Genomic DNA, 344,814 nt, shown 5'->3' with positions numbered 1-344,814 from the left:
TTCCGGCTATCGAAGGTGGGTTTCCCCATTCGGAAATCCGTGGATCAAAGCTTCTTCGCAGCTCCCCACGGCTTATCGCAGCGTAGCACGTCCTTCATCGCCTCTCAGCGCCAAGGCATCCACCGAACACCCTTAAGGCACTTGATTGCTCTCATTATCAATGTCCACACACTCGGCAGAATGTTGTCTGCACAACTGCCACTTAAGGCGCGCATCCTCGATGAATGCGATTGTGCAGCCGGACATTGACTAGAAAGACCAGCTTGCTTCGTAAGATCGGCCCGATAGCGAGGCGGTCAAGCTTCGCTAAAAAGATCGTTTTACAACTCGCTCATCTCACTCATCTTGCGATGAGCTGCGATGCGCGAGCGCCGAAAACGATCTGGAGATTATGAATGGTACCCGCGAATTGCTTCGCAGATCCAAACTCGGATCGATCTCCTCTTTACGATGTCAGAAAACACGCACGTCACCGTCCATCCGGACCAATGAGTGCGAAGTGATGTTTCGCGGACGATTTGAACAGAGCTTCTTGCACAAGGTGCATTGTCGAGCTTCAATTCCATCTGGTGGAGCCAGACGGGATCGAACCGACGACCTCATGCTTGCAAAGCACGCGCTCTCCCAGCTGAGCTATGGCCCCGTACCAGAAGACGAATGCTCCGCACTCGATCAAAATGGTGGGCCTGGGAAGACTTGAACTTCCGACCTCACGCTTATCAAGCGCGCGCTCTAACCAACTGAGCTACAAGCCCCTAACACGAGGGACATGCCGGCGCGCACCCGACTTATCGTCGGTGCGTCGCACAGCGCTCAGCCCTGGCGCGTGTTCGTCCGCGAAGAAAGAGAAACGAAGACGGCGAAATCCCGCCAATGGAGCTCAACAATCCTGAAACTGTTGGCCCCTGAATGTTTCTAAAACGGTTCGATAGTGAGCGTGAGCTCGCTGAAGAACCATCCTTAGAAAGGAGGTGATCCAGCCGCAGGTTCCCCTACGGCTACCTTGTTACGACTTCACCCCAGTCGCTGACCCTACCGTGGCCGGCTGCCTCCCTTGCGGGTTAGCGCACCGTCTTCAGGTAAAACCAACTCCCATGGTGTGACGGGCGGTGTGTACAAGGCCCGGGAACGTATTCACCGTGGCGTGCTGATCCACGATTACTAGCGATTCCAACTTCATGGGCTCGAGTTGCAGAGCCCAATCCGAACTGAGACGGCTTTTTGAGATTTGCGAAGGGTCGCCCCTTAGCATCCCATTGTCACCGCCATTGTAGCACGTGTGTAGCCCAGCCCGTAAGGGCCATGAGGACTTGACGTCATCCCCACCTTCCTCGCGGCTTATCACCGGCAGTCTCCTTAGAGTGCTCAACTAAATGGTAGCAACTAAGGACGGGGGTTGCGCTCGTTGCGGGACTTAACCCAACATCTCACGACACGAGCTGACGACAGCCATGCAGCACCTGTCTCCGGTCCAGCCGAACTGAAGAACTCCGTCTCTGGAGTCCGCGACCGGGATGTCAAGGGCTGGTAAGGTTCTGCGCGTTGCGTCGAATTAAACCACATGCTCCACCGCTTGTGCGGGCCCCCGTCAATTCCTTTGAGTTTTAATCTTGCGACCGTACTCCCCAGGCGGAATGCTTAAAGCGTTAGCTGCGCCACTAGTGAGTAAACCCACTAACGGCTGGCATTCATCGTTTACGGCGTGGACTACCAGGGTATCTAATCCTGTTTGCTCCCCACGCTTTCGTGCCTCAGCGTCAGTATCGGGCCAGTGAGCCGCCTTCGCCACTGGTGTTCTTGCGAATATCTACGAATTTCACCTCTACACTCGCAGTTCCACTCACCTCTCCCGAACTCAAGATCTTCAGTATCAAAGGCAGTTCTGGAGTTGAGCTCCAGGATTTCACCCCTGACTTAAAGACCCGCCTACGCACCCTTTACGCCCAGTGATTCCGAGCAACGCTAGCCCCCTTCGTATTACCGCGGCTGCTGGCACGAAGTTAGCCGGGGCTTATTCTTGCGGTACCGTCATTATCTTCCCGCACAAAAGAGCTTTACAACCCTAGGGCCTTCATCACTCACGCGGCATGGCTGGATCAGGCTTGCGCCCATTGTCCAATATTCCCCACTGCTGCCTCCCGTAGGAGTTTGGGCCGTGTCTCAGTCCCAATGTGGCTGATCATCCTCTCAGACCAGCTACTGATCGTCGCCTTGGTGAGCCATTACCTCACCAACTAGCTAATCAGACGCGGGCCGATCTTTCGGCGATAAATCTTTCCCCGTAAGGGCTTATCCGGTATTAGCACAAGTTTCCCTGTGTTGTTCCGAACCAAAAGGTACGTTCCCACGCGTTACTCACCCGTCTGCCGCTGACATATTGCTATGCCCGCTCGACTTGCATGTGTTAAGCCTGCCGCCAGCGTTCGCTCTGAGCCAGGATCAAACTCTCAAGTTGGACTTGAACTTTGAACCGGCTGATCACAACGTTTGACGAGGTCCCACCATTCCTCGCCGACCGAAGTCTGCGAGCTGCCTACGATTCACATCGTAGGCAACGATGGTGTAACCTTTAAACGTGTACCGCCGAAGTCTTTCGTCCACCCTCAGAAAGTCAAAAGCCGAAGCTTTCAAGTATTCCGAGAGACGCAAGGACTCCGCCGTCCACGTTTCTCTTTCTTCATCTTCACTTGTCAAACAGCCCGGGATCCGATGACCCCACACCCTTAGAGGGTGGTTCTACCCTTCAGCGACGAACAGTGAACCTCAACCGATTTATGTCGGCTGCTGTGTCACTCATCGAAGTGAGGAGCATCAGTGGCGCGTTCGCTCGCCTTGGTCAGTGACCCGGCGGCGCCGCGCTCAGTGGTTGGTTTATAGTCCCCACCCCTCGGGATTGTCAACGACCATTGTCAACAAATCGTCGCACGCCCAAATCGCGTGTGCAGTGCGAAAAAGCTCTCGTATTTTCTATGACTTAGGTCGGAGGTAAAAATTCGCAAGCCAACGCGCGCCGCAAAAAACTTCAAAAAAAGTTTGTCGCCGAAGGGCTCGTGAGGCCCTCCGGAACGGGTTCCCCGGCGCTCCAGAGCGGGCGGCGGCATCGACCTGCTTCAGGAAGATTTTCCATCTCAAATGCCGCACTTGAGCCACAATCCTGCGACGTTCTGGCTATAAGACATGCATTGAACCGCTCGTAACCTGTGGGGGCACGGGTGGTTTTTCTGAGGGACCAGGCGATTTTCTCCAAGAACCCGTCGCCTCTTCCCTACGCGGCCGAGCAACATCGAGAGATCTGCACACCATTGACGTTCGAGAGTGCGGCTAGCTAATGGCCATCGTCTTCTCGATTTCGATGCGTGTGGCTCGCCACACTGCCGAGATTCCCCTTCAGGGGATCGAGGTGGGGACAAGGACGAGCAGAGGTCGATCGCAGTTGCTGGAATTTGGGGGGATATCGGGTTGAGCCAACGGGCGGCACGCGGAAGCGGCATTGGGCGCGAGACCGGGATGATCGATCTCGGTCACGAACCGCCGCTTTCAGTCGACGGCACCGAGGCTGCGGTGATCGATCGCCGCCGTGTCTCCGTACAATGGTTCAGCGGCACCATTCTGACTGGATTATGTGGCGCGGCCCTGATCGGCGGCGCCGTTTTTGCGTCGCTCGATGGCGAGATGACCTTCGCCAAGGTGCCGGAGCGCGTCGAAGGCGCGCTGCGCGGCGCCTTCACCGGCAATGATCGCGTCGTCAGCCTGCACAAGGGCGACCGCCTGCCGCCGCCGAGCGAATCCTCCGCCTCCCGCAGCCTGGTGCGCGTGTCGACCGTGACCCGCGTCGGCAATCGCGACGTGATGCGGGTGCGGCCCTTCATCCGGATTTCCGGCAATCTCTCGATGACCACGAGCGATCTGTCGTCCAAGATTCCGGCGTTCAACGCGCAGCGTCTGTTGACCGATGTCGGCTCCGACACGCCGGCGGCGGCCGAGGATCCGAATGCGGCCGACGCCGCCGAGCCCGACGCCGAGGTCTCTTTCGTCACCAAGGATCTCGGATCCGTGCTGCCGAAAGCCAAGCTCGCCGCCGTTGTCGCACTCGACGACGTGCTGATGCGAGTCCGCGACGCCGCCAATTGGCGCGGCTCCGGCGGTTCGGTGCGCTACGCGTCACTCGCCAATGCCGCGGCCGATGCCACCGGCGCCGGCCCCGATATCAGGATGGCTTACGCTACCGAGGGCAACACCTCCGACCCCTATGCAGGCTTCGAGACCCGCGTGGTGCCGGAGAACGTCACCCTGCTGCCGAAGACCAAGGAGCAGGTCACCGGCGGCAATCCGGTCGGTGAACGGGTTCACCTCGTCAAGAAGGGCGACAGCATCACCTCGATCCTGCGCGATCAGGGCGCAACGCCCGACGAGGCGAAGGCGATTGCCGCAACGCTCGGCCCGCGCGGCCGCGACGGCGGGCTGAAAGAGGGCCAGAAGGTGCGGATCCTGATGGCGCCGTCAGCACCGGGCGCCCGGCTGCAACCCTATCGGGTGGTCGTCGCCAACGACTCCGTCGTCGAAGCCATCGCCGCACTGTCCGATATCGGCAAATACGTTGCGGTCGACGTGCAGAGCATGAACACCACGACCGATACCGCCGACAATTCCAGCGACGATGACGAGGATGATGGCAGCGGCGTGCGGCTCTATCAGAGCATTTACGAGACCGCGCTGCGCAACAAGGTGCCGCCGACCGTCATCGACGATATGGTCAAGATTTACTCCTATGACGTCGATTTCCAGCGCAAGGTCCAGCCCGGCGACTCGTTCGACGTGTTCTATGCCGGCGAGGACGAGGGCGTCACCAGCACCGAAAAGACCGAAGTGCTCTACGCCGCGCTGACGGTCGGCGGCGAAACCAAGAAATATTACCGCTTCCAGAGTTCCGACGACGGCGTCGTCGACTACTACGACGAGACCGGCAAGAGCGCGAAGAAGTTCCTGGTCCGCAAGCCGGTCAACAACGCAATCATGCGTTCGGGCTTTGGCGGCCGCCGCCATCCGATCCTCGGCTATGTGAAGATGCACACCGGCGTCGACTGGGCCACCGCCTACGGCACGCCGATCTTCGCCTCCGGCAACGGCATGCTCGAGAAGGTCGGGTACGAGGGCGGTTACGGCAAATATATCCGCATCAAGCACTCCAATGGCTACGAGACGGCCTACGGCCACATGTCGGCCTTCGCCAAGGGCATGGAGATCGGCAAGAAGGTACGGCAGGGCCAGGTGATCGGCTTTGTCGGCTCGACCGGCCAGTCGACCGGCCCGCACGTCCACTACGAAATCCTGGTCAACGGCCGATTCGTCGACCCGATGCGCGTGAAGCTGCCACGCGGCCGCTCACTCGAAGGCCCGATGCTGGCGGGCTTCGAGAAGGAGCGCGACCGGATCGAAGCCCAGATGTCCAGCCGCGGCAGTTCGCGTATCGTCTCGGATGCCACGAGTTCCACGTCGCAGACGCGCTCCATTACCAACCGCTGATGATGCAAGAGGCCGGCCTGTCCGGCCGCGCAGATCCCGGGAAACGCTGCAGGCGCAGATCAGAGGCTATGCCGTTTCCAGGCCGTCACGCCGCCAATTTCAATAAATTTCGCGCCCCAGGATGGGAACCCGAACGGCGAGCATCCAGTTGATTCGACAGTAAAACCTCCAATGGAGGGTGTCATGGAGAACTGGACGAACGCAAAGCTGTGCGACGTCGCAAACCTGATCCTCGGCGCGATTCTCTTCCTGTCGCCGTGGCTGTTCAAGTTCGACGCCGGCACGGTTTCCACCAACGCCCACATCGTCGGCCTCGTGATGGCGGTCCTTGCGATCGCCGCGCTCGCGGCATTCGCGGTCTGGGAGGAGTGGCTGAACCTCATCGTCGGGCTTTGGGCAATGGTTTCGCCCTGGGTCCTCGGGTTCCAGGCAATGACCACCGCGACGACCGTGCACGTGGTGATCGGCATCGCCGTCGCCGTCCTTGCGGCGATCGAGCTCTGGGCGATGTCTCAGCATCCGCCTCGGCTCACAACACACAGCTGAGGCTCTGAAGCGATACGTCCCTACCCGCTGGCGCGGATCGCCGGCGGGCGGGGGGTGGTCGTGCTCAACGAAGGTATGCACAAGGATTTGCGCCATGACCCGGCTCACCCGCGACGATGTGCTGAAGGCCGTCGGCCACGCCGACGATGTCACCATCGCCAGGATCATCGCATCCGGCGCCACGATCACCGAACTTGCCGAAGCCCAGGCCTGGCTTGCCAATGACGAGCCGCTGATGAACGCCGGCAGGCCGCTGGCCACAGGCCGCACCCGCGAGCTGGTCGATATCCTGTCCGAACTCGAACCCGCCGATGACGACGAGCCCGGTCAGCTCAGTCCACCGATCGTTCCGCAGGACTAGCCTTGGTTACGAAGCCCTCCCCGCGACCGCGGGGAGGGCTTCGTTGTTGCACTCAGTTCAGCTTGCGCTTCGAGACCGGGGCATCGAACTGCACGATCTCGGCGGTTTTGGGCACCTGACCGTTGAAGGTCAGCACGTTGCCCTTCTCCGAGATCACCACGCGATCGCCGTCCTTGACGTCGCCGGCGAGGATCATCTCGGCCAGCGGATCCTGCACGCAGCGCTGGATCACCCGCTTCAGCGGGCGGGCGCCGTATGCCGGATCCCAGCCCTTTTCCGCGAGCCAATCCCGCGCCTTCGCCTCGAGCGTGAGCTCGATCTTGCGATCCTCGAGCAGCTTGCGCAGCCGCGCGAACTGGATCTCGACGATGCGGCCCATCTCGCTCTTCTGCAGGCGGTGGAACAGGATGATCTCGTCGATGCGGTTCAGGAATTCCGGCCTGAAATGCGCCCGCACCACGCCCATCACCTGATCGCGAACCGCCGCGGTGTCCTCGCCTTCCGGCTGATTCACCAGGAATTCCGAACCGAGGTTCGAAGTCATGATGATCAGCGTGTTGCGGAAGTCGACGGTGCGGCCCTGACCATCGGTCAGGCGGCCGTCATCGAGCACCTGCAACAGCACGTTGAAGACGTCGGGATGCGCCTTCTCGATCTCGTCGAACAACACGACCTGGTAGGGCCGGCGCCGCACGGCTTCGGTCAGTGCACCGCCCTCGTCGTAGCCGACATAGCCGGGAGGCGCGCCGATCAGCCGCGAGACCGAGTGCTTCTCCATGAACTCGGACATGTCGAGGCGGACCATCGCGGTCTCGTCGTTGAACAGGTCAGCGGCGAGCGCCTTGGTCAGCTCGGTCTTGCCGACGCCGGTGGGCCCCAGGAACATGAACGAGCCGGTCGGCCGGTTCGGATCCTGCAGGCCTGCGCGGGCACGGCGCACCGCGGTTGCCACCGCGCGCACCGCTTCGGCCTGGCCGACGACGCGCTTGGCGAGCGCGTCCTCCATTTTCAGGAGCTTGTCCTTTTCGCCCTCGAGCATCTTGTCGACCGGCACGCCGGTCCAGCGCGAGACGACCTGCGCGATGTGGTTGGCGGTGACCGCCTCCTCCATCATCTCGCCGCCGTTCTGCTTGCCGCTTTCAGCTGCCTCGATGTCGGCAAGCTTCCTTTCCAGCTCGGGGATCCGGCCGTAGGCCAGTTCGCCCGCCTTCTGGAATTCGCCGCGACGCTGCGCATTTGCAAGCTCGACGCGGAGCGCATCGAGTTCGCTCTTCAGCTTCTGGGCATTGGAGAGCTTGTTCTTCTCCGCGCTCCAGCGCGCCGTCAGCGCCGCCGACCTCTCCTCGAGCCCGGCGAGCTCCTTCTCCAGGGTCTGCAAGCGGCTCTTCGAGCCGGCGTCGTTCTCCTTCTTCAGCGCCTCCTGCTCGATCTTCAGCCGGATGATGTCGCGATCCAGCGAATCGAGCTCTTCCGGCTTGGAATCGACCTGCATCTTCAGCCGCGCCGCCGCCTCGTCCATCAGGTCGATGGCCTTGTCGGGCAGGAAGCGGTCGGTGATGTAGCGGTTCGACAGCGTGGTCGCGGCCACCAACGCGGAGTCGGTGATACGCACGCCGTGATGCTGCTCGTATTTGTCCTTCAGGCCGCGCAGGATCGAGATGGTATCCTCGACCGTCGGCTCACTGACATAGATCGGCTGGAACCGGCGGGCCAGCGCCGCATCCTTTTCGACATGCTTGCGGTACTCGTCGAGCGTGGTCGCACCGATACAGTGCAGTTCACCGCGCGCGAGCGCAGGCTTCAGGAGGTTGGACGCGTCCATCGCGCCGTCGGTCTTGCCGGCGCCGATCAGGGTGTGCATCTCGTCGATGAACAGGATGATGCCGCCCTCGGCGGACGAGACCTCCTGCAGGACAGACTTCAGCCGCTCCTCGAACTCGCCGCGATATTTCGCGCCGGCGATCAAGGCGCCCATGTCGAGCGACAAGAGCTTCTTGTCCTTCAGGCTCTCCGGCACGTCGCCGTTGAGGATGCGCAACGCCAGGCCCTCGACGATCGCGGTCTTGCCGACGCCGGGCTCACCGATCAGGACGGGATTGTTCTTGGTCCGCCGCGATAGCACCTGGATGGTGCGGCGGATCTCCTCGTCACGGCCGATCACCGGGTCGAGCTTGCCGTCGCGCGCTGCCTGGGTCAGGTCGCGGGCATATTTCTTCAGCGCATCGTAGGCGTTTTCAGCCGTCGCGGAATCAGCGGTGCGGCCCTTGCGCAGCGCTTCGATCGCCGCATTCAGGTTCTGCGCCGTGACGCCGCCCTTGCTCAGGATGGAGGCCGCCTCGCTGCCCTTCTCGAGCGTGAGCCCGAGCAGCAGCCGCTCCACCGTGACATAGCTGTCGCCGGTCTTGTCGGCGGCCTTTTCGGCCGCATCGAAGGCGCGCGCCAGCTCCGGCGACAGGTAGACCTGTCCCGCACCATTGCCCGAAACCTTCGGCAGCTTGTTCAGCGCCTCTTCGGTCGCTTTCAGGATCGCCCTGGAATTGCCGCCTGCACGGTCGATCAGACCGCCGGCGAGTCCCTCATTGTCGTCCAGCAGCACCTTCAACAGATGCAAGGGCGAGAATTGCTGGTGACCGTCGCGCATTGCGAGCGACTGGGCAGACTGGATGAATCCGCGCGAGCGCTCAGTATACTTCTCGATGTTCATTCGTTTTCCCTCGGCCTGCCATCGTCACCCATTCAGGCATGACAACGGCATCTTCATTGGGTTTTCCGCGGGCCGCGTTGACCTTCCTCAACCAGCCTCTGGTCGTCGCCATCATTTTTCAGGCTTGCCGCAGATGTGGGCACTTGGTTCCGAAACGGAAGAGCCACGGTCTGCGATTTCACCCGATGGAGCTCAGCGCCGCACGATGGCGACAAGGTAGCGGCAGGGCTGAGCAGTTTCGTTACGGAAGACGATATCCGACGGCGGCCCGAGCTCGACGCGGTCTCCCGCAGCGAGCTCATGGCGCTCTGCCCCTTCCATCAAGGTAAGGCGGCCGCTGATGACCCAGACCACCTGACGGATCAGGTGATAGGCGCTGGCCGGGAAGCCGGCTTCCTGCCTGGCAGGCAGCTCGACTTCCACCAGCTCCAGCGGATTGGCCGGATGCAGGAACACCTGCCGCCGCAGATAGGCCGCCTTCGGATCGCGCCACACCGGCTGATCCTTGGCCCGCTGCAGGCGGGAAGTGTGTGAGGCAACCTCGAACAGCGCGGCCATGGTCAGGCCATAGGCCGTGGCAATCCGCGACAGCGTCGCCGCCGTCGGGCTGGCCTCCGCCCGCTCGATCTTGCTCAGCATGGCCTTGGACACGCCAGCCCGCCCGGCGAGTTCCGCCAGCGACCAGCCGCGGCCCTCCCGTTCAGCGCGAACTCGCCGCCCGAGAGCTTCATCGGCATTGTCTTCTATAATTGACATGCTGTCTTATATAGTGGACGATGGGAGTTGTTCAAGAGGCCCGTCGAGGAACGACCATGATGATCCGCCCCGCCACCGAGCAGGACATTCCTGCGATCACCGCGATCTTCAACGAGGCGGTCGCCAACTCGAACGCGATCTGGACCGAGAAGCAGGATTCCGAGGCCGAACGGCTGGCCTGGATGAAGGCCCGGCTGGCACTGGGCTACCCGGTGCTGGTCGCGGCCGAAGGGCCTGTGGTGCTTGGGTACGGCACGTTCGGCGATTTCCGCGCCTTCCCGGGTTACCGCTACAGCGTCGAGCACAGCGTCTATATCCATGCCGACCATCGCGGCCGCGGCCTTGGCCGCGTCATCGTCGACGAGCTCGTGGCCGCCGCGACGGCGCTCGGCAAGCACGTCATGATCGCCGGCATCGACGGCGGCAATCCCGCCTCGCTGCGGCTGCACGCGCAGGCCGGCTTTGTGGAGGTCGCGCGGATGCCGGAGGTCGGACGCAAGTTCGGCCGCTGGCTCGATCTCGTCTTCATGCAGCGCGTGCTGGATGCCGCAGGCGCGGCGCGGCCCGATTAGCTGCCTTCGCATCGGCGACGGTTTTCCTCGCGCGCCAAACACGCTAGAGCGGGAGCATGGACAGCACGCACACCTCCTCCGCCCGGATCACCGGCATCTACCGCTATCCCGTCAAGGGTCTGACGCCCGAGCCGCTGCCCCGCGTCGAGCTCAAGGTCGGCGAGACGCTCCGCTCGGATCGCCGCTACGCGATCGAGAACGGCCCGAGCGGTTTCGATCCGTCGGCGCCGAAGTGGCTGGCGAAGCCGCATTTCCTGATGCTGCAGCGGGACGAGTGGCTGGCGCCACTGCGCGCCCATTTCGACGACGACAGCCACGTGCTGACCTTGCGCCGGGACGGCGCGATGGTGGCGCAGGGCGATCTCGAGACGGAAGCAGGGCGCGCGGCGATCGAGCGCTATTTCGCCGACCGTCATGCCGGCCAGATCAAGGGACCGCCCAAGGTGCTGGTGAGCCCCGGGCACAGTTTTTCCGACGTGCCGCGCAAGGTGGTCTCGATCATCAATCTAGCAAGCCTGCGGGCGATCGAGGACATGGTGCAGGCGCCGGTGCATCCGTTGCGCTTCCGCGCCAATCTCTATGTCGAGGGCTGGCCGGCCTGGCATGAGGCCAGCCTGCTCGACCAGACCATTGCGATCGGCAGCGCGCGGGCCAACGTGGTGAAGCGCATCACCCGCTGCGCCGCGGTCAATGTCGATCCCGATACCGGCGCGCGCGACCTCTCGGTCCCGAACACGCTGATGCAGCGCTTCGGCAACAATGAATGCGGCATCTACGCCGAGATCATCAGCGACGGCAGCGCGACCGTCGGCGACACGATTGCCGCGGAACCGCACTAGGTCACGCCCCAGGTTCCGTATTCCTTGAAGACGGCATAAACGTGCATCGCATTGCAATGTTCGGTTGCGTGCAATAGACTTCACTCGACATTTTGAATTGCAGCAAATTTGTCGAAATTGATTGCACGGGGTTGCCATGAGCATGATCATGGTTTCGTACCGGCGGGTCGATCAGGACACAGCGGGCCGCATCGCCGACCATCTGATCGAGAAGTACGGTGAGAAATCCGTCTTCTTCGACGTCAACAGCATTCGCACCGGCGCCAACTTCGTCGACCGGATCGCCAAGGCCATCGTCGCCTGCGACGTCGTCATCGCGGTGATCGGTCCGCATTGGATCGGCAAGACTGACGATGGGAAACCTGCGCGTCTGGAGGATCCCGCAGATTCCGTGCGCTTCGAGATCGAAACGGCGCTGAAGCACAACAAGACGCTGCTGCCGCTGCTGGTGAACGGCGCAACCATGCCGGAGGCCGCCGAGCTGCCGGAATCGCTTCGCTTCCTGCACTTCTGCAACGCCGCCCGGGTCGACTCGGGTCAGGATTTTCGCGTGCACATGACCCGCCTGATCGATACGATCAACGAGGTCCTGAGTGAGGCCGGGCGATCGCCGCTGCGTGAAGTTTCGCCGATCAAGCGCTACTGGAAGTACGGCGCAGGCCTCGCCGCCGCGGCATTGGCGCTGGCCGTCTGGACCGTCGGGCCCGCGTTCGAACATACCGTGGCGAAGTCAGGCGGACAGGACGATCAGACCACCGTCGGACGCGCGACGCCGCCCGCCGTTCCGGCCTCCGTCACGCAGCGCGCCAAGGCGCATGACGGCTTTCTCTTTCCTGATTCCGATCGACGATTTCTGAGTGAGGCCGATCTCAAGGACATGTCGGCGATCGAGCTGCGCATCGCACGAAACGAGATTTTCGCGCGGCATGGCCGGTTCTTCAAGGATCAGGTGCTCGCGAACTACTTCTCGCAATTCGCCTGGTATCAACCCGCTGCGGTCGAAGTCCCCCTGAGCAACCTCGAGACGACCAACGTCGACACGATCGAGGCGAAGGAGCACGAGAAGTGAGGCCAGCCGGCAGTATCGTTGATCTCGCACCGCGTATGGCCACCTCCCCCATTCTCAGGCTATCAGATTCACACATTCTGAAGCCTTAGATTGGCGCCGTATTTGATGGCGTGGAACTTGGCAAGGCCGATGCGGATGACTTTGGGACCCGGCTTGCCGTAGTAGCCGGTCCAGCCGCCGAGGCGTGCGATGACCCAAGCGACAAAGGCCAGGGATCCCTTCGGGTGCGGATTGCGTTGCCGCTCGGTCTTGCCTTCGAGCCGGGCGGAGACGGCTTCGAGGATGGGTTGGTCGTCCGGCTCGAAGGCATCGCTCAGGAGCTGATCCGTGTTGCCGTCGCGGGCCTGGACGAGTTGCTTGATGGTGATGGCCGCAACGGCTGCAGCAGCGACGAAGTTGATCATGGCCTGCGGGTCGCCGATATCGGCTTCCTCTATATCGAAGCCTGCCGTCTTGAGCGTACGGAAGAACTCCTCGATCACCCAACGCGTCCGGTAGAAGCCGACCACTTGACGCGCGTCGTTCAATGTAGCGACAGCGTGGGTAGTCAAAAGCCGCCAATGCACAGGTGCGCTACCGTCTTTCGGCTCCGATACCTCGCGGACATCGACCAGCGTCAGGTGAACCGTCTCGGGCAACGTCGGATCGGCTCCATGGAGCGGCCGGCATACGGCCACCGGCGCGAAGCGCACTGCGAACTCGGTATCGCGCGCGCGCCGTCCTGGTGCGGCGGGGACCGTCATGGCAACGCGCCCTTGTTCGGCCTGGGCGTCGATGAAGGTGAACAGCAAATCCGGGTCTTCTTCGGACCCCTCGATCCGCCGATTCTGGCAGGCCCTCACAACCAATTCGACGTTTTGCGGACGCTTCACGAACAGTTCGTAAAAGTCGCTTTCGCGGTCCGATACCATCGTGACGCTGGCCGCCGCAGCCAGTACCTCACCCGCCCGTTCGCTGCTCTCGATCCATCGTTGCGATTCCTTAGCCGCCGTCGCCCGCTTGCGCCGTGGTGCCAACTCCTCTCGGTTACGGTTCCAGACCTGCATCGAGACCAGACCGAGCAACCCTTGCGTCTCGGCCTCTACCGCCAGTGCCACATGCAGCAACAAACCCGCGGCATTGCCTTTGGCGACCGGTCCGTAGCATTGTCGCGACCGCCGGCCGCCCAAGATCAATTCCGACGTGTCCTGTGCGACAACAACATGCCGACCAGCCGCTCGCTGCCCGGTGAGGTCTCCGGCATGCCGTGACATCTCTGCGGCCGTCACCGACGGATTGTGAAGAAGCCGGCGAAACTGCATCTCGCCCGCACGGTCCTCACCGAGGCGGCGGATGCACGAGCCAGGCCGGGCCACCAGCGCCGCATGCAGCCGCGCCCCCCTTTTTCCAGGCGACGATCGCCAAATCGTCCCAGTCCATATGCCACCCCGGCCATCAAAACCTCCACCGGCTTGCCTACCGATAGAGAATCCCGCTTTACCGCTAATCGCAACCCAGATGTGTGAATGCGATAGCATTCTCAGGGGAGAGGTGGCCAGTCCCTGATCAATTCGTCGGCATCACATAGGCGTAGATCCGGCCGCGCGAGACCGGCGCCTCGCGGACGCGGTGGCTGCTGTTGCCCGAGATCATGATCGGATTGCCCTTGGCATCGACGCCGGTGATGATCCCGACATGACCGCCGCCACGGCGGCCCATCACGGCGATGGCGCCGACCTGCGGCCCCGAAACGCGCGTGCCGTATTTGGCGAACGAGCTCGCCATGTCGGAGCCGGTGCCGCGATGGCCGGTCTGCTGCAGCACCATGTTCATGAAGCGCGCACACCACAGGTTGGAGCGGCCGGTCGGATTGCCGCCGAGATAGCGGCGCGCCGTGTCGACGATGCCGGTCGAGCCGAAGCCACCTGTCGCATTCATGGACGCGGCCTCAGCGCCGGGCATCACGGCCGCATTGGCCTCGCCGAAGCCGCTTGCCTGCCTCTGGGCGCGGCGCTCGGCGCGCGACAGCCGCGCTGTGTGACGGTGGGGATGACGGGAATAGTGCCGCGCGTGATGGCCGGCATGGGCCGAATGCGCGTGACGCGAATGATGCGGACGGGCGGACGCCGGAGCGGCGGAGATCACGGCGAGCGTGAGCGAACACAGAGCCAGCGCCAAAACTCGAAGCGACCGGCGATACGCAAGCAACTGAACCATACTTCACGAGATCCTCTGAAACGCCCCCCGAGTCCCCGTCGCGTTCCCAAGGGAATGCGGCGGTGGTTTTGAAAATCGGGATGTGGCGCGAGGAAGACTTCATGCGGCGCAGGGAGAACGATTTCTGGGTCATTCCGCGCAAATTCCATGACGAAAATAGCCAGAACTGCCGCATTGCAGCCCCGGAAATTAATTGCAAATCTGGGGGCGGCCAACGAGAGGAGATTTCAATGCCCCATGCCGTCACGAAAGATAACGTCCGCCTCCATTTCGAAGAGGCAGGCAGTGGCACCCCGATCATCTTCCTGCACGAGTTCGCAGCGGATCACACCAATTGGGAACCGCAGATGCGCTACTTCTCGCGCGGTCACCGCTGCATCGCCTATTCCGCGCGCGGCTACACGCCGTCGGACGTGCCGCCGAGCGCCGACGTCTACACCTACACGCACTTCTACACCGACGCGCTCGCAGTGCTCGACCATCTCGGCATCGCCAAGGCGCATTTTATCGGCCTCTCGATGGGCTCCTATTCGTCGCTGCAGGTCGCGCTCAACGCACCGGAGCGCGCGCTCTCGATGACGCTGGCGGCCGTCGGCTCCGGCTCCAGCCTCGAGAATCTCGATGCCTTCCGCGCGCAGTGCCGCGCCAATGCCGAGCAGTACGAGACCATCGGCTCGGTCGAGGTCGCCAAGGTGACGCGCGAGGCGCCGAGCCGGATCCCGTTCCTGGTGAAGGATCCGCGCGGCCACGCCGATTTCTACGCCGCGCTCGCCCGCCACGACGCCAAGGGCTCGGCCAACACGATGCGGAGCTTCCAGGGCGGCCGGCCCTCGATCTACACCATGACCGACGCCATCAGACGCGTGCCGACGCCGGCGCTGATCCTGTGCGGCGACGAGGACGACAATTGCATCGCGCCCAGCACGTTCCTGAAGCAGCATCTGCCGGCCGCCGGCCTCTCCTTCTTTCCGAAGTCGGGCCATGTGCTCAACCTCGAGGAGCCGGCGCTGTTCAACGAGATGGTCGAGCGCTTCATCGTACTGGTCGAGGCCGGCCGCTGGCCGGTGCGCGATCCGAGGTCGCTGGTGGCCGCGCCGGTGTAAATCGTCATTGCGAGCGAAGCGAAGCAATCCATCTTCCCGCATGCGCGAAAGCATGGATTGCTCCGTCGCTATTGCTCCTCGCAATGACGGCAGCTATTTCGCCTTCCCACCCCGGCTGAGCAGGAATACGCCCTGTTCGCCGAACATGTTCCACACCCACCAGGGCAGGTTGAGCGGCACCGGGCGGCCGTAGAGATCGAGCGCCACCGCGCGCTCCATCTTGACGTTGATCTCCTCGCAGAGCTGCACGAAATCCTTGATGGTGCAGAAATGGATGTTGGCGGTGTCGTACCAGCTCGCCGGCAGATTCTCGGTCCGCGGCATGTGGCCGCCGATCAGGAGCTGCAGCCGCATCTTCCAGAACCCGAAATTCGGGAACGAGACGATCGCGCGATGGCCGATCCGCAGCAAGTTCTCCAGCACCACCTTCGGCTGCCGCGTCGCCTGCAAGGTCTGCGACAGGATCACGTAGTCGAAGGCGTCATCGGGATAGTTGACGAGGTCGGTGTCGGCGTCACCCTGCACCACCGCGAGACCCTTGGCGACGCAGCCATTGACGCCCTCGCGCGACAGCTCGATGCCGCGGCCGTCGATGCCGCGGCTCTCCAGCAATTGCAGCAGCTCGCCGTCGCCGCAGCCGACGTCGAGCACGCGCGAGCCCGGCCGCACCATGTCGGCGACCAGCAGATGATCGGTGCGATAGCCGCCGGTCCGCTCCGGCGCGACGCCCGGCAAGGGCAAGGTTTGCTGCATGCTCATGACTGGCCCTCGTCCTTCAGTCCGCGCGCCTTGCCGGCGGCCTGCAGGAAGGCGCGGGAGATCTCCAGGAATTCGGGCACGTCGAGCAGGAACGCGTCATGGCCGCGATCGGTCTCGATCTCGGCGAACGACACCCGTGCGCTCGACGCGTTCAGCGCATGCACCAGCGCGCGCGATTCCGAGGTCGGAAACAGCCAGTCGCTGGTGAACGACACCACGCAGAACCGCGTCTTGATGCCGGTGAACGCTTTCGCAAGCACGCCATTGTGGTCGGCGGCAATGTCGAAATAGTCCATCGCGCGCGTGAGATACAGATAGCTGTTGGCGTCGAAGCGCTCGACAAAGGACGAGCCCTGGTAGCGCAGATAGCTCTCGACCTGGAAATCCGCATCGAACGAGAAGGTCGGCAGCTCGCGGTCCTGCATCCGTCGCCCGAACTTGCGGTGCAGCGCGGCGTCCGAGAGATAGGTGATGTGCGCCGCCATCCGCGCCACCGCCAGTCCACGATGCGGATGCGTGTCCTCGTCGACATAGCGGCCGCCGCGCCAGTCCGGATCGGCCATCACGGCCTGGCGGCCGAGCTCGTGGAACGCGATGTTCTGCGCCGAGTGCCGCGTCGAGCAGGCGATCGCGAGCGTCGAGAACACGCGCTCGGGATAGGCCGCGGTCCATTGCAGCACCTGCATGCCGCCCATCGAGCCGCCGACCACGCAGAACAGCGTCGCAATGCCGAGGCGATCGATCAGCATCGCCTGCGCGCGCACCATGTCGGGGATCGTGATGATCGGGAAATCGAGCCCCCACACCTTGCCGGTCGCAGGGTTCAGCGACGCAGGGCCAGTCGAGCCCATGCAGCCGCCGATCACGTTGGAGCAGATGATGAAGTATTGTTCGGGATCGATCGGCTTGCCGGCGCCGACCATGGTGTCCCACCAGCCGGGCTTGCCGGTGACGGGATGGGTGTTGTTGACGTGCTGATCGCCGGTCAGCGCGTGGCAGATCAGGATCGTGTTGGACCTGTCAGCATTGAGCTGGCCATAGGTCTGATAGGCGATCTGGAACGGCGCAAGATCGACGCCGCAATCGAGCTTCAGCGGCTGATCCATGCCGAACTTCGCCACCAATGACGACGGGTGATCGGCCTCATGGGCGCGATCATCGCTCGGGGTTTGCGGGCTCGGTATCGGACGCACGTTGCTCATCTAGGCGACCCTGCCCTCGCGTGGGAGGGCTCGAACAGAAAATCAGGCCATAAAAAACCCGGCCTGAACAAGGTTCGGCCGGGAGCTGATCTGTCCCCGGCCTGTTTAGCGAGTTGTTTAACGTGGCTGCAAGCCGGCCGGCTCAAATGACCACGGAGTGCAGCGAACCTAGTCCCCAGGCCCCCCGTCGTCAAGGCGGCCCGCGAACCTCCCCTTGCCGGGCGCCAATGGTTAACCGAATGCGCAAGGCACGCCTGCGACGTTTCTCTTTGCTTTCGCTGGCCGTCTTTCCTAATCAGGGACCCTGTCTGGCACGGCATCGGGCCGCCCGGACGACAAGGTTTGAGAGCATGTCCAACCCACCCCCGTCGCCGCCCTCGCTGCAGGAGCTGCGCAAGGAGATCGACGCGATCGACGAGCAGGTTCACCGCCTGCTGATGGCGCGCGGCGACATCATCGACCGCCTGATCCAGGTCAAGAAGACCCAGGAGGTCGGCTCGGCGTTCCGCCCGGCGCGCGAGGCCAGCATGATGCGCGAACTGGTGCAGCGCCATCGCGGCATCCTGCCGCTCGACACCATCGAGAGCATCTGGCGCGTCATCATCTCGACCTTCACCTATGTGCAGGCGCCGTTCGCCGTGCATGCCGATGTTTCCGTGGGTGAGTCCGCCATGCGCGACTCGGCGCGGTTTCACTTCGGCTTCGTGGTGCCTTACGTGTCGCATTTCAGCGCCCAGGCCGCGGTCGAGGCGGCGGCGAAGTCGAAGGGCGACCTCGCGCTGGTCTCCGCGATCGCGAGCCGCACGCCGTGGTGGAATGCGCTCGAAGCCGATGGCGCGCCGAAGATCATCGCACGGCTGCCGTTCCTCGAACGCGCCGACCATCCCGCCGCGTTGCCGGTGTTCGTGATCTCGCGGGTCGCCGACGACGCCATGGTCACGGAAGTGCAGACCTGGAGCGTGCGCGTCTCCGGCTGGAACGCCGATGTCGCCCGCGCCCTGGCGCCGCTCGCCGAGATCGTCGCGGTCCCCGACACCGCGTTCGACGGCGCGGCCCTGCTGGTGTCGGTCACCGGGCAAGACCTGACTAACAAGGGTTTCGAGAAGATCAAGCTCGCCTTGATCGAGGCCGGCGCCTCGGTGCGCTCTTCGGCCCTCGTCGGCAGCCACGCAACGCGCTATACGGTGCCCTCTAACGGATCGGCCAGGACCTGAAGTAAGAGCCGGCCGCCCTAGTATATCCGGAGTTGATGATGTCCCGCCCCGTGCCGAATCCCGGCATCCTCGATATTGCGCCCTACACGCCCGGCAAGAGCCCGGTGCCGGAACCGGGCCGCAAGGTGTTCAAGCTGTCCGCCAACGAGACGCCGTTCGGTCCGTCGCCGAAGGCGATCGCGGCCTACAAGGGCGCGGCTGACCATCTCGAGGACTATCCGGAGGGCACCTCGCGCGTGCTGCGCGAGGCGATCGGCCGCGCCTATGGGCTCGATCCGGACCGCATCATCTGCGGCGCCGGCTCCGACGAGATCCTCAATTTGCTCGCGCACACCTATCTCGCGCCCGGCGATGAGGCGATCTCGACCACCCACGGCTTCCTGGTCTACCCGATCGCCACCATGGCGAACGGCGCCAAGAACGTGATTGCGGCCGAGACCAATTTCACGGCCGACGTCGATGCCATCCTCAAGGTGGTGACGCCGCGCACGAAACTGGTCTGGCTCGCCAACCCGAACAATCCGACCGGCACCTACATCCCGTTCGACGAGGTCAAGCGGCTGCGCGCCGAACTCCCGTCGCATGTGCTGCTGGTGCTCGACGCCGCCTATGCCGACTACGTCTCGCGCAACGACTACGAGCTTGGCATCGAGCTGGTCGCGACCACGGACAACACGGTGGTGACGCACACCTTCTCGAAGATCCATGGCCTGGCCGCGCTGCGGGTCGGCTGGATGTTCGGCCCGGCGCATATCGTCGATGCCTGCAACCGCATCCGCGGTCCGTTCAACGTCACGACGCCGGCGATGCTGGCGGCGGTGGCGGCGATCGAGGACACTGCGCATGTGCAGATGTCGCGGACGCACACCGAACAGTGGCGCAACTGGCTGACCGAGGAGATCGGCAAGCTCGGGCTCAAGGTGACGCCGAGCGTCGCCAATTTCGTGCTGATCCACTTCCCGGCCGACAAGGGCAAGACCGCCGCGGAAGCCGACGCCTATCTCACCCGGCGCGGCCTCGTGCTGCGCGCGCTCAACAATTACAAGCTGCCGCATGCGCTGCGCATGACCATTGGCACCGAGGAAGCCAACCGCCTCGTGGTCGGGAGCCTGCGCGACTTCCTGGCTGGAAAGTGAACACCGACGTGACCACGGCTCCGCTCTTCAACCGCATCGCGCTGATCGGCTTCGGCCTGATCGGCGGCTCGATCGCCCGCGGCGCACGCGCGCAAGGCCTGGTCGGCGAGATCGTGACCACCGCGCGCTCAGAGAAGACGCGCGCGCGCGTCGCCGAGCTCGGCATCGTCGATCGCGTCGTCGAGACCAATATTGAGGCGGTGAAGGATGCCGATCTCGTCATCCTCTGCATTCCGGTCGGCGCCTGCGGTCCGGTCGCGGCCGAGATTGCCGGCCATCTCAAGCCCGGCGCAATCATCTCCGACGTCGGCTCGGTGAAGGGCGCCGTCGTCAAGGACATGGCGCCGCATTTGCCTGACGGCGTGCACTTCGTCCCGGCGCATCCGGTGGCCGGCACCGAGCATTCGGGACCGGATTCCGGCTTCGCCGAGCTCTTCATCAACCGCTGGTGCATCCTGACGCCGCCCGAAGGCACCGACCCCGCCGCGACCGACCGGCTGCGCGCGTTCTGGGCCGCGCTCGGCGCCAAGGTCGAGATCATGACGCCGGATCATCATGACCTCGTGCTCGCGATCACCAGCCATCTGCCGCATCTGATCGCCTACACCATCGTCGGCACCGCCGACGAGTTGGCGCAAGTGACGGAATCCGAGGTCATCAAGTTCTCCGCCGGCGGCTTCCGCGACTTCACCCGCATCGCGGCGTCGGACCCGACGATGTGGCGCGACGTGTTCCTCGCCAACAAGGACGCCGTGCTCGAGATGCTCGGCACCTTCACCGAGGATCTGTCGAAGCTGACGCGCGCGATCCGGCGCGGCGACGGCGAAGCGCTGTTTGACCACTTCACCCGCACCCGCGCCATCCGCCGCGGCATCGTCGAGATCGGCCAGGATTCCGCCGCGCCCGACTTCGGCCGGCCGCATGCGAATTTGAAGAAGTAGGCATAGTAGCCGGGATCTGCCCATTCGTCGTCCCGGCGAAAAGCCGACCCATACGCCGCGGCGAATGTTGTGATCGGGACTCGTCATTCTCGCATCGCACGACAATCAGCATTTGTGGTTGATGGTGTGGACGGCCCCCTACGGCATCAGTGTGCCAGAATGAGGTTGTTGTAAATCTCAGACAAGGAGACCGTCCGTGAGAGAGATTATCCGTATTGGGATGGATACGTCGAAGCATATTTTTGTGCTGCATGGAGTTGACGCGGCGGAACAGCCGGTGTTGCGCAAGAAGCTGTCGCGCAAGCAGGTGCTTGAGTTTTTTGCCAAGCTTCCGCCGACCGTGATCGGGATGGAGGCCTGCGGGGCGGCTCATTACTGGGGGCGCGAGCTTGGCAAGCTTGGCCATGAGGTGAAGCTGATAGCGCCGCAGTTGGTGAAGCCTTATGTGCTGCGGAACAAGAACGACGGGCGAGATGCGGATGGGGTGTGCGAAGCGATGGGCCGACCGCGGATGCGGTTTGTGCCGGTGAAGAGCGCCGAACAGCAGGCCGCGCTGATGCTTGCAGGTGTCCGCGATGGGCTGATCGGCCGCCGTACCCAGCTCAGCAATGCGATCCGCGGCTACGCGGCGGAGTTTGGCCTGATCGCGCCGAAGGGGTTGGACAAGATCGAGCCGCTGTTGGCCCGGATCACGCAGGACGAGAGCGTTCCCGCTATGGCGCGCGAGCTGTTCGCCATGCAGGGCCGTGACTATGCGCAGTTGCAGGGTGAGCTGAAGGCGGTCGAGGCCAGGCTGCTGGCCTGGCACCAGGCCAACGCCACAAGCCGTCGTCTGGCCCAGATCCCCTCGGTCGGTCCGATCATCGCGACCTCGCTTGTGATGAAGACGCCGGACCCGCACGCCTTCCGCTCCGGCCGCTTGTTCGCGGCCTGGCTCGGCCTGACGCCCAAGGACCATTCCACCGCCGGCAAAACCAGGCTCGGCAAGATCACCCGCGCTGGCGACGAGACCCTGCGTCGCCTGCTCGTGGCCGGGGCGACCGCGGTGATCCGGCAGGCAAGGCTCGGGCGCGGCCACCCCTCGCGCTGGCTCGTGGCGTTGCTCAGGCGCAAGCCGCCGAAGCTTGCGGCCGTGGCGCTCGCCAACAAGGTGGCCCGCATCGCCTGGAAGCTGATGGCGACCGGCGAGAGCTATGATGCCGCACGCATGAACGCTGTCACCTAACAGGTCGGCCGGCCGGACGTAGCGCTCGCCGGACGAACCGGAGCTGCAAGAGCAGATGGAATGATCGATCGATCCAGAACGCGAGACAAGCCGCGGGACCCATTGGCCTTCACAAGGTCGCCAGGTTGTTTGGCACTCGCGTCGCGGAAACCATCTTGGCCCAGCGATCAACACGATCGCATCAAACAGGCCGGACATATGGATGACAGCGATCCGACCAATCCCAGAAAGCTCTTGTGCCACGGGGGCCGTCCACATATGGGTCCCGGTCTTCGCCGGGACGACCGGGAGTGTGCGGTGCCGCTTGTGAGTCAAACTACCGCATTCTCGCGACATGATTTGTCCGAGTCTTGCCTCTCGCACAGACAATCTGCAGCGCAGATCCTCATCGCCGCAGTCGCTGATCCCGGATCGGCCCCGCCGCCGATATCGGCGCAACCTTCTGGGTCAGCCGCTGGCGGCCGACGAGGCCGGCGGTTGCCAGCATGACATCGCCGCCGAACCACCAGGAGCCGATCACGAACTCCCAGGCGCGCGGCGGAATCTCGTCGAACACGATGCCATAGACCGACACCAGCGCAGCCAGCGCGGCGAGGAAGATGCCGCCCGCGCTCATGAGCTCGACGGCATCGATGCGCCCCGTGGCGCGCAAGGCGGGCCTTGGAATATCGATGCCGAGATAGAAGCCGACGGCACCGATCACGATCGTCGTCACGATGAAGGCAAGCGTGCCGAAGAAAGCGATGTGTCCCTTCGCGAGCTGGGCGGCGACGAAGGTGCCGGCCATGGCACCGGCCATCGCCAGGCCGGTTCGCTGCAACACATGCGCGGCGCGGCTGACCATCATCAGTTCGCGGGCGATCACGGCCCTCTCCTTTCTGCTCACGATCCTCATCTGCATGTTCCTTTCCAACTCTACGCTCCCACTCCCCGTTCTTACGGGGAGAGGGTTGGGGTGAGGGGCCGTCTCCGCAACAATGCTGGATAACGAACTCGCGGAAACTCCCCCTCACCCAGATCGCATCTTCGATGCGATCTGACCTCTCCCGCACGCGGGGCGAGGTAACCGGAGTCCTAGAACGGGTAGTAGCGGATCTGGGTCATGACGATGTGGTCGTCGGTCTTCGGCGCGCCGCCGACACCTGCGAAAGCGAAGCGCTGGTTGTAGGAGTACTGGATGCCGGCCTTGATCGCCCCGTAGTCGCCCTTGAAGATCGTGTCGTAGAAGCCGGCGGTGTATTGCCTGACCTCCGAGGTGTTGCCGTTGCAAGTCGCCGCCGGCGAGTTCTCGATGTTGCAGCCGAGGTTGTTGTAGAGCGGGTTGCCGTAGCCGAACGGCACCGTGCCGACATTGGAGAACGTCGCCTTGGTCTTCTCGAGGCCGGCATAGGCATAGAGATCGAGCGACGGCGTGGTGTGCCAGACCGTGCCGAGCAGGAACGCCGTGATCGGCAGCGGCTGGATCGAGCCGTCCTGGCGCACCGTCGCATCCGGGAACGGCGCGGCGGTGAAGCGGCCGAGCGCACCGTGCGACGCCGAGCCTTGCAGCTCCAAGAGCTTCGGCACGATCTCCGCCGAGAAGTGCCCGCCGAAGCTCACCGTGTTGACGTCGTGATTGGCGAAGTTGAAGCGATCGTAGAAGTCGCGATACATCGCCCAGCCTTCGACATGCAGCTTGTAGGGCCCAAGCCGCGGATCCCACGCGCCCTTCACGGTGAAGTCAGGCACGTGATTGAGGCTGACATTGTTGGCGTTGTTGAAGAAGCTGCCGCCCGGCCCGGTGAGGTTGACCAGGAGGTTCGGATTGAGCACGCCCTGTGGCCCAACCGCTGGCGTGCCGACCAGCGGCGTGTTGCCGCCGAAGAACGACGTCTGCGGATTTTCCGCCGACACCGCGAGCTTGAATTCGGGCCCGATGTCCTGCCAGACACGAATGCCGGGCTGCCGCGCGGCGAGGAAGCCGGGCACCGATTCGAAATCGATCACGCCGGGCGCATCGACCGAGCGCGGATCGATGCCGGCCTTGCTCGGCGCATTCAACGACCAGCTCTGACCGGCAAGCACGTGCAGGCCGAGATCGGTGCGACTGACCTCGACGCTGGCCTGACGCAGCCTCGGGTTGAACGAGTTGGTGGCGACCGAGTTCGCGGTCTGCGCCGCGCCTTCGAAATCCATTTCGCCGTAGCCGGCGACGCGGGTGTTGGCAAAGACTTCGGCCTCCGCGAGCACCGAGAAGCGGGTCTGCCGCGCCGAGAAGCGCGACTCGCCGGTGTTGAAGTTCTTGCTCTGCGGGAACGGAATGAAGGCGTAGACCGAGCCGGTGTCGGAGGCGAGATTGCGGGTCCGATAGATGCCGGTGAGATCGACCCAGCCGCCGAAGGTGAAGGTGACGCCCTTGTAGCAGAGCTTGCCCGATGCGCAGGGATCGAACGGCACCGGCGCCTTGGCCGCCATGTGCGTGTTCTGCATTGCGCTCTGTCTTGCCGCCAGCGCCTCCTCCTTGCGCGCCTGCACTTCCATTTTCTGTTCGAGCTGCCTGAGGCGTGCCTTCAACGCCTTCAGCTCCGACGCATCGTCGTCCGCCAACGCTGGACCTGCCGACAACAGCACGCTGCCGAGCAGAATCCCCCCGAGAATTCGCATCGCTTCCCTCCACACGAGGTTGTTTCCTCAGGCGAGAGAGAGCGGTATTCGGGGACTGATATTCGCGGCGGCCCGCAATATTCCGGTCACGTTTTTCTCATCGTCGCCGCGGGAATGTTTTGCCGCGACGGACGATATCGCGCGCGAGGGAATAAGGTGTCCGCGCAGTGCGGAGGGTGGATCTTGCGCAGCACAATTCGCCTCTCAGCCCGCGGTGAACGATGGCGGACGTGTAACAACACCGGTCGCAAGACCGAATTGTCGTTCGGCACCCGTTTCAGGCTGCCACGGACATGCGATGGACGAAGGACAGCAAGATGATCGGTGAAGTCATTGTGGTCGGTGACCTGAAGTTACGGGATGACGCCTCGCTCGAGGAATACAACCGGCTGGGCGAACGCATGTACGAAATCGTCAGCCGCCTTCCGGGATTCCTGTCGGTGAAATCGTTCAAGGCGGCGGATGGCGAGGAGCTCACCCTGTTTCGCTTTGCCTCGGAAGAAGCGCTCGAAGCCTGGCGCCATCATCCGGACCATGTTGAAACCATGCAGCGCGGACATGCCGAATTCTACGCCAGCGGCTTCCTGCAGATCTGTAAGGTGATCCGCGAAGTCGGCCCGTTTGAGCATGCGTAACGGGCGTGGGGTGGATTAGCGTAGCGTTATCCGTCGTACAGCTGGCGGTGAACAACGGCGGGTTACGGCTTCGCCTAACCCGCCCCGCGAGTTCACTCCGTCATTGCGAGCGAAGCGAAGCAATCCATCGCGACGCATATGCGGAAGCATGGATTGCTTCGTCGCTATCGCTCCTCGCAATGACGGATGTCTTCGCAGCGTCACCCTTAGAACAGCGGTGGAATCTGCGCGACTTTCAGCGGACCCAAAAACACCGCGCCGTCGGCGAAGCGCAGCGGGAAGCTGCGCGCCTTCTTGCCTTCGAGCGTCGCCTCGGTGCCGAGCGAATTGATGCCGGCGGAGATGCCGGCATTGGCGTTCTGCTTGATCACCTTGCCGAGGCCGGGGATGGCGCGATCCAGCGCGCCGAACAGATTGCTGAGGTCCTGGCTCTTCACGCCCGGTGCGACGCGGTCGAGCGTGGACTGCGGCACGCCCTCCTCCAGCATCTTGTCGATGCCGAGCGCAGGGATGACGCGCTCGAGGCCGGCGACCGTCATCTGCAGCTCGCCCTCGATGCGGCCTTGCGCGTTGAGGCGGAGCGTCCCGGCCGCGACCGAAAGCACGTCGCCCTGCTCGATCCGCGACTGCTGGATCTCGACGCTGCCGCCGGCCGCCTGGATCTCGCGGAAGCGATCCGGCCACGGCTTCGGCGAGAAATCCTTCAGGCCGTTCAGCCGCGCATGGATGTCGGCGTTGAACGGCTGGGTGAGCAGCGGATGCACGTCCTGCAAGGTGCCGCCGGCGATCTGGAGCACGGTCTCGATCGCGGAGCTGTCCGGCGCCGAGCCGTCGACCTGCCTGCCGTGCAGCTCGATGTGATTGACGCGCATCAGCGGTGTCGGCGCGGGACCGCCGGTGCGGTCGATGGCGAGATTGTCGAACACCAGCGAGGCGCGCTGCGGCACCGCCGGCAGGCCGACCACGCTGCTGCGGCCCAGGCTCCAGTTGACCTGTAGCGTCGGCTGTGCGTTGCGCTCGGCGATCGTGGCGGGGCCCTTGAACTCCGCGATCACGAGCTTGGGATCATAGATCTGCGCCACGACCAGGATCTCGACCAGCCGCGCCACGAACGACATTTCCGGCGAGGCAGTCTGCGACACCAGCATCACGCTGGGCTGCTCGCAGCGGATTTCGAGCCGGAACGGGTAGCCCGCCACCGAGCGCTTGTCGCAATCATAGACCCGGCCGGCCTTGGCTTCCTGCGCGCGCCAGGCATCGGCCTGCACGCCGACCTGCGAGGCGGCAAAGAACCAGAAGCCGCTCCAGAGCACCGCGGCGATCAGGACCACGACAGGGACGGCATAGAGGCCGAAGCGCGAGCGACGGCGGGGGGCGGAGTTCAAATCGGACATGCGGCGTCCTTTGGCTGGCGAATTTGTCAAAATCGAAGCGGCAGCAACCTGGGGGCAACCCTTACGCACCTCTTGCGCACCTCTTGCGCAATCCTCGCGCAACCTTTGCGTAACCCTTACGTAACCCTTGGAAGCGTCACGGAATCTGCTTCGCTTCGACGGCGTGTTCTGCTAGCCCATCTGCGCGATGTCAGCAAATCCTCCCCATTCCGAAACCGACGGCGACCTCTGGGTGTTCGGCTACGGCTCGCTGATGTGGAAACCGGGCTTCGAGTTCCTCGAGCAGGTGCCGGCGCGGCTGATCGGCGAGCATCGCGCGCTCTGCGTCTATTCGTTCGACCACCGCGGCACGCCGGAGAAGCCGGGCCTGGTGCTCGGCCTCGACCGCGGCGGCGCCTGCCGCGGCATCGCGTTCCGCGTCGCCGCCCGCCAGCGCCACGACACCATCGCCTATTTGCGGGCGCGCGAGCAGACCACCAACGTCTACCGCGAGGTGATGCGCTCGGTGTGGCTGGAGAATGCGGCGCGCGATCGCGTCTCCGCGCTGGCCTATGTGGTCGATCGCGGCCATGTGCAATATGCCGGACGACTGTCGCTCTCCGAGCAACTGCGCCTGGTGCAGCAGGGCCACGGCCGCTCCGGCAACAACCGCGACTACGTGCTCTCGACCGTCGCGGCGATCGAGAAGCAGGGCTTTCGCGACGCGCAACTGCACCAGCTCGCGACGATGCTGCATGATTCCGGCCCGCTGCATCGCGATGCACGTGCGGCGGACGGGCTCGATTCGGTCTGAGTGCGGCCGCGCCATTGGCGTCGATCTCGCGCATTGAGGAACCGGTTCGCGGAATTTTGCCACGGCGCGAACAATATTGTGGTTTCAATTTCTGGTCGCTGGAATGGAATGACTGGAATGCGCCCCTCATTGCTGAAGCTCGCCGCGCTCGGCCTGCTGTTGCTGCTGAACTCACCATCTCATGCCGGTCTGAGAGAGGATGGCGCGGCGTGCGACGCCAAAGAGCCGCACCCGGAGATCGCGATCCCCGCCTGCACCCGCCTGATCGCGGCCAATCCCAGGGGACGCGACCTCGCGATCACCTATTACAACCGGGCGCTGGCCTGGCATAACAAGGGCGATCTGGAGAAAGCCAAATCGGATTACGATCAATCGATCGCAATCAATCCGTCGTTTGCGCCCTCCTACGGCCAGCGGGCCAAGGTCTATCTGCAAAACCAGGACTATGACCGCGCGCTGAGCGACTTCGATCAGGCGATCCGGCTCAAGCCTGCCGGTCCGTTCAGCGCCGGCTGGTTCAACAATCGCGCTGAGCTGTTCGTTGCCACCGGGGACTATGATCGCGCGCTGGCCGATTACGGCAAGTCCATCGAGCTCGATCCCAACTCCTGGTACGCCTATGTCAATCGCGCGCTGGTCTATGATTTCAGCGGCAAGGACCGGCTCGCGGCGCTGCATTGCCAGGATGCGATCAAGCTCGCGCCCCGCGCAGCCGGCCCCTATTATTGCCGGGCCGTGGTCGAGATCAGCGCCGGCGATCTCGACAATGCCGCGCGCGATATCGAACGCGCGATCGGCATCCAGGATGGGCAAGCCGAGTTCTACTCGCTGCGCGGCCTGACGCTGGCCAGCAGAGGCGAGCTCGACCAGGCCATGCGCGACTACGACCACGCCACGCAACTCAACGCACAGGGCGCGCTGAATTACGCGCGGCGGGGCCTCGCCGACGAGAAGAAGGGCGATGTCGAGGGTGCGCGCGCCGACTTCCGGCATGCGCTCGACGTCATCGGCCTCGATCAGCTCGACCGCACGCAGGGCCAGCGCGTCGCCAGGGAAGGCCTGCAACGGCTGGATCAGGTCGCCATCACGGAGAAGAGCGTCGTTGCGGATCACAGCGCGGCCAAACCTGGCCCGGCCAATCCTGCCCCCGCGCTCGCCGCGGCCGTTCCGATCCCGCCGATCGGCGCGGGCCAGGAGGCAACAACGACCGAACGGCGCATCGCCCTCGTCGTGGGCAACTCGAAATACCGATCCGTCCCGGTGCTGCCGAACCCGGGCCAGGACGCCGCGGCGATCGCCGACACGCTGCGCGCGGTGGGCTTTCAGGATGTCCGCCTCGTCACCGACGCCTCGCGAGACAGCCTGGTCGAAGCCCTCAAATCATTCGCCAACGCGGCTGACGGCGCCGACTGGGCCGTGATCTACTATGCCGGGCACGGCATGGAGATGGCGGGCGAGAACTATCTGGTGCCGGTCGACGCGAAACTCGCGACCGACCGCGACGTGCCGTTCGAGGCCGTCGCGCTGACCCAGGTGATGGGCGCCACCGAAGGGGCGCGCAAGCTGCATCTCGTCATTCTCGATGCCTGTCGCGACAATCCGTTCGCCAACCAGATCAAGCGCACCGTCGCGTCACGTTCCATCGGCAGGGGACTGGCCCAGGTCGAACCCGACAGCGGCACGCTGGTGGTCTACGCCGCCAAGCACGGCCAGGTCGCGCTCGACGGCGACGGCGGCCACAGCCCGTTCGTGACCGCCCTGATCAAGCGCATGCAGACCCCTCGGATCGAGATCCGCAAGCTGTTCGACCTCGTGCGCGACGACGTCATGGCGGCGACGGATCGGCGGCAGCAGCCCTTCAGCTACGGTTCGGTGCCGGGAAGCGAGGATTTCTACTTTGTCAGCGCGAGCCAGAATGCAGCCAAGTAGTCCGCCTCCGCGCGGTCGAGAACGAGCAATCGGGAATACGGCCATCGTCAGGCGTCTGTTGCGATCCGATAAATCGCGGCGGGCGTATGGCGGCGGCCTGTGACATTTAAGCTTTTGCATCGCGGCGCGGACGGATAGAAGCTCATCCGCGAACATCGACACTGATGCAATGAACCTCTCCGCCCCCTTTATCCGCCGGCCGGTCGGCACCACGCTACTGTCTCTTGGATTGGTGGTGGCGGGCATCATTGCGTTTTTCAAGCTGCCGGTATCGCCGCTGCCCGACGTCGACATCCCGACCATCATGGTGCAGGCGACCCTGCCCGGCGCCAGCCCGGCCGACGTCGCTTCCACCGTGGCGAGCCCGCTCGAGCGCCACCTCGGCCAGATCGCCAGCGTCACCGAGATGACCTCGACGTCTTCGCTCGGCTCTGCCCGCGTCACGCTGCAATTCGACATCGACCGTGACATCAACGGCGCCGCGCGCGACGTGCAGGCGGCGATCAACGCCGCGCGCGCCGACCTGCCGACCAACCTCCGCGCCAACCCCACCTACCGCAAATTCAACCCGGCCTCGGCGCCGATCCTGATCTACACCCTGACCTCGGACACGCTGACCCCGGCCGAGCTCTATGACGCCGCCTCGACCGTGCTGGCCCAGAAGCTGTCGCAGGTCGAGGGCGTCGGCGAAGTCTCGGTCGGCGGCGGCTCGCTGCCCGCGGTGCGCGTCGAGCTGATCCCGCCGGCGCTCTACAAATACGGCATCGGGCTCGAGGACGTCCGCGCCGCGCTCTCGAGCGCCAACGCGCACAGCCCGAAGGGCGGCATCGACGTCGGCGACCAGCGCTACCAGATCTACGCCAACGACCAGGCGCGGAAGGCCGCCGACTACAGGCCGCTGGTCGTCGCCTACCGCAACGGCGCGGCGGTGCGCCTGACCGATGTCGGCGACGTCATCGATTCCGTGGAGAATGTGCGCACGCTCGGCCTTTCCAACGGCAAGCCGGCCGTCGTGATGATCGTGTACCGGCAGTCGGGCGCCAACATCATCAAGATGGTCGACAGCGTAAAAGGGCTGATGCCGCAGCTGAAGGCCTCGGTTTCGCCCGCGATCGACATCACGCTGGCGATGGACCGCTCGAAGACGATCCGGGCCTCGCTGCACGATGTCGAGATCACGCTGCTGATCGCCGTCGCCCTGGTGATCCTGGTCGTGTTCGCGTTCCTGCGCAACGCCCGCGCCACGCTGGTGCCTGTGGTGGCGGTCGGCGTGTCGCTGATCGCGACCTTTGCCGTGATGTATTTGCTGGGCTACACGCTCGACATCTTCTCGCTGATGGCGCTGACGGTGGCGACCGGTTTCGTGGTCGATGACGCCATCGTGGTGCTGGAGAACATCGCCCGTCAGCTGGATGCCGGGATGTCGCGGCTGGAGGCGACGCTGGTCGGCACCCGCGAGGTCGGCTTCACCGTGCTGTCGATGAGCGTGTCGCTGATCGCGGTGTTCGTACCGATCCTGCTGATGGGCGGCCTGGTCGGCCGCCTGTTCCGCGAATTCGCCATGACCATCACCATCGCGATCGTGATCTCGCTGGTGGTCTCGCTGACGACGACGCCGATGATGTGCGCGGTACTGCTGCGCAAGGAGGAAGGCCAGCCGCATGGCTGGATCTACCGGATCAACGAGCGCGCCTTCGAGCTGATGCTGAGCGGCTACCGCGCGACACTCGGCCTCGCGCTGCGGCATCCGCTGCTGGTGATGCTGATCCTGGGCTGCACGCTCTATCTGAACGTCCATCTCTACACGGTGGTGCCCAAGGGCTTCGTTCCGCAACAGGATACCGGGCTGCTGATCGGCTCGATCCAGGCCGACCAGAGCACCTCGTTCCAGCTGATGCAGCAGAAGCTGACCCAGTTCATCGACATCGTGAAGTCAGATCCGGCGGTCGATACCGCCGTCGGCTTCACCGGCGGCGGCGGCGTGGGTCCGGGCGGCACCAACACCGGCACCGTGTTCGCGTCGCTAAAGGCGATGGACGAACGCAAGCTGCGCGCCGACAAGGTGATCGAGCGGCTGCGCGACCCCCTGGCAAAGGTGGCGGGCGCCACCCTGTTCCTGCAATCGATCGGCGATCTCGGCGCCGGCGGACGCTCGGGCAATGCGGCCTATCAATACACGCTGAAGGGCTCGACCTTCGAGGAGCTGAACGAGTGGACGCCTAAGCTCGTTGCCGCGCTACAGAAGGAGCCGACGCTCGCCGACGTCAACACCGACCAGCAGAACAAGGCGCTGCAAGCTAACCTGGTGATCGATCGCGACGCCGCCTCGCGGCTCGGGATCACGGTCAGCCAGCTCGACAACACGCTCTATGACGCGTTCGGACAGCGCCAGGTCTCGACCATCTTCGTCGCGCGCAACCAGTATCACGTGATCATGGAGGTCGCGCCGCGCTTCTCGCAGGACCCGCAGACGCTGAAGGAGGTCTACATCTCGACTTCGGGCGGATCGGCGACCGGCACGCAGAGCACCAATGCGGTGGCCGGCACGGTGGCCTCGTCGTCGCAGAAGAGCTCGATCAGCTCGGTCGCCGCCAATGTGGTGCGCAATCAGGCGACCAACTCGATCGGCGCCACCGGCAAGGGCGTCGCCTCGACCGGAACCGCGGTCTCGACCAGCGCGGAGACGATGATCCCGCTGTCGAGCGTCGCCCGCTTCGAGCATGGCGAGACGCCGCTTGCGGTCAACCACCAGGATTTGCTGGTCGCCAGCACCATCTCGTTCAATTTGCCGCCGGGCGTCTCGCTCAGTACCGCGACCACCACGATCGAGAACGCGATGCATGCGCTCGGCATGCCGGCGGGCATTTCCGGCGGGTTCGCGGGCTCCGCGAAGATCTTCCAGCAGGCGCTGGCGAACGAGCTGTTCCTGATACTCGCAGCACTCGCGACGATCTACATCTCGCTCGGCATGCTCTACGAGAGCTACGTCCACCCGCTCACCATCCTCTCCACGCTGCCCTCGGCCGGCGTCGGCGCCGTGGCGGCGCTGATGCTGTCGCACACCGATTTCGACATTATCGGCATGATCGGGGTGATCCTGCTGGTCGGCATCGTGAAGAAGAACGCGATCATGATGATCGATTTCGCGCTCGACGCCGAGCGCCAGCGCGGGCTGTCGTCGCGCGATGCGATCTACGAGGCCTGCCTCATGCGCTTCCGCCCGATCATGATGACGACGCTCGCCGCGCTGTTCGGCGCGGTGCCGCTGATGATCGGCCTCGGCGAAGGCAGCGAGCTGCGCCAGCCGCTCGGCATCGCGATCTTCGGCGGACTGATCCTGAGCCAGATCCTGACGCTCTACACCACGCCGGTGGTCTATCTCTATCTCGACCGCGCGAGACTCTGGACCCAGCGCCGCCGTGCGGCGCGGCGCGCACGGCGGGCCGCCGCCAGCGCGGCCGGCCGTTGACAGGCCGCCGGTCTTGCCAACCTGCCGCAAGGTGGCAGGCAAGAGGAACCGAGCTGTGACTCCAGCACCTGATATCGCTGCGTCGCGCTGGTTCAACACCGGCGAGCCGCCGACCCTGGCCGGGCGACGCGGCCGCCCGGTGCTGCTGCACGCCTTCCAGATGCTGTGTCCCGGTTGCGTCTCTCCACGGTACGCCGCAGGCTTGGCGCGCATTCGAGCTGTTCAAGCATTCCGACCTCCAGGTGATCGGGCTGCACACCATGTTCGAGCACCACGCGGCGATGCGAATGGGACAAGCTGAGCCGCCCCAGCAATTCGCGAGAGCTTCTGCGAACGCGGCGTGCGGCTTCCTGCTGTAATTCCCGGTGCATGTTTCGCGCCTGACGGTCCCTGACCGGGGGCCGTTCACGGTAACTTGGTACGACAGCGTCCAATCGCTGCATGTTCTTCACGATGCGTTGCTTGCCGGACGGAGCTCAAGTAACAAGTGTTCGTGGTGAAGGTGCGATTGCGGACCTTCAGAAGACGTGGTTGACAACATGGCGCGAATGCCGATGACGGGCCGATCAACGTCCCGCAATTCTCATACCCGTAGGACCGGTCTCGTGCATTCGTGGCGCGCTGCGCTGCTGGCAACCGCCGCCTGGCTGGCCGTCGATACCCGCGCGGGCTATGCGCAGACCTACATCACCAATTATCAGGTGATCTCCAGCCCCAACCAGTTTGCCTCACCGATCTATCTGCAGGGCGGCCAACTCAGTGCGGCGGCCTCGCTCGCGAGCATTGCGGGAGCCATCAACGTCGACGACAACCAGTCGGGCACACTCTCGGCCCAGAATGGCGGCTCTGTCGGCATCAACATCGATAGGCTCGGCCGGAACGCGGTGCTGCACCTCGGCTCCGCCAGCGAGCAAGGCACCATCGTCATTAACGGGTTCGTCAGCAATGCGGTGAGCAGTCCACCCTCGCTGTACATCGACGGCGGCTATGTGCGGGCGGGATCCTCGCAGTTCGGCGCAGCGCCCTCCACCTTCGCCGGCACGACGGTGGCCGCGAATGCTGTCCTTGACTTCAATGTCTATGCCGGGAGTGTCCGCAACCTTCAGGGAGCGGGTACGATCGGAAGCCTCTCTGCCCCGATCACCGTGGACGGTGGCAACTATGCCGGCAGCATCCTCGGCGCGAGCCTGCTCGAATTCTATGGAACCACAATCTGGAGCGGGACCGCGAGCGGCATCCGAGCCTATCATGTGAACAGCGACGCGACGCTGACGACCTCGGGCGGCGCAACCATGTTGGCCACTGCTCGGCTCACGGTCGACGGAACATACAACCTCAACACCAGCGAAACCGTCGGCTCGCTGGCCGGAACCGGCAACGTGGCGGTCGCCGCGGGGCAGACACTGACCTCCGGCAACGACAATACCACCACCACCTTCTCCGGCGTCATTTCCGGTCCCGGCGGCCTGACCAAGAATGGCACCGGCACCCTCACCCTGAGCGGTTCCAATACCTACAGCGGCGACACCACGATCAACGCCGGTACGCTGCTGATGGGCACCGCCAATGCCATAGCCAACAGCCGCACACTCGTCGTGTGGGGCGGCACCTACGACCTGAACAACTTCGATCAGAGCGTCGGCGGCATCAATGGCAATTCCGCGACGACGATCGCCCTGCGCTCGGCGACGCTGACGGTCGGGGGCGCCAACCAGAACTCGGGTTTTTTCGGCAACATCACCGGCTTCGGCGGCCTCATCAAGACCGGCACGGGCTACCAGGATCTGTACGGCATCAACAGCTACTCCGGATCGACTGTCATCAACAACGGCGTGCTGCGTCTGACCACCGGCGGCACTCTGCTGAATACGCCGACCATCGACGTCTACAACGGCGGCACTTTCATCCTCGGGACGGCCAATGGGCTGTCAACGTCCGTGGGGATCACGCTGCATGATGCCGGTTCGGGTCTGCTGCAGGGGGTCAATCAGACGATTGGATCCCTGGCCGGCAGCGACGGCTCTTTCGTCCAGCTGAGTTCAGCAAGCCTGCTGACCACAGGAACCAGCAATGGCAACGCCGTGTTCGCCGGCCGTATCGACGGCGACGGCGCGCTGACCAAGGTCGGCACCGGCGCGCTGACGCTGTCGGGCCACAACACCTACAGCGGCGCCACCACGGTGAGCGGCGGCTCGCTCTATGTGAACGGTTCGATCGCCGCCTCCTCCGGTGTCACCGTCGCAGCCGGCGCACTGCTTGGCGGCTCCGGCACGGTGTCCTCCACCGTGGTGAACGGGACGCTCTCGGCTGGCAATTCGCCGGGCACGCTGACGGTTGCCGGCAACCTCGCTCTCAATGCGGGAGCTACCTCGATCTTCGAGCTGAACACGCCGGGCGTGGTCGGCGGCAGCAATCAGGGGACCGGGAATGATCTCGTCAACGTGAGCAGCAACCTCACGCTCGGCGGTACCCTCGACGCGCGGATCGCCGCGGCGGGCTTCTATCGCCTGTTCACCTATGGCGGCGCGCTGTCCGGCGATTTCGCTGCCAAGGCCCTCAGTTCCACCAGCTCTGGCTTCACCATCGCCAGCGCGCAGCTGGAGACCACGATTCCTGGCCAGGTCAACCTCTCGGTGCTTGGCACCGGACAGAACCTGCAGTTCTGGGACGGCGCCGACAGCACCGGCAACGGCACCGTCGACGGCGGTGCGGGAACCTGGAGCGCCGGCGGCACCAACTGGACCGGCAAACCCGGACAGGCGGCGATCAACGGCACATGGGGCGGATCGGTCGGCGTGTTCGCCGGCGCGGCCGGCGGCACGGTGGCGGTGGCGGGCACACGGAGCTTCGATACGCTGCAGTTCTCGACCAATGGCTACACGCTGAGCGGCGGCACCCTGGCGATCGCGCCGGCCAGCGGCAATACCGGCGTGTTCAATGTCGATAGCAACATCTCGGCCACGATCGCGTCGACGATCGCCGATGGCAGCGGCACCGCGCTGGCTAAGGCCGGAGGCGGCACCCTGGTGCTGACCGGCAGCAACAGCTACAGCGGCGGCACGATTCTCGCCGGCGGCACCCTTTCGGTCTCGTCGGATGCCAATCTGGGACTTGCCTCCGGCGCGCTGACATTCACGGGCGGCATGCTGCAGGTTACCGGCACGTCGTTTACGACGACGTCCCGCGCGGTCACGCTTGCGGCAGGCGGCGGCGGATTCGATATCGCCGACGCGGCGAACACGTTCACGCTGAACCAGGCCGTCACCGGGGCCGGCGGCCTGACGAAATCCGGCGCGGGCACGCTGGTGCTGGCAGGCGCCAATACCTATCAGGGCGGCACGACGATCAGCGGCGGCGTGCTGCAGGTCGCTGCTGACAACAACCTCGGGGCGGCTGGCAGCGGCGTCACGTTCAATGGCGGCACGCTGAGCACGCAAGGCAGCTTCACCGCTGCTCGCGGGCTGGCTTTCACCGGCGCGGGCTCGATCACAACCGGCGGCGGCACGGTCGTCGACTTCGGCGGCGCCATCAGCGGCAGCGGTCCGTTCACCAAGAGCGGCGACGGACGGCTGACGCTCAGCGGCGACGGCAGCGCGTTCAGCGGCGCGACCACGGTTTCGGCTGGCACGCTGGCGGTCAACGGCGTTCTCGGCGGCACGCTCGCGGTGGACGCCGACGCGCGGCTGCAAGGCAACGGCACGGTCGGACCGGTGGCGCTCGCCGCGGGCGCGACCATCGCGCCGGGAAACGCGATCGGCACGCTCAATGTCGCCGGCAATCTCGCGTTCGCGCCAGGCGCGATCTACGAGGCGGACGTCAACGCCGGCGGGCAAAGCGACCGCATCGTGGCGAGCGGACTCGCGACGTTGTCCGGCGCCAGGGTCAGCGTCCTCGCCGGGAGCGGCAACTACGGACTGCGGACCAGCTACACAATCCTCACCGCGGCCGGCGGGCTCTCCGGCACCTTCGCGGACGTCAGCTCCAACTTCGCCTTCCTGACGCCAAGCCTGGCCTACGATCCGCACAGCGTGACTCTGACGCTGACCCGCAACAGCACGGATTTCGCCGCCGTCGGCGCGACGCCCAACCAGCGCGCCACCGGCGCGGCGATCGACCGTCTCGACACCGGCAGCCCGGTGTGGAGCGCCGTGCTCCAGATGGACGAAGCCACCGCGCGCCGCGCATTCGACCAGTTCTCCGGCGAGATCCATGCCTCGAGCCGCGCCGTGCTGCTGCAGGACAGCCACGTCGTACGCGACGCGGTGATGGACCGCCTGCGCAACGCCTTCGCCACCGCCGGCGCACCGTCGCTGCCGATGATGGCCTATGCAGCGGCGGATAGCGGGCAGTCAGCAAGCACGCCCAACCATGACATCGTGGTGTGGGGCCAGGCGCTCGGCGCGTGGGGCCACCTGGCCGGTGACGGCAATGCCTCGCGCATCAACCGCACTACCAGTGGTGTGCTGGCGGGCGCCGACGCCCGCGTCGGCGACGGCGACTGGCGGGTCGGCTTCGTCGGCGGCTACAGCCAGACAGGGCTCGACGTAGCACGGCGGTGCCTCGGGCACCAGCGACAACGCCCATGTCGGTCTCTATGCCGGCACCGAATGGAATGCGCTTGCGCTGCGCGCCGGCGTCGCCGGCAGCTGGCAGGAACTTGCTGCGAGTCGTACCATCGTGCTTCCCAATTTCGCCGATCGGCTGACCTCCTCGTACGGCGCCTGGACCACGCAGGTGTTCGGCGAGTTCGGCTATCGCCTGCGTGTCGGCCGGTTCGATCTCGAGCCTTTCGCGGGCGCCGCATACGTCAATGTGGCCAGCGACGCCTTCCGCGAGACGGGGGGCGCTGCAGCGCTCACCGGCTATAATCCAACGATGGAGGCGACGTTCACCACGCTCGGCGCGCATGCCGCGACCGGCTTCGACCTCGCCGGCGTCTCCGCCACCGCCCGCGCGACCGTCGGATGGCGGCATGCGTTCGGCGCCCTCACGCCGATCACCATGGTCAGTTTCGCCAACAGCGGCCCCTTCACCATCGCCGGCGCGCCGCTCGCCCGCGACGCCGCCGTGGTCGAGGCCGGGCTCGACGCGCGGGTGTCGGTGGACGCGACGATCAATCTCTCCTACAGCAGCCAGATCTCGGGGGCCCTGATCGACCAGTCGTTCCGCACCGGGCTCAATCTGAAGTTCTAGCCTTGCGTCGACCAAAACCATCGCCTTGCTGGAGGATGTCATGAAGACCTATCAGCTCTACATCAACGGCCAGTATGTCGACCCCGCCAATGGCGAGTGGTTCGACACCATCGATCCCTATCGCGGCGAGGCCTGGGCCAGAATTCCGCGCGGCTCGGCCGCCGACGCCGACAAGGCGGTGAAATCAGCCAATGAGGCGATGTGGCGCGGCCCGTGGGCGAAGATGACGGCGTCGGCGCGCGGCAAGGTGATGCGCAAGCTCGGCGACCTCGTCGCGGCCAATGCGGAGCGTCTCGCCGAGATCGAGGTGCGCGACAACGGCAAGCTGATGGCCGAGATGCTGGGCCAGCTACGCTACCATCCGGAATGGTGGTGGTATTTCGGCGGCCTCGTCGACAAGCTCGAGGGCGGCTTGGTGCCGATCGACAAGGCGGACACCTTTGCCTACACGACGCATGAGCCGGTCGGCGTCGTCGCGGCGCTGACCGCCTGGAATTCGCCGCTGCTGTTCGTCGCCTGGAAATGCGCCGCCGCGCTTGCCGCCGGTTGCGCCGTGGTCGTGAAGCCCTCGGAATTCACCTCGGCCAGCACGCTGGAATTCGCGGCGCTGACGAAGGAAGCCGGAATTCCCGACGGTATCTTCAACGTGGTGACCGGCTTCGGCCCCGAAGCAGGCTCGGCGCTGATCTCGCATCCCGGCGTCGCCAAGATCACCTTCACGGGGTCGGATACGACAGGCGCAAAGGTCTACGAGACCGCGGCGAAGAGCCTGAAGCGCGTTTCGCTCGAGCTCGGCGGCAAGTCGCCGAACATCGTATTCGAGGATGCCGACCTCACGGCCGCCGCGGCCGGCGCAATCTCCGGCATCTTCGCCGCCACGGGGCAGACCTGCATCGCCGGATCGCGCCTCCTGGTGCAGAGCTCGATCAAGGAGAAGTTCGTCGCGCGCGTATTGGAGCTCGCGAAGTCCGCCAAGATCGGCGATCCCATGCAATCAGACACCAATGTCGGGCCGATCACCACGCCCGCGCAATACAAGAAGGTGCTCGACTACATCGACATTGCAAAAGCCGAAGGCGCACGCTGCCTGCTCGGCGGCAAGCCTGCGTCCGGCGACGGCATCAAGGGCGGCCAGTTCGTCGAGCCGACCATCTTCACCGACGTCGACAACACCATGCGGATCGCGCGCGAGGAGGTGTTCGGCCCGGTGCTGTCGATCATCTCTTTCGACAGCGAGGAAGACGCCATCCGCATCGCCAACGACACCATCTACGGCCTTGCCGCCGGCATCTGGACCAAGGACCTCGCGCGCGCCATCCGCGTGCCGAAGCAGCTCCGCGCCGGCACGGTGTGGGTGAACACCTACCGCGCCATCAGCTACATGATGCCGTTCGGCGGCATGAAGTTCTCCGGCGTCGGCCGCGAGAGCGGCATCGACGCGGTCCGCGAATATCAGGAGACCAAGAGCGTCTGGATCTCGACCGCGACGGACGTGCCGGCGAATCCGTTCGTGATGCGGTGACTCTCCGCCTACCCCTTCGCCGCACCCGGCACGCCGCCGAACAATTTCGCCTGCTCGGCGCGGCCGGCGTCGACGATGCGGGTGGTGGCGGTTTCGATCTGGTCGCGCAGGCGGGTCATGAACTCGTCGCGCGGCAGGCCCGGCGGCAATGGATCGAGGAATTCGACCACCAGCGTGCCGGGATAGCGCATGAAGGTGCGGCGCGGCCAGAACAGCCCCGAATTGAGCGCGACCGGCAGGCACGGCACGCCGCTCTCGGCATAGATCTGCGCGACGCCCGCCTTGTAGTTCGGCGCAGCACCGGGCGCGGTGCGGGTGCCTTCCGGAAAGATCACGAGCTGCCGGCCGAGCTTCACTTCGGCCGCCGCACGCTTCAGCGTCTTGACCAACGAGCGCGGGCCGCCGCCGCGCTCGACCGAGATCATGCCGACCTTCTTCAGGTACCAGCCGAACACCGGGATCATCATCAGCTCGCGCTTGAGGATGAACAGCGGATACTCGAAGAAGCGCACCAGCGCGAACGTCTCCCAGAACGACTGGTGCTTGGAGGCGACGACCAGCGGCCCGCTCGGAATCTTCTCGACGCCGCGGAACTCGATCCTGATGTTGCAGATCACGCGCATCAGGAACAGGCTGGTGTTGGCCCACGCGGCCTCGATTGCCATCATCGCGCCGCGCGGCAGCAGCAGCGCCGGCAGCGCGACGATGCAGAGCAGCACCAGCACCAGGTAGAACAGCACGTTGAAGATCAGCGAGCGCAGGAAAATCATTTCAGTCCTTGTTTGAGCATGATCTCCACGCAAACCCATTCCGCGCTTGTCGCGAAGGAAAACCGCTCCGCACCTTTCCGGATCATGCCTAGTCCCTATTCGCCTGCGCCGTCGCCGGGCGGCGTGGCACGGCTGCCGGCTCGGCGAGGTCGGAGGTCAGGTCGAGGCCGATATCGGCCAGTCGCACCCGCATCTCCGCGGCGACATATTTGGCGTATTCCGATAGCAAGAGACGGAACGTTCCGCCACTCGTCCACCACGGCTCGTCGCGCCATTTGTCGCCGACCACCGCGAACGGGATCAGCGTGATATCCGGCATCGCATGTGACAGTTCCACGATCGCGCGCGGCATGTGGTAGTTCGAGGTCACCACGATCAGTGACTTGAAGCCGCGCTCGTGCGCCCAGCGCCGCGTCTCCGCCGCATTGCTGCGGGTGTTCACCGCCGAGCGGTCGAGATCGACGCAGCATCGCATCAGCCCCTGGCTGTCCGGAACCGAGCGCGAAATGTCATTGGCGTCGTTGGTCGGATGCACGCCGGAGATCAGCAGGCGCTTGCCGTAGCCCGCCGCCAACAGCTCCATCGCGTCGGACACCCGCGACGAGCCGCCGGTCAGCACCACGATGCCGTCGGCATTGTGCGGCGGGTCGGTCTCGACACCGCGCAATTGCGACAGGAAGCCGATGAAGCCGACCGCGGCGGCGACGAAGGCAAGCGCCAGCGGCACGACGATGACGGCGCGCAGCCAGCCGCGCGCCTGCGCGGCATGGCCTTTCGGCGACGTATCGTCGGGCTGCAAACTCATGTGATGCTGATATCCTTCCCCCCAGGGATTTTAGAGCATGATCCGGAAAAGTGGAAACCGGTTTTGCCCGGCCAGGGCCGTGCGGATGCGCGCGAAATCACACTCCGGCGACGACCCGCGACCACGAAACCGGCCCCATGATTGCGATGCCGCGGGCCGTCAGTCGATGTCGTCGAGCGTGGCAAACAGGGTGCGCCGCGACGCCCAAGCGGTGATCGCCGCGATCAGCACCGCCTGCAACGCCAGGACGAGGTAGCCCGACGGACGCAGCGAGAACGTGCCGAGCAGCGCCGCGAACTGGTCGCCCACCGGCGTGCCGGAGAACCAGTTGGCGATCGACTCGGAGAAGCCGAACGCCAGCATCGCCGCGCCGCCGCCGATCAGCCCGCCCTCGAGACCGAGCCGGAGGAAATGCCGCAGGAAGCGGTTGGCGATGAAGCTGTCGCCGGCGCCGACGAAATGCAGCACCTCAACGATCGGGCGGTTGGACGCCATCGCGCCGCGGGTCGCGAACGACACCGAGATGATGGTGGCGATGATCACGAGAATCAGGATGCCGACGCCGGCAAACACCGTGGCGCCCGTCATCGAGCGCATGCGCTCGATCCAGGCGCGGTGGTCATCGACGCTTGCGGTCGGCGCCACCTGCGTCACCCGCGCGCGTAAGCCGGCAAGATCGAGCGTGGTGCCGGGCTGCACCCGCGCCACGATCACGCGCGGCACCGGCAGCTCGTCGATCGAAAGCCCGCTGCCGAGCCAGGGCTCCAGCAGCTTGGCGGATTCCTCCTTGCTGAACGGACGCACCTCGAGAATGCCGGACTGCGCCCGCATCGCCTCCACGGCGGCCTGCGCGTCGCGGTCGAGGTCGCGGCCCGGCGCGGGGCGCACCTGGATGGTGATCTCGCTCGATACTTCCGATTGCCATTCGGCCGCCGACGCGCTGACCAGCAGTACGGTGCCCGTCGTCAGCGAGGCGAGGAAGGTCATGATCGCGACCACCGCGACCAGCGCGCGGCCCGAGATCGAGGCGCGCGGCACAATCGGCGACATGTTGCGCGCGGTGGCCGGGACCTGCGGACGCTCGCGCCCGAGATCGACCAACGACACTTTCTCGTCGCCGCTCCTACTCATAGATGTGCAGCCGTCCCTGATGCAGCACCAGCCGCCGCGCCTCGTATTGATCCATCAATGTGATGTCGTGGGTCGCGATGATGACAGCGGTGCCCGATTTGTTGAGCTCGATGAACAGCCGCAACAGGCGGCGCCCGAGCGTCGGATCGACGCTGCCGGTCGGCTCGTCCGCCAGCAGCAATTGCGGCCGCGAGATCACCGCGCGCGCGATCGCCGCGCGCTGCTTCTCGCCGCCCGACAGGATCGGCGGCAGCGCGTCCATGCGCTCGCCGAGGCCGACCCATTTCAAGAGGTCGATCACCTCACGGCGGTAGGTCGATTCCTCGCGGCCCATCACGCGGAACGGCAGCGCGACGTTCTCATAGGTTGTCATGTGGTCGAGCAGGCGGAAATCCTGCAGCACGATGCCGATACGCTTGCGCAGGTCGGCGACCTGGTCCTTGCTCAGCAGGGAGACGTCCTTGCCGAACAAATTGACCAGCCCACGGGTCGGCCGCAACGACAGGAACAACAGCCGCAGCAGCGAGGTCTTGCCCGCGCCCGACGGCCCGGTGAGGAACTGGAACGAATGGGCCGGGATCATGAAGGAGAGGTCGCGCAAAATCTCCGGGCCGAGCCCGTAGCGCAGACCGACATTTTCGAACCGAACCAATGCGCTAGCTCCGTTCGAGAGGGCCCGTGGCCCAATACCCAACAAAGACGGCCCGAACCCCCGCCGAGCGGCCGCGAACCGCACAGAAAGCTTGTGCGTCGGTTATGGTTTCCGATTCGTTAACGGTCGCTCGGTAGCATCCGGGCATACCACACGGTGGAGATTCGGCTCCATGCATATCGTTTGCCCACATTGTACAACATCTTACGCCATCAATCCGGGCACCCTGGGCGAGGCCGGACGCACGGTCCGTTGTTCCCGCTGCCGCGAGGTCTGGCTGGCCCGGCCGGAGGACGCGATCGGGGCGACCGCACCCAGTTTGGCCTACGAGGCCGCGGGCTCCAATCTCGCCGCCGAATGGGACGCGATGGGGCGCGAGGAGGCTGACGCGACCCCGATGGTCGAGAGCCCCTCGATTTCGGCCGATTTACCCGCCGACGAGGACGCCGCCACGGAGTGGCCGGCGGTGGCCGAGGCGGATGCCGCCGCCCACGCCGGCACCCAGGGCGCCGGAAAGCGCCGCTTCCGCCTGCCGCGGCTGCCCCGCCTGTTCCGCCTGCCCTCCCTGCCCCGCATTCCCTTCATGCCCGTGATCGGCGCCCTGCCGACCACCTGCGCCGCGATGGGCGCACTGATCATTGCGCTGTTCGTCTGGCGCAACGACGTGGTGCGGCTGCTGCCGCAGACCGCGCTGTTCTACAAGATGGTCGGGCTCGACGTGAATTTGCGCGGCCTCGCCTTCAAGGACCTCAAGATCACCAACGAGACCGTGGACGGCAAGCCGGTGCTGGTGATCGAGGGCATGATCGTCGGCCAGACCCGGAAGCCGGTCGAATTGCCGCGGCTGCGCTTCTCGGTGCGCGACGCCCAGGGCGCCGAAATCTATGCCTGGAATGCGGTGCTGGAGCAGCCGGTGCTCAATCCCGGCGAGCGCGCCTTCTTCAAGTCGCGCCTCGCCTCGCCGCCGCCCGAAGGCCGCAATATCGACGTACGCTTCTTCAACAAGCATGATCTCACCGGCGGCCGCGCCTGAGGCTGGCGGCCACCACTTTCGGAAACCGACCCATCACCATGACGCGTGTTCTGATCGCCGACGACGAAGACTCGATGCGCTCCCTGGTCGCGCGCGCCATCGCCATGGACGGCCACGAGACCGTGACCGCGCAGGACGGCGCCGAGGCGCTGGAGATGCTGACGCGCGATGAGGGCGCGTTCGACCTCCTGCTGACCGACATCCAGATGCCCATCATGGATGGCATCGCGCTGGCGCTGACCGCGGCCCGCGATTTCCCCGAGCTGAAGATCCTGCTGATGACCGGCTTCGCCCACCAGCGCGAACGCGCCTCCGGCCTCGAGGCGATCGTGCACGACGTGGTGACCAAGCCGTTCTCGGTCGCCGATATCCGCACCGCAGTGGCGGACGCGCTGGCGGCAAGGAAGGCGAGCTAGCCGTCATTCCGGGCAACACGACCACCGCACACACGTCTCGTCATGCCCCGCCACCGGATCGCGCGAACGCGCGCCCGATGACAGGCTCCGGCAGGGCATCCAGTACGCCGCGGCTTCTCGATTTCAATCGCTGGCGTCTCTGGAATACTGGATCGCCCGGTTCCGTATTCGCCAAGGCTCCGACGAGGCCAGCGGTCCGAGGCACGGCGAAGGCGGCGAGCCGGGCGATGACAGTGGAATGTGTGGCGACTCAATAATCCTTCAGCAGTCGCTCGATGTAGTCGAGCTCGATCTGCGGCCGTGACGGATCGGCGAGGCGGCGGCGCAGCTCTTCGAGGATGCGGCGGACGCGTTGGACGTCGATCTCGCCGGGGATCTTCACGGTGTAGTCATCGCCGAATTCGCGACCGTGCAGCGGGCGGCCGAGCGGATCGGTCTGGTTGCCGCCGCTCTGCTGGCGGCCGGCGCGGTTGCCGGGGCCGTCGCCGGGCTGGTCGCCATCGCCCTGCTGCATCGCGTCGGCGAGGCTCTGGGCGCCCTTGCGCAACGCATCCAGCGCGCGGCCTTGCGAATCCACCGCACCGTCGGCATTGCCCTCGCCAAGCCGCCCGGAGGCATCGCCCATCGCGGAGTCGGCCTGGTCGAGCCCGTCGCCGTCGTCATCACCCTGATCGCCGCCCTGGTCGCCCTGCTGGGCCTGATCGCCCTTCTGGCCTTGCCCCTTCTGCCCCTTCTGGCCGCGCTGCTCCGGACCCATGCCGCGCTTGGCGAGCTCTTCCTGCAGCTTCTTCAGGCGATCGCGCAGCGCCTGCTGATCCTGCTGCAGGTCGCCCATCGACTGGTCGCCCTGCTTGCCGCGCATGCGGTCGCGGCGGGAATCCTGGCCCTGCTTGAAGGTCTTGTCGCGCAACTGCTGCTGCTTGCGGATCATGTCGCCGAGCTCGTTGAGCGACTGCTGCATGTCGTCGTCGCCCTGATTGGGCTGCGCCATCTGCAGGTTTTCCAGCATCTGCTGCATCTGTTCCAGCAACTGCCGCGCCGCATCCTTGTCGCCGGAGCGCGACAGCCGCTCCATGCGATCGAGCATGTTCTTGAGATCCTGCTGGCTCAGCACCTTGGCATTGGGATCGAGCGGGCGCGCAAGCTGCTGCGGATTGTTGCGGAATTGCTCGACCATCTGGCGCAGGAAATTGTCCAGCGCCGCGCGCAGATTGTCGGTGAGCTTCTTGATCTCCTCGTCGCTCGCGCCGCGCTCCAGCGCCTGCTTGAGCGCGTCCTGCGCCGCGCGCAGCGCCTTGTCGACGTCACTGATGTTGCCGTCCTCGATGGTGACGGCGAGCGCCCACAGGCTGGCGACGACCTCGCGCAGCTGGTCGTCGGTGCGCGCCGCCTCGAGCTGGCGGCTCACGGTGTGGAGGCCGAGGTAATAGCCGGTTTCCGGCATGAACATTTCCGGCGCGATCATCAGCGCGTCGAGCGCGGCATAGACCTGGCCGTTCTGGTTGGCATCGAGCGCGAGGATGCGGCGCTGCTCGATCAGCGCGCGCGCCAGGGGCTTGGTGAACAGCCGCTCGGGCAGCCGCATGTTGAACGGCTCGCTCTTGCCCTCATTGCCGGCCTCGTCCTTGGCGGTCAGCGTCAGCGTCACGTCGGCGCCGGCGTAAGGGTCCTCGCTGAGATCCTTGACGGTCTGGCCGACGCCGTTGCGGGTGCGCGCATTCGGCAGCACCAGCGGAAATTGCGGCGGCTCGAACAGCGGACGCGGCTGCGCCGCCTTGCCGTCGACATCCTTCTTGCCGTCAGCATCCTTGGGCGCATCGGCCGGCCGCGCGGCAAACTGCGCGCGCGCTTCGGTGACGCCGTAATCGTCCTCGAGCCTGTAGGACATCTGCAAGGCGCCGCGCGCCTGCCGCTCCGGATCCTTGGCGAGCGCAATCGACGGCGGGCGGTCCGGCGTCGCGGTGAATTTCCACTGCGGCTGGCCGGCCGGCGCGCGGACATGCGCGGTGCCGTCGCCGGTGATCTTGAAATGCCGCTCATTGGTGCCCTTGGGCGCCTGCCCCTCCGGCGCGACCTCGGCGACGCCGCCACCGACCACGACGTCGATGGTGCCGCCGCTGGAGCGCACCAGCAGCGTGCTGCCGGCCGGAACCGCGAGCGGGGTGGAGTCGGCCGCGTTGGCGTCCTTGTTGGCGTTGGACAGGATGATCGGCGGCTTGCCGGTGTAGTTCGGCGGCGTCACCCAGGCGTCGACCCGGACATTGGCCGGCGCCATGATGCCGTTCCAGTCGAACGCGGAGGCGACCCGCAGGCCGCGCTCGTCGCCGGCGGCGACATAGGTCGCGACCAGCATCACGATGACCAGCGCACGCAGCGCCCAGGGGTCGTGCAGCGAGACGCGCGGCCGCGGCAGGCCGGCGCGGATGCGCTTGATCGAGGCCAGTGTGCGCTCGCGCTGCGCCTGCCACAGCGCCAGCGCGAACGGATCCTTGTTGGTGAGCGTGTCGGAGAGCGTGGTCGCCGGGCGATGACGGACGCCGGCGCCGCGGTCGAGCCGGCTCAAGCCCTCCTCGCGGCTCGGCCAGCGGAAGCGCAGCAGCGGCAAGAGCGCCACGAGCGCTGCAATTCCGAACAGGGCGGCGCCGGCCACGCGTGCGGCAAACGGCAACACCAGCCACAGCCCGGCCCAGGACGCGACCAGGAACAGACCGGCGACCGTCAGGAACCGCGCCAGATGTGGCCACGCCCGCTCCCACGCAATCGCGAACTTCGCCCGCTGCAGAGCCTCGGTCAGCTTCAATTGCGTCAGCTTCAGCCGCGCGTCCGCATCGCTGTCGCGGGCAGCGCGTGACGGGTTCTCAGACGGGTCGATGTTGGCTCCGCTCAATAAGATCTCCGGGGTAGCCGGCAGGTCACCCTAGCACAGCGGCGGCTTTGAGGCACCCGTTCCGGGACGTAACCCACACCGGGAAATACGCATAACACGAAGGCGTGACTGCGGCGGTTCGACCCCGTAACGTCCCGGCCGAACCAACGCCTTACGCATGAGGAAACGACATGGACCAAAAAACACACGACAAGGGGCTCGAAATCCGCAAGGCGGTGCTCGGCGAGGCCTATGTCAACAATGCGCTGAAGAATTCGGACAGCTTCAACAAGCCGTTCCAGGAACTCGTCACGGAATATTGCTGGGGCGCGGTCTGGGGCCGCGAGGAGCTGCCGCGCAAGACGCGCAGCATGCTCAACCTCGCCATGATCTCGATCCTGAACCGCCCGCACGAGCTGAAGGCGCACATCAAGGGCGCGCTGACCAACGGCGTATCACGCGACGAGATCCGGGAGATCTTCATGCAGGTCTCGATCTATGCCGGCATCCCGGCTGGCGTCGACAGCTTCCGCATCGCGCGCGAGGTGTTCGCCGAACTCGACAACAAGGCGTGAGGCGTCTCTAACCGTCGTCCCTGCAGGAGCAGGGACCTATAACCACAGGCCTTCGTGGTTAGACATGCTGGAGCCCCAGCTTCGCACAATAATCAAGCGCGGTGGTTATGGGTCCTGGCTTTCGCCAGGACGACACTGAATGTGGGCATGCAGCATCGCTCGCACTGCGACCAGGGAGAAAAACAACACCATGGAAATCGGATTCATCGGCCTCGGGAAGATGGGCTTCCCGATGGCGCGCCGCCTGATCGAGGCCGGCCACACGCTCACCGTGTTCGACATGCGCAAGGACGCCGTCGATCAGCTGATTGCACTCGGCGCCGCGGCTGCGACATCGCCCAAAGACATCGCCGACCGCGTCGAGACCGTGATGGCGAGCCTGCCCTCGCTGCAGGCCTCGCTCGAGGTCGCGACCGGCGCAGGCGGTGTGATCGAGGGCAAGCGCGTCAAGCGCTTCATTGACCTCTCCACCGTCGGCTCGCAGATGGCGGTGAAGATCCACGACCTGCTGGCCAAGAAGAACATCGTGCAGATCGACAGCCCAGTCTCCGGCGGCGTCTCCGGCGCCGAGAAGGGCACGCTGGCGGTGATGGTGTCGGGCCCGCGGGCCGATTTCGAGCTGGTGAAAAGCGCGCTCGACGTCATCGGCAAGGTGTTCTTCATCGGCACCAAGCCGGGCTCCGGCCAGACCATGAAGCTCGCCAACAACTTCCTGTCGGCGACCGCGATGGTCGCGACCTCGGAGGCTGTCGTGATGGGCGTGAAGTCCGGACTCGATCCAGCCGTGATGATCGACGTCATCAACGCGGGCTCGGGGCTGAACACCGCGAGCCGCGACAAGTTTCCGCGTTCGGTGCTGCCGCGCAGCTTCGACTTCGGCTTCGCCACCGGCCTGATGGTGAAGGACGTGCGGCTCGCGGTCGAGGAGATGCGCTCGCTCGGGCTGTCGATGGAAGTCGCCGAAGCGGTCGGCCGGCTCTGGGAAGTCATCATCCGCGAGGAGGGAGCGGAGTCGGATTTCACCGCCGCAATCAAGCCGATCGAGAAGGCCGCGGGCGTGATCGTCGGCGGGGCTAAGGGCGGCAGCCACGCCGCGAAGTAAACGCTGTCGACAAAATAACGCTGTCGTCCCGGGCAAGCGAAGCGCGACCCGGGACCCAAAACCACAGGGTTTCGTGGCTTGGCTGAGCTGGAGCCCCGGCTCAGCACGACAATCAAGAGCGGTGGTTATGGGTCCTCAAACGTGACTCCATCTCCCTGCTTTCGCAGGGACGACACCGAGCATGAGGGGCTATCGGTGCCTCACAACCACGGCGCGGGCTTGTCCATCGCGATCAGCGCGTCGACGTCGATGCGCGGGCGGACCACGGCGTACTGGTCGTCCTTGACCAGCACTTCCGGCACCAAGGGCCGCGTGTTGTAGGTGCCGGCCTGCACCGCGCCATAGGCGCCGGCGGTCATGACGGCCAGCAGATCGCCGGCCTTCGGCTGCGGCAGCGAACGGTCGAGCGCGAGATAGTCGCCGGTCTCGCAGACCGGGCCGACCACGTCGGCGACCATGGTCGGCGTGCCCTGCGCAGGTTGGCGCACCGGCAGGATGTCGTGATGCGCCTCATACAGCGTCGGCCGGATCAGGTCGTTCATCGCGGCGTCGATGATCACGAAGTTCTTGGCATCGCCCGGCTTCACATGGATCACGCGGGTGACGAGGATGCCGGCATTGCCGACGATCAGGCGGCCCGGCTCGAACATGAGCGTGCAGCCGAGATTATGCGTGACGCGCTTGACCATCGCGGCATAGGCGGCCGGCGCCGGCGGCGCGGCGCGATCCATGTAATAGGGAATGCCGAGGCCGCCGCCGAAATCGACATGCGAGATGTTGTGGCCGTCGGCGCGCAGCGTCTGCACGAATTCGGCGAGCAGCCGGAACGCGGCCTCCAGCGGGCCGAGATCGGTGATCTGGCTGCCGATATGCACGTCGGTGCCGGTGACCTGGATACCCGGCAGCTTCGCCGCGCGGGAATAGACCTCGCGGGCGCGCGCGATCGGAATGCCGAACTTGTTCTCCGACTTGCCAGTCGAGATCTTGGCGTGGGTGCCGGCATCGACGTCGGGATTGACCCGCACCGAGATGCGCGCGGTCGTCTTCATCTCGACCGCAAGGCGCGACAGCATTTCGAGCTCGGGCTCGGACTCGATGTTGATGCAGAGGATGTCGGCGGCGAGCGCGGCGCGCAGCTCCCCCTCGGTCTTGCCGACACCGGAGAACAGGATCTTCGACGGCGGGATGCCGGCCGCGAGCGCCCGCTTCAACTCACCGCCGGACACCACGTCGGCGCCGGCGCCGAGCTTGGCCAGCGTGCGCAGCACCGACTGGTTGGAGTTGGCCTTCATCGCGTAGCAGACGACCGCCTTCTCGCCGGCAAAGGCCTCGGTGAAGACGCGGTAGTGGCGCTCCAGCGTCGCGGTCGAATAGCAATAGAACGGCGTGCCGACGGCCTCCGCCAGCTCAATGAGATTGACCGCCTCGGCATGCAGCACGCCGTTGCGATAGTCGAAATGGTTCATGACACGCTTTTAGATATTAGTTGCCGAGCAGCGGATCGAGGACGAAAGACCGTTTATTGCCTTTCGACGCGGCCGGCGCGGCATCCGAGCCATAGGTCGGATTGAACACGCTGGGCTGTGCCGCCCGCTCGCTCTCGGTGTCGCCCGGTGCTGCAGTCGGCGCGGCGTTCGCGGTCGGCGGCAGGTCGAGTGGTCCCTTGCGGCCGCAGCCGCCGAGCGCAAGCGTTGCAGCGCTCAGCACAATGATGGCCCATCCCGAGGGGGTCAGGCGGTTCTTGCTAATCACGACGAATTCCCCAATTCGGGCGGCACCATACAAACATTGGCGTGCTCTGGCGAGAGGCGGAGCGCCATGAAATCACGGCCAAATTTTCGGGATCAGCCCAATTTTCGCTCTTTTTCCAGCCGCTTGGCCCAGGCTTTGGCCTGCGCCATCACATTCTTCGGCGCCGTGCCGCCAAACGAGGTCCGGCTCTTGACCGAGGATTCGACGCTGAGCACCTTCAGCGCCTCTGCCGTAATCTTCGGCTCGACCTCCTGCATGGCCCTGAGCGGCAGCTCGTGCAGCGCCACGCCCTGTGTCGAGGCCAGGCCGACGATGCGCCCTGTCACGTGGTGGGCGTCGCGGAACGGCATTTTCAGGGTGCGCACCAGCCAGTCGGCCAGGTCGGTCGCGGTGGCATAGCCCTCGCCGGCTGCGGCCTTCATCTTCGCCTCGTCCGGCACCAGGTCCTCAACCATGCCGGTCATGGCGCGGATCGCGAGCGACAGCGCCTCGAAGGCCTCCATGGCGCCCTGCTTGTCCTCCTGCATGTCCTTTTGATAGGCGAGCGGCAGGCCCTTCATCACGATCAGGAGCGCGGTCAAGGCACCGATCACGCGGCCGGTCTTGGCGCGCACCAGCTCGGCCGCGTCCGGGTTGCGCTTCTGCGGCATGATCGACGAGCCCGTGGTGAACTTGTCGCTGAGCTTGACGAGACCGACCAAGGGCGAGGTCCAGATCACGATCTCCTCGGCAAAGCGTGACATGTGCACCGCGCAGATCGAGGCCGCCGACAGCGTTTCCAGCACGAAATCGCGATCGGACACCGCGTCGAGCGAATTGGCCATCGGCCGGTCGAAGCCAAGCGCCTTGGCGGTCGCCGCGCGGTCGATCGGAAACGAGGTGCCGGCGAGCGCGGCGGCGCCGAGCGGCGATTCGTTCAGCCGCTTGCGCGCGTCGGCGAAGCGGCCACGGTCGCGGCCGGCCATCTCGACATAGGCCAAGAGATGATGACCGAAGGTCACCGGCTGCGCGGTCTGCAGATGGGTGAAGCCCGGCATCACGGTTCCGGCATGCTCCAGCGCGCGATCGACCAGCGCCTGCTGGAACGCGGTCAGCGCGGCCTCGGTCTCGTCGATCGTGTCGCGGACATAGAGCCGGAAATCGGTCGCGACCTGGTCGTTGCGCGAGCGCGCGGTGTGCAGCCGGCCGGCAGCGGGCCCGATCAATTCGGACAGCCGCGACTCGACATTCATATGGATGTCCTCGAGCGCGCGCTTGAAGTCGAAATCGCCCTTGCCGATTTCTGACAAAATCGTGTCTAGACCTTTGCCGATATTTTTCGCATCAGCTGAGGTGATGATGCCCTGCGCGGCGAGCATCGCGGCGTGGGCCTTGGACGCGGCAATGTCCTGGGCATAAAGGTGACGGTCGACGTCGATGGAGACGTTGATTTCCTCCATGATGGCGTCGGGACGTTCCGAAAACCGGCCGCCCCACATCTTGTTGCTCATGACATCTCGCTCACGAATTCGTATTTCAGGCCTTGCGGTTTCATCGCCGGAGCGGCGAAACAGCGTGGCGGTTCCGATCGTATTCCTAGCCACTGCTTAGCCATATCTGACCCAGGATGACAAACGATATGCCCGAGACGACCCCATCCGAACCGACCGCCAAGCCGACTGCCAAATGGCGCATCCCGCTGGTGATCGGCGCCGTGCTGGCCGGGGCCGTGATCGGCTATGTCGGGGTCTCCGGCCTCAGGCATCCCGCCGGCGGCGACGTCGGCTGCAACAGCGCGGTGGATCTGGCGAAGAAGATCGCCCCGCTCGCCCATGGCGAGGTCGCGGCGCTGACCATGGCGACCACTCCGCTAAGGCTTCCCGACCTGACCTTCGAGGACGCCAACGGCCAGCCGAAGAAACTCTCGGACTGGCGCGGCAAGACGGTGCTGGTCAATTTGTGGGCGACCTGGTGCGTGCCCTGCCGCAAGGAAATGCCGGCGCTCGACAGCCTGCAGACCAAGCTCGGCGGCAAGGATTTCGAGGTGGTCGCGATCAACATCGACACCCGCGACCCGGACAAGCCGAAGAACTTCCTGAAGGAAGCCAGCCTGACCAATCTCGGCTATTTCAGCGACCAGAAAGCCAAGGTCTTTCAGGATCTTAAGAACATAGGCAAGGCGCTCGGCATGCCGACTTCGGTGCTGGTCGACGGCAAGGGCTGCGAAATTGCCAATATCGCCGGTCCCGCCGAATGGGCGAGCGACGATGCGATCAAGCTGGTGAAGGCGGCGTTAGCCCCAGCCGCGGCGGGGTTCTGATCAGGCGACGGCGTTGAGGTTGCCGCCGACGCCGGGACCGAGATTGGCGGTCGACGGCGTGCCGAGCAGGGTCTGAACCGCGAACTTTTCCGCATCGAGGTTCTGCTTGGTCACGCGGGTCGCGATCTGACCCTGCAAATTGCCCTGTTGCATCGACAGGATGCTCGACACCATGCTCATCATGTCCATACACGGCACTCCCAAACTTGCTCTTGCGTAGCGCGCGAAAGTTAATGCTTGGGTAACGGATGGCCGCGTCAGGCTGACGCATCGTCGTCCTCATGGCGCAGCAAGTCGCCGGGCTGGCACTTCAGATAGGTGCAGATCCGCTCAAGCGTATCGAACCTGACGCCCTTCACCTTGCCCTGCTTGAGCAGGGACAGATTGGCCTCGGTGATCCCGACATATTCGGCGAGCTCCTTCGATTTCACGTTGCGCTCGGCGAGCATTACGTTGAGCCGGACCCGGATCGGCATCGCAACGGCCTCAAACGAATTGCGCGTGCTCGTCGGCGATCGCATTGGCTTCGGCCATCACCCAGGCCGTCACCGCAACCAGACCCGCGAACAGCAGCGCCAGCAGCGTGTCGGAACCGAGCGCAATGACGACGGACTTGCCCTGCGCGTAGGTTTGCCAGCTCAGCAGGATCGAGAGCAACGCGCAGATCACCGGCTTCAGCAAGGTCGAGAGCAGCATCGCGATCGCGAGGTCACGCAACCCGGCGACGTTTGCGGCCGTGAAGAAGCGGCCTGCCGCGAACGAGGTGAAAGCGCGGCGGACGCGCGACAAGCCCCAGATCAGACAGCCGAGCGGCAACGCCGAGACCACGAGACCCATCAGGCGGACAAGCCAGCCGACCGGATGGAACGCGATGCCGGTCAGCCCTGCATCGCGCAGAATCGCCTCATCCGGGCTCGCCAGCCAATAGGCCAGCAATCCGACCGCGAGCACGAACGAGATGGCGGTGCAGGCATAGGCGAGCACGCGGCTGACGGCGCGGATGCGTTCGAGGCGGGCCGGCCGCGCGGATGGGGAAAGCTCTGACGAGAGGGACGCGGACATGACTCAACCTCGGGATTGTTGATCTGATATTATTGTTTTACAATAATTAATATCTGCGAGTCAACATGCCTCAGGAGATGAAGTCATGCTCGTTCGTCCGGCTCACGCCATCTGCGCCGTCCTTCTATTGACGACAGCGGCTCACGCGCAGCCCTCGACATCGCGCGGGCAGATCTCGGTCGCGCAGGTCAGGGCCATGCTGGACCAGGCCGCGACCAATCCGACCGCGCGGCAGACGTTGACGGCGTATCTGGCCGGTACCGGCGAAACCGCCGGCTGGCTGCTCGACGCCGCGCGCGGCCTGCCGCCCTGCGCGCGGCGGCTGACACTCGACGCGCAGCAGGCCCGTGACGCGATCGCAAGTGCGGCTTCCACTGCCGCAACCGAGACACCGGCAACGCCGCTGATCATCCGCGACATGCTCAAGCGCGCAGGATGCCGCCTGACAGAATGAGGAGCGGACAATGCTTGCGAGGTCAGGCCGCGTTCGCGGCAAAGGCCGCACCGAGGGTGCGCAGCGCCTGCCGTGTCCGCGCGTCCGACAGCTTTGAGTGAAGCATGACGTCGCGCGACGGCAATGGCGGCAGGCCAAGCCGCGGCCCGAGGTCTATGGTATCCGCCGGCGCCACCCGGCGCGCCAGCGCGGCGACGGCGAGCCCTGCGGAGATCGCTGCGCCAATGGTCGAAAGCCCGCCACCGACGAACGCTTCGGTCCAGGCGATGCCGGCGGCGTCGAGAGTCTCGACCGCCATGGCGCGCACGCTGCAGGGCTCGGCTTGCGTCGCCAGGCGCAGCGGCTCGCCCGGCCGATGGTGAAAATCGGGCGCGGCCATCCAGCCGAAGGGTTCTTCGAACAGCACACCGCCATCGCGGCGCTTGGCGTCGTGGCGCAGCACGATCGCAGCATCGAGCCTGCCGTCGTCGAATGCGCTGAGCACCGAACGCGACGTATCGACATGCAACTGGATCACCAGGCCGGGATCGGTGGTGTTCATCCGCTTCAACAGCGAGGCCAATTCCGATCCGACGATGTGGTGGCTGATGCCGACGACGAGCCGACGATGCTCGACCGCAAACGCCCCGATCGCCGATTGATGCGCGGCCACCAGATTGCGCGCAGCGCCGAGGAAGGCGGTGCCCTCCGCGGAGAGCCGGACCAGCCGCGGCGTTCGCTCCAGCAGCCGGCGGCCGAGCCCATCTTCCAGCCGCCTGATCTTCAAGCTGACCGCGGACTGCGTGGTCTCCATGGCCTGCGCCGCCCGCGTGAAGCTGCTGAGGTCCGCGACCAGGACAAAGGCCTGCACCGCCTCGACGTCGAGCGCCTTCATGGCCAGACATTCAAATTTGCAATCATTGATATGCGATATCATACCGTTTTTCAATGATCAAGAAGCCCCTAGGATTGGCCGAACGCAACGATCGCCTCCAGGAGAGCCATCATCATGCCGCTGACCCGCGTCTCGCTGCGGCGGGGCAAGCCCGCCGCCTACCGCAAGTCCATTCTCGAGAGCCTCTATCGCGCCATGCGCGAGACCTTCGACGTGCCGGAAAGCGATCGCTTCATGACGATCTCCGAGCACGACGACGACGATTTCGCCTGTGGCGCGGATTATCTCGGCATCAGGCGCAGCGATGATCTGGTCATCATCCAGATCACCGTCAGCAACACCCGCCCGACGGCGCAGAAGCAGAGGCTCTACCGACGCATCGCCGACCTGCTGACGGAGAGTCCCGGCCTGCGCGCCGAGGATATCTTCATCAGCCTCGTCGAGGTGCTTCCGGAAAACTGGTCGTTCGGCAACGGTGAGGCGCAGTACGTCCGATGACCGCGACACCGATCCTCTCGCCGCGCATGAGCGGCATCAAGGCATCGCCGGCGTCCGTGCTGCGCCGCCGCGCCCGCGAACTGCGTGCCGCCGGGCGCGACATCATCGAGCTGTCGTCAGGCAATCTGGACTTCTCAACGCCGGATCATGTAATCGCAGTGGCGCATCAAGCGGCCTTGCGCGGCGAAACCTGCTACACCGATGTCGACGGCACGCCGGAGCTGAAGCGGGCGGTGCAGGCCGCGCTGCTGCGCGACCATCATCTCCACTATCGGCCGGATGAGATCGTCATCACCAACGGCTCGACGCAGGCGCTGTTCAACGCGCTGCTCGCGACGCTGGCGCCTGAAGACGAGGTGATCGTCCCCGCGCCTTATTGGGCGCCGTATCTCGATCAGGTGCGGCTGGCGGGCGCGACGCCGGTGATCGTGCCGTGCGCGCAGAACAACGGCTTCAAGCTGCGCGCGGAGGATTTGCGGGCGACGATATCGGCCCGAACGCGGTGGATCGTGATGAACAATCCGGTCAATCCATCCGGTGCGATCTATTCCGCGGAGGATTTGGCTGACATCGCCGCGGTTCTCTTGCAGCACCCTGACATCTGGGTGCTTGCCGACGGGCTCTACGAGCACATCGTGTTCAATGGCCGACCGGCGCCGACGCTTGCGCAGATCGAGCCGCGGCTGAAGCCGCGGACGCTGACCGTCAGCGGCCTCGCCAAGAGCTACGCCATGATGGGATGGCGGATCGGCTATGCCGCCGGCCCATCGGCGCTGATCCGCGAGATGATCACGATCCAGTCGCAGACCACGTCTGGAGTATCGTCGATCAGCCAGGCCGCCGCGGTCGCCGCGCTCGATGGTGCGCAGGATGTGCTGGCGGAGCGCGCCGCCATCCTTCGCGCGAGGCGTGACCGCTTTGCCGACCTCGTGAACGGATGCAGGGGGCTCTCCTGCACGCCGCCCGAAGGCACGTTCTATCTGCTGGTCAGTTGCGCCGGCGTGATCGGCACGCGCGCTCCCGACGGCAAGGTGATTTCGACCGACCGCAATTTTGCGGCCTATCTGCTCGAACAAGCCGATCTGGTGGTGTTTCCCGGCGAAGATCTCGGGCTGTCGCCCTATATCCGCCTCAGCTTCGCCAACCCGTCATCGACCATCGAGGAAGCCGGCAGACGGTTGAAGCGCGCTTGCGAGGCGTTGCAATGATGCCTCGCCCGCAGAGCCAGCGTCTCGCGCTAACCGCGCATCTGCTCGGACTTGGAATGGGTGTGACTGTCATTGTCGGCCTGGTGCCCGCGACGCTTGCACTGCTGCGGACACTGATCTGACGAGAGCGCGTGGATTACCGCGTCGGGACCGGCTTGTCGCCGCGGTAGTCATAGAAGCCGCGCTGGCTCTTGCGTCCGAGCCAGCCGGCCTCGACGTATTTCACCAGCAGCGGGCACGGCCGGTACTTGGAGTCGGCCAGCCCCTCGTGCAGCACCTGCATGATCGACAGGCAGGTGTCGAGGCCGATGAAATCGGCGAGCTCGAGCGGGCCCATCGGATGGTGCGCGCCGAGCTTCATCGCGGCATCGATCGCCTCGACGTTACCGACGCCTTCATACAGCGTGTAGATCGCCTCGTTGATCATCGGCAGCAGAATGCGGTTGACGATGAAGGCGGGGAAATCTTCAGACACCGCGACCTGCTTGCCGAGCTTGGCGACGAACGCCTTGGCGGTGTCGAAGGTCGTGTCGTCAGTGGCGATGCCGCGGATCAGCTCGACCAGCTCCATCGCAGGCACCGGATTCATGAAATGAATGCCGATGAATTTCTCCGGGCGGTCGGTCGAGGCGGCGAGCCGTGTGATCGAGATCGACGACGAGTTGGTCGCGACGATCGCTTCCGGCTTCAGGACCGCACAGACGTCGTGGAAGATCTTGCGCTTGGTCTCTTCCTTCTCGACCGCGGTCTCGATCACGAGATCGCAATCGGCCAGCGCATCGATCGTCTCGGCGGAGGTGATGCGGTCGAGCGCCTGCTTGCGCTCGCCCTCGCTGATCGCCTTCTTGGCGACCTGGCGGGTCAGATTGCCGTTGATGGTCGCCAGCGCCGACTTCAGCCGGTCCGCGGAGATGTCATTGAGCACCACGTCGAAACCGGCCAGCGCCGCCACATGGGCAATACCATTGCCCATCTGGCCCGAACCGATCACGCCGACCTTTTTGATTGCCACCGTCATCTTGTCATCCACCGGAACGGCGCGCATGTCGCGCCTGCCCAATTCCAACGATACCCGAAGTGAAGCCTTCCGGGTTGCCCAATCCGCCGGAAAACGTTTCCCGGGACCATGATGTGATTACGACGTAATCGCACCCGATCCATCTTCCCTGCCGGACACGATCCTTTCGGAAAACCGTTTCCGGATCGTTGCGCCCCAAGAATAGTAACACCGGCCGGAGCTTACCCACCCGGCCGGTGTCTTGTCGCTTACTTTCCGAGCTTGCCGAGCGCTTCGGTCAGCTCCGGAACCGCCTGGTAGAGGTCGGCGACCAGGCCGTAATCGGCGACCTGGAAGATCGGTGCGTCCTCATCCTTGTTGATGGCGACGATCACCTTGGAGTCCTTCATGCCGGCCAGATGCTGGATCGCGCCGGAGATGCCGACCGCGACATAGAGTTCCGGGGCCACCACCTTGCCGGTCTGGCCGACCTGCCAGTCGTTCGGCGCATAGCCGGCATCGACCGCGGCGCGCGAGGCGCCGACGCCGGCGCCGAGCTTGTCGGCGAGCGGCTCGATGTATTTCGCAAAGTTCTCGCGGCTCTGCATGGCCCGGCCACCCGAGACGATGATCTTGGCCGAGGTCAGTTCCGGACGGTCGCTCTTGGCAACTTCCTCGCCGACGAACGTCGACAGGCCCGGATCGGCGGCGGATGCGGCGTTCTCGATCGCGGCGCTGCCGCCTTCGCCGGCTGCGGCGAAGGTCGAGGTGCGGACCGTGATCACCTTCTTGGCGTCCTTCGACTTCACGGTCTGGATCGCGTTGCCGGCATAGATCGGCCGTTCATAGGTGTCGGGCGCGACGACCTTGATGATCTCGGAGACCTGCATGACGTCGAGCAGCGCTGCGACGCGCGGCATCACGTTCTTGAAGCGCGAGGTCGCGGGCGCGACGAAGGCGTCATAGTTCGGCGCCAGCGCGACGATCAGCGCGGCCAGCGGCTCGGCAAGGTCGTGCTCATAGGCGGGGCCTTCGGCCACCAGCACCTTGGTGACACCGGCAAGCTTGGCGGCTGCTTCCGCCGCCGCCTTGGTGCCTTGGCCGCCACCGGCAACCAGCACATGGACATCGCCGCCGAGCTGGCTCGCCGCGGTCAGCGCCTTGTTGGTCGAGTCCTTCAGGGTCTCGTGGTCGTGTTCAGCAATCAACAGCGTCGTCATCAGAGAACCCCGGCTTCGGTCTTGAGCTTGTTCACGAGTTCGGCGACGTCCTTGACCTTGACGCCCGCCTTGCGGCCTGCCGGTTCCGCGGTCTTCAGCACTTCCAGACGCGGCGTGAGATCGACGCCGTAGTCCGACGCGCTCTTGTCGTCGATCGGCTTCTTCTTCGCCTTCATGATGTTGGGCAGCGACGCATAGCGCGGCTCGTTGAGACGCAGGTCAGTGGTGACGATCGCCGGGCCCTTGAGCTTGATGGTCTGCAGGCCGCCATCGACTTCGCGCGTGACCTTGAAGTCAGATCCTTCGACCTCGAGCTTGGAGGCGAAGGTCGCCTGCGACCAGCCGAGCAGCGCGGCCAGCATCTGGCCGGTCTGGTTCGAGTCGTCGTCGATCGCCTGCTTGCCGAGAATGACGAGGCCGGGTTGCTCCGCCTCGACCACCGCCTTGAGGATCTTGGCAACCGCGAGCGGTTCGACGTTGCCTTCGGCCTTGACCAGGATGCCGCGGTCGGCGCCCATCGCAAGCCCGGTACGAATGGTCTCGGAAGCCTGTGCCGGTCCGATCGACACCACCACCACTTCGGTCGCCTTGCCGGCTTCCTTGAGCCGCAGTGCTTCCTCGACGGCGATTTCGTCGAACGGGTTCATCGACATCTTGACGTTGGCGAGCTCCACGCCCGATCCATCGCTCTTGACGCGGACCTTGACGTTGTAGTCGACGACCCGCTTTACCGGCACAAGAACCTTCATCGATCCTCTTTCGCTTTGATTTTATGGGTTTCGGTTGGCTGGCGCGGAACCTAAAGGTCCCGTACCCCCCGGTCAACGCGGCAAAGCCAAAAAACCGTCCCCCGGTTTTTGAACCAGTTTAGCGGTTCTGGCCCGGCACCCACAACACGTCCCCCGCCCCTTTATTGTTCAGGAAGCGGCTGGCAACGAACAGGAAATCCGACAGTCGGTTCATATACTGGATGCCAGCAGCGTTGACCGTCTCGTCCGGTCGGGCTGCGAGTTCCACCATGATCCGTTCCGCGCGGCGACATATCGTCCGGGCGAGATGCAGATATGCAGAAGCCGGCGTCCCGCCGGGCAGCACGAACGAGGTCAGCGGCGCGAGCTGGTCGTTGAGGCTGTCGATGTCGCGCTCGAGCCGCTCGACCTGGCTCGCCAGCATCCGCAGACGTTCAGCCTTGCCCTCGCGCTCGGGCACCGCAAGATCGGCGCCGAGATCGAACAGATCGTTCTGGATCCGGCCGAGCATCGCATCGACCTCGGGACTGTCGGCCAGATGCAGCCGCACCACGCCGATCGCTGCATTGGTCTCGTCGACCGTGCCATAGGCAGCGACCCGCAGATCGTATTTCGGCCGCCGCTCGCCGGAGCCGAGCGCGGTGGTGCCGTCATCGCCGGTGCGCGTGTAGATCCGATTGAGTACGACCATGGCCGTGATCCTCTAAGGTTTGCGCATCGCGTCTACCGCCCCATCGCCCAGACCGCGAACATCGCGATGACGATGGCGACGAACTGCAGCAGCACGCGCAGCCGCATCAGCTTCTGCGATGTGTTCGGCGAGCCGCCCTTCATCATGTTGACGAGGCCGAGCAGGAGCACCAGCGCGACGGCGCCGACGGCGAAGGGAAGAATGATCGTGCTGAGGACAGATGTCATCTGCGGTACATAACACCGCAGGACGCGGACTTCCACACAGGCGGCGCATGCAACCAACTGGCTTTTCAATGCGTAATATCAGATGCTGGGTCCGTGCTCGGACCGAGCGGTTTTCGACAATACCGGGTGGAATGTGAAGCAGCTTCGTTACGTCTACCACGTCGTGATGGATGCCTTTTACACGTTCCTCGCCGACGACGGCTGGGCGATCGCGAGCCACATCGCGCTGTCGACCCTGATGGCGCTGTTTCCGTTCCTGATCGTGCTGACGTCGGTGGCCGGCTTCTTCGGCTCCAAGGAGCTTGCCGACCAGGCCGTCGGACTGTTGCTGCAGGTCTGGCCGGAGCAGGTCGCCGAGGCGCTGTCCGGCCAGATCCACGACGTGCTAACCAACACCCGCGGCGGCATCCTGACCATCGGCGCGGTGTTCGCGGTGTACTTCGCCTCCAACGGCGTCGAGGCGCTGCGAGTGGCGCTGAACCGCGCCTATGCCGTGATCGAGCCGCGGCGCTGGTACTGGCTGCGGCTGGAATCGATCGGCTACACGCTGGTCGCGGCGTTCACCTCGCTCGCGATGGCATTCCTGATCGTGCTCGGGCCGCTGATCATCGAGGCGGCGCGGCGGTATATTCCGTTCTTCGTCGAATCGAACGAGAGCCTGCTCAACACCGCCCGTTACGGCATCACGGTGCTGGCGCTGGTCATCGCGCTCTTCATCCTGCATGCCTGGCTGCCGGCGGGCCGCCGCGGCTTCACGCAGATCCTGCCCGGCATCATCTTCACCATAGTGGCGTCGCTGATCTCGGGCATCGGCTTCGGCATGTATCTGGCGCGCTTCGCCAACAACTACGTCACGATGTATGCGGGGCTCGCCTCGGTGGTGATCGCGCTGGTGTTCCTGTATTTCATCGCCGCGATCTTCGTGTTCGGCGGCGAGCTGAACGCGGCGATCATCAAGTCTCGGCTGCCGCGCGGCGTGCCGCTTCAAGCAGCGCAGTCGCCAGTGCCCGCGGAGAAACAGGTTTGACGAGGAAGGCGTCGGCGCCGGCGGCGCGCGCCGCGGCCTCGTCCTCGGCACGCCCGGAGATCCCGACGATCACGATGCGGCCGTGCGGGGGCGGCAGCGCGCGGATGCGCTTGATGGCCTCGACACCGCCGATGCCGGGCAGCACCATGTCCATCAGCACGGCGTCGAAGGCCCCCTGTCCGAGCCGATCGGACGCCCCCTCACCCTGACCGATGAATTCGGCATGGTGACCGAGTTCGGTGAGGATCGTGTTGAGCACGACGCGGCCGAACGGATTATCCTCGACGCTGAGCAGCCGCAGTCCCTGCGATAATGGCACCGCCGCGCCTTCGCTCGACGCAGCGCCGGCCGGTCCTTCGGCTGAAACCAGCACCACGTTGAGGGTAAAGACGGTGCCGCCGCCCTTGCGCTGGGCCACGACGATGTCGCCGCCCATGGCGCGCGCGAGCTGCTTGACCGAGGACAGGCCGAGCCCGGCGCCGCCGAACCGCGCGGCGATCGAGACATTGGCCTGCGAGAACGGCCGGAACAGGCGCTTGACCTCCGATAGCGTCAGGCCGATGCCGCTGTCGGAGATCGCAAAGGCAACCCCGATCCTGCCGTCGGCCCTTCTCTTGGCCGCCCCCTTGGCCGCGCGCACCGGCGCGACATGCAGCTCGATGCTGCCCTGCTCGGTAAACTTGACGGCGTTGTCGATCAGGTTCTCCAGCGCCGCGCGCAGCCGGACGGGATCGCCGACCGCAAACGCCGGCAGCTTCGCGGAGATCTCGACCGAGGCCCGCAATCCCTTGGCTGCGGCGCGGCCGGCCAGTGAATCCCCCGCGTGGCGCGCCAGCGTGCGCAGGTCGAAGAAATCCTGCCGGATCTCGAGCCCCGGCCCCTCGCTCCGGGCAGCGTCGACGAACAGGGTCGCAAGGCTCGCCAGATGCTCGGCACCGGCCTTGATGGTATCGACCCAGCGCCGCTCGCGCTCGTCGAGATCCGATGTCGCGAGCAGGTTGCTGATCGCCAGGATTCCGGTCAACGGGGTCCGGACCTCATGGGCAAAGGCGGCAAGCGCGGTCTCGATCAGGCCGGGACCGGCCTTCGGGGCCTTCGGCGCAGCCCGCCTGCGGCCCGGCTTGGCCGCCGCCTTGACGGCGCGCGTCTTAGTAGCACGCGTCTTGGCAGCGCGCCGCTTCGGCGGCATCCGTTGGGATTGCCGCTTGCTGCGCCGTACGCGCGATTCTGACGCCATGGTCTCCGTGATCCCCGCCCCTGATAACAACATGGCATGCCCGGCGTGCCGGTGTCACGGCGCCGTTTGCGGCTTGCCCGCAGCGGTGCCCCGTGATGGTAACCACCGTGCTTCGCGATCGAAATGCGGCCGGGATCTATGGCAAGCCGACCAGGCGGCGGATATCGGCCGGGCTGGCGCCCTCCGCCCGCAGCTCGCGCAGCCCGGTCGCCTGGGTCGATTTCGACAGCTTTTGGCCGGCGGCGTCCCGGATCAGCGCATGGTGCCGGTAGGCCGGCACGGGCAGGCCAAGCAGCTCCTGCAACAGCCGATGCACGCTGGTCGACCAGAACAGGTCAACGCCCCTGACCACATCGGTGACGCCCTGCAGGGCGTCGTCGATCACGACCGAGAGATGGTAACTGGTTGGGGTCTCCTTGCGTGCCAAGATCACGTCGCCCCAGGCCTCCGGCCGGGCCGCCACGTCCCCGGTCTCGCCGGCCGGACCCTCGCCAGCCTCCTGCCAGCGCAGGCTGCCGCTGCGCGCGCATGCTGCAGCCATGTCGAGCCGCAACGCGAACGGCGCGCCCTGCCCGATCAGCCGGTCGCGCTGCTCGGCCGACAGCGATTTCGCCGCTCCCGGATAGAGCTGCGCGCCGTCCGGATCGCGCGGCCACGCGCCAGCGGCCTGGCTTTCCGCGACCAGCCGCGCGATGTCGGCGCGGCTCTCGAAGCTCGGATAGACCAGCCGCTCGGCCGACAGGCGGTCGATCGCCGCGCGATAGGCCGCAAAATGCTCCGACTGCCGCCGCACCGGGGTCTCCCAGGCGATGCCGAGCCAGGCCAGATCCTCGTAGATCGCCTGCTCGAATTCGACCCGGCAGCGCGTCGCGTCGATGTCCTCGATCCGCAGCAGGAAGCGTCCGCCCGACCGCTTCGCGAGGTCATGGTTGAGCAGCGCCGAATAGGCATGGCCGAGATGCAGGTAGCCATTCGGACTAGGGGCAAAACGGAAAACGGGTGGCATGGCGTTCGATCGCGGGTCATTGCCGGGCTCGACCCCGGCGATCCTTGTTTGGGCATGATCTTCGCGCAAACGCCTTGCGTTTGTCGCAAGCGAAAACCGGTTTCCACTTTTCCGGACCATGCGGCTGGACAAGACTCTGTTACGATAGGAGATGGATGCGCGGGTCAAGCTCGCGCATGACAAGCCGATGCAGATCCCGCAATGCTGATCCATCTCGAAACCCAGGCCGACCTTGACGAGGCCATCCAGAAGCTGGTCGACCAGGATCGCCGGCTGCGCCCGATCCTCGAACTCACCGGCATGCCGGCCATCCGGCAGCGCGAGCCGGGGTTTGCGGGGCTTGCCGCGATCATCTGCGGCCAGCAGCTGTCGACCGCGAGTGCTGCCGCGATCTGGGGCCGCGTCAGCAAGGCGTTCGACCCGTTCCATCATGATACGATCCGCAAGGCGCGGGCGGACCGGCTCGGCCGGCTCGGGCTCTCCGCGGCCAAGATCAAGACGCTGAAGCACATCGCGCGCGAGCTCGCCGAGGAGCGGCTGAACCTCGACGTGCTCGCCAACGAAGAGGCCGATGCCGCGCACAACACGCTGACCGCGCTGCCCGGGATCGGCCCGTGGACCGCCGACGTCTATCTCCTGTTCTGCCTCGGCCATGGCGATGCGTGGCCGGCAGGCGACCTCGCCGTGCAGGAAGCGGTCAAGGTCGGGCTCGGGCTGAAGGAGCGGCCGACGCCGAAGCAGATGGCACCGCTTGCCGAGCCGTGGCGTCCGCTGCGCGGCGCCGCCGCGCATCTGTGGTGGGCGTATTATCGCGTACTCAGGAATCGCGAAGGCGTGATCGCCGGCGCGAAGTAGGTCGTCGAGAAAACATTCCAACTACGCGATCGCGTGATATAGCAAGAGCAGACGAATACTTATTCAATTTACCGGCCTGGCGCATTGATGACGCCCAGCACATCCTTCCTGCAAGGAGGACGGACCTGGTTTTGCTTCGCACCCCGCTGACGCTTCTCCTGATATCCTTGGGGGCTATCGCCGCGGCGTGGTGGTGGCTGGGCATCCCGGTCAGCCTGCCGCGCGCACCGATCGATCCGAACGATAAGGTGCAGTGCATCTCCTACGCCCCGTTCCGCAACAATCAGACATCACTTGCTCCCGCGACGCAGGTCACGCCGGAACAGATCGCGGAAGATCTCGCGCAACTCGCCAAGATATCGCACTGCATCCGCACCTACGCGACCGATCTCGGTCTCGACCAGATTCCCGGGCTCGCAGCCAAGGCGGGGCTGAAAGTCATTCAGGGCATTTTCCTCGACAGGGACCGAAAGAAGAATGCGACGCAGGTCGCAACGGCGATACGCCTCGCCAAAGAATATCCAGACACGGTCATTGCACTCGTGGTCGGCAACGAGGTTCTGCTGCGCAAGGAAATGTCGGCATCCGACCTCGCCGCCATGATCCGTGCGATCAAGGCACAGGTCAGCGTTCCCGTCACCTACGCCGACGTCTGGGAGTTCTGGCTGAGCAATCGCGAACTTTCCGACGTCGTCGACTTCATCACGATTCACATCCTGCCATACTGGGAGAATATCCCGATCCCCGCGGAACGTGCCGCCGCGCACGCGGACGAGATGCGCCGGCAGATCGCGGCAGTCTTCCCAGGCAAGGAAATCTTTATCGGAGAAGTAGGTTGGCCGAGCGAGGGGCGCATGCGCGAATCCGCGCTGCCCTCGCGCGTCAATCAGGCGCGGGTGGTCTCGGAGGTGCTCGACCTTGCCCGGCGCGAGCATTTCCGCGTCAACCTGTTTGAGGCCTATGACGAGGGGTGGAAGCGGGAGATCGAGGGCACGGTCGGCGGATCCTGGGGCCTGTTCGATTCGGAAGCGCGCACGCTGAAATATCCGCCTGGCCTGCCGATCAGCAATTTTCCGTTCTGGAAACTGCAGATGTGCAGCGGAATGGCGCTGGCGATCCTGGTGTTCGGCGCAGCCTGGCTGACCTCGCGCCGCAAGCCGAAGGAGCCCGAATTCGTGTCGTGGCTTGCCGTCGGACTATCGGCAACCACAGCCGGAATCCTGTTTGGGGTGGCCGCGCAAAGACTGATCTATGAAAGCTATGGGACGGGAGGCTGGCTTGTGTGGGGCTCGCTTCTGGTGGCGGCAACGGCCTCGCCGGTGTTCGGCGCCAATGCCCTGATGTCGGGTCGCGCACCGCCCAGTTTCCAGGAATTGTTGGGTCCGAAGGGCTACCACACTGAAACGGTGCTGGTGACCGTGCACGGATTGGCTTTGATCGTCACCACGGTGATCGGCACGGCGGCCGCACTGGGTCTCATATTTGACCCGCGCTTCATCGATTTTCCTTTCGCGCCTCTGACCATGGCGGCGGTGCCGTTTGCGGCCATGACACTGCTCAATCCTGCCACGAAAGGAGTCCGCCCTCTGGCGGAAGCGATCTTTGCCGGCATTTTTGTCGCAGCCGCCATCTACGTGGGCTTCAACGAAGGACCGGAGAACTGGCAGGCGCTGTGGACGTGCGCCGTCTTTATCTCGCTCGCGGTGACGTTATGGCGGGCACGGGCGTGAGAACCGGCTCTAGCCGCGCAGCCTGACGCGGTCCTCGCGCGCGCAATCGGTGACGAAACCGATGACGGCGCGCACCGAGGGAAGCTCGACCAGGTCGGGATGGGCGAGCAGCCAGAGATCGGAGAGGCTCGAGAGCTTTTGCGGAGCGACCCGAACCAGATCGGGATAGTCGGCCCCGACCAGGCAGGACAGCGCGCAAATCCCGAGCCCGGCGCGCGCCGCCGCCAGCATGTCGCCCTGCGAGGAACAGCGCATCACCAGCGTGCCCTGCCGCGTGATGACATCGCTCCACCGCGCCAGCCGCACATTCGAGGCCTGGTCGGCAAACCCGATCACGCTGTGCCCCCGCCATTCGTCCGGCCGCTCCGGCAGCTTGCGTCCGGCGGCATAACCGCGCGACGCGTAGAAGCCGGCGCCGAGCCGTCCGATCTTGCGTCCGATCAGGTTCTCGTCTCCCGCATCGACCGGCCGCAGCACCACGTCGGCCTCGCGGCGCCGCACACTCGCCGGAAACGGATGGGTGATGATCTCGAGCTGGATGTTGGCGTGATCGCGCAGGAACGGTCCGAGACGCGGCATCAGCCAATGCGCCGCCAGCGTCGCGCCGATCGACAGCTTCACGACGCCGCGCGCCTGCGCACCGGTGGCGGACGCAGCCGCCTCCGCGCGCAGGGCCGCCGCCGCCATCACCTCGGTGTGCTCGCGGAACTTGCGGCCATGCGATGTCAACGACAGGCCGTCATTCGAACGGGCGAACAGGCGGGTCCCGAGCTGCTTCTCCAGCGCCGCGACGTTGCGGCCGACGGTGGGGTGGCTGATGCGCAGCCGCCGCGCAGCGCCGGCGAAGCTGCGCGTCTCCGCCACCGCGACGAACGTCTTGCAAAGCTCCCAGTCCATGCCGCCGCCCGCGCCTCTGTTCATTTCTGGTTGATCAGCTGTTCAATATTGAACGTCATGACGCAGCCGTCCAGCCCTATATTGCCGCGCCAAGGGAGCCGTCGCTCCAGCCATCACAACAAATCGCGATCCGCCCCGGCCACCGGCCGGGCGGCGCGCATGGAGGATCCGAACAATGTCGCTGCCCGCCTCGCTCGCCAACCGGCTTGAACTGCCGGTCGTCGGTTCCCCGCTGTTCATCGTCTCGGGGCCCGAGCTCGTGATCGCGCAGTGCAAGGCCGGCATCGTCGGCTCATTCCCGGCGCTCAACGCCCGCCCGGTCGAGAAGCTCGACGAATGGCTGACGCAGATCGAGAACGAGCTCGGCGAGTACCAGGCGAAGCATCCGGAGAAAAAGGTCGCCCCTTACGCGGTCAACCAGATCTGCCACGCCTCCAACGACCGGCTGATGCACGACATGGAGACCTGCGTGAAGCACAAGGTGCCCATCATCATCACCTCGCTGCGTCCGCCGTCCGAAATCGTCGAGGCCGCGCATTCCTACGGCGGCGTTGTGTTCCACGATGTCATCAACGTGAAGCATGCCCGCAAGGCCGCCGAGCAGGGCGTCGACGGATTGATCCTGGTCTGCGCCGGCGCGGGCGGCCATGCCGGCACGCTGTCGCCGTTCGCGCTGGTGCGCGAGGTCAAGCAGTGGTTCAACGGCACCATCCTGCTGTCGGGCGCGATCTCGGACGGCTGGAGCATCGCATCGGCGCTCGCGCTCGGCGCCGACCTCGCCTATGTGGGCACCCGCTTCATCGCGACCGAGGAAGCCAATGCCGACATTAGGTACAAGCAGGCGCTGACCGAATACGCCGCGCACGACATCGTCTATTCGAACCTGTTCACCGGCGTGCACGGCAACTACCTCGGACCGTCGATTGCGGCCGCGGGCCTCGATCCGGGCAACCTGCCGGTCGCCGACAAGTCCAAGATGAATTTCGGCTCCGGCGGCAACACGAAGGCCAAGGCCTGGCGCGACATCTGGGGTTCGGGCCAGGGCATCGGCCAGATCACCGACGCCCCACCGGTCGCCGAACTGGTGGCGCGGATGAAGGCGGAGTACACCGAGGCACGCAGCGATTTCCTTCGAGCCAGCGCCTGACGCTGGACGATCGCCTGGAGAGACCCGGTATGATCATCAGCGGCGACAGACAGATCAACTACGGCGACATTCAGGCCCGCATTGCGCGGGCGGCGACCGGCTTCCGCGCGCTCGGCGTTCAGGGCGGCAAGCCGGTCGGCATGATGCTGCGCAACGATTTCGCGCTGTTCGAGGTGGTCGCCGCCGCAGCCGCGCTCGGCAGCCCGGTGGTGCCGATCAACTGGCATCTGAAGGCCGACGAGGTCGCCTACATCCTGTCCGACAGCGGCGCCGACACGCTGGTCTGCCACGCCGATCTGCTGCCGCAGATCCGCGACGGGCTTCCGCCGGGGATCGAGCTTCTGGTGGTGACGACGCCGCCGGAGATCGCCGCGGCCTATGGCGTGGCGGCGGCGTCCACGCAGGTGCCCGACGGCATGACCGATTGGGATATCTGGCGTGAGACGCATCAACCGCTGACCGACGCGCCGATCGGCGCAGCGCCGATGTTCTACACGTCCGGAACCACGGGCCTACCGAAGGGTGTCAAGCGCAAGCCGATGCCATCAGAGCAGCAGGCGGCGGCCACGCGCGTCGGCGCCATCACCTATGGCGTCAAGCCGAACGAAGACCAGGTGATCCTGATGAACGGCCCGATGTACCATTCGGCGCCGCACTCCTATGGCATGCTCGCATTCCGCAACGGCTGCGTGATCGTGCTCGAACCGCGCTTCGACCCCGAGGATCTGCTGCAGCTGATCGCGCGCCACCATGTCACCCACATGCACATGGTGCCGACCATGTTCGTGCGGCTGCTGCGCCTGCCGGAGGAGACGCGACGCCGCTACGACCTGTCGTCGCTGCGCTTCATCGTCCATGGCGCGGCGCCCTGCCCGGTCGACGTCAAGCGCGCGATGATCGAGTGGTGGGGGCCGGTGATCAACGAATATCTCGGCTCCACCGAGACCGGCATCCCGGTGTGGCATTCGTCGGCGGAGGCGCTGGCCAAGCCCGGCACCGTCGGCCGCGCCATCGAGGGCGGCATCGTCAAGATCTTCCGGCCCGACGGCACGCAATGCGACGTCGGCGAGCCCGGCGAGATCTTCATGCGCCAGATGTTGATCTCGGACTTCGACTATCACGGTAATGCCAAGGCACGCGCCGAGGCCGATCACGACGGCCTGATCAGCGTCGGCGATGTCGGCTATCTCGACGCGGACGGCTATCTGTTCCTGTGCGACCGCAAGCGCGACATGGTGATCTCGGGCGGCGTCAACATCTATCCCGCCGAGATCGAGAATACCCTGATCGGCATGCCAGGCGTCCGTGACTGCGCCGTGTTCGGCGTGCCCGACGACGAATATGGCGAGCGGCTGTTCGCCTGCGTCGAGCCAGAAGCGGGCAGCACGCTGTCGGTCGCGGCGATCCAGGAATTTCTCCGCGGCAAGCTCGCCAATTTCAAGGTGCCGCGGGACATCCGCTTCATGGACGCGCTGCCGCGCGAGGCGACGGGCAAGATCTTCAAGCGCAAGCTGCGCGATCTCTACCGCGAAGGACAGCTTCGCTGACCAAGGTGACGGTGGAGCGAACGGCGTTTGAAACTTAGTTGCTGTTGCAAAAGGCCGGCGATCGACGCAACGATGCCGGCGCATCTGACGCCGGGATCATCGCCATGAACTCCACTGACTTCATCGTCATCCGCAACGATCTGCAGCAATGCAAGGTGATCGAGACACGGCTGCCCGATGCCGCGGCGCTGCCGGCCGACGCGTTGCTGGTCAAAGTGACCCGCTTCGCCTTCACCGCCAACAACATCACCTACGCCGTGATCGGCGAGCAGCTGAAATACTGGCACCTGTTCCCGGCGCCCGACGGCTACGGCATCATCCCGGTGTGGGGCTTTGGCGAGGTGCTGGCCTCGAAGCATCCCGCCGTCGCAGCCGGCGAAACGCTGTTCGGCTATTTCCCGATGGCGACCCATCTGGTGATCGAGGCCGCCGATGTCAGCAAGCGCGGCCTGCGCGACGGTGCCGCGCACCGGCAGGAGGTCTCGCCGGTCTACAATGCCTATGCCCGCGTCTCCGGCGATCCGACCTATGCCGGCCAGCAGGGCGATTTCCGCGCGCTGCTGCTGCCCTTGTTCATGCTGTCGTTCCTGGTCGACGACTTCCTGGCCGAGAATGAGTTCTACGGTGCACGCCGCGTCATCCTGTCGTCGGCCTCGAGCAAGACGGCGTTCGGGCTCGCCCATCTCCTGCACAAACGCGGTATCCGGGTGATCGGGCTGACCTCGAAGGGCAATGTCGATTTCGTCACCTCGCTCGGCTGCTATGACGACGTCGTCACCTATGACCAGGTCACCGCGATCCCGGCGGCCGAGCCCGTCGCCTATGTCGACATGGCCGGCAACAGCGCGCTGCGCGAGACCCTGCACCGGCACTTCGGCGCGCAGATGGTCTATTCCGGCCGGGTCGGGCTCACGCATCGCGCGAGCGAACCGGACGAGCCGACGCTGCCCGGCGCCAAGCCAGTATGGTTCTTCGCCCCGGACCAGATCCGCAAGCGCGCCAAGGAATGGGGGCCCGGCGGCATCGACCAGCGTTTTGGCGCCGCATGGACGGAGCTCGTGCCGCACCTGCCGAACTGGCTCGATGTGGTCGAGCGGCGCGGACCGGCCGCGGTGCGCGAGGCCTATCTCGATACCCTGCAGGGCCGCGTTCCGCCGGATCAAGGCCTGATCCTGTCGCTGGCCGAATAGGCGATATCCCGTCGCGCCCTTTCTGCGGCCTCGCCAATGGGTATAGGCTTGCGGCCAAGGGAACGCCGCCAAGAAAACGTCACCAAGGGCGGCCGATGACGAGAAACGCTCAATGCTCGACAAGACGGACGATATTTCGGTCGCCGCCGACAATTGGCTTGTGCAGTTCGAGGATGCGCTGGCGGGCCCCGACGATGTGCTGCTGAAGCCGCTGTTCCATCCCGAAAGCTATTGGCGCGACGTGCTGGCGCTGAGCTGGAACATCCAGACCGTCAACCGCGCCTTTGCAATCGTCGAGGAACTGCCCGCGCATGCGCGTCGCAGCGCGCCGCATGATTTTCGCATCGATGCCGAGCGCGCGCCGCCCCGCCGGGTGATGCGCGCCGGCACGAGCGCGATCGAGGCGATCTTCAAGTTCGAAACCGCTGTCGGCCGCGGCCACGGCATCGTGCGGCTGATTCCTGACGCCGCCGACGGCGATCGGTTGAAGGCCTGGACGCTGCTGACCGCGCTCGAGGAACTGAAGGGTTTTGAAGAGCAGCAAGGAAACACAAGGCCGCGCGGACAAGCCTATTCCCGCGATTTCCGCGGTCCCAACTGGCTCGACCTGCGCAAGGTATCCGCCGAATATGCCGGCCGCGATCCCGATGTGCTGGTGGTCGGCGGCGGACAGGCCGGGCTTGCGATCGCCGCCCGTCTGCAACAGCTCAAGATCGATGCGCTGATCGTCGACCACGAGGCGCGCGTCGGCGACAACTGGCGCAAGCGCTACCACGCGCTCACCCTGCACAACCAGGTGCAGGTCAATCATTTGCCCTACATGCCGTTCCCGCCGAACTGGCCGACCTACATCCCGAAGGACAAGCTCGCCAACTGGTTCGAATCCTATGTCGATGCCATGGAGCTGAACTTCTGGACGGGAACGGAATTCGTGGGCGGCAGCTACGACGATGCACAGGGACGCTGGACCATCGAGCTGCGCCGCGCCGACGGCACAACGCGGAAACTGCAGCCACGCCATGTCGTGATGGCGACCGGCGTCAGCGGCATTCCGAGCGTGCCTGATATCCCCGGCTTGAAGAATTTCTCCGGCAAGGTGCTGCATTCGAGCGGCTATGAAGACGGCGAGCATTGGGCAGGCAAGCGCGCGCTGGTGATCGGCACGGGCAACAGCGGCCACGACATTGCGCAGGATCTGCACTCCTCCGGCGCCGAGGTCACGCTGGTGCAGCGCTCCTCGACGCTCGTCACCAATATCGAGCCGTCGGCGCAGCTGGCCTATGCCGCCTACAATGAAGGCTCGCTCGAAGACAACGATTTGATCGCGACCTCGATGCCGCTCGCGCTCGCCAAGCGCAGCCATGTGCTGATGACCGAGCAGTCGAAGCAGCTCGACAGACCGCTGCTCGACGGTCTCGCGCGCAAGGGTTTCAAGCTCGATTTCGGCGACGGCGGCACCGGCTGGCAGTACCTGACCCGCGGCGGCGGCTATTACTTCAACGTCGGCTGCTCCGATCTCGTCGCGAGCGGCGCGATCGACCTGAAGCAATTTGCCGACATCGAGACCTTCGTGGGCGAAGGCGCGCGGCTGAAGACCGGCGAGACGGTTGGCGCCGACCTGATCGTGCTCGCGACCGGCTACCGGCCGCAGGAAGAGCTGGTGAAGAAACTGTTCGGCGAGGCGATGGCTGCGCGGGTTGGCCCGATCTGGGGTTTTGGCGACGGCCAGGAGCTGCGCAACATGTACACCCGCACGCCGCAGCCCGGCCTGTGGTTCATCGCCGGCAGCCTCGCGCAATGCCGCATCAACTCGCGTTATCTTGCGCTGCAGATCAAGGCGATCGAGGAAGGCCTGTTGCCGCGCGATGTCGGGCCGGTGGCGAAGCTAACTTGATCAGCCGTCATTCCGGGGCGCGCATAGCGCGAGCCCGGAATCCATTGGGCGACAATCTCCGCGGATAAATGGATTCCGGGCCTCCCGGAATGACGAGAAGAGAGAGGACGAACAATGCCAACCATCCTCGGCACCGGCGAGCACCGCTATCGCGTGGTGGAGAACTTCGCAAAACTCCCCGACGGCTGGAGCCTGACGGATGTCGCCTCCGTCGCGGTCGACAGCAAGGACCGTGTCTATGTCTTCAACCGCGGCGAACATCCGATGGTGGTGCTCGACCGCGAGGGAAACTTCATCCGGAGCTGGGGCGAAGGCGTGTTCGCACGCGCCCACGGCCTGCATATCGATGCCGACGACAATCTCTATTGCACCGACGACGGCGACCACACCGTGCGCAAATGTTCTGTTGACGGCAAGGTGCTGCTGACGATCGGCATCCCGAACAAGCCCGCGCCGTTCATGAGCGGCGAGCCGTTCCATCGCTGCACCCACACCGCGCTGTCGCCGAACGGCGAAATCTATGTCTCGGACGGCTACGGCAATGCCTGCGTCCACAAATACACGCCGGATGGAAAGTTGATCAAAACCTGGGGCGAGCCGGGCACCGATCCCGGCCAGTTCAACATCGTGCACAACATCGCGACCGACGCCGACGGCTGGGTCTATGTCGCCGACCGCGAGAACCACCGCGTCCAGGTGTTCGACGGCAACGGCAAATACGAGACGCAGTGGAACAATTTGCACCGGCCCTGCGCGCTATGCTGCGGCGGCGGCAAGCAGCCGAACTTCGTGATCGGCGAGCTCGGCCCCGGCATGGCGGTCAACCGCAAGGTCCCCAATCTCGGCCCGCGGCTGTCGATCGTCGATGGCACTGGCAAGCGCATCGCCCGGCTCGGCGGCGAGCACGGCCCCGGCGTCGAGACCGGCAAATTCCTGGCGCCGCACGGCATCGCGCTGGACTCGCGCGGCGACATCTATGTCGGCGAAGTCGGCGTCACCGACTGGAAGACCAGCTTTCCGGATACCGAGATGCCGGCCGCGGTGCGCCTGACGCGGTGCTTACAGAAGCTGGAGCGGGTGACGGTGTAGCGCCCGCCCCCCGGTTTTTCCCCGTCATGCTGAGGAGCGCGGAACGCGCGTCTCGAAGCATCGACGGCCCGCTGCCGCAGCGCGGCCGTGCATCCTTCGAGGCTCGCAAGAGCTCGCACCTCAGGATGACGGCTCGAAGAACGCTCCCGCGAAGATCAAATCTCGCCGATCACCTCACGGCGGCGCTGCTCGGATTCTTCCGCATAGCGCCGCATCGCGTGCGCTTCGGTGAGCAGGCCGATCGGCCGACGGTCGCCGTCGTCCTCGACCACCGCGAGCGATTCCGCTTCGGCGGCGTCGAACACCGCGATCGCCTCCTGCACGTTCATGCCGGGATGCAGCACCACGTCGGCGTAGCGCAGGATGGCGGCAAGTCCCTTGTCGGCCTCGAGATCGGGCGCGTGCGCTTCCGCGACCAGCGCGAGCCCGGCATAGCGTCCCTCGCCGTCGACCGCGACGACCTGGGTCTTCGAGCCGGGCGGGAATTCCTCGCGAAACGCCTCGATCGGCATCGCGGCGTTCACCGTCGTCATGTCCTGCCGCATCATCTTGCCGACCGTGAGATCGCGGATCCAGCCGATATCGGCGGCGCTGCGGATGGTCTCGCCGCGCAGATGCAGCCGCCAGGTCGCGAACGAATAGCCGAACAACTCGCGCGTGATCGTGGTCGAGATGATGACCGCGACCAGCACCGCGGTTGCGAGCCAGAGATTGCCGGTGGATTCCAGCGCGATGAACGACATCGTCAATGGACCGCCGATCACCGAGGCCGACAGCGCGCTCATGCCGATCACGGCATAGGCGTTGGGATCGAGATTGAGCCCTGGCCACACGATGTCGACGCCGGCCGCGAACAGCCGGCCGCCGAGCGCGCCCATGAACAGTGTGGCGAAAAACAATCCGCCGCGGAAGCCCGAACCGAGCGAGACGATGGAGGCCACCGCCTTCAGCGCGAACACGCCGGCGATGAAGGTGAGCGGCATCGCCACGATGCCGGCGAAGCGCAGCGCGCCATGGCCCGACGACATCACCTGCGGCGTCAGCAGCGCCATTGCGCCGACCGCGAGCCCGCCCAGCGCCGGCCGCAGCGGCGGCCAGAGCCGGGTCTTGGCGAGCAGCGTCTCGCACAGCGCCACCCCGCGCATGATCGCAATCCCGGTCAGGGCCGCAACAACGCCGAGCAGCGCCGCGATCGCAAGATCCCGTCCGAGCATGTCGCCGACGGTTCCGACCCCGACGCCGAGCGGCAGCGGCTCGAAGGCATGGGCGACGAAATAGCCGGCCACCGCCGCCACACCGACCGGGGTCAGGCTGGCCGGCGTATAGCCGCCGATCACAAGTTCGAAAGCGTAGAACGCGCCCGCCAGCGGCGCGCTGAAGGCCCCCGCGATCGCCGCAGCCGCGCCGCAGCCGACCATGATTCGCTGGTCGTTGCGGCGCAGATGAAAGCCGCGGCCCAGCGAGGCGGCCAGGCCGCTCGAAAGCTGGGTGTAGCCGGCCTCAAGCCCGACCGAGCCGCCGACGCCGCTCGACCAGATCGTCTGCAGCGCCACGATCACGCTGCCGCGGAACGACATCCGGCCGCCATAGAGCGCGTTGGCCTCGATCGGGTCGATTTCCCGGGCCGGCCGGACCCTGAGCAGCAGCAGGAACGCGATTCCGAGCATCAGGCCGCCAACCGTGGGAACCACGAGGGCGCGCACGGGATCGATGCTGGGCTGGCTCGACAGCCGATCGCCCAGCGGCAGATTGAACAGCACCGAATGCAGCACCGTGACGAGGCCGCTCATGACCGCCACCACGAGACCGCCGATAGCGCCGATCAGCAGTGCCAGCACCACGAGGCTCGTCTCGTGCGCACGCACGAATGCGCGCAACCGGCGCGGCGCCTCGATATAGCTTGTGGTCGTGGTCATCGGCAGGGTCCGTCACTGGCCGACAGGGCCTTGCGGCTCCCTTTACGGGCCTCGCGGGCGGGAGGCAATCGGGGCAGGAACATGGCAGGGCATGGCGGATAAGCCGCTCATTGCTCTTCACAATCCCGTCACGCTGCCTGTAGTATGTGAGTGCATGCTGCTTCGCAGCTAATGGGAGATCAGGAGCGTTATTTGAACGCACATGTCTCGCAAGGCGGTTGGCCGGTGCTGGTCTTGAATGCGGACTTCCGGCCGCTGAGTTATTACCCGCTGTCGCTCTGGTCCTGGCAGGACGCGATCAAGGCGGTGTTCCTCGATCGTGTCAACATCGTCGAATATTACGACCGGGCGGTACGAAGTCCTTCCTTCGAAATCCAGTTGCCGAGCGTCGTCTCCCTCAAATCCTTCGTCAAGCCGACCACCCACCCCGCCTTCACCCGGTTCAACGTTTTCCTTCGCGACCGATTCAGCTGCCAATATTGCCTGTCGGGCGACGACCTCACCTTCGATCACATCATTCCGCGCAGCAAGGGTGGCCAGACCACCTGGGAGAACGTCGTCGCCGCCTGCTCGCCGTGCAATCTGCGCAAGGGCAATCTGACGCCGCAGCAGGCCAAGATGTTTCCGAAGCAGACGCCCTATGCACCGACCGTGCATCAGCTCCACCGCAACGGCCGGCTGTTCCCGCCGAACTATCTGCACGAGAGCTGGCTCGATTATCTCTACTGGGATACTGAGCTCGATCCGTAAGACGCGCGGCGGTGCGTGATACCGGCGGCTTCGATTGGGATCAGTACCGGCGCCGCTTTTGGCCCCGGAGTAAACCATGCGCGCACCTGCGACAGATACTTCTGAGTCAGAGGTATTACGACAATCAGGGCTGACTGACTTGGATTGAACTGCCGGCGGGCATCCGCCGGAGCGATGTTCTTGAACACGACCTTGCGGGTCAGGTCGTATTCCTTGGTCGGCACATCGACGACTTTGGAGTTGGCCTCTCCGCCGACCACGCCGACCACGCCGACCGTATGCCCTTTCAGCTTCTCCACGCTGTCGATCGAGGATCCCGGCGGCACGACGATCATGACGATGGCATGGGTAACGACGATGACGGCTTGCGCATGCGATAGGTCGCCGAAGTCGCTCCGCACCACCGCGAGATCCACCTGGCCCTTCGAAAAGGCCTCGGCGGCCCCCAGCGCGGCCCCGCTGTCGATGACCTTGAGCCGCACCGGTGCGTTTGTCATGACAAGTCGGCTTGCTAGAGCCGACATAGCCTTGTTCGCCTCACCGTCGATGGAGCCGACCGCCACGGTAAGGGTTACCGGGCGAGTATAGTACCGATACCCAAGGAGCCCGCGCCGATCGCGACCGCTGCGACGCCAAACAGCAGAAAAAAGCGAACCCAGAGCAGCTACCTCATCGATACCATGATCCCTCCTCCTTTGGTTTGCCGATCTCTTTGGCCTACCGATCAATTCGGACGACTATGAGATGTCACAGGGCTGGCGCCGTCATCATCAGTTTGGTCGCTAAAGCAGGCAAGGCGCAAGACGGTTTCACACCGGGGACATCTCCACAGTCTAAGTCGGACGCGGCCAACCAGCGGCTCCACTCCGACCAAATATCGCTCGACCATGCATGACACGCAGCGCTCTGGGGCCACACCGAAGCTCCTGGTTCGGAAATCGTTAGTCATCGGGCTTGGCCACGGTGAGCACCTGGTCTTACCCGAACACCAATTCCTCGTGCCGTTGTGGTAAGGGAGGAATTGATCGACCTCGAATCCCGCGAGATAACGCCCAATCTACGATGATCATTGTCGCTCAGGGCTATTCTTGTCTCACGCGCAAGATCGATCAGCGAAAAACAAAATGAGCCCAACGCACCCGTGAACAATAGCCCCGCTCCTTGGGGAACCCTCAAAACTGCGCTGATGAAGGCGACGATGATGATCAGCCCCGTGAGTATTGCCGAGAGGATGGAGTAGAACAGCGATCTGTTCAAAAGGGAGGCTTGTTGCTTGAGGCGGGGTATGTCGGCCTTAAGATAAGCTCTCGAGCTATCACCATCGACAATCCCGTGCAGAACTTGCGATCGGTCGATCACTCGGTTCATTCGCGTGGTCAGCACGGAAATGAACGACGCGACGGCGCCCAGCAGGAACGCCGGCGCCGCGACATTGCCGATGATGCGGGCTAGTTGGTCGATTGACGGAGCCACGGGAAGCAGATCGTTCATCCTCGACGTCTCTTAGCTCGCGCGAGTGGACGCACGCCCTCCTCACGACGAACTGTCAGCTTGCCCATCTGAAAAAATGCGGCTTCGCACCGCAGTTCGAGTTCTATTCCTTACTTGGTCACCAGATGCCTGGTTGGTGTTACGGTGCTGTCGGGTGCTGTCGGTGAAATCGAGAACGTCAGCCAGGTATTCCATCCCGACGGCCGATTGGCCGCGTCGAATTCTCCGTAACCCTTCAGGTTGAGATATCCCTGCATATTTCCAACCGGGAAGAGATATCCGATCTGGGGACCAACGCCGAGGACCCTCGACCTGAAGCCATTCTGGATCGGGTGCGGACCAGTATCGTCCGATATCTGCTGATAGGCATATCCGACTAGACCCACGAAGAGCTGCTTCGACAGAAATTGCGATGCACCCCAATCGAAATGAAAATCGACGCCGCTTTGAACCTGGGTATCGGGATTCTTGAAGTTGTAGGTGAAGCCGGCGACGCCGGAAAACTCATGTCCAGTGGCTGGGTTAAGGTAAGTGTAGCCGCCGCCGCCATCGATGGCGCCATGACCGATGCCGATGTTGGAGAGGCGATTTGGATCGTAAGCCCCGACCGGGATATCTCCCGTCGCATACGTCATCCAATTGTGGACACCATTATTCCACTTCAGAGTCACCACGGGGTAGAGGTCGCCGACCGATGTGAGCGAGTCCGAGATACTCCCCATTCGTGTTGCCGCGAACCCGCCAACTGAGGCGGTCAATGTGCCATCAATGGTGGTGCTGGTTCGGCCGAATATTCCCGTTACGCCCATTGCCAATTGCCCACCCAGAACCGGCGTAGCGAACGTATATGTCGGAGCCAGAATAATCAGATCGGCTTGGGCATTCAGATTAGCGTTCAAGCTGACATTGACCGTCGGAGGGATTCTGCCGACCTGAATCTCTCTTGCTGCTGCGACATTACCTGAGGCGCTTACGGTCGTATGGTAGTAGACCGCGCCGAGAGCCCAGCCGGGTGCTGCCTGGGGGACCGCCGCGAGACTGCCGAACTGTCCCGGAAGCCAGAACGAGATCCCGCTCTCGTCGGCGAGCGCACTTTGCGAACACAAGACAAATGAGGCGACAATTATGCCAATGCTCGGTCGCCAAGGTGCAAAACCTATTCCTGATCGTGAAATCTCATGCCCCATCTGTTGGCCCCCTTCCGTCCGTTTTGTTTCATTTGCGCAGCGTCAACTCCACCCCGTTCCGCGCCCTCAATCTCGACCACCAAAATCTGTGAAGTTGATCGCAGACGGGTTTGGGTACTTCTTGATCGAAGCCTCGCCCGCAATCATTGCGGTATCGGAATAATTAAGCAATACGAGAAAAGCGAGCCGTACGCTCATCGTTGACCCGAACTCAGCAAGACTGCATGCGCGTCACTTGCCTGGAGCACCCAAGCACGCCTCGGCAACGCAGACTCACCTCGCAAGAAGCGGCCCCCCTGCGCCACCCGGGATCAGCAGAAGAATGGTTTTGCAGGATCAGTCGGTTATCAAGAGTGCAAATGCGGCAGTGGTGGTCACCGGACGCAACTGTATCCGATATATCGGAGGCCCTCCGAAATATCGTAGATTACCGTGCCTGCACGATGCCGAGCTGCTCCATGCCGGACTCAAGGGTCGTCGGCTTGACGCCAAGCTGTCCGGCTACGCCGTTGACGCCACGGACGCGCCAACCGCTCCGCTCCAGCGCACGAACGATATGGACCCGTTCGGCCTGGTCCAGCGTGCCGTCCATCGCCTTGCCTGCGTCCAGTTGAATTGACTTGTGGCCAAGTTTGACATGCAGCACGGGCCCGCCGTGCGAGGATCATGGCACGCTCTATGACGTTGCGAAGCTCGCGGATATTGCCAGGCCAAGAATAGCCCATAAGCGTGTTCATTGAGTACGCTAGATCTTCTGGATCTGCTTGCCCATCGAGTTGCTTCGGTTGCAGTTCGAGCGGCAACTTTCCGATCTGATCTAGTCAAGGAATATGGTCGAGCCGTCGGCGATCTCGAAGCGGCCGGCCTGCCGAGCGAGCGCGCGCCGGTCAAGGCTCTCTTCTCGCGGCCGAACAGCTCCGGTTCGATCAGCGCCGACGGAAGAGCCGCGCCGTTGACCTTGACCATGGGCCGGTCCTTCCGAGCGCTCGCATCGTGAATAGCCTGCGCCAGCACTCCCTTGCCGTTACCAGTCTCGCCGGCCAAAAACACGGTCGCCAAGCAGGATCACGTGGTCCATGATCGCCGCGATGCCGGCGATTATCATCGGGGCCGGGGCGTCGGTAGGCGAGATCATTGCGCAGGCGGTCAAGCGAAAAGCTCTCGGCCGCTTTGGCCGAGCTCAAGCGCCTTGAGGACCGTATCGAGCAAGAAAATGCCTATCTTTTCGTGCAGGAAAAGCTGCCGCATGGACCGACCAGCCACTGCATATTCGCTCGTGCAACCTGTCCCACTTCCTCGATGACTGCCCGAAGATGCAACCCGGTTGACAAGTATCGGCATTGGCCATGGTGAATCCCGCATCAAGCGTAGAATTCTCCGGCGTCGGCGGGTTTCACTTACAATTTCAAGAACACGACGACCCAGTACCAAAGCTTGCCATTCCTTGATCTCCCGACGGGCCTCAAGTTCTTAAATCGAACTCCTTGAGCTTCTTCGCTGCGGTGCCGAACTGGCCTAGCTGGAAAACGGCTGCGCCCACAGGAGAGAAAGTGAACGGCTCAAACGGTTCGGCAAGCAGCTTGTCGAGGTAGCTTCGCGGTCCGACACCAATGCTGACATGCGGACTGAAGCGATCGCCTGAATTATCTGGAACAAACCTCGACACATATTCCATCAGGGCCGGGTCAATGACCCGATCATCGGGCGTGGTGACGAATGCGGCTGATGCTCCCGTCTGGACCGTGAACGGGGCCACAGCGGCGATCAGGTCCTCCTGCAGTTTGAGAAGGTCAGGTGTCGGCCTTGCAACGATGCCTGGAACACCCAAGTCGTTGCTTGGCGCATAGTAGTATTTGAAGGCGTCGAGCTTCATTTTCGTGACGTTGGCGTCGGCCAACACTTTTCCGGCCGCAACATAGACCTTGTCGAGGTCTGCCGTACGGACGAAACGCTGGATCATCGTCACGTGAGGTCGGTGCGCCGCATCCAGGGCAAAGCCTTTCGGGAAGATTCTCAGGAGGTTTGCGTTGGCAGCTTCGACATGCCGGAGCATGGTGGCGTCCGGCTCGAGCAGGATATCGATGGCGGTAACGGGCGACGGCTCGAATGGAAAGACCTGGCTCCAATCGTTCTTCATACTCACGATGGTCCAGCCGTCCTTTTTCGCCTGGTCGTAAAGAGCCTGCGGAAAGGCCCCGAGTTTGGGCTCCGGTAAGCCCAGCGCCGGACCGTAGGCATATTCACGCGCCGTATCATCGTGAAGCACCAAGAGCTCGAACCGTGCGCCGCTGCCGCCCTGGGTGTACTCCAGCATCTCCTGGTCCCCGCGTGAATTGCCGAACGCAGCGATCGGCCGGCGGCCGATGTGTTGGTTGATTCCAACGGGCTTGTCGCTCTTGTCATCGTTGAAATTCACCTCGGGCAGGCGCACGAGAACGGGCTTGCCATCCCGCATTTCAAACCTTGTCTTGATGCTGCTGCCGACAATTTGTTCGGGCGGTATGCCGTAAACCCACATCGCCCATGGACGCATGAACTCGATGCCGCCGCCAGAGACGATGAAAGTCTTGAAGCCGTTTGAGCGCAAGTAAGAGAGTACTTCGAGCATCGGCTGATAGACCATATCGGTAAAGAGCTGACCGGTCTTCGGATGCTTCGCCGTGGCGATCCAGTCTTTCACGATCTGCTCAAATTCCGCGACGGTGTTGCCAGCGTGGGTGGCCATCATGACTTCGACGAGGGCACGGTCGCCGCCAGCCATCGCAGTCCGCATATCGCCTTTGAGTAGTGATGCGAACGGCTCCATGGTGTTCCACTCTGGGTGCTGCGGCGCGAGCGACTTCACCCGATCAAGCGCGAAGTACAATTGGACGGGCACCGGCTGCTCGCACCAAAGGGTACCATCGTTGTCGAAGGTCGCGATGCGTTCGGGGATGGGCACGTAGTCCGGCGAGCCCGGCTCTGTGACCTTCTCAACGAAGGCGATGATGGATCGCTTTGCCGGCCCGTCATTCCACGATGGCAAGGGGTCGGCTGCCTGAGAAGCGCCTGCGCATAGTACCAGCGCGCCCATGAGGGCGATGGCCACCAGAATTGGCCTCGAGGTGGCTCTCCGCAGATGGGACATGTGATCAACCTCTCTTCTTCACCAAGCGGCCTTCGCCCAATCGTCCCGGTTGCTCGCTCTGGAAGCCGACAAAGCGGGGGCCGGCCGCTCGATACGCTCGGCCCCCCAGTATTGTGATGTCGACGACTGCTTAGTCCTTCGATCCCGATTCTTTCAGCTTTTGCATGACCTCGTCCATGTTGAAGCTGGCTGCCTTCTGCCGCTGCGGATAGTCCTTGAACGAGGTCAGGAACTCGCCGACATAGGCCTGCGCCGGAACCAGCGCGAAGACGTGATCGAAAATCCAGTCGTAGTAAGTATTCGAGGTGATGTCCGCGCGCTCGTACGGATCGGTCCGCAGATTGAAGATCTTTGGAACCCGTAGGTTAACGAACGGCTCCGACCAGACACGCATTGTTCCTGGCGCTCGCTGCTCCATGAACACGAACTTCCAGTTGTCGTAGCGCAGACCGGTCAGTTGCTGATCGTCATTGATGTAGAAGAAGGATTCCCGCGGGCTTTTTGGAGATTGCCCTGTCAGGTATGGCACAAGATTGTCACCGTCGAGATGAACCTTGTAGGTCATATCGCCGACCTTGTAGCCCTTGGCGAGCTTGTCCTTCACTTCCGTGTCGCCAGCGATCGCCAGCAGCGTCGGCAGCATATCGAGGTGAGCTACGATATCGTTGGACACCGTCCCCGGCTTGATCTTGCCCGGCCAGCGGAACATGGCAGGCACGCGGTAGGCGCCTTCCCAGTTCGAGTTCTTTTCATTGCGGAATGGCGTCATCGCTCCATCCGGCCACGAGTTCATGTGCGGACCGTTGTCGGTCCCGTACATGACGAATGTATTGTCCGCGATCTTGAGGTCGTCCAGCACCTTGAGCACTTCGCCGACATTCCTGTCGTGGTCGATCATGGTGTCGTGGTACGGGCTCTGCCAGCGACCAGCCTGGCCGACGCTTTCCGGCTTGGTATGGGTACGGAGATGCATATGCGTGAAATTCACCCAGACGAAGGCCGGCTTGCCCGCCGCGTTCTGCCGCTTGATGAAGTCCACGGCACGGGTTGCGGTGTCATCATCGATGGTTTCCATCCGCTTCTTGGTCAGAGGACCGGTGTCCTTGCAGACCTGTTTGCCGACCTTGCCGAAGCGCGGATCGACCGTGGGGTCATCTTTGTCGGATGCCTTGCAATCCATCACGCCGCGAGGGCCGAAATTGCTGCGGAAGTTCGGGAAGTCCTTCTCTTTCGGATAGTCGGGCAGTTCGGGCTCTTCCTCGGCGTTCAGGTGATAGAGATTGCCGTAGAACTCGTCGAAGCCATGCACGGTAGGCAAGAATTCGTTGCGGTCGCCGAGATGGTTCTTGCCGAACTGCCCGGTCGCGTAGCCGAGTGGCTTGAGCAGTTCCGCGATCGTGGGATCCTCCTTCTGCAAGCCGAGCGTCGCGCCGGGCAGACCGACCTTGGTCATGCCGGTGCGCAGGCCTGACTGGCCGGTGATGAACGAGGCCCGGCCAGCGGTGCAGCTCTGCTCCGCATAAAAATCCGTGAACATCACGCCCTCGCTGGCGATCCTGTCGATATTAGGGGTCTGATAACCCATCATCCCGCGCGAATAGGCGCTCACATTGGACTGACCAATGTCGTCACCCCAGATGATGACGATGTTGGGCTTCTTCGGCGCCTGCGCCTGAGCCGGTGCCGCTTGCAGCGAACCGGCCACAAGGCCGAGTGCCGCAAGCGATATCCATTTGAGCTTCGTCATGCTTCCTGCCTTTCGTAGGCCTGATCACCCGCGAGCGATGACACATCTAGTGTCTCGACGCTTGCCGCATCCGCCACGTCGAATTGTCTTCGACGTCAGCAACATCATCTCGCAAGAAGCGGGCCAGCAAGCGCAGCCGACATCCTCGAAAGAAAGCTATCGCGAGATCAGCGAGTTATCCGACCGACCCTGGTCTCACGGCTGTCGCCACTGTCAGAACCACGCCCGACATATCGGAGGCCCTCCGAAATATCGGAGATTACCGTGTTTGAACGATCCCAAGCTTCTTCATGCGGGACTCGAGGGTCGTCGGCTTGATGCCAAGCTGTCCGGCCGCGCCGTTGGCGCCGCGGATGCGCCAGCCGCTCCGCTCCAGCGCACGAACGATGTGGGTACGTTCGGCCTGGTTGAGCGTGCCGTCCATCGGCTTGCCGGAGTCCCGTTGAATCGGCTTGTGGCCAAGCTTGACCTGAAGCACCGGGCCCCGCGCAAGAATCATCGCGCGCTCGATGACGTTCCGAAGTTCGCGGATATTGCCGGGCCAGGAATGGACCATCAACGTGCTCATCGAGTCCGCCGAGATCTTCTCGATCTGCTTGCCCATCGAGTTGCTGAATTCCTTGACGAAGATCCACGACAACAGCGGAATGTCCTCGGGGCGTTCGCGCAGCGGCGGCAGTTCGATCGGGAATACGTCGAGCCGATAAAACAGATCCTCCCGAAACCTGCCATCGCGAGTAGCCTGCGCAAGGTCCCGGTTGGTCGCGGCGATGACGCGCACATCGACCTTGATTGTCCGCGCGCTGCCCAATCGTTCGAACTCCCCCTCCTGCAGAACGCGCAGCAGCTTCGGCTGTAGTTCGAGCGGAAGCTCACCGATCTCGTCGAGGAAGATCGTCGAGCCATCCGCGATCTCGAAGCGACCGGCCTGCCGTGCGAGCGCGCCAGTAAAGGCTCCCTTCTCTCGGCCGAACAGCTCCGATTCGATCAGCGCCGACGGAAGTGCCGCGCAGTTGACCTTGACCATCGGCCGGTCCTTCCGGCCGCTTGCTTCGTGAATGGCTTGCGCCAGGACTTCCTTGCCGCTACCCGTCTCGCCGAGCAAAAGCACGGTCGTATTCGCTCGTGCAACCTGTCCCACTTCCTCGATGACTGCCTGAAAGCGCGGCGAGTGGCTGGTCAGTCCATGCGGCAGCTTTTCCTGCACGACATGCCGGAGGTAGGCATTTTCCTGCTCGAGACGGTCCTTCAGGCGCTTGACTTCGGCCCAAGCGGCCGAGAGCTTCTCGTCTGACCGCTTGCGCGCAACCGCCTGCGCGATGATCTCGCCGACAAGCTTGGTCCGAGAGATCAGATCTAGCGGCCAACGGCGGGTTTCGCGGAATGATCCAAACCCGAGAAATCCAGAGAAGTGTCGGCCAACACTAATCGGAATGTTCACGTGTGCGCGAAAACCAGTGCTTCGGCAATATTCGGCTTCGGCTGTCGCTTCGGACGGCAAATCATTCGGCAGGGATTGAAGAACGATCATCTCGCCCGCGCGTAGCTTGCGATGGTACCAAGCAAAGTCTAGCGGGAGAGTTCCGACCTGCAAGGGATCGATACCGGCGATCGCGCTTGAAGAGAGAACCTCGATCGATCCATTCTCGCGGATTTCCCCGAAGGCGCTTCGATCGAACCCCAGAAAGTCTCGAACACGAGAGAGTGCTGTCCGAGTTGCAGTCTCGAACTGGTCACCGGCCAGGTTCGCGAATTGCGAGGAAAGGTCGACAAGCAAGCGCTCGAATGCCAGGCGCTCTTCGGTCGACGCGTCTGACCCCGTCCTCGTCCTAGAGGGCCCGATAACAGGAATCGCGTCCGCGATTGGCACCCTCTACTCTCCAGATCAGGAACGAACCGAGCATCCACAAGCTGCCATTCCAGACGAGACGACGGCGCCATGAACTCCTGCCGACATCAGCTATGTACCAAGCCCAGGCTATGTACCAAGCCCAGTTGCATTCTTGGCTTCACCCGCAGGTCAAACGCCATCAGCCACAATAGCAGTTCCCGCTAGGGTCGGTTGATTCATATCAACGAACGTACCGCGCAAGTCGGCCCTCCGGCTGAAAAGTGCGGCGATGTGACAGCGGCAGATTAGGATCGAAACACTCGGCGCAATACCGTGTTTTTACGGGCTACAGCAATGCGACCGATTGCTGAGCGTCGATATAGCTGGACATGCCTTGAGGATTGCCATCGCGTCATCGCCGCTATCGGCGTGCGCGAGCGATTGCGCCATCGTTGCCAGCCCAATTGCAATGGCAACGCCTGTCAGACAGGTTTTGGATCTGCGCCGCGCTTCTAGCCCATGGCTTTGTCCTTGCTGTTCTTCAGCGCTTTGCTGCTTTCAGTTTCACGTTTCGCGCTGCCCTCGCGGCATTTTCTCTCCGACGATGGACAGGGCCAATAGATCGACACCCTCCTCCCGCTCGATGGTGTCGATGCGGACCACTGGTGGCTCTCCCGACAGTTCGATCGCTCCGACGATCGTATTGAGCTTTGTCGCATCGAGATTTCGCTCGAACTCCACGCGCGTTTTCCATTCCTCGACGAGAACGAGCGTCCGGCGTTTATCAAGATCGGTGAAGAGACGTACAGACCGACAACCTGGCGCTACCCGCGTCGGCTCGATGACCGATCCAAGCGTGCGCAGCAATGCGGTCCGCACCCGATCCGACGCCATGATCTCCAGCGAAAACACAATCAAGGGTGCTTCTTCCTGTCCCACCAGACGTTGTGCGATCGTCTGCTTGCTGTGTCGCAAGAAATGGGCCAGCGGCGAGACGGCGTCGGCGATGTCGAAAACATTCGCAAGATCAGATCAGTATCACCTTGCAGTCCTGTCGTTGGACGACCCGCATTGGCGCGCAAGCTCCGAAATATCGGAGGTCATCCGAAATGCCGTAGTTCGGCTGCCATGGTTTGAATCGGCGGATCGAAATCCGCCCGTAGAAAACCCGACTTGACGCGGATCAATTGCGCGTAGCTGATCACGGTCGATCATCCTCGCGGTAGCGCGGGGGATCTGTAATCGCCGCCGCGTCCACAGATGTCCCGGAGGCAGTGCCATTTCCAGTACACTCACACTTCAGCAAATCACGACGTTCTCCGGGTCGATGATCAAACGGTCGATCAGGCGACGCATCGTTGCCATTGCTGTCGGACTGATTGTCCTCATGGTCACGACATCGATTCTATCGATTGTAATGGTCGGGCGCGTCGGCCATTTGCTGGACGAACTGACCGACCGGTACATCCCCGCCAACACGCACCTGACGCGGATCAATATCCTGTCGCTCGAGCGGGCCCTTGCGCTGCGCCGTATGGTAATCGCGAAGATGCAGGATCCTCCCGATGAGCTCGGATACAAGACGCGAAAACAGCTGTATGAGGCGAAGGACGCGGAGGTCGATACAGAAGCTGACGCCGCACACAAGCTCATCAGCGCCGTGATCGACGACACCAGTACGCCCTCTGACAATACCGCGCTGGCGCGCATCGATAGCCGGATCGACAGCCTCGTGGGCGAATTCCGTCATCATTTGAGGCAGGAGTCGGGAGAGCTGCTCGCTGCGCTCGATGCAAGGGACTTCGCAGCAGCTCGGCGCAGCCTTGGCCGGACCGACACATTGCGCGATGAATACACCGAAAAAGTCGAGGCCATTCGCGCCGAGATGCTGAAGGTGAGCTATGGCGCCGTTGCGACAATCCGGTCGGAGCAGACTCGGGCCGTGCAGACCTCGGCGACCGTGACCGCGCTCGCCGCAATCGTCGGATTGATTTTTGCCAACCTTGTCAGTGGTGGCATCATTCGGTCCGTCAGAAAACTGCTGGACGGTACGCGGGCGGTCGAGGCAGGTCACCTCGAACAATCCATCGATGTGCGGACGACCGACGAAATCGGGCAGCTGGCGGCGGCGTTCAACCGGATGGTCGAGCAACTGCGCACCAACCAGCGTGTCAGGGAAACCTTTGGCAAATACGTTGACCCCCGCGTCGTGGAGGGGCTGATAGAGCGGCCGAACCTGACGGCGGCAGAAGGCCAGCGCAGGGTGATGACGGTCCTGTTTTGCGATCTGAGGGGCTTTACCAGCCTAGGTGAGGGCATGACCCCGCAAGGCCTGGTCAAGGTCATGAACCGTTACCTTTCGATCATGTCCGAACCGATCCGGACCAACCGTGGGATTATCGATAAATATATCGGCGATGGCATCATGGCCTACTGGGGCCCTCCCTTTGTTGATGATGCGGACCACGCGCTCTTCGCGTGTCTTGCCGCCGTTGAAATGATCGATCGCATCGCAACACTGCGTCGGGAAATTCCTGAATTGTTGGGCGTTCTCGGCACCCCAATGGAGACGTGCGATCTAAGGATCGGTATCGCGACTGGCGAAGCGCTGGTCGGCAGCATCGGGTCCGACGTCATGATGAGCTATACGGTCATGGGAGATGTCGTAAATTTCGCATCGCGGCTCGAGGGCGCGAATAAGGTGTACGGCACCCGCAATCTGGCTTCTGAGAGAACGATTGCCGCGGCGGCCGCCGCGCTTGAGGTCCGGGAGATCGATCGTGTCGTGGTTGCGGGCCACACCCGATTCGAAGTCGTTTTTGAAATCCTTGGATCGAAGGGCAAGCTCCTCCCGCAACAACTTGCGTTGCGGGACAGCTATCTTGAGGGGCTTGCGGCCTACCGCGAGCAGCGATGGGATGACGCGCTCGCAAAATTTGGTGCAGCGCTCGAGGCTATGCCGGCGACGGACCATCGATCACTATGCTCAAACGTACCAAAGACCTGAAGGCAAGCCCGCCAGCTCCCGGCTGGGATGGCTCATGGCACATTGAGAAATAGCGCGCTTTTCAACCCATTGTCGCGGTCGGCGGATATGTCTAATGCACAAGGACGATTAGATATGAGATCGATGACAAGGTCCGGATGCATTTGGGTCCTCCTGATTCTGTTCGGCTGGCTTGTCACCGCGTTTTCGGCCGTTGCACAGCCGAGCGATCCGCAGCCCAACATCATCTACATCCTGGCTGATGACCTGGGTTGGGCCGATGTCGGCTTTCACGGGTCCGACATCAAGACGCCAAATATCGACAAGCTGGCTCAGACCGGAGCGAGGCTTGAGCAATTCTACGTACAGCCAATATGTACCCCAACGCGCGCGGCGCTGATGACGGGCCGCTATCCATTGCGCTATGGGCTGCAAACCTTGGTCATCCCCGCTTCAATGTCCTACGGTTTACCGACGAACGAGTGGCTGCTCCCTCAGGCGCTCAAGGAGGCCGGCTATGCGACCGCGATCCTCGGCAAATGGCACCTCGGGCACGCGAAACGCGAGTTCTGGCCCAAACAACGCGGATTCGACTACCAATACGGCGCGCAACTCGGTGAAATTGACTATTTCACCCACTCCGTAGGTGGGAAACTGGATTGGTATCGAGACAACAAGCCTATCAATGAAAAAGGCTACGTAACGATCTTACTGGGTGACGACGCTGTTCGTTACATCAGTGCACAGAGTTCCAAAAAGCCGTTCTTCATGTATCTGGCTTTCACCGCGCCGCACACGCCGTACCAGGTACCACAGGAATACACCGACAAGTACAAGCAGATCACCGATCCGAACCGCCGCACGTATGCCGCAATGATCACGGCGATGGACGAACAGATCGGCAGAGTCGTGCAAACACTGGAGAAACGTGGGCTGCGACAGAATACGCTGATCATCTTTCACAGTGACAATGGTGGCAATCAGTCAGCCCATTTGGCCGGTGAAACCGAGGTGAAGGGACCGCTGCCGGCCAACAACGGGCCCTATCGTGGAGGCAAGGGAGACCTGTACGAGGGAGGCACCCGTGTTGCATCTCTCATGAACTGGCCAGCTCGGATCAAACCCGGGACTGTCGTAGACCAAATGATCCACGTCGTGGATTACTATCCGACGTTGGCAAAGCTGGCGGGCGCAAGCCTCAGCAAGACAAAGCCGCTTGATGGACACGACATGTGGCCGACCATCAGCGAGGGCAAAGCGTCGCCCCGAAACGAGGTCATCTACAATATCGAGATGTACCGTGGTGCAGTTCGCAAGGGAGATTGGAAGCTTGTGTGGCGAACGACATTGCCCTCCAAGATCGAGCTGTTTAATTTGGCCCAAGACCCGTATGAGAAGGTCAATCTCGCCAGCACAAATCCGGAAAGGGTTCTCGAACTCCAGAAGCGAATTGATGGCCTGGCGGGCGAAATGTCGAAATCGCTTTTGCTTAACGAGGTATTCAAAGGCGTAACCAAGGGGCTGACCGGCAAACCTCCGGTGCTGCCCGATGAAGATGCCTATTTCGAACAGGCTGATTGATCGCTGCTGCTCTTCCCAGTCGGGTGATCATCCAGGCTCGCCAACTGGCAAATCTCGGCTCGTCGGACTACCTATTCCCAGGGAGTCCGACTTGCACTTCCCAACGCATCGGCCGATGATCGATTGCCCAATCCTGATCGTGGCATCGCGATCTCAACGCTGAGGGTGTGATTGGCACGCAAGCGGCGCAAGCCCGACACCAACAAGGGATCGCGAAACGCTCCGACCGGAGGGGGATCTCGGGCCACCGCGTCGCCGGACCCTGCTGACGCACGATCGAAAGCGGCCCGTTCCTCGAAGCGCACAATCTGGATGGCGACCGCGTTCGCGGCGACGATCCTCCTCGTTTTCGGTCTCGCGCTTCATTTCCTGAATGCCGGCGGACAAGCCTCGATCGCGCAGGACTATTCCGCCGCAACCTTCGTCGGCAGCGAAACCTGCGCGGGCTGCCATCAGACCGAAGCCAAGCTCTGGAACGTCTCGCAGCACAAGATTGCGATGCAGCATGCCACCGAGAAGACTGTGCTCGGCAACTTCAACGACGCCAGCTTCGACCACTATGACGTGCACTCCCGCTTCTTCCGCAAGGACGGAAAATTCCTGGTCGAGACCGACGGACCGGACGGTCAACTCACCCTCTATGAGGTGAAATACACCTTCGGCGTCGATCCATTGCAGCAATATCTGGTGGAATTCCCCGATGGCCGCATCCAGGCGCTTTCGATCGCCTGGGACAGCCGTCCGCAAGACCGAGGCGGCCAGCGCTGGTTTCACATCTATCCCAATGAGGAAATCAAGCATGACGATGTCCTGCACTGGACCAAGCTGAACCAGAACTGGAACTTCATGTGCGCGGAGTGCCACTCCACGGGCGTGCGCAAGAATTACGACGCCAAGGCAGATCACTTCGCCACAAGCTGGGCGGAGATCAGCGTCGGCTGCGAGGCCTGCCACGGCCAGGGATCGCGTCACGCCGCCTGGGCACGTGAACAACAAAGCTGGTGGCCGTTCGGCAAGCGCGTGGATCCGGGCAAGGGGTTACTCGCACTGCTGGACGAGCGTCGCGGCGTTACCTGGCCGATCGATCCGCAAGCCGGGATCGGCAGGCGGAGCGTCGCGCCGGCCACGCTACGCAAGGAGGTCGAGACCTGCGGACTGTGTCATGCACGGCGCGCCTCCTTTCACGAGGACTGGATGCCTGGCCAGTGGCTTTCGCAGACCCATGTGGTCGAGCCACTCGCGCGCAATACTTACCATTCGGATGGCCAGATCCGCGACGTCGAAGAACCGTATAATTATACGCCGTTCAAACAGGGCAAGATGTTTGCCGCAGGCGTCACCTGCAGCGATTGCCACGAGCCGCACAGCGCAAAGCTGCGAGCCCCGGGCGAAGGCGTCTGCCTGCAATGTCACGCCCCGGACAAGTACGCCGATGTGAAGCATCGCCATCATGGCAACTCCGGGACGGAGCCGACCTGCATCTCGTGCCATATGCAGACCCGCACCTACATGGTCGTCGATCCCCGCCATGACCACACCTTCCGCGTCCCTCGCCCCGATCTTTCCCTGACGCTTGGTACGCCCAACGCATGCAATGATTGTCATCGCGACAAGCCGGCCCAGTGGGCCGCCTCGGCGGTCGAGCAGTGGTTCGGCCCCAACCGAAGAGGATATCAGACCTTTGGAGCGGCATTCCAAGCGGCACGCACCGATCAGGCCGATGCAGCAGCCCTTCTCGGCATCATTGCCGCGGACAGAAATGCACCGGTGGTCGCGCGCGCCAGCGCGCTGAGCGAACTGGGCCCATGGGTCTCGCCTGCAAATGTCAATTTCGCCCGGAGCGGGCTCTCCGATCCCGACCCCATGGTGCGGATCGGAGCCCTCGACATGCTGACAAACGTGCCAGCGCCCCAGATCTGGCCATTGGTGTCTCCCCTTCTGGCTGATCCCGTGCGCGGCGTCCGGATCAGGGCAGTCGCGCTGCTTGCCAACGTCCCTGTCGCGAGACAGCCGCAAGGCGATCGTACGCACTTCGATCAGGCGGCAGCCGACTTCGTCGCCGCGCAACTCGCCAACGCCGAGAGGCCGGAGGCGCGGACCACGCTGGCGAACTTCCTGGCGCAGCGCGGACAGTCGGCCGAGGCTGAGGCCGAATACAAGGCAGCGTTACGGCTTAGCCCGCTGTACACGACCGCCGCTATCAACCTTGTCGACCTCTATCGGCAACTTGGCAGGGACAAGGACGGTGAAGCCGTGCTGCGCTCAGCGATCGTAGTGGCTCCGCGCGACGCCGCAGTTCACTACGCGCTTGGGTTGACCCTGACACGGCTGAAGCGCACCGACGAAGCCCTCGCCGCATTTCAGATGGCTACCGAGCTGGAGCCGGCCAGCTCGCAATATGCCTATGTCCATGCCGTCGCACTCCATTCGAGCGGTCGAGCCGGAGAAGCCGTGGCAGTTCTGACCGAGGCCTTGAAAAGCCATCCCAACGATCGCAGTATCCTTTCCGCGCTCGTTGCATTCAACCGTACGGACGGCAATGCCGCAGCCGCGCTGACCTATGCGCAGCGCCTTGCCGCCATCACACCGGGCGATCCCAATTTGACAAAGCTTATTGACGAGCTTCGGGAAGCGGCCAAGCCCCCGGCCCGATGACCATCGCGGGTTGATTGCAATCCCGGATCATCATGAGGGGCTGGGCCGGGACATCGCGGCCGGGACTGGATCTAGTTGTTGCGGTTCTTGCTGGCACCTTTGAGCTTGGGCCCGGAAGAAGGGGATTTCACCCAATCTGCCATCTGCATGCAGATCAGCAAGTCGACGTAACTGTCGTTTCCGCCCGCCGTAGCCTCGCCTTCGCATCTGTTTCTCAGCTCAGTGGAATTCGCAAGCCAGACGGTGGTGAGTTGCTGCTGCGCGGCATTCTCGTCGCGCATGCAATCGTCAAAGCTCTGGGCCAAGACAAACGATTGATATGGATCAATCGCGAGCCGCCGCGACAGGTAATCATTGCAGCTTATGGCGCGGAATGAGTTAGCGCCTCGTGTTGCCCGCCATCAAGCAGCTTCAGTTTGGGACTTTGGGACCAGGGAGTGTCGCCATGAGAGCGTACTTGTCAGCTTTGGTTGTCTCAAGCGCGACCTTGCTGGCTTCGGCTTCGGCGCCGGCTCAGCAGGTCAACGGCACCCTGGGCTCGCCCGGTGCGACGACGACCATCACGGGCCAGCAGCTCCCGCCACCCGATCCGAAATTCGGAGGCGTAATCAAGGACGGCGCGCTGCAATCCAAGCCCTGGTGGCCGCCACGCGTGGCGCCACCCCGAGGCGCGCCGAACGTGTTGCTGATCATCACCGACGATGCGGGCTTTGGCGTACCGTCCACCTTTGGCGGCGTCATTCCCACGCCAACCATGGATCGCATCGCCAACAGCGGCCTGCGCTACAACCGCGTTTTCTCCACCGCGCTATGCTCGCCGACACGCGCAGCGCTGATCACCGGGCGCAACCACCATTCGGCCGGCTTTGGCGTCATCTCGGAACAGGCGACCGGCTTTCCCGGGTACAATAGCATTATAGCCAAGGACAAGGCCACGATCGGGCGTATCCTGCTCGACAATGGCTACTCGACCTCGTGGTTCGGCAAGGACCACAACACGCCGGCCTTCGCGGCCAGCCAGGTCGGACCGTTTGATCAGTGGCCGACCGGCATGGGCTTCGAATATTTCTACGGGTTCGTCGGCGGTGACGCCAATCAGTGGGAGCCGAACCTGTTCCGCAACACAACGCAGATCTACCCGTTCCTGGGCAAGGAGCCGGGGACCTGGAATCTCGTCACGGCGATGGCCGACGACGCGATTGACTGGATGACGCGGGTGCACCAGACCGACCCGAGCAAGCCAGTCCTCATCAAATACGCGCCAGGCGCCACGCATGCACCGCATCACCCTACGAAGGAGTGGGTGGACAAGATCAGCAAGCTGCACTTGTTCGACGAAGGCTGGAACAAGGTGCGCGATCGGATCTTCGAGAACCAGAAGCGGCTCGGCGTGATCCCGATGGACACCAAGCTGTCGCCCTGGCCAAAGGATATCCTGAAGGAGTGGGATCAACTGACAGCAGACGAAAAGAAGCTCTATATCCGCCAGGCCGAGGTCTTTGCCGCCTTCGCCGCCTATAGCGACCATGAGATCGGGCGCGTAATCCAGGCCTTCGAGGACTTGGGCAAGCTTGACAACACGCTGATCATCTACATCAACGGCGACAACGGCACGAGTGCCGAAGGCGGCCCGCTTGGCACGCCGAACGAGGTGGCTTTCTTCAACGGTGTGTCGGTGCCCGTCGATGTCCAATTGGCCAAGTATTACGACGTATGGGGAACCGAGCAGACCTACAATCACATGTCGGCCGGCTGGTCGTGGGCTTTCGATGCGCCGTTCTCCTGGTTCAAGCAGAATGCGTCGCAGCTTGGCGGCACCAACCAGAACATGGTCGTGTCATGGCCGGCACGCATCAAAGACAAGGGCGGCCTGCGCGAGCAGTTCATTCACGTGATCGACGTGGTGCCCACGATCCTCGAAGCCGCAGGCATCCGCGCACCGGAGATGGTGGACGGTATCAAGCAGGCACCGATCGAGGGCACAAGTTTCGCCTACACGTTCGACAAGACAAACGGCAAAGTGTCGACGCGGCACAAGACGCAATACTTCGAGATGATGGGCCAGTGGGCGTTGTATAACGAGGGCTGGTTCCTCAGCACCAAGGTCAATCGCGCGCCTTGGGAGGCTTTCGGACCGGCCAACCCCGATCCGCTGAACAACCAAGTGCTTCAGCTCTATAACCTGACCCAGGATTTTAGCCAAACCGAGGATCTTGCGGCGAAGAATCCGCAGAAGGTTAAAGAGCTGAAGGAGATGTTCGTCGCCGAGGCCAGGAAGTACCACGTCTTCCCGATGGACGCGTCGGTTGCTGCACGGGTGATCGCGCCGCGCCCGAACATCACCGCCGGCCGCTCAGAGTTCGTCTATACGCGACCAATGACCGGCCTCCCGCAGGGCGACTCTCCCCTGCTGCTGGATACCTCGTACACAATCACCGCCGACATCGAGGTACCGGTCGACGGTGCGGAGGGCATGATCCTGACGTCGGGAGGACGCTTTGCCGGCTACGGATTCTATCTGCTGAAGAACAAGCCCGTGTTCCTGTGGAACCTGCTCGACCTCCAGCGGATCAAGTGGGAAGGGACCGAAGCGCTTTCGCCTGGCCGGCATACGATCGCGTTCGACTTCAAGTACGAAGGCACCGGAGTCGGCACGCTTGCTTACAACAGCTTCAGCGGCCTTGCCCAGCCCGGCACGGGCACATTGTTGGTCGACGGCAAGCAGGTTGATACGAAGCGGATGCCGAAGACACTGCCGATGATTCTGCAGTGGGACGAGAGCTTCGACATCGGTTCGGATACGCTGACCGGCGTCAATGACTCCGACTACAAACCGCCATTCCCGCTGACCGCCAAACTTAACAAGCTGACGGTCAAAGTTGATCGTCCGCAGTTGTCGCCCGACGATATCAAGAAACTGCAAGCAGCGATGCAGGCAGCGAGCGACGGACCGGTTGGAGAGGATCTCGATTTGGTCCAAAAAATCGAGATGCGGATCGACCAGAGAGAAGGTTGCCGGAAGCAGGCAGACGCAAAGGGGCTTGGTCCCATCGAACGCATCGGATTCGTGCACAACTGTATGAAGCAATGACCATGCGGTGAGCGGAGGGGCCCCTCTCAAGGGGTCCCTGCCAAATGGCCCACGCTACATAGTTCTGCACCGGCAAGATTTCGACAATAGCGATTGAACCGCAGGACGACGCAGAGAAGGCCGTGCAAGGATGGAAGGCGGCGCTGTGTTGAAGAAGGGACCGGGACTATCGGACTGAGCAGAGCGTCCGAACGTCGGGCCCCGGACTATGGGGCGGTTTCGCCAGCGCCGCCGGCTCCCCCGCCGGCCGCTGCGTCGCCGCGATCTCCCGGCAGATGGTGAGCCGATTTCGCGATGCACACACTCTTCTATTGGACACCGACATTGACGCATGCGAACCTCCTGTCGGACTCCGGCATTTCGGAGAAGCTACGGCATTTCGTAGTCGCTTGCTGGCGCCGGCGATCCGCATCTGTACTTAACATGATGATATTGCGAACATCTTATCGATACCGCGGAGCCGCCTCAGCATTGGCCTGCTTCTTGCGAACAATACCCAACACGACGATTGGAGCGCCCTAATGCTCAACCAGGACACAGCTTCTCTCTCGCACCGCGTGGAGCGCGATCTGCGGCTCGATCTGTTCCGCGGAATTGGGCTGTGGATGATCTTCCTCGATCACATTCCGGATGACGTCGTCGCCTGGTTGACCCTGAAGAATTATGGCTTCAGCGATGCCGCCGAATTCTTCGTGTTTATTTCCGGCTATCTGGCCGGCTTCATCTACGGCCCGATCATACGCGGCGGCCAATTTATCGCCGCCACCAAGCGGCTGCTGACGCGCGTTTGGCAAATGTACGTTGCGCACATCATGCTGTTCCTGCTCTTCACGGCGCAGATTTCCCGCACGGTCCGAAAATTCGACAACCCGATGTACACGGATGAATTCAATGTTCACACTTTTCTCGAGCATCCCGACATCCTGATCGGACAGGCACTCACGCTGCGCTACAAGCCGGTCGATCTTGACGTGCTGCCGCTCTATATATCGCTGGTCGCGATTTCTCCGCTGGTCCTGTGGTGCATGGTGCGTCGCCCAAACTGGACCCTGCTTGGCTCGATCCTCGTGTACATTGGGGCGCGGGTATTCGACTGGAATCTCTCTTCCTACCCACCCGGGACACACTGGTACTTCAATCCATTCGCCTGGCAACTGATGTTCTTTTTCGCAGCATGGTGCGGCGTAGGAGGCGTCGCCAAACTGGAGGGATTGATCTACTCCCGCGCAGCGCAGGCAGTTGCGATTGCCTGGATGGCCTTTGCGCTTCTGATCGTCATGACCTGGCACAGCCCGTTCCTGGAATCGCTGATTCCCAGATGGATGATCAAGGCGATCTATCCGATCGACAAGACCGATCTCGATATGTTGCGCTTCACGCATTTTCTCGCTTTGGCCCTGTTGGTCGTCCGATATTTTCCGCGCAAATCGGAGATACTTGCCTCCAAATGGCTGCGTCCGATAATCCTGTGCGGTCAGCATTCGCTCCCGACTTTCTGCTTCGGCGTATTCCTGTCCTTTGCCGCGCATTGGATTCTGGTTCAGCACGCCCAAGGTGGCTTGCGTGCGCTGTGGATGCAACTGCTTGTCAGCGTCGGTGGCATCCTGATCATGATCGGGCTCGCATGGCTTCTGGATCGGGCGCAGAAGGTCCCCGACCTGTTCGTCGACGTCACCGAGATCGAGGAAGGCAGACCGGCGGTCGAAGCCGGGAAAGCGTGATTTCGTGCTGATATCCAGCGACTATGCCACTGTCACAAGGCGATGGACGAGATAATCGAAACGAAAGTCACCGCTGCCCCTCTTCTCGATCGCAAGGACAAGACATTGTCCTGGAAAACGGCAACGCGGTGGATCAGCCGTTCCGACATCCACGATGTCGCGACCATTGTCCTCATTGCCGGGCTCGTCGCCCTCGCGCTTGGCACCTTCCGGGATTATGCGATCTCCAACGACGAGGCCATTCAACATCACTACGGCGAATTGATCGTTGCCTATTATGCCAGCGGCTTCAAAGACCAGGGCCTCTTCAGCTTCGACAACCTGTATCTCTACGGCGGCCTTTTCGACGTCGTCGCTGTTGTCCTGAGCCACCTGGTTCCGATCGATCCCTACGATCTGCGCCATGTTCTGTGTGTGCTGATCGGCGTCGGCGGGATCGGAGCAGCTGCGGCAACGGCGCGCCTGATCGCCGGACCGCGGGCGGCCTTGATCACCGCGATCACGCTGAGCACCTGCGGTGCGTGGTACGGCCCGATGTTCAATCACACCAAGGACATTCCCTTCGCCGCCGCAATGATGGGAGCGTCATTCTTCGTGATCCGCATCGCCCGGTCACTTCCATCGCCGCGCGCCCTCGACATAGCGGCGCTGGGCCTGCTGACGGGAGCCGCGCTCGGCATACGCGTTCTCGGCCTGCTGCTGATCATCTACGCCGGCATGGCCATTATGCTTTACCTGCCCGGCGCGCAGCCCGGCCGCAGCCGGACTGGATGGAGGTTCGTCACCTGGTCATCGTTCCGATTGCTGCCGGCGCTGCTGCTTGCCTATGTCGTGATGATCCTGGCCTGGCCCTGGGCAGGGCTGGCTCCCTTCAATCCGATACGCGGCCTCGTTGAGTTCTCCGAGTTTCAGTACCCCATCCGCACCGTTCTCGCCGGCCAAGTCTATGATATGGCGAACGTGCCGCGACTTTACGTACCGATCTACATGCTGGTCCGCACGCCCCTGCTCACGCTCTTCGGCGCCGCTTTTGCGATCCTGTTCGCCATACTGCCTGTGACTGCTCCCGGCGCGAGGCGACGGCACCGCAAGGATATCGCTTTGCTATTCCTGATGGTGACCTTTCCGCTGGCGTGTCAGGCGGCCTTGCACGGGCCGGCGTTTACCGGATTGCGTCATTTCCTGTTCGTCATTCCGCCGCTGGCAATCCTTGCGGGAATCGGACTCGATTCAGCGCTGATCGCGTTGGCGAAACGGGGTCGCCTAGTTTCCAACAGCGGGTTCGCGGTCGTGAGCGCATGTCTCATCTGGAACGCCGTGACACTGGTCCGGCTACATCCGTATGAATACCTGTTCTACAATTCCATAGTCGGAGGTCTCGAGGGCGCTTCTCGGCGCTATGATCTGGACTATTGGTTTGGCAGCATGCCCGAGGCGCTCGGCCAGCTCGAAAACTTTCTCCGTGCCACACCCGAAGGTGCGAGCCGGCCATGGCGGATCTATTCAGTTGCGGTTTGCGGCGAACGTCATTCGTTCGAAAAGACCGTGACGCTTCCACAACTCCACTGGGATTTCAGGTCCACGTGGGAGCAATCGGACTTCTTCCTCGCCCCGACCCACATGAATTGCGACGCGGATCTCGACGGCAAGGTCATCGGCACCGTCGAGCGTCTTGGCGTGACCATCGCCTATATCAAGGATCGTCGGGCGCTGATCCGACCGTCCGAAACGGCTACCCGGTGAGCGCCGTGGCGTACCAGCCTCACGAGACGGCCGTCCCTAAGCCAGCCGTTTCGCTGACCTCGAGCGGCGCGCGCGAACTGCGCCTCGATCTGTTTCGCGGCTTGGCGCTCTGGCTGATCTTCATCGATCACGTATCGCCCGATCTCCTGGCTTGGTTCACGATCCGAAGTTACGGATTCAGCGATGCTGCCGAGATTTTCATTTTTATCTCCGGCTATACGGCGGCCCTGGTTCACGGCCGAGCGATGCTGGAAGCAGGGTTTGTGATTGCGACTGCGCGCATTCTGCGAAGGGTCTGGCAGATCTATGCCGCGCACGTGCTTCTGTTCGCTTTCCTGGTGGCAGAGGTCTCCTACATTGCCATCAGCCTCAATAGGCCGTTCTACGCCGAGGAAATGACGATCACGGATTTTCTGAATCAGCCCGGTATCGCCATGGTCCAGGCGCTGCTGCTGAGATACCGGCCACTGAATATGGACGTGTTGCCACTCTATATCGTGCTCATGGCCGGACTGCCGTTGGTCCTGCCAATGATAAGGTTGGCCGCCAATGTCACGTTGGCGATATCAGTCGCTCTTTACGCCGTTACTCTGCGATACGACCTGCATCTGACGACCTATCCGAATGGCTTCTGGTCGTTTAACCCCTTTGCCTGGCAATTGTTGTTCGTCCTCGGAGCTTGGTGTGCGCTGGGCGGCGCCAGACGACTGGCACGATTTCTGTCCTCGCCAATCACGCTGTCGGTTTCGTTCCTCTACCTCCTCGCGGCATTTTTTGTCACGCTGACATGGTACTTCCCCCAGCTGAAGTACCTGATTCCGCACCAACTTGAGCTGTGGATCTATCCCATCGATAAGACTGATCTGGACGTCCTCAGGCTCGGTCACTTCCTGGCCCTGGCGATCATCGCTATCCGCTTTGTCCCGGCGGGATGGCCCGGCCTGCAATCGCGTTGGCTGTGGCCGATGATTCTGTGCGGGCAGAATTCACTGGAGATTTTCTGCCTCGGCGTGGCGCTATCGTTCACCGGCTACTTCATTCTGACGGAGATTTCCGCCGGCCTCGTTCTTCACGTCCTGGCCGGCCTGTGCGGAATCTCGATAATGTCCGCCGCAGCTTGGGTGCTGTCGTGGTACAAAGTCTTCGTCGACAAGCGAAGCACGAAAGGGAGATGTACGCGACCGTAATCGAAGCCTTGCGGGACGAACGAAAGCATTGCTGGACTGGGCTTGGCCGCTATCCAGGGGAGGGCTTGTCGACAGTCTGAGGAAGTTGCGCCGGCGGCCGCGCGATCGTACCGCCGGGCGGCCAGAGCCTTGCCCTTCGGCTGCGAGGCGCCGTCCGGAAGACGACGGATTTCGCTCAGGTGCCCCTTCGCGGGTCACTCGTCCGCGCAATATCTCGCGCAATGCGGTCCTGAATTGTTGAACAAGCGGCAGGTCGCTTATGATCTCAAAGTAGCTGCAACAACGGTCCGAACCAAAAAGAACTATTTATGCCGGTATCGAGAACCAGCAGTGCGTTTTACCAATTCAAAACGGACGTGACCGGCATCTCGTCCTTACGTCGCTCGCATTTCCATAGCCATCGCGGTGCTATCCGGCATCATCACCTTCCTCAACCCCCAATAAGCGGGAAGCCGCCTACCTCGCAGCAGCCCATGCCTTCGACCACCTCAACAACGAGACCCTTGTGTTTTGGTCTGTGGATTGTTGGCTGGAGAAGTCCGAAGTCGTCCTCACCGCAAGCCTTCGTGACCTCATCGAGCGCAAAGCGGACCTCAACACCAAGAGCCCACAGATACCATCGCGGGCTCACAAGAGAGCAAAGGTTGGCATCGCCGCCTGTGAGGCAGAGTTTAAGTTCGATAAGCTCAATCAAACATCAGCGCCGCAGGCCATTCCTTCTTCGGTGCAACCAGAGCCATTGCCTGCGCCCGCACCTACCGCTTTGCCGGCCACGGATTCCGCTTTCGCCGGTAAGGCGGCAGGTTGAAGAGCATCTTTTCCTGTTTTGAAGAACGAGCACGGCCCGTGCGATCGACTGTAGCACCCTGCGATAGCGGGAACGCAGAACGAACTCCCCGCAGAGCGGTTGCAAGGTCGTGCCGCCTCCTAGGAAGTGTCCCTTTCGACTCATCCGCTTCCCCGCCTGTTTCCGCTGACGACAGATCCGACAACTTCTCCTATGGCGATGAATCCTTTACCTTGTTTGGGCGGCTTTGCTATTTCCCGCCGCCGCTGGCGCCTCGCTCCACCATTTGAAGCGCCTTTTCGATGCTCAACGATCCGCTCACCTGGCTCGGCGGATATTCTCTGAACGTCTGGAGGAATCCTCCAACCAGAGTAACGGCGGGGACCATCGTCCAGAGCTTGTCGCCCCACCAGCGGGCATACATCATCGACTGGTCTTGATAACGTTCCCACGGATCCTGCCGCAGGTTGGTTACGAGAGGAACGTTGGTCGATTCCTCCGTGCCGGTGAAAAGATTGCCCTTGATGGTCTTGAAGCTGAGCTTCCAATCGGCATACCGCAGCGCCGTGAGGTCGCCATTATCCGTGAAGTAGAAGAATTCCTTGCGCGGCCCCTCGGCGACGTCGCCTTTCAAGAACGGCAGGAAATTGTAACCGTCGAGATGGGTCTTGAAGGTCTTGTCGCCCACCTTCATGCCCGTCAAAAGCTTTTCTTTCATGTCGGGTTCACCGACCGCGGCCAGGAAGGTCGGCAGGAGGTCCTCGCCCGCAATGATGTCGTTGACGATACGACCCGCCTTGATCGTGCCGGGCCACTTTGCGAGCATTGGGACGCGAAAGCCGCCTTCAAAGGTCGTTCCCTTCTCGCCCCGGAACGGAGAGTTGCCGCCGTCCGGCCAGGAGAAGGTCTCGGCGCCATTGTCGCTGGTAAAGACGACGATGGTGTTATCCGCGATACCGAGATCGTCCAGCTTCTTGAGGATGGAACCTACTTCCGCATCCAACTCCATCATGGCGTCAGCATACATGCCGTAGCCGCTCTTGTTCTGCCATTTCGGTGCGAGATGGGTCCATACGTGGGTGCGCGTAGAGTTGTGCCAGAGGAAGAACGGTTTGTTCGCCTTCGCCGAACGGTCGATGAAATCGACCGACCGGCGAACCAGTTCGTCATCGACGTCCTCCATGTTGAACTTGGCCTTGGGGTCCATGTTCGGGTGCGGCGGAAGCGGGCCGGCGTCCACAATCACCTGCTTGCCGACTCTCCCCCAGCGTGGATCGACGGTCGGATCATCCACCGTGGTCGCCTTGGCGTCTATGATGTTGCGGGGGCCAAAACTAGCGTGGAATTTTGCAGTCTTCGGATAATCGGGGTCGTACGGTTCTTCCATCGCGTTGAGGTGGTAGAGGATGCCATAGAATTCATCGAAGCCATGGACCGTGGGCAAGTATTCGTTACGGTCACCAAGATGGTTCTTGCCGATCTGCGCCGTTGCATATCCGTACGGCTTGAGCAGCTCGGCGATTGTTGGGTCCTTGTCCTGCAGACCCTGCTTGGCAGCCGGCATCCCCACTTTCAGCAAACCGGTGCGGAACGGCGTCTGTCCGAGGATGAACGCGGCCCGTCCAGCTGTGCAGGACTGCTGAGCGTAGTAGTCGGTGAAAAGCGCGCCCTCCCTGGCGATGCGATCGATGTTGGGCGTGCTTCCGCCCATCATCCCGCGATGATAGGCGCTGACGTTCCAGATACCGACGTCGTCGCCCATGATGACGACGATGTTCGGCCGCTGTTGCGGGGGCTGTGCTTGCGCGGTTGCCGGCCCGCACAAAGCGAGCGACATCAGCGCCGTCGCCGCCATAAGCGCAGCGCGCGAACTCGCGTGCCAGCTGGCGCACGTTTGTCGCAGACCGTTTCGGTTCGTATACGGCATTTCGCTGGGTATGCTACAGGCCATGGACTTACTCTCCCTTGATCGAACTCTTCACGCTTCCCGCTTGACGCACCGAAACAACACGAGACAGTCGTTCGCAGTTCGGCGGTGTCGATAGACCCATTGCTCGTTGTTCCTTTCCCTACTGCGAGACAACAGGACTAACGCTCGCTATAGGCGCGAGGGCGTTTCGTAGCGGTGCACTTGAGATCTGCATTATTCCGGCAAACGGCTGGCCTAACTCAAGGATCAGGTAGATTGCTCCTGCGGCCGAAACCCCAAATATGAATAAGGACCCGACCACGATGGCGTTGGGTCGCGCGAACAGGCTGAAGCTCGCAAAGATGATGGTGAGCCAGAAAATCAACACCACCAGGAATGGCATCGGAATCGAATTGTCCGTCTGCGTGAACAGCAGCAAGCGCGTTTGCGCGATATCTGTGCTGGTCTGTATTGCCCGTGCTTGCAGGGAGCGCTGTGATTCGTTCTGCGGCGAAAGCTCCTGAAGCTTCGTGTAGACTGCGTCATTTGCAGCGCTCGCTTCGAACGGGGCTGTCTTGGCGACTTCAGAACCGTTCTCACGCCACATTCGGTCGGCCAGGACCACGACGCCCCGCCGCATCAGATTGCGCACCACACCTGTTTCCGGCCCATACTGCGCCAGAAAATGGTCGAGCAGAACGATATTGGCTGTCATCTGTTTGATTTCAGTGCTCTGCAGATCGTAAGAACTCTTCGCCGAGCCGATCAGCAGGCCGAGGACAAGTGCGGCTATCGTTCCGATGAGACCGGTGCCCAGTCTCACCACATCCTTGGCATCCGAGCTCAGATGACGCTCGGGCAAGATGTTGCGGAGGATTATGCCAAGAAGGACACCGCCTGCGATGCATACAAGCGCGATGCAGGACAGCGCGATTGCACTCATGATTTCACCACGGTCGGATTACAAGAAGCCTTCAGGCTGTCAGGCATCGGTTGACTCCGCGGATTGCCCAGACGACCACGGATCGTCCGTCGCGTCGCATGGGCCCAGGATGCTGCGCTTATCGGGTGGCATCCTTTTGCGCTGGATTGTCAATACGCGCTGCGGCGGACGGCGGCTCCGCGCGGGGCCACAACAACAGCGCGAGCAGGCCGAACTGCGGGTGCTGCGACGACGGCTGCCCCACCGGCGGCGACGCAGCCGGCGCGAACAACGCCGCGAGCACATACCGCGGCGCTCGCGTCCATGGTGCTCAAGACGACAAAGCTTCCCGCCAGCAGCGTAGGAATAATCAGGCGTTTCATGACTGCTCTCCTTCGGTTGTGAGTGGACGGTTGGTCGAACGCTTCCGCATATTCAGCGGCTTCACGTGGGTCGCTTAGGCCACCGAAGCAATTATCGGTCTCTTCGCCAGCACAGTCCGTCGATCGTGGATCAGGCCCTCCAGCCGATGGGCCACCACATTCAACGTAGCGGCATCGACCGCGTTCTCGTCCCCTGCAGCGGATCTGGCGCGTTCCTTCCCGAGAATGTCGTCGATTTCTTCCTCGATTCCCGATAGTTCCGCTTCTGTAAGAACCTTCCTGATCCTGCGCCCCAGCGCGTAGAGAGAATCCAGTGGGCCTTCGCTCTTCTGGCTGCCGAGCCCAAGAAATTTCCAGGCCGCTGCAAGCAACGTGGCCGCACCGCCCAGCACCATCGGCGTCAGGTAGATCCAGTTGCCGTACTCATCCATGAAGCTTTGCTGGGTGCTGTTGTAGACGGCCGCAGCCCCGCGGTGCAGCGGAAGGTAGGCGTCCTGATCGGTGCTGGGCGCGGTGATCTGCGCGAAAATGGGTTCTTCGTGCATGAGGTCCCTGCGGACGCTCATGATCGTCTGCGTCAGCGTTGCGATCAGATCCGAACCAAGCGCCTTGCCGGCGACCAGGTACAGATTGGTCCTCAACGTGGTCACGTCGTCGTCGGGGACCGGCGGAGCTCCACGCAGCGTGCCCTTTGGAATGTCGAAGCTTTCATACGCGCGGTCGGACTCGGCGATGGCGCCCGCGGACTCGATCGGGATCAGTGTCGGCAATGCCTTGGGACCCTGCTGAAAGATGTCCCGCACTAGCGACAGATATTTTCCGGCCAGAGGGATCACGATCAGCAGCGCGCTTACCTCCTTGGATTGAATGGCACGGCGGGCATCAGGTAGCGCGATGTCCTTGAACACCTTCGCCCGTTCGAGCCCGTATTCCTTGCTCAGCACGTCCACGATCTTGGCGTTCGCTTCCCCTCCGAGCACGCCAACGCGGTGGCCTTTCAGTTTTTCCATGCTGTCGATGGCCGAACCCGGCGGGGCGACGACGAGTGCGGCCACGTGGCTCATGACGACCACGGCCTGCGCCTTTGACAGGTCGCCGACGTCGCCGCGTACCACCGCCAGATCCACCTTGCTCTCCGAAAAGGCCTTGGCGGCTCCGACAGCCGTGCCACTGTCCACGACGTTCAGCCGCACCGGCGCGCTGGTCGAAGCGAGGCGGCTGGCGATGGCCGACATCGCCTTCGCGGCCTCGCCGTCGATCGAGCCCACCGCCACGCTCAGCGTCACCGGACGGGTATAGTAGCGGTAAGCTTCGAGGCTCGCGCCGGCCGCAAGACCGACAACGCCAACGAGCAGGACAAAACGGATCCAGATTGGCAGTTTTGCCGATTTCATCGTCTTGCTCCAATTGGACGGCCCGTGACCAGACGATCTAGGCCCGATAAGAGGTGGTCGCCGATCAGTTCTTGGGAAGCTTTCGCTGCAACTGCTGGTCCTCAATGCATGTCAGCAAATCAACGTAGCTTGGCGGGGTCACGTCAGCGTCAGCCTTATTGCCAATTGCTTCGCTAGTGCACGTGACGCGGTCAGCGTTCGCAAATCCCAACCATTGGGTCTCCAGCTTGTCCTTTGCATGTTGTTCGTCGTCCATGCATCGCTTCATCGTTGCGTCCATGCCGGCCTTGGGATCGAACGCCGAAGCGCTGTCGACCTTGCAGCCTCGAGCAATATCGAATTTGGGAGGCTGGTCAGCCACGGCGATGCCCAGTTGCGACGTAAGAGCGATCATCGAAAACTGCACAAGCACTAGGTTTCTCCTCGCTAAACTCTCAGCACGGTGCGCGGCGGCTTACCTAAGGCAAAGACTCGCAATACCGCCGACGACGGCCAAAGCGGCACCCAACCGTTGTTTTCGTACCGGTCATTCGCTGGTCCTTTCAATCACTGCGTGCCTGAGGTGAAGCCGCGGCACAGCGCCAAAACGTCTATACCCTCCGTCCGCTCGACCGTGTCGAGGCGCACAACGGGTGCCTCGTGGCAGAGTTCGATTGCCGAAACGATCGCATTCAGCTTGGCGTCGTCGAGATTGTGCTCGAACTGCGCGCGCGACTCCCATTCTTCGATCAACAACAAGATCCCGCCTCTAGCGAGATCCGAATAAAGGCGGGCATCCAGACAGCCAGGCGCGACCCTCGTCGGTCCAAGCATGGCGCCGAGCGCCCGCAGCAGATCCGTTCGCCTTTCGTCCGGAGCCACGATTTGCAGCGAGAACACGATCACGCTCATGTCTTTCTGGGCCGGTCTGCAAGAACGGTTCTCTTCCCACACCGCAAGAAGCGGGCCAACGCGTGGTATGCTGCGCGTCAAATGGAAAGATGAGTAGGTGCAGTGGGGTACCTAAGCTGCGCTGCGGATCCGACGCAACCGACGTGCTCCAGCTCTCCGAGATTTCGGAGAATCTCCGAAACTTCGGAGGTCAACGCCTCGGTGCGAGCCCGAGTCTTTTGATGCGGGATTCGAGCGTCGTTGGCTTCATCTTGAGAAGCGCGGCGGCGCCATTTGCGCCGCGAATCCGCCAGTTGCACTGCTCGACCGCCTGCCGGATGATCGTAAGCTCGGCCTCGTCGAGCGAGCCGGCCGTTATCTTTACGGCAACCGGTCTCAGCGTCGCGTTGCTGAGCTTGATGTACAGCTTGGGACCGTGAGAAAGAATCATCGCACGCTCGATGACGTTTCGCAGTTCGCGGATATTGCCCGGCCAGTGATAGTCCCGGAGCGCGCTCATCGACTCTTCCGCGATTTCCTCGATCGGTTTGCCCATCGAGTTGCCGAACTCCTTCACGAACGTCCACGTTAGAAACGGGATGTCATCCCGCCGCTCGCGCAACGGAGGCACCTCGATGGGAAATACGTTGAGCCGGTAGAACAGATCCTCCCGGAATTTTCCTTCCTTCACGGCCTGTTCGAGAGACCGGTTGGTCGCTGCGATTACACGCGCGTCGACCTTAATGGTTTTGCTGCCACCGAGTCGTTCGAACTCGCCCTCCTGCAGCACGCGGAGCAGTTTTGGCTGCAGCTCCAGCGGTAGCTCGCCGACTTCATCCAGAAAAATCGTCGACCCGTCGGCAATTTCGAAACGACCTGCCTGCCGTGCCAAAGCGCCGGTGAATGCGCCCTTTTCCCGGCCGAACAGTTCCGATTCGATCAGGCTCGCCGGCAGCGCCGCGCAATTGACCTTGACCATCGTGCGCCCCCTTTGGGCGCTTGCATCGTGGATCGCCTGCGCCAGGACTTCCTTTCCGCTTCCGGTCTCGCCGAGAAGCAGTACCGTCGAACTGGTTTGCGCAACCTGTTTGATTTCCTCGACCACCGACAGAAAGCGCGGCGAGCGGCTCGTCAGGCCTTGCGGGAGCATGACCTGCACGGCTTGCTTGAGATAGGAATTCTCCCGCTCAAGGCGGTCTTTCAGGAGCCCGATCTCCACCATAGCGGCCAACAGCTTTTCGTGCTCCCGCTTCCGCGCGATGGCATGCGCGAATACCTCACCGACGAGCTTGACCCGCGCAATCAAATCGTCCGGCCAGTTGCGCGTTTCTCTGAAGGCCGAGAACGCAATGGCTCCGACAACTCGGCCGCCAACACGCAGCGGGATGCTTAGATGTGAGCGGAGACCCGTGCGCTGGACATATTCGGCCTCGCCCACCGCTTCCGGTGGAAGATCTTCGGCCGGATCCTGAATGATAAGTGTCTCTCCGGCGCGAAGCTTGGCGATAAACCACCCAAGCTTGGCGGGAAGCGGACCCGGCGGCGTAGCATCGATCCCCTCTAGGGCGGTCGAAGAGAGGACCGCGAGCGAGCCGTCGTCCTTAAATTCGGCAAAGGTGCTGCGGTCGAATCCGAGAAATTGTTGGAGGGCGCCCTGCGCTATCTGGACTTCCGCTTCGACCCGATCGACGGGCACGTTGGCCATTCGCGCCGAAAGGTCGACGAGCATTCGCTCGAATGCCAACAGCTCTTCGACCGATGGATTGCCGGACGCGGCACTCGGCATTGTCGCCGATCCAGACCGGCCTGTGTCCGTGTTACTCTGCACTGTAGCCATAGGCACTCCCTGCACTTGGCAAGGCTGCAATACGAACTTGAACTTATCGGTGCTGAAGGCGAATAACGGTTATGCGCAATACTGGTAGCGTCAATTAATTTCGCAGAGCCTACTCCAACGCAGTTGCGAAACAATCGAAATCGGCGCGATTGGGTCGGGGATGTCGAACGTGACCCTGCCCGCGAAGCAACTCCCTGTTCGCACCCAAGGCTCCAGAACTGTCATCCCAGATCCCGAGAGTTGAAATCGCAGCCAAAATCGCTCCCGCCCGCGGCCGTGCGCAACCCGCCCTGATGGCGGGGCTGGGGCTGCAGCGCTGGCTCGTATTCCGGCACCGCGCCTTGCGATGGCGTTGACACGCGTTCCTGAAGTGAACGACGCCGTTGTGCGCGGTGATATCTATGTCGGCGGCCTCGCCGGCGAGGAGTGGAGCCGGTTGATGCACGACTTCGGTTGAGAGCGGGCAGCGCGCTGCGTCAGTGCGGCACAACCGCGGTTGGGCTATGTCGGCCGCTTGGTAAGGGCCGCCTCCTCCTCACGCCCAGGAACGCTGACGTGAACTTCATGCCCCAGCCTGATCGCCAGCGACGCGGCGGCCGCCGCCGACTCGAAGGCAGCTTCCTTGGTCGCGTATCCGGCATTGAGATTGCCGTCATGCAGGACGCCCCATTCCTCGCCAGTTGCGATCACCGCGTATTGAGCCAGTCCCATCGTCTCCTCCTTGCGCAAGCAGTACTGTGCGTCGACGCGCCTTCGAGAGAAGCCTCAACATTGGCTTCGGAGCGAGGTTCCTAACTTTCCGCGTTCCCGCGCGATCGGGGCTGGCTCAGTCGCATCCGGATCGCCTTCCGGTCAACCGTACGGAGATAATGACGCCCCATGCGCGATCGCATTTGCGTGATCATCAGCAATGTTCGAAGGTATATTATTGCAGCCTAATAGTTTGTATCCTATCTAATTTGCATGCCTCCTTCGCAATCCCATATCCACGCCGAGATCGGCCGCCTGATCGCCAGGCTTGGGCGGATCTGGCGGCGCGAGTCGGATCAGGCACTGTCCGATCACGGCCTGTCCTACGCGACGGCGATTCCGCTGCTGGTGCTGTCGCGGCAGGGCGAGAACGTCCGCCAGGGCGTGCTGGCCGACGAACTTGGGATCGAGGGGCCTTCACTGGTGCGGCTGATCGATCTGCTGCAGTCCGAAGGCCTGGTCGAGCGTCGCGAGGATCCGACCGATCGGCGCGCCAAGACGCTGCATCTCACCGCCGCCGGCGAAGCCAAGGTCGAGGAGACCAACCGGGTGCTGCGCCGCGTGCGGGCCAGCCTGCTGAAGGATATCGGCAGCGAGGACCTTACGGTAACCTTCGAGACGCTGCAGCGCATCGAGGCGCGGGCGAGCCGCCTGCAAGACGCCAAGAGCGCCGCAGCCAAGACTGCTCTAGCCAAGACCGCTGCAGAGGCGAATTAGTCATGCGCGCGGAAGAGCCGTTCCTGGTCCGCCACGCGGACCTCATCTTCGCGTTGAAGACATTCGCCGCGTCGATGCTGGCGCTTGTCATCGCATTGGCGATCGATCTGCCGCGGCCCTATTGGGCGATGGCGACGGTCTATATCACGTCACAGCCGCTGGCCGGCGCGACCAGCTCGAAGGCGTTCTTCCGCGTGATCGGCACCCTGGCCGGTGCGAGCATGACGGTCGCCCTGGTGCCGAACCTGATCAATGCGCCGGAGCTGCTGTGCCTCGCAATCGCGCTCTGGGTCGGACTGTGTCTTTATCTGTCGCTGCTCGACGGCACGCCGCGAAGCTATGTCTTCATGCTGGGCGGATATACCGTCGCGCTGATCGGCTTTCCGTCGGTCGCCGACCCGGGCAGCATCTTCGATGTCGCGCTGGCGCGGGTCGAGGAGATCTCGCTCGGCATCATCTGTGCCAGTCTAGTGTCGACCGTAGTGTTTCCGCGCAGCGTCGCGCCGGCGGTCGGCGGCCGTGTCAGGAGCTGGCTGTCGGATGCCCGCCGTCTGTCGCGCGACGTGCTGCTTGATCACGGGACCAGCGAGACCCGCAGGGCCCAACGCCTCCGCCTTGCGACCGACATCGTCGAGATCGATACGCTGGCGACCCATGTCGCCTATGACCGGCTGGCCGATGCCGGTACCGCGAGTGGCCTCGGCGAGGTCCGGCTGCGCATGCTGATGCTGTTGCCGATCATCGCGTCGATCGAAGACCGGCTCGCCGCACTCGGCGAAGCGGCGCTGCAAAGGCAGCCGGAGCTGCGGCGCCTGATCGGCGATCTCGCCGCATGGATCGTGGACGAGGATCGCCAGCGGCAATCCGGCAACGAGATCCGCGCTGCGATCGCCGAGCGGCAATGTGCCCTCGACGGCCTCGCGCCGCGCGAGCGCATCATCACGATCAGCCTGCTGCTCCGGCTCCGCGAGCTTGTCGACATCTCGGCCGACTGCCGCGCAATCGGCGATGCGATTGCCGCGAACCAGGATATCTCTACCGTCCCGCTGGCGTTCCACCCGGAGTCGGGGGCCGCGCCGGTTCGTCATCGCGACCACGGCATGGCGCTGTGGTCGGCCGCGGGGGCGGCAGTGGCCATCCTGATCTGCTGCGGACTGTGGATTGCGACCGGTTGGGCCGACGGCGCATCGGCGCCCATGATGGCGGCAGTCGCCTGCTCCTTCTTCGCCGCGCAAGACGAGCCGGCGCGCAGCATCCGGGCCTTCGGCCTGTTTTCGCTGGTCGCGATCGTCGTCGTCGCGATCTATCAGTTCGCGCTGGTGCCGGGCATCTCCCATGTCGAGGTTCTGATCGCCGCGCTGGCGCCGACCTTCCTGCTGTACGGCTTCCTGATCGCACGGCCCAAAACCGCGCCGATCGGCATGGCGCTCGCCGCCAACACCGCGACGCTGCTGGCGCTGCAATCGACCTACAGCGCGGATTTTGCCAGTTTTGCCAACACGTCGGTCGCCTTCTTCCTCGGCGTCGTCATCGCCGAGATCGTGACGCGAGTCGCGCGCGGCGTCGGCGCCGAATGGATCGCCAAACGGCTGATGACGTCGGGCTGGCAGACGCTCGCGGTCGCGGCGGAGCGGCGCGGCCACGGCGATCGCGCGCAATTTTCCGGCCTGATGCTGCATCGGCTCGGCCTGTTGGTGCAGCGCATCGCCTTCATCTCCGAGAGCGACCGCCGCGATGCCGACAGCCTGGTCCAGCTGCGCATCGGGCTCAACATCATCGACCTCAGGCGGGCCCGTTACGGCCTCGCCGCATCGACCGTGCGTGCCATCGACGACATGCTGGACGACCTCGCGGCGGTGTTTCGCGCCCATGCGGACGAGGCAATGCCGGCCGAATTGCTGTCATGCATCGATGCGGCGCTGACCGCGGTCGTCAAGGATCCCAATGAGCGCGCGCGTGACGATGCATTGCTCGGCCTCGTCGGCATCCGCCGCGGCCTGTTTCCCGATGCACCTGCGTATCGATCGCAGCCCGAGGAGAGTTTTGCTGCATGAGATATGAGCTCGACATCTACGGTGTCCTGGTTCCGGCGCTGCTGCTGTGGCTGATCGTTGCCTATGCGCTGAGCGCCGGGATCAGCCGGATCATGCAGCGCTTCGGGCTCTACCGGCTGGCCTGGCATCGCGCGCTGTTCAATTTCGCCCTGTACGTATGCCTGCTGGGCATCGTCGTCTATCTTTCGGAGTTTCTGCCATGAAAGGGAATTTCGCGTGGCTCGGCCGGGTTGCACTGACCGCGATCGCGCTTGTCGCCGCGCTCGCCGTCGGCCGCGCGCTCTGGGTCTACTACATGGAGTCGCCATGGACTCGCGACGGCAGGGTCCGCGCCGATGTGGTTCAGGTTGCTCCCGACGTATCCGGCTTCGTCACCGACGTGCTGGTCAAGGACAATCAGCAAGTGCATCGCGGCGATATCCTGTTCCGGATCGATCGCGCACGCTTTGCCCTGGCATTGCAGCAGGCCGACGCTGCGGTCGCCGGCCATCGCGCGACGCTGGATCAGGCCGACGCCGACCTCAAGCGCTACAGCGCGCTGACCACCGATGCGGTGTCGCAGCAGAAGCAGGAGCAGGTCCTGGCCACCCAGCTTCAGGCCAAGGCCGCCTATGACCAGTCGGTCGCCGATCGCGCTGTGGCGCAGCTCAATCTCGATCGCAGCGAGGTCCACGCGTCGGTGAACGGCACCATTACCAATATGGACCTGCGGCCCGGAGCCTACGTCACCGCGGGCAAGGGCGTGATGGCGCTGGTCGACATCGATACGCTGCATGTCGAGGGCTATTTCGAGGAGACCAAGCTCGCTCGCATACGCGTCGGCGACAAGGCAGAGGTCCGGCTGATGGGCGAGCCGGTTCGGCTCACCGGACATGTCGAGAGTATCGCGGCCGGCATCGCGGACCGCGATCGCACGGACGGCGCGAACCTGCTCGCAAACGTCAATCCGACCTTCAGCTGGGTCCGGCTCGCCCAACGCGTCCCGGTACGCATCGCACTGGATCATCTGCCGGATCGCATCGCACTGGTCGCCGGCCGTTCGGCGACGGTCGAGATCATCGACTAGAGCAGATTCTGATCAGACACGGTCATAACCGGCTGCGGCGAAGAAGTTCAGGCACTTTTGGGCGGTGAAGGCGGTCAGGGCGGTGGCAATAGCGTTGTCCAAAGCCTCGATTGATCTGGCGGCGGCCTTTCGAAGTGCGGCTTTGAGCTTGGCGAAGGCCATTTCGATCGGATTGAGGTCGGGCGAATAAGGCGGCAAATAGAGGAGCTGGGCGCCCACGGCATCGATTGCGATGCCGACCTCGGCGCGCTTGTGTGCTGCGAGATTGTCCATCACCACGATGTCGCCGGGCCTGAGTGTCGGCACGAGGACTTGCGTCACGTAAGCCTCGAACGCCAGACCATCCATGGGACCGTCAAGGACCATCGGCGCAGTCATGCCGGTCGCTCTGAGCGCGCCGACGAAGGTCGTCGTCTTCCAATGACCATGCGGGAGCGCTGCGACACAGCGCTGGCCGTACGGCGAGCGGCCATAGCGCCGCGCCATCTTGGTCGAGGCTCCCGTCTCGTCGATAAACACCAACCGATGGATGCCGATCTCAGGCTGAGATGCCTTCCACGCCGCGCGTTCAGCGGCCACGTCCGGCCGATCCTGCTCGCTGGCGTGCGATGTTTTTTTTGAACGTGATGTTGCGGCGATCGAAGAATCGCCAGACCACGCTCGGCACGAAACGCTCGCCGTGGACTTTGAGGAGATGGTCAGCGATCTCGGCCAGCGTCATGTCAGGCGTAGCCTTGACCAGGGAGAGGATCTCCGCAGCATGACCCTCGATCCGAGCTGAACGTCTGTCTCCGCCCTGCGCTCCCGCCTCACAAGCGCCGGTGCTGCGCCATTCGTTGACCAGTTCGATCGCTGTCGATGGCGCTACGCCGAACCGGCCGGCGGCGCCCCGACAGCTCATGCCTTCCTCTTCCACAGCCCGAATAATGCGAAGGCGAAGGTCCGGCGAGAGCGGCTTAGCCATGGGGGCTGGCCTCCATCACCAGCCCTCAGGGTGAATCACGATTTGCCTCACAAGGGAATCTGGAGGGTTCTGTGAGGTCGCGCTCACGCGAGGGCGCGGCAGGCGCTTATGACGCGACCTCATTGAAGCCGGATTGAACGAAGGCGCGGGAGGCTATTCGCGGTTTTGCAGCTATGGGGATTGTTCGAGATCGCCATGCCCGATCTGCTGGCTCGGCGCGTGAGGCAGAGACACAGGAGTGCGCATCCTGGAAGAGTTGAGATCAGACGCGCTTCGCCTGAGATCGCGATAGGCCTTTTGCTGCATCGGACGGTTGTTGTCGCGCAGTGTGACAGCACGGATTCGACATCGTCCGCGATGATCGAGACGCTGGGAGCGAAATGACGAATGATGATCGTCGTGCACGACATGACTTGGCTCACGATGTGTCGCATCGGAACGGTGATGTTCGAGGGCTGGGGCGTCTGAAGCTATGTCGAAAGCGCTCAATGATGCGCATGACGCCACCACAATCGGGACAGGCAGGAACCTCGGCCCGGGTTTGAGCCTCCGAATCCACAGGCGACGGCTGGCCATCGTTTGGGGCTGTTCGCTCATGATCGAGAAGTTCGCGGCAAAGGGCGAGCTTGGCAGCGCGATGGCGGTTGGCCATGAAGCCGAAGTGGCGGATGCGGTGGAAGCCGTCAGGCAGCGTATGAAGCAGGAAACGGCGAATGAACTCATCGGGCTTGAGATTCATGATCTTTGTCGCGCTGTTTTGGCGATAGTCCTTCCATGAGAAGGCGACATGATCGTCGTCGAGTGCGACGAGCCGGCTGTTGGCGATCGCGACGCGATGGGTGTAGCGGCCGAGATAGGCCAGGACCTGTGCGGGTCCGCCGAAGGGCCGCTTGGCGTAAACAACCCAGTTGATGCGTCGCATGGCGTCGAGGTGGGCCGCAAAGGCAGCCGGCTCGGCCAGAGCTCCGAGATCGCCGAAGAAACGCAAGGCACCGGAGTTGAAGGCTGCCGACAGACGTTTGAGAAAAAGTGTGCGAAATAGTCTGGACAACGGTTTGACGGCCAGGAAGAAGTTCGGTCGGCAAGCGGTCCAGCGCGCGCCATCGGGCGAGAGGCCGCCACCCGGAACGACGCAATGGACGTGGGGATGATGCATCAGCGTCTGTCCCCAGGTGTGGAGGACGGCGACGCCGCCGATCGCACCGCCGAGCCGGCGTGGATTGGCGGCGAGCGTCGTCATCGCCTCGGCGGCAGCCTTGAACAGGATGGCATAGACGACGGCCTTGTTCTGGAAAGCGATCGCGGCGATCGGTGCGGGAAGTGTAAAGACGACGTGGAAATAGGGAACCGGAAGCAGGTCGGCTTGACGCGCGGCGAGCCACGCGGCTCGGGCTCTCCCCTGACACTTCGGACAGTGCCGATTGCGGCAGGAATTATAGGCAACGCGTGTCGTGCCGCAGTCGTCGCAAGCCTGCATGTGGCCGCCGAGCGCCTCGGTCCGGCACGCAACGATCGCGCTCATCACGCGCCGCTCGACCCGCCCCAGATGACCGGCATGTACACGGCGATAGGCGTCGCCATGCCGGCACAGAATATCGGCAATCTCGATGGCGGGCCTGTTGGAGCGGATGTCGGAGCGGGTCATGACCCGCATCCCGCTGCGGGTCATCCAGGTGGCGTCACCTCCAGCGACAGGCGATCGAGCGGGCTCTGCGTCGCTCGGATCGTATCGGTGGCGACCTGCGTGTAGCGCGCTGTCGACGACAAATTATTGTGCCCGAGCAAGACCTGGATGATCCGGATATCGGTTCCGTTCTCGAGAAGATGTGTCGCGAAGCTGTGGCGCAGCGTGTGCAGCGTGACGCTGCTTGGTCAGGCCCGCAGCCTTCACCGCCGACCGGCAGGCGGCATGCAGCACGGTCTGATCGATCGGATGATCTTCGTCACGACCAGGGAACAGATAAAGCCGCGGCCGGGCGAGCCGCCAGTAGGTGCGCAGGATGCCCAGCAGCTGGGGCGACAGCATCACGTTGCGATCCTTCGCGCCCTTGCCGTGGCGCACCTGGATGACGCCGCGGGCGCTGTCGATGTCTTCGATCCGCAGTCCCGCAACCTCCGAGGCCCTGAGCCCGGCCGCATAGGCGGTGGTGAGCGCGGCGCGGCTCTTCAGGCTCGATACCGCTTCAAGAAACTGAACCACTTCGTCGGCGCTGAGAACGACCGGCAGCTTGCGCGGTTCTCGCGCATAGGGAATGCGCTCTGGGATGAGCGCCTCGCCGAGCGTGACGCCGTAGAAAAACCGTAGCGCACAGACGATCTGGTTCAGCGCCGGCCATGAGATGCCGGTCGAGACCAAATGCACCTGGAAGGCGCGGACGTCTTCCAGCTCTAACCGGTCAGGCGATCGGCCAAAATAGCGGCTGAACTTCGAAACCGCGCTGATGTAGGATCTTTGCGTCGCCGGCGACAGATTGCGGACGGTCATGTCTTCGATCATGCGGCGGCGAAGAGGGCTCAAATCGGCCATCTCGATACTCCTGTCTGAGGGGGTGGGCTCCAACACCCACATCCTCTCAGCCAGGAGGCGATCTATGCCACCTTGCCCCCTACGCCGCGGCAGCGGCTTAGTTCAATCCCTTCCGATTCCGCCAGGTCAGAAAATGCTCTAGCGACGGCATCAAGCCGGCCACCGTCCTTGCGGTGGCCCGCGTCGGCCATGCGTGTCTAGAGCGCGATGACTTTTCTTCGAGTCATCATCCCGCTCTAGCTCTTTGTTTTCAGCATGATCTTTTCGGAAAACCGCTCCACACTTTTCCGGATCATGCTCTATTGCACGCCGTAACGTGTGAAGTCGTCGCCGATGCTGCCCTGAAGCGCTTTGGCGGCCGCCATGTCGGTGTTGCCGCCAGCCTTGTCGCCCCGTTTCAGCTTGGCCAGCCCGCGGCCGTAGAGCGCGCTGGCCAGTTTCGGATCGATGCGAAGTGCGGAGCTATAGTCGTCGATCGCCGCGCCAAGCTCGCCCGTCTTCAGGTAGATCAGGCCACGCGAATCGTAGGTCGCGGCGTTGGTCGGCCCCGATTGAAGGGCCTTGTTGCAATCCTCCAGCGCCGCTTGCAGCGCGCCGAGGATGGCCCGGCTCCAGCAGCGTCCATTCCACACGCCATCTAGGTTCGGCTCGAGGCGGATCGCCTGATCGTAATCCTGCGCCGCGCGGGCATAGTCATTTTTCCTCAGAAAGACGCGCGCGCGGTTGGCAAAGGCCTCGCCGTAGTTCGGGTTGAGCTTGATGGCCTGATCCAAAGCCTCGGTCGCGCGATCGTAGTCGCGCTTCTTGAAGTAAGCCACGCCGCGGTTGTTGAACGGCTTGGTGTAGGTAGGATTGAGCTCGATCGATCGATCAAAATCCCCGATGGCGCGATCGTAGTCTCCCTTGGCAGCATAGGCGTTGCCGCGGTTGTTGTAGGCGATCGCAAGGCCGGCAGGCGTCATGTCCTGCCCCGCGTCGATCAGGGTCGTGCACGCGTCGATGCGAGCGTCGACGGGCGTATGGGTGAGGCCGCTGCACAATCCGATGTCCCCGAGATAACCGCCCTTCGGCTTTGGGCTTTGCGCGACCGCTGGCGATGCCAGCAACAGCAGGATGAAGACCGCCGTCAGGCCACCACTCGCACCGGTACCTGCACGAGGCTTCATGTCGGGCTCCGGTTTTGACGACGCGCAGTCGCAGATCTCCGCGAGTGACCACTCAAGACCGACGCGTGCTCGCCTAGCATCCTCGACAGATGTGCGGGTTGAACTTTTGATAGATATTTTGCTCGCGTTGCGGCGTCACACGTGTCGCGGGCTTCCTCAGGAGCTTGCTCTTGCCCTCTTCGACGAGCGTCGCGAACCTGACCGTACCATCGTCGGAGATCTCGATGCGCGGCGTGGTGCCTCGAATTCCCATCGTCGCGGCGGGAGTGTCGATCTTCATGTCGCCGGTCTTCGCGATATTGCCGGCAACGAAGGTGAACGTGCCATTGGCCAATTTGAACAAGGTCGAATTCGACTTGCCGTTGGGGTCGTACACAAACTCAGTCATCGTCATCTTGGCGTTGCTCGACAGATTGAACGAGGTGCCGTCAGTGAAGTTGATCGCGACCCGTCCATCGGCTCCGGTCTGCACCACGTCGCCCATATAGACGGAGTCGCCGACCTTCGCCCGGGGCAATTGATCAGACAGCGCGGCCTGAACGACAACCGCGCTCGGATGTTCGATCGTGACCGCACCGGTGGCTGCCACGACCTTCCCGATGAAGTTCGCTGTGGAGTTCTGAACCGCGGGTTGGGCCGGCTCGGTCTGCGCTTGCACCGGGCCAGACGTCAATGTGACGAGCGTGAAAACGATGCCAGCGAGAAATTGAACAATGAAACGGATACGCACGATCCCCTCCCTTTCGAGAAGACCTTGTCGTGTCGCGGCGCGATGGAGACGTGGACCGCCGGGCCGAGACCGCAGGACCTTGAGTGCCAAACGAGTTGCTGCAAACAGGCCTAAGGGCCTGACGCAGCTCGAATAAAAATTAATATGTGGACAATCTACTCGGTAAATATACACTAAATTTAGTGGGGCTGCACTCGCGATAATAGACAGCAGTTCTGTCTTTTCCGCGATGGCTCCCCGCCGTACTGGAAGCCTATTTTCACTACCGAATTTAGTTTCAATCAGAACGTTTCGGCGGGCAAGCCTATGGCTGCCGGTGCGGGGACTTTTCCCTTCGCGGCGAGCGCAAGCCAGATCAAGAGAACTGCGGCACCACGCTCCGCTTGAGCCGTTCAGCAGGCGAAAAGCCAATGTTAGTTGCGTCCGGCGTAGCATTCGGGGGCGCGAGCTCGGCCGTTTCAGGCCAGCTGCCTCGAGTGGTAGGCGTTGTTCATACGGCGTTCGGCTGCGGCACCATTGCGCGTGCGCGCGGCATCGCCCTTCAAGCCGTGGCCGGCGATCCCGTTTGCCAGGGAGACGTCATCGAGATCGCAGCCGGCGGGCGGGTCGAAATCCGCCTGATCGATGGCACAGTGCTCAACCTGCCGACCGGCACCCGGCTCGAGCTGGGCGACCTGGCCCGGAATTTGGCCCATGACTCAGCCAGCGCGCCGGGTCTGTTCGCAAAAGCCAGAAGCATCTTCCGCATCATCGGTAGCCGGCTGACAGGGTCAGCCGTCCTCACCGCGGACACGCCTGTTGGCCCCGTTCGGGCCAGCGGCCTCGGCATGCTCACATTCGCGGCGCTGACGTTCTCGCTCCTGGAGAACGCGCGGGCTGCGGAGCCGAACGTCACGTTCCTGGATGACGACACCATCAACTACAAGGACCTCCACCACGGTGTGTTCGAGTTGGTGACCAAGGAGGCGATCCCCAGACACATCGTCGTCGACGATCCCGGCGTGACGATCATCTTGAGCCCCAGAGGGTCGTCGGTCGGGGTGAACCAGGTCACGAACAGCCCTGCTCACATGGAGGAGTTGCGGGACGCCCAGCAGCAGACGCTTGGCAACTACGCGAAAGGAATCTGGGCCAAAGGGTCCGGCATGCCCACCCAGGATGGGTCGTCGCTGCTGCAGCCGATCAATTTTTCCGAGCCAGACCCGCCGCTGGTGCCAAATCAGCTCGGGCCGCTACCGCAGACCGTCCTCCCGTTCATCGTGTTCCTCACCCCACCGCCGAGAGCGCCGATACTGAACCTCGGAGCAGCGCCGACTGAAGACGATACCCCTGCGTTTGACAAATTCAATGTGGCAAGCGGCACCTTCTCCGCCATCAGTTTCGACGGCGCGCTGACCTTCGGCGTCAGCGGCGGCGTTGCCGGCAACACGGTGCTGGGTCAGAGGACCTACAACATCTCGAGCGTCGGAGCATTCGGCACGCTCTATCTCAACAGCTCGTCCGGTGCCTATACCTTCGTTCCGAACAATAATGCGATCAACGCCCTGAAGGTCAACGCGATCCAGAGCTTCATCATCACGGTAACCGACGGTTCGCTCTCGACCAGTGAAAGCTTCAACATCACCATTATCGGTGTCGACGACGCTTCCATCATTTCCGGCGTCACAAGCGGCTCGGTCGTCGGCGTGGCGGGCGTCAGCGGAACCTCGCCGGGCCTGTTCATCGCGACCGGCATGCTCACCGACACCGATGTCGACGATCCTGCCAACACCTTCACGGCGGTCGCCACGCCGACGGCGAGCGCGGGCGGCTATGGCTCGTTCACGATCACGACGGCCGGCGCGTGGACCTACACGCTCGACATCGCCAACAGCACCATCCAGGGCCTCAAGGTCGGCGATGTCCTGACCGACAGTTTCACGGTGACCACGATCGGCGGTACCCCCGAGATCATCACGATCACCATCCACGGCCCGCTGATCGGGGCCGGAACGGCGCCGTCGCTGACGCTGAGCGAGACACATCTGACGGCAACGGCGCTGGGCGACAACATCGCCGGCTCGGCGCCGAACGCGGCGTTGACGACGATTTCGGCCGACTTCTCGGCTGCTTTCAACACCGCAAATGGCTTGAGCGGCACGACGGTCAGCTATGAAATGACGATCGCCGGCGGTAACGGCGCCGCTTCTGGCCTGATCGACTCGCATACCGGCCTGGCCGACCTGCTGGTATTGAACGGCACCACCATCGAAGGCCGCGTCGGCGCGATCGACGGTACGCTGGCTTTCACCATCGCGCTCGATCCGGTGACGGGGCGCGTGACTTTCACCGAATACCGCGCGGTAAAGCAGCCGCTCGGCACCAGCCCGGACACCGGAGAAGGCGCGGCACTCGCGACCGGAGCCGTGACCCTGTACGCGATCGTCACCAACGACGCCGGCGAACTTCAGTTCGTGACCCTCGATCTCGGCAGCCGGTTGACCATCACCGACGACGGCCCGAGCATCCGGACGAACCAAACGATTCCGTCGCTGACTTTGAGTGAGACGCATCTGACGCCAACGGCGCTCGATGACAACATCGCCGGCTCCGCACCGGACGCGGCGCTGATGACGACCTCAGCCGATTTCTCGGCGGCGTTCAGCCCGGTTCAAGGCGCGGATGGTGCGACGATCCGCTATGCGTTGGCGATCGCCGGCGGCAACGGCACGGCCTCGGGGCTGACCGACTCGCACACCGGCCTCGCCGACGTGCTGGTTCTGAACGGCAACACCATCGAAGGCCATGTCGGCACGACCGGCGGCACCCTGGCGTTCACCATCACGCTTGATCCCGCCACCGGGCGCGTGACCTTCACCGACTACCGCGCGGTGTCCCAGCCATTCGGTACAGATCCCGACGGCGGCGAGGCCGTGTCGCTGACTGCCGGAATCGTCAGCCTGATAGCAACCATCACCGACAATGACGGCGACTTTCAGAGCGCGCGCCTCGACCTCGGCAGCAGGCTGAGCATCAGCGACGACGGCCCGACGATCAAGACCAACGGAACCGCGCCATCGCTGACGCTGAGTGAATCGCACCTGACCGCAACGCCGCTGGACGATAATATCGCGGGCTCGGCACCGGACCTGACGCTGACGACGACGTCAGCTGATTTTTCGACGGCATTCACCTCGATCCAGGGCGCGGACGGAGCGACAATCCGCTACGCGCTGACGATCACGGGCGGAAACGGCACAGCGTCAGGCTTGATCGACTCGCATACCGGCCTCGCCGACGTGCTGGTTCTGAATGGCAACACCATCGAAGGCCATGTCGGTACGACGACGGGCACCCTGGCGTTCAGCGTCGTGCTCAATCCGGTGACGGGTCAGGTGACCTTCACCGAGTACCGCGCGGTGAAGCAATCAGCCGACGGCAGCGGAGAAGGCGTCACGCTGTGCGCCGGAGTCGTAAACCTGGTTACCACCATCACGGACAAGGACGGCGACTTCCAGAACGCGAGCCTCGATCTTGGCACGCAGCTCACGATCACGGGCGATAGCCCGAGCATCAACACCAATGGCACCACGCCCTCGCTGACGTTGAGCGAGACGCATCTGACCGCAACGGCGTTCGACGATAACATCGCGGGGTCGGCGCCGAACGCGGGGCTGACGACGACGTCGGCCGACTTCTCGACGGCCTTCAGCTCAGTTCAGGGTGCAAACGGCGCGACCATCGGCTACGCGCTGACGATCACCGGCGGCAACGGAACGGCTTCGGGGCTGACCGACTCGCATACCGGCCTCGCCGATATGCTGGTACTGAATGGAAATACCGTCGAAGGGCATGTCGGAGGAACCAGCGGCGCACTGGCGTTCACCATCACGGTCAATCCGGCAACCGGACTCGTGACCTTCACCGAGTATCGGGCGGTGAAACAGCCGCTTGGCACCAGCCCGGACAACGGCGAAGGCATCGCGCTGGGCACCGGGCTCGTGAACCTGGTCGCGACCATCACCGACAATGACGGCAACTTCCAGAGCGCGAGCCTGGATCTCGGCACGCAACTGACGATGACCGACGACGGCCCGAGCATCAGGGCCAACGGCACCACGCCATCGCTGTCACTGAGTGAAACACATCTGACCGCGACGGTGTTCGACGACAACATCGCGGGCTCGGTGCCGAATGCGGCGCAGACGACGACGTCGACCAACTTCTCGACGGCGTTCACCTCGGTTCAAGGCGCGGATGGTGCGACGATCGCCTACGCGCTGGCGATCGCGAGCGGCGACGGCACGGCGTCGGGCCTCATCGACTCGCACACCGGCCTCGCCGACCTGCTGGTTCTCAACGGCAACACGATCGAGGGCCACGTCGGCGCAACCAATGGCACGCTGGCGTTCACCATCACGATTGATCCGGCCACGGGGCTTGTGACCTTCACCGAGTATCGGGCGGTGAAGCAGCCGTTCGGCACCAGCCCGGACGGCGGCGAAGGCGTGGCGCTTGCGGCCGGCATCGTGGGCCTGACTGCAACGATCACGGACAAGGACGGCGACTTCCAGAGCGCGAGCCTCGACCTCGGCACGCAACTGACCATCACAGATGACGGCCCGAGCATCAGGGCAAATGGCGCGACGCCGTCGCTGTCGTTGAGCGAGACTCATCTGACAGCAACAGTGTTCGATGACAATATCGCGGGCTCGGTGCCGAACGCGGCACTGACGACGACATCGACCAACTTCTCGACCGCGTTCACCTCGGTTCAAGGCGCCGACGGCGCGACCATCAACTACGCCCTCACAATCACCGGCGGCAGCGGCACCGCGTCGGGCCTGGTGGATTCGCATACTGGCCTCACCGACCTGCTGGTTCTCAACGGCAACACGATCGAGGGCCATGTCGGCGCGATCAACGGCACTCTGGCATTCACAATTACAATTGATCCGGTGACCGGGCTCGTCACCTTCACCGAGTATCGCGCGGTGAAGCAGCCGCTCGGCAGCAGCCCGGACAGCGGCGAAGGCGTGACGCTGGGCGCTGGGCTCGTGAACCTGGTCGCGACCATCACCGACAAGGACGGCGACTTCCAGAGCACGAGCCTCGACCTCGGCACGCAGCTGACCATTACCGACGATGGCCCGAGCATCACTGCGAATGGCAGGACGCCATCGCTGACGCTGAGCGAGACGCATCTGACCGCGACGACGCTGGACGACAATGTCGCGGGCTCCGCGCCGGATGCGTCGCAGACGATGACATCAGCCGACTTCTCAACGGCCTTCACTTCGGTTCAAGGCGCGGATGGCGCGTCGATCGGCTATGCGCTGACGATTTCCGGCGGCGACGGAACCCTGTCAGGTTTGATCGACTCGCACACCGGTCTCGCCGACGTGCTGGTCCTGAACGGCGACACCATCGAAGGCCATGTCGGCTCGACCACCGGCACGCTGGCGTTTGCTATCGAAGTCGACCCGGCGACCGGGCTCGTGACCTTCACCGAATTCCGCGCGGTAACGCAGCCCCTCGGCAGCAGCCCCGATGCCGGTGAAGGCGTTGCGCTTGCCGCCGGGACTGTCCACTTGGTTGCGACCATCACCGACAAGGACGGCGACTTCCAGAGCGCGAGCCTCGACCTCGGCAAGCAACTGACCATCACGGACGACGGGCCGACAATTGGCGGCTTCCCGGATACCGACATTTCCGGTCAGGACAATCAGATCGTCAACGGTACCTACAATATCAACTTCGGCGCGGATGGTGACGGCGCGATGTTCGTCGGCATCCACAACGGCGCAGTCGGCAGCACGGGATACGATCTGGCCACATCGAGCCTTGGCGGCGGTATCACCTCGGTTCACGTCACAGGAAACGGCGACGACTACACGTTCTACTATTCCACTCACGCGTTGAGCGGAGGTGTCGAGTTGGACGCCTACCTTGCGGATTCAGGCGGCCTGCTGGCCGATCCATATTTTAAGCTGATGATCAATCCCGATGGAACCTATTCCTTTGATCTCGAGAGCGTCGACGTGCTGAAGCAGGTCACCGTGACCGGCTCCACGTTCGGCGCCTCGGGCGGCGGCACGCCGTCGCTGACGGCTCCGGATGGAGAACTCGTGATCACCGGGTCGAGCAGCAGCGGTCAGGCGCTCGACGTCAAGGCATCGAACAACGGCATCGCAGTCGGCGATACCGGGCTGAGCATGGATCCTGCCGAGCAGTTGAACCTCGCATTTTCGCAGGAACAGCCGCAGATCAGCTTCATCTTCACTCAGTGGCAGGGTAACGGCACTGCAAGTGTGATCTTCAAGGTTCTGGACGGCAACGCCGACGTCCATGACTTCAACATCGATGTACCGAAGCCATCGGGCGGCACCACGAACGTCGTCGTGCAGGAAACGACGGACGCTTCGCTGCTGGATACTTTCAAGTTTGACAGCACGACGACGACCTATACGCTATATGTCGGAACGGCCTTCAATAAAGTGCAGGTCGACTACGATCACGCGGCAAGCGGAAACGCCACCTTCACGGTCAATAACATCACCTATAACGAGAAGACGACCATCCCGAGCACCGATCTGCTGTTCGATGTGTCTGCAACCGACAGGGACGGCGATACGGCTGCGACCAGCCTTCAGGTCGATATTCATGGCCTCACGACCGGGGCGGCTACTGCGATGCTCGGCGTGCAGCATGATCTGATCGTGTAGCGGCCCTGAAGCCGTAGTGAAGGTCCTGGCCCGCGTCAGATCTTGACGCGGGCCAGGATTATTTTTCGTGTCAGTGCCAGCCCTCGCCGGCCTTCAGCGCCGCCGAGAGGCTACGCACCGGGCGCGTCACCAGCGGATCGAGATCGAAGCGCTTCTCGAGCAGCCGGAGGATCGACGTGGTGTCGAAGTCCTCATGCGCGACGCCCGACTTGTTGAAACGCTTGGCGATCAGCAGCGCCGGAACGCGGGTGCCCGGGCCCCACTGGTCCGCAGCACGGGCCTCGGCACCGCGGCGGTTGTGCGGCGGGGGCGGAACGTGGTCCCACTGTCCGCCGAATTCGTCATAGGTGATGACGATCAGCGTGTCCTTGCCATCCGGCCCTTCGACGATCGCCTTGACGAGATCGACGAGATGCTGGCTGCCTTCGGATTCGCTGGTGTAGCCCGGATGCTCGTTCTCCTCGCCGATCGGCTTGATGAAGCTGACCTGCTTCAACCGGCCGTTCTTCGCCGCCTGGATGAACTCCGCCTCATCCTTCAGGTGATCCCTGCGGGCCTGCGTTCCCGGCGCGTAGCTGGCGAAGTAGTTGAGCGCCTGATGATGGAACTGGAAGTCCACATCCGGGCAATTCGGGAACACCGCCGTGGAGAGGTGATTCGGATCGGTGCAGGTCGTGCCATTGCCGTTGGTCCAGCCGGACGCGCCGACATCGCCATTGGCGTTCGACCAGCCGCCCGAATACCAGGCCCAGTCAACATGCTTCGCCGACAGCCGATCGCCGATGTTCGGCGTGTGCAGCGGCGGCAGGCGCTTGATGTCTGGAGTGCCCGGCGAATAGGGCTGATAGGTCGGCTGCGTGGTGTTGACCGCATAGTCGCCGCAGGCGAGGCCGGCCGGCAGGCCGGTCTGGTTGCATTTCGCGGTCAGCTGCGCATCCTTCACGGTGGAGACCGGCGTGTAGAGCGGCGTGCTGGTCGGCATGCCGTTGGCGTCGACGATGGAGTGGAAGTCATTGGCGCTGCCGTCGTTCAAGGCACCGACGAACTGCGGCGCCGCCGCCGCGACCAGGAACTGGTGGTTGAGGAACGAGCCACCGAAGGCGCCCTGGAAGAAGCTGTCGGCGATCACATAGTTCGGCGCGCCATGGCCGTGGAGATAGGTGTAGATCGGCAGCTTCTTGGTGTCGTAGTAGCCCATCACCAGACCTGCGGCGTCGCTGCCGGTTACGTAGCGGTTCTGCCGGCCGCCGTTGAGCTGGTACTGCTCGCTATAGAAGCGATGCACGATGTCCTCGGTGCAGCCGCCGGGCGCGCCGGTGCCGTTGAGGAAGCCGTGCGCCGCAAAAGACCCGAGCGGCTTGGGACAGGTGGTCGCCGAGGTCGGGATGAAGTCGTTGATCTCGAACGGCTTGTTCTTGAAGGCGCTGAGGATCGCGACCGAGCCCGTATTGTCGGTGCAGGTCGTCGGCTGCGGCGACGGAGAGGTCAGGTTGACGTCAGTCTGCAACAGACAGGCATAGACGGTCTGGTTGTCCTGCCGGACCTGCAGCGTATGCGCTTGATCGGCGTCGGAAGTCCCATTGATCCGGTCACGGCCGACATCGCCCCAGTGTCCATAGAGGTTATCGAAGCTGTGGTTCTCCTGGTAGATGACGACGATGTGCTTGTACTGATGCACACCTTCATGGCCGCGGTCGCGCAGGTCACGCAGCTCGTCCCTGACCTCGTGCTTGAACTCATCAATGATCTTTTCGACCAAATTCTCGGCGTTTGCCACCGGTGAGATGGCAACGGCGCCAGCAACAACTGCGAGCGCCGGAATGGCTCCCCAAAGCCGCATAGTGCTCTCCTGATTTCAGAAAGAAATAGAAATGGAGCTACACGCTATGCAAAACACATTTCGCCGGGATGACCGTTTTTCGACGCGCGCACAAACGCGTGAAAAGATGCACGCGCCGATAAATCTTCGTTCTGTCAAATTCAGTCAGCTTGCGTCTCGTTGATCGATCGTCATCAAACCGCAATCAACAGTCGTCTATCCAAACAGATGGTCATTGGTCCTGCCGACAGGAAACTGTCACCTCCGTGACATCTTCCGACGTACGGCAGCGCAAATGCATTGTGACAGGGGCGTTTTCTCGTAATGGTTTGGGATATTCTGGCGTCCGGCTCCGGAAAATGTCGTGCGGCACCCACCGATCGTGGCGCAAGGCCGGCATGGGTCGCGTTGCTGGTGCTCGTCGTTGCGCTTCTCCCGCTGCGGGCGATGGCATTCCCGCTCGGGGGCGACCAGACTGTGCTGCCGGCCGGCACCGAGTTTTCCGAGGACGCGCTGGCGCGGCCGCGCGAAATCTTTCATTCCGAAGCGATGGGCGGGCGCAAGTCCTATTTGGTCAATCTCGGCGATCTCGCGTTCAATTCGCCTTCCATCTTGGGCGGCAAGGCCCGCCAGGCCGAGATGAGCTGCGGCACCTGTCACGTCAACGGCGCATCGAACCCGGAACTGTTCGTTCCGGGCGCATCCTCCCGCCCCGGCACCTTCGACACGACCAGTCTTGTCTTCAACGCGAAGACGTTCAACAGCATCCTCGATCCGGTCAGGATCCCGAGCCTGCGGGGCGCCCGCTTCGTCGCCCCCTACGGACATGACGGGCGCATGACCTCGCTGCGCGACTTCATCTACAATGTCATCGTCAATGAGTTTTCCGGGCCGCGGCCGCGCGACGAGGTTCTCGACGGCCTCGTCGCCTATATCAACGATATCGATTTCCTCCCCAATCCGAAGATTGCGCCGGGCGGAAGGCTTGCCGCGCAGGCAAGCCTCGCCGAGCGTCGCGGCGAAGCGCTGTTCTTCAAACCGTTCCCCAAGCAGGCCGAGCTGAGCTGCGCCGGCTGTCATATTCCGGCCGGAACCTTCAACGACCAGCTGCGTCACGACGTCGGGTCCGGCGGACTGGTCAAGACCCCCACTTTGCTCAACGCCAATTTCAATGCGCCGTATTTTCACGACGGCCGCTACGACAGTTACGAAAAGGTCGTCGATCATTTCGATCGCGTGTTCGACCTCGAATTGTCGACCCAGGACACGCAGGACCTCGTGGCCTATCTGAATGCGGTCGGCGACGGCGAACGCCCCTTCGACAAGGACGGCGTCGTGCTCCGGATGAAGGAAGTGCTGGAGCTCTCGAGCGTGCTCGAGGTCGCGATCCCGGCCGCAGACACCGCGGTGGTGTCGCTGGCCGTGACCGGGGTCGGCGCCGAACTGCGCGAATTGACCGAGCACATCCCCGACATCAGGAACACCTCGGTCGGCGGCAAGGACGAGCGGCTCGCCGCGCGCGCGATCCTGAAGGATCTCGTTCTGACCTTGCGCCGTATCGACCTTGAGGTCGGCGCCGGCCGGATCGACGAAGCGATGGCGGAATACCGCAAATTTGCCCAGCTGGTGAATTTCGACGTTCCGGTCGCCCTGAAGAAGGCCGAGCCCTGGTCCCTCTTCAACAGCAACGTGCATCAGTCGCACTACACGGCGCTCGGCCGGATACTGCCGGTGACAAGCCAGCAGCCGCAGTAGCGCACGCGCTCACTGCGAGGCCGGCGGCGCGACCCATACATCGCTCTGCTGCATCCGGCGGATCAGCGCTTGCGGGTCGAACTTGCGCAGACCTGCGGGAACTTCGAAGGTTTGCGCCGGCTGCGGCTCGTCGCGGATGTGATCGGCGACGATCACCGTTCCATCCGCGGTCTTGATCTGCACCGGAAACCCGCGCGCGCGGTCGATCCAGCCAACAAAGCTCAAACCCGACGGTGCCGTGATTCGATAGACGTCGGTGTTGCGCCCCGCGACCGCTTCCTCTCCATCGCGCTGGCAGTGCCATGTCGCGGGATCGACCGGCGCGGAAAGCTGCGCCATCGCCAGCCATTGCCGGCAGGGATCGTCCGGATCGACCGGGACGAACAGCTGGGTGAGCGGGCTCGATTGCATGGCCTTCATATAGACGTGTGCGGCCGGGCGGACGAAATAGGCGGCGGGCTTGGCGGTATCGAGCAGAAAGAAGCCATCGGGCAACGCGGTTGGATCGATCCGCGCTTTTCCGCCCGAGATCCGCAGCGTTCCGATGGCGGTTGCCGTATCGTCCTTCCGCGCGAGGAGGTCGGCGGAAAACTGCTGCGCCGCGGCCGGCATCGGCACGTTGGCCAGGATGGCCATCGCGAACAGGCAGGCCATGGCATTCCTGCTGCCCTTCCAGATCTTCTTGCACATCTTCTTGCACGTCGTCTCGTCGCGCTTCATCGCATATCCCCGGTCGATCGACTGGTAGGCAGGCAGAACATGACAGCGCCGACCGAACCAATGATTCGATCGGCGCTGGCCTCGGATGGACTCAAGACCTCGTCCTGGACGAGAGCTCGATCACTCGGTGTAGGACAACGTGACCGGCTTGCTGAAGTCGAACGCGTCGAACAGGTCAGACAGTGCCGGGCTGTTGGTCGGAACGTACTCGTTGTTCTTCGAGTAGGTCGGGTTCGGCAGGTTGTCGCGGCTGCGGTGCGTGAGCGGCTCGAGAGCCCAGTTGCGCTCGATGAACTTCAGCAGCGAAACGTGGTCGGCGTAGTTGTGGTTGACCTTGCCGCCCGTCGAATAGGGCGAGAGGATCAGGGTCGGAATACGCGGTCCGTCGCCGAAGAAGTCGATCGACTGCGTGTAGCCGGAGTCCCAGTAGCCGCCGGCTTCGTCCCAGGTGATGAAGACCGCGGTGTCGGCCTTCAGCTCCGGATTGTTGTCCAGCGCGTTGAGCACGTTCAGGACATAGGCCTCGAACAGATCAACCTTCGAGCTCTGCGGATGACCGTCGAGCAGACCGTCCGGCTTGCCGAACGACACTGCGGGCAGCGTGTTCTGCTGGATCGCCGTGATCAGATCCGCCGTGTCCTTCATGTGAGCCTGACGCACCGCCGGATTGGCCATGATCGAGGTCGCATACTGGAACGGGTTGCAGATCTGGCAGTAGGCGACACCGAGCGCGTGCGCCGGATCGGCGACCGCGGCGGCGCCGAGGTTGGGGTTCGAGGGGTTGGCGGCAACCGCGGCGTTGGAAAGCGCCACGGCGTCGTTGAACGCACCACCATAGAACGCCCAGCTGATGTTCTTCTCGATCAGAGCGTCACCGATCGTACGAACCGACGACGGCGGGACGTTGTTGCCGCCGGACAGCGCGCCGTTCGGCAGATAGCCCGGATTGACGTTGTTGAGCATGTAGTAGTGGTTCGGCTTGCAGTTCGGCTCCGCCGCGTACGGCAGATTGTTGAGGTAGGTGACGATCGGCTTCACGCCGGGCTGGAACACGTCCGAGCAGTTGCTCCAATTGCCGTCGACGGTGTAGCGGTTGACCGAGCCCGCGACCGGGTTCGGGTTGGCGATCAGGTTGGCCGGCGGCGTCACCGGATTGCCCTTGCCGTCGCTCCAGAAGGCCGCATCGCCGGTGCCGATCATGAAGTGGTTCGCACCGGTGCCGCCGTGGAACGACTGGTGGAAGTTGTCGCTCAGCGTGAAGCGATCGGCGAGCATCTTCAGGATCGGGGCCTGACCCTGCTGGGCATTGTAGAAGCCCATCGAGTTGGCCATGCTCTTGTTGGACGCCGAATAGGTCGCCATCACGAACGGGAACAGGTCGTTCAGGCAGCCCGAATTGTTCTTTTTGGTGGCGCTGGCGGCGCTGCAATCTTCCTGCTGCCAGTCCTGATAGAAGCGATGGGTCGAGTCGCCGGTGTAGTCGTCGTCGCTGATCCGCTCGCCCTGCAGCGGGAACGGTCCGTTGAGACCGCCGGCACCGGGAACGCGGGTATCAAGCACACCGGTCGGCAGACCGCTGAAGCCGGTGGTCAGGATGTCGAGATCGGCCGGGTCCATGTCCTTCTCGACGCTGGCTTCGGCGATCGTCTTGAACGGGGGCGAAGTGTCGCTCTGCGCGGTCGGCGTACCGTTGGTGTTCGGCTGCGGCATCAAATTGGTCGCGTTGTAGGGCGACTTCGCGATCGCCGGCGCGCCGATGTAGAAGGACGGCTGGCCCGCAACCGAGTACTGCTGCGCCTGCGCGAAGTTCGGTCCCGGCGTTCCATCCTCGTTGACGATGCCCTTCGACAACAGGTTGGAGATGGTCTGCCCCTTGCCCTTCGGCTTGTACACACCGAAGGTGTGATCGAGGCCGCGGTTCTCACCGATCAGGATGATGACGTGCTTGATCGGCGAAGCGGTCTTGCCCTTGCCGCCGTGATCCTTGTCGTCATGATCGTGGTCGTGCTTGACGCGATCGGCTTCCTGATGCGCCTGGTGATTGTGATGCGGACGCTTGTCCCAATCACTGTGCCCGCCCGGATAGTGAGCGGCATAGGCGGCTGTTGCGACGAGCACCGTTGACGCGATGCAGAGCGCGGTGCTGGTTCGCCAGTGCTTTTTGTAGTTCAAACTCATTGTCGACCTCAGGGTGTTTGCGGTTAGCAACACACTGCTTAGTGCGACAGTATGACGCATGGTTTTCGCTTGCGTGAAAGCGCGCGAGAAATTTCGAAACGTTCAAATATTTTCTGTGGAGACATCGGCTGCTGTACGCCGCATCTCCACGATTCGACTCTTCAACTGAAGATCGAAAGTAGACGAAGCGCTCCACGCAGCGACGCGGATCGCAAATGCTCTACAATTCAGTTCAATCAATGCGGGATGTGCCTGGAGCGCATCACCTCGCGAAGCGCGGCGTAATGCTGATCATGCACATCTTGATTGAACAACGACCATGGCTCGGCGCTCGCCAGTAACGCAGGCACCGCAGCAGCCATCAGATTGCGATAATTCCTGAACTCGGCCGCAGCATCCGCGTTGCGCCCCGCGGCAACGGCCATCTCGATTCGCCGCAGCGTGAGCACGAGCTCCTTCAGCCCGCTGCGCGCAAGCACGCGCTGCTGCTCGCCGCCGGACACGCTGGTGTTCTTGCGATCGGGATATTGCTCGGTCAACTCGCGCAGCTCGCGGCCGATCGTATCGACTGCAAGCGCGACGATGTCCTTGTCGCCGGCGGGAATCGCGGTCGCGAGCACCGTCGAGAAATCGTTGATCTCCTTCAGCGTTGCACCGGCGCCGTCGCGTTCATAGGGCTGCACGCCGTCGCCGACGGCCGTGAGATAGGCAACGAGATCGCCCTTGTCCTGCGCCGAGAGGTCGAGCTGAAAGGTCCGGTCGAAATAATCGACGACCTGGTTGAAATTGTCGAAGCGCCCATCGTGGAAATATGGCGCGTTGAAGTCGGCGTTGCGCAGGGTCGGCGTCTTGAACAGGCCGCCCGAGCCGACATCATGCTGCTGGTGATCGACAAAGCCGGACGATGGCACGTGGCACCCCGCGCAGCTCAGCGCGGGATCGTGCGGGAACGGCTTCGCGAACAGCGCTTCGCCGCGGCGCTCCGCGTCGGTGATCTTGCCGGCCAGCCGCCCGGCGGGACCGAGGCTCGGATTGGGCAGGAAATCGATGTCGTGAAGATAGGCCACGATTGCATCGAGCGTGGCCGGCGACGGCTCGGGACCTGCGAACTCGCTGGTGATGACGTTATGGACGAAGTCACGCAGCGAGGCGAACCGGCCATCGGCGCCGTAGGGTGCAAGATAACGGGCGCCGCGCAGGCTCGGAATCCGCACCGGATCGAACGCCAGGTTGTTGGCCTTCGGATTGAACAGCGCCCCCGTGGTGTCGAACGTGCCGGGCCGGCTCGACATCTTCGGCATGAAGAATTTGGCGTTGTTCGCACCATTGACGTGGCAGGTGCCGCAGCTCACGTCGGCCTGCCGCGCCACCTCGCCGAGCAGCCCCGGCGAATTGAAGGCGAGATCGCCGAGATTCACCAGATACGACTTGGCTCCGGTCCGCTCGGACTGGAACACCTCGCGCGGCTTGTCGAGCGCATCCTCGTTCAGCTCGGTCGCAACCGGCAGCACGGTCTTGTCGCCATCGACCGGAAACGCCGCCGCGCGCCCGAGCAGCGCAAGGGCGATGACCGCGGAGAGCAGCGGAGCCGGACGCAGGTGAAGCGATCTCATCGCGCCTGCGCCTCCAGCGTCGGGCGCTGCAGCCCGAGCTTTGCCGAGGCGCTCTGCAACGCGACGACCAGTTCCTCGCTGGTCTGGCGCAGATCGGCGATATTGACATGCGGCAGGTCGGGCGTGGCGACGATCGCCTCGAGCTGCTCGATCCGGTTCGTCACCATCTCGTCGAGCTTACCGTCGACCGTATTGAGTGCAGCGGAGAAAATCGTGTGATAGGCGAAGTCGATGCCGGCGATGTTGTTGCGCATATCGTCCAGCGAGGTGCCGCTGATGCGCGACTCGCCGCCATCAGCTTTGCTTTCGCCGACTTCGTAAGCGAGCCGCACGGTGCCATCCAGGAGGCCTTGCGGCGTCAGCTTGATATCCTTGAGCTTGCCGTGAAGATCGTTCAGGTGCTCGACAAGACCAGTTGCATCGGTAGCGACGTCGGTACTACCCGCCCCGAACAGTTTCGCCTCGATGGCGTGAAACCCGCTGTCCGCGTTCGGCCAGGCGTCGATCTGCGCATCGAGCTCTGGGACGAAGCCTGCGGTAAACACCTCCGAGCGCTCCCAGCCGGCGCGCGCCGACAGCCAGGCCTTCCGTGCACCGGGCAAATCCGCCGCAGCGGCGCGCTCGCGCAAGGCGCGCGCACCTTCCAGCGCGCTGGCAACGCCCTCGATCAGATACGGCCGATAGCGCTCGGCGCCGTCCTCGAGAGCGCCCGCGTTCGCGGCGCGCACGCCTGCCGACGCTGCCAGCAAAGCAAGGCACGCCGCCACTCGCATCTTGTGCATAGCCAACCCACTCGTCTGCCGCAAAGGGCTCGCGGCACGTAATCGGCCGAACTATTGTCGGCATCCTATGCGGATTTGTGACAGCGCAGACTTTTTGTCGCATCTTTTCTGCTTCGCGATCGTTGTTGACGATCACAATCCCGCAAACGCATTGCTCGAATGAAAATGCACTGTTCAACGCGCGCGAGTTGTTGCAACACAGTGTGTTCACGCGTCACACTTGTCCCGCCACCATGCCAGTCGATCGCGAAGCTCTTTATTTCATTGCATCTTACGGCGCGCTTTGCGTGCTGTGCTGCACCGTCGCGCTGATCGATCTGCGCCACGGCATCATTCCCGATTGGCTGAATCTTGCGATCGCGGCACTCGGGCTTGCGCATGTCGTCATCACTGAAAGCATGACAGCCGCATTCAGTGCCATGGCGACCGCCGCTCTCGTCGGCGCCCTGTTCTTTCTGTTGAAGCGCCTCTACTTCGCCTTGCGGCATGTGGACGGCTTGGGACTGGGCGACGTCAAATTTCTTGCCGCCGCGACGATCTGGGTCGGCGCGGCGGGAATTCCGACCGTGCTGCTGATCGCGGCGCTCGCGGCACTTGCTGTCGCCGGCAGCCTACAACTCGCAGGACACGAGATGAAGCGCCAGACGTCGATCCCGTTCGGTCCTTTTCTTGCGCTTGGACTTCTCCTGACGCCGGCCCTGCAGAACTGGCTGGAATTGAACTAGCGCGGGAGCGAAGCCGCAGTCATCGCTGGATCCGCGCAGCCAGCGGCCTCCTGTCGGTGCTGACCGGAACGAGGCGGACATCGCCGCTCTCCTCGGTGCCCGGCTGGGGCAATGTGAGCACGGCATCATGCTCGTCTTTCTGCATCGTGACTTCGCGTCCGCTGATGGCTCGCAGCTTCCATCCCTGGAAATCGTCGCCGAGCTTCAGCCGCAATGGGGTCTTGTTCGCTTGGTCGAGAAATATCCCGAAGCTTTCTTCGTCTCCCGCGATCGTGCCGACGAGCGACAGCGGCGGCGGCTCGAGCGCGACCTTGCGTGGCGGCGGCGGCAACGGCTTGCTGACTTCCGGCTCCGCAACGACGGCAGGCGGCGGCCGCCGCGACGGCGAGAACACCGGGCGGTCGCGGGTGTTGGACAGCGTCTTGAGCGGAATGCCCCACAGCGGATTTGCGCTGAGCGGCCGAGGCGCCGGCGAAGGCGCCACCCGGACCGACGTCACCGGTTCGGACGGCGGCGGTGAACTCAACACCGGCCCACCGAGACGGGTATCGTCGAGCATCCCGGCGTCCAGTGCATCGCCGGATGGGTCAGGCACCGCAACCGGCGCCGAATAGGCCGACACCGCCAACAGCATGATGGTTGCAGCGAAGCGTCGCATCACTTGGCTCCTCGCCATTGTCCGGATACGCCGAGCAGCACGCGCAGCTTGCCGGGATCGGCGCCCTTCGCCGCCTCGTCGGCGACGGGTTGCACGACCAACTGGTCGATGAACAGGAACGGCATGCCGGCTTCGAGATCGTAGAGCACCTGTTGCAACTGCGCCTGTTCGATCTCGCTGCTTGCGACCATGCTGATGAAGCCGGCCTTCGCGGGCGCGTTGGGAACGTCGAGCTGCGTCGACAACACATTGCCGCCGGCCTTGATCACCGCGCCCGACACGCGCTGCAGCAGCGTGGCGCCGGCAACCGTGACGGTCGCCCCCTCGAGATAGGCGGAACCGGTCGGCATCGGGGACTGACCGGGCGCGGTATTCGCCTTGGACCGTCCCTCCAGTTGCTCCAGCATTCCGGCCGACGCCGCAACATCGCTGCGCAGGCCGATGATGTCCGAGAGCGACGAGATGACGACGAAGAGCAGCAGCACGAAGAGGCCGAGATAGCTCGCGGTCGCGACCAGTGGCGAAGTGCTGACGGCGGTCAGCGATCGGGATGCTGCGCTCATGAGCCGGACCCAAAGGACGCGGATATATTGGCCTCGACGTGGAACCGCTCCGCCGATTCATTCGCGGCGCGGGTCGTCGGCGCGAAGAATGTCGCGCGGGTGAATTGCGGCGACTGTTCCAGCAGGCGGATCAGGGATGGCGCATCCTGGGTCAGTCCCACCACCTGCACCTTGTTGCCCTCGATGCGGAGCTCCGTCACATAGGTCGTGTCGGGCAGGACGCGCGAGATCGCTTCCAGAACCATGACGCTCGATGGCGTCGTCTGCTTGCGCTTGGCGAGCAGGCCGAGACCGGACGAGTCGCCATTGGCATCGAGACGCAGCGCGGCGCGGCGCTGCGAGATGCGGTGTTGCAGGTCCTCCTGCTCGGATTGCAGCCAGCCGCCGAGATAGATGTTGAGCAGCAGGGACACCGCGGCCGCAGCCGCCGTCGCGACCAGGCCGATGCGCAAGAGGCGTGGAACCACAGGTCCGGCAAGGCCGCGCAGCGATCTGTCGAGCAGCGTCACCTGCAGCGGGGCGCCGTCGCCGCCAACCGCCGGCGCCGAGACTGCAACGGTGGCGGCGTCGAGCATCCTGGCCATCCGGATCAGCGGATCGACCTTGCTCGCCGCGGTCGCACTGAACGCGACTTCGATACGGTCATTGGAGATCGGCTGCGGCGCCCCCCAGCCAAAGACCGCATCGGCGGCGGTCCATGGCGTCAGGCGGTCGACCTGCGCGCGGATCATGCCATCGAGGAAACCGCCCGCCTGGCTCGGGAAATCAAGCACGCGGCTGACGACGTGATCCGATCGCAAACGCACCTCGATGCGGCTGCCGTCGAACGCCGTCTTCCACTCTGTTGACAACGGAGGCTGCGGCGCATCGTGATCGAGCCGGAACGAAACCGGAGCTGACGGCGAGCCATCTCTCGACGCGGTGGCGCGGGCTGTGAACGTGCCGTCGGCATTTTCGTCGAGCTCGATGCTGCGCCGGCGCATGAACCTGCCGGCAACGCCGTCGACGGCAGTCGCGACCGCGCCGATCCATTGCTCGAACCATTGCCGTGCTTCGGCGAGTATTGCCATCAACCTCTCCTCCGCGGCAGAACCGTGCTTCGCGGCTCGACATCGTTCTGCCAGGACAACACACGATATGGCTCGACCTTGTCGCCGAGCGCAATCACCGCTTCAGACGTGGTGCGGTGGCCGTTGCGGAACCGGATCGAGATTGCGATCCGGTAGCATGGGCTCTGCGCAGTCGATGCCGCACTTTGCGGGTTCGGCGCCTGCGATCCGGCGCTGAGGCCGCCGTTCGGCGACGGAGCAGGCGCGCCGAAGCTGTCCTGCTGCTTCCCCGATGCCTTATCCACGGCAAGAGCCACTTCCGGCGCGGCGATGGCCGGATCAACATCCGGACTGCCGTTGAACACCGTCACGAACGGCAACACACGATCGACGAAGGCTTCGGGGATCCCGGCGACCAGCGCCAGCTCGTTGACATGGGTGAACAGCCCCTGCCGCGGCGAATAGCCGAGCGCGTTGTAGCGCGCGGCCTCCACATTCTCGCTGCCCGGCGCGGGCCGGGTTCGCCAGCCGACGATCCGGTCGGCGTATTCGCTGGCGGCGTCCTTTCGGGCGCCGAGCACGACAAACAGGCCGATCAGCATTTCCTTCGACGCGTAGTTCAGGTCAACGCGGCCGGCCTCCGACGTAAAGGAGACACCGACGCTGGCGTCGTCAAGCCCGAAATGAAACGCCCCGTACTGCGGCCTCGTCTTCTCATCCGTCAGCGTCAGCTGATAGGCGGTGAGTTCGAGCCCGGCCGACACCAGTGCCTCGGTCTGCAGCGACAGGTCACTGGCCGCCAACGCGCGCGCCGACGCGGCAAGATAGGCCGAGAAGATGATCGCCAGCGACGACAGCGCAAGCAGAATCCAGAGCACCGCAACGATGACGAAGCCGCGATTGGGCGGCGATCGGCCGATATTATTGCCAGACGCCGCCATCACGTCTTCCCCTGATCGGTGGCACCGTCGGAACTTTGCTTGTCGCCGCAATTGCCGTCCGGCTTGGTGCAGTCGCTCGGGATCTGCACATGGACCGGCGCGATGGTCGACACCGACAGGACGCGCTGGCTTGCCGCATCACGGACGGTCAACCGGATCATCGCCGGCAGCTTGTTGGCGTCCTTCCACACGCTCTTCCAGGCCCGGTCGGCACCGGCATAGGCGAACGACAGGCGATAGGGTGCGCGCAGCAGCACGACGGGGCTGCCGAGATGCACCTGCTCCGAAAGCGACACCCTGTCGGCCAGCGGCGTGAAGCGCGCCTGCGAACGAACCGTGACGAACTCGCTGCGATCCCGGGTTTCACCAAGGTGCACCACGTCGAGCCCCGGCCCCGCATTCGGCCCCACCGACGTGCGCACGAACGTGACCGACAATTCCGATCCGTCGAACAGCGGCTTGTGGGTATCGCGGTTGGCGGCAACGAACTCCGCCGCGGCGAGATCGGCGCCGATCCGTTCCAGCGCGATCCCGATCAATTCGCTGCGCTGGATCCGGTCGAGCCCCCGGTTCCAGCTCGGCAGCCATTGCGCCGTGATGCTGGCGAGCGCCGATAGCAACAGCCCCATCAGCGCCAGCGCGACGATGGTCTCGATCAGCGTGAAGCCACGCTCGCCCGTTCGCTGTGCTGTCCTTGCCGGGGTCATTCCGAAGACCTCGGCATCAGGCGCACGGTGCGAATGTCGGACGACGCACCGCCCGGAGACTTGACGCGAATTCGCACCAGTTCAGGCGCCCAGGGCACGTTGCTCTCGGGCACGGTCCAGTCGCCACCAAGCGGACTGACCTCGATGGTCCAGCGGTAGCCCTCCGCCTGCCCCGTCGACTTGCCCGATTGCAGTTCGGCGCGCGGCGGAATGCCGACCGTCATCAAAGTGCGCGCCGCCTGCATCAGCGCGACGTGCTGCTCCATGGCCCGGACGCCGCGCGTCTTGACGCCCATGACGGCGCCGATCGCAACGATCGAGACAGCCACCAGCGCCAGCGCCACCAGCACCTCGATGATGGTGAACCCCGCATCCATGCGGTTAGTTGGCGGCGACGTCGCGAGCAACGATTTCTACCCTTCCGGTGAGCCAGTTGACGCGGACCTCGTATCCCGCATCGAGCCGCGTCAGCGCGATGGAGCCGCCGCAGGAACCGCCATTGGCGAAGAAGCGGATGGTCGACAGTGCGGCGCGGCGCTGACAGCTCTGCGGCAGCACCGCATCGAACCGCACGTCATCGGGGATTCGCACCGTCATGCGTGATGCGCCAGAGTGGATCACCCGGCTCGCCGCATCGACCAGCGTCGCAACGCTGGTGCTGCGCTCGATAGCGGCATTGCGATCGGCCTTCAGCAGCGTTGCCGTCTGCAACGCATAGGCCTGCAAGCGCGATCGCGAGGTCTGGTGCGGAATGAACGGGAGCAGCACGGCCGCCAGCAGCGCGATGATGGCAAGCACGCACACCATCTCGAGCAGGGTAAAGCCGCGCTGCGACGCCTCATTCATGCTCGTCATGCATCCTATTGGTCGTTGTTGGCGGCTGTCGTCTTTTCCAGCGAGATGTCGGCCGAGGTGCCGCTGCCGCCCTCCTGACCGTCGGAGCCATAGGAGACGATATCGTAAGGCCCGTGTTCGCCCGGCGAGCGATAGAGATAGGGATGGTTCCAGGGATCGTTCGGAACGTTGCCGCCCTTCAGATAGGGGCCGTTCCAGGCGGCGACGCCCGGCGTGCGCCGGACCAGCGCGGCAAGTCCCTCCGCCGTGGACGGGAAGCGTCCGGCGTCGAGGTAGAACAGGTCGAGCGCGCTGGAGAAGCTCTGCAACTGGATACGCGCGGTCTTGACCTTGGATTCGCTGAGATAGTTGAGCACGCGCGGCCCGATCAGCCCCATGATGAGGCCGATGATCGCGATCACCACCAGCATCTCGACCAGCGTGAAGCCTTCCTGCCCCGACCGCCTTGGCCGTTGTGAGCGCGCCGGATCGCGTCCCGCTCGCATGGAGAATGTTTCGATGATCGTGTTGCGCGATATCATGACCAATGACCCCTGCTCTAACCGACTAGCTGCGTGACCGAGAGCAGCGCCGTCATCACCGATACGATCAGTCCGCCGACGACGGTGCTGATCGTGATGATCGCCAGTGGACCGACGATGCCGACGACACGGTCCAGGCTGCGCTGCAATTTTGCTTCGTAGAATTCCGCGACCCGCCCGGCCAGCACCGGCAGCTGCCCGGTCTCTTCGCCGAGCCGCAGCATGCGGACCGCCATCGGCGGCAGGCTGTCCGCCACGGCGAGCGCGTCCGACAATTTTCCGCCATGGCGGACGCGGTCGGCGGCGGCGGTCCAGTTCGCCCCGCTCCCGGTCACCGCCATGATGTCGACGAGGATGCGCAACGCGGCCGTGAGGTTGACGCCGCTGCCGAGCAGGACGCCCAGATTGCGGCAAAACAGGCTTGCGCGATAGAACTGGAAGGCGCTGCTGATGCCCGGCAGCCGCGAGATCCCGCTGACCAGCGCGGCGCGCACGCGCGCCTGCCGCAGCAGCCACCATGCGAGCGCAATCGTGGCCGCACTGATCAGGCTCGCCGCCGTGGCATTGGCCCGCAGGAAATCCGACACCGCGATGAAGCTGGCGAGTGCCGTATCCGACTTGCCGCCGAAATCGCCCAGCACGGTCGAGAATTGCGGCAGCACGAACAGCAGGAAGAACAGCATCACGCCGGATGCCGCGACCAGCACGAAGGCCGGATATTGCATGGCGTCGGTCAGCTTCCGCCGCATCTGCTCGGAACGCGCGCGCTCGGTCCCCAGCATCTCGAGCACCGAGTCGAGCGTGCCGGAGATTTCCCCCACCCGGACCAGGGCGATGTACATCGGCTGGAACAGGGTCGGATGATCCGCCACCGCATCGGCAAAGCTCTCGCCGGTGAGCAGGGCCGCGCGGATTTTGGCCACCACCGGACGCATCCGGCCGACATCGGCATCGCCGGACAAAAGCTCCAGGGCATCGTCGAGACGCGCGCCGGCCTTGAGCAGCAGGGCGAGATCGCGCGTGAAGGTGGTGACCTCGGCGGCACTCGGCCCGCCGAACAGGCTGCGGCCACCGGTGGCGCCGGATGCGCGCTTGTCCTCGGTGGTCTCGATCGGCAGCAGCTTGAGATATTCGATCCGCCGTGCCACCTCAGCCGCCGTCGGAGCCGAGATCGTGCCGTTCACGATCTCGCCGGCCTGGGTCAAAGCGCGATAGCGATAATTCGGCACGGCGTCACCGCACCGTTGCAACGCGGAGGATCTCGGCGGGCGAGGTCAATCCGGCGCGGCATTTGGCAACTCCGTCATCGAGCATCGTGGTCATGCCCGCCCGGATCGCCATCCTATCGATCTTCATTCCGTCGCTTCGCTCTCCGATCAGTTCGCGCAGTTCACTGGATAATTCGAGCAGCTCGAACACGCCGAGACGGCCGCGATAACCGGTCCCGCCGCAACGCTCGCAACCGCATGGCTCGTGAATGATCTCGCCTTCCCGGAATCCGAGTGCGGTGAGCCGGGGATCCTCGGTGAAATCGGCCGTTGCCAGCGGCCGCGCCGCCTTGCAGCGCTCGCACAATTGGCGGACCAGGCGCTGCGCGATCACGCCGCGCAGCACCGAACGCAGCAGATAGCCTTCGACCCCGAGGTCGAGCAGGCGCGGCACCGCGGCAGCCGCGGTCTCGGTGTGCAGCGTCGTCAGCACCAGATGCCCGGTCAGCGCCGCATGCACCGCGACATGCGCGGTCTCGGAATCTCTGACTTCACCGACCATGATGACATCAGGGTCCTGGCGAACGAAGGAGCGCAGCGCGGTGGCGAAGGTCAAGCCGATCGCCGGCTTGACCTGGGACTGGTTGACGCCGGGGATCTCGTATTCGACCGGATCCTCGATCGTCAGAATCTTGCGGCTGGGCTCATTGAGGATCGAGAGGATCGTCGCCAGCGTCGTGGTCTTGCCGCTGCCGGTCGGCCCCGTGATCACGACCATACCGTACGGCAGCTTCAGCAGCCGCCGCAGCTTGGCTTCGTCGTTCTCCGAGAATCCCAGCTTTTCGACAACCAGCAGGCCGCGATCCTTGGGCAGGATGCGGATGACGGCGGATTCGCCGTGTTGCATCGGCATGATCGCGACGCGGATATCGATGTCGGTGCGCCCGACCCGCAGCCGCGCCGCACCGTCCTGCGGCAGGCGGCGCTCGGCGATGTTGAGATTGGCGATGATCTTGATGCGGGAGACCACCGCCTGTGGCAGCACCCCCGACAGCGCCGCGACCGGCCGCAGCAGGCCATCGATGCGCAAGCGCACCATGAGGCCGGCGGAAAACGGCTCGATATGGATGTCGCTGGCGCGGAACTCGACGGCCTTCTCGATCAGATCGTTGACCGCGCGCACCACCGGCGCACCGCTGGCGAGATCGCGCAGGCTCTCGATGTCGTCTTCGCGGGGCAGCGCCGCCGTCGTATCGGTGGTCTCGGCCTCCTCGGCGCTGGAAGAGTTGTTCAGCGCGATGGCGACGTCTTCCGACGAAGCCACCTTCACTTTGATGCCGGCGCCAAGCACGATCTGCGCCGCCCGCAGCGTCGCCTGGTCGGTCGGGTCGACGACCGCCAGGACAGTGGTCCCATCGGCTGCCCGGCATGGATAGACCATGGTCTCGCGCAGGAAGCGCGGCGAGAACGCCCCGACCAGCGGTTCGGCCGAGGTCATCTCCTGCAGCGTGAGGCGGCCGAGCGCGAAGAAGCGCGCGGCTTCGTCGGCGAATTCGGTCGGTGCGAGGCTGGTGACCTCCCACAGCTTCAGTTGCCTGGCGTCGGCGCCCTGCCCGCTCCGCTCAGGCGATCCGTCGATCGGCGCCAGGTGATTGTTCTGACGAAGATAATCCACGAACCGAACGGACAGGTCGTTGGCCATTCTCGATATCCCGCCACACTATCCCGGATCAGTCCGTGCCATCCGCCGCCGCGTCGGCTCCCGGCAATTCTGCGGTTATCGATCCGAAGTGTGACAGCTGTGCGAAGTCACATCGTTCGCCTCGCTCAAGAAACCTTGACGTGGCATCGCGGACACGGCCGCGCGCCGGCTGCACAGTTGTGATGCGATGGACGGGTCGCGAACGCCGATCATGTAACCAATTTATTTCTGTCATGTTCGATCGCTAAGAGTCCCAGCGGGGTAGGACCGATCGTCGCAAGCCGTCGAAATTTCAATTAGTCAGAGCGAAGGGCCTTCATGCAACGCGTAGGCACAGTGGGCCGCTGCCCGACGATCCGCGGCGGCCTGGCAGCCATTTTTGCCCTGACGTCACTGGGGTTGCTGGCGTCCTGCAATTCCGCGACGGTCGGCGAGAGTGTGGACGCGTCCCAGGTCGACGTCACCGACAAGGTGCGATCGCTGGATCTCTTGCCGCGCCAGCCGCAACCGGTGAGCGGGCTGGCGGCGACAGGCGGCGGCCAGGGCGGCAGCGTCCGCGCGGCGATGTATGAGGGAAGCGAAGTGACTGCCGTCGCCGACGCGCGGCCGCAGCCGGCCGCGAACGGGAATGGCTTCGATCTGAATTTCGAGAGCACGCCGGTTGCGACCGTCGCCAAGGTCGTGCTCGGCGACATCCTGCATGTCGGATACACCATCGACCCGCGGGTACAGGGCACGGTGAGCCTGGTGTCGGTCCGCCCGGTGCCGAAATCCGACATGGTCTTCGTGCTTGAAAACGCGCTTCGCCTGAGCGGCGTGGTGTTGCTGAAAGATACCGCGGGCTATCGCCTGACGCCGCTCGGCGACGCCGTCGGCGGCGGCCGCGTCGATGCCGCGGCGGCCAATCCCGAACCCGGATTCGGCATCTCGGTGGTTCCCCTGCAATATGTGTCGGCCCAGACCCTGCTAAAGCTGACCGACAGCTTCGCCACCAGGGCAGGCTCTATCCGCGCCGACACGACGCGCAATCTGCTTCTGATCCAGGGCACCGGCGCCGAGCGCCGCACCGCCGTCGACACCGTGCTCAGCTTCGACGTCGACTGGATGCGCGGCCAATCGGTCGGCATCTTCCCGATCTCGAGCGGCTCGCCCGCGCCCGTCATCGCCGAGCTGGAGAAGATCGTCGATTCCGGCGAGAACGGCCTCAGCCAGAACGTCATCAAGTTCATGCCGGTCGCACGCCTCAACGCGGTGCTGGTGGTGACCAAGAAGCCGGACATGCTGCACACGGCGGCGACCTGGATCAAGCGCCTCGACCGCAACGACACCGCGCGCACCTCGGTCCATGTCTACCGCGTCAAATACGGCGATGCGCGCCAGATCGCGCGGGTTCTGACCGACATGTTCCTCGGCGGATCGTCCGGCAATTTGCTCGACAGCGCCGACAGCCAGCTCGCGCCCGGCTCCGGCACCTCGTCGACCTCGAGCGTCGCCGACCGTCTGTCCGCGAACGGCAACTCGGGCTCGAACTCGAACAGCTTTGCCTCGCGCGGCACGTCAGGGACAGGCGCAACGGGTCAGGGCCTCGGCCAGGGATTTGGCGCCGGCGGGCAAGCGAACAATCCCAATCAGGGCCAGGGCAACAATGCCGCGCTGGATAGCGGACGCGGCGCTGGCTCGGGCTCAGGCAACGGCCAGCCCGTCATGCAGGACGTACGGATCACGCCCGATGTCGTGAACAACAATCTGCTGATCTACGCCGATCAGGCCAACTACCGCATCATCGAGGCGACGCTGCAGCAGATCGACGAGCCGCAGCTCCAGGTCGCGATCGATGCGACGATCGCCGAGGTCACGCTCAACAACACTTTGTCCTATGGTGTGCAGACCTATCTCACCAGCAGGAACCTCGGCCTGAAGCCGAACGTCGGCTCGTTCACGGGCACCCAAGCCACCACGGCGCCCGCGACCACCACGGACGCGACCACCGGGGCCGTCTCCGTCGCAGGCTCGGTCACCAATGCCTTCATCAACCGCGCCTTCCCGGGCTTCAACTTCCTGATCGGATCCGAGACGCAGCCGAGCCTCATCCTAGATGCGCTGCATGCCGTCACCAGCGTCAAGGTGCTCTCCAATCCGTCGCTGGTCGTGATCAACAACCAGGTCGCGACCCTGCAGGTCGGTGACGTCGTCCCGGTGTCGACCGGCAGCGCGACGGTGCTGACCGGCAGCAACACGGTGGTCAACACCATCGACTATCGCAACACCGGCATCATCCTGCGGGTCTCACCGCGGGTCAGCGTGAACGGCACCGTGCGGCTCGATGTCGAGCAGGAGATCAGCAACGTTCCGCAGACCAGCGCGAACAGCCTGACCCCGACGGTGTCGGAGCGGAGGGTCAAGAGCCAGATCGCGGTCGCCAACGGCCAGACCGTGCTGCTGGCGGGCCTGATCAGCGAACAGCAGAGCGGCAACCGCAATGCGCTTCCCGTGCTTGACCAGATTCCCGGCCTCGGTGATGCCTTCGGACATCAGAGCAACGGCACCCAGCGCACCGAGCTGATCATCTTCATTCGCCCGCAGATCATCCGCAACGGTTCCGACGCCCAGATGGTGGCCGAGGAGCTGCGATCGAAATTGCGCGGCAACATCGCAACGACATCGACCAATGCGCCGATTACCACCGCCTACCACTGAGCCGGGCCGCACAGTGCGCCGCGTGCTCACGCAACGGACCGCCCTCTGCGCCTCGCTTGCGGTCGCGCTTTGGGGCACGACCGCGTCCGTCGCGAGCGCCGACAGCGTTGCGCGCGGAACGGCCGCCTTCCATCGCGGCGACTATGTCAGGGCGTCCCGGGAGCTTGCGCCGGCCGCCGACCGCGACAACCCAAGAGCCCTCGGCCTGCTCGGATTCATGTACGAGCACGGCTTCGGCGTCCCGCAGGCCTATGATGCTGCCGCCGATCTCTACTATCGCGGCGCGGTGCAGGGCGATCCGTTCGCGCAAGCCATGCTCGGCCTGATGTACGACAAGGGCCACGGCGTTCCGAACGATTACGTGCTGGCCTACAAATGGCTCAATCTGGCGGCGGCCCGCACCGGCGGGCGGCAGCGCGATGCCTATCTCCGATTCCGCGATGCGGTTGCCTCAAAGCTCTCGAGGAATGAGATCGTCGCCGGCCAGCGGTTTGCATTGGGATGGGTCCCCGGCCGGCCGGCGCCGGACGTGCACCTGACGATCAAGTAGTCGCCGACCGCGTAAGCCGGGGCTGCGCACAAGGCGCTGGCGATTCCGGGAAAGCGACATTTGCATTGTGCTGTCGCTTTCCCCGGCTACGCCCCCTCGCGCGTCACCTGCCGGACGAGCCCGTCGCATCGCCGAGCCCGATGACCTGGAAGGCGCTGTTCTCGTTGTAGCTCTGCTTTTCGCGCGGTTTGCGCTGCTGCTCCGGCGGATCCTGCGGCGGGCTCCCGTCACCGCCGCCATAGCCGAGCACTTCCACGATCACGACCGACGGCTGGTCATTGTTTTTTGGCGGCGGCGCCGCGGCCTGCTGGCTGGCTGCGGTGGTGTTTGACGCTGATGTCAGTGCCCCGACCGGCGGCCCCTGCACCGTCGGAATGCCGGTCGAGGTACCCTGCACCTGGATGTTGGCGGCGTTGACCACCTGCAGCGCGGCGAGGTTGACGTTGCCCGAGACACGGATGCCGGCCTCGCCCGCATCGATGGTGCCAAGCGGCGCGATCAGGTCGACGTCGCTCGGCGGCGTCCCTGGAATGGGGGCGAGCGTCGCGATGCCGGCACCACTGGCCGGTGCCGCCGGCGACAGTGTGATATTGCCATACGCGTCATAGGTGCGCAGCGGCGGCGTATAGATCACCGTCGTCTTCGAGCCGCGGCCGGCGTTGATGTCGCCGGTCGCCGACCAGGCGAGAATGTTGCCGCCGAAGGTCGTCATGATGCGGCTCTGGCCGAGCAGGATGCTGCCGAGCGAATAGATGTCGATCGGGCTGTTGCGCCCCTGCGTGATCAGGCCCGCACCAGCGCCCGGCGTCACGCCCTCGACCCCGATGATCGTCTGCCCTCCCGGATTGAGCATCTGGATGTCCCCGCCGAACTGCGTTTGAATTACTGCATCGGCCAGATACGTCGTGCCGTCGCTCCTCTTGGCGACGCCGCTGAACATGGTGATCTTGCCCAAATACGCCAGCGGATTGCCTTGTGCATCCTGATCCGGGAAAAGGGTGGCAATCGCCTGGCGACCGCGCAAATAGCTGTTGTGGCGACTGCTGTCCTCGTTGTTGTACTCGCGGCCGCTTTCCTTCAGCTCGGTATAATAGAGCTGCCGGACGAAGACGCCCTGCTGCTGCACCGGCAAGGTCAGGAGGAAGGCGAGTGCATCTTCCTTGGCGCCGGTGAAGACGTAGGACTGGCCGTTGTACGAGTAATTCCGGCTCGGCGAGAAACGCTCGCGCAACCAGTCGTACAATTCGTCGGCGTAGGTCTTGGCGACCTTGCCGCTGCCAGCGAGCGGCGTACCGTCGCCGGGAACCTGGTTGGCGGCGTTGAAATACAGCCTGGCGAAATCGGTGTAGTCAGGGCCGCTGGCGCCGACACCGGCGATCGTGACGATGCCCGCACCGCCCGCGGTGTTGGACTGATTGATGATATCGCCCGCGCTGAGCAGTGAGCCGTAATAGCCCTGGTACAGGTTGCGACCAGCCTGTAGCTGAAGCAGGCCGGGACCGACCACAGTGACCGATTGATAGAAGATGTCACGGCCGGCCTGCATCAGCGAAATGTCGTCCGGTCCGGTGTTCAGGAACACACTGGGCACGGGACCGGTGCCGACGATATCGCGGCCGGCAATGACCTCGAAGGGCTTGGCAGCGATATACCAGGTGCCGTGGGTGGGATAGAAATACTTGCCCCGATCGGGGTTCTCGGGCAGCGCCTGGCCGAGGGTGAGATCGACGATGTCGATGCCCGCGTAGACCAAGGCCGGCCGGTTATCACCTGCATGCAGGTTGGAGATCGGCAGATCCTCTCCGAAAGCGATTGGACTGATGGGATTGATCCGATTGGCGGCGTTCGCCCACGCGTTGCTGGTGCCGGCGCCGCCGGTGCCGCTGGAAAAGACGGGATTGAACGGCGTCGCCAGCGTGCTCATGTCCGCGCCCGACATCGCCACGACCTGGTCCGTCCCGTAGACCGAGCCGGCCGCCAGCAGTTCGAGTTGACCGAGAGGCGCCGGCATCAGTTCGATGAACGAATTGCCTCCGCCTGGGCCAGGCTCCGTAAACCGGATGTCGCCGTTGGCGGCCGAGACGATCAGCGTTCCCGGAAAGAAAGCCGTGCCGTTGAAGGAGACTCCACTCAATACGGTCGCATCGCCACCCGCCGCGTAGAGGTTGATCGCGGTCGCCGGCGTCCACAATGTGAAGTTCGATTGCCCGCCACTCATGAGCGTCGTGGTGCCGTCCGCATTGCGTACCGTATACGCAATGCCGTTCAGATCGACCGGCGTCGCCATGCCGACGTCACCCGCGCCGCCGAGCACGAGGTCGCCGCGCGTAACGATGCTGACACTGCCGTCGCCCGGCATGACGAGCGGCCCCGGCGTCTTGAGCGAGCGCTTCAGGACGTTGGGATCAACGGCGCGCGGATCGTACGACACCAGATAGGATCCCCAGGTGTTCGGGGCCAGTGCGCCGACGGACCCGGCACTGACGGTGGTATCGCCACGCAGGTTGGTGAACGAGCCGAAATAGTCTGGCGCCTGACCGTAAGGTGTTGTCGGCACCACCGGATTGAGTCCACCGCCAACCTTCACGACAAGATTGCCGCCACCGGTCTGCACCAGCGTGCCGTTCGGCAGAACACGGCCGGTCGAGACGACCGCCAGATCAAGGGCGGTCGAGCCATTACCTGTCACGCCGGCATTGCCGCCCGCGATCAAAGTCAGGTTGCCGCCGCCGAGCGTACCGATGCCCTGGAAGCCGATCAGTTGCAGAGTGTCCTTGTCGGCGCGGGTCTTCGCGAACGTACCGAAATTGACCCACCAGGCCGCCGGATCGGCGGAGGAGCCGCCCCCTTGCTGCCGGAGCCAGTTGGCCGTGAGATTGGAGTCGGCGAAGCGCGTGTTGCCGTCCGCGATCTGAATGTTGCCGGTGATGTCCTGCTGCGCCGTCAGCAGCAGATCGCCGCCATGTTCGGCGTACCATGCGTGTGAATTGCCGCTGCTGGTGACACCGACGAGGTCGTAGGGATTGCTGCCGTTGCCCGCCAGGATCGGCGTCGCCTGCGTACCGGCCGTATAGACACCGTATGGCGTGGCCTCGCTGAAGCTTGCGCCGGCCAACAGGTCGAGACTGCCGGTGCCGGTGCGCAGCACACTGAAGAACGTGCCGTTGCGCAACGAATTGTAAGCCGGATCGTTCAGTGTCAGGTTACCACACCCGTTGAGCGCCTGTGTCGTTTGCAACGTGCGCTGGTCGGCGGCGGCGAGATCCGCACCCGCGACGAGGCGGATCGATGCGGACAGCGAACCCGGCGCAAGCATCAAGGCCGCTGCCGACGAACCCGAACCGCCGGGGACGCCGGGGGTAACCACCGCTCCAATCGTCGGCAAATGACCTATTTCGAAGAACAGCCACCCAATCCCGGCTTCCGAAGTTCCGACATCCAGGATGGTACCAGCCGGAATAGTGGTCCCTGGGCCATATGAGTGACCAGCGGTATCGACATATGCGCCGTAAGAACTATTTAGACCCTGATAGAAATCATCATTCGGTATTGTCCAATCCGCGGTAAGCATTGCGTTGCCGGTATAACCGTAACTGGCGCTGCTCAGGCCTGTGTCGCTGGCTGACCAGAAAGAAGAAAGCGGATCTGTCGAAAGGTCGATCAGGCGATAGACCGGCGGTGTTCCTGGCGTCGACTTAAATCCATCCGAGATACTTCCCTTAACGGTCAAGTTGCCGCCGGCGCGGATCACGAGCGCCATCGGTTCGCCGGCGCCGTAGCTTGCGGAGGTCGCGTCGCGATTGGCGTTCGGCCCATAGCGGTAGCCTGCAAGATCGAGATCGCCTGACGTCGACAGGTCGCCGCTCGAGGTGATCTGGACGCCCGGCCGCAGATGGTAGGCACTGCCGAAAGCGGACAGACCAGCGACGCGCGTCGCCAATCCCGCGTTACCCAATGCAGCGTTGATGAAGGCCGTGCTCGCAATGTCGTATCCGTCGAGCGTCGCATGGGTGATGGTGCTGCCGCCCGGCAGGTCATAGGTCCAGAACGCGTTGAGCGCGATGCTGTAGGCGCCCTTGATGTTGAGCGGACCTGCCGCGTTGATGGCCATATCACCGGAGGTCTCGCCGGTGCGCTGTGCGTTCAGCACCACGTCGCCATAGGCGACGCCGTTCGGCGTGGTGAGATCCATGGTCGCGCCTGGTGACAGCGTGAGCGCACCGCCCGCCGCGGTCAGTTCGATATGACCGCGGTTCCTCGCCTCGATCGGCTGACCGTAGCTGTCGACCTGCAGCACCGTGCCGTGAACATCGAGCACGGCCGTCGGCGCAAGCGCGAGCCCGTTGCCGGCCGAGAGCCGGATCGTGCCGGGTGCGGCACCGGATGCATCGATGGTGCCGACGATGGACAGGCTGCCGTTGTCGGTGGCGATCGTGACGTTGCTGGCCTTGACGCCGTCGCCGACGACAAGATCGCCATTCCTGATGTCGAAGCCGCGCGCATCGAAGAAGCCGCCCCGGGTCAGGAGCGCATTGAGCGCGGCGAAATCCGAGCTGGACAGCCGGCCGGCGGTGACGCTGAAATCGCCGCTCGCGTAGCCATTTGTTGCCGCCCCGTTGAGCGCACCGCCGAGCGTGACCGGTCCATTCGCCGCCGCGATGCTGATCGACCCGGCACCGGCGTTGGTCGCGGAGACGTCGATCACGGAGCCGGCAAGCTGCGTCAGACCACCCTGCGCGCTGTTGAAGATCGCCGTGCCGCCGAATCCATAGACGGTCGCCGTCTGAATCGTGGACGGCCGACCAGCGAGGTCGATACGGCTTGCGCCGCCGAGTGCGATATCGCCGGTCGCGTTGACGACCAGTTTGCCGCTCGGCAACAGAATCGTGCTGTCGATCCCGACGCTGCCGCCGGTCAGGTCGATCTCGGCGCCGGCCACGGTAGATCCGGCCCCGCTCGGCGCGATGCCCGCGGGCGCGACGACGTTGAGTGCACCGCCTGCGGAATAGGCCATGATCGACTTCTGCATGCCGGTCAGCAGTGGCGTCGTCAGCGTCAGATTGCCGCCGCTGCCGCTCTGGCCGAATACGGCAGCGGGATCGGCGCTCGGCGTCTGGTAGACGAACAGCTTGCCGTTGCCGGCTGAGATGATCCTGGAGTTCCCCGTGATATTGACGTTGCTGAAGCCGTAGATCACGCGGCTCGCGGTTGTGGTGTCGAGCGAGGCGAAGCGGCCGAAGTCGATCTCGTTGGCGACGAGATTGAGCGTGCCGGCTCCCGTGCCCGGACCGCCTGCGGCGATGGCCGGCGGCGTCGCACCGCTGATGCCATTCCACGTGATCTTGTCGGCAGCGATGGTCGAGCTGTCGCCGGCGCCGCCGTAGCCACAGATCGCCGAGGTGTTCAGCACCAAATTGACACCGCTGCCGGTGGCGTCGAGCCCGGCACCGTCGAACAGGTTGACCGAATTCGCCGCGGCAAGCGTGATCGTCTTCAACGCGGGCGCATTGTGCAAGGGATCACCATTGACCAACGTGTTGAACAGCGTCTGGTCGAACAGCAGGCCGGCGGGTGCGCCGCTCGCCGCGATGGTCGCGGCGTCGCCGATGTTGATGGTGCCGACCGCGAGCGCGATGTTGCTCGATCCGAAATGGGCGGTCGGATCGATCGCGGAAGCGCCGTTTGTCACGAACGCCAGCGTCCCTTCGGAATAGAGCGACGAGCCGGCGCCGATCGTGATGGAGCCGTTGCCGACATTCGAGGGCAGGAAGTTGATGTTACCATTGGACAGCGCCAGCACAGTGAACTGGCTGACCGCATAGCTCATGCCGGTGGACACAGAATCGAACGGGACTGCGCCCTGTCCGATGGTACTGAGCGTCACGCCATTACCGACGTTGATATTGTTGCCGATAAAGAACATCTCCCCGGCGGAAAGGGAGACGCCATCGCGGATGAAAAGATCATGGCCGTAGGGCTGATTAAGGAACAGCGTGCCATTCGAGACGAAGACGGTTCCGTTGACCAGGAGGCGCGGCGCTTTGAGCGCATTGAGATCGGCAGCGCCGACCGAGGGACCAGAAAAACCTTGGGTCGGCGCGTCAGCATAGATTTCACCGACATTCAGCAACGCCACCTGGCCGGCGCTACCGCCCGGCGCGCCCTGAAACAGCGCCGTTCCGTCGAAGGTGAGCGCGGCTCCAATCGAGGTTGACCCCGGCATCTCGAACATGATCTGGAGCGTCTTGCCGTCGCTAGGCAGCAGCGGACGCACGCCGCCGAATTGCGCCACGTTGGCAAGCAGGAAATCGCTGTAATTCTGCTCGTTGAATTGCGAGTATTTGCGGACGGAGGTACCCGCGGTGATCAGCGCCGTGACCGGCAGGCTGCCCTTGATCGCGGTGTTGGCGACGCCGGTGGTGACCGAAGCGGCGTAGGTGCCATTGCCGATTGTGATGGGGTTGCCAACCGGCGTCGTGGTGCTGGCCCCGAGCTCCACGCGGTATGCGCCGGGCAGCAGCGCGTAATTGGACGGCAACAGCGTATACGTCCCGGCCGGCAGCCCTGGGACGCCGGCTGGCACGGTGATCTGCTGGCCAATCGCGGGATCACCGGCGCCGTTTTCGAGTACGATCGGCGCGTAACCTGAACCGTAGCCGGGGAGGATGGCGTAGACCTTGTCGCTCGCCTTGCTGACGGGGGTAGCGGGGTTGGCGTTGACGAGCGGCGTATTGATCACATTGACCGAGCCGCCGCGTCCGGAGACGAAGCCCGCGCCGGCGAGGGTGCCACCGCCCGACATATCGAGGATCGCGCCGCTCGCGACGCTGATCGACTGCCCATCCAGAATGATGCCGGACTGCGACCCGTTACTGTTGAAATTGGTCAGGCTGATCGCACGAACAGCGCTGCCGTTGTACGTGTAGGTGACGCCGTCGATCGTGCCGCCATAGGGGATGATCAGGCCAGCCATCGAGACGGAGGTCACGCTGCCGGGCAAAACATCAATATGCGGCGTGTAGACCGGCCAGCCCAGGCCGAAGGTCAAAAGGCCGAGCGGCGCGCGGACGATGCCGCCCTGCTCGATCACCGGCGCTTGGAACGCGAGCTGGCCGAACACGGAGAACGGTGTATCCGGAATGGTGGCGGTGGTGCGTCCGATAGTGAGCGTCGTCGTCGGATCGGAATTTCCACTGCCAGCGATGACGGTGGCAACGGAGTTGGTCGCGGGATAGATCTGTGCGGCAAGAAGCTCGAGATTTCCGCTGGTCGACAGCTGGGTCGCGACCACCCCGGGCATCGACAGGAAGCGGATGTCGCCCTGGCTGACCAGCTTGGTGGTCAGGAATCCCGGCGCGTACATGTTGTTCGGCGAACGCGCCGAAAATCCGATGAGGCCCTGGATGTCGATCTGGTTCGCGTCAGCCTCGAACGTCGCCGTGGTCGGCAAGGCCGCGCCGCCGGGATTGCGGATGCTGCCGCTGACGGTCCCATCGGGGACATTGGCCGTCGCTTCACGAAACAGGATGTAGGGCGCTGACACCTTCACGCTGCCGGCCGTGGTCGGCATCGAGGGATCGACCGGTCCAGTCACCGGAACTCCCGACGTGAACGCTGCCGCGGTCAGCGTCAGGCCGCGGCCCAGCGCCAGCGACACATTGCCGGAGAACTGCATGTAGTCGCCGGAGGTGAGCGTCAGGCTGTCGAACCCGCCGGCCTTCACCATGTCGGCGCTCACCGTGGCCTGACCGAACGCAAGATGCGACGCGCCCATGCCCGGGGCGATATCGTCCGGCAGCGCGGAAGCCGGACGTCCCTGCACCACGGTCATCAGGCTTGGTACGATCACATTGGCCGGCGCCTGGCCGTTGGGGAAGGAATTCCAGTCGAAGGTCGGCGTGGTGAGCGCGATCGAGAGGCTGCCACCGGAAGCATTGCCTCCGCCGGAGAAGGCGTGGATGTCGCCATCGAGATAGAGCCCGCTCTGCGACGCCAGCGTGATGGCGCCGCCATTCGTTGTTATTGCTTGCGGCCGGCTCGACGCTGCGGCACCGCCGGCCGCGAGATCGATTGCGACCTGCGTGCCGTCGGCATTGAGTTCGGCGCCCGGGCGCACGATCACGAAGGCGCCCCCGCCGTTAATGGTGATGGAGCCGCCGTCGGTCGCCCGTCCGAAAGCACGCCCGGATAGATCGGACGCCTGGTACGCCAGACCCGAGACGTCGAGCTTGGCGGCAGAACCGACCCAGACCGACACGCCGCGGCCATTGCCGTTCAGATCGAAGTTCCGCGCCGCCTCGGCCGTCGAACTGTAGGCATCGTTGACCAGATTGATGCTGCCGCCATGCGCGGTGAGACTGCCGAACACGTTGATCTGACCGAACGCGTCGAGCGTGATGCTCTGGCCCGGATCGACACTGACCGAGGCGCCGTCGCCAACCACGATCGCCCCGCCGCTCACGAGCGGACCGGTGCCGGACTTGATGAGCGAGCGCAGCGCGAGGCTCGCGCCGCCGCGCTGGGCGATGGTGGCCTTGACCGGATCCGCGGTGAACAGCGGCGGCGTCCACGTCGTCAACGCCGACGACGGGTCGCTGCCGGCAGCTACCGCATAGCTGTTCGCCGTGAACCGGTAGACCGGCATCGCGGCCGCAACCACGGTGTTGCTGGCGACCACAACGCCCAGCCCGCCGTTGATATCGTAGTTGGAGAAGCCGGCGGTGAAGAATGAGGGATTGAGCGCCGGCGCCGGCGTGATCTCGACCGTCTGTGGCAGCACCACGCCGGCTGGAATAACGGCTCCGACCGGATAAGTCATCGGCGTGGATTGAATTGAACCTGCGGCGTATTTGACTTGATAGGGTGCGACTGGAATGCCGTTCGGGAAGACATTGGATGGAATGACGGTTCCCGCTGGAATGCGACCCGTGCCGCTCCAGCCGGTGATCAACGTGCCGGCCGGGATCACACTGCCCGAGCCCCAATATTGCGTTTGGCCATTGGCGTCCCGGCTCTGCAGGCCGTCCATGCCTTGCGGTATGGTCCAATCCGCACCAGTCGGCGCGGTCGGCGCGGCGGATATCGTGACATCCGCCGGTATCGGCGCGTCGTAGACCAGCGTGGTGAAGTTCAGCGTCAGCGCCGTCGGCAGAGGCTGGCCTGCGGGAATCGTGAACGATTGCCTGAGCTTCACCGCAGCCGGCGCCGGCATGCCGGCCGGCAAGATGCCACCAGCCAATTCGGCGTTGTCGCCGATCAGGATGTTGCCAGGCGTCGAGATCGTCAGCGTGCCGCCACCCGTGACGCCCCAGGCGCGGATCGTCCCGTCGAGAACGAGATTTCCATTGCCCGGCGTTCCGGCATCCTGCTGGGCATTGCCTGCGATAATCGTGACGTTGCCACCCTTGCCGCCTTGCGTCTTGCCGTTGGCAAGAACGGCTCCGCCGGAGGACACGTCGATCACGCTGCCGGCCGCGAGCGTGACATTCTGAAGGGAATTGAACGTGACGTTGCCACCGTCGAGGAAGCCGAGGCCCGACGCGCTGTTCGGATTCGTCAGTGCGTTGACCCACAGGCCGCGCATATCGATGACGGCGCCGGACTCCAGCGTCAGCGCCGCGCCTCCAGCCGCGTTCGTCAGCGTGACGGTACCGTTTGCACCGTTGAGAATGTTGCTGATCGTGACGCTGCCGGACCGCGCAGTGATGCCGGCCGCGACATCGACGGTCGGAGCGATCAGCTTGACCTGCGCGCCCGATGAGAATTGCAACGGCGCATCGATCGCGATCTTGCTGGCCGTGTTGATGTTGAGGCCGCCGAGGCCAAAACTGTTGAGCGTCGGTGCGTCGAAATAGGCCGTGTTGACGCGACCGGCCGGCAGCGCCGAGGTCGGGTCCAGGCCGCCGGCGACCGGCGCAACGTTGCCGAACGACACATCGGTGGTGTAGGCGCCGGCAAGGCCATAGCTGTCATACCGCCCGAGCGCGAGCGTGCCGGCGAGCGGCACGGTGTTCTGCGTCAGCTTGTAGCCGTCGGTGACGCCGGCCGGACGTTTGGTGACCTGCTGCTCGCCATCGATCACATTGGCGAGGATCGCGCCTTCGAACACCGAGGTCGGGGTCGAGAGAACGAGACTGCCGGCGTCGCGGCCCACGGTGTAGCCGTTCTCCCAGCGCGAGCTGCCTTTGCCGAACGGGCTGAGATAGACCTCGACAACGTTCCAGTGCGCGTGATTGACGATGAAGCCATTCGCCACCGCGACATAGGTCAGGTTGGCCGGGGCATTGTCGGCATCGTAGATGCGGCCGTCATTGCCGAGCAGCAGCGTCTGCCGCACATAGCCGCTCTGATACTGCACCGCTCCGCCGGAGATGTTGAAGATCGAGCCGCGCTGCGCCACCACCTCCGGTGCCGACAGGGTGATGGTGCCGCCCACCGCGGTCCATTCGCCGATCTTGTGGCCGGTGTTGTTGAGATAGCCCGAGACCTCGAGCAACCCGCCCGCGGTGTAGTAACGGTCCGTCGCATAGCCGCCGGTGCCGGCCGGCACCAGCGTCAGATCGCGGGCGTCGATCCACAGATTGCTGTTGATGAGCGTGCCGCTATCGCGGTTCTGCGGGCTGTCGCGCAGCTCGTTGCCCTGAACGTTGACCTTGATCGAATTGGCCGACACCGGCAGCACGGTGCCGGTGGTGCCGGAGACATCGATGACCGATCCGCTTTCAGCGAACACGCGCTTGCCGGCTGCGGCCGTCACCTGGCCGCCCTGCGCCATGGTCAGCGAGCCGTTCCTGAAATCGATGGTGCCGCCCGTGACGATCTCGATGCGCGATTGATCGGGCCGATCGGACAGCGTCGAGAGATTGTCGAACTGGCCGGTCGCCAGCAGGTTTGGCTTGGCCGAGGCGATGAGGGCATCGCGCTGCGAATTGAGCGCGGTCACGCTCGGATCGATGCCGGACACCAGCGCGGCCGCCGCATCGGTCTCCGGCAGGATCAGGCTGATGCCATGATTGGTCAGCGTGACGCTGCCGGTGGCGTCGGACGCCGAGTTGAGCAGATGGATGGTGCCGCGCTGATTGACCGAGGTGGTGGAGAGCAGGATGCCATCCTGGGTGACGGCATGGCCGGCGAGCGTGATATCGCCCTGCTGGGCGAGAACGAGACCTGTGTTGGTGACCGTCCCGCTGCCGCTCCCGGGATAGAGCACCGGCGCGATCTCGTTGCCGCGCGTGGTCGAGTTCTGGTTGGTGTTGGTGCCGTAGCCGGCACGCAGGATGAAATCGTCGCCGGCCGCGAGCTGGGTCTGCCCCTTCGGCGTGGTGATGGCGCCGGCATTGTCGACCTCGGTGCCCATCAGCAGCACGAAGCCACCGCCCGCCGTGACCGAGGACGGCGCATTGGTGGTGATGAGCGCGCCGCTCTCGACCACGATCTTGCCGCCGGCGCCGGTGAAGCTCGGCAGATAATTGGTGCCGCTCTGGGTCGAATAAAGACCGTTGGCGAGGAATTGGCTGTCGGCGATATTGGCGGTTGATGCGATCAGCGAGCCGACATTGATCTGGCTCGCGCCACCGAAAATGATGCCGTTCTGGTTGATCACCAGCACCTGCCCCGGCGCGGTGATGCGGCCGAGGATCTGGCTCGGTCCGGTATTGCCGACCACGCGATTGAGCGCGGTCCAGTTGCTGGCCTGCTGGTTGAAATCGAGCGTGGTCTGGCTGCCGACGTTGAAGCTCTGCCAGTTAAGGATCGCCTGCGGAGCGGTCTGATTGACCGTGACCGTGGTCTGGCCACCGCTTGCGGCCTGGCTCGGCAGGGCGGCACCTTGCCAAAGGCTCGAGCCGGGCACAGCGCCCGGCGCAACCTGAAGGCCGCCCGGCGCGAGGCCGTTCGGCACCGCCACCTGCGGCAGCGTCGTCGATCGTTGCGAGCCGGCGGCCGCGCTACGCGCGGCGGATTGCGCGGCCTGCAACGCCTGGATGGCCTGAGTCGCCCGCGTCAGCGCGCCCTGGCTTTGCCTCGCGACGTCAGTGGCCTGCTGGGCCGCGGCAGCTGCGGCATCGCTGGCGATCGCCGGCGCGGAGCTTGTCGTCGCGAAATTGCCGAATGGACGCGCGGATGCGCCCTCAAGCCCGCTCAGCAGCAACGCCAGCGTGCTCGTTCCCGCGAGCAGCATGGAGCGGGATGCCAATCGGATCCGCTGCCGCGACGGAGGCGGCGCGACCCGACGCGGATCGAGGCGAGGACGGCGGGCAACGCGCTGACGAGACGGCATAGGAGGTCCCCTGGGAACAACGGACGGAAAGATGCGCGGATCGGATCCGCGCAGGTGCTCGTCACACGGCTTGACCGTATGCCAGGCTTCTCGTCTCCAAGGACGCCATTTGATCGGCGGGACCGAACGACAAAATCGCGGGCTGCATCACAATTCCTACGCAGACATGATGCGCGCTTTCATGGCTCGCTCGACATCAGCTCAGCAGCACGATGCCGCCGGGCAGATGTCGCGCCTTCGCGCCAAAAATTTGCTGGAACATGGTCAGGATGCCATCGACATTGTCGATTCGGAACCGGCCGTTGACGAGACGGCGTTCCAATTCCGCGTTCGTCACCATGACCTTGCCCGATCGGTAACGGTTGATTTCCGTCACGACGTTGCCGAGCGGAGCGTCATGAAAGATCAGCATTCCGTCGCGCCAGGCTGTCACATCGGCGGGATCGACCGACATGGGCGCTGCGAGACCAAGCGCTGCGTAGCTGACCTGTTGCCCCGCATGCAGCGCCGCGACGGAGCTGTGACGGGTGACCCGGACCTCGCCATCGAGACAGGTCACGCAGGTGCTGCGCGGCTCATGACGGACGTTGAACTGCGCCTGACGCGCACTCATCTCGCCGTCGCCGGCAACCACGCGCACCTCGCGACTTGCGGAGGCCGCCGCGATCACGGCTTCCCCGGTCAGAATCTCGATGCGATCCTGGCTGTTGTCGCCCGAGTGAACATTGACGCTGGTTCCGGTGTTCAGCGTCACCTTGACGCCGCCATCGATCGTGAGCTTGCGCTGCTCGCCGGCGGCGGTGCGATAATCCGCCATCACATCCTGCAGCGACGGCCACAGCTGCAGCGGAGGCGACACCACGAGATATGCGGCGGCCGACGTCGCCAGCGCGCCTCCGAGCATCGCCCGCCGCGTCATGCGCGGCTGCCGCCGGACGTCCGCCAGCATGGAATCGCCGCGCCGCTTCAACAGGTTGGCGCCGGCCGGGCCGAGCTGATCCCAGAGCAGGCTGGCCTGCGCCAGCGCCTGCGAATGGGCGCTGCTCTGGCTTCCCCAGTGCCTGGTTTCCTCGATGTCCCGCCGGGTAGCCTGCCCCGAACCAAGCCGCTGGACGCGCTCAAGCGCCTCGCTCTCGATCGCGGTCAGCTCCTCCGACGGTTCGTCGCTACGTGTCATCGATCGGGCGTTTCCCTTGGCAGCACGTCCATCCAAATACGCAACACTCTGACGCTCTCCTATCAGGACGTTTCCCGCGGCGCCGGACCGAAACGCCTTGTGACCTTTTTGTTAAACCGCTTGGCGCAATGCTCGAGCGCAGCTTTCAGCTCAAGCTCCACCAAACGCTGCGAGACCCCGAGACGCGCGGCGATTTCCCGGAGCGGCGTGCCTTCCAGGCGGGATGCGAGCAGGATCGTCCGGCGACGCGGGGTGAGCTCCTCAAGCACCTGCTCCAGATGCGCAATCTGCTCCCGCGATTCGACCTCGCGTTCCGGGCCGGGCGCCGCGTCGGCGATCTCGAGCATCGGCTGTACCTCGAACCGCTTGATGCGGCGCGTCTCCTGGCGCTCCCGGCTGATCGCAAGATTGAGCGCGCTGCGCAGCAGATAGCCGATCGGGCTGTCCACCACGCCCGGGCCGTTCTTGTCGCGAAGGTGCAGCCACGTCTCGTGAAGGGTCTCGCGGGCTCTTTCATCGCCGAGACGCCGCGCGAGGCGGCGGCGAAGCTCGTCGTAGCGCGCGACGAGCACCTGCCGAAGCGTGGTCGACGTGGTTTCCGTCATCGCGCGACCAGTCCCGGGCGCCTCGGGTCACGCGCGGCACAGTCGCCGGTCTCGGAAGGCGGCCGCGGCGAAACCGCCATCATGACGGGCTGCGGCATGTCCGGCGGCGGCGGTCGGCCGATGACGACAGCACGCAACAGGGCGGCGATCGCCTGGTCACGCGCGCTGTCATCGGTCGAGCCGAGCAGCTGGGGCTGCAGCACCTCGCCGGCATGCCCGATCCAGAACTTGAACTTGATCCGATAGCCGCCCGGCGCGGTCAGCGCTGACCGGCAGAATCCTTCCTCAATGCTGCTCTGGACGGACGCAAGATATGGCATGAAGCCACGTATCGACGCCGTCTGCGACGCGGTGGCCGCAGGCACAATCGTGAAGGCGTTCGCCGCGGCATAGACCGCGACCAGACCGGTTCCTTCGAGCAGGAGCTGCAACGCCATGTCGGGCGTCATCGATCCCTTGACGGCCTGCGCGCGGCGTGCCCCGGCCAGGGTGGCGTCGTAAACGACCTGAAGACCGGTGGCCGCGCTGTAAGCATCGAGCGCGGAGACCAGAGGCTGGCTGCCAATATCGAAGTCGACCGTTGCCGGCGTCCGAACTGATTCAAGGCTTGCGGCCATCGTTACCGTCTGGATATTCCCGGCAACGAGAGTGCCTATGACCAGGCCAAGAAAGCGCTGCCACATCCGATCATGCTTCGAGCGCAGCCCGATCTTCCGACCCATTGAACAAAGTGCATGAGGCGCCGCCTTGATCCTCAAGCCCAGCCGAACAGCACGATCTATCGGTGATCGATAGAGCTGTTCGTCAAACCCCGCGGCAGGCGCAACATAGAAACAGATTGTGACAATCTGCTAACAAGGGCGGAGACCTCGCGCCGGCCGCACCTTGCGCCGTCGCAGCCGGCGCAAGCCGATCACGATACCGCTGATCGAGACGATCGTGCCGACCGCCGACAGCAGCCAGACCACGACATCGCGCGCCGGCCAGACGCGCAGCAGAACGGAAAAATCCAGGCTGTGCAGCGCATTGAACAGCCAGCGATAGGACCGGCGGCTGCCGTCGCTGCGGTCGAGGATCTCGGCGGTGACCGGAGAGATGTGCAGCCAGGTGTGGGCGGGATCGTCGAAGCCGATCCGCAGAACGGGAAGCTCGCGCGCTTGGTGCAGCGTGTACCAGTAGGCGTCCGGTTCATCGAGCTGCCGCGCCGATATCATCGCAGCTCCCGGCATCGCGCGCCGGGCAGCCGCGACGATCTCGTCCTGCGAGAGCGTCACGGGCGCGCCGGTCACGGGATCCGCGAGGCTGCGACGGCCGCTACTGTCGTCGAGCACCATCAGCCGGCGTCCGCCGATCCAGACGAAGCGCGCCTCCACCGCCGATACCTGCGGCGGCGACTGCAAGCCGGCAACGATATCGGGTGCATCATGGCCGCCGTAGCCGACCGCGATCCCGCGCGTGGGGCCGCGGCCGGAGAACGCGCCGCCGGGATTGAGCGACAACCAGCCACTGAACATCCAGGTGAAGACGAAGATGCCGCCGACGAGGCCGGCAATATGATGCCAGGCCATCCAGCCGCGATAGGGCGAGACGGCGCCATCTGCGTAACGGCGCGTCAGCCGCAGGCGCAGAATGCCGATCCAGAATCCGGTGACGGCGACGACGAGGCAGATGCCCGATATCCACAGCACCACGTCCCGCCACAACGGCCCGTCCTTGCGCAACACGGTCGGATAGATCCAGTGCGGGATCGAGCCGAGCCAGTTCCAGACGCGCTCTCGCCGCGTGGTGTCGAGGGCGATCTCGCCGCTGCGCGACGAGACATAAAGTTCGGTGCCATCGGCGTCGCCGAGGCCGATCAGATAGAGCGGCCGCAGCGGATCGAAGCGCGCGGTGACCGTCCATTGATCGCGCGTCACGGTATCGAGCAGTTGCGGCTGCACGGCACGCGGGTGATGCCGGGCAACAGCAAGCGCCTGGTCCGGCGTGACCCGGTCGATGACGCTGCCGTCGATCGCCGAAATGGTGACGGCGGCCCCCTTCCATTCGGTCACGCGATAGACCGGAACGTCGTCCAGCATCGAGAGCCGGAGATCGCGTGGATAATGTTCCGTGCCCGCGATCGCCATCGCACGATCAGGTGCGATCTGTACCTTGCTCCAAACGATGCCAGGGAGCGCGGACAGGCGCTCGTCGTCAGTGAGGCGCGGAAACGCCACGGACATCATGACGAGGCCGGAGATGAACCACATCGCGAAGAAGAGACACGTCGCAATGCCGATCCAGCGATGGACGACATAAAGCCATCGACGCGCTCGCCGGATCAGAGCGTTGCGCATGGTCAGAACTTCACGTTGACGGACAATTCGGCGGTGCGCGGCATGCCGAGCAGCCACTGCCCCGTCCCGTTCGAGGTCACCGCGTAGACCTTGTCGAACAGATTGTAGACGCGGAACGCGACCGTGGTGCGATCATCCGGCTTCCACCTGATGCCGCCATTGACCACATTGTAGCCCGGCCGCAATTGCGTGTTGGCGAGATCGGAGTACATCGCACCGACGATCTGCACGCCGCCGTAGACCGACCAGTTGGGCGCGAAGTCCCAGGTCAGCCAGACGTTCGAGACCTGCTGCGGCACGTTGACCGGAACATTGCCATTGTAGCTGACGACCTTTCCGCCGACCACTTGGCTGTTGTTATCGTATCGGGCGCGCAGCAGCGCAAGATTAGCGTCGACGCGCCAGCCGTCGTTCAGCGCGAGCCCGATCGTTCCTTCGACCCCGCGGGATGATTGCTGGCCGATTTGCAGTGCAAGGCCGGCGGTTGGATTGCTGGGATCGGGAATGGTCAGGCCGGTCTTGACGATCTCGTAAGCAGCCAGCGTCCACTCGCCGCGGCTGCCCCAGAACGACTGCTTGACGCCGATTTCGGTCTGCTTGCCGGTCGCGAGTTGGAAGGTTTTCTGCGAGGTCGACAGCGAGATCAGGTTGCTGACCGGATCGACGCCGACCGCGTACTGACCATAGAACGCGAGGTCCTTGATCGGCTCGTACACCAACCCGGTTCGCCAGCTGGTGCCCGACAGCGTGGTTTCAAAACTGTTCGCCGGCGTCTTGTAGTCGGTGCGATCGACCTCGGGACGATCGTACCGGACGCCGGTGACGAGCGACAATTGATCGGTCAGCGACAGGCGATCTTCGGCGAACAGCGCGTATTGATTGACGATCGCGTTGAAGCCCGGCGTCGTCGCCGTGGTCGTCGCGAAGAACGATCCGGGATCGAACACGTAAGGATTGACCGTCGACGCGCCGCCATAGGGCGAATTGTTGGTGTGGGTGAAGTCGATCCGGTTGACGTCGAATCCGGCGACAAACTGGTTTGCAAGTCCGAAGACGTGACCGCTGAAGGTCGCATCCATCCGGTTGCCGAGTTGCTTCTGGTCGTGGAAGATCTCGATGTAGCTGGAGCGGTCGATCAGCTGGGTCTTCGGATTGAAGGTGTAGTTTTCGATATCGCGCCAGTGCCGCTCGCTGGTCAGGTAATACAGCGTATTGTTGATCTTGATGCCGTCGGCGACGCCCCACTCGGTCTTGAACTGGGTCCAGCTGTCCTGGTAGCGGATCGCGCTGTCCAATGCGTTGTAGTTCTTGAAGCGCAGCGCGTCCTGGATCGAGCCGTTGATCAGCGGCGTGCCGAAATAGCGCGACGGGCTGCGGTCGCCGTAATCTTCCGAGAGCGTGAAGGCGAGATTGTCCGACGCCTGCACCCGCACGGCGGCGGAGACCACCGCATTCGATGTCTTGTCGCGATCGACCCAGCCGTCCGACATGTTGCCCGTGGCGTTGATGCGGTAGGACACATTGGGATTGATCGGACCGGTGCTGTCCACCGACAGCCGTCGCGTCATGTTGCTGTCGAGCGAGACCTCGGCCTCGTTGTAGGGCGTGCCCTGCGGCTTTTTCGGAACGACGTTGATGACACCGCCGATCGCGCCCTCGCCGTACAGCACCGAGGCCGGACCGCGCAGCACTTCAACGCGTTGGGTCGACCAGGTGTCGTAGGGGAACGTCAGGGTGCCGGAGCCGATATAGAAGCGCGTGCCGTCATACAGCGTCATCACCGAGTTGCTGCCGGCAAAGCCGCGGGTGCTGAACGACAGGCCGCCATTGCCGGGCGCCGGCGTTGCGATGAACCCGGCCGCATTCTGCGTGACGGCATCAAGCACATTGTGCTGGCCGCGTTCGGCGATGGTCTGCGCCGTGATGATCTCGACGCTGGCCGGCGTCTGCAGCGGCGTCAGATTGAGGCGACTGCCGGTGCCTCCCTGTATGGTGGCGTTGAGCGTCGGCGATGCCGATCCCGATGCGCCCGACGCCGCGGGGCGCGGCGCGCCAGCGGTTGCCGCAGCCGTTGCAGGTCTGGCGCGCGGCCGCGACGACGTCGCCGAGTTGCGGCTTCGCGCCGCGGGCTTGGGCTCTGCGGATGTCGAGGGTGCGACCTCGATCGGATCGAGCGTCGTGGGTGGAGACGTTTGTGCCGAACCTTCAGCCGGCAGCAGCAGCGATGACAGGGAGCAAACGAGACCGAGGCGCCAACGGCGCGCGGCGGGAGAGGACGGAGACATGAAAGGACTCGCGGTAACGTGGCACGTCACCGCGAACGCGGACTGGCGCATTGCCCCAAAGGCAGTGCTCCGATCCCACCAGGACGCCCCCGCCCGATGTGCTCGCGTGTGACCACGACTGACGGCAGGTCTCCTGGCTCACGGGTCATCGCCTGTCGACGCCTTCCCGGGCTTGATAGCCCAGTGGCAAATTGACGAAAGGCTCGCCGTTTACAGTTGCGGGGACAGCTGCGGCATTGGGGTTACCCTCGCACCGCATTCCCTTTTGATCCCCGAAGGGAACCGTCGGCAGAAACGATAGGTGGTGCGGGATAGGCTGTCAATTCGATGCGATTGTCGCACACATGCTTTGCGGGATGATGCTGCTGCGATGACACAGCGACAGCGCGGGCCGACGCGAGGATTCTCTATTCCGTCATCCTGTGGTGCGAGCGGAGCGAGCCTCGAAGGATGCACGGCCACGCTGACGGCCGTCGACCCTTCGAGACGCGCTTCGCGCTCCTCAGGGTGACGGGAAACTGGCTTCGCATCACCCTGCTTCGACACATCCCTGCATCACCTCATCGATCTCGGCCCGCGACAGAGCGCCCATCTCGGCGATGAACACGATTCGCGTGCGTGGCACGCCGGGTGCCGGCACGCCGCCCGCGGCCAATGTCGCGCGGCCGCCGGCGAGTTGAAACACCGTCAGCCGTCCGGGCTGCTCCACCGTCTCGAACAATCCCTTCGCCCGCGCCAGCTTCGGCGCCAGTTTACCGATTGCCTGCTGCAAGCGCGGCAACCGCACCGGCCGCTCCGATGTCCAGCTCAGCGTCTCGAACCGGTCCGCTACCGGCCGTCGCGGCGCGGTCTCGCGCGGCGCTGGCAACTGATCGAGGTCCGCGGGAAACAACAGCGCTGCCGGCACCTCGCCATGCAGCGCATCGACGACCACGGCCGCCGGACGCACTGCCCGCACCGCATCGCGGATCACGGCGCACGCGGCTGCATCGGCCAGATCGACCTTGCTCAGCGCCACCACATCGGCCGCCCGCAACTGCGAGCGCAGCAGCGCATCGTCCAGCGCGGCCACCGGCTGCGTCGCGTCGACCACGCACAGCACGGTCTCGAGCGGCGCCTCCTTCCAGATCACCGGGTCCATCAGGTTGCGCACGATGTCGGCGGGATCGGCGATTCCGCTGGTCTCGATCACGATGAATTCGGGACGCGGATCGCGCCGCAGCAAGGTTGCGAGCGTGCGCAGCAGATCGCCCTCAAGTGTGCAACAGATGCAGCCATTGCTCAGGCTGACCACGCCATCGCTGGCGCCGGCGATCAGCTCCGCGTCGATATTGATCGCGCCGAAATCGTTGACCACGGCGGCGATGCGCCGGCCTTGCGCATGCGCCAGCAGATGGTTGACGACCGTGGTCTTTCCCGCCCCGAGAAAACCCGCGACCAGCAGGATCGGGACCGGCACCTCAGCCCCCGGTGACGGGCCGGCGCACCGGCCGGCCGGGCCGTGCCGCGACATCGAGCACGCCATCATTGATCAGCGGCTGGCCGCTGACCACGAGATGCCGCACACCTTCCGCCGGGCGGTTCATCGCGGAGAAGGTCGCGCGGTCGCTGAGCGTCTCGAAGTCGAACGCCACGACGTCGGCATCGGCGCCGACCTGCAACCTGCCCTTGGCGCGCATCGCCGGCGTGCTCGCGGACAGAATCTCGGCCGGAATCAGCGCGCATTTGCGGATGCCCTCCAGCAGCGACACCTTCCGGCGCTCGCGCACCCATTCGCGGATGAAGCGGGTGAAGCAGCCGGCCGAACGCGGATGCGAGGTGGCATCATCAGGCAGCGGCCAAGCGTCGCCGGTGTAGGGGCGACCGTCCGACAACGTCCACGGCATCGCGTCGGACGCGATCGCACCGCCCGGATACAGCACCGCCATGTCGAGCAGATCGCGATGATGCGCGTTGTTCTCGATATCGAGCACATGCCACAGCACCAGCGTCGAGGGTTCCGCGGCCTGCGCCGCCAGCAGCTCCTCGCGGCTGCCGAAGCGGTGACCGTCGGTCACGCGCTGCACCGAATCGTAGCCGAGGCCGTTGCGCTCCTCGAATTTGGGATCGCTGAAGAAGGTCGCCGCCAGCACGGTCGAGCCGGTGCCGTAGGGATAGGCCTCCACCGTGATCGGCAGGCCCTGCGCCTGCGCCTTGGCGATCAGCGCAACGCAGCGCTCGATATCCGTCTTGCTCGACGAGTTGAAATGGCAGATGTGCATGTGCGCGCCGGTGGCGCCGGCATAGCCGATCAGGCGGATATAGGCCTCGGCCGCGCTCTCGGGATCGATGCGGGACATGTAGGCGACGTGGGTGAAGGTCGGCACCGCATGATCAGCGGCGAGCTGGCACACCGCGGTCAGTTCCTGCACGCCCGCGCCCGGCGCATAGGCGTTGAGAATGCCGATGCCGATGCCGCCCTCATTCAGTCCGTTGGCAAGGCGCGCGAGGATGCCGCCGACCTCGCTCTCAGTCGCCACGTTCTCGATCCAGCGGCGATCGCGCATCGCTGCGCCGAATGATTCCAGCGAGCTTTCCGCATTCGAGCCGGTCATCGCGCCGATCCGCGCGAACGCCCAGTTGGCAGCCGCGCCGTAGTTCAGCACCCGCCCCTTCTCGGCCTGGCGTTTGTACCAGGATGCCACCGGCAGCACGCCGGCCTCGAGATCGAGCGATGTCGTCACCCCATCGAACGCCTGCATGCGATCGGCCGGAATGGTCTGGCCATGCGCGTGCAGGTCGATGAAGCCGGGCGCCACCACGAGGCCGGTGGCGTCGATCTGCCGCTCCGCGCCGCCGAGCCCCGTGCCGACCGCGGCGATCTTGCCGTCGACGACGGCGACGTCGCCGATCGCGTCCATCCCGCTGGCCGGATCCACCACCCGGCCGCCGCTGATCACCAAACCACCCATCTCGCCACTCCCCGCATTGTCCGACACCGGCCGATCTCTTTTCGAGCACAGAGAAGCGCATCGCACTCATCGCAGCAACCCGGCAAGGGGTCGTGGCGACATGTTCTGACGGAATATCCGCCGCGCCGTGATGGCGATTGCAGAGAGCCCCTCGTTACGTTCCGGTTGCACGCCGCGACGGCAGCCCCCGCCAAAGATCGTTGCCGGGTTTGATGCGGCTCGCCACGAGTTTCGGCGGCGTGCGGTCCCTGGCGATCGCCGCTTCGACCGCGCGCTTGAGCCTGACATTGTCGATTTGCACCAGGAATCGCCGGATGACGGCATCCTGATCCGCGCCCTGACCGGAGATCGCCGCGCACAGGTCCGCGGTCGTCCGGCGGAAGAAGTGGAAGGCGTCATCGGCCGCGCCGCCCAGCCGATCGACCTCGCCGGCCGCATTAAGCGCCTGCATCCGATCGTCGTCGTCGAGCGTCACTGCGAAGCGCAGCACGGCAAGCTGCCAGGCACGGAGCAGCCTGCTCTCGGGTTTGGTCGCGTCCTCGCGCATCAGTCGAACACCCCGCGCGCCGATGCCCCTTCGGCCGTCGAAGGAGGTCAGGCGCGGCGCGACTATCCTTGCGCGGGAATAGGTTTTCGAGGGGAGCACGCGCTCGATCGCATAGGAATCGCATAGGCGGAGCGCACAGGGTCCCAATTCGTTCAAATCCCCTCGAACTGCAGTCGCGCCAGCCGCGCATAGAGGCCGCCCGCGGCGACCAGCTCGGCGTGGGTGCCCTGCTCGACGATCCTGCCCTGGTCCATCACCAGGATGCGGTCGCAGGACAGCACGGTCGCCAGGCGATGCGCGATCACAAGCGTGGTGCGATGGCGCATCAATTCCTCCAGCGCGGTCTGCACCAACGTCTCGCTCTCGGCGTCGAGCGCCGAGGTCGCCTCGTCGAGCAGCAGCAGCGGCGCATCGCGCAGGATCGCGCGCGCGATCGCGATGCGCTGGCGCTGGCCGCCGGACAGCGTCACGCCGCGCTCGCCGAGCTGGGCGTCGAAGCCGTCGGGCAGCCGGCGCAGGAATTCGGTGGCATGGGCGAGCTCGGCGGCGCGCTCGATCTCAGCGTCGGTGGCGTCGGGCCGGCCGAACCGGATGTTGTCGCGGGCGCTCGCGGCGAATACCACGGAATCCTGCGGCACCAGCGCGATCCGCGCGCGCACGTCGGCCGGATCGGCCTGCCGGATCGGCACGCCGTCGAGCGAGATGATGCCTGATTTCGGATCGTAGAAGCGCAGCAGCAGGTGGAACAATGTGCTCTTGCCGGCGCCGGACGGACCGACGATCGCGACCTTCTCGCCGGAGCGTACCTCCAGCGATACGCCGTCGACGGCCAGCGCGTTCGGCCTAGTCGGATAGGCGAAGCTGACATTGTCGAAGCCGACATCGCCCCGCGCGGGCTGCGGCAGTGCGCGCGGCGAAGCGGGAGCCGCGATCTGCGGCCTGACGCGCAAAATCTCGAACAGCCGTTCGGCGGCGCCCGATGCGGCCGAGACCTCGCCCCAGACCTCGCTGAGCTGGCCGAGGCCGCTCGCGGCGAAGGCCGTATAAAGAATGAACTGGCCGAGCCGGCCGGGGCTGATGGCGCCGATCAGCACGTCGTGCGAGCCGACCCAGAGGATCACGACGACGCTGGCGAACACGATGAAAATGACGATCAGCGTCAGCACCGCGCGCGCCTTGGTCGAGCTGCGCGCGGCCTCATAGGCCTGCTCGACCTCGCGGGCAAAGCGCGCCTTGGCAAGCCGCTCGCCGGTATAGGCCTGCACGGTGCGGATCGCATTGACCAGCTCGCTCGCATAGGCGCTGGCATCGGCCAACGTGTCCTGGGCGTGGCGCGACAGCCGCCGCACCCAGCGACCGAACGCGACCAGCGGAATCACGATCATCGGAATCGCGAGCAGCACGAAGCCCGAGAGCCGCGGGCTCGTGATCACCATCATCGCGGCGGCGCCGAAGAACAGCATCACATTGCGCAGCGCGATCGACACCGAGGCACCGACCGCGGACTTGATCTGCGTGGTGTCGGCAGTGAGCCGCGACACCAATTCGCCCGACCGTGCGGAATCGAAGAACGAGGGCGACAGCGAGATCAGATGCGCGAACACGTCGCCCCTGAGATCGGCGACGATGCGCTCTCCGATCGTCATCACGAGGTAGTAGCGCGAGGCGCTGGCACAGGCGAGCACAGCGACGACCGCGAGCATCACGCTGAAATAGCTGTTGATCATCGCGATGCCTTCGGGCGTGAAGCCGAGGTCGATCATCCGCCGCACCGCGACCGGCACAATCAGCGTGGTGATCGCCGCGATCGTCAACGAGATCAGCGCGAGGATCGCCCGTCCCTTGTAGCGCGCCACATAGGGCGCGAGCGCAAGCAGGGGCCGCAAGCGGGCACGGCTCTTCGCCGGCTCGGTGATCTGGCTCTCGATGAAGGCCTCCTCATCGAGCAACGCATCACGCGGCGGCTCGGGGGGGCCGCGAGGGGGCTCAAGCTGTTCGGCTACACTCATATATCTAGACCGGTTCTATCGCCCCCACATAGGCCCGCCGACCCCGGCTGGCAAATCCGGTAAAGTCCCAATCCGGTGATGGGCTTAAGCTCCCCTTTCTTGGCTTGTTTTGGGGGGCTCCATGGGTTATAGAGCCGCCCAAATCCCGTACCTAGATGTCTTGAGACGGGCGCTGGCGCGCCGAAGGAACTGTCATGAAAGCCGATATTCATCCGAATTATCATACGATTAAGGTCGTCATGACCGACGGCACCGAGTACCTGACCCGCTCGACCTGGGGCAAGGAAGGCGACACGCTGAACCTCGACATCGACCCCAAGTCGCACCCGGCCTGGACCGGCGGTACCCAGCAGCTGATGGACCGCGGCGGCCGTGTCTCGCGCTTCCAGAAGAAGTTTTCGGGCTTCCTCAAGAAGGACTAAAGTCCGCTTCGGGATCGCCCTACCGATCAAACGCAAAACGCCTCCGTCTCGGGGGCGTTTTTGTTTTGGCGGTTGCCCCGATCGGTTGGCCGGACGAGCGCGCGGCTCGCTCCATGCGTCATCCTGGCGAAGGCCAGGATCCATAACCACCGCATTCGGTGATGAACGGGATCGTGGCCCGAGCGCGCGCAACAACTGAGGATTGGGGTAATGGGTCCTGGCTTTCGCCAGGACGATACTGAGTGTGTGGCACGGCCTGCATCCACAATCGTCGTCCCGGCGAAAGCCGGGACCCATATGTGGACGGCCCTCGTGGCACAAGAGCTTTCTGGGATTGGTCGGATCGCTGTCATCCATATGTCCGGCCTGTTTGATGCGATCGTGTTGATCGCTGGGCCAAGATGGTTTCCGCGACGCGAGTGCCAAACAACCTGGCGACCTTGTGAAGGCCAATGGGTCCCGCGGCTTGTCTCGCGTTCTGGATCGATCGATCATTCCATCTGCTCTTGCAGCTCCGGTTCGTCCGGCGAGCGCTACGTCCGGCCGGCCGACCTGTTAGGTGACAGCGTTCATGCGTGCGGCATCATAGCTCTCGCCGGTCGCCATCAGCTTCCAGGCGATGCGGGCCACCTTGTTGGCGAGCGCCACGGCCGCAAGCTTCGGCGGCTTGCGCCTGAGCAACGCCACGAGCCAGCGCGAGGGGTGGCCGCGCCCGAGCCTTGCCTGCCGGATCACCGCGGTCGCCCCGGCCACGAGCAGGCGACGCAGGGTCTCGTCGCCAGCGCGGGTGATCTTGCCGAGCCTGGTTTTGCCGGCGGTGGAATGGTCCTTGGGCGTCAGGCCGAGCCAGGCCGCGAACAAGCGGCCGGAGCGGAAGGCGTGCGGGTCCGGCGTCTTCATCACAAGCGAGGTCGCGATGATCGGACCGACCGAGGGGATCTGGGCCAGACGACGGCTTGTGGCGTTGGCCTGGTGCCAGGCCAGCAGCCTGGCCTCGACCGCCTTCAGCTCACCCTGCAACTGCGCATAGTCACGGCCCTGCATGGCGAACAGCTCGCGCGCCATAGCGGGAACGCTCTCGTCCTGCGTGATCCGGGCCAACAGCGGCTCGATCTTGTCCAACCCCTTCGGCGCGATCAGGCCAAACTCCGCCGCGTAGCCGCGGATCGCATTGCTGAGCTGGGTACGGCGGCCGATCAGCCCATCGCGGACACCTGCAAGCATCAGCGCGGCCTGCTGTTCGGCGCTCTTCACCGGCACAAACCGCATCCGCGGTCGGCCCATCGCTTCGCACACCCCATCCGCATCTCGCCCGTCGTTCTTGTTCCGCAGCACATAAGGCTTCACCAACTGCGGCGCTATCAGCTTCACCTCATGGCCAAGCTTGCCAAGCTCGCGCCCCCAGTAATGAGCCGCCCCGCAGGCCTCCATCCCGATCACGGTCGGCGGAAGCTTGGCAAAAAACTCAAGCACCTGCTTGCGCGACAGCTTCTTGCGCAACACCGGCTGTTCCGCCGCGTCAACTCCATGCAGCACAAAAATATGCTTCGACGTATCCATCCCAATACGGATAATCTCTCTCACGGACGGTCTCCTTGTCTGAGATTTACAACAACCTCATTCTGGCACACTGATGCCGTAGGGGGCCGTCCACACCATCAACCACAGGTTCGTGTTGTTGGAGAGGGCTGTGGCCCCAGCGTCGCGCACCAATTGCCATTTGTGGTTATGGGTCCCGGCCTGCGCCGGGACGACACTGAGTGTGTGGCCCGACTCTTGAGTCATACATCCACGCTCTCGCGACATATCCTGCCCGAGTTCTGCATCTCGTTTCGCCCTCTACTCGCAGAGGGCGCAGGGAAAGCCGGGTGCCGATCGCACCCATGGGTCCGGTGCAAATAAAAAGCACCGGAGGTCGGACCACAGGTGTAACCGGAGCATTCCGGCTTTCCCTGCGCGATGGGTTACGGCTTACTTCGTGCTCTCCCCGGCGAGACTGGGCTTGTTTGTCACCGCCTCGCGAGATGCTTCGCATCTCGCGAGGGACACCTACCACCTAGGGCGTCAGGACCACACGACTTCACCGTCCGCGTCGCGTGCTCTCGTCAGTCGCACGCTCGGCGTCCACCGCATCTCACCGCAACACCCGTGACGATGCGCAGCGCCCCTCGATCGGGTGAGACGGGCAATTCATACACCGAGTTGCGCTTCTGATAAAGCGAAATATTTTCCCGCGAGGGGCTTGCGCCGTCGGGCAACTCAGTGGCACGCGCGCGTGAGGGAGTTGCCGGCGGACGGGCTCCCTTCTGCGGGAGGGAGCCCAAGCGGCATGCTCACCTGAGCAACGCGACGCGCGACACCGGCTTTGGCTTCGATCGCCGTAACCCTAGCGATCCTGGAAGGCGAGCCGCGCGCCGAGCGCGACCAGGATGCTGCCGCCGATCCGTTGCATGATCCGCTGTGACCTGCGGGAGCGCTGCAGCCTTGCCATCACGGCGCTGGCGAAAAACACGCAGACGATATCGACTGCCGAGAACGTCAGGTTGACGATGGTGCCGAGCAGGAACAGCTGGGCCCAGACCGGCACGCTGGCCGACGCATCGACGAATTGCGGCAGGAACGCCAGGAAGAAGATCGCGGTCTTCGGATTGAGCACCTCGACGACGATGCTTTGCGCGAAGGCGCGCTCCGCGGACAGCGGCGTCAACTCGGGACGCTTTGCACTGTCGCGATCGCGGAACAGCGAGAGCCCGAGCCAGACCAGATAGGCCGCACCGGCAAGCTTCATCGCCATGAACAGCGGCGGCACCGCATGAAACAGCAGCGCGAGGCCGGCGGCCGCGGCAATGACATGGACGTAGCCGCCGAGATGCAGGCCGAGCGAGGCCATCAGCCCGGCGCGCCGGCCACCCGCCAGGGTGCGGGCCGCGGCATAGAGCATGGCCGGACCCGGGATCAGCGCGAAGGTCGCGGTCGTGACCGCAAAGGCAAGGTACAATTCCATCGGCGGCTTTCGTCAATTCGCCGGAATCATCGCCGCGACCTCGCGGTCAGCGGGATTGTCGCTGGCGCCAAGGCCGGCGATGACGCCGGCGCGATCCTCGAGCTTGCGGTTCTGACTCATCTTCTTCTTGGCGTCGATCCGTGTGATCGGCATCCGGAAGCCGACGATGCCGCGCAGCTGCGCCTTGATGAAATCATCAGGCGCATCGCTGACTTGCCAAACTTCCTGCCGCGAACTCTCGTGCAACGCGGTCAGCCGGGTCACGACATCGAGCAGGCGATCCGCATCCTCGAAGAACTCGGCCGACCCATAGGCGTGGACGGCGAGGTAGTTCCAGGTCGGCACCACCTTGCCGTGCTCGGCCTTGGTCACATACCAGGACGGCGTCACATAGGCGTCGGGTCCGGTGAAAATCGCCATCGCTTCGCCGACCGCGGGCAGCTTCCACTGCGGATTGGGCCGCGCGACATGACCGTACAGGGTGCCGTAATCGCCCTCGTTTTCGCTGAGGATCAGCGGCAGCGGCGTTCCGATCAGCCCGTCCGCGGTCGCGGTGACCAGCGTCGCGAGCTTTGAGGCCCGCATCGCGGCGTGGATCGGGCCGAGCTCATCCATCTTGAAATGCGGCGGCAGGTACATGGCAGACCTCTTGGCAAATCTCATCGAATTGTTGCTCGCACCATAGCGCCGAAGTGGCCTATGATAAGAGCCACTTTCGATCATCATGACTGGTCCACTATGCCCCGCCTGCGCGCCACCATCAGCATCCCCTCGCTGCGGGCGGTCGACCGCGCCGCCGGACAGGTCGGACGCCAGATCGCGCAGTCCCTGCGCGCAGCCATCGCCAATGGCGAACTGAAGGCCGGCGAATATCTGCCGTCGACGCGCGCGCTGTCGACCTCGCTCGGCGTGGCGCGCGGCACGGTGACGGAAGCCTTCGAGCAATTGCAGGCCGAGGGCTATCTGGAGTCGCAGGTCGGCGCCGGCACCCGCGTCGCGCCGACGCTTGCGGAACAAGCACGGCCACCCCGCCCGCCGGCTGGCCGCAGCCCGAACAAGACTGCGCCGATCGAGTTGCCGCCGCGCGCGGTGCGACTTGCCAAGGTTGTGGCGGCCTTCACGCCGATGCCCGAAGTCCCGTTTGCGATTGCGGTCCCCGGAGGCGCCGTCGCCCCTGATGACAATTGGCGCCGCCTCGGCAACCGCGTGCGGGCATCGCGCGCGGCAGCACCTGCAAGCTACGGCGATCCGCGCGGCCTGATCGAGCTACGGCAGGCGATCGTCGACTATGTGCGCAAGTCCCGCGCGGTGCATTGCGAGCCCGAGCAGGTCGTGATCACGGCCGGCACGCAGCAGGGCCTTTATCTCGCCGGCCGCGTGCTGCTGTCTGCGGGCGATCGGGTCTGGGCCGAGGATCCGGCCTATCCCGGCATGACGGCGGTGCTCGACGATCTCGATCTCGTCACCACGCGCGTGGGCGTCGATGCACAAGGCATCGACGTCGATGCGGCGATTGCCGCCTGCCCGGATGCGCGCGCGGCTTTCGTGACGCCCTCGCATCAATACCCACTGGGCATGCCGATGAGCATGGCCCGCCGCAACGCGCTGGTGGCGTGGGCCGCTCGAAGCAATGCGTGGATCATCGAGGACGACTATGACAGCGAGCTGCGCTATGCCGGTCATCCCTTCCCGTCGATGCAAGGCCTCGCGCCGTCGCGCGTGATTTATCTGGGCACGTTGAGCAAGGTGCTGTTTCCTTCGCTGCGGCTCGGCTACGTCGTGGCGCCGCTGCCGCTGATCGACGCCTTCGCCGGCGCGCGGGCGCTGCTCGACCGGCATTCACCGACCGCCGACCAGCATGTGCTGGCGGCCTACATGCGCGAGGGACTGTTCGAAGCGCATATCAGGCGCATCCGCGGCGTCTACGCCGCGCGCCGCGCGACACTGATCGCATCGCTGACGCGTCACATGCCCGATCACGTCACGCTGCAGCCGAGCGACCAGGGCATGCATCTGTTGCTGTGGCTGCCGCAAGGCTTCGATGATGTGCAAGTGGCGAAGTCAGCGCTTGCCGACAGCATCGTCGTGCGGCCGATTTCACCGATGTACGAGGCGCCAGCACGGCCCGGCCTGATGCTCGGCTTCGGCGGCTTCGAACCGGAGGAGCTGGAGGCGGCGGCGATACGACTGCAGCAGGTGATCGATCTGCACACGCCGCAGCGGCCGGCCAAGCCGCGCCGCAATGAGGCTTCACACTGAGTTGACGGTTCGAATCTTACTGCTCGAACGCAGCCTTGAGCCGGTTGAGCTGCGGCACCAGCGGGTTGCCGATCGATGATCGATCCGGCGCCGGCGCATGGATCGTGGTGTCGAGGCGGCGGACGCGCGCCTGCAGATCCATCGAGCGGGCGATCAGCTGCTGCAATTGCTCCGGCAGCTTGCTCACCATGTCGACCGGGCCGGGATCGGCGGCCGACAGCTTCACCTTGGTCTTCTCGCGATTGGCCTGGGTCAGCGTCATCTCGCCTTCCTTGACCGCGCGATGCAATAGCAGCCACGACGCGAGCTGCATCAGCCGCGTGGTCAGGCGCATGCTCTCGGTGGCATAGGTCAGGCTGACGGAGCGTTCCAGCGCCTTGGCCTCGGCACGGCCGTCGCCGTCGAGATAGGCGGCGGTCTGCTCGACCAGATCCATGCCTTCCCGGAACAGCACACCGAATGCCGCAGAATTGGTCAGCCGTTCACTGAACAGCACAAGCCCGGCTTCGTTCTGGGAACGATCGGCCATGGTTAACGCCCTCACACCATCGTAACGCCCGCTGGCATCTGACGCGCCAGCTTATGATGAACAAATCATTGCGCGGGCGCGCCGAAGAGTCCAGCCGCAACCGGATTTATGGTTTCCAACGGATAGGACGCACAAAAAAGAGCCGCCGTTTCCGGCGGCTTTGAAGTTGATAACAGGGAGGCGTCAAACAGAGTGGACAGGAGCCACTCGGTGTCCAAACGAGGACAATGCAGTCATAATCGAGAAAGCTTAACCGATCGTAAATGAACGGATTTCTTCAGGCTTTGTTTGCCATGTCGGCCATTGACCTAGTTTGGGACAGGTCCAAGTCGATCACCATGAGTCGTCCCGGCGAACGCCGGGACCCATAACCCCCAAAGCCCGCGTTGCGCGCAGCTGCGGCCCAGCCGAACGCGACAAGAAACAGCTGTGGTTGATGGTGTGGACGGCCCCCTACGGCATCAGTGTGCCAGAATGAGGTTGTTGTAAATCTCAGACAAGGAGACCGTCCGTGAGAGAGATTATCCGTATTGGGATGGATACGTCGAAGCATATTTTTGTGCTGCATGGAGTTGACGCGGCGGAACAGCCGGTGTTGCGCAAGAAGCTGTCGCGCAAGCAGGTGCTTGAGTTTTTTGCCAAGCTTCCGCCGACCGTGATCGGGATGGAGGCCTGCGGGGCGGCTCATTACTGGGGGCGCGAGCTTGGCAAGCTTGGCCATGAGGTGAAGCTGATAGCGCCGCAGTTGGTGAAGCCTTATGTGCTGCGGAACAAGAACGACGGGCGAGATGCGGATGGGGTGTGCGAAGCGATGGGCCGACCGCGGATGCGGTTTGTGCCGGTGAAGAGCGCCGAACAGCAGGCCGCGCTGATGCTTGCAGGTGTCCGCGATGGGCTGATCGGCCGCCGTACCCAGCTCAGCAATGCGATCCGCGGCTACGCGGCGGAGTTTGGCCTGATCGCGCCGAAGGGGTTGGACAAGATCGAGCCGCTGTTGGCCCGGATCACGCAGGACGAGAGCGTTCCCGCTATGGCGCGCGAGCTGTTCGCCATGCAGGGCCGTGACTATGCGCAGTTGCAGGGTGAGCTGAAGGCGGTCGAGGCCAGGCTGCTGGCCTGGCACCAGGCCAACGCCACAAGCCGTCGTCTGGCCCAGATCCCCTCGGTCGGTCCGATCATCGCGACCTCGCTTGTGATGAAGACGCCGGACCCGCACGCCTTCCGCTCCGGCCGCTTGTTCGCGGCCTGGCTCGGCCTGACGCCCAAGGACCATTCCACCGCCGGCAAAACCAGGCTCGGCAAGATCACCCGCGCTGGCGACGAGACCCTGCGTCGCCTGCTCGTGGCCGGGGCGACCGCGGTGATCCGGCAGGCAAGGCTCGGGCGCGGCCACCCCTCGCGCTGGCTCGTGGCGTTGCTCAGGCGCAAGCCGCCGAAGCTTGCGGCCGTGGCGCTCGCCAACAAGGTGGCCCGCATCGCCTGGAAGCTGATGGCGACCGGCGAGAGCTATGATGCCGCACGCATGAACGCTGTCACCTAACAAGTCGGCCGGCCGGACGTAGCGCTCGCCGGACGAACCGGAGCTGCAAGAGCAGATGGAATGATCGATCGATCCAGAACGCGAGACAAGCCGCGGGACCCATTGGCCTTCACAAGGTCGCCAGGTTGTTTGGCACTCGCGTCGCGGAAACCATCTTGGCCCAGCGATCAACACGATCGCATCAAACAGGCCGGACATATGGATGACAGCGATCCGACCAATCCCAGAAAGCTCTTGTGCCACGGGGGCCGTCCACATATGGGTCCCGGATCGCGCTCGCTTTGCTCGCTTGTCCGGGACGACGCTTGTGATGTCGCAGCGCTACGACTTGAAGAACGCGTTCGCGGCGTCCTTCGACGCGCGCTTCTTCGTCATCGCCTCTTTCAGGCGATTGACTTCGGTCGTGAGTAGCACGATGCGCTCGGTCAATTCCTCGACCGACAGCAGCGAGAGATCCTGTCCGATCTCGTGCGTGATCTTCTTCCGCGGCCGGTCCTCATCCTCAATCGGCATGTGTCCTCCCCGCGATGAATCTGGCGCCGTGCGTCCAGAGATGGTAATGTCCTTGTGCAGGAGAATTTTGCAGTGACTTTCGTGCGCGCGCAACATCTGACGCGAATGCCCAGGCCCGACTGCAAGGAGTCTGACCGGACGGGATAGTGCGCCTGCGCGCCAGGCATGAGCCGACCCAAGCCCTTCCGATCATGCGGGAGGGCTTTTTGATTTTCGGTTTGATTTCACCGGGGTTGGCATCACCAAACGCGAAAGACCTCAACCATGAGCAAAATTCTCATCACCAGCGCCCTTCCCTACGTGAATGGCGTCAAGCATCTCGGCAATCTGATTGGCTCGCTGCTGCCCGCCGACGTCCACGCCCGCTTCCGGCGGCAGACCGGTGACGACGTGCTCTTCATCTGCGCGACCGACGAGCACGGCACGCCGGCCGAGCTCGGCGCCATCGAGACCGGGCAAGATATCAGGGAGTTCTGCGATGCCCAGCATGCCGTCCAGGCCGACATCTACCGGCGCTTCGGTCTCTCCTTCGATCATTTCGGCCGCACCAGCGCGCCGCACAATCATGCGCTGACGCAGCACTTCTAGCGCCGCCTCGATGCAGCCGGGCTGATCGAGGCGCGCTCGTCGCGGCAGGTGTGGTCGCCGGCCGACCGGCGCTTCCTGCCCGACCGCTACGTGCTCGGCACCTGCCCGCATTGCGGCGATGGATCGGCGCGTGGCGATCAGTGCGACCATTGCGGCACGCTGCTTGACCCGCCGGAGCTGATTGACCCGCGCTCGGCGCTATCAGGCGACCGCGCGCTCGAGAGCCGCGACAGCCGTCATCTGTTCCTGCGCCAGTCCCAGCTTGTCGACAGCATCGGCGCCTGGATCGACAGCCGCACCGGATGGCCGCCTTTCGTGGTGTCGACCGCGAAGAGCTGGCTCAATGCCGAGCTGCGCGATCGCTGCATCACGCGCGACCTCACTTGGGGCATCGCAGTTCCGCGCCAGGGTTTTGACGGCAAGGTGTTCTACGTCTGGTTCGATGCGCCGATCGGCTACATCGCGGCCACCCAGGAATGGGCCGACGCCGCGCGCGGCCGCGACTAGCGGCAATGGTGGTGGGAATGGCGTTTCGCTTCGTTGGAAAAGGCGGTATGCCACAAGCCAATCCTATTCACTGACCAGGAACGAACCATGCCAAACCTGCCCGCGCAAATGACCGTCGTTGCCATCAGCAAGCCAGGTGGCCCGGAGGTGCTGGTGCCGGAGACCCGCGCGCTGCCGGTGCCGGGTCCCGGCGAAATCCTGGTCAAGGTCGCGGCCGCCGGCGTCAACCGCCCGGACGTCGCGCAGCGCTCCGGCTCCTATCCGCCGCCGCCCGGCGCGAGCGACCTGCCCGGCCTCGAGATCGCAGGCGAAGTGGTCGCGCTCGGCGAAGGCGCAAAGCACAAGATCGGCGACAAGGTGATGTCGCTCGTCGCAGGCGGCGGCTACGCGCAATATTGCATCGCGCAGGACGCGCAGGCGATGACCGTGCCGCCGCAGCTCACGATGCAGGAAGCCGGCGCGATTCCGGAAACGCTGATGACGGTGTGGCACAACGTGTTCGAGCGCGGCGCGCTGCAAGCCGGCGAGACGCTGCTGATTCACGGCGGCTCGTCGGGCATCGGCACGATGGCGATCCAGCTTGCCAAGGCGTTCGGCGCCAAGGTGATCGTGACCGTCGGCTCGCAGGACAAGGCCGACGCCTGCCTCAAGCTCGGCGCCGATTACGCGGTCAACTACAAGACCGAGGACTTTGTCGAGGCGGTGAAGAAGGCGACTGGCGGCAACGGCGCCAATGTCATTCTCGACATGGTGGGCGGCGACTATATCGACCGGAACTACGACGCCGCCGCGGTCGAAGGCCGTATCGTCCAGATCGCGTTCCTGTCGGGAACACCGAAGGCCACGGCCAATTTCGCCAAGCTGATGGTCAAGCGGCTGCACCACACCGGCTCGACCCTTCGCCCCCGTAGTAATGCGGACAAGGCGGCAATGGTGGCGGCGATCGAGGCAAAGGTGTTGCCGTTGTTGCGCGAAGGACGCGTCAAACCGCTGATGGACAGCACATTCCCGCTGGAAAAGGCCGCGGACGCGCACCGGCGCATGGAGACCAGCGAACATATTGGCAAAATTGTGTTGGTGGTTTAACTCTCGCAGCGGAAGCAGGGGCGGAAACCCTTTGATTCCCTTCGCTTTCGTGTCATTTATCGCGCCACCTCCGGGCCGGTCGCCGGGCCCGGGCAGTTTGTCGATCGCGGAGTACTGACATTGCGTCTGATCAGGTGCCTTGCGCTGCTGGCGCTGGGCCTCATGATGTTTGCCGCTGCGCCTGACGCGTATGCGATCGACGCGGTCAGCGTGCGCAGCGATGCGCCGGCGATCGACCTCACCGCGGTTCTCGACCATCAGCGCAGCGAAACCGACCGCATTCAGGTCTCCACCGCACCGGGAACCGACGGCATCGTGCGCCGCATCGAAGTTCGCGCCCGCGAGGGCGGTCAGAACTGGGTGGTGTTCGCACTCGCCAACAACACCGACGACCAGCTCGACCGCCTGATCGTCGCGCCGCACTATCGCATCGTGTCATCAGGCCTGTTGTGGCCCGACCTCGGCCTGTCGCGTATCGCCACCATCACGCCGTCGGTCGGTGATCGTCCCGAGCGGCAGGAGAGCCCGACCGCCGACGTGTTCCGCATCACGCTCGATCCCGGCGCTGTCGTCACCTATGTCGCGGAACTGCGCACCGACAAGCTGCCGCAGCTCTATCTGTGGGAACCCGACGCCTACAAGGACAAGGTCAACTCGTTCACGCTGTACCAGGGCATCGTGATCGGCATCTCGGGCCTGCTCGCGCTCGTGCTCACGATCTTGTTTGTGGTCAAGGGCAGCATCATGTTCCCCGCTGCCGCGGCGCTGGCCTGGGCGGTGCTGGTCTATATCGGCGTCGACTTCGGCTTCTGGGGCAAGGTGCTCGACATGTCGAACAACGCCGAGCGCGTCTGGCGCGCGGCGGGCGAGGCGATCCTCGCGGCGACACTGCTGGTGTTCCTGTTCGCCTATCTGAATTTGAGCAGATGGCACGTCCGCTACTCGCACATCACGATCGGCTGGCTCGTCTTCCTCGGCTCGCTGGTTGCGCTGGCGCTGTTCGATCCGGCGGTCGCCTCCGGCATCGCGCGGATGTCGCTGGTCATGATCGCCTTCGCCGGCTTCGCGCTGATCGTCTATCTGTCGACCCACGGCTTCGACCGCGCGGTGCTGCTGATCCCGACCTGGTTCCTGCTGGTGGTCTGGGTGGTCGCGGCCGGCATGACAGTCGCAGGTTCCGTTACCAACGACATCGTCGGCCCGGCCCTGCTTGGCGGCCTGGTGCTGATCGTCATGCTGATCGGCTTTACGGTGATGCAGCACGCCTTCGCCGGCGGCGGCGCCACCACCGGCGTGGTCTCCGATGTCGAGCGTCGCGCCCTGGCGCTGACTGGCTCCGGCGATCTGATCTGGGACTGGGACGTGTCCGCCGACAAGGTGTTCACCAGCCCGGAGACCGAGGCCCTGCTCGGCCTGAAGCGCGGCACGCTGGAAGGCCCGGCGGCGAAATGGCTCGAGGTACTGCACCCGCTCGACCAGGACCGCTTCCGCGCCGCGCTCGACAGCGTACTCGACCAGCGCCGCGGCCGCCTGGTGCAGGATTTCCGGCTGCGCACGCCCGACGGCCACTTCATGTGGTTCGCGCTGAAGGCGCGGCCCGTGGTCGGCTCCGACGGCGAGGTCTCGCGCGTGGTCGGCACCCTGACGGACGTTACCGAGTTCAAGAACTCCGAAGAGCGGATGCTGCATGACTCCGTGCACGACAATCTGACTGGGCTGCCGAACCGCCGGCTGTTCATGGACCGCCTCGGCGCGGTGGCGAACCTCGCCAAGACCATGCCGAACCTGCGGCCGACCTTGATGGTGATCGACCTCGACCGCTTCAAGCAGGTCAACGATTCCGTCGGCATCGCGGTCGGCGATTCCATCCTGCTGACGCTGGCGCGCCGGCTGACCCGCATCCTCAAGCCGCAGGACACGCTGGCGCGCATGGCCGGCGATCAGTTCGGCCTGATCCTGCTGTCGGAGCAGGACCCGGCGCGGATCACCAACTTCGCCGAAACCATCCGCAAAACCATCCGCGCCCCGATCGCGTTCAACGACCGCGAGATCTTCCTGACCGCGTCGATCGGCCTTGCGCTGTCCGATCCGGCGGCGCCGCTGACCGACGAGATCATCAAGGACGCCGAGCTTGCGATGTATCATTCCAAGCGGATCGGCGGCGACCGCATCGACGTCTACAAGCCGGCGATGCGGGCGCGGAAGACCGACCGCCTGACCCTGGAGAGCGACCTGCGCCGCGCCATCGAGCGGCAGGAGATCACGATCCTGTACCAGCCGATCGTGCGGTTGGAAGATCGCGCGATCGCCGGCTTCGAGGCGCTGGCGCGCTGGGACCATCCCAAGCTCGGCCGGATGTCGCCGTCGGAGTTCATCAACGTCGCCGAGGAGACCGGCCTGATCGTCGATCTCGGCATGTTCGTGATGGACCAGACCGCGCGCCAGCTCGCGGTGTGGCAGCGCGCGATGCGCGCACGCGAGCCGATCTTCGCATCGGTCAACGTGTCGTCGCGGCAATTGCTGCGCCACGATTTGATCCACGATATCAGAACCGTGCTGTCGCGCTCCTCGGTGGCGCGCGGCACGCTGAAGCTGGAGCTGACGGAATCGCTGGTCATGGAGAACCCGGAGCACGCGGCCCAGATGCTGGCGCGGATCCGCGAGCTCGGCACCGGGCTGTCGCTCGACGATTTCGGCACCGGACACTCCTCGCTGTCCTACCTGCAGCGCTTCCCGTTCGACACCATCAAGATCGACCAGTCCTTCGTCCGCACCACCAGCCGCGGCACCCGCCCGGTGATCCTGAAATCGATCATCGCGCTGGCGCACGATCTCGGCATGGAAGTGGTCGCGGAAGGCGCCGAGACGGATTCGGACGCCGTCGAGCTCTACCAGCTCGGCTGCGAATATGCGCAGGGCTTTGCCTTCGGCGAGCCGATGGACGCCGACGCCGCCACGCGCCTGCTCACCGAGGAACGGCTGGAAGCCGCAAGCTAAAGCGCTATCAAGTAAGTTAGCATTGGTCCTGCCGCGGACTCACTGCACCTCGCCCGCTTGCGGGGGAGGTCGCATCGCATCGAAGATGCGTTGCGGGTGGGGGCTCTCTCCGCGATGCGACTCGTGGAGAGAGCCCCCACCCCAGCCCTCCCCCGCAAGCGGGAGAGGGAGCGCACCTTCGTCGCGGTTACTGTCCGACCTCTCAGGATCGCGCCTTAGCGCGGCTTCGGCATTCGCTTGAACCTGACGCTCCTGCCGTCGGCCTGACGGGTGGCGATGTAGCCGGCGTCGAGGCAGGCTTCGCGCTGCGGCATCTTCTCCTGCGGGCTGCGCAGGGTTTCCCACCACGACGCCCGGTGCGCGGCGCGCGGCAGCGCCGCATCGATGATCGCCTCGATCTCGTCGAAGGTCAGCACGAATTCGGGCAAATGCTGCTTCTTCAGATAATCCCGCAGCGCGTCGTAGTCGTTCACAACATCCTCGATGACAAAAAGCCAGGGTCCGGCAACCACCCGTTAACCCATTCGGCGGCCGCTGTCGCCATTTAAGGCGACAACAAGATTTCCCGTTGCATGACGGCACTTTGGAGCGGGACATGCCATTTCAACGGGGAAACGACGCAAGGCGGCGCTGGCGGCTATCGGCCAAGCTGCTGATCGCAGCGTCCGTTGCGACCGTCCTCGGCTTTTCCGCGGTCTGCGCCGGCGTGATGTTCGACATGCGCCGCGGCGAGGAACAGCTGGCTCGCCGCACCCTGGAGAATTTGGCGTCAGGCATCGAGGCCGACATCAGCCGCAACGTCGAGCTCTACGACCTGTCGCTGCGCGCGGTCGCCAGCAATCTGGAAATGCCGGAGATCCGCGGCGTCAGCAAGGAACTGCGCCAGCTGATCCTGTTCGATCACGCCGCGACCGCAAAGCATTTCGGCGCGATCCAGGTGTTCGACACCAAGGGCAATCTGACCATCGACGCGGCGAGCCTCGATCCGCAGCCAGAGAACCGCAGCGACGAGGAGTATTTCGCCATCCAGCGTGACCATCCCGACACCGGGCTGTATGTCAGCCGGCCGATGCTGCATCGCGGCGCCTACGCCATCGTGCTGAGCCGGCGCATCGCCGGCGACGACGGCCGCTTCCTCGGCGTCGTGGTCGGCTCGATCCGCTTCAGCTACTTCCACGATCTGTTCGGGCGGCTGAACCTCACGCCGGGCGACACCATCACGGTGTTGCGCAGCGACCGCACCATCATCATGCGGACGCCGTTCGATCTCGACGTAATCGGCAAGAACCTCGCTGAGCAGCTGGACTGGAGATCCGAGAACCTGAAGGTGGGCGGCGCGTTCTCCGGCAAGGGCCCGGTCGACGACACGCCGCGGCTCTATGTCAGGCGCAGCAGCAGCAGCGGGCCGCTTTACGTCGTGGTCGGCAAGCCGCTCGAAGCCGTCTTCAATCTGTGGCGCACCGAGGCGATCCGGATCGGCACGATCATGGCCGTTCTGGTGCTGTTCGTGCTCAGCGCGACGCTGGTGCTGGCCCGCGAGATCGTCCGCCGCGCCGACGCCGAGGACAAGCTCGAGGAGCTGGCGACCACCGACGCGCTCACCGGCCTGAAGAACCGGCGCAAGTTCGATGCCGAGATCGACCGCGAATGGCGCCGCGCCGGCCGCTACGGCCAGCCGGTCGCTCTGCTGATGATCGATGCCGATCACTTCAAGGCCTATAACGACACCTATGGGCATCAGGCCGGCGATCAGGTGCTGGTGGGAATCGCGATCTGCATTTCCGATGCGGTGCGCCGCGCCGGCGATTGCCCGGCGCGCTTCGGCGGCGAGGAATTCGCCGTGCTGCTGCCCAACATGACCGCGCTCGAGGCCTTCAACCTGGCAGAAACCATCCGCGGCAAGGTCCAGCAATGGTGCGAGGGTGAGCTGATCACGACGGTGAGCATCGGCGTCGCCAGCATCCGGCCGCTCGCCGGCCAGCCATGGTCCGACCTGATCGAAGCCGCCGACAAGGCGCTCTACGCCGCCAAGGCCAACGGCCGCAACCAGTCGGTGCTCGCCACCGTGTCGAAGATCGCGCTGGTGGCGTGAGCGAGTCGTGCCCGATGTCGCGCCACATCCCCTGCGTCGTCCCGGCAAAGGCCGGGACCCATATGTGGACGGCCCCCGTGGCACAAGAGCTTTCTGGGATTGATCGGATCGCTTGCATCCATATGTCCGGCCTGTTGAGTGCGATCGAATGGATCGCTGGCCAAGATGGTGTGCGCGATGCGAGTTCCAAACAACCACGCGACCTGTTGACGGCCGATGGGTCCCACGGATTGTCTCGCATCGTTGCTCGATCGATCGCTCCATCTGCTCTTGCAGCTCCGGGTCGGCTGACGAGCGAGCCCGCCAGCCGGCCAATCTGTTAAGCGGTACCCGTCGTCGCGGCATTCAGCCGTGCGGCGTCATAACTCTCACCCGTCACCATCAGCTTCCAGACGATGCGCGCCACCTTGTTGGCGAGCGCTACGGCCGCAAGCTTCGGCGGCTTACGCTTGATCAGCGCCAGCAGCCAGCGCGAGTGATGACCGCGCCCCCGCCTGGCCTGCTGGATCACCGCCGTGGCCCCGACGACCAGCAGACGGCGCAGGTCCTGGTCGCCCGCCCGGGTAATCTTGCCGAGCCTGGTCTTGCCTGCGGTGGAATGGTCCTTGGGCGTGAGGCCGAGCCAAGCCGCAAAGTGACGACCGGAGCGGAACGCGCCCGGATCAGGTGTCTTCATCACCAGCATCGTTGCAATGATCGGACCGACCGAGGGGATCTGAGCCAGGCGCCGGCCCGTGGCATCGCCGCGGTGCCAGGCCATCAGCCTGGCCTCAACCACCTCCAACTCGCCCTCAAGCCTGACGCACTCCCGGCCCAGCACGACAAACAGCTCGCGCGCCAGAGCGGGAAGCGTCTCGTCCTGCGCGATCCGCGCCAGCAGTGGTTCGATCGCGTCCAGTCCCTTGGGCGCGATCAGGCCATACTCCGCCGCATGGCCGCGGATCGTGTTGGTCAATTGGGTGCGCCGGGCGATCAGTCCGTCGCGGACCCCCATCAGCATCAGCGCAGCCTGCTGCTCGGCCGTCTTCACCGGCACAAAGCGCATGCTCGGCCGGCTCATCGCTTCACACAGGCCTTCTGCATCACGCCCGTCATTCTTGTTCCGCATCACGTAGGGTTTAACCAATTGCGGCGCCATCAGCTTCACCTCGTGACCGAGCTTGGAAAGCTCGCGCGCCCAATATTGCGACGCCCCGCAGGCCTCCATCCCGATCACCGTCGGCGGCAATTTGGCGAAGAACTCCAGCACGAGTTTGCGCGAAAGCTTCTTGCGTAAGACCGGCTGCTCGGACGCATCAACCCCATGCAGCACAAAAATATGCTTCGACGTATCCATCCCAATGCGGATAATCTGGTTCACGGACGGCTCCCATGTCTGAGATTTGCAACAACCTCATTCTGGCACACTGATGCCGTAGGGGGCCGTCCACACCATCAACCACCGCATGTGATTGTAAGCGGGATTGTGGCCGCAGCGTCACGCAACAACGAGCATTCGGGGTAATGGGTCCCGGCCTCCGCCGGGACGACGGTGAGAATGTGGCACGTCCTTTGACTCGCGCGGCGCTGCATCCGGGGCTTGCTGCAATCATCGCTGCATCAGCGAGCAAAAGCGCGCGGCCCCGCCGTGGCACCGCCAACTCAACCGCGATGCTTCTTCTTTGGCTTCTTGCCGAACTTCGGCTTCGCCGCCGACACGTCTGGCCAGTGTCCAGGCTGGCCGGGTTTGTTCCGATGCTGCTTTTTCTTTCCGAACCTTGGCTCATCGCCAGATTTCGGCTTCGCGCCCTTTCCGTCCCGATTGAATCGGAAGGGAGCTCCGGATTCCTGCCTTGGCGCGTAGTCTTCACGCGAACGGCCCGCGCCTTCGCTCGAAAACACTCTCGCCTCGCGATCCGGCTTGCCGCGTCGCTTGGCTGCCGCCTCATCACGCGGCTCGTCGCGGCGCGGTGCGCTGTGGCCGCCGTCATCCTTGTCACGCCAAGAATCGTGCCTGGGCTTGCGGGCCGGCTTGTCCGAGGGCGCCTGCCGCTGCGGAGCGTCAGCCAGCGGCTCGATGCGGATGGTGTCTTCCTTGTCCGGACGCTTGATCTTGACAGCGAAGGAATCCGCGACCCGCGCAGCGATCTCGAACTCGGTGGTCGTATCCAGGATCTTGATGGCGCCGATGTCGTGCTTGTCGATGCCGCCGCGACGACAGATCATCGGCAACAGCCAGCGGGCTTCGGCATTCTTTCTGCGTCCGATCGAGGCGCGGAACCAGACGCTGGCCTCCTCCATGCCGTGACGCGGGGAAGCCTTGCCGGCCTTCGATCGCGGCCCGGCAGGACGATCCTCGCGGCGCGAGGTGCGCTCGCCGCGGCGATCGTCCCGGCCCCGTCCCTCGCCGGGATCGAGAATGTCTTCGGGCGCAGGCAGCCGCGCGCGATAAAACCGGGCAAGCGCCGCGGCGATCTCCTCGGGCGACCGCTCGGCAAGCAAGGCTTGTGCGAGCACCTGATCGTCGGAGCTCATCTCCTCGGAGAACACCGCATCCTGCAGCAGGCGGTCATGGTCGAGCTTGCGGATCTCATCCGCCTGCGGCGCAGAACCCCAGACCACATCGATGCCGGCCAGATCCAGCAGCAGCTCGGCGCGCCGCCGCCGTGCCGGCGGCACCAGCAGGATGCTGACCCCCTTGCGGCCGGCGCGGCCGGTGCGGCCTGAGCGATGCTGCATGACCTCCGGGTCTTTCGGCAGATCGGCATGAATGACGAGGTCGAGGCTCGGCAGGTCGATGCCGCGCGCCGCCACGTCGGTCGCGACACAGACCCTGGACCGTCCGTCACGCAACGCCTGCAGCGCCTGGGTGCGCTCGTTCTGGGTCATTTCGCCTGACAGCGAGGCCACGGAGAACCCGCGCTCCAGCAGCGCCGCCTGCAAATGCCTGACGGCTTCTCGCGTGTTGCAAAACACCAGCGCGCTCGGCGCCTCATGGAAGCGCAGCACGTTGACGACCGCGTGCTCGACATCGTCGGCGGCCACCCGGATGGCACGGTACTCGATATCGGCGTGGCCGCCCTCGTCGCCCGCGACCTCGATCCGGAACGCCTGCTGCTGATACTGCTTGGCCAGCGCGACGATGCCGCGCGGAAACGTCGCCGAGAACAGCAAAGTGCGGCGCGTGTCAGGCGTGGTCTCGAGAATGAACTCCATGTCCTCGCGGAAGCCGAGATTGAGCATCTCATCGGCCTCGTCGAGGACGACGACCCGCAATCCTGAAATATCGAGACGGCCGCGCCGCAAATGGTCGCACAACCGGCCGGGCGTGCCGACCACGATGTGGGCGCCTGCGGCAAGCTCGCGCTGCTCGCGGCGCGGGTCCATGCCACCGACGCAGGAAACGACGCGACCGTCCGCGTGCTCATAGAGCCAGGCGAGCTCGCGCTGAACCTGCAAGGCGAGCTCCCGCGTCGGCGCGACGATCAGCGCCAGCGGTGCGGCGGCCGGCTCGAACCGCTCGGCGCCGTCGAGCAGATCTTTTGCCATGGCCAATCCGTAGGCAACGGTCTTGCCCGAACCGGTTTGGGCCGAAACGAGAAGATCACGGTCGACGGCGTCGTCCGCGAGCACGGCGAGCTGGACAGGGGTCGGCTGATCGTAGTTGCGCTCAGCCAAGGCGCGGGCGAGCGGCGAACTTGTGGTCGGAAAGGGCACGGGATGGGAAACCTTGATTGGTCCGGGTGCAGAACGTCGAGCAGGACGACCTGAGGCTGCGTACCCGGCAGGCGGCACGGCCGCATGACGATTTGGGCTGCTTTACGCCAAGAACAACCAAACCGCCATGCCCCCAAGGCCCCCCAAGCCGGAAAAGGTGCCGGATCAGGCCGGTTGTCCGACCGGGGCCTGGCTGCCGGCGATCCTGTCCATCAATCCGGACAGCCGCGACGGCGGCGGGCTCGTTGCGGCAATCAGGCCGCCCGCCCCGCGCAACGCGTCCGGCACGAATTCGCAGGCCAAAAGGCGATCGCGCTGATACGGGCCGGGCATGCGGAGCGCGCCGGTTTTCGCCGCCGAGAAGCCGAAGCGGTCATAATAGGCTGCATCGCCGACGAGGATGACGGCGCGGTGGCCGAGCCGCTGCGCCCGCTGCAAGGCCTGCCGCATCAGCGCGGCGCCGATGCCGAGACACCGTGCATCCTCCGCCACCGCGAGCGGGCCGAGCAGCAGGCAGGCGTGACCGGTGCCGATCACGACCGGCCACAGCCTTAACGTGCCGACCAGCCGGCCGCCGCGCCGGGCGACCAGGGCAAGGCCGCGCGCCGGCTTGCGCCCTTCGCGCAGCCGCTCCGAGGTCTTGGCGAAGCGGCCAGGGCCGAACGCGGCATCGAGCAGGGCTTCGCGCGCCGCCACGTCGGAACGGCGCTCCCGGCGGATCGCGATCCGTTCGCGGTTCGGGGAACCAAGCAGCGGCATCACGCGACCCTCGCCAGATAGATGAAGACCTCGTCGAGGTCCCGGCACTTGAAGCGCTCGGCGAGCTCGCCCGGACGCCCCATCGCGACGACGCGGCCGCGGCTCATGATGACGACGAAGTCGCAGAGCTGCTCGACCTCGGTCATGTTGTGCGAGGACAGCAGGATGGTGGCACCGCGGCGCTTTTGATAGGCGCGCAGCCGGCTGCGCACCCACTCGGCACGGTCAGGATCGAGCGATGCCGTCGGCTCGTCGAGCAACAGCACGTCCGGATCGTTGATCAGCGCCTTCGCGACGGCGACGCGGGTCTTCTGGCCGGCCGAGAGCCGCCCGGTGACGCGGTCGAGCACGTCGCCGAGCTCGAAATCCTCGATCAGTTCCTCGATCCGCGCCTTGAGATTGGCGACGCCATAGAGCCGGCCGAATACCGTCAGGTTCTGCCGCACGGTGAGCCGTCCCGGCAACGCGACATAGGGGCTTTCGAAATTCATCCGGCTGAGCACCTTGTGACGCTCGGTCGCCATGTCGTGGCCCAGCACGATGGCGCGGCCGAAGCTTGGCACCACCAGGCCCATGATCATGGCGATGGTGGTGGTCTTGCCGGCGCCGTTGCCGCCGAGCAGGCCGACGGTCCAGCCCTTCGGCACGTTGAAGTTCACGTCGTCGACGGCCCAATGGGAGCGGTACTTCTTGCAGAGGTCTTCGACCGCGATGGCTGGCGCCTCATCGATACCGAGGCTGTCGGGCGCATTGTCCTGCGCGGGCGTGGTGTTTGGCGACACCGGTGTCAGATGTCTGCGGGGCAAAAAGCGTTCGATGCGGCTCATGGATGTCTCCCCTTACTCGCCCATGGTGAGCAGGCCGCCCTTGTGGCGGGCGCTCTGCAACAGGGCAACGAATGTGGCGAAGCCGATGCCGAGATAGACGGCATTGAGCGCGAGGCCTTCGATCATCAGGTCGGTACGGAAGGTGCCGTCGAGCAACACGGCGCGCATGCCCTCGAACACATAGGTCGGCGTCAGCGACCAGGCGACCGGATGCAGCCAGGCCGGCAGCGCCTCGACCGGGTAGTAGACGCAGCACAGCGGCAGCAGCACGATCATGATCGAGTAGGCGAGGCTTTCGGCGCCGAGGCCCTGGCGGATCACGAGGCCGGCGACGACGAGCCCGATCGCCCAGCTGGTCAGCACGAGGTTGAAGAAGAACGCGATCAACCCCGGCCCCATCGCATAGACGTTGAAGCCGAACAGCAGCAGCGTCAGCAATGTCACCGGCAACGTGCCGATCACGAGCCGGATCAGGCTCATCAGCATCAGCGAGGCCGCAAGCTCGAAAGGCTGCAACGGGCTCATCATCAGGTTGGCGAGATTGCGCGACCAGATCTCCTCCAGGAAGGTGAAGGTGAAGCCGAGCTGGCCGCGAAACAGCACGTCCCAGAGCAGGACGGCGCCGAGCAGCAGGCCGGCAGTCGAGGCCATCGCCGACTTGCTCTGATAGAGGTAGGTGTAGAGGAAACCCCACACCAGCATCTGCATCGCCGGCCAGTAGACGATCTCGAGCAGCCGGAGCCATGACGAGCGCAGGATGTAGTAATAGCGCGCCGTCATGGCGGCGATGCGGTTCAATGACTGTGTCATGGCATCCACCCGTGCGGCCGGCATTAGTCGATCTCGCGGCGGATCGGGCGGCGCTTGCCGACCTTGGGCGGAAACGCCAGCAGCGCGTTGGCCTGCACCCGGACCGGATGCTCGAGGCAGGCCGCGAGCAGATCCTCGAGATGCGCGACCGAGCCGTGCAGACGTGACATCGGCGTATCCTGGCCGAGCACGACGCGCGCCTCGACGAGGTCGACGCCGCGTTGCACGATCTCGAACTGTGCCAGATGCAGATTGCAATCGAACATCCAGCGATAGGTCGCATCCAGGATGCTGCCGGCCGGGACCTTGCGGCCGTCGCGGTTGACGAAGGCGTCGTTGAGCCGGCCGTCGATGCTCGCGATCTGCGACCAGTTGATATCAGACGGCGCGGGATTGGCGGGCTGGGTGATGTAGTCGCCCTGCACGTAGCGGATGAACGGCATCGCCTCGTTGAGCAAATTGGTGATCACGGCGATGCCGGACTGGCCGGCAGCCTGCGGCTCCATCGTGACGGGGTCGAGCACGTCGAGATGCACGGTGTCCTCGCAGACGTGATACTGGCCGTCGGGCATCTCGAGCGCGATCCGCGTCGCCTCCTCGGAGGAATATTCGTCGAGCACGGGCACGCCGAGCTGGCGCGACCATTCCTGACGGGCGGCGCGCGAGGAGTATTCCGAATGCGTCACCGCGAGATTGAGCGAAGAGCGGAACTCGTCGACATGCGGCATCAGCGCATCGAGGCTCGACGGATAGAGCGACAGGATCTTCGGCCCGAGATAGCGCAGATGCTGGGCGACGCGCGCCGGCGGGATCAGGTTGGAGATGAAAGCGGTCGGATAGTCGCCGCCGATCGAATCGAACCACCACGGCACGGTGTAGACATGGGCGAGCAGGTCCTCGGCGCGGTAATTGCCGCCGCTCTGCATCGCGAACTGGCGGACGCCCTGGATGGTGTCGGTGATGACGGCGTCATAATCGACGCGGATCAGCAAGGTCTGGCCGGACGAGCCCGACGAGCGCGTCGGAAACAAATTTTCCTGCTTGTACTTCTTGTTGACGCACTGGTCCGGGAAGGCCGCGACCAGCTCGGGCTTAGTGATGACCGGGATCTTCTGGATGTCGTCGTAGTCGCGCAGATGCTCCGGCTTGAAGCCGGCCGCATCATACTTGGCGCGGTAGACCGGAATGTCGCGGTAGGCGAGCTCGACCAGCTCCTTGATCCGGGCGAACTGCCGCGCGCGGATTTCCGACACCGGCAGGTAGGGGTGCCGCATGCATTCGCCGAGATAGTTGGCGGTGGCCGCGACCAGCTCGGGCGCTGCCTCGTTGGAGGGCTGAAAATCCGGGCGGGTGTGCTCGGTCTCCCAGAACTGGCGCTGCGGCGCGCTGGTCACATCGGCGGGAACGAGGGACGCGGCGGCTTGATCATGCTCCGGCACCAGAGCAAGGCCGTCATCGGAAACACTGATTGCAAGGGAGGACGTCATCTTCAGCTCCATGATTGACGGGAGACCGCCCGTTCATGGCGCTATCAATGGCTCGCTGTGCCGGCTCCCGCCGTGACGCGCGTCACACGCGGTCGCACACCGCGATCACCGCAGCTGCGTAGCGATTGCTTTAGGCGGCTATTTCCCCCAGGTCGCCTTCCTGATCCGCCCCTTGCCGCCGCATTTCTTGCAGGGCTCGGGATAAATCTTCCGTCCCGGCTCGCCCGGCTGCTTCACCGCTGGAAAGCCGGTCCCGTTACACGCGTCACACTTCTCTTCATCGGAAACAAGGTGCTTCACCATCAACCGCCTTGGATTGAAAAATCCGGAAGCCCGCGGGCGCGGACTTCTCCCACCCGTTGGTTACGAACGGCGGCGGGTTATGGTTTCAAGCGCATGGCTGCTCTGCGCAGCGACGCGGCAGAGAGAGAGATCGAGGGAACGACAACGGCACGATCGCCGTTGTCAACCTCTTCTTGTCGCGACCTCACTTCGCCTTGAGCGCCTTGTCGTGGCTCTCGAGCGCGGATGCCATCAGCTTCGGCAATTGCGCGGCATAGACTTCGATGAAGGTAGCATCGCCACAGGCCTCCGGATCGCGCGCGGCCTGCTCGGCGACCCGTGCCGCCTTGGCCTCGCATTTCGCGAACACGTGCCAGAACCAATCCGGGCTCTTGCCGAGCGCCGGCTTGTGCTTCTTGATGACGGCGGCGCCGACCGCACTCATCGCGTTGACGACGCCGGCGCCCAGCGTGCTGATGGCCCGCGCATTCAGGATATCCTCGCGCGACTGCGCGGTGGTGTTGCTCGCGGTCGTTCGTGCCTTTGCCGGCATGCTTTGAGCTCCTTGTCGATCCCGTCAGCTGGCGGAGCATCCGCCGCGGAAGTTGAGGAAGGCTCAAGGGGCATGGTTGACAACCGCTATGGATTTCATTCCGGTTTTATGCGCTTCCGAGCGATCGGGCCTGGAGGGGTTTTGATCCTCCCCTCCGAAATCCGTCAGCGACCGTTACCCTTTGGCGCCATAGCGCCGGATCAGCTGGTCGGCGACATCGTCGAGATTGCGACCTACGACCTGCGGCTGCGGACCGACGCCGAGCACGTCGTTGCCGGGCCGCTTGATCAGCGCGGCCTCCCAGCCGGCGGCTACCGCGCCGAGCGTGTCCCAGGTGTGGCAGGCGATCAGGCAGAACTCCGATGGTTCGGCGCCGAGCTCCCGCTCGACATAGCCATAGGCCTGCCGCGACGGCTTGTGATGCTTGACGCCATCGGCTGAAAAGCGCCGCTCGAACAGATCGACAATGCCGCCCTTCGTCAGCTGGCGCGTCTGCACCTCGAGCAGATTGTCGGTCAGCGTGAACAGCCGAAAGCCCGCCGCACGCAGCTTGCGCAGCGCCGCCGGCACTTCCGCATGAGGCGGCATGGTGGAGAATTTCTCGGTCAGCTCCTTCTTGCCCTCATCCTCGATCCTGATGCCGCGGGTGTCGGCCAGCATCTTCATGACGGCCGCGCCGATGTCGGTGAACGGCACGTAGCAGCCCGCCACCGTGAGCGCGGCCGAGTACATGATGAAATTCGCGAACCACAGCCGCATCGCGCTCTTGTCATTGAAGATGCGCGCGAACACCGGCTCCATGGTCTCGAGGTCGAGCAGGGTCTCGTTGACGTCGAACACGATCAGAGGAAGCGCCATTTCGGTCACCGTTGGGTGGGTTTGGTTTCAGCCCCTGTCCTTGACCCGGCTGCGATGCGCGGCCTGCTTGGCGCGGTTGCCGCAGACGGCCATGCTGCACCATCGGCGCGCGCGCGCCCGCGTGTGATCGGCAAATATCAGCGTGCAGGCCGGGCCCTCGCACGTCTTGATGTCGGAAAAGCTTTCCTCGCAGACGACCCTGGCCATCGCCTCGCCAATCGGCAGCAGCAGCGTTTCGGCCGAACGCCAGCGTCGCGTTCGCTTCAGCGCGAAACCATCGTGATCATCGTGACGATGCGGCACGATCTTGCTGAAGCCAGTGTCGGTTTCGAGCAGCCGGTTCAGCGGCTCCAATTCCCTGAGCGCCCGCGGCGCCAACGGCCGACCCATATGCTTGCGGACGAAGCCGCGGAACCATTCGCGCAGATCGCGCGCCTGACCGGCGACGCCGTCGAGTTCGCCCGGCGTCGCGCGCGCCTTTAGCTCGTCGAGCACATCTGACGGCACCAGCTTCGCCTGTGCGAGCCAGCGCAGCAGACCGCCCCCATCGGCGATCCAGTCGACCGGCGTATCGACCGGGGTCGCGATCGAATTGATGAAATCGAGGCCCAATGCGTCGGCGACGAACATCGCGGGCGGGTGGGATTGCACGGTAATGCCCTCCTGGCGGCTTCTTCGACCTCGCCGCAAATAACCTGATTAAAGCATGTTGACAAGTTACGAGCATTGGACCATAAGGTCCGTAACCTGTCAAATGTTATTATACAGGTTACGACCTAGACAAGGGAGCTGAAGATGTCGAACAAGGATGTCAGCGTGGTGCTTGCCCACGGCGCGTGGGCCGACGGTTCGAGCTGGGCGCGAGTGATCACGGCGCTCGACGCCGAGGGCATCGCCGCCGTGGCAGCGCCTCTGCCCCTCACCTCACTCGCCGACGACGTCGCCGCGTTGAACCGCACGCTGGATCGCGTCGAGGGGCCGGTCGTGCTGGCGGGCCACGCCTATGCCGGCGCAGTGATCGCCGAGACCCGCTCGCCGCGCGTCAAGGCGCTGGTCTATGTCGCGGCGCTGGCGCCGGATGAGAGCGAGACGGTGGCCGACGTGTTCTATCGCGCACCGCCGCATCCGTTCGCGCCAAAACTCGCGCCCGACGCCAACGGCCTGATCTGGCTGCCCGAGCCTGCCTTCGCATCGGCCTTCGCGCAAGGTGCGCGCGCCGAGGACCTCGCGGTGCTCGCCGCGGTGCAGCGGCCGATTTCGCCCGCTTGCATCACGGTCCCGGTTGGCCGTCCGAAGTGGAAGGACGTCCCGAGCTGGTTCCTGGTCGCCGAGGACGACCGGATGATCGCGCCTGAGACCCAGCGCAGTATGGCGGCGCGGATGAAGGCTGCGGTGCGTTCACATCCTGTCGATCACACCCCGATCGTCACAGCGCCAAAGCTCGTCACCGACATCATCCGGGAAGCCATCCACGGCGTTACAGAGCACTGACCTCTTTCACGATCAAAGGACAGGAGCGCTGCCATGCAGGAGAGACGTTTATCGGCCGACCGGTTCGGCGCGTTTTCCGATGCGGTGATCGCAGTCATCATTACGGTGATGGTGCTGGAGCTGAAGGTGCCGGACGGCTCGCGGTTCGCCGACTTGCTGCCGCTGTGGCCAACCGCGATCAGCTACGCGGCGAGCTATCTGTTCATCGCGGTGATCTGGGTCAATCATCACCATCTGCTGCATCTGGTGCAGCAACCGACGCCGCGGCTGATCTGGCTGAACCTCGTCCATTTGTTCGCGGTCTCGCTGCTGCCGTTCGCGACGGCCTGGGTCGCACGCTCGCACATGGCCGCGGCACCGGTGGTGGTCTATGCGGTGATCTTCCTCCTCATTGACCTCGCCTATCTCGCCGCACGCTGCTCGCGCTGCTGGTGTTCGCGGCCGGCGCCGCCGTCGCTCCTTTCGTGCCGCTGCTCGGCTTCGCCACCGTGTGCCGTGCGCTGCTACTTTATCTCAGGCCCGAGGCGATCAGCGGGCTTGTCGGGCAGACCAAATCCTAACCTCCAAAACTCACCACTACATCACGACCAAAAGGAGTGACTGATGTCTCAGGTCAAATACCGCACGGCCGATGTCGATGGCTTCAAGGTGTTCTATCGCGAGGCCGGTTCGCCGGGCGCGCCAAAACTGCTACTGCTGCACGGCTTCCCGAGCGCGGGACACATGTTCCGCGATCTGATCCCGCTGCTCGCGGACACATTCCACATCGTGGCGCCCGACCTGCCCGGTTTCGGCCAGTCCGACATGCCGCCGCGCGAGACGTTCAGCTACACCTTCGACAACATCGCCGGCGTGATCGACCGCTTCACCGAGGTCATCGGCTTCGACCGCTTCGCGGTCTATGTGTTCGATTATGGCGCGCCGACCGGCTTCCGCCTCGCGATGAAACATCCGGAGCGGATCACCGCGATCATCTCGCAGAACGGCAACGCCTATGAGGAAGGCCTCAGCGACGGCTGGACGCCGATCAAGGCCTATTGGCAGGATCCCTCGCCAGCGAACCGCGACGCGCTGCGCGCCTTCCTGACGCCGGACACCACGCGCTGGCAGTACACCCATGGCACATCGGATCCGCAGGCCGTGTCGCCCGACGGCCAGAACCTCGACAATTACTACATGGCACGGCCCGGCGCGCATGACGTGCAGCTCGACCTGTTCGGCGACTACAAGAGCAACATCGCGCTCTACCCGGCCTTCCAGTCCTACTTCCGCACCCATCAGCCGCCGTTCCTCGCGGCGTGGGGCAAGAACGATCCGTTCTTCCTGCCGCCGGGCGCCGAGGCGTTCAAGCGGGACAATCCAAAGGCGGTGGTCAAATTCCTCGACACCGGACACTTCGCGCTGGAAACCCACGCCGCCGAGATCGCGCAAGCCATCCGCGATTTCCTGAGCCGCTGACGCCTGCGTGATCCTTGCGCTTGACGGCATGGATTCGGCGCGGAACTGCGGCCATCGCCAGCCCGGTGGGCGAGACGGTGCGCAAGATGGGAGCAATCGGGCGTGCGCCTGGTGGCGCCTGATCGCACTTTACAGCCTGACTGGAAAGTCCATCCAGTCTTGGCCAACTTATCTTCCGCAGTTCGTCAAACTAGCTCCTCGATCAAGGGCGCGTTCGCGTGGCGCGACGCCGTTTCAGGCCTCGGGAGGAGTCCGATGAGGGCATTGCCAGCATTGCCGATGGGCGCAGTTCTTATTGGACATGCCCTCGCGGCGAACGCAACGGCGGTCGCTCCTGTCGACCCGCTCTGGAGCACCGAGCGGATCGAACGGTTGCCTGCCGACGTTCAACATGCTGTCCGGGCGAGATGCGCCGCGGGACCCGAGGGCGGTCACTATTTCGCGACCTTCGCCAATAATGCCACCGTCATCCACCTCGATTATTCAGCCCTGCAATGCGGCAATCAGCCAAGGCTCTGCACCGCGTCCGGGTGCCTTCACCAGACCTTCGCGAAGGTGCGCGGCAGATACGTCCTGACCCGGTCAGACTACGAGTGACCCATCGAGGCCCATTGAGTGCCGCAGACTCGACTTGTAGGCTGCCGGCCCTGCGCCGACAATGCGGGCAGCTTGCATCGCGAAGACCTCTTAGGGGGACGAGATGAGCTTTCGGGTTCTGGCCGGGATCGCCGCTGCCGTCGCGGCGACATGCACGGCGATTCCGCTGCTGCTCGCGCGAGACGGCGCGGCCCCGTTGTCGCCGGCCACGCTTGCCGAGATCGCCCGCGTGGAAGCGGAGATCGACCGGATCGAAGGCGATACGTTGACTCGTCTGACAGCCGTTCCCGACAATCAGGTGCAGCAGATCGAGCTGCTCGGCAAATTGTTGCTCTTCGACGAACAGCTGTCCGTGAACCGCAACGAAGCCTGCGCCTTCTGTCACATGCCGGAGGCCGGCTTCACCGGACCGATCTCGGAGATCAACCGGACCACGGGCTCTTATCCCGGCTCGGTCCGCACCCGCTTCAGCGAACGCAAGCCACAGACCCACACCTACGCGCCGCTGGCGCCGGTCCTGCACTACAACGAAGGCCAGGGCGATCTGGTCGGCGGCAATTTCTGGGACATGCGCGCGACCGGACGGCGCCTCGGCAATCCCGCCGCCGAGCAGGCCGAAGGACCGCCGACCAATCCGGTCGAGATGGGCCTGCCCGATATCGCCTGCGCGGTGTATCGCGTCTCGCAGCGCCCCTATCGCAGCTTGTTCGAGGCCGTTTGGGGCGCACAGGCGTTCGCGATCGACTGGCCTGCCGACGTTGAGACTGTCTGCAACACGCCGGGACCTCCATCCGCCGTCGATCCGCTCCCGGTGCATCTCAGCAATGTGGATCGCGGCCGCGCTGCGACCACCTTCGATCAGATGGCGCAGTCGATCGCGGGCTACGAGGCCTCGCACGAGGTCACGGCGTTTTCCTCGAAATATGATGCGGTGCAGGCTGGAAAAGCCACCTTCACTCCGCTGGAGCAGCAGGGATACGAGGTCTTCCGCGGCAAGGGCCTGTGCAACGAATGTCATCGCGACGGCGGCCCCGGAGAAGATCCACTGTTTACCGACTTCACCGCCAGCAATATCGGGACGCCGGCGAACCCGGAGCTGCCATATTACGCGGAAAACACGCCTGATGATCGCGGCTATGTCGCGAACAAGGATGGCGCTGCGTTCGTCGATGGCGGGGTCGGCGCCTTCCTGGCGAACGGTCATCCGCTCAGTCAGCCCTCCGCAGTCGACGCGCGCTGGAAACCGCTGGCGCCGCAGACCCGCGGCCGATTTCAGGTACCCACGCTGCGCAATGTCGACAAGCGGCCATCGCCCGACTTCGTCAAGGCCTACGGCCATAACGGCTACTTCAAGAGCCTGAAAGAGATCGTCCACTTTTACAACACGCGCGACGTGCTGCCGCGTTGCGCCGTGCATGATCCGCGCGAAGGCACCGGCTGCTGGCCAGTGCCGGAGACCGCCGACAACATGAACACCAGCAAGACCGGCCATCTCGGCCTCACCGACCAGGAGGAAAATGCGCTGGTCGCGTTCATGCAAGCGCTGACGGACGGGTACACGCCGCCGAAGAACTAGCTCGCTTGCCACTACGCTCCCGTGACGCGCCAGATCACGTTGCCGACATCGTCGGCCACCAGCAGCGAGCCGTCGGGACCGAGCGCGACGCCGACCGGGCGGCCATACGACACCTTCTCGTCGGGCGCGAGGAAGCCGGACAGGATGTCGCGCGCCGGCCCCGAGGGTCGGCCGTTCGCGAACGGCACGAACACCACCTTGTAGCCCGACAGCGTCGAGCGATTCCACGAGCCGTGCTGGCCGATCGCCATGCCGTCGGGGAAACCCGGCAGCGTGCCCGCAGGCATCCAGCACAGGCCGAGCGAGGCGGTGTGGCCGCCGAGCGCGTAGTCCGGCTGGATCGCCTTGGCGACCATCGCCGGATCCTGCGGCACGCGATCGTCCACCGTCTTGCCCCAGTAGCAATAGGGCCAGCCATAGAAGCCGCCGTCGCGCACCGACGTCAGATAGTCCGGCGGCGTCTCGTCACCGATGCCGTCGCGCTCATTGACGACGGTCCACAGCACATTGGTGGTCGGCTCCCATGCGAGCCCGACCGGGTTGCGCAGGCCGCCAGCGAAGATGCGGCTGGTGCCGGCGACGAGATCGAGCTCATAGATCGCGGCACGGCCTTCCTCGACCCTCATGCCGTTCTCGGCGATGTTGCTGAGCGAGCCGACGCCGGCATAGAGCTTCTTGCCGTCGGCGCTCGGCAGCAGGCTGCGCGTCCAGTGCCCGTCGGGCTTGAAGGTGACGAGCTTGCGCCCTTCCGCCGTGATGCGGTCTGCGCCCGCGGTGTAGGGAAACGCGACCACGCCGTCGGTGTTGCCGACATAGAACGTGTCGCCGATCAGCGCCATGCCGAACGGCTGGCGCAATCCTTCCATGAAGGCACTGCTGCTTTCGGCGACACCGTCGCCGTCGCGGTCGCGCAGCAGCGTGATGCGGTTGGCGCTGACGCCGAGGGCTGCGGCGCGGCGCATCGTCGCCTGCATCGCATAGTGGAAGACGCTGCGCGGGGTGCCTGCGATTTGCGTCGCCTCCGCGATCAGGACGTCGCCGTTCGGCAGCACGTTGATCCAGCGGGGATGATCGAGCCCGGCCGCAAAGGCGTTAACCTTGAGCCCCGGCGCAGCGGTCGGAAGCTGGCCCTTGTCCCAACCCCGTGCGGTCGGCATCTTCAGCGTCGGGATCGCGCCCTGCGACTTCGCCGCCGGGATTTGCGGCGCGCTGCCCCAGGCCGGTGCGGGCTCGGCGCCCTGCATCCGCCGCCACGCCACGGCGCCGGCTCCGATCGCCGCGACGACGCGCGCAAAAACTCCAGACGTGCTCATGAACTTCCCCTGTAATTGCGCCGTGTTGCTACGCATTTCCGCCTGCGGCCCGCACGAGCATTCGCATAATGCCGGCCCTGATGACAGTAGTTATACGATCTTCGCATCCGCCATCGAATCGACGAAACTGGCTGTACGCTCCCTTGTCAGAGCGTTTTCCTCCCTGAGACCTTGCCCGCCCGGTCGGCGGGCTTCCTTTTACGAAGCGCCCGGCTTTTTCAAAGCACTGCAGGCGCGGCCGGCTGTGGGGCGTTATAGCCGAAAACGCATAGCGGCCCAGCAGCGGATGCATCCCACCGGGCAGAGCGACGACGCAGGTCTATGCGGACGCAAGCCCCCTCACCAAAACCTGATCCCACGCTCGTGCAGACTCACCTTCGTGCGTTGCATGGCAGATCAGGAACGCCGCTCCGTGGCGGCCGTTGGTCGTGACACCAGCAAGGAGTGTATGAATGCAACGGAAGACCAAGATATTGTCTCTGGCCGCGGCATCTCTGATCGCAACGACGGCAGGCGCGTGCGCGCAGGGCTATTATCCGTATGGGAACTCCAGTGCCTATTACGGCGGCCCTCGCTACGAGACCGTTCAACCGCGCGTGATGTACAACTCGCAACCGGGCTGGTACGGCGCGATGAACGGCACCAACCATCCGGCGCCAAGCTCGTCGCAGGGCGACGTCGGTCCTGAAGGGAACAACAACGGCACGCTGACCGGCGTCTATCGCCAGTGGTAGCCCACACAAAGCTGACGGCCCATCGCTCGGTTTGAGCGATGGCCCTTTGCTATTCGTCAGCCGCTATGACCGCGCCGCAGCGATACGTCCTACTTCACCATCGCGCCGTAGACGATGTCCTGCACGTTCTCGCGATAATATTTGCGCAGCTCGCCGGGCGCTGCGGTTCCGACCACCACGACGAGGCGTTCCTTCGGATCGCAGAAGAACTGCGTGCCATAGGCGCCGTTCCAGGTGAACTCGCCGGGATTGCCCGGCACCGACGACAGCCCCTCGCTGGTCCGCACCGCGACCGCCAGCCCGAAGCCGAAGCCGCCGCGATGCGGCTCGACCGCGGCGACGTTATTCTTGATCTCGGGCCCGAGATGGTTCGACGTCATGAGGCGCACCGTATTTGGGCTGAGGACGCGCTTGCCGTCGAGCTCGCCGCCATTGAGCAGCATCTGTCCGAAGCGGACATAGTCGCCGACGGTCGCGAACGAGCAGGCACCGCCGCAGTCGAATTTGGTTGGCGCGTCGAGCAGCTTGATGGCTTGCGGCTTGCCGGTGAGCGGATCGTTGGGGAACGGATGCGCCAGACGCGCGCGCTGGGCGTCGGTCGGGTGGAACGTCGCTTCCTTCATGCCGAGCGGCTTCCAGACATTGGCCGAAAGATAGTCGCCGAGCCGCTGGCCGGAAACCTTCTCGACGACGGCGCCGAGCACGTCGATCGAGAAGCCGTATTCGAACTCGGCGCCGGGCTGATGCACCAGAGGCAGCTTGGTGATGCGGTCGATGAAGGCCGCCGTGTCGCCCTCGACGGCCGGCGCCGTGCCGTCGGGATAGAGCCGCGCCAGCGCGCTCGAGCTGTCGGGCCGGCCGCCATACATCAGGCCCGAGGTGTGGCGATAGAGATCATGGATGAAGATCGGCCGGGCCTGCGGCTCCATCGTCAGCGAACCGTCGGCCTGCTGCACGCCCACCTTCATGTCGGCAAACGCCGGATAGAACTCGGCGACCTTCGCCTGCAGCGGCAACCGGCCCTGCTCCATCAGCGTCAACCCCGCGACCGCCGCCATCGGCTTGGTCATCGAGGCCAGCGCGAACACCGCATCGATCGGCATCGGCGTGCCCTTGACCGGGTCGAGCTGGCCGTAGGCCTTGTAGTGCACGAGCTTGCCGTCGCGTGCGATCGCCACCACGGCGCCGGGCACGCGCTTGACCGCGATCTCGCGCGCGAAGAAGTCGTCGAGCCGCGCCAGCCCCTGATCCGAGAAACCGGCCTGATGCGCCGAAGCTTCCGGGAGCGGCGGCGCGGCGTGGGCGATGTTGACGGCAAGACACGTGGCGGCGGCAGCCGCGGCAATGGCGATCGTTCTCATTGTTTCCTCACCAGGGACCGCGGGCGATTGTTATGAATTCGCTGCCCGCTCCGGCAGGCTTAGATCACGCCGGCAAAGGCGACAAGGCGTGGCGGCGCGCGGCGGTGTCGCCGGGGCGCATGTCTCCTGCCGTGACGTCTCCTGCAGCGAAGAACGGCTCGACCTCGTGCTCGAACGTCTTCAGCGCAGCGCCGATCGCCTGGTGCATGTCGAAATATTTGTAGGAGCCGGGCCGACCGCCGAAAACGACGTTCGGATGCGATGCCTTCATGGCATGATAGGACGCGAGCATCGCGCGGTCGGCTGCCGTGTTGATCGGATAATGCTGCTCGGCGATGACGGCGCCGAAGAAGCCCGCGCCGACCACGACAACGTCGAAGCACTCTGCATGTGGCCCTCGCCCCGATGAGCGAGCTCTATCCACGCTTCTCGATGCAGCGGTCGGTGCGGGACATCCACGAGATCACGATGTCGATCGCGGGCGCGGCCGGCGCCAATCTGTTGCCCGCCGAGCCGGTGCCGGCAGGCGTCTGGACGCCGAAACGGGCGGCCTGATCGCACCGCCATTTCCGTGGCCGCCTTGCGCCGGCTGCGCTACCGTGGGCTCGTCACCTCCGACCGGGTCCAGCATGAACCGCCGCGCGTTTGTCTCGGGACTGGCCATCGCCGCAGCGCTCGCGGGCCTTGCCGCGCCGCCGGCCGCCGGCGACGGCAGGCGTGTGGCGCTGGTGATCGACAACGGCACCTACAGAAGCGTGCCGGCGCTGTCCAATCCGCCAAATGATGCCGGCGATATCGCCGCGGCGCTGAAGCGCCTCGGCTTCGCCGTCACCCTGATCACCAACGGCAGCTTCGACGAGATGCGGCGCGGCCTGATCGCGTTCGGACGCAATGCCGCCGGGGCCGACATGGCCGCGGTGTATTTTGCCGGCCACGGCATGGAGATCAACGGCGACAACTGGCTGATCCCGGTCGATGCCGAGCTGAAGCGCGATACGGACGCTGCCAATGAAGCGATCAGCCTGCAGAGCGTGATCCTGCAGGTCTCCAGCACCGGAAGCCTCGGCCTCGTCATCCTCGACGCCTGCCGCAACAATCCGTTCGCGGCGAAGATGAGCCGCTCGCTCGCCACCCGCGCTACCGCAAGCAATGGGCTCGGCCGCATCGAGCCGGTCGGCAACGTGCTGGTCGCCTACGCCGCGCGCGACGGCACCACCGCGCTCGACGGCGACGGCCGGAACAGCCCGTTCGCCGCGGCGCTGTTGCGCAACATCGAGGCGCCGGGCGTCGAGGTCACCTTCATGTTCCGCGACGTCCGCGACGACGTGATGGAGGCGACGCGCAACGAGCAGCAGCCCTTCGTCTACGGCTCGCTGTCGCGCAAGGCGATCTACCTGGCAGCGCCGCCGGTCGACACAACGGCGCCGAAACAGGCGAACGCGACGCCGGCGGCCGCGGCTCCAGCCCTGTCGGCACCACCGGCGACGTCAGCCGGCGCGATCGATCCCGCGCTGGTCGGCACCTGGGAAATCATGGTGGCGGGCAGCCGCGGCCAGTCGCGCTGGATCTGGCAGATCATGGCCGACGGCACCTACAAATTCCACGCCGAGCCCTTCCACTCGGCGCAATCGCATGAAGGCACCGTCACCTTCGCCAACGGCCGCTGGACGCTGCATGCGCTGAGGGGACTGAGGAACTACAGCGATGCCGGCTCCTACGAGATCCACGACAGCATCGCGGTGATCACCGGCAAGCTCGGCACCGGCTATTGGAAACGCAGCGTGGAGTGAGGCGGCGCGATGCAAGGGTGCAGCCGCAGGCTTCGCAGGCCTTATAAGTCCAGTTGACCCGTCGCCGGATAGACCACCATACCATCGCCCTGCACGACGGCGCCTTCAGTGAGGCGGGCGGGCTCCTGGCGGCCCTCCCCCATGAGGTGGACGACGGTCTCGCCGGACGCAATGAGATAGTCGGCGACGATGCGGCGGTGACAGCGCCACCACACGGCTTCCGAGCACATGATCGCGCAGCGTTGCCGGTGGCCCTCGTCGCGCAAATGCTGCAGGCTCGCGTTAAACTGCGGCGACAGCGCGTAGTCGGCGTAGTTGTGGAAGCTCTCGTTGCTCCAGAATCCGTTAACCGAAGGCGGCACGCTTCGCGCCTTGCCGCGGAGCCCGCCGAGATCGGCCAGATGCTCATAGGAGATGCCGGCGGCCGCCAGCGGATGGGGGAGCGAGTCCTTGTTGAACTGCGGATTAGTCCGCGACCGCGGCACCGTTCTGATGTCGACGACCCGGTCGATCCTGGCCGTAGTGAGGAGGACGATGAAGTCCTCGAGACTGCGGTTGGAATGGCCGATCGTGAACAACGGCAGCGCCGCGCCTGTGCTAGGCATGATGGAGGGCGCTGCCCTTGTGCGCCGCGACGTGATCGGTCTTGTCGCTCTTGATCTCGTACTGCGGATCGGCCTCCGAGGCGCGGTGCATGTGCCCCTTGTAGTCGAAATCGCTGGTGTGAACCGCGATGATGGTGCCCGAGACCCGTCCGGCCTCGGAATTCCATCTGACGTGATCGCCGACCTTGAATAGTCTGGCCATCTCGCAACCTCCGGCTTGGTCGAGCACGGCAGGTTCTGGCGATTTGGCATGGCCAACACCAGCAACCTGACCGGCACAGCATAGCCGGTCTCGTGGCAATCGGCGAAGCCGATACCGAACCGCCGAGCAAGGCGACGGCGCTTTGCCGATCCCGACTACAGCGGCTTCATCAGCTCGGCGGCGGTCGCACCTTCCGGGGCAATGTAGATCGCAAGCAATGTCGACGGCACCGTCGCGCTCGGATTGCGCGCGACCACTGCTGGTCGGCTTCACGAACGTGGCCGAGCAGAACGCGCCGGCGGTGGCGCGGCGACTGAGGCACGTGCTCCAGCCCTGTCTGAAGGCGCGGCCGGGCGGCTGACCGCGCGGTTGCGGCTGCTTTCTTCCCTGCGAGCGGCGAGCAGGGCCGGTCAATGCGGCTGGGAAGTGGGAAGCTAGTCTCTCGCAGGAAAAATCCGAACTCGCATACTATTGAAATTGCTATTGGATTTTCCAAACCGTGAATGGCCGTACCGGAGCCGGCCAGAGCTCCCGCCTGTGAGCACGCGATCACGCACGGCCAAACCCGTCATGGCGGCCGGGCATTTCAAGAGAAGGTTCAAATGTTTAGGCCGTGAAGAGGCTCGCTTTCTTCGGATCGCGGCGGCCTTGAGTTCAAATCGTCGTGCGAACCTTGCGGACCTCAACCTAAGGGCCACCTGATGCGACGAATGCGAAGGACCCTACATCGGGGCCGGCCTCCCGCCCAGGCTCGATCGAGCCAGCCGGTCATGAAGGACAAAACGCCGATTGAAAAACAATGAGCTTCCTTCCGGGCTGAAACTTACAGCAAGCGCAGAACGATGCGTAAAGAATGTCACGATTTCGTTTGGTTGACGGTCCAAATTGAGCCTCCCTATGGTTGTGCGGCTAAGGAGTCGCATCTAGCGTCGGCGCCAGCCGGTTTTTGATGCAAGCCCCCTAAGGACGATTTCCGCGACGCGGCCTGACGCCTGCGCCGCCCATGCGGCTCCTCTTCGGAGTCGCCAGACCTGGAGACGACTGCAATGTCCACCTCTGCATCCCCGAAACTCGCAGAATCGACGGCCGTCAACGAAGCCATCAAGGCGCGGATGGCGCCGAAGCAGGCGACGCAGGCCGCGCCCGTCGACATCACCGGCAATCCGGTGGCCAAGATCGTCTTCAATCCCGAAGCCGCGCCGGAAGAACGCAGCCGACAGATCGGCGCCCTGCTCTCGCCGGACCTTGCCGAGGAGTGCAAGGCGTCGATCAAGCAGGTCGAAGCCTACAAGGAATATCTGGCGCAGCAGCGCACGCTGATGCAGCGCAAGCTGATCGAGCTGTCGTCGACGACCGTCTTCGCCAAGATGAAGCAGACCTTTGCGGACATGAACAAGGGCGTTCTCGACTTCCGCGAGATGATCCGGCCGTTGGTCGACAATCTCGATGCGCTCTACACGCTGCGCACCGCCGGCGACAATGTCGTGCTGGATACCTTCGCGGAGATCGAGGAGGATCGCAAGCGCGAGGCCGATTGGGACCGCCGCACGTCGGGAGTCGAATCCGAAGCGCGGCAGATTACCTCCGACAAGGAGATGCTCGAGCGCGACATCGCCAAGCTCAAGACGCAGACCGGCCTGTTCGGCGGCATCAAGAAATCCGCACAGGCCGAAATCGCCGCCAAGGAGCTCCTGATCGCCAAGCGGATCGATGACCTCAAGACCTGCCGCGACAAGGCGCAGGCGATCATCGTGGAGAAGGCCGAGCGCGACGCCAAGCAGGGCAAGTTCAAAGCCGAGAAGGACCAGGTCCGCAAGATGCTCGACATTTCCGGTCCCGAGCACGTCAAGCGCGTCGAAGGCATCATCAAGGCGGCGCTCGACTACATCGACAAGTCGCAGGTCACGGTCTCGGAGCTGCGCGACGAACTCGGAGGGATCGAAGGGCAAGCCGACAAGCTGGTCAAGATCAACTCGCAGATGATCACGGTGGTCGCGATTCTCGACAAGGGCATAGACCTCGCCTGCGCGGCGAACAAGGACAAGGTGCAGGCACTGTCGACCGCACGGGAGGGCGAGGACACCCTTGCCCGTCTCGAGCGCGAGCGCAAGAAGAACGATTTCGAGCGTCACGTCACCGCCCTGCTCGACAGCGGGCGCGGCACCAAGAAGACCGTGGCCGATCTCGAGAAGGATGCGGTCGACGCCAACACCTTCCACGACGCCCTCGGCAAGCAGAATGTCAACCTGCGTGAACTCTCCAGCGACGGTATCGCGAGTGTCGCCACCAGCCTGAACACCACCATTCAGGCGCTCAACAACTCGGCGCTCAATGAGGCCTCGGAGAGCGTGCGCGATTCGATGCGGGCGATGAATGCGGTGACCGACGACGTCGCCAACAAGGAGGTCATTCGCCAGGCGCTGCAGGTCGACGAGCAATCCAAGCGGATCATGGAGAAGGTCGAGTCGATGTCGAACATCGCCGAATCGCTGCAGGCCGCCAACAAGCTGCGCGAAGACGGGCTGTCCAACATCCAGAGCCGGCTCGGCGAGCTCAGCGACGTCACCGCTACCGTACGGGCGCGGCTGCAGGAGAGCATCGGCATGGACGCCAAGGATCCCGGCGCGTCGGCCGCTGCCGCGGCGCCGAAGCCGGTCGACGACAAGGAAATCACCTTCGGGCAGATCTGAGGCCCGCCCCGGACCGGGACTGCCGGTCCGGCCTTCCGTACCGCAAGCCTGACTGACCGCAAGCCGTGACTGATGGAAATCCCAAATGGCCGACAACTTCCTGATCACCGGCAGCGACAAGCTCGCCAGCCGGAAGAACTTCAAGCTGGTCGGCCGCGCGGAGAAGTTCGAGGAGTTGTGCACCATCCTGACGCGGATGGAAGCCAACAGCGTGATCGTCTCCGGTCCGAGCGGCGTCGGCATCACCACGCTGGCGCTGGCGCTGCAGGCGCGCAAGGCCGACCCTGATGCGCCGTTCGACATCGTCAACAAGCGGCTGTTCTGGCTCGACACCGACGGCCTGTTCGGCCTCGGCGACAACGACGCGATCGTCAAGCAGTTCAAGGCGATATTTGCCATCCTGAACCGCACCCCCGATAGCGTTCTGATTGTCGAGGATACGCTCGATCTGATCGATGCGCTGCGCAACAGCGGGCTGATGCACATCGTCAATGCGTTGACGGCGATGGTGAAGGCGAAGAAGACGCAGGTCTTCCTCGAGGTGCGCGAGGCCGACCTGACGCAGGTCCTGAAGTGCCATTCCGACTTCCGCGATCACTTTACGCTGATGGATCTGACCGAGCCGGTCGGCGCCGAGCTCGAGGAGATCGCGCTGCATGGCGCGAAGGATCTCGAGGAGAACTACGAGGTCCGGATCGATCCGGCGGCGGTCAAGGCCGCCATCGACATGTCGAGCAAGTATCGTTCGCTCGACACCGGCCTGACCGCGGCGCAGCCTGCGCGCACCCGCACCCTGCTCGATCGCGGCATGGCGCGCTATTTGTTGCGGGCGCATTCGACGCCGCCGCTGCTCGCGGAGCTGGAGGCGGAGCTCGCGCGTCTTGCGGCCAGCGGGCCGGCTTCCGGAAACGAGGAAAAAGCCGCTGCCGTGCGCGCCGCCATCGCGCGCCATAAGGCCGAGTTCGCCGAATACCAGGCCAAGATCAAGGGCTACTATGCGGCGCAGCGCGAGGGCGAGAAGTCGATCGCGCACATGGAGGCCCAACTGCGCGGGCTCGAGGAAGAAGAAAAGAAGCGGCACCTCGATGAGCCCGCCGGCAAGGCCTCGGCGAGCGATGCCGACTTCGATCTGATCGCCAGGGCGTCCGGCTACGCGACGCCCGAGATACTCCAACTGCGCGGCGACATCGCGCGGACCCAGGCCGCCGTCGACGAAAATCGGGTGAAATACAAAGCCGTCACCAGGGAGATCAACGATCGGCTGCTGTTCACGGCAGCTATGGTGATCGATGAATTTTCATTGATCTCCGGCATCGACGCCTCCAAGCTCAAGCAGAACGACGCCGTCAAGTTGCTCAATCTCCACGGCTCGCTGAAGCGGCGCGTGTTCGGTCAGGACGCGGTGCTCGATCACGTCGATCGTGCCGTCAAGGTCTGGCGGCGGGGACGGCGTACCGACAGGCCGCTGCCGTTCCTGTTCTGCGGCGCCAGCGGCGTCGGCAAGACCGAGGTCGCCAAGGGGTTGGCGGAGGCGTTGTTCGACACCGACAAGGCGTTGAATCGCTACGACATGGGCGAATTCATGGAGAAGAACGACGTCACCAAGCTGATCGGCGCGCCTCCGGGCTATGACGGCTTCGCTGCCGGCGGCGAGATGACCAATTCGGTGCGGGCCAATCCGTATCAGGTCATGCTGTGGGACGAGATCGAGAAGGCTCATCCCGACATCTTCAACATCTGCCTCAACATCCTCGATGACGGGCGCTGCCGCGACAATCTGGGCCGCAAGGTCGAGTTCGGCGACGTGGTGATGCCGATGACCACCAACATCGGCGCGGATCATGCGCTGCGGGTCGGCACCGGTCCCGGCGACTTGACCCAGGAAGAGGCCTACGAACTCACCATCCGCGACCTGAAGAAGGCCTTCCGGACGGAATTCCTGAACCGCTTCGAGGGACGCGAGAACATTATCCTGTTCCACAAGCTCAACATGGACACGATCGAGAAGATCGTGTTCCGCGAAATCTCACGCATCAACGCCTTCTACGCGGCGCAATCGATCGAGGTGCGCTTCCCCGAGGCTCAGCTGCGGGAGTTCTGCGACAAGACCTATTCGCCCGAGATCGGAGCGCGCGGCCTGCCGGGCCGCATCAAGCGCATCGAGGCCATGATCGTCGAGAAGACGATGGCGGACGCCGCCTTCAGCGGTACGCTCGACATCGGCTTCGATGCCACGAGCCGCAACTTCACGTCGAGCTGGATCCCCCGTGACAGAAAAGCCGCATAACGACGCCGACGCGTTGCTGGACGGCATCGACAAGACGCTGTCCGACTTCAAGACCAAGGCCTATGAGGCCAAGAAGTCCTATGACCAGTCGGATCTCGGACGCGCCCACCGGGAACTGAGCATGCTCGGCCGGTTCTGGTCGCAGTTCGTCCGTTCCTGCGGGTGGATCTATCTGACCTTGATCGCGCCGGTCACCTGGCGGCTCTACCGCTTCGTGCGATGGGCGTTCGCCCGCTACCGCGCGCTCTGGGCGCGCTGCGTCTACGCCAAGGACGCCTATGGCGATCCGGAATTCAGCAAGGCGCGCGGCGGAATGATGATCCTTGCGACGATCGTCGCCTGCTACCTCGTCTACGGCGCAGCGACGGTCGCGGCGACCTTGCCGTGGTATCTCGCCACGGTGCGGCACGACGAGCAGCTGTATCTCTCCAACTCGCAGAACCTCTCGAGCTCCCAAACCGAGGGCCTCGAGGTCCACGAGGTCTACGGTTGCGAGACCCTGCCCTGCACCGAGCAGAACACGGTGACGTTCCGGGTACGCTCCACCTGGTTCAACGAGATCTGGAGCGTGCTCCATCACGGTTCGCTGTTTTATCCCGGCTACGTCGCTGCGGCGGTCAGCCCGGTGCTGAACCGCTGCATCATCACCTCCTACGGCATCCGCAAGAAATTCCTGGTGCGAACCTGGGAGCTCTATCCCGACCTCGTGCAGGTTGAATGCATGCCGACCGACGCTGGTGGGGGCAAGGACGGCAAGGTGATCGACAACAAGGACTATCGCTAGGTCGCTTCACGCTGATGTCGACGCGGCGCCCCGTGCATCCGGGCTACGAGCCGATCAAGCTTGCCATGAGGGGAATGGTGCCCAGGGGCGGGATCGAACCACCGACACTGCGATTTTCAGTCGCATGCTCTACCAACTGAGCTACCTGGGCAAACCCGCGGGGCCGAAAAGGCCGCAGCGAGCGGGCGGTTTATAGAGAGGTCGGGGCGCTGTGTCCACCCGCCTTCGCCAAAGGCTTCGGCGCGGCGGGCCCGCCCGGCATTGTTTCCCCAACTTGTTGGGAAATCTTGGCTATTCCGGGTCCTCCACGTCGTCCTCGCGGCCGGGAACGACATAGCGGCCGCTGAGCCAGCGGTTGAGGTCGACGGCGCGGCAGCGCGACGAGCAGAACGGGAGAAAGGCCTGCTGGGCGGGCTTGCCGCAGATCGGGCAGGTGCGCGGGGTGGCCGGGGGTGTTTGGGCTTGGTCAGTCATGGCTGGGACGGAGTTTACACCAGTTGGCAATTGAGAGCGCGGCCGCGTGTTCCGCTATGCTCCGGCTCCTCTTCCCTTCTCCCCTCTTGTCCGACGAAGCCTTGGCGGAGGCGGATGTGGGAGAAGGTGGCGCGCAGCGCCGGCTGAGGGGTCTCTATCCGCGGAAACAGACCCCTCACCCAAATCGCATCTGACGATGCGATTTGACCTCTCCCACAAGGGGAGAGGTGCACCGCGAATGCCGATACATCAGGATTGATCTCACACCGCGACGGCGTTGAGCCAGCCGTGACGGATCGGAAAGCCCTCACCGCCGAGCAGGGTCACGGTCTCGTAGAGCGGCAGGCCGACGACGTTGGTGTAGGAGCCGACCATCTTCACCACGAAGGATCCGGCGATGCCCTGCACGGCATAGCCGCCGGCTTTGCCGCGCCATTCGCCGGAGCCGATATAGGCCTGGATATCGTCGTCGCTGAGCCGCTTGAAGCGCACGCGCGTCTCGACCAGGCGCTGGCGGAACGCCTCGCGCGGCGTCACCACGCAGATCGCGGTGTAGACGCGGTGGTTGCGGCCCGACAGCAAGCGCAGGCACTGCGCGGCCTCGTCGACCAGATTGGCCTTGGGCAGGATGCGGCGGCCGACCGCGACCACGGTGTCGGCGGAAATGATGAAGGAGCCGCGCAGATCGTCGTCGAGCTGCACCGACTTCAGCGCCGCGTCCGCCTTCGCACGCGCCAGGCGGTTGGCGCAGGCGCGCGGCAACTCGCCCCGCCGCGGGGTCTCGTCGACATCGGCCGGACGCAGCGCGTCGGGCTCGATGCCGGCCTGGTTGAGCAGGGCCAGCCGCCGCGGCGAACCGGAAGCAAGAACGAATTTGGGACGGCCTAGCATGCGGGCTTTTGGGCTGAATCGGGGGGACGGACGCGGGCGGAACCTATCGGATGGGGCATGGATGCACAACCTTGGAACCGGCCGCGAATCGCGCTTCCCCGTGGGCGACAAGGCCCCATAAGCACAGCTGTTTGTCAGTCTGGCGACAAGGGGCCGACCTTGCGAATCGGAACACCGGGTCCCTGCGCTGAGCCTCACAGGTTCGCGACGCCGGCCTTGGTAAAGCGGCGGCGGATGCGCAGCAACAGGCCGTCGCAGACCTCGCGATAGGCGGCGAGCTTCTGCTCGCGATTGCCGCTGGTGCCGGTCGGATCAGGGGTCGGCCAGTATTCGACAGCGGCGGCGAGCGTCCGGGTCAGATCCAGCGCCTTGTGGTGCGCCTCGGGCGACAGCGTGATGATGAGGTCGAAGTTCAGCCCCTCCCAATCCTCAAGCTCCTCGAAGGTCTGCGGCTTGTGGCCGGAAATGTCCTGGCCGAACTCGGCCATCACCGCGACCGCGAACGGATCGAGTTCGCCCTTCTTCACGCCGGCGGAGCGGACATAGACGCCTTGCGGGAACATCTGCTGCAGCAGGCTTTCGGCCATGGGCGAGCGCACGGCGTTGTGCCCGCATGCGAACAGCACGGCCTGCGGGGAGCGCGCGCGCGGCGCTTCCATGCGATCAGGCTTTTTTCGACCGGGGTACGCCCCCGTCGTCTGGCGAAGCGGAGATCATCTTCGGGATCATGCGCCCTCACCCTTCCAGTGCAGCACAGTGATCAGCGTGAACAGCCGCCGCGCGGTCTCGAAATCGACACGCACCTTGCCCTTGAGCCGCTCCTGCAGCGTGCGCGAGCCCTCGTCATGGATGCCGCGGCGGCCCATGTCGATCGCCTCGATCTTGTCCGGTGTCGCGGTACGGATCGCCTGATAGTAGCTGTCGCAGATCATGAAGTAGTCCTTCACGACGCGGCGGAACGGCGTCAGCGACAATAGATGCGCCACCACGGGCGCGCCGTCCTCTTTCCTGATATCGAACATCAGCCGGTTGCCGGTGATCGCGATATGCAGGGTATAGGGCCCCGGCCCGGCTGCGCCTTCGGGCGCGAACAGGTTCTGCTCGACCAGGTCGTAGATGGCGATCGCCCGCTCATGCTCAATGTCGGGCCCGGAACGGCCGATCGATTCCTCGTCGAGCGTCACCGCGACGATGCGATTGTTGGAATCCTCGTCGTCTGGTGGCTTGTTCATGAGAGGTTGAGGCGCAATCCGACGGAACGTGAATGGGCATCGAGACCCTCGGCCTGGCCGAGCGTCATCGCGGCGGGCCCGAGCGCACGAAGCTGATCCGGCCCGCAGCGCAGGATCGAGGTTCGCTTCATGAAGTCAAGCACCCCGAGGCCCGAGGAGAACCGGGCCGAGCGCGCGGTCGGCAGCACATGGTTGGAGCCGCCGACATAGTCGCCGATCGCCTCCGGGGTATGGGGCCCGAGGAAAATCGCCCCGGCGTTGCGGACGTTTTTGGACAGGCCCTCGGCGTCCGCGGTCATGATCTCCAGATGCTCGGCCGCGATCGCATTGGCGAGTTCGACCGCGTCGTCGAGCTTTGCCACCATGATCACGGCGCCGAAATCGTCCCACGAGGCGCGCGCAATCGCCGCACGCGGCAGCGTCGCAAGCTGCGCCTCGACCGCGCGCTCGACATCGGCCGCGAGCCGCGGGCTGTCGGTGATCAGGATCGACTGCGCGCTGACGTCATGCTCGGCCTGCGCCAGGAGATCGGCCGCGATCCAGTCGGCATTGCCGGTGTCGTCGGCGATCACGAGCACCTCGGATGGCCCGGCGATCATGTCGATGCCGACCTTGCCGAACACGAGCCGCTTGGCCGCGGCGACATAGGCGTTGCCGGGGCCGACGATCTTGGCGACCGGCGCGATCGTCGCGGTGCCGTAGGCCAGCGCCGCCACCGCCTGGGCGCCGCCGACGCGGTAGATTTCCGAGACACCGCCGAGATGGGCGGCTGCGAGCACCAGCGGGTTGAGCTTGCCGTCCGGCGCCGGCACCACCATCACCACCCGCGGTACGCCGGCAACCCGGGCCGGCACTGCATTCATCAGCACCGAGGACGGATAGGCCGCGGTCCCGCCAGGCACGTAAAGTCCGACCGCATCGACCGCGCTCCAGCGCCAGCCGAGCTCGACGCCGGCGGCATCGGTGAAGCGCTCGTCCTTGGGTAGCTGGCGGCGGTGAAAGGTCTCGATCCGGTCGCGCGCGAATGTCAGCGCCTCGACGGTCTTGGCGTCGCAGGCCGCAACCGCGGCGTCGATCTCGGCGGCGGTGATGCGCAGGCCGGCGGCCTCGAGTTCGAGCCGGTCGAACTTTTTGGTCGCCTCGAGCAGCGCCGCATCGCCGCGGGCCGCCACGTCATCGACAATGGCGCGTGTGGCGCGCTCGACGTCGGCCGATACCTCGCGCTTGGCCGCCAGGAATTCGCGGAAGCGTTGCTCGAAATCGGCGCTCTGTCGGTCCAGGCGAACGGGCATGGCGGCTTTCTGAAGAGGAATTCGGGTCCCTGCTCAATGGCGCGGCGGATAATGGCCGTCAACCCTTGGCAGGCACGCAATTTCCCCGTCGTCCCGGCGAAGGACTACTCCGGCCCCACCCCGAGATCGTCAGGCCCGAGATCGGTCAATTCGCACTCCAGGCACTCGACATCGAGCCGCAGCGCCGCACCCTGGCCGAACATCAGCAGCGCACTGCCGCCCGGCGGGTCGGAGGCGTGGAATTCGATCCCGAGCAGTTCCAGGGTGGCTTGCGGCGCCTCCAGGTCGATATTGCGCGACTTGCATGCCAGCACCCGGTCGAACCTGAGCGCGGCGATCAGCCGGCGCGAAGACGTGGCGCCGGCCAGGGTCTGCTCCCAGTCCAGCCGGTTCAGGCCGACCACGAGGCGTTTCTCGTCCTGGCGCCAGACGATGTCGGCGGGCTGGACGCGGGCGTCCTGTACATGGGCGGAGATCACCGCGAGGTCATCGGCATCGAGGGCGATCAGTTTCAGCGGTGCGGGTGGGGACATGACGGTGGTTATAACGCCTTCGGCCGCCTGAGGTAGCACTTGGCCGAAGGAAATCCGGCTCGAGGGAACCGGCCCTGCCGCCGCCCCCGTCAGAGGCTGTTGATGTCCTCGCTCTCCAGCACTGGCCTCGGGTAGCCGTCGCGGGCGACCTTGAGCATGGCGCGGCCGAGCTGTTCCGACGTAGTCATGTAGCTCGGTGCGACCCGCACCAGGAACGAGAGCAGCGGCGAGGTCGCGACATAGATCGCCTGCACCCAGCCGGTCTTGGAGCGCACCCCGTGCAGCGGCTGGATACCGGCGGGCCGGAACATGTAGGCGGCCTTGAACGGCAGCTTGAGCAGGTCGTTCTCGGTCTTGCCCTTCACCCGCGCCCACATCAGCGGGCCCTGTTCGGTGGAATCGGTGCTGCGTCCGCTGACATAGGTGAACACCATGCCGGGATTGAGCCGCGACAGCGTCGTCGCCGCCGCCAGCGTGATGTCGTAGGTCATATGGCGATAGCGCGCCTCGTCCATGCCGATCGAGGAGACGCCGAGGCAGAAGAAGCAGGCGTCATAGCCGACAAGCTGCGGCTCGATCGCGCTGTAGTCGACGAAATTGTCGCAGGTCAGCTCGACGAGCTTTGGATCGCGCTGCCCGGTCGGGCTGCGCCCGACCGCCAGCACGCGCTCGACGCCGGGATCGAGCAGACATTCGCGCAGCACGCCCTGCCCGACCATGCCGGTCGCGCCGAACAGGATGACTTTCATGCGATGTGCTCCTTTTCGACGACTGCGATCCAACGGCAAGGGCCGTGTCAGAGGACGATATATGAGCGCGAGATCTTTCGTGAGGTGAGCACGACGGACAGGCTCCTTCACTTAGGTGTCGGTGAGGCTGCGCGATGCTGAGACGCGCAGCGTCATCAGCCCTTGATGAACGCCAGCAGATCCTTGTTGATGGTCTCCGCCTCCGTGGTCGGCATGCCGTGCGGAAAACCCTTGTAGGTCTTCAGCGTGCCGTTCTTCAGGAGCTTGGCCGACAGCGGAGCGGAATCGGCGTAGGGCACGATCTGGTCGTCGTCGCCATGCATCACCAGCACCGGCACGGTGATCTTCTTCAGATCCTCGGTGAAGTCGGTCTGCGAGAACGCGACGATGCCGTCGTAATGCGCCTTGGCGCCGCCCATCATGCCCTGCCGCCACCAGTTCTGGATCACGGCCTCCGACGGCTTTGCGCCGGGCCGGTTGTAGCCATAGAACGGCCCGGCCGGGAGATCGCGGTAGAACTGCGAGCGGTTGGCGGCAAGCTGGGCCTGCAAGCCGTCGAACACCGACTTGGGCAGGCCGCCGGGGTTGGCCGCGGTCTGCACCATCAGGGGCGGCACCGCGCTGAGCAGCGCCGCCTTCGCCACCCGGCTCTCGCCGTGGCGGGCGATGTAGTGCACGACCTCGCCGCCGCCGGTGGAATGGCCGACATGGACGGCGTTCTTCAGATCGAGATGCGCGGTGACGGCCGCGAGGTCGTCGGCATAGTGGTCCATGTCATGGCCGTCGGCGACCTGGGCGGAGCGGCCGTGGCCGCGGCGGTCGTGGGCGACGACACGAAAGCCGTGCCCCACGAAGAACAGCATCTGGGCGTCCCAGTCGTCCGACGACAGCGGCCAGCCATGGCTGAACACGATCGGCTGGCCCGAACCCCAATCCTTGTAGAAGATCTCGACGTCGTCTTTGGTGGTGATGGTGGGCATTTGATTGCTCCTCTTGTTGCTGTTTTCTTGGTCCGCCCACGCCCGGCGTGAGCGCACCTCGGGCGACGGCGCATGCCGCACGCCACCGCACATCATCTTCTATGCGGTGCGTCGCCGCGAAATGATGTCATCCGACCCGGATCAGGCGAACGTGACCGGCCTGAACCGGCGCCAGGCACCGATGATCACCACGGCGAAGAACACCAGCACGATGCCCTGCACCACGGCAAACACCGGCCCGGACGGCGGGTTCGGCGGCACGGCCGGCGCCAGCGCCTGCAGCGCCGGCACCTTGAGGAAGCTCTGAATGACGAGCACGAAGACATTGAGATAGAGCGAGACCATCGCGGTCACCACGTAGACCGGGCGCCAGGCGCCCTTGAGCTGCATCGCATACAGCGCGATGCAGGCGATCGCGAGCAGCACCAGCGAGAGGCCGCCGATGATGTGCGAGGGCAGCAGCTTCTCGGTCACCAAAGGCGGGATCACGAAGCCGGTGGCGTTGGTCAGGATCGTGAGGACGAGGAAGATCGCGGTCAGTCCGGGCATCGCGCGCGAACCGAGCAGGCCGAACATCACGATCACGCCGGCGACGATAGCGATCAGGCTGATAATGACGTGCACAAGCACCAGCGTCGTCATGTGGCGCACTCCTCGTTGAGAACCCGCACCACGTTACGATGCGTCCTTGAAAATTGCTACATGGTTCGATGGCAGGACGGCCGACATCTCATGAGAATTTACCGGCGCCGGCACTTGCCGAAAAATTTTCGCACCGATGTCACACGGCCTGGCCGGTGCGCCTCGTGAGAAGTTGAATCAATAATAGCGCGGGATCGGCCCGTTATGCGGTGTCTTGCGCTTCGACAGGTCGAACAGCACCTCGTCGACGTAGCACCAGCCCCAGCCTTCCGGCGGATCGTAGCCCTCGATCACGGGATGGCCGGTGGCGTGGAAATGCGCCGTCGCATGCCGGTTCGGCGAGTCGTCGCAGCAGCCGACATGGCCGCAGGTCCGGCAGATCCGCAGATGCAGCCAGCGGCTGCCGCTCTTCAGGCACTCCTCGCAGCCGAGCGCACTCGGCGTGACATCCTGGATGCCGGCGATATGGGTGCAGCCTTTTGTCATTTTGATCTCTCGTTCGGATGCGGTTGCTTCGAATTCAGCTCGTTCGCCTGCCTGATCCGTCATCCTGAGGCGCTCGCGCAGCGAGCCTCGAAGGATGACGGGAGAGCTCGTGCTCGCCGCATCGATCGCCCATTGCGGCGGCTACAGCGACGGGCTGCCGTCATCGGCGAGATAGCCGTGCAGCGCGGCGACGACCTGCGCACCCTCGCCGATCGCGCCGCCGACGCGCTTGACCGAACCGGAGCGGACGTCGCCGACGGCGAACACGCCGGGCACCGTGGTCTCGAGCAGCGGCACGGCGGGCGCGCCCTCGCCGTTCTGCACACCGGTCATCACGAAGCCGCCGCGATCGACCTGCACGCCGCAGCCCTCGAGCCAGCCGGTCGCCGGATCAGCGCCGACGAACAGGAAGAGATTGCGGATATCCATGGTGAACTCGTCCGGCGCGAGCCGGCTGCGCCAGCGCACGCGCTCCAGCGTCTCCGCGCCCTCCAGCCCGGTCACCTCGGTGTTAAACATCAATTCGATGTTCGGCGTCGCCTCGATGCGCTCGATCAAATAGCGCGACATGCTGGCCCCGAGCCCGCCGCCGCGGATCATCATGTTGACCTGGCGCGCATGCGCCGACAGGAACACCGCCGCCTGGCCCGCGGAGTTGCCGCCGCCGACCAGCACGACGTCCTGCTGGGCGCAGAGCTTCGCCTCGATCGGCGAGGCCCAGTACCAGACACCGCGGCCCTCATAGCTCTCGAGATTGTCGATCGCCGGCCGGCGATAGCGCGCGCCGCTCGCGACCACCACCGACTTGGCGCGCAGCGTGTGCCCGCATCCGGTGGCGAGCGTGAACGCGCCCGACGCCTTCGAGCAGTCGAGTGATTTGATCGAGACCGGGATCAGCATCTCGGCGCCAAACTTCTGCGCCTGGTTGAAGGCGCGCCCGGCGAGCGCCTGGCCGGAGATCCCGGTCGGGAAGCCCAGATAGTTTTCGATCCGCGCGCTGGCGCCGGCCTGGCCGCCGAAGGCGCGGGAATCGAACACCGCAACCGACAGCCCCTCGGAGGCCGCATAGACCGCGGTGGCGAGCCCGGCCGGGCCGCTGCCGACCACGGCGACATCGTAGAGCTTGTCATGCGCGCTGTTGCCGATCATGCCGAGCGCCATCGCAAGCGCGGTCTCGGACGGATTGCGCAGCACCGTGCCGTTCGGACAGACCACCAGCGGCAGTTCGGCGCGTGTCGGCGAATAGCGCGCGACGAGGTCGGCCGCATCCTTGTCGGTCTCGGGATCGAGGACGTGATGCGGCTGGCCGTTGCGCGCCAGGAAATTTTGCAGCGGCGCCATGTTGCCGACCGACGCGGAGCCGATCAGCACCGGCCCGCCGGCGCCGCCCTGGATCAGGCTGACGCGGCGCAGGATCAGCGCGCGCATGATGCGCTCACCGAGATCAGCCTCGGCGACCAGCAGCGCGCGCAGCCGCTCGGGCGGCAGCAACAGCGTCTCGACGGGGCCCTCGGCATGGCCGTCGACCAGCGCGGCGCGGCCTGAGAGCTGGCCGATCTCGGCAAGGAATTGCCCCGACCCCTGGTCGATGATCGGCGTGACACGGCCGAGGCCATCGCGCTGGGAGATCGACACGCTGCCCGACAGCACCACGAACATGCCGGGCCCCGGCTTGCCGGTCTCGAACAGCGCCTCGCCATCCCCATACGAGCGCGGCTCGCCGAAGCGGCGCATCCGCTCGATCTCGTGCCCCGTCAGGGTCGGAAAGGTCTGCTCATGGCGCGGGAAGGCGGTGGCGGTGGCGTTCAGCCGATCGATCGTCGTCTCATCCATGGCCATCTCGGCGACTCGCTTCTTGTTGCAACAAATGCCAACCGGCCGGAGTTTCGATTCTCACTAGAACCAGAACCCAGGCCCTGGCTTGTCGTTTTGCCGGATTTTCTGCACGAACTGATGTCCATCTCGCAGAAATCGCTCTAGCGGCCCGGCTCGCTTCCGCCGGCGTCGTCTCGCGCGCCGTCGTCCAACGAGGCGTCATCTAACGAGGCTTGGGCTGGTTCGGAAGCCACATCCTCGCGACCGCGCGCCTGCGATTTTCGCCGCTTCAGATTTTCGCGCAGCGCCAGCTTGAGACGATCCTGTCGTGAATCCTTCACGCGGGCTCCGGCCTGCCCGCCGCCCTTGTTATGCTCACCTGTCATTGCAAAACTCTCGAACCGCCGTCGCGCCTTCCGCGAGGCCGAACATAGCCAATGGCCGCCGCCCGCGCACCCTGCCCGGTCGGCCAGTTGCGCCAGGCGGCATGATTCGGCGGTCGGGCGGTTCCGGCTTCCCGGCAGGATCGGAACCCAATCGGACCGGAAATCGGCCGGATTGGGCAGAATCACCGGCGAGGAACGTCAGTTTCTGCCGATTTCATCGGCAACAGCGGCGCTGTTTCGCTTGCGCCAACGGGAGGCCTGTGGCAAGAACCGCCCGCTTGGACGGGCCCTTGGGGCCGATTCAGTTTTTCCCGGGCACGCTGCCGTAGCTCAGTGGTAGAGCACTCCATTGGTAATGGAGAGGTCGACAGTTCAATCCTGTCTGGCAGCACCACCTTTCCTATTGGATGCATTGATTCTATTGGAAATTCGGTCGTGAGTCCCACACGAGAGTGCCACACAGACCATGGTTTCCTTGAACTGCTCAATGTCCAAGCGCGTCCGATCCAACATCCCGCGATTCCGCGTCCGTAAATAAGCGCCGAACTTTGGCCCCCATCGGCACCCCATAGGTGATGAACATTTGGGTGATGGGTTCAAGGAGTTCGGCTGTGTTGGCTGGGTCAACTTTCGGCGCCGATCGGGGGTCAAACCGTGCGCCGAATAACACGCAGGCGCAGAAGACTGAACTGAAAGGGGGCTCAAGTCAGAGGCGCAGACGCTTGCTGGATCGTTGCCAGCAAGCAAGGGTGATGGTGCTTCCTGGGAGTGGGCACGCATCCGAGTTGCCCTCGCGTGAGGCGTGCGCTTGGCGCCGACGTTTCTGGTCGGATGTGAAGGGTCCTCTTATGAACGGTCTTCGTTCCTGCCGGCGCGCCTCGGCATCCTGACCTCGCCAGGCCTTGCGCTGGATGATCTCCGTTTGCCAGACCGTTGAGGCGCCGCAGCGGCTGGTGCCGATGGCCATGCCAGCATCGCAAGTTCGACAACTCGGCGAAGCTCTCCGGTCGTGGCGCCGGCCTGCGGCAAGTTCATCATGGCCTGCAACACGCCGAGGAAGTGCCACGACAGACCGGCGACGTCGGAAGACGGGGCCAATTCTCCGCTGGCGACCGCATCGCGCAAGATTTTGCTGAGGATGGCGCGCTGGCCCAAGACACCTTCCCGCGCGACCGCTTGGCTCGCAGGTGGCAGATCGGCCATTTCCGTGCAGGATCGAACGAGCATGCAGCCGGGGGGGCGCGCCGTCTTGCCCTCTCTGGGCAGGAATTCGTGAAAGAGAGCTTCAAGCTGCTGGCGCTTCGTACTGGCTTGGACCGCATTCATCCGCTTCAGAACGCGCTCGGCGTAGGTCGAAAGAACCTCCTGGAACAAACCGTCCTTGTCCCGAAACCGCTTGTACATGCTCGAGCGCGACAGACCCATCGCGGTCGTCAGTTGATCGATCGACGATGCTGCGTAGCCATGGCGCCAGAAGATCTCCATCGCGGAGCTGATCACGGCATTGTCATCAAATTGGGGCTTTCCGCTCATGGAATTCTCGCTTGACATGTTGGAACGATCGTTCCAGTAGTCTTGGACTGATCGGTCCAAGATACCAAAGGATACTCAATGCTCAAATCCTCAGGGACCAACGACGGTCGCCCCCGCATCGCCGTCGCCGGCGCCACAGGACGCGTTGGCTCAGCCCTCATCGCAAGCCTGGTATCCGAACCTCTTGATTTGGTGGCGCTGACCCGGAATCCGGACGTACAACGCGTTCCCTCCGATGTTTCTCTTGCGGTGGTAGACTTCGATGTGCCGTCTAGTCTCAAGGACGCCTTGCGTGGCACCGATCGGCTTTTTCTTGCCCACGGCACCTCACCTCGGCAAGTCGGCAACGAGATTGCACTGATCGATGCAGCTGTCGGCGCAGGTGTCGGTCACATCGTAAAATTGTCCGCGATGGGTCCGCCCTCTCGGTTGCATCCGATGGACTGGCACATGCAAATTGAGGCGCATCTCGCGACTCTCGACATCGGCTACACGGTTTTGCGTCCATCAACCTTCGTCGATGTCCTGGCACGGGCGGGCGCTCAAGTTGCCGATGACTCATGGGGCGGCGCGGCGGGCGATGGACTGGTTAATTTGATCGACACGCGCGACGTTGCGGACGTCGCGCGCGCTGCTCTTCTGGACGACGCACACCCGACTGCTCAGCGCGCCTGTCACCTGACCGGCCCACGGGCGGTGAGCATGCCAGAGATCGCCGAAGAAATATCGAAACTACTTGGTCGGACCGTCACATATCAGCAGCGAAGCGCCGCAGAGCAACGCGAAAAACTGCTCGCCTCGGGACTGAATGAATTTGTGGCTGACTTGCTGGTCGGGCTGGATCGTCTTTTCCGCGATTCGGCGCTCGCTGAAACGACGTCAACGGTTGAAAATTTGACGGGCCACGCACCGCGGTCTGCCGCGGACTGGTTGAGCGAAAACATCTCGAAGTTTCGGAAGTAGATCAAAGAGAAGGAGCCAGTTTAGGGGAAGCCCCAAACGATGTTGCAAGTCCTATGACATAAGCGGTGCTCCATGACTAGCAAGCTCGATGTTGCCGTTCCGGCGGAGGGCGGCGTTTCCCTTCACGGTTGGCTGTTCGTACCCGATGGGAGGGGAACTCATCCGGCAGTGACGATGGCCCACGGCTTCGGCGGCTCTACAAGCTACAACGAGACCCATCCTTATCTCGCGGAGGCTGGGCAAAATGGTCGGCAGGCCTGGCTCGCGGCCATCGACAAAATCGCTGCGCTAAATCCGACCGCGGTCGTCGTGGGCCAAAGTCCGCTCGATCCCGACAACAGCCCGAGCCACATCGACGCGACGCGCCAGTACATTCGCGACTTCGATGAACTCAACAATGAGAGCGAGACGGCTCGGCAGCTTTATGACCGGATGCTTGCACTCTATCCCGATCGGACCAACCCTGGATCTCTTTGGGCCAGCACTCACACTGCGAAGGAGGCTGAAAAGGTATGAACGCTCGAGCATAACTTGCTCTCGGCGATGCTCTTGGTGACGTCAGCACAATGCGTTCTTACAGCTTGAAGCATGGATGATCTCACCCCCATCGGTCATTTCCAATTTCACACAGGGCCAGAAACCATGAATCTCGAAAATATTCATTACTATGAACCGTCGCAAGGTCATGGTCTGAGACATAATCCTTTCAACGCAATCATTGCGCCGCGCCCGATCGGCTGGATCTCATCTCAGAGCAAGAGTGGGCAACTTAATTTGGCGCCGTACAGCTTTTTTAATGCCTTCAACTACGACCCGCCGATCTTGGGCTTTGCATCCATCGCTTGGAAAGACAGCGTCAAGAATGTCTCAGAAACGGGCGAATTTGTCTGGAATCTCGTGACCAAAGATCTTGGTGATCAGATGAACAGGACGGCGGCACCTGTCCCGCACGGTGTGAGTGAGTTCGACGTTGCCGGGCTGGCGACTGCGGCAAGCCGGCACGTCAAAGTGCCCCGAGTTCGTGAAAGTCGAGCTGCCATGGAATGCAAGGTCACTGAAATTGTCCAGTTTAAGAACGCCAGAGGCGAGAAGGTGCAGGGGTGGCTGGTCTTGGGGGAGGTTGTGGCAGTTTACATCGACAAATCCCTTATCAAGGATGGCGTTTATCAGACGGCGCTCGCAAACCCAATATTGAGATCTGGGCGGGGTGGAGACTACGTAGAGGTCACGCAGGACCGGGTGTTTGAAATGGAACGTCCACCCGGAAGCAGTCATCCAGCTTTTCATGGATCTTAGGTAGAAATTCGAGGCTTCGCGTAAAGACACTTGGCGTAGCTGTTACTGTTGCATCGCCGGCAACTGCATTGGCTCAAGGCGAAGCACGTTTGAAGATCGATTGCTTCGCCTTAACCCGAGTCTACAGCTGCGGCCGCTTATCAATGAACGTCAGGCAGACTGCTACTTTTCGCGGCGGTTACCGCCGATCAATACTCACGACTTGTCGTAAGGTAGAATGTCCCGTCGATCGCGATGTGTAAATAAGCGCGAACTTTGGCCCCCATCGGCTTACAACATTGACCCTATACGTGATGAACATTTGGGTGATGGTTCAAGGAGTTCGGCTGGGTTGTCCGGGGGTCAACCTTCGGCGCCGATCGGGGGCAAACCGTGCGCCGAATAACAGCCTGTCCCAAGCACATCGCATCAATGCGCGAGCAGCAGGCCCGCCCCGCCGATCATCAGCACCACGTAGAACGCGAACACACTGCCGACCCATTTCCAATCGATCTGTCCGTGTTCGGGGCTCAGGCTTTCGATGATGCCATGCATGACGGTTTCCTTCGAGAAGCGTTTTCGAGCGAAGTGGGTACCGGTTCGCGTGAAGAAAACGCGTCAAAACAAGAATCTAAAGCCACGTTCCGATTCAATCGAAACGGAAAGGGCTCTAGAAGTCGCATGCGCGGCGTATAACCTGCGCCTCGATCACGTCATGTGACTCACTTCACACTTCAAAGTCGCGGAACGGACCCAAGAGTGACTGGCCCAGAACTGAAGAAACTGCGCGAACATCTCGGCGAGGCACTCGGCCGAAAGCTGACGGCGGCGGACATGGCGAAGCTGTGCGGGTTGCCGGCGGCCGGCGGCGCCGAAAAGCTCCGCAAGTGGGAAGTCACCGGCCCGACCCCGAAGGTCGCCGCGCTGCTGCGCGTGCTGGCGATGGCGAGCGAGCACTATCCGATCCTGGAGAAGTTCGACGTGTTCGATCGCCACGACGTTCCGGTCAAGGACCGCGCCGCGCGCCGCCAGGCGTTCCGCGAGCAGATGCGCGACGACGTGCGCAAGCGATTGGACTAGCAGACGGCTTGGTTAACGGAAGCAGCACGTCGCGCGCGGCCCGTTAAGCCTTCCGTCATTCCCGCTTAAGCGTTCGTTAGGCACAACAAAACGTTTCGCCGCAACGCCCGCGACTTAACGCTCCAAGTCGTCTTTCGGTGACAGCATTTTATTCAAATGCGGTCTAACGCATCGCCATGGATGGCGCCATTCACGCCGCGCCTCATGACTTGTCCGGAGACTGCCCTATGAAGAAGTTCCTGCTCGCAACCGCAGCCGCAGCTGTTGCCGTCGCTGCCTTTGGCGCGACCGCCCAGGCCGCCGACCTCGGCTCCCGTGGCTATTACCAGAAGGCGCCCGCGCCTGTTTACGCCGCGCCGCTCTACAACTGGACCGGCTTCTATCTCGGCGGCCATCTCGGCGGCGTGTTCTCGCAGAACAACACGTTCAACGGCCTCGCGCTGTCGGACTCCAGCGCCCGCTTCATGGGCGGCGTCCAGGGCGGCTACGACTGGCAGCTGTCGCCGATGTGGGTGATCGGCCTCGAAGGCCAGTATTCCTGGGTCGGCGGCCACCAGCTCAACGCGATCTTCCCGGGCGGTTACGTCTACAACAACAACCAGCGCGGTATCGCCTCGATCACCGGCCGGGTCGGCTACACTTGGGGCCCGGGCCTGATCTATGTGAAGGGCGGTTACGCCTATTCCGACAACAACGAAACGGTAACGCTGGGCGGCGCGCAGGTACCCTTCGCGCTCAGCGACAACCACAGCAACGGCTGGACCATCGGCGGCGGCGCCGAATACATGTTCGCGCCGAACTGGTCGGCCAAGGTCGAGTACCAGTACTACGACTTCGGCGACAGCCGCTTTACCGCACCGGGCGCGCTGGTGCCGGTCGGCAGCTTCCACAATGACGAGCACACGGTGAAGGCGGGCCTCAACTACCGCTTCAACCTCGGCAACCTCGGCGGTCCCGCTTACGGGCGCTACTGAGGTTACCGACCACCACAACCGAGAGTGGAAAGGCCGGCTCACGCCGGCCTTTTTGCGTCCGATCGCGCGCATCGATTCCGCACAGCGAACCAACACGGCGCCGACACGCAGCAGCCCCGAAAAATCCCGCAGATCGTCGCAATTTTCCCGATTTTGTTAACCCGCCGCATTGATACTCCCGCGCCGGGGAAACATCCAAGAGTAGTGGCCAAGCTAGTGGGCCAGGGGGGTACGGGGGCAATGGCGTTTCGGTTCAAGCTCGGCAAACCAAATCTCAAGCGTATCCGCCTTCCGCAGATGGGGGTCAGGGGCAGCCTGTTCGCGGCATTCGCCGTGATCGCAGGCATGGCGCTCGTGATCAGCGCAGGCGCCGGCATCGTGCTGCATCAGCTCGGCGGCACCATGAGCGATCTCTCTGGCCGCGACATTCCGCGGCTCGCCGCGAGCCTGCAGCTTTCCGCGCAAAGCGCCTCGCTCGCAGCCCAGGGGCCCGGCCTGCTCGCCGTGCAGAGCGAGGACGCGCTCAACGATCGCACCAAGAAGGTGCAGGAGGTCGCGCAGCAAACCAATGCCAAGCTTGGCGAGATCATCGAACTCGGCGCCGACAAGTCCGTCGTCAGCGCGCTGCAGGAGAACGTCAAGAACACCGACGAGGCGACCAAGAGCCTGATCTCCGCCGCGCATGAGCGGCTCGACGTCGGCGCACTGCGCGACAAGCAGTACAACGCGCTGCGCAAGGCGCAGGGGGCCTTCGCATCCGCCGCCGGTCCGGCGATGCTCGACGCGCAGACCCGGCTCAACGCCATCCTCGCCGTGGCCGAAGTCTCCGCGGACGATGCCACGGAAGCGGCCCGCACCGTCGGTCAGATCAGCAACGTGCTGTCCATCGGCAATCTGATGGCGGCCGACATGACCGCGGCGCTGTCGGCCAATTCCAGCGAGACGCTCGATGCGATCGAGGCGGAGTTCAAGAAAGGACGCGAGCGGATCAAGTCCAACCTAGAGGATCTGCCGAACAATCCGGCGATCGTTGCCGTGCGCGACACCGCGCAGAAGCTTCTGGTGCTTGGCGAAGGCAAGACCGGCGTGTTCAAGATTCGCCAGAAGGAGCTCGACTCGATCGATTACGGCCAGACCATCCTGGAAGAGACCCGCAAGCTCAATGTCGGGCTCGGCATCAGCGTCCAGCAGTTGGTCGACGCCGTGCAGAAGGAAACCGACTCTTCGACCTTCCAGGCGCGGCAGCAGATCTCGCTCGCAACCACGGTGATGATCGGGCTCGGCGCGCTGACGCTGGTCGGCTCGTTCCTGTTCGTCTGGCTCTATGTCGGACGCAACATCCTGCGCCGCATCCGCGGCCTGCAGCGCTCGATGCAGCTGTTGTCCGACGGCGACCTCGACACCGAGATCCCGCAGAGCCGTCAGCGCGACGAGATCGCCGTCATGGCCGACTCGCTGCAGGTGTTCCGCGAGAGCATGATCGAGGGCCGCGAGCTCACCGAGAACCAGAACAAGGACCGCTCGGCCAAGGCCGAGCGCGCCTCGCGCATGGAGAAGCAGATCGCAACGTTCGAATCGACGGTCCGCACCGCGCTCGGCAGCCTGCAGAGCGCGGCGAACTCGATGCAGTCGACCGCGCAGAGCATGTCGGCGACCGCCGACCAGTCGAGCGCATTGGTCAACGCGGTCGCCTCGGCTGCCGAGGAAACCTCGGTCAACGTGCAGACGGTGTCGGCCGGCACCGAGGAGTTGTCGTCGTCGATCTCCGAGATCGGCCGCCAGGTCGTCACCTCGGCGGAGATCGCCCGCAAGGCGGTCGAGGAAGCCAGCGCCACCGACACCACCATGCAGGGGCTTGCCGATAACGCCGCACGGATCAGCGTCGTGGTCGACCTGATCCAGACCATCGCCTCGCAGACAAATCTGCTCGCGCTCAACGCCACCATCGAGGCGGCGCGCGCCGGCGAAGCCGGCCGCGGCTTTGCCGTCGTCGCCTCCGAGGTGAAGAACCTGGCGAGCCAGACCGCCAAGGCGACCGAGGAAATCCGCCAGCAGATCGTCAGCATGCAGGAGGTGACGACGACGGCGGTCACCGCGATCCGCAACATCTCGAGCACGATCGGCGAGATCAACGACGTCACCACAGCGATCGCCGCCGCGGTCGAGGAGCAGGGCGCGGCGACCCGCGAGATCGCCCGCAACATCCAGCATGCCGCCGGCGGCACCAGCGAGGTGTCGAGCAACATCGTCGGCGTCTCGACCGCCTCGGCCGAGGCCGGCGCCGCGGCCGGCGAAGTACTCAGCGCCTCGGACGCGCTGCGCCGCGAGGCCGACGTGCTGCGCTCCGAGATCGACGGCTTCCTGTCGAACATCCGCGCCGCTTAGCAACGCCTCTGTGCGATCCGTAGCCCGGCTTGATCCGGGCTACGGAATTCGGGTGCAATTCCACCCCATTCTCCGGACGACTATCTGATTTTTCGGCTGGCGCGGCGGCCCGGGTCCCGCTAAGTCGGTAGCATGCATACGAAGACCGACAGCCTTCCCTCTTCGGCGGAGGCATTGCGATACCCCTGGGAGAACCATCCCGGCCACGACCAGGTCGTGGAGGTGGCTCCCGGCGTGCTGTGGGCGCGGCTGAAGCTGCCGTTCCGCCTCAACCATGTGAACATCTATCTGCTCGCCGACGGCGACGGCTGGACCATGGTGGATGCCGGCTTCGGCAATGAGGAATCGATCGCGGCCTGGACCACGCTGTTCGAGGGCCCGCTGAAGCACGTCAAGGTCAGGCGGCTGATCGTGACGCATTCGCATCCCGACCATGTCGGTCTCGCCGGCTGGATCACCGAGCGCTTCGACTGCCCGCTGTTCATGTCGCAGGTCGAATATCTGCAATCGGTCTACCACCAGAACCGCGGCACCGAGGAACGGCGCAACGCGCAGCGGCTGTTCTTCCGCCGCCACGGCATGGACGAAGACCTGACCGAGAAGCTGCTCGGCCGGGGCCAGGACTACCTGAAGCGCGTGTCGGTGCTGCCGCCGTCGTACCACCGCCTCACCCATGGCGACGAGGTCGTGATCGGCACGCGGCGCTTCAAGGTGATCACCGGCGGCGGACACGCGCTCGACCAGGTGATGCTGTATTGCGCGGCCGACAAGCTGTTCCTGTCCGCCGACCAGGTGCTGAGCAAGATCTCGCCCAATGTCAGCGTCTGGGCGGTCGAGCCGGAGCAGAACTCGCTCGGCGAAAATCTGGCCTCGCTGGCCAGCCTGACCACCACCCTGCCCTATGACGTGATGGTGCTGCCCGGCCACGGCGTGCCGTTCTATGGGCTGAAGACCCGGATCAAGCAGCTCGCCGATCACCATGAGGAGCGCTGCCGGCTGATCGCCGAGGCCTGCCGCGAGGTGCCGCAGACCTCCAAGGAACTGGTCCCGGTGGTGTTCCACAAGCACGTGCTGGACGAGCACCAGATGGGCTTCGCCGCCGGCGAACTGGTCGCCCACGTCAATTACATGCTGGTCGAGGGCCGCCTGACGGCCGAAATGCACGACGACGGCATGCTGCGCTTCAAGACGACCTGAGACCGGCCGGGCCCGTAATGCCCCGGGCAATTTGACCGAAATCAAGCCGGACAGACCCCAGCTAGGGCAATTTGCCCAACTGCGACGCATGCCCGGATGTGGGCCAATGCATGGACATTAGAGCTGGAAAAGCTCTAAGAAGAGGCAGCTTTTCCGGTCAGGTTCCGCTTTCTGGGTTCGCCGATGAATTACAGCCAGTTTTTCCAAACCGCCCTCAACCGCCTGCATGACGAGCGGCGCTATCGGGTGTTCGCCGACCTCGAACGGATCGCGGGACGCTTCCCCCACGCGACCTGGCATTCGCCGAAGGGCAGCCGCAACGTCGTGATCTGGTGCTCCAACGACTATCTCGGCATGGGCCAGCACCCCAAGGTGGTCGGTGCCATGGTCGAGACCGCGACCCGCGTCGGCACCGGCGCCGGCGGCACCCGCAACATCGCGGGCACCCATCATCCGCTGGTGCAGCTCGAAGCGGAGCTCGCCGATCTCCACGGCAAGGAAGCCTCGCTGCTGTTCACCTCGGGCTATGTCTCGAACCAGACCGGCATCTCGACGCTCGCCAGGCTGATTCCGAACTGCCTGATCCTGTCGGACGCGCTGAACCACAATTCGATGATCGAGGGCGTGCGCCAGGCCGGCTGCGAGCGCCGGATCTTTCGCCACAACGATGTCGCGCATCTCGAAGAGCTGTTGATCGCCGCCGGCCCCGATCGGCCGAAGCTGATCGTCTGCGAGAGCCTTTACTCGATGGACGGCGACGTCGCGCCGCTCGCCAGGATCTGCGATCTCGCCGAGAAGTACGGCGCCATGACCTATGTCGACGAGGTGCATGCGGTCGGCATGTACGGCCCTCGCGGCGGCGGCATTGCCGAGCGCGACGGCGTGATGCACAGGATCGACGTGCTCGAAGGGACGCTTGCGAAAGCGTTCGGCTGCCTCGGCGGCTATATCGCGGGCCGCGCCGAGATCATCGATGCGGTGCGTTCCTACGCGCCGGGCTTCATCTTCACCACCGCGCTGCCGCCGGCGATCTGCTCGGCCGCCACCGCTGCGATCCGCCATCTGAAGACCTCGAACTGGGAGCGCGAGCGCCACCAGGACCGCGCCGCCCGCACCAAGGCGATCCTGACCGCCGCCGGGCTGCCTGTGATGTCGAGCGACACCCATATCGTGCCGCTGTTCGTCGGCGATCCCGAGAAATGCAAGCGCGCCTCCGACCTGCTGCTGGAGGACCACGGCATCTACATCCAGCCGATCAACTATCCGACGGTCGCCAAGGGCAGCGAGCGGCTGCGCATCACGCCCTCGCCCTACCATGACGACGGCCTGATCGACGCGCTGGCCGAGGCCCTGCTCCAGGTCTGGGACCGGCTCGGCCTGCCCCTGCACCAGAAGTCGCTGGCCGCCGAGTAACCCTATCCTTTCCTACCCTCGAATTTGGGCCGGCCGTGCATCGCACGGCCGGTCCTTTGCGTTATAATCCTGGCACCCGGCCATTCCTGCGGCCGGGACAGGAGGTGAGCAGCGATGCTGCACGACTGGGGCGTCATCGCCACGGCGTTCGCCTACATCGGATTGTTGTTCTTCATTGCCAGCCGCGGCGACCGCAGGTCGGCGGGTGGGCGCGGCCGTGCCAGCCAGTGGATCTATCCGCTGTCGCTGGCTATCTACTGCACCTCCTGGACCTTCTTCGGCTCGGTCGGCTTCGCCACCCGCACCAGCGTCGACTTCCTGGCGATCTATGTCGGCCCGATCGTGATGATCGGGCTGTGCACCCCGCTGCTCCGTCGCGTCATCGCGCTCGCGAAGTCGCAGAACATCACCTCGATCGCCGACTTCATCGCCGCGCGCTACGGCAAGAGCCAGGCGGTAGCAGCCACCGTGGCGCTGATCGCGATCATCGGCTCGGTGCCCTACATCGCGCTGCAGCTCAAGGCGATGGCCTCATCGCTGGAAACCATCCTGAGCGAGGATCAGGCGTTCTCGAAAATCCCGATCATCGGCGATATCGCGCTGATGGTGACGCTGGCGATGGCGGTGTTCGCGGTGCTGTTCGGCACCCGCCACACCGACGCGACCGAGCACCAGCACGGCCTGATCCTGGCGATCGCCGCCGAATCCATCGTCAAGCTGGTCGCCTTCATCGCCGCCGGCGCCTTCGTCACCTTCTGGATGTTCTCCCCGGTCGAGCTCTACGAGCGCGCCCTGAAGACGCCGGAAGCGGTGCGCGCGATCGAATATGTGCCCTCGATCGGCAACTTCCTGATCATGACGCTGCTGTCGTTCTGCGCGATCATGCTGCTGCCGCGCCAGTTCCATGTCAGCGTGGTCGAGAATTCGACTGGCGCCGAAGTCAGCCGGGCACGCTGGCTGTTCCCGCTCTACCTCGTCGCCATCAATATCTTCGTGATTCCGATCGCGATCGCGGGCCTCGTCATCTTCCCGTTCGGCGCGGTCGATGCCGACATGTTCGTGCTGGCGCTGCCGATCGAGGGCAATTCGCAGCTGCTGAGCCTCGCGGTCTTCGTCGGCGGGCTGTCGGCGGGGACCGCGATGGTGATCGTCGAATGCGTCGCGCTGTCGATCATGGTCTCCAACGACATCGTGCTGCCGCTGGTACTGCCGCGCAGCGACGACGCCCGCGCCGGTCAGAAGGACTTTGGCGATTTCCTCCTGAAGGCGCGCCGCTTCTCGATCTTCGCCATTATGGTGATGGCGTATTTCTACTACCGCGCGCTCGGCAACACCCAGCTGGTCGCGATCGGCCTGCTGTCCTTTGCCGCGATCACCCAGCTCGCGCCGGCGTTTTTCGGCGGCCTGTTCTGGCGCCGCGCCACCGCACGCGGCGCCATGGCGGGCATGCTGGTCGGCTTCGCGATGTGGCTCTACACGCTGTTCATCCCGAGCTTCCTGGAAAACTCGACCACCGGCCTGATGCTGCTGCAGCATGGGCCGTTCGGGATCGAGGCGCTGCGGCCGCAGGCGCTGTTCGGCGCCGATTTGCCGCCGCTGCTGCACGGCGTGCTGTGGAGCCTTGCGCTCAACATCCTCACTTACGTCGTGTTCTCGCTGGCGCGCGCGCCGTCCGCGATCGAGCTGTTGCAGGCCGACGTGTTCGTGCCCAACGCGCTGGCCCCGATCGCGCCGAGCTTCCGGCGCTGGCGCACCACGGTGACGGTGCAGGACATCGAGAGCACGGTGACGCAATATCTCGGCCCCGACCGCACCCGCGAGGCGTTCGCCTCGTTCGCCGTCGACCGCAACATCGTGCTGCTGGCCTCGGCACCGGCCGATTTCGAGCTGCTGCAGCACGCCGAGCGCCTGATCGCGTCCTCGATCGGGGCGGCGTCCTCGCGCCTCGTGATGTCGCTGCTGCTGCAGCGGCGGACGGTGTCCGCCAAGGCCGCGCTGAAGCTGCTCGACGACTCGCACGCCGCGCTGCATTTCAACCGCGAGATCCTGCAGACCGCGCTCAATCACGTGCGCCAGGGCATCGCGGTGTTCGACGCCGATTTGCAGCTGATTTGCTCCAACCGCCAGTTCTCCGAATTGCTCGCGCTGCCGCCGCATCTGGTGCAGCTCGGCATACCCTTGCCCGAGATCCTCGAATTCATGGGCGCGATCAGTCCGCCGCCGGCCGGTGACAGCGACAACCTGCTGCAACTGCGGCTGCGCGCCTACACCACCGAGGGCGAGCCCTATCTGGAACGCTTCACCGACCGCCATCTGGTGATCGAGGTGCGCGCCAACCGCATGCCGGGTGGCGGCCTCGTCATCACCTTCTCCGACGTCACGCCGAGCTTCGAGGCCGCGGAGGCGCTGGAGCGCGCCAATGCGACGCTGGAAAAGCGGGTGCGCGACCGCACCGAGGAGCTGACGCGGCTGAACTCGGAGCTCGCGCTCGCCAAGGGCATCGCGGAGGACGCCAACGCCTCCAAGACGCGCTTCCTCGCGGCGGCCAGCCACGACATCCTGCAACCGCTCAATGCGGCGCGTCTCTATGTCACGAGCCTGGTCGAACGCCAGAACGGCGGCGAGGATTCGCGCCTGGTCGAGAACATCGACGACTCGCTCGAGGCGATCGAGGACATCCTGGGCGCGCTGCTCGACATCTCGAGGCTCGATGCCGGCGCCATGACGCCGGCGATCACGAGCTTCCGGATGGCCGATTTGATGCGCTCGCTGGAGATCGAGTTCATGCCGATCGCCCGCGACAAGGGCCTCGATCTGCGCTTCGTGGCCTGCTCGCTGCCGGTCGAATCCGACCGCTCGCTGCTGCGCCGGCTGTTGCAGAACTTCATCTCCAACGCGATCAAATATACCCCGCGCGGCCGCGTGCTGATCGGCTGCCGCCGCCGCGGCAACGCGCTCCAGATCAGCATCTTCGACACCGGCGTCGGCATTCCCGTGCAGAAGCGCGGCGAGATCTTCAAGGAGTTCCACCGCCTCGAACAGGGCGCCCGGATCGCCCGCGGCCTCGGTCTCGGCCTGTCGATCGTCGAGCGGCTGGCGCGCGTGCTCAACCACCGCATCGCGATTTCGGCCAATGTGAGCGGCGGCTCGGCGTTCTCGGTCACCGTGCCGGTCGCGACCGCCGTCAACCATACCGCGGCCGTCACCACCGCCACGCCGCTGTCGAAGACGCCGATGAGCGGCTCCCTGATCGTCTGCATCGAGAACGATCCCGCCATTCTCGACGGCATGAAGACGCTGCTGACGGCGTGGGACGCCGAGGTGATCGCGGTGCTCGATGCCGACGGCGCGATCAGCGCGATCGAGGCCGCCGGCGGCCGCGTCACCGGTGTGCTGGTCGACTATCACCTCGATCGCGGCAACGGCGTCGCAGCGATCCGCGATATCCGCCGCCGCTTCGGCGACGGCATTCCGGCGATCCTGATCACCGCCGACCGCAGCCCCGCGGTGCGCTTGGCCGCGCGCGAGGAAAACATCGCGGTGCTGAACAAGCCGGTCAAACCGGCCTCGCTGCGCGCCTTGCTCGGACAATGGCGCACCCAGCAGATGGTGGCGGCGGAGTAGGGCTCGCTCGGTCCACCGCGTGTGAAGCGCGGCCACCCGATTTTCCCGTCATCCTGAGGAGCGCGGAACGCGCGTCTCCAAGGATGCACGGCCCGCCTGTGGCCGATTCATCCTTCGAGGCTCGCCCAGCGGCGCAATTGCGCCGCAAGGCTCGCGCCTCAGGATGACGGGACAAGGGCCGGGTAACGGCCTTACGTCGACGGCGTGCCCTGGCGCCACTGGCCGCCCGCGATCTTGGCGGCGGCGATCACGGCCTGCGTCCGGCTTTCGACGCCGAGCTTCTGCAGGATGGCCGAGACATGGGCCTTGATGGTCGCTTCGGAGACGCCGAGCTCGTAGGCGATCTGCTTGTTGAGCAGCCCTTCGGACAGCATCATCAGCACCCGCACCTGCTGCGGGGTCAGCGTCACCAGACGGTCGCGCAGCCGCGTCATGTCGGGATCGCCGGCCGCCGACAGATCGGTGTCCGGCGGAACCCAGACGTCGCCCTCCATCACCTTCATGATGGCGTCACGCAGCGTCTCGACGCCGAAGCGCTTGGGGATGAAACCGGAGGCACCGAAATCGAGCGAGCGGCGGATGGTTCCGGCATCGTCACTGGCGGAGACGATGACCACTGGAATCGCCGGATACTGCGCCCGCAGATAGATCAGGCCGGAAAAGCCGCTGATCCCCGGCATGCTCAAATCGAGCAGGATGAGGTCGACCTCGGAGTCTCGTTCCAACAGCGCGGTCAGGTCCTCGAACGATCCGGCCTCGCTGATCGTGGCCGAACTCACGACGCTCGCCACCGCCTGGCGTAACGCATCGCGGAACAGCGGATGGTCGTCGGCGATGACAAGATGAGTATTGGCAGCAGCAGTCATCTCAGTCCCACAAGCGGGCTTTGGCAAGCCCGCGCCGTTCGGTTGTCGCCCGCGTGGCAGTATCACGCAAGCCCTTGATAATACCAGATGCCAACGCAGTTAACCCGCCGAGCTTGTGCGCCGCAACAGACGCGCGCGGGGACGTTCCATCCAACTTACGCCTTCAAAGATAAGTTCAAGCGTGCAAAAGCCAAAAGTCTTATTGGGACGGATTTCACTGCGATGTTACCCTCAATTTAAGCCTAAGGCCCATTCGGGTCCAACCCGCCAGCCGGGGGCGAGCATGGCAGCAATAATTCGGGGGGAGCAATCCAGATGTCCACTATGACTGCAACTTCGGCGCGGCCCGCCGGCATGACGAAGGATGAGCGTTTCGTCATCCTGGCGTCGTCGCTCGGCACCGTGTTCGAGTGGTACGACTTCTATCTCTACGGGTCACTGGCCAGCATCATCGGCGCGCAGTTCTTCTCCGACTATCCACCGGCGACCCGCGACATCTTCGCGCTGCTGGCCTTCGCCGCGGGCTTTCTGGTTCGCCCGTTCGGCGCGATCGTGTTCGGCCGGGTCGGCGACATCGTCGGCCGCAAATACACCTTCCTCGTCACCATCCTGATCATGGGCCTGTCGACCTTCATCGTCGGCCTGCTGCCCAGCGCCAAGACCATCGGCATCGTGGCGCCGATCATCCTGATCTCATTGCGCCTCCTGCAGGGCCTCGCGCTCGGCGGCGAGTATGGCGGGGCGGCGACCTACGTCGCCGAGCACGCGCCAAACGGCAAGCGCGGCTATTACACCTCCTTCATCCAGACCACCGCAACGCTCGGACTGTTCCTGTCCCTGCTGGTGATCCTGTTCACGCGTAGCCTCACCGGCGAAAAGGACTTCGCGGACTGGGGCTGGCGTATTCCGTTCCTGGTGTCGGTGCTGCTGCTCGGCATCTCCGTCTGGATCCGGCTGCGGCTGAACGAATCGCCGGTGTTCCAGCGCATGAAGGACGAGGGCAAGAGCTCGAAGGCGCCGCTGACGGAGGCCTTCGCCAACTGGGGGAATGCCAAGATCGTGATCCTGGCGCTGCTCGGTGGCACCATGGGTCAGGGCGTGGTGTGGTACACCGGCCAGTTCTATGCGCTGTTCTTCCTGCAATCGATCCTCAAGGTCGACGGCTACACCGCGAACCTCCTGATTGCCTGGTCATTGCTGTTCGGCACCGGCTTCTTCATCGTATTCGGTGCGCTCTCCGACCGGATCGGACGCAAGCCGATTATCCTGGCGGGCTGCGCGATCGCGGCGCTGACCTTCATTCCGATCTTCAAGATGATCTCCTCCAACGCCAACCCCGCGCTGGAGAAGGCGATCGAAACGACCAAGGTCGAGGTGGTTGCCGATCCCGCAGGCTGCGGCGACCTGTTCAACCCGGTCGGCACCCGCGTGTTCACCGCGCCCTGCGACACTGCCCGCGCCTTCCTCGCCCAATCGTCGGTCAAATACTCGACGACCAATGGCGCGGCCGGCTCCGGCGTGAAGGTCGTGGTCAACGGCAAGGACGTCTCCTACCCCAACGCCAAGGACGGCAACGCGGCGATCACCACCGCCATCGCGGCAGCCGGCTATCCCAAGGCCGGCGACCCCGGGATCGTCAAGATGGCGCACCCGTTCGACATCTTCCGTCCGCAGATCGCGGCCGTGATCGGCTTGCTGTTCATCCTGGTGATCTTCGTCACCATGGTCTACGGTCCGATCGCCGCGATGCTGGTCGAGCTGTTCCCGACCAAGATCCGCTACACCTCGATGTCGCTGCCCTATCACATCGGTAACGGCTGGTTCGGCGGGTTGCTACCGGCGACCGCGTTCGCGATCGTGGCTTCGACCGGCGATATCTACGCCGGCCTCTGGTACCCGATCATTTTCGCAGCGATCACCGCGGTGGTCGGTGCGATCTTCCTGCCGGAAACCAAGGACGTCGACATCAGCAAGACCTGACCGGCTGACCCAGACCTTTCGACGAGCCGGCCGCGGAGCGATCCGCGGCCGGTTTCGTTTTTCGTGTGTAATTCGCCATCAGGCTCTGGCAGCACCGATGAATTGCAGCACGATCTCACGCCGGTGCGGGTGGGCACGATGCTCGATCAGATAGATACCCTGCCAGGTGCCGAGCGCCATCTCGCCATCGAGCACCGGGACCTGCAGCGAGGTCGCCGTCAGCATGGTCTTGATGTGCGCCGGCATGTCATCGGGGCCTTCAGCGTCGTGACGCCAGCCGCCGTCTTCGGGCGCGGCGCGATCGAGCGCCGTCATCAGATCGACCAGCACCGTGGGATCGGCATTCTCCTGGATCGTCAGCGAGGCCGAGGTGTGACGGATGAACAGCGTCACCGCACCCTCGCCGGCGCGCACCTCGCGCAGGAAATTTGCGACCTCGCGCGTGATGTCCGTGAAGCCGGCGCCGGACGTTTCGACCGTCAGGCGCGACGAGGCGATGTTGGTCGCTGCGACCGAGGATGGCGCCGAGCGCGACATTGTTCTCGCTGAATTCATCTGTACTTTCTCGACACGTCGTTCCGGCCTAGTGCGCAATTGCGCACGGGGGCCGGAGCCATAACCACCGATGTTCATTGGTTACGCGAGACATCGACTCCGAGCCGTCGAAGTCGAAAGGCCGCAGCGTATGAGTCCCGGCCTTCGCCGGGACGACTTTGTGCAAACAACATCAAATCTTGCCGCCATTGACGTCGCGCTGCACGCGGTTGGCCATCTCGATCAGCCGCCGCCAGGCCCGCTCGACGAACGACATCATGCGATCCATGTCGCGGTCGCTCGGCAGCGGAATCTCGATCTTGCGCTCGCCCTCGGCGACCTTCGGCTCAGCCTTCTTCAACGAATCCGATTTCGGCAACGCCTCGTCGGTCTTGGCCGATGGTGCGCGCGCGGCGAGCTCGCCTTTCAGCTTGTCATTGTCGGCCTGCAGGCGGCCGATCTCGGCATCCAGCGCCGCCCGCTCGTCGGGCACCATGTAACAGGCCCAGCCGGCGCTGGAATTGGTGCAGGTCGACACCGCGCCGGTGCGGGTGTCGAGCCGCAGGAAGCCATCGCCGGCCGGTGACAACGCATAGCGGCCGTTCTCGGTATCGGGCGCGGTTTGCGCGAGCGCGGCGCCGCTTGAGATCAGGATGGCAACGATTGCGATGGACAATTTCGAGGACGACATCGCGATGGGCATGGCTTGCTCCGCCTCAACCTGATTCCTGCCCCTCAACCACAGAGCTATAGGGCTTGCGGCCAGACTTCAACGCGTCCTCGAGCAATTCGATCCGGTCCTGCCCCCAGAACACCTCGCCATCGAGCACATAGCCGGGCGAGCCGAACACGCCGGCGTCCAATGCATTCTGGCGATTCTGCTCATAGGCCGCGCTGATCGCATCGGAGCCCGAGCGCTCCACCAGCTGCCGGCCGGGCAAGCCTGCATCGTCGGCGAGCTTCACCAGCGTCGCAGCATCGGCAAGATTGAGCTCAAGCTCCCACACCGCGGGATAGGCGCGTTGCAAGAATGGCTCGGGGTCGAGGCCGGCCTCGAGCAGCGCAATCACGACGCCATCGGCAAGCCGCCCATTGAACGGCCAATTGGCCGGCTGCAGGTGAAAATTCAGCCCGCGCTTGTCGCGCCAGCGTTGCAACTCGATCATCCGGTAGCGCTGCCGCACCGGATGGCGCTGGGCGAGCGGCAGCCCGCCGGTCTCCGAGAACAAATCGACCAGCAGCACAGGCCGGTAATTAACCTTGAGATCGTAAGTGCTTACGAGTCGCACGAAGGGCTTGTGACCGATATAGGCCCAGGGCGATTGCAGCGAGAAGTAGTAATCGATCTGGCGTGACATGCGGAACCTTGACTGCATGAGAGGATAAGGACTTTCGGCGATCCCAGCAGAGCCGGAAATGCCAGGCAACATCGCTTCAAAGCATACAAGCTGTTGCACTGCGAACACTGCGTCACTCTGACCGTGAATATCTCCAAATAAATCCAGCAGAATCAAAGCAATAACTGGTTACGACGCAATCTTGACTTGATTAGACGCGGTAAGTATGGTCCGCGCGGCTTTTGACGGGGACGGGCGCAATTTCCATCATCCGCGGCTTCGGTTAGTGTTTGCAGCATGGCTGAGAACACCAACGACGGCGCAGGTGGAAGTCGCGATCAATCGCCTCCTGACGAAGCTGCGCTTTCCGCAAGGCTCGGAAGTCTCGATCATCGGTTGTCAGAAATTCGCGACAGCCGCAGGAGCAAGACTGATCAATCCGGTACTGAAAGCGGGGACAGTGCCGCCAGAGCTTCGGCGATGGCGCTCGGTTTTCGTCTTTCCTCGGAGCTGATCGCGGGCGTTGCCGTCGGAGCGGCGATTGGCTGGGGATTCGACCGTTTGCTGTCGACGTCGCCATTCGGCTTCATCGTGTTAACACTGCTCGGCTTCGTCGCCGGCGTGTTCAACGTGGTGAGGTCCGCGGGCGTGGCCTCGGGCAAGCGCTGAGCGCTGGCGGGAAGTCACGACATTTGAAATTCGATTACCGGCACGATGGCCGGTGGACCAAGAGCCGCGCGGATGAAAATCGACCCGATCCACCAGTTCAATATCGAGCCCCTCTTCACGCTCGGCCACATCGGCAATCACACGATCGCCTTCACCAATTCGTCGCTCTACATGTTCATCGCGGTGCTGCTGATTGCACTGCTGATGCTGGCGAGCGGCCGGGACCTGGTTCCGGGACGTCTGCAGTCGGTCGCCGAGATCTCCTACGAGTTCGTCGCCAGCACGGTTCGCGGCAACGCCGGTGCGGAAGGCATGAAGTTCTTCCCGCTGATCTTCTCGCTCTTCATGTTCATCTGCGTCTCGAACCTCGTGGGCATCATCCCCTACACCTTCACGATCTCGAGCCACCTGATCGTCACCGCGGCCCTTGCGCTCCTGGTGTTCTTCACCGTCCTGTTCTACGGCCTCTACAAGAACGGTCTGAAATTCTTCAAGATCTTCGTTCCCTCCGGCGTTCCGCTGTACATCCTGCCGCTGGTCATGTTCATCGAGGTCCTGTCGTTCTTCCTGCGGCCGGTCTCGCACAGCGTGCGTCTGTTCGCCAACATGCTGGCCGGCCACATCGCGCTCAAGGTGTTCGCGGGCTTCGTCGCGATGCTCGGCTTCTCGCTGGGCGCGCTCGGCTGGTTCGGCGGCGTGCTGCCGCTGGCGCTCACGGTCGCGCTGTATGCGCTCGAACTGCTGGTCGCGTTCCTGCAGGCCTACGTGTTCGCGATCCTGACCTGCATCTACCTCAACGACGCCATTCATCCGGGACACTAAGCGGTCCGGGGAATCTCCACCCACCAATCTGTCTATCTTTCTCAAGGAGCTACAAATGGAACCGGCAGCAGCAAAACTTATCGGCGCGGGCATCGCGTGCATCGGCATGGGCGGTGCGGGCGTCGGCGTGGGCATCATCTTCGGCAACTACCTCGCCGCTGCGGTGCGTAACCCCTCGGCCGCTCAGGGCCAGTTCGGCAACCTGATCTTCGGCTTCGCCGTGACCGAAGCGCTCGGCATCTTCTCGCTGCTGATCGCGCTGCTTCTGCTGTTCGTTCCGCTCTGAGCGGCACCCCGGTTCCGCTTTAGCGGCAACCCGTCGCGCCGCCCAAAGGTCATCTCAAGGGCGGCGCGCATGACAGCAACAGGAGAACACCGTGGCTGAGAGTCATGGCGAGGCAAAAGGCCAGAATGCCGGCGCCCACACCGAGGCCGATGGCGGACATCACGGCGGAACCTTTCCGCCGTTCGATTCCTCCAATTACGCCTCGCAGCTGGTGTCGCTGGCGATTGCATTTGTCGCGCTCTACCTGATCGTGTCGCGTATCGCCCTGCCGCGCGTCGGCGGGACGATCGATGCACGCCAGAACAAGATCGAGGGCGATCTGGCCGAGGCGCAGAAGCTGAAGGACGAGTCCGACGCGGCGCTGAAGGCCTATGAAACCGAGCTGGCGAATGCGCGCTCCAACGCACAGGCGATCGGCAACGAGACCCGCGAGAAGCTGAACGCGGCCTCGGAAGTCGAGCGCAAGGCGCTGGAAGAGAAGCTGGCGGCAAAGCTCGCCGACGCCGAGAAGCAGATCGCAACGACCCGGACCAACGCCATGAGCAACGTCCGCGGCATCGCGGCGGATGCGGCCGGCGCCATCGTCCAGCAACTCGCCGGCGTCACGCCGGACGCGAATGCGGTCAACAGCGCCGTCGACGCGTCGCTGAAGGGATAGACGATGTTTTACGAACCGGAAACCTGGGTTGCGATCGCCTTCGTCATTCTGCTGGTCGTGTTCGGCTATCTCGGCGTCCATCGCACCCTGCTGACGGCGCTCGATCATCGTGCCGAGCGCATCAAGGCCGAGCTCGACGACGCCCGCCGTCTGAAGGACGAGGCCAACAAGCTGCTCGGCGAATACAAGGCACGCCGCGCCAGCGCGGAGCGCGAAGCCGCCGACATCATCTCCAACGCCAAGGCCGAAGCCGAACGGATCGCGGCTGAAGCCAAGGCCAAGATGGAAGATTTTGTCGCCCGGCGGACCAAGACCGCAGAGGGCAAGATCGCCCAGGCCGAGGCGCAGGCCGTGGCCGATGTGCGCGCCGCCGCGGCCAACGCCGCCGTGACCGCCGCCTCGACCATCCTGTCGCAGTCGGTCAAGGGCTCGGTTGCCGACGACCTCGTCGGCAAGGGCATCGCCGAAGTCCGCTCCAAGCTGAACTGACGCGATCACACTTCCTTCCGGAAAAGGCCGGCGCGAGATCATCGCGCCGGCCTTTTTCTTTGTTCCTGCTGCTTCTTATTCCACCGGCCCCGTCGCGGCGGCCGCTACTTCTTCTTGTGCGGCGCGCGGGGCTTGGGCTCCGGCTTCAGCGCCTGCGGATCGAAGCCGATATAGAAGATGTAATCGTCATTGTCCGCGGGCGACGGCGCCGGATAGACGACATCCTCGGCGACCAGGCTGAACGGGACGCTGCCGCTGTCGTCCATCTGCACCGTGGTGGTGTAGGCCTTGGTCGCAATGGTCCTCTCGCCGACGCCGCCCTTCACCACGGCGACGCGCAGCGGCACCTGGATGGTCGGCGGCGCGCCCGAGGGGCCGACGATGACCCGTCCCTGGATACCGATCTTGGCCGTGATCTGGCCGCTGTTTAGATTGCATTGCCGCGCCGTGCGCGTGATCGAGGCCAGGAACTTGACGTCGTTGCCGACCGCCTCCTTGCCGTCCACGGCCACCGAATAGGTCGAGGCCCCGGAGCGGATCTGCACCGGCGGGCAGGTCAGCTCGGCGTCGGCGTCGTTGAGCGGCTGCGGCGCCGCCGGCGTCGCCGGCTTCGAATCGGACGAACCGCCGCCGAACAGGCTCTTGAAGCGGTCGCTCAGCGACTGCGCCGAGCTGACCTCCGGCAGCAGGGTGGCACCGAGACCGATCGATACCGCCGCGGCGAGCGCGAACCTGATCACCCTGTCACCCATGCGATATCCCCAAAGCCTCCAAACCAGAGTTCCCCGTTTCGCGGGCGTTATAGCAAGCCAATGGCGGCGAACCCAAGGCATGTTGAAACGGCATGTTGCAAAGGCATGTTGAAAGCATCCTGAAATGGCTCGGATAGGGCCCGCCATCAGCCAACAGGCTTAAGATTCAACCGCGGAAATCCTCGTGCAGCAGGCCGAACAGCAGGTGATCCTGCCAGATCCCGTTGATGCAGAGATAGCGCCGCGCCAGGCCCTCGCGGGTGAAGCCGCACTTCTCCAGCACGCGGATCGACGACGCATTGGAGGGAATGCAGGCCGCCTCGATGCGATGCAGGTTGAGCTCGCCGAACAGCGAGGGCAGCAGCACCCGCAGCGCCGTCGTCATGTAGCCGCGATGGGCGTGCGGCAGGCCGACCCAATAGCCGATCGTGCCGGCCTGCACGATGCCGCGGCGGACATTGGCGAGCGTGATGCCGCCGATCATCACCCCGTCCGATTCGCGGAAGATGATGAACGGATAGGAGCGGTCGGCGGCGATATCCTCGCTGTAGCGGCGCAACCGGCGGCGGAAGCCGGCGCGGGTCAGGTCGTCGGACGGCCAGATCGGCTCCCATGGCGTGAGATAGGCGCGGCTGGACTCGCGCAACTGCGCCCATTGCGGGAAATCCGACATTTGCGGCGCACGCAGCAAAAGCCCGTGCCCCCGCGGCATCAGCGCAGCCGGTCCACCGGACGGCAAACGAAACAGGGCCATGGCCCAACACTCCCCCGCCAAGCTGCTCCCCCTCGCCCTGCTCTTGCGGGAGAGGGTCGGGGTGAGGGGCCGTTTCCGCAAACTCGGCCTGCGGATAGCCCCCTCACCCGAAGCCTTCGGCTATAGCCGAGGCTCCGCCTCGGCGTATCTCCGTCAACGGCCGCCGGTAGGCGGCCTCTGCTCTCCCCCCGCAAGCGGGCGAGGTAGGCAGAATTCTTAGTGCAGCAGCGTCTTTGCCTTCGACTTCGTCAATCCTTCCGCAAAAGACACCGCCGTGTCCAGACCCCTGCCGCTGCCGAGTGCAACGACGGCGGGCCGGCTGCGCGACAGCAGCGCGCGGGCGGCGTTGCGGCTCGATTCGACCGAGACCGCGTCGATCCGCGCCACCAGCTCTTCCACCGTCTGCGGCCGGCCATAGGCTAGCACATGGCGTGCCAGCTGCTCGGCCCGGGATGAACAGCTTTCCAGCGCCATCAACAGGCCGGCCTTCATCTGCGCCTTGGCGCGGGCGACCTCGGCCTCGGTCAGGGTCTCCACCGCGTCATTGATGACGTCGACGATGACTTCCATCATTTCCGGCGCGTCGGCGGGATCGGTCCCGGTGTAGAGCCCGAAGAAGCCGGTGTCGGTGTAGGGGGCGTGGAAAGTGTAGATCGAGTAGCACAGCCCACGCTTCTCGCGCACCTCCTGGAACAGCCGCGACGACATCCCGCCGCCGAGCGTGTTGGTGAAGACCTGCAGCGAGAACAGCGACAGGTCGGTCTGCGGCACGCCTTCGAGCGCCAGCGTCAGATGCGCCTGCTCGAGATCGCGATGCACCACCCGCGAGCCGCCCTTGCCGAACATCGCAGCCTGCGGCTTCGGCGCCGGCGTGGCGTCGAAGCTCGCGAATTTCTCGGCGACGTCCTCGACGACGCGCTTGTGATCGACAGCGCCGGCGGCGGCGACCACCATGTCCGGGGCACGGTAATGCGTCGACAGATAGCCGCGCAGCGTGTCGCGGTTGAAGGCCTTCAGCGTCTTGGCGGTGCCGAGCAGCGAGCGGCCCATCGGCTGGTCCGGATAGCAGAGCTCGTTGAGATGCTCGAACACGACGTCGTCGGGCGTATCCTGCGCCGCGCCGATCTCCTGCACGATGACGCTCTTCTCGCGCTCCAGCTCGTCCGGCACGAAGGACGGATTGGCGAGGATGTCGGAGAGCACGTCGAGCGCCAGCGGCACGTCGGCCTTCATCACCCGCGCGTAATAGGCCGTGGTCTCGGTCGAGGTCCCGGCATTGAGGTCGCCGCCGACCGCCTCGATCTCCTCGACGATCTCGCGCGAGGAGCGCCGCGCGGTGCCCTTGAACGCCATGTGTTCCAGGAGATGCGAGATGCCGTGCTCGTTCGGCTTTTCGTCGCGCCCGCCGACGCCGGCCCAGACCCCAAGCGCCGCGGTCTCCAGATGCGGCATGGTATCGGTGACGACGGTCAGGCCGCTCGGCAGCTTGGTGATTTCAACGCTCATCAGGCAACTCCCTGCTTGGCGGCACGGCTGACCGACAGCACGAAGCGCTCGACCTCGGCAGAATCATTCTTCATCACAGTCATCTGTTCGGACTTGGTCATCAGGCTTCCGAGCCAGGCCGGCAGTTGCGGACGCACCCCGCAGGCCGCCTCGACCGCGTCGGGGAATTTGGCCGCATGCGCGGTCGACAGCACGATGTTCGGGATCTTGGAGTCCGAGGTGTCGCGGTCGGCAACCGCGAGCGCCACCGCGGTGTGCGGATCGACGAGATCGCCGGCCTCGCGCCAGGCGGCGCGGATCGCGGCCGCCGTCTCGGTTTCGTCGGCGCGGCCGGCGTCGAAATCGCGGCGCACCGCGGCCAGCGTCGCATCCGGCAGCACGAAGCGGCCGGACTGCTTCAGCGAGGCCATCAGGCGGCGAACCTGATCGGCGTCGCGGCCGCTGGCCTCGAACAATAGCCGCTCGAAATTCGAGGACACCTGGATGTCCATCGACGGCGATGCCGTCGCGTGCACCTCGCGCACCTCGTAATTGCCGGTCTTCAGCGTGCGCGGCAGGATGTCGTTGACGTTGGCGGCAATCCGCAACCAGCGGATCGGCAGCCCCATCCGCTTCGCCACATAGCCCGCGAAGATGTCGCCGAAATTGCCGGTCGGCACCGTGAAATCCACCGTCCGCTGCGGCGCGCCGAGCGCGACCGCCGAGGTGAAATAATAGACCACCTGTGCCACGATGCGCGCCCAGTTGATCGAGTTGACGCCCGAGAGCGCCACCTGGTCGCGGAAGCGATGGTTGTTGAACATCTCCTTCACCAGCGCCTGGCAATCGTCGAACGTGCCTTCGATCGCCAGCGCATGGACATTGGCGGCGCCGGTCGTCGTCATCATGCGGCGCTGCACCTCGGAGATGCGCCCGTTCGGAAACAGCACCACGAGATCGACATTGTCGAGATTGGCAAATGCTTCGACCGCGGCGCCGCCGGTATCGCCCGAGGTTGCGACCACGATGGTGGTGCGCTGCGCGCGCTTGGCCAGCACGTGATCCATCAGCCGCGAGATCAGCTGCATCGCGACGTCCTTGAACGCCAGCGTCGGCCCGTGGAACAGCTCGAGCAGGAACTGGTTCGGGCCGATCTGGTCGAGCGGCACCACGGCGGGATGGCGAAAGGTGGCATAGGCCTCGTTCGCCATGCGGCCGAGCTCGGCGTCGGAAATCTCGCCGACGGCAAACGGCCGGATGATCTCGACCGCGACCTCCCAATAGGGACGGCCGAAGAAGCCGGCGATGGTCTCGTGCGAAAGCTGCGGCCAGGTCTCGGGCACGTAGAGTCCGCCATCGCGGGCAAGCCCGGTCAGCATCACATCGCAGAAGCCAAGCGCCGGGGCCTCACCCCGGGTCGAAATATACCGCGTCAAACCGCCCTCCAAAGGCTTCGATCCGAGCCTTAAGCCTTTGATATCATGGAATTATCGAGTGCGCCGCATGCGACCCGAAGTGGTCACCATAGAAGATCGGGCCAACAATGGGTAGCCCGAAGCACGTGCCTCGGGGGCGCGTGGATTAGTGCGAGGACTTGTTGGACGAGAGGAATTTGCGAGCCTCTTTCCTCCCGTTGTCCCGGCGAAGGCCGGGACCCATACGCCGCAGCGGATGTTGTGAGAGCGACTCGTCATTCCAGGGTCGTTCAACAATTGCGTTCGGTGGTTATGGGTCCCGGCCTTCGCCGGGACGACGGTGAGTGTGTGTAGCGGTTTGTGAATCATACATCCGCATTCTCGCGACATGAATCGTCCGAGCTTTGCTGTTCGTTCCGCCCTCTCCTTGAAGAGGGCGCAGGGAAAGCCGGGTGCCGATCGCACCTATGGGCCCCGTGCAAAAGGTAGAAAGCACGGGGGTAGGACCACAGGTGTAACCGGAGCATCCCGGCTTTCCCTGCGCGATGGCTTACGGCTATACGTGCTCTCCCCGGCGAGACTGGGCTTTCTTGTCACCGCTCTCGCAACACGCTGTGCGTCTTGCGAGAGGACACCTACCACTAGGGCGTCAGGCCTGCACGACTTCACCGTCCGCTTCGCGCGCTCTCGTCAGCACCACGCTCGGCGTCCACCGCATCTCGACCCACGTTCGTGACGACCGCGAAGCGCCCCTCGATCGGGTGAGACGGGCAAATCTATACACTGAGTTGCGCTTCGGATAAAGCGAAATATTTTTACTGCGGGGACTTGTGCCGTCGGGCAACTCAGTGGCACGCGCGCGTGAGGGACGCACCGGCGGCAGGGTTCCCTCTCCCCTTGCGGGAGAGGGTTAGGGAGAGGGGCGCCATACGACGTGCTCTCCCCGTATTTTTCTCGACGACAAGCAAACTTTTTGCGAGGCCAGTGCACTCATCGATCAGCTCGCCCGGGCCACCCCTCTCCCCTCCCTCTCCCACAAGGGCACAAGGGGAGAGGGAGCCTGAGAAGCGCGCTCACCTTACGTGAAACCCACCCCTAACCGCTCGGCGGCGCCAGCGGCTGCACGATCTCCCGGAACGGCGGCAGCGCTTCGCAGCGCGCGGCGTGGGCCTTGAGCGCCGGATAGCGTGCATCGAACAGATGCGGATGCGCCTCGCCGGTGAAGCGCAGCGCGCAGGCCACCGCGATGTCGGCATGACCAGTGCGATCACCGAGCCAGTATGGCCCCTGCACCGCCGCACGCTCCTGCTCCAGTACCGCGAGCACGCCCGAAATCTGCGCCTCGCAGCGCTCGACCCAGAGCTTCAACTGCTCCTTGCGCAGCACGCGCTCATAGATCAGGCTCACCGCCTTGTCGGCGAGCCCGGTCGCCAGCGCCGTGATGCGCAGATGCTTGCGTCGCTCGGCGCCTGAGCGCGCGATCATCGCCTTCTCCGGCCCGACCAGCTCGTCGAGATAATCCAGGATCGCACCGCTCTCGATCAGCGCCTCGCCGTCGTCGAGCACCAGCGTCGGCACCCGCCGCACCGGGTTGTAGGCCGCAACCTTCTCCGCGTCGCCGAACGTCGACCACGGCTTGTGCTCGAACGGCAATCCATAGAGCCGCAGCGCGATCGCGGTGCGGCGGACAAAGGGCGAGTCGTACTGGCCGATCAGGAACATCTGTCATCTCGTCGGTCATGCCGCGGCAAGCCGTACCTCGAAAGCAGGGCTTTCGAAGGGTGGGCTAACGCCGGATCAAAGGTTGCGCTTTGTACCATCCTAGATGGCTCTCGCCGCGTTGCAACCGGATCATGATCGGTCTGGCTATCCGATCACCGGCACATGCCTCGTCGCATCGCGCGGCAATCTGCCGTCGAGCCTTGGATCGTCGGCCACCTCGATCTGCCGCTTGAACGCATGGAAGCCGGAGCGCTGGTAGAACGCGATCGCAGAGGGATGATCGAAGGTGCAGGTGTGCACCCAGACGCGGGCAACGTCGCGTGACCAGGCGATCTCGAGCGCGCGATTCATCAGGAAGCGCGCGGCGCCGGTGCCGATGAATTTTGCGGTGACGCCGAAATAGAGCAGCTGGCATTCGCCGGGCTCGCTGAAATCGAGTTCGAGCAGGCCTTCATCATGGCCGTCAACGACCAGCCCGTAGAGCTCAACGCCAGGCGCGTGAATCCGACCCGCGAGATCGGCGTCATCGATCCCGGTGCGGGTGAACCACAGCCATTCCTCGCCGACGCGACGGTAGAGATCGCGATACCAGTCGAGCGCCGGCGGCTCGACCTTGCGCAGGCGCCACGTGCCGGGCGGATCGTCGCGCAGCGGCGGACGTTCGGTCATTTCCAGATGCGTGACGACGGCGGCGATCTTGCCGTGCGGAATGTCGGAGTAGCCGTCGGGCAGCAGCATCGCGTGACCTTCGTTTCCAGATTGTCGGCGGGAGATATCCGCATGTCGCGGCAGATGCAATGCAACGCGGCTTAACAATGTTACCGATTTGTCAGTGGGTGTTTTGGCGAATCAGCGGCTCCATGTGCAGAGGCCACCGGAGCAATCACCGTGTCGCGCCATCACACGCTGCCGCCGATCGTCTACACGCCGCCGCCACCGAAGCCGAAACCCGCGCAGCGCCGGCGCGGCGTTGGTTATGCGTATGGCGCGAGTGCGGCTGATGAAGCCATGGACGTCGAGGACGGTGCACCAGCGCGCAGCGAGCAGGTCGCTCCGCAGCATGCGCGACCAGTCGAGATCATCGAGCGACGCGTGCCGTCACCGAACGGCAAGCTCAGCGACGACACGCTGCGCGCGATGCTTGATTTGCAGGAGAAGGATGCGAAGTAGCCAGAGGTGCGCACCACACACTCGCTGTCGTCCCGGCGAAGGCCGGGACCCATATGTGGACGGCCCTCGTGGCACAAGAGCTTTCTGGGATTGGTCGGATCGCTGTCATCCATATGTCCGGCCTGTTTGATGCGATCGTGTTGATCGCTGGGCCAAGATGGTTTCCGCGACGCGAGTGCCAAACAACCTGGCGACCTTGTGAAGGCCAATGGGTCCCGCGGCTTGTCTCGCGTTCTGGATCGATCGATCATTCCATCTGCTCTTGCAGCTCCGGTTCGTCCGGCGAGCGCTACGTCCGGCCGGCCGACCTGTTAGGTGACAGCGTTCATGCGTGCGGCATCATAGCTCTCGCCGGTCGCCATCAGCTTCCAGGCGATGCGGGCCACCTTGTTGGCGAGCGCCACGGCCGCAAGCTTCGGCGGCTTGCGCCTGAGCAACGCCACGAGCCAGCGCGAGGGGTGGCCGCGCCCGAGCCTTGCCTGCCGGATCACCGCGGTCGCCCCGGCCACGAGCAGGCGACGCAGGGTCTCGTCGCCAGCGCGGGTGATCTTGCCGAGCCTGGTTTTGCCGGCGGTGGAATGGTCCTTGGGCGTCAGGCCGAGCCAGGCCGCGAACAAGCGGCCGGAGCGGAAGGCGTGCGGGTCCGGCGTCTTCATCACAAGCGAGGTCGCGATGATCGGACCGACCGAGGGGATCTGGGCCAGACGACGGCTTGTGGCGTTGGCCTGGTGCCAGGCCAGCAGCCTGGCCTCGACCGCCTTCAGCTCACCCTGCAACTGCGCATAGTCACGGCCCTGCATGGCGAACAGCTCGCGCGCCATAGCGGGAACGCTCTCGTCCTGCGTGATCCGGGCCAACAGCGGCTCGATCTTGTCCAACCCCTTCGGCGCGATCAGGCCAAACTCCGCCGCGTAGCCGCGGATCGCATTGCTGAGCTGGGTACGGCGGCCGATCAGCCCATCGCGGACACCTGCAAGCATCAGCGCGGCCTGCTGTTCGGCGCTCTTCACCGGCACAAACCGCATCCGCGGTCGGCCCATCGCTTCGCACACCCCATCCGCATCTCGCCCGTCGTTCTTGTTCCGCAGCACATAAGGCTTCACCAACTGCGGCGCTATCAGCTTCACCTCATGGCCAAGCTTGCCAAGCTCGCGCCCCCAGTAATGAGCCGCCCCGCAGGCCTCCATCCCGATCACGGTCGGCGGAAGCTTGGCAAAAAACTCAAGCACCTGCTTGCGCGACAGCTTCTTGCGCAACACCGGCTGTTCCGCCGCGTCAACTCCATGCAGCACAAAAATATGCTTCGACGTATCCATCCCAATACGGATAATCTCTCTCACGGACGGTCTCCTTGTCTGAGATTTACAACAACCTCATTCTGGCACACTGATGCCGTAGGGGGCCGTCCACACCATCAACCACCGCGGCTTGTTGTTGCGATCGCTGTGGCCCCAGCACCGCAAAGCAATCGGCATTTGTGGTTATGGGTCCCGGGTCGCGCTTCGCTTGCCCGGGACGACAGTGGAGGTTTGGGCCGCCGCCTCCCCCTCACCTCGGTGTCAGCGTGATCGCCTCGGCGGTTGCGGCTTCCACCGCCGGGCGGCTGTAGAGCAGCGGGATGTATTGGCCGGTGGCCCAGAGCGGTGCGAGGTCGCGGTAGTGGCCGCTGAAGGGATCGCCGGATTGGCCGGGCGTGTTGATGGTGCGGCTCGCATCCCAATTGCCGACATCGAGCACCATGCGGAACGAGGCGCCGGCGGTGAGATGATAGTCGGAGCGGCGATAGGTGGCGGCGCGCGGCACGTTGGCGGCGCCGCCATAGGCGAGCGGGCCGACCGACATCTGCGCCGCGGTCGCCTTGTCGGCGAGCGGCATCAGCGCGTGATCGAACTTGGCGACATGCAGACGGCCCCAGCGCCAGGTCGACGCATCGCCCCCGAGCTTGTCGGCGACGTCGGCAACGGCCTCGCCGAGGCTATCGCGCAGTACGCGGTCGCGTCCGCCGGCGGGATCGCTGCCGAGGGCGGAGTCGGGCGTTTCGAGATAGCCGACGATCGCGGAGATGCTGGAGGCTTCCGGCGCGATCAGATCGGCCGCCTTCGGCGCCGTGGTCCTGAGCAGCACCGGGCCGAGATGGTTCGCGATCCAGACCTCGTAGACCGCGGCGGCCGCGCTATCAGCCGCGTCGCGCGCGTCCCACGCCTTTAACAGATCGAGGCCCTTCTTCACATTGGCATCGTCGGATGACAGCGGCTTCAGCAACGCGACGAGACGCCGCGCCAGCATGCCGGTGTCGTCGTTCTGCAGTGCCATCGCGTCCGCCAGCGTCACCTTGCTGTTGGCCTGCAGCACCTCGACAATGCGCTGCCAGCGCGCGCTGTCGGACCATTCGAAGCCGACCCTGCGCTCACCCACCGGATAGTCCGCCGGCAGGTTCATCTGGTTGGCAGTGGCGATGAAGCCCTGCTTCGGCTGGTACTGCTTCGGCAGTTCGTCGAGCAACAGAAAGCCCTGCCACTCGTAGCGGCCGTCGCCGGGCACCGGCATCAGGCCATCGAAGCTGGTCCGGCGCGGCGTCTTGCCGGCGGCGACCCAACCGATATTGCCTGACGTGTCGGCATAGACCTGGTTCTCCGACGGCGCGCCCCAGCGCCGCATCGCATCGAGGAAGCCGCCCCACGTCTTCGCGGTCATATAGTCGGAGGAGCCGAAATAGGCCGAGGTGCCCGGCTCGAACCAGATCGAGCGCACGGCGAACGCATGCTTCTTGTCGGCGTCGACAAGGATCACCGGGCCATGGCGGGTGAACTTCAGCTCGAGGTCGCGGTCGGCCTCGCCCTTCACCGCCTCCTTCTCATGCACGATGCGCATGTCCTCCCAGCCCGCGCCGTAGCGATACTGGTTCGGGTTGTCCGGGTTGAGCTCGTAGACGTAGAGGTCTTCCTGGTCGACGTTGAAGATGGTGAGGCCGAACGCGATGGTATCGTTGTGGCCGATCGAGATGCCCGGCAGCGCCGGCTCGCCGGCGCCGATCACGGAGATGCCGGGCGCGTTGAGGCCGACGATGTAGCGCAGCGACGGCACCGAGTGCTCGCGATGCGGATCGTTGGCGAGGATGGGCCGTCCCGTCGCGGTGCGCGATGCGGCGATCACCCAATTGTTGGAGCCGATGGTGTCGCGCTGCTGGTCGGCCTCGGCGAGGTATGTGTCTGGATCGTGCGCCAGCGCGGCCTTCTGGTCCTTCTGAGCTGCGAACTTCACCGGGCGCGTAGCAAGGTCGTAGGCCGCGAGCACGCCCTTCGGCACGCTGCAGGGGTCGAGCCCATCGGGAATCTTCGTGGTCCAGGCCGGCTCCAGCTTGACGCGGAAGCGATCGGCATCGAGGCCGGCGGCGCAGGCGACCAGCGCGCGCTTCACCTCGGAAGCGACGTTGCGCGTGAGACCGTGGCTGCGGATGCGCACGACATCGTCCGCCGACCACAGGTCCGGCATCGTGCCCGCGATCCTGAACTCGATCGGCAGCGGCCGCTTGCCGGCCCTGACGTCGGCGACATAGGCGTTGACGCCGGCGACGAAAGCCTCCGCATAGGTTTTCGCCTTCGGGCCATAGGCCGCCCATTCCGCGTTCATGTCGCCGCGATAGAGGAACAGGCGCAACGCCTTGTCCTGCTCGGCATAGGCGGGACCGAAATCCTTCGCCAAGAGGCCGAGCCCGCGCTTGCGCCAGAGGTCGATCTGCCAGAGCCGGTCGCGCGCGGCGTTGAAGCCCTGCAGGAAGAACAGGTCGTGCTCGTTGCCGGCATAGATGTGCGGAATGCCCCAGACGTCGACCAGGATCTGGCCCGGCGCCTTCAGCCCGGCGACGTCGGTCTTGACCTCGCGCGCCGCCACGAGCGCGCTCGCCTTCTCGCGCGCCGCGGCGGGCGCGGCGAGCCACGCGGTGCAGAGCGCGGCGGTGAGTAGTTTCGCGACGCGGTTGAGATCCGTGTTCATGTTGTTCTCCGATGGTTGTTATTGGTTGGAAGTCAGCACCCGCAGCGGCACTGCGCTCCCTCTCCCGCTTGCGGGGGAGGGCTGGGGTGGGGGGTGTCACCACGATGGGACTAGTCATGATGCGGAGAAAGCCCCCACCCGGATCGCATCTTCGATGCGATCCGACCTCCCCCGCAAGCGGGAGAGGTGGAGCGAGCTTGCCGCAACATCAGATCAACTACTCCCCCTCGTCGCTCGCCAGCACGCCCTTCACCGCGCGGGCCCAGCCGGCGAGCTTGCGATCGCGCGTCGCCTCGCTCATCGCAGGCCTGAAGCGGTGTTCGAGCCGCCAATTGTCGGCGAATTTCGCGGGCTCCGGATAGACGCCGGCCTCGAGGCCGGCGAGATAGGCGGCGCCGAGCGCCGTGGTCTCCTGGATCATCGGGCGATCGACCGGCGCGTTGAGCAGATCGGCGAGCCGCTGCATGGTCCAGTCGGATGCGGTCATGCCGCCGTCGACGCGCAGCACGGTGTTGGCAGCGTTGGCCTCCGGCCAGTCGGTGCGCATCGCGGCCCAGAGGTCGAAGGTCTGGTAGCAGACGCTTTCCAGGGTCGCATGCGCGAGCTCGGCCGGGCCGGTGTTGCGGGTCAGCCCGAACAGCGCGCCGCGCACCCGCGGATTCCAGTAGGGCGCGCCCATGCCGACGAAGGCCGGCACCAGATAGACGCTCTGCATCGAGTCGGATTTATCGGCAAGCGGCCCGGTCTCGGCGGCATGCTTGATGATGCCGAGCCCGTCGCGCAGCCATTGCACCGCGCTGCCGGCGACGAAGATCGAGCCCTCGAGCGCGTAGGTGCGCTGGCCATTGAGCTGGTAGGCGATCGTCGTCAGCAGCTTGTTCTTCGAGGCGACCGGCGTGGTGCCGGTGTTGAGCAGCGCAAAGCAGCCGGTGCCGTAGGTCGACTTCATCATGCCGGGCTCGAAGCAGGCCTGGCCGATGGTCGCGGCCTGCTGGTCGCCGGCGATGCCGGAGATCGCGATCGGGCCGCCGAACAGATCCGCGGTGCTCTCGCCGAACCGGGCGGAGGAATCCTTCACCTCAGGGAGCATCGAGCGCGGCACGCGCAAGAGATTGATGAGGTCTTCGTCCCACGCACCGGCGTGGATGTTGAACAGCAGCGTGCGCGAGGCGTTGGTGGCGTCGGTGGCGTGCACTCGCCCGCCGGTGAGCCGCCACAAGAGATAGCAGTCGACCGTGCCGAACAGGAGTTCGCCGCGCTCGGCGCGTTCGCGCGCGCCCGGCACGTGATCGAGGATCCATGCGACTTTCGTGCCGGAGAAATAGGGGTCGATAATGAGACCGGTCTTGGCCGAGATCGCCGGCTCATGACCTTCGGCCTTGAGCTTCGCGCAGATGTCGGCGGTGCGGCGGTCCTGCCAGACGATGGCGCGGTGCACAGCCTGGCCGGTGGCGCGGTCCCACACCACGGTGGTCTCGCGCTGGTTGGTGATGCCGATCGCTGCGATGTCCTTCGCCTTCAGCCCAGCCTTCTCCAGCGCTTCGCGGCACACCATCACGGTCGAGGTCCAGATATCCTCCGGCTCGTGCTCGACCCAGCCGGAGGCCGGGAAATGTTGCGGAAACTCCTGCTGCGCGACCGCGGCGATGGAGATGTCGCTGCGAAACACCATGGCGCGCGACGATGTGGTGCCCTGATCGATGGCCAGCACGAAAGACATGAGCGTTTCCCTTAAGGCTTCGTAACAGGCGCCAAGGGAGCGGATTACCGCGGCGAGGTCAAGATTGGTGGTGCGTGTGGCGGGATGGTCAAGGCAAAAGCCCCGCCACGGTATCAATCCCGTCATCCTGAGGAGCGCGAAGCGCGTCTCGAAGGATGCACGGCCACAGTCGGGCCGTCGACCCTTCGAGACGGCCGCTACGCGGCCTCCTCAGGGTGACGGTGACAGACTCGATGCTGGGAGAGAAGCAGCGGCGCCGATCACATCGGCCGGTAGGTCCTGACGTCGCCGGGGACGTTGACGCCGATCTTGATCGCGCCGACCGAGCGGATGATGTCGTCGCCGAGCAGCTGGGCGAAGCAGGCATAGCCCCAGTCGTTCATGTGCAGGCCGTCGGCGGTGACGAAATCGTCGATCGGGATCGCCTGCCTCTCGTGCCAGTCGCGCATCACCTCGAAGCGCGGGAAGATGCCGACATGGCGCAGCGCGGCGATGCGGCCGAGCAGCTTCACCATGCCGCGCGCGCTCTCGGGGCGCTCGGTGACGCGCGGCGAATATTGCGGATCGACCAGCACGACATCGGCGCCGTCGGCCTGGATGCGCGCGACGCCGTCCTCGACCTGCTTGGCGGTCTCCGAGGGATCGAGGTTGCGCAGCACCGCGTTGGTGCCGACCTGCCAGATCACCATGTCGGGATGCACGTCGATCACTTCGGTCTGCAGCCGCCTCATCATTTCGGGTGCATCCTCGCCGCCCTTGCCGCGATTGAGCACGCTGATATCGGCCGACGGATACTGCCGGCGCAGCTGCGCGGCGAGCCGGCTCGGATAGGTGAATTCCGGCGACGACGAACCGTAGCCCTGGGTCGAGGACGAGCCGAACGCGATGATGACGACCGGCTTGCCGGCGGCGAGCTTGGCTGCGACATGCGGCAGCGAGCCGGTCGAGTTCGGCACGCCGGTCGGCTGATGACAGGGCACGCGGTGGAAGATGTCGCTGGCGGATTTCGCGACCTGCTTCACCTTGTCGAACGCCTTGGCGGCGACGCCCGGTTGCGGATTGGCCGCATCGGCTTCGATCGCGGCGGGCTTCGCCGCATCGGCCCTGGCCGCTTCAGTCTTTGCTCCCGGCGACAGCGCCGCATGCTGGTCGGCCTGGCCGGTCTGCGCACACAACGGCACGGCCGAGAGCGGCGCGAGCAACGCGAGCGCCGCAACGGCGCGCAGGCTCCGCCCTGCGGCGAAACGAAAAGGGAAGGCAAAACGCATCAACTCGGCTTCCTCTAATTCTGCTGCACCGGGCCCAGATGGGCCGCATCGATCACGAATTTCGCCAGTGCGCGGCCGAGACAGGCATGAACCTTCTTGGCCAGATCGACACCATGCGAGGTGCTGAACAGGTCAAAATATCCGGCGTCGCTCCACTGCTTCATAATCGCGAACCGGTCGAACAGCGGAACGTCGTGCTGCTGCGCAACCACCTTCATATTGTCGAGATATGGCGGCGCAGAGATCATCGTTTCCGTACGCGGGCTGTATTGCAGATTGACCAGCACCACGTCGGTCCCGGCGCCCCGCAACGCAACAACGCCATCGTTGATGGCGGTGCGGAAATCGTCAGGATCGACTGCTCGCATAGCATCGACCGTTCCGGTCTGCCAGATAACCAAAGTAGGCTTTTTTGCTTCAACAAGCTTAACAAGGGTTCCCGCCGTCTCCTCGGCGGTGCTCTTTGCCTGTAATTCTACGGATAGATCGATGGTTGCCGCCGGAAATGCCTCCTTCAGCGCCGCCTGCAGCGTGGCCGGATAGGCGCTCGCCTCGTTGCCGGGGATGGTCGAGGAGCGGCTGCCCACCACCAGCACGCTGAGCGGCTTGTTGGCCTTCACCGCATCGGTGACCTTCGGCAGCGAGCTCTCGCTCGCCAGGAGATAGGCCGGCACGTCGCAGGGCGGCGCCGGCGGCTCGGCGGTATCGCCGGCGCGTGCGGGCGCCGCCGCCAAACAGGCGGCCAATAGCGTCAGGCCCAGCATCGTCCGCGCGGACATCATGCTCCCCCTCCCGCCATATCGGCGCTGCCGCCGGCGCCTTTTTTCGAGGCGCCTTTTTCGGCGGAGTGCTTGTACCACGAAATAATCCACGCCATGCCGCACATGATGAGGATGCCGCAAACGCTGATCAAGGCGTGCAGTGCGGCACCGCCAGATACTTCGGCAAGCACGAAGTGACCGGCAAAGGCGAGGAAGACCCCGAGGCAGAATATCTCAAGCGAATGCTGGCCACACAGGATCAATGGTCGCAGCCAGGGCGATTTCAAGCCCGGCCAGTCCCTCGGCAGGAAGCGCACGGTGAGCGCGGCGAGCGCCAGGAAATGCGCGAACCGCAACACGTCCAGGTCGGTCTTGTTGATCGGATACATCCATTGCTCGATCACCTTCGGCATGATGTGGCCGAGCTGCGGCACGTACCAGGTCAGCGTGACGAAGAACGCCGCGACGAGGTAGACGATGCAGATCCACATCGTGATGTTCGACGACAGGATGCGCGACATCCGCCGCGCGCCGCCGAGCGCACACCAGGCGCCGAACACGAACAGCAATTGCCAGGCGAACGGGTTGAACGCCCAGAAGCCGTTCGGATAGGCCGAGAGGTAGAGATCGAACTGCCAGGTCAGCGCGTAGAGCAGGACCGACAGGCCGAGCGTGACATCGGGCTTCCACTTCATCAGCCACAGGATCAGCGGCAGGAACAGCATCAGCACGATGTAAAGCGGCAGCACGTCCATGTTGACGGGACGGAAGCGCAGCAGCAGCGCCTGCACGATGGTGACGTCGGGCTGCTTGAGGAAGTCCATGATCCCCATCTCTTCGGTGTAGAGCGGGTTCTCGAACGAGGTCGCGACATAGGAGATCTCGGCGAGGAAGATCGTGAACAGGAAGACATGCGCGACATAGATCTGCCAGACCCGGCGCAGGATGCGCGCGGTCGCGATCACGAAGCCGCCCTCCAGCATCGCGCGGCCGTAGACGAAGGCGGCGGTGTAGCCGGAGATGAAAATGAAGATCTCGGTGGCGTCGGAGAAGCCGTAGTTGCGGATCGTCAGCCAGGTCAGGAGATTGGTCGGCAGATGATCGATGAAGATCAGCCACAGCGCGAGCCCACGGAACAGATCGAGCCGGAGTTCGCGCTCGCCGGTCGCCGGCAGCGAGATCGCGGGCGCCGCCGCCACGGCTTTCGCCTTGACCTCGGCCTCGGCCTTTGCCCCGGTTTTGGCGTCAGCCACCGGCGAACCGGCTATGGGATCGGCAATCGAGCTCATCAAACACCGTGTCTGCTGCGGGCGCCCGCAGGTCGTGCTGAAAAGATAATATCGGTCCACAACTTGCCGACAAAGCACAGAGTGCGGCGACATGCGGCCGCGCTTTAGAGCGGAACTATGTTGAAACCACGATGAACAGCCGGTCCCGGGACCGGCTTTTCACGGCCTGCCCGGCGATTGGTTCCGGCTGACCAATTGGCTATGATGGGTGCCTGTTTGCGCATGATCCGGCCGAAAGCGGATTCTGCGCCGAGATCATCGGATTGAGCCGTATGTACCGCGCCGTTACCCGCCAGATCGAAGTCACCGTCGAGCCGAACTTCATGCCGGAGCGCTCGTCGATCGACCGGCGCGAATTTTTCTGGTCCTACAAGATCGTGATCGTCAATTCAGGCCCGGAAACGGTGCAGCTGCGGACGCGGCACTGGATCATCACCGACGCCACCGGCCGCCGACAGGAGGTGCGTGGCGAGGGCGTGGTCGGCGAGCAGCCGGTGCTCGCGCCCGGCGAGCGTTTCGAATACACCTCAGGCGTGCCGCTGCCGACCGCCTCCGGCTTCATGACCGGCAGCTACCAGATGGTCACCGAGGCCGGCGAACGCTTCGACATCGACGTGCCGACGTTCTCGCTGGATAGCCCGAGCCCGGACGGGAAAAGGGTGCTGAATTAGCCGCGCTGTCAGTCTCGCCGCGCTCCAAGCAGTCACCGGGGATGCGGGCCGTCAAATTTCTGAATAATGGAAATAGTTTCGGGTTTTCTGATTTGCCCGACGGACGGACGCCCACAGCCGGCCTCAGTTCCTCATCATTTCAACGTGCCATTGCGCATTGGGGCGGCACGGCCGCCACGCGATCACTGCAATCGACCGGCCGGCGCCAGGAACCAATGGCTCGCGAGGCTCTTGGCTCCCTGACACAAGCACTTTTTGGAGAAATCATATGAAGAAGCTCGCGATCTATTTGGCAGCCGGCGCAAGTGCCCTTGTCATGACTGCCACAAGCACGGCTTTCGCCGCACCGCTTTCACTCGGCGCGTCGGTCGGGCCGGAGAGCAACATCCAGAACGTTCGCATGGTTTGCGATGAAGCCGGCCGTTGCTGGCGCGCACGAGGCGAACGCCGCGTCATCGTCCGTGAGCCCGATGATTCATACGGATACGCACCTCGCGAGCGCTACATCGAGCGCCGTGGCTATGACGAGCGTGGCGGCATCGGGTTCCGCGCTCCGGGCGTGAGCGTCGGAATCGGGACCGACCGCTACTGAGGAAACGCATCGGCGTCGGAACGGCCGCGGAGCAATCCGCGGCCTTTCTTTTGGAGACGCGGCATCTCGAACGGCGTGGACCTGGGTCCACCGGACGGCTGCCCCACCTTCACAAGTGAGGGGCACCGGCGCCTCGCATGCGCTCCAGGAGCCAGAAAGCCCCGATCGCAACGAACGAGAGCCCGAAGATTGCTCCGCACGCCAGGAAAGTCAGTAGGAAGCTCGTATCCACGACATCCTCCTTTTGATCGCTTGCAAGGGTGGTGTGCGACTGACGCGCTCAATCTGCCAAATTGTCGCGTGTGACCATCGAAGCCGCCGGTTTCAGAAATTCGCGGCGACCAGATCGTAGGACCCCCTGCTTCCGCGGACATAGACCCTGGCCGCAGCGGCACATATCCGATCGCGGTTGGCATCGAAGGCGTGCAGAAGGCCCGGCTCGTCGAGGTAGACATCCGATTGAAGTCGCTTCAATGCGCCTTCGGTGACGAAGAACGATGCCTCAATAGCACTGTCATATCCCCAAAACCGCACGGCGCGCCGCGTTTGGTCGTATGAACGACTATGATTTGGAAATTCAATCATGGGTAAGGCCTATCAGGTTGTTGCCACGGCTTGTCGCGACCCGTAACGCGCGCATTGAAGCGACGTGACGTTTGGTCAATATCGATTGCAAGATTTGGCAGCTAAGGCTTCGCGCTTCCGCAAGGGGGATGCTGTAACAATACAGTTGCGCTGCTGATCAGGTGGATACTCCGCTATCGAATGACAAGCCCACTCGGCACGTATCGGGGCAATCGCTCGCGTTTTTCGTGCCGGATACGTCCAGATTCGCCCGATTGCGCAGAAAAACATTCGCCGAAGGGCCAGCTTATGATGATACGGTCGGTGATGTCTCCAGCCGACCTCCGCCCCGACCCGCGTGCTGCAAGCAGCTTGGCACCGCTGCAGGACGTTGTGGCGGAAGAGAATATCAGCCTTCGGCTTCTCCTCGCGCAGGCCGCGGTCGATGCCCAGAGTCTTCTGACCGCGGCCGGCCTTGACGCCAAGGAGCGCGAAGCGGCCGACAAGCTGCAGAAGGTGATCCTCGAGGAGCTGCACCACCGCATCAAGAATACGATCGCAACCGTCGGTGCCATTGTCTCCCAGAGCCTGCGCAACCTGGAAGGGGTCGAACATGCGCAGCACGCCATCGAGGGCCGGTTGCTGGCGCTCGGGCGGGCGCACGATCTCCTGCTGCAGGCAAGATGGAGCAGCGCGGATCTCGGCACGGTCGTCCGCGGCGCCACCGAAGCCTTCAACAATCCGGATGAACCGAAATTCTCGATTTCAGGACCCGGTATTCGCATGACGTCGGGCGCCGTCATTGCCATCGCAATGACACTCAACGAGCTCTGCACGAACGCCACGAAGTTCGGCGCCCTGTCCGCCCCACAGGGGCGGATCGACATCAGTTGGACGCTGGATCAACCAACACAGCGCTTGCATCTGACATGGACCGAGAAGAACGGTCCGGCAGTCCACCCTCCGGAACGGCGCAGTTTCGGGACACGGTTGATCGAAACGCTCGGCAGGCAGCTGCGCGGCGACGTGCAGCTAAGCTATGAGCCGACCGGTTTCGTGTACACATTCGACGCACCATTGGCTTCTCTTACTTCGTCAACCGCATAGCCGACGTCCCGAACGCACGCCAAAGTCTGGATATGCTGCCCTCCGACTGCGAATTGAGTCGACTACCGGACGTAAGGGGTATCTACTGCGGTGATCACTGCTCCGCCTCTGGCCGATACCGGTGACTGAGAGTGCTGCAAGCTCCCGCCAGTAACCAGGAGAGCTTTATGCCGACTGCTCAACACAGCCAGCCTGAACCGCCGCCTCATGATCTGCCGGCGTTGGAAGCCGTGAGGATAGGAGATGCTGCGAAGCCATTCCTGCCCGGCCTTCAGCGCAACGCGATGCTTCGCAAGGCCCGGCTGGTCGAAACCGCCTCGCACATCAATGATTGGCTGACATCGCCCGGCCTGCGAACGCCGAGTTGACTGCCGATTTTGAGGAAACGCGGCCCCACAGTACGGGGCCGGCTGGGGCCGCAATTCTTCCGATGCCGCTGGGGCCCGGCCTCCGGTCGCCTCTCACCAAGCGACGGCTTCGACATTGCTTCCAACTCTGCTTCAGGAACTGGCGACCGCGGTGAACGTTGTCGCGGTGCAGATATTCACGCGCGCCATCCGATTGGCTTGTGCCCGGTGATTTGTGGCCTCGGTGCTCGTTATTCGACCCTTTGCCTCCCATATACAAATCAATCCTCGTCAGCCATCGAGATTGGTCGGAATGCGCGGAGACCTCCAAGGAAAGGGCCCGCCATGTTCAAATCTCAGCAGTACCGCACCAAGGCAGCCGCATACGGCGAACTGATCAAGCGTTCGAGCAGTCAGGGCGAAAGCCGCAAGTTTCAAGAGCAGCAAGACCGCCTCGCTTCACTCGCGGATAACGAGCAAGAATTGGCGGACAATTTCGACAACGCAATAAACGTCGCGGAGCAGGACCGCTCTCGCGGCGCCGCCCTTGCCGCCGAAGAGGAGTACGTTCTGCGGTGCCTCGGCGCGGCCATCATCATGCAATGGAACGTGCTGCCGAAGGCGCTGCAGCGGGAAATCTTCGACACCGCCGGATCGGTCGGAAAACTGTTGGAGACGTCGGCGCTCCGCGGGCAGATCGCGCGCTTCCTGCACAAGCACAAGGATGATGCCGGTCGCGACAAGGTTCTGGAGGCGCGTCAGGACGCGAGATCGGGCGCTGCGGCTTTGTCGCGATGGGACAATGAAGGAGGTGCAGTCCCCGATGGACTGCCGATGTGAGCCAACCACGACAACAGGAGATTCACCATGTCACTTACCCAATTTGACGTCGATGACGGACAGCACAGCATGGACGGGCTGCGACTTCTCGCCCGTGATGGAAATGAACGGGCCGAGGCATTCATCGGCCGCAAGGTGATGGACGTCTGGGCCGAGTCTGTCGAGCATCGCGGCGGACATCAAAGCCTGTTCCGCGATCAATACAACGCACTCGGCAGGCTGAATCTGGCGGCGATCGAGCGGATCGTCAGTGCGAAATACCAACGCGGTGCTGCGTTCAACCGCCAGCATCCCTATGTCGAGGTACTGTTCTCGGATATCACCGACAGCGGGGAGACCTTGAATCTGAGCGGGCTCGTGCGCGAGACCCTGCCGCCCGCGTTTCACCGGCTGAGTTGAGATCGATCCAGGAGGATTCCCATGACGAAGAAAACCCTGCACTCCATTGAAGAAACAGAGCCGAAGAAGCCACTGCGCGCCGACCGGCCTCCCACCGAAGGCTTCGTGATCATCGTCGACAAACACTTCAAGTCGGAGTTCGACACCGCCGAGGCTGCTGAAGCGTCTGGCCGACAACTGAAGGCGTCGTATCCGATGCTTCAGATCGAAATCTATGACGCCGCCGGCAAGACCCGCACCTTGCTGAGCTGACAGGCCTGGTTGCCGGGTCTCGTGGTCGGTTTTCCGCCTACTCGACGCCGGCTTCCTGCGGCGTGAATTCGTAGACCGACGAGCAGAACTCGCAAGTCACGACCACCTTGCCGTCCTTGACCATCTCGGCGCGATCGTTCGGCGCAAAGCTCTTCAGCATCGACGACACCGCATCGCGCGAGCACGAGCACTGCGCGCGCAGCGTTTGCGGGTTGAAGACGCGCACGCCGCGTTCGTGGAACAGGCGGTACAGCAGCCGCTCGCCGGAGAGATCGGGATCGATCAGCTCGACATCCTCAACGGTGGAGATCAGCGACTGCCCCTCGACCCAGGCGTCGTCATCCGGCACGCTGTGCGTGGCCGTGCCTTCCGGCGCATCGCCGGGATGCAGATCGGCCTGCTTGGCGCGTTCGGGGGCCTTGGGCAGGAATTGCAGCAGGATGCCGCCGGCGCGCCAGTGCAGCTTGCCGCCTTCGCCGCCGCGCATCTCCTCGCCGACCGCGAGCCGCACCCGCGTCGGAATCTGCTCCGAGCGCAGGAAATATTCGTGGGCCGCCTCTTCCAGGCCGCCGCCGTCGAGCGCGACCAGGCCCTGGTAGCGGCTGGTGTTCGCGCCCTGATCGATCGTCATTGCAAGGTGGCCCTTGCCGAGCAGCTCACCCGAACTCTGCCCGTCCTTGAGGCGCGCCACATCGTAGCGCGCATAGGCACGCAGCCGGTCGGGCGCCTGGAAATCGACGATCAGGAGCGAGACCGGACCGTCGGTCCGGGTCTGCAGGATGAAGCGGCCCTCGAACTTGACGGAGGAGCCGAGCAGCGTGGTGAGCACGATGGCCTCACCGAGCAGCTTGCCGACCGCGGGCGGATAATCGTGCTTGTGCAGGATCTCGTCGAGCGCGGGGCCGAGCCGGGTCAGCCGGCCGCGCAAGTCCAGCGCACCGACCTCGAAGGCCAGCACGGCATCGTCAACAGGAACCGCCGAGGGCGCGCGAATGGGCGTCTCGGCCTGAATTTTGATGTCGGGGGATTGTGAAACCATGGCGCTCTATCTGGGGTCTCGGACCATGAAATAAAGGGGTTCAGCATACCGGGAATCGACGTCGTCCCTGCGAAAGCAGGGACCCATATGTGGACGGCCCCCGTGGCACAAGAGCTTTCTGGGATTGGTCGGATCGCTGTCATCCATATGTCCGGCCTGTTTGATGCGATCGTGTTGATCGCTGGGCCAAGATGGTTTCCGCGACGCGAGTGCCAAACAACCTGGCGACCTTGTGAAGGCCAATGGGTCCCGCGGCTTGTCTCGCGTTCTGGATCGATCGATCATTCCATCTGCTCTTGCAGCTCCGGTTCGTCCGGCGAGCGCTACGTCCGGCCGGCCGACCTGTTAGGTGACAGCGTTCATGCGTGCGGCATCATAGCTCTCGCCGGTCGCCATCAGCTTCCAGGCGATGCGGGCCACCTTGTTGGCGAGCGCCACGGCCGCAAGCTTCGGCGGCTTGCGCCTGAGCAACGCCACGAGCCAGCGCGAGGGGTGGCCGCGCCCGAGCCTTGCCTGCCGGATCACCGCGGTCGCCCCGGCCACGAGCAGGCGACGCAGGGTCTCGTCGCCAGCGCGGGTGATCTTGCCGAGCCTGGTTTTGCCGGCGGTGGAATGGTCCTTGGGCGTCAGGCCGAGCCAGGCCGCGAACAAGCGGCCGGAGCGGAAGGCGTGCGGGTCCGGCGTCTTCATCACAAGCGAGGTCGCGATGATCGGACCGACCGAGGGGATCTGGGCCAGACGACGGCTTGTGGCGTTGGCCTGGTGCCAGGCCAGCAGCCTGGCCTCGACCGCCTTCAGCTCACCCTGCAACTGCGCATAGTCACGGCCCTGCATGGCGAACAGCTCGCGCGCCATAGCGGGAACGCTCTCGTCCTGCGTGATCCGGGCCAACAGCGGCTCGATCTTGTCCAACCCCTTCGGCGCGATCAGGCCAAACTCCGCCGCGTAGCCGCGGATCGCATTGCTGAGCTGGGTACGGCGGCCGATCAGCCCATCGCGGACACCTGCAAGCATCAGCGCGGCCTGCTGTTCGGCGCTCTTCACCGGCACAAACCGCATCCGCGGTCGGCCCATCGCTTCGCACACCCCATCCGCATCTCGCCCGTCGTTCTTGTTCCGCAGCACATAAGGCTTCACCAACTGCGGCGCTATCAGCTTCACCTCATGGCCAAGCTTGCCAAGCTCGCGCCCCCAGTAATGAGCCGCCCCGCAGGCCTCCATCCCGATCACGGTCGGCGGAAGCTTGGCAAAAAACTCAAGCACCTGCTTGCGCGACAGCTTCTTGCGCAACACCGGCTGTTCCGCCGCGTCAACTCCATGCAGCACAAAAATATGCTTCGACGTATCCATCCCAATACGGATAATCTCTCTCACGGACGGTCTCCTTGTCTGAGATTTACAACAACCTCATTCTGGCACACTGATGCCGTAGGGGGCCGTCCACACCATCAACCACAGGATTTTGTCGCGGCACAAGGCGTCTGCCCATGTGCCTTTTTCGCAGGCCGCGGCGTATGGGTCCCTGCTCCAGTGCGCAATTGCGCACAAGGCAGGGACGACGGCATTGATGTCGTCGACTACGCGACCGTGTCGAAACACCAGGCCAGAATGCCCTTCTGCGCATGCAGGCGGTTTTCCGCCTCGTCGAACACCACAGATTGCGGGCCGTCGATCACCTCGTCGGTGACCTCCTCGCCGCGATGCGCGGGCAGGCAGTGCATGAACAGCGCGTCCGGCTTGGCGAGCGACATCAGCTTGGCATTGACCTGATAGGGCTTCAGCACGTTGTGGCGGTGCTCGCCCTCCTTGTCGCCCATCGACACCCAGGTGTCGGTGACGACGCAGTCGGCGCCGCGCACGGCGGCTTCCGGATCGGTGCCGAGCATGATCGGCGCGCCGGTGGCCTTGATCCAGTCCCGCATCGGCTTCTTCGGCGAGAGCTCGGGCGGGGTGGCAATGTTGAGATTGAACTTGAACCGCTCCGCAGCGTGCGCCCAGGAGGCCAGCACGTTGTTGTCGTCGCCGGTCCAGGCCACCGTCTTGCCCTCGATCGAGCCGCGGTTTTCCTCATAGGTCATGAGGTCGGCCATCACCTGGCAGGGATGCGAACGCCGGGTCAGGCCGTTGATGACGGGCACGGTGGCGTGGGCGGCGAGCTCGAGCAGCGCGTCATGGTTGAGGATGCGGATCATGATCGCATCGACATAACGCGACAGCACGCGCGCGGTGTCGGCGATGGTCTCGCCGCGGCCGAGCTGCATCTCGGCGCCGGTCAGCATGATGGATTCACCGCCGAGCTGGCGCATGCCGACGTCGAACGACACCCTTGTGCGGGTCGACGGGCGCTCGAAGATCATCGCCAGCGTCTTGCCTTCGAGCGGCTTCCTGCCCTTCTCATGCGCCTTCAGCCTCGCCTTCATGGCGGCTCCGGCTTCGAGCATGTTGCGCAGCTCGGCGAGCGGCAGCTCGTTGATGTCGAGGAAGTGACGGACCGGCTTGCTCATTATCCAGCCGCCTTCTTCGGCTGCGGCGCCGATAGCACAGAGCAGGCGCGCTCGAGCGCTGTGATCGACTGGTCGATCTCGGCCTCGGTCACGATCAGGGGCGCCAGGAACCGCACCACATTGTCGCCGGCGCCGACGGTGAGCAGCTTCTCGTTGCGCAGCGCGGCGATCAGATCGCCCGACGGCACCACCGCCTTGACTCCGATCAACAGGCCCTCGCCGCGCACCTCCGACAGCACGCCGGGATAGCGGTCGACCACGGAAGCGAGCTTCTGCTTGAGCAGCAGCGACATCTTCTGCACGTGCTCGAAGAAACCGGGCTTGAGCATGACGTCGAGCACCGCATTGGCGGCGGCGACCGCCAGCGGATTACCGCCGAAAGTCGAGCCGTGCGAGCCCGGCGCCATGCCGGCCGCAGCCTGCGCGGTCGCCAGCACCGCGCCGATCGGGAACCCGCCGCCGAGCGCCTTCGCCAGCGACATCACGTCCGGCGTGACGCCGGTGCGCTTGTAGGCGAACAGCTCGCCGGTGCGGCCCATGCCGGTCTGCACCTCGTCGAAGGCGAGCAGCAGGCCATGCTCGTCGCACAGCGCGCGCAGTGCTTTGAAGAACGCCTGCGGCGCCGAGCGCACGCCGCCCTCGCCCTGCACCGGCTCGATCAGGATGCCGGCGGTGTGCGGGCCGATCGCCTTCTTCACCGCCTCGATGTCGCCGTGCGGCACCTGGTCGAAGCCGTCCATCGGCGGGCCAAAGCCTTCGAGATATTTCGCCGAGCCGGTCGCAGCCAGCGTGCCCAGCGTACGGCCATGGAAGGCGCCTTCGAAGGTGATGATGCGGTAGCGTTCGGGATGGCCCTTGGAGAAGTGGTGGTGGCGGACCAGCTTGATCACGCCCTCCATCGCTTCGGCGCCGGAATTGCAGAAGAACACGAAGTCGGCAAAGCTCTGCTCGCACAGCCGCGCGGCAAGCACCTCGCCGTCCGGGCTCTTGAACAGGTTCGACATGTGCCAGAGCTTGGTCGCCTGTTCCTGCAGCGCCTTGACCAGATGCGGGTGCGCATGCCCGAGCGCGTTCACCGCGACACCCGAGGTGAAATCGAGATAGCGGTCGCCGTTGGTTGCGATCAGCCAGGCGCCCTCGCCGCGCTCGAAGCCGAGATCGACCCGGGCGAAGACGGGGAGCAGATGCGACGAGGCGTTGGTCATGGCGTTCACTGCCGGTTTGAAGCCGTCAATTGCTGCGCGCCTTGACGCCAACGCAGCAACCGCCAGCTTCGGAAAACAAAACGGCCGCCTTTGCGGGCGGCACGTACGGGTCATTCTATGCGGCGGCCGGTAAGTGTCAATCGTCAGGAGCCGGCCTTTGCTGGCCTTCCTGCAATGCGAAACCAGCGCAATCCGGAGCATTCCGGTGCGGTGGAAAAGCCTCATAGCAATGCTTAACTTTGTGGGAACATGTGGACGCACGGCCGCGGACTCTTGCGCCAGAGTCACGCCATATTGTAGCGTTTGGCCTGTCGGGTACGACATCTCGTGCGGCAGTACTGGACCCTCTAAGTAGCCTTCGTGTCTCGTGTAAACGTTCGGGCGCAACACCGTGCCCGGCGAGGGCTAAGGGATTCTGGCCGCAGGGATATTTGTCCAGATTGGCTCGCAGCGCCGCTCCGATGAGTGGCCGGCGCCATGCGAAAGGAAGAATGCGATGACTGTATTGACCTGGTCCGACGATCGCGTCGAGCAGCTGAAGAAGCTCTGGGAATCCGGCCTCTCGGCCAGCCAGATCGCGGCGGAACTTGGCAATGTGACGCGAAACGCCGTGATCGGCAAAGTGCATCGGCTCGGCCTCTCCGGCCGCGCCAAGGCCCCCTCCACGGCCGCGCCGCGGCAGCGCAAGGCCCGCCCCGCCCAGCACATGATGCGGGTGGCGCGCCCGGTCTCGCGCGGCAACACCGCGCTTGCGCACGCCTTCGAGGTCGAGATGGAGCCCGATCCGATCTCCTTCGACAACGTGGTGCCGATGAGCCAGCGGCTGTCGCTGCTCGAGCTCAACGAGGCCACCTGCCACTGGCCGGTCGGCGATCCCTCGAGCCCGGAATTCTTCTTCTGCGGCGGCAAGGCGCTCGCCGGCCTGCCCTATTGCGCGCATCACTCGCGCGTTGCCTACCAGCCCGCCAACGATCGCCGCCGGCCGTCGGCGAAGCCACAGATCAAGTAGCACTCGGGAAACTGCCTGGACTGCAAAAACAAATCCCCGCGAAAGCGGGGATTTTTTTGTGTGATCGTAGCGCGGAAGTATCCACCAGCGTCGTCCCGGCGAAAGCCGGGACAACGCCGTGTTGTGGCTTGAGGTTGCCGTGCAAGCCTTACGGCTGCGGCTCGGCCTTGGCAAACCGGTCGTCGAGCGCATAACCGGCGCCGCGCACGGTGCGGATCGGATCCTGCTCGCGGCCCGGATTGAGCAGCTTGCGCAGGCGGCCGATGTGCACGTCGACGGTACGCTCATCGATATAGATGTCGCGGCCCCAGACGCTGTCGAGCAGCTGCTCGCGGCTGAACACGCGGCCGGGATGCTCGAGGAAGAATTCGAGCAGCCGATACTCGGTCGGACCGAGATCGATCGGACGTCCCGAGCGCGCCACGCGGCGCTTCTCGCGATCGAGCTCGATGTCGCCGTAGGTCAGCACGGTTGCAAGCCGCTCCGGGCTCGCGCGGCGCAGCAGGCCCTTCACCCGTGCCAGCAATTCCGGCACCGAGAACGGCTTGACGATGTAGTCGTCGGCGCCGGTGGCAAGCCCGCGCACGCGCTCGCTCTCCTCGCCGCGCGCGGTCAGCATGATGATCGGAAGCTGCTTGGTCTCGGGACGCGCCCGCAGGCGGCGGCACAGCTCGATGCCGGACAGGCCCGGCAGCATCCAGTCCAGTACCACGAGGTCGGGAACGCGCTCCTTCAGGCGGGTGTCGGCATCGTCGCCGCGCCCGACCGTTTCGACATCGTAGCCTTCCGCATCGAGGTTGTAGCGCAACAGTGTCGTCAGCGCTTCCTCGTCTTCGACTACCAGAATGCGTGCGCTCATCGGTTTAAATTCTCTCTCTGTGGTGATCCGTTGCCCAGACGCAAACCGAAACGCTTACTTTCCTGACCATAATCCCCGCGGAGACGACTTGTCGTGAAGACAATCCGGCCCCGCGCCTGCGGATCATGTCCTAGGTACCCGGCACCGTGGTGGCAAAGTTGGTCATGTCGCCCTTCGGGCGCTTGTCGGTGATCTGCTGGCCCTCGATCATGTAGAACACGGTTTCGGCGATGTTGGTGGCGTGATCGCCGATCCGCTCGATGTTCTTGGCGCAGAACATCAGATGGATGCAGAACGAGATGTTGCGCGGATCCTCCATCATGTAGGTCAAGAGCTCGCGGAACAGCGAGGTGCAGATCGCATCGACCTCCTCGTCGCCCTTCCAGACGTTCATCGCCGCCGGCAGATCGTGCGCGGCATAGGCGTCGAGCACCGACTTGACCTGCGACAGCACGAGGTCGGTCATGTGCTCCAGGCCGCGGATCAGCTTCAGCGGCTGGAAATCGCTTTCCAGCGCCGCGACGCGCTTGCCCATGTTCTTGGCGAGGTCGCCGATCCGCTCGAGGTCGGTGGCCACGCGCATCGCGCTGACGATTTCACGCAGGTCGATCGCCATCGGCTGGCGGCGGGCGATCGTCAGCACCGCGCGCTCTTCGATGACGCGCTGCAGCTTGTCGATCTCGATGTCGGCGGCGACCACGCGCTTGCCGAGCGCGACGTCGCGACGGATCAGCGCGTCGACCGACTCGGTGATCATCCGCTCGACGAGGCCGCCCATTTCGGCGACCAGGCGAGTCAACTCCTGCAGGTCGCTGTCGAATGCCTTGGCGGTATGTTCAGAAGCCATCTTGTATCTCCTCAGCCGAACCGGCCGGTGATGTAATCCTGAGTCCGTCGATCGCTCGGCGAGGTGAAGATCTTGTTGGTGTCGTCGAACTCGATCAGCTCGCCGAGATACATGAAGGCGGTCTTGTCGGAGACGCGCGCCGCCTGCTGCATGTTGTGGGTGACGATTGCGATCGTGTAGTCCTCGGAGAGCTCCTGGATCAACTCCTCGACCTTGGCGGTCGAGATCGGATCGAGCGCCGAGCACGGCTCGTCGAACAGGATCACCTCGGGCCGCACCGCCACGGTGCGCGCGATGCACAGGCGCTGCTGCTGGCCGCCGGAAAGCGACAGGCCGGAAGCGTTCAGCTTGTCCTTGACCTCGTTCCACAGCGCGCCGCCGCGCAGCGCCTTCTCGACCCGGTCGTCCATCTCGGACTTCGAGATCTTCTCGTAGAGGCGGATGCCGAAGGCGATGTTCTCGTAGATCGTCATCGGGAACGGCGTCGGCTTCTGGAACACCATGCCGACCCGCGCGCGGAGCAGATTGAGGTCGAGCTTGGGATCGAGAATGTTGGTCTGGTCCAGCATCAGCTGACCGGTGGCGCGCTGGCCGGGATAGAGGTCGTACATCCGGTTGAAGATCCGCAGCAGGGTCGACTTGCCGCAGCCGGACGGTCCGATGAACGCGGTGACGCGGTTGGTACCCAGCGTCAGGTTGATGTTCTTCAGCGCGTGGTGCTCGCCGTAATAGAAGTTAAGGTTGCGCACCGTGACTTTCGGCGGCGCTTCCGGCAGCGGCGTATGCGGTGCAACGTGGCTCGGGTTACTGGTTGAAACGGAGAGCTCGGTCATTTTGCGGCCCTTTCGGCACCAAGGATACGCGCGCCGATATTCAGCGCGAGCACGGTGAATGTGATCAGCAGTGCGCCGCTCCACGCCAGCTCTTTCCAGTAGGCGTAGGGGCTCTGCACGAAGTTGTTGATGGTCACCGGCAGGTTGGCCATCGTCTTGGTCAAGTCCCAGCTGAAAAACTGGTTCGACAGCGCGGTGAACAGCAGCGGCGCGGTCTCGCCGGCGACACGGGCGGTCGCCAGCAGCACGCCGGTGATCAAGCCGCTACGCGCAGCACGATAAGCGATCCGCTTGATCACCAGCGAGCGCGGCAGGCCGAGCGCGGAAGCCGCCTCGCGCAGCGGATTGGGCACCAGCAGCAGCATGTCCTCGGTGGTGCGCAGCACGACCGGGATCACGATCACGGCGAGCGCGAGACTGCCTGCGATCGCCGAGAAGCCGCGCATCGGCACCACCACCGCACCATAGATGAACAGGCCGATGATGATCGAGGGTGCGCTGAGCAGGATATCGTTGATGAAGCGGATCACCGAGGTGAGCTTGTCGTGCTTGCCGTACTCGGCGAGGTAGGTGCCGGCGAACAGGCCGAGCGGCGCGCCGATGCCGACGCCGATCACCGTCATGATGACCGAGCCGACGATGGCGTTGAGCAGGCCGCCTTCGGTCGAGCCCGGCGGCGGCGTGTTCTGGGTGAACAGCTGCACGCTGAGGCCGGCAAGGCCGTTATAGACCAGCGTGAACAGGATCAGCGCCAGCCAGGTGACGCCGAACAGCGCCGCGCCGACACAGAGTGCGCGAATGACGATGTCGCTGCGGCGGCGGGATTTGTAGATCGGGTTCATGGCCCTATTTCCCCGCTTTCGTTTCAAGCCGCATCAGCATCAGCCGCGCGCCGGCGAGCACGAAGAAGGTCAGCACGAACAGCAAGAGGCCGAGCAGGATCAGGCCGGACTGGTGCAGGCCGTCGCTCTCGGCGAATTCGGAGGCGATCGCCGCCGAGATCGTGGTGCCCGGCGCGAAGATCGACGACGAGATGCGGAACGAGTTGCCGATGATGAAGGTCACCGCCATCGTCTCGCCGAGCGCGCGGCCGAGCGCCAGCATAATGCCGCCGATCACGCCGACCCGGGTGTAGGGGATCACGACGCTGCGGACGACTTCCCAGGTGGTGCAGCCCATGCCGTAGGCGGCTTCTTTCAGGACCGGCGGCACGGTCTTGAACACGTCGACCGAGATTGCCGTGATGAAGGGCAGCACCATGATCGCGAGGATCAGCGCGGCGTTGAACAGGCTGAGATAGGACGGCGGACCTGCGAACACCGCACCCAGCACCGGGACGCCCTCGAAGATCCGGATCATGAAGGGCTGGAACGTGTTGGCCAGGAACGGGCCCAGCACGAAGAAGCCCCACATGCCGTAGATGATCGAGGGAATGCCGGCGAGTAGCTCGATGGCGATGCCGATCGGGCGGCGCAGCATTTGCGGGCAGAGCTCGGTGAGGAAGATGGCGATGCCGATGCCGACCGGAATGGCGATCAGCATCGCGATGACCGAGGTGATCAAGGTGCCGTAGATCGGGCCGAGCGCGCCGAGCACCGGCGGATCGGCCGAGGGCGCCCAGCGCTGCGTCCAGAGGAAGGCGAAGCCGTACTCCTTCATCGCCGGCCAGGCGCCGGCGATCAGCGACAGGATGATGCCGCCGAGGATCAACAGGACCGAGATCGCCGAGACACGGGTGATCCAATAGAAGGTGAGATCACCGAGCTTGAAGGCGCTGAGGGCCTTGGCGCGATCGTAAGGTCCCGCGGCTTCCATCACATCGCTCTGAACAGCCATGTCTGCCACGCCAATCCCCTCATTACTATGTGAAAGCTACGCAAACCGCTACGCCCCGAAGCGATCTTCACTGACGCATTTGGCCGGGCGTCGGTCCGGCTTGCGCCACCCGGGGCGCGAACCGCGGTCCCCGCCCCGCGTTTCTTGCCGCGGTGATGGAGCCCGGATCTCAATCGGTCGACCTGTGCCGCCCTTGGGAGGCGGCACAGGTGTTGTTCAAAGCGTCGGACTTAGCTCTTGATGTCCGAGGACCAGGTCTTCTCGATCAGCTTGACGACCGATTCCGGCATCGGGATGTAGTCGAGCTCTTCGGCCGCCTTGCCACCCTTCTCGAAGGCGTACTTGAAGAACTTGAGCGCTTCCTGCGAGGCCGCCTTGTCGGTCGAGTCCTTGTGCATCAGGATGAAGGTCGCCGCGGTGATCGGCCAGGAGGCTTCGCCCGGCTGGTCGGTCAGGATCACGTAGTAGCCGGGAGCCTTGGACCAATCAGCGTTCGACGCAGCAGCCTGGAAGGCGGCGATCGTCGGCTGTACGGTCTTGCCGGCCTTATTGACCAGCGCGGTGTAGGTCAGCTTGTTCTGCTTGGCATAGGCGTATTCGACATACCCGATCGCGTTCTTGGTCTGGCCGATGTTGCCGGCAACGCCCTCGTTGCCCTTGGCGCCGACGCCGACCGGCCACTCGACCGCGGTGCCGGAACCGACCTTGGACTTCCAGTCGGCGTTCGACTTGGAGAGGTAGTCGGTGAAGTTGAAGGTGGTGCCCGAACCGTCCGAACGGCGCACGACGGTGATCGCGTCGGCCGGCAGGGTCAGCTTCGGATTGAGCTTGGCGATCGCCGCGTCATTCCACTTGGTGATCTTGCCGAGATAGATGTCGCCGAGCACTTCGCCGGAGAGCACGAGATCGCCCGGCTTGACACCTTCCAGGTTCACGACCGGAACGATCGCGCCCATCACCATCGGCCACTGGACGAGGCCGTCCTTCTCGAGCTGCTCGGCCTTGAGCGGCGCGTCGGTCGCGCCGAAGGTCACGGTCTTGGCCTGGATCTGCTTGATGCCGGCGCCGGAACCGATCGACTGATAGTTCAGGCCATTGCCGGTGTCCTTCTTGTAGGCGTCAGCCCATTTCGAATAGATCGGGAACGGGAACGTTGCGCCGGCGCCGGTAATATCGGCAGCGAAGGCCGACGTCGAAGCGGCGACCAGGCCGGCAGCGACGATAGCTTTGATGAAATTCATGGGGTGGTCTCCATCTTGTGAGCGAAGCGCCAATTGCGCCCGATCGCGCCCACGCCGGTCCATCTAGGAGCGGTCGGTGCTGCTTTTACGAAGGTTGGATGACAGTTGGATGACAGTACTAAGCGACTGAAAACGCTTAGCTTTGGGTCGGTAACGGGGTCTTCGGCCGGGGAAAACAGGCGGTAAAGGTCGCGCCATTGTTCGGCACGCTCTCGATCAGAAGACGCCCGCGATGACGGTTAAGAATATGTTTCACCAGCGATAATCCGAGGCCGGTTCCGCCCTGGTTACGGCTGTCGCCGACGTCCACCCGGTAGAACCGCTCGGTCAGCCGCGGCAGGTGCTCCGGGGCGATGCCAGGGCCGAAATCCCGTACCATGACACGGATTTCGGGGCTCCCCTCGCCCGATGCGCCCGAAACGGCCTGATTGAGCGACACTATGACGCGGCCGCCCGAGGCGCCGTATTTGAGGGCGTTCTCGATCAGGTTTTCGAACAGGCGGAGCAGTTCCTCGCGGTCGCCCGCAATCGTGACCGAGGTCGGCGGCAGGTCGACGTCGATCTCGACCTGGCGCTCGCTGGCCAGCGCCTCGAGCCCGTCGGCCACCTGGCGGATGATCGGCACGATATCGATCGACGCCTCGGGCCGCACATGGGCCGACAGCTCGACCCGCGACAGCGACAGCAGGTCGTCGATCAGCCGGGCCATGCGGGTGGCCTGGGTGTGCATGATGCCGAGGAAGCGCTCGCGCGCCCGGGCGTCCTCGCGGGCCGGCCCCTGCAGCGTGTCGATGAAGCCGGACAAGGCGGCGAGCGGCGTGCGGAGCTCATGGCTGGCATTGGCGACGAAATCGGCGCGCATCTCCTCGACCCGGCGCAGCGGCGTCAGATCGTGGAAGGTCATCAGCATGCATTTCTCGGTGCCGCCGAACTGGGTCGGCACCGGCACCGGCGTGATCACCAATTCCATCCAGCGATCGACCGGAACGTGGTCGGAGTAGGTGGCGCGGCGCGGCTCGGTGGTCGCGATCGCCTCGCGCAACGCAGTGATAATCTCCGGCGAACGCAGGGCAAATTGCGCCAGCTCGTTCTTGCGCAGGGCCGGCGCCAGCTGGGCCGCGGCGGTGTTGAGATGGATGACGCGGCCGGCACGGTCGAGCAGCACGGCCGGGTCCGGCATGCCGGCGACGACGGCGCTGACGGCGGTCGCCTCGACCGGATTGCCGTGGCGGACATCCTCGCGCGAGGTGCCGGCATCATGCAGCCGCCATGGCACCAGCGCCGCGGCCGCGATGCAGACGAACACCGCGCAGGCGCGCACCAGCGACAACTCGCCGAGCGCGACCACCACGCTCAATGCCAGCGCTGCGGCAAGCAGGATCAGCGCGGAATGGCGCAGCCGATCGGGCCAGGGCGAGAAAATCGAATGCGGCGTATCGTCAATGGCCATTGCGGCGGCTTTCTTCCCGTCGGTTCATGTCTCGCCCAGGCGTGGTCAGATCGACCGTCCCTCGGGAGGCATCGGGCCGCGTCATCAGACCCCGGAATCACCGCGCTTGCGGACCAGAACCGCCTCATGATGCGGCTCAGCGCGGGGACCCGAATCAGTCTGCGGCAGCCGCTTGAGTCGGGCGCCGACGATAACCTCCCGAAACGTCAGCAAGATTACAGATATGACGAACGGCGCAATATAGTAGAGCAGCCGGAACAGCAGCATGCCGCCGAGCAGGTCCTCGCGGTCCATCTGCCAGAGGCCGACCAGCATGGCGGCGTCGAACACCCCAAGCCCGCCGGGGGAGTGGCTGGCGAAGCCGAGCAGGGTCGCCGACACGAAGATGACAGCGACCACGACGAAGCCGAGGTTGGGCTCGTCCGGCACCAGCACGTACATCGCCAGCGCGCAGAAGCCGAGGTCGACGATGCCGATCGCGATCTGCAGCAGCGTCAGCGGGCCGCCCGGCAGGGTCACCGTCCAGGGACCGCGGCCGACCACCCGCGGCTGGGTCCAGACCCAGACCACATAGGCGACCAGCGCAATGATGATGCCGAACGCGAGCGTCCGGTTGAGCCAGGGCGGCAGCTGGTCGATGTTGGCTGCGGCTTCCGGATGATAGGCGATGCCGAGCCCGAGCACCGCGGCATTGCCGAGCCAGAAGGTCAGGCCGGCGAGGAAGCAAATCTTGGCGACGTCGATCGCGTTCAATCCCCAGGCCGAATAGATCCGGTAGCGCACTGCGCCGCCGGTGAAGACGCTGGCGCCGACATTGTGCCCGATCGAATAGGAGGTGAATGCCGCGAGCGCATTGACGCGATAGGGCACGTGGGCGTGGCCGATCGCGCGCACCGCGAACAGATCGTAGAAGGTCAGCGTGAAGTAGCCGGCTGCGACGAACAGTCCCGCCAGCGCGATTTGTCGCGGCTCGGTGCTCTTGATGGCCTCGAGCACCTCATTGGTGTCGATGCCGCGCAGCATATGATACAGGACGTAGCAGGCGATGCCGATGACGGCGATGCTGATGACAACACCCAGCCGATGCAGGATTTGCTTCTGGCGCAGAAACGCCATCGCCCTGCGTATTGCTTCCAGCATCTAGACCTCGAATTGCGATCCCGCGACGGCGGCTCCCGGGCGAACCCCGCCGGCGCTTCGCTGTGCCCCGACCCCTGTAGCGCGTTTTAAGCCGGAGTGGAATTCGTCAAACGACAATAAAACGCGCATCTTCAAGATATTAGGGATGATTCATGACAGCGGGTGCACAAATATGCGCGTTTCTCGCCATCTTCGACAAGACTTGACATCGACGTGCGGCAGTTAGCCCGCCGAACGGCGCGCAAGGCCATCCGGGAAACTACGGGAAGCAGAAGCGACGCCGCGGCGCCCGCGCAGCGAAAATCGCCGCCGCAATGGTGATGCGACGGCGACGAGGCGAGCCAGCGTAGATTTTTATGCCCGCGCCGTAGTCACAGCGCTGACGATTTCGGCGGCATCGGGGAAATGCCCCTTCACGCGCTTGGCGATCACATTGCCGTCAAGCCTGACCTCGAAGATGCCGCCCTTGCCGGGCAGCAGCTCCGCATCGAGGCCAAGGCGATCGCGCAGCAGCGCGGCGGCTTCCCTGGCGCGCTTCTCGTAGCCGCAGGGACGGCAATAGGTGATCGAGAGGTCGGTCATGGCGTGCTCTCCCATCGCTCATGCTGCGAGATGTTGCGCGTTCACGGCTTCGATGCCGGCGATCCACCCTGCAACCGAGCGACCGATCGCCTCCGGATGATCCTCCTGCAGATAATGCGCGCCCGCGCCGAGCTGAATGACCGCGCAATGCTGCAGCCTCGCCGCGAAATCCGCGGCGAAGGCCGGCGACACCAAGGCTCCGGGAGACCCCGCAAACAGCAGCTTCGGATAGGTCGATGCCGCAAGTGCCGCATGCGCGACAGTGAGCGCCTGATCGACATCGGCGGGTTCGCCTGCGATCGGCAGCTCGCGCGGCAGCATCAAGGTCGGCTTGCGGCTCTCGCGCGTCGCAAACGGCGCACGGTAGGCGGCCATCTCCTCCTCGCTGAGCGTGCGCAGGATCGAGCCGGGCAGCACGCGTTCGACGAACGCATTATTGTCGAGGACCATCGCTTCGCCCACTCCCGGCGTGCGGAATTTCCGGAACGTGTCCCGGGCAGCCTCGTGCTGGTGGAAGTCGGACCAATCCCGCATCGGGCGGATGAACTCCATGAAGGCGAGCCCACGCACGAGTTGCGGACGGCGCGCCGCGAGATGGAACGCGAGCGCCGTGCCCCAATCCTGGGCGACCAGATACGCCGAGCTGATGCCGAGCTCGTCGATCAGCGCATCGAGATAGTCCGCATGGTCGAAGAAGCGGTAGGCGATGTCGGGTTTGCCGGACTGTCCGTAGCCGATCAGGTCGGGCGCGATGCAGTGCCCGACCGGCGCCACCAGCGGCATGATGTTGCGCCAGATATAGGATGAGGTCGGATTGCCGTGCAGGAACAACACGTGCGGCGCGTCGCTGCGCCCAAGCTCGCGATAGGCCATCGTGGTCCCGAACACCGAGCGATGATGCAGACTGATATCGGCAGACATGGTCATGGCAACTCCTTGAACACGGTTTGGAAGGCGATCGTCTTGAAACGCTCGAGCGCGGCCGCGCTGCGCTCGACCTTCATGCGCAACATCGCGCCCTGCCAGGATGCGAGCAGGAAATCGGCAAGCGCATCGGGATCGAAGTCGGACGCGATCTCGCGTTTGGCCTGAGCTTCGGCGATGCAGGCCGCAAACGGCGCACGCCATTCCCGGAAGATCTCGTCGAGCTGCTCGCGCAGCATCTCGCTCGAGCCCGACGCCTCGAGGCTGAAATCGCCGATCAGGCAGCCGCGGGTGAAGCCGTCATGCGCGAGCTTGCCGGTGATCAGATCGAGATAGCGCCGCAGCCTGTCGCGCGGCGGCAGCGTCGTGTCGCCGAGCGCTTCGGCGACGAGGCCGCGCACATAGAGAAAGTAGCGGTCGAGCACTTCCGACGCGAACAGCTCCTTGGAGCGGAAATGGTTGGTGAACGACCCCTGCGGCGCGCCGGCTGCGGCGGTGACGTCGCGCACGCTGGTGCCGTGATAGCCGGTCCGGAACATTTCCTTCAGGCCGGCGTCGAGGATGGTATCGCGGAGAGAGGGTTTTGGCATGGACATAACTTAATACGTACGTACGTATTAATGTCAAGCGGTAAAATGCATGCAGCTCGCCCTGCGCTCGGCGGCGCCGCTCAGTCCTGTTGGGTCAAGGGTTTGGGGGTCAATTCGCGGGCCTGCTGCGCGAGACCACCCAGTCGCGCAGCCAGGAGCCGATCGCGCAGCCGACGAGATAGAGCGCGAACATGACCAGGAAGAGATCGAGCCAGTAGCCGAAGCGGCCGGGCACGACCCGCGCAAACGATGCCGCGACCAGCGCGGCGGCGAGCAGCGCGAGCCAGCGCATCCACATCTTCGAGACGCCCTGCGCCCGATGCACCACCGCGATCCAGCCCATGCCGAAGCCGAGCAGCGCGGCGCCGAGCAGCCAACCCCAGAAGAATGTCGCAAGCACGGTCATCGCTACTTCACCACGAATTCGATGCGGCGGTTCTGCGCCTTGCCGTCTTCACTCTCGTTGCCGGCGAGCGGCTGCGTGCTGCCATAGCCGATCGGCGTGAAGCGGTTGGCAGGCAGTCCGGCGCGCACGAGGTAATCGACCACGGCCTGCGCGCGGCGCTCCGACAAGGCTTGGTTGGCCGCCTCCTCACCGTCGCTGTCGGTATGGCCGGCGACTTCGATCGTCGCATTGGGACAGCGCATCGCGGTCTCGATCAGGCGGTCGAGCAGACCGGCGGAGTCAGGAACGATGTCGGCCTTGCCGGACTCGAAGCGGATCTTGCCCTTGGAGAGGATCTCGGAAAACAGCTGCTGACACACCGTCGGATCGACCGGCGCCGCCGCCGGCTTGACTGTGACCTCGGCCTTGTATTGCCAGCCCTGCGGAAAATCCTTGCCGAGCCCGTCGCGGATCTGGCCGGCCGCGGCATCATAGAGCGCATCGCCCGACAGCTTCACCTCGCGGTCCGACACCACCAGCGTCCCGGTCGACAGCCGCGACAGCGCGCCGAGCGCAGGCACCACCGCCGCCGCAAACCCTGAGGGCGCGCCGATGCTGGCCTTGAGATTGTCGACCACCTTTTCGCTGAAGAACTTGCGGCCGGCGGCCGCGACCAGCGCGGCATGCACGTTGTTGTCGGGCACGTAGCCGGTCAGCGTCAGCGTCACCGCGACCGGATCCTTGTAGGCCTGGAACACGTAAGGCGGCGCCTTGATGTCGTTGGCGGCGATCGAATAGCCCTCCGGCAGATTCTTCAGCGCCGCCGCGACCGCTTCGCGGCCGCCGAGCTCGCGCGCCATGCCGGCAAGAGCAACCTTGTTGTCGGTCAGCGTGATCTTGCCTTCCTTCAATTTGCCGATCTGGTCGAGCAGCAACAGCGCCGCCGGGTCGAACCGCGACGGCGCGCCACGGGCGAGCGCCATCTGATCTACCACCTCGACACCGCCGAGACTGGCCTTCGCGGCCTCGGTCAGCTTGCTCTTGCTCGACGGCAGCGGCGCATTGCCGCCGAGCGTCACCCGCACCACGTCGCGTTCGGCGGACCACACAAAGGGCTTGGCCTCAGCAACGAGGCGGGTCTCGTCGTTGACCAGCCGCACGCCCGGCACGGCCTCGACCGACGCCACTGCACTGAGACGGCCGTCCTCGGAGAAGGCATTGGCCGCAAAGGTCACGTCGCGGCCGTCGACGCTGATGCGGCGCTTGTCGAGCACGGTGTCCTTGAGTGCGGCATTGGAGCGCGCAGCAAGATCCGCCTCGACCGTTGCCGTGCTGGTCCAGGCCGCGATACCCCACAGGACGACCAGTGGAATCACCCCCGGCCACCACTTGCTACTCCACTTGAAAAGTCCGTGCATTCAGCGTCCTGCGGGTCTGGAACCAGAGAGAAAACAAACCCTTGGCTGACTGTCAAACCCCAAATCAAAGGCCATGGCGGGGGCGCCATATTGGATCGGGATAACAGTTTCTTCAGTGCTCTTTCGCTAAGTTTGCGACGGAATGCAAATCGGCCGGCCCGTGCCCCTCATGAAACAACTCCGCAACACCGTGATCCGTGCCGGGATGGAGGCGTTGTATTTCTCGGGTGCGCATATCCTGCTGCGGCCGATCTTTGCCGGCGTCGGCGCCATCTTCATGCTACACCACGTTCGCCCGCGGCGCGCCGACGCGTTTCAGCCCAACCATCACCTCGAGGTCACGCCGGACTTCCTGCGTGCGATGCTGACGCATCTGCGCGTGCTCGACGTCGATGTCGTCAGCATGGACGAGGCGCATCGCCGCCTCACCGAACGGAATTTCGCGCGGCGCTTCGCCTGCTTCACCTGCGATGACGGCTACCGCGACAACCGCGATTTCGCGCTGCCTGTGATGCGCGAGTTCGGCGCGCCGTTCACGGTCTTTGTCGCGAGCGATTTCGCCGAGGGCTGCGGCAAATTGTGGTGGATCGCGCTGGAGCGGATCATCGCGGCAGCGTCGGCGATCGAGGTGCCGATCGCCCGCGTCATGACGCGGATCGACACCGCGACGCCGCAAGCCAAGCGCACAGCGTTCGGCCGCATGCACGACTGGCTGCGTTCGCTGCCGAGCGAGCAGGAGATGCAGGCCGAGATATCCGCGCTGTGCGCCCGCCACGGCGTCGACGAGACCGGCATCGCGCGCGAGCTCTGCATGTCCTGGGACGAGCTGCGCGGCTTTGCCGACGATCCGTTGGTCACGATCGGCGCCCACACCATCACCCATTGCAATCTCGCCAAGCAGAGCGAGACCGTCGCGTCGTTCGAACTCGCCACCAGCCGGGCGCGAATCGAGGAAGCACTGCAGCGGCAGGTCGCGCATCTTGCCTATCCCTATGGCGACCGGATCGCGGCGGGGCAGCGCGAATTCGCGCTCGCCAGATCGATCGGCTTTCGGACTGCGGTGACGACGCGGCCGGGCATGCTGTTTCCCGAAAGCGCCGACCATCTGACCGCGTTGCAGCGGGTGTCGCTGAACGGCAATTACCAGGACGCGCGGCTTTTGCCGGTGCTGACATCCGGCGCCGCCACCGCGGTGTGGAACGGCTTTCGCCGCATCGACGCGGCGTGATCCGCTGTTCGTAGCCCGGATGCAGCCAACGGGTCGCGCGAACGCGCGCACGATGACAGGCTCCGCGTAATCCCGGACGGTCGCATCCACGGATAGCACTTCCCCGGATTTCGCTTCGCTCCATCCGGGCTACCGATCCCTTCCCTGTTTCTTGACTCGATCCCCGGCCGCGCCCAGAACCACTGGCAACGCAATGGAGGAGCGCATGTTCAAGGATCTGTTCTCACTGAAGGGCCGCGTCGCACTGGTGACCGGGGGATCGCGCGGCATCGGCAAGATGATCGCAGCCGGTTTCCTCGCGCAGGGCGCCGCGAAGGTCTACATCACCGCGCGCAAGGCAGGTCCCTGCGAGGCCACCGCCCAGGAGCTGACCGCCGCCTATGACGGCGAATGCATCGCGCTGCCGATCGACATCTCGACGGTCGAGGGCTGCGAGAAGCTCGCCGGTGAAATCATCAAGCGCGAGCCGAAGCTCGACATCCTGGTCAACAATGCCGGCGCGGCATGGGGCGCGGACTTCGACGAATTCCCGGAGAGCGGCTGGGACAAGGTGATGAACCTCAACGTCAAGTCGATCTTCTTCCTGACCAAGGCGCTGGCCAAGCCGCTGCGCGCCGCGGCGACCCATGACAAACCGGGCAAGGTGATCAACATCGCCTCGATCGACGGCATCTTCGTCAACCCGATGGAGACCTATTCCTATGCCGCCAGCAAGGCCGCTGTGATCCATTTGACGCGCCGGATGGCGACGCGCCTGATCAAGGACAACATCAATGTCACCGCGATCGCGCCCGGCGCGTTCAAGTCGGACATGAACCGCGCCGCGCGCGACCACGCCGACGAGGTCGCACAGCGCGTTCCGTCGCGGCGCGTGGGCAGCGACGAGGACATGGCGGGGACCGCGATCTATCTCGCCTCGCGCGCCGGCGACTATGTCGTGGGCAACACCATCGCAGTCGATGGCGGCGTGGTCTACGCGACCGCAGGGCTGGAGATCGCGGGGTAAGCGACCGCGCCTCTTACGCCCATCAGAGCATCACTGGTAATACAAAGGGCGCCTCGCCCGCAGCGGGGCGCTCTTTCCGACGCCTCTGGCTAGCTCCATCTGAAGCACGCCGCCAGACCTCACACACGCGACGATGTGAACTTCTGCTTCACATCACTCACGCGGGACATCACAGGGGGCTCCGTCAAAGCGGACGCGCGCAGCATGGATATCCGAATAGCGACGGTCGGCCCAATCGATGAGGCTCGCCATCGGGTGCAGCAGGGATTGGCCTAGCGGGGAAAGGCGATATTCAACGCTCGGCGGCTTGGTCGGAAAGACATGGCGGGTGATAAGTCCGTCGCGCTCCAAGTCGCGCAGCGTCTGTGTGAGCATGCGCTTCGAGATGTCGCGGATGGCTCGGCGAAGCTCGCCGAAGCGCTGCGGTCGCGTCGCGAGGGTCATGATCATGAGGATGCTCCACTTGTCGCCGATGCAGTCGAGCACGTCGCGCACCGGGCAATGCACGGGTTCTACTGACTGGGCGTCGTCCGATTGATATCGGCTGAATCGCTCGATCGCGCTCAATGCATCGCTCATGCCGGTCCCCTTTTTCTCTCCTGGTTACAAAAAACTGCCTCCTTACGGTGCAGGCCGGAGGTCTCTATGTGAGACCTACCCTACAATATAGGCCATTTAGGACCCGGAGAATACGCATGTTTCTAGTCACTGGAATTACAGGAAAAGTCGGCGGCGCAACGGCCAGGCATCTGTTGGCGCAAGGCAAGAAAGTACGGGCGCTGGTTCGCGACCGCGCGAAGGCGGCAAGCTGGACGGACCAGGGCGTGGAACTGGTGGACGGCGACTGGAACGACACGGCCGCCATCGAGCGGGCGCTCAAGGGCGTCGACGGCGCGTTTGTCATGTTGCCAGCCGTCTGGGCCCCCTCGCCGGACTTCAAGGAAGCCAAGGGCGTCATCGCGAACTATGTCGAGGCGCTGACCAAGGCCGCGCCGCCGCGGGTCGTCGGGCTCTCGTCGATGGGGGCGAACAGAACCAGCGGGCTGGGGATGATCACAGCCCTGTCGTTGCTGGAGCAAGGCTTTCGCAAACTGACATCGCCGACCGCCTTCGTGCGCGCCGGCGGGTTTTTCGAAAACTTCCTTTACGGCCTGCACGTCGCCCAGGGCGGCACGCTCCCCGTGTACTACAACCCGACCAACCGGAAATCGACCATGGTCGCGACGAACGACATCGGTGCCGAGGTGGCGACGCTGCTGACCGGGCCGGCGTGGTCGGGGCAGCGCGTCATCGAACTTGGTTCGATGGTCAGCGCGGATGAGGTCGCCACGCAACTGGGCGATGTCATGCAGCGCGAAGTCACGGCCTTCGCTGTCCCGCGTGCCGAGTGGCCGGCAGCATTCGAGCAGTTCGGCATCCCGAAGGGCCAAACCGGACCGGCTGAAGCGATGTTCGACGCCGTCAACGCGGGTTGGATGGACCTTGGCGTAGCGGGCACGGAGCGCGTCACCGGCACAACGCTGCCCCGCGATGTCTTCGCGACGGCCCAGAAGGCCGCCACGGCTTAGGTCCGCGGATCAGCGATGAGATCGACTTTCGGACCTGTTCCGGAAATTCGCATCTCCGTCGGAATGAATGCGTCGCGGCCGGCCGTCTCTCCGCGACGCCCTCATCAGACAAGGATGGACAAATGTCAAAGATTTCCTGGCGCCGAGTCTCGGCCTTGGCGCTTGCAGCCTTCTTCGTCGTGGGATCGCTCAGCAACATCTTCGCCCCTGGGTCTATCTACGAAGAATATCTGCGGTGGGGATACCCGTACTGGTTCCATTTCGTAACCGGATCGCTGGAACTCACGACCGCCGTTCTGCTGGCGCGGGCACGGACGCGGCTGTGGGGCTCGGCGCTCGGCTGCACCGTGATGTTGGCAGCGCTCGCGACCGTCACACTCCACGGTGAATACGGGCACGGCCTTGCGCCGCTTGTCGTGGCAACACTATCGATAGTCGTCGGCTGGATTGCCTGGCCGAAGCGGATCCCCAGTTCGGCATGACTGTCGCCACTGGAGGCCGAGGGAATCTCCGCGTGCTCGCGTTCACGGGTGAAAATCTCAACATCGTTGCGCGGCTCCGTGCACGTCCGGACTGGCGAACGGCGAGTGGCCGCCCCCTGTTCGTCGTTCAAAGGCTCGACGCAAACGCATCGACGAGTCGGTCGAAGGCTTCGGCTCTTTCCCACTGCGTGGCGTGGCCGGCACCGTCGATCACCTGAACCTGGCCGCGCCATAGCGTCGGCGCGGGCAGCCGTTGCAGATAGCCGAGATCGACCATCTGCTCCTCGCTGCCGTGCACGATCGCCAGCGGAATCCCGAGGCCGCGCACGATCTCGACCTCGTCCGCAAAGCGGCCGGCCTGCACGCTGGCGCCGAGATAGCCGCGCGCATTGCCGTCGGTGCGGCGGAAATCGGTGTCGACGAACGCGGGCAACGGCGCATAGTCCGGCGCGAAGACCGTTTTCAGCCAGGCCGCGATCTCGGCATCGCTGGGCGCCGGCGTGAAGGTGGTGGCCGACAGCCCCTTGAACCCGGAAAATCCGTCCGGCGCCTTGCTGATCGGCGGCGTACCGAAAATCATCAGCCCGGCCGCCATCGGCAATGACGGGGCTGCGTTGAGCACGGCATGTCCGCCGAGGCTCCAGCCCACCACCACCGCATCCTTCAGGCCGAGTTCCTTTGCGGCCGCGGCAATACAGCAGGCATAGCCTGCACCCGAATAGCCGTGCTCCGGATCGGGCGCAGGCGATGAGCCGCCATGGCCGGGAAGATCGATTGCGACCAGCCGGTATTTGGCGCCAAGCGGCCCCTGGAGTTGCTTCTGCCAGATTCTGGACGACGACGAATTGCCGTGAACCAGCAGGATGTCGCGGCCCGTACCCGCGCTCTCGAAGCCCGCGATCGTCTGCTCACCGAACTGGAGCTTGAGCGGACGCAGGGTCGGCCCCGGAAAAATCTCTTCACTCATGATGGCCCCGCCGAAATTCCGAACCGCGGCAAGCGGCTGAAGCCGTCATTGCGGTTGATGTATTGAAGCTGTGTGATCTCCGCGCGAAGGCATCGCGCTTGTCAAGCCGGGAAGCCCCAGCGCTTTATCGCGCGCGAGCGAACGCACGTCTCAAGAAAGAAAAGGGGCAAGCCAGGACCTTCTCGGCTTACCCCTTTTCGGCCCCTCCGGGAGGAGAGGAACTGCTAAAGCATGATCCGGAAAAGTGCGAAGCGATTTTCCGAAAAGACCATGCTCAAACAAAGAGCTAAAGCGCGATGACGATTCAACCTGATCTCATCGCGCTTTAGCTGAAACTCAGCTCTCGATCCTCACATATTCGAAGTCGCCGGGCTTATTGTCGATGCCGACCTTGGGAGGCGAGATCCAGGAGGCGAACTCGCCGGGTTCGGTCACCGGCTTCATCAGCGAGGCGATGAAGTCGCCGTCCGCGGTCGACGGCAGCCAGTCGTTCTTGCGCTTCGCCCAGGTGGCGTCGTCGATCAGGAGGCCATCGGGCGTCGCATGGATGTCCTTGAACTCGCCGATCTGGCGGTGGAAGGCGGTGTTCGGCACCGCGAGCTTGTAGTCGATGCCAGCAGTCGAGATCACCTTGTTCCAGCGCAGCATGCCCTTGACGCAATCCTGCGTGTAGTCGTCGCGCAGCCGCATGTTGAGCGCGGTCAGCGCCGGCTCGTCGACCATCTTGATCTGGCCGTCCACCATCTTCATGACCGGATAGGTCGAGCTCTTGAGCTGGTGATCGTCCTCGATCGTGGTCTCCTTGTAGCGGCCCTTGATGCCGGCGTTGAAGGCATTGGCCGCATTGGTCGACACTTCGGAGCCGAACAGGTCGAGCGACAGCGAATAGTGCAGGTTCAGCTTCTTCTGGATGGTCGGCAGGTCGATGACGCCGAGCGCCCGGACCTTGGCGATGTCGTTCGGATCGGTGATGCCGGCTTCCGTCATCGCATCGCAGGTGCGCTGCACGACGCGGGTGATGCCGGTCTCGCCGACGAACATGTGATGGGCTTCCTCGGTCAGCATGAAGCGGCAGGTGCGCGACAGCGGATCGAAGCCCGACTGCGCCAGCGAGTGCAGCTGCATCTTGCCGTCACGGTCGGTGAAGTAGGTGAACATGAAGAACGACAGCCAGTCCGGAGTCGCCTCGTTGAAGGCCCCCAGCATGCGCGGCGAATCCGCATCGCCCGAGCGGCGGCGCAGCAAATCGTCGGCCTCCTCGCGGCCGTCGCGGCCGAAATACTTCTGCAGGAGGTAGACCATCGCCCAGAGATGGCGGCCTTCCTCGACATTGACCTGGAACAGATTGCGCATGTCGTAGAGCGAGGGCGCGGTCTTGCCGAGATGGCGCTGCTGTTCGACCGAGGCCGGCTCGGTGTCGCCCTGGATCACGATCAGGCGGCGCAGCATGGCGCGATGCTCGCCGGGGACTTCCTGCCAGGCCGGCTTGCCGTAGTCCTCGCCGAACGGAATGACGCGGTTCTCTTCCTGCGGTGCAAGCAAAATGCCCCAGCGATATTCGGGCATCCGCACGTAGTCGAACTTGGCCCAGCCGCGCGGGTCGACCGAATAGGCGGTGCGCAGATAGACGAGCGATTCCTGGAATCCTTCCGGACCCATGTCGCTCCACCAGTCCATGTAACCGGGGTGCCAGCCCTCCAGCGCCTTGAGCACCTGGCGGTCTTCGGCGAGATTCACGTTGTTTGGAATCTTGGTCGAGTAATCGACGTTCATGATGTTCATGGCCGTGCTCCTTGGTATCGGTCCGACGTCTATCGTGTCTTGCTCAACCGTCATCCTGAGGAGCGCGTAGCGCGTCGATGGATGCTGGCTTGGTCCTAGTCCTCGCTAATGCTCGCACCTCCAGCGACAATGGCAAAGCCATTGCGCGGGGATGACGGCGTCATTTGCCTCAAACGCGCGTCATGTCGAATTGCGCCTTCTGGCCGGTGCCGTAGCGGCGCAGCGCGCCGTCTTCGCCGACCGCGTTCGGCCGCTGGAAGATCCAGTTCTGCCACGCCGTCAGGCGCGAGAAGATCTTCGATTCCATGGTCTCGGGACCAACGAAGCGCAGATTGGCTTCCATCCCGGTGAGGCCGTCGGGCGAGAACGAGGTGCGCTCCTCGAAGAACACGCGGACCTCGTCGTCCCAGTCGATGTCGTCGAGCGCGAAGGTGACAAGACCGAGCTCCTCGGCCTCCTCCGCATCGAGCGCCTTGCCGATCGAGCCCTGCGCGCGCTCCAGATCCATTGGGTCGGCCTGGAAGCGCGATTGCAGCCGGGTCAGGCCGTGGCTCATCGGATAGGGCCCGAAATTCATCGCCGTCAGTTCGATCGCCGGCGGCGGGCGGTTGTCGCCCTGCTTCTGGCCGATCAGCATGTAGGAGCGGTCGGCGGCGAACACGAGCTCGGCCAAGGTGCCGACGAAGCAGGAGCCGGGCTCGACCAGCGTCACCAGCGTGCGCGAGGTGACGTCGATGCGCTTGAGCACGCGCTTCCAGTAATGCCTCACCTCGTTGACCAGCCAGTGCGCCTTGTTGGCCTCCAGGAACGCGTCATAGGACACGACATTGGCGCGGTCGCCGTGGCTCTTGAACACCAGCATCGCGGTCTCGAGCTCGTTGATCCGCAGATGCAGGATCGCATCGTCGAGCTCGCGTGCAACCTGCAGCGGCCAGAACGAAGCGCCCTGCGCGATCATGCCGTCGACGTCGGCGGGCGCCGTGGTTTCCGGCGCCTTGATCGAGATGGTGGCGATGCGCGCGGCGCGATCGATGTCGACGCTGACGAAGCCGTAGCGGATCGCGCTGTCGTCGATGGTGCGCTGAAGCGGCGTCAGTGCGATGCCTTTGCCCTCCCCGTTGCGCTTCGACCTGGCGGCGAATTCCTTGACGCGCTCGGCAAGCTTGCCCTCGAGCTTGGAGTTCGGCGCGATCTCGTCGACCAGGCGCCACTGCACCGCGCGCTTGCCCTTGATGCCTTCCTCGATGGTGCAGAAGAAGTCGGCATGGTCGCGGCGCACCTTGCGCTTGTCGACGACGCGGGTCAGGCCGCCGGTGCCCGGCAGCACCGCGAGCAGCGGCACTTCCGGCAGCGCGACGGCGGCGGCGCCGTCGTCGGCCATCATGATGTGATCGGTTGCGAGCGCCAGCTCATAACCGCCGCCGGCCGCGGTGCCGTTGACGACGGTGATGAAGCTCTGGCCGGAATTCTCGCTGGAGTCTTCAAGACCGTTGCGGGTCTCGTTGGTGAACTTGCAGAAGTTGACCTTGTGGGCGTGGGTGGAGCCCGCCAGCATGCGGATGTTGGCGCCGGCGCAGAACACGCGGTTCTTGCCCGAGCGCATCACCACGACCTTCACCTCGGGATGCTCGAAGCGCAGCCGCTGCACGGCGTCCGCCAGCTCGATGTCGACGCCGAGATCGTAGGAGTTCAGCTTGAGCTGGTAGCCCTCGAACAGGCCGGCGTTCTCGTCGACGTCCATGGTCAGCGTCGCGACGTCGCCCGCGACGTCGAGCTTCCAGTGCCGGTAGCGCGACGGGTTGGTCTGGAAGTCGATGTACTTCGCCCCGCCTGCAAGGACGCGATCGTCACCAGCCATGGGCCACCCTTATCTGTTGTTCGTTTGAAGGTTCGTCGTCGTGATCTTCATGCATAATAATGCATGTTTTTGATCTGGTCTAGTTCAAAACGCAAAAACATGCATTTTGTTTCATGTTCGGGAATTCACCCATTGGGCCAATGGCCTGGCACCGGCACCAAAAGTCAGGCCGCCAGTGCCGGGTCGTCCCGCAGCGCCGCTTTGGCGAATTCGGTGACCGCGTCCAGCGTCACCGCGGGCGCTTCGCGGTGCGGCGAGTGACCGGCGCCGGCGATGGCCGCGACATCGACCGGGCAGTAGCACTCGTCCTGGGCGATCTCGACCTGGCGCATCGTGCCGTATTGATCGTCCGGGCCCTGCACGATCAGCACCGGCACGCGGATATAGGCGAGATATTCGGAGATATCCCAGTCGCGGAAAGCCGGATCGAGCCAGACGTCGTTCCAGCCATGGAAGGCGTTGTCGACATCCTTGTGCCAGCGCGCCAGCTTCTCCTTCAGATTGGTGGTCTCATACGCCGTCTTGATCTCGGCGATCGACTTGACCGAGATGTCCTCGACAACGAAGTGCGGCGCGATGAGCGCAAGCCCGTGCAGGCGATGATCCTGATGCGCGCCAGCATAGATCGCCGCGATCGAAGCGCCGTCGGAGTGACCGACCAGCAGGCCCCGGCGGAAGCCGATCCGGTCGAGCAGCTTCGGCAGCACGTCGAGCGCCTCGCGATGCATGTAGTCGACCGGACGCGGCAGCTTCGCCGGCGACGAGGAGCCATAACCAGCGCGCGAATACGCGAACACGCCGGCGCCGGTCGCCGCCTGCAGCTTCTCGGGAAAATCACCCCACAGCCCGACGCAGCCGAGACCTTCATGCAGCATCACGAGGGTCGGCGCCGTCTCGGGTGACGGGCCGATCATCCGATATTCAAGATCGGCGCCGTCGATGCTGAGGAAGCCGTTGGGGTTCAAATTCTGCATGATGGGCCTTCCTCACTCGTCGTCCCGGCCTAGTGCGCAATTGCGCACTAGGCCGGGACGACGTGGGGAGCTAGTGCTCGTGTTCCCGCAACTTGAATCGCTGTATTTTCCCGGTCGCCGTCTTCGGCAGATTGTCCACCACATCGATCCAGCGCGGATATTTCCACGGCCCGATCTTCTGCTTGACGTGTTCCTTCAGCGCCTCGTGCAGGCCGGCGGCCGAACTCTCGGGCCGCAGCACCACATAGGCCTTCGGCTTCAGCAGGCCTTCCGGATCGGCCTCCGGCACGACGGCGGCTTCCAGCACCGCGGGATGGGTGATCAGCGCACTCTCGACCTCGAATGGCGAGACCCAGATGCCGGAAACCTTGAACATGTCGTCGGCGCGGCCGCAGAAAGTGTAACGGCCGTCGGCATCGCGCGTGTATTTGTCGCCGGTGCGGGTCCACGCGCCCTCGAAGGTGGCGCGGCTCTTGGCGCGCTGATTCCAGTAGCTCTCGCCGGCCGAGGGCGCGTCGACCAGCAGCTCGCCGACCTCACCGTCCGCGACGTCGGCCCCTGTTTCGTTGACCAGCCGCACCTTGTAGCCGGGCACCGGACGGCCGGACGAGCCGTATTTGATGTCGCCGGGCGCATTCGACAGAAAGATGTGCAAGAGCTCGGTCGAGCCGACGCCGTCGAGGATGTCGACGCCGAACCGCGCGCGCCACGCATTGCCAACCGATTCCGGCAACGCTTCGCCGGCCGAGGTGCAGACCCGCAGGCGATTGCCCGCGGCTTGCGCCTTCGTCGCCTCGTCGTTCAGCATCGCCGCGAACAGGGTCGGTACGCCGAAGAAGATGCTGGGATGATATTTGTTCATCAGCGCGAACATCACCGCCGGCGTCGGACGTTCCGAATTGAGCACCGTGGTGGCGCCGACCGACATCGGGAAGGTCAGCGCATTGCCGAGCCCATAGGCGAAGAACAGCTTTGCCGCCGAGAGCCCAACATCGTCCTCGCGGATACCGAGCACCTGTTTCGCATAGGTCTCCGCCGTCGCCGCGAGATTGGAATGCAGATGGCGCACGCCCTTCGGCATGCCGGTCGAGCCCGACGAATAGAGCCAGAACGCCGGCTCGTCGGCATGCGTCGGCGCGGTCGCGAACACGTCGCTCTCGCGCGCGATCTCGTCCGACAGTTTCTTGTGGCCGTGCGCGTCCTTGCCGGAGACCACGACATGCTCGAGGTCAGGCATGCGCGCGATGATGTCCTTCACGACCGGCAGCAGCGCCTCGGAGACGAACAGCACGCGCGCGCGGCAATCGCCGAGGATGTAGGCGTATTGCTCCGCGGTCAGCAGCGTGTTGAGCGGCACCGGCACCACGCCGGCACGGATCGCGCCGAGGAACACGATCGGGAAATCGATCGTATCCAGCATGATCATGGCGACCCGCTCCTCGCGGCGGACGCCGAGCCGGCGCAGCATGTTGCCGACGCGGCGGGTCTGCTGCTGCAACTGGCCATAGGTGATTTGCGACACCGTATCGTCGAACACGACCTTGTCGCCGCGCCCCTCATCGACATTGCGGTCGAGCAGCCAGGACACAGCATTGTAAGGCACTGCGTTGGTGGTCATGGCCCGCTCCTCAGGCACAGGCGCATCGCGCCTGCCCTCTCCCGTCAAGATTTAAGAATTATAATTCATACAAAGCCACCACATCGGCTTGCTGTCAATCCTCATCGGCATTATGTTTCCTAGACCATTGGACCTGATTCAGTCAGGACCGCGCGTCGCACGGGGATCATGACCGAAGCCAACGATCCGGAAACCGACTTCCTCGAACAGCTCGGCCAGCGCGTGCGTACCATGCGCGCGCTCCGCGGCATGTCGCGCAAGGTGCTCGCCAAGGTCTCCGGCATTTCCGAACGCTACATCGCCCAGCTCGAAAGCGGCAAAGGCAATGTCTCGATCGTGCTGCTGCGCCGTGTCGCAGGCGCGATGGGCGCGCATCTCGAGGACCTGATCCCCTCGAGCGAGCCGGTTCCGGACTGGGCCGTGATCCGCGATCTCCTGCGCAAGGCGTCGCCGAACCAGATCGCGCAGGCCAAGGACATGCTCGCCGGCAGCAGCCCGCTGGCGCCGCGCGGCGCCTCGTTCTCCGGCATCGCGCTGATCGGCCTGCGCGGCGCCGGCAAGACCACGCTCGGCCGGATGCTGGCGAAGAAGATCGGCTGGAGCTTCGTCGAGCTCAACAAGGAGATCGAGGCGCAGAACGGCCTGTCGGTCGCCGAGATCATCGCACTGTACGGCCAGGAAGGTTTTCGCCGCATGGAGCAGGCCGCGCTGACGCAGCTGCTGGCGCGCAAGGAGTTGATGGTGCTGGCGACCGGCGGCGGCATCGTCTCCGAGGCGCTGACCTTCGACCTGATCCTGTCGTCGTTCTACACGATCTGGCTGAAGGCCGAGCCGGAAGAGCACATGGCCCGCGTCCGCCGCCAGGGCGACCTGCGCCCGATGGCCGACGACCGCTCGGCGATGGCCGAGTTGCGCAACATCCTGGTCAGCCGCGAACCGCTCTATGCGCGCGCATCGGCCGTGGTCGACACTGCTGGGCTATCCGTCGATGCAGCCGCGGCGCGGCTGATCGATTCGGTGCGACCGGTGCTGCAGAACGAGGCGCGCTCGTTCGGGCTGCGCAGCGTCGCGCTTTAAAGCCGGTCAGGCAAAGTCGGTCCAACGGCACTCTCGCTGCACCTCTCCCGCTTGCGGGGGAGGTCGACGCGCGTAGCGCGGCGGGTGGGGGCTCTTACCGCAATGCGATTCGCGGAAAGAGCCCCCACCCTAGCCCTCCCCCGCAAGCGGGAGAGGGGACCGCGATTCCGACGCCGCGGCCACTCGGCTCACCTCATGTCCCAGGCGCACTAGAGCAGATTCTGATCAGACACGGTCATAACCGGCTGCGGCGAAGAAGTTCAGGCACTCTTGGGCGGTGAAGGCGGTCAGGGCGGTGGCAATAGCGTTGTCCAAAGCCTCGATTGATCTGGCGGCGGCCTTTCGAAGTGCGGCTTTGAGCTTGGCGAAGGCCATTTCGATCGGATTGAGGTCGGGCGAATAAGGCGGCAAATAGAGGAGCTGGGCGCCCACGGCATCGATTGCGATGCCGACCTCGGCGCGCTTGTGTGCTGCGAGATTGTCCATCACCACGATGTCGCCGGGCCTGAGTGTCGGCACGAGGACTTGCGTCACGTAAGCCTCGAACGCCAGACCATCCATGGGACCGTCAAGGACCATCGGCGCAGTCATGCCGGTCGCTCTGAGCGCGCCGACGAAGGTCGTCGTCTTCCAATGACCATGCGGGAGCGCTGCGACACAGCGCTGGCCGTACGGCGAGCGGCCATAGCGCCGCGCCATCTTGGTCGAGGCTCCCGTCTCGTCGATAAACACCAACCGATGGATGCCGATCTCAGGCTGAGATGCCTTCCACGCCGCGCGTTCAGCGGCCACGTCCGGCCGATCCTGCTCGCTGGCGTGCGATGTTTTTTTTGAACGTGATGTTGCGGCGATCGAAGAATCGCCAGACCACGCTCGGCACGAAACGCTCGCCGTGGACTTTGAGGAGATGGTCAGCGATCTCGGCCAGCGTCATGTCAGGCGTAGCCTTGACCAGGGAGAGGATCTCCGCAGCATGACCCTCGATCCGAGCTGAACGTCTGTCTCCGCCCTGCGCTCCCGCCTCACAAGCGCCGGTGCTGCGCCATTCGTTGACCAGTTCGATCGCTGTCGATGGCGCTACGCCGAACCGGCCGGCGGCGCCCCGACAGCTCATGCCTTCCTCTTCCACAGCCCGAATAATGCGAAGGCGAAGGTCCGGCGAGAGCGGCTTAGCCATGGGGGCTGGCCTCCATCACCAGCCCTCAGGGTGAATCACGATTTGCCTCACAAGGGAATCTGGAGGGTTCTGTGAGGTCGCGCTCACGCGAGGGCGCGGCAGGCGCTTATGACGCGACCTCATTGAAGCCGGATTGAACGAAGGCGCGGGAGGCTATTCGCGGTTTTGCAGCTATGGGGATTGTTCGAGATCGCCATGCCCGATCTGCTGGCTCGGCGCGTGAGGCAGAGACACAGGAGTGCGCATCCTGGAAGAGTTGAGATCAGACGCGCTTCGCCTGAGATCGCGATAGGCCTTTTGCTGCATCGGACGGTTGTTGTCGCGCAGTGTGACAGCACGGATTCGACATCGTCCGCGATGATCGAGACGCTGGGAGCGAAATGACGAATGATGATCGTCGTGCACGACATGACTTGGCTCACGATGTGTCGCATCGGAACGGTGATGTTCGAGGGCTGGGGCGTCTGAAGCTATGTCGAAAGCGCTCAATGATGCGCATGACGCCACCACAATCGGGACAGGCAGGAACCTCGGCCCGGGTTTGAGCCTCCGAATCCACAGGCGACGGCTGGCCATCGTTTGGGGCTGTTCGCTCATGATCGAGAAGTTCGCGGCAAAGGGCGAGCTTGGCAGCGCGATGGCGGTTGGCCATGAAGCCGAAGTGGCGGATGCGGTGGAAGCCGTCAGGCAGCGTATGAAGCAGGAAACGGCGAATGAACTCATCGGGCTTGAGATTCATGATCTTTGTCGCGCTGTTTTGGCGATAGTCCTTCCATGAGAAGGCGACATGATCGTCGTCGAGTGCGACGAGCCGGCTGTTGGCGATCGCGACGCGATGGGTGTAGCGGCCGAGATAGGCCAGGACCTGTGCGGGTCCGCCGAAGGGCCGCTTGGCGTAAACAACCCAGTTGATGCGTCGCATGGCGTCGAGGTGGGCCGCAAAGGCAGCCGGCTCGGCCAGAGCTCCGAGATCGCCGAAGAAACGCAAGGCACCGGAGTTGAAGGCTGCCGACAGACGTTTGAGAAAAAGTGTGCGAAATAGTCTGGACAACGGTTTGACGGCCAGGAAGAAGTTCGGTCGGCAAGCGGTCCAGCGCGCGCCATCGGGCGAGAGGCCGCCACCCGGAACGACGCAATGGACGTGGGGATGATGCATCAGCGTCTGTCCCCAGGTGTGGAGGACGGCGACGCCGCCGATCGCACCGCCGAGCCGGCGTGGATTGGCGGCGAGCGTCGTCATCGCCTCGGCGGCAGCCTTGAACAGGATGGCATAGACGACGGCCTTGTTCTGGAAAGCGATCGCGGCGATCGGTGCGGGAAGTGTAAAGACGACGTGGAAATAGGGAACCGGAAGCAGGTCGGCTTGACGCGCGGCGAGCCACGCGGCTCGGGCTCTCCCCTGACACTTCGGACAGTGCCGATTGCGGCAGGAATTATAGGCAACGCGTGTCGTGCCGCAGTCGTCGCAAGCCTGCATGTGGCCGCCGAGCGCCTCGGTCCGGCACGCAACGATCGCGCTCATCACGCGCCGCTCGACCCGCCCCAGATGACCGGCATGTACACGGCGATAGGCGTCGCCATGCCGGCACAGAATATCGGCAATCTCGATGGCGGGCCTGTTGGAGCGGATGTCGGAGCGGGTCATGACCCGCATCCCGCTGCGGGTCATCCAGGTGGCGTCACCTCCAGCGACAGGCGATCGAGCGGGCTCTGCGTCGCTCGGATCGTATCGGTGGCGACCTGCGTGTAGCGCGCTGTCGACGACAAATTATTGTGCCCGAGCAAGACCTGGATGATCCGGATATCGGTTCCATTCTCGAGAAGATGTGTCGCGAAGCTGTGGCGCAGCGTGTGCAGCGTGACGCGCTTGGTCAGGCCCGCAGCCTTCACCGCCGACCGGCAGGCGGCATGCAGCACGGTCTGATCGATCGGATGATCTTCGTCACGACCAGGGAACAGATAAAGCCGCGGCCGGGCGAGCCGCCAGTAGGTGCGCAGGATGCCCAGCAGCTGGGGCGACAGCATCACGTTGCGATCCTTCGCGCCCTTGCCGTGGCGCACCTGGATGACGCCGCGGGCGCTGTCGATGTCTTCGATCCGCAGTCCCGCAACCTCCGAGGCCCTGAGCCCGGCCGCATAGGCGGTGGTGAGCGCGGCGCGGCTCTTCAGGCTCGATACCGCTTCAAGAAACTGAACCACTTCGTCGGCGCTGAGAACGACCGGCAGCTTGCGCGGTTCTCGCGCATAGGGAATGCGCTCTGGGATGAGCGCCTCGCCGAGCGTGACGCCGTAGAAAAACCGTAGCGCACAGACGATCTGGTTCAGCGCCGGCCATGAGATGCCGGTCGAGACCAAATGCACCTGGAAGGCGCGGACGTCTTCCAGCTCTAACCGGTCAGGCGATCGGCCAAAATAGCGGCTGAACTTCGAAACCGCGCTGATGTAGGATCTTTGCGTCGCCGGCGACAGATTGCGGACGGTCATGTCTTCGATCATGCGGCGGCGAAGAGGGCTCAAATCGGCCATCTCGATACTCCTGTCTGAGGGGGTGGGCTCCAACACCCACATCCTCTCAGCCAGGAGGCGATCTATGCCACCTTGCCCCCTACGCCGCGGCAGCGGCTTAGTTCAATCCCTTCCGATTCCGCCAGGTCAGAAAATGCTCTAGAGCAACCGGCTCTTCACATCCTCAGCGCCGTCGCGCAGCAGCGGCAGGAAACGGTCGATCAATTCCTTGGCGGGCACACGATCGACATGCGCGCCCATGTTGATGGCGGCGACGATGGTACCGTCGTAGCGGCGCACCGGCACCGAGATCGAACGGAAATGCGGTTCGGCTTCGCGGTCGACCAGTGAATAGCCCTGCGCGCGATCGGCGATGATGGCGGCGAGCAGCTTCTTCGGATCGGTCGTGGTCTGCGGCGTCACCGGATCGCGGCGCATCGCCTTCAGCCTTGCCGCAAGCTCGGCATCGCCGAGCCGACCGAGCATGGCGCGGCCCACTGACGTGCAGAACGCCGGCAGCCGGTAGCCGATGTCGAGACCGGCGGAGAACACCCGCGTCGGGCTCGAGCGCGCCACGAACACGACGTCGTCGCCGTCGAGCAGTGCGAGCGACGAAATCTCCTGCGCTGCGGTCGCGATGCGGTCGAGCACCGGCTGCAGCACCGTCACCACCTGGTTGGATTGCAGGAAGGAGCCTGCCAGCGTCAGCACATGCGGCGTCAGCGTGAACAGCTTGCCGTCAGTGGCGACAAAACCGCCATGCGCGAGCGTGAACAGGATGCGGCGCGCGGTGGCGCGCGGCAGGTCGGCGGCGCGCGCCAGATCGCTCAAGGTCGCGGGACCCGAGACGGTGCCGAACACCTGCAACAGGCGCAGGCCGCGCTCGAGCGCCTCGACGAAATCCGTCGCGCGCTCGTCCTGATCGGTCCGCTTCAGCTTGGGCATGGGCTTTGAACGGTTCAAAAATTGCGCTTGCTGTCCAAAACAGACATGGCATAATTCGCACATTCGTTCAATAGGCGAACAAATCCAAACTCGGGAGACGCCGCCATGATGAGCCAGGAAGCGAACGATCTGATCACCCGCACGGGGGCTAAGGACCCGTGCGGCAAGCTGATGCGGATGTACTGGCAGCCGGCGGCGCTGGTCGATGAATTGGAAGGGCCGCGCCCGGTTCGGCCGGTGCGGCTGCTCGGCGAGAATTTGGTGCTGTTCCGCGGCGAGGACGGAAGCTACGGGCTGATCGATCGCCACTGCGCACATCGCGGCGCCGACCTCGCCTTCGGCCGGCTCGAGCATGGCGGGCTGCGCTGCGCCTTCCACGGCTGGCTGTTCGACACCAGTGGCCAGTGTATCGAGACGCCGGCCGAACCTGTCGGATCGCAGCTCTGCAAGGGCATCAAGCAGCGCTCGTATCCAGTGGTCGAGAAGAGCGGCATCCTGTGGGCCTACCTCGGCGAAGGCGCCCCGCCGGCTTTTCCGGAGCTCGACTGCTTCGTTGCGCCCGACAGCCATACGTTTGCATTCAAGGGCCACATGAACTGCAACTGGCTGCAGGCGCTCGAGGTCGGCATCGATCCGGCGCACGCCTCCTTCCTGCATCGCTTCTTCGAGGACGAGGACACCTCGGCGGCCTACGGCAAGCAATTCCGCGGCGCCTCCGCCGGCAGCGACATGCCGATGACGAAAATCCTGCGCGAATATGATCGGCCGATCATCAATGTCGAGCACACCGAATACGGCCTGCGCCTGATCGCGCTGCGCGAGCTCGACGAGCAGCGCACCCATGTGCGCGTCACCAATCAGCTGTTCCCGCACGGCTTCGTGATTCCGATGTCGACCGAGATGACGATCACGCAGTGGCACGTGCCGGTCGATGACGAGAACTGCTACTGGTACGCGATCTTCACCAGCTATGCGGCGCCGGTCGACAAGCAGAAGATGCGCGACCAGCGGCTCGAGCTCTATACGCTGCCCGACTACAAGTCGCGCAAGAACCGCAGCAACGATTACGGCTTCGATCCGCACGAGCAGGCGACCGAGACCTATACCGGCATGGGCACCGACATCAACGTCCACGACCAGTGGGCGGTGGAATCGATGGGGGCGATCCAGGATCGCACCAACGAGCATCTCGGCCAGAGCGACAAGGCGATCGTGCAGTACCGCCGCCTGCTGCGGCAGGAGATCGAAAAGGTTTCCGGCGGCGAGAAACCGATGCTGTTCCTCGACGACGCCTCCGCGCGCAGCATCCAGGGCCCCGCGACGATGGACGGCATCGGGCCGACGCTGGGCTGGGAGCTCTACTGGATGGAGGTCGACGTCAAGCGCCGCCGCGGCGCGCCGTGGGCAGCTCCCGTGCCGCGCGAGATCGCCGGCAAGGTGCATCATCTGACGGCGGCGGAATAACCATGTGTCCGATACTTGCCGTCATTGCGAGGAGCGAAGCGACGAAGCAATCCATGTTCCTGCGTATGCCGAAAGATGGATTGCTTCGCTTCGCTCGCAATGACGATTGCCGAGACAAAGGAGTGACGCGGTGAGCTTCGTCGAGCGTCACGGCCTGTGGTCGGATGAGCAGAAGGAGGCCGCGAACCGCCTCCGCCGCATCGTCGAGGAGAAGAACCTCGAAGTCGTCAGGCTGTCATTCCCGGACCAGCACGGCATCCTGCGCGGCAAGACGCTGATCGCCAGCGAAGCGGTGCGCTCGCTGGAGGGCGGCTGCTCCATCACCACGACGATGCTCGCCAAGGACACCTCGCACAAGACGGTGTTCCCGGTGTTCACATCAGGCGGCGGCTTCGGCATGAAGGAGATGGAGGGCGCGGCCGACGTGCTGATGGTCGCCGATCCCACCACGTTCCGCGTGCTGCCCTGGGCGGAGAACACCGGCTGGGTGCTCTGCGATCTCTACTTCAGCGACGGACGGCCGGTGCCGTTCGCGACCCGCAACCTCTATCGCAAGGTGCTCGATCAGCTCGGAGACCGCGGCTATGATTTCGTCGCCGGCCTCGAGGTCGAATTCCATCTGTTCAAGCTCGACGACGCCCACATGGCGCCGGAGGATGCCGGCCAGCCCGGACGGCCGCCGTCGGTCAGCCTGCTGTCGCACGGCTATCAGTACCTCACCGAGCAGCGCTACGATCTGATGGAGCCGGCGCTCGAGATCATCCGTCGCGACATCCTCGCGCTCGGCCTGCCCTTGCGCACGGTCGAGGTCGAGTTCGGCCCGAGCCAGTGCGAGTTCACCTTCGCGCCGACCGTGGGTCTCGCGCCCGCCGACACCATGGTGCTGTTTCGTTCGGCGGTGAAGCAGATCGCGCGCCGCCGCGGCTATCACGCGACCTTCATGTGCCGGCCGAAACTGCCGAACGTGTTCGCGAGCGGCTGGCACCTGCACCAGTCGCTGGTATCGCGCGCGGGCGGCGAGAACGCCTTCATGGCGAAGGAAGCCGCCGAGCCGCTGAGCCCGCTCGGCCGTGCCTGGCTGGCCGGCCTGATCGAGCATGCACGCGCCTCCACCGTGTTCACGACGCCGACCATCAACGGCTACAAGCGCTACCGCTCCTATTCGCTGGCACCCGATCGCGCGATCTGGGGCCGCGACAACCGCGGCGTGATGATCCGCGTGCTCGGCGGCATGAATGATCCGGCGACACGCCTGGAGAACCGGATCGGCGAGCCGGCCGCAAATCCCTATCTCTACATGGCTTCGCAAATCCTCTCCGGCCTCGACGGCGTCGACCGCAAGCTCGATCCCGGCCCGTCCGCCGACACGCCCTACGAGACCAAGGCCGCGCTCTTGCCGAAATCGCTGCGCGAAGCCGTGTTCGCGCTTCAAGACGATCCGTTCTTCCGCCAGGCGCTGGGGCCCGAGTTCGTCGACTATTACGTCTTCATCAAGAATGCGGAGATCGAGCGTTTCCAGGCCGAGGTGTCGGACTGGGAGCAGCGCGAATATTTCGAGATGTTTTGATCCCGTCATCCTGAGGTGCGAGCACTTGCGAGCCTCGAAGGATGCACGGCCCGGCTGGTGGCCGTCGACCCTTCGAGACGCGCTTCGCGCTCCTCAGGGTGACGGGGATAGACTCTAGCGTGGCGTGCCCGCCTCAAATCCCCAGATACTTGTGCTGCAGCTCCGGCTCGGCGATCAGCTGCTCGCTCGTCCCACTCCACACCGTACGGCCGCGCTCGATGATGTAGTGGCGGTCGGCGATGCGGGTGAGGTTTCCGACATTCTTGTCGATCACCAGCACCGACTGCCCGCGTCCCTTCAGCATCGACAGGCAGCTCCAGATCTCGTCGCGGATCAATGGCGCCAGGCCTTCGGTCGCCTCATCAAGGATCAGGAGCTTCGGATTGGTCATCAGCGCGCGGCCGATCGCGAGCATCTGCTGCTCGCCGCCGGACAGCGTGACGCCCATATTGCTGGTGCGTTCGGCGAGCCGCGGGAACAGTGCATGGATCTTCTCGATCGTCCACGGATCGGAGGCGTTGAGGCGATTGCCTGATGCTGCAACGAGATTTTCTCGCACCGTGAGATTCGGAAAGATCTGACGGCCCTCCGGCACGAGGCCGATGCCGAGCTTTGCGATCTTGTACGACGGCAGGCCGCGCACCGCCTCCCCGGCGAAGCGGATGGCGCCTGATCGCGCGGGCGTCAGGCCCATGATCGAGCGGATGGTCGTGGTCTTGCCCATGCCGTTGCGGCCCATCAGCGCGACCATCTCTCCCGCCTTGATCTTGAGCGACAGGCCGAACAGCACCTGGCTCAACCCGTAGCAGGTCTCGATCGCGTCGACTTCGAGCAGGGGTTCAGCGGATTTGGTGTCAGCCATTTTGGTATCAGCCATGGCGCGTCACCGCATGCTGATCGCCGAGATAGGCGCGCTTGACCTCTTCGTCCTTGCGGATCGCGTCCGGCACGTCGCAGGCAATGACGCGACCATAGACCAGGACCGTGATGCGGTCGGCGAGCGCGAACACCGCCTCCATGTCGTGCTCGACCAGCACGATGGTGACTTCCTTGCGCAGCTCCTTCAGCAGGGCGACCATCCGCGCGGATTCGGTGACGCCGAGCCCGGCCATCGGCTCGTCCAGCAGCAAGAGCTGCGGCTTGGTGGCGAGCGCGACCGCGAGCTCGAGCTCGCGCTGCTCGCCATGGCTCAGTTGCGACACCACGATATCGGCGCGCTGGCCGAGGCCGACACGCTCCAGCGCCGCGCGGGCGGTGGCGCGCAGATGCCGCTCCTTGCGCGCATTGCCCCAGAAGCGGAAGGAGTGACCGTCATGCGCTTGCGCCGCGAGCGCGACGTTGTCGATCGCGGAAAAATCCTTCAGCAGCGAAGTGATCTGGAACGAGCGCGCCAGCCCGAGCCGGCTGCGCTTGTAGGACGGCAGGCTCGTGACGTCGCGGCCGGCAAAGCGGATGGTTCCGGAATTCGGCATCACCTGCCCGGTGAGCTGGCTGATCAGCGTGGTCTTGCCGGCGCCGTTGGGGCCGATGATGGCGTGCAGCTCGCCCGGCAAAACCTCCATCGAGAGGTTGTCGGTCGCGGTGATGCCACCGAAGCGGCGGACCAGATTGTCGACGCGGAGCAAGGGATCAGCCAAGGAATTAGGCACGCCTCATCCTCCCGAGCAGGCCCATGATGCCGCCGCGCGCGAACAGCACGATCAGGAGCAGCACCGGACCGAGGATCAGCCCCGAATATTCGGTGAACTGCGACAGCAGCTCCTCGAGCAGCAGATAGACGATCGCGCCGACGACAGGGCCGAACAGCGAGCCCATGCCGCCGAGGATCACCATCACCATCAGGTCGCCGGAACGGGTCCAGTACATCACGGCAGGGCTGACGAAATCGGTGTTGTTGGCAAGCAGTGCGCCGGCCAGGCCGCAGATCGTGCCGGCGATGACGAAACAGACCAGGCGATAGCGGTTGGCGTGGAAGCCGATCGCCTGCATGCGCTGCTCGTTGGATCGGACGCCCTGCACCACGAGGCCGAAGCGCGAATTGACGATGCGCCAGATCAGATAGAGGCCGCCGAACAGGCAGGCGAGGCAGAGATAATAGAACTGGTTGCGGTCCGACAAATTGATCAGGCCGGCGAAATCGCTGCGCTTGTAGACGGTCAATCCGTCGTCGCCGCCGTAGCGCGACAGGGCGGAGGCGACGTAATAGGCCATCTGCGCGAAGGCCAGCGTGATCATGATGAAATAGACGCCGCGGGTGCGCAAGCTGAGCGCGCCGATCAACAGCGCAAACAGCGCCGAGACCGCGAGAGCCACCGGCCACTGGATGAAGCCGGAGCCGATGCCCTCGGCGGCGAGGATGCCGACGGCATAGCCGCCGATGCCGAGATAGGCGGCATGGCCGAAGCTCATCATGCCGCCATAGCCCATGATCAGATTGAGGCTCGCAGCCGCCAGCGCATAGATCGCGATGCGGGTGAACAGCGTGAGGATGAAGATGTTGCCTGTGACAGCCGAATAGACCGGCAGCAGGACCAGCGCGACGCACAGCAGCGCCGCAACCGCATTCGAGGCGTTGAGCTTGGGCATCATCGTTTGGCCGCCGGGAACAGCCCTTCGGGCCGCAGCACAAGGATGATGGCCATCAGGAGATAGATCAGCATCGAGGACAGCGCCGGCGCCGCGGTCGAGGCCGCCGCCCCGCTCAGCACCTTGCGCAGCAGGTCGGGCAGGAACGCGCGGCCCATCGTGTCGATGATGCCGACGAAGACCGCGGCCATGAAGGCGCCGCGGATCGAGCCGATGCCGCCGATCACGATGATCACGAAGGCGAGGATCAGGATGTTCTCGCCCATGCCGATCTGCACCGTGAGGATCGGCGCCTGCATCAGCCCGGCGAGGCCGGCGAGCGCGGCACCGAGGCCGAACACCAGCGTGAACAGCAGCTTGATGTTGATGCCGAGCGCCCCGATCATCTCGCGGTTGGAGGCGCCGGCACGGATCAGCATGCCGACGCGGGTGCGCATCACGACGAGATAGAGCATCGCGGCGACCGCCAGCGCGACCACGATGATCATCAGGCGGTAGGCCGGATAATACACGCCGGGAATGATCTGCACCGGCACGGTGAGCCAGGCCGGCAGCGGCAGCGCGAGGCCGGCCGGGCCCCAGATCAGCCGGACGGCGTCGTTGAAGAACAGGATCAGGCCGAACGTCGCCAGCACCTGGTCGAGATGGTCGCGGCCGTAGAGGTGCCGGAGCGCGACATATTCGAGCACGATGCCGAGCAAGAGCGTCGCCCCCAGCGCCAGCAGCGCGCCGAGCACAAAACTGCCGGTCCAGGCCACGAAGGTCGCCGCGAAATAGGCGCCCATCATGTAGAGCGAGCCGTGCGCCAGATTGACGAAATCCATGATGCCGAACACCAGCGTCAGTCCGGCCGCCAGCAGGAACAGCAGCAGGCCGAATTGCAGGCCGTTCAGCAGTTGTTCGACGACGAGATACATGGATCCTTCACATCGGGCTGAAACAAAACAGCGGCAGCGCGCATGCGCCGCCGCTTATTGTTATTGGATGCGCGATCGCCGATGAGAAAGCTCAATGTTTCGGCAGATCATGCACCGGCAGAGATCACTTCATCGAACACTTGTCGTGGAATTTGTCCTGGTCGTCCTTGACGATGGTCGCGACCGTCTTCAGCGAGAGCTGGCCGTCGGCGTCCTTGACCACGTCCTGCAGGTAGAAGTTCTGGATCGGGATGTGGTTGTTGCCATACTTGAACGGGCCGCGCAGCGACTTGAAGTTGGCCTTCTCCATCTCCGCCTTCATGGCGTCCTTCTTGGTGAGGTCGCCCTTCACCGCGACGACGGCGCTGTTGATCAGCTGGGCGGCGTCATAGGCCTGGGCGCCGTAATAGGTCGGGCGCAGGCCGGGATACTTCTTGCGATAATCCTCGACGAACTTCTTGTTCTCGGCGTTCGGCAGGTCGTTGACCCATTCCTGCGCGCCGGGAATGCCGATCGCGTTGTCCTTCTGCAGCGGCAGCGACAATTCGTCGACGGTGAAGGCGGTATAGAGCGGGATCTGCGCCTTGATGCCGGCCTGGGCGTACTGGTTCAGGAACTGGACGCCGGCGGCGCCCGGATAGAACACGAAGATCGACTCGGCCTTGGAGTTGCGCGCCTTGGTCAGCTCGGCGGAGAAGTCGAGCTGGCTCGGCCACACCGTGTATTCCTCGCCGACCACCTCGCCCTTGAAGGTGCTCTTCACGCCCGCGAGCATATCCTTGCCGGCGGCGTAGTTCGGGCCGATCAGGAACACCGACTTGACGCCCTTCTGGTTCATGTAGAGGCCCATCGCGGCGGGCGTCTGGTCGTTCTGCCAGGAGGTCGAGAACACGTAAGGCGAGCACAGTTCGCCGGCGAGCTGCGACGGACCGGCATTGGCCGAGATCAGGAAGGTTTTCGAATCGACCGCGGTCTTCAGCGACGCCAGCAGCACGTTCGACCAGATGTAGCCGACGATGAAGTCGACCTTGTCGGACTGCACCAGCTTCTCGGTCTTCTGCTTGCCGACGTCGGGCTTCTGCTGGTCGTCCTCGTAGATCACCTCGACCGGCTTGCCGTCGATCTTGCGGCCAAGATGGTCGAGTGCGAGCTCGAACGAATTGCGCATGTCGTTGCCGATCACGGCGGTCGGACCGCTGAAAGTCGAGACAAAGCCGATCTTGACGCTGTCAGCCGCCGTCGCGGGCTGCGCGAGCGCCAGAGCCATGGCGCCTGCCAGCCAGAATGCCTTTTTCATATTCACTCCCCTCCTCAACCAAAGATCCCGCCAGGCTTGATCACGAGGGCCCGGGGGTCACGCTTTGCGCGCGCCGTTCTGTGACGTGTTTTGTGCGCGATATCGCAAGTGTGCAGCAAGCATGAACCGACGGCACTCGATTAGAACCTTCGGCGCATACTCCAGCACCTTGCACCATAATTCGTCCAAATCGGCGATGGCAAGAACTATAATGCCGGTTGCGTGGGCAACGATTGTCGCAGGGCCCGGCCTTGAGGAGGTCGCAACGCAGCAGGCTTTAACGATCCGGTAAAGCAGGCGGAAACCACAGGCCGGCACGCGCTCGCAGGCTTCATGGTCCGGAAAGCATCACTGGGCGACGCTGCCGCCAAAGGGGTGCGTCACATGCTGAATTACATCTTCGGCTTCAATGCCCGGATGGGCCGGCTGGCCTTCTTCTTCTGCAGCTTCGTGACCGGCATCGGCTTCTTGATGCTGGTCTACGGCATCACCGGCAACGCACCGGCGAGCGGCAGGATGGACGTGCTGCTGGCGCAGGCTGCGAACAGCCCTGCCTTGATCTTTTCCTTCTATGGCATGCTCGTCGTCTGCTTCATGCTGCAGTCGATGCGCGTGCGTGACATCGGATGGGATCCGGTCTGCGTGATGGCGGCATGGATCGCCCTCATGGTGCTCGACCGGGCCATTGCCGGACGATTTCCCGAATATGCGTTGACCTATCAGCACAGTGCAACGGTGGTCGGCACTGCCGTCAATGGCGTGATGAACCTGGTCCTGACGTTCTGGCCGGGCAGCGGCCATGTCGATGAAGCCTCGTCCTTGCCGCGCGAGGGCGGCGGCGATGGCATGTTTGAACGAAACAGCGCACCGACCGCCGGCGGCAGCCGCGTGGCGCGGATCGCGAGCGGCGAATTCGGCGGCAAGACGCGGTAGCGGCCTCATCGTCGTCCCTGCGAAAGCAGGGAGATGGAGTCACGTTTGAAGTGCAACGATTGATTTGAGTTTGGAGAATGCCTCGGCGGGGGTCTTGAAGTCGAGGCATTTGCGTGGGGTATCGTTGAGGCGCTGAGCGAGGCGCCTGAGGACGGCTGCCGTGATGAACCTGAGGTCAGTTTTGCGTGGCAGAGAGCGTCGTAAGCGCCCGATGGAGTTTTCCACGCCGCCTTTTTGCCAGGGACTATGGGGATCGCAGAAGAAGGTTTGGACGCCGAGGGCGTTGTGAAGCCTGTGATGCTCGGCGAACTCGGTTCCGTTGTCGAAGCTGATGGTTTTACGGATCGCCTGTGGAAGCTTGCCGAGTTGACGGGCGATGGTCCGAGCGGTGAGGACAGCTTTCCGATCGCGTGGGTGCAGCACGATGCTGAAGCGAGTTTGGCGCTCGTGGAGAACCAGCAATCCTTGGCCATATCGCGCGAACAGCATGAAGTCGGCTTCCCAATGACCCGGCGTCCCGCGACCTTCGACCTCGGAGGGTCGTTCATCGATCGAGCGCCGTTGTTTAATGAAGCTGGCAGGGCTGCCGCCTGGGCGTCGCCGGCGCCCTCGTCTGAGTTTATGGCGCGGCAGCAGGCGGTGCCAGTAATCCTTCTGGGCGGTACGATGATAGATGAAACGATAGATTGACTCGTGGCTGATCATGACGCGACCATGTTCTCGCGCCAGTCGACCAGCGATCTGCTCCGGCGAATGTCCCATCGCAAGGCTTTTGCCGACGCAGTCCCGCAGGGCCGGCTGGCGCGCCAGCTTGAAGCGGCCATCCTGCCGTCGCCGACGTTCGGCCAATTGTTGAGCCCGGACCGGTTCGTAACCGCCCTTCCAGACCTTGGTAGGCCGCGAGTTGCGCTTCAGCTCCCGACTTATCGTCGACGTCGCGCGGTCAAGCGCAGACGCAATATCGTTTTGAGATTTACCGCCTACATGCAGGCGGTAAATCTCAACGCGCTCTTCAAGGCTGAGCTGGCCATAACATTGTCCCATCGCCACAACACCCTAGCAGGTGTTGCACTTGTGTCGTGAACCCAAGGGACCCATAACCACAGGGTTAGATTGTTGAAGCGGGCTGGGGCCCCGGCATCGCAAACCAATTGCCATTCGTGGTTATGGGTCCCGGCTCGGAGCCCGGGACGACACTGAGTTTGTGGCGCGGTCACTGCGTTACGGAGGCTGAGCCGCTACCCCTGATCCACCGCCCATTCGGCGCCGTCGATCGCATAGGGCGCGTGGCGGAAATCCCGGATCGTCGCGACCTTGTCGGCCGACCAGTCGAGCAGCATGAACGATCGCGGCGGCCCACCCTGTGCGTTCGGATCGAACACCAGGATCGCGGGACGGCCCTCGACCTGTCCGGTCACCAGGTGCCAGTCGTCGATCTTCGAATAATTGCCGAAATAGCGCGACACCTCGGCCTTGCCGTTCAGACGTGTCTTGTTGACGAGTTCGAGCCTGATGTCATCGGCGATCATGGCGCGGATGGCATCGAAGTCGCGGGCGTTGAAGCGGCCGACATAGGCGTTCAGCCTGAGACGATCAGCCGGCGACAGGCCGGGCCGTGGTGCATCGTCGGGCTCGCGGGCGAATTGGCGCAGTTGGGTGCGTCCGCGATGCAGTGCGGCCTTCACCGCAGGCAAGCTGAAATCCATGATGCCGCAGACTTCCTGCAACGAGCAGCCGAGCACATCCATCAGGATCACGCTGGAGCGCTGCGCAACTGGCAGCCGCATGAAGGTGCGCAGGCTGCTTGCTGCGATCTCACGGCGGCTGACGTCGTCAAGCTCTCCGGCCATCATGTCCACCTCCTCCGGCGCGTGGAGCGCTTCCTGGCGGTTGCGCCGCCTGAGGAAATCGAGCGCGGTGTTGTGCGCGATCCGGAACAGCCAGGCTTCCGGGTGCTGGATCGGGGCCGCGGGCGCGAAGGCTTCCATCGCCTTGATCAGCGCGTCCTGCAGCACATCCTCGCCGTCGATGACCGATCCGACCATGCGGGCGCAGTACCGATGCAGCTTTGGCCGCATCGCCGCCAGCAGCGCCTCGACATCGGTCGCGGCCGGCGCCTGGGGTGGTGACGTCATGATGGCTCCGCCAGATCGCTTCAAGGCAAGTCGGTCCAAGGCCCGCCGGTTCACGGCGCATCCAGCATACGATAGTTTCCGACAATCACAGCACTGCGAACCAGCGGCGGCTCGGCGCAACGATCGCGGATGCCGTCCTGGAAGGCCTGGAAAGCCGCCAGCTTCGGGATCGGGCTCGAGCCGTCATCGGCCGCGGTCTCGACCATATGGATGAAGGTGTCGTCCTCCAGCCGCAGGGTCAGATAGCGCACGCCATCCGGGTTCGCCGCCTTCAGCTCGGCGAACACCGCCGCAACCAGCGCGGCATTCTTGTCCGCCATTTCCGGCTTGGTCTTGTACCTGATCAGGGTCCGTCTCATCGCTGCCTCCTTGGCCTGGTTCTGCGGCCCGAACCGGCCGCGTCATATCCAAGGACGTTTGCCGGCGGTCAAAGGATGCGGTCCGGAAAAAATAATTCTTTGCCGCATCCTCTGCCCATCCCGGATCGTCTTGTCGACGAGCGCGCCACAACCTTGCGGCATGCCAACGGAGAACGACCATGCAGACCCCTCGAGAGCGCAACGAGCAGCGCTGGGTGCTCGGCCTAACCGCGCTGGCATCCTTCATGATGGCGCTGGACGCCATGATCATGACCACAGCCTTCGCCACCATCCGCGCCGATTTCGGCAGCGCCGTGGAGACGCTGCAATGGACCGTCAACGCCTTCAATCTGACCTTCGCGGTGCTGCTCTTGACCGGCGCGGCGCTCGGCGACCGTTTCGGTCGGCGCAGGATGTTCGCGGCCGGGATCGGCCTGTTCGTCGTGGCCTCGGCGGCCTGCGCGCTGGCCGGCGATGCCGCGGCACTGATCGCCGCGCGCGCCTTGCAGGGTGCAGGTGCGGCGCTGGTGATGCCGCTAGCGATGGCGATCCTGAGCGGCGCCTTCGGACGCGAGGAGCGCGCCCGCGCGCTCGGCATCTTCAGCGGCATCACCGGATGCGCGCTGATCATCGGACCCGCGATCGGCGGCTTCATCACCGAACATCTCGGCTGGCGCTGGATCTTCTGGATCAACTTGCCGATCGGCCTCGTCGCGATTGCCCTCGTGCTGGCGCGCCTTCGCGAAAGTTTTGGTCCGGCTGCGCCGCTCGACATCGCCGGACTGTCACTGGTCGCACTCGCAGCGCTGGCGCTGGTCTGGGGCCTGTTGCGCGGCAACAGCGCCGGATGGGCGAGCGCGGAAGTGACGGGCGCGCTGATCGCCGGCGCCGCGCTGGCAGCGACGTTCGTGCTGTGGGAGCTGCGTGCGACGAGCCCGATGGTGCCGATGCGGCTGTTCGCGGCCAGACCATTCGCGGCCGGCATCGCCGCAAGCGTGCTGTTCTATGCCGCGATGTATGGCGTGCTGTTCCTGCTGCCGCAATTCCTGCAGATCGCGCTCGGCTTCGACGCCTTCGGTGCCGGGCTGCGGCTGTTGCCGTGGACGGCGACCCTGTTCGTCACGGCACCGATCGCCGGCGCCGTGGTCAACCGGTTCGGCGAACGCACGCTCGTCGTCACCGGACTCCTGATGCAAGCGATCGGGCTCGGCTGGATCGGCGAGATCGTCACCCCGTCGATGCCCTACTCCGCGCTGGTCGCACCACTGATGCTCGCCGGCGTCGGCGTATCGATGGCGATGCCGGCTGCGCAGAACGCGGTGCTGAGCGCGGTTGCGGTGAGCGAGATGGGCAAGGCGTCGGGCGTGTTCAACATGGCCGCTTCCTCGGCGGGATGTTCGGCATCGCGGCGCTGGTCGCGAGCTTCGCCGCCAATGGCGCGGCCGATTCATCCGGACATTTCACGAGCGGATTCGCGGCGGCGATGAGCCTTGCGGCAACGCTGTCGTTCGCGGGCGCCGTCGCGGGGCTGTTCCTGCCGATGCGGCGACGGGTCGTCGCCACGACTGCGCGGCAGGACGCGTGAGGCGCGCAGTGATTGGGTTTCGCTATCGGGCGATCGGGCATTTCGTGTTGGAATGAGGCTGCGAATGACTACATAATGAAATGACGAAGCCGTTCGAAACCGAGGGCGACATCAGATGACGCAAGCGCCGGCCAAACCTCATCGCGTGGTGATCGTCGGCGCCGGCTTCGGCGGGCTCGAAGCCGCCTTCGGTCTGGCGGGCGCGCCGGTCGAGATCACGCTGATCGATCGCCGCAACCACCATCTGTTCCAGCCGCTGCTTTATCAGGTCGCGACCGCGTCGCTTGCCACCAGCGAGATCGCCTGGCCGATCCGCTATCTCTTGCGCGACCGGCCCGAGGTGACGACGCTGTTCGCCAATGTCTGCGGCGTCGACGCTGCGGCAAAATGCGTGCAGCTCGACGACGGAGGCAGCATTCCCTATGACACGCTGATCCTCGCCACCGGCGCGCGCCACGCCTATTTCGGCCATGACGAATGGGAGCCGTTCGCGCCCGGCCTGAAGACGCTCGAGGACGCCACCACGCTGCGGCGGCGCATCCTGGTCGCCTTCGAGCGCGCCGAGCGCGAGACCGATCCGGACAAGCGTGCGGCTCTGCTGACCTTCGTCATCATCGGCGCCGGGCCGACCGGCGTCGAGATGGCCGGCACCATCGCCGACCTCGCCAAGGACACGCTGCCGCAGGACTTCCGTCACATCGACACGCGCAAGGCGCGCGTGGTGCTGATCGAGGCCGGCCCGCGCGTGCTGGCAGGATTTCCCGACGATCTCTCGGCCTATGCGCAAGCGTCGCTGGAGAAACTCGGCGTCGAGGTGATGCTGGGCGAGCCGGTCACCGAATGCTCGGCCGACGGCGTGGTGTTCGGCGGTAAGAGGCTGGAGGCACGCACCATCGTCTGGGCCGCGGGCGTGCGCGCCTCGCGCGCCGCCGAATGGCTGAACGCGCCGGCCGATCGCGCCCATCGGCTGCAGGTCGAGCCGGATCTGACCGTGCCCGGTCATCCCGACATCTTCGCCGTCGGCGACACCGTCACGATCAAGGGCCCCGACGGCAATCCGGTGCCCGGCATCGCACCGGCCGCCAAACAGGAAGGACGCTACGTCGCCGCATTGATCAAGGCCCGGCTCGACGGCAAGACGCTGCCGCCGTTCCGCTACAAGCATGCCGGCAGCCTCGCGCAGATCGGCAAGAAGAAGGCGGTGATCGATTTCGGCTGGCTGAAGCTGCGCGGCTCGCTGGCATGGTGGATCTGGGGTCTCGCCCACATCTACTTCCTGATCGGCGTGCGCCATCGGATTGCGGTGGCGATGAACTGGCTCTGGATCCACACCCGCGACCAGCGTGCCGCACGGCTGATCACCCAAGGCAGCAGCAAGGTCGCGCAGTAGCATTACATCATCTGAACAACCACCTTGCCCTTGGCTCGGCCGGTTTCGAGATATGCGAGCGCCTGCTTGGCCTGTTCGAACGGAAATACCCTGTCGATCACCGGCCGGATGCGCCCCGCCTTGAGTAGCTCGCCGATCTCGGCAAGTTGCCTACCGTCGGGATGCACGAACAGGAACGAATATGCGACGCCGCGCCTTCTGGCGCGGCGAATGATTTTACGGCTCAGCAATCCGAACAGGAACACCATGAAGTAGTTCATCCCTCGGGCTTGAGCGAACGCAGCGTCTGGTGGGCCGACGAGCGAAGCAACGATGCTGCCTGGCTTCAAAATCCGAAGCGATTTCTCGATCGCATCGCCCCTGACCGTGCCCAGCACGGCGTCGTAGTCCTGCAGCACCTCCTCGAATTGCTGTTTCTTGTAGTCGATCACCTCGTCGGCACCGAGGCTCCGGACCAGATCCACATTCCCCGTGCTCGTGGTCGTCGCAACCATCGCTCCGAGGTACTTCGCAAGTTGGATCGCGAAGGTGCCGATGCCGCCGGCGCCCGCGGGGATAAACACCTTCTGGCCGGGCTTGAGACGGGCGCGATCCTTGAGCGCCTGCCACGACGTCAGGCCGACCATCGGAACCGATGCGGCCTGCACGAAGTCCAGGTTCGGAGGCTTGAGCGCGGCGGCATCCTCCGGCACGCGCGCAAATTCGGCGAGCGCGCCCGTTCCGAGATCGAAGATGCTGGCAAAGACGGCGTCGCCCGGCTTGATGCGAGTCACGCGGCTTCCCACTTCGACGACAACGCCCGCCAGATCGCTGCCCAGCATGGCCGGCAGTCGAAATCGAAGGATGGGCTTGAACGTCCCTTTCGGAATCATGTTGTCGATCGGGTTCAAGCCAGCTGCGTGAACCTGAACCAGAATTTCATTCGGCTTCGGCATTGGCCGAGGGATATCGACAATCGCCACCTGATCCGGCTTGCCGTAGCGCTTGAAGACAAGTGCTCTCATTTTGCTCTCGGTTCGAAGGTTCATGGCGGTGGCAGGAGGCGACGCTTCAGCGGTCAGAAAGCCCGCGCAGTGCGGTTGGGCTGCGATGCCGCCGGCACATCGAGCCGGAGGTCCTTTCGAATCCCGGCATCCACCAGGCCTTGGGGCGCAAATCGGCGCAGCAGGCGCAGACGGTTCGCAAGCTTGCCGGCCGCGTATCGCAGTTTCGGGTGCGTTGCGCTGGCGGCCTTCAGCACGGTGTCCGCCACGACGCTGGGCTGCTCGGCCGTTGCCATCACCTCGCCCAGCCTCTTGTTCATGCCCGTACGAGCCTCACGGTACTCGTCGAGCTTGGCATCCGCCTCCATGAAGTTCGCGTCGAACGACGTTCCGCATGTATGCCGGCTCGATCACCGAGACGCGGATGCCCCTGGTGCGCAACTCATGGTCGAGCGATTCCGAATAGCCCTCCACCGCGTGCTTGGTTGCGGCATAGAGTGCGCCATAGGGCATCGGCAGGAAGCCCAGCACGGAGCCGATATTGACGATGCGGCCGCTCCCCTGGCGCCGCATGTGAGGCACAACGGCGCGCGTCATCCGGATCAATCCGAAGAAATTGGTCTCGAAGATCGAGCGGGCCTGCTCGATCGAACTCTCCTCCGCGCCGGCGGGCGCGACGCCGAAGCCGGCGTTGTTCACCAGCAGGTCGATGCGGCCGTCGCGCCGCATCACTTCGCTGACAGCGGCTTCCACCGATTCATCACTGGTCACGTCGAGCGGCAACATCTCGAACGATCGCTTGCCTGGCTTGGCTCTCCGTCGGCTGGTGCCGTAGACCTCGTAGCCGGCTTCAGCGAGCCGTTGGGCGACGGCCTCTCCGATGCCTGACGAGGCGCCGGTGACGAGGGCAATCTTTGGTCCGATGCCATTCATGAGCTTCTCCGATAACGCCGGCGGTTCTCAAATCCGCTTTGATTACGATCGTAACTATTGATATAGATGACGATCGCTATTATATTGTCAAGACCGGGGGGGAGGGGGATCCGCATCATGCGCGTTTCAAAAGAAAAGGCGGCCCAAAACCGCGAACGGATTCTCGAGGCGGCCTCCCGCCTCATGCGGGAGCACGGCATCTCCGGCGCCAGTGTCGACGCGCTGACCGAGGCGGCCGGGATGACTCACGGCAGCCTGTACAGTCAGTTCGGCTCAAAGGAACGGCTTGTCGAGGAAGCCGTGACTCACGCGATCGCGTCCAAGGGACGGGATGTGTCCGAGGAAGCTGCGCTCGGCGACTATGTCTCGGAATACCTGTCGCCGGCGCATCGCGACCAACCGGGAAGCGGCTGCCCTTTCGCAGCGTTATGTTGTGAGATCCCGCGCCAAGGCATGGCGGTCAGAGAGCGGTTCACGGCCGGAGTGCGCGGCATGATGTCCCTGCTGAGCCGGCGAATGCAGTCCGGCCTGAGGCCACGGCAGCGCGAGGAGAAGGCGCTCGCGACCATGGCCTCCCTGGTCGGAGCACTGGTGCTCGCCCGCGCCGTGAGCGACCCCAAGCTGTCGGACGACATTCTTCGCACGACCCGAAACGAATTGGGCGACTGACCGCTCACCCGACTATTGCCACCATTGTGCGCCGATGCCGCGGGTGAAATACTTGCCGTAGCAACGATCATACGGGAGGAAAACGATGCGGATCGATGCGCCTGCGATCGCGCTCGCGGCCTGGCTTGTCACGCCGACGGCCGGAGCATGGGCAGAGGCCGCCGACATCAAAATGCCCGGCGACCCCGCCGCGACCTGTAGCGGGCTTGCCGGCCTGGCCGACGGTGCGGTCAGGATCGACACGGCAACGCTGCAGACGCCGACGCCGCTCTCGGTCGCCGACAAGGCGCCGACGCCGGCGGCGCGCATCACGCCGGCCAATCCCGCCTTCTGCAAGGTGCTCGCCCATATCGATCCCGCCGATCCAACGGCGCCGCCGATCAAATTCGAGGTCAACCTGCCAGTGGAGTGGAACGGCCGCTCACTGCAATATGGCGGCGGCGGCTTCAACGGCGTGCTGATATCAGGCCTCGGCCTGCCGCCGGCCTATCCCTTCGACAAGGCCTCGCCGCTGGCGCTCGGCTTCGTCACCGTCGGCACCGACTCCGGCCACGAGCAGAAGCCCGGCGAGCCGCCGCAGCTGTTCGCGCTCAACGACGAGGCGTTCGAGAATTTTTCGCACAAGGCCTACAAGAAGGTGCGCGACGCCGCGCGGGCGCTGACGGTCCGCGCCTACGGCAAGCCGCCGGCGAAGATGTATTTCATGGGATCGTCCGAAGGCGGCCGGGAGGCGCTGACCATGGCGCAGCGCTATCCCGACGATTTCGACGGCATCTTCGCGCGCGTACCCGTGATCAACTGGGTCGGGTTGCAGCACGCCGGCACCCGCTCCGGCCTCGTGACGATGGGCGACGGCTGGATTCGACCGGCGCAGGTCAAACTCGTGGCCGACGCCGTGCTGAAGGCCTGCGACACGCAGGACGGCTCCGATGACGCGCTGGTGCAGGATCCCGTCGGCTGCAAGGCCGCGTTCAAGCCGGCCACGCTGGCATGCGCCGCGGGCCACAGCGGCGACGACTGCCTGACCGACAAGCAGGTCGCCGCGATCGAAACGCTACATTCGCCGTACAAATTCTCGTTCCCGCTCACCAACGGCCTCGACGACTATCCAGGCTGGGGCGTGTCGGGCGAGAATACGCCCGCATTCGGCCCGACCGGCGGCTGGAAGGCCTGGTGGCTCGGCACCACGGCGCCGGCGCAGCCACCCGCACCGCCCAACGGCATCGCCTGGATCTACGGCGCCGGCGGCATTCAATATGTCTTCGCCCGCGATCCGAAGCTCGACGTCACGACCTACAAGCCCGAGGACCACAAGGCGCGCGTGCTGGCAGTCTCCGCGCTGATGGATTCCACCGATCCGGACCTCACGCGCTTCCACGCACGCGGTGGCAAGCTCGTGATCCTCGAGCACATGGCCGACTACGCGCAAAGCCCCTATGCCGGCATCCGCTACTTCGAGAACGTCGAGAAGACGCTCGGCAAGGACAAGGTCGCGGAGTTCGCCCGGCTCTACACTGCGCCCGGCGTCGACCATGTCGGCTCCGGCGCACCCGCCAATGTCGACATGCTGGCCGTGCTGGTCGACTGGGTCGAGAACGGCAAGGCGCCCGGCGATCTCGAAGTGCGCGAGCAGAAGACCGAGGCGCCGGCCTTCGACACCCTCCGCGCGCTGCCATTGTGCCGCTGGCCGGCCTGGCCGCATTACAAAGCGGGACCGGTCACCGCGGCGTCGAGTTTTGCGTGCGCGCCGTGAGGTAAGCTTCCTCACAACTTCGGATCGTGGCTCTCCTTGTGCCGCGCGAGCGCAGCAGCGCATGCGGCGATCGTGGAGCCCCGCGGCTCCGCCGGCGGGACTACTCCCTCTTAGCCAGCGGCATTGCCGTATCGCGGCGAGCCGGCAACTCTCATCGATGGCCGATGTGCTACACCATCGCGGTCCCGGCTGGCCGAGACAGATACTCAACAATGATTTTAGGGAGGGAATGCAATGCGAATGTCTTCCGCCTTATATCTGTTCATTGCGTTGCTCGCGATGCCTGCGGCCGCGCCCGCTGGCGACGAAAGTCTGAAGCAACAATTCGAGAAAGTCGCGGCGGCCTACGCCGACAACTTCAACAAGCAGAATGGTGCCGGAATCGCTGCGCTCTATGCGCCGGGCGGCATGGTCGTCAATGCCACCGGGTCGCACACCGACATTGCCAAGACCTACGAAGGCATCTTCAAGGCCGGGTTCAACCACAATGAGATAACGGTCGACGAGGCCATGCCGCTGGGCACCGATACGGCTCTCGCGACCGGCGAATATCACATCACCGGCAAGAACCAGAATGGCGAGCCGCTTGATGTGGTTGGCCGCTGGACCGGCGCGTATATCAACCAGGGCGGAAACTGGAAGATCCGGATGGTGTCGGCCTTTCCGAAGGCGCCTCCGCCGAAATAACATCTTTGGTGCTGCACGCAGCATCGGGTGCTGCCGATCCCGGCACGCTTCTCGCCTTGTGCGCGAGGCGGGCCGGATAAAGCGGAGCAGAATGCGAACCGGTTGACGGATTGCAATCGCTCCATGCCGCCGCGCTGCTGCACTGACGGATACAGCGTCAGCCCATCACCTGATGCGGCGAGCGGCCGAACGCGGCCTTGAAGGCGCGGCTGAAATGCGAGACGTCGCTGAAGCCGAAGCTGAGCGCCGCATCGGTGACGTGGCTGAAGCGCCGTTCGGCCAGCGCCTGATAGGCGCCGGCGAGGCGCTGCTGCCAGAGCCAGCGGATCGGCGTCGTGCCTTCGCGCGCGAACAGGCGATTGAGCGTGCGCGGCGCCATGTTCTGCGCGATGGCGATCGTATCGAGATCGAGTCCGGGATCGTCGAGATGAGCCAGGATATAGGCCTTGGCCCGCGCCAGCCGTTCGTCGCCGCGCCGCGGCACATCGTCCGTCAGTTCGGTCTGGAGCGTCGTCGCGAAAATATCGAGCATTGAGGCGCCAAGCCTTATCGCCGCAGGCCCGGCGTCGTCATCGAGCCGCGTCAGCCGGCGGATCAACGATCCCGCCAGCGCGCCCACTTTCGACGCGTTGCCGACCCGCCGTGCCGTCAGCCGCTGCGCATCCGGCAGCCGCGCGAGCAGCAGCGGCCGCGGGATCGACACCATGATCGAACGCGCGCTCGGGGTGAATTCGAGCGTGAATGGCTGCGCCTGGTCATGCAGCATGAGATCGCCCCGGCGCATGCGCACCTCGCGGCCGCCCTGCGCGAAGCTGACCTCGCCGCGCAGCGTGAGCCACAGCATGAAATAATCGCGCGGGTCGCGACGGACGTCGCTCGCACTGCGCATCACCCGAATGCGGTCGGCGGCCGGCGTCGACGACCAGATGTCGTTGATCGCAAGCGGGCCGAAATTGCGGATCGAGATCGACGCGGCAAACGCCTCATCGGCGACGCGGCGGCATTCGGTCAGCGAGAATTCGCGGCAGGTGACGTGATGCCAGCGGTCGAAGCTGTCACCCGGCGCAACAAGCGTTTGCGCGATGACGGTATGATCTGGGGTCTGCATCGGACCTTGCTCCCGCCCAACCCGGCAGGGGGATATTCTGCGTCCAGCCCCCGTTTCTGGCAAGCAGAGTCCAGCAACTGGCCGGCGCAGCCAAGAACCGCCGCCGCGACGGAGGTAGAAAATGTCTCCCACAGGAGAGGAGACACCACATGGGCTACCATGTGCGAAATCATCGACCCGGCGCGAACCGTCATGATCGTTGTCGACATGCAGAACGATTTCGTGGCCGAGGGCGCCAAGCTGCGTTCGGCGCAGGCCGCCGCCATGGTGCCGCGGCTGGCGCAGACGCTGAAGGCCTGCCGCGACCAGGGCATCCGCGTCATCTACACCGCGCATGTGCATCGCCGCGACGGCAGCGATATGGGGCTCTATGACGATCTCTATTCGCCGATCGCCGACCGCTCATCGCTGGTCGACGGCACCGCGGGAGTCGAGATCTTCAACGACCTCGCGCCCGCACCGGGCGAGCACGTCATCAAGAAGCACCGCTACAGCGCGTTCTTCGCCACCGACCTCGACCTCATCCTGCGCGAATGGGGCATCACGACGGTGATCATCTCGGAACGACCACCGAGAACTGCTGCCACGCCACCGCGCGGGACGCCATGTTCCACAATTACAAGGTCGTCTTCCTGTCGGATACGACAGGCACGTTCGACTATCCCGACGTCGGCCAGGGCGTCCTGTCCGCTGAGGACGTGCATCGCGCCACGCTGACGATCCTCGCGTTCTCAACCGCGCATGTGATGACGGCGGCCGAGATGCTGGGGCGGGTGAAGACGGCGAGCCCGAAGGCGGCGTAGTTTCTTCTCCCTCTCCCCGTTCTTACGGGGTCGAGACGAGCGAAGCTCGCTCTTGGAGGGTTGGGGTGAGGGGCTCCATCCACGAACGCAATTCGCGGAGAGTCCCCCTCACCCGCCGCGCTCTTCGAGCGCGGCGGCCTCTCCCCGCAAGCGGGGCGAGGCGAACAGAGACGCGGGCGGCAGCCGTCCTTTATTTCACCAGTGAGCACCCGCCATCGGCCAGCGGGCGGAACGCCTGATCGGCCGGGATGGTCGCGATCAGCTTGTAATAGTCGTAGGGGTACTTCGACTCCTCCGGCTTCTTCACCTCGAACAGGTACATCGGGTGGATGACGCGGCCGTCCTGGCGGATCGTGGTCTCGCCGAACAGTCTGTCCTTGCCCTTGAAGGTCTTCATCTGCGGCACCACGACCTTGGCGTCGTCGCTGCCGGTGGCGGCGACCGCGTTGAGATAGGCGAGCGTCGAGGCGTAAACGCCGGCCTGGTTGCCGCTCGGCATCTTGCCGTTCATGCCGGGCCGCGCGGCGAAGCGCTTTGCGAACGCACGGGTGTCGTCGTTCATGTCCCAGTAGAAGGCCTCGAGCAGCTGCAGGCCCTGTGCGACCTTCAGGCCCATGCCGTGGACATCGTTCACGAACAGCAGGAACGCCACCATGGTCTGGCCGCCCTGCTGGATGCCGAACTCGGCCGCCTGCTTCACCGCGTTGATGGTGTCGCCGCCGGCATTGGCGAGCCCGATCACCTTTGCTTTCGAGTTCTGTGCCTGCAGCAGGAAGGACGCGAAGTCCGAGGTGCCGAGCGGATGCTTGCTCGATCCCAGCACCTTGCCGCCGTGCTTCTCGATGTAGTTCGTTGCCTCGGCTTCAATGCCTTTGCCGAGGGCGTAGTCGACGGTCACAAAATACCAGTCCTTGCCGCCACGCTGCATCATCGCGGCCGCGGTGGTGTTGCCGGTCGCCCAGGCGTCATTGACCCATTGAATGGTGTTGGGCGAGCAGGCCTTCCCGGTGAGATCGGAGCTCGCGGTCGACGACGCCAGGAACGTCATCCGGCTGTCGCGCAGCACGGTGTTGATCGCAAGGCCGACGGCCGAGTTCGGCACGTCGACGATGGCGTCGACACCCTCGACATCGAGCCATTTGCGCGCGATCGCGGATCCCACATCGGCCTTGTTCTGGTGATCGGCATAGACGATCTCGACCTTGATGCCCTTGCCGCCGCCGTTGAAATCCTCCGCCGCCATCCGCGCGGCCTCCACCGAGCCCATGCCGTTGGTGTCCTGGAAGATGCCGGAAATATCGTTGAGCACGCCGACGCGCACGACATTGCCGGAGATCTCCGCGCGTGCGCTGCCCGCGGCGCAGGCCAATGCCAGCGCAAGTCCAATCCTAGATCGCCCAACCCCAAAGCCCCTCATCGTATCCCCTCCCATGTTTCCTCAACCAACCTATTGCCGGTACTAAGCTTCTGTTTAGGCCGGCGTGATCTCGACCGGCAGGCTGCTCAGCCCGCGCAGCGTGTTGTTGAAGAGGCGCTTCGGCTCGCCGGACATTTCGATCCTGGCGACACGACGCGCCAGCGCCGCCATCATCACTTCGCCTTCGAGGCGGGCGACGAGTTGGCCGACACACATATGGATGCCCGAACCGTAGCCGACATGACCCGACGTGCGACGCGTGATGTCGTAGCTATCGGGCGCTTCCCAACGGCGCGGATCACGATTGGCCGCAGCCAGGAACATCAGCACCTTCTCGCCTTCGGGGATGCTGGCCCCGCTGAGCTCGACGTCGCGGGTCGTGGTGCGGAAGAAAGTCTGGACCGGACTTTCGAACCGCACCGCTTCCTCGAAGGCGTTGCGCGCCAGCGTCGGATCGCCGCGGAGTTTCTGGAACTGGTCGGGGAAGCGGGCAAGGCAGTAGACGGCGGCGCCGATGCCGTTGACGGTCGTGTCGAGACCGGCCGATAGCAGCGAGCGCACCAGAAGCGGCGCTTCGGTCGCGGTAATGGCACCGCTATCGACATGGGCGTGGATGCAGGCGCCGATGCCGCCCGGGGTGAGATTGTCGCGTTGGCACTGTTCGGCGATATAGGCTTGGTGCGGCGCGGAGCGCTCGATCGCCTGCTTGCGCAGCTCGTTCGGCGGTCCGAAGGCGTTGAACACCAGGCTTGCGTAAGGCAGCAGATGCTCGCGGCCCTCCGGCCGCAAGCCCAGCGCATCCGGGAAGATCGACAGCGGATAGGCCTCCGCCAGATCCTCGATCGCGTCGAAACTGCGCTTCTCCAGCAGCGCGTCGACCCGGGCCTCCGCGGCGGCGGCAAATCGCCCGCGCAGCTGCTTCATCACGGTCGCGGACAGCACCGTGCTCAGCACCGTGCGGGTGCGGGTGTGCGCCGGCGGGTCGGCCTCCAGGATCAGGCTCGGCGGCCGCCATGGCTTCTCCTTGGAGAAGTCGCTGAGACCGACGCCGCGGCTGGAGCAGAACGTCTCGGGATCGTTCAGCACCGCATGGACCTCGGCGTAGCGCGCCACGCCATACACATTCCACTTGTCGAGATAGACCACCGGCCCGGCCTCGCGCAGCCGCTCATGGGTCGGGAATGGATCGGCGAAGAATTCGAGCGCGAACGGATCGACGTCGAGATGCGGGACGGACGCACCTTCTGTTGCAGTCATCGGGACCTCCCGAGGTTTGAACTTGTCAACACGGGCCGCATGTCACTTGCTCCCGAACAGTTTCGCAGCGATGATTTGGGAAATGAGCAGCCAGCCCCTCCCCCGAAAGCCCCGCCGGCCAAGAGCGGCCGATCCCGCAGATGCCACCGATGGCCCGCTGCTGGACCTCAATCGCTATGTGCCGGCCTTCATCACCTTCATCGGCAACAAGCTGTCGAACAGCGCCACCGCATTTTACCAGAAGAATTTTGGCGTCAACGTCACCGAGTGGCGAATCATCTCGCAACTGGCGATCGAGCCGGGCATTCCCGCCTCCCGGATCTGCCAGGTGATCGGCTTCGACAAGGGGCCGGTCAGCCGCAACCTCGCGGCGCTGCAGAAGCGCGGCCTGCTGACCATCCGCACCGCGCCGGATGACGGCCGTACCCATTCGATCACCCTGACCGCGCGCGGCCGCGCCATCCACGACAAGGTCATCGTCGCGGCGCTGGAGCGCGAGCGGCGGCTGCTGTCGTGCCTGAAAAAGGACGAGCGCGAAGTGCTGATCGACCTGCTGCGCCGGCTGCATGAGAATCTCGGCGCCGTGACCGGGCCAAGCACGAGCTGACCGTGCGGCGGCGCCGCGGGCGGAGTCCTGCGGTTCCGCAGCGGCCAAAAGCCTTTCGACACCAATCCGTGCTGATTGCGCCGTGCTGCGCAAGCATTCGTCCTCCCATATGCAGGGCGTTGACCGCCCGCCGTCTGACTGGGCGCAAGTTCGCACGCCTTAGTTGCTATGGCAACTATAAAGGTGCGCGCTTGCGATGCGGCGATGAGTCACGAGCAGAGCGTTGTGACGTCGTCCAGGTAAGGTGAGTACGCCTCTCAGGCTCCCTCCCCCCTTGCGGGGGAGGGCTGGGGAGAGGGGTGGCCCAGGGCTCGATCGAGACATTGCGCGACGCCGTATCAACGACTCGGCTCAGCGACCAACGCGCGTCTTCGTATTCAATCGGCAGCGGAGCAAGCGGTACCCCTCTCCCTAACCCTCCCCCGCAAGGGGGGAGGGAACCCATCCGCTGGTGCCTCTGCGTCCGCCTGTTCTTACCGTAATCTCAGCCCGCGCAGGCGACCGGCTCGGACGACGCGTCGTCCTCTAAGACCGCCACCGCTGCGGTGCGGCGCGTCAGCACGGCGCGCTGGTTGATGTAGCCCTTGTCGGTGATCTCCCCGCCGTCGACCGAGGCGGGCTCGGCGAGCAGCAGCGCGCGGGTGGCATGGCCGGAGGAATGGCCGCCCTGCGCCTTCAGCCGTGCCAGCCCTTGCCCGATCGCGGAGCGGACCGCCGGATGGCCGATCGCCTCTTGGGCGCCGGCGCTCTCGGGCAGTCCCGCAAGCGAACGGCAGGCGGCGAGGTTCGGGAACACCAGGAAGCGGACCTCGTCGCGGCCGTGGCCCGCGACGACGATATCCTGCGCAAGCGGCGCCAGCGCCGCGATGCCGGCGACGCGCAGGGTGCCGACGCTGACCCAGGTGCCGGAATTGAGCTTGAAATCCTCGGCCACGCGGCCGTCGAAGAACAGGCCGAGATCGGGCCGGTCGGGATCGGCAAAGGTGACGGCGTCGCCGATCTTGTAAAAGCCCTCGTCATCGAAGGCCTCTCGGGTGAGTTCGGGCGCCTTCCAGTAACCCGGCGTGACATTAGGCCCGCGCACGCGGACCTCGAGCTTGTCGCCTGAGGGCACGAGCTTGAGCTCGGTGCCGGGGATCGGCACGCCGATATTGCCGGAGCGTTTGGCCAGGAAGTGGCAGTCGGTCGCCAGCGGCGAGGTCTCGGTCGATCCCCAGGCCGACACCATCGGCAGCCTGCGGCCGATCGTCTGCAGCGACAATTCCTCCAGCGCGTCCCACAAATTCTGCGGCAGCGCCGCGCCGGCATAGAAGGCGAATTTGGTGCCCTCGAAGAACTTGCGGCGCAATTCCTCGTCGGTGCGGAGCGCCGCGATCAGCATGTCGAAGCCGCGCGGCACGTTGAAATAGACCGTCGGCACCACGCTGCGCAGATTGGCGAGCGAGGTCGCGAACAGGCCGGGCGCCGGCTTGCCGCCGTCGATATAGAGCGTGCCGCCGTTGCGCAGCACCAAATTGAAATTGTGGTTGGCGCCGAAGGTGTGACTCCAGGGCAGCCAGTCCAATATGATCAGTTCCTCGCCGGCCTGCTCCAGGAACGTCCAGGTCTGCGCCTTGGCCTGCTGGCTCGAGGTCAGCATGCGCTGGGTGTTGATCACGGCTTTCGGCGTGCCTGTCGATCCCGAGGTGAACAGGAATTTTGCGATCGTGTCCGGCGTCACCGCGGCAAAGGCCGTGGCGACCTCTGATGCTTCCGGCGTCGCGACAATGGATCGGAATAGCAGCGCATCGGTATCGTCGGGATTGCCGCTGACGATGGTTGCGCGATGCAGCGACCGGATCGCGGTCAGCGCCGCCGCGAATGGCTTCGTGCTCGTGACATAGATTGCACCGGGATCGAGCAGCGCGATCATGCTCTTCAGCTTGTCGAAGTCCTTTGACATCAGCGAGTAGGCCGGCGAGATCGCTGCCGACGGTACGCCGACATGCTGGGCGGCAAGCGCAAACAATGCGTGATCGATGCCGTTGTCGGAGAGGATGACCAGCGGCCGTTCAGTGCTCAGCCCTTGCGCCAGGATCCACGACGCGGCCCGCCGCACGATGCCGAGCGCGTCGCGATAGCTGACGGTGCTCCAGGGCGCCTCGGCGTTGGCGCGTTCGCCGAGGAAGATGCGATCCGGCGCCTGCTGTGCCCAGTGCTCCAGCCAGTCGCCGACGCAGCGGGCGCTTGCTTTCAGCGGCGTGGTGGAGCGGACCAGGATGCTGCCGTCGTCCCTGATATCGGCAACAATCGCAGGCGTCGCGAACAGGCGGTGCGGATCGTCTCCGCTGGCGGCGGCTGTCGTCATGGTTTCCTCCTCGCCCGTGTCTTTTCGGGATCGCGCCGCAACATGGTGCGACATCGCGGTCCCGGCCGGGCTCTTTGCCATAATGTTGCGGACATCAATTGTTGTCGTCAACAACAATCTTTCCCTCCCGTCTCGGGCGCGCTAGCCTTGGGCATGGCGAGCAAGCAACAGACGTCGCGCAAGGCGACAGGAACGAGAGCGGCGAATGGCCGCACGCATGGCGGCGACGCCGCCGATGACATTGGCCTCGACGCGCTGGTCGGCCACGCCGGCTATGCGGTGCGGCGCTTCCAGCTCTGGATCTTCCAGGACTTCATCAAGACGCTGGCGACGGTCGATATCCGTCCGACGCAATATTCGGTCATGACCGTGATCGGGGCCAATCCGGGCCTCAGCCAGATGGCGGTCGCAAAGCGGCTCGGGATCGAGCGCGCGCGCCTCGTGCACCTGCTCGACAGCCTCGAGGAGCGCGACTTCGTCAGCCGGATCCCTTCCGCCACCGACCGCCGCTCCCACGCGCTGCATCTGACCGGGCGCGGCAAGAGCGCGCTGGCCCGATTCAAGCGGCTTGCCGCCGAACACGAGCGGCATGTCGCCGACAAGATCGGCAAGGAAAACCGCGAGCAACTGCTGCAGATCCTCGCCTGCTTCACCTGATCGACCGATCGGATTTCGGCTTGGTCACGCTTGCCTTAAAATTGAGCAGACGCACTCTCAAGCGAGCCCGCTTCAGCTCCCCGCGACCATTTCAAGCAACTGATATTGTGCAATAATCTGTCGTGCCGCAGGCGCAGGTAAATTGTACACAATGGCACATTGCTTGCTTCGATTGGGCTGCAATTCCCTCGCGGCGGGCATCCGATGCCTTGCCGCGCCAGAGACGAGGCCAACCACGTGACTGAAACTGTCGCCGCGATCGTTGCCGCACACCGCGCCGGAACCATGACGCCAGCGCAAACGGTGGCGCGCAGCTACCACCGCATCCGCGAGCACAACGATCCCGCCATCTTCATCAGCCTGCGCGACGAGAAGGAGGCGCTCGCCGAGGCCGCGCGGCTCACAGATCCGACGCTGCCGCTCTACGGCGTGCCGGTCGCGGTGAAGGACAATATCGACGTCGCGGGGCTGCCGACCACGGCCGCCTGCCCAGCGTTCTCCTACATGCCTGCGCAGGACTCCACGGCAGTCGCCAGACTGCGCGCGGCCGGCGCCATCATCATCGGCAAGACCAATCTCGACCAGTTCGCCACCGGCCTGGTCGGCGTGCGCTCGCCCTATGGCATTCCCCAAAATCCGGTGCGCGGCGATCTCGTACCGGGTGGATCGAGCTCGGGCTCCGCGGTCGCTGTCTCCGCCGGTCTCGTGCCGCTGTCGCTCGGCACCGACACCGCGGGCAGCGGCCGCGTGCCGGCGATGCTCAACAACATCGTTGGCCTCAAGCCGAGCCTCGGGCTGATCTCCAACGCGGGGCTGGTGCCGGCCTGCCGCACGCTCGACTGCATCTCGGTGTTCTCGCTCACCGTCGACGACGCAATGGCCGCGCTTGCCGTGATGGCCGGGCCGGATGAAGCCGATCCGTTCTCGCGCGACCGGCCGCTGTCACCGCTCGCGGCCTTTCCTTCCAAGCTGAAGCTCGGCATTCCCAAGAGCGGCCAGCTGATCTTCTTCGGCGATCGCGAGGCCGAGAAAGCCTATGGCGAAGCCTGCAAGCGCTGGCAGGGGCTCGGCGCCGAACTCGTCGAATTCGACCTCGAGCCGTTCTACGAGACCGCGCGGTTGCTTTACGAGGGCCCATGGGTCGCCGAGCGCTATCTCGTGATCCGCGACCTCCTGGCGTCGTCGCCGGACGCGATCCATCCGGTGACACGCGAGATCACGATCGGCGGCGCGCGGCCCACCGCGGCCGATACCTTTTCCGCGCTCTACCGCCTGCAGGCGCTGCGCCGCGTTGCCGCGCGCACCTTCGCGCAGTGTGATGCGATCGTGCTACCGACAGCGCCGACGGTCTATTCCACGGCTGACGTGCTGGCCAACCCGATCGAGCTCAACTCGCGGCTTGGCACCTACACCAATTTCGTCAACCTGCTCGATCTCTGCGGCCTGGCGCTGCCGGCGGCGATGCGGCCTGACGGCGCGCCGTTCGGCATCACGCTGCTCGCTCCGGCCGGCCGCGACGCCGCGCTTGCCGGCATCGGCCGCGTATTCCACGCAGACACCGGACTGGCGCTCGGCGCCAAGTCGGTGCCGCAGCCGCCGCTCACCGCAGTCCCGGCGCGGGCCCGCGGCGACGAGATCACGATCGCGGTGGTCGGCGCGCATCTCTCCGGCATGGCGCTGAATCACGAACTGACCACGCTCGATGCGCGCCTGTTAGAAGAAACGGTCACCGCCGCGGACTACAGACTCTACGCGCTCGACACCACGCCACCGAAACCCGGCATGCTGCGCATCGAGGCGGGTGCGGGTCATGCGATCAAGCTTGAGCTGTGGGCGATGTCGCCGGCCGCGTTCGGAAAATTCGTCGCCGCGATTCCGCCGCCGATGGCGATCGGCACGCTCCGACTCGCCGATGGACGGCAGGCCAAGGGCTTCATCGTCGAGCCCGCCGCGATCAAGGGCGCGAAGGATATCTCGGCCTATGGCGGCTGGCGGGCGTTCATGGCGGAGAGGGCGAAGGCCTAGCCGCAGCGGAAATGCGTCCCCTCGCCCCGCTCTTGCGGGGAGAGGGTTGGGGTGAGGGCTTCTCTCGGCGAGCACTGCTTTGTCGATAAACCTGTACCCCCTCACCCGGATCGCATTACGCTACGCTCCATGCGATCCGACCTCTCCCCGCAAGCGGGGCGAGGTAGCAGGATCTACACCGACACCGCGTAGGTCTCGTATTCCCCGCGCACCTGCTCGATATGGGCGCGCATCGCGGCGGCCGCGCCGATCTTGTCGCCGCGCAGGATGGCGACGACGACGCGGTCGTGCTCGGCGTGGGATTTTGCCAGCCGCCCGAGGTTGCGGAACTGGGCGCGGCGGAACGGCTGCACGCGCACCCGTGTCGCCAAGGTGATCTCGGCAATATAGGCATTCTGCGATCCGGCGTAGATCGCGTTGTGGAAGCGCTCATTGACCTCGTGGAAGCGCTCGGGATTGCCGGTGTAGCTCAGCACCCGCAGCTCCTCATGGACCGCCTCCAGCGCGTGACGCTCCGCCGCTGTCATCCGCTCGGCGGCAAGGCCGGCGCACATCGCCTCGAGCTCGGCCATCGCCTCGAACATGCCGGTGAGCCGCTCGAGTGAAGGCCGTGCCACCACCGCGCCGCGATGCGCGCGCGCGTCGATCAGGCCGCTGGCGGCGAGCTGCCGCAGCGCCTCGCGCACCGGCGTGCGCGAGACCTTGAAGCGGCGCGCCAGATCGGTTTCATCGAGCCCCGCGCCCGGCGGCAGCGTGCCGCGCACGATCTCGTCGGCGAGCTGCAGCCGGAGTTCTTCGGCGCGGGTCGTCTTGTCGACCAGCGACGACGCGCGATCGACACGCCGCACCAGCGGCTCCGGCTCGGTGCCCTGCGGCTGCGGCGCGCGGGTCGGAAGATCGTCCAGGCTCATGGCTGAAACGCCCTTTCAATCACCCTGGTTCAAGCCCCCTTTGTTTCATCAATGACGCTGACATGGGCGGCGACGATTCTCCAGCCCTCGGCGAAGCGAATCCATGTCTGCATCTGCCGCCCCACCCGCCCCGGTGCGCTCTCCCGATAGAACAGCGTCGAGGCGATCGCGGTGTCGCGGCCATAGGTCGTGATCACGGTGCGGTCGATCCTGCGCATCAGCCCGGCTGCCGGCCGCCCGGCACGAAACGCCGCGATCTCGGCGTAGCCATAAAGATTCTCGCCGATGCCATAGCGCAGCGTCCGGCTGTCCTTGCGGAACAGCTCGTCGAGCACGGCGATATCGTTCGAGACCAGCGCCTTCTCGTAGCGCTCGAACTGCGCGGTGACCTCGGCGCGCACGTCGGGAAGATCGATCTCCATCTTAGATTCCTCTTGGCGCGGGAGCCGTGGCGACACCCATCTGTTCCAGCGCATAAGCGACCCGCAGCGCGATGTCCTCGCGCCATGGCGCGGCAATGATCTGCACGCCGATCGGCATCGGTTCAAGCGGCACCGGCACGGCGGCCACCGGCAGGCCGATGAAGGAGATCGGCTGGGTATGGATACCGATATTGGGGCGGACCGGAAGCTCGACCCCGTCGAGCGTAAAGGTGGCCTGGCCGATCTTCGGCGCCGTGCACGGCGTTGCCGGCGCCAGGATCACGTCGACCGACTGGAACAGCTCCAGCACCCTGGCGCGGTACCAGCGGCGGAATTTCTGCGCCTTGTCGACATAGACCGCCGGGATCATCGCGCCCGCGATCAGGCGGTCGCGCACTGGCGGGTCAAAATCGTTGGGCCGCTCGCGCAGCCGATCGAGGTGCAGCGCGGCGCCCTCGGTCGTCGTCATGATGAATGCGGCCGCGCGGGCGCGCGCCGCTTCCGGCAGCTCCACGGTCTGGGTGGCGCCGAGCGCCTTTGCCACGCGCGCGACCGCTTCGACGGCCTCCGGCAACAAATTCTGCTGAAAATAACCGCCGGCAATCGCAACGCGCAGCCGGCCGACATCATTGGCAAGCAACGGCACGGTCGGCTCGACCGATCGCACGATGCAGGCGGGATCGTCGGCATCAGGCCCCTGCATGACGTCATAGGCGAGCGCGAGATCTCTCACGTTGCGCGCGAACGGGCCGAGGTGATCGAGGCTTGCGACGAACGGAAAGGAGCGCGCGCGCGTAAGCCGACCATAGGTCGGCTTCAGGCCGAACGTGCCGCAGAATGACGACGGCACCCGGATCGAGCCGTTGGTATCGGAGCCGAGCGCGATCGGCACCAGTGCGCCGCCGACGGCGCTGCCGGAGCCGCCCGAGGAGCCGCCGGCCATCCGCGTCGGATCATGCGGATTGCGCGATGGACCGTCATGGGCGTTCTCGCCGGTGAAGTCGTAGGCGTATTCGCCCATGTTGAGCGCGCCGACCAGCACGGCACCGGCCGCTTCCATCCGCTCGATCAACGTGGCATCGCGCGGCGACGGTGGCAGGTCGCGATTGATCTTGGAGCCGGCGCGGGTCGAGAGGCCCTGCACGTCGAACAGGTTCTTCACCGCGAAGGGCACGCCGGCGAGCGGGCCGGCCGGTTGGCCCGCCGCGATCGCGGCGTCGACCGCCTTGGCCCTGGCACGCGCGCGATCGGCGGTGACGTCGGTGAAGGCATTGAGGACCTTGTCGTGCGCCGCGATGCGCGCGAGCGCCGCTTCGGTCGCGGCAAGGGCCGTGATCTTGCGGCTCGATACGGCCTGCGCGATTTCGGCGGCCGACATGGCAGCGGGAGTCTCTGACATCGCGATCTCAGGTCGAATAGACGGCGGCTGACGCGAGGTCGTCAGGCAACGGGAAGTCGTCGACCAGCCGCGCCAGCCGCAGCGCGACCTCGAGATTTGCGCGCACCGCCGGACGCCAGGCGTCTTCCAGCGGCAACGCCATCGTCCGGGCGACGGCGTTCATGTAATCGTCGAGATGATCGTCCATTTCGCTCCCAACGAGTTATTCAAGACACCGGCAACGGCGGATGCGGGATCGCCGTGAGCAGCTCCCTTGTATAGGCATCCTGCGGATTGCCCAAGACGTGTTCGGATGTGCCCTGTTCGACGATGCGGCCGCTGCGCATCACGATGACGCGATCACACAGCAGGCGCACCACGTTGAGATCGTGCGACACGAACAGATAGCTCATGCCCATCGACTGCTTGAGGTCCTGCAGCAAATTGAGCACCACCGCCTGCACCGAGACGTCAAGTGCCGCGGTCGGCTCGTCGAGGATGACGAGTTTCGGGTGCAGCGCGATCGCACGCGCGATACCGACACGGGCCTTCTGGCCGCCGGAAAGCTGGTGCGGAAAGCGATCCAGCAGATTGACCGGCAGGCCGACCAGCCTTGCCAGCTCCTCGCAGCGGTCGCGGAGCGCGTCGCGCCCCCTGATATCGCCGAGCTGCATGATCGGGTCCGCGATCGCGCGCGCCGCGGTGAAGCGCGGATTGAGGCTGTCGGTCGGATCCTGGAACACCATCTGGATCTGGCTGCGTCGCGGCAGCCGCGCGAAGGATTGCGGCATGATGCCGCCGATGTCCTCGCCATCGAACATGATGCGGCCGGAGGTCTGGTCCAAGAGCCGCATCACCATCATCGACGTCGTCGACTTGCCGCAGCCGGATTCGCCGACCAGCCCGACGCTCTCGCCATGGTCGATCGAGAAGCTGATGCCGTCGACCGCGCGGAAGATCTCCTCCTCGACCGGCGGCTTGCGGCCGAACAGCTTTGTGAGCATCGAGCCTGCACCCTGGCGGGGATATTCCTTGACGAGTTTCTCGACCAGCAGGAGGGGTTCTTTTCTCTCGTCACCCCCGGGCTTGACCCGGGGGTCCATCGAGGAAGACATCTCTTGCGAAGATTGATGGATGGCCGGGTCAAGCCCGGCCATGACAGACAGTTGCTGCGGAGACTTCGCCTCCTCCTCCGGCAGCAGATCCCGGAGCGACACCCCGATCCGCGGCGTCGCGCGCATCAGCTTCTTCGTATAGTCGTGCTGGGGCGCGGCGAAGATGTCGGCCGACTTCGCGGTCTCGACCACGCGGCCCTTCTCCATCACCACGACGCGGTCGCAATAGGCGGCGGCCAAGCCTAGATCGTGCGTGATCAGGATCGTCGACATCGATCGGCGCCGGGTCAGCTCGACGATCAGGTCCATCACCGCCTTCTGGGTGGTGACGTCGAGGCCGGTGGTCGGCTCGTCCGCGATCAGAAGCTGCGGGTTGCAGGCCAGTGCAAGCGCGATGACGACGCGCTGGCACATGCCGCCGGAGAGCTCGAACGGATAGGCGTGATAGCGCTCGCGCGGACGCGCGATCTTGACCTGCTCCAGCGCCTCGATCGCCGTCTCGCCGCGATCGGTTACCTGCGCCTGCTGGACATGCTGGCGCAGCACGTCCTCGATCTGGTGTCCGACCTTGCGGATCGGATTGAGGGCGGCGCGCGGATTCTGGAAGATCATCGAGACTTCGCGGCCGCGCAGATCACGCATCTGGCTTTCGGTTGCCGCCTTGACGTCGATGCCGGAAAACATCACCGATCCGTCGGCGATCCGGCCGGGACGATCTAGGATGCGCATCACGGCATAGGATGTCACCGACTTGCCCGAGCCGGACTCGCCGACGATGCCGACGGTCTCGCCCTTAGCCACCGATATGTTGACGTGCTGCACCGCCTTGACGATGCCACGACGGGTCGTGAACTCGACCGTGAGGTCGCTAACGTCGAGCAGGGGCTGGGCGGTCATGTGCGCCGCCCCTCATGCAATGCGTCATCCAAAAATCGGCAAAACAACCCCATGCAAAGTAGCGGAGGAGTAACCTGATACCGTGTCGAGACAGTCATCAGGTCCTCCGCTGCGGGTCGACGATGTCGCGCAGGCCGTCGCCGAGCAGGTTGAAGCAGAACACCGCGATCATCAGCGCGAGGCCCGGGAACAGCGCGATCCACCATTCGCCCGACACCATGAAGCCGGCGCCCTCGGCAACCATGATGCCCCACTCCGCGGTCGGCGGCCGGACGCCGAGGCCGATGAACGAGAGTCCCGCGGCGTTGAGGATCGCATAGCCCATGGTGAGCGACATCTGCACGATCATGATCGGCATGATGTTGGGCAGGATGTGCCCGAGCAGGATGCGGTACTCGCCGTTGCCGGAGAGCCGCGCCGCCTGCACGAAGCCGGCATTGCGGCGGACGTTTGCTTCGGCGCGCGCGACTCGGGCATAGAGCGGAAAGTTCACGATCGCGGTCGCGATGATGATGTTCTGCACGGTGTTGCCGAGCGCCGCGACGATGCCCATCGCCAGCACGAACAGGGGAAACGCCATGATGGTGTCGGCGATGCGGCCGACGATGCGATCGGTCCAGCCGCCGAAATAGCCGGCGGCGATGCCGGCCAGCCCGCCCATCAGGAACACCAGCACGACGGAGGCGACCGCGATGAAGGTGTCGAGCCTGGTTGCCACGATGACGCGGCTGAAGATGTCGCGGCCGAGCTGATCGGTGCCGAACCAGTGCGCGGCGGACGGCGGCTTCAATGCAGCCGCGGTGTCGGAAGCAAGTGGATCATAAGGTACCACATAAGGCCCGAACAGCGCGGCAAACATGATCACGACCAGCAGCGCGAAAGCAAAGCCGGTGACTTTGTTTTCGCCCAGCACATAGCGGGTCTGCTCGAAGACTGCGGCGAGCCCTGAGGTGCGGGCGGGACCTGCGGGTTCGACGGTCGGTGCAACGGTGCTCATACGCCCCTCCCTAGCCTTCCAGCCTGACGCGCGGATCGATCACGCCATAGAGGATGTCGATCAGGAGATTGAGCAGCACGTACATGACCGCCATGGTCAGCACGAAGCCCTGTACCGGCGCGAAGTCGGACGCGATCAGTGCCTCGACCGCGTAGGAGCCGATGCCGGGCCAGGCGAACACCTTCTCCACCAGCACATTGGCCCCGAGCAGGAAGGAGAACACCATGCTGAGCGTGGTGATGACCGGCAGCATCGCGTTGCGGAAGGCGTAGGTCACGATCACCTTGCCGGGCGACAGGCCGCTGGCGCGCGCGGTGCGGACGAAGTCGGACGCCAGCACCGCCAGCATCGAGGCGCGCGTCATGCGGGCGATCGGCGCCAGCGAGAAGATCGCGAGCGTCACCGCCGGCAGGATCAATTGGCTGAGCGCCGAACGGAATGCCTCGAAGTCCCGCGCGATCAACGCATCGATGAGGTAGAAGCCGGTGACGGTCGGCGGTGCGCTATAGAACACGTCGAGCCGGCCGAGCGGTGCCGGCGACCAGCCGAGCCGGAAATAGAACACGTAAACCAGCACGAGGCCGGTGAAGAACACCGGCAGCGACACGCCCGCCGTCGTGGTGACGCGGCAGAGATGGTCGATCCAGGAGCCCGGCCGCGTCGCCGCCAGCACGCCGAGCGGGATCGCGATCACGATCGAGACGACGAGGCCGAGCAGAGTGAGCTCGGCCGATGCCGGCAGGCGGTTGCGCAGCTCGGCGGCCACCGGCTGCCCCGTGGTGAGCGAGGTGCCGAGATCGCCATGGGCGAGATCGTTGGTGTAGCGGACGAACTGCTCGATCAACGGCTTGTCGAAGCCGAGCTTCTTCCTGATCTGGTCGACCGCTTCTTTCGTCGCGGCAGGCCCTGCAAAATACGCCGCGGGATCGCCCGGCAGCGCACGCGTCAGCAGGAACGTCACGATCACGACCCCGATCAGCGACGGAATCGCGAACAGCAGCCGCTTGCCGATGAGGGTCAGCATGCGCGCCTCGCTGTTTGCGACTGCAATGCCACGACGGGATTAGCAGGGCTCCCTCCCCCCTTGCGGGGGAGGGTTGGGGAGAGGGGTGCCGCTTGCTCCGATGCCAAACGGCGCGCGCCGCCAATCCGCTCCTGATGCAGCGAACGGTTGGACACGATCTCGGTCGATGTCGTTCTTTCGAGTATGCGGCGTACCCCTCTCCCCACCCTCCCCCGCAAGGGGGGAGGGAGCCTGAGGGATGTGCTCACCTCACGTGAATGAACGCCAAATACCGATGCGTGGCGGACCATCAGCATGCGCGCCTTACCCCTTCGCCATCGCGCGATAGTCGAGCCGGCGGTGGAACCAGTATTCGTAGCCCGAGATGTTCTTCTGCATCGCGACGTTGACGAACGGCTGATAGAGCGGGATGCGCGGGATGTCGGCGAAGGCGAGATCGACGAAGCCCTTCACATCAGCGTCGTAGGCCGCGGTGTCGCCGTTGGCGGCGGCGATGCGCGCGCCGTCGATGAGCTTGTCCATCTCCGGCGACTTGTAGCTCATGGTGTTGAAGATCGAATTGTTGCCGTGATAGCACCAGTAGAAGAAGTACTCGGGGTAATCGAGCCAGCCCGAGAACACGTTGGTGAACAGCGGCATCTCCTTCTTGGTGAGCTCGGTGCGCCAGTTGGCGCCGGGCACCTTGTTGATGGTGGTCTTGATGCCGAGCTGCGCGAGGCTCTCCTGCACCAGAACACAGAGCGGCTCGTTGACGCCTGCGAAGTTCAGGTCGAACGAGATCGTGGTCTCGAAGCCGTTGGCATAGCCGGCCTCCGCGAGCAGCGCCTTGGCCTTTTCCATGTCGGTGACATATTTGGTCGGCTGCGGCCAGGCGACCTCGGTCGGCTTGTCCTTTGCCGCGCCGAACATCGGGTTGGCGAGGCCGAACAGCACCGCATCCATGATCTTCTGATACGGCATCGCGTAGGCCATCGCCTGCCGCACCTTCGGATTGTCGAACGGCGGCTTGGTCACGTTCATGCCGATGTACTGGATGCCGTTGGAGAACGGCAGCGAGACCACGTTGAGCTTGCCGTTCGTCTTCATCTCCTGGAAATCCTTGAACGGCAGTTCGTAGGAGATATCGGCATCGCCGCGCTCGAGCAGCGCACGGCGGTTGCCGGCCTGCGGCACCATGCGCCAGATCACGCGCTTGATCTTCGGCATCGGGCCAGAGACCCAATCGTCGTTGCGCTCCATGATGACTTCGGTGCCGGCGGTCCATTTGGTCACCTTGTAGGCGCCGGAGCCCGCGGTCTGCTGCTTGGTGAATTCGAGGCCCCACGGATCCTTCTCGCTGGCGTTCTTCTTCACCAGCTCGGAGTTGACGACGCAGGGCACGATCACCGCGAGGTCGGGGATCGTCAGTCTGTCCTTCTTCAGGAAATCGACGCGCACCGTATGGTCGTCGACGACGACGAACTGCTCGGGCTTGGTCAGCGAGCCCGCGCTCATCTGGAAGGTCGGGAAGCCGCCGACGCTGACGGCACGGTCGAGCGACCATTTGACGTCCTTCGCCGTCACCGCCGTGCCGTCGTGGAATTTGGCGTTCTTGCGCAGCTTGAAGGTGACCGACATGTCGCCGATGTTGAAGTCCTCGGCGAGTTCGGGCTTGAACTTGTCGCGGTCGTAATAGGGCACGCCGCCCGGACCGCTCTTCATCTCATGGCTGATCAGCCGGTCGTAGCAATTCCACGACACCTCGTAGCCGGGCACGTTGGTGCCGACGCCGTGGATATCGAGATTGTTCGGACCGCCTTCGGAGACGATCAGCAGCGTCTCGGAGCGCGCGTCGGCCTTGGCCGGCGACCAGATCGCGGGCGCGGTCGGCGCCAGCGCCCCCGCTGCCAGCCCGGACACCGATTTGAGGAAATCGCGACGCTTCATGTGATGCTCCAACGCCCTTGAGAACGGCCTTAGAACAAGGATCGCAAGGATTGTGCCAAACGCTAATGGTGCGCTGACGCCAACCAACCCGCTGATGCGATTGCGGAATGCCACGAAAGGGACACACCGGGCAGCAAGACCGGCCACGACCTATTGCATACAAAGGCCCCCTGTTTGCTCAATTTGGGTGCAGCGCTCCACCGCCTTGTGGCGAAGGATCCCGCAACGATCAGTTGATCCCGCGCAACAGCACCAGCACGGCGGTGACGGTGATTGCACCGCCAATTCGGGTCGCGATCTGCGCGAACGGCATCAACTGCATCCGATCGGCGGCCGTCAGGATCGCAACGTCACCGGTGCCGCCCTGCCCCGAATGGCAAGCGTTCACGATCGCCGTTTCGATCGGGTACATGCCCATGAGGCGCCCGACGAATGCTCCTGTGGCCATCAAGGTGAACACGGTTGCGACGATCGTGATCAGATTTGGCACCGTGAAGGCCGACATCAGCTTCGCCCATGGCGTCAGAGACACGCCAATGGCGAACAGCAGCGGATAGGTCATCCCGATCTGGACAAACCGGAACACGATCAGGCCACCCGACTGCAGCCGGGGCGACACCGCGCTCGACAATTTGGCGGCGACGGCAAGGAACAACATCGCGACGGGCGCCGGCAATCCGATCAAATGGTTGAGCATGACGCCGAGCAGATAGAGCACGATCGCGGTCAACCCCGCCCCGGCAATCGCCGGGATATCGATCGCCGAGGTCGTCGTGTCGTCGTGCATGTCGGTCGAAGCCGCCTCGAGCACGTTAGTGCCGCCTGGCTGCAACCGCCCTTCGCCGGTCAGTTGCGGATACTTCCGGCCGACGTAGTTCAGCATGCCGGAGAACAGGATGGCCGTCAGGCTTCCGAGCATGACAGGCGGCAGCACCATCGCAAAGAAATCTCCCTGCGGCTGGCCGAGGATGGCCGAATATCCGATCGAAAGCGGAATCGCGCCTTCCCCGACGCCGCCGGCCATGATCGGCACGACGATGAAGAAGAAGGTCTTGTAGGCGCCGAGCCCGAGCAGCGTGCCGACCAGCGTTCCGACCGCGCCGGCCGCGATGGAGCCAAGGCCAAGCGGCACGAAGATCTTGAGGAAACCCTTGATGAGGACGTTGCGGTCCATGCCAAGGATACTGCCGACGATGATCGCGGCGATGTAAATGTAGAGAAAATTGGTGGCCTTGGTGAATTCGACGATCGATTTCTCGATCGGCCCTGGAAGGAGCTTGTAGTAGACCAGCGCCGACGGGATGAAGGTCGCGAAGATGGCTGCGGCGCCGACATTGCGCAGAATGGGCAGCCGCTTGCCGAGTTCCGCGCAGGAGAACCCGCCGAGCACGAGCACGGCGATCATCGTCGGTGCATCCGGCTTGATCTGGCCTTCCATCGTCAGGATCGCAAGCAGGCCGACGAGGATGGCAAAGATCGGAAGCGAAATGATTCCGATGTTGAAATCCATCACGCGCCACCAGCCAGCCGGCCAGAACGGCACCGGCGCGGCCGCCTTGGCGGACGTATCGGGCGCGACCGGGTCATTCCAGGTCACACTCCCGGACGGGGATTTGTCCAACATTACACTCTCCCATTGATTTTCATCCGACGACTGCAATCGCCGGCGCGCCTTCGGGCGCGATTGTTCGGCCGCAGTGCGAAGCACTGAATGCCTTTGATGTCCGACGTCCCACTGCCGCGAGACGTGCGGCAGGGGAGCGGGATTGTCCGACGCCGTGCGAGGGGCATCTCTCCGGCGTCACGGCTCCCGCGAGGCGCGGAAGCCGCAATCCGCTACCACTTGTAGCGAACGCCGGTCACGACCTCGTCGGCGGTATCGTGCAGATGTGCCTGGCTGGCGCTGTACCCGCCCGTCGTCTTCAAGTGATCGCCCGCGATATAGACGTCCACGTTCGGGATCGGGTGATACATGAACGACGCATAGGTGGTCATGCGCGTGCCGGTTCCGGTCATGGTCGCCGAGCTCGCGTCCTTGAACGGAACGAAGGTAAAGCCGGATGCGGTCAACGCGGCATTGTGGGCGAAGAAGTCCTGCCAGCCGACTTCGACGTCGTAGAGCTTTGACGGCGTGACCTTCGCCGACACGGTGACCACATCGTCGTTGCGAATGCCGACCACGCCCTGATCGGCGTTGTAGTGGATGTAGCCGGTGTTCAGGCGAAGCAGACCGCCATCCCAGTTGCCGCCGGCGCCCCAGGACTGATGGATGTGTCCGACATTGGTGGTACCGATGGTCGGAATCTCCAGCACGTTGGCGCGCGTGTAGAAGGTCGAAACGTGGAACTGGCCGTAATTGTAGCCCGCAGCCACCGCTTCCGTGCTGCCCTTATCGAGGCCTGCGCCGGGGATCGGACCGCTGCCGAGCGGGCCGCCAGGGCCGTTGCCGTCGCCGAAATTGTAGGCTGCGCCGAGATACAGCCCGTTGTCGAACAGCTTCTTCCAGACCAGGCCCTGGTCGTAGCGGGTGTCGCCCTGCCCCCCGGCTCCGTTGCCGCCGCTGGTATAGAAGATGAGCTGCTTGAAATTGTTGACGTTGGTGAACCCACCCTCGTTCGTGCTGAGCGAAGAACTGCCGTAAGGGTCGCCCCAGATGTTGGCCACGTCGCGCGGCAGCGTGTTCTGCCGGCCTACGCTGAACTTGCCAAGCAGCGGGCTCTCGAAGCCGACCCAGGCGTCGCGGTTGAACAGCACACCGGGCGTATCCATGTTGCCGCTGGGCAACTCAAATTCGCTTTCCATCCGCGCCAGCAGATTGAAGCCGTATTCGGGGAACATCTTCTGCGTGACGTAGATGCCCCAGCGATTGCCGCTGAACCAGGAGGTGTTCAAACCGAAGGTCGTCCGCCCCGCGGCATCGACATTGGTCGTGTAGCCAAGTGTCGGCTCGATGACGCCGTATAGCAGAACGTCGGTGTTGTCGGTTTCGAAGATGTGGACGGGCCTGCCGGTCTTGAAGCTCTCCCACGGCCCGGCCTTGGCCGGCGTCGGGCCGGAAGCCGGGGCCTCGGCATGCGCCTCCTGCGCGCGCTCCACCTTCTGGACCCGGTCGTCGAGCTTCTTGACCTTCCTCTTCTGCTCCTCGAGCTCGGTCAGACGCTTGCTGAGCGCCCTGATCTCGGCCTTGAGTTCGCCGACGTCATCCGTCGCCTTCGCCGGCGACGATGTCAGCAAGGCGATCGCCGTGAGCGACGCGCCTGCCCAGAAATATCGGCTCGCGGCGCCTGCCCTGCTCCGCACGCGGGTTCCCACGACAGCTTCAGCCGCCGGCTGCCGGAATTGCACTGCTTGGTTCATGTCGCCCCCTGAGAGAATTTTTGCTTCGCTCGGGGAAACTGGCGTCGATAGCTGTCAGAACCCTGTCATGTCCGCGCCGTCGCGTAGCGCCGTTCAACGATCACCGTTGCAGGATCAACACACCCTTCGGCGCGAACGCGGTGGGTGGCCGCGATCACTTCGCAGCTGCATCGAACTTCAGGTCTCGGGCCGTTCTCGGGCCTTGGGCGAAGCAACGGCCCTTGACCGGATCGCTGCAGCTGATCTAGTTGAGCAAACGATGAAGAACGCGCGCCAGCGAAATGGCGCCCCGAAAACGACAGGAAACGATCGGCTGCGAACAGTGGAATAATTCTGTCGCGTCGACCATGAAGACGAGAATTTCCGTCTTCCTTGAGGGGATGCCTTAACGTGCGCAAGAAATCATGCGTGCGCTTCTGATCGAAGACACGGCGGATCTGGGCGCGGCGATCGCAGCGCGCCTGCGTGGTCAGGGGCATGCGGTCGAGTGGTTGACCGATGGCGGGCACGCGTCCCGCCGCATTCAGGAAGACCCTTTCGATCTGATCATTCTCGATCTCATGCTGCCCGGCATGAGCGGCTCGGACCTGCTGAAGCTTCTGCGCAGCCGGCGCATTCGCACGCCGGTGCTTGTGATCACCGCCAGAGGCGACGTCGGCGACAAGATCAGCGTGCTCGACATCGGCGCGGACGATTATCTCGTGAAGCCGTTCGACCTGCGCGAGCTGGAGGCAAGGATGCGGGCCGTCGTGCGACGGCACAGCGGTATTCCGACCAGCAAGATCGAGATCGCCGATGTCGCCATCGATATTGCGGCGCAATCGATCACCGCTGCCGGCGCCCGGATCGAGCTGACGCGGCGAGAATTTCGCCTGCTGGAGCTCCTGGTCCTGTCACCGGGACTGGTGGTGCCGCGAGAGCGATTGATCGATCAGCTCTTCGGTTACGAGAACGCCGTCAACCCGAACGCGCTCGAACTCTACATCTCGCGCATCCGGCGCCGGTTGAAGGCTTCGAGGCTCCGCATCGAAACCGTGTGGGGCGTCGGCTATGTGGCGAAGGCTGACGATGCGCCGACCGCAGACCTCAATTAAGCGCGACATCCTACTCGGCGCGATTTCGCTGCTGGCGATTCTCGGCGTCGGCCTGTTCATCTACGTGCGCAACTTCTCTCTCAATGCCGCCGACACCGCATTCGATCGCGTTCTCGCCGCATCCGCGTTCTCGATTGCCGACAGTATCCGGGTCGAGGATGGAAAACTCACCGTCGAGCTGCCGCTGGCCTCGCTGGAAATCCTCGGCGCAGCCCGCGAGACGCGGGCCTTCTACGCCGTCCGAGCACCGGATCGTTCCCTGATCACCGGCTATGCCGACCTGCCCGACGCCGCGAGGGGTTCCGATCGCGACCGATCACCGACTTTTTCCGACGCTACATACTCACAGGCTGCGGTCCGGATCGGCACGGTCTGGCGCTACATCGATTTCGGCGACCGGTCCGGCTGGGTCAGCGTCAGCGTCGCCGAGACGCGGGAAGCCCGTTCGCAGCTCGCCGCCGACATCCTCAAGAATTCGTTCGCGCCGATGGCGCTGGCCGGAATTGTGATTTGCCTGCTCATTTCAAAGGGGCTCAACAGGGCTTGGGCGCCCCTCGTGACGCTCGAGGCGGAATTGACCCGGCGCGCGCCCGGCGATCTGACCCCGATCCGGACGCCAGTTCCGAGGGAAGTCACTTCGCTCGTCTCAAGTCTCAACGACTTCATGCAGCGGCTCGACGGCGTGCTCAATACGCTGCGCGGCATCGCCGTCGATACCACGCATGACATCCGGACACGGCTGGCCTCGATCCGCGCGTTGGCCGAGGTCGCGGCGTCCGAACCGGATCCGGGTTTGCTGCGAAACTATACCGACCGGATTCTGGCCAACGCCATCGACGCGACGCGCATCGTCAACCAGCTGCTGGCGGACGCTGCGATAGCCCACCATATCGAGACGTCCGGCAACCCGCGTTGCGATTTCCTCGAGCTCTATCTTGAGGCCGTGGAACGCTTGCCGAAAGACAACATGCAGCGCTGCAGGTTGGCTGATCTGTCGACCACCCACGACGACTTTCCGGTTTGCGGGGCCCCTCTGGCTCTTCGCGAGCTGATTG

Annotated in this window: 284 protein-coding genes, 4 tRNA genes, 2 rRNA genes, 10 pseudogenes and 2 riboswitches (2 of these 302 cut by a window edge); of the genes and pseudogenes, 115 read left to right on the top strand and 185 right to left on the bottom strand. The window is 64.3% G+C overall.

Annotated features, from left to right (window positions below):
- The 4 genes from HU230_RS38400 to HU230_RS38385 all read right to left on the bottom strand — a co-directional run.
- Positions 1-147: ribosomal RNA gene (locus HU230_RS38400) — 23S ribosomal RNA — on the bottom strand; it reaches 2,698 nt to the left of the window's first position.
- Positions 148-567: 420 nt separating this feature from the next.
- Positions 568-643 (bottom strand) — tRNA-Ala (locus HU230_RS38395).
- Between the two features lie 35 nt (positions 644-678).
- Positions 679-755: transfer RNA gene (locus HU230_RS38390), tRNA-Ile, on the bottom strand.
- A 209-nt stretch (positions 756-964) separates the two neighbouring features.
- Positions 965-2,455: ribosomal RNA gene (locus tag HU230_RS38385) — 16S ribosomal RNA — on the bottom strand.
- The 16S and 23S rRNA genes sit together here with 2 tRNA genes alongside, the layout of an rRNA operon.
- A 1,052-nt stretch (positions 2,456-3,507) precedes the next feature.
- On the opposite strand from HU230_RS38385, the gene HU230_RS38380 reads away from it, so the two are divergent.
- The 3 genes from HU230_RS38380 to HU230_RS38370 all read left to right on the top strand — a co-directional run bounded on the left by HU230_RS38380 (position 3,508) and on the right by HU230_RS38370 (position 6,430).
- Positions 3,508-5,523: a M23 family metallopeptidase gene (locus HU230_RS38380; RefSeq protein ID WP_420840820.1), complete on the top strand. Its 2,016-nt coding sequence runs from the start codon at positions 3,508-3,510 to the stop codon at positions 5,521-5,523.
- Between the two features lie 183 nt (positions 5,524-5,706).
- On the top strand, positions 5,707-6,069 hold the full coding sequence (locus HU230_RS38375; protein WP_176533764.1) for an SPW repeat protein: 363 nt from the start codon (positions 5,707-5,709) through the stop codon (positions 6,067-6,069).
- Between the two features lie 94 nt (positions 6,070-6,163).
- Positions 6,164-6,430 carry a hypothetical protein gene (locus HU230_RS38370; protein ID WP_176533765.1) on the top strand — a complete coding sequence of 89 codons (267 nt, stop codon included), beginning with the start codon at positions 6,164-6,166 and terminating at the stop codon, positions 6,428-6,430.
- A gap of 52 nt (positions 6,431-6,482) precedes the next feature.
- On the opposite strand, the gene clpB is transcribed toward HU230_RS38370, so the two are convergent.
- Positions 6,483-9,134 (bottom strand): ATP-dependent chaperone ClpB, encoded by a 2,652-nt coding sequence (clpB, locus tag HU230_RS38365; protein ID WP_176533766.1) that lies wholly within the window; start codon positions 9,132-9,134, stop codon positions 6,483-6,485.
- A 192-nt stretch (positions 9,135-9,326) separates the two neighbouring features.
- Positions 9,327-9,890 carry a helix-turn-helix domain-containing protein gene (locus tag HU230_RS38360; RefSeq protein WP_176533767.1) on the bottom strand — a complete coding sequence of 188 codons (564 nt, stop codon included), beginning with the start codon at positions 9,888-9,890 and terminating at the stop codon, positions 9,327-9,329.
- A 56-nt stretch (positions 9,891-9,946) separates the two neighbouring features.
- Here HU230_RS38360 and HU230_RS38355 point away from each other — a divergent pair, with 56 nt between their 5' ends.
- The 3 genes from HU230_RS38355 (at position 9,947) to HU230_RS38345 (ending at position 12,370) form a co-directional block, all read left to right on the top strand.
- Positions 9,947-10,462: a GNAT family N-acetyltransferase gene (locus HU230_RS38355; RefSeq protein ID WP_176533768.1), complete on the top strand. Its 516-nt coding sequence runs from the start codon at positions 9,947-9,949 to the stop codon at positions 10,460-10,462.
- Positions 10,463-10,518: 56 nt separating this feature from the next.
- Positions 10,519-11,301, top strand: a complete 783-nt coding sequence (locus HU230_RS38350; RefSeq protein WP_176533769.1) for an MOSC domain-containing protein — start codon at positions 10,519-10,521, stop codon at positions 11,299-11,301.
- A 136-nt stretch (positions 11,302-11,437) separates the two neighbouring features.
- The gene (locus HU230_RS38345; protein ID WP_176533770.1) at positions 11,438-12,370 is read left to right on the top strand and encodes a YARHG domain-containing protein; all 933 of its coding nucleotides are present in this window, start codon (positions 11,438-11,440) and stop codon (positions 12,368-12,370) included.
- Between the two features lie 68 nt (positions 12,371-12,438).
- Here the strand turns inward: HU230_RS38345 and HU230_RS38340 are convergent, their stop codons facing one another.
- Entirely contained in the window at positions 12,439-13,725 is a 1,287-nt protein-coding gene (locus HU230_RS38340; RefSeq protein ID WP_224943361.1) for an IS4 family transposase, read from the bottom strand.
- Positions 13,726-13,915: 190 nt separating this feature from the next.
- On the bottom strand, positions 13,916-14,566 hold the full coding sequence (locus tag HU230_RS38335; protein WP_176533771.1) for a TIGR02594 family protein: 651 nt from the start codon (positions 14,564-14,566) through the stop codon (positions 13,916-13,918).
- A 230-nt stretch (positions 14,567-14,796) separates the two neighbouring features.
- On the opposite strand from HU230_RS38335, the gene HU230_RS38330 reads away from it, so the two are divergent.
- Positions 14,797-15,669 carry an alpha/beta fold hydrolase gene (locus tag HU230_RS38330; RefSeq protein WP_176533772.1) on the top strand — a complete coding sequence of 291 codons (873 nt, stop codon included), beginning with the start codon at positions 14,797-14,799 and terminating at the stop codon, positions 15,667-15,669.
- Between the two features lie 93 nt (positions 15,670-15,762).
- Here the strand turns inward: HU230_RS38330 and metW are convergent, their stop codons facing one another.
- Together metW and metX are read right to left on the bottom strand one after the other, a co-directional pair.
- Entirely contained in the window at positions 15,763-16,428 is a 666-nt protein-coding gene (gene metW, locus HU230_RS38325) for a methionine biosynthesis protein MetW (protein WP_176533773.1), read from the bottom strand.
- Entirely contained in the window at positions 16,425-17,630 is a 1,206-nt protein-coding gene (gene metX / locus HU230_RS38320) for a homoserine O-acetyltransferase MetX (protein WP_176533774.1), read from the bottom strand. The genes metW and metX overlap by 4 nt, the downstream gene beginning before the upstream one ends.
- 84 nt (positions 17,631-17,714) lie before the next feature.
- Positions 17,715-17,794: riboswitch (SAM riboswitch) on the bottom strand.
- Between the two features lie 186 nt (positions 17,795-17,980).
- Between metX and HU230_RS38315 the strand changes: the two genes are divergently transcribed.
- The 4 genes from HU230_RS38315 (at position 17,981) to HU230_RS38300 (ending at position 22,146) form a co-directional block, all read left to right on the top strand.
- Positions 17,981-18,844, top strand: a complete 864-nt coding sequence (locus tag HU230_RS38315; RefSeq protein WP_173639016.1) for a chorismate mutase — start codon at positions 17,981-17,983, stop codon at positions 18,842-18,844.
- A gap of 38 nt (positions 18,845-18,882) precedes the next feature.
- Positions 18,883-19,980, top strand: coding sequence for a histidinol-phosphate transaminase (hisC, locus tag HU230_RS38310; protein ID WP_176533775.1), 1,098 nt, complete (start codon positions 18,883-18,885; stop codon positions 19,978-19,980).
- Between the two features lie 8 nt (positions 19,981-19,988).
- On the top strand, positions 19,989-20,921 hold the full coding sequence (locus HU230_RS38305) for a prephenate/arogenate dehydrogenase family protein (RefSeq protein WP_176533776.1): 933 nt from the start codon (positions 19,989-19,991) through the stop codon (positions 20,919-20,921).
- 196 nt (positions 20,922-21,117) lie between these two features.
- Positions 21,118-22,146 carry an IS110 family RNA-guided transposase gene (locus HU230_RS38300; protein WP_176528479.1) on the top strand — a complete coding sequence of 343 codons (1,029 nt, stop codon included), beginning with the start codon at positions 21,118-21,120 and terminating at the stop codon, positions 22,144-22,146.
- A gap of 385 nt (positions 22,147-22,531) precedes the next feature.
- On the opposite strand, the gene HU230_RS38295 is transcribed toward HU230_RS38300, so the two are convergent.
- Both HU230_RS38295 and HU230_RS38290 read right to left on the bottom strand, forming a co-directional pair.
- On the bottom strand, positions 22,532-23,011 hold the full coding sequence (locus HU230_RS38295; protein ID WP_224924647.1) for a hypothetical protein: 480 nt from the start codon (positions 23,009-23,011) through the stop codon (positions 22,532-22,534).
- Between the two features lie 209 nt (positions 23,012-23,220).
- Positions 23,221-24,789, bottom strand: coding sequence for a hypothetical protein (locus tag HU230_RS38290; protein WP_210284314.1), 1,569 nt, complete (start codon positions 24,787-24,789; stop codon positions 23,221-23,223).
- A 317-nt stretch (positions 24,790-25,106) separates the two neighbouring features.
- Here HU230_RS38290 and HU230_RS38285 point away from each other — a divergent pair, with 317 nt between their 5' ends.
- Positions 25,107-25,424: an antibiotic biosynthesis monooxygenase family protein gene (locus HU230_RS38285; RefSeq protein WP_176533777.1), complete on the top strand. Its 318-nt coding sequence runs from the start codon at positions 25,107-25,109 to the stop codon at positions 25,422-25,424.
- A gap of 206 nt (positions 25,425-25,630) precedes the next feature.
- On the opposite strand, the gene HU230_RS38280 is transcribed toward HU230_RS38285, so the two are convergent.
- Positions 25,631-26,818, bottom strand: coding sequence for a DUF2125 domain-containing protein (locus tag HU230_RS38280; RefSeq protein ID WP_176533778.1), 1,188 nt, complete (start codon positions 26,816-26,818; stop codon positions 25,631-25,633).
- A 187-nt stretch (positions 26,819-27,005) separates the two neighbouring features.
- Here HU230_RS38280 and HU230_RS38275 point away from each other — a divergent pair, with 187 nt between their 5' ends.
- From HU230_RS38275 to HU230_RS38245, 7 genes and pseudogenes are all read left to right on the top strand, one after another.
- Positions 27,006-27,611, top strand: coding sequence for a gamma-glutamylcyclotransferase (locus HU230_RS38275; protein ID WP_176533779.1), 606 nt, complete (start codon positions 27,006-27,008; stop codon positions 27,609-27,611).
- Between the two features lie 117 nt (positions 27,612-27,728).
- Positions 27,729-29,540: a caspase family protein gene (locus HU230_RS38270; RefSeq protein ID WP_176533780.1), complete on the top strand. Its 1,812-nt coding sequence runs from the start codon at positions 27,729-27,731 to the stop codon at positions 29,538-29,540.
- A gap of 169 nt (positions 29,541-29,709) precedes the next feature.
- The gene (locus HU230_RS38265) at positions 29,710-33,009 is read left to right on the top strand and encodes an efflux RND transporter permease subunit (protein WP_176533781.1); all 3,300 of its coding nucleotides are present in this window, start codon (positions 29,710-29,712) and stop codon (positions 33,007-33,009) included.
- A gap of 55 nt (positions 33,010-33,064) precedes the next feature.
- Positions 33,065-33,293 (top strand): annotated as a pseudogene (locus HU230_RS38260) (thioredoxin domain-containing protein); the annotation flags it as partial.
- Positions 33,294-33,548: 255 nt separating this feature from the next.
- Positions 33,549-36,608 (top strand): annotated as a pseudogene (locus HU230_RS38255) (beta strand repeat-containing protein); the annotation flags it as partial.
- 1,012 nt (positions 36,609-37,620) lie between these two features.
- Positions 37,621-38,202: pseudogene (locus tag HU230_RS38250) on the top strand (autotransporter outer membrane beta-barrel domain-containing protein); the annotation flags it as partial.
- A gap of 40 nt (positions 38,203-38,242) precedes the next feature.
- On the top strand, positions 38,243-39,724 hold the full coding sequence (locus HU230_RS38245; protein ID WP_176533784.1) for an aldehyde dehydrogenase: 1,482 nt from the start codon (positions 38,243-38,245) through the stop codon (positions 39,722-39,724).
- An 8-nt stretch (positions 39,725-39,732) separates the two neighbouring features.
- Here HU230_RS38245 and HU230_RS38240 read toward each other — a convergent pair whose 3' ends face one another.
- The 4 genes from HU230_RS38240 to ftsE form a co-directional block, all read right to left on the bottom strand.
- A complete protein-coding gene (locus HU230_RS38240) occupies positions 39,733-40,494 on the bottom strand; it encodes a lysophospholipid acyltransferase family protein (protein ID WP_176533785.1) in 762 nt (253 codons plus the stop codon).
- 88 nt (positions 40,495-40,582) lie between these two features.
- Positions 40,583-41,299: a YdcF family protein gene (locus tag HU230_RS38235; RefSeq protein ID WP_176533786.1), complete on the bottom strand. Its 717-nt coding sequence runs from the start codon at positions 41,297-41,299 to the stop codon at positions 40,583-40,585.
- A 159-nt stretch (positions 41,300-41,458) separates the two neighbouring features.
- Positions 41,459-42,430, bottom strand: a complete 972-nt coding sequence (locus tag HU230_RS38230; protein WP_176533787.1) for a cell division protein FtsX — start codon at positions 42,428-42,430, stop codon at positions 41,459-41,461.
- Complete coding sequence (gene ftsE / locus HU230_RS38225; RefSeq protein WP_021079468.1) at positions 42,423-43,082, bottom strand: cell division ATP-binding protein FtsE; 660 nt, start codon at positions 43,080-43,082, stop codon at positions 42,423-42,425. The genes HU230_RS38230 and ftsE overlap by 8 nt, the downstream gene beginning before the upstream one ends.
- 172 nt (positions 43,083-43,254) lie before the next feature.
- On the opposite strand from ftsE, the gene HU230_RS38220 reads away from it, so the two are divergent.
- Positions 43,255-44,115, top strand: coding sequence for an MJ0042-type zinc finger domain-containing protein (locus HU230_RS38220; RefSeq protein WP_176533788.1), 861 nt, complete (start codon positions 43,255-43,257; stop codon positions 44,113-44,115).
- 38 nt (positions 44,116-44,153) lie between these two features.
- The gene (locus HU230_RS38215) at positions 44,154-44,531 is read left to right on the top strand and encodes a response regulator (RefSeq protein ID WP_176533789.1); all 378 of its coding nucleotides are present in this window, start codon (positions 44,154-44,156) and stop codon (positions 44,529-44,531) included.
- A 250-nt stretch (positions 44,532-44,781) separates the two neighbouring features.
- On the opposite strand, the gene HU230_RS38210 is transcribed toward HU230_RS38215, so the two are convergent.
- The gene (locus HU230_RS38210; RefSeq protein WP_176533790.1) at positions 44,782-47,418 is read right to left on the bottom strand and encodes a TIGR02302 family protein; all 2,637 of its coding nucleotides are present in this window, start codon (positions 47,416-47,418) and stop codon (positions 44,782-44,784) included.
- Between the two features lie 170 nt (positions 47,419-47,588).
- Here HU230_RS38210 and HU230_RS38205 point away from each other — a divergent pair, with 170 nt between their 5' ends.
- A complete protein-coding gene (locus tag HU230_RS38205) occupies positions 47,589-47,972 on the top strand; it encodes a carboxymuconolactone decarboxylase family protein (protein ID WP_018268955.1) in 384 nt (127 codons plus the stop codon).
- 190 nt (positions 47,973-48,162) lie between these two features.
- Positions 48,163-49,074 (top strand): NAD(P)-dependent oxidoreductase, encoded by a 912-nt coding sequence (locus HU230_RS38200; protein WP_176533791.1) that lies wholly within the window; start codon positions 48,163-48,165, stop codon positions 49,072-49,074.
- A 200-nt stretch (positions 49,075-49,274) separates the two neighbouring features.
- Here the strand turns inward: HU230_RS38200 and lysA are convergent, their stop codons facing one another.
- The 3 genes from lysA to argH form a co-directional block, all read right to left on the bottom strand.
- Positions 49,275-50,540 (bottom strand): diaminopimelate decarboxylase, encoded by a 1,266-nt coding sequence (gene lysA, locus HU230_RS38195; RefSeq protein WP_176533792.1) that lies wholly within the window; start codon positions 50,538-50,540, stop codon positions 49,275-49,277.
- 16 nt (positions 50,541-50,556) lie between these two features.
- Positions 50,557-50,826, bottom strand: coding sequence for an LPS translocon maturation chaperone LptM (gene lptM, locus HU230_RS38190; protein WP_176533793.1), 270 nt, complete (start codon positions 50,824-50,826; stop codon positions 50,557-50,559).
- A 92-nt stretch (positions 50,827-50,918) separates the two neighbouring features.
- Positions 50,919-52,316 (bottom strand): argininosuccinate lyase, encoded by a 1,398-nt coding sequence (gene argH / locus HU230_RS38185; RefSeq protein ID WP_176533794.1) that lies wholly within the window; start codon positions 52,314-52,316, stop codon positions 50,919-50,921.
- A gap of 128 nt (positions 52,317-52,444) precedes the next feature.
- Between argH and tlpA the strand changes: the two genes are divergently transcribed.
- Positions 52,445-53,125 carry a thiol:disulfide interchange protein TlpA gene (tlpA, locus tag HU230_RS38180; protein WP_224944014.1) on the top strand — a complete coding sequence of 227 codons (681 nt, stop codon included), beginning with the start codon at positions 52,445-52,447 and terminating at the stop codon, positions 53,123-53,125.
- Here the strand turns inward: tlpA and HU230_RS38175 are convergent, their stop codons facing one another.
- The 3 genes from HU230_RS38175 to HU230_RS38165 form a co-directional block, all read right to left on the bottom strand.
- Entirely contained in the window at positions 53,126-53,314 is a 189-nt protein-coding gene (locus HU230_RS38175) for a putative motility protein (protein ID WP_092123268.1), read from the bottom strand.
- Between the two features lie 68 nt (positions 53,315-53,382).
- The gene (locus HU230_RS38170; protein ID WP_021079458.1) at positions 53,383-53,601 is read right to left on the bottom strand and encodes a helix-turn-helix domain-containing protein; all 219 of its coding nucleotides are present in this window, start codon (positions 53,599-53,601) and stop codon (positions 53,383-53,385) included.
- A gap of 10 nt (positions 53,602-53,611) precedes the next feature.
- Entirely contained in the window at positions 53,612-54,187 is a 576-nt protein-coding gene (locus HU230_RS38165; protein ID WP_176533796.1) for a DUF2975 domain-containing protein, read from the bottom strand.
- A gap of 85 nt (positions 54,188-54,272) precedes the next feature.
- Here HU230_RS38165 and HU230_RS38160 point away from each other — a divergent pair, with 85 nt between their 5' ends.
- Positions 54,273-54,641 carry a chlorophyllide reductase gene (locus tag HU230_RS38160; RefSeq protein ID WP_176533797.1) on the top strand — a complete coding sequence of 123 codons (369 nt, stop codon included), beginning with the start codon at positions 54,273-54,275 and terminating at the stop codon, positions 54,639-54,641.
- Positions 54,642-54,663: 22 nt separating this feature from the next.
- Here the strand turns inward: HU230_RS38160 and HU230_RS38155 are convergent, their stop codons facing one another.
- Positions 54,664-55,515, bottom strand: coding sequence for a LysR substrate-binding domain-containing protein (locus HU230_RS38155; RefSeq protein ID WP_176533798.1), 852 nt, complete (start codon positions 55,513-55,515; stop codon positions 54,664-54,666).
- 114 nt (positions 55,516-55,629) lie between these two features.
- Between HU230_RS38155 and HU230_RS38150 the strand changes: the two genes are divergently transcribed.
- Genes HU230_RS38150 through HU230_RS43735 form a run of 3 tightly spaced genes read left to right on the top strand, consistent with a single transcriptional unit; the run spans position 55,630 to position 57,343 of the window.
- Positions 55,630-56,013, top strand: coding sequence for a tautomerase family protein (locus HU230_RS38150; protein ID WP_176533799.1), 384 nt, complete (start codon positions 55,630-55,632; stop codon positions 56,011-56,013).
- Complete coding sequence (locus HU230_RS38145; RefSeq protein WP_224944012.1) at positions 56,010-57,221, top strand: pyridoxal phosphate-dependent aminotransferase; 1,212 nt, start codon at positions 56,010-56,012, stop codon at positions 57,219-57,221. Before HU230_RS38150 ends, HU230_RS38145 begins: the two co-directional genes overlap by 4 nt.
- Entirely contained in the window at positions 57,218-57,343 is a 126-nt protein-coding gene (locus tag HU230_RS43735; protein ID WP_275949078.1) for a hypothetical protein, read from the top strand. Before HU230_RS38145 ends, HU230_RS43735 begins: the two co-directional genes overlap by 4 nt.
- Positions 57,344-57,357: 14 nt before the next feature.
- Here the strand turns inward: HU230_RS43735 and HU230_RS38140 are convergent, their stop codons facing one another.
- The 5 genes from HU230_RS38140 to HU230_RS38120 all read right to left on the bottom strand — a co-directional run bounded on the left by HU230_RS38140 (position 57,358) and on the right by HU230_RS38120 (position 61,105).
- On the bottom strand, positions 57,358-58,239 hold the full coding sequence (locus tag HU230_RS38140; protein WP_176533800.1) for a 3-hydroxybutyryl-CoA dehydrogenase: 882 nt from the start codon (positions 58,237-58,239) through the stop codon (positions 57,358-57,360).
- 248 nt (positions 58,240-58,487) lie between these two features.
- Complete coding sequence (locus tag HU230_RS38135; RefSeq protein ID WP_176533801.1) at positions 58,488-59,438, bottom strand: electron transfer flavoprotein subunit alpha/FixB family protein; 951 nt, start codon at positions 59,436-59,438, stop codon at positions 58,488-58,490.
- Positions 59,438-60,187, bottom strand: coding sequence for an electron transfer flavoprotein subunit beta/FixA family protein (locus HU230_RS38130; protein WP_092123260.1), 750 nt, complete (start codon positions 60,185-60,187; stop codon positions 59,438-59,440). Before HU230_RS38130 ends, HU230_RS38135 begins: the two co-directional genes overlap by 1 nt.
- A 118-nt stretch (positions 60,188-60,305) precedes the next feature.
- A complete protein-coding gene (locus HU230_RS38125; protein ID WP_176533802.1) occupies positions 60,306-60,878 on the bottom strand; it encodes a cob(I)yrinic acid a,c-diamide adenosyltransferase in 573 nt (190 codons plus the stop codon).
- Between the two features lie 32 nt (positions 60,879-60,910).
- The gene (locus HU230_RS38120) at positions 60,911-61,105 is read right to left on the bottom strand and encodes a twin transmembrane helix small protein (protein WP_176533803.1); all 195 of its coding nucleotides are present in this window, start codon (positions 61,103-61,105) and stop codon (positions 60,911-60,913) included.
- A 166-nt stretch (positions 61,106-61,271) separates the two neighbouring features.
- Here HU230_RS38120 and HU230_RS38115 point away from each other — a divergent pair, with 166 nt between their 5' ends.
- Complete coding sequence (locus HU230_RS38115; protein ID WP_420840913.1) at positions 61,272-62,132, top strand: YihY/virulence factor BrkB family protein; 861 nt, start codon at positions 61,272-61,274, stop codon at positions 62,130-62,132.
- On the opposite strand, the gene HU230_RS38110 is transcribed toward HU230_RS38115, so the two are convergent.
- Both HU230_RS38110 and gluQRS read right to left on the bottom strand, forming a co-directional pair.
- On the bottom strand, positions 62,059-63,369 hold the full coding sequence (locus HU230_RS38110; RefSeq protein ID WP_176533805.1) for an ATP-binding protein: 1,311 nt from the start codon (positions 63,367-63,369) through the stop codon (positions 62,059-62,061). The two genes, HU230_RS38115 and HU230_RS38110, sit on opposite strands and share 74 nt — an antisense overlap.
- A 136-nt stretch (positions 63,370-63,505) precedes the next feature.
- Positions 63,506-64,375 carry a tRNA glutamyl-Q(34) synthetase GluQRS gene (gluQRS, locus tag HU230_RS38105; RefSeq protein WP_176533806.1) on the bottom strand — a complete coding sequence of 290 codons (870 nt, stop codon included), beginning with the start codon at positions 64,373-64,375 and terminating at the stop codon, positions 63,506-63,508.
- Between the two features lie 201 nt (positions 64,376-64,576).
- On the opposite strand from gluQRS, the gene HU230_RS38100 reads away from it, so the two are divergent.
- The gene (locus HU230_RS38100; protein ID WP_176533807.1) at positions 64,577-65,230 is read left to right on the top strand and encodes a DNA-3-methyladenine glycosylase family protein; all 654 of its coding nucleotides are present in this window, start codon (positions 64,577-64,579) and stop codon (positions 65,228-65,230) included.
- A gap of 167 nt (positions 65,231-65,397) precedes the next feature.
- The gene (locus HU230_RS38095) at positions 65,398-66,960 is read left to right on the top strand and encodes a glycoside hydrolase family 17 protein (RefSeq protein WP_176535228.1); all 1,563 of its coding nucleotides are present in this window, start codon (positions 65,398-65,400) and stop codon (positions 66,958-66,960) included.
- A gap of 9 nt (positions 66,961-66,969) precedes the next feature.
- Here the strand turns inward: HU230_RS38095 and HU230_RS38090 are convergent, their stop codons facing one another.
- On the bottom strand, positions 66,970-67,857 hold the full coding sequence (locus HU230_RS38090; RefSeq protein ID WP_176535229.1) for a LysR family transcriptional regulator: 888 nt from the start codon (positions 67,855-67,857) through the stop codon (positions 66,970-66,972).
- A gap of 175 nt (positions 67,858-68,032) precedes the next feature.
- Between HU230_RS38090 and HU230_RS38085 the strand changes: the two genes are divergently transcribed.
- The 5 genes from HU230_RS38085 (at position 68,033) to HU230_RS38065 (ending at position 74,724) form a co-directional block, all read left to right on the top strand.
- Positions 68,033-69,004, top strand: coding sequence for an NAD(P)H-dependent flavin oxidoreductase (locus HU230_RS38085; RefSeq protein WP_176533808.1), 972 nt, complete (start codon positions 68,033-68,035; stop codon positions 69,002-69,004).
- A 29-nt stretch (positions 69,005-69,033) separates the two neighbouring features.
- Entirely contained in the window at positions 69,034-70,551 is a 1,518-nt protein-coding gene (locus HU230_RS38080; RefSeq protein WP_176533809.1) for an acyl-CoA synthetase, read from the top strand.
- 104 nt (positions 70,552-70,655) lie between these two features.
- Positions 70,656-71,741 carry a DUF2855 family protein gene (locus HU230_RS38075; protein ID WP_176533810.1) on the top strand — a complete coding sequence of 362 codons (1,086 nt, stop codon included), beginning with the start codon at positions 70,656-70,658 and terminating at the stop codon, positions 71,739-71,741.
- A 112-nt stretch (positions 71,742-71,853) separates the two neighbouring features.
- Positions 71,854-73,635, top strand: a complete 1,782-nt coding sequence (locus HU230_RS38070; protein WP_176533811.1) for a flavin-containing monooxygenase — start codon at positions 71,854-71,856, stop codon at positions 73,633-73,635.
- Between the two features lie 114 nt (positions 73,636-73,749).
- Positions 73,750-74,724 carry a peptidyl-alpha-hydroxyglycine alpha-amidating lyase family protein gene (locus tag HU230_RS38065; RefSeq protein WP_176533812.1) on the top strand — a complete coding sequence of 325 codons (975 nt, stop codon included), beginning with the start codon at positions 73,750-73,752 and terminating at the stop codon, positions 74,722-74,724.
- Positions 74,725-74,879: 155 nt separating this feature from the next.
- Here the strand turns inward: HU230_RS38065 and HU230_RS38060 are convergent, their stop codons facing one another.
- Positions 74,880-76,640: a chloride channel protein gene (locus HU230_RS38060; RefSeq protein WP_176533813.1), complete on the bottom strand. Its 1,761-nt coding sequence runs from the start codon at positions 76,638-76,640 to the stop codon at positions 74,880-74,882.
- Between the two features lie 192 nt (positions 76,641-76,832).
- Between HU230_RS38060 and HU230_RS38055 the strand changes: the two genes are divergently transcribed.
- Positions 76,833-77,390 (top strand): HNH endonuclease, encoded by a 558-nt coding sequence (locus tag HU230_RS38055; protein ID WP_016845270.1) that lies wholly within the window; start codon positions 76,833-76,835, stop codon positions 77,388-77,390.
- Here the strand turns inward: HU230_RS38055 and HU230_RS38050 are convergent.
- The 10 genes and pseudogenes from HU230_RS38050 to HU230_RS38010 all read right to left on the bottom strand — a co-directional run bounded on the left by HU230_RS38050 (position 77,363) and on the right by HU230_RS38010 (position 87,748).
- Entirely contained in the window at positions 77,363-77,887 is a 525-nt protein-coding gene (locus HU230_RS38050; protein ID WP_176533814.1) for a type 2 periplasmic-binding domain-containing protein, read from the bottom strand. The genes HU230_RS38055 and HU230_RS38050 overlap by 28 nt on opposite strands.
- A gap of 448 nt (positions 77,888-78,335) precedes the next feature.
- The gene (locus tag HU230_RS38045; protein ID WP_176533815.1) at positions 78,336-78,881 is read right to left on the bottom strand and encodes a DUF2721 domain-containing protein; all 546 of its coding nucleotides are present in this window, start codon (positions 78,879-78,881) and stop codon (positions 78,336-78,338) included.
- 110 nt (positions 78,882-78,991) lie between these two features.
- Positions 78,992-80,068, bottom strand: coding sequence for a SphA family protein (locus tag HU230_RS38040; RefSeq protein ID WP_176533816.1), 1,077 nt, complete (start codon positions 80,066-80,068; stop codon positions 78,992-78,994).
- Positions 80,069-80,495: 427 nt separating this feature from the next.
- Positions 80,496-80,714 (bottom strand): hypothetical protein, encoded by a 219-nt coding sequence (locus HU230_RS38035; RefSeq protein ID WP_176533817.1) that lies wholly within the window; start codon positions 80,712-80,714, stop codon positions 80,496-80,498.
- 28 nt (positions 80,715-80,742) lie between these two features.
- Positions 80,743-80,793: pseudogene (locus HU230_RS44420) on the bottom strand (AAA-type ATPase lid domain-containing protein); the annotation flags it as partial.
- Positions 80,794-81,001: 208 nt separating this feature from the next.
- Positions 81,002-81,082, bottom strand: a pseudogene (locus HU230_RS38030) (sigma 54-interacting transcriptional regulator); the annotation flags it as partial.
- Between the two features lie 1,096 nt (positions 81,083-82,178).
- Positions 82,179-83,195: pseudogene (locus tag HU230_RS38025) on the bottom strand (HAD family hydrolase); the annotation flags it as partial.
- A 130-nt stretch (positions 83,196-83,325) separates the two neighbouring features.
- Complete coding sequence (locus tag HU230_RS38020; protein WP_176533819.1) at positions 83,326-84,942, bottom strand: arylsulfatase; 1,617 nt, start codon at positions 84,940-84,942, stop codon at positions 83,326-83,328.
- Positions 84,943-85,201: 259 nt separating this feature from the next.
- Positions 85,202-86,812 (bottom strand): sigma 54-interacting transcriptional regulator, encoded by a 1,611-nt coding sequence (locus HU230_RS38015; RefSeq protein ID WP_176533820.1) that lies wholly within the window; start codon positions 86,810-86,812, stop codon positions 85,202-85,204.
- A gap of 525 nt (positions 86,813-87,337) precedes the next feature.
- Positions 87,338-87,748 (bottom strand): putative quinol monooxygenase, encoded by a 411-nt coding sequence (locus tag HU230_RS38010; protein WP_176533821.1) that lies wholly within the window; start codon positions 87,746-87,748, stop codon positions 87,338-87,340.
- Between the two features lie 352 nt (positions 87,749-88,100).
- Here HU230_RS38010 and HU230_RS38005 point away from each other — a divergent pair, with 352 nt between their 5' ends.
- The 3 genes from HU230_RS38005 (at position 88,101) to HU230_RS37995 (ending at position 93,995) form a co-directional block, all read left to right on the top strand.
- Positions 88,101-89,780: an adenylate/guanylate cyclase domain-containing protein gene (locus HU230_RS38005; RefSeq protein WP_338077330.1), complete on the top strand. Its 1,680-nt coding sequence runs from the start codon at positions 88,101-88,103 to the stop codon at positions 89,778-89,780.
- Positions 89,781-89,894: 114 nt separating this feature from the next.
- Positions 89,895-91,340, top strand: a complete 1,446-nt coding sequence (locus tag HU230_RS38000) for an arylsulfatase B (protein WP_224944010.1) — start codon at positions 89,895-89,897, stop codon at positions 91,338-91,340.
- 312 nt (positions 91,341-91,652) lie between these two features.
- A complete protein-coding gene (locus HU230_RS37995; protein ID WP_176533824.1) occupies positions 91,653-93,995 on the top strand; it encodes a tetratricopeptide repeat protein in 2,343 nt (780 codons plus the stop codon).
- Positions 93,996-94,066: 71 nt separating this feature from the next.
- On the opposite strand, the gene HU230_RS37990 is transcribed toward HU230_RS37995, so the two are convergent.
- Positions 94,067-94,276 carry a hypothetical protein gene (locus HU230_RS37990; RefSeq protein ID WP_224944008.1) on the bottom strand — a complete coding sequence of 70 codons (210 nt, stop codon included), beginning with the start codon at positions 94,274-94,276 and terminating at the stop codon, positions 94,067-94,069.
- A 164-nt stretch (positions 94,277-94,440) separates the two neighbouring features.
- On the opposite strand from HU230_RS37990, the gene HU230_RS37985 reads away from it, so the two are divergent.
- The 4 genes from HU230_RS37985 to HU230_RS37970 all read left to right on the top strand — a co-directional run bounded on the left by HU230_RS37985 (position 94,441) and on the right by HU230_RS37970 (position 101,737).
- Positions 94,441-97,086 carry an arylsulfatase gene (locus HU230_RS37985; RefSeq protein ID WP_176533825.1) on the top strand — a complete coding sequence of 882 codons (2,646 nt, stop codon included), beginning with the start codon at positions 94,441-94,443 and terminating at the stop codon, positions 97,084-97,086.
- A 521-nt stretch (positions 97,087-97,607) separates the two neighbouring features.
- On the top strand, positions 97,608-98,807 hold the full coding sequence (locus HU230_RS37980) for an OpgC domain-containing protein (RefSeq protein ID WP_176533826.1): 1,200 nt from the start codon (positions 97,608-97,610) through the stop codon (positions 98,805-98,807).
- 42 nt (positions 98,808-98,849) lie between these two features.
- A complete protein-coding gene (locus tag HU230_RS37975; protein ID WP_176533827.1) occupies positions 98,850-100,550 on the top strand; it encodes a hypothetical protein in 1,701 nt (566 codons plus the stop codon).
- On the top strand, positions 100,547-101,737 hold the full coding sequence (locus HU230_RS37970; RefSeq protein WP_176533828.1) for an OpgC domain-containing protein: 1,191 nt from the start codon (positions 100,547-100,549) through the stop codon (positions 101,735-101,737). Before HU230_RS37975 ends, HU230_RS37970 begins: the two co-directional genes overlap by 4 nt.
- 1,037 nt (positions 101,738-102,774) lie before the next feature.
- Here HU230_RS37970 and HU230_RS37965 read toward each other — a convergent pair.
- The 7 genes from HU230_RS37965 to HU230_RS37935 all read right to left on the bottom strand — a co-directional run bounded on the left by HU230_RS37965 (position 102,775) and on the right by HU230_RS37935 (position 110,550).
- Positions 102,775-104,379: an arylsulfatase gene (locus HU230_RS37965; RefSeq protein WP_224944006.1), complete on the bottom strand. Its 1,605-nt coding sequence runs from the start codon at positions 104,377-104,379 to the stop codon at positions 102,775-102,777.
- Positions 104,380-104,593: 214 nt separating this feature from the next.
- The gene (locus tag HU230_RS37960) at positions 104,594-105,376 is read right to left on the bottom strand and encodes a bestrophin-like domain (protein ID WP_176533830.1); all 783 of its coding nucleotides are present in this window, start codon (positions 105,374-105,376) and stop codon (positions 104,594-104,596) included.
- Positions 105,377-105,812: 436 nt separating this feature from the next.
- Positions 105,813-107,132, bottom strand: coding sequence for a TAXI family TRAP transporter solute-binding subunit (locus HU230_RS37955; protein WP_176533831.1), 1,320 nt, complete (start codon positions 107,130-107,132; stop codon positions 105,813-105,815).
- A 64-nt stretch (positions 107,133-107,196) separates the two neighbouring features.
- Positions 107,197-107,544, bottom strand: a complete 348-nt coding sequence (locus HU230_RS37950) for a hypothetical protein (protein WP_176533832.1) — start codon at positions 107,542-107,544, stop codon at positions 107,197-107,199.
- 134 nt (positions 107,545-107,678) lie between these two features.
- Positions 107,679-108,023 (bottom strand): putative quinol monooxygenase, encoded by a 345-nt coding sequence (locus HU230_RS37945; protein WP_176533833.1) that lies wholly within the window; start codon positions 108,021-108,023, stop codon positions 107,679-107,681.
- A gap of 190 nt (positions 108,024-108,213) precedes the next feature.
- Entirely contained in the window at positions 108,214-109,788 is a 1,575-nt protein-coding gene (locus HU230_RS37940) for a sigma-54-dependent Fis family transcriptional regulator (protein WP_176533834.1), read from the bottom strand.
- A gap of 552 nt (positions 109,789-110,340) precedes the next feature.
- The gene (locus HU230_RS37935; protein ID WP_176533835.1) at positions 110,341-110,550 is read right to left on the bottom strand and encodes a hypothetical protein; all 210 of its coding nucleotides are present in this window, start codon (positions 110,548-110,550) and stop codon (positions 110,341-110,343) included.
- A gap of 252 nt (positions 110,551-110,802) precedes the next feature.
- On the opposite strand from HU230_RS37935, the gene HU230_RS37930 reads away from it, so the two are divergent.
- Genes HU230_RS37930 through HU230_RS37915 form a run of 4 tightly spaced genes read left to right on the top strand, consistent with a single transcriptional unit; the run spans position 110,803 to position 114,426 of the window.
- Positions 110,803-111,306 carry a MarR family winged helix-turn-helix transcriptional regulator gene (locus HU230_RS37930; RefSeq protein ID WP_176533836.1) on the top strand — a complete coding sequence of 168 codons (504 nt, stop codon included), beginning with the start codon at positions 110,803-110,805 and terminating at the stop codon, positions 111,304-111,306.
- A 2-nt stretch (positions 111,307-111,308) separates the two neighbouring features.
- Complete coding sequence (locus tag HU230_RS37925; RefSeq protein WP_176533837.1) at positions 111,309-113,360, top strand: FUSC family protein; 2,052 nt, start codon at positions 111,309-111,311, stop codon at positions 113,358-113,360.
- Positions 113,357-113,563, top strand: coding sequence for a DUF1656 domain-containing protein (locus HU230_RS37920; protein WP_176533838.1), 207 nt, complete (start codon positions 113,357-113,359; stop codon positions 113,561-113,563). The genes HU230_RS37925 and HU230_RS37920 overlap by 4 nt, the downstream gene beginning before the upstream one ends.
- A complete protein-coding gene (locus tag HU230_RS37915) occupies positions 113,560-114,426 on the top strand; it encodes an efflux RND transporter periplasmic adaptor subunit (protein ID WP_176533839.1) in 867 nt (288 codons plus the stop codon). The genes HU230_RS37920 and HU230_RS37915 overlap by 4 nt, the downstream gene beginning before the upstream one ends.
- Positions 114,427-114,438: 12 nt before the next feature.
- Here the strand turns inward: HU230_RS37915 and HU230_RS37910 are convergent.
- The 5 genes and pseudogenes from HU230_RS37910 to HU230_RS37890 form a co-directional block, all read right to left on the bottom strand.
- A protein-coding gene (locus HU230_RS37910) for an IS630 family transposase (RefSeq protein ID WP_176529724.1) occupies positions 114,439-115,390 on the bottom strand; the annotation gives its coding sequence in 2 pieces (ribosomal slippage) (positions 114,439-115,051 and positions 115,050-115,390; 954 coding nt in all).
- Between the two features lie 418 nt (positions 115,391-115,808).
- Positions 115,809-117,035: an IS91 family transposase gene (locus HU230_RS37905; protein ID WP_176528572.1), complete on the bottom strand. Its 1,227-nt coding sequence runs from the start codon at positions 117,033-117,035 to the stop codon at positions 115,809-115,811.
- A gap of 20 nt (positions 117,036-117,055) precedes the next feature.
- Positions 117,056-117,917, bottom strand: a pseudogene (locus HU230_RS37900) (tyrosine-type recombinase/integrase).
- Between the two features lie 299 nt (positions 117,918-118,216).
- A complete protein-coding gene (locus HU230_RS37895) occupies positions 118,217-119,083 on the bottom strand; it encodes a tetratricopeptide repeat protein (RefSeq protein WP_176533840.1) in 867 nt (288 codons plus the stop codon).
- A 73-nt stretch (positions 119,084-119,156) separates the two neighbouring features.
- The gene (locus HU230_RS37890) at positions 119,157-119,813 is read right to left on the bottom strand and encodes a FecR family protein (protein WP_224944005.1); all 657 of its coding nucleotides are present in this window, start codon (positions 119,811-119,813) and stop codon (positions 119,157-119,159) included.
- 476 nt (positions 119,814-120,289) lie between these two features.
- Between HU230_RS37890 and HU230_RS37885 the strand changes: the two genes are divergently transcribed.
- A complete protein-coding gene (locus HU230_RS37885; protein ID WP_176533842.1) occupies positions 120,290-126,517 on the top strand; it encodes a DUF5801 repeats-in-toxin domain-containing protein in 6,228 nt (2,075 codons plus the stop codon).
- A 70-nt stretch (positions 126,518-126,587) separates the two neighbouring features.
- Here HU230_RS37885 and HU230_RS37880 read toward each other — a convergent pair whose 3' ends face one another.
- Positions 126,588-128,357 carry an alkaline phosphatase family protein gene (locus HU230_RS37880; protein ID WP_176533843.1) on the bottom strand — a complete coding sequence of 590 codons (1,770 nt, stop codon included), beginning with the start codon at positions 128,355-128,357 and terminating at the stop codon, positions 126,588-126,590.
- A 393-nt stretch (positions 128,358-128,750) separates the two neighbouring features.
- Between HU230_RS37880 and HU230_RS37875 the strand changes: the two genes are divergently transcribed.
- Positions 128,751-130,091, top strand: a complete 1,341-nt coding sequence (locus tag HU230_RS37875) for a cytochrome c peroxidase (protein ID WP_224944279.1) — start codon at positions 128,751-128,753, stop codon at positions 130,089-130,091.
- A 9-nt stretch (positions 130,092-130,100) separates the two neighbouring features.
- Here the strand turns inward: HU230_RS37875 and HU230_RS37870 are convergent, their stop codons facing one another.
- From HU230_RS37870 to HU230_RS37855, 4 genes are all read right to left on the bottom strand, one after another.
- Entirely contained in the window at positions 130,101-130,811 is a 711-nt protein-coding gene (locus HU230_RS37870) for a hypothetical protein (RefSeq protein ID WP_224944004.1), read from the bottom strand.
- 120 nt (positions 130,812-130,931) lie between these two features.
- The gene (locus HU230_RS37865) at positions 130,932-132,989 is read right to left on the bottom strand and encodes an alkaline phosphatase family protein (RefSeq protein ID WP_224944003.1); all 2,058 of its coding nucleotides are present in this window, start codon (positions 132,987-132,989) and stop codon (positions 130,932-130,934) included.
- A 236-nt stretch (positions 132,990-133,225) separates the two neighbouring features.
- Entirely contained in the window at positions 133,226-134,602 is a 1,377-nt protein-coding gene (locus tag HU230_RS37860; protein WP_176533845.1) for a cytochrome c peroxidase, read from the bottom strand.
- A complete protein-coding gene (locus HU230_RS37855) occupies positions 134,599-135,384 on the bottom strand; it encodes an EfeM/EfeO family lipoprotein (RefSeq protein WP_176533846.1) in 786 nt (261 codons plus the stop codon). The genes HU230_RS37860 and HU230_RS37855 overlap by 4 nt, the downstream gene beginning before the upstream one ends.
- 77 nt (positions 135,385-135,461) lie before the next feature.
- On the opposite strand from HU230_RS37855, the gene HU230_RS37850 reads away from it, so the two are divergent.
- On the top strand, positions 135,462-136,109 hold the full coding sequence (locus tag HU230_RS37850; RefSeq protein ID WP_224944002.1) for a prepilin peptidase: 648 nt from the start codon (positions 135,462-135,464) through the stop codon (positions 136,107-136,109).
- A 19-nt stretch (positions 136,110-136,128) separates the two neighbouring features.
- On the opposite strand, the gene HU230_RS37845 is transcribed toward HU230_RS37850, so the two are convergent.
- Genes HU230_RS37845 through HU230_RS37800 form a run of 10 tightly spaced genes read right to left on the bottom strand, consistent with a single transcriptional unit; the run spans position 136,129 to position 144,313 of the window.
- On the bottom strand, positions 136,129-136,767 hold the full coding sequence (locus tag HU230_RS37845; protein ID WP_224944001.1) for a hypothetical protein: 639 nt from the start codon (positions 136,765-136,767) through the stop codon (positions 136,129-136,131).
- The gene (gspM, locus tag HU230_RS37840) at positions 136,767-137,330 is read right to left on the bottom strand and encodes a type II secretion system protein GspM (protein WP_224944000.1); all 564 of its coding nucleotides are present in this window, start codon (positions 137,328-137,330) and stop codon (positions 136,767-136,769) included. The genes HU230_RS37845 and gspM overlap by 1 nt, the downstream gene beginning before the upstream one ends.
- Positions 137,327-138,400 (bottom strand): PilN domain-containing protein, encoded by a 1,074-nt coding sequence (locus tag HU230_RS37835; RefSeq protein WP_176533848.1) that lies wholly within the window; start codon positions 138,398-138,400, stop codon positions 137,327-137,329. The genes gspM and HU230_RS37835 overlap by 4 nt, the downstream gene beginning before the upstream one ends.
- Positions 138,400-139,320, bottom strand: coding sequence for a type II secretion system minor pseudopilin (locus HU230_RS37830; protein ID WP_176533849.1), 921 nt, complete (start codon positions 139,318-139,320; stop codon positions 138,400-138,402). Before HU230_RS37830 ends, HU230_RS37835 begins: the two co-directional genes overlap by 1 nt.
- On the bottom strand, positions 139,320-140,027 hold the full coding sequence (locus HU230_RS37825) for a PulJ/GspJ family protein (protein WP_176533850.1): 708 nt from the start codon (positions 140,025-140,027) through the stop codon (positions 139,320-139,322). Before HU230_RS37825 ends, HU230_RS37830 begins: the two co-directional genes overlap by 1 nt.
- Entirely contained in the window at positions 140,024-140,404 is a 381-nt protein-coding gene (locus HU230_RS37820; RefSeq protein ID WP_176533851.1) for a prepilin-type N-terminal cleavage/methylation domain-containing protein, read from the bottom strand. Before HU230_RS37820 ends, HU230_RS37825 begins: the two co-directional genes overlap by 4 nt.
- Before the next feature lie 4 nt (positions 140,405-140,408).
- Complete coding sequence (locus HU230_RS37815) at positions 140,409-140,873, bottom strand: type II secretion system protein (protein ID WP_092126604.1); 465 nt, start codon at positions 140,871-140,873, stop codon at positions 140,409-140,411.
- 14 nt (positions 140,874-140,887) lie between these two features.
- Positions 140,888-141,367 (bottom strand): type II secretion system major pseudopilin GspG, encoded by a 480-nt coding sequence (gene gspG, locus HU230_RS37810; protein ID WP_171947980.1) that lies wholly within the window; start codon positions 141,365-141,367, stop codon positions 140,888-140,890.
- 53 nt (positions 141,368-141,420) lie between these two features.
- On the bottom strand, positions 141,421-142,632 hold the full coding sequence (locus HU230_RS37805; protein ID WP_176533852.1) for a type II secretion system F family protein: 1,212 nt from the start codon (positions 142,630-142,632) through the stop codon (positions 141,421-141,423).
- Positions 142,633-142,636: 4 nt separating this feature from the next.
- A complete protein-coding gene (locus HU230_RS37800) occupies positions 142,637-144,313 on the bottom strand; it encodes a GspE/PulE family protein (protein ID WP_176533853.1) in 1,677 nt (558 codons plus the stop codon).
- Positions 144,314-144,631: 318 nt separating this feature from the next.
- Between HU230_RS37800 and gspD the strand changes: the two genes are divergently transcribed.
- Together gspD and HU230_RS37790 are read left to right on the top strand one after the other, a co-directional pair.
- Positions 144,632-147,010: a type II secretion system secretin GspD gene (gene gspD, locus HU230_RS37795; protein ID WP_176533854.1), complete on the top strand. Its 2,379-nt coding sequence runs from the start codon at positions 144,632-144,634 to the stop codon at positions 147,008-147,010.
- Positions 147,011-147,032: 22 nt separating this feature from the next.
- Complete coding sequence (locus tag HU230_RS37790; RefSeq protein WP_224943999.1) at positions 147,033-147,560, top strand: tetratricopeptide repeat protein; 528 nt, start codon at positions 147,033-147,035, stop codon at positions 147,558-147,560.
- A gap of 103 nt (positions 147,561-147,663) precedes the next feature.
- Here the strand turns inward: HU230_RS37790 and HU230_RS37785 are convergent, their stop codons facing one another.
- The 10 genes from HU230_RS37785 to HU230_RS37740 all read right to left on the bottom strand — a co-directional run bounded on the left by HU230_RS37785 (position 147,664) and on the right by HU230_RS37740 (position 171,747).
- Positions 147,664-159,753 carry a filamentous hemagglutinin family protein gene (locus HU230_RS37785; protein ID WP_176533856.1) on the bottom strand — a complete coding sequence of 4,030 codons (12,090 nt, stop codon included), beginning with the start codon at positions 159,751-159,753 and terminating at the stop codon, positions 147,664-147,666.
- 280 nt (positions 159,754-160,033) lie between these two features.
- Positions 160,034-161,014 (bottom strand): FecR family protein, encoded by a 981-nt coding sequence (locus HU230_RS37780; RefSeq protein WP_176533857.1) that lies wholly within the window; start codon positions 161,012-161,014, stop codon positions 160,034-160,036.
- Between the two features lie 62 nt (positions 161,015-161,076).
- Entirely contained in the window at positions 161,077-161,619 is a 543-nt protein-coding gene (locus HU230_RS37775) for an RNA polymerase sigma factor (protein ID WP_176533858.1), read from the bottom strand.
- Positions 161,616-162,302 (bottom strand): STN domain-containing protein, encoded by a 687-nt coding sequence (locus tag HU230_RS37770; RefSeq protein WP_176533859.1) that lies wholly within the window; start codon positions 162,300-162,302, stop codon positions 161,616-161,618. Before HU230_RS37770 ends, HU230_RS37775 begins: the two co-directional genes overlap by 4 nt.
- Positions 162,303-162,470: 168 nt before the next feature.
- Positions 162,471-163,955 (bottom strand): PepSY domain-containing protein, encoded by a 1,485-nt coding sequence (locus HU230_RS37765; RefSeq protein WP_176533860.1) that lies wholly within the window; start codon positions 163,953-163,955, stop codon positions 162,471-162,473.
- 2 nt (positions 163,956-163,957) lie between these two features.
- A complete protein-coding gene (locus HU230_RS37760) occupies positions 163,958-166,240 on the bottom strand; it encodes a TonB-dependent receptor (protein WP_176533861.1) in 2,283 nt (760 codons plus the stop codon).
- 106 nt (positions 166,241-166,346) lie between these two features.
- Positions 166,347-166,542: riboswitch (cobalamin riboswitch) on the bottom strand.
- A gap of 227 nt (positions 166,543-166,769) precedes the next feature.
- The gene (locus HU230_RS37755; protein WP_176533862.1) at positions 166,770-167,699 is read right to left on the bottom strand and encodes a CobW family GTP-binding protein; all 930 of its coding nucleotides are present in this window, start codon (positions 167,697-167,699) and stop codon (positions 166,770-166,772) included.
- Position 167,700: 1 nt separating this feature from the next.
- Positions 167,701-169,191 (bottom strand): amidohydrolase family protein, encoded by a 1,491-nt coding sequence (locus tag HU230_RS37750; protein WP_176533863.1) that lies wholly within the window; start codon positions 169,189-169,191, stop codon positions 167,701-167,703.
- 154 nt (positions 169,192-169,345) lie between these two features.
- Positions 169,346-169,738: a hypothetical protein gene (locus HU230_RS37745; RefSeq protein WP_224943998.1), complete on the bottom strand. Its 393-nt coding sequence runs from the start codon at positions 169,736-169,738 to the stop codon at positions 169,346-169,348.
- A 152-nt stretch (positions 169,739-169,890) separates the two neighbouring features.
- Positions 169,891-171,747 carry an ABC transporter ATP-binding protein/permease gene (locus HU230_RS37740; RefSeq protein WP_176533864.1) on the bottom strand — a complete coding sequence of 619 codons (1,857 nt, stop codon included), beginning with the start codon at positions 171,745-171,747 and terminating at the stop codon, positions 169,891-169,893.
- A gap of 194 nt (positions 171,748-171,941) precedes the next feature.
- Here HU230_RS37740 and rpmE point away from each other — a divergent pair, with 194 nt between their 5' ends.
- Positions 171,942-172,169 carry a 50S ribosomal protein L31 gene (gene rpmE, locus HU230_RS37735; RefSeq protein WP_016845230.1) on the top strand — a complete coding sequence of 76 codons (228 nt, stop codon included), beginning with the start codon at positions 171,942-171,944 and terminating at the stop codon, positions 172,167-172,169.
- 555 nt (positions 172,170-172,724) lie between these two features.
- Here the strand turns inward: rpmE and HU230_RS37730 are convergent.
- The 3 genes from HU230_RS37730 to HU230_RS37720 form a co-directional block, all read right to left on the bottom strand.
- The gene (locus HU230_RS37730) at positions 172,725-173,753 is read right to left on the bottom strand and encodes an IS110 family RNA-guided transposase (RefSeq protein WP_176528479.1); all 1,029 of its coding nucleotides are present in this window, start codon (positions 173,751-173,753) and stop codon (positions 172,725-172,727) included.
- 802 nt (positions 173,754-174,555) lie between these two features.
- On the bottom strand, positions 174,556-175,173 hold the full coding sequence (locus HU230_RS37725; RefSeq protein ID WP_176533865.1) for a LysE family translocator: 618 nt from the start codon (positions 175,171-175,173) through the stop codon (positions 174,556-174,558).
- A 12-nt stretch (positions 175,174-175,185) separates the two neighbouring features.
- Complete coding sequence (locus HU230_RS37720; protein WP_176533866.1) at positions 175,186-175,812, bottom strand: FMN-binding negative transcriptional regulator; 627 nt, start codon at positions 175,810-175,812, stop codon at positions 175,186-175,188.
- A 99-nt stretch (positions 175,813-175,911) separates the two neighbouring features.
- Between HU230_RS37720 and pdxR the strand changes: the two genes are divergently transcribed.
- Positions 175,912-177,432 carry a MocR-like pyridoxine biosynthesis transcription factor PdxR gene (pdxR, locus tag HU230_RS37715; protein WP_176533867.1) on the top strand — a complete coding sequence of 507 codons (1,521 nt, stop codon included), beginning with the start codon at positions 175,912-175,914 and terminating at the stop codon, positions 177,430-177,432.
- A gap of 16 nt (positions 177,433-177,448) precedes the next feature.
- Here the strand turns inward: pdxR and rcdA are convergent, their stop codons facing one another.
- Positions 177,449-177,961 carry a protease adaptor protein RcdA gene (rcdA, locus tag HU230_RS37710; RefSeq protein ID WP_176533868.1) on the bottom strand — a complete coding sequence of 171 codons (513 nt, stop codon included), beginning with the start codon at positions 177,959-177,961 and terminating at the stop codon, positions 177,449-177,451.
- A gap of 511 nt (positions 177,962-178,472) precedes the next feature.
- Between rcdA and HU230_RS37705 the strand changes: the two genes are divergently transcribed.
- Positions 178,473-179,501: an IS110 family RNA-guided transposase gene (locus HU230_RS37705; RefSeq protein ID WP_176528479.1), complete on the top strand. Its 1,029-nt coding sequence runs from the start codon at positions 178,473-178,475 to the stop codon at positions 179,499-179,501.
- A gap of 321 nt (positions 179,502-179,822) precedes the next feature.
- On the opposite strand, the gene HU230_RS37700 is transcribed toward HU230_RS37705, so the two are convergent.
- Positions 179,823-180,014: a DUF1192 domain-containing protein gene (locus HU230_RS37700; RefSeq protein ID WP_176533869.1), complete on the bottom strand. Its 192-nt coding sequence runs from the start codon at positions 180,012-180,014 to the stop codon at positions 179,823-179,825.
- A 264-nt stretch (positions 180,015-180,278) separates the two neighbouring features.
- Between HU230_RS37700 and HU230_RS37695 the strand changes: the two are divergent.
- From HU230_RS37695 to HU230_RS37685, 3 genes and pseudogenes are all read left to right on the top strand, one after another.
- Positions 180,279-181,109 (top strand): annotated as a pseudogene (locus tag HU230_RS37695) (methionine--tRNA ligase).
- Positions 181,110-181,196: 87 nt separating this feature from the next.
- Positions 181,197-182,195: an NAD(P)H-quinone oxidoreductase gene (locus HU230_RS37690; RefSeq protein ID WP_176533870.1), complete on the top strand. Its 999-nt coding sequence runs from the start codon at positions 181,197-181,199 to the stop codon at positions 182,193-182,195.
- A 120-nt stretch (positions 182,196-182,315) separates the two neighbouring features.
- Complete coding sequence (locus HU230_RS37685; protein WP_050422740.1) at positions 182,316-185,192, top strand: EAL domain-containing protein; 2,877 nt, start codon at positions 182,316-182,318, stop codon at positions 185,190-185,192.
- Between the two features lie 215 nt (positions 185,193-185,407).
- Here HU230_RS37685 and HU230_RS37680 read toward each other — a convergent pair whose 3' ends face one another.
- Positions 185,408-185,665 (bottom strand): DUF7662 domain-containing protein, encoded by a 258-nt coding sequence (locus HU230_RS37680; protein WP_092123173.1) that lies wholly within the window; start codon positions 185,663-185,665, stop codon positions 185,408-185,410.
- Positions 185,666-185,787: 122 nt separating this feature from the next.
- Here HU230_RS37680 and HU230_RS37675 point away from each other — a divergent pair, with 122 nt between their 5' ends.
- On the top strand, positions 185,788-187,284 hold the full coding sequence (locus HU230_RS37675) for a GGDEF domain-containing protein (RefSeq protein ID WP_176533871.1): 1,497 nt from the start codon (positions 185,788-185,790) through the stop codon (positions 187,282-187,284).
- A 319-nt stretch (positions 187,285-187,603) separates the two neighbouring features.
- On the opposite strand, the gene HU230_RS37670 is transcribed toward HU230_RS37675, so the two are convergent.
- From HU230_RS37670 to HU230_RS37630, 9 genes are all read right to left on the bottom strand, one after another.
- Entirely contained in the window at positions 187,604-188,644 is a 1,041-nt protein-coding gene (locus tag HU230_RS37670) for an IS110 family RNA-guided transposase (protein ID WP_176531977.1), read from the bottom strand.
- A 281-nt stretch (positions 188,645-188,925) separates the two neighbouring features.
- Positions 188,926-190,980, bottom strand: a complete 2,055-nt coding sequence (locus tag HU230_RS37665; protein ID WP_176533872.1) for a DEAD/DEAH box helicase — start codon at positions 190,978-190,980, stop codon at positions 188,926-188,928.
- A 165-nt stretch (positions 190,981-191,145) separates the two neighbouring features.
- Positions 191,146-191,739, bottom strand: a complete 594-nt coding sequence (locus HU230_RS37660; RefSeq protein WP_176533873.1) for a GNAT family N-acetyltransferase — start codon at positions 191,737-191,739, stop codon at positions 191,146-191,148.
- A complete protein-coding gene (locus HU230_RS37655) occupies positions 191,739-192,566 on the bottom strand; it encodes an ABC transporter ATP-binding protein (protein WP_176533874.1) in 828 nt (275 codons plus the stop codon). The genes HU230_RS37660 and HU230_RS37655 overlap by 1 nt, the downstream gene beginning before the upstream one ends.
- Before the next feature lie 12 nt (positions 192,567-192,578).
- On the bottom strand, positions 192,579-193,376 hold the full coding sequence (locus tag HU230_RS37650) for an ABC transporter permease (protein ID WP_224943996.1): 798 nt from the start codon (positions 193,374-193,376) through the stop codon (positions 192,579-192,581).
- Between the two features lie 23 nt (positions 193,377-193,399).
- On the bottom strand, positions 193,400-194,863 hold the full coding sequence (locus tag HU230_RS37645) for a phenylacetate--CoA ligase family protein (protein WP_176533875.1): 1,464 nt from the start codon (positions 194,861-194,863) through the stop codon (positions 193,400-193,402).
- A 487-nt stretch (positions 194,864-195,350) separates the two neighbouring features.
- Positions 195,351-195,698, bottom strand: coding sequence for a hypothetical protein (locus tag HU230_RS37640; protein WP_176533876.1), 348 nt, complete (start codon positions 195,696-195,698; stop codon positions 195,351-195,353).
- Between the two features lie 174 nt (positions 195,699-195,872).
- On the bottom strand, positions 195,873-196,556 hold the full coding sequence (locus HU230_RS37635; RefSeq protein ID WP_176533877.1) for a haloacid dehalogenase type II: 684 nt from the start codon (positions 196,554-196,556) through the stop codon (positions 195,873-195,875).
- A 27-nt stretch (positions 196,557-196,583) separates the two neighbouring features.
- Positions 196,584-197,186 (bottom strand): CGNR zinc finger domain-containing protein, encoded by a 603-nt coding sequence (locus HU230_RS37630; protein WP_176535234.1) that lies wholly within the window; start codon positions 197,184-197,186, stop codon positions 196,584-196,586.
- A gap of 165 nt (positions 197,187-197,351) precedes the next feature.
- On the opposite strand from HU230_RS37630, the gene HU230_RS37625 reads away from it, so the two are divergent.
- The 5 genes from HU230_RS37625 to HU230_RS37605 all read left to right on the top strand — a co-directional run bounded on the left by HU230_RS37625 (position 197,352) and on the right by HU230_RS37605 (position 201,678).
- Positions 197,352-198,047, top strand: coding sequence for an alpha/beta fold hydrolase (locus HU230_RS37625; RefSeq protein WP_176533878.1), 696 nt, complete (start codon positions 197,352-197,354; stop codon positions 198,045-198,047).
- Between the two features lie 33 nt (positions 198,048-198,080).
- A complete protein-coding gene (locus HU230_RS37620) occupies positions 198,081-198,647 on the top strand; it encodes a TMEM175 family protein (protein ID WP_224943992.1) in 567 nt (188 codons plus the stop codon).
- Positions 198,648-198,650: 3 nt separating this feature from the next.
- Positions 198,651-199,505: an alpha/beta fold hydrolase gene (locus tag HU230_RS37615; protein ID WP_176533879.1), complete on the top strand. Its 855-nt coding sequence runs from the start codon at positions 198,651-198,653 to the stop codon at positions 199,503-199,505.
- 255 nt (positions 199,506-199,760) lie between these two features.
- The gene (locus HU230_RS37610) at positions 199,761-200,102 is read left to right on the top strand and encodes a hypothetical protein (RefSeq protein ID WP_176533880.1); all 342 of its coding nucleotides are present in this window, start codon (positions 199,761-199,763) and stop codon (positions 200,100-200,102) included.
- Between the two features lie 103 nt (positions 200,103-200,205).
- The gene (locus HU230_RS37605; RefSeq protein WP_176533881.1) at positions 200,206-201,678 is read left to right on the top strand and encodes a cytochrome-c peroxidase; all 1,473 of its coding nucleotides are present in this window, start codon (positions 200,206-200,208) and stop codon (positions 201,676-201,678) included.
- Positions 201,679-201,689: 11 nt separating this feature from the next.
- Here HU230_RS37605 and HU230_RS37600 read toward each other — a convergent pair whose 3' ends face one another.
- Positions 201,690-202,991 carry a PQQ-dependent sugar dehydrogenase gene (locus HU230_RS37600; RefSeq protein WP_176533882.1) on the bottom strand — a complete coding sequence of 434 codons (1,302 nt, stop codon included), beginning with the start codon at positions 202,989-202,991 and terminating at the stop codon, positions 201,690-201,692.
- A 452-nt stretch (positions 202,992-203,443) separates the two neighbouring features.
- On the opposite strand from HU230_RS37600, the gene HU230_RS37595 reads away from it, so the two are divergent.
- Positions 203,444-203,725 (top strand): hypothetical protein, encoded by a 282-nt coding sequence (locus tag HU230_RS37595; RefSeq protein ID WP_176533883.1) that lies wholly within the window; start codon positions 203,444-203,446, stop codon positions 203,723-203,725.
- A gap of 89 nt (positions 203,726-203,814) precedes the next feature.
- On the opposite strand, the gene HU230_RS37590 is transcribed toward HU230_RS37595, so the two are convergent.
- Positions 203,815-205,086 carry a serine hydrolase domain-containing protein gene (locus tag HU230_RS37590; protein ID WP_176533884.1) on the bottom strand — a complete coding sequence of 424 codons (1,272 nt, stop codon included), beginning with the start codon at positions 205,084-205,086 and terminating at the stop codon, positions 203,815-203,817.
- 64 nt (positions 205,087-205,150) lie between these two features.
- Positions 205,151-205,453 carry a UDP-galactopyranose mutase gene (locus HU230_RS37585; protein ID WP_176533885.1) on the bottom strand — a complete coding sequence of 101 codons (303 nt, stop codon included), beginning with the start codon at positions 205,451-205,453 and terminating at the stop codon, positions 205,151-205,153.
- A 38-nt stretch (positions 205,454-205,491) separates the two neighbouring features.
- On the opposite strand from HU230_RS37585, the gene HU230_RS37580 reads away from it, so the two are divergent.
- Together HU230_RS37580 and HU230_RS37575 are read left to right on the top strand one after the other, a co-directional pair.
- Complete coding sequence (locus HU230_RS37580; RefSeq protein ID WP_176533886.1) at positions 205,492-205,641, top strand: hypothetical protein; 150 nt, start codon at positions 205,492-205,494, stop codon at positions 205,639-205,641.
- Positions 205,642-205,715: 74 nt separating this feature from the next.
- On the top strand, positions 205,716-206,876 hold the full coding sequence (locus tag HU230_RS37575) for a caspase family protein (RefSeq protein ID WP_176533887.1): 1,161 nt from the start codon (positions 205,716-205,718) through the stop codon (positions 206,874-206,876).
- 41 nt (positions 206,877-206,917) lie between these two features.
- On the opposite strand, the gene HU230_RS37570 is transcribed toward HU230_RS37575, so the two are convergent.
- On the bottom strand, positions 206,918-207,481 hold the full coding sequence (locus tag HU230_RS37570; protein ID WP_176533888.1) for a DUF488 domain-containing protein: 564 nt from the start codon (positions 207,479-207,481) through the stop codon (positions 206,918-206,920).
- Complete coding sequence (locus HU230_RS37565) at positions 207,474-207,683, bottom strand: hypervirulence associated TUDOR domain-containing protein (RefSeq protein ID WP_176533889.1); 210 nt, start codon at positions 207,681-207,683, stop codon at positions 207,474-207,476. Before HU230_RS37565 ends, HU230_RS37570 begins: the two co-directional genes overlap by 8 nt.
- Positions 207,684-208,729: 1,046 nt before the next feature.
- Here HU230_RS37565 and HU230_RS37560 point away from each other — a divergent pair.
- The 3 genes from HU230_RS37560 to HU230_RS37550 all read left to right on the top strand — a co-directional run bounded on the left by HU230_RS37560 (position 208,730) and on the right by HU230_RS37550 (position 213,444).
- A complete protein-coding gene (locus HU230_RS37560) occupies positions 208,730-210,373 on the top strand; it encodes a hypothetical protein (protein WP_176533890.1) in 1,644 nt (547 codons plus the stop codon).
- An 85-nt stretch (positions 210,374-210,458) separates the two neighbouring features.
- Entirely contained in the window at positions 210,459-212,660 is a 2,202-nt protein-coding gene (locus tag HU230_RS37555) for an AAA family ATPase (RefSeq protein ID WP_176533891.1), read from the top strand.
- Complete coding sequence (locus HU230_RS37550) at positions 212,641-213,444, top strand: hypothetical protein (RefSeq protein WP_176533892.1); 804 nt, start codon at positions 212,641-212,643, stop codon at positions 213,442-213,444. The genes HU230_RS37555 and HU230_RS37550 overlap by 20 nt, the downstream gene beginning before the upstream one ends.
- 75 nt (positions 213,445-213,519) lie before the next feature.
- Here the strand turns inward: HU230_RS37550 and HU230_RS37545 are convergent.
- The 13 genes from HU230_RS37545 to HU230_RS43905 form a co-directional block, all read right to left on the bottom strand.
- Positions 213,520-213,595: transfer RNA gene (locus HU230_RS37545), tRNA-Phe, on the bottom strand.
- Between the two features lie 140 nt (positions 213,596-213,735).
- Positions 213,736-213,918, bottom strand: coding sequence for a DNA gyrase inhibitor YacG (gene yacG / locus HU230_RS37540; protein ID WP_176533893.1), 183 nt, complete (start codon positions 213,916-213,918; stop codon positions 213,736-213,738).
- A gap of 261 nt (positions 213,919-214,179) precedes the next feature.
- Positions 214,180-214,809 (bottom strand): Maf-like protein, encoded by a 630-nt coding sequence (locus tag HU230_RS37535; RefSeq protein ID WP_092123132.1) that lies wholly within the window; start codon positions 214,807-214,809, stop codon positions 214,180-214,182.
- A gap of 194 nt (positions 214,810-215,003) precedes the next feature.
- The gene (locus HU230_RS37530; protein ID WP_092123130.1) at positions 215,004-215,468 is read right to left on the bottom strand and encodes an arsenate-mycothiol transferase ArsC; all 465 of its coding nucleotides are present in this window, start codon (positions 215,466-215,468) and stop codon (positions 215,004-215,006) included.
- 66 nt (positions 215,469-215,534) lie between these two features.
- Complete coding sequence (locus tag HU230_RS37525; protein WP_092123128.1) at positions 215,535-216,041, bottom strand: UPF0262 family protein; 507 nt, start codon at positions 216,039-216,041, stop codon at positions 215,535-215,537.
- The gene (gene hisD / locus HU230_RS37520) at positions 216,038-217,333 is read right to left on the bottom strand and encodes a histidinol dehydrogenase (protein ID WP_176533894.1); all 1,296 of its coding nucleotides are present in this window, start codon (positions 217,331-217,333) and stop codon (positions 216,038-216,040) included. The genes HU230_RS37525 and hisD overlap by 4 nt, the downstream gene beginning before the upstream one ends.
- Before the next feature lie 104 nt (positions 217,334-217,437).
- Positions 217,438-217,866, bottom strand: coding sequence for a DUF2948 family protein (locus tag HU230_RS37515; protein WP_176533895.1), 429 nt, complete (start codon positions 217,864-217,866; stop codon positions 217,438-217,440).
- Positions 217,867-217,955: 89 nt separating this feature from the next.
- On the bottom strand, positions 217,956-218,615 hold the full coding sequence (locus tag HU230_RS37510; protein WP_176533896.1) for a Rossmann-fold NAD(P)-binding domain-containing protein: 660 nt from the start codon (positions 218,613-218,615) through the stop codon (positions 217,956-217,958).
- A gap of 155 nt (positions 218,616-218,770) precedes the next feature.
- A complete protein-coding gene (locus HU230_RS37505; RefSeq protein WP_176533897.1) occupies positions 218,771-219,595 on the bottom strand; it encodes an alpha/beta fold hydrolase in 825 nt (274 codons plus the stop codon).
- Between the two features lie 141 nt (positions 219,596-219,736).
- Positions 219,737-220,237 carry a hypothetical protein gene (locus HU230_RS37500; protein WP_176533898.1) on the bottom strand — a complete coding sequence of 167 codons (501 nt, stop codon included), beginning with the start codon at positions 220,235-220,237 and terminating at the stop codon, positions 219,737-219,739.
- Between the two features lie 177 nt (positions 220,238-220,414).
- Positions 220,415-220,723, bottom strand: a complete 309-nt coding sequence (locus tag HU230_RS37495; protein ID WP_057018148.1) for a UBP-type zinc finger domain-containing protein — start codon at positions 220,721-220,723, stop codon at positions 220,415-220,417.
- Positions 220,724-220,864: 141 nt separating this feature from the next.
- Positions 220,865-222,562, bottom strand: coding sequence for an FAD-dependent oxidoreductase (locus HU230_RS37490; RefSeq protein ID WP_176533899.1), 1,698 nt, complete (start codon positions 222,560-222,562; stop codon positions 220,865-220,867).
- A 137-nt stretch (positions 222,563-222,699) separates the two neighbouring features.
- Positions 222,700-223,110, bottom strand: coding sequence for a hypothetical protein (locus tag HU230_RS43905; RefSeq protein ID WP_338077328.1), 411 nt, complete (start codon positions 223,108-223,110; stop codon positions 222,700-222,702).
- A gap of 133 nt (positions 223,111-223,243) precedes the next feature.
- Here HU230_RS43905 and HU230_RS37480 point away from each other — a divergent pair.
- A tRNA-Thr gene (locus tag HU230_RS37480) sits at positions 223,244-223,318 on the top strand.
- Between the two features lie 452 nt (positions 223,319-223,770).
- Here the strand turns inward: HU230_RS37480 and HU230_RS37475 are convergent.
- Positions 223,771-224,457, bottom strand: coding sequence for a TetR/AcrR family transcriptional regulator (locus HU230_RS37475; protein WP_176533900.1), 687 nt, complete (start codon positions 224,455-224,457; stop codon positions 223,771-223,773).
- Between the two features lie 78 nt (positions 224,458-224,535).
- On the opposite strand from HU230_RS37475, the gene HU230_RS37470 reads away from it, so the two are divergent.
- The 3 genes from HU230_RS37470 (at position 224,536) to HU230_RS37460 (ending at position 226,716) form a co-directional block, all read left to right on the top strand.
- Positions 224,536-225,420: an SDR family oxidoreductase gene (locus HU230_RS37470; protein ID WP_176533901.1), complete on the top strand. Its 885-nt coding sequence runs from the start codon at positions 224,536-224,538 to the stop codon at positions 225,418-225,420.
- Between the two features lie 72 nt (positions 225,421-225,492).
- Positions 225,493-225,936, top strand: coding sequence for a hypothetical protein (locus HU230_RS37465; protein WP_176533902.1), 444 nt, complete (start codon positions 225,493-225,495; stop codon positions 225,934-225,936).
- A gap of 126 nt (positions 225,937-226,062) precedes the next feature.
- Positions 226,063-226,716 (top strand): flavin reductase family protein, encoded by a 654-nt coding sequence (locus HU230_RS37460; RefSeq protein WP_176535236.1) that lies wholly within the window; start codon positions 226,063-226,065, stop codon positions 226,714-226,716.
- Positions 226,717-227,124: 408 nt separating this feature from the next.
- Here the strand turns inward: HU230_RS37460 and HU230_RS43730 are convergent, their stop codons facing one another.
- Positions 227,125-227,250 (bottom strand): hypothetical protein, encoded by a 126-nt coding sequence (locus tag HU230_RS43730; protein WP_275948971.1) that lies wholly within the window; start codon positions 227,248-227,250, stop codon positions 227,125-227,127.
- A 204-nt stretch (positions 227,251-227,454) separates the two neighbouring features.
- On the opposite strand from HU230_RS43730, the gene HU230_RS37455 reads away from it, so the two are divergent.
- The 6 genes from HU230_RS37455 (at position 227,455) to HU230_RS37430 (ending at position 237,368) form a co-directional block, all read left to right on the top strand.
- A complete protein-coding gene (locus tag HU230_RS37455) occupies positions 227,455-227,775 on the top strand; it encodes a hypothetical protein (RefSeq protein WP_092123112.1) in 321 nt (106 codons plus the stop codon).
- A 227-nt stretch (positions 227,776-228,002) separates the two neighbouring features.
- On the top strand, positions 228,003-228,749 hold the full coding sequence (locus HU230_RS37450) for an outer membrane protein (protein WP_176533903.1): 747 nt from the start codon (positions 228,003-228,005) through the stop codon (positions 228,747-228,749).
- 240 nt (positions 228,750-228,989) lie between these two features.
- Entirely contained in the window at positions 228,990-231,134 is a 2,145-nt protein-coding gene (locus HU230_RS37445; RefSeq protein WP_176533904.1) for a methyl-accepting chemotaxis protein, read from the top strand.
- A gap of 132 nt (positions 231,135-231,266) precedes the next feature.
- Positions 231,267-232,331: an MBL fold metallo-hydrolase gene (locus HU230_RS37440; protein ID WP_176533905.1), complete on the top strand. Its 1,065-nt coding sequence runs from the start codon at positions 231,267-231,269 to the stop codon at positions 232,329-232,331.
- Positions 232,332-232,514: 183 nt separating this feature from the next.
- Positions 232,515-233,744: a 5-aminolevulinate synthase gene (gene hemA, locus HU230_RS37435; RefSeq protein ID WP_176533906.1), complete on the top strand. Its 1,230-nt coding sequence runs from the start codon at positions 232,515-232,517 to the stop codon at positions 233,742-233,744.
- Positions 233,745-233,858: 114 nt separating this feature from the next.
- On the top strand, positions 233,859-237,368 hold the full coding sequence (locus tag HU230_RS37430; RefSeq protein WP_176533907.1) for a PAS domain-containing hybrid sensor histidine kinase/response regulator: 3,510 nt from the start codon (positions 233,859-233,861) through the stop codon (positions 237,366-237,368).
- A 191-nt stretch (positions 237,369-237,559) separates the two neighbouring features.
- Here the strand turns inward: HU230_RS37430 and HU230_RS37425 are convergent, their stop codons facing one another.
- Positions 237,560-238,234, bottom strand: a complete 675-nt coding sequence (locus HU230_RS37425; RefSeq protein ID WP_176533908.1) for a response regulator — start codon at positions 238,232-238,234, stop codon at positions 237,560-237,562.
- Positions 238,235-238,588: 354 nt separating this feature from the next.
- On the opposite strand from HU230_RS37425, the gene HU230_RS37420 reads away from it, so the two are divergent.
- Positions 238,589-240,214: an MFS transporter gene (locus HU230_RS37420; RefSeq protein WP_176535237.1), complete on the top strand. Its 1,626-nt coding sequence runs from the start codon at positions 238,589-238,591 to the stop codon at positions 240,212-240,214.
- 78 nt (positions 240,215-240,292) lie between these two features.
- On the opposite strand, the gene HU230_RS37415 is transcribed toward HU230_RS37420, so the two are convergent.
- The 3 genes from HU230_RS37415 to HU230_RS37405 all read right to left on the bottom strand — a co-directional run bounded on the left by HU230_RS37415 (position 240,293) and on the right by HU230_RS37405 (position 242,106).
- Positions 240,293-240,769: a secondary thiamine-phosphate synthase enzyme YjbQ gene (locus HU230_RS37415; RefSeq protein WP_176533909.1), complete on the bottom strand. Its 477-nt coding sequence runs from the start codon at positions 240,767-240,769 to the stop codon at positions 240,293-240,295.
- A 172-nt stretch (positions 240,770-240,941) separates the two neighbouring features.
- The gene (locus HU230_RS37410) at positions 240,942-241,451 is read right to left on the bottom strand and encodes a hypothetical protein (RefSeq protein WP_176533910.1); all 510 of its coding nucleotides are present in this window, start codon (positions 241,449-241,451) and stop codon (positions 240,942-240,944) included.
- Between the two features lie 13 nt (positions 241,452-241,464).
- Positions 241,465-242,106, bottom strand: a complete 642-nt coding sequence (locus tag HU230_RS37405; protein ID WP_176533911.1) for a 2-hydroxychromene-2-carboxylate isomerase — start codon at positions 242,104-242,106, stop codon at positions 241,465-241,467.
- Positions 242,107-242,382: 276 nt separating this feature from the next.
- Here HU230_RS37405 and HU230_RS37400 point away from each other — a divergent pair, with 276 nt between their 5' ends.
- From HU230_RS37400 to HU230_RS37380, 5 genes are all read left to right on the top strand, one after another.
- Positions 242,383-242,754 carry an AtpZ/AtpI family protein gene (locus tag HU230_RS37400; RefSeq protein WP_092123093.1) on the top strand — a complete coding sequence of 124 codons (372 nt, stop codon included), beginning with the start codon at positions 242,383-242,385 and terminating at the stop codon, positions 242,752-242,754.
- Positions 242,755-242,826: 72 nt separating this feature from the next.
- A complete protein-coding gene (locus HU230_RS37395) occupies positions 242,827-243,576 on the top strand; it encodes a F0F1 ATP synthase subunit A (protein ID WP_176533912.1) in 750 nt (249 codons plus the stop codon).
- Between the two features lie 55 nt (positions 243,577-243,631).
- A complete protein-coding gene (locus HU230_RS37390) occupies positions 243,632-243,862 on the top strand; it encodes a F0F1 ATP synthase subunit C (protein ID WP_016847054.1) in 231 nt (76 codons plus the stop codon).
- Between the two features lie 91 nt (positions 243,863-243,953).
- Positions 243,954-244,520 carry a F0F1 ATP synthase subunit B gene (locus tag HU230_RS37385; RefSeq protein ID WP_092123089.1) on the top strand — a complete coding sequence of 189 codons (567 nt, stop codon included), beginning with the start codon at positions 243,954-243,956 and terminating at the stop codon, positions 244,518-244,520.
- 3 nt (positions 244,521-244,523) lie between these two features.
- A complete protein-coding gene (locus HU230_RS37380) occupies positions 244,524-245,009 on the top strand; it encodes a F0F1 ATP synthase subunit B family protein (RefSeq protein WP_092123087.1) in 486 nt (161 codons plus the stop codon).
- Positions 245,010-245,113: 104 nt separating this feature from the next.
- Here HU230_RS37380 and HU230_RS37375 read toward each other — a convergent pair whose 3' ends face one another.
- The 6 genes from HU230_RS37375 to HU230_RS37350 form a co-directional block, all read right to left on the bottom strand.
- A complete protein-coding gene (locus tag HU230_RS37375; protein WP_176533913.1) occupies positions 245,114-245,761 on the bottom strand; it encodes a hypothetical protein in 648 nt (215 codons plus the stop codon).
- Positions 245,762-245,927: 166 nt separating this feature from the next.
- Positions 245,928-246,515, bottom strand: a complete 588-nt coding sequence (locus tag HU230_RS37370; RefSeq protein WP_092123083.1) for a GNAT family N-acetyltransferase — start codon at positions 246,513-246,515, stop codon at positions 245,928-245,930.
- Between the two features lie 216 nt (positions 246,516-246,731).
- Entirely contained in the window at positions 246,732-248,021 is a 1,290-nt protein-coding gene (locus HU230_RS37365; protein WP_176533914.1) for a M16 family metallopeptidase, read from the bottom strand.
- A complete protein-coding gene (gene thrC / locus HU230_RS37360) occupies positions 248,021-249,436 on the bottom strand; it encodes a threonine synthase (protein WP_176533915.1) in 1,416 nt (471 codons plus the stop codon). The genes HU230_RS37365 and thrC overlap by 1 nt, the downstream gene beginning before the upstream one ends.
- 1,074 nt (positions 249,437-250,510) lie before the next feature.
- Positions 250,511-251,137, bottom strand: a complete 627-nt coding sequence (locus HU230_RS37355) for a glutathione S-transferase family protein (RefSeq protein WP_176533916.1) — start codon at positions 251,135-251,137, stop codon at positions 250,511-250,513.
- Between the two features lie 144 nt (positions 251,138-251,281).
- On the bottom strand, positions 251,282-251,875 hold the full coding sequence (locus tag HU230_RS37350) for a GNAT family N-acetyltransferase (RefSeq protein WP_176533917.1): 594 nt from the start codon (positions 251,873-251,875) through the stop codon (positions 251,282-251,284).
- A 150-nt stretch (positions 251,876-252,025) separates the two neighbouring features.
- Here HU230_RS37350 and HU230_RS37345 point away from each other — a divergent pair, with 150 nt between their 5' ends.
- Entirely contained in the window at positions 252,026-252,307 is a 282-nt protein-coding gene (locus tag HU230_RS37345; protein ID WP_176533918.1) for a hypothetical protein, read from the top strand.
- A gap of 311 nt (positions 252,308-252,618) precedes the next feature.
- On the opposite strand, the gene HU230_RS37340 is transcribed toward HU230_RS37345, so the two are convergent.
- The 6 genes from HU230_RS37340 to HU230_RS37315 form a co-directional block, all read right to left on the bottom strand.
- The gene (locus HU230_RS37340) at positions 252,619-253,647 is read right to left on the bottom strand and encodes an IS110 family RNA-guided transposase (RefSeq protein WP_176528479.1); all 1,029 of its coding nucleotides are present in this window, start codon (positions 253,645-253,647) and stop codon (positions 252,619-252,621) included.
- A gap of 208 nt (positions 253,648-253,855) precedes the next feature.
- The gene (locus HU230_RS37335; protein ID WP_176533919.1) at positions 253,856-256,300 is read right to left on the bottom strand and encodes a penicillin acylase family protein; all 2,445 of its coding nucleotides are present in this window, start codon (positions 256,298-256,300) and stop codon (positions 253,856-253,858) included.
- 217 nt (positions 256,301-256,517) lie between these two features.
- A complete protein-coding gene (gene glpK / locus HU230_RS37330; RefSeq protein ID WP_176533920.1) occupies positions 256,518-258,020 on the bottom strand; it encodes a glycerol kinase GlpK in 1,503 nt (500 codons plus the stop codon).
- Between the two features lie 260 nt (positions 258,021-258,280).
- A complete protein-coding gene (locus HU230_RS37325) occupies positions 258,281-259,288 on the bottom strand; it encodes an SGNH/GDSL hydrolase family protein (protein WP_224943989.1) in 1,008 nt (335 codons plus the stop codon).
- 14 nt (positions 259,289-259,302) lie between these two features.
- Positions 259,303-260,067 carry an SGNH/GDSL hydrolase family protein gene (locus HU230_RS37320; RefSeq protein ID WP_176535239.1) on the bottom strand — a complete coding sequence of 255 codons (765 nt, stop codon included), beginning with the start codon at positions 260,065-260,067 and terminating at the stop codon, positions 259,303-259,305.
- A complete protein-coding gene (locus HU230_RS37315) occupies positions 260,067-261,338 on the bottom strand; it encodes an OpgC domain-containing protein (RefSeq protein ID WP_210284321.1) in 1,272 nt (423 codons plus the stop codon). The genes HU230_RS37320 and HU230_RS37315 overlap by 1 nt, the downstream gene beginning before the upstream one ends.
- 272 nt (positions 261,339-261,610) lie before the next feature.
- On the opposite strand from HU230_RS37315, the gene apaG reads away from it, so the two are divergent.
- Together apaG and HU230_RS37305 are read left to right on the top strand one after the other, a co-directional pair.
- On the top strand, positions 261,611-262,009 hold the full coding sequence (gene apaG / locus HU230_RS37310) for a Co2+/Mg2+ efflux protein ApaG (protein ID WP_176533921.1): 399 nt from the start codon (positions 261,611-261,613) through the stop codon (positions 262,007-262,009).
- 268 nt (positions 262,010-262,277) lie between these two features.
- Entirely contained in the window at positions 262,278-262,601 is a 324-nt protein-coding gene (locus HU230_RS37305; protein WP_176533922.1) for a hypothetical protein, read from the top strand.
- A gap of 324 nt (positions 262,602-262,925) precedes the next feature.
- Here the strand turns inward: HU230_RS37305 and HU230_RS37300 are convergent, their stop codons facing one another.
- On the bottom strand, positions 262,926-263,186 hold the full coding sequence (locus HU230_RS37300; protein ID WP_176533923.1) for a DUF1488 family protein: 261 nt from the start codon (positions 263,184-263,186) through the stop codon (positions 262,926-262,928).
- 306 nt (positions 263,187-263,492) lie between these two features.
- Here HU230_RS37300 and HU230_RS37295 point away from each other — a divergent pair, with 306 nt between their 5' ends.
- The 4 genes from HU230_RS37295 to HU230_RS37275 all read left to right on the top strand — a co-directional run bounded on the left by HU230_RS37295 (position 263,493) and on the right by HU230_RS37275 (position 266,110).
- The gene (locus HU230_RS37295; protein WP_176533924.1) at positions 263,493-264,272 is read left to right on the top strand and encodes a sensor histidine kinase; all 780 of its coding nucleotides are present in this window, start codon (positions 263,493-263,495) and stop codon (positions 264,270-264,272) included.
- A gap of 692 nt (positions 264,273-264,964) precedes the next feature.
- Entirely contained in the window at positions 264,965-265,459 is a 495-nt protein-coding gene (locus HU230_RS37285) for a hypothetical protein (RefSeq protein WP_176533925.1), read from the top strand.
- Between the two features lie 27 nt (positions 265,460-265,486).
- Positions 265,487-265,858, top strand: a complete 372-nt coding sequence (locus HU230_RS37280) for a signal transduction histidine kinase (RefSeq protein ID WP_176533926.1) — start codon at positions 265,487-265,489, stop codon at positions 265,856-265,858.
- A gap of 21 nt (positions 265,859-265,879) precedes the next feature.
- Positions 265,880-266,110, top strand: coding sequence for a hypothetical protein (locus HU230_RS37275; protein ID WP_176533927.1), 231 nt, complete (start codon positions 265,880-265,882; stop codon positions 266,108-266,110).
- A 37-nt stretch (positions 266,111-266,147) separates the two neighbouring features.
- On the opposite strand, the gene HU230_RS37270 is transcribed toward HU230_RS37275, so the two are convergent.
- The 4 genes from HU230_RS37270 to HU230_RS37255 form a co-directional block, all read right to left on the bottom strand.
- A complete protein-coding gene (locus HU230_RS37270) occupies positions 266,148-267,149 on the bottom strand; it encodes an Hsp33 family molecular chaperone (protein ID WP_176533928.1) in 1,002 nt (333 codons plus the stop codon).
- A 345-nt stretch (positions 267,150-267,494) separates the two neighbouring features.
- Entirely contained in the window at positions 267,495-268,523 is a 1,029-nt protein-coding gene (locus HU230_RS37265) for an IS110 family RNA-guided transposase (RefSeq protein ID WP_176528479.1), read from the bottom strand.
- A gap of 203 nt (positions 268,524-268,726) precedes the next feature.
- Positions 268,727-269,653, bottom strand: a complete 927-nt coding sequence (gene argF, locus HU230_RS37260; protein ID WP_176533929.1) for an ornithine carbamoyltransferase — start codon at positions 269,651-269,653, stop codon at positions 268,727-268,729.
- Positions 269,653-270,858: an aspartate aminotransferase family protein gene (locus tag HU230_RS37255; RefSeq protein ID WP_176533930.1), complete on the bottom strand. Its 1,206-nt coding sequence runs from the start codon at positions 270,856-270,858 to the stop codon at positions 269,653-269,655. The genes argF and HU230_RS37255 overlap by 1 nt, the downstream gene beginning before the upstream one ends.
- A gap of 496 nt (positions 270,859-271,354) precedes the next feature.
- Between HU230_RS37255 and HU230_RS37250 the strand changes: the two genes are divergently transcribed.
- Positions 271,355-271,867 carry a GcrA family cell cycle regulator gene (locus tag HU230_RS37250; RefSeq protein ID WP_092123046.1) on the top strand — a complete coding sequence of 171 codons (513 nt, stop codon included), beginning with the start codon at positions 271,355-271,357 and terminating at the stop codon, positions 271,865-271,867.
- 148 nt (positions 271,868-272,015) lie between these two features.
- Here the strand turns inward: HU230_RS37250 and phoB are convergent, their stop codons facing one another.
- The 13 genes from phoB to HU230_RS37185 form a co-directional block, all read right to left on the bottom strand.
- Positions 272,016-272,726 carry a phosphate regulon transcriptional regulator PhoB gene (gene phoB, locus HU230_RS37245; RefSeq protein WP_016844067.1) on the bottom strand — a complete coding sequence of 237 codons (711 nt, stop codon included), beginning with the start codon at positions 272,724-272,726 and terminating at the stop codon, positions 272,016-272,018.
- A 130-nt stretch (positions 272,727-272,856) separates the two neighbouring features.
- On the bottom strand, positions 272,857-273,573 hold the full coding sequence (phoU, locus tag HU230_RS37240) for a phosphate signaling complex protein PhoU (RefSeq protein WP_176533931.1): 717 nt from the start codon (positions 273,571-273,573) through the stop codon (positions 272,857-272,859).
- Positions 273,574-273,584: 11 nt separating this feature from the next.
- On the bottom strand, positions 273,585-274,406 hold the full coding sequence (pstB, locus tag HU230_RS37235) for a phosphate ABC transporter ATP-binding protein PstB (RefSeq protein WP_173639192.1): 822 nt from the start codon (positions 274,404-274,406) through the stop codon (positions 273,585-273,587).
- A complete protein-coding gene (gene pstA, locus HU230_RS37230; protein WP_163153113.1) occupies positions 274,403-275,248 on the bottom strand; it encodes a phosphate ABC transporter permease PstA in 846 nt (281 codons plus the stop codon). Before pstA ends, pstB begins: the two co-directional genes overlap by 4 nt.
- 4 nt (positions 275,249-275,252) lie before the next feature.
- Positions 275,253-276,242 carry a phosphate ABC transporter permease subunit PstC gene (gene pstC / locus HU230_RS37225; RefSeq protein WP_176533932.1) on the bottom strand — a complete coding sequence of 330 codons (990 nt, stop codon included), beginning with the start codon at positions 276,240-276,242 and terminating at the stop codon, positions 275,253-275,255.
- Between the two features lie 230 nt (positions 276,243-276,472).
- The gene (gene pstS, locus HU230_RS37220; protein ID WP_176533933.1) at positions 276,473-277,483 is read right to left on the bottom strand and encodes a phosphate ABC transporter substrate-binding protein PstS; all 1,011 of its coding nucleotides are present in this window, start codon (positions 277,481-277,483) and stop codon (positions 276,473-276,475) included.
- Between the two features lie 136 nt (positions 277,484-277,619).
- Positions 277,620-278,933: an ATP-binding protein gene (locus tag HU230_RS37215; RefSeq protein ID WP_176533934.1), complete on the bottom strand. Its 1,314-nt coding sequence runs from the start codon at positions 278,931-278,933 to the stop codon at positions 277,620-277,622.
- A gap of 84 nt (positions 278,934-279,017) precedes the next feature.
- On the bottom strand, positions 279,018-280,073 hold the full coding sequence (locus tag HU230_RS37210; RefSeq protein ID WP_224943987.1) for a putative bifunctional lysylphosphatidylglycerol flippase/synthetase: 1,056 nt from the start codon (positions 280,071-280,073) through the stop codon (positions 279,018-279,020).
- 354 nt (positions 280,074-280,427) lie between these two features.
- Positions 280,428-280,655, bottom strand: a complete 228-nt coding sequence (locus tag HU230_RS37205; RefSeq protein WP_176533935.1) for a SelT/SelW/SelH family protein — start codon at positions 280,653-280,655, stop codon at positions 280,428-280,430.
- A gap of 18 nt (positions 280,656-280,673) precedes the next feature.
- Positions 280,674-281,582: a haloalkane dehalogenase gene (locus tag HU230_RS37200; protein ID WP_176533936.1), complete on the bottom strand. Its 909-nt coding sequence runs from the start codon at positions 281,580-281,582 to the stop codon at positions 280,674-280,676.
- Positions 281,579-282,169, bottom strand: a complete 591-nt coding sequence (locus tag HU230_RS37195; RefSeq protein ID WP_176533937.1) for a TetR/AcrR family transcriptional regulator — start codon at positions 282,167-282,169, stop codon at positions 281,579-281,581. The genes HU230_RS37200 and HU230_RS37195 overlap by 4 nt, the downstream gene beginning before the upstream one ends.
- 109 nt (positions 282,170-282,278) lie before the next feature.
- Entirely contained in the window at positions 282,279-282,575 is a 297-nt protein-coding gene (locus HU230_RS37190) for a hypothetical protein (RefSeq protein WP_176533938.1), read from the bottom strand.
- Positions 282,576-282,577: 2 nt separating this feature from the next.
- Entirely contained in the window at positions 282,578-283,972 is a 1,395-nt protein-coding gene (locus tag HU230_RS37185; protein ID WP_176533939.1) for an OmpA family protein, read from the bottom strand.
- Positions 283,973-284,141: 169 nt separating this feature from the next.
- On the opposite strand from HU230_RS37185, the gene HU230_RS37180 reads away from it, so the two are divergent.
- Positions 284,142-285,200 carry a polysaccharide deacetylase family protein gene (locus tag HU230_RS37180; protein ID WP_176533940.1) on the top strand — a complete coding sequence of 353 codons (1,059 nt, stop codon included), beginning with the start codon at positions 284,142-284,144 and terminating at the stop codon, positions 285,198-285,200.
- Between the two features lie 205 nt (positions 285,201-285,405).
- On the top strand, positions 285,406-286,206 hold the full coding sequence (locus HU230_RS37175; RefSeq protein ID WP_092126579.1) for an SDR family NAD(P)-dependent oxidoreductase: 801 nt from the start codon (positions 285,406-285,408) through the stop codon (positions 286,204-286,206).
- 153 nt (positions 286,207-286,359) lie between these two features.
- Here HU230_RS37175 and HU230_RS37170 read toward each other — a convergent pair whose 3' ends face one another.
- Positions 286,360-286,785, bottom strand: coding sequence for a winged helix-turn-helix transcriptional regulator (locus HU230_RS37170; RefSeq protein WP_176533941.1), 426 nt, complete (start codon positions 286,783-286,785; stop codon positions 286,360-286,362).
- A 116-nt stretch (positions 286,786-286,901) separates the two neighbouring features.
- On the opposite strand from HU230_RS37170, the gene HU230_RS37165 reads away from it, so the two are divergent.
- Together HU230_RS37165 and HU230_RS37160 are read left to right on the top strand one after the other, a co-directional pair.
- Positions 286,902-287,774: an NmrA family NAD(P)-binding protein gene (locus HU230_RS37165; RefSeq protein ID WP_176533942.1), complete on the top strand. Its 873-nt coding sequence runs from the start codon at positions 286,902-286,904 to the stop codon at positions 287,772-287,774.
- A gap of 122 nt (positions 287,775-287,896) precedes the next feature.
- The gene (locus HU230_RS37160) at positions 287,897-288,256 is read left to right on the top strand and encodes a DoxX family protein (RefSeq protein WP_176533943.1); all 360 of its coding nucleotides are present in this window, start codon (positions 287,897-287,899) and stop codon (positions 288,254-288,256) included.
- 127 nt (positions 288,257-288,383) lie between these two features.
- Here HU230_RS37160 and HU230_RS37155 read toward each other — a convergent pair whose 3' ends face one another.
- From HU230_RS37155 to HU230_RS37135, 5 genes are all read right to left on the bottom strand, one after another.
- Positions 288,384-289,223, bottom strand: coding sequence for an alpha/beta fold hydrolase (locus HU230_RS37155; protein WP_176533944.1), 840 nt, complete (start codon positions 289,221-289,223; stop codon positions 288,384-288,386).
- Between the two features lie 336 nt (positions 289,224-289,559).
- Positions 289,560-290,996 (bottom strand): benzoyl-CoA 2,3-epoxidase subunit BoxB, encoded by a 1,437-nt coding sequence (boxB, locus tag HU230_RS37150; protein ID WP_176535242.1) that lies wholly within the window; start codon positions 290,994-290,996, stop codon positions 289,560-289,562.
- A 178-nt stretch (positions 290,997-291,174) separates the two neighbouring features.
- Positions 291,175-292,863 carry a 2,3-epoxybenzoyl-CoA dihydrolase gene (boxC, locus tag HU230_RS37145; protein ID WP_176533945.1) on the bottom strand — a complete coding sequence of 563 codons (1,689 nt, stop codon included), beginning with the start codon at positions 292,861-292,863 and terminating at the stop codon, positions 291,175-291,177.
- Positions 292,864-293,027: 164 nt separating this feature from the next.
- Positions 293,028-293,837 carry an alpha/beta fold hydrolase gene (locus tag HU230_RS37140; RefSeq protein ID WP_176533946.1) on the bottom strand — a complete coding sequence of 270 codons (810 nt, stop codon included), beginning with the start codon at positions 293,835-293,837 and terminating at the stop codon, positions 293,028-293,030.
- Between the two features lie 70 nt (positions 293,838-293,907).
- Positions 293,908-295,455, bottom strand: a complete 1,548-nt coding sequence (locus HU230_RS37135; RefSeq protein WP_176533947.1) for a benzoate-CoA ligase family protein — start codon at positions 295,453-295,455, stop codon at positions 293,908-293,910.
- 168 nt (positions 295,456-295,623) lie between these two features.
- Here HU230_RS37135 and HU230_RS37130 point away from each other — a divergent pair, with 168 nt between their 5' ends.
- The gene (locus tag HU230_RS37130) at positions 295,624-296,532 is read left to right on the top strand and encodes a helix-turn-helix transcriptional regulator (RefSeq protein WP_176533948.1); all 909 of its coding nucleotides are present in this window, start codon (positions 295,624-295,626) and stop codon (positions 296,530-296,532) included.
- Between the two features lie 225 nt (positions 296,533-296,757).
- Here the strand turns inward: HU230_RS37130 and HU230_RS37125 are convergent.
- The 4 genes from HU230_RS37125 to HU230_RS37110 form a co-directional block, all read right to left on the bottom strand.
- Positions 296,758-297,709 (bottom strand): IS630 family transposase gene (locus HU230_RS37125; protein ID WP_176528729.1). Its coding sequence is split into 2 segments (ribosomal slippage): positions 296,758-297,370 and positions 297,369-297,709, totalling 954 coding nucleotides; the frame shifts between segments, so codons are not numbered across the junction.
- A gap of 418 nt (positions 297,710-298,127) precedes the next feature.
- Positions 298,128-299,354 carry an IS91 family transposase gene (locus tag HU230_RS37120; protein ID WP_176528572.1) on the bottom strand — a complete coding sequence of 409 codons (1,227 nt, stop codon included), beginning with the start codon at positions 299,352-299,354 and terminating at the stop codon, positions 298,128-298,130.
- Positions 299,355-299,374: 20 nt separating this feature from the next.
- On the bottom strand, positions 299,375-300,235 hold the full coding sequence (locus HU230_RS37115) for a tyrosine-type recombinase/integrase (RefSeq protein WP_029085027.1): 861 nt from the start codon (positions 300,233-300,235) through the stop codon (positions 299,375-299,377).
- Positions 300,236-300,373: 138 nt separating this feature from the next.
- Positions 300,374-301,159, bottom strand: a complete 786-nt coding sequence (locus tag HU230_RS37110) for an IclR family transcriptional regulator domain-containing protein (protein WP_176533949.1) — start codon at positions 301,157-301,159, stop codon at positions 300,374-300,376.
- Positions 301,160-301,264: 105 nt separating this feature from the next.
- Between HU230_RS37110 and HU230_RS37105 the strand changes: the two genes are divergently transcribed.
- The gene (locus HU230_RS37105; RefSeq protein WP_176533950.1) at positions 301,265-302,623 is read left to right on the top strand and encodes an aromatic ring-hydroxylating dioxygenase subunit alpha; all 1,359 of its coding nucleotides are present in this window, start codon (positions 301,265-301,267) and stop codon (positions 302,621-302,623) included.
- 130 nt (positions 302,624-302,753) lie between these two features.
- A complete protein-coding gene (locus tag HU230_RS37100) occupies positions 302,754-304,190 on the top strand; it encodes a glutamine synthetase family protein (protein ID WP_176533951.1) in 1,437 nt (478 codons plus the stop codon).
- A gap of 133 nt (positions 304,191-304,323) precedes the next feature.
- Here the strand turns inward: HU230_RS37100 and HU230_RS37095 are convergent, their stop codons facing one another.
- The 5 genes from HU230_RS37095 to HU230_RS37075 form a co-directional block, all read right to left on the bottom strand.
- On the bottom strand, positions 304,324-305,067 hold the full coding sequence (locus tag HU230_RS37095; RefSeq protein WP_176533952.1) for an ABC transporter ATP-binding protein: 744 nt from the start codon (positions 305,065-305,067) through the stop codon (positions 304,324-304,326).
- The gene (locus HU230_RS37090; protein WP_176535243.1) at positions 305,060-305,827 is read right to left on the bottom strand and encodes an ABC transporter ATP-binding protein; all 768 of its coding nucleotides are present in this window, start codon (positions 305,825-305,827) and stop codon (positions 305,060-305,062) included. The genes HU230_RS37095 and HU230_RS37090 overlap by 8 nt, the downstream gene beginning before the upstream one ends.
- A gap of 4 nt (positions 305,828-305,831) precedes the next feature.
- Positions 305,832-306,779 carry a branched-chain amino acid ABC transporter permease gene (locus HU230_RS37085; protein WP_176533953.1) on the bottom strand — a complete coding sequence of 316 codons (948 nt, stop codon included), beginning with the start codon at positions 306,777-306,779 and terminating at the stop codon, positions 305,832-305,834.
- Positions 306,776-307,693 carry a branched-chain amino acid ABC transporter permease gene (locus HU230_RS37080; protein ID WP_176533954.1) on the bottom strand — a complete coding sequence of 306 codons (918 nt, stop codon included), beginning with the start codon at positions 307,691-307,693 and terminating at the stop codon, positions 306,776-306,778. The genes HU230_RS37085 and HU230_RS37080 overlap by 4 nt, the downstream gene beginning before the upstream one ends.
- 124 nt (positions 307,694-307,817) lie before the next feature.
- The gene (locus tag HU230_RS37075; RefSeq protein WP_050426229.1) at positions 307,818-308,990 is read right to left on the bottom strand and encodes an ABC transporter substrate-binding protein; all 1,173 of its coding nucleotides are present in this window, start codon (positions 308,988-308,990) and stop codon (positions 307,818-307,820) included.
- Between the two features lie 384 nt (positions 308,991-309,374).
- On the opposite strand from HU230_RS37075, the gene HU230_RS37070 reads away from it, so the two are divergent.
- Positions 309,375-309,923, top strand: coding sequence for a hypothetical protein (locus HU230_RS37070; RefSeq protein WP_176533955.1), 549 nt, complete (start codon positions 309,375-309,377; stop codon positions 309,921-309,923).
- Between the two features lie 39 nt (positions 309,924-309,962).
- Here the strand turns inward: HU230_RS37070 and HU230_RS37065 are convergent, their stop codons facing one another.
- The 3 genes from HU230_RS37065 to HU230_RS37055 all read right to left on the bottom strand — a co-directional run bounded on the left by HU230_RS37065 (position 309,963) and on the right by HU230_RS37055 (position 312,417).
- The gene (locus HU230_RS37065; protein ID WP_176529999.1) at positions 309,963-310,967 is read right to left on the bottom strand and encodes an IS30 family transposase; all 1,005 of its coding nucleotides are present in this window, start codon (positions 310,965-310,967) and stop codon (positions 309,963-309,965) included.
- Positions 310,968-311,161: 194 nt separating this feature from the next.
- On the bottom strand, positions 311,162-312,058 hold the full coding sequence (locus HU230_RS37060; RefSeq protein WP_176533956.1) for a sigma-70 family RNA polymerase sigma factor: 897 nt from the start codon (positions 312,056-312,058) through the stop codon (positions 311,162-311,164).
- A gap of 50 nt (positions 312,059-312,108) precedes the next feature.
- Positions 312,109-312,417, bottom strand: coding sequence for a hypothetical protein (locus tag HU230_RS37055; RefSeq protein WP_176533957.1), 309 nt, complete (start codon positions 312,415-312,417; stop codon positions 312,109-312,111).
- 179 nt (positions 312,418-312,596) lie between these two features.
- On the opposite strand from HU230_RS37055, the gene HU230_RS37050 reads away from it, so the two are divergent.
- On the top strand, positions 312,597-313,904 hold the full coding sequence (locus HU230_RS37050) for an MFS transporter (protein WP_224943985.1): 1,308 nt from the start codon (positions 312,597-312,599) through the stop codon (positions 313,902-313,904).
- 213 nt (positions 313,905-314,117) lie between these two features.
- Positions 314,118-315,392 carry an NAD(P)/FAD-dependent oxidoreductase gene (locus HU230_RS37045; RefSeq protein WP_176533958.1) on the top strand — a complete coding sequence of 425 codons (1,275 nt, stop codon included), beginning with the start codon at positions 314,118-314,120 and terminating at the stop codon, positions 315,390-315,392.
- A gap of 2 nt (positions 315,393-315,394) precedes the next feature.
- On the opposite strand, the gene HU230_RS37040 is transcribed toward HU230_RS37045, so the two are convergent.
- Positions 315,395-316,396, bottom strand: coding sequence for an NADP-dependent oxidoreductase (locus tag HU230_RS37040; protein ID WP_176533959.1), 1,002 nt, complete (start codon positions 316,394-316,396; stop codon positions 315,395-315,397).
- Positions 316,397-316,449: 53 nt separating this feature from the next.
- A pseudogene (locus tag HU230_RS37035) lies at positions 316,450-317,308 on the bottom strand (oxidoreductase).
- A gap of 117 nt (positions 317,309-317,425) precedes the next feature.
- Here HU230_RS37035 and HU230_RS37030 point away from each other — a divergent pair.
- From HU230_RS37030 to HU230_RS37020, 3 genes are all read left to right on the top strand, one after another.
- On the top strand, positions 317,426-317,977 hold the full coding sequence (locus HU230_RS37030) for a TetR/AcrR family transcriptional regulator (RefSeq protein WP_176533960.1): 552 nt from the start codon (positions 317,426-317,428) through the stop codon (positions 317,975-317,977).
- 172 nt (positions 317,978-318,149) lie between these two features.
- Positions 318,150-319,730, top strand: a complete 1,581-nt coding sequence (locus HU230_RS37025) for a tannase/feruloyl esterase family alpha/beta hydrolase (protein ID WP_224944275.1) — start codon at positions 318,150-318,152, stop codon at positions 319,728-319,730.
- A 240-nt stretch (positions 319,731-319,970) separates the two neighbouring features.
- On the top strand, positions 319,971-320,417 hold the full coding sequence (locus tag HU230_RS37020) for a YybH family protein (protein ID WP_224943984.1): 447 nt from the start codon (positions 319,971-319,973) through the stop codon (positions 320,415-320,417).
- Positions 320,418-320,574: 157 nt separating this feature from the next.
- Here the strand turns inward: HU230_RS37020 and HU230_RS37015 are convergent, their stop codons facing one another.
- Positions 320,575-321,525 carry an AraC-like ligand-binding domain-containing protein gene (locus HU230_RS37015; protein WP_176533962.1) on the bottom strand — a complete coding sequence of 317 codons (951 nt, stop codon included), beginning with the start codon at positions 321,523-321,525 and terminating at the stop codon, positions 320,575-320,577.
- On the opposite strand from HU230_RS37015, the pseudogene HU230_RS43900 reads away from it, so the two are divergent.
- Both HU230_RS43900 and HU230_RS43720 read left to right on the top strand, forming a co-directional pair.
- A pseudogene (locus HU230_RS43900) lies at positions 321,454-322,023 on the top strand (isochorismatase family protein); the annotation flags it as partial. The gene HU230_RS37015 and the pseudogene HU230_RS43900 sit on opposite strands and share 72 nt — an antisense overlap.
- Positions 322,024-322,058: 35 nt before the next feature.
- Positions 322,059-322,328, top strand: a complete 270-nt coding sequence (locus tag HU230_RS43720; RefSeq protein ID WP_338077327.1) for an isochorismatase family protein — start codon at positions 322,059-322,061, stop codon at positions 322,326-322,328.
- Positions 322,329-322,518: 190 nt separating this feature from the next.
- On the opposite strand, the gene HU230_RS37005 is transcribed toward HU230_RS43720, so the two are convergent.
- Both HU230_RS37005 and HU230_RS37000 read right to left on the bottom strand, forming a co-directional pair.
- Positions 322,519-323,745, bottom strand: a complete 1,227-nt coding sequence (locus tag HU230_RS37005) for an ABC transporter substrate-binding protein (RefSeq protein WP_224943981.1) — start codon at positions 323,743-323,745, stop codon at positions 322,519-322,521.
- A gap of 54 nt (positions 323,746-323,799) precedes the next feature.
- Positions 323,800-325,002, bottom strand: a complete 1,203-nt coding sequence (locus HU230_RS37000) for a cytochrome P450 (protein WP_176533964.1) — start codon at positions 325,000-325,002, stop codon at positions 323,800-323,802.
- 82 nt (positions 325,003-325,084) lie between these two features.
- Here HU230_RS37000 and HU230_RS36995 point away from each other — a divergent pair, with 82 nt between their 5' ends.
- Complete coding sequence (locus tag HU230_RS36995) at positions 325,085-325,609, top strand: MarR family winged helix-turn-helix transcriptional regulator (protein ID WP_224943979.1); 525 nt, start codon at positions 325,085-325,087, stop codon at positions 325,607-325,609.
- Between the two features lie 484 nt (positions 325,610-326,093).
- Here HU230_RS36995 and HU230_RS36990 read toward each other — a convergent pair whose 3' ends face one another.
- Positions 326,094-327,956, bottom strand: a complete 1,863-nt coding sequence (locus HU230_RS36990) for a feruloyl-CoA synthase (protein ID WP_176533965.1) — start codon at positions 327,954-327,956, stop codon at positions 326,094-326,096.
- 153 nt (positions 327,957-328,109) lie between these two features.
- Here HU230_RS36990 and HU230_RS36985 point away from each other — a divergent pair, with 153 nt between their 5' ends.
- Both HU230_RS36985 and atzF read left to right on the top strand, forming a co-directional pair.
- Positions 328,110-328,613, top strand: coding sequence for a MarR family winged helix-turn-helix transcriptional regulator (locus tag HU230_RS36985; RefSeq protein WP_176533966.1), 504 nt, complete (start codon positions 328,110-328,112; stop codon positions 328,611-328,613).
- A 204-nt stretch (positions 328,614-328,817) separates the two neighbouring features.
- Positions 328,818-330,638 carry an allophanate hydrolase gene (atzF, locus tag HU230_RS36980; protein WP_176533967.1) on the top strand — a complete coding sequence of 607 codons (1,821 nt, stop codon included), beginning with the start codon at positions 328,818-328,820 and terminating at the stop codon, positions 330,636-330,638.
- A gap of 173 nt (positions 330,639-330,811) precedes the next feature.
- Here the strand turns inward: atzF and HU230_RS36975 are convergent, their stop codons facing one another.
- From HU230_RS36975 to HU230_RS36930, 10 genes are all read right to left on the bottom strand, one after another.
- Positions 330,812-331,549 carry a GntR family transcriptional regulator gene (locus HU230_RS36975; RefSeq protein WP_176533968.1) on the bottom strand — a complete coding sequence of 246 codons (738 nt, stop codon included), beginning with the start codon at positions 331,547-331,549 and terminating at the stop codon, positions 330,812-330,814.
- Between the two features lie 29 nt (positions 331,550-331,578).
- Positions 331,579-331,971, bottom strand: coding sequence for an oxalurate catabolism protein HpxZ (gene hpxZ / locus HU230_RS36970; RefSeq protein WP_176533969.1), 393 nt, complete (start codon positions 331,969-331,971; stop codon positions 331,579-331,581).
- Position 331,972: 1 nt separating this feature from the next.
- Complete coding sequence (locus HU230_RS36965; protein ID WP_224943976.1) at positions 331,973-333,370, bottom strand: AtzE family amidohydrolase; 1,398 nt, start codon at positions 333,368-333,370, stop codon at positions 331,973-331,975.
- Between the two features lie 7 nt (positions 333,371-333,377).
- Entirely contained in the window at positions 333,378-333,557 is a 180-nt protein-coding gene (locus HU230_RS36960; RefSeq protein ID WP_173639233.1) for a DUF4089 domain-containing protein, read from the bottom strand.
- 19 nt (positions 333,558-333,576) lie between these two features.
- Positions 333,577-335,361 carry a dipeptide ABC transporter ATP-binding protein gene (locus tag HU230_RS36955; RefSeq protein ID WP_176533970.1) on the bottom strand — a complete coding sequence of 595 codons (1,785 nt, stop codon included), beginning with the start codon at positions 335,359-335,361 and terminating at the stop codon, positions 333,577-333,579.
- A gap of 97 nt (positions 335,362-335,458) precedes the next feature.
- On the bottom strand, positions 335,459-336,358 hold the full coding sequence (locus HU230_RS36950) for an ABC transporter permease (protein ID WP_176533971.1): 900 nt from the start codon (positions 336,356-336,358) through the stop codon (positions 335,459-335,461).
- Between the two features lie 10 nt (positions 336,359-336,368).
- Positions 336,369-337,382, bottom strand: a complete 1,014-nt coding sequence (locus HU230_RS36945; RefSeq protein ID WP_176533972.1) for an ABC transporter permease — start codon at positions 337,380-337,382, stop codon at positions 336,369-336,371.
- 303 nt (positions 337,383-337,685) lie between these two features.
- Positions 337,686-339,308, bottom strand: coding sequence for an ABC transporter substrate-binding protein (locus tag HU230_RS36940; protein WP_176533973.1), 1,623 nt, complete (start codon positions 339,306-339,308; stop codon positions 337,686-337,688).
- 229 nt (positions 339,309-339,537) lie between these two features.
- A complete protein-coding gene (locus tag HU230_RS36935; protein WP_176533974.1) occupies positions 339,538-340,932 on the bottom strand; it encodes a 2-hydroxycarboxylate transporter family protein in 1,395 nt (464 codons plus the stop codon).
- A gap of 212 nt (positions 340,933-341,144) precedes the next feature.
- Positions 341,145-342,665, bottom strand: coding sequence for a porin (locus HU230_RS36930; RefSeq protein WP_176533975.1), 1,521 nt, complete (start codon positions 342,663-342,665; stop codon positions 341,145-341,147).
- Between the two features lie 404 nt (positions 342,666-343,069).
- On the opposite strand from HU230_RS36930, the gene HU230_RS36925 reads away from it, so the two are divergent.
- Together HU230_RS36925 and HU230_RS36920 are read left to right on the top strand one after the other, a co-directional pair.
- Positions 343,070-343,759 carry a response regulator transcription factor gene (locus tag HU230_RS36925; protein WP_176533976.1) on the top strand — a complete coding sequence of 230 codons (690 nt, stop codon included), beginning with the start codon at positions 343,070-343,072 and terminating at the stop codon, positions 343,757-343,759.
- Positions 343,734-344,814, top strand: the 5' portion of a protein-coding gene (locus HU230_RS36920) for a sensor histidine kinase (RefSeq protein ID WP_176533977.1). 308 nt of this gene lie beyond the right edge of the window; only the first 1,081 of its 1,389 coding nucleotides appear in the window; the start codon lies at positions 343,734-343,736; its stop codon lies off the right edge, out of view. Before HU230_RS36925 ends, HU230_RS36920 begins: the two co-directional genes overlap by 26 nt.

It is taken from the genome of Bradyrhizobium quebecense (genome assembly GCF_013373795.3).
Classification (GTDB): domain Bacteria; phylum Pseudomonadota; class Alphaproteobacteria; order Rhizobiales; family Xanthobacteraceae; genus Bradyrhizobium; species Bradyrhizobium quebecense.
The sequence above is the reverse complement of the archived record's forward strand: the minus strand, read 5'-3'. Positions and strand labels throughout refer to the sequence as shown.

Bases quoted from the DNA above. Each gene is read 5' to 3' on its own strand.
- HU230_RS38380 (WP_420840820.1), top strand. From the start codon at position 3,508: ATGATCGATCTCGGTCACGAACCGCCGCTTTCAGTCGACGGCACCGAG.
- HU230_RS38375 (WP_176533764.1), top strand. From the start codon at position 5,707: ATGGAGAACTGGACGAACGCAAAGCTGTGCGACGTCGCAAACCTGATC.
- HU230_RS38370 (WP_176533765.1), top strand. From the start codon at position 6,164: ATGACCCGGCTCACCCGCGACGATGTGCTGAAGGCCGTCGGCCACGCC.
- clpB (WP_176533766.1), bottom strand. From the start codon at position 9,134: ATGAACATCGAGAAGTATACTGAGCGCTCGCGCGGATTCATCCAGTCT.
- HU230_RS38360 (WP_176533767.1), bottom strand. From the start codon at position 9,890: ATGTCAATTATAGAAGACAATGCCGATGAAGCTCTCGGGCGGCGAGTT.
- HU230_RS38355 (WP_176533768.1), top strand. From the start codon at position 9,947: ATGATGATCCGCCCCGCCACCGAGCAGGACATTCCTGCGATCACCGCG.
- HU230_RS38350 (WP_176533769.1), top strand. From the start codon at position 10,519: ATGGACAGCACGCACACCTCCTCCGCCCGGATCACCGGCATCTACCGC.
- HU230_RS38345 (WP_176533770.1), top strand. From the start codon at position 11,438: ATGAGCATGATCATGGTTTCGTACCGGCGGGTCGATCAGGACACAGCG.
- HU230_RS38335 (WP_176533771.1), bottom strand. From the start codon at position 14,566: ATGGTTCAGTTGCTTGCGTATCGCCGGTCGCTTCGAGTTTTGGCGCTG.
- HU230_RS38330 (WP_176533772.1), top strand. From the start codon at position 14,797: ATGCCCCATGCCGTCACGAAAGATAACGTCCGCCTCCATTTCGAAGAG.
- metW (WP_176533773.1), bottom strand. From the start codon at position 16,428: ATGAGCATGCAGCAAACCTTGCCCTTGCCGGGCGTCGCGCCGGAGCGG.
- metX (WP_176533774.1), bottom strand. From the start codon at position 17,630: ATGAGCAACGTGCGTCCGATACCGAGCCCGCAAACCCCGAGCGATGAT.
- HU230_RS38315 (WP_173639016.1), top strand. From the start codon at position 17,981: ATGTCCAACCCACCCCCGTCGCCGCCCTCGCTGCAGGAGCTGCGCAAG.
- hisC (WP_176533775.1), top strand. From the start codon at position 18,883: ATGTCCCGCCCCGTGCCGAATCCCGGCATCCTCGATATTGCGCCCTAC.
- HU230_RS38290 (WP_210284314.1), bottom strand. From the start codon at position 24,789: ATGCGAATTCTCGGGGGGATTCTGCTCGGCAGCGTGCTGTTGTCGGCA.
- HU230_RS38285 (WP_176533777.1), top strand. From the start codon at position 25,107: ATGATCGGTGAAGTCATTGTGGTCGGTGACCTGAAGTTACGGGATGAC.
- HU230_RS38280 (WP_176533778.1), bottom strand. From the start codon at position 26,818: ATGTCCGATTTGAACTCCGCCCCCCGCCGTCGCTCGCGCTTCGGCCTC.
- HU230_RS38275 (WP_176533779.1), top strand. From the start codon at position 27,006: ATGTCAGCAAATCCTCCCCATTCCGAAACCGACGGCGACCTCTGGGTG.
- HU230_RS38270 (WP_176533780.1), top strand. From the start codon at position 27,729: ATGCGCCCCTCATTGCTGAAGCTCGCCGCGCTCGGCCTGCTGTTGCTG.
- HU230_RS38265 (WP_176533781.1), top strand. From the start codon at position 29,710: ATGAACCTCTCCGCCCCCTTTATCCGCCGGCCGGTCGGCACCACGCTA.
- HU230_RS38245 (WP_176533784.1), top strand. From the start codon at position 38,243: ATGAAGACCTATCAGCTCTACATCAACGGCCAGTATGTCGACCCCGCC.
- HU230_RS38240 (WP_176533785.1), bottom strand. From the start codon at position 40,494: ATGATTTTCCTGCGCTCGCTGATCTTCAACGTGCTGTTCTACCTGGTG.
- HU230_RS38235 (WP_176533786.1), bottom strand. From the start codon at position 41,299: ATGAGTTTGCAGCCCGACGATACGTCGCCGAAAGGCCATGCCGCGCAG.
- HU230_RS38230 (WP_176533787.1), bottom strand. From the start codon at position 42,430: ATGAGTAGGAGCGGCGACGAGAAAGTGTCGTTGGTCGATCTCGGGCGC.
- HU230_RS38220 (WP_176533788.1), top strand. From the start codon at position 43,255: ATGCATATCGTTTGCCCACATTGTACAACATCTTACGCCATCAATCCG.
- HU230_RS38215 (WP_176533789.1), top strand. From the start codon at position 44,154: ATGACGCGTGTTCTGATCGCCGACGACGAAGACTCGATGCGCTCCCTG.
- HU230_RS38205 (WP_018268955.1), top strand. From the start codon at position 47,589: ATGGACCAAAAAACACACGACAAGGGGCTCGAAATCCGCAAGGCGGTG.
- HU230_RS38200 (WP_176533791.1), top strand. From the start codon at position 48,163: ATGGAAATCGGATTCATCGGCCTCGGGAAGATGGGCTTCCCGATGGCG.
- lysA (WP_176533792.1), bottom strand. From the start codon at position 50,540: ATGAACCATTTCGACTATCGCAACGGCGTGCTGCATGCCGAGGCGGTC.
- argH (WP_176533794.1), bottom strand. From the start codon at position 52,316: ATGAGCAACAAGATGTGGGGCGGCCGGTTTTCGGAACGTCCCGACGCC.
- tlpA (WP_224944014.1), top strand. From the start codon at position 52,445: ATGCCCGAGACGACCCCATCCGAACCGACCGCCAAGCCGACTGCCAAA.
- HU230_RS38175 (WP_092123268.1), bottom strand. From the start codon at position 53,314: ATGGACATGATGAGCATGGTGTCGAGCATCCTGTCGATGCAACAGGGC.
- HU230_RS38170 (WP_021079458.1), bottom strand. From the start codon at position 53,601: ATGCCGATCCGGGTCCGGCTCAACGTAATGCTCGCCGAGCGCAACGTG.
- HU230_RS38165 (WP_176533796.1), bottom strand. From the start codon at position 54,187: ATGTCCGCGTCCCTCTCGTCAGAGCTTTCCCCATCCGCGCGGCCGGCC.
- HU230_RS38160 (WP_176533797.1), top strand. From the start codon at position 54,273: ATGCTCGTTCGTCCGGCTCACGCCATCTGCGCCGTCCTTCTATTGACG.
- HU230_RS38155 (WP_176533798.1), bottom strand. From the start codon at position 55,515: ATGAAGGCGCTCGACGTCGAGGCGGTGCAGGCCTTTGTCCTGGTCGCG.
- HU230_RS38150 (WP_176533799.1), top strand. From the start codon at position 55,630: ATGCCGCTGACCCGCGTCTCGCTGCGGCGGGGCAAGCCCGCCGCCTAC.
- HU230_RS38145 (WP_224944012.1), top strand. From the start codon at position 56,010: ATGACCGCGACACCGATCCTCTCGCCGCGCATGAGCGGCATCAAGGCA.
- HU230_RS43735 (WP_275949078.1), top strand. From the start codon at position 57,218: ATGATGCCTCGCCCGCAGAGCCAGCGTCTCGCGCTAACCGCGCATCTG.
- HU230_RS38140 (WP_176533800.1), bottom strand. From the start codon at position 58,239: ATGACGGTGGCAATCAAAAAGGTCGGCGTGATCGGTTCGGGCCAGATG.
- HU230_RS38135 (WP_176533801.1), bottom strand. From the start codon at position 59,438: ATGACGACGCTGTTGATTGCTGAACACGACCACGAGACCCTGAAGGAC.
- HU230_RS38130 (WP_092123260.1), bottom strand. From the start codon at position 60,187: ATGAAGGTTCTTGTGCCGGTAAAGCGGGTCGTCGACTACAACGTCAAG.
- HU230_RS38125 (WP_176533802.1), bottom strand. From the start codon at position 60,878: ATGGTCGTACTCAATCGGATCTACACGCGCACCGGCGATGACGGCACC.
- HU230_RS38120 (WP_176533803.1), bottom strand. From the start codon at position 61,105: ATGACATCTGTCCTCAGCACGATCATTCTTCCCTTCGCCGTCGGCGCC.
- HU230_RS38115 (WP_420840913.1), top strand. From the start codon at position 61,272: ATGGATGCCTTTTACACGTTCCTCGCCGACGACGGCTGGGCGATCGCG.
- HU230_RS38110 (WP_176533805.1), bottom strand. From the start codon at position 63,369: ATGGCGTCAGAATCGCGCGTACGGCGCAGCAAGCGGCAATCCCAACGG.
- gluQRS (WP_176533806.1), bottom strand. From the start codon at position 64,375: ATGCCACCCGTTTTCCGTTTTGCCCCTAGTCCGAATGGCTACCTGCAT.
- HU230_RS38100 (WP_176533807.1), top strand. From the start codon at position 64,577: ATGCTGATCCATCTCGAAACCCAGGCCGACCTTGACGAGGCCATCCAG.
- HU230_RS38090 (WP_176535229.1), bottom strand. From the start codon at position 67,857: ATGGACTGGGAGCTTTGCAAGACGTTCGTCGCGGTGGCGGAGACGCGC.
- HU230_RS38085 (WP_176533808.1), top strand. From the start codon at position 68,033: ATGTCGCTGCCCGCCTCGCTCGCCAACCGGCTTGAACTGCCGGTCGTC.
- HU230_RS38080 (WP_176533809.1), top strand. From the start codon at position 69,034: ATGATCATCAGCGGCGACAGACAGATCAACTACGGCGACATTCAGGCC.
- HU230_RS38075 (WP_176533810.1), top strand. From the start codon at position 70,656: ATGAACTCCACTGACTTCATCGTCATCCGCAACGATCTGCAGCAATGC.
- HU230_RS38070 (WP_176533811.1), top strand. From the start codon at position 71,854: ATGCTCGACAAGACGGACGATATTTCGGTCGCCGCCGACAATTGGCTT.
- HU230_RS38065 (WP_176533812.1), top strand. From the start codon at position 73,750: ATGCCAACCATCCTCGGCACCGGCGAGCACCGCTATCGCGTGGTGGAG.
- HU230_RS38060 (WP_176533813.1), bottom strand. From the start codon at position 76,640: ATGACCACGACCACAAGCTATATCGAGGCGCCGCGCCGGTTGCGCGCA.
- HU230_RS38050 (WP_176533814.1), bottom strand. From the start codon at position 77,887: ATGACAAACGCACCGGTGCGGCTCAAGGTCATCGACAGCGGGGCCGCG.
- HU230_RS38045 (WP_176533815.1), bottom strand. From the start codon at position 78,881: ATGAACGATCTGCTTCCCGTGGCTCCGTCAATCGACCAACTAGCCCGC.
- HU230_RS38040 (WP_176533816.1), bottom strand. From the start codon at position 80,068: ATGGGGCATGAGATTTCACGATCAGGAATAGGTTTTGCACCTTGGCGA.
- HU230_RS38020 (WP_176533819.1), bottom strand. From the start codon at position 84,942: ATGACGAAGCTCAAATGGATATCGCTTGCGGCACTCGGCCTTGTGGCC.
- HU230_RS38005 (WP_338077330.1), top strand. From the start codon at position 88,101: ATGATCAAACGGTCGATCAGGCGACGCATCGTTGCCATTGCTGTCGGA.
- HU230_RS38000 (WP_224944010.1), top strand. From the start codon at position 89,895: ATGAGATCGATGACAAGGTCCGGATGCATTTGGGTCCTCCTGATTCTG.
- HU230_RS37995 (WP_176533824.1), top strand. From the start codon at position 91,653: ATGGCGACCGCGTTCGCGGCGACGATCCTCCTCGTTTTCGGTCTCGCG.
- HU230_RS37990 (WP_224944008.1), bottom strand. From the start codon at position 94,276: ATGCGCGACGAGAATGCCGCGCAGCAGCAACTCACCACCGTCTGGCTT.
- HU230_RS37985 (WP_176533825.1), top strand. From the start codon at position 94,441: ATGAGAGCGTACTTGTCAGCTTTGGTTGTCTCAAGCGCGACCTTGCTG.
- HU230_RS37980 (WP_176533826.1), top strand. From the start codon at position 97,608: ATGCTCAACCAGGACACAGCTTCTCTCTCGCACCGCGTGGAGCGCGAT.
- HU230_RS37975 (WP_176533827.1), top strand. From the start codon at position 98,850: ATGGACGAGATAATCGAAACGAAAGTCACCGCTGCCCCTCTTCTCGAT.
- HU230_RS37965 (WP_224944006.1), bottom strand. From the start codon at position 104,379: ATGGCGGCGACGGCGCTGATGTCGCTCGCTTTGTGCGGGCCGGCAACC.
- HU230_RS37960 (WP_176533830.1), bottom strand. From the start codon at position 105,376: ATGAGTGCAATCGCGCTGTCCTGCATCGCGCTTGTATGCATCGCAGGC.
- HU230_RS37955 (WP_176533831.1), bottom strand. From the start codon at position 107,132: ATGAAATCGGCAAAACTGCCAATCTGGATCCGTTTTGTCCTGCTCGTT.
- HU230_RS37945 (WP_176533833.1), bottom strand. From the start codon at position 108,023: ATGAGCGTGATCGTGTTCTCGCTGCAAATCGTGGCTCCGGACGAAAGG.
- HU230_RS37940 (WP_176533834.1), bottom strand. From the start codon at position 109,788: ATGCCGAGTGCCGCGTCCGGCAATCCATCGGTCGAAGAGCTGTTGGCA.
- HU230_RS37935 (WP_176533835.1), bottom strand. From the start codon at position 110,550: ATGGGACTGGCTCAATACGCGGTGATCGCAACTGGCGAGGAATGGGGC.
- HU230_RS37930 (WP_176533836.1), top strand. From the start codon at position 110,803: ATGCCTCCTTCGCAATCCCATATCCACGCCGAGATCGGCCGCCTGATC.
- HU230_RS37925 (WP_176533837.1), top strand. From the start codon at position 111,309: ATGCGCGCGGAAGAGCCGTTCCTGGTCCGCCACGCGGACCTCATCTTC.
- HU230_RS37920 (WP_176533838.1), top strand. From the start codon at position 113,357: ATGAGATATGAGCTCGACATCTACGGTGTCCTGGTTCCGGCGCTGCTG.
- HU230_RS37915 (WP_176533839.1), top strand. From the start codon at position 113,560: ATGAAAGGGAATTTCGCGTGGCTCGGCCGGGTTGCACTGACCGCGATC.
- HU230_RS37905 (WP_176528572.1), bottom strand. From the start codon at position 117,035: ATGACCCGCTCCGACATCCGCTCCAACAGGCCCGCCATCGAGATTGCC.
- HU230_RS37895 (WP_176533840.1), bottom strand. From the start codon at position 119,083: ATGAAGCCTCGTGCAGGTACCGGTGCGAGTGGTGGCCTGACGGCGGTC.
- HU230_RS37880 (WP_176533843.1), bottom strand. From the start codon at position 128,357: ATGCGGCTTTGGGGAGCCATTCCGGCGCTCGCAGTTGTTGCTGGCGCC.
- HU230_RS37870 (WP_224944004.1), bottom strand. From the start codon at position 130,811: ATGAAGCGCGACGAGACGACGTGCAAGAAGATGTGCAAGAAGATCTGG.
- HU230_RS37865 (WP_224944003.1), bottom strand. From the start codon at position 132,989: ATGAGTTTGAACTACAAAAAGCACTGGCGAACCAGCACCGCGCTCTGC.
- HU230_RS37860 (WP_176533845.1), bottom strand. From the start codon at position 134,602: ATGAGATCGCTTCACCTGCGTCCGGCTCCGCTGCTCTCCGCGGTCATC.
- HU230_RS37855 (WP_176533846.1), bottom strand. From the start codon at position 135,384: ATGCACAAGATGCGAGTGGCGGCGTGCCTTGCTTTGCTGGCAGCGTCG.
- HU230_RS37845 (WP_224944001.1), bottom strand. From the start codon at position 136,767: ATGCGACGCTTCGCTGCAACCATCATGCTGTTGGCGGTGTCGGCCTAT.
- gspM (WP_224944000.1), bottom strand. From the start codon at position 137,330: ATGAGCGCAGCATCCCGATCGCTGACCGCCGTCAGCACTTCGCCACTG.
- HU230_RS37835 (WP_176533848.1), bottom strand. From the start codon at position 138,400: ATGGCAATACTCGCCGAAGCACGGCAATGGTTCGAGCAATGGATCGGC.
- HU230_RS37830 (WP_176533849.1), bottom strand. From the start codon at position 139,320: ATGGCGGCGTCTGGCAATAATATCGGCCGATCGCCGCCCAATCGCGGC.
- HU230_RS37825 (WP_176533850.1), bottom strand. From the start codon at position 140,027: ATGACCCCGGCAAGGACAGCACAGCGAACGGGCGAGCGTGGCTTCACG.
- HU230_RS37820 (WP_176533851.1), bottom strand. From the start codon at position 140,404: ATGGATGCGGGGTTCACCATCATCGAGGTGCTGGTGGCGCTGGCGCTG.
- HU230_RS37815 (WP_092126604.1), bottom strand. From the start codon at position 140,873: ATGAATGAGGCGTCGCAGCGCGGCTTTACCCTGCTCGAGATGGTGTGC.
- gspG (WP_171947980.1), bottom strand. From the start codon at position 141,367: ATGCGAGCGGGACGCGATCCGGCGCGCTCACAACGGCCAAGGCGGTCG.
- HU230_RS37800 (WP_176533853.1), bottom strand. From the start codon at position 144,313: ATGGCCAACGACCTGTCCGTTCGGTTCGTGGATTATCTTCGTCAGAAC.
- gspD (WP_176533854.1), top strand. From the start codon at position 144,632: ATGCAACGCGTAGGCACAGTGGGCCGCTGCCCGACGATCCGCGGCGGC.
- HU230_RS37780 (WP_176533857.1), bottom strand. From the start codon at position 161,014: ATGACACGTAGCGACGAACCGTCGGAGGAGCTGACCGCGATCGAGAGC.
- HU230_RS37775 (WP_176533858.1), bottom strand. From the start codon at position 161,619: ATGACGGAAACCACGTCGACCACGCTTCGGCAGGTGCTCGTCGCGCGC.
- HU230_RS37770 (WP_176533859.1), bottom strand. From the start codon at position 162,302: ATGTGGCAGCGCTTTCTTGGCCTGGTCATAGGCACTCTCGTTGCCGGG.
- HU230_RS37765 (WP_176533860.1), bottom strand. From the start codon at position 163,955: ATGCGCAACGCTCTGATCCGGCGAGCGCGTCGATGGCTTTATGTCGTC.
- HU230_RS37760 (WP_176533861.1), bottom strand. From the start codon at position 166,240: ATGTCTCCGTCCTCTCCCGCCGCGCGCCGTTGGCGCCTCGGTCTCGTT.
- HU230_RS37750 (WP_176533863.1), bottom strand. From the start codon at position 169,191: ATGGGTGGTTTGGTGATCAGCGGCGGCCGGGTGGTGGATCCGGCCAGC.
- HU230_RS37745 (WP_224943998.1), bottom strand. From the start codon at position 169,738: ATGCGCGAGGACGCGACCAAACCCGAGAGCAGGCTGCTCCGTGCCTGG.
- HU230_RS37740 (WP_176533864.1), bottom strand. From the start codon at position 171,747: ATGAGTGTAGCCGAACAGCTTGAGCCCCCTCGCGGCCCCCCCGAGCCG.
- rpmE (WP_016845230.1), top strand. From the start codon at position 171,942: ATGAAAGCCGATATTCATCCGAATTATCATACGATTAAGGTCGTCATG.
- HU230_RS37725 (WP_176533865.1), bottom strand. From the start codon at position 175,173: ATGGAATTGTACCTTGCCTTTGCGGTCACGACCGCGACCTTCGCGCTG.
- HU230_RS37720 (WP_176533866.1), bottom strand. From the start codon at position 175,812: ATGTACCTGCCGCCGCATTTCAAGATGGATGAGCTCGGCCCGATCCAC.
- pdxR (WP_176533867.1), top strand. From the start codon at position 175,912: ATGCCCCGCCTGCGCGCCACCATCAGCATCCCCTCGCTGCGGGCGGTC.
- rcdA (WP_176533868.1), bottom strand. From the start codon at position 177,961: ATGGCCGATCGTTCCCAGAACGAAGCCGGGCTTGTGCTGTTCAGTGAA.
- HU230_RS37700 (WP_176533869.1), bottom strand. From the start codon at position 180,014: ATGCCGATTGAGGATGAGGACCGGCCGCGGAAGAAGATCACGCACGAG.
- HU230_RS37690 (WP_176533870.1), top strand. From the start codon at position 181,197: ATGCCAAACCTGCCCGCGCAAATGACCGTCGTTGCCATCAGCAAGCCA.
- HU230_RS37675 (WP_176533871.1), top strand. From the start codon at position 185,788: ATGCCATTTCAACGGGGAAACGACGCAAGGCGGCGCTGGCGGCTATCG.
- HU230_RS37660 (WP_176533873.1), bottom strand. From the start codon at position 191,739: ATGCCGCTGCTTGGTTCCCCGAACCGCGAACGGATCGCGATCCGCCGG.
- HU230_RS37655 (WP_176533874.1), bottom strand. From the start codon at position 192,566: ATGAGCCGCATCGAACGCTTTTTGCCCCGCAGACATCTGACACCGGTG.
- HU230_RS37650 (WP_224943996.1), bottom strand. From the start codon at position 193,376: ATGACACAGTCATTGAACCGCATCGCCGCCATGACGGCGCGCTATTAC.
- HU230_RS37645 (WP_176533875.1), bottom strand. From the start codon at position 194,863: ATGACGTCCTCCCTTGCAATCAGTGTTTCCGATGACGGCCTTGCTCTG.
- HU230_RS37640 (WP_176533876.1), bottom strand. From the start codon at position 195,698: ATGCCGGCAAAGGCACGAACGACCGCGAGCAACACCACCGCGCAGTCG.
- HU230_RS37635 (WP_176533877.1), bottom strand. From the start codon at position 196,556: ATGGCGCTTCCTCTGATCGTGTTCGACGTCAACGAGACCCTGCTCGAC.
- HU230_RS37630 (WP_176535234.1), bottom strand. From the start codon at position 197,186: ATGTTCGTCGCCGACGCATTGGGCCTCGATTTCATCAATTCGATCGCG.
- HU230_RS37625 (WP_176533878.1), top strand. From the start codon at position 197,352: ATGTCGAACAAGGATGTCAGCGTGGTGCTTGCCCACGGCGCGTGGGCC.
- HU230_RS37620 (WP_224943992.1), top strand. From the start codon at position 198,081: ATGCAGGAGAGACGTTTATCGGCCGACCGGTTCGGCGCGTTTTCCGAT.
- HU230_RS37615 (WP_176533879.1), top strand. From the start codon at position 198,651: ATGTCTCAGGTCAAATACCGCACGGCCGATGTCGATGGCTTCAAGGTG.
- HU230_RS37610 (WP_176533880.1), top strand. From the start codon at position 199,761: ATGAGGGCATTGCCAGCATTGCCGATGGGCGCAGTTCTTATTGGACAT.
- HU230_RS37605 (WP_176533881.1), top strand. From the start codon at position 200,206: ATGAGCTTTCGGGTTCTGGCCGGGATCGCCGCTGCCGTCGCGGCGACA.
- HU230_RS37600 (WP_176533882.1), bottom strand. From the start codon at position 202,991: ATGAGCACGTCTGGAGTTTTTGCGCGCGTCGTCGCGGCGATCGGAGCC.
- HU230_RS37595 (WP_176533883.1), top strand. From the start codon at position 203,444: ATGCAACGGAAGACCAAGATATTGTCTCTGGCCGCGGCATCTCTGATC.
- HU230_RS37590 (WP_176533884.1), bottom strand. From the start codon at position 205,086: ATGAGAACGATCGCCATTGCCGCGGCTGCCGCCGCCACGTGTCTTGCC.
- HU230_RS37580 (WP_176533886.1), top strand. From the start codon at position 205,492: ATGAGCGAGCTCTATCCACGCTTCTCGATGCAGCGGTCGGTGCGGGAC.
- HU230_RS37575 (WP_176533887.1), top strand. From the start codon at position 205,716: ATGAACCGCCGCGCGTTTGTCTCGGGACTGGCCATCGCCGCAGCGCTC.
- HU230_RS37570 (WP_176533888.1), bottom strand. From the start codon at position 207,481: ATGCCTAGCACAGGCGCGGCGCTGCCGTTGTTCACGATCGGCCATTCC.
- HU230_RS37565 (WP_176533889.1), bottom strand. From the start codon at position 207,683: ATGGCCAGACTATTCAAGGTCGGCGATCACGTCAGATGGAATTCCGAG.
- HU230_RS37560 (WP_176533890.1), top strand. From the start codon at position 208,730: ATGTCCACCTCTGCATCCCCGAAACTCGCAGAATCGACGGCCGTCAAC.
- HU230_RS37555 (WP_176533891.1), top strand. From the start codon at position 210,459: ATGGCCGACAACTTCCTGATCACCGGCAGCGACAAGCTCGCCAGCCGG.
- yacG (WP_176533893.1), bottom strand. From the start codon at position 213,918: ATGACTGACCAAGCCCAAACACCCCCGGCCACCCCGCGCACCTGCCCG.
- HU230_RS37535 (WP_092123132.1), bottom strand. From the start codon at position 214,809: ATGCTAGGCCGTCCCAAATTCGTTCTTGCTTCCGGTTCGCCGCGGCGG.
- HU230_RS37530 (WP_092123130.1), bottom strand. From the start codon at position 215,468: ATGGAAGCGCCGCGCGCGCGCTCCCCGCAGGCCGTGCTGTTCGCATGC.
- HU230_RS37525 (WP_092123128.1), bottom strand. From the start codon at position 216,041: ATGAACAAGCCACCAGACGACGAGGATTCCAACAATCGCATCGTCGCG.
- hisD (WP_176533894.1), bottom strand. From the start codon at position 217,333: ATGCCCGTTCGCCTGGACCGACAGAGCGCCGATTTCGAGCAACGCTTC.
- HU230_RS37515 (WP_176533895.1), bottom strand. From the start codon at position 217,866: ATGTCCCCACCCGCACCGCTGAAACTGATCGCCCTCGATGCCGATGAC.
- HU230_RS37510 (WP_176533896.1), bottom strand. From the start codon at position 218,615: ATGAAAGTCATCCTGTTCGGCGCGACCGGCATGGTCGGGCAGGGCGTG.
- HU230_RS37505 (WP_176533897.1), bottom strand. From the start codon at position 219,595: ATGCCCACCATCACCACCAAAGACGACGTCGAGATCTTCTACAAGGAT.
- HU230_RS37500 (WP_176533898.1), bottom strand. From the start codon at position 220,237: ATGACGACGCTGGTGCTTGTGCACGTCATTATCAGCCTGATCGCTATC.
- HU230_RS37495 (WP_057018148.1), bottom strand. From the start codon at position 220,723: ATGACAAAAGGCTGCACCCATATCGCCGGCATCCAGGATGTCACGCCG.
- HU230_RS37490 (WP_176533899.1), bottom strand. From the start codon at position 222,562: ATGGCCATGGATGAGACGACGATCGATCGGCTGAACGCCACCGCCACC.
- HU230_RS37475 (WP_176533900.1), bottom strand. From the start codon at position 224,457: ATGAGCGGAAAGCCCCAATTTGATGACAATGCCGTGATCAGCTCCGCG.
- HU230_RS37470 (WP_176533901.1), top strand. From the start codon at position 224,536: ATGCTCAAATCCTCAGGGACCAACGACGGTCGCCCCCGCATCGCCGTC.
- HU230_RS37465 (WP_176533902.1), top strand. From the start codon at position 225,493: ATGACTAGCAAGCTCGATGTTGCCGTTCCGGCGGAGGGCGGCGTTTCC.
- HU230_RS37460 (WP_176535236.1), top strand. From the start codon at position 226,063: ATGAATCTCGAAAATATTCATTACTATGAACCGTCGCAAGGTCATGGT.
- HU230_RS43730 (WP_275948971.1), bottom strand. From the start codon at position 227,250: ATGCATGGCATCATCGAAAGCCTGAGCCCCGAACACGGACAGATCGAT.
- HU230_RS37450 (WP_176533903.1), top strand. From the start codon at position 228,003: ATGAAGAAGTTCCTGCTCGCAACCGCAGCCGCAGCTGTTGCCGTCGCT.
- HU230_RS37445 (WP_176533904.1), top strand. From the start codon at position 228,990: ATGGCGTTTCGGTTCAAGCTCGGCAAACCAAATCTCAAGCGTATCCGC.
- HU230_RS37440 (WP_176533905.1), top strand. From the start codon at position 231,267: ATGCATACGAAGACCGACAGCCTTCCCTCTTCGGCGGAGGCATTGCGA.
- hemA (WP_176533906.1), top strand. From the start codon at position 232,515: ATGAATTACAGCCAGTTTTTCCAAACCGCCCTCAACCGCCTGCATGAC.
- HU230_RS37430 (WP_176533907.1), top strand. From the start codon at position 233,859: ATGCTGCACGACTGGGGCGTCATCGCCACGGCGTTCGCCTACATCGGA.
- HU230_RS37425 (WP_176533908.1), bottom strand. From the start codon at position 238,234: ATGACTGCTGCTGCCAATACTCATCTTGTCATCGCCGACGACCATCCG.
- HU230_RS37420 (WP_176535237.1), top strand. From the start codon at position 238,589: ATGACGAAGGATGAGCGTTTCGTCATCCTGGCGTCGTCGCTCGGCACC.
- HU230_RS37415 (WP_176533909.1), bottom strand. From the start codon at position 240,769: ATGAATTCAGCGAGAACAATGTCGCGCTCGGCGCCATCCTCGGTCGCA.
- HU230_RS37410 (WP_176533910.1), bottom strand. From the start codon at position 241,451: ATGCCCATCGCGATGTCGTCCTCGAAATTGTCCATCGCAATCGTTGCC.
- HU230_RS37405 (WP_176533911.1), bottom strand. From the start codon at position 242,106: ATGTCACGCCAGATCGATTACTACTTCTCGCTGCAATCGCCCTGGGCC.
- HU230_RS37400 (WP_092123093.1), top strand. From the start codon at position 242,383: ATGGCTGAGAACACCAACGACGGCGCAGGTGGAAGTCGCGATCAATCG.
- HU230_RS37395 (WP_176533912.1), top strand. From the start codon at position 242,827: ATGAAAATCGACCCGATCCACCAGTTCAATATCGAGCCCCTCTTCACG.
- HU230_RS37390 (WP_016847054.1), top strand. From the start codon at position 243,632: ATGGAACCGGCAGCAGCAAAACTTATCGGCGCGGGCATCGCGTGCATC.
- HU230_RS37380 (WP_092123087.1), top strand. From the start codon at position 244,524: ATGTTTTACGAACCGGAAACCTGGGTTGCGATCGCCTTCGTCATTCTG.
- HU230_RS37375 (WP_176533913.1), bottom strand. From the start codon at position 245,761: ATGGGTGACAGGGTGATCAGGTTCGCGCTCGCCGCGGCGGTATCGATC.
- HU230_RS37370 (WP_092123083.1), bottom strand. From the start codon at position 246,515: ATGGCCCTGTTTCGTTTGCCGTCCGGTGGACCGGCTGCGCTGATGCCG.
- HU230_RS37365 (WP_176533914.1), bottom strand. From the start codon at position 248,021: ATGAGCGTTGAAATCACCAAGCTGCCGAGCGGCCTGACCGTCGTCACC.
- HU230_RS37355 (WP_176533916.1), bottom strand. From the start codon at position 251,137: ATGTTCCTGATCGGCCAGTACGACTCGCCCTTTGTCCGCCGCACCGCG.
- HU230_RS37350 (WP_176533917.1), bottom strand. From the start codon at position 251,875: ATGCTGCTGCCCGACGGCTACTCCGACATTCCGCACGGCAAGATCGCC.
- HU230_RS37335 (WP_176533919.1), bottom strand. From the start codon at position 256,300: ATGAACACGGATCTCAACCGCGTCGCGAAACTACTCACCGCCGCGCTC.
- glpK (WP_176533920.1), bottom strand. From the start codon at position 258,020: ATGTCTTTCGTGCTGGCCATCGATCAGGGCACCACATCGTCGCGCGCC.
- HU230_RS37325 (WP_224943989.1), bottom strand. From the start codon at position 259,288: ATGCGTTTTGCCTTCCCTTTTCGTTTCGCCGCAGGGCGGAGCCTGCGC.
- HU230_RS37320 (WP_176535239.1), bottom strand. From the start codon at position 260,067: ATGTCCGCGCGGACGATGCTGGGCCTGACGCTATTGGCCGCCTGTTTG.
- HU230_RS37315 (WP_210284321.1), bottom strand. From the start codon at position 261,338: ATGAGCTCGATTGCCGATCCCATAGCCGGTTCGCCGGTGGCTGACGCC.
- apaG (WP_176533921.1), top strand. From the start codon at position 261,611: ATGTACCGCGCCGTTACCCGCCAGATCGAAGTCACCGTCGAGCCGAAC.
- HU230_RS37305 (WP_176533922.1), top strand. From the start codon at position 262,278: ATGAAGAAGCTCGCGATCTATTTGGCAGCCGGCGCAAGTGCCCTTGTC.
- HU230_RS37300 (WP_176533923.1), bottom strand. From the start codon at position 263,186: ATGATTGAATTTCCAAATCATAGTCGTTCATACGACCAAACGCGGCGC.
- HU230_RS37295 (WP_176533924.1), top strand. From the start codon at position 263,493: ATGTCTCCAGCCGACCTCCGCCCCGACCCGCGTGCTGCAAGCAGCTTG.
- HU230_RS37285 (WP_176533925.1), top strand. From the start codon at position 264,965: ATGTTCAAATCTCAGCAGTACCGCACCAAGGCAGCCGCATACGGCGAA.
- HU230_RS37280 (WP_176533926.1), top strand. From the start codon at position 265,487: ATGTCACTTACCCAATTTGACGTCGATGACGGACAGCACAGCATGGAC.
- HU230_RS37275 (WP_176533927.1), top strand. From the start codon at position 265,880: ATGACGAAGAAAACCCTGCACTCCATTGAAGAAACAGAGCCGAAGAAG.
- HU230_RS37270 (WP_176533928.1), bottom strand. From the start codon at position 267,149: ATGGTTTCACAATCCCCCGACATCAAAATTCAGGCCGAGACGCCCATT.
- argF (WP_176533929.1), bottom strand. From the start codon at position 269,653: ATGAGCAAGCCGGTCCGTCACTTCCTCGACATCAACGAGCTGCCGCTC.
- HU230_RS37255 (WP_176533930.1), bottom strand. From the start codon at position 270,858: ATGACCAACGCCTCGTCGCATCTGCTCCCCGTCTTCGCCCGGGTCGAT.
- HU230_RS37250 (WP_092123046.1), top strand. From the start codon at position 271,355: ATGACTGTATTGACCTGGTCCGACGATCGCGTCGAGCAGCTGAAGAAG.
- phoB (WP_016844067.1), bottom strand. From the start codon at position 272,726: ATGAGCGCACGCATTCTGGTAGTCGAAGACGAGGAAGCGCTGACGACA.
- phoU (WP_176533931.1), bottom strand. From the start codon at position 273,573: ATGGCTTCTGAACATACCGCCAAGGCATTCGACAGCGACCTGCAGGAG.
- pstB (WP_173639192.1), bottom strand. From the start codon at position 274,406: ATGACCGAGCTCTCCGTTTCAACCAGTAACCCGAGCCACGTTGCACCG.
- pstA (WP_163153113.1), bottom strand. From the start codon at position 275,248: ATGAACCCGATCTACAAATCCCGCCGCCGCAGCGACATCGTCATTCGC.
- pstC (WP_176533932.1), bottom strand. From the start codon at position 276,242: ATGGCTGTTCAGAGCGATGTGATGGAAGCCGCGGGACCTTACGATCGC.
- pstS (WP_176533933.1), bottom strand. From the start codon at position 277,483: ATGAATTTCATCAAAGCTATCGTCGCTGCCGGCCTGGTCGCCGCTTCG.
- HU230_RS37215 (WP_176533934.1), bottom strand. From the start codon at position 278,933: ATGGCCATTGACGATACGCCGCATTCGATTTTCTCGCCCTGGCCCGAT.
- HU230_RS37210 (WP_224943987.1), bottom strand. From the start codon at position 280,073: ATGCTGGAAGCAATACGCAGGGCGATGGCGTTTCTGCGCCAGAAGCAA.
- HU230_RS37205 (WP_176533935.1), bottom strand. From the start codon at position 280,655: ATGACCGACCTCTCGATCACCTATTGCCGTCCCTGCGGCTACGAGAAG.
- HU230_RS37200 (WP_176533936.1), bottom strand. From the start codon at position 281,582: ATGACCATGTCTGCCGATATCAGTCTGCATCATCGCTCGGTGTTCGGG.
- HU230_RS37195 (WP_176533937.1), bottom strand. From the start codon at position 282,169: ATGCCAAAACCCTCTCTCCGCGATACCATCCTCGACGCCGGCCTGAAG.
- HU230_RS37190 (WP_176533938.1), bottom strand. From the start codon at position 282,575: ATGACCGTGCTTGCGACATTCTTCTGGGGTTGGCTGCTCGGCGCCGCG.
- HU230_RS37185 (WP_176533939.1), bottom strand. From the start codon at position 283,972: ATGCACGGACTTTTCAAGTGGAGTAGCAAGTGGTGGCCGGGGGTGATT.
- HU230_RS37180 (WP_176533940.1), top strand. From the start codon at position 284,142: ATGAAACAACTCCGCAACACCGTGATCCGTGCCGGGATGGAGGCGTTG.
- HU230_RS37175 (WP_092126579.1), top strand. From the start codon at position 285,406: ATGTTCAAGGATCTGTTCTCACTGAAGGGCCGCGTCGCACTGGTGACC.
- HU230_RS37170 (WP_176533941.1), bottom strand. From the start codon at position 286,785: ATGAGCGATGCATTGAGCGCGATCGAGCGATTCAGCCGATATCAATCG.
- HU230_RS37165 (WP_176533942.1), top strand. From the start codon at position 286,902: ATGTTTCTAGTCACTGGAATTACAGGAAAAGTCGGCGGCGCAACGGCC.
- HU230_RS37160 (WP_176533943.1), top strand. From the start codon at position 287,897: ATGTCAAAGATTTCCTGGCGCCGAGTCTCGGCCTTGGCGCTTGCAGCC.
- HU230_RS37155 (WP_176533944.1), bottom strand. From the start codon at position 289,223: ATGAGTGAAGAGATTTTTCCGGGGCCGACCCTGCGTCCGCTCAAGCTC.
- boxB (WP_176535242.1), bottom strand. From the start codon at position 290,996: ATGAACGTCGATTACTCGACCAAGATTCCAAACAACGTGAATCTCGCC.
- boxC (WP_176533945.1), bottom strand. From the start codon at position 292,863: ATGGCTGGTGACGATCGCGTCCTTGCAGGCGGGGCGAAGTACATCGAC.
- HU230_RS37140 (WP_176533946.1), bottom strand. From the start codon at position 293,837: ATGCAGAATTTGAACCCCAACGGCTTCCTCAGCATCGACGGCGCCGAT.
- HU230_RS37135 (WP_176533947.1), bottom strand. From the start codon at position 295,455: ATGACCACCAACGCAGTGCCTTACAATGCTGTGTCCTGGCTGCTCGAC.
- HU230_RS37130 (WP_176533948.1), top strand. From the start codon at position 295,624: ATGACCGAAGCCAACGATCCGGAAACCGACTTCCTCGAACAGCTCGGC.
- HU230_RS37120 (WP_176528572.1), bottom strand. From the start codon at position 299,354: ATGACCCGCTCCGACATCCGCTCCAACAGGCCCGCCATCGAGATTGCC.
- HU230_RS37115 (WP_029085027.1), bottom strand. From the start codon at position 300,235: ATGGCCGATTTGAGCCCTCTTCGCCGCCGCATGATCGAAGACATGACC.
- HU230_RS37110 (WP_176533949.1), bottom strand. From the start codon at position 301,159: ATGCCCAAGCTGAAGCGGACCGATCAGGACGAGCGCGCGACGGATTTC.
- HU230_RS37105 (WP_176533950.1), top strand. From the start codon at position 301,265: ATGATGAGCCAGGAAGCGAACGATCTGATCACCCGCACGGGGGCTAAG.
- HU230_RS37095 (WP_176533952.1), bottom strand. From the start codon at position 305,067: ATGGCTGATACCAAAATGGCTGACACCAAATCCGCTGAACCCCTGCTC.
- HU230_RS37085 (WP_176533953.1), bottom strand. From the start codon at position 306,779: ATGATGCCCAAGCTCAACGCCTCGAATGCGGTTGCGGCGCTGCTGTGC.
- HU230_RS37080 (WP_176533954.1), bottom strand. From the start codon at position 307,693: ATGTATCTCGTCGTCGAACAACTGCTGAACGGCCTGCAATTCGGCCTG.
- HU230_RS37075 (WP_050426229.1), bottom strand. From the start codon at position 308,990: ATGAAAAAGGCATTCTGGCTGGCAGGCGCCATGGCTCTGGCGCTCGCG.
- HU230_RS37070 (WP_176533955.1), top strand. From the start codon at position 309,375: ATGCTGAATTACATCTTCGGCTTCAATGCCCGGATGGGCCGGCTGGCC.
- HU230_RS37065 (WP_176529999.1), bottom strand. From the start codon at position 310,967: ATGGGACAATGTTATGGCCAGCTCAGCCTTGAAGAGCGCGTTGAGATT.
- HU230_RS37060 (WP_176533956.1), bottom strand. From the start codon at position 312,058: ATGACGTCACCACCCCAGGCGCCGGCCGCGACCGATGTCGAGGCGCTG.
- HU230_RS37055 (WP_176533957.1), bottom strand. From the start codon at position 312,417: ATGAGACGGACCCTGATCAGGTACAAGACCAAGCCGGAAATGGCGGAC.
- HU230_RS37050 (WP_224943985.1), top strand. From the start codon at position 312,597: ATGCAGACCCCTCGAGAGCGCAACGAGCAGCGCTGGGTGCTCGGCCTA.
- HU230_RS37045 (WP_176533958.1), top strand. From the start codon at position 314,118: ATGACGCAAGCGCCGGCCAAACCTCATCGCGTGGTGATCGTCGGCGCC.
- HU230_RS37040 (WP_176533959.1), bottom strand. From the start codon at position 316,396: ATGAGAGCACTTGTCTTCAAGCGCTACGGCAAGCCGGATCAGGTGGCG.
- HU230_RS37030 (WP_176533960.1), top strand. From the start codon at position 317,426: ATGCGCGTTTCAAAAGAAAAGGCGGCCCAAAACCGCGAACGGATTCTC.
- HU230_RS37025 (WP_224944275.1), top strand. From the start codon at position 318,150: ATGCCCGGCGACCCCGCCGCGACCTGTAGCGGGCTTGCCGGCCTGGCC.
- HU230_RS37020 (WP_224943984.1), top strand. From the start codon at position 319,971: ATGTCTTCCGCCTTATATCTGTTCATTGCGTTGCTCGCGATGCCTGCG.
- HU230_RS37015 (WP_176533962.1), bottom strand. From the start codon at position 321,525: ATGCAGACCCCAGATCATACCGTCATCGCGCAAACGCTTGTTGCGCCG.
- HU230_RS43720 (WP_338077327.1), top strand. From the start codon at position 322,059: ATGGGGCATCACGACGGTGATCATCTCGGAACGACCACCGAGAACTGC.
- HU230_RS37005 (WP_224943981.1), bottom strand. From the start codon at position 323,745: ATGAGGGGCTTTGGGGTTGGGCGATCTAGGATTGGACTTGCGCTGGCA.
- HU230_RS37000 (WP_176533964.1), bottom strand. From the start codon at position 325,002: ATGACTGCAACAGAAGGTGCGTCCGTCCCGCATCTCGACGTCGATCCG.
- HU230_RS36995 (WP_224943979.1), top strand. From the start codon at position 325,085: ATGAGCAGCCAGCCCCTCCCCCGAAAGCCCCGCCGGCCAAGAGCGGCC.
- HU230_RS36990 (WP_176533965.1), bottom strand. From the start codon at position 327,956: ATGACGACAGCCGCCGCCAGCGGAGACGATCCGCACCGCCTGTTCGCG.
- HU230_RS36985 (WP_176533966.1), top strand. From the start codon at position 328,110: ATGGCGAGCAAGCAACAGACGTCGCGCAAGGCGACAGGAACGAGAGCG.
- atzF (WP_176533967.1), top strand. From the start codon at position 328,818: ATGCCTTGCCGCGCCAGAGACGAGGCCAACCACGTGACTGAAACTGTC.
- HU230_RS36975 (WP_176533968.1), bottom strand. From the start codon at position 331,549: ATGAGCCTGGACGATCTTCCGACCCGCGCGCCGCAGCCGCAGGGCACC.
- hpxZ (WP_176533969.1), bottom strand. From the start codon at position 331,971: ATGGAGATCGATCTTCCCGACGTGCGCGCCGAGGTCACCGCGCAGTTC.
- HU230_RS36965 (WP_224943976.1), bottom strand. From the start codon at position 333,370: ATGTCAGAGACTCCCGCTGCCATGTCGGCCGCCGAAATCGCGCAGGCC.
- HU230_RS36960 (WP_173639233.1), bottom strand. From the start codon at position 333,557: ATGGACGATCATCTCGACGATTACATGAACGCCGTCGCCCGGACGATG.
- HU230_RS36955 (WP_176533970.1), bottom strand. From the start codon at position 335,361: ATGACCGCCCAGCCCCTGCTCGACGTTAGCGACCTCACGGTCGAGTTC.
- HU230_RS36950 (WP_176533971.1), bottom strand. From the start codon at position 336,358: ATGAGCACCGTTGCACCGACCGTCGAACCCGCAGGTCCCGCCCGCACC.
- HU230_RS36945 (WP_176533972.1), bottom strand. From the start codon at position 337,382: ATGCTGACCCTCATCGGCAAGCGGCTGCTGTTCGCGATTCCGTCGCTG.
- HU230_RS36940 (WP_176533973.1), bottom strand. From the start codon at position 339,308: ATGAAGCGTCGCGATTTCCTCAAATCGGTGTCCGGGCTGGCAGCGGGG.
- HU230_RS36935 (WP_176533974.1), bottom strand. From the start codon at position 340,932: ATGTTGGACAAATCCCCGTCCGGGAGTGTGACCTGGAATGACCCGGTC.
- HU230_RS36930 (WP_176533975.1), bottom strand. From the start codon at position 342,665: ATGAACCAAGCAGTGCAATTCCGGCAGCCGGCGGCTGAAGCTGTCGTG.
- HU230_RS36925 (WP_176533976.1), top strand. From the start codon at position 343,070: ATGCGTGCGCTTCTGATCGAAGACACGGCGGATCTGGGCGCGGCGATC.